This window comes from Desulfurella amilsii (genome assembly GCF_002119425.1).
In the GTDB taxonomy this organism is placed as follows: Bacteria; Campylobacterota_A; Desulfurellia; order Desulfurellales; family Desulfurellaceae; genus Desulfurella; species Desulfurella amilsii.
The window spans coordinates 760,514-1,221,886 of record NZ_MDSU01000018.1; the positions used below are offsets into that span (position 1 = coordinate 760,514).

478 protein-coding genes, 15 tRNA genes, 1 other RNA gene and 4 pseudogenes (1 of these 498 running past the window's edge) are annotated in these 461,373 nt (G+C 34.7%); 206 read left to right on the plus strand and 292 right to left on the minus strand.

Annotated elements, in window-relative coordinates; translation table 11 throughout:
- Window positions 1-12 carry the 5' portion of a branched-chain amino acid ABC transporter substrate-binding protein gene (locus DESAMIL20_RS07370; protein WP_086034195.1) on the minus strand. 1,122 nt of this gene lie to the left of the window's left edge, so the window shows 12 of its 1,134 coding nt (coding positions 1-12); the start codon lies at window positions 10-12; the stop codon falls past the left edge of the window.
- 170 nt (window positions 13-182) lie between these two features.
- Between DESAMIL20_RS07370 and pruA the strand changes: the two genes are divergently transcribed.
- From pruA to DESAMIL20_RS07385, 3 genes are read left to right on the plus strand one after another with little or no spacing between them, the layout of a single operon-like run.
- Window positions 183-1,814 (plus strand): L-glutamate gamma-semialdehyde dehydrogenase, encoded by a 1,632-nt coding sequence (gene pruA / locus DESAMIL20_RS07375; protein ID WP_086034196.1) that lies wholly within the window; start codon window positions 183-185, stop codon window positions 1,812-1,814.
- Window positions 1,814-2,704, plus strand: coding sequence for a proline dehydrogenase family protein (locus DESAMIL20_RS07380; protein ID WP_086034197.1), 891 nt, complete (start codon window positions 1,814-1,816; stop codon window positions 2,702-2,704). The genes pruA and DESAMIL20_RS07380 overlap by 1 nt, the downstream gene beginning before the upstream one ends.
- A 1-nt stretch (window position 2,705) precedes the next feature.
- Entirely contained in the window at window positions 2,706-3,593 is an 888-nt protein-coding gene (locus DESAMIL20_RS07385; protein ID WP_086034198.1) for a DMT family transporter, read from the plus strand.
- On the opposite strand, the gene DESAMIL20_RS07390 is transcribed toward DESAMIL20_RS07385, so the two are convergent.
- From DESAMIL20_RS07390 to DESAMIL20_RS07435, 10 genes are all read right to left on the minus strand, one after another.
- Entirely contained in the window at window positions 3,585-4,013 is a 429-nt protein-coding gene (locus DESAMIL20_RS07390) for an NIL domain-containing protein (RefSeq protein ID WP_086034199.1), read from the minus strand. The two genes, DESAMIL20_RS07385 and DESAMIL20_RS07390, sit on opposite strands and share 9 nt — an antisense overlap.
- Complete coding sequence (locus tag DESAMIL20_RS07395; protein WP_086034200.1) at window positions 4,010-4,726, minus strand: UPF0280 family protein; 717 nt, start codon at window positions 4,724-4,726, stop codon at window positions 4,010-4,012. The genes DESAMIL20_RS07390 and DESAMIL20_RS07395 overlap by 4 nt, the downstream gene beginning before the upstream one ends.
- The gene (locus DESAMIL20_RS07400; RefSeq protein WP_239393442.1) at window positions 4,720-5,919 is read right to left on the minus strand and encodes a homocysteine biosynthesis protein; all 1,200 of its coding nucleotides are present in this window, start codon (window positions 5,917-5,919) and stop codon (window positions 4,720-4,722) included. The genes DESAMIL20_RS07395 and DESAMIL20_RS07400 overlap by 7 nt, the downstream gene beginning before the upstream one ends.
- A 59-nt stretch (window positions 5,920-5,978) precedes the next feature.
- A complete protein-coding gene (locus DESAMIL20_RS07405; protein WP_086034201.1) occupies window positions 5,979-6,758 on the minus strand; it encodes a TIGR00282 family metallophosphoesterase in 780 nt (259 codons plus the stop codon).
- Complete coding sequence (rny, locus tag DESAMIL20_RS07410) at window positions 6,748-8,301, minus strand: ribonuclease Y (protein WP_086034202.1); 1,554 nt, start codon at window positions 8,299-8,301, stop codon at window positions 6,748-6,750. The genes DESAMIL20_RS07405 and rny overlap by 11 nt, the downstream gene beginning before the upstream one ends.
- A gap of 2 nt (window positions 8,302-8,303) precedes the next feature.
- Window positions 8,304-8,855 (minus strand): 5-formyltetrahydrofolate cyclo-ligase, encoded by a 552-nt coding sequence (locus DESAMIL20_RS07415; protein WP_086034735.1) that lies wholly within the window; start codon window positions 8,853-8,855, stop codon window positions 8,304-8,306.
- A 22-nt stretch (window positions 8,856-8,877) separates the two neighbouring features.
- Window positions 8,878-9,051: non-coding RNA, 6S RNA (ssrS, locus tag DESAMIL20_RS07420), on the minus strand.
- Between the two features lie 62 nt (window positions 9,052-9,113).
- On the minus strand, window positions 9,114-9,551 hold the full coding sequence (locus DESAMIL20_RS07425; RefSeq protein ID WP_086034203.1) for an amino acid-binding protein: 438 nt from the start codon (window positions 9,549-9,551) through the stop codon (window positions 9,114-9,116).
- Between the two features lie 9 nt (window positions 9,552-9,560).
- Window positions 9,561-10,856 carry a phenylacetate--CoA ligase family protein gene (locus DESAMIL20_RS07430; protein WP_086034204.1) on the minus strand — a complete coding sequence of 432 codons (1,296 nt, stop codon included), beginning with the start codon at window positions 10,854-10,856 and terminating at the stop codon, window positions 9,561-9,563.
- A complete protein-coding gene (locus DESAMIL20_RS07435; RefSeq protein ID WP_086034205.1) occupies window positions 10,853-11,125 on the minus strand; it encodes a glutaredoxin family protein in 273 nt (90 codons plus the stop codon). Before DESAMIL20_RS07435 ends, DESAMIL20_RS07430 begins: the two co-directional genes overlap by 4 nt.
- Window positions 11,126-11,324: 199 nt before the next feature.
- On the opposite strand from DESAMIL20_RS07435, the gene DESAMIL20_RS07440 reads away from it, so the two are divergent.
- Genes DESAMIL20_RS07440 through DESAMIL20_RS10820 form a run of 6 tightly spaced genes read left to right on the plus strand, consistent with a single transcriptional unit; the run spans window position 11,325 to window position 18,404 of the window.
- On the plus strand, window positions 11,325-12,974 hold the full coding sequence (locus DESAMIL20_RS07440) for an acyl-CoA mutase large subunit family protein (RefSeq protein ID WP_086034206.1): 1,650 nt from the start codon (window positions 11,325-11,327) through the stop codon (window positions 12,972-12,974).
- A 14-nt stretch (window positions 12,975-12,988) separates the two neighbouring features.
- Window positions 12,989-13,399 (plus strand): cobalamin B12-binding domain-containing protein, encoded by a 411-nt coding sequence (locus DESAMIL20_RS07445; protein WP_086034207.1) that lies wholly within the window; start codon window positions 12,989-12,991, stop codon window positions 13,397-13,399.
- Window positions 13,365-14,327 (plus strand): methylmalonyl Co-A mutase-associated GTPase MeaB, encoded by a 963-nt coding sequence (meaB, locus tag DESAMIL20_RS07450; protein WP_086034208.1) that lies wholly within the window; start codon window positions 13,365-13,367, stop codon window positions 14,325-14,327. Before DESAMIL20_RS07445 ends, meaB begins: the two co-directional genes overlap by 35 nt.
- Window positions 14,324-14,719, plus strand: a complete 396-nt coding sequence (gene mce, locus DESAMIL20_RS07455; RefSeq protein ID WP_086034209.1) for a methylmalonyl-CoA epimerase — start codon at window positions 14,324-14,326, stop codon at window positions 14,717-14,719. Before meaB ends, mce begins: the two co-directional genes overlap by 4 nt.
- Before the next feature lies 1 nt (window position 14,720).
- Window positions 14,721-16,052 (plus strand): FAD-dependent oxidoreductase, encoded by a 1,332-nt coding sequence (locus DESAMIL20_RS07460; RefSeq protein ID WP_086034210.1) that lies wholly within the window; start codon window positions 14,721-14,723, stop codon window positions 16,050-16,052.
- Window positions 16,053-16,091: 39 nt separating this feature from the next.
- Complete coding sequence (locus DESAMIL20_RS10820; RefSeq protein WP_086034211.1) at window positions 16,092-18,404, plus strand: NADP-dependent malic enzyme; 2,313 nt, start codon at window positions 16,092-16,094, stop codon at window positions 18,402-18,404.
- Here the strand turns inward: DESAMIL20_RS10820 and DESAMIL20_RS07470 are convergent.
- The 3 genes and pseudogenes from DESAMIL20_RS07470 to DESAMIL20_RS07475 form a co-directional block, all read right to left on the minus strand.
- On the minus strand, window positions 18,401-18,907 hold the full coding sequence (locus DESAMIL20_RS07470; protein ID WP_143340261.1) for a ComF family protein: 507 nt from the start codon (window positions 18,905-18,907) through the stop codon (window positions 18,401-18,403). The two genes, DESAMIL20_RS10820 and DESAMIL20_RS07470, sit on opposite strands and share 4 nt — an antisense overlap.
- A 9-nt stretch (window positions 18,908-18,916) precedes the next feature.
- A pseudogene (locus tag DESAMIL20_RS10865) lies at window positions 18,917-19,108 on the minus strand (double zinc ribbon domain-containing protein); the annotation flags it as partial.
- The gene (locus DESAMIL20_RS07475; protein WP_086034213.1) at window positions 19,071-19,412 is read right to left on the minus strand and encodes a TraR/DksA family transcriptional regulator; all 342 of its coding nucleotides are present in this window, start codon (window positions 19,410-19,412) and stop codon (window positions 19,071-19,073) included. The gene DESAMIL20_RS07475 and the pseudogene DESAMIL20_RS10865, both read right to left, overlap by 38 nt.
- A gap of 83 nt (window positions 19,413-19,495) precedes the next feature.
- On the opposite strand from DESAMIL20_RS07475, the gene DESAMIL20_RS07480 reads away from it, so the two are divergent.
- The 5 genes from DESAMIL20_RS07480 to dtd all read left to right on the plus strand — a co-directional run bounded on the left by DESAMIL20_RS07480 (window position 19,496) and on the right by dtd (window position 24,729).
- Window positions 19,496-20,659: a cation:proton antiporter gene (locus tag DESAMIL20_RS07480; RefSeq protein ID WP_086034214.1), complete on the plus strand. Its 1,164-nt coding sequence runs from the start codon at window positions 19,496-19,498 to the stop codon at window positions 20,657-20,659.
- A gap of 151 nt (window positions 20,660-20,810) precedes the next feature.
- Window positions 20,811-22,550 carry an ABC transporter permease gene (locus DESAMIL20_RS07485; protein WP_086034215.1) on the plus strand — a complete coding sequence of 580 codons (1,740 nt, stop codon included), beginning with the start codon at window positions 20,811-20,813 and terminating at the stop codon, window positions 22,548-22,550.
- Window positions 22,551-22,553: 3 nt separating this feature from the next.
- Entirely contained in the window at window positions 22,554-23,828 is a 1,275-nt protein-coding gene (locus DESAMIL20_RS07490) for an ABC transporter ATP-binding protein (protein WP_086034216.1), read from the plus strand.
- On the plus strand, window positions 23,829-24,317 hold the full coding sequence (locus tag DESAMIL20_RS07495) for a hypothetical protein (RefSeq protein ID WP_086034217.1): 489 nt from the start codon (window positions 23,829-23,831) through the stop codon (window positions 24,315-24,317).
- On the plus strand, window positions 24,292-24,729 hold the full coding sequence (gene dtd / locus DESAMIL20_RS07500; protein WP_086034218.1) for a D-aminoacyl-tRNA deacylase: 438 nt from the start codon (window positions 24,292-24,294) through the stop codon (window positions 24,727-24,729). Before DESAMIL20_RS07495 ends, dtd begins: the two co-directional genes overlap by 26 nt.
- A 40-nt stretch (window positions 24,730-24,769) precedes the next feature.
- On the opposite strand, the gene DESAMIL20_RS07505 is transcribed toward dtd, so the two are convergent.
- The 24 genes from DESAMIL20_RS07505 to DESAMIL20_RS07620 form a co-directional block, all read right to left on the minus strand.
- The gene (locus tag DESAMIL20_RS07505) at window positions 24,770-25,276 is read right to left on the minus strand and encodes an acyl-CoA carboxylase biotin carboxyl carrier protein subunit (RefSeq protein ID WP_086034219.1); all 507 of its coding nucleotides are present in this window, start codon (window positions 25,274-25,276) and stop codon (window positions 24,770-24,772) included.
- 20 nt (window positions 25,277-25,296) lie between these two features.
- A complete protein-coding gene (accC, locus tag DESAMIL20_RS07510) occupies window positions 25,297-26,850 on the minus strand; it encodes an acetyl-CoA carboxylase biotin carboxylase subunit (protein WP_086034220.1) in 1,554 nt (517 codons plus the stop codon).
- Window positions 26,851-26,858: 8 nt separating this feature from the next.
- Complete coding sequence (locus DESAMIL20_RS07515) at window positions 26,859-28,403, minus strand: acyl-CoA carboxylase subunit beta (protein ID WP_086034221.1); 1,545 nt, start codon at window positions 28,401-28,403, stop codon at window positions 26,859-26,861.
- Between the two features lie 77 nt (window positions 28,404-28,480).
- Window positions 28,481-29,365, minus strand: coding sequence for a tRNA dihydrouridine synthase (locus DESAMIL20_RS07520; RefSeq protein ID WP_158090555.1), 885 nt, complete (start codon window positions 29,363-29,365; stop codon window positions 28,481-28,483).
- Window positions 29,366-29,394: 29 nt separating this feature from the next.
- On the minus strand, window positions 29,395-30,639 hold the full coding sequence (gene rho / locus DESAMIL20_RS07525) for a transcription termination factor Rho (RefSeq protein WP_086034736.1): 1,245 nt from the start codon (window positions 30,637-30,639) through the stop codon (window positions 29,395-29,397).
- A gap of 44 nt (window positions 30,640-30,683) precedes the next feature.
- Window positions 30,684-31,376 carry a zinc dependent phospholipase C family protein gene (locus DESAMIL20_RS07530; RefSeq protein ID WP_086034223.1) on the minus strand — a complete coding sequence of 231 codons (693 nt, stop codon included), beginning with the start codon at window positions 31,374-31,376 and terminating at the stop codon, window positions 30,684-30,686.
- Between the two features lie 6 nt (window positions 31,377-31,382).
- Entirely contained in the window at window positions 31,383-32,096 is a 714-nt protein-coding gene (gene pgeF, locus DESAMIL20_RS07535) for a peptidoglycan editing factor PgeF (protein WP_086034224.1), read from the minus strand.
- Window positions 32,093-33,349, minus strand: a complete 1,257-nt coding sequence (gene serS, locus DESAMIL20_RS07540) for a serine--tRNA ligase (RefSeq protein ID WP_086034225.1) — start codon at window positions 33,347-33,349, stop codon at window positions 32,093-32,095. Before serS ends, pgeF begins: the two co-directional genes overlap by 4 nt.
- Window positions 33,342-34,211, minus strand: coding sequence for a UTP--glucose-1-phosphate uridylyltransferase GalU (gene galU, locus DESAMIL20_RS07545; protein ID WP_086034226.1), 870 nt, complete (start codon window positions 34,209-34,211; stop codon window positions 33,342-33,344). The genes serS and galU overlap by 8 nt, the downstream gene beginning before the upstream one ends.
- A 1-nt stretch (window position 34,212) precedes the next feature.
- A complete protein-coding gene (locus DESAMIL20_RS07550) occupies window positions 34,213-35,472 on the minus strand; it encodes a (Fe-S)-binding protein (protein ID WP_086034227.1) in 1,260 nt (419 codons plus the stop codon).
- Entirely contained in the window at window positions 35,472-36,830 is a 1,359-nt protein-coding gene (locus DESAMIL20_RS07555; RefSeq protein WP_086034228.1) for an FAD-binding oxidoreductase, read from the minus strand. The genes DESAMIL20_RS07550 and DESAMIL20_RS07555 overlap by 1 nt, the downstream gene beginning before the upstream one ends.
- A gap of 49 nt (window positions 36,831-36,879) precedes the next feature.
- A complete protein-coding gene (gene thrC / locus DESAMIL20_RS07560) occupies window positions 36,880-38,232 on the minus strand; it encodes a threonine synthase (RefSeq protein ID WP_086034229.1) in 1,353 nt (450 codons plus the stop codon).
- 12 nt (window positions 38,233-38,244) lie between these two features.
- On the minus strand, window positions 38,245-39,672 hold the full coding sequence (locus DESAMIL20_RS07565; protein WP_086034230.1) for an MlaD family protein: 1,428 nt from the start codon (window positions 39,670-39,672) through the stop codon (window positions 38,245-38,247).
- A 2-nt stretch (window positions 39,673-39,674) separates the two neighbouring features.
- Complete coding sequence (locus DESAMIL20_RS07570; protein ID WP_086034231.1) at window positions 39,675-40,364, minus strand: ABC transporter ATP-binding protein; 690 nt, start codon at window positions 40,362-40,364, stop codon at window positions 39,675-39,677.
- Window positions 40,365-40,408: 44 nt separating this feature from the next.
- Window positions 40,409-41,176, minus strand: coding sequence for an MlaE family ABC transporter permease (locus tag DESAMIL20_RS07575; protein ID WP_086034232.1), 768 nt, complete (start codon window positions 41,174-41,176; stop codon window positions 40,409-40,411).
- Window positions 41,176-42,288: an alanine racemase gene (gene alr / locus DESAMIL20_RS07580; RefSeq protein WP_086034233.1), complete on the minus strand. Its 1,113-nt coding sequence runs from the start codon at window positions 42,286-42,288 to the stop codon at window positions 41,176-41,178. Before alr ends, DESAMIL20_RS07575 begins: the two co-directional genes overlap by 1 nt.
- Window positions 42,289-42,376: 88 nt before the next feature.
- Window positions 42,377-43,099 carry a succinate dehydrogenase iron-sulfur subunit gene (locus DESAMIL20_RS07585; RefSeq protein ID WP_086034234.1) on the minus strand — a complete coding sequence of 241 codons (723 nt, stop codon included), beginning with the start codon at window positions 43,097-43,099 and terminating at the stop codon, window positions 42,377-42,379.
- Between the two features lie 12 nt (window positions 43,100-43,111).
- Window positions 43,112-44,923: a succinate dehydrogenase flavoprotein subunit gene (sdhA, locus tag DESAMIL20_RS07590; protein ID WP_086034235.1), complete on the minus strand. Its 1,812-nt coding sequence runs from the start codon at window positions 44,921-44,923 to the stop codon at window positions 43,112-43,114.
- 12 nt (window positions 44,924-44,935) lie between these two features.
- Entirely contained in the window at window positions 44,936-45,316 is a 381-nt protein-coding gene (locus tag DESAMIL20_RS07595) for a succinate dehydrogenase, hydrophobic membrane anchor protein (protein ID WP_086034236.1), read from the minus strand.
- Between the two features lie 10 nt (window positions 45,317-45,326).
- Complete coding sequence (gene sdhC, locus DESAMIL20_RS07600; RefSeq protein WP_086034237.1) at window positions 45,327-45,701, minus strand: succinate dehydrogenase, cytochrome b556 subunit; 375 nt, start codon at window positions 45,699-45,701, stop codon at window positions 45,327-45,329.
- 90 nt (window positions 45,702-45,791) lie between these two features.
- Complete coding sequence (locus DESAMIL20_RS07605; RefSeq protein WP_086034238.1) at window positions 45,792-46,352, minus strand: Fe-S-containing hydro-lyase; 561 nt, start codon at window positions 46,350-46,352, stop codon at window positions 45,792-45,794.
- A 10-nt stretch (window positions 46,353-46,362) separates the two neighbouring features.
- Entirely contained in the window at window positions 46,363-47,211 is an 849-nt protein-coding gene (locus tag DESAMIL20_RS07610) for a fumarate hydratase (RefSeq protein WP_086034737.1), read from the minus strand.
- 14 nt (window positions 47,212-47,225) lie between these two features.
- Complete coding sequence (mdh, locus tag DESAMIL20_RS07615; RefSeq protein ID WP_086034239.1) at window positions 47,226-48,176, minus strand: malate dehydrogenase; 951 nt, start codon at window positions 48,174-48,176, stop codon at window positions 47,226-47,228.
- Window positions 48,177-48,293: 117 nt separating this feature from the next.
- Window positions 48,294-48,635: a tRNA-binding protein gene (locus DESAMIL20_RS07620; RefSeq protein ID WP_086034240.1), complete on the minus strand. Its 342-nt coding sequence runs from the start codon at window positions 48,633-48,635 to the stop codon at window positions 48,294-48,296.
- A gap of 144 nt (window positions 48,636-48,779) precedes the next feature.
- Here DESAMIL20_RS07620 and DESAMIL20_RS07625 point away from each other — a divergent pair, with 144 nt between their 5' ends.
- Both DESAMIL20_RS07625 and DESAMIL20_RS07630 read left to right on the plus strand, forming a co-directional pair.
- Complete coding sequence (locus DESAMIL20_RS07625; RefSeq protein ID WP_086034241.1) at window positions 48,780-52,040, plus strand: NAD-glutamate dehydrogenase domain-containing protein; 3,261 nt, start codon at window positions 48,780-48,782, stop codon at window positions 52,038-52,040.
- A gap of 74 nt (window positions 52,041-52,114) precedes the next feature.
- On the plus strand, window positions 52,115-52,993 hold the full coding sequence (locus DESAMIL20_RS07630; protein WP_086034242.1) for a phosphoribosylaminoimidazolesuccinocarboxamide synthase: 879 nt from the start codon (window positions 52,115-52,117) through the stop codon (window positions 52,991-52,993).
- A gap of 3 nt (window positions 52,994-52,996) precedes the next feature.
- Here DESAMIL20_RS07630 and lspA read toward each other — a convergent pair whose 3' ends face one another.
- The 53 genes from lspA to rfbA all read right to left on the minus strand — a co-directional run bounded on the left by lspA (window position 52,997) and on the right by rfbA (window position 87,752).
- Window positions 52,997-53,473 carry a signal peptidase II gene (lspA, locus tag DESAMIL20_RS07635; protein WP_086034243.1) on the minus strand — a complete coding sequence of 159 codons (477 nt, stop codon included), beginning with the start codon at window positions 53,471-53,473 and terminating at the stop codon, window positions 52,997-52,999.
- A gap of 9 nt (window positions 53,474-53,482) precedes the next feature.
- Window positions 53,483-53,833: a 50S ribosomal protein L17 gene (gene rplQ / locus DESAMIL20_RS07640; protein ID WP_086034244.1), complete on the minus strand. Its 351-nt coding sequence runs from the start codon at window positions 53,831-53,833 to the stop codon at window positions 53,483-53,485.
- Window positions 53,830-54,837 (minus strand): DNA-directed RNA polymerase subunit alpha, encoded by a 1,008-nt coding sequence (locus DESAMIL20_RS07645; RefSeq protein WP_086034245.1) that lies wholly within the window; start codon window positions 54,835-54,837, stop codon window positions 53,830-53,832. Before DESAMIL20_RS07645 ends, rplQ begins: the two co-directional genes overlap by 4 nt.
- Before the next feature lie 20 nt (window positions 54,838-54,857).
- Window positions 54,858-55,484, minus strand: a complete 627-nt coding sequence (gene rpsD / locus DESAMIL20_RS07650) for a 30S ribosomal protein S4 (RefSeq protein ID WP_086034246.1) — start codon at window positions 55,482-55,484, stop codon at window positions 54,858-54,860.
- Between the two features lie 11 nt (window positions 55,485-55,495).
- Window positions 55,496-55,876 (minus strand): 30S ribosomal protein S11, encoded by a 381-nt coding sequence (gene rpsK, locus DESAMIL20_RS07655; RefSeq protein ID WP_086034247.1) that lies wholly within the window; start codon window positions 55,874-55,876, stop codon window positions 55,496-55,498.
- Window positions 55,877-55,897: 21 nt separating this feature from the next.
- A complete protein-coding gene (gene rpsM, locus DESAMIL20_RS07660; RefSeq protein WP_086034248.1) occupies window positions 55,898-56,260 on the minus strand; it encodes a 30S ribosomal protein S13 in 363 nt (120 codons plus the stop codon).
- Between the two features lie 11 nt (window positions 56,261-56,271).
- Entirely contained in the window at window positions 56,272-56,385 is a 114-nt protein-coding gene (gene rpmJ / locus DESAMIL20_RS07665; protein ID WP_086034249.1) for a 50S ribosomal protein L36, read from the minus strand.
- A gap of 20 nt (window positions 56,386-56,405) precedes the next feature.
- Window positions 56,406-56,624 carry a translation initiation factor IF-1 gene (infA, locus tag DESAMIL20_RS07670; RefSeq protein WP_086034250.1) on the minus strand — a complete coding sequence of 73 codons (219 nt, stop codon included), beginning with the start codon at window positions 56,622-56,624 and terminating at the stop codon, window positions 56,406-56,408.
- A gap of 5 nt (window positions 56,625-56,629) precedes the next feature.
- Window positions 56,630-57,385, minus strand: coding sequence for a type I methionyl aminopeptidase (gene map, locus DESAMIL20_RS07675; protein WP_086034251.1), 756 nt, complete (start codon window positions 57,383-57,385; stop codon window positions 56,630-56,632).
- Window positions 57,382-58,029, minus strand: coding sequence for an adenylate kinase (locus tag DESAMIL20_RS07680; RefSeq protein WP_086034252.1), 648 nt, complete (start codon window positions 58,027-58,029; stop codon window positions 57,382-57,384). The genes map and DESAMIL20_RS07680 overlap by 4 nt, the downstream gene beginning before the upstream one ends.
- Window positions 58,030-59,322 (minus strand): preprotein translocase subunit SecY, encoded by a 1,293-nt coding sequence (secY, locus tag DESAMIL20_RS07685; protein WP_086034253.1) that lies wholly within the window; start codon window positions 59,320-59,322, stop codon window positions 58,030-58,032.
- Complete coding sequence (rplO, locus tag DESAMIL20_RS07690) at window positions 59,322-59,756, minus strand: 50S ribosomal protein L15 (protein WP_086034254.1); 435 nt, start codon at window positions 59,754-59,756, stop codon at window positions 59,322-59,324. Before rplO ends, secY begins: the two co-directional genes overlap by 1 nt.
- Before the next feature lie 37 nt (window positions 59,757-59,793).
- On the minus strand, window positions 59,794-59,973 hold the full coding sequence (gene rpmD, locus DESAMIL20_RS07695) for a 50S ribosomal protein L30 (RefSeq protein ID WP_086034255.1): 180 nt from the start codon (window positions 59,971-59,973) through the stop codon (window positions 59,794-59,796).
- Window positions 59,970-60,440, minus strand: coding sequence for a 30S ribosomal protein S5 (gene rpsE, locus DESAMIL20_RS07700; protein WP_086034256.1), 471 nt, complete (start codon window positions 60,438-60,440; stop codon window positions 59,970-59,972). Before rpsE ends, rpmD begins: the two co-directional genes overlap by 4 nt.
- Before the next feature lie 9 nt (window positions 60,441-60,449).
- Window positions 60,450-60,815 (minus strand): 50S ribosomal protein L18, encoded by a 366-nt coding sequence (gene rplR, locus DESAMIL20_RS07705; protein ID WP_086034257.1) that lies wholly within the window; start codon window positions 60,813-60,815, stop codon window positions 60,450-60,452.
- A gap of 8 nt (window positions 60,816-60,823) precedes the next feature.
- Window positions 60,824-61,372, minus strand: a complete 549-nt coding sequence (rplF, locus tag DESAMIL20_RS07710) for a 50S ribosomal protein L6 (protein WP_086034258.1) — start codon at window positions 61,370-61,372, stop codon at window positions 60,824-60,826.
- A gap of 9 nt (window positions 61,373-61,381) precedes the next feature.
- Window positions 61,382-61,774: a 30S ribosomal protein S8 gene (gene rpsH / locus DESAMIL20_RS07715; protein WP_086034259.1), complete on the minus strand. Its 393-nt coding sequence runs from the start codon at window positions 61,772-61,774 to the stop codon at window positions 61,382-61,384.
- A gap of 9 nt (window positions 61,775-61,783) precedes the next feature.
- Window positions 61,784-61,969 (minus strand): type Z 30S ribosomal protein S14, encoded by a 186-nt coding sequence (locus tag DESAMIL20_RS07720; RefSeq protein ID WP_086034260.1) that lies wholly within the window; start codon window positions 61,967-61,969, stop codon window positions 61,784-61,786.
- An 8-nt stretch (window positions 61,970-61,977) separates the two neighbouring features.
- Window positions 61,978-62,514: a 50S ribosomal protein L5 gene (gene rplE, locus DESAMIL20_RS07725; RefSeq protein ID WP_086034738.1), complete on the minus strand. Its 537-nt coding sequence runs from the start codon at window positions 62,512-62,514 to the stop codon at window positions 61,978-61,980.
- Between the two features lie 31 nt (window positions 62,515-62,545).
- A complete protein-coding gene (gene rplX / locus DESAMIL20_RS07730; protein WP_409212529.1) occupies window positions 62,546-62,878 on the minus strand; it encodes a 50S ribosomal protein L24 in 333 nt (110 codons plus the stop codon).
- An 11-nt stretch (window positions 62,879-62,889) separates the two neighbouring features.
- Entirely contained in the window at window positions 62,890-63,258 is a 369-nt protein-coding gene (gene rplN / locus DESAMIL20_RS07735; RefSeq protein WP_086034261.1) for a 50S ribosomal protein L14, read from the minus strand.
- Window positions 63,255-63,518 carry a 30S ribosomal protein S17 gene (rpsQ, locus tag DESAMIL20_RS07740; RefSeq protein WP_086034262.1) on the minus strand — a complete coding sequence of 88 codons (264 nt, stop codon included), beginning with the start codon at window positions 63,516-63,518 and terminating at the stop codon, window positions 63,255-63,257. Before rpsQ ends, rplN begins: the two co-directional genes overlap by 4 nt.
- On the minus strand, window positions 63,515-63,709 hold the full coding sequence (gene rpmC / locus DESAMIL20_RS07745) for a 50S ribosomal protein L29 (protein WP_086034263.1): 195 nt from the start codon (window positions 63,707-63,709) through the stop codon (window positions 63,515-63,517). The genes rpsQ and rpmC overlap by 4 nt, the downstream gene beginning before the upstream one ends.
- The gene (gene rplP, locus DESAMIL20_RS07750; protein ID WP_086034264.1) at window positions 63,706-64,128 is read right to left on the minus strand and encodes a 50S ribosomal protein L16; all 423 of its coding nucleotides are present in this window, start codon (window positions 64,126-64,128) and stop codon (window positions 63,706-63,708) included. The genes rpmC and rplP overlap by 4 nt, the downstream gene beginning before the upstream one ends.
- A 12-nt stretch (window positions 64,129-64,140) precedes the next feature.
- Window positions 64,141-64,767 (minus strand): 30S ribosomal protein S3, encoded by a 627-nt coding sequence (gene rpsC, locus DESAMIL20_RS07755; protein WP_086034265.1) that lies wholly within the window; start codon window positions 64,765-64,767, stop codon window positions 64,141-64,143.
- Entirely contained in the window at window positions 64,751-65,101 is a 351-nt protein-coding gene (rplV, locus tag DESAMIL20_RS07760; RefSeq protein ID WP_086034266.1) for a 50S ribosomal protein L22, read from the minus strand. The genes rpsC and rplV overlap by 17 nt, the downstream gene beginning before the upstream one ends.
- A gap of 33 nt (window positions 65,102-65,134) precedes the next feature.
- Window positions 65,135-65,416 (minus strand): 30S ribosomal protein S19, encoded by a 282-nt coding sequence (gene rpsS, locus DESAMIL20_RS07765; protein ID WP_086034267.1) that lies wholly within the window; start codon window positions 65,414-65,416, stop codon window positions 65,135-65,137.
- Window positions 65,417-65,424: 8 nt separating this feature from the next.
- Complete coding sequence (rplB, locus tag DESAMIL20_RS07770; protein WP_086034268.1) at window positions 65,425-66,246, minus strand: 50S ribosomal protein L2; 822 nt, start codon at window positions 66,244-66,246, stop codon at window positions 65,425-65,427.
- 12 nt (window positions 66,247-66,258) lie between these two features.
- Entirely contained in the window at window positions 66,259-66,531 is a 273-nt protein-coding gene (rplW, locus tag DESAMIL20_RS07775; protein ID WP_086034269.1) for a 50S ribosomal protein L23, read from the minus strand.
- Complete coding sequence (gene rplD, locus DESAMIL20_RS07780; protein WP_086034270.1) at window positions 66,524-67,150, minus strand: 50S ribosomal protein L4; 627 nt, start codon at window positions 67,148-67,150, stop codon at window positions 66,524-66,526. Before rplD ends, rplW begins: the two co-directional genes overlap by 8 nt.
- Before the next feature lie 2 nt (window positions 67,151-67,152).
- On the minus strand, window positions 67,153-67,776 hold the full coding sequence (gene rplC, locus DESAMIL20_RS07785; RefSeq protein WP_086034271.1) for a 50S ribosomal protein L3: 624 nt from the start codon (window positions 67,774-67,776) through the stop codon (window positions 67,153-67,155).
- Between the two features lie 69 nt (window positions 67,777-67,845).
- Window positions 67,846-68,151, minus strand: coding sequence for a 30S ribosomal protein S10 (gene rpsJ, locus DESAMIL20_RS07790; RefSeq protein WP_086034272.1), 306 nt, complete (start codon window positions 68,149-68,151; stop codon window positions 67,846-67,848).
- An 11-nt stretch (window positions 68,152-68,162) separates the two neighbouring features.
- Window positions 68,163-69,353 (minus strand): elongation factor Tu, encoded by a 1,191-nt coding sequence (gene tuf, locus DESAMIL20_RS07795; protein WP_086034273.1) that lies wholly within the window; start codon window positions 69,351-69,353, stop codon window positions 68,163-68,165.
- Between the two features lie 12 nt (window positions 69,354-69,365).
- Window positions 69,366-71,438 (minus strand): elongation factor G, encoded by a 2,073-nt coding sequence (fusA, locus tag DESAMIL20_RS07800; RefSeq protein ID WP_086034274.1) that lies wholly within the window; start codon window positions 71,436-71,438, stop codon window positions 69,366-69,368.
- A 9-nt stretch (window positions 71,439-71,447) separates the two neighbouring features.
- Window positions 71,448-71,915 (minus strand): 30S ribosomal protein S7, encoded by a 468-nt coding sequence (gene rpsG, locus DESAMIL20_RS07805; RefSeq protein ID WP_086034275.1) that lies wholly within the window; start codon window positions 71,913-71,915, stop codon window positions 71,448-71,450.
- Window positions 71,896-72,297, minus strand: coding sequence for a 30S ribosomal protein S12 (gene rpsL / locus DESAMIL20_RS07810; RefSeq protein ID WP_086034276.1), 402 nt, complete (start codon window positions 72,295-72,297; stop codon window positions 71,896-71,898). Before rpsL ends, rpsG begins: the two co-directional genes overlap by 20 nt.
- A 48-nt stretch (window positions 72,298-72,345) precedes the next feature.
- Window positions 72,346-76,902 (minus strand): DNA-directed RNA polymerase subunit beta', encoded by a 4,557-nt coding sequence (gene rpoC / locus DESAMIL20_RS07815; RefSeq protein WP_086034277.1) that lies wholly within the window; start codon window positions 76,900-76,902, stop codon window positions 72,346-72,348.
- A 9-nt stretch (window positions 76,903-76,911) separates the two neighbouring features.
- On the minus strand, window positions 76,912-80,988 hold the full coding sequence (rpoB, locus tag DESAMIL20_RS07820) for a DNA-directed RNA polymerase subunit beta (protein WP_086034278.1): 4,077 nt from the start codon (window positions 80,986-80,988) through the stop codon (window positions 76,912-76,914).
- 98 nt (window positions 80,989-81,086) lie between these two features.
- Entirely contained in the window at window positions 81,087-81,473 is a 387-nt protein-coding gene (gene rplL, locus DESAMIL20_RS07825) for a 50S ribosomal protein L7/L12 (RefSeq protein WP_086034279.1), read from the minus strand.
- A 16-nt stretch (window positions 81,474-81,489) separates the two neighbouring features.
- Window positions 81,490-82,008 carry a 50S ribosomal protein L10 gene (gene rplJ, locus DESAMIL20_RS07830; RefSeq protein WP_158090557.1) on the minus strand — a complete coding sequence of 173 codons (519 nt, stop codon included), beginning with the start codon at window positions 82,006-82,008 and terminating at the stop codon, window positions 81,490-81,492.
- A gap of 91 nt (window positions 82,009-82,099) precedes the next feature.
- Complete coding sequence (gene rplA / locus DESAMIL20_RS07835; protein WP_086034281.1) at window positions 82,100-82,789, minus strand: 50S ribosomal protein L1; 690 nt, start codon at window positions 82,787-82,789, stop codon at window positions 82,100-82,102.
- A gap of 18 nt (window positions 82,790-82,807) precedes the next feature.
- Window positions 82,808-83,239, minus strand: coding sequence for a 50S ribosomal protein L11 (gene rplK, locus DESAMIL20_RS07840; RefSeq protein ID WP_086034282.1), 432 nt, complete (start codon window positions 83,237-83,239; stop codon window positions 82,808-82,810).
- Between the two features lie 14 nt (window positions 83,240-83,253).
- A complete protein-coding gene (gene nusG, locus DESAMIL20_RS07845) occupies window positions 83,254-83,796 on the minus strand; it encodes a transcription termination/antitermination protein NusG (RefSeq protein WP_086034283.1) in 543 nt (180 codons plus the stop codon).
- 11 nt (window positions 83,797-83,807) lie between these two features.
- Window positions 83,808-83,993 (minus strand): preprotein translocase subunit SecE, encoded by a 186-nt coding sequence (gene secE, locus DESAMIL20_RS07850; RefSeq protein WP_086034284.1) that lies wholly within the window; start codon window positions 83,991-83,993, stop codon window positions 83,808-83,810.
- 9 nt (window positions 83,994-84,002) lie between these two features.
- A tRNA-Trp gene (locus DESAMIL20_RS07855) sits at window positions 84,003-84,079 on the minus strand.
- Window positions 84,078-84,227 carry a 50S ribosomal protein L33 gene (rpmG, locus tag DESAMIL20_RS07860; protein WP_025391441.1) on the minus strand — a complete coding sequence of 50 codons (150 nt, stop codon included), beginning with the start codon at window positions 84,225-84,227 and terminating at the stop codon, window positions 84,078-84,080. Before rpmG ends, DESAMIL20_RS07855 begins: the two co-directional genes overlap by 2 nt.
- Before the next feature lie 7 nt (window positions 84,228-84,234).
- Entirely contained in the window at window positions 84,235-85,425 is a 1,191-nt protein-coding gene (gene tuf, locus DESAMIL20_RS07865) for an elongation factor Tu (protein WP_086034273.1), read from the minus strand.
- A 23-nt stretch (window positions 85,426-85,448) separates the two neighbouring features.
- Window positions 85,449-85,524: transfer RNA gene (locus DESAMIL20_RS07870), tRNA-Thr, on the minus strand.
- 21 nt (window positions 85,525-85,545) lie between these two features.
- Window positions 85,546-85,621 (minus strand) — tRNA-Gly (locus tag DESAMIL20_RS07875).
- 17 nt (window positions 85,622-85,638) lie between these two features.
- A tRNA-Tyr gene (locus DESAMIL20_RS07880) sits at window positions 85,639-85,724 on the minus strand.
- Window positions 85,725-85,737: 13 nt separating this feature from the next.
- Window positions 85,738-85,812: transfer RNA gene (locus DESAMIL20_RS07885), tRNA-Thr, on the minus strand.
- A 64-nt stretch (window positions 85,813-85,876) separates the two neighbouring features.
- A complete protein-coding gene (rfbB, locus tag DESAMIL20_RS07890; protein ID WP_086034285.1) occupies window positions 85,877-86,869 on the minus strand; it encodes a dTDP-glucose 4,6-dehydratase in 993 nt (330 codons plus the stop codon).
- Entirely contained in the window at window positions 86,850-87,752 is a 903-nt protein-coding gene (gene rfbA / locus DESAMIL20_RS07895) for a glucose-1-phosphate thymidylyltransferase RfbA (protein ID WP_086034286.1), read from the minus strand. The genes rfbB and rfbA overlap by 20 nt, the downstream gene beginning before the upstream one ends.
- Before the next feature lie 110 nt (window positions 87,753-87,862).
- Between rfbA and DESAMIL20_RS10700 the strand changes: the two genes are divergently transcribed.
- The 4 genes from DESAMIL20_RS10700 to DESAMIL20_RS07915 all read left to right on the plus strand — a co-directional run bounded on the left by DESAMIL20_RS10700 (window position 87,863) and on the right by DESAMIL20_RS07915 (window position 89,884).
- Window positions 87,863-89,539 (plus strand): methyl-accepting chemotaxis protein, encoded by a 1,677-nt coding sequence (locus DESAMIL20_RS10700; protein ID WP_086034287.1) that lies wholly within the window; start codon window positions 87,863-87,865, stop codon window positions 89,537-89,539.
- Between the two features lie 66 nt (window positions 89,540-89,605).
- Window positions 89,606-89,681: transfer RNA gene (locus DESAMIL20_RS07905), tRNA-Gly, on the plus strand.
- Between the two features lie 23 nt (window positions 89,682-89,704).
- Window positions 89,705-89,779, plus strand: a tRNA-Cys gene (locus tag DESAMIL20_RS07910).
- A gap of 17 nt (window positions 89,780-89,796) precedes the next feature.
- Window positions 89,797-89,884 (plus strand) — tRNA-Leu (locus DESAMIL20_RS07915).
- A 382-nt stretch (window positions 89,885-90,266) separates the two neighbouring features.
- Here the strand turns inward: DESAMIL20_RS07915 and DESAMIL20_RS07920 are convergent.
- From DESAMIL20_RS07920 to DESAMIL20_RS07945, 6 genes are all read right to left on the minus strand, one after another.
- Window positions 90,267-90,494 carry a hypothetical protein gene (locus DESAMIL20_RS07920; RefSeq protein WP_086034288.1) on the minus strand — a complete coding sequence of 76 codons (228 nt, stop codon included), beginning with the start codon at window positions 90,492-90,494 and terminating at the stop codon, window positions 90,267-90,269.
- 239 nt (window positions 90,495-90,733) lie between these two features.
- On the minus strand, window positions 90,734-91,558 hold the full coding sequence (locus DESAMIL20_RS07925) for a patatin-like phospholipase family protein (protein WP_086034289.1): 825 nt from the start codon (window positions 91,556-91,558) through the stop codon (window positions 90,734-90,736).
- Between the two features lie 184 nt (window positions 91,559-91,742).
- Window positions 91,743-92,474 carry a hypothetical protein gene (locus tag DESAMIL20_RS07930; RefSeq protein WP_086034290.1) on the minus strand — a complete coding sequence of 244 codons (732 nt, stop codon included), beginning with the start codon at window positions 92,472-92,474 and terminating at the stop codon, window positions 91,743-91,745.
- Between the two features lie 114 nt (window positions 92,475-92,588).
- Entirely contained in the window at window positions 92,589-93,911 is a 1,323-nt protein-coding gene (locus DESAMIL20_RS07935) for a citrate (Si)-synthase (RefSeq protein WP_086034291.1), read from the minus strand.
- 22 nt (window positions 93,912-93,933) lie between these two features.
- On the minus strand, window positions 93,934-94,824 hold the full coding sequence (prpB, locus tag DESAMIL20_RS07940; RefSeq protein WP_086034292.1) for a methylisocitrate lyase: 891 nt from the start codon (window positions 94,822-94,824) through the stop codon (window positions 93,934-93,936).
- Window positions 94,825-94,826: 2 nt separating this feature from the next.
- Window positions 94,827-96,197, minus strand: coding sequence for an MmgE/PrpD family protein (locus tag DESAMIL20_RS07945; RefSeq protein ID WP_086034293.1), 1,371 nt, complete (start codon window positions 96,195-96,197; stop codon window positions 94,827-94,829).
- Window positions 96,198-96,513: 316 nt separating this feature from the next.
- Between DESAMIL20_RS07945 and DESAMIL20_RS07950 the strand changes: the two genes are divergently transcribed.
- The 3 genes from DESAMIL20_RS07950 to DESAMIL20_RS07960 all read left to right on the plus strand — a co-directional run bounded on the left by DESAMIL20_RS07950 (window position 96,514) and on the right by DESAMIL20_RS07960 (window position 99,042).
- Window positions 96,514-96,858 (plus strand): cupin domain-containing protein, encoded by a 345-nt coding sequence (locus tag DESAMIL20_RS07950; RefSeq protein ID WP_086034294.1) that lies wholly within the window; start codon window positions 96,514-96,516, stop codon window positions 96,856-96,858.
- 102 nt (window positions 96,859-96,960) lie between these two features.
- On the plus strand, window positions 96,961-98,523 hold the full coding sequence (locus DESAMIL20_RS07955) for a DHA2 family efflux MFS transporter permease subunit (RefSeq protein WP_086034295.1): 1,563 nt from the start codon (window positions 96,961-96,963) through the stop codon (window positions 98,521-98,523).
- Between the two features lie 75 nt (window positions 98,524-98,598).
- Window positions 98,599-99,042, plus strand: coding sequence for a YMGG-like glycine zipper-containing protein (locus DESAMIL20_RS07960; RefSeq protein WP_158090558.1), 444 nt, complete (start codon window positions 98,599-98,601; stop codon window positions 99,040-99,042).
- Window positions 99,043-99,100: 58 nt separating this feature from the next.
- Here DESAMIL20_RS07960 and rd (DESAMIL20_RS07965) read toward each other — a convergent pair whose 3' ends face one another.
- The 11 genes from rd (DESAMIL20_RS07965) to rplM all read right to left on the minus strand — a co-directional run bounded on the left by rd (DESAMIL20_RS07965) (window position 99,101) and on the right by rplM (window position 105,724).
- The gene (gene rd, locus DESAMIL20_RS07965) at window positions 99,101-99,268 is read right to left on the minus strand and encodes a rubredoxin (protein WP_086034297.1); all 168 of its coding nucleotides are present in this window, start codon (window positions 99,266-99,268) and stop codon (window positions 99,101-99,103) included.
- Window positions 99,265-99,702 (minus strand): ferritin-like domain-containing protein, encoded by a 438-nt coding sequence (locus DESAMIL20_RS07970; RefSeq protein ID WP_086034298.1) that lies wholly within the window; start codon window positions 99,700-99,702, stop codon window positions 99,265-99,267. The genes rd (DESAMIL20_RS07965) and DESAMIL20_RS07970 overlap by 4 nt, the downstream gene beginning before the upstream one ends.
- Complete coding sequence (locus DESAMIL20_RS07975; RefSeq protein WP_086034299.1) at window positions 99,699-100,904, minus strand: FprA family A-type flavoprotein; 1,206 nt, start codon at window positions 100,902-100,904, stop codon at window positions 99,699-99,701. The genes DESAMIL20_RS07970 and DESAMIL20_RS07975 overlap by 4 nt, the downstream gene beginning before the upstream one ends.
- A gap of 44 nt (window positions 100,905-100,948) precedes the next feature.
- Complete coding sequence (locus DESAMIL20_RS07980; protein WP_086034300.1) at window positions 100,949-101,308, minus strand: class II SORL domain-containing protein; 360 nt, start codon at window positions 101,306-101,308, stop codon at window positions 100,949-100,951.
- A gap of 15 nt (window positions 101,309-101,323) precedes the next feature.
- Window positions 101,324-101,995 carry a rubredoxin gene (rd, locus tag DESAMIL20_RS10825; RefSeq protein ID WP_086034301.1) on the minus strand — a complete coding sequence of 224 codons (672 nt, stop codon included), beginning with the start codon at window positions 101,993-101,995 and terminating at the stop codon, window positions 101,324-101,326.
- A gap of 11 nt (window positions 101,996-102,006) precedes the next feature.
- Window positions 102,007-102,510, minus strand: a complete 504-nt coding sequence (locus DESAMIL20_RS07990) for a rubrerythrin family protein (protein ID WP_086034302.1) — start codon at window positions 102,508-102,510, stop codon at window positions 102,007-102,009.
- A gap of 2 nt (window positions 102,511-102,512) precedes the next feature.
- A complete protein-coding gene (locus tag DESAMIL20_RS10830) occupies window positions 102,513-102,623 on the minus strand; it encodes an RCKP-type rubredoxin-like domain-containing protein (RefSeq protein ID WP_086034303.1) in 111 nt (36 codons plus the stop codon).
- Between the two features lie 62 nt (window positions 102,624-102,685).
- On the minus strand, window positions 102,686-103,885 hold the full coding sequence (gene argJ, locus DESAMIL20_RS08000) for a bifunctional glutamate N-acetyltransferase/amino-acid acetyltransferase ArgJ (protein ID WP_086034304.1): 1,200 nt from the start codon (window positions 103,883-103,885) through the stop codon (window positions 102,686-102,688).
- Window positions 103,882-104,889, minus strand: a complete 1,008-nt coding sequence (gene argC / locus DESAMIL20_RS08005) for an N-acetyl-gamma-glutamyl-phosphate reductase (RefSeq protein ID WP_086034305.1) — start codon at window positions 104,887-104,889, stop codon at window positions 103,882-103,884. Before argC ends, argJ begins: the two co-directional genes overlap by 4 nt.
- A gap of 9 nt (window positions 104,890-104,898) precedes the next feature.
- Window positions 104,899-105,288, minus strand: a complete 390-nt coding sequence (gene rpsI / locus DESAMIL20_RS08010; RefSeq protein ID WP_086034306.1) for a 30S ribosomal protein S9 — start codon at window positions 105,286-105,288, stop codon at window positions 104,899-104,901.
- A 1-nt stretch (window position 105,289) separates the two neighbouring features.
- On the minus strand, window positions 105,290-105,724 hold the full coding sequence (rplM, locus tag DESAMIL20_RS08015; protein ID WP_086034307.1) for a 50S ribosomal protein L13: 435 nt from the start codon (window positions 105,722-105,724) through the stop codon (window positions 105,290-105,292).
- Window positions 105,725-105,843: 119 nt separating this feature from the next.
- Between rplM and DESAMIL20_RS08020 the strand changes: the two genes are divergently transcribed.
- The 18 genes from DESAMIL20_RS08020 (at window position 105,844) to DESAMIL20_RS08105 (ending at window position 119,583) form a co-directional block, all read left to right on the plus strand.
- Window positions 105,844-106,116, plus strand: coding sequence for an acylphosphatase (locus DESAMIL20_RS08020; protein ID WP_158090559.1), 273 nt, complete (start codon window positions 105,844-105,846; stop codon window positions 106,114-106,116).
- The gene (locus DESAMIL20_RS08025) at window positions 106,107-106,589 is read left to right on the plus strand and encodes a hypothetical protein (protein ID WP_086034309.1); all 483 of its coding nucleotides are present in this window, start codon (window positions 106,107-106,109) and stop codon (window positions 106,587-106,589) included. The genes DESAMIL20_RS08020 and DESAMIL20_RS08025 overlap by 10 nt, the downstream gene beginning before the upstream one ends.
- 4 nt (window positions 106,590-106,593) lie before the next feature.
- The gene (locus DESAMIL20_RS08030) at window positions 106,594-107,559 is read left to right on the plus strand and encodes a KpsF/GutQ family sugar-phosphate isomerase (protein ID WP_086034310.1); all 966 of its coding nucleotides are present in this window, start codon (window positions 106,594-106,596) and stop codon (window positions 107,557-107,559) included.
- A complete protein-coding gene (locus tag DESAMIL20_RS08035) occupies window positions 107,559-108,035 on the plus strand; it encodes a KdsC family phosphatase (protein ID WP_086034311.1) in 477 nt (158 codons plus the stop codon). Before DESAMIL20_RS08030 ends, DESAMIL20_RS08035 begins: the two co-directional genes overlap by 1 nt.
- 8 nt (window positions 108,036-108,043) lie before the next feature.
- Window positions 108,044-108,553, plus strand: coding sequence for a hypothetical protein (locus DESAMIL20_RS08040; RefSeq protein ID WP_086034312.1), 510 nt, complete (start codon window positions 108,044-108,046; stop codon window positions 108,551-108,553).
- Window positions 108,541-109,800 carry a 3-phosphoshikimate 1-carboxyvinyltransferase gene (gene aroA, locus DESAMIL20_RS08045; RefSeq protein WP_086034313.1) on the plus strand — a complete coding sequence of 420 codons (1,260 nt, stop codon included), beginning with the start codon at window positions 108,541-108,543 and terminating at the stop codon, window positions 109,798-109,800. Before DESAMIL20_RS08040 ends, aroA begins: the two co-directional genes overlap by 13 nt.
- A 1-nt stretch (window position 109,801) precedes the next feature.
- Window positions 109,802-110,869, plus strand: coding sequence for an aminofutalosine synthase MqnE (mqnE, locus tag DESAMIL20_RS08050; protein WP_086034314.1), 1,068 nt, complete (start codon window positions 109,802-109,804; stop codon window positions 110,867-110,869).
- The gene (mqnC, locus tag DESAMIL20_RS08055; RefSeq protein ID WP_086034315.1) at window positions 110,866-111,894 is read left to right on the plus strand and encodes a cyclic dehypoxanthinyl futalosine synthase; all 1,029 of its coding nucleotides are present in this window, start codon (window positions 110,866-110,868) and stop codon (window positions 111,892-111,894) included. Before mqnE ends, mqnC begins: the two co-directional genes overlap by 4 nt.
- A complete protein-coding gene (locus DESAMIL20_RS08060) occupies window positions 111,891-112,364 on the plus strand; it encodes an HIT family protein (RefSeq protein WP_086034316.1) in 474 nt (157 codons plus the stop codon). Before mqnC ends, DESAMIL20_RS08060 begins: the two co-directional genes overlap by 4 nt.
- A 15-nt stretch (window positions 112,365-112,379) precedes the next feature.
- Window positions 112,380-112,730 carry a winged helix-turn-helix domain-containing protein gene (locus DESAMIL20_RS08065; RefSeq protein WP_086034317.1) on the plus strand — a complete coding sequence of 117 codons (351 nt, stop codon included), beginning with the start codon at window positions 112,380-112,382 and terminating at the stop codon, window positions 112,728-112,730.
- 142 nt (window positions 112,731-112,872) lie between these two features.
- Window positions 112,873-114,189, plus strand: a complete 1,317-nt coding sequence (locus DESAMIL20_RS08070) for an OmpP1/FadL family transporter (protein WP_086034319.1) — start codon at window positions 112,873-112,875, stop codon at window positions 114,187-114,189.
- Window positions 114,190-114,300: 111 nt separating this feature from the next.
- The gene (locus DESAMIL20_RS08075) at window positions 114,301-114,789 is read left to right on the plus strand and encodes a TorD/DmsD family molecular chaperone (RefSeq protein ID WP_086034321.1); all 489 of its coding nucleotides are present in this window, start codon (window positions 114,301-114,303) and stop codon (window positions 114,787-114,789) included.
- Window positions 114,790-114,791: 2 nt separating this feature from the next.
- Window positions 114,792-115,202 (plus strand): QcrA and Rieske domain-containing protein, encoded by a 411-nt coding sequence (locus DESAMIL20_RS08080; RefSeq protein ID WP_086034327.1) that lies wholly within the window; start codon window positions 114,792-114,794, stop codon window positions 115,200-115,202.
- A 7-nt stretch (window positions 115,203-115,209) separates the two neighbouring features.
- Window positions 115,210-115,740 carry a 2-oxoacid:acceptor oxidoreductase family protein gene (locus tag DESAMIL20_RS08085; protein ID WP_086034329.1) on the plus strand — a complete coding sequence of 177 codons (531 nt, stop codon included), beginning with the start codon at window positions 115,210-115,212 and terminating at the stop codon, window positions 115,738-115,740.
- A complete protein-coding gene (locus tag DESAMIL20_RS08090; RefSeq protein ID WP_086034330.1) occupies window positions 115,737-116,855 on the plus strand; it encodes a transketolase C-terminal domain-containing protein in 1,119 nt (372 codons plus the stop codon). Before DESAMIL20_RS08085 ends, DESAMIL20_RS08090 begins: the two co-directional genes overlap by 4 nt.
- A gap of 8 nt (window positions 116,856-116,863) precedes the next feature.
- Window positions 116,864-117,724, plus strand: coding sequence for a 3-methyl-2-oxobutanoate dehydrogenase subunit beta (locus DESAMIL20_RS08095; protein WP_086034332.1), 861 nt, complete (start codon window positions 116,864-116,866; stop codon window positions 117,722-117,724).
- A complete protein-coding gene (locus DESAMIL20_RS08100) occupies window positions 117,717-118,766 on the plus strand; it encodes a radical SAM/SPASM domain-containing protein (protein ID WP_086034334.1) in 1,050 nt (349 codons plus the stop codon). Before DESAMIL20_RS08095 ends, DESAMIL20_RS08100 begins: the two co-directional genes overlap by 8 nt.
- The gene (locus DESAMIL20_RS08105) at window positions 118,753-119,583 is read left to right on the plus strand and encodes an SIR2 family NAD-dependent protein deacylase (protein ID WP_086034335.1); all 831 of its coding nucleotides are present in this window, start codon (window positions 118,753-118,755) and stop codon (window positions 119,581-119,583) included. Before DESAMIL20_RS08100 ends, DESAMIL20_RS08105 begins: the two co-directional genes overlap by 14 nt.
- On the opposite strand, the gene DESAMIL20_RS08110 is transcribed toward DESAMIL20_RS08105, so the two are convergent.
- From DESAMIL20_RS08110 to DESAMIL20_RS10810, 3 genes are all read right to left on the minus strand, one after another.
- The gene (locus DESAMIL20_RS08110) at window positions 119,580-121,988 is read right to left on the minus strand and encodes a plasma-membrane proton-efflux P-type ATPase (protein WP_086034337.1); all 2,409 of its coding nucleotides are present in this window, start codon (window positions 121,986-121,988) and stop codon (window positions 119,580-119,582) included. The genes DESAMIL20_RS08105 and DESAMIL20_RS08110 overlap by 4 nt on opposite strands.
- A gap of 104 nt (window positions 121,989-122,092) precedes the next feature.
- On the minus strand, window positions 122,093-122,749 hold the full coding sequence (locus DESAMIL20_RS08115) for a MarC family protein (RefSeq protein WP_204218584.1): 657 nt from the start codon (window positions 122,747-122,749) through the stop codon (window positions 122,093-122,095).
- A 146-nt stretch (window positions 122,750-122,895) separates the two neighbouring features.
- Window positions 122,896-123,021: a hypothetical protein gene (locus DESAMIL20_RS10810; protein WP_275074306.1), complete on the minus strand. Its 126-nt coding sequence runs from the start codon at window positions 123,019-123,021 to the stop codon at window positions 122,896-122,898.
- A gap of 117 nt (window positions 123,022-123,138) precedes the next feature.
- Between DESAMIL20_RS10810 and DESAMIL20_RS08120 the strand changes: the two genes are divergently transcribed.
- Window positions 123,139-123,534 (plus strand): hypothetical protein, encoded by a 396-nt coding sequence (locus tag DESAMIL20_RS08120; RefSeq protein WP_086034338.1) that lies wholly within the window; start codon window positions 123,139-123,141, stop codon window positions 123,532-123,534.
- A gap of 54 nt (window positions 123,535-123,588) precedes the next feature.
- A tRNA-Leu gene (locus tag DESAMIL20_RS08125) sits at window positions 123,589-123,675 on the plus strand.
- Window positions 123,676-123,812: 137 nt separating this feature from the next.
- Here the strand turns inward: DESAMIL20_RS08125 and DESAMIL20_RS08130 are convergent.
- On the minus strand, window positions 123,813-125,687 hold the full coding sequence (locus DESAMIL20_RS08130) for an oxidoreductase (RefSeq protein ID WP_086034340.1): 1,875 nt from the start codon (window positions 125,685-125,687) through the stop codon (window positions 123,813-123,815).
- Between the two features lie 125 nt (window positions 125,688-125,812).
- Here DESAMIL20_RS08130 and DESAMIL20_RS08135 point away from each other — a divergent pair, with 125 nt between their 5' ends.
- Entirely contained in the window at window positions 125,813-125,992 is a 180-nt protein-coding gene (locus DESAMIL20_RS08135) for a hypothetical protein (protein WP_086034342.1), read from the plus strand.
- Here the strand turns inward: DESAMIL20_RS08135 and DESAMIL20_RS08140 are convergent.
- Complete coding sequence (locus DESAMIL20_RS08140) at window positions 125,989-127,359, minus strand: class II fumarate hydratase (RefSeq protein ID WP_086034344.1); 1,371 nt, start codon at window positions 127,357-127,359, stop codon at window positions 125,989-125,991. The genes DESAMIL20_RS08135 and DESAMIL20_RS08140 overlap by 4 nt on opposite strands.
- A 116-nt stretch (window positions 127,360-127,475) precedes the next feature.
- Between DESAMIL20_RS08140 and DESAMIL20_RS08145 the strand changes: the two genes are divergently transcribed.
- From DESAMIL20_RS08145 to DESAMIL20_RS08190, 10 genes are all read left to right on the plus strand, one after another.
- The gene (locus tag DESAMIL20_RS08145) at window positions 127,476-128,567 is read left to right on the plus strand and encodes a class I SAM-dependent RNA methyltransferase (RefSeq protein ID WP_158090560.1); all 1,092 of its coding nucleotides are present in this window, start codon (window positions 127,476-127,478) and stop codon (window positions 128,565-128,567) included.
- An 81-nt stretch (window positions 128,568-128,648) separates the two neighbouring features.
- A complete protein-coding gene (locus tag DESAMIL20_RS08150) occupies window positions 128,649-129,167 on the plus strand; it encodes a YeeE/YedE thiosulfate transporter family protein (RefSeq protein ID WP_086034347.1) in 519 nt (172 codons plus the stop codon).
- The gene (locus DESAMIL20_RS08155) at window positions 129,164-129,856 is read left to right on the plus strand and encodes a DUF6691 family protein (protein ID WP_158090561.1); all 693 of its coding nucleotides are present in this window, start codon (window positions 129,164-129,166) and stop codon (window positions 129,854-129,856) included. Before DESAMIL20_RS08150 ends, DESAMIL20_RS08155 begins: the two co-directional genes overlap by 4 nt.
- Before the next feature lie 72 nt (window positions 129,857-129,928).
- Window positions 129,929-130,363 (plus strand): hypothetical protein, encoded by a 435-nt coding sequence (locus DESAMIL20_RS08160; protein ID WP_086034350.1) that lies wholly within the window; start codon window positions 129,929-129,931, stop codon window positions 130,361-130,363.
- A 42-nt stretch (window positions 130,364-130,405) separates the two neighbouring features.
- Window positions 130,406-132,316: a replication restart helicase PriA gene (gene priA / locus DESAMIL20_RS08165; protein WP_086034352.1), complete on the plus strand. Its 1,911-nt coding sequence runs from the start codon at window positions 130,406-130,408 to the stop codon at window positions 132,314-132,316.
- A gap of 41 nt (window positions 132,317-132,357) precedes the next feature.
- Window positions 132,358-132,561 carry a 30S ribosomal protein S21 gene (gene rpsU / locus DESAMIL20_RS08170; RefSeq protein WP_086034353.1) on the plus strand — a complete coding sequence of 68 codons (204 nt, stop codon included), beginning with the start codon at window positions 132,358-132,360 and terminating at the stop codon, window positions 132,559-132,561.
- Window positions 132,562-132,591: 30 nt separating this feature from the next.
- Window positions 132,592-134,103: an NFACT RNA binding domain-containing protein gene (locus DESAMIL20_RS08175; RefSeq protein ID WP_086034355.1), complete on the plus strand. Its 1,512-nt coding sequence runs from the start codon at window positions 132,592-132,594 to the stop codon at window positions 134,101-134,103.
- On the plus strand, window positions 134,103-134,588 hold the full coding sequence (locus DESAMIL20_RS08180) for a CvpA family protein (RefSeq protein WP_086034356.1): 486 nt from the start codon (window positions 134,103-134,105) through the stop codon (window positions 134,586-134,588). Before DESAMIL20_RS08175 ends, DESAMIL20_RS08180 begins: the two co-directional genes overlap by 1 nt.
- Window positions 134,585-136,012: a M23 family metallopeptidase gene (locus DESAMIL20_RS08185; RefSeq protein WP_086034358.1), complete on the plus strand. Its 1,428-nt coding sequence runs from the start codon at window positions 134,585-134,587 to the stop codon at window positions 136,010-136,012. The genes DESAMIL20_RS08180 and DESAMIL20_RS08185 overlap by 4 nt, the downstream gene beginning before the upstream one ends.
- 64 nt (window positions 136,013-136,076) lie before the next feature.
- Window positions 136,077-137,363: an MATE family efflux transporter gene (locus tag DESAMIL20_RS08190; protein ID WP_158090562.1), complete on the plus strand. Its 1,287-nt coding sequence runs from the start codon at window positions 136,077-136,079 to the stop codon at window positions 137,361-137,363.
- Here the strand turns inward: DESAMIL20_RS08190 and dnaJ are convergent.
- From dnaJ to hrcA, 4 genes are all read right to left on the minus strand, one after another.
- Window positions 137,341-138,435 (minus strand): molecular chaperone DnaJ, encoded by a 1,095-nt coding sequence (gene dnaJ / locus DESAMIL20_RS08195; protein ID WP_086034362.1) that lies wholly within the window; start codon window positions 138,433-138,435, stop codon window positions 137,341-137,343. The genes DESAMIL20_RS08190 and dnaJ overlap by 23 nt on opposite strands.
- Window positions 138,436-138,520: 85 nt before the next feature.
- Complete coding sequence (gene dnaK, locus DESAMIL20_RS08200; RefSeq protein WP_086034364.1) at window positions 138,521-140,413, minus strand: molecular chaperone DnaK; 1,893 nt, start codon at window positions 140,411-140,413, stop codon at window positions 138,521-138,523.
- Between the two features lie 2 nt (window positions 140,414-140,415).
- Window positions 140,416-140,982: a nucleotide exchange factor GrpE gene (locus DESAMIL20_RS08205; protein ID WP_086034366.1), complete on the minus strand. Its 567-nt coding sequence runs from the start codon at window positions 140,980-140,982 to the stop codon at window positions 140,416-140,418.
- A gap of 2 nt (window positions 140,983-140,984) precedes the next feature.
- Window positions 140,985-141,989, minus strand: a complete 1,005-nt coding sequence (hrcA, locus tag DESAMIL20_RS08210) for a heat-inducible transcriptional repressor HrcA (protein ID WP_086034367.1) — start codon at window positions 141,987-141,989, stop codon at window positions 140,985-140,987.
- A gap of 158 nt (window positions 141,990-142,147) precedes the next feature.
- Between hrcA and DESAMIL20_RS08215 the strand changes: the two genes are divergently transcribed.
- From DESAMIL20_RS08215 to folD, 10 genes are read left to right on the plus strand one after another with little or no spacing between them, the layout of a single operon-like run.
- On the plus strand, window positions 142,148-142,894 hold the full coding sequence (locus DESAMIL20_RS08215; RefSeq protein ID WP_086034368.1) for an alpha/beta fold hydrolase: 747 nt from the start codon (window positions 142,148-142,150) through the stop codon (window positions 142,892-142,894).
- A gap of 57 nt (window positions 142,895-142,951) precedes the next feature.
- The gene (ilvB, locus tag DESAMIL20_RS08220; protein WP_086034369.1) at window positions 142,952-144,646 is read left to right on the plus strand and encodes a biosynthetic-type acetolactate synthase large subunit; all 1,695 of its coding nucleotides are present in this window, start codon (window positions 142,952-142,954) and stop codon (window positions 144,644-144,646) included.
- An 8-nt stretch (window positions 144,647-144,654) separates the two neighbouring features.
- Window positions 144,655-145,140: an acetolactate synthase small subunit gene (gene ilvN / locus DESAMIL20_RS08225; protein WP_086034371.1), complete on the plus strand. Its 486-nt coding sequence runs from the start codon at window positions 144,655-144,657 to the stop codon at window positions 145,138-145,140.
- 16 nt (window positions 145,141-145,156) lie between these two features.
- A complete protein-coding gene (gene ilvC / locus DESAMIL20_RS08230) occupies window positions 145,157-146,176 on the plus strand; it encodes a ketol-acid reductoisomerase (RefSeq protein WP_086034372.1) in 1,020 nt (339 codons plus the stop codon).
- On the plus strand, window positions 146,176-146,808 hold the full coding sequence (locus DESAMIL20_RS08235; RefSeq protein WP_086034373.1) for a phosphatidylserine decarboxylase family protein: 633 nt from the start codon (window positions 146,176-146,178) through the stop codon (window positions 146,806-146,808). Before ilvC ends, DESAMIL20_RS08235 begins: the two co-directional genes overlap by 1 nt.
- Window positions 146,805-147,542, plus strand: a complete 738-nt coding sequence (gene pssA, locus DESAMIL20_RS08240; RefSeq protein WP_086034375.1) for a CDP-diacylglycerol--serine O-phosphatidyltransferase — start codon at window positions 146,805-146,807, stop codon at window positions 147,540-147,542. Before DESAMIL20_RS08235 ends, pssA begins: the two co-directional genes overlap by 4 nt.
- Window positions 147,514-149,031, plus strand: a complete 1,518-nt coding sequence (locus tag DESAMIL20_RS08245) for a 2-isopropylmalate synthase (RefSeq protein WP_086034376.1) — start codon at window positions 147,514-147,516, stop codon at window positions 149,029-149,031. Before pssA ends, DESAMIL20_RS08245 begins: the two co-directional genes overlap by 29 nt.
- A gap of 51 nt (window positions 149,032-149,082) precedes the next feature.
- Window positions 149,083-149,259 (plus strand): hypothetical protein, encoded by a 177-nt coding sequence (locus tag DESAMIL20_RS10500; RefSeq protein ID WP_158090563.1) that lies wholly within the window; start codon window positions 149,083-149,085, stop codon window positions 149,257-149,259.
- Complete coding sequence (locus DESAMIL20_RS08250) at window positions 149,228-150,100, plus strand: DNA integrity scanning protein DisA nucleotide-binding domain protein (RefSeq protein ID WP_158090564.1); 873 nt, start codon at window positions 149,228-149,230, stop codon at window positions 150,098-150,100. The genes DESAMIL20_RS10500 and DESAMIL20_RS08250 overlap by 32 nt, the downstream gene beginning before the upstream one ends.
- Before the next feature lie 10 nt (window positions 150,101-150,110).
- Window positions 150,111-150,959, plus strand: a complete 849-nt coding sequence (folD, locus tag DESAMIL20_RS08255; protein ID WP_086034380.1) for a bifunctional methylenetetrahydrofolate dehydrogenase/methenyltetrahydrofolate cyclohydrolase FolD — start codon at window positions 150,111-150,113, stop codon at window positions 150,957-150,959.
- 1 nt (window position 150,960) lies between these two features.
- On the opposite strand, the gene DESAMIL20_RS08260 is transcribed toward folD, so the two are convergent.
- The 18 genes from DESAMIL20_RS08260 to DESAMIL20_RS08345 form a co-directional block, all read right to left on the minus strand.
- Window positions 150,961-151,509 (minus strand): DUF805 domain-containing protein, encoded by a 549-nt coding sequence (locus DESAMIL20_RS08260; RefSeq protein ID WP_086034381.1) that lies wholly within the window; start codon window positions 151,507-151,509, stop codon window positions 150,961-150,963.
- 38 nt (window positions 151,510-151,547) lie between these two features.
- Window positions 151,548-152,735 carry a nicotinamide-nucleotide amidohydrolase family protein gene (locus DESAMIL20_RS08265; protein WP_086034382.1) on the minus strand — a complete coding sequence of 396 codons (1,188 nt, stop codon included), beginning with the start codon at window positions 152,733-152,735 and terminating at the stop codon, window positions 151,548-151,550.
- Window positions 152,732-153,955: an MFS transporter gene (locus tag DESAMIL20_RS08270; protein ID WP_086034383.1), complete on the minus strand. Its 1,224-nt coding sequence runs from the start codon at window positions 153,953-153,955 to the stop codon at window positions 152,732-152,734. The genes DESAMIL20_RS08265 and DESAMIL20_RS08270 overlap by 4 nt, the downstream gene beginning before the upstream one ends.
- 75 nt (window positions 153,956-154,030) lie before the next feature.
- Window positions 154,031-154,858, minus strand: coding sequence for a tetratricopeptide repeat protein (locus tag DESAMIL20_RS08275; RefSeq protein WP_086034384.1), 828 nt, complete (start codon window positions 154,856-154,858; stop codon window positions 154,031-154,033).
- Window positions 154,851-156,734, minus strand: coding sequence for a type II secretion system protein GspD (locus tag DESAMIL20_RS08280; protein WP_086034385.1), 1,884 nt, complete (start codon window positions 156,732-156,734; stop codon window positions 154,851-154,853). Before DESAMIL20_RS08280 ends, DESAMIL20_RS08275 begins: the two co-directional genes overlap by 8 nt.
- Window positions 156,718-157,125, minus strand: coding sequence for a hypothetical protein (locus DESAMIL20_RS08285; RefSeq protein ID WP_086034386.1), 408 nt, complete (start codon window positions 157,123-157,125; stop codon window positions 156,718-156,720). Before DESAMIL20_RS08285 ends, DESAMIL20_RS08280 begins: the two co-directional genes overlap by 17 nt.
- Window positions 157,122-157,505, minus strand: a complete 384-nt coding sequence (locus DESAMIL20_RS08290; protein WP_086034387.1) for a hypothetical protein — start codon at window positions 157,503-157,505, stop codon at window positions 157,122-157,124. The genes DESAMIL20_RS08285 and DESAMIL20_RS08290 overlap by 4 nt, the downstream gene beginning before the upstream one ends.
- Window positions 157,492-158,823: a hypothetical protein gene (locus tag DESAMIL20_RS08295; RefSeq protein WP_086034388.1), complete on the minus strand. Its 1,332-nt coding sequence runs from the start codon at window positions 158,821-158,823 to the stop codon at window positions 157,492-157,494. The genes DESAMIL20_RS08290 and DESAMIL20_RS08295 overlap by 14 nt, the downstream gene beginning before the upstream one ends.
- The gene (locus tag DESAMIL20_RS08300; protein WP_086034389.1) at window positions 158,824-159,654 is read right to left on the minus strand and encodes an ExeA family protein; all 831 of its coding nucleotides are present in this window, start codon (window positions 159,652-159,654) and stop codon (window positions 158,824-158,826) included.
- Entirely contained in the window at window positions 159,651-160,844 is a 1,194-nt protein-coding gene (locus tag DESAMIL20_RS08305; RefSeq protein ID WP_086034390.1) for a type II secretion system F family protein, read from the minus strand. Before DESAMIL20_RS08305 ends, DESAMIL20_RS08300 begins: the two co-directional genes overlap by 4 nt.
- A complete protein-coding gene (locus DESAMIL20_RS08310; protein WP_086034391.1) occupies window positions 160,841-162,481 on the minus strand; it encodes a GspE/PulE family protein in 1,641 nt (546 codons plus the stop codon). The genes DESAMIL20_RS08305 and DESAMIL20_RS08310 overlap by 4 nt, the downstream gene beginning before the upstream one ends.
- 3 nt (window positions 162,482-162,484) lie before the next feature.
- Entirely contained in the window at window positions 162,485-163,372 is an 888-nt protein-coding gene (locus DESAMIL20_RS08315; protein ID WP_086034392.1) for a type II secretion system protein, read from the minus strand.
- 102 nt (window positions 163,373-163,474) lie between these two features.
- On the minus strand, window positions 163,475-164,206 hold the full coding sequence (locus DESAMIL20_RS08320) for a type II secretion system protein (RefSeq protein ID WP_086034393.1): 732 nt from the start codon (window positions 164,204-164,206) through the stop codon (window positions 163,475-163,477).
- 98 nt (window positions 164,207-164,304) lie between these two features.
- On the minus strand, window positions 164,305-164,691 hold the full coding sequence (gene tsaA, locus DESAMIL20_RS08325; RefSeq protein WP_086034394.1) for a tRNA (N6-threonylcarbamoyladenosine(37)-N6)-methyltransferase TrmO: 387 nt from the start codon (window positions 164,689-164,691) through the stop codon (window positions 164,305-164,307).
- A 7-nt stretch (window positions 164,692-164,698) separates the two neighbouring features.
- Entirely contained in the window at window positions 164,699-164,968 is a 270-nt protein-coding gene (locus DESAMIL20_RS08330; protein ID WP_086034395.1) for an EscU/YscU/HrcU family type III secretion system export apparatus switch protein, read from the minus strand.
- On the minus strand, window positions 164,949-167,075 hold the full coding sequence (locus DESAMIL20_RS08335; protein WP_086034396.1) for an LPS-assembly protein LptD: 2,127 nt from the start codon (window positions 167,073-167,075) through the stop codon (window positions 164,949-164,951). Before DESAMIL20_RS08335 ends, DESAMIL20_RS08330 begins: the two co-directional genes overlap by 20 nt.
- Entirely contained in the window at window positions 167,072-168,661 is a 1,590-nt protein-coding gene (locus DESAMIL20_RS08340; protein WP_086034397.1) for a glycoside hydrolase family 57 protein, read from the minus strand. Before DESAMIL20_RS08340 ends, DESAMIL20_RS08335 begins: the two co-directional genes overlap by 4 nt.
- Window positions 168,658-169,212, minus strand: a complete 555-nt coding sequence (locus DESAMIL20_RS08345) for a DUF4912 domain-containing protein (protein ID WP_158090565.1) — start codon at window positions 169,210-169,212, stop codon at window positions 168,658-168,660. The genes DESAMIL20_RS08340 and DESAMIL20_RS08345 overlap by 4 nt, the downstream gene beginning before the upstream one ends.
- Window positions 169,213-169,389: 177 nt before the next feature.
- Here DESAMIL20_RS08345 and DESAMIL20_RS08350 point away from each other — a divergent pair, with 177 nt between their 5' ends.
- Entirely contained in the window at window positions 169,390-170,586 is a 1,197-nt protein-coding gene (locus DESAMIL20_RS08350) for a D-alanyl-D-alanine carboxypeptidase family protein (RefSeq protein ID WP_086034399.1), read from the plus strand.
- Here DESAMIL20_RS08350 and DESAMIL20_RS08355 read toward each other — a convergent pair whose 3' ends face one another.
- Genes DESAMIL20_RS08355 through DESAMIL20_RS08375 form a run of 5 tightly spaced genes read right to left on the minus strand, consistent with a single transcriptional unit; the run spans window position 170,587 to window position 176,443 of the window.
- Entirely contained in the window at window positions 170,587-171,048 is a 462-nt protein-coding gene (locus DESAMIL20_RS08355) for a DUF2284 domain-containing protein (protein WP_086034400.1), read from the minus strand. It lies immediately after the preceding gene.
- Between the two features lie 3 nt (window positions 171,049-171,051).
- Window positions 171,052-172,722, minus strand: a complete 1,671-nt coding sequence (locus tag DESAMIL20_RS08360) for a glutamine--tRNA ligase/YqeY domain fusion protein (protein WP_086034401.1) — start codon at window positions 172,720-172,722, stop codon at window positions 171,052-171,054.
- Window positions 172,723-172,753: 31 nt separating this feature from the next.
- On the minus strand, window positions 172,754-173,920 hold the full coding sequence (locus DESAMIL20_RS08365; protein WP_086034402.1) for a cation:proton antiporter: 1,167 nt from the start codon (window positions 173,918-173,920) through the stop codon (window positions 172,754-172,756).
- Complete coding sequence (locus DESAMIL20_RS08370) at window positions 173,917-175,293, minus strand: potassium channel family protein (protein WP_086034403.1); 1,377 nt, start codon at window positions 175,291-175,293, stop codon at window positions 173,917-173,919. The genes DESAMIL20_RS08365 and DESAMIL20_RS08370 overlap by 4 nt, the downstream gene beginning before the upstream one ends.
- A complete protein-coding gene (locus tag DESAMIL20_RS08375; protein WP_086034404.1) occupies window positions 175,286-176,443 on the minus strand; it encodes an MFS transporter in 1,158 nt (385 codons plus the stop codon). The genes DESAMIL20_RS08370 and DESAMIL20_RS08375 overlap by 8 nt, the downstream gene beginning before the upstream one ends.
- A 182-nt stretch (window positions 176,444-176,625) precedes the next feature.
- Between DESAMIL20_RS08375 and kdsA the strand changes: the two genes are divergently transcribed.
- The 13 genes from kdsA to DESAMIL20_RS08440 are packed head-to-tail and all read left to right on the plus strand — an operon-like array spanning window position 176,626 to window position 187,562.
- On the plus strand, window positions 176,626-177,414 hold the full coding sequence (gene kdsA / locus DESAMIL20_RS08380; RefSeq protein WP_204218585.1) for a 3-deoxy-8-phosphooctulonate synthase: 789 nt from the start codon (window positions 176,626-176,628) through the stop codon (window positions 177,412-177,414).
- A complete protein-coding gene (locus tag DESAMIL20_RS08385; protein ID WP_086034405.1) occupies window positions 177,398-178,432 on the plus strand; it encodes an LptF/LptG family permease in 1,035 nt (344 codons plus the stop codon). The genes kdsA and DESAMIL20_RS08385 overlap by 17 nt, the downstream gene beginning before the upstream one ends.
- Window position 178,433: 1 nt before the next feature.
- Complete coding sequence (locus DESAMIL20_RS08390; RefSeq protein ID WP_086034406.1) at window positions 178,434-179,225, plus strand: pyruvate, water dikinase regulatory protein; 792 nt, start codon at window positions 178,434-178,436, stop codon at window positions 179,223-179,225.
- Between the two features lie 48 nt (window positions 179,226-179,273).
- Window positions 179,274-179,732, plus strand: a complete 459-nt coding sequence (locus DESAMIL20_RS08395) for a LapA family protein (protein WP_086034407.1) — start codon at window positions 179,274-179,276, stop codon at window positions 179,730-179,732.
- On the plus strand, window positions 179,725-180,093 hold the full coding sequence (locus DESAMIL20_RS08400) for a hypothetical protein (protein WP_086034408.1): 369 nt from the start codon (window positions 179,725-179,727) through the stop codon (window positions 180,091-180,093). The genes DESAMIL20_RS08395 and DESAMIL20_RS08400 overlap by 8 nt, the downstream gene beginning before the upstream one ends.
- Before the next feature lie 39 nt (window positions 180,094-180,132).
- Complete coding sequence (locus tag DESAMIL20_RS08405; protein WP_275074323.1) at window positions 180,133-181,167, plus strand: AI-2E family transporter; 1,035 nt, start codon at window positions 180,133-180,135, stop codon at window positions 181,165-181,167.
- A complete protein-coding gene (gene purM / locus DESAMIL20_RS08410) occupies window positions 181,157-182,155 on the plus strand; it encodes a phosphoribosylformylglycinamidine cyclo-ligase (RefSeq protein WP_086034742.1) in 999 nt (332 codons plus the stop codon). Before DESAMIL20_RS08405 ends, purM begins: the two co-directional genes overlap by 11 nt.
- Window positions 182,143-182,793: a phosphoribosylglycinamide formyltransferase gene (gene purN / locus DESAMIL20_RS08415; RefSeq protein WP_086034410.1), complete on the plus strand. Its 651-nt coding sequence runs from the start codon at window positions 182,143-182,145 to the stop codon at window positions 182,791-182,793. The genes purM and purN overlap by 13 nt, the downstream gene beginning before the upstream one ends.
- Before the next feature lie 10 nt (window positions 182,794-182,803).
- A complete protein-coding gene (gene gatB, locus DESAMIL20_RS08420; protein ID WP_086034411.1) occupies window positions 182,804-184,228 on the plus strand; it encodes an Asp-tRNA(Asn)/Glu-tRNA(Gln) amidotransferase subunit GatB in 1,425 nt (474 codons plus the stop codon).
- Complete coding sequence (locus DESAMIL20_RS08425; RefSeq protein WP_086034412.1) at window positions 184,225-185,505, plus strand: dihydroorotase; 1,281 nt, start codon at window positions 184,225-184,227, stop codon at window positions 185,503-185,505. Before gatB ends, DESAMIL20_RS08425 begins: the two co-directional genes overlap by 4 nt.
- Before the next feature lie 4 nt (window positions 185,506-185,509).
- Window positions 185,510-186,322, plus strand: a complete 813-nt coding sequence (gene accD / locus DESAMIL20_RS08430; protein WP_086034413.1) for an acetyl-CoA carboxylase, carboxyltransferase subunit beta — start codon at window positions 185,510-185,512, stop codon at window positions 186,320-186,322.
- Window positions 186,309-186,644, plus strand: a complete 336-nt coding sequence (locus DESAMIL20_RS08435) for a hypothetical protein (protein ID WP_086034414.1) — start codon at window positions 186,309-186,311, stop codon at window positions 186,642-186,644. The genes accD and DESAMIL20_RS08435 overlap by 14 nt, the downstream gene beginning before the upstream one ends.
- Before the next feature lie 6 nt (window positions 186,645-186,650).
- Window positions 186,651-187,562, plus strand: a complete 912-nt coding sequence (locus DESAMIL20_RS08440; protein WP_086034415.1) for a nuclease-related domain-containing protein — start codon at window positions 186,651-186,653, stop codon at window positions 187,560-187,562.
- A 10-nt stretch (window positions 187,563-187,572) separates the two neighbouring features.
- Here DESAMIL20_RS08440 and DESAMIL20_RS08445 read toward each other — a convergent pair whose 3' ends face one another.
- Window positions 187,573-187,914, minus strand: a complete 342-nt coding sequence (locus tag DESAMIL20_RS08445; RefSeq protein WP_086034416.1) for a hypothetical protein — start codon at window positions 187,912-187,914, stop codon at window positions 187,573-187,575.
- Between the two features lie 123 nt (window positions 187,915-188,037).
- On the opposite strand from DESAMIL20_RS08445, the gene DESAMIL20_RS08450 reads away from it, so the two are divergent.
- From DESAMIL20_RS08450 to DESAMIL20_RS08470, 5 genes are read left to right on the plus strand one after another with little or no spacing between them, the layout of a single operon-like run.
- Window positions 188,038-188,739, plus strand: a complete 702-nt coding sequence (locus DESAMIL20_RS08450) for a flagellar basal body L-ring protein FlgH (protein WP_086034417.1) — start codon at window positions 188,038-188,040, stop codon at window positions 188,737-188,739.
- A complete protein-coding gene (locus tag DESAMIL20_RS08455) occupies window positions 188,715-189,836 on the plus strand; it encodes a flagellar basal body P-ring protein FlgI (protein ID WP_086034418.1) in 1,122 nt (373 codons plus the stop codon). The genes DESAMIL20_RS08450 and DESAMIL20_RS08455 overlap by 25 nt, the downstream gene beginning before the upstream one ends.
- A complete protein-coding gene (locus tag DESAMIL20_RS08460; protein WP_086034419.1) occupies window positions 189,837-190,556 on the plus strand; it encodes a transglycosylase SLT domain-containing protein in 720 nt (239 codons plus the stop codon). It abuts the gene before it with no gap.
- A 42-nt stretch (window positions 190,557-190,598) separates the two neighbouring features.
- A complete protein-coding gene (locus DESAMIL20_RS08465; protein ID WP_158090566.1) occupies window positions 190,599-190,892 on the plus strand; it encodes a flagellar biosynthesis anti-sigma factor FlgM in 294 nt (97 codons plus the stop codon).
- A complete protein-coding gene (locus DESAMIL20_RS08470; protein WP_086034421.1) occupies window positions 190,885-191,289 on the plus strand; it encodes a hypothetical protein in 405 nt (134 codons plus the stop codon). Before DESAMIL20_RS08465 ends, DESAMIL20_RS08470 begins: the two co-directional genes overlap by 8 nt.
- An 18-nt stretch (window positions 191,290-191,307) precedes the next feature.
- On the opposite strand, the gene DESAMIL20_RS08475 is transcribed toward DESAMIL20_RS08470, so the two are convergent.
- The 20 genes from DESAMIL20_RS08475 to mobB all read right to left on the minus strand — a co-directional run bounded on the left by DESAMIL20_RS08475 (window position 191,308) and on the right by mobB (window position 209,435).
- Complete coding sequence (locus tag DESAMIL20_RS08475; RefSeq protein WP_204218587.1) at window positions 191,308-192,162, minus strand: radical SAM protein; 855 nt, start codon at window positions 192,160-192,162, stop codon at window positions 191,308-191,310.
- On the minus strand, window positions 192,155-193,069 hold the full coding sequence (gene rfaD, locus DESAMIL20_RS08480; RefSeq protein ID WP_086034422.1) for an ADP-glyceromanno-heptose 6-epimerase: 915 nt from the start codon (window positions 193,067-193,069) through the stop codon (window positions 192,155-192,157). Before rfaD ends, DESAMIL20_RS08475 begins: the two co-directional genes overlap by 8 nt.
- A gap of 84 nt (window positions 193,070-193,153) precedes the next feature.
- Entirely contained in the window at window positions 193,154-194,464 is a 1,311-nt protein-coding gene (locus DESAMIL20_RS08485; RefSeq protein ID WP_086034423.1) for a citrate (Si)-synthase, read from the minus strand.
- 68 nt (window positions 194,465-194,532) lie between these two features.
- On the minus strand, window positions 194,533-194,808 hold the full coding sequence (locus DESAMIL20_RS08490; protein ID WP_086034424.1) for a ferredoxin family protein: 276 nt from the start codon (window positions 194,806-194,808) through the stop codon (window positions 194,533-194,535).
- Window positions 194,805-196,106 carry an FAD-dependent oxidoreductase gene (locus DESAMIL20_RS08495; RefSeq protein ID WP_086034425.1) on the minus strand — a complete coding sequence of 434 codons (1,302 nt, stop codon included), beginning with the start codon at window positions 196,104-196,106 and terminating at the stop codon, window positions 194,805-194,807. The genes DESAMIL20_RS08490 and DESAMIL20_RS08495 overlap by 4 nt, the downstream gene beginning before the upstream one ends.
- 11 nt (window positions 196,107-196,117) lie before the next feature.
- A complete protein-coding gene (locus DESAMIL20_RS08500) occupies window positions 196,118-197,128 on the minus strand; it encodes an electron transfer flavoprotein subunit alpha/FixB family protein (protein ID WP_086034426.1) in 1,011 nt (336 codons plus the stop codon).
- 11 nt (window positions 197,129-197,139) lie between these two features.
- Window positions 197,140-197,955 (minus strand): electron transfer flavoprotein subunit beta/FixA family protein, encoded by an 816-nt coding sequence (locus tag DESAMIL20_RS08505; protein ID WP_086034427.1) that lies wholly within the window; start codon window positions 197,953-197,955, stop codon window positions 197,140-197,142.
- A gap of 82 nt (window positions 197,956-198,037) precedes the next feature.
- Window positions 198,038-198,880 carry a ModD protein gene (gene modD, locus DESAMIL20_RS08510; RefSeq protein WP_086034428.1) on the minus strand — a complete coding sequence of 281 codons (843 nt, stop codon included), beginning with the start codon at window positions 198,878-198,880 and terminating at the stop codon, window positions 198,038-198,040.
- Between the two features lie 12 nt (window positions 198,881-198,892).
- A complete protein-coding gene (locus DESAMIL20_RS10505; protein ID WP_158090567.1) occupies window positions 198,893-199,045 on the minus strand; it encodes a hypothetical protein in 153 nt (50 codons plus the stop codon).
- Window positions 199,032-199,775 carry a molybdate ABC transporter substrate-binding protein gene (gene modA, locus DESAMIL20_RS08515; RefSeq protein ID WP_158090568.1) on the minus strand — a complete coding sequence of 248 codons (744 nt, stop codon included), beginning with the start codon at window positions 199,773-199,775 and terminating at the stop codon, window positions 199,032-199,034. The genes DESAMIL20_RS10505 and modA overlap by 14 nt, the downstream gene beginning before the upstream one ends.
- A gap of 292 nt (window positions 199,776-200,067) precedes the next feature.
- Window positions 200,068-200,253, minus strand: a complete 186-nt coding sequence (locus DESAMIL20_RS10610) for a hypothetical protein (protein WP_204218589.1) — start codon at window positions 200,251-200,253, stop codon at window positions 200,068-200,070.
- On the minus strand, window positions 200,250-200,666 hold the full coding sequence (locus tag DESAMIL20_RS08525; RefSeq protein WP_086034430.1) for a PadR family transcriptional regulator: 417 nt from the start codon (window positions 200,664-200,666) through the stop codon (window positions 200,250-200,252). The genes DESAMIL20_RS10610 and DESAMIL20_RS08525 overlap by 4 nt, the downstream gene beginning before the upstream one ends.
- 3 nt (window positions 200,667-200,669) lie before the next feature.
- Window positions 200,670-204,485, minus strand: a complete 3,816-nt coding sequence (locus tag DESAMIL20_RS08530) for an EAL domain-containing protein (RefSeq protein WP_086034431.1) — start codon at window positions 204,483-204,485, stop codon at window positions 200,670-200,672.
- A 68-nt stretch (window positions 204,486-204,553) separates the two neighbouring features.
- Window positions 204,554-205,030 carry a cyclic pyranopterin monophosphate synthase MoaC gene (moaC, locus tag DESAMIL20_RS08535; protein ID WP_086034432.1) on the minus strand — a complete coding sequence of 159 codons (477 nt, stop codon included), beginning with the start codon at window positions 205,028-205,030 and terminating at the stop codon, window positions 204,554-204,556.
- 3 nt (window positions 205,031-205,033) lie between these two features.
- Complete coding sequence (gene moaA, locus DESAMIL20_RS08540; RefSeq protein ID WP_086034433.1) at window positions 205,034-205,996, minus strand: GTP 3',8-cyclase MoaA; 963 nt, start codon at window positions 205,994-205,996, stop codon at window positions 205,034-205,036.
- Window positions 205,984-206,580, minus strand: a complete 597-nt coding sequence (gene thiE, locus DESAMIL20_RS08545; protein WP_086034434.1) for a thiamine phosphate synthase — start codon at window positions 206,578-206,580, stop codon at window positions 205,984-205,986. The genes moaA and thiE overlap by 13 nt, the downstream gene beginning before the upstream one ends.
- Window positions 206,550-207,083 (minus strand): D-glycero-alpha-D-manno-heptose-1,7-bisphosphate 7-phosphatase, encoded by a 534-nt coding sequence (locus DESAMIL20_RS08550; protein WP_086034435.1) that lies wholly within the window; start codon window positions 207,081-207,083, stop codon window positions 206,550-206,552. The genes thiE and DESAMIL20_RS08550 overlap by 31 nt, the downstream gene beginning before the upstream one ends.
- Window positions 207,071-207,898, minus strand: coding sequence for a lysophospholipid acyltransferase family protein (locus DESAMIL20_RS08555; RefSeq protein WP_086034436.1), 828 nt, complete (start codon window positions 207,896-207,898; stop codon window positions 207,071-207,073). Before DESAMIL20_RS08555 ends, DESAMIL20_RS08550 begins: the two co-directional genes overlap by 13 nt.
- Entirely contained in the window at window positions 207,895-208,929 is a 1,035-nt protein-coding gene (locus DESAMIL20_RS08560) for a glycosyltransferase (RefSeq protein ID WP_086034437.1), read from the minus strand. Before DESAMIL20_RS08560 ends, DESAMIL20_RS08555 begins: the two co-directional genes overlap by 4 nt.
- Window positions 208,926-209,435 carry a molybdopterin-guanine dinucleotide biosynthesis protein B gene (gene mobB / locus DESAMIL20_RS08565; protein WP_086034438.1) on the minus strand — a complete coding sequence of 170 codons (510 nt, stop codon included), beginning with the start codon at window positions 209,433-209,435 and terminating at the stop codon, window positions 208,926-208,928. Before mobB ends, DESAMIL20_RS08560 begins: the two co-directional genes overlap by 4 nt.
- A 163-nt stretch (window positions 209,436-209,598) precedes the next feature.
- On the opposite strand from mobB, the gene DESAMIL20_RS08570 reads away from it, so the two are divergent.
- Window positions 209,599-209,835, plus strand: a complete 237-nt coding sequence (locus DESAMIL20_RS08570) for a hypothetical protein (protein WP_086034439.1) — start codon at window positions 209,599-209,601, stop codon at window positions 209,833-209,835.
- Between the two features lie 47 nt (window positions 209,836-209,882).
- Here DESAMIL20_RS08570 and lnt read toward each other — a convergent pair whose 3' ends face one another.
- Genes lnt through def form a run of 3 tightly spaced genes read right to left on the minus strand, consistent with a single transcriptional unit; the run spans window position 209,883 to window position 212,715 of the window.
- The gene (lnt, locus tag DESAMIL20_RS08575) at window positions 209,883-211,328 is read right to left on the minus strand and encodes an apolipoprotein N-acyltransferase (protein ID WP_086034440.1); all 1,446 of its coding nucleotides are present in this window, start codon (window positions 211,326-211,328) and stop codon (window positions 209,883-209,885) included.
- A complete protein-coding gene (gene fmt, locus DESAMIL20_RS08580; protein WP_086034441.1) occupies window positions 211,307-212,218 on the minus strand; it encodes a methionyl-tRNA formyltransferase in 912 nt (303 codons plus the stop codon). The genes lnt and fmt overlap by 22 nt, the downstream gene beginning before the upstream one ends.
- Window positions 212,215-212,715, minus strand: a complete 501-nt coding sequence (gene def / locus DESAMIL20_RS08585) for a peptide deformylase (RefSeq protein ID WP_086034442.1) — start codon at window positions 212,713-212,715, stop codon at window positions 212,215-212,217. Before def ends, fmt begins: the two co-directional genes overlap by 4 nt.
- Window positions 212,716-212,865: 150 nt before the next feature.
- On the opposite strand from def, the gene DESAMIL20_RS08590 reads away from it, so the two are divergent.
- Window positions 212,866-213,831, plus strand: a complete 966-nt coding sequence (locus DESAMIL20_RS08590; protein ID WP_086034443.1) for an NAD(P)H-dependent flavin oxidoreductase — start codon at window positions 212,866-212,868, stop codon at window positions 213,829-213,831.
- Here DESAMIL20_RS08590 and DESAMIL20_RS08595 read toward each other — a convergent pair.
- The 10 genes from DESAMIL20_RS08595 to DESAMIL20_RS08640 form a co-directional block, all read right to left on the minus strand.
- Window positions 213,824-215,077 carry a (Fe-S)-binding protein gene (locus DESAMIL20_RS08595; RefSeq protein ID WP_086034444.1) on the minus strand — a complete coding sequence of 418 codons (1,254 nt, stop codon included), beginning with the start codon at window positions 215,075-215,077 and terminating at the stop codon, window positions 213,824-213,826. The two genes, DESAMIL20_RS08590 and DESAMIL20_RS08595, sit on opposite strands and share 8 nt — an antisense overlap.
- Before the next feature lie 11 nt (window positions 215,078-215,088).
- Complete coding sequence (locus DESAMIL20_RS08600; RefSeq protein WP_086034445.1) at window positions 215,089-216,462, minus strand: FAD-binding oxidoreductase; 1,374 nt, start codon at window positions 216,460-216,462, stop codon at window positions 215,089-215,091.
- A 67-nt stretch (window positions 216,463-216,529) separates the two neighbouring features.
- The gene (locus tag DESAMIL20_RS08605; protein ID WP_086034446.1) at window positions 216,530-217,825 is read right to left on the minus strand and encodes an MFS transporter; all 1,296 of its coding nucleotides are present in this window, start codon (window positions 217,823-217,825) and stop codon (window positions 216,530-216,532) included.
- A gap of 164 nt (window positions 217,826-217,989) precedes the next feature.
- Window positions 217,990-218,715, minus strand: coding sequence for a FadR/GntR family transcriptional regulator (locus DESAMIL20_RS08610; protein ID WP_143340263.1), 726 nt, complete (start codon window positions 218,713-218,715; stop codon window positions 217,990-217,992).
- Window positions 218,716-218,749: 34 nt separating this feature from the next.
- Window positions 218,750-219,304 carry a TetR/AcrR family transcriptional regulator gene (locus DESAMIL20_RS08615; RefSeq protein WP_086034448.1) on the minus strand — a complete coding sequence of 185 codons (555 nt, stop codon included), beginning with the start codon at window positions 219,302-219,304 and terminating at the stop codon, window positions 218,750-218,752.
- A 43-nt stretch (window positions 219,305-219,347) separates the two neighbouring features.
- A complete protein-coding gene (locus DESAMIL20_RS08620; RefSeq protein WP_086034449.1) occupies window positions 219,348-221,459 on the minus strand; it encodes a tetratricopeptide repeat protein in 2,112 nt (703 codons plus the stop codon).
- Between the two features lie 2 nt (window positions 221,460-221,461).
- Complete coding sequence (locus DESAMIL20_RS08625) at window positions 221,462-222,499, minus strand: ATP synthase subunit e (protein WP_086034450.1); 1,038 nt, start codon at window positions 222,497-222,499, stop codon at window positions 221,462-221,464.
- A 2-nt stretch (window positions 222,500-222,501) separates the two neighbouring features.
- Window positions 222,502-223,395 (minus strand): hypothetical protein, encoded by an 894-nt coding sequence (locus DESAMIL20_RS08630; RefSeq protein WP_143340264.1) that lies wholly within the window; start codon window positions 223,393-223,395, stop codon window positions 222,502-222,504.
- A complete protein-coding gene (locus DESAMIL20_RS08635) occupies window positions 223,392-224,348 on the minus strand; it encodes an MvdC/MvdD family ATP grasp protein (RefSeq protein ID WP_143340265.1) in 957 nt (318 codons plus the stop codon). The genes DESAMIL20_RS08630 and DESAMIL20_RS08635 overlap by 4 nt, the downstream gene beginning before the upstream one ends.
- Window positions 224,349-224,393: 45 nt before the next feature.
- Window positions 224,394-224,585 carry a hypothetical protein gene (locus DESAMIL20_RS08640; RefSeq protein WP_086034453.1) on the minus strand — a complete coding sequence of 64 codons (192 nt, stop codon included), beginning with the start codon at window positions 224,583-224,585 and terminating at the stop codon, window positions 224,394-224,396.
- Window positions 224,586-224,859: 274 nt separating this feature from the next.
- Here DESAMIL20_RS08640 and acs point away from each other — a divergent pair, with 274 nt between their 5' ends.
- Window positions 224,860-226,833, plus strand: coding sequence for an acetate--CoA ligase (gene acs, locus DESAMIL20_RS08645; RefSeq protein ID WP_086034454.1), 1,974 nt, complete (start codon window positions 224,860-224,862; stop codon window positions 226,831-226,833).
- Between the two features lie 226 nt (window positions 226,834-227,059).
- Window positions 227,060-227,293, plus strand: coding sequence for a hypothetical protein (locus tag DESAMIL20_RS10870; protein ID WP_409212535.1), 234 nt, complete (start codon window positions 227,060-227,062; stop codon window positions 227,291-227,293).
- Here the strand turns inward: DESAMIL20_RS10870 and DESAMIL20_RS10875 are convergent.
- The 9 genes and pseudogenes from DESAMIL20_RS10875 to DESAMIL20_RS08690 form a co-directional block, all read right to left on the minus strand.
- Window positions 227,294-227,428, minus strand: a pseudogene (locus DESAMIL20_RS10875) (transposase); the annotation flags it as partial.
- Between the two features lie 176 nt (window positions 227,429-227,604).
- On the minus strand, window positions 227,605-228,636 hold the full coding sequence (gene pstS / locus DESAMIL20_RS08655) for a phosphate ABC transporter substrate-binding protein PstS (protein ID WP_086034456.1): 1,032 nt from the start codon (window positions 228,634-228,636) through the stop codon (window positions 227,605-227,607).
- A gap of 349 nt (window positions 228,637-228,985) precedes the next feature.
- On the minus strand, window positions 228,986-231,577 hold the full coding sequence (locus tag DESAMIL20_RS08660) for a [protein-PII] uridylyltransferase family protein (protein WP_158090569.1): 2,592 nt from the start codon (window positions 231,575-231,577) through the stop codon (window positions 228,986-228,988).
- Window positions 231,578-231,654: 77 nt separating this feature from the next.
- Window positions 231,655-232,617, minus strand: coding sequence for a protein translocase subunit SecF (gene secF / locus DESAMIL20_RS08665; protein ID WP_086034458.1), 963 nt, complete (start codon window positions 232,615-232,617; stop codon window positions 231,655-231,657).
- A 9-nt stretch (window positions 232,618-232,626) separates the two neighbouring features.
- Window positions 232,627-234,219, minus strand: coding sequence for a protein translocase subunit SecD (gene secD / locus DESAMIL20_RS08670; protein ID WP_086034459.1), 1,593 nt, complete (start codon window positions 234,217-234,219; stop codon window positions 232,627-232,629).
- A gap of 21 nt (window positions 234,220-234,240) precedes the next feature.
- Entirely contained in the window at window positions 234,241-234,543 is a 303-nt protein-coding gene (gene yajC, locus DESAMIL20_RS08675; RefSeq protein ID WP_086034460.1) for a preprotein translocase subunit YajC, read from the minus strand.
- Between the two features lie 10 nt (window positions 234,544-234,553).
- Complete coding sequence (locus DESAMIL20_RS08680) at window positions 234,554-234,766, minus strand: DUF2905 domain-containing protein (protein WP_086034461.1); 213 nt, start codon at window positions 234,764-234,766, stop codon at window positions 234,554-234,556.
- A gap of 1 nt (window position 234,767) precedes the next feature.
- On the minus strand, window positions 234,768-235,241 hold the full coding sequence (ispF, locus tag DESAMIL20_RS08685) for a 2-C-methyl-D-erythritol 2,4-cyclodiphosphate synthase (protein WP_204218590.1): 474 nt from the start codon (window positions 235,239-235,241) through the stop codon (window positions 234,768-234,770).
- A gap of 17 nt (window positions 235,242-235,258) precedes the next feature.
- Window positions 235,259-237,580 (minus strand): GNAT family N-acetyltransferase, encoded by a 2,322-nt coding sequence (locus DESAMIL20_RS08690; RefSeq protein ID WP_086034462.1) that lies wholly within the window; start codon window positions 237,578-237,580, stop codon window positions 235,259-235,261.
- Window positions 237,581-237,721: 141 nt separating this feature from the next.
- Between DESAMIL20_RS08690 and DESAMIL20_RS08695 the strand changes: the two genes are divergently transcribed.
- The 7 genes from DESAMIL20_RS08695 to xseA are packed head-to-tail and all read left to right on the plus strand — an operon-like array spanning window position 237,722 to window position 243,222.
- Window positions 237,722-238,156 (plus strand): amino acid-binding protein, encoded by a 435-nt coding sequence (locus DESAMIL20_RS08695; protein ID WP_086034463.1) that lies wholly within the window; start codon window positions 237,722-237,724, stop codon window positions 238,154-238,156.
- A 13-nt stretch (window positions 238,157-238,169) separates the two neighbouring features.
- Entirely contained in the window at window positions 238,170-239,471 is a 1,302-nt protein-coding gene (locus DESAMIL20_RS08700; RefSeq protein WP_086034464.1) for a phenylacetate--CoA ligase family protein, read from the plus strand.
- Window positions 239,468-239,944 (plus strand): HIT family protein, encoded by a 477-nt coding sequence (locus tag DESAMIL20_RS08705; RefSeq protein ID WP_086034465.1) that lies wholly within the window; start codon window positions 239,468-239,470, stop codon window positions 239,942-239,944. The genes DESAMIL20_RS08700 and DESAMIL20_RS08705 overlap by 4 nt, the downstream gene beginning before the upstream one ends.
- Window positions 239,941-240,234, plus strand: coding sequence for a lipopolysaccharide assembly protein LapA domain-containing protein (locus tag DESAMIL20_RS08710; protein ID WP_086034466.1), 294 nt, complete (start codon window positions 239,941-239,943; stop codon window positions 240,232-240,234). Before DESAMIL20_RS08705 ends, DESAMIL20_RS08710 begins: the two co-directional genes overlap by 4 nt.
- Window positions 240,227-241,336: a tetratricopeptide repeat protein gene (locus DESAMIL20_RS08715; RefSeq protein ID WP_086034467.1), complete on the plus strand. Its 1,110-nt coding sequence runs from the start codon at window positions 240,227-240,229 to the stop codon at window positions 241,334-241,336. Before DESAMIL20_RS08710 ends, DESAMIL20_RS08715 begins: the two co-directional genes overlap by 8 nt.
- A complete protein-coding gene (ruvA, locus tag DESAMIL20_RS08720; protein ID WP_086034468.1) occupies window positions 241,337-241,894 on the plus strand; it encodes a Holliday junction branch migration protein RuvA in 558 nt (185 codons plus the stop codon).
- Window positions 241,891-243,222, plus strand: coding sequence for an exodeoxyribonuclease VII large subunit (gene xseA / locus DESAMIL20_RS08725; protein ID WP_086034469.1), 1,332 nt, complete (start codon window positions 241,891-241,893; stop codon window positions 243,220-243,222). Before ruvA ends, xseA begins: the two co-directional genes overlap by 4 nt.
- Here xseA and DESAMIL20_RS08730 read toward each other — a convergent pair.
- The 36 genes from DESAMIL20_RS08730 to DESAMIL20_RS08900 all read right to left on the minus strand — a co-directional run bounded on the left by DESAMIL20_RS08730 (window position 243,219) and on the right by DESAMIL20_RS08900 (window position 275,442).
- Entirely contained in the window at window positions 243,219-243,548 is a 330-nt protein-coding gene (locus tag DESAMIL20_RS08730; RefSeq protein ID WP_086034470.1) for a DUF1634 domain-containing protein, read from the minus strand. The two genes, xseA and DESAMIL20_RS08730, sit on opposite strands and share 4 nt — an antisense overlap.
- On the minus strand, window positions 243,545-244,363 hold the full coding sequence (locus DESAMIL20_RS08735; RefSeq protein ID WP_086034471.1) for a sulfite exporter TauE/SafE family protein: 819 nt from the start codon (window positions 244,361-244,363) through the stop codon (window positions 243,545-243,547). The genes DESAMIL20_RS08730 and DESAMIL20_RS08735 overlap by 4 nt, the downstream gene beginning before the upstream one ends.
- The gene (locus DESAMIL20_RS08740) at window positions 244,356-245,210 is read right to left on the minus strand and encodes a phosphatase PAP2 family protein (RefSeq protein ID WP_086034472.1); all 855 of its coding nucleotides are present in this window, start codon (window positions 245,208-245,210) and stop codon (window positions 244,356-244,358) included. Before DESAMIL20_RS08740 ends, DESAMIL20_RS08735 begins: the two co-directional genes overlap by 8 nt.
- Complete coding sequence (locus DESAMIL20_RS08745) at window positions 245,189-246,034, minus strand: diacylglycerol/lipid kinase family protein (protein ID WP_086034473.1); 846 nt, start codon at window positions 246,032-246,034, stop codon at window positions 245,189-245,191. The genes DESAMIL20_RS08740 and DESAMIL20_RS08745 overlap by 22 nt, the downstream gene beginning before the upstream one ends.
- Entirely contained in the window at window positions 246,031-246,819 is a 789-nt protein-coding gene (locus tag DESAMIL20_RS08750) for an MBL fold metallo-hydrolase (RefSeq protein ID WP_158090570.1), read from the minus strand. Before DESAMIL20_RS08750 ends, DESAMIL20_RS08745 begins: the two co-directional genes overlap by 4 nt.
- Window positions 246,800-248,029 (minus strand): MiaB/RimO family radical SAM methylthiotransferase, encoded by a 1,230-nt coding sequence (locus DESAMIL20_RS08755; protein ID WP_086034475.1) that lies wholly within the window; start codon window positions 248,027-248,029, stop codon window positions 246,800-246,802. Before DESAMIL20_RS08755 ends, DESAMIL20_RS08750 begins: the two co-directional genes overlap by 20 nt.
- 4 nt (window positions 248,030-248,033) lie before the next feature.
- Window positions 248,034-248,597, minus strand: a complete 564-nt coding sequence (gene hisB / locus DESAMIL20_RS08760) for an imidazoleglycerol-phosphate dehydratase HisB (RefSeq protein WP_086034476.1) — start codon at window positions 248,595-248,597, stop codon at window positions 248,034-248,036.
- Window positions 248,598-249,455: a polyprenyl synthetase family protein gene (locus tag DESAMIL20_RS08765; RefSeq protein WP_086034477.1), complete on the minus strand. Its 858-nt coding sequence runs from the start codon at window positions 249,453-249,455 to the stop codon at window positions 248,598-248,600.
- Window positions 249,452-249,673, minus strand: coding sequence for an exodeoxyribonuclease VII small subunit (xseB, locus tag DESAMIL20_RS08770; RefSeq protein WP_086034478.1), 222 nt, complete (start codon window positions 249,671-249,673; stop codon window positions 249,452-249,454). The genes DESAMIL20_RS08765 and xseB overlap by 4 nt, the downstream gene beginning before the upstream one ends.
- Window positions 249,670-250,647, minus strand: coding sequence for a GDP-mannose 4,6-dehydratase (locus DESAMIL20_RS08775; protein ID WP_204218591.1), 978 nt, complete (start codon window positions 250,645-250,647; stop codon window positions 249,670-249,672). The genes xseB and DESAMIL20_RS08775 overlap by 4 nt, the downstream gene beginning before the upstream one ends.
- A 1-nt stretch (window position 250,648) precedes the next feature.
- Complete coding sequence (locus DESAMIL20_RS08780; RefSeq protein WP_086034480.1) at window positions 250,649-251,932, minus strand: nucleotide sugar dehydrogenase; 1,284 nt, start codon at window positions 251,930-251,932, stop codon at window positions 250,649-250,651.
- Window positions 251,933-252,376, minus strand: coding sequence for a universal stress protein (locus DESAMIL20_RS08785; protein ID WP_086034481.1), 444 nt, complete (start codon window positions 252,374-252,376; stop codon window positions 251,933-251,935).
- An 11-nt stretch (window positions 252,377-252,387) separates the two neighbouring features.
- Complete coding sequence (locus DESAMIL20_RS08790; protein WP_086034482.1) at window positions 252,388-253,410, minus strand: aspartate-semialdehyde dehydrogenase; 1,023 nt, start codon at window positions 253,408-253,410, stop codon at window positions 252,388-252,390.
- A gap of 59 nt (window positions 253,411-253,469) precedes the next feature.
- Window positions 253,470-256,016 carry a CBS domain-containing protein gene (locus tag DESAMIL20_RS08795; RefSeq protein ID WP_086034483.1) on the minus strand — a complete coding sequence of 849 codons (2,547 nt, stop codon included), beginning with the start codon at window positions 256,014-256,016 and terminating at the stop codon, window positions 253,470-253,472.
- A gap of 2 nt (window positions 256,017-256,018) precedes the next feature.
- Complete coding sequence (locus DESAMIL20_RS08800) at window positions 256,019-256,861, minus strand: tyrosine-type recombinase/integrase (protein WP_086034484.1); 843 nt, start codon at window positions 256,859-256,861, stop codon at window positions 256,019-256,021.
- A 1-nt stretch (window position 256,862) separates the two neighbouring features.
- Window positions 256,863-257,018 carry a hypothetical protein gene (locus DESAMIL20_RS10510; protein ID WP_158090571.1) on the minus strand — a complete coding sequence of 52 codons (156 nt, stop codon included), beginning with the start codon at window positions 257,016-257,018 and terminating at the stop codon, window positions 256,863-256,865.
- Window positions 257,019-257,666, minus strand: a complete 648-nt coding sequence (locus tag DESAMIL20_RS08805) for a hypothetical protein (RefSeq protein WP_086034485.1) — start codon at window positions 257,664-257,666, stop codon at window positions 257,019-257,021.
- A complete protein-coding gene (gene tgt / locus DESAMIL20_RS08810) occupies window positions 257,653-258,756 on the minus strand; it encodes a tRNA guanosine(34) transglycosylase Tgt (RefSeq protein WP_086034486.1) in 1,104 nt (367 codons plus the stop codon). Before tgt ends, DESAMIL20_RS08805 begins: the two co-directional genes overlap by 14 nt.
- Window positions 258,757-258,760: 4 nt before the next feature.
- Complete coding sequence (locus DESAMIL20_RS08815; protein WP_086034487.1) at window positions 258,761-259,513, minus strand: hypothetical protein; 753 nt, start codon at window positions 259,511-259,513, stop codon at window positions 258,761-258,763.
- Window positions 259,513-259,986 carry a 5-(carboxyamino)imidazole ribonucleotide mutase gene (gene purE, locus DESAMIL20_RS08820; protein ID WP_086034488.1) on the minus strand — a complete coding sequence of 158 codons (474 nt, stop codon included), beginning with the start codon at window positions 259,984-259,986 and terminating at the stop codon, window positions 259,513-259,515. The genes DESAMIL20_RS08815 and purE overlap by 1 nt, the downstream gene beginning before the upstream one ends.
- Before the next feature lie 11 nt (window positions 259,987-259,997).
- Window positions 259,998-261,257, minus strand: coding sequence for a phosphoribosylamine--glycine ligase (gene purD / locus DESAMIL20_RS08825; protein WP_086034489.1), 1,260 nt, complete (start codon window positions 261,255-261,257; stop codon window positions 259,998-260,000).
- Entirely contained in the window at window positions 261,254-261,808 is a 555-nt protein-coding gene (locus tag DESAMIL20_RS08830; RefSeq protein ID WP_086034490.1) for a hypothetical protein, read from the minus strand. Before DESAMIL20_RS08830 ends, purD begins: the two co-directional genes overlap by 4 nt.
- Complete coding sequence (locus DESAMIL20_RS08835) at window positions 261,805-262,740, minus strand: MlaD family protein (protein ID WP_086034491.1); 936 nt, start codon at window positions 262,738-262,740, stop codon at window positions 261,805-261,807. The genes DESAMIL20_RS08830 and DESAMIL20_RS08835 overlap by 4 nt, the downstream gene beginning before the upstream one ends.
- Entirely contained in the window at window positions 262,724-263,494 is a 771-nt protein-coding gene (locus DESAMIL20_RS08840; RefSeq protein ID WP_086034492.1) for an ABC transporter ATP-binding protein, read from the minus strand. The genes DESAMIL20_RS08835 and DESAMIL20_RS08840 overlap by 17 nt, the downstream gene beginning before the upstream one ends.
- Complete coding sequence (locus DESAMIL20_RS08845) at window positions 263,479-264,543, minus strand: MlaE family ABC transporter permease (protein WP_086034493.1); 1,065 nt, start codon at window positions 264,541-264,543, stop codon at window positions 263,479-263,481. The genes DESAMIL20_RS08840 and DESAMIL20_RS08845 overlap by 16 nt, the downstream gene beginning before the upstream one ends.
- The gene (locus DESAMIL20_RS08850; protein WP_086034494.1) at window positions 264,544-264,918 is read right to left on the minus strand and encodes a Fur family transcriptional regulator; all 375 of its coding nucleotides are present in this window, start codon (window positions 264,916-264,918) and stop codon (window positions 264,544-264,546) included.
- A 15-nt stretch (window positions 264,919-264,933) separates the two neighbouring features.
- Window positions 264,934-265,677, minus strand: a complete 744-nt coding sequence (locus DESAMIL20_RS08855; protein WP_086034495.1) for a GltB/FmdC/FwdC-like GXGXG domain-containing protein — start codon at window positions 265,675-265,677, stop codon at window positions 264,934-264,936.
- Window positions 265,664-266,827: a class II glutamine amidotransferase gene (locus tag DESAMIL20_RS08860; protein ID WP_086034496.1), complete on the minus strand. Its 1,164-nt coding sequence runs from the start codon at window positions 266,825-266,827 to the stop codon at window positions 265,664-265,666. The genes DESAMIL20_RS08855 and DESAMIL20_RS08860 overlap by 14 nt, the downstream gene beginning before the upstream one ends.
- Before the next feature lie 6 nt (window positions 266,828-266,833).
- Window positions 266,834-268,090, minus strand: coding sequence for an NAD(P)/FAD-dependent oxidoreductase (locus tag DESAMIL20_RS08865; protein ID WP_086034497.1), 1,257 nt, complete (start codon window positions 268,088-268,090; stop codon window positions 266,834-266,836).
- A gap of 8 nt (window positions 268,091-268,098) precedes the next feature.
- Window positions 268,099-268,533 (minus strand): 4Fe-4S dicluster domain-containing protein, encoded by a 435-nt coding sequence (locus DESAMIL20_RS08870; RefSeq protein ID WP_086034498.1) that lies wholly within the window; start codon window positions 268,531-268,533, stop codon window positions 268,099-268,101.
- A 1-nt stretch (window position 268,534) separates the two neighbouring features.
- Window positions 268,535-270,043, minus strand: coding sequence for a glutamate synthase-related protein (locus DESAMIL20_RS08875; RefSeq protein WP_086034499.1), 1,509 nt, complete (start codon window positions 270,041-270,043; stop codon window positions 268,535-268,537).
- A gap of 230 nt (window positions 270,044-270,273) precedes the next feature.
- Window positions 270,274-271,092 carry a flagellar motor protein MotB gene (locus DESAMIL20_RS08880; RefSeq protein ID WP_086034500.1) on the minus strand — a complete coding sequence of 273 codons (819 nt, stop codon included), beginning with the start codon at window positions 271,090-271,092 and terminating at the stop codon, window positions 270,274-270,276.
- The gene (locus tag DESAMIL20_RS08885) at window positions 271,092-271,940 is read right to left on the minus strand and encodes a motility-associated protein (RefSeq protein ID WP_086034501.1); all 849 of its coding nucleotides are present in this window, start codon (window positions 271,938-271,940) and stop codon (window positions 271,092-271,094) included. Before DESAMIL20_RS08885 ends, DESAMIL20_RS08880 begins: the two co-directional genes overlap by 1 nt.
- Window positions 271,941-271,986: 46 nt before the next feature.
- Window positions 271,987-273,258 (minus strand): phenylacetate--CoA ligase family protein, encoded by a 1,272-nt coding sequence (locus DESAMIL20_RS08890; protein WP_162287160.1) that lies wholly within the window; start codon window positions 273,256-273,258, stop codon window positions 271,987-271,989.
- Window positions 273,245-273,676 (minus strand): 2-oxoacid:acceptor oxidoreductase family protein, encoded by a 432-nt coding sequence (locus DESAMIL20_RS08895; protein WP_086034502.1) that lies wholly within the window; start codon window positions 273,674-273,676, stop codon window positions 273,245-273,247. The genes DESAMIL20_RS08890 and DESAMIL20_RS08895 overlap by 14 nt, the downstream gene beginning before the upstream one ends.
- On the minus strand, window positions 273,673-275,442 hold the full coding sequence (locus DESAMIL20_RS08900) for a thiamine pyrophosphate-dependent enzyme (protein ID WP_086034746.1): 1,770 nt from the start codon (window positions 275,440-275,442) through the stop codon (window positions 273,673-273,675). The genes DESAMIL20_RS08895 and DESAMIL20_RS08900 overlap by 4 nt, the downstream gene beginning before the upstream one ends.
- 95 nt (window positions 275,443-275,537) lie before the next feature.
- On the opposite strand from DESAMIL20_RS08900, the gene DESAMIL20_RS08905 reads away from it, so the two are divergent.
- Together DESAMIL20_RS08905 and DESAMIL20_RS08910 are read left to right on the plus strand one after the other, a co-directional pair.
- Window positions 275,538-278,228, plus strand: coding sequence for a 6-hydroxymethylpterin diphosphokinase MptE-like protein (locus tag DESAMIL20_RS08905; RefSeq protein WP_086034503.1), 2,691 nt, complete (start codon window positions 275,538-275,540; stop codon window positions 278,226-278,228).
- Window positions 278,221-280,044, plus strand: coding sequence for a KUP/HAK/KT family potassium transporter (locus DESAMIL20_RS08910; RefSeq protein WP_086034504.1), 1,824 nt, complete (start codon window positions 278,221-278,223; stop codon window positions 280,042-280,044). The genes DESAMIL20_RS08905 and DESAMIL20_RS08910 overlap by 8 nt, the downstream gene beginning before the upstream one ends.
- 111 nt (window positions 280,045-280,155) lie before the next feature.
- On the opposite strand, the gene DESAMIL20_RS08915 is transcribed toward DESAMIL20_RS08910, so the two are convergent.
- From DESAMIL20_RS08915 to ilvD, 10 genes are all read right to left on the minus strand, one after another.
- Window positions 280,156-280,464, minus strand: a complete 309-nt coding sequence (locus tag DESAMIL20_RS08915; RefSeq protein WP_086034505.1) for an HU family DNA-binding protein — start codon at window positions 280,462-280,464, stop codon at window positions 280,156-280,158.
- Between the two features lie 68 nt (window positions 280,465-280,532).
- Window positions 280,533-280,742, minus strand: a complete 210-nt coding sequence (locus DESAMIL20_RS08920; protein ID WP_086034506.1) for a PLDc N-terminal domain-containing protein — start codon at window positions 280,740-280,742, stop codon at window positions 280,533-280,535.
- Window positions 280,743-280,786: 44 nt separating this feature from the next.
- A complete protein-coding gene (locus DESAMIL20_RS08925) occupies window positions 280,787-282,565 on the minus strand; it encodes a hypothetical protein (RefSeq protein WP_086034507.1) in 1,779 nt (592 codons plus the stop codon).
- Window positions 282,562-283,410 (minus strand): cytochrome b N-terminal domain-containing protein, encoded by an 849-nt coding sequence (locus DESAMIL20_RS08930; protein ID WP_086034508.1) that lies wholly within the window; start codon window positions 283,408-283,410, stop codon window positions 282,562-282,564. Before DESAMIL20_RS08930 ends, DESAMIL20_RS08925 begins: the two co-directional genes overlap by 4 nt.
- Window positions 283,411-284,811 carry a phosphomannomutase/phosphoglucomutase gene (locus DESAMIL20_RS08935; protein WP_086034747.1) on the minus strand — a complete coding sequence of 467 codons (1,401 nt, stop codon included), beginning with the start codon at window positions 284,809-284,811 and terminating at the stop codon, window positions 283,411-283,413.
- Complete coding sequence (locus DESAMIL20_RS08940; protein WP_086034509.1) at window positions 284,808-285,602, minus strand: sulfide-dependent adenosine diphosphate thiazole synthase; 795 nt, start codon at window positions 285,600-285,602, stop codon at window positions 284,808-284,810. The genes DESAMIL20_RS08935 and DESAMIL20_RS08940 overlap by 4 nt, the downstream gene beginning before the upstream one ends.
- A gap of 18 nt (window positions 285,603-285,620) precedes the next feature.
- On the minus strand, window positions 285,621-287,048 hold the full coding sequence (locus DESAMIL20_RS08945) for an ArnT family glycosyltransferase (RefSeq protein WP_086034510.1): 1,428 nt from the start codon (window positions 287,046-287,048) through the stop codon (window positions 285,621-285,623).
- Window positions 287,048-287,563 (minus strand): LPS assembly lipoprotein LptE, encoded by a 516-nt coding sequence (lptE, locus tag DESAMIL20_RS08950; RefSeq protein ID WP_086034511.1) that lies wholly within the window; start codon window positions 287,561-287,563, stop codon window positions 287,048-287,050. Before lptE ends, DESAMIL20_RS08945 begins: the two co-directional genes overlap by 1 nt.
- The gene (gene leuS, locus DESAMIL20_RS08955) at window positions 287,560-290,004 is read right to left on the minus strand and encodes a leucine--tRNA ligase (RefSeq protein ID WP_086034512.1); all 2,445 of its coding nucleotides are present in this window, start codon (window positions 290,002-290,004) and stop codon (window positions 287,560-287,562) included. The genes lptE and leuS overlap by 4 nt, the downstream gene beginning before the upstream one ends.
- Before the next feature lie 3 nt (window positions 290,005-290,007).
- Window positions 290,008-291,669: a dihydroxy-acid dehydratase gene (gene ilvD, locus DESAMIL20_RS08960; RefSeq protein WP_086034513.1), complete on the minus strand. Its 1,662-nt coding sequence runs from the start codon at window positions 291,667-291,669 to the stop codon at window positions 290,008-290,010.
- A 134-nt stretch (window positions 291,670-291,803) separates the two neighbouring features.
- On the opposite strand from ilvD, the gene DESAMIL20_RS08965 reads away from it, so the two are divergent.
- Genes DESAMIL20_RS08965 through DESAMIL20_RS08975 form a run of 3 tightly spaced genes read left to right on the plus strand, consistent with a single transcriptional unit; the run spans window position 291,804 to window position 293,686 of the window.
- Window positions 291,804-292,943, plus strand: a complete 1,140-nt coding sequence (locus DESAMIL20_RS08965; RefSeq protein ID WP_086034514.1) for an iron-containing alcohol dehydrogenase — start codon at window positions 291,804-291,806, stop codon at window positions 292,941-292,943.
- Between the two features lie 10 nt (window positions 292,944-292,953).
- Complete coding sequence (locus DESAMIL20_RS08970; protein ID WP_086034515.1) at window positions 292,954-293,139, plus strand: putative motility protein; 186 nt, start codon at window positions 292,954-292,956, stop codon at window positions 293,137-293,139.
- Between the two features lie 49 nt (window positions 293,140-293,188).
- Window positions 293,189-293,686 (plus strand): DUF2148 domain-containing protein, encoded by a 498-nt coding sequence (locus DESAMIL20_RS08975; protein WP_086034516.1) that lies wholly within the window; start codon window positions 293,189-293,191, stop codon window positions 293,684-293,686.
- 2 nt (window positions 293,687-293,688) lie between these two features.
- On the opposite strand, the gene DESAMIL20_RS08980 is transcribed toward DESAMIL20_RS08975, so the two are convergent.
- Genes DESAMIL20_RS08980 through DESAMIL20_RS08990 form a run of 3 tightly spaced genes read right to left on the minus strand, consistent with a single transcriptional unit; the run spans window position 293,689 to window position 295,314 of the window.
- The gene (locus tag DESAMIL20_RS08980) at window positions 293,689-294,324 is read right to left on the minus strand and encodes a PAB0415 family putative ATP pyrophosphatase (RefSeq protein WP_086034517.1); all 636 of its coding nucleotides are present in this window, start codon (window positions 294,322-294,324) and stop codon (window positions 293,689-293,691) included.
- 6 nt (window positions 294,325-294,330) lie between these two features.
- Complete coding sequence (locus DESAMIL20_RS08985) at window positions 294,331-294,768, minus strand: FKBP-type peptidyl-prolyl cis-trans isomerase (protein ID WP_086034518.1); 438 nt, start codon at window positions 294,766-294,768, stop codon at window positions 294,331-294,333.
- A 36-nt stretch (window positions 294,769-294,804) separates the two neighbouring features.
- A complete protein-coding gene (locus DESAMIL20_RS08990) occupies window positions 294,805-295,314 on the minus strand; it encodes a hypothetical protein (RefSeq protein WP_086034519.1) in 510 nt (169 codons plus the stop codon).
- A gap of 116 nt (window positions 295,315-295,430) precedes the next feature.
- Here DESAMIL20_RS08990 and DESAMIL20_RS08995 point away from each other — a divergent pair, with 116 nt between their 5' ends.
- Entirely contained in the window at window positions 295,431-296,192 is a 762-nt protein-coding gene (locus DESAMIL20_RS08995; RefSeq protein ID WP_086034520.1) for an undecaprenyl-diphosphate phosphatase, read from the plus strand.
- A gap of 38 nt (window positions 296,193-296,230) precedes the next feature.
- Here DESAMIL20_RS08995 and DESAMIL20_RS09000 read toward each other — a convergent pair whose 3' ends face one another.
- From DESAMIL20_RS09000 to ribD, 8 genes are read right to left on the minus strand one after another with little or no spacing between them, the layout of a single operon-like run.
- Window positions 296,231-296,911 (minus strand): metal-dependent hydrolase, encoded by a 681-nt coding sequence (locus DESAMIL20_RS09000; protein ID WP_086034521.1) that lies wholly within the window; start codon window positions 296,909-296,911, stop codon window positions 296,231-296,233.
- 14 nt (window positions 296,912-296,925) lie between these two features.
- The gene (gene pyrE / locus DESAMIL20_RS09005; protein ID WP_086034522.1) at window positions 296,926-297,498 is read right to left on the minus strand and encodes an orotate phosphoribosyltransferase; all 573 of its coding nucleotides are present in this window, start codon (window positions 297,496-297,498) and stop codon (window positions 296,926-296,928) included.
- Complete coding sequence (pyrF, locus tag DESAMIL20_RS09010; RefSeq protein ID WP_086034523.1) at window positions 297,499-298,209, minus strand: orotidine-5'-phosphate decarboxylase; 711 nt, start codon at window positions 298,207-298,209, stop codon at window positions 297,499-297,501. It abuts the gene before it with no gap.
- Window positions 298,199-298,591: a transcription antitermination factor NusB gene (locus DESAMIL20_RS09015; RefSeq protein WP_086034524.1), complete on the minus strand. Its 393-nt coding sequence runs from the start codon at window positions 298,589-298,591 to the stop codon at window positions 298,199-298,201. Before DESAMIL20_RS09015 ends, pyrF begins: the two co-directional genes overlap by 11 nt.
- A gap of 3 nt (window positions 298,592-298,594) precedes the next feature.
- Window positions 298,595-299,053 (minus strand): 6,7-dimethyl-8-ribityllumazine synthase, encoded by a 459-nt coding sequence (ribH, locus tag DESAMIL20_RS09020; protein WP_086034525.1) that lies wholly within the window; start codon window positions 299,051-299,053, stop codon window positions 298,595-298,597.
- Window positions 299,054-299,063: 10 nt separating this feature from the next.
- Entirely contained in the window at window positions 299,064-300,299 is a 1,236-nt protein-coding gene (locus DESAMIL20_RS09025; RefSeq protein WP_086034748.1) for a bifunctional 3,4-dihydroxy-2-butanone-4-phosphate synthase/GTP cyclohydrolase II, read from the minus strand.
- Between the two features lie 50 nt (window positions 300,300-300,349).
- Window positions 300,350-300,952, minus strand: coding sequence for a riboflavin synthase (locus DESAMIL20_RS09030; protein ID WP_086034526.1), 603 nt, complete (start codon window positions 300,950-300,952; stop codon window positions 300,350-300,352).
- Window positions 300,952-302,040, minus strand: a complete 1,089-nt coding sequence (ribD, locus tag DESAMIL20_RS09035) for a bifunctional diaminohydroxyphosphoribosylaminopyrimidine deaminase/5-amino-6-(5-phosphoribosylamino)uracil reductase RibD (RefSeq protein WP_143340266.1) — start codon at window positions 302,038-302,040, stop codon at window positions 300,952-300,954. Before ribD ends, DESAMIL20_RS09030 begins: the two co-directional genes overlap by 1 nt.
- A 438-nt stretch (window positions 302,041-302,478) precedes the next feature.
- Between ribD and DESAMIL20_RS09040 the strand changes: the two genes are divergently transcribed.
- The 6 genes and pseudogenes from DESAMIL20_RS09040 to DESAMIL20_RS09060 all read left to right on the plus strand — a co-directional run bounded on the left by DESAMIL20_RS09040 (window position 302,479) and on the right by DESAMIL20_RS09060 (window position 305,243).
- Window positions 302,479-302,739 carry a hypothetical protein gene (locus DESAMIL20_RS09040; protein ID WP_086034528.1) on the plus strand — a complete coding sequence of 87 codons (261 nt, stop codon included), beginning with the start codon at window positions 302,479-302,481 and terminating at the stop codon, window positions 302,737-302,739.
- Between the two features lie 126 nt (window positions 302,740-302,865).
- Window positions 302,866-302,913 (plus strand): annotated as a pseudogene (locus DESAMIL20_RS10880) (hypothetical protein); the annotation flags it as partial.
- A 38-nt stretch (window positions 302,914-302,951) separates the two neighbouring features.
- The gene (locus DESAMIL20_RS10885; RefSeq protein WP_409212533.1) at window positions 302,952-303,056 is read left to right on the plus strand and encodes a 4Fe-4S binding protein; all 105 of its coding nucleotides are present in this window, start codon (window positions 302,952-302,954) and stop codon (window positions 303,054-303,056) included.
- 226 nt (window positions 303,057-303,282) lie between these two features.
- A complete protein-coding gene (locus DESAMIL20_RS09050; RefSeq protein WP_086034529.1) occupies window positions 303,283-304,212 on the plus strand; it encodes a sulfurtransferase in 930 nt (309 codons plus the stop codon).
- A gap of 153 nt (window positions 304,213-304,365) precedes the next feature.
- A complete protein-coding gene (locus tag DESAMIL20_RS09055; RefSeq protein WP_158090572.1) occupies window positions 304,366-304,917 on the plus strand; it encodes an OmpA family protein in 552 nt (183 codons plus the stop codon).
- A gap of 152 nt (window positions 304,918-305,069) precedes the next feature.
- On the plus strand, window positions 305,070-305,243 hold the full coding sequence (locus DESAMIL20_RS09060) for a hypothetical protein (protein ID WP_204218593.1): 174 nt from the start codon (window positions 305,070-305,072) through the stop codon (window positions 305,241-305,243).
- Window positions 305,244-305,721: 478 nt separating this feature from the next.
- Here DESAMIL20_RS09060 and DESAMIL20_RS09065 read toward each other — a convergent pair whose 3' ends face one another.
- Genes DESAMIL20_RS09065 through DESAMIL20_RS09090 form a run of 6 tightly spaced genes read right to left on the minus strand, consistent with a single transcriptional unit; the run spans window position 305,722 to window position 312,019 of the window.
- On the minus strand, window positions 305,722-306,495 hold the full coding sequence (locus DESAMIL20_RS09065) for a slipin family protein (RefSeq protein ID WP_086034531.1): 774 nt from the start codon (window positions 306,493-306,495) through the stop codon (window positions 305,722-305,724).
- Window positions 306,496-306,499: 4 nt separating this feature from the next.
- Entirely contained in the window at window positions 306,500-306,943 is a 444-nt protein-coding gene (locus DESAMIL20_RS09070) for an NfeD family protein (RefSeq protein ID WP_086034532.1), read from the minus strand.
- Between the two features lies 1 nt (window position 306,944).
- Window positions 306,945-307,436: a MogA/MoaB family molybdenum cofactor biosynthesis protein gene (locus DESAMIL20_RS09075; RefSeq protein WP_086034533.1), complete on the minus strand. Its 492-nt coding sequence runs from the start codon at window positions 307,434-307,436 to the stop codon at window positions 306,945-306,947.
- 3 nt (window positions 307,437-307,439) lie between these two features.
- A complete protein-coding gene (locus tag DESAMIL20_RS09080; protein ID WP_158090573.1) occupies window positions 307,440-308,216 on the minus strand; it encodes a nitrilase-related carbon-nitrogen hydrolase in 777 nt (258 codons plus the stop codon).
- On the minus strand, window positions 308,213-310,348 hold the full coding sequence (locus tag DESAMIL20_RS09085) for an ATP-dependent DNA helicase RecG (RefSeq protein WP_086034535.1): 2,136 nt from the start codon (window positions 310,346-310,348) through the stop codon (window positions 308,213-308,215). The genes DESAMIL20_RS09080 and DESAMIL20_RS09085 overlap by 4 nt, the downstream gene beginning before the upstream one ends.
- Before the next feature lie 3 nt (window positions 310,349-310,351).
- Window positions 310,352-312,019, minus strand: a complete 1,668-nt coding sequence (locus DESAMIL20_RS09090; RefSeq protein WP_086034536.1) for a GspE/PulE family protein — start codon at window positions 312,017-312,019, stop codon at window positions 310,352-310,354.
- 165 nt (window positions 312,020-312,184) lie between these two features.
- Between DESAMIL20_RS09090 and DESAMIL20_RS09095 the strand changes: the two genes are divergently transcribed.
- Both DESAMIL20_RS09095 and DESAMIL20_RS09100 read left to right on the plus strand, forming a co-directional pair.
- On the plus strand, window positions 312,185-313,849 hold the full coding sequence (locus tag DESAMIL20_RS09095; protein WP_086034537.1) for an acyl CoA:acetate/3-ketoacid CoA transferase: 1,665 nt from the start codon (window positions 312,185-312,187) through the stop codon (window positions 313,847-313,849).
- Between the two features lie 87 nt (window positions 313,850-313,936).
- Window positions 313,937-314,602, plus strand: a complete 666-nt coding sequence (locus DESAMIL20_RS09100; protein WP_086034538.1) for a nitroreductase — start codon at window positions 313,937-313,939, stop codon at window positions 314,600-314,602.
- 2 nt (window positions 314,603-314,604) lie between these two features.
- Here the strand turns inward: DESAMIL20_RS09100 and der are convergent, their stop codons facing one another.
- From der to DESAMIL20_RS09120, 4 genes are all read right to left on the minus strand, one after another.
- Window positions 314,605-315,873: a ribosome biogenesis GTPase Der gene (gene der, locus DESAMIL20_RS09105; protein ID WP_086034539.1), complete on the minus strand. Its 1,269-nt coding sequence runs from the start codon at window positions 315,871-315,873 to the stop codon at window positions 314,605-314,607.
- Window positions 315,870-317,930: a glycoside hydrolase family 57 protein gene (locus DESAMIL20_RS09110; protein ID WP_086034540.1), complete on the minus strand. Its 2,061-nt coding sequence runs from the start codon at window positions 317,928-317,930 to the stop codon at window positions 315,870-315,872. Before DESAMIL20_RS09110 ends, der begins: the two co-directional genes overlap by 4 nt.
- Window positions 317,931-318,005: 75 nt before the next feature.
- Complete coding sequence (locus tag DESAMIL20_RS09115) at window positions 318,006-318,350, minus strand: hypothetical protein (RefSeq protein ID WP_086034541.1); 345 nt, start codon at window positions 318,348-318,350, stop codon at window positions 318,006-318,008.
- 14 nt (window positions 318,351-318,364) lie between these two features.
- Window positions 318,365-320,356 carry an aconitate hydratase gene (locus tag DESAMIL20_RS09120; RefSeq protein ID WP_086034542.1) on the minus strand — a complete coding sequence of 664 codons (1,992 nt, stop codon included), beginning with the start codon at window positions 320,354-320,356 and terminating at the stop codon, window positions 318,365-318,367.
- A gap of 84 nt (window positions 320,357-320,440) precedes the next feature.
- Between DESAMIL20_RS09120 and DESAMIL20_RS09125 the strand changes: the two genes are divergently transcribed.
- The 14 genes from DESAMIL20_RS09125 to ruvB are packed head-to-tail and all read left to right on the plus strand — an operon-like array spanning window position 320,441 to window position 332,766.
- On the plus strand, window positions 320,441-321,481 hold the full coding sequence (locus DESAMIL20_RS09125) for a protein-glutamate methylesterase/protein-glutamine glutaminase (protein WP_158090574.1): 1,041 nt from the start codon (window positions 320,441-320,443) through the stop codon (window positions 321,479-321,481).
- A gap of 2 nt (window positions 321,482-321,483) precedes the next feature.
- On the plus strand, window positions 321,484-322,455 hold the full coding sequence (fliM, locus tag DESAMIL20_RS09130) for a flagellar motor switch protein FliM (protein ID WP_086034544.1): 972 nt from the start codon (window positions 321,484-321,486) through the stop codon (window positions 322,453-322,455).
- Between the two features lie 11 nt (window positions 322,456-322,466).
- Window positions 322,467-323,345, plus strand: coding sequence for a flagellar motor switch protein FliN (gene fliN, locus DESAMIL20_RS09135; protein WP_086034545.1), 879 nt, complete (start codon window positions 322,467-322,469; stop codon window positions 323,343-323,345).
- 3 nt (window positions 323,346-323,348) lie between these two features.
- Entirely contained in the window at window positions 323,349-323,798 is a 450-nt protein-coding gene (locus DESAMIL20_RS09140; RefSeq protein WP_086034546.1) for a CoA-binding protein, read from the plus strand.
- The gene (locus DESAMIL20_RS09145; protein ID WP_086034547.1) at window positions 323,795-324,652 is read left to right on the plus strand and encodes an ROK family protein; all 858 of its coding nucleotides are present in this window, start codon (window positions 323,795-323,797) and stop codon (window positions 324,650-324,652) included. The genes DESAMIL20_RS09140 and DESAMIL20_RS09145 overlap by 4 nt, the downstream gene beginning before the upstream one ends.
- Window positions 324,645-325,895: a UDP-N-acetylglucosamine 1-carboxyvinyltransferase gene (gene murA / locus DESAMIL20_RS09150; RefSeq protein ID WP_086034548.1), complete on the plus strand. Its 1,251-nt coding sequence runs from the start codon at window positions 324,645-324,647 to the stop codon at window positions 325,893-325,895. Before DESAMIL20_RS09145 ends, murA begins: the two co-directional genes overlap by 8 nt.
- The gene (gene hisG / locus DESAMIL20_RS09155; RefSeq protein ID WP_086034549.1) at window positions 325,892-326,503 is read left to right on the plus strand and encodes an ATP phosphoribosyltransferase; all 612 of its coding nucleotides are present in this window, start codon (window positions 325,892-325,894) and stop codon (window positions 326,501-326,503) included. Before murA ends, hisG begins: the two co-directional genes overlap by 4 nt.
- Complete coding sequence (locus DESAMIL20_RS09160) at window positions 326,504-327,157, plus strand: uracil-DNA glycosylase (RefSeq protein WP_086034550.1); 654 nt, start codon at window positions 326,504-326,506, stop codon at window positions 327,155-327,157.
- On the plus strand, window positions 327,158-328,240 hold the full coding sequence (gene aroB / locus DESAMIL20_RS09165; RefSeq protein ID WP_086034551.1) for a 3-dehydroquinate synthase: 1,083 nt from the start codon (window positions 327,158-327,160) through the stop codon (window positions 328,238-328,240).
- Window positions 328,237-328,986 (plus strand): tetratricopeptide repeat protein, encoded by a 750-nt coding sequence (locus DESAMIL20_RS09170; protein WP_086034552.1) that lies wholly within the window; start codon window positions 328,237-328,239, stop codon window positions 328,984-328,986. Before aroB ends, DESAMIL20_RS09170 begins: the two co-directional genes overlap by 4 nt.
- Complete coding sequence (locus DESAMIL20_RS09175; RefSeq protein WP_086034553.1) at window positions 328,973-329,551, plus strand: hypothetical protein; 579 nt, start codon at window positions 328,973-328,975, stop codon at window positions 329,549-329,551. The genes DESAMIL20_RS09170 and DESAMIL20_RS09175 overlap by 14 nt, the downstream gene beginning before the upstream one ends.
- A gap of 9 nt (window positions 329,552-329,560) precedes the next feature.
- A complete protein-coding gene (locus DESAMIL20_RS09180) occupies window positions 329,561-330,415 on the plus strand; it encodes a sulfide/dihydroorotate dehydrogenase-like FAD/NAD-binding protein (RefSeq protein WP_086034554.1) in 855 nt (284 codons plus the stop codon).
- Window positions 330,408-331,820 (plus strand): NADPH-dependent glutamate synthase, encoded by a 1,413-nt coding sequence (gltA, locus tag DESAMIL20_RS09185; RefSeq protein WP_086034555.1) that lies wholly within the window; start codon window positions 330,408-330,410, stop codon window positions 331,818-331,820. Before DESAMIL20_RS09180 ends, gltA begins: the two co-directional genes overlap by 8 nt.
- Window positions 331,795-332,766: a Holliday junction branch migration DNA helicase RuvB gene (gene ruvB, locus DESAMIL20_RS09190; RefSeq protein WP_086034556.1), complete on the plus strand. Its 972-nt coding sequence runs from the start codon at window positions 331,795-331,797 to the stop codon at window positions 332,764-332,766. Before gltA ends, ruvB begins: the two co-directional genes overlap by 26 nt.
- Here ruvB and pseC read toward each other — a convergent pair.
- Entirely contained in the window at window positions 332,763-333,911 is a 1,149-nt protein-coding gene (gene pseC, locus DESAMIL20_RS09195) for a UDP-4-amino-4,6-dideoxy-N-acetyl-beta-L-altrosamine transaminase (RefSeq protein ID WP_086034557.1), read from the minus strand. The two genes, ruvB and pseC, sit on opposite strands and share 4 nt — an antisense overlap.
- 127 nt (window positions 333,912-334,038) lie before the next feature.
- Here pseC and DESAMIL20_RS09200 point away from each other — a divergent pair, with 127 nt between their 5' ends.
- The 4 genes from DESAMIL20_RS09200 to DESAMIL20_RS09215 are packed head-to-tail and all read left to right on the plus strand — an operon-like array spanning window position 334,039 to window position 336,836.
- Complete coding sequence (locus tag DESAMIL20_RS09200; RefSeq protein WP_158090575.1) at window positions 334,039-334,704, plus strand: Crp/Fnr family transcriptional regulator; 666 nt, start codon at window positions 334,039-334,041, stop codon at window positions 334,702-334,704.
- Window positions 334,705-334,745: 41 nt separating this feature from the next.
- Entirely contained in the window at window positions 334,746-335,096 is a 351-nt protein-coding gene (locus DESAMIL20_RS09205; RefSeq protein ID WP_143340267.1) for a hypothetical protein, read from the plus strand.
- Window positions 335,071-335,718: a response regulator transcription factor gene (locus DESAMIL20_RS09210; protein WP_086034560.1), complete on the plus strand. Its 648-nt coding sequence runs from the start codon at window positions 335,071-335,073 to the stop codon at window positions 335,716-335,718. Before DESAMIL20_RS09205 ends, DESAMIL20_RS09210 begins: the two co-directional genes overlap by 26 nt.
- Window positions 335,715-336,836 (plus strand): sensor histidine kinase, encoded by a 1,122-nt coding sequence (locus DESAMIL20_RS09215; protein ID WP_086034561.1) that lies wholly within the window; start codon window positions 335,715-335,717, stop codon window positions 336,834-336,836. The genes DESAMIL20_RS09210 and DESAMIL20_RS09215 overlap by 4 nt, the downstream gene beginning before the upstream one ends.
- A gap of 2 nt (window positions 336,837-336,838) precedes the next feature.
- Here the strand turns inward: DESAMIL20_RS09215 and DESAMIL20_RS09220 are convergent, their stop codons facing one another.
- Window positions 336,839-338,257, minus strand: coding sequence for a dihydrolipoyl dehydrogenase family protein (locus DESAMIL20_RS09220; protein WP_086034562.1), 1,419 nt, complete (start codon window positions 338,255-338,257; stop codon window positions 336,839-336,841).
- 160 nt (window positions 338,258-338,417) lie between these two features.
- Here DESAMIL20_RS09220 and DESAMIL20_RS09225 point away from each other — a divergent pair, with 160 nt between their 5' ends.
- The 5 genes from DESAMIL20_RS09225 to pfkA all read left to right on the plus strand — a co-directional run bounded on the left by DESAMIL20_RS09225 (window position 338,418) and on the right by pfkA (window position 342,251).
- Window positions 338,418-338,945, plus strand: coding sequence for a Spy/CpxP family protein refolding chaperone (locus tag DESAMIL20_RS09225; RefSeq protein WP_086034563.1), 528 nt, complete (start codon window positions 338,418-338,420; stop codon window positions 338,943-338,945).
- A gap of 68 nt (window positions 338,946-339,013) precedes the next feature.
- Window positions 339,014-339,688, plus strand: a complete 675-nt coding sequence (locus DESAMIL20_RS09230) for a response regulator transcription factor (protein ID WP_086034564.1) — start codon at window positions 339,014-339,016, stop codon at window positions 339,686-339,688.
- On the plus strand, window positions 339,685-340,899 hold the full coding sequence (locus tag DESAMIL20_RS09235) for an ArsS family sensor histidine kinase (protein WP_086034565.1): 1,215 nt from the start codon (window positions 339,685-339,687) through the stop codon (window positions 340,897-340,899). The genes DESAMIL20_RS09230 and DESAMIL20_RS09235 overlap by 4 nt, the downstream gene beginning before the upstream one ends.
- Window positions 340,900-340,983: 84 nt before the next feature.
- Window positions 340,984-341,286, plus strand: a complete 303-nt coding sequence (locus DESAMIL20_RS09240; RefSeq protein ID WP_086034566.1) for a ComEA family DNA-binding protein — start codon at window positions 340,984-340,986, stop codon at window positions 341,284-341,286.
- Between the two features lie 8 nt (window positions 341,287-341,294).
- On the plus strand, window positions 341,295-342,251 hold the full coding sequence (gene pfkA, locus DESAMIL20_RS09245; RefSeq protein WP_086034567.1) for a 6-phosphofructokinase: 957 nt from the start codon (window positions 341,295-341,297) through the stop codon (window positions 342,249-342,251).
- Here pfkA and DESAMIL20_RS09250 read toward each other — a convergent pair.
- The 6 genes from DESAMIL20_RS09250 to DESAMIL20_RS09275 all read right to left on the minus strand — a co-directional run bounded on the left by DESAMIL20_RS09250 (window position 342,237) and on the right by DESAMIL20_RS09275 (window position 343,647).
- On the minus strand, window positions 342,237-343,013 hold the full coding sequence (locus tag DESAMIL20_RS09250) for a competence/damage-inducible protein A (RefSeq protein WP_086034568.1): 777 nt from the start codon (window positions 343,011-343,013) through the stop codon (window positions 342,237-342,239). The two genes, pfkA and DESAMIL20_RS09250, sit on opposite strands and share 15 nt — an antisense overlap.
- Window positions 343,014-343,018: 5 nt before the next feature.
- A tRNA-Asp gene (locus tag DESAMIL20_RS09255) sits at window positions 343,019-343,095 on the minus strand.
- A 6-nt stretch (window positions 343,096-343,101) separates the two neighbouring features.
- Window positions 343,102-343,177: transfer RNA gene (locus DESAMIL20_RS09260), tRNA-Val, on the minus strand.
- 14 nt (window positions 343,178-343,191) lie between these two features.
- Window positions 343,192-343,467 (minus strand): HU family DNA-binding protein, encoded by a 276-nt coding sequence (locus DESAMIL20_RS09265; protein ID WP_086034569.1) that lies wholly within the window; start codon window positions 343,465-343,467, stop codon window positions 343,192-343,194.
- Between the two features lie 19 nt (window positions 343,468-343,486).
- Window positions 343,487-343,563 (minus strand) — tRNA-Glu (locus DESAMIL20_RS09270).
- A gap of 8 nt (window positions 343,564-343,571) precedes the next feature.
- Window positions 343,572-343,647, minus strand: a tRNA-Lys gene (locus DESAMIL20_RS09275).
- Window positions 343,648-343,961: 314 nt separating this feature from the next.
- Between DESAMIL20_RS09275 and ppk2 the strand changes: the two genes are divergently transcribed.
- Genes ppk2 through ppk1 form a run of 5 tightly spaced genes read left to right on the plus strand, consistent with a single transcriptional unit; the run spans window position 343,962 to window position 350,560 of the window.
- Entirely contained in the window at window positions 343,962-344,711 is a 750-nt protein-coding gene (ppk2, locus tag DESAMIL20_RS09280) for a polyphosphate kinase 2 (protein ID WP_086034570.1), read from the plus strand.
- A gap of 7 nt (window positions 344,712-344,718) precedes the next feature.
- Window positions 344,719-345,534 (plus strand): CHAD domain-containing protein, encoded by an 816-nt coding sequence (locus DESAMIL20_RS09285; RefSeq protein ID WP_143340268.1) that lies wholly within the window; start codon window positions 344,719-344,721, stop codon window positions 345,532-345,534.
- Entirely contained in the window at window positions 345,527-347,044 is a 1,518-nt protein-coding gene (locus DESAMIL20_RS09290; RefSeq protein ID WP_086034572.1) for a Ppx/GppA phosphatase family protein, read from the plus strand. Before DESAMIL20_RS09285 ends, DESAMIL20_RS09290 begins: the two co-directional genes overlap by 8 nt.
- A complete protein-coding gene (locus DESAMIL20_RS09295) occupies window positions 347,041-348,558 on the plus strand; it encodes a Ppx/GppA phosphatase family protein (protein ID WP_086034573.1) in 1,518 nt (505 codons plus the stop codon). The genes DESAMIL20_RS09290 and DESAMIL20_RS09295 overlap by 4 nt, the downstream gene beginning before the upstream one ends.
- On the plus strand, window positions 348,551-350,560 hold the full coding sequence (ppk1, locus tag DESAMIL20_RS09300) for a polyphosphate kinase 1 (RefSeq protein ID WP_086034574.1): 2,010 nt from the start codon (window positions 348,551-348,553) through the stop codon (window positions 350,558-350,560). The genes DESAMIL20_RS09295 and ppk1 overlap by 8 nt, the downstream gene beginning before the upstream one ends.
- A gap of 2 nt (window positions 350,561-350,562) precedes the next feature.
- On the opposite strand, the gene DESAMIL20_RS09305 is transcribed toward ppk1, so the two are convergent.
- Window positions 350,563-351,168 (minus strand): trimeric intracellular cation channel family protein, encoded by a 606-nt coding sequence (locus tag DESAMIL20_RS09305; protein WP_143340269.1) that lies wholly within the window; start codon window positions 351,166-351,168, stop codon window positions 350,563-350,565.
- A 215-nt stretch (window positions 351,169-351,383) separates the two neighbouring features.
- Between DESAMIL20_RS09305 and rpmH the strand changes: the two genes are divergently transcribed.
- The 7 genes from rpmH to rsmG are packed head-to-tail and all read left to right on the plus strand — an operon-like array spanning window position 351,384 to window position 357,436.
- Window positions 351,384-351,518, plus strand: a complete 135-nt coding sequence (gene rpmH, locus DESAMIL20_RS09310; protein ID WP_086034576.1) for a 50S ribosomal protein L34 — start codon at window positions 351,384-351,386, stop codon at window positions 351,516-351,518.
- Between the two features lie 17 nt (window positions 351,519-351,535).
- Window positions 351,536-351,871 (plus strand): ribonuclease P protein component, encoded by a 336-nt coding sequence (gene rnpA / locus DESAMIL20_RS09315; RefSeq protein WP_239393510.1) that lies wholly within the window; start codon window positions 351,536-351,538, stop codon window positions 351,869-351,871.
- Window positions 351,846-352,124 carry a membrane protein insertion efficiency factor YidD gene (gene yidD, locus DESAMIL20_RS09320; protein WP_086034578.1) on the plus strand — a complete coding sequence of 93 codons (279 nt, stop codon included), beginning with the start codon at window positions 351,846-351,848 and terminating at the stop codon, window positions 352,122-352,124. Before rnpA ends, yidD begins: the two co-directional genes overlap by 26 nt.
- Window positions 352,097-353,590 (plus strand): membrane protein insertase YidC, encoded by a 1,494-nt coding sequence (gene yidC, locus DESAMIL20_RS09325; protein ID WP_086034579.1) that lies wholly within the window; start codon window positions 352,097-352,099, stop codon window positions 353,588-353,590. The genes yidD and yidC overlap by 28 nt, the downstream gene beginning before the upstream one ends.
- A complete protein-coding gene (mnmE, locus tag DESAMIL20_RS09330) occupies window positions 353,587-354,936 on the plus strand; it encodes a tRNA uridine-5-carboxymethylaminomethyl(34) synthesis GTPase MnmE (RefSeq protein ID WP_086034580.1) in 1,350 nt (449 codons plus the stop codon). Before yidC ends, mnmE begins: the two co-directional genes overlap by 4 nt.
- A gap of 33 nt (window positions 354,937-354,969) precedes the next feature.
- Window positions 354,970-356,856, plus strand: coding sequence for a tRNA uridine-5-carboxymethylaminomethyl(34) synthesis enzyme MnmG (gene mnmG, locus DESAMIL20_RS09335; RefSeq protein ID WP_086034581.1), 1,887 nt, complete (start codon window positions 354,970-354,972; stop codon window positions 356,854-356,856).
- Window positions 356,834-357,436 carry a 16S rRNA (guanine(527)-N(7))-methyltransferase RsmG gene (gene rsmG, locus DESAMIL20_RS09340; RefSeq protein ID WP_143340270.1) on the plus strand — a complete coding sequence of 201 codons (603 nt, stop codon included), beginning with the start codon at window positions 356,834-356,836 and terminating at the stop codon, window positions 357,434-357,436. The genes mnmG and rsmG overlap by 23 nt, the downstream gene beginning before the upstream one ends.
- Here the strand turns inward: rsmG and DESAMIL20_RS09345 are convergent.
- From DESAMIL20_RS09345 to DESAMIL20_RS09400, 12 genes are all read right to left on the minus strand, one after another.
- Window positions 357,405-357,947 (minus strand): helix-turn-helix domain-containing protein, encoded by a 543-nt coding sequence (locus tag DESAMIL20_RS09345; protein ID WP_086034583.1) that lies wholly within the window; start codon window positions 357,945-357,947, stop codon window positions 357,405-357,407. The two genes, rsmG and DESAMIL20_RS09345, sit on opposite strands and share 32 nt — an antisense overlap.
- 80 nt (window positions 357,948-358,027) lie before the next feature.
- Window positions 358,028-358,582: an acetate uptake transporter gene (locus tag DESAMIL20_RS09350; protein ID WP_086034584.1), complete on the minus strand. Its 555-nt coding sequence runs from the start codon at window positions 358,580-358,582 to the stop codon at window positions 358,028-358,030.
- An 83-nt stretch (window positions 358,583-358,665) separates the two neighbouring features.
- Window positions 358,666-359,424, minus strand: a complete 759-nt coding sequence (locus DESAMIL20_RS09355) for a polysaccharide deacetylase family protein (protein ID WP_086034585.1) — start codon at window positions 359,422-359,424, stop codon at window positions 358,666-358,668.
- Window positions 359,424-360,134 (minus strand): glycosyltransferase family 2 protein, encoded by a 711-nt coding sequence (locus tag DESAMIL20_RS09360; RefSeq protein WP_086034586.1) that lies wholly within the window; start codon window positions 360,132-360,134, stop codon window positions 359,424-359,426. Before DESAMIL20_RS09360 ends, DESAMIL20_RS09355 begins: the two co-directional genes overlap by 1 nt.
- Window positions 360,135-360,137: 3 nt before the next feature.
- Complete coding sequence (locus DESAMIL20_RS09365) at window positions 360,138-360,440, minus strand: metal-sulfur cluster assembly factor (RefSeq protein WP_086034587.1); 303 nt, start codon at window positions 360,438-360,440, stop codon at window positions 360,138-360,140.
- Window positions 360,437-360,799, minus strand: coding sequence for a hypothetical protein (locus DESAMIL20_RS09370; protein ID WP_086034588.1), 363 nt, complete (start codon window positions 360,797-360,799; stop codon window positions 360,437-360,439). The genes DESAMIL20_RS09365 and DESAMIL20_RS09370 overlap by 4 nt, the downstream gene beginning before the upstream one ends.
- 3 nt (window positions 360,800-360,802) lie before the next feature.
- Window positions 360,803-362,209: an Asp-tRNA(Asn)/Glu-tRNA(Gln) amidotransferase subunit GatA gene (gene gatA / locus DESAMIL20_RS09375; protein WP_086034589.1), complete on the minus strand. Its 1,407-nt coding sequence runs from the start codon at window positions 362,207-362,209 to the stop codon at window positions 360,803-360,805.
- Window positions 362,210-362,221: 12 nt separating this feature from the next.
- On the minus strand, window positions 362,222-362,503 hold the full coding sequence (gatC, locus tag DESAMIL20_RS09380) for an Asp-tRNA(Asn)/Glu-tRNA(Gln) amidotransferase subunit GatC (protein WP_086034590.1): 282 nt from the start codon (window positions 362,501-362,503) through the stop codon (window positions 362,222-362,224).
- A gap of 8 nt (window positions 362,504-362,511) precedes the next feature.
- The gene (gene truA / locus DESAMIL20_RS09385) at window positions 362,512-363,222 is read right to left on the minus strand and encodes a tRNA pseudouridine(38-40) synthase TruA (RefSeq protein WP_086034591.1); all 711 of its coding nucleotides are present in this window, start codon (window positions 363,220-363,222) and stop codon (window positions 362,512-362,514) included.
- Window positions 363,223-363,237: 15 nt separating this feature from the next.
- Complete coding sequence (locus tag DESAMIL20_RS09390) at window positions 363,238-364,581, minus strand: TldD/PmbA family protein (protein ID WP_086034592.1); 1,344 nt, start codon at window positions 364,579-364,581, stop codon at window positions 363,238-363,240.
- Window position 364,582: 1 nt separating this feature from the next.
- A complete protein-coding gene (gene ppsA / locus DESAMIL20_RS09395; RefSeq protein ID WP_086034593.1) occupies window positions 364,583-366,976 on the minus strand; it encodes a phosphoenolpyruvate synthase in 2,394 nt (797 codons plus the stop codon).
- Window positions 366,977-367,242: 266 nt separating this feature from the next.
- Complete coding sequence (locus DESAMIL20_RS09400) at window positions 367,243-368,736, minus strand: NAD-binding protein (RefSeq protein WP_086034594.1); 1,494 nt, start codon at window positions 368,734-368,736, stop codon at window positions 367,243-367,245.
- 83 nt (window positions 368,737-368,819) lie between these two features.
- Between DESAMIL20_RS09400 and DESAMIL20_RS09405 the strand changes: the two genes are divergently transcribed.
- Window positions 368,820-369,125 carry a hypothetical protein gene (locus DESAMIL20_RS09405; RefSeq protein WP_086034595.1) on the plus strand — a complete coding sequence of 102 codons (306 nt, stop codon included), beginning with the start codon at window positions 368,820-368,822 and terminating at the stop codon, window positions 369,123-369,125.
- Window positions 369,126-369,137: 12 nt separating this feature from the next.
- Window positions 369,138-369,977 (plus strand): MBL fold metallo-hydrolase, encoded by an 840-nt coding sequence (locus DESAMIL20_RS09410; protein ID WP_086034596.1) that lies wholly within the window; start codon window positions 369,138-369,140, stop codon window positions 369,975-369,977.
- On the opposite strand, the gene DESAMIL20_RS09415 is transcribed toward DESAMIL20_RS09410, so the two are convergent.
- The 7 genes from DESAMIL20_RS09415 to DESAMIL20_RS09445 all read right to left on the minus strand — a co-directional run bounded on the left by DESAMIL20_RS09415 (window position 369,958) and on the right by DESAMIL20_RS09445 (window position 375,678).
- The gene (locus DESAMIL20_RS09415) at window positions 369,958-370,344 is read right to left on the minus strand and encodes a hypothetical protein (RefSeq protein WP_086034597.1); all 387 of its coding nucleotides are present in this window, start codon (window positions 370,342-370,344) and stop codon (window positions 369,958-369,960) included. The genes DESAMIL20_RS09410 and DESAMIL20_RS09415 overlap by 20 nt on opposite strands.
- Before the next feature lie 74 nt (window positions 370,345-370,418).
- Window positions 370,419-371,249: a hypothetical protein gene (locus tag DESAMIL20_RS09420; protein ID WP_086034598.1), complete on the minus strand. Its 831-nt coding sequence runs from the start codon at window positions 371,247-371,249 to the stop codon at window positions 370,419-370,421.
- On the minus strand, window positions 371,233-372,117 hold the full coding sequence (locus DESAMIL20_RS09425; protein WP_086034599.1) for a Ppx/GppA phosphatase family protein: 885 nt from the start codon (window positions 372,115-372,117) through the stop codon (window positions 371,233-371,235). Before DESAMIL20_RS09425 ends, DESAMIL20_RS09420 begins: the two co-directional genes overlap by 17 nt.
- The gene (locus DESAMIL20_RS09430) at window positions 372,114-373,142 is read right to left on the minus strand and encodes an Mrp/NBP35 family ATP-binding protein (RefSeq protein ID WP_086034600.1); all 1,029 of its coding nucleotides are present in this window, start codon (window positions 373,140-373,142) and stop codon (window positions 372,114-372,116) included. Before DESAMIL20_RS09430 ends, DESAMIL20_RS09425 begins: the two co-directional genes overlap by 4 nt.
- Before the next feature lie 17 nt (window positions 373,143-373,159).
- Window positions 373,160-374,413, minus strand: coding sequence for an adenosylhomocysteinase (gene ahcY, locus DESAMIL20_RS09435; protein WP_086034749.1), 1,254 nt, complete (start codon window positions 374,411-374,413; stop codon window positions 373,160-373,162).
- Window positions 374,414-374,418: 5 nt separating this feature from the next.
- Window positions 374,419-375,570, minus strand: a complete 1,152-nt coding sequence (gene metK, locus DESAMIL20_RS09440) for a methionine adenosyltransferase (RefSeq protein WP_086034601.1) — start codon at window positions 375,568-375,570, stop codon at window positions 374,419-374,421.
- A 21-nt stretch (window positions 375,571-375,591) separates the two neighbouring features.
- Window positions 375,592-375,678, minus strand: a tRNA-Leu gene (locus tag DESAMIL20_RS09445).
- Window positions 375,679-375,820: 142 nt separating this feature from the next.
- Here DESAMIL20_RS09445 and ffh point away from each other — a divergent pair.
- The 23 genes from ffh to tsaD all read left to right on the plus strand — a co-directional run bounded on the left by ffh (window position 375,821) and on the right by tsaD (window position 398,284).
- Window positions 375,821-377,143, plus strand: a complete 1,323-nt coding sequence (gene ffh / locus DESAMIL20_RS09450; protein WP_086034602.1) for a signal recognition particle protein — start codon at window positions 375,821-375,823, stop codon at window positions 377,141-377,143.
- 14 nt (window positions 377,144-377,157) lie between these two features.
- Complete coding sequence (rpsP, locus tag DESAMIL20_RS09455; protein ID WP_086034603.1) at window positions 377,158-377,394, plus strand: 30S ribosomal protein S16; 237 nt, start codon at window positions 377,158-377,160, stop codon at window positions 377,392-377,394.
- A 4-nt stretch (window positions 377,395-377,398) separates the two neighbouring features.
- Window positions 377,399-377,629, plus strand: a complete 231-nt coding sequence (locus DESAMIL20_RS09460) for a KH domain-containing protein (protein ID WP_086034604.1) — start codon at window positions 377,399-377,401, stop codon at window positions 377,627-377,629.
- A 3-nt stretch (window positions 377,630-377,632) separates the two neighbouring features.
- Window positions 377,633-378,295: a tRNA (guanosine(37)-N1)-methyltransferase TrmD gene (gene trmD, locus DESAMIL20_RS09465; RefSeq protein ID WP_086034605.1), complete on the plus strand. Its 663-nt coding sequence runs from the start codon at window positions 377,633-377,635 to the stop codon at window positions 378,293-378,295.
- Window positions 378,288-378,635, plus strand: coding sequence for a 50S ribosomal protein L19 (rplS, locus tag DESAMIL20_RS09470; RefSeq protein ID WP_086034606.1), 348 nt, complete (start codon window positions 378,288-378,290; stop codon window positions 378,633-378,635). The genes trmD and rplS overlap by 8 nt, the downstream gene beginning before the upstream one ends.
- Window positions 378,607-378,975 (plus strand): YraN family protein, encoded by a 369-nt coding sequence (locus DESAMIL20_RS09475; protein ID WP_086034607.1) that lies wholly within the window; start codon window positions 378,607-378,609, stop codon window positions 378,973-378,975. The genes rplS and DESAMIL20_RS09475 overlap by 29 nt, the downstream gene beginning before the upstream one ends.
- A complete protein-coding gene (locus DESAMIL20_RS09480) occupies window positions 378,962-379,501 on the plus strand; it encodes a molybdopterin-dependent oxidoreductase (protein ID WP_086034608.1) in 540 nt (179 codons plus the stop codon). The genes DESAMIL20_RS09475 and DESAMIL20_RS09480 overlap by 14 nt, the downstream gene beginning before the upstream one ends.
- A 191-nt stretch (window positions 379,502-379,692) precedes the next feature.
- Window positions 379,693-380,946: a chromosomal replication initiator protein DnaA gene (gene dnaA / locus DESAMIL20_RS09485; RefSeq protein ID WP_086034609.1), complete on the plus strand. Its 1,254-nt coding sequence runs from the start codon at window positions 379,693-379,695 to the stop codon at window positions 380,944-380,946.
- 222 nt (window positions 380,947-381,168) lie between these two features.
- Window positions 381,169-382,152 carry an AAA family ATPase gene (locus DESAMIL20_RS09490; RefSeq protein WP_086034610.1) on the plus strand — a complete coding sequence of 328 codons (984 nt, stop codon included), beginning with the start codon at window positions 381,169-381,171 and terminating at the stop codon, window positions 382,150-382,152.
- A complete protein-coding gene (gene gyrB, locus DESAMIL20_RS09495; protein ID WP_086034611.1) occupies window positions 382,149-384,482 on the plus strand; it encodes a DNA topoisomerase (ATP-hydrolyzing) subunit B in 2,334 nt (777 codons plus the stop codon). The genes DESAMIL20_RS09490 and gyrB overlap by 4 nt, the downstream gene beginning before the upstream one ends.
- Window position 384,483: 1 nt before the next feature.
- Window positions 384,484-386,907 carry a DNA gyrase subunit A gene (gene gyrA, locus DESAMIL20_RS09500; RefSeq protein ID WP_086034612.1) on the plus strand — a complete coding sequence of 808 codons (2,424 nt, stop codon included), beginning with the start codon at window positions 384,484-384,486 and terminating at the stop codon, window positions 386,905-386,907.
- Window positions 386,876-387,823: a polyprenyl synthetase family protein gene (locus DESAMIL20_RS09505; RefSeq protein ID WP_086034613.1), complete on the plus strand. Its 948-nt coding sequence runs from the start codon at window positions 386,876-386,878 to the stop codon at window positions 387,821-387,823. The genes gyrA and DESAMIL20_RS09505 overlap by 32 nt, the downstream gene beginning before the upstream one ends.
- A complete protein-coding gene (gene hemA / locus DESAMIL20_RS09510) occupies window positions 387,824-389,131 on the plus strand; it encodes a glutamyl-tRNA reductase (protein ID WP_086034614.1) in 1,308 nt (435 codons plus the stop codon).
- Window positions 389,118-389,984 (plus strand): hydroxymethylbilane synthase, encoded by an 867-nt coding sequence (gene hemC, locus DESAMIL20_RS09515; protein ID WP_086034615.1) that lies wholly within the window; start codon window positions 389,118-389,120, stop codon window positions 389,982-389,984. The genes hemA and hemC overlap by 14 nt, the downstream gene beginning before the upstream one ends.
- On the plus strand, window positions 389,945-390,790 hold the full coding sequence (locus tag DESAMIL20_RS09520) for a uroporphyrinogen-III synthase (protein WP_086034616.1): 846 nt from the start codon (window positions 389,945-389,947) through the stop codon (window positions 390,788-390,790). Before hemC ends, DESAMIL20_RS09520 begins: the two co-directional genes overlap by 40 nt.
- Window positions 390,787-391,605 carry a transketolase gene (locus DESAMIL20_RS09525; protein ID WP_086034617.1) on the plus strand — a complete coding sequence of 273 codons (819 nt, stop codon included), beginning with the start codon at window positions 390,787-390,789 and terminating at the stop codon, window positions 391,603-391,605. The genes DESAMIL20_RS09520 and DESAMIL20_RS09525 overlap by 4 nt, the downstream gene beginning before the upstream one ends.
- A gap of 1 nt (window position 391,606) precedes the next feature.
- Window positions 391,607-392,533, plus strand: a complete 927-nt coding sequence (locus tag DESAMIL20_RS09530) for a transketolase family protein (protein ID WP_086034618.1) — start codon at window positions 391,607-391,609, stop codon at window positions 392,531-392,533.
- The gene (locus DESAMIL20_RS09535; protein WP_086034619.1) at window positions 392,526-393,152 is read left to right on the plus strand and encodes an ATP-binding cassette domain-containing protein; all 627 of its coding nucleotides are present in this window, start codon (window positions 392,526-392,528) and stop codon (window positions 393,150-393,152) included. The genes DESAMIL20_RS09530 and DESAMIL20_RS09535 overlap by 8 nt, the downstream gene beginning before the upstream one ends.
- Window positions 393,149-393,985 carry a cell division protein FtsX gene (locus tag DESAMIL20_RS09540; protein ID WP_086034620.1) on the plus strand — a complete coding sequence of 279 codons (837 nt, stop codon included), beginning with the start codon at window positions 393,149-393,151 and terminating at the stop codon, window positions 393,983-393,985. Before DESAMIL20_RS09535 ends, DESAMIL20_RS09540 begins: the two co-directional genes overlap by 4 nt.
- Entirely contained in the window at window positions 393,972-395,270 is a 1,299-nt protein-coding gene (locus DESAMIL20_RS09545) for a murein hydrolase activator EnvC family protein (protein WP_086034621.1), read from the plus strand. Before DESAMIL20_RS09540 ends, DESAMIL20_RS09545 begins: the two co-directional genes overlap by 14 nt.
- Before the next feature lie 4 nt (window positions 395,271-395,274).
- Window positions 395,275-396,546, plus strand: coding sequence for a S41 family peptidase (locus tag DESAMIL20_RS09550; RefSeq protein WP_086034622.1), 1,272 nt, complete (start codon window positions 395,275-395,277; stop codon window positions 396,544-396,546).
- Window positions 396,531-397,283 carry a divergent polysaccharide deacetylase family protein gene (locus DESAMIL20_RS09555; RefSeq protein ID WP_086034623.1) on the plus strand — a complete coding sequence of 251 codons (753 nt, stop codon included), beginning with the start codon at window positions 396,531-396,533 and terminating at the stop codon, window positions 397,281-397,283. Before DESAMIL20_RS09550 ends, DESAMIL20_RS09555 begins: the two co-directional genes overlap by 16 nt.
- Window positions 397,274-398,284 carry a tRNA (adenosine(37)-N6)-threonylcarbamoyltransferase complex transferase subunit TsaD gene (gene tsaD / locus DESAMIL20_RS09560; RefSeq protein WP_086034624.1) on the plus strand — a complete coding sequence of 337 codons (1,011 nt, stop codon included), beginning with the start codon at window positions 397,274-397,276 and terminating at the stop codon, window positions 398,282-398,284. Before DESAMIL20_RS09555 ends, tsaD begins: the two co-directional genes overlap by 10 nt.
- Here the strand turns inward: tsaD and DESAMIL20_RS09565 are convergent.
- The 4 genes from DESAMIL20_RS09565 to DESAMIL20_RS09580 form a co-directional block, all read right to left on the minus strand.
- A complete protein-coding gene (locus DESAMIL20_RS09565; protein WP_086034625.1) occupies window positions 398,276-399,271 on the minus strand; it encodes a glycosyltransferase family 9 protein in 996 nt (331 codons plus the stop codon). The two genes, tsaD and DESAMIL20_RS09565, sit on opposite strands and share 9 nt — an antisense overlap.
- Window positions 399,271-400,413 (minus strand): glycosyltransferase family 4 protein, encoded by a 1,143-nt coding sequence (locus DESAMIL20_RS09570; RefSeq protein WP_086034626.1) that lies wholly within the window; start codon window positions 400,411-400,413, stop codon window positions 399,271-399,273. The genes DESAMIL20_RS09565 and DESAMIL20_RS09570 overlap by 1 nt, the downstream gene beginning before the upstream one ends.
- A gap of 25 nt (window positions 400,414-400,438) precedes the next feature.
- Window positions 400,439-401,395 carry a radical SAM/SPASM domain-containing protein gene (locus tag DESAMIL20_RS09575; RefSeq protein ID WP_086034627.1) on the minus strand — a complete coding sequence of 319 codons (957 nt, stop codon included), beginning with the start codon at window positions 401,393-401,395 and terminating at the stop codon, window positions 400,439-400,441.
- A 61-nt stretch (window positions 401,396-401,456) separates the two neighbouring features.
- On the minus strand, window positions 401,457-402,473 hold the full coding sequence (locus DESAMIL20_RS09580; RefSeq protein ID WP_143340272.1) for a glycosyltransferase family 4 protein: 1,017 nt from the start codon (window positions 402,471-402,473) through the stop codon (window positions 401,457-401,459).
- Window positions 402,474-402,593: 120 nt separating this feature from the next.
- Here DESAMIL20_RS09580 and lysA point away from each other — a divergent pair, with 120 nt between their 5' ends.
- The 17 genes and pseudogenes from lysA (at window position 402,594) to DESAMIL20_RS09665 (ending at window position 417,768) form a co-directional block, all read left to right on the plus strand.
- Window positions 402,594-403,829, plus strand: a complete 1,236-nt coding sequence (lysA, locus tag DESAMIL20_RS09585; RefSeq protein WP_086034629.1) for a diaminopimelate decarboxylase — start codon at window positions 402,594-402,596, stop codon at window positions 403,827-403,829.
- Window positions 403,829-404,671, plus strand: a complete 843-nt coding sequence (gene dapF, locus DESAMIL20_RS09590) for a diaminopimelate epimerase (protein ID WP_086034630.1) — start codon at window positions 403,829-403,831, stop codon at window positions 404,669-404,671. Before lysA ends, dapF begins: the two co-directional genes overlap by 1 nt.
- 16 nt (window positions 404,672-404,687) lie before the next feature.
- The gene (dapA, locus tag DESAMIL20_RS09595; RefSeq protein ID WP_086034631.1) at window positions 404,688-405,569 is read left to right on the plus strand and encodes a 4-hydroxy-tetrahydrodipicolinate synthase; all 882 of its coding nucleotides are present in this window, start codon (window positions 404,688-404,690) and stop codon (window positions 405,567-405,569) included.
- 15 nt (window positions 405,570-405,584) lie between these two features.
- Window positions 405,585-406,388, plus strand: a complete 804-nt coding sequence (gene dapB, locus DESAMIL20_RS09600; protein ID WP_086034632.1) for a 4-hydroxy-tetrahydrodipicolinate reductase — start codon at window positions 405,585-405,587, stop codon at window positions 406,386-406,388.
- A complete protein-coding gene (gene purF / locus DESAMIL20_RS09605; RefSeq protein ID WP_086034633.1) occupies window positions 406,385-407,749 on the plus strand; it encodes an amidophosphoribosyltransferase in 1,365 nt (454 codons plus the stop codon). Before dapB ends, purF begins: the two co-directional genes overlap by 4 nt.
- Window positions 407,750-407,757: 8 nt before the next feature.
- Window positions 407,758-408,291: a hypothetical protein gene (locus tag DESAMIL20_RS09610; protein ID WP_086034634.1), complete on the plus strand. Its 534-nt coding sequence runs from the start codon at window positions 407,758-407,760 to the stop codon at window positions 408,289-408,291.
- 101 nt (window positions 408,292-408,392) lie between these two features.
- Window positions 408,393-408,972: pseudogene (locus DESAMIL20_RS09615) on the plus strand (class II fructose-bisphosphate aldolase).
- 2 nt (window positions 408,973-408,974) lie between these two features.
- Window positions 408,975-410,120 carry a hypothetical protein gene (locus DESAMIL20_RS09620; protein WP_086034635.1) on the plus strand — a complete coding sequence of 382 codons (1,146 nt, stop codon included), beginning with the start codon at window positions 408,975-408,977 and terminating at the stop codon, window positions 410,118-410,120.
- A complete protein-coding gene (locus tag DESAMIL20_RS09625; protein WP_086034636.1) occupies window positions 410,113-410,496 on the plus strand; it encodes a YbgC/FadM family acyl-CoA thioesterase in 384 nt (127 codons plus the stop codon). The genes DESAMIL20_RS09620 and DESAMIL20_RS09625 overlap by 8 nt, the downstream gene beginning before the upstream one ends.
- Window positions 410,486-411,271, plus strand: coding sequence for a purine-nucleoside phosphorylase (locus DESAMIL20_RS09630; protein ID WP_086034637.1), 786 nt, complete (start codon window positions 410,486-410,488; stop codon window positions 411,269-411,271). Before DESAMIL20_RS09625 ends, DESAMIL20_RS09630 begins: the two co-directional genes overlap by 11 nt.
- Window positions 411,246-412,496, plus strand: a complete 1,251-nt coding sequence (locus tag DESAMIL20_RS09635; protein WP_086034638.1) for an amidohydrolase — start codon at window positions 411,246-411,248, stop codon at window positions 412,494-412,496. The genes DESAMIL20_RS09630 and DESAMIL20_RS09635 overlap by 26 nt, the downstream gene beginning before the upstream one ends.
- Window positions 412,493-413,350, plus strand: a complete 858-nt coding sequence (gene ispE / locus DESAMIL20_RS09640; RefSeq protein WP_086034639.1) for a 4-(cytidine 5'-diphospho)-2-C-methyl-D-erythritol kinase — start codon at window positions 412,493-412,495, stop codon at window positions 413,348-413,350. Before DESAMIL20_RS09635 ends, ispE begins: the two co-directional genes overlap by 4 nt.
- The gene (spoVG, locus tag DESAMIL20_RS09645) at window positions 413,331-413,600 is read left to right on the plus strand and encodes a septation regulator SpoVG (RefSeq protein ID WP_086034640.1); all 270 of its coding nucleotides are present in this window, start codon (window positions 413,331-413,333) and stop codon (window positions 413,598-413,600) included. Before ispE ends, spoVG begins: the two co-directional genes overlap by 20 nt.
- 34 nt (window positions 413,601-413,634) lie before the next feature.
- Window positions 413,635-413,709, plus strand: a tRNA-Gln gene (locus DESAMIL20_RS09650).
- Between the two features lie 302 nt (window positions 413,710-414,011).
- Window positions 414,012-415,118 carry a glycosyltransferase family 4 protein gene (locus DESAMIL20_RS09655; RefSeq protein ID WP_086034641.1) on the plus strand — a complete coding sequence of 369 codons (1,107 nt, stop codon included), beginning with the start codon at window positions 414,012-414,014 and terminating at the stop codon, window positions 415,116-415,118.
- The gene (gene wbaP / locus DESAMIL20_RS09660) at window positions 415,115-416,536 is read left to right on the plus strand and encodes an undecaprenyl-phosphate galactose phosphotransferase WbaP (protein ID WP_086034642.1); all 1,422 of its coding nucleotides are present in this window, start codon (window positions 415,115-415,117) and stop codon (window positions 416,534-416,536) included. Before DESAMIL20_RS09655 ends, wbaP begins: the two co-directional genes overlap by 4 nt.
- Window positions 416,536-417,768 carry an O-antigen ligase family protein gene (locus tag DESAMIL20_RS09665; protein WP_086034643.1) on the plus strand — a complete coding sequence of 411 codons (1,233 nt, stop codon included), beginning with the start codon at window positions 416,536-416,538 and terminating at the stop codon, window positions 417,766-417,768. The genes wbaP and DESAMIL20_RS09665 overlap by 1 nt, the downstream gene beginning before the upstream one ends.
- Window positions 417,769-417,831: 63 nt before the next feature.
- Here the strand turns inward: DESAMIL20_RS09665 and DESAMIL20_RS09670 are convergent, their stop codons facing one another.
- The 3 genes from DESAMIL20_RS09670 to DESAMIL20_RS09680 form a co-directional block, all read right to left on the minus strand.
- Complete coding sequence (locus DESAMIL20_RS09670) at window positions 417,832-419,178, minus strand: O-antigen ligase family protein (protein ID WP_143340273.1); 1,347 nt, start codon at window positions 419,176-419,178, stop codon at window positions 417,832-417,834.
- A gap of 99 nt (window positions 419,179-419,277) precedes the next feature.
- The gene (locus tag DESAMIL20_RS09675) at window positions 419,278-420,024 is read right to left on the minus strand and encodes an ABC transporter ATP-binding protein (protein ID WP_086034645.1); all 747 of its coding nucleotides are present in this window, start codon (window positions 420,022-420,024) and stop codon (window positions 419,278-419,280) included.
- A complete protein-coding gene (locus tag DESAMIL20_RS09680; RefSeq protein WP_086034646.1) occupies window positions 420,021-420,818 on the minus strand; it encodes an ABC transporter permease in 798 nt (265 codons plus the stop codon). Before DESAMIL20_RS09680 ends, DESAMIL20_RS09675 begins: the two co-directional genes overlap by 4 nt.
- Window positions 420,819-421,079: 261 nt before the next feature.
- Between DESAMIL20_RS09680 and DESAMIL20_RS09685 the strand changes: the two genes are divergently transcribed.
- From DESAMIL20_RS09685 to DESAMIL20_RS09700, 4 genes are all read left to right on the plus strand, one after another.
- Window positions 421,080-422,336, plus strand: a complete 1,257-nt coding sequence (locus tag DESAMIL20_RS09685) for a glycosyltransferase family 4 protein (protein ID WP_086034647.1) — start codon at window positions 421,080-421,082, stop codon at window positions 422,334-422,336.
- A gap of 19 nt (window positions 422,337-422,355) precedes the next feature.
- A complete protein-coding gene (gene gmd / locus DESAMIL20_RS09690) occupies window positions 422,356-423,387 on the plus strand; it encodes a GDP-mannose 4,6-dehydratase (protein WP_086034648.1) in 1,032 nt (343 codons plus the stop codon).
- A complete protein-coding gene (locus DESAMIL20_RS09695) occupies window positions 423,378-425,441 on the plus strand; it encodes an acyltransferase family protein (RefSeq protein ID WP_086034649.1) in 2,064 nt (687 codons plus the stop codon). The genes gmd and DESAMIL20_RS09695 overlap by 10 nt, the downstream gene beginning before the upstream one ends.
- Before the next feature lie 71 nt (window positions 425,442-425,512).
- Window positions 425,513-427,207, plus strand: coding sequence for a glycosyltransferase family 2 protein (locus tag DESAMIL20_RS09700; RefSeq protein ID WP_204218595.1), 1,695 nt, complete (start codon window positions 425,513-425,515; stop codon window positions 427,205-427,207).
- Between the two features lie 457 nt (window positions 427,208-427,664).
- Here the strand turns inward: DESAMIL20_RS09700 and DESAMIL20_RS09705 are convergent, their stop codons facing one another.
- The 5 genes from DESAMIL20_RS09705 to DESAMIL20_RS09725 form a co-directional block, all read right to left on the minus strand.
- Window positions 427,665-428,111: a very short patch repair endonuclease gene (locus DESAMIL20_RS09705; protein ID WP_204218596.1), complete on the minus strand. Its 447-nt coding sequence runs from the start codon at window positions 428,109-428,111 to the stop codon at window positions 427,665-427,667.
- Between the two features lie 14 nt (window positions 428,112-428,125).
- A complete protein-coding gene (locus tag DESAMIL20_RS09710) occupies window positions 428,126-430,006 on the minus strand; it encodes a Z1 domain-containing protein (RefSeq protein ID WP_086034652.1) in 1,881 nt (626 codons plus the stop codon).
- Between the two features lie 63 nt (window positions 430,007-430,069).
- Window positions 430,070-431,074: a restriction endonuclease PLD domain-containing protein gene (locus DESAMIL20_RS09715; RefSeq protein WP_086034653.1), complete on the minus strand. Its 1,005-nt coding sequence runs from the start codon at window positions 431,072-431,074 to the stop codon at window positions 430,070-430,072.
- A 15-nt stretch (window positions 431,075-431,089) separates the two neighbouring features.
- On the minus strand, window positions 431,090-432,199 hold the full coding sequence (locus DESAMIL20_RS09720; protein ID WP_086034654.1) for a DNA cytosine methyltransferase: 1,110 nt from the start codon (window positions 432,197-432,199) through the stop codon (window positions 431,090-431,092).
- Between the two features lie 27 nt (window positions 432,200-432,226).
- A complete protein-coding gene (locus tag DESAMIL20_RS09725; RefSeq protein WP_086034655.1) occupies window positions 432,227-432,460 on the minus strand; it encodes a helix-turn-helix domain-containing protein in 234 nt (77 codons plus the stop codon).
- A gap of 725 nt (window positions 432,461-433,185) precedes the next feature.
- Here DESAMIL20_RS09725 and DESAMIL20_RS09730 point away from each other — a divergent pair.
- The 17 genes from DESAMIL20_RS09730 to DESAMIL20_RS09810 all read left to right on the plus strand — a co-directional run bounded on the left by DESAMIL20_RS09730 (window position 433,186) and on the right by DESAMIL20_RS09810 (window position 456,754).
- The gene (locus DESAMIL20_RS09730) at window positions 433,186-434,616 is read left to right on the plus strand and encodes a methyltransferase domain-containing protein (RefSeq protein ID WP_086034656.1); all 1,431 of its coding nucleotides are present in this window, start codon (window positions 433,186-433,188) and stop codon (window positions 434,614-434,616) included.
- On the plus strand, window positions 434,607-438,389 hold the full coding sequence (locus tag DESAMIL20_RS09735; protein ID WP_086034657.1) for a glycosyltransferase: 3,783 nt from the start codon (window positions 434,607-434,609) through the stop codon (window positions 438,387-438,389). The genes DESAMIL20_RS09730 and DESAMIL20_RS09735 overlap by 10 nt, the downstream gene beginning before the upstream one ends.
- Before the next feature lie 160 nt (window positions 438,390-438,549).
- Window positions 438,550-439,509, plus strand: coding sequence for a glycosyltransferase family 2 protein (locus DESAMIL20_RS09740; RefSeq protein WP_204218597.1), 960 nt, complete (start codon window positions 438,550-438,552; stop codon window positions 439,507-439,509).
- Window positions 439,509-440,192 (plus strand): class I SAM-dependent DNA methyltransferase, encoded by a 684-nt coding sequence (locus DESAMIL20_RS09745; RefSeq protein ID WP_086034658.1) that lies wholly within the window; start codon window positions 439,509-439,511, stop codon window positions 440,190-440,192. The genes DESAMIL20_RS09740 and DESAMIL20_RS09745 overlap by 1 nt, the downstream gene beginning before the upstream one ends.
- Entirely contained in the window at window positions 440,158-440,580 is a 423-nt protein-coding gene (locus DESAMIL20_RS09750; RefSeq protein WP_204218598.1) for a GtrA family protein, read from the plus strand. The genes DESAMIL20_RS09745 and DESAMIL20_RS09750 overlap by 35 nt, the downstream gene beginning before the upstream one ends.
- Window positions 440,570-443,140, plus strand: coding sequence for a DUF7024 domain-containing protein (locus DESAMIL20_RS09755; RefSeq protein WP_204218599.1), 2,571 nt, complete (start codon window positions 440,570-440,572; stop codon window positions 443,138-443,140). The genes DESAMIL20_RS09750 and DESAMIL20_RS09755 overlap by 11 nt, the downstream gene beginning before the upstream one ends.
- Before the next feature lie 416 nt (window positions 443,141-443,556).
- Entirely contained in the window at window positions 443,557-444,492 is a 936-nt protein-coding gene (locus DESAMIL20_RS09760; protein WP_086034659.1) for a ribose-phosphate pyrophosphokinase, read from the plus strand.
- An 11-nt stretch (window positions 444,493-444,503) separates the two neighbouring features.
- Window positions 444,504-445,097, plus strand: a complete 594-nt coding sequence (locus tag DESAMIL20_RS09765) for a 50S ribosomal protein L25 (protein WP_086034660.1) — start codon at window positions 444,504-444,506, stop codon at window positions 445,095-445,097.
- A gap of 13 nt (window positions 445,098-445,110) precedes the next feature.
- A complete protein-coding gene (gene pth, locus DESAMIL20_RS09770) occupies window positions 445,111-445,683 on the plus strand; it encodes an aminoacyl-tRNA hydrolase (protein WP_086034661.1) in 573 nt (190 codons plus the stop codon).
- A gap of 103 nt (window positions 445,684-445,786) precedes the next feature.
- On the plus strand, window positions 445,787-446,857 hold the full coding sequence (locus DESAMIL20_RS09775; protein WP_086034662.1) for an NAD(P)H-dependent flavin oxidoreductase: 1,071 nt from the start codon (window positions 445,787-445,789) through the stop codon (window positions 446,855-446,857).
- Window positions 446,850-448,136: a homoserine dehydrogenase gene (locus DESAMIL20_RS09780; RefSeq protein ID WP_086034663.1), complete on the plus strand. Its 1,287-nt coding sequence runs from the start codon at window positions 446,850-446,852 to the stop codon at window positions 448,134-448,136. Before DESAMIL20_RS09775 ends, DESAMIL20_RS09780 begins: the two co-directional genes overlap by 8 nt.
- A 57-nt stretch (window positions 448,137-448,193) precedes the next feature.
- The gene (argH, locus tag DESAMIL20_RS09785) at window positions 448,194-450,023 is read left to right on the plus strand and encodes an argininosuccinate lyase (RefSeq protein WP_086034664.1); all 1,830 of its coding nucleotides are present in this window, start codon (window positions 448,194-448,196) and stop codon (window positions 450,021-450,023) included.
- The gene (gene recJ, locus DESAMIL20_RS09790; RefSeq protein ID WP_086034665.1) at window positions 449,995-451,671 is read left to right on the plus strand and encodes a single-stranded-DNA-specific exonuclease RecJ; all 1,677 of its coding nucleotides are present in this window, start codon (window positions 449,995-449,997) and stop codon (window positions 451,669-451,671) included. Before argH ends, recJ begins: the two co-directional genes overlap by 29 nt.
- 4 nt (window positions 451,672-451,675) lie before the next feature.
- The gene (locus DESAMIL20_RS09795) at window positions 451,676-453,808 is read left to right on the plus strand and encodes a vitamin B12-dependent ribonucleotide reductase (protein ID WP_086034666.1); all 2,133 of its coding nucleotides are present in this window, start codon (window positions 451,676-451,678) and stop codon (window positions 453,806-453,808) included.
- Window positions 453,808-455,025, plus strand: coding sequence for a tyrosine--tRNA ligase (gene tyrS, locus DESAMIL20_RS09800; RefSeq protein ID WP_086034667.1), 1,218 nt, complete (start codon window positions 453,808-453,810; stop codon window positions 455,023-455,025). The genes DESAMIL20_RS09795 and tyrS overlap by 1 nt, the downstream gene beginning before the upstream one ends.
- Window positions 455,026-455,034: 9 nt before the next feature.
- The gene (locus DESAMIL20_RS09805; RefSeq protein WP_086034668.1) at window positions 455,035-455,790 is read left to right on the plus strand and encodes a type III pantothenate kinase; all 756 of its coding nucleotides are present in this window, start codon (window positions 455,035-455,037) and stop codon (window positions 455,788-455,790) included.
- The gene (locus DESAMIL20_RS09810; RefSeq protein WP_086034669.1) at window positions 455,783-456,754 is read left to right on the plus strand and encodes an NAD(P)H-dependent glycerol-3-phosphate dehydrogenase; all 972 of its coding nucleotides are present in this window, start codon (window positions 455,783-455,785) and stop codon (window positions 456,752-456,754) included. Before DESAMIL20_RS09805 ends, DESAMIL20_RS09810 begins: the two co-directional genes overlap by 8 nt.
- Here DESAMIL20_RS09810 and DESAMIL20_RS09815 read toward each other — a convergent pair whose 3' ends face one another.
- Together DESAMIL20_RS09815 and nifJ are read right to left on the minus strand one after the other, a co-directional pair.
- Window positions 456,755-457,507, minus strand: a complete 753-nt coding sequence (locus tag DESAMIL20_RS09815) for an amidohydrolase family protein (protein WP_086034670.1) — start codon at window positions 457,505-457,507, stop codon at window positions 456,755-456,757.
- A 44-nt stretch (window positions 457,508-457,551) separates the two neighbouring features.
- A complete protein-coding gene (gene nifJ, locus DESAMIL20_RS09820; protein WP_086034671.1) occupies window positions 457,552-461,085 on the minus strand; it encodes a pyruvate:ferredoxin (flavodoxin) oxidoreductase in 3,534 nt (1,177 codons plus the stop codon).
- Window positions 461,086-461,373 lie beyond the last annotated feature (288 nt).

Here is a 461,373-nt window from a genome sequence, read left to right on the forward strand (position 1 = left end):
TTTTAGTTTCATAAAAACCCCCTTAAAAATAAATTTTCCACATTTAACTTATACCACTAAATTTACTAAATATCACAAATTAATTTAATAGTCAAGTAGTTTTAAATATTTTTTATAACTTACTTGACTTAGTAAAATTTAGTGTATATAATATTAGAAAATTGAACTTTGTGGAGGTTAAAATGAAAAACTGTAAAGTTAAAGTACCTCAAACTCTAAATGAGCCAGTTTATAATTATGAGGTAGGATCAAGTCACAGGCAATTATTAAAGGATGCTATAAAAAAAATTAAATCGGACAAAATTGAGATACCTTTAATTATTGGTGGTAAAGAGTATAAAACTAACAACAAGGTAGAGATTCGCTCGCCGCACGATCACAGTGAACTGCTTGGTTACTACTATAAAGCATCAAAAGACGAGATAGCTTTAGCAATAAATGAAAACCTTAAGGCAGCAAAGGTCTGGAGCAAGTTTGATTTTTCTGAGCGTGCGGCAATTTTTCTAAAAGCAGCGGAACTGCTTAGCACTAAGTATAGATACATAATAAATGCTGCTACAATGATTTCTATAAGCAAGAGCGCATTTCAGGCAGAAATTGACTCAGCGTGCGAGCTAACTGATTTTTTACGTTTTAATGTTCAATATATGCAGCAAATTTACGAGGACCAGCCTTACTCTCCAAAAGGTATATGGAATATAATGCAGTATAGGCCACTTGAGGGCTTTGTCTTTGCAGCACCTCCGTTTAACTTTGTATCAATATCGGGTAATTTGCCTACAGCACCAGCCATTATGGGTAATGTAACCATTTTTAAGCCTGCATCTAGCTCTGTGTATGCACCGCATATTTTCATGCAAGTATTAAAGGAAGCAGGCTTACCAGATGGCGTAATAAACTTTTTACCCGCTCAAGGCTCTCAAATTGGTGAATATATTTTCTCTAACCCATATTTTGCGGGCTTGCACTTTACAGGCTCAGTTGAGACATTTCACAATATGTGGTCTAACATTGCAAAAAATATACCGCTTTATAAAACCTACCCTCGAATAGTTGGCGAAACAGGTGGAAAAGATTTTATATTTGCCCATCAAAGTACAGACAAAAAAGCTCTAATTACTTCAATAGTAAGAGGCGCTTTTGAGTATCAGGGTCAAAAATGCTCTGCAGTCTCAAGGGTATACTTACCAAAAAGCCTCTACAACGAAATTAAAGACGATTTATTACATGAAATAGATAAAATCAAAATGGGCAGCCCAGAAGACTTTAGAAACTTTATGAATGCTGTAATAGACAAAGAAGCGTTTGAAAAAATCTCTTCATACATTGATTATGCTAAAAACTCTAGCCAAGCTACTATTTTAAAAGGCGGCAAATGCGACAACTCTATAGGCTACTTCATAGAGCCAACTGTGATTTTAACAGATAACCCACAATTCAAAACAATTACGGAAGAAATCTTTGGACCCGTTGTAACGCTTTATCTATACGATGATGCTAAATATGAAGAAACACTCAAGCTGTGTGATCAAACAAGCCCATATGGTTTAACAGGTGCTATTTTTGCTCAAGATAGAGCTGCAATAAACCTTGCAATGGAAAAACTAGAGCAAGCAGCTGGTAATTTTTACATAAATGATAAACCCACAGGTGCGGTAGTTGGCCAGCAACCATTTGGCGGCGCAAGAGCAAGCGGTACAAATGATAAAGCAGGCAGTCTGTTAAATTTAATTAGATGGACAAGCGCAAGGGCCATAAAAGAAAACTTTAACCCGACCCAAGCGTTTGAGTATCCTTTTATGATGGAGGAATGATGTCTTTATTTCATACAATCGTATCAAATACTATTGATTATGTACCATCGAATGTTGTTTCCATCTTTGCAAAAAAATACATTGCAGGTGCATATTTAGAAGATGCGCTAAACCTTACCAAAGCTTTTAATCAAGACGACATCATGAGTACAATTGATGTGCTCGGAGAAGATGTAAAAAAAATTGAAGAGGCAAGTTTTTATAAAAATGAGTGTATTAAAGTGCTAGAAGAGATTAAATCTAACCACTTAAATGCCAATTTATCACTAAAACCTACGCAGATGGGGTTTGCTCTAAGCAAATCCCTAGGGTTTGATAATATTAGAGAAATTGTAAAAAGAGCTTATGATCTTGATAATTTTGTGCGCATTGACATGGAAAACTCCCCGTATACGACAGATACAGTAGAAATGTACAAGCAACTTAGAAAAGAATTTGGTCAGCATGTAGGTACAGTACTGCAAGCGTATATGCGCAGAACTATAGACGATATTGAATATCTATCCGATGATAAAATGAATATAAGACTCTGTAAGGGTATATACATAGAATCAGAAAAAATTGCCTATAAAAAAAGAGATATCATAGTCGAAAATTATAAATACTGTTTAGAAGAGCTATTTAAGAAAAAAGCCTATGTTGGTATTGCTACTCATGATGAAAAGCTAGTGTTTCATGCAATGAAGCTAATAAAAGACTACAACCTACATGCAAACGAATATGAATTTCAAATGCTTTTAGGAGTTGGTGAAAATCTAAAGCAGTTTATCTTAGATAAAAATCACAGACTTAGAATCTACGTGCCATACGGCATACAGTGGCTTGCATACGCAAAGCGCAGATTAAAAGAAAACCCAAACATAATTAAAGCAGCTTTGCATTTAGAATAAAATGCTGCGCAAAGTATCAAAAGAGGCATTAATTGCATACAGTTATTTAGCACTATGCATAATATTTTGGGCAGCTATACCTGTTGTGTCAAAAAAAATTTTGATAGAATTAAACAACGTTCAAATGCTTTTTTATTCAACCATTATCTCTTTTGTTGTTTTGTTTTTTGTTAATCTTTTCCAAAAAAAGTTGTATTTGCTCAAACAATACAGTGTAAAAGACTATTTAAATATGCTTTTTTTGGGTTTTTTGGGCGCTTATTTTTGTTATTTAATACTCTATGGAGCTTTTAGCATTGCTTCTGCCCAAGAAGTGTTTATACTAGCTTATACTTGGCCTATAATGGTTGTTCTTTTAGGATTTTTTATATTAAAAGAACAACCGACTCTTAAAAAACTGATCGCTATTATAATAAGTTTCTTTGGTATACTTGTTATTGTAACAAATGGTCACCTAATAAACTTAAACTTTTCAAACCTAAAAGGCGATTTACTGGCTTTATTTTATGCATTTGTGTTTGCGCTTTTTAGTGTTCTTGGCAAAAAATTTAAGTATGATCAAACATTTTCGGCAATGATATTTTTTTTGTCTGCGCTTGTCTTTATGGTACCAACTATACTTGTCCTATCAAATATTAAATTACCCACACTTGATGTGTGGTTTTGGCTATTTCTAAATGGCTTCTTTATAAATGGTATAACTTACATTTTTTGGTTTAAAGCACTAAAAGCACCTACACATATAGTGTCAAATCTGCTGTATTTAACACCTTTTTTATCTTTGATTTACATACATATCTTTTTAGGCGACAAAATATTAGTTAGCTCATTTGTGGGACTTGTTATAATTGCAAGCGGTATAATCATTCAGAGCATAAAATTAAATTAAATCGCCATCAAGACCACGTATTTTCATAGCTTTTGTGGGACAAACTTTAACGCACAATTCACACGCAATACACTTATCTTTATAAAATTCAACCTTCATTGTTTGCCTATCCTCTATAATAAGCGCGTCTGTAGGACAAACGCTCAAGCAGCAACCACAGTGATAGCACAAATCATCATCCCTAAAAACCCTATCTTCAATATTTGAAATCTCTACACCATTTTCTATTAGATACTCAACACCGCTATTGTATGCGTTTTCTGTACCAACAAGCTCAAGTATCATTAAACCTTCTTTTTTTGGTGAAATTTTTGCTTCCATTACATTGAACGTCAAATCAAATTTTCTTGATAACTCGCAAATAACCGGTTTACCTGCTGCTTTTTTAGAAAAGGTCAATAAAACTTTTTTTGCTATCACTGCCAGCCTCCTAATTCAATATCACCCCAAAAAGCTATCTTGCCATTACAAACAAAACAACAACCAATTGTTTCTTGAAATGTTCTTGCAAGATCAATGGCTTTTTGAAGATCTTTTTCATTTTTTATTATATTGCCACACGCACTCGCCAGACAATCGCTAAAATACGTATTGTGTGAAATAATAAGCGAAGCTTCACTTGCTCCAAATGACAATGATGGCCCAACTTTAGCGCTCGACGTGCAAATACCATACGGTTTATCCGATTTTTTTAATATTATATAAACATTATTTAAAGGATTATCTTTACCTACATATAAACCCAAATTGGTATCTTTGTTCAGCTTCAAAAATATATCGCCGCCATTTTCTACAATGCATTCATCGCAATACTTTAACAAAATTTTCCCCATTTCTTCCGAAACAGCCCCAGCTACGCAAGCCATTGGCCCAACGCCCACAACTGACGAGGTCCTAACCATCTTTTTAACTATTGAAGGGGCATTTTTATCCTGCTTTATTGGTACAAGTGAAGTAAAAAAATCTTTTGATTTTAAAATATAGTTTTCTAAATCCTTTCTAATGTTGTACAATGCATCAAATGCAATTGCTTTTAAATCTTTGCATGTTTTGATAAACAAATTACTCTCTTTTATAGTTATTTCAAAACTATACAAATCATCAGTTACATTTTGCCTATAAAACCTCAACATTTCACGTACTTTAGTGGTTCATAATCGCTTGACTGCCCAATCAAACAAGCAGGCTTTGTAATGTAAAATTTACCATCTAAGATCCATTTCTTTAGTTCTTCTGCTATCTCTAAAGCCATATAATAGCTAGAAAGTGGCGTCGTAGGAACTTCTTTGCCATTAACCATAATTGTGCCGCTTCTTAGCTCTTTATACGTTATAAGGCCATACGTTTTGCTAATTTTGTTTGGATAATCGTATCCATAATCGTAAATATAGGCTTGTATATCTTCATCGCTAACACCGCAAAAAAATGCCATCTCTTCATTAATTATTGGGATTGGAATACCAATGCCAATACTAAGTGAAACACCATATCCTAAAATTGAGGCACCTTTTATATATTTAGTATTCATTTGCTTCATATCACCTGCAACAGCCAACGTGCCTGCGCTCGATTTTGGCAAACCTCTTTCGTTTCTTTCGACATCTGGGTCATGCTGCGTACCTTGATAAATCACATAACCTATGCCACCACCTAAAAATATTCTTGTGCCTATTCCAATTGTTCTATAAAATGGATCATTAAACAGTGGTGACAATTCACCTGCAGAAGAATATGTAGCGTTACTGATATTTGGTTTCAAAACGCCCATATATGTATAAATAGTTTTGTCGGTCGTATTAATGGCAACAGAATAGTTTTGGTAAGCATTGCGGGGATTTAGCAGTGTAGCATCCCTTAGATCAGCTATTGTAATTTCCTTTTCAAACTCTTTTGACGGATAACAATCAGTACCGTAGCCTAAAGCTCTAAGCAGTACTTTTTTGCCAGCTATTAAATCTTCTATAACATGCCCACCGCCGTAATTAAATCTGCCAGGGTGCACACTATTTAGAGGATCACCCTCTTTAACCGCGGTTGCCCCAAGGTAGCAATCAACTGCTGCCACTCCACCGTATGCTTCTACATCATTAAACCATACTTTAGATGCTTTGATCTTTGGCTTTGAATGCCAGAAATTTATCATTGCGCCACTTGAACACATTGTTCCAAAAGTGCCTGTGGTTACAATATCAACTTTTTTTGCAGCTTCTATACAACCTTCTTTTCTTACTATATCTATCATTTCTTTTGCGTTAACCACTACTGCTTCTCTTCTTTTGATTTTCTCGTTTATTTCCTCAATCGTTTTATTGACCTTAAATTCCACAGGACACCTCCTTATTAATAATACGTTAGTATAATACTAACTAAATCATCTGTCAAGACTTAAGCTATATTTATCTTTTCAATATTCAAAGCTTTACCATTATAAATATTAACATCAACTATAAAAGCATTTAACCTTAAATTATCTTTACACACATCAAATCTTGTAGGCATATATGTTATAAACTTTTCAATAATAGCGTCCTTTTTAAACCCAATAACTCCACCGTGGCAACCAGTTAAACCTACATCTGTTATATAGGCAGTACCATCTGGTAAAATTTTTTCATCGTTTGTTTGTACATGCGTATGCGTACCCAAACAAGCACTTACCTTCCCATCACAATACCATCCAAAAGCTTGTTTTTCACTTGTTGCTTCGGCATGAAAATCAATGATTTTTATTGTAGGAAGCGAATTATCCCCTACTAACTGATCCAAGAGAATAAAAGGGTTTTCGACTGGGTTCATAAAAATTCTGCCTAAAAAGCTAGCAACTAGTACTTTTACATAGTTTTTCTCTACGATTACGTAAGGTTTACCCTTTGTATTTGGCATATTAAATGGCTTTGCAACGTTATACATACTATCAATATTAATAAGAAAATCTTTTTTATCCCATACGTGGTTGCCTGTTGTAAAAGCATCAAAGTATGGTTCTACGGCATCGTAGGTTTCTTTTGTTATTCCAAAACCACCCGCTAAGTTTTCTATATTTGCTATAGCAATATCATAGGCATATTTATCTTTTAGATAACTAAGTTTATCTATTGCAACTTTTCTACCAGCATCTCCAACGATATCCCCTACAAACAAAATTCGAATCGTATCAGTTTGCATACTCAATAGCCCTTAATTCTCTTATAGTAACAACCTTAACCTGGCCCGTATAAGTCATGTTTTCCTTGATTTCTTCAGCAATTTCTTTTGCAGTTAAATAAGCATCATTATCATTTGTAAACTGATCTTCAATGATTACCCTAAGCTCTCTGCCTGCTTGTATCGCGTACGCGTTTTTTACATTCTTGTATTTTTTTGCTATTTTTTCTAGTTCTTCTAGGCGTTTAATATAGTTTTCTAAAACTTCCATTCTAGCACCTGGCCTTGCAGCACTTAGTGTATCTGCTATTGATATAAGAACGCTTTCTATGCAATTGGGTTCAACCTCACCATGGTGAGACATTATGGCATTTATAACATACTCATTTTCGCCGTACTTTCTTGCAATTTCAGCACCAATGGTTGTATGGGAGCCTTCCATTTCCTGATCTGTAGATTTGCCAATATCATGCAAGAGACCAGCCCTTTTTGCTAGTTTCATGTTAAGTCCAAGCTCAGCCGCCATTATGCCAGACATGTAAGCTACTTCAACAGAGTGAGCCAAAACATTCTGCGTATAGCTTGTTCTGTATTTTAACATAGACAAATGCCTTGTTATTTCTGGGTGAAGATTTTCAATACCTAAATCAAATATAAGCGACTTCACTTCGTCGATTGCTTCTTGCTCTAATTCTTGTTTAACTTTTTCAACAACTTCTTCGATTCGTGCTGGATGAATCCTACCATCTTGTATTAATTTTTCTAAAGCAACTTTAGCGATCTCCCTTTTCTTTGCATCAAAACTAGATATAACTACAACCTCTGGCGTATCGTCAATAATTAAATCCACACCAGTTTCTTTTTCAAAAGACCTAATATTTCTGCCTTCTCTGCCAATGATTCTACCCTTCATCTCATCATTCGGTAAACTAACTGTAGAAATTGTCTTCTCCATGACAAAAGTGCTTGCCATTTTTTCCATCGTTAGACTAAGGATTTTTTGAGAAATTTTTTTGGCATTTTCGTTAACCTCTTCTTCAATTTCCCGCAGTCTTACGACAGCTTCTTTTTTAGCAGATTCCTCTATCTGTTTAATTAAATATTCTTTTGCATCTTCTGTTGTCATTTTAGCAATTTCTTCAATTTTCTTCTTTTGCTCTTCAAGCAAGCTTGTAAGTTTGACACTTTCTTGATCTAAGAGATCTTCTTTTGCTTTTAGGTCTTCAAGTTTCTTGTTTAATTGTTCTTGTTTGCTATCTAACTGAAATTGCTTTTTATCTAAAGCCTCCTCCTTTATTTGTAATCTTTTTTCCCACTTTTGAATTTCTTTTCTTTTTTCCCTTATTTCTTCATCAATCTGATTTTTTGCCGTAAGCGTATAATCTTTAACATCAATTTCAGCTTTCTTTAGCATATTTTCTCTTTCAATTTCAGCATTTTTAACGATGTCATCAGATTTCTGTTTTAGATATTCTTTTTTCTTAATTTGTAAAAAATACACACCCAAATACCCTATTACAAGACCCAATATTAGTGTTAAAATACTAAATAATATCGTTGACATAACTATCTCCTACACTTTAGAATTCTTTTTTCTGTTATAATGTAATCCAGCGAAACATCAAATTTATCTTCTTTGATGTTGAAATCTTTAACCTGAAAATCAAAACCTACACCAATTTTTAAGGCTTTTGAGTTTTGAAGCAATTTATCGTAAAAGCCCATACCGTATCCTATACGATAGCCTCTTTTATCAAATGCCAAAGCAGGCACAATGAAGCATTCAATTTGTTTTTTAAAAGTATAAGTGCCACAAAAAGGTTCTAAAACAGAAAATTTGCCTTTTTTAAAATTTTTTGATTGAGCAATGCGTAAAGACTCCACATTTATTTTTGTAAAGAAAACGTTAACGTTAGTAGATATAAAAAAATTTGGCTGGACTTCGTTATTTATGGGATTGTACGAAACTACATTCTTGACGTTTTTAAGCTTTAGAAAATTTGCTAATTTCCTTGATATTGATAGACTTCTTAAAAATACAAACTTTTTAGAGCAAAGCCTTCTCTCGTTTAAAGCTTTGCGCCTTAATTCTTTCTTATTATATTTATAAACTTCCATTACAAACTTCTTTAAATTTATATTAAAGCCTAAGGTGCCGTGTGCGGATTTTTCCTAGAACCTAGCAATGATAAGTGGGTACCTCGAGAATAGCCTTAGGTGCTTTTTCAAGCACTTCAAGGCTACCTAATACTGGCCCCCCATCGTTAGGTGTTGGCTCTAAGGAAAAAATGCATCACAAACACCCAAGGCAAATTTAAATTTGCCTAAAATCCTATTTTTATTATATCAAAAAATATACAGATTTCAACATAAATATCAAACAACGCTTTTTATGTCACTTTCAGACAATATCCGTATATTGTTAGAAATACAACATTTTATTGTTTCTTCTAAATTAGAAACCTTCATTATCATTACAGCATAGTCTTTCATTTTTGCAGAAAACCCATACATGTATTCTATGTTAATACCACTTTCTTTTAAAGCCCTTAGAACTTTTGCTAAAGAACCAGGTTTATCACTTATTGCTATTGCTAAAACTTCGGTCAAGCTTGCAGTAAAATCATTCTTAGCAATAACTTTGTATGCAGATTCCGGATCTTCACAAATTAATCTCACTATACCAAAATCTGACGAATCTGCTAGGCTTATAGCTTTTATATCAATATCATTACTCCCTAATACCTCAACTACATCCAATAATCTACCAGGCTTATTTTCTACAAAAACAGAAATTTGCTTTATCCTTTTCATAATTTGCCTCTATATTTTTCTTTTGTCTATAACACGTTTAGCTTTACCTTCACTACGCAGTAGAGTTCTTGGTTCAACAAGCGTAACTTTTGTTGTTATACCTAAAATGTCTTTAATATCTTTTTGTATCTGATTCTGCAAGCCTTGAAGTTTTCGAATTTCATCAGAAAATATTTTACTATCAACTTCTACCTGCACTTCCAATGTATCAAGATTATTTTGTCTATCCACAATTAGTTGGTAATGAGGCGAAAGACCTTCAATCTCCATCAAAACAGACTCAATTTGGCTTGGAAAAACATTAACGCCCCTTATAATTATCATATCGTCACTTCTACCCAGTATTTTTTGAATACGTCTGTGCGTTCGCCCGCACTTACAAGGCTCTTTAATAATTTTTGTAATATCCTTTGTTCTGTATCTGATTAATGGCATTGCCTGTTTTTTAATTGTAGTAATAACAAGTTCGCCTTCCTGGCCATCTTCTAGCGGCTCTTGAGTATCTGGGTCTATTATTTCTGGTATGAAGGCATCTTCCCAGATATGCAAGCCTTCTTTGGCTTCACATTCAATTGCTACGCCTGGGCCCATAATTTCGCTTAAACCGTAAATATCCATAGCGGTGATGTGCAGTTTTCCTTCTAATTTCTGGCGCATACTTTCGCTCCAAGGTTCAGCGCCAAAAACACCCACTCTTAAGTTTATTTTGTCAAGCAGACCCATTTCTTCGATTGTATCTGCAAGCAGTTGGGCATAAGAAGGGGTAGCTGTTAAAACGGTTGATTTAAAATCTACCATAATAATGATTTGCTTTTTTGTATTGCCACCAGATATAGGGATTACTGCTGCACCTAATTTTTCTGCACCATAGTGAGCGCCCAGACCGCCTGTGAACAAACCATAACCATAAGCGTTTTGGATAATATCTTTACTCGTTACACCACAAGCAACAAAAGATCTGGCCATTAATTGAGACCACTCCTCAATATCAGCCTTGGAGTAGCCTACAACCGTAGGCTTACCTGTGATGCCACTTGATGCATGAATACGCACGATTTGATCTATGGGCATACTAAACATACCATAAGGGTAGCTATCTCTTAGGTCATCTTTTGTGGTAAATGGTAATTTATGTAAATCTTTTAGGGATTTTATATCGCTGGGCGTAATATTTGCTTTCCTAAAAGCTTCTTTATAAAAAGGCACAAGAGCGTATACATGCTCGAGTGTCTGCTGTAGTCTTTTGAATTGTAAAGCCTCTAGGGCTTCTCTTGGTAGTGTTTCTATTTCATTGTCATAGATCATGAAGATAGCCCTAAAAGTTTGTCAATTTTGACTTTGTCAAAACCTACAATTGCCTTTGTGCCAATAAGTACCACTGGCACACCAGTTTGACCTGTCATCCTTACCATGTCTTCAGCCGCTTTTCGATCTCTTGAAACATCCACGTCTTTAAAAGTAATGCTGTTTTTTCTTAGATAATCTTTTACCCTCGTGCACCATGGACAACTTGGTGTAGAAAAAACCACCACACGCGGTTGTTTTTTTATTGTATCTTTTTGAGTACTTTCCATAATACATACCTCCTTTTTTTGATTAAATATATACATTATTATAATCATTGTCAATTATGTGAATATATTATTCTTATTGCTATTTCACCTATAATGGTTTTAGTTTATTTACAATAAAGTATTGATTAAAATTTAGTTTACTTTTTTGACATTAAGTATATAATTTAACATAAGTAATATTTAAGAAGGAGGAGATTGGATGGGTGAAAATAGTTATAAAAATTGGCAAGAAAAAACCTTAATACCCTACATCAAAAAAAACCCAACAAGAAAAAAAAAGTTTGAGACAAGCTCTTATCTTGATGTAAAAGAATTATACGCAGATAGTGATGTGAAAAACTATGAACAAAATCTAGGCTATCCTGGGCAATACCCTTTTACAAGGGGACCTTATCCGACTATGTATCGGGGCCAATTTTGGACAATGAGGCAATATGCTGGTTTTGGAACAGCAAAAGAATCAAACGAACGGTATAAGTATTTACTAAAACAAGGTCAAACGGGCTTATCTGTAGCTTTTGATTTGCCTACACAAATTGGTTATGACTCAGACTCGCCTATGAGCGAAGGAGAGGTTGGTAAGGTTGGTGTTGCAATAGATACTATTGATGATATGGAAACACTGTTTAAAGATATACCGCTTGACAAAGTTTCAACTTCTATGACAATTAACGCTACGGCTTTTATATTGCTTGCTATGTATATAGTGGTAGGCAAAAAGCAAGGCGTTGATAAAAAACTTTTGCGTGGCACCATACAAAACGATATACTAAAAGAGTATATTGCACGCGGAACGTATATTTACCCTCCAAAGCCATCAATGCGCATTATTACAGATATTTTTGATTATTGCGCAAAAGAAGTGCCAAAATGGAACACAATAAGTATTTCTGGCTATCACATAAGAGAGGCAGGCTCAACTGCTGTGCAAGAAGCGGCTTTCACTTTAGCAAACGGTATTGAATATGTTAAAAGCGCCATAGATAAAGGATTAAATGTAGACGAGTTTGCTGGGAGATTATCGTTTTTTTTTAATGCTCACAATGATATTTTAGAAGAAGTTGCAAAATTCAGAGCAGCCAGGCGTATGTGGGCAAAAATCATGAAAGAACGCTTTCAAGCAAAAAACGAAAAATCACAAATGCTAAGATTTCATACGCAAACAGGTGGCTCTACACTCACAGCCCAGCAACCAGAAAACAATATCGTAAGAGTCACACTTCAAGCACTTGCTGCAGTACTTGGCGGCACACAAAGCCTTCATACAAATTCAATGGATGAAGCACTTGCTCTGCCTACTGAAAAATCCGTTCGTATAGCTCTTAGAACTCAACAAATTATAGCCTACGAATCAGGCGTTGCAAATGTTGTAGATCCACTTGGCGGTTCATACTATATAGAAAGCTTAACAGACACTATAGAAGAAAAAGCGTGGGAATATATTAACAAAATAGATGAACTAGGTGGGATGGTAGCTGCTATCGAACAAGGTTTTGTCCAAAAAGAGATTCAAGAATCAGCTTTTCAATATCAAATGGATATTGAAAATAAAGAAAGAATAATCGTGGGTGTGAATAGTTTTCAGATAGAAGAAGAACCGCCAAAAGACTTACTTAAAGTAGATCCATCGCTAAGAAATGAGCAAATAAAAAACCTCCAAAGGGTAAAATCGCAGCGAGATAACACAAAAGTTCTAAATAACATAAAGCTATTAAAAGAAACTGTACAATCAAATGAAAATATTATGCCAGTAGTTATTGAATGTGTTGAAAATTATGCAACCCTGCAAGAAATTGCTGATGCCTTAAGACAAGAATTTGGCGAATACAAAGAAAGCGTAGTAATTTAAACGGAGGTACTTGAATGCAAAAAGTTAGAATTTTGATAGCAAAACCAGGTCTGGATGGTCATGATAGAGGGGCAAAGTTTGTTGCAAGAGCGCTACAAGAAAAAGGCTATGAGGTAATATACACAGGCATAAGGCAAACGCCTATACAAATTGCACTTGCGGCTGTGCAAGAAGATGTTGATTTTGTAGGTTTAAGCTTGCTAAGCGGTGCCCACAATGAACTATTTCCAAAAGTAATTGAAGAATTACACAATGCAGGTGCAGATGACATTATCGTTTTCGGTGGAGGAGTAATACCTCAATCAGACATTGAGTTTTTGAAATCAAAAGGCATTAAAGCAATTTTTGGTCCTGGCACCTCCATTAAAACAATTGTGGATTTTATTGAAAATGAGTCAAAATCAAGAAATTCAAAAATTAGTTGATGGTGTTTTAAATAAACATACACGCTATATTGCAAAAGCAATAAGTTTTGTTGAAAATTCCGATTATAAGACAAAAAAATCATTTCTAAAAACCATTTTTCCATACACTGGTAAAGCTAAAGTAATTGGCATTACTGGATCACCAGGTGCCGGTAAATCTACTATTACTGACAAGCTAATAAGAACTTTTAGAGATGATAATAAAAGCGTTGCAGTATTAGCGGTAGATCCAAGTAGCCCATTTACAAAAGGAGCTTTGCTTGGTGATCGAATTAGAATGCAAAACCATACGACAGACCCATTTGTTTATTTGAGATCAATGGCATCTCGTGGCGCACTTGGTGGTTTATCTGAAGCCACAAAAGACGCACTCAAAGTGCTTGATGCGGCTGGTTTTGATATTATAATTATAGAAACTGTCGGCGTTGGCCAAAGCGAGATTGATATAGTAAAGATTGCCGACTGTGTAGCTTTAGTGTTTGCCCCTGGCTTTGGCGATGAAATACAGGCAATGAAAGCTGGCATTATGGAAATAGCGGATATTTATGTAATAAACAAGGCAGATCGTGATTTTTCTCAAAAATTATTCAAAGAAATATCAGACATAGTTAATTTAAGCCCAAAGCAACCAAAACCGTCTGTTTTAAAGACAATTGCTACAAATGCTTTTAAGGAAAGTGGTATAGAATTACTAAAAAATGAAATTTTAAGCTACTTAGGCCATATTGAAACCTCTAGTAACCTTACAAAAAAAAGGCAATCTTTTATTGAATCAGAACTAATCGATACCGTTACAAAAATAATGATTGATAAAGTACTATCAAATCAAAACGTAAAAAACTTTTTTGATAGTAAAACTATTGCTCAAATTTACAACAAAGAATTAAACTTTTATGCAATTATCGACAAAATTGTGGAGGCTATATGAAAAGTATTGACCATATAGGCATAGCTGTAAATAATTTAAACCAGGCAGTAGAAGTTTATAAAGATATACTGGGGTTTGAATATTTAGGTGAAGAAATAGTTGAAGATCAAGGGGTAAGAATTGCAAAATTTAACTGCAATGGCATCCATCTGGAGTTTTTAGAACCCATATCTAATGATAGTCCTATAAAGAAGTTTTTAGAAACAAAAGGCCAAGGCATACACCATATAGCCTATAAATGCGATAATATCATACAACAAATAGAACTATTAAAACAAAAAGGTATAAAAATGATTAATGACTCACCAAAAGAAGGCTCAAACAATACCCAGATTGCGTTTTTACACCCAAAATCAACAATCATATTAACAGAACTTATACAAGGAGGCTAAAATGAACCCAACAAAAATAGTTGTAATAGGTGCAGATGCAGCAGGGGCAAGTGCAGCAAGTCAAGCAAAAAGAAGGCAAAAAGATGCACACGTTATTATGCTCGAAAAAACACAGGATGTTTCGTACGGCGCTTGCGGTATGCCTTATATAATAGGCCTTAAAAAAGACATGGAAGAAGTCGCAGCCGTTAGTGCAAAAGATTTCAGAGAAAAGCGCAGTATAGACCTAAGGCTAAACGAAGAAGCTATTGGCATTGATACAAAAAAGCGTCTGGTTTTTGTAAAAAATAACCTATCAAACCATCAATATGAACTAAACTACGACAAACTTATTATCGCAACAGGCGCAAAAAGCAATCTTCCACCAATTGAGGGTATAAATCAAGAAGGTGTATTTTCCTTAAAATCTCTAGAAGAAGGCAGAAAACTTAATAAGTATCTAATAAGTGAAAACTGCAAAAAAGCAATTCTTATTGGCGGTGGCTTTATAAATCTAGAACTTGCAGATAACCTAAAAAAACGTGGTTTAGAAGTGGTAATTTTAGAAAAACTAGACAGTATTTTGTTGGAATATAGCGATGAAATTAGGCAAAAAGCAATTGAAGAACTACAGAACAACGGTGTAAAACTAATATGCTTGGTTGATATAGAAAAAATTGAACTACCCTTAAAAGTTTATTCCAATAAAGGTACTTTTGAATGCGATGTAATAAATGTATCTACGGGATTTAAACCAAATACAGACTTTTTAACTGGATCTGAATTAAACTTTTTTTCAAATAATGCCATAGAAGTTGACCAAAAAATGACAACAAACATAGAAGATATTTTTGCTTGCGGTGATTGCGCAACAATTTATCATAAATTGTTAAAAAAGAATGTATATTTCCCACTTGGCACAAACGCCAACAAACAAGGCAGGATCGCAGGTATAAACGCTACTTCTGGTAATGAAGTATTTGAAGGCATAACAGGCACTTCTGTATTTAAATTGTTTGATTTGGGTATCGCTAAAACTGGACTTAGTGTTAAGCAAGCTCAAGAGGCAGGATTTGAACCAAAGGTTACAACTATCGTTACTAATGAAAAAGCACATTATCTACCAAACAACAAAGACATAATAGTAACTCTTATTAGCGATGCTAAGACAAAGCAACTACTTGGAGCTCAAATTTGCTCCTTTGATGGGATTTTGAGAATTAATGCTTTGTCTGTTGCAGTATATGCAAACTTGAAAGTCAGCGAAGTTAAATATTTGGATTTTGCATATTCACCGCCCTACAGTGCAGTATGGGATGCGGTGCTAATTTGTGCCACTCAGGCAGATAAATAATTTAAAATTTTTTATAAACTATTAGAAGGAGGCTACTAAATGGAAGACAAATCTCTCAAACAAGAGGCTCTAGAATATCACAATATGGAAAAGCCAGGCAAAATAGAAGTAAGATACACAAAGCCCTTTAACAGCCAAAAGGATCTATCGCTTGCATACACACCAGGCGTTGCAGAAGTGTGCATGCAGATTAAAGAAAACCCACAGGATGCATACAAGTACACTACAAAATCAAACCTCGTAGCGGTTGTAACAAACGGCACAGCTGTGCTTGGACTAGGAAACATTGGAGCGCTAGCAGGAAAGCCTGTGATGGAAGGCAAAGGCAACCTATTTAAAAAATTCGCAGACATAGATGTATTTGACATAGAATTAAACGAAAAAAACCCGGACAAAATCGTAGAAATTGTAGTAGCGCTTGAGCCTACATTCGGAGGCATAAACCTTGAAGACATAAAAGCCCCAGAGTGCTTTTACATAGAAGACGAGTTAAAAAAGAAGATGAACATACCCGTTTTCCATGACGACCAGCACGGCACAGCTGTGGTCTCTGGTGCAGCTCTTTTGAATGCTTTGGAAATTAGTCAGAAAAATATTGAAGATATAAAAGTAGTAATAAGCGGCGCAGGCGCTGCAGCTATTGCCTGCGCTAAATTTTATGTAAGTCTTGGTGTAAAGAAAGAAAACATAATTATGGTGGACTCAAAAGGCGTCATATACGAAGGCAGAACAGAAGGTATGAACCCATATAAAGAGCTTTTTGCAACTAACCTATCCGTTAGAACACTCAAAGAAGCCATAGAGGGCGCAGATGTGTTTTTTGGCTTATCCCAGCCAAACTTACTTACAAAAGAAATGGTAAAATCCATGAATGACCACCCAATCATTTTTGCTATGGCAAACCCAATGCCTGAAATTACATACGAAGACGCAAAAGAAGCTAACAAAAACGCCATTGTAGGCACAGGCCGAAGCGACTACCCAAACCAGATAAACAACGTACTCATATTCCCATTCATGTTTAGAGGCGCGCTAGACACCATGGCCACTACTATCAATGAAGAGATGAAAATAGCTGCTGCAAAAGCTTTAGCAAGCTTAGCCAAAATGGATGTGCCAGAAGGCGTACTTAAAGCTTACGGTTTATCCAACCTCAAGTTTGGTCCAGACTACATCATACCAAAGCCATTTGATCCAAGGGCGTTGATTTATGTCTCAAGTGCTGTTGCACAGGCTGCCATTGACTCCAAGGTAGCAAGAATAGAAAATTTTGATATCTTAGAATACAAAAAAACACTGGAGTTAAAACTTGACAAAACAAGATCCATAACGCGCTACATTTACGAAAAAGCCAAGGAAAACCCAAAGAGGGTTGTATTTACAGAGACTACAAACCCAAATATCTTGCGAGCTGTACAAAATGCATTAGAAGAAGGCATATTTTATCCCGTATTTATAGGCTCGAGGGGCAGAACAAAAGAATTTGTTGTTGAAAAAATAAAAGAGTTAGGACTAAAAGAAAGCATTACAGACAAAATAGAATTCATAGACCCCATGCAAGCATCCAAAAGACTGCACTACATTCAAAGGCTAATTGAGATAAGGCAAAGAAAAGGCATAACAAAAGAGGAAGCAGGATACATTATAAACCACAGACCCAATGTCTTTGCCACAATGATGGTAAGAGAAGGTGATGCTGATGCACTGCTTATTGGCGAAACCTACAACTACCCAACAGTTATAAGACCTATTTTGCAGGTTACAGAAAAATCGCCTGCAACACCCGTTGCAGGCGTATACATAATGGTCATAAAAAACCGCATATACCTATTTGCAGATACTACAATAAATATAAACCCAGATTCACAAACACTAGCAAGTATTGCCATTGAAACGGCCAAGTTCTACACAGACCTAACAAATGCTGAACCAGTTGTAGCTATGCTTTCGTTTTCAAACTTTGGCAGCAACGAGCAGCAAGAGGCCATAAAGGTTAAAAAAGCCGTTGAAATTGCAAAATCAATAAATCCCGATCTCTTGATAGAAGGCGAAATGCAGGCAACCGTTGCAAGCGATGTAGCCCTAAGGGATGGGTTCTATCCATTCAACACGATAAAAGGCAAAGAAGCAAATGTATTCATATTTCCAAACTTAGATGCAGGAAATATCTCATACAAGCTCATGTACAAACTAGGCGGAGCATACCCCATAGGACCAATTTTACTTGGCCTTAAAAAGAGCATACATGTACTCGAAATGGGGTCTCCCGTTAGAACCATTGAAGACATGATAGCTTTAGCTGTATTTGATGCTCAAAGGAAAGAAAAGAAAAATGGGAACGGCAAATCTTAAAACTCTGAGGCTAAAGCGAAAAAATTTGCTTTTATATTAGCATTTAGAAGCACTTTAGCACACTCATTAATAGTTGATGCTGTTGTTAAAACATCATCAACTATTAATACTTTTTTAAATTTTTTTGCTTGTGTGTTCAAAATAAAAGCATTTTTCAGATTATTTTGACGCTCTATCTTTTTTAACTCAACTTGCTGTTTAGTTTGTTTTGTTTTTTCAAGCATATTATAACACACTGGAAGACCTGAAAATTTACTTAATATTTTTGCTATAATAACCGATTGATTATAGCCTCTTTTCTGCAAGTCTTTTTTGTGCATAGGAACAGCAACTAGTGCTTCGACTCCATCAAAAACACTTAAATCAATGTATTCTTGAAAATCTTTTATTGCATTTAGATAATAAAAGTGACTATAGAATTTAGACCATTTGATTAATTGAGCAACTTTTTGATTATTGTATGACCAAAGTACGAAACCTTTTTCGTAATAGTGTTTTTGCACACAGTTTGAACATAAAACAGTGCTTTGATTAACAGGCTTGAAACACTTTGTGCACCTTGGGCCCCTATATACAATCTCGGATGCACAATCATCGCATAAATAACCATTTTTTATTGGTTTTTGACAAAAAATGCAAATAGATGGAAAGATAAGATTTTTAAAATTAACTATGAGATTCGATAATATGCTTACACTTAGCACAATATTTTGCTGTAGGTTTTGCTTTTAATCTTTCAATTTCTATGGGCTCTTTGCACCTTTCACATATAGCATACGTATTGTTTTCCATTCTATAAAGTGCTTCTTCTATTTCGATTAGCTGAGTTCTATCCTTTTCTATCAAATTGTATGTAAGATCTTTGTAAGAAATACTATTTGAAAAATCACCTTCATCACCACTTTCAAAACTTCTTACACGATCGTTATTGTCTTTTATACGTTGTTGAATTTCGTTCCTTAAGTATATTAATCTACTTTTAAGCTCATTTAAGGTTTTTTCGTCCATACCAAACCCCCAAAAAATCTCTTACTAATTAAAGCTTATTTTTACAATTTGTCAAGTAAAATTATTTATGTTATATTTTTAATATGTTATCAATACTATTTATTGGCTTGGTTTTTGTTTTTACTAAAATATTTGGCGAGGGGCTAAAACCTTTTGGTATACCACAGCTAATAACTTACGTAACTTTAGGTATTGTGCTTGGCCCATGTGTTTTGAACCTTATTAAACCAAATGAGATATTTTATATCTTTGCAGAAATAGGCATATTGTTTTTACTGTATGAATCTGGTCTTGAAATAAACCTTAAATCTGGTTTAAAAACGAATCTGAATGGTGTTTTGGTTGCAATAATAGGCTCTTTTGTGCCATTTTTTATAGCATTAATTATTGCTAAGTCTTTGGGTTATAACGAAAACGAATCGATTTTTTTGGCAGGAAGCCTTGTGGCAACTAGTATTGGCGTTACATTAAAAACTTTTATGGATTTAAAAAAACAACACACAACTGTTGCAAATATAGTTTTGGTTGCTGCTGTAATAGATGATATAATTGGCATTATAATGTTACTTTTAGTGTCAAATTTTGCACAAACAAAAACTATAGATTTAAAAATTGCACTGAGCGTTATAATGTATGCAGCCATGCTTTTTCTTTTGGTTCCTCTTATAAAAATTATTTTGAAAAATTCTATCAATCTGTGTTTTGATAAGGATCCAATGTATATTAGTTCTATAATATTTTTTGCAATCATTATGTATTCTTTTGTCTCTTACAAACTCGTTCATCTAAATATTTTGGGTGCATTTATTATTGGCTACAGCCTGCAAACACTTAAGTTGTCTAAAACTAAAGAAGTGGATAATTTATTTAAAAAATCAAAATCGCAGCTAAAGACATTACAAAACTTTTTTGAGCCGTTTTTCTTTGTCTATATAGGATTATCATTCAATTTAAACAGTTTGAGTTTCTCCTTGCTTGCTAAATTCGTCAGTTTTTTGCTTATCTTTTTAATAATAGCAATACTTGGCAAACTAATAAGTGGATTTTTTATAAAAGGTTTTTACAATAAATTAGCTGTGGGCCTTTCTATGATACCAAGAGCCGAAGTAGGTCTAATTTTTGCTACAATAGGAAAATCAAGCGGTGTCTTAAGCAATGACCTATACGCTTTAATTGTGTTAATATCCCTATTAACCACACTTATTGCACCGTTTGGCCTGCAGCTTATTAACTCAAAAATTTCTTGACAAAGAAAAATAACCTAATGTATAATGCAAATAGTTTTTTGAAAAAGGAGTTATTGAATGGATATCCCCAACTCGCGTAAAAAAATATATGTAGCAGGTGAGTAGCTCTAGCATAAGCTCACCTGGTTTGTTTGCAATTGGAGGTGAGTTTATGTTAGGGTTATCAAGTTTCTCAAATATAAATTTTGATATAGTTAAAAAAAGAAGTTTGTTTGCGGATTTTGTATTTATCTTCTTGCTATTGAGTGTATTGTATATCATTACCCACTACGCACATCAAGTCACATCCAGTATAAATTATGAAGCCAAAATAAATCTTTCAATAGGCTCACTGATTAAATACAGCCTTTTTTCATTATCAAGAGTACTTATAGCTTTTGTGTTTTCATTTGTATTTACCATTTTTTATGGATATTTTATGTACAAAAATAAAACGGCTGAGAAACTGCTCTTACCAATTTTAGATATCCTACAAAGCACACCTGTACTTGGTTTTTTACCTGCCGTAGTGTTGGCACTTATTGCTCTATTTCCCAAAAGCAATTTTGGTCTTGAGCTTGCAAGTATTATTATGATTTTTACAGGTCAAGTGTGGAATATGGTTTTTGGTTTCTATGGGACATTAAACAGCATACCTCAAGAATTTAAAGAAGTAGCAAACGTCTATAAACTAAGCTGGTTTCAAAAATTTAAGTGGATAGAGTTTCCCGCAACAATATCCTCACTCATCTGGAATAGTATGATGAGTATGGCTGGCGGATGGTTTTTTCTTATGATATGCGAAGAATTTTCCCTTGGAAATAAAAACTTTCGCTTAGAAGGTTTAGGTTCTTATATGTCTGTTGCAGCAAACGAGGGAAATTATCTTGCTATGTTTTATGGTATTTTAGCTATGATGATTATTATTGTTGCGCTTGATCAATTAGTTTGGCAACCGCTTGTTGCATGGTCTGAAAAATTCAAAATTGAGTATTCTCTTAACTCCAAACCGAAAGAATCATGGTTTTTAAATTTGCTTATTGATTCAAATATCATAGAATTGACAAGAAATGCTTATAAAAAAACTTCAATGTGGTGGCTAGAAAAATTTAAACATTTTAAAATAAAAAGCAGCAGAAAGAAAACAGAAAAGCCAAAAAAGTCGTTGATAATTAATATTCTAGCAAATGCAATTCTAGTATTAATTGTGGTTTTTATTTTATTTGCAAGCTATAAAATCATTATAATGATTAAAAATATACCAAAAGAAACGTGGTTTAATATATTTAAATCCGATTCTTATACATTAATAAGAGTTTTAATAACAATTTTAATTGGATCTTTATGGACAATACCGTTTGGCATATACCTTGGGCTTTCTCCTAAACTTTCTAAAATATTACAACCAATTATTCAAATAACCGCAAGCTTCCCTGCACCATTATTATTTCCTATTTTAATAGCAATATTTTATGCTTTACATATAAATTTAAGCTACGGTAGCATAATTTTAATGCTTATGGGCACGCAGTGGTATATACTTTTTAATGTTATAGCAGGCACTATAAACATACCATCCGAGATGATTGAGATGGGCAAGGTTTTTAAGCTTTCTTTGTGGGAAAAATTCAGCTCAATTTATTTTAAAGCTATTTTTCCATATCTTATAACGGGTTGGATTACGGCAGCAGGTGGCGCATGGAATGCATCTATTGTGGCAGAATATATCACCTTTAAAAATCAAACAATAGCTACTGTTGGCATTGGTTCGCTCATTAGCAAAGCGGCTAATGGTGGGCAAATTTCCCTGCTGGCTGCTAGTGTTTTGGTAATGGCGTTAACTGTAGTGTTTTTTAATAAGTTTATATGGAAAAACCTTTACAAACTATCGCAAAACTACAAAGTGAGGTAAAAAATGGATATTATTTGCAGTGCAAAAAACGTTTCACAAAGTTTTAGTCTGTCAACAAAAAAATCGCTAGAAGTGCTAAGTAATATTAGCTTTCAGATATACGAAAATGAGGTTGTATCAATCTTAGGCCCATCTGGGTCTGGCAAGTCTACATTATTACGTATGATTTGTGGTATTTTAAAACCATCTAGAGGGAGTGTGTTTTATAAGGGAAAATTAATAGATAATATCAACCCAAATGTTTCAATGGTTTTTCAAAATTTTGCTCTACTTCCGTGGCTAAATGTTGAAGAAAATATAAAATTAGCCCTAAAACCTTTAAATTTAAGCAAAAACGAAATTGAAAAACATACTGATACAGTTATAAAGATCACTGGGCTTGGGGGTTTTGAAGAAGCCTATCCAAAAGAACTATCCGGTGGCATGCAACAAAGGGTTGGCGTAGCAAGAGCTTTAGCTGTCCAACCAGAGTTATTGCTTATGGATGAACCATTTAGTCATGTAGATACGCTTGTCGCAGAATCTTTAAGGTCAGAATTGATAGATATTTGGCAATTAACAGAAAATCCTAAATCTATCCTTATCGTAAGTCATGACATCAAAGAAGTTGTATACTTGAGTGACAAAATCATTGTACTTGGCGGTAAACCTACACAAATCAAAACTATTATAGAAAACAAACTTCCAAGACCCAGGGATTATAGAAGCATTGATTTTTTAAATATGGTAGACTATATACATGATATTATTACAGCAAGCGACCTACCTGATATACCAGAAAGCATTGAAACACAGCAAAAAGAAAACTTTTTTGAAGCTTTGCCTGATGCATCACCAGGAGAAATTGTTGGTTTGTTGGAATTTTTAGACTCACATGGTGGATATGACGATATATTTCACATAGCTGTTGAACTAAACAGAGAATTTGGTGATATAATAAAAATTACAAAAGCTGCTGAGTTGCTAGATTTTGTCGATACACCAAGAAGAAGCATTGTATTTACAACAATTGGTAGGAGATTCATTGAGTCTGATATCGAACAGCGCAAACAGATTTGGAAAAAAGAGATCCTTGATTTGAGATTAGTTAGGCATCTTTCTGATATGGTTAAAAATTCAGAGAAAGGATTTTTATACAAAGAAGATATTATCAATGAAATTAGCAGTAGATTGCCTCAAGAAGACCCAGAGAAAGTTTTCAAAACTTTTATTAGCTGGACAAGGTTTGCAGATTTATTAGCCTACGATAGTGAAACAGAAGAGGCAAGTTTGCAATAAATGGTAAACGAAAACGGCATAATTGTTAAAAAAACAAACTTTCAGAGTATTAATTTTGTCAAAATTATAACGCCCGAGGGTAAAATAGATGCAGTTATTTATGGTAAAAAGCAAATAAGCTTGCTTTATATATTTAACTTTGAACTTGTAGAGCCAAATAAAAAAAATTTGTACATTGTACGCAAATTTAATCTAGTAGAAAAATTTGAACAATTAAACACAAAAGAAAAGTTGGTGGGGGCTTTTTTTGTTATAGATGTTGCAAGTCAAATTGATATTGATTATAATTTTATCGTCAAAACAGTTAAATCGCTAGAAAAAGATGATGTCAAAGTTTGCATAAAAAACTTTGTAGAAAAAATATTGGTTGATAACGGTGTATATAGAAACCACATTGATGATATAAATAACTTGGTATTAGAATTAGAAAAATATTTAGGAAAAAAATTAAAGGTAGGTTTGAATGAAGTGTTTACTACAGCGCGTTAGCTATGCTAAAGTTTACATTGAAAATAAGCTATACTCGCAAATAGATAAAGGTTTATTAGTGCTTGTTTGTTTTTGTGTAAATGACACAAGGCAAAACATAGAATTAATGGTAAAAAAAATCATTAATTTAAGGATTTTTGAAGACAATAATAAAAAATTTAACTTCTCGCTTAAAGATATCAATGGCTCTATAATGCTTGTTAGTCAATTTACACTTGCAGCAGATACAAAAAAAGGCAATAGGCCGTCTTTCTTTGAGGCAATGGAGCCAAATAAAGCCATAGAATTTTATAACGAAATGATCGAACAATTCAAAAACAACAATATAGAAATACGCACTGGAATCTTTGGAGCTTCTATGAGGATAGAGTTAACAAATGACGGCCCTGTTACAATAATGCTTGAAAACTAAATGGGCTCTAAATTTGGTTTAGAGCCCAAAATGCATCAACTTACTCAATTACAACTAATTTTGAATCAGCGGCTATATTTTCTCCTTCTTTCACAAACAGCTCTTTTACTTCGCCACTCTTTGGTGCCTTAATTTCGTTTTGCATTTTCATTGCCTCAAGTATGAGTAGTATATCGCCTTCTTGCACACTATCACCAACAGCCACTTTAACGCTAATTACTCTACCTGGCATCTCTGACTTTAATACTTGTTTGCCTTCCACAGCACCACCGCCTCTGCGCTGTAACAATTTTGCTTTCATTTCATCTATAACATTTATTTTAAACAAGTCACCTTCTGTTAATACATGATAGTTATTTTCACCTTTATAATCAATATCTGCTTCAAAAGACTCATTGTTTATTAGCAAAGAATAAACACTACCTTCTGTTAACCTTGCATCTACCACATAAGATTTATCATCTATGTGAACTTCAAATTTATTAGCTTCAAGCTCTTTAACAAGCACTTTGTATTCAACATCATCCATTTTTACTAAATAAGCCATACGTTTCTCCTTAATTTTTTTTAAGAGGTCTTATAAATATCACCTAAACTCAAACCCAGCATTGCAGTCCTTTTGCCTGCCTCTTTCCAAGGACTTCCTGCGCCGCATGTTTCTTTGAATATTAAAAGTTTGTTCTCAAGTGATTTTTCTCTTAAGCGCTCTGCGATAGCAGCAGCCGCAATTGCAGCTACAGAAGAGCCCTCTCGTGGTTGTAGTTTTTCTAAAACTTCTTTATCAACAAAATCCGTGCTTATGTTACCATCGATAAAATCTTGATTTCTAAGCACTTTTTGATGAAATGGAATGGTCGTTTTAATACCTTTTACAATAAATTCGCTCAAAGCCCTCTGCATTCTGGCTATTGCTGCATTTCTATCCTTTGCCCAAGTAAGCAATTTTGCAGCCATTGGGTCATAATAAATAGGTATTTCTGCGCCTTCATAAACACCTGTATCTACCCTCACACCAGGGCCACCAGGCAACCTTAAACCTTCAATAATACCAGGGGAAGGCATAAAGTTTTTATCCGGATCTTCGGCATAAATTCTACATTCAATTGCGTGGCCATATTGTTTTATCTCCTCTTGCTTTATTGGCAAAGGCTTTCCTTCTGCTATGCCAATTTGCAATTTTACTATATCAATGCCTGTAACAAGTTCGGTTACAGGATGTTCCACCTGGACTCTTGTGTTTACTTCAAGAAAATAAAAATTCATATCCTTATCTACTAAAAATTCAACTGTGCCTACACTATCATAATCTGCAGCTGCAACTGCCCTAACGGCAGCTTCTCCCATTTTATGCCTTACTTCGTTGTTTATTGCCATTGAGGGGGACTCTTCTATAACTTTTTGATGTCTTCTCTGAATCGAACATTCTCTTTCGAATAAATGTATACCTGTGCCGTATTTATCGCGCGCAATTTGAACCTCAACATGTCTAGGTTTTTCTATTGCTTTTTCTATATACATCCTATCATCACCAAATGCATTCAATGCTTCACCTTTGGCTAAATCATACATTGCCTTAAATTCATCTTTTGAGTTTATAAGTCTCATGCCTTTCCCGCCGCCACCACCTGAAGCTTTAAACATAATAGGGTATCCTATCTCGTCTGAAATTCTTAAAGCATCATTTAAGTCTTTCACTGGATCTTTCATACCTGGCACAATAGGTACACCGGCTTGTGACATTTTTTGCCTTGCGCGTGTTTTATCACCAAGTATATACATTGACTGTGTATTTGGACCTATAAATGTAATATTGTTTTTATTGCATGCATTTACAAATTCAGAATTTTCTGCCAAAAAACCGTATCCTGGATGAACTGCATCACAGTTACTTTTAAGCGCTACTTCTATGATTTTATCAATTCTTAAATAACTATCAGCAGCAGGAGCAGGACCAATATAGTATGCTTCATCTGCATATCTAACATGTAAAGCATTTCTGTCCACTTCGGAGTAGACTGCTACTGTTGTGATACCCATCTCCCTACATGCCCTACATGCCCTAACGGCTATCTCGCCTCTATTTGCAATCAGTACTTTTTTAAATTTCTTATAACTAACCATTTTTCCTCCTATAGTGGAATGTTGCCATGTTTTTTAGGTGGGTTTGATTCTCTTTTATTTTTAGTTAACTCCAAAGCCTGGATAAGTTTTTGTCTAGTCTGAGCTGGATCAATAATTTCATCGATGTAACCAAGAGAAGCTGCGATGTATGGGTTTGCAAATTTTTCTCTATACATTCTAACAATTTCAGCTTTTTTTTCTACAGGATTTTCTGCTTCCTGAATCTCTCTCCTAAATAATATATTAACAGCGCCATCTGGACCCATAACAGCAATTTCTGCTATTGGGTAGGCATAATTTATATCTGCCCTAAAGTGCTTTGAACCCAACACATCATAGGCTCCGCCATAAGCTTTTCTGACAATCAATGTAATCTTTGGCACAGTAGCTTCAGCATATGCATAAAGTAGCTTTGCGCCATGAATAATAACGCCATTGTGCTCTTGCGCAACACCTGGCATATAGCCTGGCTGATCTTCAAAAGTAATGATTGGAATATTAAACGCATCGCAAAATCTAACAAACCTTGCAGCTTTTATCGCCGATTTATAGTCTAGTGCACCTGCAAAATACATAGGCTGGTTTGCAACAATACCAACGCTTCTACCACCTAGTCTTGCAAAACCGACTATAATATTTTTTGCGAAATTTTCCTGTATCTCAAAAAAATAATTTCCATCAACAACCTTTTTAATAAGATCTTTCATATTATACGGTTTGTTTGGGTCTGAAGGTATAAGATCATAAATAGACTCTTCCTGTCTATTTATTGGATCGTCTGTAGGAACAAATGGGGGATCTTCCATATTGTTTTGCGGTATAAACTGTAATAATTCTCTAACCAACATCAATGCATCTTCGTCATTTTCTGCAGCAAAGTGAGCAACTTGCGTTTTTGTTGTGTGGGCTTCAGCACCACCAAGCTCTTCTTTTGTGATCTTTTCACCAGTTACTGCTTCTATGACATCTGGGCCGGTAATAAACATAAAACTTGTATTCTTTACCATTATTGTAAAATCCGTTACAGCAGGTGAATATACAGCACCACCTGCCGTTGGGCCCATAATAACAGAAATTTGTGGTACAACACCAGAAAACAGTGTATTTCTTAAAAATATATCAGCATAGCCACCTAATGATTCTACGCCTTCCTGGATCCTTGCGCCACCAGAATCGTTTAAACCAATCACGGGTGCTCCAGTCTTAGCAGCTAAATCCATGATTTTGCATATTTTTTTTGCATGCATGCTAGATAAAGAACCACCAAAAACTGTAAAATCCTGGCTAAAAACATAAACCAACCTGCCATCAATTGTGCCATAACCAGTAACTACACCATCACCGTATATTTTTTGTTTTTCCATGCCAAAATCTGTGCATCTATGCACAACAAACTTATCTAGCTCAACAAAACTACCCTCATCTAACAGTAAATTAAGTCGTTCTCGTGCTGTTAATTTGCCTTGAGTGTGCTGCTTTTCAATTCTTTGCAGACCACCAGCAATTTCTGCTTCCAGCTCTTTTTCTTTGAATTCCTTTAGCTTATCTTTCATTTACTCCTCCTATAAAGAATATACAATCTTCCTAATGTATACTAAGTTTATTAAATTTTGTCAAGATTTTTGCTTATTTATTTTATAGAGTTAATAATATTTAGAACTTCTTGGGTATTTTTGCAATTATTTATATAAGAATTAATTAACTTTGCATTCTTGTAGCCACTCAAATACTTATGCGCAAATTTTCTAAACAACCTGTAAGCATATTCTCCATACTCTTCGATCATTAAATTAAAATGTCTTATCATAATAGCTTTAGTGTATTCAATGCTTCTTATACTATCCTGTTTGTTTATTAAATCTTCAAATATATAAGGTTTTTTTAAAGCAGCTTGACCTATCATGAAATATTTGCAACCAGTAATTCTTTTAACTTCTTTTAGTTTTTCGTAAGAATCAATGTCACCATTTGCCACAACGGGTATTGAAAGTTTATCACAAACATTTGCTATATGTTCATAGTCAACACTTGAGCTATAAAAACCACTTCTTAAACGAGCATGTATTGTTATCATATCACAACCGGCATTTTCTAAATCCTTATAAAACTGTATATCATTTATGTTATCTGAATCAAAACCCATTCTCAATTTTACACTTAAGGGCTTTTTTATGTGATTTTTTAATAATTCTACGATGCTAATCAAATGCTTTTTTTCTTTGAGCAAATATGCCCCTGCTTTTGCCTTTATAACTTTAGGTACGGGGCATCCCGCATTAATATCAATCATATCACACATAGACTCAATTTTTTGCGCTGCTTTGACAAACAGATCTATCTCATAGCCAAAAAGCTGGATAGCAAAAGGTACTTCATTGTTGTTTCTATTAGCTAGGAAAAAAGCTTTGGGGTTGTTGTAACAAATAGAGTTGATGGAGATAAGCTCGCTAACAGTAAAACCAGCTCCATACTCACTTGCTATTTTTCTAAATGGTTTATCTGTATAAGATGCCATTGGAGCTAAAAAATAGCAAGAATTAAAAGTCATTTATTCATAGATTCTACAAAACCTTTATTGCTTTGCGTTTTTGAAAGCTTTTCAAGTAAAAATGCCATAGCATCCACATCATTCATTTCCATAAGAACTTTTCTTAGTATCCACAATCGGTTTAAATCTTCTTTTGGTATAAGCAACTCTTCTTTTCTTGTCCCGCTTCTTGTTACATCAATTGCAGGGAAAATACGCCTATCGGATAAATTTCTATCTAAATGCAACTCCATATTACCTGTGCCTTTAAACTCTTCAAATATAACATCATCCATTCTTGATCCGGTATCGATGAGTGCTGTTGCAATGATAGTTAGGCTACCACCTTCTTCTATATTTCGTGCTGCACCAAAGAATCTTTTTGGTTTTTGAAGAGCATTAGAGTCTAAACCACCTGATAAAACCTTACCACTTGGAGGAATAACAGCGTTATATGCCCTTGCAAGTCTAGTTATCGAATCAAGCAAAATTACCACATCAAGCTTCCGCTCAACAAGCCTTTTTGCTCTCTCTAAAACAATCTCCGCTACCTGTATATGTCTATCTGGTGGCTCATCAAATGTAGAGCTGATTACATCGGCTTTAACAGAGCGCGCCATATCCGTAACTTCCTCAGGCCTTTCATCAATTAGCAATACCATCATAACAACTTCTGGATGATTTTGCGATATACTATTTGCAATATTTTGTAAAAGTACAGTTTTACCCGTCCTTGGGGGAGCAACAATCAAGCCTCTTTGACCTTTGCCTATTGGCGCGATTAAATCCATTACTCGCATAGCAATATTATCTTTTGTAACTTCAAGTTTTATCCTATCCATTGGATATAGCGGTGTTAAGTTATCAAAGTAATCGCGCTCTTTCATGTGTTCTGGATCTTCGAATTCTACGGCTTCAACCCTTAAAAGAGCCCTGTACTTTTCGTTGTCTTTTGGTTCTCTTATCTGACCAGAAATAAAATCACCCGTTCTTAGAGCAAATCTTTTAATCTGACTTGGCGACACGTATATATCATTTTGAGATGGCAAATAATTGTTTTTTTGCGATCTTAAAAAACCAAAACCATCAGGTAAAATTTCTAATACACCCTCACCATAACTTACCCCTTCTTTTTCTGACAACCTCTTCGTGATCTCAAAAATCAACTGTTCTTTTTTCTTGCTTGCTATTGCTATTTCTAGAGCTTTTGCAATTTCAATTAACTCTACAAGTTTCTTTTTCTTCAAATCCTCAATATTAATATCCATCATGCAATTTTAATATCCTCCTTATTTATTTTGTAATGTTATTTCAATTTAGTAATACGCTCTTTGCTTAATTTTAATGAAGCTTTTATATAACCATCCACTATGCTTTTATCGATTTTCAAATTATTTAAAGCTATGCTTTTTGATATAGAAGAAATAACGTTTCTTGTTGATAATCTCAATATATTTTTGCCAATAAAAGTATTAATAACTAAACCAAGATTAGCTTTTAGTGGTTTATCAAGTGCGCTCTTTCTTTTTAAGACAAATGATACCACATTCAAGTAATCGGCATAATAAGCATCCGATAGCAACTCTAAGCTCATGTGCTCAAGTGAGTTGACTACATTGTAATCACTCAAAAAAACTTCGTGCATTATTTTATCAGAAGCTAAATGAGATAAATACCCAATCGCAAATGATAATTCTTTTTCGCTTTTTGCACCCTCAACGAGATTATTTGCAAAATCAAAGTTGTGAGAGTTATTTTTCTTTGATACAAATTTTTTTGCTACCATAAAATCGGGTGCCAAACTTCCGTATAAAAATTCCCAAAAATTATTAGATACAACAGGGTAAAAAACGCTCCCATACGCTTTTATCTCATCAAGCAAATTAAAAGATATAAGCGTATGCACGCCGGGACCCCATGCATAAGCCATGTGTGGTATAAGCAAAAAGATGAAACAAACTAAGAAAATCATCATAAGTTTATTTTGTATTTTATACATTTTTTGTTAATTATCAAGCAAAAAAACACCGCCGATATTGCGGCCTGTAAGCTTGTTCCTTCTGTAAGAAAAAAATTCTTCATTCTCGTAAGTGCAGATTTGCATATCATAAATATTTTTAATATTTAAACCTTTCTCTAGTAAAGAGTCAATTATAGATTCACTTAAAGATAAGAACTTTTGATTTCCTTTCGTTTTAATAAATTTTTCGTCAAAATCAGAGGCAACATCATCTTTTACCTCATAACAATTTTGGCAAATATGTGGACCTAGTGTTACAATAATATCCTCACTCTTGGACCCAAAAATATACAGCTTTTCTAATATTTTTTGAGAAATTTTTAAATACGCACCGCGCCAACCGCTATGAACGCTTGCAATAATCTTATTTTTCACATCCATAAAGATTACAGGACAACAGTCTGCAAACTTTATTGACAAAAAAACACCTTTTTTATCAGTAAAAAAACCATCCGCGTCTGTAACAGTACCTTTATACTCAACAATTTTATCAGAGTGAATTTGATTTAACATAGCAATTTCAGCTACATTAAGCCTACTTTTAATAATTTCTATGTTTTTTTTAACATTTTCGAGAGAATCACCTGCAGATACACTTACATTTAAAGAATCAAATGGCTTTGGACTTACACCACCATTTCTATCAAAAAAAACGCACCTTGCATCAAATTGTCTAAATCTTTCATCTTCATAAATCATATTAGCCACTCACTACCATAATAGGGAACCAGTTTTTCTGGTATTTTAACATTTCCATCTCTTGTTTGGTAATTTTCTAAGATTGCTGCAAAGCATCTACCTACAGCCACGCCTGAGCCATTTAAGGTATGCGGAAAGTAATTTGTCTTACTACTTTTCACTTTTATTTTAGCCCTTCTTGCTTGAAAATCAAGTGTATTTGAGCAAGAAGAAATCTCACGGTAACGCTTTTGTGACGGAAACCACACTTCTAAATCATACGTTTTTACACTTGCAAAACCCAAATCACCACTGCAAAGCATAACAACCCGGTATGGCAAACCTAATTCCTTTAGTACAAGCTCAGCTTGATTTATTAAATCTTCTAAAGCATCAAAAGAATCTTGTGGTTTTGTAAACTGTACAAGCTCAACCTTATTAAACTGGTGTTGCCTGATTATGCCACGCACATCCTTGCCGTAGCTACCTGCTTCTTTTCTAAAACAAGCACTGTAGGCTACATATTTGAGAGGAAGCATTGATTCATCCAATATTTCTTCCCTGTGAAAATTTACCAAAGGCACCTCTGCTGTGGGAATTAAAAATTGTTCCTCCACATTATAAGCCTCTTCTCTAAATTTCGGAAATTGTCCTGTACCAATTAAACTATCCTCGTTTACGATGTATGGCACAAACATCTCTGTATAGCCATTTTTTGTGTGCAAGTCAAGCATAAAATTTATTAAAGCGCGCTCCAGTCTTGCACCTTGACTTTTATAATAAACAAACCTACTGCCAGATACCCTAGCAGCCCTATCAAAATCCAAAATATCCAAACTTTTTGCAATTTCATCGTGGGCTTTTATTGCAAACTCATATGCTTTGGGTTCTCCCACCCTTCTTATTTCAACATTTTCACTCTCATCTTTCCCATAAACCACAGAGCTATCAACTAAATTGGGCATCAAAAGCCATATCGATAAAAATTCATCTTGCTTTTTTAATAAATTGTCATCTAAGTTCCCAATCTGCACTGAGAGTTCTTTTGTTTTTGATTCAAGCTCTTTTGAATCGCCTTTTTTAGCTTTAATGGAGCCTATTTCTTTGGAGATTATTTTTCTTGTGTGCAAAAGAGAATCTATTTTTGCTTTGATTTTTCTAATCTCTTCGTCAAGCTGAATTAGCCTATTTAAGTCTATATTTGTATTGTTTCTGCGCTTTAGTGTATCTTCAATTAATTGGACATTTTGCCTTAAAATATTTACATCAAGCATTTACAACCTCTATTAAATATTGTTTAAATTCTTCTGAAATGGACTCATCCTGCAGGGAAAATTCGACTGTTGCCTTAAGAAAACCTAATTTCGAACCACAATCAAACCTTTTGCCTTCTATTAATTTGCCGTATATTGCTTCTTTTGCGGACAAAAACTTTATAGCATCTGTTAATTGCAACTCGTTATTTTTACCAAAAGGTATTTTCTGTAATGCTTCAAAAATTTTTGGTGTAAAGATATATCTACCAATGATTGCAATATCACTTGGCGCTTCATCTGGTTTTGGTTTTTCTATAAACTGATCAAGCTTATAAATATTTTCTTCAAACTTTATACCACCTACTATACCGTATTTATCAGTTTCTTTGTGATCAACCAGCTCAAGACCAAGCACAGAGCAATTGTACTTATTATAAACTTCCATCAACTGCATAATTGCACCTTTTTCATTTACAATTACATCATCTGGTAAAATAACAACAAACGGCTCATTGCCAACCACATCTTTTGCTCTCAAAATCGCATGACCTAAACCTTTTGGCTCTTCTTGCCTCATATATACAAAATCAGCCATATTGCTTATTGAGCGCATTTCTTCGATTAATTCTTCTTTATTGTTTATTTTCAAATGAAACTCCAACTCAAACGATATATCAAAGTAGTCCTCAATAGCACGCTTACCTCTTCCTGTAATAAGTATTACTTGCTCAATTCCTGCATCAACTGCTTCTTTTACGCCATAGTGGATTAGAGGTTTATCCACTAAAGGCAACATTTCTTTGGGCGAAGACTTAGTGACGGGTAAAAAACGTGTTCCAAAACCAGCAACGGGAAACACTGCTTTTCTTATTTTAGACATATTATCCTCCTTTTAGCGACTGATTAATCAACTCAAGTGTATGAAGTGTCTTTACCTCATCATGACCTGCTATATGCAAAGCTTCGGATAATTGCATAATGCAAGCACTACAGCCAGTTACTAAAACTTGAGCTTTTGTGTTTAATATATTATCAATCTTTCTTGATGCAATTTTTAATGATAAATCTCTATAGTCTATACTAAATGTACCGCCATTTCCGCAACAGCGATCAGCTTCTTTCATTTCTGTAAAATGTGCAGCGCGCTTTATTAAATCACGAGGTTCGTTTTTGACTTTTTGAGTACGCTTTAAATGACACGGATCATGGTACGTAACTGTTAAGCCTGTATCTTTTAGTTTTTCTTCTATGTTTGTATTGTCGTATAGGTATTTTACGGGGTCAATAATTTTTTCGGCCAATTTTAAGGCTTTTTGTACATATTCTTCGTCATCAAAATACATAAATAACTTTGAATAGTCAAACTTCATCATACTAGCGCAAGTTGGCTCTAGAACTACTAAATAATCAATACTTTGATCGTAAAACAAATCAATGTTTCTTTTGGCAAGAATTCTTGCATCGTCAAAGTTGCCACTAAAGTAAATAGGTGCGCCACAACAACTTGCTTTTTTTTCTACTATATAGCCAATGTTTAATTTATGCAATATGTTTATAAAAGCATCACCAATTTTTACGTACGTATAGTTTATCAAACAACCAGGAAATATTGATATTCTTGGGTTTTCACCATAACTTTTATATTTGTTATAAAAAGTTTTTGGCGCAAGGGGAGGAATCAGTCTATCTTTATCAAAAAAAGGCAATTTAATTCTTAGGCTAGCTGACTGCCTTGACGTATTAACATTCTTGTTAAACAAAAATAATGAAAGCACATTTGCACTTAGAGCACTTAAATCCATAAGATTTCTATTTAGTAAAATCTTTGCCATTACTTTTTTGTAAAGTGCTAAACCATGTAGCTCTACAATGCGCCTTCTTGCCAGCTCAACAATTATGTCTGTGCCAGAATCATTAGGGCAAGCTTCCACGCACGTTGTGCAAAGCAAGCATTTATACAGGTAATCTTTTGATTTTTCGCTATCAAAGTCAAAGTTTCCCTTTATAAAGTCACTTAGTAAACTAATATGACCACGAGCTACAAAGGGCTCTTGGCGCAGTTCTCTAAACACTGGGCACACACTACGACACAGCCCACATTTAACGCATGATTCCCACTCTTTTTTTAATCTTTCATCCATTATAGCTTCATTTTATGAGGATTTAGTATATTGTTTGGGTCAAAGGTTAACTTTATCTGTTTGTATAATTCAACAGTCCTTTTCCCTACTTGACGCTCTAGGTAATCTTGCTTTGTGATGCCAATGCCATGCTCGCCGCTTATAGACCCACCCAGCTTCAAACACTCATTAAACACTTCATCCATAGCTTTGAATGCCATTTCTTCCTCATCCTTATCTTTAGTGTTGTACATAATATTTGTGTGAATATTACCATCACCTGCATGACCAAAATTGACTATCATTACACTATATTTTTTCGCAATTTCTTGAGTTTTTTTGATCATTTCAGCAATTTTAGATCTTGGTACAACAATGTCTTCATTTAGCTTACCATCTGCTATACGCTTTAGCGTAGGTGAAATTGATCTTCTTGCAAGCCAAATGCTCTCTTCTTCTTCTATAGAATGCGCTATTTTGACTCTTGCCCCATTTTTAATACATATTTGTTCGATTTTTTCTAAATCCTCTTTTATCTGAAACACAGAGCCTTCTACCTCTATAATCAAAATTGCATCAGCATCTGTAGGAAGTCCCGCTTTCATGGAATTTTCTACGGTAAGTATTGCTTGATGGTCAACAAATTCTAATGAGCTTGGTATAATCTTGTTTTTTATTATGTCACTAACAGTTTTTGCAGCTAACTCCATATCGTTAAAAGTAGCCTGCATTGTTTGGCTTGCTTGGGCTAGTGGGTGAAGCTTTAAAAGGGCTTTTGTTATAACGCAAAGCGTACCTTCGCTACCTATAAACAGTTGAGCTAAGTTATAACCTGCTACATCTTTGACATTTTTTGAGCCTACATTGATAATAGAACCATCCGCCAAAACCACTTCTAAGCCCAAAACCCAATCTTTTGTAACACCATATTTGACCGCTTTTGGCCCACCTGCGTTTTCTGCAATATTACCACCTATTGAAGAAAATTTCCAGCTTGATGGATCCGGTGGGAAAAACAAGCCGTGAGGTTTTAGAGCTAATTGTAAATCATAATTTACAACACCAGGTTCCACTGTAGCAATTAAGTTATCTAAATCTATCTCTAGGATATTATTCATAAGTTCCATTGAAAGCGCAATGCCACCTGCCACATTTAATGCACCACCGCTAAAACCGCTGGCACAACCTTTTGCTACCACAGGTACCTTATTTTGGTTTGCGAAGCTTAGTATCCTTGATACTTCTTGAGTAGTTTTTGGCAGTACTACACAATCTGGCAGATAAATTTTTTGTGTTGCATCATAGGCATATTGTAATCTATCGATTTTCTCGTCCAAAAAACGCTCTTTTAATAAATCTTTTAAATAATCAAATTTCATAATACGCTTAATCTATAATAAGGTTGTCAAAAAGTCAATTGTAACAAAATCAAGATATCGCATGCTCTTTAATAAAATGCTCTACAGCCTCTACGCTATTATCCTCTTTAAATTTTCTTTTTTTTGTTGAAAGTTTGGCAAGATTTTGTGGCATAGGCGCACTAAATCCAAGCGCCTTTTCTATAGCTTGTGAAAATTTAGCAGGATGAGCTGTAGCCAAACAAACTGCTGGTATAGATTCATCAATGATGGATTTTACACCACAAGCCGTATGCGGATCTATTATATAATTGTACTTTCCATAAAAATCTTTAATAGTTTGCAGAATTTCTTCATCACTAACCCTATAGGCACTAAAATCACTTTGAATTTGCAAAATTTTATCATTAAATACGAGCTTACCATTCTTATTAAATTCTTGCATCAAGTCTTTAACTTTGCTGCAATTTTGGTCGTATAGATAATAAAGGTACCTTTCAAAATTACTTGCTACTTGTATATCCATAGAAGGGCTAAGTGTTTTTTTAACCTGATTTTTAGCGTACTCACCAAAACATACAAACCTATACAAGATATCGTTTTCGTTTGTAGCCAAAATTAGCTTTTCTATAGGCAATCCCATCAACTTAGCTAAAAATCCAGCAAATATATCACCAAAATTACCTGTTGGTACGCTAAAGGCTACATTCTTTTCTACTTTTAAAAATGCGTAGTAATAGTACACAATTTGCGCTAATATTCGAGCAAAATTTATAGAATTTATGGAGCCCAAATGGTACTTTTCTTTAAATGCAGCGTCTTTGAAAATTTCTTTTATAATATACTGGCAATCATCAAATGTACCATTTACTGCAATAGGAAACACATTTTCATCGTCAATGTCGCACATTTGAAGCTCTTGAGTCAAACTTACTCCGTTTTGTGGGTAAAGTATAAATACTTTTACATTTTTTTTACCTTTTAGGCCATAAATTGCCGCACTACCTGTATCGCCACTTGTAGCACCAAGGATATTTAGCGTTTGGTTGCGCTTTTTTAGGATATGTTCAAAAAGGTTGCCTAAAAATTGCAAAGCAATATCTTTAAAAGCATAAGTAGGTCCATGGAATAATTCAAGGATGTAGAACTGACCAAATTGCCTTAAGGGAGTAATTTCATCATCATCAAATGTGGAATAGCTTTTTTCAATTAATTCTAGTACATCATCTTCTTTAATATCATCAATATATAGCTTAAATATATCAAATGCTATGGATTTAAAATTTTTGTTTTTGATACTTTGCGGGTCATACTTTGGCACAAACTCTGGCACAATTAGGCCACCATCTGTTGCAAGCCCCATCATTACGGCATCTTTAAAGCTAATATTTTTTACTCCACATCGTGTGCTTTTATATAACATAATCATTACTCCTTAGTTGCGCGGTATACTGCTTGCTGCGCCAGCAAAATATTTTAAATCTTCATTTGTAAATTTCATACCCAAACCTATAAAAGGTGATCTTGACTGGCTGTTTAACAATTCATTAACTCCACCATAAAGATAGAAGTGTCTCAATACTCTATATGAAGCCTGAACCCTTACTTGCGCATTATGATCCCTTATGTCATTTGAATGGTTAAAGTCAAATGCATCCGCTGTTAATTTTAAATTAGGTGTTACATAATAATCAGCACCCACTCCAAATGTAGACTCTATAATACCGCCTCTTATTACTATATTATCATAGCGCTTACCCATTTCTGCTGTAATACGTGTCTTAGTATCCTGACTGGATGGATTTGATGTATTTTCGTAATTTTTTTCATTAACTGCCTCTATTCTATAAAATCTATCAGGTGCAGTATATATATTTACGCCTGCAATACCCATAGAGTTACCACCACGCGTTAAGTAATTGCCTTGAATGTTTGCTTGAACAAGTATCCTATTCATACGACCAAAGTATTCTTTTAAGTCTTTAAGCGTAGAATTCAGATTATCATAAACACTCTCATCATTGACAAGTTTGCCCACTGTGCCTTTTCCTTCGTTAATCTTTCTTGAAATCTCATCGATGTTTGCTGTTGCATTGTTAATGTTGTTGTATATATCATCTTTGGTCATCAAACCGCCAATTGTGCCTTTACCTTCCTTAACATTTTCTGTTATAGCATATACATTGTTCAAAGAAGAATTAAGCTTACTCATTGAAGTTTTTGCATTCTCTAACGCTGCTTTGAGATCAGGTCTGCTTTGCAATACGGTTTCGTTTATATTTGACATTGCCCTATCAAAAGCAAGCATTGCCTGCTTTGCCTCTATAATTGTAGCTCTAAGTGCAGCTCGATTTTCGTTAACCACTTCATTTAAATTTGCCGTCAAAACTGCGATATTTTGAAGTGTTTTTGCCAAATTATCCCTATTTTGCTGGTTTAAAACCTCGCTTGCTCCACGCATAACATTATTTAGACCAACCGCAGATTGACTGTAAATAAAAGTTTGATTGTTAGCTAAATAAACATTACTTTTGCCTTGCGTGATTTCAATGTAGGTTTCGCCCAGCAGGCCTGTTGTTGATATCGAACAAATTGAATCTTTTGGTATTTTATACTTTGTGTAAACCTCTATAGCAACTTTTGCACCTTGTGGTGTTAATTCAATGCCTTTAACATATCCTACCTCTACGCCAGAAACAGTAACCTTTGCCTTATCTTTTAGACCAGATACATTTGAAAATGTTGCATAAAGCGTATATGTAGGTTTTTTTGTAAAGCTAAATTGCCCTAGCTTTATTGTCATTATGCCAAAAAATACTATTATCGTAAAAGCAAAAAGCCCTATTATTGTCTCTTTTTTCATTACTAACCTCCTCTAAATGCATCTAAAAATTCTCTAACTATAGGGTAACTTGAATTAAAGAAATCTTCCTTTTTATCAAACTCGATTATTTTACCGCTATCTAAAAAACCGATATAATCTGCGATAAGGTTTGCTACATCCAAATCATGCGTAATAACCAAACATGTGGTATTTAGTTTAGCTTTCATATCTTTGATTAGCTTTGCTATTGAATACGAGACAATTGGATCCAATCCTGTTGTTGGCTCATCAAAAAAAATTATTTCTGGTTTTGTAATAATAGCTCTGGCAAGTCCTACGCGTTTTTTCATACCACCAGAAAGCTCACTTGGGTATTTTTCCTCTATATTATCAAGCTCAACTAAATCTAACACACGCCTAACTTCATCTTTTATGGCCTTCTTGTCGATTAACTTATGCTCAATAGCAGGAAATGCTACATTTTCAAAAACTGTCATTGAGTCAAACAACGCAGCTTCTTGAAACAATACACCAAATTTCATCCTTACTTTATTAAGTTCTGATAATTTCATATTTAACAAATTTTTATTATTGTACATTATTTCACCAAAATCTGGCTTTAGCGTACCAATTATACTTTTTATTAAAACACTCTTGCCTTGACCGCTTTTGCCTAAAATTACAGTTATCTTGCCTGGCTCAGTATTTAAATCTAAACCATCTAGTACTATTTGTTTGCCGAAAGCTTTTTTTTAAATTTCTAATCTCTAACATATTAAAATAAAAATGCCGACAAAATGTAATCAGCAACTAAAATTGCAACACTGGAAATCACAACGGCCCTTGTAGTAGATAGCCCCACACCTTTTGCCCCTTTTGTGGTATTGAGTCCTATATAGCAACCAATAGAAGAAATAATCAACCCAAATACAGCAGCTTTAATAAACCCATAAGTCAAATCACTCATACCCAGGTACTGTCTTATGTTGTCAATATAGGCAACAGAGTTAACTTTTAATACAAAAACACCTACAATATAGCCACCAATATTGCCAACAACGTTTGATAGGGCAACCAAAAAAGGCAACATTACAACTGTAGCCGTAATGCGTGGTGTAACAATATAGTTTATAGGGTCAACTGCCATAACTTCCATAGCATCTATCTGTTCTGTAATTTTCATCGTTCCAATTTCTGCACTCATCGCAGATACATTTCTCGCAACAATCATCAAAGCTGTAAATACAGGGGAAAGCTCGCGACCTAAAGAGACCGCTACAGTATAGCCTATCATATTTTCTGCACCAAATTTTTGAAAACCATGATAAACTTGCAAAGCTTCAACCATCCCAATAAAAAGTGATGTTAAAATTACAATAAAACTTGATGTAACACCAATAGTATAAAATTGATCTATTGTTTGCTTTAGCCTTAGTGAACCCCTAATCGCATTCGAAAGAGCTTTTGCTGCTAAAATAACAATCCCACCCAGCTGGTCTATAAAATTTACTATCAAGCTTCCAAAATAAGTAAAAATAAACATTATACGTATACTCTCTTTACCCTCAAACTCTTTCCAATATTGGTAAGGATTTCGTAATTTATAGTGGATGATACTAGTGCCAAATCATCTGCATCAACCATACAAGTCTTACTTTTTCCCATAATAATTACTTCATCTCCAACTTTTACATCAACATCGCTAACATCTACTGCAAACATATCCATACAAATTGTGCCAATACTTTTGCATAGTTTATCATTTACAATAACACCAAATTTATTAGACATAAGCCTAAACAAACCATCTGCATAACCAAAAGCTACAATTGCAACCTGCATATCACAGTTTGCAACAAAACTTGGTCCATAGCTTATCCCTTCACCTTTTTTTAAATAATGCTTACTTATAATAAAACTCTTTATGCTCATAGCAGGCTTTATATTCATTGAATTGTCTTTTTGTTTTTTTGGGTAATAACCATAAAGGGCAATACCAGCTCTTACGGCATTAAAATGTGAACTTCTATAATTTAAGATAGCACCACTATTTGATATATGATAGTATCTTGGGTCTATACCATATGATTTTATACTTTTAATAATTTCTTCAAAAATATTAAGTTGTTGAGTGGTCTGCTTAATATCTGATTCAGAGTTTGAAAAATGCGACATAATACCAACAATATCAATATAATCTTTGTTTTTTTTGTATAACTCTACAATTTTCTCTAAGTCCAATTGGTTAAAACCCACTCTATTCATTCCTGTATTGAACTTTATATGTATAGGAAACCTGTATTTTTTGTTTTTTGCAAAATCTATAATATCTTGCAAGACAGAAAAGCCGTGAACAACGGGCGTTAGATTATAGTTATATAAGTCCTCTATATCTCCAAAACCAGCCCTGCTTAGCACTATTATATTTGTATCTATGTGATTTTTTCTCAACTCTACAGCTTCTTCAGTGCAAGCTACTGCAAAATAATTTTTAACAAACTCTTTTAAGGCTAAAGCAACAGCACTTGCACCATGACCATAGGCATCCGCTTTTATTACTGGTATCACTTCTGTCTTGTTGCCAACATAATTTTGGATATTTAAAAAATTTTCTCTAATTGTTTTTAAATTTATTTCTTGCCTTACTTCATACATTAAACTTTACCTAATTAATTTTTTATTTTATCACAAAAAACGATTTTTGAAAAGAAAAAAGAAGGGCGACAAAAGCCCTTCTTATAAATTAATACGTGCGTTTTAAAATCTCTTTTTGGAGCGAAGCTATTGCTTTGGTTGGATTTAATTCTTTTGGACATGCATGTATACAGTTTAGTATTGTATGACAACGCCATACACCATGAATGTTATTTACTGTATCCAATCTTTCATCACTACCTTCGTCTCTAGTATCGAGAACAAAACGAGTCGCATTAAGCAAAGCACTTGGACCTAAATAATCTCTGTCAGCCCAATAAGATGGACAAGAGCTCGAACAACAACCGCACAGTATACATTCATATAGTCCATCGAGTTTAGCCCTATCTTCTATGCTTTGTAACCTTTCTGTCCCAGGGGGTGGTGTTTTTTCAATCAAATACGGCTTTACTGCATAATATTTATCAAAAAAATCTACAAAATCACAGACCAAATCTTTAATTACAGGCAATCCAGGTAACGGCTTGATTATCAAGACATTGCTATTATAATCATCAACGTGAGCCATACAAGAGGTCGTATTCATGCCGTTAATATTCATACCATCAGAACCACACACACCTTCTCTGCAGCTCCTTCTAAAACTAAGAGAACCGTCGATATGCCATTTAATTTGATTCAAGGCATCTAATACCATCATACCTTTTTTTTCGATGGTTACTTCATAGTCTTTAAAATAAGGAGCTTTATCTTTGGCAGGATCATATCTAAATATCTTAAATATTACTTTATCTCCAGCATTTAATGACATCTTGCCCCTCCTTTAATATACCCTTTTCTTAGGTGGGAATGTAGGCGCTGTAGCACCTTTCATTCTAACGGGTTTATAATCTAACTCTACTTTTCCATCCTTCCATCTAACAAGGGTATGCTTATGCCAATTAACATCATCGCGTTCTGGATAATCATCCCTAAAATGGCCACCACGGCTTTCTTGCCTTGCTAATGCCGCTTCTGTTTCAACTTTTGAAACATACAGAAGTGACTCTAACTCTAGTAATTCGACAAGCTCGGTATTAAAATATGGGCTTTTATCTGTCATACCAACTTTTTTGAATTCTTCAAAATAATTATCTATTTCCTTGCTTTGTTCTTTCATGTCTTTTTCAATCCTAAAAACAGACATCTTGTGTTGCATAGAATCTCTTAGCCTCTCCCAAATATCATCCATCTTTATCTCGCCAGGCCCACCATCAAAATATGCTTTAACTTGTTCAATGGTTTCCTTTCCATATTCATCGGCTATATTTTCAAGTGGTGGCAAAGGAAATTCCGGTCTTTCTTCTAGTATGTATCTTGCTGCATTCACTCCAGCTTGTTTTCCGTTTACAACTATGTCAAGCAAAGAGTTGCACCCTAACCTGTTTGCACCATGCACCGATTGAGCCGCACATTCTCCACCAGCATATAACCCTGGTATTCTCACTTCGTTTTTGCCATCCCAATCAACAACTTCGCCTTTAGTATTGGTTGGTATACCACCCATATGGTAGTGTGCTGTAGGCTGCACTGGTATTGGCTCTTTTGTGCAATCCACGCCCACAAATTTATATGCAAGCTCCCAAATACCAGGAAGTCTTGACATAATCAAGTCTTTGCCTAAATGATCAAGTTTTAAGAGTATATGGTCTTTCTTCGGGCCAACGCCTCTGCCTTCTCTAATCTCTGTTGCCATCGCACGCGACACAACATCGCGTGACGCAAGATCCATAACTTTAGGTGCATATTTTGTCATAAATCGTTCGCCAAGGCTATTTAATAAATACCCACCTTCGCCTCTAACACCTTCTGTAATTAAATTTCCAACTCCGTAAATGCCGGTAGGGTGAAATTGAATAAACTCTGGATCTTCAATAGGCACTCCTGCTTTTAAACACAACTTCAATCCATCTCCCGTATTTATATGTGCATTTGTACCTGTCCTGTAGTTTCTTGTGTCACCTCCGGTTGCAAAAATTACAGCTTGACCAAAAAACATTGTAAAACCGCCATTTACCATATCCCACGCTAAAATCCCGATCGCTTTTCCAGTTTCTTTGTCTCTAAACAATTCTGCTGCATAATATTCTGTGTAGTAGCTTATATACTGAACTATATCTGGCCTTAATGTGCGCTCAAATAACGCGTGCAACAATGCATGTCCAGATCTATCAGCCACCGCACAGGCTCTTTGGACTGCTGCTTCACCGTAGTTTCTTGTGTGGCCGCCAAATCGTCTTTGATATATAGTACCGTTTTCATTCCTAGAAAAAGGCACGCCCCAATGCTCTAATTCATATACAGTCTCTGGTGCATGTTTAATAAACTCTTCTATAGCATCTTGATCACCTAAGTAATCAGAGCCTTTAACAGTATCATACATATGCCAAATCCAGTGGTCTTCTTCCATATTCCCAAGGGAAGCCGCAATTCCACCCTGAGCAGACACAGTATGCGATCTTGTTGGATATACTTCTGTGATTACAGCCGTTTTTAGTTTAGCTAAACCAGTTTGCACTGCAGAAGCCAAACCTGCACCACCAGCACCAACTATAATAACGTCAAAAACCTCAAGCTTTACTTTAATATCAGCCACATCAGCCTCCTTCTAACCCTTAAATGGTATAATCGTTAGTGCAGCTAAAACCCAGTAAAGAACACCAACTATCCAAAAAAAGCCTTTCCAAAAAACTCTCCATCCAGAGTATACATAGTCTTCTATAACCATAAATATGCCGTTTATACCATGATAAAGGGCAAATGTTACAAATGTCATATCAAACAACTTCCAACCCAAATCAGACAATCGTGCAGCAACAGCAGCATATCCTGCACCTCCTACTGGTGCGCCGATAAAATGCTGTATGAAAAAATGTCCCAATAGCAAAACTAACAATGCAACACCAGATACTCGCTGCATCAACCAGTTAAACTCACCTGATTTACTGCTACCTTGATACCTGTCGATATATCCTCTCATGTATTCCATAGTCTACCTCCTAGCCTGCCAAACCCATTAGCATAGGTATAGCGCCTGCTACAAATACTAACGCAAAAATTACCCAAAAAAGCCATACGTTAGTTTTGTAATTGCTGCGTTCTGCTGCTCCAGCAAAGTTAACCAGTACAACCCTCAAACCATTTACAGCGTGATATGCTGCAACAAGCCACAAACCAACCTCTAAAAGCTTAAATATAGGGCTTTCCAAAACACCCATTGCCTGAGAATAGTTTTGTGGATTTTGTAAAGTTGAAATTACCCACTCATGCGCAAAGAGGTACAAAATTAACAATAGACCTGTTACTCTGTGTAAAACCCAGGCGACGAAACCTTCGTGCCACTTATACGATGCACTTGGCTGATACCAATTCATAGCGCTTTTCGGCTAATACTTTAGCCTCAAACCCCCTTTCTATAAAATTTATTAGGATATTAAATCAAAATTTATAAAATGTCAAATATTTTATAATTTATTAGCCCACTCCTTTTTTGCTAACTCATATAGGTCATTTCCGTATGCATCATAGCAAACAAAAATGGGCATATCCTCAACTTCTAACTTTCTAACTGCCTCTGGACCTAAGTCATCATAGGCTATAACTTCTGCTTTTTTTATTGCACTACCCACAACCGCAGCAGCACCACCTATGCTTGCAAAATAAACCGCTTTATATTTTATACATGCATCTTTTACTTCCTGGCTCATTTTACCTTTTCCTATCATACCCTTTAAGCCTTTTTGTGTAATTAATACTGGTGCAAAAGAATTCATGCGGTAGCTTGTTGTTGGTCCTGCTGAACCTATTGGATAACCTGGTCTTGCGGGACTTGGCCCAACATAGTAAATCACTTGTCCTTTAGGGTCAAAGGGCAAATCTTCACCTTTATTTAGAGCATCAATCATGCGCATATGCGCAGCATCTCTACCAGTATAGACTACGCCGCTTAGATAAACTTTGTCTCCTGCTTTAAGTTTTAGGATATCCTCGTTAGTTAACGGTGTTTTTAATTTATATTCTGCCATAAATTGCTCCTTAAATTAAAATTTCTTTATGCCTGTTTACATGGCATGCTGTATTTATAGCAAGTGGCAGCGTTGCTATATGGCATGGCTCCATCTCAATATGAATCCCAAGCGACGTTGTAATACCGCCAAGTCCAGCTGGACCAATACCCGAATTATTTAGTTTGGTTAGTATCTCTTCTTCCATTTCTGCAAGCCTTGGGTCTGGGTTCTTTTCACCCAAATGCCTCATTGTAGCCTTTTTGGCCAATATTGCGCAACGCTCAAAATCTCCGCCAATGCCAACACCAATGATTGTTGGAGGACATGGGTTCGGGCCAGCCTCAATCACCCAATCAACAACAGTTTTTATTATACCATCCCTACCATCAGCGGGCTTTAGCATCTGTACCTTGCTCATAGATTCACTGCCGCCACCTTTTGCATCAAAGAAAATTTTAACTTTATCGCCTGGCGCTATAAATGTATGGACAATTGCGGGTAAATTGTTACCTAAATTTTTCCTTGTTAGCGGATCACAGCTAGATTTTCTCAAATATGCGTCCTTGTAGGCCCTTTCTACACCTTTATTTATTGCATCTGTTAAACCCCCACCAACAAAGTGCACATCCTGGCCTATTTCCATAAAGATTACAGCCAAACCTGTATCCTGGCACAAGGGAAAAACCCCTTGTGCTGATACTTCAACATTTTTCAAAATTGTTTCCAATACAGCTTTGCCTACAGGAGATTTTTCTTTTTCTAAAGATTCTTTTTCTTTTTGATGAATATCCTGAGGTAGTTTGTAGGCAGCTTCTATTGCCAAATTATAAATGGCTTCTTCAATGGAAGAAACATTTATTTCTCTAATATTAGACATAAGCCCACCTTCTATTATAAAAGTTTTAATTCCTCTACTCTCTTGCACAATTCTTTTACATGGTCTCCAGATACTTTTAATGCTTTTAGTTCTTCGCCTGACATTTTAAGTTCTACAATTTCTTCAATTCCGGATTTACCTAGCTTAACTGGCAAGCCTACAAACAGATCTTTTTCTAAACCATATTTACCTTGGGTTTTGACAGCACAAGGTAAAACATCTTTTTTGTCTCGCACGATAGAATCTATCATTTGAACAACTGCTGAGCTTGTTGCATAGAATGCTGAACCAGTTTTTAGCAATTTTACAATTTCGCCGCCACCATTTCTTGTTCTATCTACAAGCCTGTCAATTTGTTCTTTTGTAAAGAACTGACTAATTGGAACACCTCTAATCGTAGAGTAACTTACAAGAGGCACCATGTCATCACCATGACCACCAAGCGTCATAGCTTCAACAGACTTTACACTAACACCCGCTTCCCATGCAATAAATCTTTTAAACCTAGTTGAATCTAAACAACCTGCCTGACCAATGACCTTATTGTCTGCAAAACCGCTTACTTTGCTTGCAGTATAAACCATAGCGTCCAATGGGTTTGTTACTACTATGATGATAGAATTTGGAGAATACTTGGCCACTTGCTCTGTAACTTCTTTTACGATTTTAACATTAACGCTTAACAAATCATCCCTTGACATACCAGGTTTCCTAGGCAACCCAGATGTAATAACTACAATATCAGAGTTTTCTGTGTCTTTGTAATCGTTTGTGCCTATAATTTCTGTATCAAACCCTTCAATAGGAGATGCTTCCATCTCATCCAACGCCTTACCTTGTGGTAGACCCTCAACGATATCTACCAATACAACTTCTCTAGTCAGCTCTTTTTCTGCAATCCTTACTGCTGTTGTAGCACCAACTTGACCTGCACCAATAACGCTAATTTTAGCATTTGCTAACATATAAAACCTCCTAAGGTAAAATTAAATCTGTCTAAACTATATTCAATTTGAGCTTTTTTGTCAATAAGTTTTTTACAAAAAGACTTTTAGCGTATGCGTAAATAAAATTTTATTTTACTAAAAAACTCTTTTCCCTAATTCTACTTCTCTATCTACACAAAGTAAGCTTACGTAACCATTTTTATCTTCGACTCCAATCACTAATACCTCTGATATGAAATTTGCAATTTGCTTTGGTGGAAAATTAACTACCGCTAAAATTAATTTATTAACTAAATCTTCTTTGGAATAATTATCGACTATCTGAGCACTCGAACGCTTTATGCCAATTTCGCTACCAAAATCAATTAACAGCTTATAAGCTTTTTTTCTTGCTTTTGGAAAATCTTCTACAGATAAAATCCTACCTACCCTTATGTCAACTTTTTCAAAATCACCATAAGCTATTTCTTGTTTCATTTTTTTACTCCTTTCGACAAGTACATATTTTAGAATTATATTATATTATCTAATAAATTCAAGGACAAGAATTTATAACTACCTACTTGACATAACTCAAACTAGGTAATATATAGTTTAATTAAGAATTAACAGGAGGTTATTATGTCAAACACACAAGAGTGGTCTAGCTCCTACACCCAGCTCTTAGACCAAAACGGTATTAAAAAGTCCTATCTTTCATACTTCAGTGATGACTACAAGCTAAACATTGAGCCGCAAGAAGCATTGATTGATACACAGGCAATTTTGGATGTAATCGCAAACCAAAAAAAGCAGGTAAGGTTTTTTAAGCAAAACGAAGAGATATTTTTTAAGGTTTATGCATATTGCAAAATACCATTATACGAAGTACTGCCCATATTAAAGAACTTAGGCTTAAATGCACTCTATGAAGATTTCTTTGAATTAAACATTAAAGATAAAACGGTGCTTATCCAAAGGTACAACATAGAAAAGAGCTTTGAGTTTGATATTGAAAAAAACGCCCATTTTGTAGAAGAAAACTTTCTTGCAGTAATTGATAAAGTTGTAGAAAACGATGAGCTAAACTCACTTACTACAAAAGAGCTGCTTGACTATAAACAAATAGACTTGCTTAGAACCCTTGGCAACTATCTAATGCAGGTAGACTTTAGCGTCAAAAGAATCTCAATGTTTGGCTCACTTGTGAAGTACTCACACCTATCAAAACTCTTTATTGAAGCATTTGACCAGAAGTTTAACCCAACCATACAACAGCGCAACACAAAAGAAGTATTTGATAGGGTCTCAAAAGAGTTGGAAACAATAAACAACATACAAGACTATAAAATATTGAGCTCTATATTCAACATAATTGATTCAGCAATAAGGACAAACTTCTATATGCAAAAAACCTACCATTACATCTCGCTAAAAATAGACTCTTCTAAAATCTCAAAGATGCCTCTTCCAAGACCGATGTATGAGATATACGTCCACTCTTTTTTAATGGAAGGCTGTCACTTAAGAGGGGGCAAAGTAGCAAGGGGCGGTATCAGGTGGAGCGACAGAAAAGACGACTTCAGGCTAGAAATCCTAGAGCTTATGAAAACGCAAATGGTAAAAAATGCGGTAATTGTGCCTGTAGGCTCAAAGGGCGGGTTTATCATAAAACACACAAATGGCCAAGATATTCAAGAAAAAGCTATTGAGTCCTACAAGACACTCATGAGAGGTATGCTTGATATTACGGATAACTACTCAGGCTCAAAAGAGCAGCTAAGGCCAAATGATGCGGTGTGCTACGACGACTTTGACCCTTACTTGGTTGTAGCAGCAGACAAAGGCACGGCAAAGTTTTCAGATACAGCAAATGATATAGCGCAAAATGAGTACAGCTTCTGGTTAAAAGACGCTTTTGCCTCTGGCGGAAAGTTTGGCTACGATCACAAAGAACTTGGTATTACTTCAAAAGGCTCCCTTGTATGCACAAAAAGGCACTTTAGTGAACTAGGCGTCAAACTTAACTCCACACCCATAAGCGTGGTTGGTGTTGGCGATATGGGCGGTGATGTGTTTGGCAATGCCATGATTGAGCTAAAAAACATACAACTAAAGGCTGCTTTTAACGATAAAGAAATATTCGTTGACCCAAACCCAGATATTGAAGCTTCGTATAAAGAAAGAAAAAGACTATTTGACAATGCCCTAACCTGGAGTTTTTACAACAAAGATACACTCTCAAAAGGCGGCTTTGTATGCAAAAGGGATGAAAGAACCATTGTCCTTTCATCCGAAGCAAAAGCGTTTCTAAAAACCAGCCAAGACACAGTCTCATCAGAAGAGCTCATAAAAATGATCTTTAAAACAAATGCAGATCTTTTGTGGATGGGTGGAGTTGGCACTTATGTAAAAGCAAGCGATGAAACAAACGAAGATGCAGGCGATAAAACAAACGACAATGTACGCATAAATGCCAATGAAGTAAAAGCAAAAGTCGTAGGCGAAGGTGCAAACCTGGGTTTTACACAGAAAGCGCGCATTGAGTATGCACTGCTTGGTGGTAAAATTAACACAGACTCTTTAGATAACTCAGCAGGCGTGGATTTATCCGATCAGGAAGTAAACCTTAAAATTCTCTTAAACGACCTAATGGAATCTAAGACAATCAAAGACTTAGATGAGCGCAACAATACCTTAAAAAAACTAACCCCAGAGGTTATCCAAAGGGTGCTAGATCACAACTACATGCAAAGCTTAGCTGTATCGCTTGATGAGATAAGATCTAAAAAAGAGTCAGAGGTATTCTATGAGCTTGTTGAGTTTTTTAAACAAAAAAAGCTATTTAGCGAATCTGAGTACTACTTTCCAAACAAGATAACACTGGCTTCCCGCATTGACTCTGGTGTTGGCTATACCAAACCAGAGCTTTCTATCATGCTGTCTTTGCTTAAGATATTTATCTTCACAAACCTCCTAAAAGAAACAAACTTTGACAAGTACCTTATAGATAAATACGCACTGCTTTATTTTCCGCCTTCTACAAGAGAAATTTACAAAGAACACATTCAAAGGCACCTTTTGAAGAAAGAAATAGGCTCAACCTACATTACAAACCTCATTGTAAACAGCAACGGCGTAGGCTCTCTAATTAAGATAAACATGCTTACAGGCCAGCCTTTTACCTCTATAATAAAAACGCTTATATTTATATACGATCTCTTAGATGTACAAAACATAAGAAACGAAATATTCACGCACGAGGGTAAAATCAATCAAGCAGTCATCTACCAAACAATCATTGATATGTTTTATGCAGTAGAAAGGTTTGCAACAAATCAGCTGTACCTCTTTGGCGATTCAATCATAGAGTATGTCTACAAGCAAGAAATTTTGGGCTACATGGGCTACTATATAGACAATTCCATAAAAGAAGGCGTATTTAAATCAAAATATGAAGAAAAAACAAAAGAACTTTCTGCGTACTTTTCAAAAGAACTGTCTGAGAAAATTGCACAAATCTACTTTATAGATGATTTTATACTAGCCTACTATATAACCAGAAAAACGGATAAAAACTTCATCCAATCTGTCCAAACAATAGAAAAAGTAAACGAAATCTTTGGGTTCCAAAAAGTAATAAACTACATAAGCTCAATAAGGATTGTAAACGAGTGGGACCGATTTGCTCAATTTTCTATGATAAAAAAATACACTATGTCTTTAGTAAAAATCACTATAAAAATACTTAATGACTTTTCAGGCAATACTGAGGCACTAATTGCTGCCAAAAAAACACTCTTTGACAGCTACATAAGTCAGCTAAATGACATATCCAAACTTGCTGCAAACAATTTGCACCCTATAGTGCTGCTGTATGATAAACTGGAAAGTTTGGTGTAAGGGGATTGAAAAATCTTTTTATTATGATACAATTCTTCATTGAGTAAAAATTCATTATATGTGTGAGGTTTTGAATGAGTGAAGTTGTTTTGGAAACTAATCTAGAAGGGGTTGAGCTTTTAAAAAGGGGCAAGGTTAGAGACGTCTACGACTTAGACGACAAACTGCTAATTGTGGCAACAGATAGAATATCTGCTTTTGATGTTATTTTACCGAATGGAATACCAGGCAAAGGTGAAGTATTGACGCAAATTTCTTTATTTTGGTTCGAAAAAACAAAAAATATAATACAAAACCACATTATTAGTGGATCAATGGATGATTATCCACCTCCATTAAAAAAATTTAGCAAGCTTTTGGATAAACGCAGTATGCTTGTTAAAAAAACTGATCCTATTTTAATTGAGTGTATTGTTAGAGGATATATTTCTGGTTCTGGTTGGGTTGAGTACAAACAAACTGGCAAAATATGCGGTATAGAATTACCTAAAAATCTCAAAGAATCTCAAAAGCTAGATGAGCCTATCTTTACACCTAGCACAAAAGCAGAAACTGGACACGACCAAAATATTACTTTTGAACAAATGTCTAAGATGATTGGATATGATCTTGCAGCTCAAATCAAAAAAATTAGCTTAGCAATTTACAACAAAGCAAGCCAATATGCTTTAGGAAAAGGCATAATTATCGCAGATACAAAAATGGAGTTTGGCATTTATGATGGTAAACTCACGCTTATTGATGAATTAATAACACCAGACTCCTCTAGATTTTGGCTTGTTTCAGACTACAAAGAAGGACAACCCCAAGACAGCTTTGATAAGCAAATTGTTAGAGACTACCTTTTGACGCTTGATTGGAATAAAACATATCCTGGGCCAGTATTACCCGGTCATATAGTTGATAAAACAGCCAAAAGATATAAAGAAATTTTAGAAATGCTAAAAAGGTAAAAGCTAATTCTTCTTGCTTATCCTATCATATAGGATAAGCAATATCCCCATCGTAATAAAAGAATCTGCAAAGTTAAAAGCAGGGTAGTGGTAAGTTTTTATATAAAAGTCAAAAAAATCTAACACATAACCGTGCAAGACTCTATCATATAAGTTCCCTAAAGCACCTCCAGCAAGCATGCTTAAACCAACAAACAACGTTTTAGAAGTATCACTTTTAAACATAAAATAAAATGCTATAATTACTACTATAGCGCTAATTGCTATAAGAAATATAAACCTGTATATGCCACTCAGATGAGCTAAAAAACCAAAAGCTACGCCACTATTTTGAACATACACCAAGTTAAAGAAATTGGGAATAATGGTGACCGTTCGATCTATCGTAAGTCTTGCTAGATAATATTTACTCGTCCAGTCTATGGTAAAAAAAAGGAGTGTCAACAACACTCCCCATAAATATTTGTATTTTCTAAACATTATTTTAAGTTACTGAAATTTTATAACAGAAATTTTAGCAGCATCGCCTTTTCTGTAGCCTATTTTGTATACTCCAACAAAACCACCATTTTTTTCTGCATATTTTGGTACAATATCAATAAGCAATTTTTTAACAGTTGGCTTGTGAGGCAATCTTGACAACAAAAGCCTTCTCGAGGACAGTGTATCTTTTTTGCCTATAGTTATAAGCTTACTAACAAATCTTTGCAACTCTTTTGCTTTAGCATCTGTTGTTTTTATTTGACCATGCTCAATTAAGGCAATCGTAAGATTCCTAAGAAGCGCTTTACGTTTTTCGCTATCTATACTTAAGGTTCTATAAGCCTTCCTATGTCTCATTCTTCACTCCTTTTTATAGCCTCTTCTATTCTTTTTATATATTTCTCGTCAAACGTCATACCCAAACTTAAACCCATTTGTTTCAAAGCTGCTTTGATTTCTTTTAGAGATTGTTTGCCAAAATTCCTTGTATTAAGTAAATCTATATCTGTTTTCTGCACCAGCTGCCATATATATTTAATGTCATGATTTCTTAAACAATTGGATGCTCTAACATTTAACTCGAGATCTTCAACCGTTTTTAAAAGATTTTCATCAATTTCTTCATTAAAATCACTGTAGTTTAAATCTGGCTCAGGTTCTTTAAAACTACCCATAAAAAGCTTAAAATGAGAATTAAGTATGTAGCTTGCCTGGCCTAGAGCTTCTTTTGGTGTAATACTACCATCTGTTTCAACATCTAAAACAAGCCTCTCGTAATCATAAAAACCTCTTTCCATACTTTTGCCAGCATTGAATGAGACACGTCTTATTGGCGTAAAAAGCGTGTCGATAGGGATATATCCAATCTCTCTATTTGCACTTTCTTGACTTGCCTGTTTATAACCAACACCTTTTTTTAAATAAATTTCAGCTTCAAATTCCGCATCATCGTTTAATTGGGCAATATAGTGGTTTGGGTTTATGATTTTTAAATCGGAGGTCAACTTAATGTCGCTAGCTTTCAGTACACCAGGGCCCTTTTTACTCATTTTTATAACACATTCTTTAAAGTTTTCTGACAAGTTTTTAAAGATTACATCTTTCAAGTTTAATATAATATTAATGACGTCCTCTTTTACGCCATTTACACCACTAAACTCATGTTCAACACCCTCTATTTTTATGCCAATTACGCCAATACCTTGTATAGAAGAAAGCAGCACTCTTCTTAATGCATTGCCAACAGTTGTTGCAAAACCTTCGTTAATTGGCTCAAGTATAAACCTTTCATGCCTATCATTAATTCGCTCTACTTTAATTTCTTGAGGCAACTGTAAATATTCAAAAATATCGTTATTCATAACCCAACCTTTCTTTAGTTTTATCTTGAGTAAAGCTCAACTATTGTATCAGCCTTAAATGGCACCCTTATATCCTCAATTGATGGTATGTCTAGGACTTTAACCGACATATTGTTTGGATCTAAACTCAACCATGGGGCAATACCCGATTTGTAAGCATAATCAATCCTATCTTTTAACTCTTGAGAATCTCTTAATTTCTCTTTAACACTAATTATGTCATTTTTATTAACAATTAAAGAAGCGATTGTAGTCTTTCTGCCATTAAGTAAAACGTTTCCATGGCCAATGAGCTGTCTTGCCTGCTTGCTTGATGCAGCAAAGCCTGCTTTATAAACAATGTTATCCAATCTACGCTCCAGTATCTTAACTAAATTTTCGCCAGTTTGACCTTCCATTTGTTTAGCGTTTCTAAAATATCTTCTAAATTGCCTCTCGAGTATGCCGTAATAGACCTTGGCTTTTTGTTTTTCAAGTAAATGTTCAGTATAGTTTTTTAATTTTCTCCTTGAAGTTTTATCTTTTCCTGGAGGATAAGGAGATCTTTCAAACGCACATTTTTCAGTAACGCACCTATCGCCTTTTAAAAATAATTTCAACCCTAATGCTCTGCATTTTTTGCATGATGGACCATTATAAACTGCCATATTATATCACCTCAAACTCTTCTTTTCTTTGGTGGTTTACAACCATTGTGTGGTATAGGAGTTACATCTTTTAAAGATTTAATCTTTAAGCCAGCTGCCTGTAAAGCCCTAATAGCAGTTTCCCTACCTGACCCAGGTCCTTTAACACGTGCATCTACTTCTCTTACGCCTCTTTGTAAAGCTACTTTAGCTGCTTGTTCTGCTGCCATCTGTGCAGCAAAAGGTGTGCCCTTTCTGGTACCTTTAAACCCCACACTACCAGATGTTGACCAACAAACAACATTGCCATCTTTATCTGTAATTGATACTATCGTATTGTTGAAAGTAGACTGAATATAAGCCACACCGCTTGAGCCAACTTTTTTTACTTTCTTTTTCTTTGCTTCAGCCATTCAATTTCTCCTTAAAAACCATTAATGTTTACCTCCCACTGTTTTTCTTCTGCCTTTTCTAGTTCTTGCGTTCGTTCTGCTTCTTTGCCCCCTAACGGGCAAACCTTTTCTATGTCTTAAACCTCTGTAATTGCCCAAATCCATCAACCGCTTAATATTCATTCCAACAACTTTTCTTAGCTCACCCTCTATTGTATAATTAGACAAAACAGATCTCAACTTTTGTAATTCGTCTGGCGTCAAATCATCCGTTCGTCTGCTTGGATCAACACCAGTTTTTTGAAGTATTTCTCCAGACGTAGATTTACCTATTCCATATATATATGTTAAGGCAATCTCTATACGCTTATTCTTGGGTAACTCTACACCAACTAAACGAGCCATTTAACCTCCTTTCAACCTTGTTTTTGTTTGTGTTTTGGGTTTTCGCATATAACCCTAATAATACCTTTTCTCTTTATTATTTTGCATTTAGGGCAAATTTTTTTAACAGAAGATCTAACTTTCATTTACTTAACCTCCATTGTTCTTACTTGTATCTATAAATTATTCTACCCTTTTCTATACTGTAGGGTGAAATTTCCAACTTTACTTTATCACCTGGCAAAATCTTAATAAAATGCATGCGCATCTTACCTGCAACATGTGCCAACACTATATGGTTATTGTCAAGCTTTACTCTAAACATTGCATTTGGTAGTGCCTCTATAACCTCACCTTCAACCACAACTGGCTTTTCTTTTGCCATAAAAATTAATTCTCCTTGCTTAATATTACAGGACCATCTTCCAAAATTGCTATAGTGTGCTCAAAATGAGCTGATGGCATTCTGTCTTTTGTTACGACACACCAACCGTCTTTTTTTGCTTCAATTTCATAAGAACCCATGTTTACCATTGGTTCAATTGCTATCGTCATACCTACTTTAAGTAAAATATTGAAGCCCTTTTCTGGAACATAATTGGGGACTTGAGGCTCTTCATGTAAATTTTTGCCTATACCATGACCAACATAATCTCTAACAACACTAAATCCTTGTGACTCCACATATATTTGAATCGCTCTTGATATATCAAATAAATAATTACCCACTTTAGCTTGTTCAATACCTTTATATAAAGAATTACGCGTTACGTCAATAAGTTTTTGTTTGGCTTTCGAAATACTGCCCACACCAACAGTTATAGCCGAATCTCCACAAAAACCATCATAAAATAAACCAAAGTCTAAGCTGACTATATCACCTTCTTTCAGAATTTTTTTCTTTGATGGAATACCATGAACAACTTCTTCATTAACAGAAACACACAACGCGTTTGGAAAACCTCCATACCCTAAAAAAACAGGCTTTGCACCCAACTTATCAGAGTAAGCCATTGCAAACCTATCAAGATCATATGTTGTTATACCAGGTCTCACTTCATTTTTCAACATATTTAGAACTTCGGCTACCATTGCATTTACAACGCGCATTTTTTTTATTTCTTGTTTTGATTTTAAAATAATCATAAGTCGCCTAGTATCTTTGATATTCTTGTAAAAACTTCGTCCACATTACCTAAACCACTTATTGAGCTTAACTTCCCCTGCTTTTCATAATAATCAATTAGCGGTTTCGTGTGTTCCTTAAAAACTTTTAATCTATTTTCTACAGTTTCTTTTGTATCATCGCTACGTTGGACCAATTTAGAACCACAAATATCGCATATCATATCTTGTCTTGGTGGCTTATTTTTCAAGTGATAAATAGCTCCGCAAGTTGGACAAACCCTTCTTAGTGTTAATCTTTCTACGATTTCATCATTAGCAACATCAATATATATTACTCTATCAAGATTTAAACTTTTTCGTTCTATCATTTTATCAAAGCTTTTTGCTTGCTCAATCGTTCTTGGAAATCCATCCAATAGGAAACCATTTGCACAATCAGTTTTTGATATACGGTTTTCTATCATTTTAATAATAAGTTCATCTGGAACAAGTTCGCCTTTTTCCATGTATTTTTTTGCCTTCTCTCCAAGATCGGTTTGGGTTTTTACTTCATTTCTTAATATATCCCCTGTAGATATTTGCACAATTGAAAATTTTTTAGCAATATTTTCCGATTGAGTACCTTTTCCTACGCCTGGAGCTCCAAGTAGTACTACGATCACCTATCTACCCCCTTTTTTCAAAAAACCATCATAGTTTCTCATATAAAGATGAGCCTGTATTTGCATTATTGTGTCAAGCGCAACCTGCACAACAATCAATAAAGCAGTACCACCAAAATAAAATGGCACGCTAAAATGCGACATTAATATCCATGGTAATACACAAACAAAGGACAAATATATACCACCTACAAATGTAAGCCTTGTAAGTATCCAATCCAAAAAATCCGCAGTGTATTTACCCGGTCTTATGCCTGGGATAAACCCACCATTTTTTTTAAGATTGTCTGCCACATCTTTTGGATTAAAAGCAATAGATGTGTAAAAGTAAGCAAAGAAAAAAATCAAAATTACATAAAAAACATTATAAATTAAACCACCAGGATTCAGCAAGTTAGAAATTTTTTGAACCATAGGCACATTGATTACTTTAGCTATTGTTGCAGGAAAAAGCATTATAGAAGAAGCAAAAATTGGTGGTATTACGCCTGACACATTGATTTTTAATGGAATATAGCTACTTTGCGCATTGTAGAGACGCTTACCCACCATTCTTCTTGGGTACTGCACGCTTACTCTTCTTTGAGCTAACTCGACAAATACAATTAGCGCAATCACACCTATTACAACTACAAATATTAACAGCAATGCAAGTATAGACATATCACCAGAGCTTACCAAGTTAAAAGTATTACCTATAGCGGATGGAAGTCTTGCAATAATACCAGCAAAAATAATAAGAGATATACCATTTCCAATACCACGTTCTGTTATTTGCTCGCCAAGCCACATTAAAAAAATGGTACCGGTTGTCAATGTTATATCAGCAAATATTATAAACCCAATACCGTGCCAAATGACAACGGGAATGCCATTAGGTCCATGCATGGATTGCAGACCAATTGCGATACCGATACCTTGTAAAAGCGATATGACAACCGTTAAGTACCTTGTATACTCTGATATTTTTCTTCTACCTGATTCGCCTTCTTTTTTTAATTTCGCAAGCTCTGGACTGACAGCAGTAAATAACTCCAAAATAATAGCAGCAGAAATATAAGGCATAATGCCTAATGAAACTATGCTAAAGTTGCTAATAGCGCCACCGCTAAAAAGGTTAAATAACCCAAGCGCTGTTGATTGATTTTGATTTACAAGTGCAGACAACACATGAGTGTCTACACCTGGGGTTGGTATGTGTGCTGCTAACCTAAATATGATAAACATAATAAGGGTAAATAACAACCTTTTGTTTAATTCGGGTACGTTAAACATATTTGAATAGTCTTGCATTAAAGAACCTCAAACGTAGCGTTTGCTTGTTCAATTTTACTCATGGCTTGCTTAGAAAATGCGTGAGCTTTAATATTCAATTTTTTAGATAAAGCCCCATTTCCAAGAATTTTTACTAATTTATTACCGCTAGCCAATCCTTTAGATGTTAGTATTTCAAGCGTAACCTGGTCATTGTCATTAAAGTGTTTATCTAATGTATTAAGATTTACAATGTCATACTCTACTTTAAAATTATTTTTAAATCCTCTTTTAGGTAATCTTCTATAGATAGGTGTCTGACCGCCTTCATAATACACAGGTAAATGCCCATGGCCACTTCTAGCCCTTTCACCTTTATTGCCTTTGCCTGCTGTTGTGCCATAGCCACTTGCATCACCTCTTCCAACTCTTTTGCGCTTTTGTACTATTTTTGGTAATTCATATAAATGCATATTAATCTCCTTATTCAACTTATTCAACTTATTCAACTTATTCAACTTCTTCTACTTTAACCATATAGTATAATTTTTTTATCATTCCTTTAATGTACGGTGTATCTTTTCTTAGAACAAACTGGTTTGGCCTTTTTAAACCAAGAGACCTTGCTATTTTTTTTATTTTATCCTTTTGCCCAATATAACTTCTTGTCATAGTTATTTTAAGAGTCATTGCACTAGTCCCCTTCCTTCAAATATTTCTTCTTTACTCTTTAATAATTGAAGAGCCTTAATAACTGCATTAGCTAAATTAAATGGATTACTTGAGCCAATGGATTTTGTAACTATATTTTTAATACCACATGCTTCCAAAATATATCTTGCGGTATTGCCTGCAATTACACCAGTTCCTGGTTGTGCCGGTTTCAACAACACCACGCCAGAACCTTGTTTAACTTGAATTATATGTGGTATGCTACCATCTTTTGTAATAGGTACTCTAAACATTTCTTTTTTAGCTTTTTCTATGGCTTTTTTTATAGCCTCTGAAACTTCTTTTGATTTACCAAGCGCAATGCCTACTTGACCGTTTGAATCGCCGACCACAACTAGTGCATTAAACCTAAATCTTCTACCACCTTTTACTACCTTAGCAACTCTTCCAACTTTGATAACATGCTCTTGAAAACTTTTATCCACTTAAACCTCCTAAAATATCAAACCGCCTTCTCTTGCAGCATCTGCTAAGGCTTTAACTTTGCCATGATACAAGTAGCCATTTCTATCAAAAACAACACTTGATATGTCCTTTTCCGTTGCTTTTTTAGCCAAAATCGCTCCAACTAACTTTGCAGTTTCAATATTACAACCTTTAACTTTGCCTTGTAACTGGTTATCCAAACTTGAAACACTCACGATTGTTTTGCCACTTGCATCATCAATAATTTGAGCATATATATGATTTAAACTTTTGAATACACATAACCTCGGTTTTTCTAATGTGCCTCTTATTTTATACTTCAAACGAACTTTTCTGGCTAATCGAAGTTTATTTCTACTGCGTTTCTTTAACATTCAACCTCCTATTTTCCTGCGGCTTTACCAGCTTTCCTTCTGACTTTCTCGTCTTTGTATCTAATACCTTTACCCTTATATGGTTCAACTTTTTTAAATGCCCTCATGTCAGCTGCAACCTGACCAACTAAATATTTGTCAATCCCATATATTGTTACGTTTGTGCCAGTTTTATCTACTTCCACAGTTATACCATCTGGTATTGGGTAAAAAATCTCATGAGAAAATCCAAGATTTAACTTAACTCTCTTCGATTCAACATTTGCTTTATAGCCAACACCCTCTATTATCAATTCTTTTTTAAAACCATTAGTTACACCCACAACGGCATTTGCAATCAAGCTCCTGTACAAACCGTGAAAAGCGTTTGCTTTTTTATTTTCCTCGTTTATGTTTTTAATAATTAAAGTATCCCCTTCTTTTACTACTTCAATAAATTCTGATTTAAAGGTTTGTGTTGCAACACCCCTTGGGCCTTTAATCGTAACTTTGTCTTTTTCTATGTTTAGATCGATATTTTTTGGTATATCAATAACTTTTTTGCCTATACGAGACATACTTTCCTCCTAAAACAGCTCACAAATCAACTCTCCGCCCAGTTTTCTCTTTTTTGCCTGATAAGTTGTCATAACACCTTGGTTTGTTGATATGATACCCATTCCTAAACCACTCATAACAGGCTTTATATCTTGCGACTTAACATAAATTCTTCTTGATGGTTTACTTATAAACTTCATTGTGCTTAAAACCGGTTTTTTTCGTTTTTCATCTAAATATTGTAATTCTACTTTTATTTGTGTTTTTAAAGGATTAATTATTTCATAATTTTTTATGTAGCCCTCTTTTTTTAATATCTCACAAACATTTTTCACCATACTATTGCCATATATTACTACTTCGGTTTTTTTTGTTGATAGCGCATTCTTTATAGCCGATAATGAATCACTTATTCTATTCATTGTTACTCCTTACCAACTAGCCTTGGTTATACCTGGAATTTCTCCCTTTGAAGCTAAGTTTCTAAAACAAATTCTACAAATGCCAAAATCCCTAATATAACCTCTTGATCTTCCGCATATATTGCACCTATTTTTAGTTCTTACTTTAAATTTTGGATTTTTTTTAGATTTTTCAATCATTGCCTTTCTAGCCATTAAACCTCCTAACTCGCTTTAGCAAAGGGCATACCAAAAGCTTTTAATAATTCGAAAGCTTCCTCGTCGCTCTTTGATGTAGTAACAAAAGAAATGCTTATCCCATGCATTTTAAGTATTTTATCGTAGTTAATTTCTGGGAAAATCAACTGTTCTGTAACGCCAAGGGTGTAATTTCCACGACCATCAAAATTCTTTTTAGAAACGCCTCTAAAATCTCTAATTCTTGGTAAACTAAAACTAATAAATCGTTCTAAAAACTCATACATTCTATCCTTTCTTAACGTTACTTTGCAACCTATTGTTTGACCTTTTCTCAGCTTGAAATTTGCAATAGAATTCTTTGCTCTTGTAATTACACCTTTTTGACCAGTTATGGCAGCAATCTCTTCAAGTGCTGAATCCAATATTTTTATATCGGTTGCACCTTCTGCCATGCCAATATTTAATACAATTTTCTCTAATTTAGGAACTTGCATAACATTTTTATAAGAAAATTTCTGCATAATGTATGGTATCACATTTTCCTTATAGTATTTTTTCATATTTGGTATATACAACTTAGGACCTCCGCTATTATATGGTTTCGTTGCATTTTTGACAAACCCTTACTTTTGTGCCATCATCTAAAAATTTACTTGCAATACGTGTAGGTTTATTACAATGAGGACATACTAACATTACATTAGATATATCAATAGGCGCCTCTTTCTCTATTATGCCACCCTTTGATGTTTGAGTTGCTTTTTCGTGTTTTTTTATAATTTTCACACCTTCAACTATTGCTCTGTTCTTTTTTGGCACAAAGGATATAATTTTCCCTATTTTTCCTTTGTCTTTGCCGGTTATTACTTTAACTAAGTCACCTTTTTTAAGTTTAGTTCTCATGTTTGAATACACACTAGACATAATTTAACTCCTTATAGAACCTCTGGTGCAAGAGATATAATCTTCATAAAATCCTTCATTCTTAGCTCTCTTACAACTGGCCCAAAAATTCTTGTCCCTATTGGCTCTTTTTGATTATTAATTATCACTGCAGCGTTTTCGTCAAATCTGATATATGAGCCATCATCTCTTCTAAATTCTTTTTTGGTTCTGACAATTACTGCCTTTACAACATCGCCTTTTTTTACTTTGCCATTAGGTATAGCTTCTTTAACAGATGCCACTATAACATCGCCAACATAAGCATATCTTCTTTTTGATCCGCCAAGAACCTTTATACACATTATTTTTTTTGCTCCAGAATTATCAGCTGATTTTAGCATTGTAAAAGGTTGTATCATATTTCTTCTCCTAACCCAACATATCGTTGCACAATTTTAAGCAACCTAAAGCTTTTTTCTTTGGATATAGGTCTGCAGCTTATAAATTGGACAACATCACCCACTTTTGATTCATTTTGCTCATCGTGAATCTTAAATTTTTTTGTTTTTTTAACATACTTCTTAATCTTTGTGTGTAATTTATATTCTTCAATCCTAACTACTCTAGTTTTGTCCATCTTGTCACTAAGGACAACACCTTCTCCAATAAACCTGCTCATAATTCTTTCTCCAATTGCTTAACTCTTGTTAACGCGCGTGCTAAATCTTTTTTTAAATTTTTAATTCTCTTAGGATTTTCTAGTTGTTCGAAACCTTTTTTTAGCCTTAAACGCATAAGCTCTTCTCTTATCTTTTGTTCTGATTCTTTCAAGGCTTTTATATCCAATTCTTTGGCATCATTTTTCTTCATAGCCACTCCCCACTTTTTACAAATTTTGTATTAATGTTAAGCTTAGAAGAAGCCAACTCAAATGCACTTTTAGCTAGTTCTTCACTAACTCCCCCAACTTCATACAAAATTCTTCCGGGTTTTATGACACAAACCCATTTCTCAATAGAACCTTTTCCTTTTCCCATTCTTGTCTCTGCTGGTTTTTTTGTAAGAGGAAAATCGGGAAATATTCTAATCCAAAGCTTACCTTGATGTTTAAGCCTTCTATTTATTGCAACCCTTGCTGCTTCTATTTGATTACTTGTTATTTCACCTCTTCCAATCGCTTTTAACCCAAACTCACCAAAAGCAAGCTGACTTCCTCTTTTTGTTAAACCTTCTACGCCATGTCGGTTGCGTTGATATTTTCTAAATTTCGTTTTCTTTGGCATTAACATAAAACAACTCCTTTAATCCATTACATAACCTTTAAATACCCAAACTTTTATACCTATTATGCCAGCCGTTGTCAAACTTTCAGCAAACCCGTAATCAATATTTGCTCTAAGTGTGGTAAGCGGTACCCGACCTTCCTTTAGCCACTCTGTTCTAGCCATCTCAACTCCACCTAATTTGCCAGCACACTGTATCTTTATGCCTTGAGCGCCTTTTCTTTGAGCTAAGTATGCCGCTTTTTTCATTGCCCTTCTAAAGTGTGTTCTCTTCTCAATTTGTAAAGCAATATTTTCTGCTATCAACTGTGCGTCAGTTTCAGGCGTATTGACTTCTCTAATATTTACTGACACTTCTGACTTAGTAATGTCATCAACAAAGTTTTTAATCTTTTCAACTTCCGAGCCTTTTTTACCTATTAAAATACCTGGCCTTGCTGCATATATATTTAGTGTCAACTTGTTCATTTTTCTTTCTATTTCTATATTTGAAATACCAGCATAATATAGCTTTGCTTTAACTTCTTTTCTTATTTTTTGATCTTCTAACAACTTGTCCTTAAAATTGCTTTTTGCAAACCATCTTGATGACCAGCTTCTTATTATCCCTAACCTTAATCCAATCGGGTTAACCTTTTGACCCAAAACCCACCTCCTTTGCCAACACGAGCTTTATGTTTGTGCTTCTCTTTAAGATCTTTCCTGCGCGCCCCATTGCCATCGGTCTGAATCTTTTTAACCTTATGCCATCATCTGCGCATACTGTCTTTACATAAAATTTATTAGGGTCTTCACCTTTTTCTAAGCAACCAGCAATAGCTGATTCCAACAATTTTGAAAGAATGAAAGCGCTTTTTTTAGGAACAAGTTTCAATATAGATACAGCTTCATTTGCTTTTTTACCTTTTATTAAACTTGTTACTTGTCTAACTTTAATGGGCGATATTCTTGCCCTTGATAACTTCACCGTATGTTCCACTTACATTACCCCCATGGTTTGTTTATTTATCAGCTACTTACCTATTTTCTTTTGAACTACGCCTTTATGGCCTTTAAAAGTCCTTGTTGGTGAAAATTCACCTAGTTTGTAGCCAACCATATTTTCTGTAACGTATACAGGTATAAATTTTCTACCGTTGTGCACTCCAAATGTTAAACCAACAAACTCAGGCACAATAACACTTCTTCTAGACCATGTTTTTATTATTGTTTTTTTGCCTTCTATTTTTGCTTGACTAGCTTTCTTAAGTAGCTTTTCATCAACAAATGGCCCTTTTTTTATTGACCTTGCCATCTAACCCCCTAATTAATTCTCTTAATGATAAATTTATCGGTACGTTTATTGTGCCTTGTTTTGTAACCTTTTGTTGGTTTACCCCACGGTGTTACTGGTGTGCCGCCAGTGCCTGTTTTACCTTCGCCACCGCCATGAGGATGATCAATTGGGTTCATTGCCACGCCTCTAACGTGTGGTCTTCTTCCCATATGTCTTATTCTTCCTGCTTTACCATAGTTTATATTATTCTGGTCGATATTTCCAACCTGGCCAATAGTTGCGTAGCAATCAGCCAACACATACCTCATCTCACCACTTGGTAATTTTAAGGTAACATATTTGCCTTCTTTTGCCATTAACTGAGCAAATGTCCCGGCACCTCTTGCTAATTTCCCACCACCATTGATTTTTAACTCTATATTGTGAATAAAACTGCCAACAGGAATTTTCCTGAGAGGAAGAGCATTTCCAACTTTTGGCTCAATATTCTCACCAGCTTGAACCTTATCATTCACATTCAAGCCAACAGGAGCCAAAATATATCTTTTCTCACCATCTTTATACGACAGCAAAGCTATTCTGGCGCTTCGATTTGGATCGTATTCTATAGCTTTAACTACTGCTTCTATATCTCTTTTATCTCTTTTAAAATCAATAATACGATATAGATTTCTTGTGCCACCACCTCGAAACCTTATTGTTATATGTCCTTTATTATTTCTACCAGATTTCTTTTTTAAGACTACAGTTAGAGATTTTTCAGGCTCCGTTTTTGTTATTTCACTAAAATCACTGCCACTTGCAAACCTCATGCCGTTTGTAACCGGTTTAAAGAACTTTATCCCCATAATATCCCCTTTTTATAAATTTATATTGTAGCCTTTTTTGAGTGTAACCACACATTTTTTTTTCGAATTTTTTTTGCCAATTATACTCCTAAAAACCTTTAATTTCCCCTTAGAGTTAAGTACATTTACATCATTAACTTTCACATTAAAAATAGATTCAATTGATTTTTTTATTTCAGGCTTGGTAGCATTTACTGGCACATAAAACTCATATTTATTAAACTCTTGCATCATAAGAGCTTTTTCTGAAACTACTCGGCCTTGAATAATACTCCATTTATCCATTGGTAAATCTCCTGCTTAATTTTTCAAAAGTATCCTTTGTTGTCACAACTTTGGGAAATCTAATTAAATCATAAACATTAACACTATCAACATTTCTAACCTCAACTAATTTTAAATTCCTTAGCGACAAATAAGCATTCAACATGTTTTTATCTAAAATAAACAAGGATTTTTCAGCATCAAGTTTTTTTACCAATTCAGAGGCTAATTTTGTTTTTGGTTTTTCAAAGTTTAAATCATTAAGCACCATAAGAGTTTTTGCCTCAATATGATCCATTAACACTTCCAAAAAAGCTTTTCTTTTTTCTTTTTTATTTATTTTTAATTCAAAATCAGTTTTTGGCTTTGGACCAAAAATAACGCCACCACCTCTAAATAACGGTGATCTAATTGAGCCAGCTCTAGCTCTACCCGTACCTTTTTGCTTCCAAGGTTTTTTACCACCGCCTGAGACTTCACCTCTTGTTTTAGTCGAAGCCGTCCATTGTCTTTTATTAGCCAGCAAAACTCTTACCACTCTATTTACAACAACACCTGACTTCTTTGACGGTTTATAATTAAGATCAAAATCCATTTCACCAACCTTATTAATATCTTTATCAAAATACTCTATTTTCATGATTATTTCTCCTTCTTGCTCAATAAGGTGACATAAGAACCCCTAGAACCAGGCACAGCACCACTTACAGCTATAATATTTTTTTCTTTATCAATAAAGACAACTTTCAGGTTTTTAATTGTCACACGCTCATTTCCTAAGTGTCCAGGCATTTTTTTACCTTTTATAACCCTACCTGGCCATTCTCTATTTCCAATTGAGCCTACCCTTCTATTAAACATTGAGCCATGACCACCCGGACCACCGGCAAAGTTATACCTTTTCATTGCGCCAGCAAAGCCCTTGCCTTTTGATATACCTAAAACATCAATTTGATCACCTACATTAAAAATATCAATTTCGATTTTGTTACCCAATGTAAAATCATTTGTATCTTTAATCTTAAACTCTTTTAGATATTTTTTGGGTGTGGCGTTTGATTTTTTTAAATGGCCGAGTTGTGCTTTTGTTATTCTGATTTCTTTTGTATCAACAAAACCAACCTGAATAGCATCATACCCATCATTATCTTTCGTCTTAATTTGGGTAACGATGGCAGGTTCTGCTTCCAAAACCGTTACAGCAACCGCATTACCCTCTACAAAAATTCTAGACATCCCAATCTTTTTTGCAATCAGTCCTACCATATCTTAACTCCTATAATCTATACATCAAGAGGCAGTGAAACCAAAAGGTTTTTACCTCTTTTTTAACTTCTAAAGTTTAACCTCTACGTCTACACCAGCGGCCAAATCAATTTTCATCAAAGCATCAACAGTTTGTTGAGTAGCTTCGTCTATCTCTAAGAGTCTTTTGTGAACTCTCATTTCAAATTGCTCCCTTGAGGTTTTATTAACATGAGGTGATCTTAACACTGTATACTTTGAAATATCAGTTGGAAGTGGTATTGGTCCTCTTATAGTCGCCCCAGTTCTTTTAACAGTTTCAATTATATCTTTTACAGATCTATCCAACAATTTTGCTTCGTAAGCTCTAAGTTTAATTCTAATTTTTTGCGACATTCAAAACACCCTCACTTCATAATCTCAATTACTACACCAGCGCCAACAGTTTTACCACCTTCTCTTATAGCAAATCTTGTTTCTTTTTCAAGTGCTATTGGAGCAATTAGTTCTACTTCCATTTCCACATTATCACCTGGCATTACCATTTCTACACCTTCTTTGAGAACAACTGTGCCTGTTACATCTGTTGTTCTTACGTAGAATTGTGGCCTGTAGCCATTAAAGAATGGTGTGTGTCTGCCGCCTTCTTCTTTTGTTAGAATGTATACCTGAGCTTTAAATTTGGTATGTGGTGTAATGGAGCCTGGTTTTGCAAGGACCATACCGCGTTCTACTTCTTCTTTCTTTGTACCTCTTAAGAGTACGCCTACGTTATCTCCAGGTAATGCTTCATCAAGTATCTTTCTAAACATCTCAAGAGACGTTGCAACGGTCTTTTGTGTGGGTTTTAGACCTACTATTTCTACTTCATCGCCTGTCTTTATTACACCGCGCTCTACCCTACCTGTTACAACAGTGCCACGACCAGAGATTGTGAATATATCTTCGATTGGCATAAGGAATGGTTTAGCTGAATCACGTTCCGGTGTTGGGATATATTCATCTACCGCATTTATTAAGTCTTCTATGGCTTTAGTCCATTCATTATCTGAATCAGACTCTAATGCTTTTAGTGCGCTACCCCTTATAACTGGTACATCATCGCCTGGGAAGTTGTATTTGGAAAGTAGCTCTCTTACTTCCATTTCTACAAGGTCTATAAGTTCTGGATCATCGACCATGTCTATCTTATTTAAAAATACCACAATGTATGGCACACCAACCTGGCGGGCAAGCAAAATGTGCTCCCTTGTTTGTGGCATTGGACCATCTGCTGCTGAAACAACAAGTATTGCGCCGTCCATCTGGGCTGCACCTGTGATCATATTTTTTATGTAGTCAGCATGCCCTGGGCAATCAACATGTGCGTAGTGCCTTTTGGATGTCTCATACTCAACATGAGAAGTATTGATAGTAACACCCCTTTCTCTTTCTTCTGGAGCGTTATCTATTTGAGAGTAATCTTTAAACTCTGCAAAACCTTTTTTTGATAAAACCTTTGTTATAGCTGCAGTTAAAGTAGTCTTGCCATGATCAACGTGTCCAATTGTACCAATATTTACGTGAGGTTTGGTACGAACATATTTTTCCTTTGCCATAATGGAAACCTCCTAAACTTCTTTCTTTATTATCTTTTCTGCAATAGAGCTTGGAACTTCTTCATAAGTCGAAAACTGCATTACATAAGTACCACGGCCTTGAGTAATTGATCTCAAGGTTGTAGCATACCCAAACATTTCGCCAAGTGGTATATCAGCTCTAATAACTTTAACACCAGATTTATCTTCCATGTTTTTGATTTTACCTCTTCTTGAACTCAAGTCACCTATAACATCACCCAAATACTGCTCTGGCGAAGAAACCTCAACGTCCATAATGGGTTCCAATAAATAAGGCTTAGCAGCTTTAAGAGCTTCTTTGAAAGCCATAGAACCTGCTATCTTAAAAGCCATCTCGGATGAATCCACCTCATGGTATGATCCATCCACTAGCGTAGCAATAACATCTATTACCTCATAACCTGCTAAAACTCCATTCTCTGCAGCTTCTTTAACACCTTCCCCTATGGCAGGTATAAATTCTTTTGGTATAACACCTCCGACGATCTTATTAACAAATGTTATACCTTTGCCGCGTTCTTGTGGTCCAACTTCAAGCCAGACATCACCATACTGACCATGACCGCCAGTTTGGCGCACAAATTTACCCTGTTTTTTGACTTTAACTTTAATACTTTCTTTATATGCTACCTGCGGTTTGCCTGTATTTACATTTACATTAAATTCTCTTTTTAGTCTGTCTACAATAATTTCAAGATGAAGCTCCCCCATACCCGATATGATCGTTTGGGCCGTTTCTTCATCAAATTTTATCCTAAATGTAGGATCTTCTTCTGCTAATTTTTGAAGGCCATTTGATAACTTTTCCTGATCTGCTTTTGTTTTAGGTTCTACTGCGATAGATATTACAGGTTCTGGAAATTCCATAGCCTCAAGCACTATTGGTTCATCTTCAGCACACAATGTATCTCCTGTTGCAGTGTATTTTAAACCAATTGCTGCAACAATATCACCAGCATGTGCTTCTTCTATGTCTTCCCTTTTGTTTGAGTGCATCAAAAGAAGCCTTCCTATCCTTTCTTTTTTGCCTTTTGCGGAATTCAATATGTAAGAACCCGCTTTCAAAATTCCAGAATATATTCTTAAGTATGTAAGTTTACCTACATACGGATCGCTTAATATTTTAAAAGCCAAAGCACACAACGGCTCATTGTCATCTGGCTCTCTTTCCTCTTCTTCGCCTGATAAACCTTTTCCCTTAACTCCACCAACATCGATAGCTGATGGCAAATAAAGTGTTACAGCATCAAGCAATGGCTGAACGCCTTTGTTTTTAAAAGCACTACCACATAGCACTGGTGTACACTTTCCTGATAATGTAGCTTTTCTAATTGTAGTAATAATTTTACCTTCTGCTATTTCTTTGCCATCTAGATAATCCATCATTAATTCTTCATCAAAATCGGCTATTGTTTCAATCATTTTCGAACGATACTCTTTGGCTAACCCCAAAAGATCAGCAGGTATTTCTTTTTCGCTAAAGCTAGCACCAAGCACATCGGAATCCCAAATAATTGCCTTCATTTTAACTAGATCAACTACTCCTATAAAACTGCTTTCAGAACCAATTGGGATTTGTAATGCTATTGGTACAGATCCCAATTTTGTATTTATTTCTTTAACTACATTGAAAAAATTAGCACCAGTTCTATCCATTTTATTTACAAATGCAATTCTTGGGACATTGTATTTATTAGCTTGGCGCCAAACAGTTTCTGATTGGGGTTCAACGCCACTAACTGCACAAAAAACACCTACAGCACCATCAAGAACCCTTAAAGACCTTTCAACTTCTACTGTAAAGTCTACATGGCCTGGAGTATCTATTAGGTTAATCTTATAATCTTTCCAAAAGCATACGGTCGAAGCAGAGGTAATTGTAATACCTCGTTCTTTTTCTTGTTCCATCCAGTCCATTGTAGCTGTACCTTCATGTACTTCGCCAATTTTATGTGAAACGCCCGTATAGAACAAAATCCTCTCTGATGTTGTAGTTTTACCTGCGTCTATATGAGCTATAATTCCTATATTCCTAACTTTTTCCAAAGGGTACGCTCTACTCAAAATACCACCTCACCACTTATAGTGTGCAAAAGCTCGATTTGCTTCGGCCATCTTGTGCGTATCTTCTTTTTTCTTAACCGCTCCGCCTCTATTATTAAAAGCGTCTAAAATCTCGCCTGCTAATTTTTCAAACATTCTTTTTTCGTTTCTTGATCTTGAATAATTCACAAACCAACGAATAGCAAGGCTAACTTGTCTTTCTCTTCTTACCTCGACTGGCACTTGGTATGTTGCACCGCCAACCCTTCTTGGCCTAACCTCAAGCTTTGGCATAATATTGTTTAGTGCTTGTTCAAATACTTCTAAAGGATTTTGGCCAGTTTTTTCTTTTATTATATCAAAACTTTTATAAAATATCCTTTGAGCAAGAGATTTCTTACCATCGTACATTATTTTATTTATAGTTTTTTGAATTAATAAACTATTATAGACTAAATCGCTTTGTGTTTGTCTCTTTTCAGCTCTTCTTCTTCTCATTTACAGTACCTTCCTTCGGTTTTTTTGCTCCATACTTAGATCTGCTCTGTTTTCTGTCATTAACACCGGCAGTATCTAATGTACCTCTGATTATATGATACCTAACGCCTGGCAAATCCTTAACTCTGCCGCCCCTTACAAGAACAATTGAATGCTCTTGTAAATTGTGACCTTCGCCTGGTATGTATGCCGTTATTTCATATCCCGTAGTTAATTTAACCCTAGCAACCTTCCTTAAAGCCGAATTAGGCTTTTTTGGAGTAGTTGTATACACTCTTGTGCAAACACCTCTTCTTTGAGGACAATTCTGCAAAGCCAGTGTTTTTGTTTTTTCTTTAACTTTCTTTCTACCGATCCTAACTAACTGGTTAATAGTTGGCACCCATTACCTCCTTGAAATATTAGCTTGACTAAATTATCAATAAAACTCTTATTTGTCAAGAATTTTCATCTCAATATTTATATCATCAAATCTTTTTTGACCGGTTCCAACAGGAATTAATCTTCCAACGATAACGTTTTCTTTTAATCCCCTAAGTGAATCAATCGAACCAGTGATAGCCGCATCTGTTAGCACCTTAACTGTTTCTTGGAATGATGCGGCTGAAATAAAACTATCCGTATTTAAAGAAGCCTTTGTTATGCCTAGCAAACTTATCTTTCCTATTGCGGGTTTCCTACCATTTTCAATTGCTTGTTGATTTTTTCTTTCAAATATAGATTTATCAACTAAATCACCTTCTATAAAATCTGTATCTCCCGCATTTTCCACAATAATTTTAGACAACATTTGTTTTACTATTATTTCTATGTGTTTATCGTTAATTGTAACGCCTTGCAATTTGTACACTTGTTGAATTTCATTTACCAAATGCCACCTTAAAACTTTTTCACCTAGTATTCTTAAGATATCATGCGGATTAATAATGCCGTCTGTTAAAGGATCACCTGCTTGCACCCTATCACCTGGATAAACTAATATGCGCTTATTCCTAGCAATTAGGTATTCTTTTTTTGCTTCACCTTTTCCTATTGTTGATGTTATAACAATCCTTCTTTTGCCTTTAATCTCTCCTTCGTAAGAAACAATACCACTTATTTCACTTAGCACTGCAGAATCTTTTGGTTTTTTCGCTTCGAATATATCATTTAATCTAGGCAAACCGCCGGTTATATCAGTTGTTTTTGTTGCTTCTCTTGGAATCTTTCCAAGCGTATCACCCGATTTTACATAATCACCATTTTCTTTTTGCAAAATAATACCAGGAGGCAAATAATACTCAGCCTTTTCATGTGTGCTTTCTGATATTTTTACATTACCATTTTCATCGACAATTTCAATCCTTGGTTTTAAGTTAACATTTTTGCTTTCAATTATGATGTTGCTTTTTAAGCCCGTAATTTTATCTATATCTACTCTTAAGGTCACATTATTCACTATATCAACAAACCTAACATAACCTTCAGTATCAACAAGCAAAAAGTCTGTATAAGAATCCCAATCTGCTATGATAGCGCTTGATAAATAAATTGAAGGGTCAGCATCCATAATGCGCTTTTTAACCACATCATCAAAACCAGCTATAATTTCACCTGCTTTTACTTTAGTGTTATTTTTTACAAATATTCTGCTTCCCATTGAAAGATAATATCTCTTTTTTAACGTAGAGTTCTCATCTTCAATTAAAATATGGGCCCCATGCTTATTTACAATATCGTTTTCGAACCCTTCAACCTCTACAAATGATTGTCCTTTTAAAATAGCAAATTTTACAATCCCTGCATCACTTGTCCTAATAAATCGCTTTATTGTATCATTATCATTTATATATATCCTTGCCCCATAAGGTAAGTTTTTTGGCACTATGTATACCTCAAGTATCCTTCCAACTAAAAAATCACCTTCTTCTACCGAATCGCCATTTTTAACATTGAAAATCAATTTTCCTACAACATTTGCATCATTTTGTATAATATCTTTTTCATTTATAAAATCGATTTTTCTAATACTGTAGTTTTCTTTGCCATCTATTTTTAATAAAAAGTCTGTTTTTGTCTGTTCAATGTTTACTACGCCATCATTTTCTGAAACAATCTGTGGTTCTATAATTAATACCGCCGCATCTCTTCTACTTAAAATCACATTGTTATTTTCAGAGTTAATTGAAGTTCTCAAGTTGAAATACTTTACTATTCCACCTTTTTTGGTTTCTGCTCCGACTTTCTCACCAGCTCTTAATGCAGTACCACCTACGTGAAATGTCCTAAGTGTCAGCTGTGTCCCAGGCTCGCCAATGGATTGTGCAGCAATAATTCCCACAGCTTCGCCAATCTCAATTTCTTTACCTCTACCCAAATCTTTACCGTAGCATTTAGCGCAAACACCGTATTTTGCTTTGCATGTTAAAACAGAAAAAATTTTAACACTTCTAATACCAGCTTCTACAATTTTTTCAGCCAATTCTTCTGTAATTTCTTGATTTTCTTTTACAATTAATTCTTGAGTAAGTGGGTTTATTATATCTTCAGCAGAAATTCTACCTGCAATTCTTTCTTGAAGCGATTCAATCTCTTCGCCGTTTACAATTAAGGCGCTCACCTCTAATCCTTCGGTTGTTCCACAATCTTCCATCGTTATAAAAACATCTTGAGCTACATCAATAAGCTTTCTTGTTAAATAGCCAGCATTTGCTGTCTTTAGAGCGGTATCAGCTAAACCTTTTCTCGCACCATGCGTTGAAACGAAATATTCTATTACATTTAGACCCTCTTTAAAGTTCGATTTTATCGGTGTCTCGATAATATCTCCAGATGGTTTTGTCATAAGACCTCTAATGCCAGCGAGTTGCCTCATTTGCTGCAAACTACCCCTTGCGCCAGAATCTGCCATTATAAAAATTGGGTTAAAGCTTTCGTTGAAAGCACCACCCAATTTTACCATCATAACCTTTGATATTTCTTCTGTAACATTGTTCCAAAGGTCTACTATTTTATTGTATCGCTCTGAATCTGTTAATAGACCCTGCTCATACTGGTTTTGAATTTTTCTTGCTTCTTCTTCAGCGTTTTCTATGATGCTTGATTTGTCTTCTGGAACCAATATATCATCAACAGAAATAGAAATACCTGATCTTGTTGCCATTTCAAAACCCATTTTTTTAACATTGTCCAAAAAAGCAACTGTAGTTGGTAAATCAGTATTTTTATATACATATGAAATAAGTTTGTTTAGGTCTTTTTTCCCAATTATCTTATTTATCAAAGAGAATGGAACCACTTTTGGTACAATATCACTGAACAACACCCTGCCTACTGTCGTATTAATAATTGTATCTTCAGCTCTATATTTTATTTTTGCATTTAAATCCACTACACCATTTTCAAAGGCTAGTCTTACACTCCAAGCGTTTGAAAAGATAGCCGACTCTCCTTTGGCATTCTCTCTTGCTTTTGTCATATAGTAGATGCCAAGAACCATATCTTGAGATGGCACAGCTATAGGGTTGCCATTAGCCGGAGAAATAATATTGTGCGACGATAGAATTATGGCTTTTGATTCTAATTGCGCTTCCACGCTAATGGGTACATGAACAGCCATCTGATCGCCATCAAAATCTGCGTTAAACGCAGCGCACACTAATGGATGTAATCTTATTGCCTTTTCATCAGTTAGCACAGGGTAAAAAGCCTGAATAGAAATTCTATGCAATGTAGGAGCCCTATTTAACATCACTGGATACTCTTTGACAATATCTTCTAGCAAATCCCAAACAATAGGCTCTTTATCTTCAACTATTTTTTTAGCATTTTTTACAGTTAAAGCATGACCTTCTTCTATTAATTTGTTGTAAACGAATGGCTTAAACAACTCATAAGCCATTATTTTTGGCAAACCACATTGATCAATTCTCAAATCAGGCCCAGCTACAATTACAGATCTGCCCGAGTAGTCAACCCTTTTACCAAGAAGATTCCTTCTAAAGCGCCCTTCTTTGCCTTTTATTGTATCGCTTAGCGATTTTAGTGGTCTATTGTTTGACGCTCTTACAACCTGTTTTCTCCTGCCGTTATCAATTAAAGCATCTACAGCTTCCTGAAGCATTCTCATCTCATTTCTTACAATAATGGAAGGAGCACCCAATTCAAGCAAACGTTTCAGTCTGTTATTTCTATTAATAATTCTCCTGTATAAATCGTTTAAATCAGATGAAGCAAACCTGCCACCTTCAAGAGAAACAAGTGGTCTTAAATCAGGCGGTAAAACTGGTAGTACTTTCAATACCATCCACTCTGGCTTGTTTTGGCTTCTTTTAAACTTCTCAATGAGCTTTATGCGTTTCATAATTTTTTTCTTTTTAAGATCAGAGGATGTAGCATCGTACTCTTCTTTAAGCTCATTTAAAACTTTATCTAAATCAAGATTTTTTAATAGATTATATATTGCTTGAGCACCCATTTCTGCATTTATTTTTATTCCATATGTCTCTATTGCTTCCTTGTAGGCAGTTTCAGTTAAAACCGTTTTAACAGGAAGTTCTTCAACTTCGGAGTGAACAACAACATATGCCTCGTAGTAAACAATTCTTTCTAAATCCTTCAATTTCATATCAAGTATAATAGAAAGCATACTTGGGACACTTTTTAAATACCATATATGAACCACAGGCACAGCAAGTTCAATATGGCCCATACGTTCCCTTCTCACTCGTGATTCTGTTACTTCAACACCGCATTTTTCACAAACAATGCCTTTATATTTAATGCGTTTATACTTACCACACAGACACTCATAGTCTTTCATTGGACCAAATATTTTGGCGCAAAAAAGACCGTCTCTTTCTGGTTTAAATGTTCTATAATTAATTGTTTCAGCTTTTTTTACTTCTCCATAGCTCCATTCTCTAATACGTTCAGGGGAAGCTAATTTTATTCTTATGTTATCAAAATCTCTTGATGACTTTGGCTTACTTTTTAAAACGGTAAACATCAATACCCCCTATCTTCTTCTAACATCTTTTAAAAGCTCTATATCCAACCCCAGTGACTGCAATTCTTTAACAAGTACATTAAATGATTCAGGTATACCGCCAAGCAAAACTGGCTTCCCTTTAACAATCGCTTCATACATCTTACTTCTGCCGCTTACATCGTCTGATTTTACCGTCAGCATTTCCTGTAGAGTATACGCAGCCCCATAACCTTCTAGAGCCCAAACTTCCATCTCGCCAAACCTTTGTCCGCCAAAATGCGCTTTACCGCCAAGAGGCTGTTGCGTTACAAGCGAATAGGGCCCTACGCTTCTTGCATGAACTTTATCATCTACTAAATGGTGCAATTTTAGTACATACATAACGCCAACAGTTACAGGCTCTAGAAATTTTTCACCTGTTATGCCGTCAAAGAGGGTTGATTTGAATGTATCAATATCTAAAATCTTTTTATAATAATCGAAATCTTTTTCTTTTGGCCCTTCAAATACTGGGGTTGCAAAATGAACACCATTTTTCCACTCTTTTACGTATATATCAAGCGTCTCATTACTTAAACTGTCTATAAACTCATCTGCGCTACCTAAAAAAATTCGCTTTAAATATTGCCTCAATATATCCTTTTTACCTTCTTTCATAAATTCGTCAATTTTTTTACCCAAACCTTTGGATATCCACCCCAAATGAGTCTCAAGAATCTGACCTAAGTTCATTCTTGATGGTACACCTAAAGGGTTAAGCACAACATCTACGGCAGTACCATCTTCCAAAAAAGGCATATCACATACAGGCAAAATTCTTGAAACAACGCCTTTGTTACCGTGTCTACCGCTCATTTTGTCGCCAACGGATAATTTTCTTTTTGTTGCAATAAAAACTTTTACACTCATTATTACACTTGGGGGTAATTCGTCTTCTTTGTCAATTTCTTTTAACTTTTTTGCGTACTCATCTTTTAAAGTTTTAGCTATCTTTTTGTAATGCTTTTCAATCTCTTTTGCTTTAAGTTTGTTTTTTGGAGAAAGTAATTCTTTTATCCATTTTTCATCCAATGTATCAAGCACACATTTATCGAGCTTGCTGCCTTTTTTATAAGTTACATCTGCTACCTCTAGATCTTTTTCTAAAGGTTCTTCTTCGAGCAAGCACCCATACGACTCTAATTTTAACTTTTCTAACAGATTTAATTGATTTTTAAGCTCTTCATTGATTTTTTTTATGTCCTCTTTTTGTATTAATTCTTCTCTAGTTATTTTTTCTGTCCCTTTGCGTCTAAATATCCTTACGTCTATAACTGTGCCTTCTGTATCAGATGGAACCCTAAGTGATGAATCAGATACGTTAGAGGCCTTTTCTCCAAAGATAGCCCTAAGCAACCTCTCTTCTGGTGAGTAGTGCGTTTCTGCTTTTGGTGTAACTTTTCCTACTAGTATATCACCTGGTTTTACATAAGCTCCTATTCTTACGATTCCATTCTTATCAAGATTTTTAATCAATTCAGCAGAAGCACTTGGGATATCGGCGGTTATTTCTTCTGGACCTAATTTAGTGTCGCGAGCATAAACTTCAAATTCTTTGATATGTATAGATGTGAATAGATCTTCTTCCACAACACGTCTTGAAAGGGTTATGCCGTCTTCATAATTATAGCCACGCCAAGGCACGAAAGCAACAACCATGTTTCTACCTAAGGCAAGTTCACCTTTATCCATTGTGGGACCATCGGCTATAACTTGATTTTTTTTCACGTAGTCGCCTATTTTTACAATGGGCTTTTGAGAAAAACACGTGTCTTGGTTTGACCTAACGAAACTATCCAAATCGTATTTGTCTATCTCAAACGTGCCATCTTGAGTTTGGACTGCTATATAGATTTTATTGCTTTCTATCCTTATAACTTTGCCTTCTCTGTTTGCAAGCACAGCATGCCTTGAGTATGTCCCTACTTCTTTTTCCATACCTGTGCCAATAAGCGGTGATTCTGGTACAATAAGCGGTACGGCTTGACGCTGCATGTTGGAGCCCATAAGCGCCCTATTTGCATCATCGTGCTCTAAAAATGGTATTAGGCTAGCTGTCACAGAAACAATTTGTCTTGGCGAGACATCCATCAAATTCACATCCATTTTAGGTGACATAATAAATTCACCATTTTTCATTGATGGCACATACTCTTGGGCAAAAGTTTCGTCAGGGTTTAAATCAACGCTGGCTTGCGCTATTATGTGATCTTTTTCTTTACCTGCTGTCATATAAATAATTTTGTTTGTAACTTTGCCATTTTCTACTATTCTATATGGTGTTTCAATAAACCCATATTCATTAACCTTAGCATATATTGAAAATGAAACAATTAAGCCAATATTTGGTCCTTCGGGGGTTTCTATTGGGCAAAGTCTACCATAATGCGAAGGATGAACATCGCGCACTTCAAATCCAGCTCTTTCACGCGTTAAGCCACCAGGACCAAGTGCGGAAAGTCTTCGTTTGTGTGAAATCTCTGATAATATATTTGTTTGATCCAAGAATTGAGACAGCTGACCTGTTGCAAAAAAGTCTTTAACAGTACTTGCAACAGGCTTTGTATTTATCACATCATAAGGTGTTAAGTCTTCTGTGTCTTTTGGCATTAATAATCTGTCTTTAATAAGCCTTTGCATTCTATACAGACCTTTTCTGACTTCAGAATATAAAAGTTCCCCAATTAAGTGAACTCTTCTATTCGAGAGGCTATCCATATCATCTGCCGATACTTTACCATTTTTAAACAAAATTATATGATTAATGATTCCAAAGAAATCATCAACCGTTAACACCCTTACATCTTTTGGTGTTTCTATATTTAGCGTTTCGTTTATTTTTGCTCTACCTTCAAGTGATAAATCGTACTTAAGTGGGTCAAAAAATAAGCCTGCAAAAAACTTACCTGCTTCCTCAATAGAAGAATGTTCACCCGGTCTTAATGATTTGTGCAAGTAAATTTTTGCTACATCTTCAACAGGTATATCTTCTTTTAGACCTATTCTTCTTTTTTGCAGCAAATCATGATCTGCTTTCAATGTATTTATGATTATATCATCATCGAATTGACTAAATACAGTCTTTAAGTTAAAATTTCCCATTAGTTTAAGCTCTTGTAAAATTTTTGAATCAATATGAGAAAAAGCTTCCACAACAGAACCGTTACTATCAATTTTCTCAGCAATGAATTTATCCAAAAGCTCATTTTCATCAATTGCCACTTTATTTACATTTAAGTTTATTAAATCTGAAATTGTTTTTGTTGTGAGTTTTTTTTGCTTTTGAGCAATAACCTTACCATCTACAATAACATCATCTTTTATCCTAATACCTTGCAATTTTTTGTCTATCTTTGCATAAAAAATACCATCTTTCGTATTTATCTCAATTAAATTGTATATTCTACTTAAGATATCAATATCACTAAAACCCAGTGCCTTTAAAATAACCGTCGCAGGAAATTTCTTTTTTCTATCTATCCTAATATGTAAAAGATTTTTATTGTCAGTCTCAAATTCCACCCAACTACCTTTTTCTGGTATTATTTGAGCGTAATAATTATTTTCTTTTTGCTGGGTTAGATTTTTAAATATTACACCAGGCGATCTGTGTAATTGATTTACAATGACTCTTTCTACACCATTTATAATGAAACTACCAGATTCAGTCATTAAAGGTAATTCACATACATAAATATCTTGTTCTTTTATATCTTGAACACCAATTTTGTTGCCATTAGAATCTACATCCCACAGCGAAAGCTTTACTTTTAAAATTAACGAAGCGCCGTACGTAATACCTTTAAGCTTGCAAACCGTAGAATTATATTTTGTTTCTCTTATATAATAATCAATGTAGTCTAACTTAATCTTTCCATAAACATCTTCAATTGGAAAAATTTCTTTAAAAGCATTTTCTAATGTTTTTTCAAAATCGCTTCCCTTATGCAAAAATCTTTCATAAGATTCTACTGCCATGCTCAGTATATCTGGCACAGGTAGTACTTCTTGAGTTTGAGCAAAATTTACTCTCATTCTGTAATCTAAACAAAGAGGCTGCACCATAATTCACCTCATTAACACTTTATTAATATTTATTGTTGGTATAAGAAACAAAAAAAAGAGAAGAGACTATAAAGCCCCTCCTTTTAAAAAAACGAATATTAATTGATTTCTACCGTTGCGCCAGCTTCTTCTAGTTTTGCTTTAATACTTTCAGCTTCTTCCTTGCTTACATTCTCTTTCACTTTGCTTGGAGCACCATCAACTAAATCTTTCGCTTCCTTCAGTCCTAGTTGCGTTAATTCTCTAACAACCTTGATTACCTGAATTTTTTTATCGCCAGCAGATTTAATAATAACATTGAACTCAGTTTTTTCTTCAACTTTTTCTTCGGCTGCTGCAGCAGGTTGTCCGCTAGCTACAGCTATCTGTGGTGCAGCTGCACTCACGCCAAATTTTTCTTCCAATTCTTTCACTAACTCAGAAAGTTCCAAAACAGTCATGCTTTCTATAAATTTTATAACATCTTCTTTTGTGATATCAGCCATCTAATCCTCCATAAATTTATTTAGATTTTTGCTCTTTTATCGCATTTAATGCATATAATGGTTTCCTTAAGACACCTGCCAAAACACTTACCAAACCTCTTGCTGGCGCATTCAACACACCAAGCAACATAGCAAGCAATACTTCCCTCGATGGTAATTTTGAAATTGCCTCAATTTGGTCATGATTAAAAACACTCCCATACATAACAGCTGATTTTAACTGCAATTTTTCTATGCCTTTTTCTGCTTTCAACAGCAGCTTTGCAAGAGCAATAGGGTCACTGTAGCTTACAGCAAAAGTATTGGGGCCTTCAAGCAAGCTCAAAATATTAGACCATTTTGTATCTTGAGTCGCTTTAGCTACAAGCGTGTTTTTGATAACATTGAAAGTATCGCCTAATTCTTTTACTTGTTCTCTTATAGATTCAAGCTTTTTCACATCAACGCCAGAATAATCAACTAAAAACACAGCCTGAGCATTTTCGAGATTTTTTTTGATAGTTTCAACAATCTCGATCTTTTTTTCTTTTCTCAAAACTCCCTCCTTTACAGACGGGCCAAGTCTCAAGTAGGCTAATTTTTAAAGCACACCAGCTACCCACTATCTTTGACCTCTAAAATTTATTTTAAATTGCTTGTAGCTTTACCTTAACGCTGGGCGAGTGCGTGGTTGATAAATAAAATGATTTTATATACTTACCTTTTGCGGTTGAAGGCTTTGCTTTTAATATAGTATCGTAAATTGTTTTTATATTTTCAAGCAAATCTTGTTCGTTAAAAGATTTTTTTCCAGCTATCAAATGAACATTACCTGTTTTATCGCTTCTAAACTCCACCTCGCCTGCTTTAACTCTTTTAACCGCTCCTGCTATATCGAATGTTACAGTTCCAACTTTTGGGTTTGGCATAAGACCCCTTGGACCTAAAATTTTACCAATCTTACCCACAGCACCCATCATATCTGGTGTTGCAATAACTTTATCAAAATCCATCCAGCCAGACTGAATCTTTTCTATAAAATCATCAGAGCCAACAAAATCTGCACCTGCTTCCTGGGCTTCTTTAATTTTTTCACCTTTTGCAAAAACCAAAACCCTTAGAGTTTTACCTGTCCCTTTTGGTAACGACACAGTACCTCTTAGTTGCTGCTCTGCGTGTTTTGGATCGATGCCTAAGTTTGTATGAATCTCTACTGTTTCATCATAATTGGCATACGCTATGTTTTTAAGTAAGCTAATTGCATTTTCTAAATCGTATTCTTTTGAAAAATCGTATTTCCCCAACGCTTGTGTGTATTTTTTGCCGTGCTTTGCCATTTTCTAACCTCTCTTTATCTAAAAATCTTGCATTTCGACACCCATATTTATAGCAGTACCTGCAACTATTTTCATTGCTTTGTGCAAGTCTTTGGTGTTTAAATCGGGCATCTTGATTTTTGCAATTTCTTCTAATTTTTCTTTACTTAACTTACCAACTTTAACCTTCAGTGCATTGCTTGAACCTTTTTGTAAACCTAATGCTTTTTTGATCAACACGCTTGCCGGCGGTGTTTTTAATATAAAATCAAAACTTCTGTCCTTATAAACATTTATAAGTACAGGTATTATTGTCTCACCTTTATCTGCCGTTGCATCGTTGAACTTTTTAACAAAATCCATTATGTTAAGCCCGTGTTGTCCAAGCGCTGGACCAACTGGTGGGGCTGGCGTTGCTTTGCCAGCTGGCAATTGCAATTTTACCTGCGTAACTAACTCTTTCTTTGCCATAGTTTTCTCCTTATTTATGCTTTCTCAACTTCATTGTAGTCTAATTCTACAGGCGTTGGTCTGCCAAAAATACTAATTAATATTTTAAGTCTACCTTTTGTAATGTCTACTTCTTCAATAGTACCCATAAAGTTTGAGAATGGCCCTTCAACAACCCTGACTTTCTCACCATGCTCAAACGAAATCGACAAACGTGGCGTTTCTTTTGCCTGATTAATTTTATCAATCACTTTTTTAACTTCGTTGTCATCTATCGGTATAGGCTCATTTTTAGACCCTACAAAACCAGTTACAAGAGGTAACCTTTTTAAAGTATTGTACAGACTAACATTCATTCTAGATTTTATAAACACATAACTAGGATACATACATTTTTTCACAAGTTCCTTTTTGCCTTTTCTTACCTCTATAACTTCTTCTTGGGGCACTAAGATTTCTGCTATATCACTTTCTAGACCGGCTTCTTTTGCCTTGTTTAGTATCATATTTTTTACTTTTTCTTCTTGACCGACCTGTGTGTGTACAGCATACCATTTAAAATCTTGATCTTCTAGCATTTATCACCAAACTATCTAAATAATTTTTCTAAACCATATGAAAATATAAAATCTAATAACCCAAGCAATATTGATACCACAAAAGAGAAAGCTATAACAGCAATAGTAGCTGTCATAATTTCTCTTCTTTTTGGCCAAACTACTTTTTTAATCTCAGCTTTAACTTCTTCTAAAAAACTTTTAACTTTTTCAAACATAAAAATATATGGCAGGCCAGGAGGGACTCGAACCCCCAACATGCGGTTTTGGAGACCGCCGCTCTACCAATTAGAGCTACTGACCTATTTTACCTCTTTGTGTATAGTATGCGTATTGCAATGTGGGCAATACTTCCTTAACTCTAACTTATCCTTTGATTTCTTTTTATCCCTTGTGCTTGTATAGTTTTTATTTTTGCATTGACTGCAAGCAAGATACACTATCTCTCTCATTTTTGCCTCACTTCATAATCTCAATTACTACACCAGCGCCAACAGTTTTACCACCTTCTCTTATAGCAAATCTTGTTTCTTTTTCAAGTGCTATTGGAGCAATTAGTTCTACTTCCATTTCCACATTATCACCTGGCATTACCATTTCTACACCTTCTTTGAGAACAACTGTACCTGTTACATCTGTTGTTCTTACGTAGAATTGTGGCCTGTAGCCATTAAAGAATGGTGTGTGTCTGCCGCCTTCTTCTTTTGTTAGAATGTATACCTGAGCTTTAAATTTGGTATGTGGTGTAATGGAGCCTGGTTTTGCAAGGACCATACCGCGTTCTACTTCTTCTTTCTTTGTACCTCTTAAGAGTACGCCTACGTTATCTCCAGGTAATGCTTCATCAAGTATCTTTCTAAACATCTCAAGAGACGTTGCAACGGTCTTTTGTGTGGGTTTTAGACCTACTATTTCTACTTCATCGCCTGTCTTTATTACACCGCGCTCTACCCTACCTGTTACAACAGTGCCACGACCAGAGATTGTGAATATATCTTCGATTGGCATAAGGAATGGTTTAGCTGAATCACGTTCCGGTGTTGGGATATATTCATCTACCGCATTTATTAAGTCTTCTATGGCTTTAGTCCATTCATTATCTGAATCAGACTCTAATGCTTTTAGTGCGCTGCCCCTTATAACTGGTACATCATCGCCTGGGAAGTTGTATTTGGAAAGTAGCTCTCTTACTTCCATTTCTACAAGGTCTATAAGTTCTGGATCATCGACCATGTCTATCTTATTTAAAAATACCACAATGTATGGCACACCAACCTGGCGGGCAAGCAAAATGTGCTCCCTTGTTTGTGGCATTGGACCATCTGCTGCTGAAACAACAAGTATTGCGCCGTCCATCTGGGCTGCACCTGTGATCATATTTTTTATGTAGTCAGCATGCCCTGGGCAATCAACATGTGCGTAGTGCCTTTTGGATGTCTCATACTCAACATGAGAAGTATTGATAGTAACACCCCTTTCTCTTTCTTCTGGAGCGTTATCTATTTGAGAGTAATCTTTAAACTCTGCAAAACCTTTTTTTGATAAAACCTTTGTTATAGCTGCAGTTAAAGTAGTCTTGCCATGATCAACGTGTCCAATTGTACCAATATTTACGTGAGGTTTGGTACGAACATATTTTTCCTTTGCCATAATGGAAACCTCCTAAACTTAAATGGAGCCTATGAGCGGGTTTGAACCGCTGACCTCTTCCTTACCAAGGAAGTGCTCTACCAACTGAGCTACATAGGCAATCACTTTCTTTAACTATTTTGGAGCGGGAAACGGGACTCGAACCCGCGACCCCAAGCTTGGAAGGCTTGCGCTCTACCAACTGAGCTATTCCCGCCTATTTTTTATTTAAAATGGTGGAGAGGGGAGGATTCGAACCTCCGAAGGCAATAGCCGACAGATTTACAGTCTGTTCCCTTTGGCCACTCGGGAACCTCTCCGCAGCAATTTAGATGGAGCTGGCGAAGGGACTTGAACCCCCAACCTGCTGATTACAAGTCAGCTGCTCTACCATTGAGCTACGCCAGCAAGCAAAGAACGATTATACATATATTTTAAAAATTGTCAAACATACTCTTTAAAAATTTCACTTCTAACTTTTATCCTGGTAAACCTTTTGCCAATAATCTTTTAATTCTTTTGTTTTTTTAAATAACCAATCTCGATTATCAATATACCATTTAACTGTTTTTTCTATACCCTCTTCAAAGTTTGTAAAAGCTAAATTGATTGTTTTTTTAATTTTGCTTGAATCAAGCGAGTATCTAAAATCATGACCTGGTCTATCTTTTACATATGTTATTAAACTTTCGGGTTTATTCAGTAAAGCCAGTATTGATTTTACAACTTCAATATTGGGCTTTTCAATAGAACTACCCAAATTATACACTTCATTTGCGTTTTTTTGCCTAATTATACCCAAAATTGCTTTCGCACAATCTTCAACAAATGTCCATTCTCTGATATTTTCTCCTTTTGCGTAAATGGGAATAGGTTCATCTTGAAGCGCTTTATAAATTACAACGGCAATAAGTTTTTCTGGATATTGCCAGGGTCCATAATTATTTGATGGCCGAATTGTTATAACATTCGTATTATAGGTCCTAGCATAGGCCCTTGCAAGCATATCTTGGGCGGCTTTGCTTGCTGAATATGGAGAACTGGGGTTAAGGCATGAATCCTCTTTAAAACTTGCGTCATTTTCCGACAAATCACCATATACTTCATCTGTTGAAATATTAATAAACAAAGCATCTTTTGACAACTCAAGCATATTTTGAGTGCCAATTATATTTGTTTTGATAAAAATGTGAGGGTTAAGTATGCTTCTGTCAACATGTGTTTCTGCAGCAAAATGCACAACTATTTGGGGCCTAAATTGTTTAAATACTTCTTGAAGCGATTCAAGATCACTTGTATCGCAGTTGAAAAACTTTAAATTATTTTTTACAGACTCAATACGTTTCAAATCGCCAGCGTATGTCAGACTATCAACTACAGCTATCTCAAAATCTTCAAGTATAGCCTGGCGTACAAATTCACTCCCAATGAAACCTGCCCCACCACTAATCAGCATCTTCTTCATTACTTGCTTCTCCTTGCACTATATTTATAAGGTAATTTCCATAACCGGACTTTCTAAGCGGCTGAGCTAATTCTAAAAGTTTATCTTTATTGATATAGCCCATCTTATAAGCAACTTCTTCTATGCAGCCTACTTTTAAGCCTTGTCTTTTTTCTATGGTTTGTATAAACTGACTTGCTTCTAGTAAATTATCAAACGTGCCCGTATCAAGCCACGCAAAGCCTCGTCCTAATGTTATAGCCTTTAGTTTAGACATAGATAAATAAATTTGGTTTACGCTTGTAATTTCTAGCTCGCCACGCCAGGATGGTTTTACTTGTTTTGCTATTTCTACTACACTATTATCATAAAAATACAAACCTACAACTGCATAGTTTGATTTGGGTTTTTGAGGTTTTTCATCGATACTTACCACATTAAAATTTTTATCAAATTCAAATACGCCGTAGTCTTGTGGGTTTTTTACATAATAGCCAAAAACAACCGCGTTGCGCTCTTCTTCTGTAATGGTTTTTGCTTTTCTTAAAAGATAGGATAAGCCTTGTCCATAAAAAATATTATCGCCAAGAATCAAGCACACATTATCGTTGCCTATAAAAGTTTCTCCCACCAAAAATGCATCCGCTAAGCCCCGTGGCCTTTCTTGCGTAGCATAAGAAATATTTAAACCTAAATGCGCACCATCTTTGAACAACTCGCTGAATCTTGGTGTATCTTTCGGTGTAGATATAATCAAAATATCCCTTATGCCAGCAAGCATCAAAATTGACAAAGGATAATATACCATTGGTTTATCATACACTGGCAAAAGTTGCTTGCAAATACTGCTTGCAGCCGGGTACAATCTTGTGCCAGAGCCACCCGCTAAAATTATGCCTTTCACTAAAAACCTCCACCTCTAAAGCTAAAAAATTATAAAACAAAATATTTGCGTTGTAAATGCAAATTTGACAAAAAAGTTGTTTAATTATATTATGCAACAGGGAGGTAGTAATGGTTAAAAAATTAGCAAGTTTTACTATTTTAACTTTTATTTTGTATTTTGTAGGTGGTATTTTAGCCTATGCTCTTTTGGGCAGCTTTGTCCAAATGTACTTCGTTTATACTTTTAGTGCTGCTACGTTAATTTTTGGTTTAGTTAACTTTTGGTACTATTACGTGCTTATCATAAAACCCACAAAACAAACAGCTGATGAATTTTGTAAAATTACAAAGTCTGATGTATATGACTTAACAAAAGACTATAGCGTTCCAGGTTTTTGCACTTCACTGGGCAAGTTTATAAATACGCTTGTTAGTTTTTCCAAATCCATCTTTAGCGAGCTTATTACAAATGCAACAAAAACTTCCGTTTTTAACGCTAAATTCAACTTTGAGCTTAAAAATATAACACACCATATGAATGAAACTAAAGACAACCTAGAAGCAATAAACAAAACTATGAACGATTCTACAAAAGCCATAGGCGACATATCACATAACATGGAAGATTTTGTCAGATTTATGGAAGAAGTAAACGCTATAAGTGAACAAACAATTAAAACAACGCAAAACATAAGCAAGACATCTCAAAATTCAATTGAAGTGTTAAACGAAAACAAGCAGTCTATGGAGAGTTTACATGCTCAAATAGATGATATTTTATCTATAGTAAATATTATTAACGACATAGCAAACCAAACAAACCTTCTTGCTTTGAATGCAGCCATTGAAGCGGCCCGTGCAGGTGAGCACGGCAGAGGCTTTGCTGTAGTTGCAGATGAGATTAGAAAGCTTGCAGAGCAAACACAAAAACAATCAAAAGAGATAGAAAACACTATAAACTCTGTTGCAGACAACTTTAACATACTTGTTGAAAGAAACAAAGCGATTAGATCCACCATTGAGCAGAATACAAAGTCAGTAGAAGAGATGCTTGTTTCTTTTGATAACCTTGCACAAAAGATCAACCAGGCAAACAATATGATAAATACAATAACTGCAGCCACAGAAGAACAATCCAGCTCCATTGAAGAAGTAGCCCAAACGGTAGAATACCTCGCAAATTCAGTTAAAGAGATATCAAACAGCCTTGACAATGTAAGCTCAAAGAGCCTGGATTTAAGCAAAATTGCAGAGCAGTCTGCAAATATTCTAAAGAAAGTCAAAGTAGGAAACCCGCTAGAAACAATCGTTGAGCTTGCAAACAAGTGCGCCAAAGAAATGACAAATACAATTGAAAATGCAGTCAAAAAAGGCATAATTTCATCATCTGGGATCTGGGATAGAAACTATGCGCCAGTATCCAACACAAACCCACAAAAATACCGCACACAATTCACAGACTTTTTTAAGCAGCACATCCAGCCTATTGAAGACAAGTATCTAAGCATAAACCCAAATTTTAGATACGTACTGTTTACAGACAACAATGGCTATGTAGCATCACACAATTCCATATATGATAAACCACTTACAGGCAGTTACGAAAAAGATCTCGCAGGAAATCGTTCTATGAGAATATTTAACGATCTAGTGGGATTAAATGTTGCAAGAAATACGGATAGTCTAATTATACAAACCTACCCAAGAGACACAGGCGAAATAATAAGCGATATTGGCGTGCCTGTGTTTATTGAAGGCAAACATTGGGGTGGAATAAGAATTGGTCTAGCTGTGGAGAATATGTAAAAATGTTTATTATATTTTTTTCTATTGACAAGTGAAAAAATTTTTATATAAATAGTATTGTGTTAAGCGGGAATAGCTCAGTTGGTAGAGCACAACCTTGCCAAGGTTGGGGTCGCGGGTTCAAGTCCCGTTTCCCGCTCCATTTTTTTATAAACAGACCCAACTGGCGGCATAGCCAAGTGGCTAAGGCACGGGTCTGCAAAACCCAGATCCCCGGTTCGAATCCGGGTGCCGCCTCCAAAGCTACGTGCTTATTTGCCGGGGTGGCGGAATTGGTAGACGCAAGGGACTTAAAATCCCTTGGGAGTTTCTCCCGTGTGGGTTCGATTCCCACCCTCGGCACCATTAAAAAGCTTGTTACGAAGCTAATTTCAATGGTTATCGAAGTTGATTTTTCTTCAACGTTTAAAAACTATCGGACATCGGGCAAATTTTTTAATTCTCATTAAACTCTTTTAATCAAACAAGTATTTTTCCGCTCTCTATATCGCTTTCAATGTTTTTCATCATTTTTTCTATAACCTCAGGCTTTGGCTTTTCAATAGCTTCACCTGGTTATGCATTTTGTAATATCTTCCTTTCTCTGACTCCCCATTTGTTTATAAGAAAAAACAAAATTTTGCTCACTGGCAGCCACCCGACAAAACCTTATTAATTTTAAAAAACCTTTTTACGGAGTCATTATATTATAATTGTGGGTATATTACATCCATATTTGTAAAACTCTTTAGTCCCCTAAACTTCTGGTACGTGGGTTGTCTTTAAAAAAGCTCAGGATTTGAGTTAAGCTTTTTTGTATGATATCATAAGGTGCTTTAAATTTCAAGTCCTTCAATTCCTTCTGATGGCTGTAGTAAAGCAAGTAGCTCATCAAATGTTTTTTGAGCTCCTCAACGCTTTCGTAATGGTAGGTTTTTGTTGTCACATTCTTGATCATTTTATTGAATATCTCCATCTGCCTCCGTTTGTCCCTGTATGTCTAAATGTCAAGTGCAATCAAAAAGCGCTAAAACACAATAAAAATGCACCATTGGTAGCATAAAAAAATAACTGATTTTTTAATTTTAGGGGTTTCTAAAGTCTTATGTAAACCTACCTTTTTTCTTTTTTAACAACATTTTCTAAAAACATCCAACAGATATTTTTTCTTTTGCATGCACCGGAGGTTTGATAAAGAAAGTTACACTCACTACTTTATCTTAAGTTGATTCTCTTTTTTATTTCGTTGATCTTTTTTAAAGCAGCTTCTTGTCCCTTGTCTATAAGAATTGGTACTTTATCCAACTCAAACCTGCCTATTGTTTCTATTGCAGGTGAAATTATGATATCTGCATATTTTAGTCTTTCCTTTTGAGTTTCGTTTATTAAACCTTGCAGGCTCTTTGTTATTACTTCGAAAATATTTTTTGGCTCTTTGTTCGCCAAGCCTTTATCTGTCAGCTCAACACCTATGACGAGATTAAATTTTTGAAGCTTTAGTATCTTGCACGGTACGTCAACAAATAGAGATCCATCTATGTACATTCTTGAATTTATTACAACGGGAGAAAAAATGCCGGGTATAGCGCAGCTTGCCGCTACAGCTTCGTATACTGGCATATTTTGCATTAGCACAGGCTTTAAATCAACAATGTCGGTTGCTGGGATAAAAAGCGGCAGTAGTGCATCTTCTACCTTTGCACTCCCAATATGCTTTTTTATCAAATGTTTAATCTTTTGAGTACTGGATAGTCCCATGCGCGATACCTTCCAATGAAAGATATCGGATACTTTCAAGTTTAAAGCTATATTTTCTATTGCTTCTATGGATATACCAAATGCATAAAGGCTTGCTATAATGCTGCCTGCAGATGTACCAGATATCGCGTTTATTTTAATGCCGTGTTCTTTTAATACTTTTAGTACACCTATATGCGAAGTTGCCCATACAGCACCTCCGCCCAAGGCAAGGCCCACTGTTTTATTTTTGCTGTATATATTTTTTAAGCTATCTATGTAGGACTTAAAATTTGTAACCAATCCCTATTATAGCTCCCAACGTATGGTAATTGCACGATGGTTCGCAGGCAGGCATATTCTGCTAGATATACACCACATCAGAAGAATTATAGTGCCACCTTGAGTAATTGATCGATAAATAAATCCATCATAGGATGCTTTTTTATACACATTAAGTTCCTGCCACCCACCAATGAGGTACTCTTTAAAAAACAAACTTTTTATATGCTTCTTTAAGGCCTGGATGAACTTCAACCAAAATATAGCTGTGGCTGTAATGAAAAGAAGAAAGTGTATTTGAATTGCTATCAGTAGATTTACCATACCCATATGCAAAATTAAGAATGCTGCTTATGTAAAATAACTTGGAAACTTTATACTTCGGTTTTAGAAAAATACCGTAAAGGTTGGCGGTTTCTCTCTGGCCGTTTGAAGGCGAGTAATTTGAAAAGCTAAAATGAAAAAACTCAAAAGCATTACCTAGGGATAAATTATTTAAAACCGTGCCATAAGAAGCGCTTACTATCACACAACTAATTATAAAAAAAACAGTAAAACCAGACTCAAGCGATGTTAAAGATGCATCCATAAGCTTTGAATTGTCACTTAAATATCCATAAAGTGACAAAATAGAAACAACTGGGAACATATAATAACCGTTTCCAAAAGGTTTTATGTCATCAGCAAGGTTTTTTGCGGTATTGTTTTGATGATTTATTACATAAGTTCTTACGCTTTTGTCGATAAGCAAACTACCTGCAATTAAGACAACTACGCCTGCTGTATAATCTTTATTTTGCCATACAAATTTGGGATAGGAAGCAACATCATTGCTTGTAATATTGTAAGTTTTACATAAGAGATTGTCTTTTGCATAAAGAAGGTTAGGTGAGAGAAGAAGATATAATACTACAATAATATTTAACTTATAAAACATCGCTTTACCTAATACCTTCTAATAAGCATAAATCGTTCTATTTTTTAAGTGCGTGCCAAAATATTTTGTTGTACACCTCGCAAAAGTCTACAAATGTAACAAAGAAGATATAGCCTAAAACCACGTCTTCTTTATAGTGTCTTGGCGTGAAATTGACTTGAGCATCTCGATAGTTACAGATTTTGGTCGCTCAATTGGATAACCCAGACCTCTGTCCCATGTAATATTAGATAGTACGCCCATAGAACGAGAAATATCAAACAGCGCTGGGTAAAATTCGTACTGATTTACTCCATAGTAAGCCTGAATAGTGCCTGTTATATTATCACAGTTTGGCCATGGATTTTTTGCTTTTCCATGCTTGGTTAGTATATCTGGTGCCACTTCATAAAGTAAAGATACCAGTTGGAACAATGGATCGTCTGGTAAATGTTTTTCCCCAAACTCCAGCTGGGCAACAAACCTTGGATCTGTTTTTCTTAATACCGCATGACCATAACCGGGTATTACTTGACCTGCATTCAAAGTATCCCAACAGAACTGCTCTAACTCTTGTTTTGTAGGAATTTTGTTAAGCTTTTTAAGCAATTCTTGAAACCACTTTAGAGCTTCTTGTGTAGCCCCACCATGCAAAGGCCCAGATAGACCATTTATTCCCGCTGCCAAAGAGTAATACGCATCAGCCCATGCAGAAGCAACAAGGTGTGTGGTATGAGCCGAGACATTTCCACTTTCATGGTCAGAAAGCAAAATAAAGTAAAGACGCGAAAAATCATCATACGGTTTATCTATACCCATCATATAAGCGAAGTTGCCACCAAAATCCAGATCAGGGTTTTGAGGTATTTGTTCGTTGTTTTTATACTTTAGTCTGTAAATATAAGCAGCTATCATAGGAATTTTTGGCAGCAAATTTAAAACATCCTCAAACATATACTCCCATGCGTTTTGTTTTGTAATTTTATTTTCTGCGTATGCTTTGGCAAACACAGATTCTTGCTGCATGGTACCTACAGCAACTGCGAGCATCACATCGGGGCGTGCTTCGCGAGGCATTGAATCTAAAACCCTATAAACATAATTTGGAACTTTTCGTTTTTCTTTAAAAATATCAATTACTTCTCGCACTTCTTCTTCAGTTGGGATATCGCCGGTCATTAAAAGGTAAAACTGAGCTTCATCGTATGGCATTTCTGCTCCTTTAGGTTTTGGAAGCTTTTCTAACACTTCATCTACAGTGTAGCCCCTATAGCGTATACCTTCAAATGGGTCTAGGTAAGAAATATCTGTAACCAAGACCTTTAACCCTCTCATGCCACCAATGACTTGAGCAATAGTAATATCCCCTATTTTTACATCACCGTAGTCTTTTAAAAGTTTAGTAACCTCCTCCCTTTGAATTTCGACTTTTTCTTTTAATTTTTCTTTGAATTTCATATTATACCTCCTTTTTTGGGTGTCATAATTGTTTTCCAAAGATTGTTTTGTCAAAGTCTTCGTATTCACTGTACTTTATCAGTTCATAAAGTTCTTGCCTTGTTTGCATCTGATTTAAAATTCCTTTTTGTGTTCCATTTTGTTTAATATATTCAAATGTTTTCTTTATAGCATAATTTGCTGCACGAAGAGCGCTTACAGGAAAAATTACTATCTTGTAACCCAAATCCCTAAATTCCTCAAGCGAAATGTATGGAGTTTTACCAAATTCCGTCATATTAGCCAATAAAGGAACCTTAACATTTAAGGCAAATTCTCTAAACTCTTCTTTGGTTTCTAATGCCTCTGGAAAAATAATATCAGCGCCTGCTTCAATATAATTATTAGCCCTATCAATGGCATCTTTAAGACCATTTACCGCTTTAGCATCAGTTCTTGCTACAATGAGCAAATCCTTTGCTACTTTTTTTGCAGCTTTGATTTTTTGCACCATTCTTTGCGTTTCTACTACACGTTTACCGGATAGGTGACCACATTTTTTTGGAAGTTCTTGATCTTCAATTTGTATAGCAGCGGCTTTTGCTTCTTGCATAGTTTTAGCTGTCTTTGCAACATTTAAAGCTTCACCGAAGCCCACATCAACATCCACTATCATAGGCAAACCACTTGCCCTGTAAATATAGGTACTCATTGCTGCTACTTCATTTAACTCAATCAAACTCAAATCTGGCATACCAAGACTAGCAGTCAATGCTGCACCTGATAGATAGCAACACTCGAAACCTGCCTGGCGTGCTATCAGGGCACTTATTGGGTTAAAAACCCCAACAACCGCTAAAATATCCTTACTCTGTAACAATTCCTTTAACTTTTGATGTGGATTAGTTGTATGTTCTTCAACAAGCCAGCTCATTTTTATACCCTCAAAATGTCTGCCAATTTAGAGACATCTTCGCACTTTTCTAAGTTCATTACCGCATCAATAACGCTATCCATTTCTGTATTGGTTAAAAGGCCATCGGCATTATTTTTGAATTTTTCAATAACTTCCTCATCACTCATCTTGTTTTTAGCATGCCCTCGTGGGTATTTTACTTCTTCCGTATAAACTTTTTTATCCCTGGTATAAAGCGTTACTTTATTTGGTATACCATCTGGATAACCTGCCGTTAGCTCGTCCTTTTCAGCTAGTGTTGTCTTAGTAGAAAGAATTTTTTTAACAATTGGATCATTTAGCCTTTCTTTGCTAAATGAGTGCTTTGTTACACTACCATCTATTAATCCTACCACTGTGATATACTGGATACTATGATCTGCAGTTTCTTTTGTCTTTGGTTCCCATTTTTCTTTATCTTTTGCAATAATTTCATATGCGGCTTTAAATGTATCAATATGAATAGATTCAATATCATCGGGAGATTGTACATACTGATGTAGTTTCTTAACAATATCCACAACACTTTGAGCATGGTATTCAACTGGGTAAAATTTAATATAAGTATCTAGTATTCTTGTTGGTTCTTTTAAATTAATAATGGGTGCAAGCGCCTGGTCATCAAATGTTTCTTTCTCCAGCACTTGTTTAAAAAATCCCATCTCACCTTCAAAAGGCTGATAAGGCCCGCTCATCCCATTCATAGCCAAAAATGTTCCAAAGATCGCATTTCTTGTAGAATTTGCAGCAGCTGCGCCTTTCCACATTGAAAGCTCACCTGCTCTTGTTTGACGTGCAGATAGATTTGGTATTAAAGCTAAAGAAATTGCGTGTTCTATAACGTAAACTGGCAATTTCAACAATCTTCCAAGCGCACAAACTTCCATAATTGTAATGTAATTTACATGATCCCAGCCATGTTTTCTTAAACTTGCTGCATCGCAAAGGTTTACGCCAATTTCGTAAGCAATTGTAATTGCCTCTAAAAGCTCTTTGCCACTAAGCTTTTTCCATTCGGCAACAGCCCACAAACCAGGTATACAATCACTAGGATGCAAAGGTTCTTTTGACAAATAAGTGTCATTGAAGTCAAGATACCTAACCAAAACACCATTTGCAAACGCAGCAACTTCTGGTGTAGTTTTTACAGGTAAACCAAAAAGATACGCACCCTCATGCGTTTTAAACATGTAAGCATACTTTCTTGCTACCTTTGGCGTATCTTCTAAAAATGCCGCGTACATAACACCAAAAGAATCAAGTATACGCCTTTTAGCTTCGTGACTAGACTCTTGTGGTATGTTTTTAGTGTTTACTACATAGTTAGCAAATAACTTTGTATATTTATCCATGCTAACCTCCTAATTTTTTTAAGTAAAGTAATCTTAAAATACAAAATAAATAGGTTAATAAGTTATATATACATCAAATAACTATTGCAAAAACAATAAAAACTAAATATATAAAAAATTCAATATAAATTTTTTATCTAAATTATACTTAAGCTTTATTTTGTATTTAGTACTTGTAAATATTTACTATATAGCATTCATAGGTTAACTGCTCTAATTTTTTTCACTAAACTTGACAAAAGCGTTTAAATGATGTAAAAAAAATAAAGTATGTTAGTTAATTAACAAGATATTTATAAAAATAAAGGAGGTTTTTTTGAAAGTTTCATGTTTAGACGAAATACAAGATAAACCCGTAGAGTTTAATGGTAAAATAGTTTATGGCGTAAGTATAAGATGGTTAATAAAAAAAGAAGATGGTGCGCCAAACTTTGCTATGCGCTACTTTGAGATGCAGCCCAATACCGAAATTCCCTCACATTCTCACCCATGGGAACACGAGATTTTTATATTGGATGGCGAGTGTGAAATTACAGCAGGCAGTGTCTCTAAAAAAGTTTTCAAAAATTCTGCTGTTTTTATTGAACCAAATATAGAACATTCTTACAAAAACAACGGTGATAAAGTATTAAAATTCTTGTGTATTATACCGCATACCTAAATTAGCCAAACAGATCTTTTCCTTGATTTTTGTTACAAAGGTTATATATTTAAAAACTGTTGTGGAAAGTTTTAGTTTTTTTTGGTTTAGAAAGGACAAAAAATGCAAGAAAGACAAGTAAATCCCTATATTATTGCCCTAACTGTTATGTTACCTACTTTCATGGTACTTATGGATACTTCAATTGTAACGGTTGCTCTTTCTTACATGGCTGGCCCATTGTCTGTTACAACAGATGATGCCACATGGACGCTCACAGTTTATTTAGCTGCTAGTGGTATAATCTTGCCTATTACAAGTTTTTTGGGAAATAAGTTTGGCAGAAAAAATTACTTTTTAATCAGCATAATTGCTTTTACTGTAAGCTCTTTTTTATGCGGAGTGGCTCCCACACTTGATTTATTGTTGCTATTTAGAGCTATACAAGGTTTTGCTGGTGGTGGGTTACAACCTATATCTCAAGCCATACTGATGGAAAGTTTCCCTTTAGAAAAAAGAGCACAAGCTATGAGTATTTTTTCAATTGGCGTTATATTTGCACCAATTTTGGGGCCTGTAATTGGCGGGTGGATTGTAGATAGTTACTCATGGAGGTGGATGTTTTTAATTAATGTGCCATTCGGCATACTTGCAACCATAATGACATTAATGTTTATATTCGATCCACCTTATGCAAAAGCAAATAAAATTCTAAAAATAGACTACACGGCTTTGAGCTTTATCGCAATAGGCATTGGAGCACTTCAAATAATGCTAGATAGAGGTCAAGAGGATAATTGGTTTAACTCAAATTTTATTGTGATTTTGGGATTGCTGAGTTTCTTTTTTATCTCAATGTTTTTGATTAAAAATTACTTTTCAGATAAACCAATTATTAGAATGAGTTTATTGAAAGATAGAAATTATCTAATCGCAACTATTGCAATGTTTTTTCTGGGTTTTTTGTTCTTTGTCACGTTAACGCTTTTGCCAGAACTTATGCAAACATTAATGAATTATGATGCGTTCAAAAGTGGCCTTATAATGATGCCAGGTGGTATCGCAAGTCTTATTACGGTTATTTTTATAGGTAAGGTTTCAAAAAAAATTAGTTTTAAAACGCTTATATTTTTCGGTGTAATTATTGGACTTTACGCATTGTATCTCATGGAGCAAATTAACTTGACTGCTTCACCATATTTTTTGTTGCTTGGACGCGTCCTTATTGGGTTTGGACTACCGCTGATTTTTATACCAATAAATGTTGTGGCCTTTATTTTTTTAAAAAACGAAGATATGGGCGAAGCAAGCGGTATACTTAACTTTACAAGAAGCATTGGGGGAAGTTTTGGTATTTCTTTAATGGCTTCTGCAATGCTTACCCATAGAGAGGCTTTTCAAAGAGATGCGCTTGTGCAAAATATATCGGCTACAAATCCTGTTTTTTTGCATTACTTAAACACACTTCAAAATTACCTGTTTACTTATATTGGATTTGACCCAAACATGGCTTATCGCAAGGCAATGGGATTAATCAACAATACTATTAATACTCAAAGTACTATAATGGCATTTCAAGATGATTTTCATATTATGATGTGGGTTATACTGATATTTTTATTTTTCTTGCCTTTTATTAAAACCAAAACACAAAAACCAGAAAAAATAATAATATCGGAAATGTAGTTATTTCTTTTACCTGTATTTGACTTTACCATACTAGAAATATATAATAGAAAAAAATAAAGGAGGATGGATGAAATGAACTTAAAAAGCAAAATCGCAAGCTTTGGCTTAGCAGCTACGCTTTTAACAACCAGTTTAAATTTAACAAGCTGTCAAACATTGCAACAACCCACACAACAGGGTTATCAAGGCGCTGGAGCGGGTGCTCTACTAGGTGCTGTAGCAGGGGCTTTGCTTAGTCCTAACAATAGATGGAAAGGTGGGGCAATAGGTGCTGCGCTTGGTGCAGTAGCAGGATATACCTTAACTCAGATACAATCCCAATCAGCTCAGCAAGCAGCTCAATACAACCAACCCGTTCAGTATGAAACAACAACAAACGATGGCACACAAGGTGTAGTAAAAGCAGAGCCAATTGGCTACAACCCAGAAACAGGCTGCAAAAAGGTTAGAATTAAAACCTGGCAAAATGGTCAGCTAATTAGTAATATAGTAAAAGAAGTTTGCCCTGCTCAATAAAAAAGGAAACTACCGGCAAATCGTGGTGGGGCAATGGTTTGCCGGTAAAAAAATAAAATTAAGCTTCTTCGTAGACTTCAAAATCTACTTTTGCGGCACCACAAACTGGACATTCCCAGTCATCTGGTAAAGATTCAAATGGTGTGTTTGGTGGTACATCTGCGTCTGGATCTCCTTTTTCTGGATCGTAGATATAACCGCATACTTTGCATTTGTATTTTTTCATAAACCCTCCTGATTTGTTTCCAGCAATCGCTTAAAGGCAGCGAAGATTTTCTTATGCCTAATCTCATCTTTCAGCACTTCTTCATATATTGCCTTAGTTTCAAGATCATTTTCTTCACCACAAACCTTGATATGTTTTTGATACATTTTAATGGCATCATCTTCTGACTTTTCATTTAAATCCATAATCTCAACTAAATCATTCGAAAAATGAACTATATCCGGCGTTATTGCTTCTCTTGCACCCAATGCAACTACACGTTTAGAAAATTTTTCTGCGTGTTTCATTTCTTCAACAGAAATGCGCTCAAGCATTTCTCTTATCACAGGATGCTTATCTTTGGGCATTCTGTAGTGACCTGCCATATACTGCATAATAGCACCAATCTCAGCTTGTATGGCCTCATTTAAAATATCTATGATTTTTTGACTCATGGCATCTCCTTAACTTTTTGCCCTAACTGTTTACCAATCTCAAAAGCTTTTTGTAAATCTTCCTCAGTTGGCCTAAATCTAACCCTAAATGGTTCAAGTGGCATACTAAATTTGATATCTTTCATTCTTTGATTAATAAGTTTTGATGCTTCACCGCTCCAACCGTATGAGCCAAAAGCAAAACCCATTTTACCTCTGATTTTAAGTGTAGCAAGGCTTGATAAAAATTCCCAAATAGGCTCTACTGCATCCCCATTTATAGTGGGAGAACCCACAGCTATAAGAGACGCCCTCTGCACAGTATCAAGCAGATATGGTTTTTCTTTTTCAATAACATCAACAATATCTTTTGTTATTACTTTTACGCCTTCTGACTGTATGCCGCGCGCTATTTCTTGGGCTATTTTTTTTGTATAACCATACGCAGAAACATATAATACAGAGGCTAGTTTTTCCTGCATAGGCTGCGACCAAGCCTTGTAAAGCCCTATGTAGTGTTTTGGTTGGGTAAGTATTGGGCCGTGACTTGGTGCTATAATTTCTATATTGAGTTTTTCTATCTTTTCAATATGCTGCATCACATATTCCTTAAATGGCCTCATTATACCATCAAAGTAAAATTTAAAATCTTCAGAAAAATCCTCTACTTCAGTGTCAAGCATCCTTTCATCGCAAAAATGACTACCTAAAAAATCACAAGTAAAAAGCACCTGGCTTTCTGGTACATATGTAAACATCGTATCTGGCCAGTGCACAAAAGGTGCTATGATAAATTTTAACGTTTTGCCACCAAGATCAATCTCTAGGTTATCGTCTGCTTCTATGCAATTATAGTTTGTATTCACTATATTATCCAAAAAAACCTTACCCTGTTTGCTAACAACCAATTTCACATTTGGCATACACTCAAGTAACTTTGGCAGCGCACCTGAGTGATCTGGCTCATTGTGGTTTACAACCAAATAGTCAATCTCTTGTGGCTTAACATTTAATTTTTCTAAATTTTCTAAAAAACCATTAAAGAAAGGCTCTTTAACTCCATCAATTATAGCCTTTTTATTGGTGCCTTCTACCAAATAAGAATTATAAGTAGAGCCGTGAGCTGTACGCATAATGATATCAAATATTTTTAAGTCAGGATCAAGCGTTGCTACCCAGTGTATACCATCTTTTATTTTAAAAGGATCCCTACCTGCTTTCAATGTTTACCTCCAACAAAAAAGGGCGCGAAAAAGCGCACCCTAAGTTATCCTACTTTGATTTCCTTAGAATTTTCCCACAAACCATGTATATTGCAATAACCCCATGCAAACAGTGTTGCATCTTCTTCTAATCTAATTCTAAATGTAGCCGTTGAATCAGTAATTTCTGGCTCAAAAACAAACTTTCCAATTGATTTTGCCACACCACTTTTTGGTACAACAAAGCCTTCAATCCATCCAATGTAATGTTCTTTTGTATTTGGATGAGGGATGTCTTTGCCAACTGTTACTGTAACACTAAAAAACTCACCTTTTTTAACAGTATTTGGAGCATCGATAACTGGTACATGTTTTTCCTTTTTTTCATCTGCTTCGTATTTTACAAAATCTGCTAATTTTGACATAAAAACCTCCTCTTTTTATTTCAATAATTCAAAATCACTTTTTGCTGCACCACACACGGGACATACCCAGTTATCTGGTATATCTTCAAACTGGGTGCCGGGTTTAATCCCACCATCTGGATCGCCAATTTCTGGGTCATATACCCATCCACAAATCTTGCATACATATTTTTTGCTAGATTTTGGTTGCTGGTAAATAGGTGTAGATTTTGGCGCTTGGGCATTTTTAATTTCATGATAATAAGCGTATGTCATTGGCTCATCTTTTTTGAATATTTCTGCATCAATTACTTCCCCTATGTAGAGCGTATGCGTAAAAACATCTATGCTATTTACTACACGACATTCTATGTAGCCCAGCGTGTGTTCAAGAACAACAGGCAAACCGTTTTTTGTAAGCAAATGACTGATCTTTTCAAACTTATTAACATTTTTGCCACTTTTAAAGCCAAAATTTCCAATAAGCGACAGTGGTGCTGTTTTTGCAATAATAGAAATTGTAAACAACTTACTAGCTTCAATAAACTCATGTGTGTAATTGGATTTATCTATTGATATTACAATCACACTAGGTTTATCTGTTACTTGAAACACTGTGTTTGATATCTGGGCATTTATCTTTGACTCTGTTTTAGACCCAACAATGTATAAACCGTAATTGATTAAATAAAGCGCTTTTTCATCCATAACAATCTTATTTAAAATTTTTCAAAAGCACTTGCGGGTGCACCACATACGGGACATTTATCTGGTGCTGCATCTAATGCTACATATCCACACACGCTACATAAAAATATACCTTTAAAATCCGCATCTTTATTCTGCTCCAGGGCAGCCCTTGCTTTCTCATACAAGCTTCTGTGGTCTTTCTCTACTTGTAAAACCATATCAATCCATTTTGCTGCCTTATCCTGCGACTGTTCTTTTGCAACAGCTTCATATGCTGGGTACATTTCTTCGCTTTCAAAGTTTTCACCTTCCCAGGCACTTTTTACATTATCAAGTGTACTTCCAATGCCATTTAACAACTTAAAATGCCCTGATGCATGTATTACTTCTGCCTGACTAATTGCTTTAAATAGCCTTGCAACATTTGTTTTGCCTTCTTTTTCCGCTGCTTTTGCAAAATTTAAATACCTCATATGAGCTTGAGATTCGCCCGCAAAAGCCTCCCCTAAGAACCTGTCTGTCATCTTAGCCATAATTAAACCTCCTTTTTCTTAAAAGAATCTTTACTACCACATTGTGGACACTTTCTTGGCTTACACTTAGACTCTTTCTCAAATCCGCATTTTTCACATTTGTAAACAGCCATCTTACGCCTCCTTGAGCTTTATTCTAATACTATTTTAATAATAATTATCAAAATGTCAAGGCTCAAGTATGGTACTGCGCATTTATTTTTATATACTCGTTAGTTAAATCGCTGAAGTATAAGTTAAAGTTTGAGCCGCCAATATTTAAGTTTATATATATTTTTATCGAATCATTGCTTCTCATATACTCAAGCAGTGCAACTTTGTCAAACCCTTGTGGTTTTCCCCAAGAATAAACAAGGCTATCGCCAATTTTAATTTCTAATTTATCTACATCAATATTTGCGCCACTGTAGCCAACAGCTGCAATAATTCTGCCCCAATTTGGATCTTTCCCAAATATAGCGGTTTTTACAAGCAAAGAATTAGCAATACTGCGAGCTACCTTTTGTGCATCTTCGTCGTTATCAGCACCGAATACTAACACTTCACAAAACTTTGTGGCGCCTTCACCGTCTTTTACAATTTCTTTTGCTAAATACACACAACACTCTGTTAATTTACCAACAAAATATCTATAAAATTCATTTTCTTCGCATATTGATTCCCCTACTTCATTAGTAGAAGCGATAAACACAGTATCATTTGTAGACATATCACCATCTACGCTAATCCTGTTAAATGATTTATCAACAGATTCTTTAAGAGCCTTTGACAAGATATCTTGGTTTAAACTCAAATCTGTTGCAATAAAAGACAGCATTGTTGCCATATTAGGATGAATCATACCTGCGCCCTTTGCAACACCGCCAATGTGAAACACCACGTCGGCATATTTACATTCAATTGATATAATCTTTGGAACTTTGTCCGTTGTAAGTATCGCCCTTGCTAAATTTTGTGTATTTTTACCCAGATTATCTTTGAGTTCTTGCAAAGCGTTTATTACCTTTTTTGTAGGAAATTCTTCGCCAATTATACCTGTTTGGGCAATAAAAATCTCACTTTGTTTAATGTTTAAATGGTTTGCAATGGCTTTTGTCATTTCTTGTATAGCTTCATAGCCATTTGTATTGCAAGCATTAGCATTACCGCTATTTATTAAAACAGCTCTTATTTGTTGATTTTTTAATAGTGCCTCATCATAAACCACACAATGAGCTTTTACTTTATTAGTTGTAAAAACGGCAGCAAACGTTGCCTGTCTTTCAAAATATATTAATGCTAAATCTTCACCTTTTTTTTTGATACCAGACCTAACAGATGCAGTTTTAATTGATTCAAATACATCAAATCCATCATGTGTAATTTTGCAATTCATGGGTAATACGGCTTTAAATTTAAGCCTTCCTCCTCTTTTAGGCCAAACATAATATTCATATTCTGAACGGCCTGCGAACTTGCTCCTTTAAGTAAATTATCAATTACACCAATTATAATAAGCCGATTATTGTCTTTATCAAGTGCAAAAGACATATCACAAAAATTTGTCCCAACGCAGTTGCTAATCTGTGGTAAATTTTTTAAAACTCTAACAAAAGGCTCATTTATATAAAATCTTTTAAGCTTTTCAAATAAAAAAACTTCATCAAATATAGTTGGAAGATTTGCGTAAATTGTTACCAAAATTCCCCTATTTATTGGAAGCAAATGCGGTACAAATGTTATATTAATAGGTTTCATTTCACTTAATACCTGTTTAATTTCTGGCTGGTGACGATGCTTTGCAACTGAATATGCTCTAAATGACGAAGCAACTTCACTAAATAACAAATCTTCTCTAAGAGATTTCCCAGCACCGCTTACACCGCTTTTTGCATCAATAATAACATCACCCTCAATGATATCCAAAAAAGGCAGTATAGCTAATATGCTAGCTGTTGCGTAACAGCCAGGGTTTGCTATAAGTTTTGCATCTTTTATCTTATCTTTATTAAGCTCTGGCAAACCATATACAGCGGTTTCTATTAAGTCTGGGCATAGATGGGTTTTGTACCATTTTTCATATAAATCTTTTGATAGCCTAAAATCTGCACTTAAATCAATAAGGCGAATCTTATTGTGAATTTTACAAACAAGCTCCATAGATACACCATGCGGTAAAGCCAAAAAAACTACATCTAAACTCTTTAATCTATCTTCATTTATAGCTTCAATTTTTTTATCGCAAATGCTGTTTAAAGAAGGAAAAATATTGCTTAGAGGCTCACCAATATGGCTTCTTGAGGCAATGTAATCTATACTAACTGCAGGGTGGTGCAAAAGTAACTTGACAAGTTCCAAACCTGTAAAGCCACTTACACCAACTATACCAACATGCAGCATAAATAAAATTTATCGTTTTGACCATTGGAAAGATTTGCGTGCTTTTTTCAATCCATACTTTTTTCTTTCTACACTTCGCTGATCTCTTGTCAAAAACCCTAGTGGTTTTAAAATATTGCGTGCTTGAGGATCAAACATTACTAAAACCCTGCTTATACCATGCCTTATCGCAACTGCTTGTGCAGAAAGACCGCTTCCCATTACTTGACAGTCGAAGTCAAGTTTTGTATCATAGCCAGTAACTTTAGTGGGTTGCTCTACTGTTAGCTTTAAAGAATTAAGGCCGCCAAAATATTCGTCTAGATTTTTGCCGTTTATACGAATGATGCCACTACCCTCTTTGAGCCAAACTTTGCTAACAGCAGTTTTTCTTTTGCCAGTAGCATAATATCTATTCATATTATTCTCCTACTTTTATTTCTTGAGGCTTTTGAGCTTCGTGAGGATGATTTTGGTCTATATATACTTTAACTTTGTCAACAAGCCTTTTTGCTAGTCTATTCTTAGGCAACATACCCCATACACCATGCTTAATCATACGCTCTGGATCTTTGACCAACAGTTTTTTTGCTGTGATTTCTTTAATGCCACCCATATAGCCACTATGGGTATAATATTTTTTCTGATCAAACTTTTTTCCTGTTAAAACTACATCCTTAGCATTAATTACAACTACAAAATCACCACAGTCAACATTTGGCGTAAAAGTAGGCTTGTCTTTGCCCCTTATAATATTTGCAATTTTTACACACAAATCGCCCAACACTACGCCTTTTGCATCTATCAAATACCACTTTTTGTTTGAAACATCATTTTTTGACACAAAGCTTTTCATTAAAACCTCCCACTAAACAAGACGAAAGATATATTAATCAATTGGAGTTAATTTGTCAACACTTTTGAAAAATTGAATTGGTCTTGCATAATTTCAGTTCTTTGAGTAAAATAGTAAACGTGAGTGTATGTAAATTTATCAGAATAACTGGCAAAGTTCAGAATGTAGGTTTTAGGGCTTACTTAGAAACTATAGCAAAACAATTAGGGCTTAGCGGCTATGTAAGAAATGTAGGTACAAACATAGTAGAAAGCGTGGTTTGTGGCGAGAGAGAATTAGTTGCAAAATACATCAGTGCCTGCAAGATAGGTCCCAAAAGAGCAATTGTTGAAAACCTAGAGGTTCAAGATGCCCAAAATACGAATTATGAGGGGTTTAATATATGGTTATAGATTATGAAGAAATACTTGAAAAAGCTATTGAATCTTTTTTGGCTGATAAATATCAATTAGCGAAAAACTATTTTGTCTTTTTAAACAATGATGATAACAAATTTTCTCACATAGCATACTTTGGCATAATTTGCATTGATTCAATAATAAGCGGATACATTGAGGCAAAGGATTTGTTTAAATATTTTTTGCTTTCTGACTATGCCTCACAAAAAAATATGATTGAGTATTTTTTTGACCATGAAATTTCTTATGAAGAATTCAGTATAGATGAAATGGATTACAACAACCAAACAGTTATTTTAGAGTCTCTGCAGGGCGACACTACCTACAGTGATATTATGCTTGGGGAGATTTTCGAAAAAATTGGAGATACACAAAAGGCACTTGATTATCTTACAAAAGCTTTACAAAAAAGACCCTTTGACAGTACTCTTCGCAAAAAGGTCAGTAATTTAGGAAAGAAATCTTAAAAAAATGGATAAACTTTTAGATTCACTAAAAAAATCGCTGGGTTTACAAGTACAAGCGGTAAAAAATATTGAACAAGCACTCAATGAATCCTTTACAAATGTAATTGACGAAATAGACAAATGCAAAGGAAGAATAATTTTTTCTGGTGTTGGAAAATCCGGGCTTATTGCAAGAAAAATTGCATCTACACTCTCAAGCATTGGAGTTCCATCCATATTTATACATCCAACGGATGCATATCACGGCGATTTAGGTATGCTAAAATCCGACGATTTAGCGGTTTTCATATCAAACTCAGGAAATACAACTGAGTTGCTTGGGTTAATTAACCCAATAAAAAGAATGGGGTTGAAAATAATTTCAATAGTTGGCAATACACATTCAGAACTTGCTAACTTTAGCGATTTTGTTTTAGATGCAAGCATTAAAGAAGAAGCCTCTCCTATAAAATTAGTCCCAATGGCTTCTACAACCGCTACGCTTGTTATTGGAGATCTTATAGCTTGCGGTCTTATTGTAAAGAGGGGTTTTAAAGATGAGGATTTTGCAATGTTGCACCCAGGAGGCTCCATTGGCAAGAAGCTACTTACATATGTGGAAGGGCTCATGCATCAAGGCAAGGATTTGCCAACCGTTAATTTAGATGATGGGTTTGAGCAAGTGCTTTTTGAGATCTCTTCAAAACGCTTAGGCGTTACATTTGTAGTAGATGATTCTTTAGTACTTTATGGTGTTATAACAGACGGGGACCTAAGAAGAATATTAGAAAAATTTAAAAAAATGGTATTTGACTTAAAAGCCAAAGATATGATGACAAAAAACCCTAAAGTTATAGAAAAAAAAGCCCTTGCAATTAAAGCTGCAAACCTCATGCAAAATTATTCGATTACAAGCCTAGCTGTATGCGAAAACAATAAAATTATTGGCGTTATCCATATACACGATATAATGAAAGCAGGTGTTATTTAGTGATTAAAGTCATTGTAATGGACGTTGATGGCGTTTTAACAGACGGACGCATCATTATCGATGAAAACGGCATAGAGTATAAATTTTTTGATGTAAAAGATGGGCACATTTTTCACATAGCACAAAAATTTGGCATTAAGATTGCGTTTATTTCTGGTAGATACTCCAAAGTTACAACACTTAGAGCCAAAGAACTAAATGTAGAACTTTGCATACAAAATCAATTAAACAAGCTACAAGCGCTTAATTATATAAAAGAATATTACAATGTAGATTACAGTGAGGTTGCCTACGCCGGTGATGATATCATAGATATTGAGCCTATGAAAAAGTGTGCATTTAGCGCAAGCCCAAAAGATGCTCACATAAAAGTTAAAATGGCTGCTAATTTTATCTCAAGCAAAGATGGTGGCAGAGGTGCTATTAGAGAAATAGTTGAAAAAATTTTGGAACTTAATAATGTTAAAATTTTTTAGGACTAATTGTGTGGTTAAAAGGCACTGAAGTAGTTCTTGGCATAATAACTATTATCTTAATAATGTATGTATCAAAAAACGTTTTAAACATTCAGACAACACTCAAACAAAAAACTCAAATTAGCTCCTATGCAGAAGATATACATATAGTAAGACTTGCAGACAATGCAACTCAAATTATAAACTCAGCATTTGCCCAATACATTGGATCAACAATCTTTGCTAAAGACGCTTCTTTTTTTTACAAAGGTAAAAATGAGTTTAAAATCTCTGCAAACGAAGTATATATTTACCAAAATAACAACGCTTCTTTAATAGGTAATTGCACAGCAACAGGCAAAAATTTTTTGGTAAAGACGCAAAAAGCTTACTGGGATCATACAAACAGTACATTATCATCAAACACAAACGCTCAGCTTGAGTCAGAAAAAATTGATATAAAAAAATCAAATGGCTTTTTATACAATAAAAAAACAAATACCTTAGTGGTATATAAGGCGGATGTATGGATAAAGTAAAGACTCTAAGGTGTGCCTCAGATAAATCTATATCCCACAGAAGCGCTATTTTTTCAAGTATAGCCTACGGCACTAATACGATTAAAAATTACCTGTTTGCCCAAGATACGCTAAATACGATTAAAGCATTTAAAAAATTAGGTGTTGAGATAAGCATAGATAATGGCATAGTATCAATTAAAGGCAATGGTAAATACTTAAAAGAGGCTTCTGATATTATTGATTTGGGCAACTCTGGCACCGGCATGAGACTGATAAGCGCCGTGTGCGCTGGGCAAAACTTTTTAAGCATTTTAACAGGCGATAACTCACTAAAAAATAGGCCAATGAAGCGCATTATCGAACCATTAGCACAAATGGGCGCAACAATTTTATCAAGAAAAAATTTCCTTGCCCCCCTTGCAATTTTTGGTAAAAACAACCTAAGCGGCATCCAATATAATTCAAACATTGCATCGGCTCAGGTAAAATCTGCATGTTTGATTGCAGGTCTTTATACGGATGAAAAAGTAGAATTTTCAGAACCGCATCTATCCAGAAACCATACAGAAATTATGCTAAAGCAATTTGGCGTAGATTTAACTATAGAAAACCGAAAAATTACTCTTGGCAAAAACAGAGAACTTCACGGTAACTTTGAGATAGATGTGCCAGCGGATATCTCATCTTGCGCATTTGTTATGGTAATGTGCGCACTAAAGCCAAATTGCGAGGCGATTTTTTTTGACTGCTTGGTTAACCCTACACGCACTGGCATATTGAAAGTTTTTAGCGATATGGGCGTAAATTATGAAATATTAAATAAAAAAGCTATGTGTGGAGAAGAAGTTGCAGACATACTCGTTAGGTACTCACCAAACTTAAACCCATTTTATATTGATGGTGAAATTTTACCCACACTTATAGACGAGATACCAGCCCTGTCAATATTGGCTTTATTTGCAGGAAAGCCCAGTATTTTAAAGGATGCAAAAGAGCTTAGAGTCAAAGAAAGCGACCGCATTAAATCAATCGTTGAAAATTTAAAAAAGTTAGGTGTTAGTGTGGAAGAATATGAAGATGGTTTTAAAATACAACCTTCCAAAAAGCTTCAAAAAGCCTATATAGAAACTCACTTTGACCACAGAATTGCAATGAGTTTTTCTATATTAAAAGCACTAGGCTATAGCCTGGATCTATCAGAAACAAAATCACCCAATACATCTTATCCAAATTTTTTTGAGCATCTAAAGTATTTAGGGAGTTAAAATGAAAAATGTGTTATTAGAAAAAATTGAAAAAGAACCTTTATCACACAAAGAAGCTTTGGAGTTATTCCAAAACGCAGACCTTTTAGATTTAGCTTTAATGGCTAAAAAAATCAAATTTTTAAAAAGTGGCAATAAAGTGTATTTTACAATAAACAAACATATAAATTACACCAACATTTGCTCTTCAAAATGCCTAATGTGCGCATATTACAGAAATGAAGATGACAAAGATGCCTATACAATGAGTTTCGAACAAGTAGAAAAAGAGCTAAGCAATATTGAAGATTTACACGAAGTCCATATTGTAGGTGCTCTAAACCCGAAATTGGATTTTTCATATTACATCACATTATTAGAAACCGTAAAAAAGGCAACGCCAAATGCAAATATAAAAGCTTTTACTGCAGCAGAAATCGATTTTTTCTCAAAAATAAGCTCACTTAGCCACAAGGAAGTGCTAGAAAAACTTAAGGCTGCAGGCCTGCAAACAATGCCAGGTGGAGGCGCAGAAGTATTTAGTGAGCGTGTGAGGAAAAAACTATACCCAAAAAAAATCGGCTTTGAAGAGTGGGCACAAATTCATGCACTCGCACACAGTATGGGTATAAAAAGCAACGCAACACTGCTTTTTGGCCATATTGAAACAAAAGAAGAAATCATTGACCATTTGTTTAAACTAAGAAACTTGCAAGCGCAAACAAAAGGTTTTTTATGTTTTGTGCCACTTTTATTCCACCCAGAAAACACAATTTTTGAAAAACACATTCAAAAGCAAAGTGCTGTTTTCCAATTAAAAGTGCTTGCAATATCGCGCATTATTTTGGATAATTTCGATCATATAAAAGCATACTGGGTAATGATGTCAGACAGTATATCACAGGTAGGTTTACATTTTGGGGCAGATGATATTGACGGTACAATTGAGAAAGAAAATATTTTTCATGCCGCAGGTGCAACAAGTCCAAGCGGCATGGCTCGTCAAAAAATCGTTGAAATGGTTAAAAACGCTGGGTTTGTGCCTGTTGAAAGAGACGCTTTGTATAACGAACTAAAGGTTTATCCATGAGAGTTTCAAAAAAAGAAGCGCTTGATTTATTTAATTTAGATTTAATTGAATTGGGTAAGATGGCTCAAAGTATAAGGTTTCAAAAGCATCCTACAAAACTTGTTACATTTATAGCCGACACAAATATTAACTACACCAATATTTGTGTAGTAAAATGCTCTTTTTGCGCATTTTATAGGAACAAAAACAGCAAAGATACATATGTGCTAAGTATCGATCAATTAAAACAAAAGGCAATTGCTGCAAAGAAAGCGGGTCTTAGTACAGTTTTAATCCAAGGGGGACTAAACCCAGAAATAGAGTATAGCTACTATACAAAAATGGTCGAGGAGCTATCAAATACTGGTATACATGTGCATGCATTCTCACCGCCAGAAATTGATTTAATGTGCAAAATTAGCAATAAAAGCCCAAAAGAAGTATTTGAGGATTTAAAAAAAGCAGGTCTACAAACAATGCCAGGTGGGGGCGCAGAAATTTTATCAGAGCGTGTAAGAAAAAAAATATCACCCAAAAAAATCAGCACGGATAGGTGGCTAGAGATCTCAAGACAAGCTCACAAAGCAGGTATAAAAACAACCGCTACAATGATGTTTGGCCACATAGAAACAAAAGAGGATGTCATAGATCACCTAGACAACATAAGGAGGTTACAGGATGAAACATATGGTTTTAGAGCCGCCATAGCTTGGGATTTTAAGCCAGAAAACACTGCATTAAAAAAATTTACTACTAAAAAAGCAACTGGTATAGACTATCTTAAGGTTTTGGCAATATCACGCATTTATCTAGATAATATTGAAAATATTCAAGCGTCATGGGCGTCTCAGGGCAAACAAATTGGTCAAATAGCACTTTTTTTTGGTGCAAATGATTTGGGTAGTTTACTATTTGAAGAAAATGTGATGGCTCAGGCTGGTTTTAGGGTAACGTCTACAACAGAAGAACTTGGAGATTTAATAAAACAAGCAGGGTTTATCCCTGCACTTAGAACTACAAATTATGAAATTGTGAGGTATTTATGAAAGAGTGCTTATTTTGCAATATTTATGAGCAAAAAAGCGATGTATTGTTTGAAAACGATAGATTTTTTGTAATAATGGATAAATTTCCCGTAAACCCAGGACATATGCTTATCATACCCATAAAGCACATTGAATCAATTGATGATTTAAGTGATAATGATTTTTTTTACTTAAAAAAAGCCATCTCAAAATCTAAAGATTTCCTTGAAAAAAATGACTTAAAAGAGTTATATGAAAATTTACGACCTATCAATGAAAAATCTCTTGATTTCATAGAAAATGTACTAAAAAGCTCATACATTTCAAAAAAGCCCGATGGCTACAACTTTGGCTTAAACGAAGGCCAGGCAGTAGGCCAAACAATTAACCACCTGCATTTTCACCTTATACCAAGGTATTTTAATGATGTACCAAACCCAACTGGTGGCATTAGATACGTCATATACGACAAAGCAAATTATAAATCTTAATTAAAGGAGCTTTTTTTGGACGAAAAGAAGATTTTTGGCAGAATCTGGGTTGACATTGACGACAAAAATTTTTTAGGCAAAGGCAAAGTAGAGCTACTAAAAAAGATAGACTCCTACGGTTCCATATCAAAGGCAGCAAAAGACATGAAAATGAGCTACAAAGCTGCGTGGGATATTGTAAAAGAAATCAACAGCCTTTCACATCTACCTATCATTGAGACTAAAATCGGTGGTCCAGACGGCGGTGGCTCTACACTCACACAAAAAGGCAAGCAACTCATAGCTGCCTTTGAAGAAATTGAAAAAGATTTAAATCGTTTTTTAAAGAACGCACAAAACAAAATAAACAAACTACTGCAAGATTAGTGCTATAGTAAAGTAAATTACTATAGCATCTAGCGGCTTTAGGCAGTATTTTTCAAAAAAAATTTCAAAAATATCGTTTTTTTCTTGACAATCATAAAATGATTTTATTATACTATGACAAAATTACGATTTTGGGGGTCTTATGTTGAAAAAGCATCTTTCTTTAGCAGTAGCTTTAGCAGTTGGTTTAAGTGTTGGTGTTGCAACAAAATCGTTTGCAACAAACGGTTATTTTATGACAGGTCTTGGAGCAAAGCAGTTAGCAATGGGCGGCGCGGCTGTAGCTAACCCACAAGATGCATCAACAATCCTTACAAACCCAGCAGGCATCGCTTGGCTTTCAACATCCAGTGCATCTGTAGGTGGCGATGTATTTGTACCGCTTAGATACCTAAACGGTCAAGGCAGTCAGTCTAATGTATATGTGGTGCCAGCAGCTGGCATAGCAATAAACCCAAAAGGCTGCAACTGCAAAGAGTCAAACTTCACATTTGGCATTGGCATGTATGGCGTATCTGGTATGGGTGTTGACTGGAACAACCCAAATGGGTTTGGTATGGCAGCGCCTTTACAAAAAGTCTACTCAAATATGCAGATGATGGAAATGGATGTAGCAGGCGCTTATAGAGTAGATGGCCACCTATCTATAGGCTTTGCACCTGTGTTTGTGTATCAGTCCATGGCACTAGAAATGGATATGAATAATGCAGCAATTGCTCAAGGTTACGGGTACGGTAGTTATGCTGGAGAAGCACCTTTTGCAACAGGAACAGCTGTAAACTCGCTATCTACACAAAATGCTTACGGCGCTGGCTTTAACTTAGGCCTTGTGTATAAACTAAACGATATGTGGCAGTTTGGCTTGGCTTACCAGTCAAAGCGCTGGATGCAAACACTCCAGTGGGATACAATACCAAACGCTTTTAATCAAAATACAGGCACAGGTATGCTGGGTGGCATGTTTGATGGCTACAAAGTACGCATGAGGCTTGATATGCCACAAACCGTACAGTTTGGTGTAAATTTTAGGCCTGTAAAGAACTTAAGAGTCGAAGCTGATGCTAAGTGGATTAACTGGTCAAATGTAATGGATAAAGTGCCAGTAAGCGGTATAGCAGGCATGAACTCATGGGATTTCAACTGGAAAAACCAATGGGTATATATGTTAGGCGTAGAGTACTCACCCATTCAGCCTCTTACATTAATGGCTGGCTTTAACTACGGGAAAAGCCCAGTCCCAGATGGTGGTCAGGCATTCGGCAATAACATTATAGCACCCGCAATCGTGCAAACGCATCTATCGTTTGGCGCATCATACGATATTACACCCTCTGTACAGCTAACTGCTGCATACCAGCACGCTTTTGAGCACAAGCAAAGCGGCACATTTAATGGTATGCCAGTTTCGATCAAAATGCATGAAGATGAATACGCAGTTCAGCTAACTTACAAATTCTAACTAAAAACTTTTACACGCTTAGAGAATTCCTCTAAGCGTGGTTTTTTGAAAAAACTATCAAAGATAATTTTCTTGCAAATTAAATAATTTTTATTATAATAAGTGGTGTTTATGAATAAATTTGATTGTTTAGCTATACTTTTTTTGTATCCTCAAGAACCTATTTTAGATCAGTATAAAGCTTGTGCAAAAGGTTTTGGTTTAGAATTGCCTGATCTAGAGACTCTGCAAGTTGAATACACAAGGCTTTTCATCAATGCCTACCCAAAAGTTATAGCCCCTCCTTATGAGTCATTTTGGATAGAAAAAGAAATCTACGGCGAAGCTACAATCAAAATAAAAAAATTGTACGCAGCTTGCGGTTTAGATACAAGCAAAAATTGGCATGACTTACCAGACCATATTGCAGCAGAGCTAGCTTTTTTAGCATACTTAGATGAAAATGATTCAACAGAACATTTTGATATAAAACAACGCGTTTTAGAAGAACACTTAAAACGTTGGCTAAATAAGTTTAGCGAAGTGGTAAAAAACAATACGACACTTGAGTATTTTAAAAATCTATCTATATTGCTTGAAGAAAATATTTATGAAGGCTAAAAATGAAGCGCAGAGATTTTTTCTATTTGGGGGGGAAAGTTATACTAGCAGGGTTTATAGGGTTTATAGGGTTGGATTTTACGCTTGGAGGTACTAATACTAAACGATTGGTGCGCTTCCTAAAAGATGAGATAAAAAAAGGCACAGATAATGGTGGTGTAAATTACAAAGATAGTGTATTTTTAATCGAGCGTGATAGTAAAAGAGTAGCACTAAATGCACACTGTACACATTTAGGCTGTATTGTAAAATGGCATAATGATAAAAAAGAATTTATATGTCCGTGCCACGGTAGCGTTTATGATGGGTGGGGAAACCGTATATCTGGCCCGGCACCACGTGGGCTTTATCATTTAAAGTACAAGGCTGAACCGACTGAAATCGTGGTAAATTATATTAATAAAATGGCGTGAGGTTTTTATGAAGCACATTGGTTTACATGGCAGAGGTGGACAAGGTGTTGTTGTAGCTGGTGAAATTCTTGCCCAATGTTATTTTGATAGCGGCAAATATGTACAATTTATGCCTTCTTATGGGGCAGAGCGCAGAGGTTCACCGTCACACTCTTATATTCGCGTAGATGACTCAGAAATTTATCAGCGCTACCCCATAGAATCAGAAGATATTGCTGTAATATTTAGTCTATCTGTTATAGATACGGCCAAATTAAAAGAAAATGGGTTCTTAATTGCAAATGCGGCAAATCTTAAAGTAAAAGAAAAAAAAGTAGACATTTATGCAGTGGATGCAAATGATATCGCACTTTCTTTAGGTCTTGGAAGCTCAGCTATACCGATAATCAATACTACAATTCTTGGGGCTTATTGTAAAATAACAAATGATTTCTCTTTTGATACGCTGGCTTTGGCGATAAAATCCAAAATTGATAAAAAAGCTGATTTAAACATACAAGGCGCTAAGCTTGCCTACGATAGCGTGAGGTGCTTATGAAAAAAGTATTAGGTGGAAATGATGCAGTTTCACAGGCCGTATCTGTATGTGATGTAGAAGTTATAAGCGCATATCCCATAACACCGCAAACCTCAATTATAGAAAAAATTGCTGATTTAATTTATACAAAACAAATGAATGCTCAGTTTATAAAAGTTGAATCAGAACACTCTGCTATGGCTGCCTGCATTGGTGCATCAATTGCTGGCTCAAGGACGTTTACAGCAACAAGTTCGCAAGGCTTGCTTTTAATGCACGAAGTGTTGCATTGGGCTAGCGGTGCAAGACTGCCTATTGTACTTGCAAATGCAAATAGAGCCATAGCACCTGGATGGAATATATGGGCTGAAGCTACAGATTCACTTTCACAGCGCGATACTGGCTGGATACAGCTTTATGCGGCAAACTCTCAAGAGGTTTTTGATTTTATTATTATGTCTTTTGCTGTTGCAGAAAGATCACTTTTTCCTGCAATGGTTTGCTTAGATGGTTTTTTGTTAACACATACAAAAGAGGCTGTAGAGATTTTGGGTAATGACGATGCCAAACCATTATTAGCAAAAATAAATCGTGATACGCTTGATCCTAAAAACCCAAAGGCATACGGTGCACTTGCTTTCCCAAAAGACTATTATGCAATTAAAAAGCAGCAGCATTTAGATATGCTGAAAGTTTTTGATATTTTTGACAATGTAGCGCTTGAGTTTAAAAACATTACAAACAGGTACCATAAGGCAGTTGATGTTTATCCAACGCATATAAGCGATTACTCTATTGTAGCTTTAGGTACATTGAGCCAAACAGCTAGATTAGCAGTAGATAATCTAAGAAAAGAAGGCGTTGATGTTAATCTTGTAAAAATAAATATGTTTAGACCTTTTCCTAAAAAGCAATTACAAGAACTTTTAAGCAATAAAAAACTAATAGTCGTCTTTGATAGGGATATATCGCACGGCAAAGGTGGTATAGTTAAAGACGAAATAGCTGGAGGCCTTGATTTATGCAATGTTGTGGGCTTCGTTGGAGGCCTTGGCGGTGATACCATTACAGAATCAGACATTGTTTCTTGCTTTTTGGATGCAAAAAATAGTCAAATTAAAGGCTTATTCTTGTGAGGTAAAGTATGAAATTAGCAAAAGATGAAATAGCTCTTCCAAATAACCTAGCGTGTCCTGGCTGTGGTGCAAGCCTTGCAATGAGATTGGCACTAAAAGCTCTTGGCAGAGATACTGTGCTTGTTATACCTGCGTGTTGTTGGACAATTATTAATGGACCTGTGGGTAAAAATTACGCTGGTGTAAGTGTTTTTCATACCGCATTTGAAACTACATCAGCTGTAGCAAGTGGTATCAAGGCTTCTTTTAAAATGCAGGGCAAAGATCATATAAATGTTGTAGGCTGGGCAGGCGATGGGGGTACATTTGATATTGGCCTGCAATCACTAAGCGGTGCAGCAGAGCGCAATGATGATATAATTTATGTTTGCTATGACAACGAAGCCTACATGAATACAGGCATTCAAAGAAGCTCAGCAACACCCTACTTTGCCCAAACAACTACAACCCCAGAAGGCAAAGACAGACCGAAAAAAGATTTAATGGGGATTTTAGCAGCACACTATGTGCCCTATATTGCTTCTGCATCACTTGCATATCCCCAAGATTTTACAAAAAAATTTGAAAAAGCAAAATCCATTAGAGGTTTTAAGTTTATACATATTTTTGTACCATGCCCTCCCGGTCAAAAATTTCAAGAGGATAAAACAATTGAAGTTGCAAAATTAGCTGTTGAAACGGGTGTATTTCCACTTTATGAGATCATAGATGGCAAATATGTACTTTCTAAAAAGCCTAAATTTGTGGATATTACGGAGTATTTAAAACTGCAGGGTCGATATAAAAACTTAACTGAAGAAAATATCGAATTTTTAAGACAAGCAATTAAAAGCAAGTGGGAGTATTTAAATAAGCGTTTTAATGAATGAGCTAAAATGGTTAGCTTTTGAGGTAACACCAAAGTGTAATCTAAACTGTATACATTGTCGCACAAATGCAAGCAGTGATTTGCAAGAAATATTGACCTATAAACAAATAACAAAAACTATTGATGATATAGATAAACGTTTTAAGCCTGTGCTTGTCCTAACGGGGGGCGAGCCGCTGCTTAGGGCAGATATTTTTGAGATAGCCTCTTTTGCAAAATCCAAAAACTGGCGGGTAGGGCTTGCAACAAACGGCACGTTAGTTGACGAAAAGATTGCTACAAAAATTAAAGCTCACTTTGATATAGTTTCTCTTTCATTAGATGGCTCAAACGCCTACATACACGATAATTTTCGCGCCCAAGAAGGAGCCTTTAATGCTACAATTAATGCTGCAAAACTTTTTAATAAATATGATATCCCTTTTATAATAAACTCCTCTGTTACAAAAAGAAACCAGCATGACATAGAAAATACTTACAAGTTAGCAAAATCATTAGGCGCAAAAAGCTGGTATATGTTTATAATTGTGCCAACTGGTAGGGCAGAGAATTTACGCAGTGAGTTAATCTCAAAAACTGATTACTATAAAATTTTAAAGTGGCACTTCAAGCTGGAATTAGTTGAAAAAAATATGTTTATTAGGCCCACTTGCGCACCCGAGTATTACGCTATAGCTGATTTATACACAAAAACACACGACATTGACTATAAACGTCGTTCTTTGAGTTTTTCAACAGGTGGAGCAAAGGGGTGCATTGCTGGCCAGTCCATTGCTTTTATTGGCTTTGATGGTAGTATTAAGCCATGTAGCTATTTTTTGCACAAAGCTGGCAATATTTTGGAAAACTCATTTTTGGATATATGGGACAATTCAACAATTTTTAAAAATTTGAGAGACTTTAACGCCTATACTGGAAAATGCAAAACTTGTGATTATATTAATACATGTGGTGGCTGCAGGGCAAGGGCTGATGCTTATTTTGGTGACTATTTAGCAATTGACCCTTACTGTTTATATTGGAGCAACAATGCTAGCAAATGACTACGAGGAAGTAAAAAGCATTATAAAAAACAGCAAAGCCGCTTTATTTTTAACAGGGGCTGGCATGAGTGCAGATTCTGGCATACCTACATTTCGCGACAAAGAAGGCTACTGGCGAAACTTCCCGGTTTTTAAAGAAAAAGGCCTGGAAGCTCAAGAATTAGCAAGTCCTTACAGTTTTGAGTTACGCCCTTTCTATGCATGGGCATTTTACGAATGGCGCAGACGTAATGCCCATAAAAATACGCCTCATGAGGGCTATTATGCTATTGTGCGATTAATGAAAAAATTGTTTGAATCGTCATTTATACATACAACCAATACAGATGGCTATCACTTGCTCTCTGGTGCTCCCAAAGAAAGTGTTTATGAAGTTCACGGTTCTATGTGGAGACTTCAGTGCATAAGAGGGCTGGCCTGTAGCTACTATGTACAAGAAAATTATAATGTGCCCTTGTGCACTTTGGATGAGACTACAATGCAAGCAAGCAACCTGCCTTATTGCCCTGTATGCGGAAGTTTGCTTAGGCCAAATATATTGATGTTTGGCGATTGGGATTATATTGAAAACGAATATCAAGCAAACAATTATTATAGTTTTATAAACAACTGCAAATATCCAGATGTGGTTTTCTTAATCGGATCAAGCGGCGCTGTGCCAACAAACGATTATGTTGCAAATAAGTTAAAATTTTATGGTTCTAAAATTATTACAATAAATCCTGCAAAAGAGGCTACACACATTTGTCAACCATATATTTTTTTGCAAGATACTGCAAAAAATGCACTGACCAAAATTGCAGCTATGGTTTTTTAGCGTTTACTTAATGCTACTTTAATAAAATCATTCAGTATTGATACCAGTATAAGATAAAAAATCAATAATACTAGCAACACTAATGGCAATTTAGTTACAATGATACCAAAACTAATCATCAAAATTCCAACTACTATGTCGGCAAACATAGATATGAGCAATACCCTACTTGGGATAGATTCCCAAAAATGCCCTCTTTCTCTTATAACAAAAACATTAAATACACTAGAAAATAACAGTATACCAAAGCCAAAAGAATGAAGCATATGCTCGTTTGCGAAAATCTGAAAATTTTTATCTGCTATATACAAAATAAACAAAGATTCTAGGACAGTTAAAATACCAACTATTACGCTTACCCTTACAATAGGCTTTATGTTAAATATTTCTGGTTTTCTGCTCCATCTTACATTGTCTGTAGAAAACGATATGGTTACAAAATCTATAATAAAAAGCAGCAAAACAACATCCAAAGCCGATACAACAAACTTACCAGTAACTAAATACGCAATACATACAAATACAACCGTTTGAAAAGTCTTAACTATTTTATTTACGATCCAATTCAATACTCTATGATGGATAATGCGACCCATTTTAATAAGGTTTACAATTGTGCCTAAGCCTTCTTCAAGCAACACTACACTTGCGGCTTTTTTTGCTATATCTGTAGCATTGCTTACAGCTATACCTACCTCTGCTTGCTTAAGAGCTGGTGCGTCATTTACACCATCACCTGTCATACCTACAATTTCATTACCGCTTTGTAGAGCTTTAACAATATAAAATTTATCTTCTGGCAATACTTCGCAAAAACCATCGGCTTTACTTGCAATGTCATAAGCCGTTTTTGTATCGGTAGATATAGCCTGTCTAATAACCTGAGGTTCTGCAATGCTGACGCCAATTTCTACCTGTCTTGCAATTTCTCTTGCAATAGGTTTTGCATCGCCTGTTAACATTTTTATATTTACACCAAGTTTGCGTAATTCTTTAATAAAAACACTTGAATCTTTCCTGGGTGGATCATAAAGCGCACTAATACCTACAAACTCTATTTTGTCACTTCTTTCAATTGATATTGCAATTGTTTTGTAGCCGTTTGCTGCCCACTCATTTACCGTTTGATCAAGCTCTGTCTTTAATTTTTCATCATTAACCGGACATATATTGCAAATACCCTCGTATGCACCTTTTGTAATGGTAGTTTGTTCTGAGTTAAACTTCACAACTGCTTGTGTACGTTTTAATTTTGGATCAAAAGGTATAAAATTTATTTGCTCATAACCTGACAAATCGATGTTTTTTTGTCTACAAGCACTTATAAAGGCCAAATCTATCGGGTCATGGTTAGCCTCAAGACTGCACAGTGCACCAAACACATAAATATCCTGCTCAGAAAAATTAGAAACTGGCTTAACTTTAGACAAAGAAAGTTTATTTTCTGTTATTGTACCAGTTTTGTCTGCACAAAGCGTTGTCATTGATGCTACATCTTCTGAAGCATTTAGCCTTGTAACCAATATGCCTTTCTTTGATAATTGCTGGGACCCCAGTGCCATTGATACGGTAAACATGGCTGGTAGCGCAACAGGTATTGCACTAACAAGTAAAATGAGCATCAAAGGTAATAAAGCAAAGAGATTTTCGTCTCTGATATAAGAGACTATTAAAGTTAAAACCAGTGAGCCTACAACAATAATCATTAAAAATTTTACAACTTTTGTAATCATGTTCTCAATATTAAGCTTTGGTTTTGCAAGCTCAACTAGCTCAGTAGTCTTTCCAAAATAAGTATTATTACCTATAAATGCCACAACAGCTGTGCACTCTCCATTTTTTATAATTGAACCAGAATATAAAATATCGTTGCTTGATTTTTGTATAAGCTGAGATTCTCCTGTTAAAGAAGATTGATCAACCCCAACAGACCCATCTATTATCTTGACATCTGCTGGAACAAAATCCCCTGCCCTAATTCTTATAACATCACCAATTGTCACTTCTTTTGCATCAATTAACACCCATTGGTCTCTTATCGTACGCACCTTTATTGCAAGCTGTTTCTTTAGTGCCTCAACCGCTTGGGACGATTTAGACTCTTGATAAAAACTCAATATAGTGTTTAACAATAAAAGAGCACCTATAAAATACGCATCTATGTAGTGTTTTAAAAAAATTGACAAGATTATTATAAATTCGAGCATCCATGCTGTAAGACCCCAAAATTTTTTTAAAAACAAAACAATCAATGACTGCTTTTTTTCAGGTATTTCATTAAAACCAAACTCTTGTTGCCTTTCTGCAACCTCTTTAGCACTTAAACCGCTTTCGCTTGTTTCTAATAATTCAAAAATCTTTTCGTACGTTAAACTTTTAAATTCTTCTTTTGATAATTGCCTCATTTTAACCTCTCACAAACAATTAACAACTACTAATCTACTAAAAAAATTCATTTAGTCAAATTAATATTTTGAATAAATTTTGCAATGCTTTTTTAACTTTAGTATTATTTTGCAATTACAGGAAACAGTATTTTTAGGCCATTAACTATAAACTGTACAGAAATTGCAAGCAGTATTATACCCATAAGCCTTGAAATTATACCAATGCCAATTTTACCTAAAAAACTATTTAAATAAGAAGAACTAATAAGAACAAAATATACTGCAATACATGAAATAATAATAGCTATAAAAATTGCCACATATAGGAAAAGATTTTCAACCGATGTTGAAAGTGTAATAACTGTAGCAATAGCACCAGGACCAGACAACAGTGGTATAGCAAGTGGCACAAGCGCTATATTTTCTTTATCTTCAGCTTCTGCTAACTCATCTTTGGAAGTGCGCTCTTTGTATGGATTACCAAATACCATATTGATAGAAACTAAAGACAACAATATACCGCCTGCAACCTCTAAAGAACCTATGTTTATGCCAAATATTTTAAATAATAGCTCGCCAAAAAGGAAAAAAAATGTCAATATACCAACTACAAAGTATATAGAACGTCTTACAATATAGCGTTTATCATTTTGAGAATAATTTTGAGTTAAACTAACAAAAACAGGTAATGCACCAAATGGATTTAATATTGCAAAAATAGAAATAACGCTTTTTAATGTAAAAGAAAAAAAATCAACCGTATTAAAATCCATCGTCATATTATAATTATACTGCTTATTGTTAAATAAATCAAGTCCAAAGTCTTTATCTTTGGCCTTCTTTGGCCTTTAGTGAAGGACTTAGCCGCCTTCTACTTTTGGTTTTGCTGGTTTTGCAAGCTGCCTTTGTAGGAGCTTTTGTGGCACTAGCTTTCTTTACAGTAGTTTTCTTTTCGGTTTTTACAGGAGTTTTTTGTTGTATTTTGGTTAGCCAAAACTGGCGAATCCATCAAACTTACAACCACACATGAAGCTAAAAACTTTTTAAACATAAAAATTAGACCTCCTTACAAAATCTAAGTAATATTTTATACAAATAAGCAATTTACTTGAAAATTAATCGTTTTAATTATATAATTTTCATAAGTTTAACAAAAAAGAGGTACAAAATGGCGCAAGTGTTTGATTTGTCTTGCTTGCAAAGTTTGATTAACTATTCTTTTGCAAACATTGCAAGAGTAAAGAAAGAGTTAAATTTAGATGAGTTCATTGACTCATTGGATTTTCTTTCTATTGCAATATTAAAGTTTGAAGATCCACAGGATCTAAAATATGCAGTCGAGCTTTTAAATAAAATATTAAGAAATTCAGATGCTTTTTTTAACGAAAGCAATAGTTTTGTTTCTTTAATTTTACCCGGCACAGATAAATCTGGAGCTATGTTTGTTTTAGAAGATTTTAGAGAGTTTCTAGGTAATCAATTTGAGTACAAAGTTATAGAACTAAAACAAGAAAATATAAAAGATTTAGGCAAAATTTTGTTTGAACTAAAGAAAAGCTTTTAAAAAATTACAACTTGACTTTTTTATTAGTTCATAATAATATTGTCTTATCTTCAAGCCGGGGTGGTGAAACTGGTAGACGCGCTGGACTCAAAATCCAGTGGGGGCAACCCCATGCGGGTTCGATTCCCGCCCCCGGCACCAAAAAACTTAGACTTTTCTCTCAATTGTGCCGTGATTTTTTACTTCAACTAAACAAACAGAGCTTTTTTTTAAATTTGCCAAATTAGTAGCGATACACTATAGGCACGACTAGCCTATCCAAAAAAGCAAAAACAAAATTAATATCTATCCATCAAATCATACGCTGACTGTGTAGCTGTGTAAATATCAACTACTTTGGCTGCATCTCCGATAATCTCTATATTTTTAAACTTATCTTTAATTTGCTCATATAACGTTCTGTCTGACTTCGTCCCAATACTTGAAATAATAGTATCAAACTTACCTAAATTTATAGCCTCATCTTCTTGCCTTGCAAATACGCTGTCTTTAGTAAATTCTTCAACACTTGTGCCTGTAAACATTTTAACATTTGAGTTATTTTTAAGCCTTGCAAGCGTAAAATCTTGCGTCAGATCACTCAAAATATCAACACCTACAACTTCAAAACCTTGATTAGCTAGTATTTCTATAGCTTCTCTGCCAATTAAGCCAATACCTAAAACTAACACTCTTTTACCTTTTGGCTTAGCCTTTCCTTCAAAAAAGCTAAACGCATCGATAACATATTCTGATTCTAAGCCTTTGATGTTTGGTATCTGAGAATTAGCACCTGTTGCTATAACAACTAAATCAGGGTTTAGAGCTTGGATCTTTTCGTATGTTGCTTGCTCATAGCTAAATTCTACGCCTCTTCTTTTGGCTTCATTAATTAGGGCATTTAGTGGCTTTTGCATAGCATCTTTATACGGAGCTTTTGTAGCTAATATAAATTGACCACCAAGCTCTTTTTTCTCAAAAACTATTGCATCATAGCCTTTCATTTTAGCATAAATACCAGCTGCAATACCTGTTGGACCACCACCTACTACACAAACCTTTAATTTTTTGCCAGAAGGTTCAAAAAAATTTTTGTCCACAAAAGGATTTGTTATACATCCAAGACCTATGCCGCTTCTTACATTGTATAGACAACCCTGCAAACAGCCACCACAGTACCATATTTTGTCAAACTCATCATTTAGCAACTTATTGACAAAATACTGATCAGCGACAAGTGATCTCCCAAGACCAAAAAAATCAATCCAGCCTTCTTTTAGCAAATTATTTATTCTTTCTGGGTTACCCATTCTTCCATCAACAATAATGGGTAAATCTATCAGGCTTTTGAGTTTTTTAAATGACTCTATTTGTTTATCTGTAGATGTTGATGCATAACTGTAATACCACAGTGGTGTATCACACGCATTACCAAGCCCAGCATGAACGGCTTTTACACCGTACTGTTTAGCTAGATTAATTAATGCTACATTATCTTGCTCATCTATACCACCTTCTACAAATTCATTAGCAGAAACTCTTAAAATTAAATCTAAACCATCACTAAATTTGGCTACTTGTTCAAACACTTCTTTGGCAAAAAGCAATTTATCTTTGCCGTATTCATCCTTTCGCTTATTGGTTCGCTCTTTTAAAAATTGTGCAATTAAATAGCCCATACCACCTTGAATTTCTATTGCATCAAAACCTGCTTTTTTGGCTCTTGCTGTTGCTTTTCCAAATGCTTCGACAATTTCCTTAATCTGATCTTTTGTAAGTTCTTTGGGTGTTTGCATAGTAGATGGACACATAATTGCACTAGGTGATAAAACAACGCCATCGCTTGCTTTGGGGTTTGCTGCTCTGCCTGCATGATTTAAGTTTATGCAAGCCAAAGAGCCATTGTCGTGAATGGTTTTTGTTATTTGAAAAAGTTCATCTATACAATAATCACTGTCAATGCAGAGTTGTTTTGGGTGTTCCTTGCCACTTTTTAATACAGCTGTTGGCTCGATGATAATTAAAGCAACTCCACCTTTGGCTAAATTAGTATAATAATTAATGTGCCTTTGATTTACATGAGAATCAAGATCTGCATAAGCAGTTTTTACAGGTGCAGCAATAAATGGGTTTTTTAAATGAAGCGAACCTATACTTTTACCTTCTAACTTCATATCAACCTCCTTTTTTTTAAAATTATACCAAAAAACTATACTAGTCAATATATGACTAAAGAAAATTTAAAAAACTACCAATAAAGCATCTTGACAATTTTCCAAAACTGAATATTTTTGAATTTGTGAGTGCAAGAAAAATTTTTATTTTAATACTGGTTTTGCTTTTAGTATTAATTGGCTACAAGATATATACTCATTTATCTTACCAATACAAAGTAAAAAAAGCTTTGGAGTTGCTAAAAAACCAGCCTGTAATTGATATCTACTCTCCAGTTAAGCCTATTGTGGTAAGAAAAATCTAGATCATCTTGTGCGGATCCAGGATTTCTTCTACTTGCTCTTTGGTTAATATGCCTTTTGCTAAAACAACTTCTTTTATCGTTTTATTTTCAAGGTAGGCTTCATGAGCAATTGCAGCTGCTGCATCGTAGCCAATAATTAGAGCCAAAGGCGTAACAAGTGCTAAAGAGTTTTCAACAAAACTATTTATGCGCTCTTTATTTGCCCTAAGCGGCATAATACATTTCTCACTAAAATCATTAATAACATTTGACATTATATTTATAGCTTCATTTATATGGTAGATAATAGCTGGCATCATTACATTTAATTCCAACACACCAGCTTGAGCACACAGGTTAATTATCTGGGTATAGCCAATTACACTATAGGATACCTGCAAAACTGATTCTGGTATAACCGGGTTAACTTTACCAGGCATTATAGAACTACCAGGCTGTAAATCCTTCAATATTAACTCACCGATACCACAACGCGGTCCACATGATAAAAACCTAATATCGCTTGCGATTTTAATCATGCTTGATGCTAGCGTAGATAAACTTGATGCAAAAAAATTAACAGAATCTTTTGATGCAATTGCTTCAAATAAATTTGGTGAGTGCTTATATGCAACATTGGTAAGCTGGGATATTTTTTCTATAGCTAACTTCGCAAACCCTTTTGGGGCATTTAAGCCGGTGCCTATTGCCGTTGCCCCCAAAGCAAGCTCTCTTAATCCAGTGAGACTAAATTCAATGCGTTTTTTATTATTTATAATTTGAGTTTTGTAAGCGCCAAATTCATCAGATAATCGCATAGGCACAGCATCTTGCATATGCGTCCTACCAATTTTTACTATATTGTAAAATTCTTTTTCTTTATGCTCCAGTGATTCTTCCAAATTATTCAAAGCGGGCAATAATTTTTCACTTGCAAGCTTTACTATCATTATGTGCATAGCGGTTGGTATTGTGTCATTGCTTGATTGGCCTTTATTAACATCATTGTTTGGGTGAATTAGCTTTTGTCCTTTTTGTCCACCTAAGATCTCAACTGCTCTATTTGCTATCACCTCGTTAGTATTCATATTGGTCGAAGTGCCAGAACCTGTTTGGTAAACATCCACGGGAAACTGATCATCAAATTTATGATCTAAAATTTCTTCACAAGCTTGTATAATCGCATTGGCTTTTGTTTCTTCAAGAAGCCCAAGCTCCTTATTTGCCTGCGCACAAGCAAGCTTCACAATTGCCAAAGCATAGATAAAATCTAAAGGCATGGGTTTTTTTGATACCTGGAAATTTTCTATGGCTCTTTGCGTTTGTGCACCCCAATATGCCTGGTCTTTCACCAATATATCTCCCATAGAATCTGTTTCTTTTCTCATAAAAGCCTCCTTATATTTTATTAATATATTGCATAATTTTTTTTAATTCAAGTGAAAAAAATCAATAAATGTTTCAATTTTTTGTAATTATGTTAAACTTTGTGTATAATTTTTTTGTGTTTGAGACAGTGCAAATTGTTGACCAAGCTTATAGAGGATATGGATTTTCATATTTAAAAAACAAAATCATATTTATACCATTTACTATCCAGGGAGAAAAAGTAAAAATAAAGATAACTAAAGAAAAGAAGGATTATATTTTAGGAGAAGTTGTAACAATTATTGAAGATTCAAAAAATAGAAAAAAGCCGTTTTGCAAGTATTTTGGCATATGTGGTGGATGTCATTACCAGCATATTCACTACAGCGAGCAACTCAATATAAAGTCGCAAATTTTAAAAAACATACTAAAACGCATAGGCAATATTACAGCTGAAAATGTCAATGTAATAAAAACTAAACAAACTTTTTATAGACACAGGGTTAAATTCCAAAAAAAAGATGAAAAAATAGGATTTTTTAAGCAGAACTCAAATGATTTTTTAGAAATAGACTTTTGTCCGATTCTTGAAAAACAAATCAATCATTACATAAAAAACCACAAAGAAAGTAATATAGAAATCGATAGCTTTTCAAAATTAACAACAAAAAAGGGTGACACGCTTAAACTGGATTTGTCCTTTATAGCGCAAGATACCTACCTTGAGTATGAAATGGGCTCTTTCACACAGGTAAACTTACATGCAAACAAAGAACTTGTTAATATTGTCACAAGTTTGGTCGATAATGATAATGTGCTTGAAGCATTTTGTGGTATTGGAAATTTCACGATTCCATTGGGCTTATTTGGCCACTCTGTTGATGCTTTTGAGATTGATAAAATTGCTATAAAAAAGCTTCAACAAAATGCACAAAGACTATCGCTTAAAATAAATGCTAATCGATGCGACCTAAATAAACCATTGCATTACAAAAAACCCATTGGTACAATTATTCTGGACCCTCCACGAAGTGGCAGCCCAAGTTTAATGAATTTTATTAATGAAAAAAAACCAAAAAAAATCATATATGTTTCATGTGAACCACCAACACTTGCAAGAGATATTTCAATGCTTAAGAACTACTCGCTTGAAAAGATTTTTTTGGTAGATATGTTTGCAAACACGTACCATTTTGAAACTGTCGCGGTTTTATCTCTAAATAAGTAAGTAATTTAAATAAATAAATCATTCTTGATATTGAACTCAAAAATAATAAACTTCGAATAAGATTTTTAAAAGGGAGGTTTTATGCAACAAAGAGGTTATTGGGGAACGTTGATTGGTGGTTTTCTTGTTGGTACCACGCTTTTTATTTTTTATTATGTATCTGGTGCAGGTTTTGGTGCAAGTGGAGGTTTTTCACAGTTATCAAGCTTCATTATAGCTTTGTTTTCTAAATCCTATATTGCTTCAAATGGTTATACAGCAAGCAGTTTAGGGGATCATGGTGTCACTCACATTTTATACAACCGTATATTTTTCATTGATATTGGCATATTTATCGGAGGTTTTGTAAGCGCACTCATAGGTGGTAGGTTAAGATTTTCTACAGACAAAGGCTCTAGCACATCGACGTCATATAGATATGCAATGGCTTTCTTTGGGGGCATCTTAATTGCGTACTCCACAAGGTACGCAAGGGGCTGCACAAGTGGCCAAGGCTTAGCTGGAGCAGGGGCTTTTTCAGTGGGTGGTTGGTTATTTTTATTTTGCGTATTTGCCGGCGTTTATCTAACTGCAAGATTATTTAGGAGGCAATGGTTATGAGTGCTCCACTTTATATAAACGGTGTTATTTCTGGCCATGCAAATATGCTTTTTTCAATATTTGGTGGATTTTTGTTTGGCTTTTTTTTAGAAGCAACAGGCTTTGCTTCTGGAAAAAATATTACAGACGAATTTTATTTTAGAAACAACCGCGTTATACAAATGATGATTTCAGCTATATTAACGTCCACATTGTGGTTTTTAATATTTAGCTCACTAGGACTTATCCAAATACCAAGTATCTGGACGCCAAATTTATATTTGTGGCCATATATATTTGGAGGGTTGCTCTTTGGCGTGGGCATGGCAATGAGCGGTTATTGCCCTGGAACATCAGTAGCAGCTATCGCAAGTGGCAAAAAAGACGCTATGGTATTTGGGCTAGGCATGCTTGTCGGTATGGCTATATTTATATTTGGATTTCCTTTTGAAAAAGACTTTTATGTTTCAAGTAATTTAGGTCAAGTCTACTGGCATACACTATTTAACGCAAACACTGTAATTTCATTTATCATAACGTTGGCAATAGGCGGTTTTTTTATGGGTTTTATGCAATATATTGTATCTTATGTAAATAAAAACCGCACAGAATCAAAAGAGTACTCCATGCAATACTTAATTGGAGTCTTAGCACTAATTTTTGTTATTTTAGTTACGGTGTTGCTAAAAACACTACTGCCTGCGAGCTAAAAAAAAGGGAGGGCCTCTCCCTTTTTTTTTTAAAAAATTGCATTTACAAAAAATTGGTTTATTATAAAATTTATGAAATTTTTTTTAATCATTATTATATTCTCCTTATTATTTAGTATAAATTCGCACTCAAAAGAGGCTTCAAATGGGCAAATCCTTTATAACCAAGCTATTGAGCTTCTAAAAAAAGGTGATTATAAAAGTGCATTTATATATTTTTCTGGTTCGTGCTACAATAATTACCTGCCAGGGTGCGATATGATGGGGTTAGTTGAGTACAAAATCGACAAAAACAAAGGCGAACAAATATGCAAACAATGGGTGGGTGAGTTATCAAAAAGCAAAGATAAAAATGACAAGATACATTTAAAGCAAGTATTAAAGTATTACATTGACGCATTTAAATATCTCGGCAATAAAGATCTATCAGGCTACTTTGAAAAAATGTACAATAAAATATTTTTACGTGTTCAAATAGAAAAAGTAAACCCAAAAGATAACAACTAATACTGTTTTGTTTTTAAGTATTTTTGTGATAAAATTTTATCCATGAATTACTATGGCGTATTATTCAACATCGCTTTAAGCAAAAGCTTTATCTACAAAAGCAATCAAGATATTCAAATTGGCACAAGAGTATTGGTAGATTTTCATAACAGAAAAAAAGTGGGTATTGTTTTTGAAAAAATACCCCAAACAGACGTATCTGAAATAAAAGATGTTATATCTATACTTGATGATAAACCCATAATCAGTCAAGAATTAATAAAAACTATAAATTTTGCAAGCTATTACTATTTATGCCCCAAAGGGCTTATTTTAAAAAATGCCCTACCCTCAAAAGTTTTTTTGCAAGAACCGGTTGATTTTGAAAATAACATAAAAACCCAAATGAATCATGAAAAATTCTTCAAACTCAATGATGAACAAAAAAACATATACAAATCGATAAAATTAGAAAAATTTAGCGTCAATTTAATCTTTGGCATTACAGGCTCTGGCAAAACAGAAATCTTTTTACATTTAATAAGGGGCGTTATAAAAGATGGTAAAAATGCGATTGTGCTTGTACCTGAGATCTCACTTACAAACCAGTACAAAAGGATTTTTGAAGAAAAATTTCTCGATACAGTTGGACTATTTCACTCTCAATTAACTCCAAAGCAAAAGTTTATTGAGTGGAGTTTATTTAGAAATCAAGAAAAAAGGGTATTGCTGGGCACTCGCTCAGCTGCTTTTGTCGATTTATCAAATACAGGCTTAATTGTTGTAGATGAAGAAAACGATGATTCATATAAACAGGAAAACACTCCATCTTATAATGCTAAAGACTTGTTAATATACAGGGCGAAACAGCTAAACATTCCAGTAATACTATCAAGTGCAACACCCACGGTTGAAACTTACTATAAAGCAGCGATAACAAAAAAATTCAACCTATTTAAGCTGCAAAATCGTGTAAACAACTGCCAGCTACCTACAATTGAATTTGCAAAACCATACAATACGCTTTTAAGTACCCAATCAATAGAAGCTATAAAAAATTCTCTTTTAAATAACCAAACTTGTGCAATTCTGGTTAATAGACGCGGTTTTGCGCACTTTTTGGTTTGTAGTGATTGCGGGTATATTTTTAGATGTCCAAACTGCAATGTTTCGCTTGTTTATCATAAAAAAACAAAAGACCTAAAATGCCATTTTTGTGAGTCAAGTTTTGATATTCCAAAACAATGTCCGCATTGTTCAAGCTACAATATAAAAGATGTAGGTACAGGAACTCAGAAAATGGAAGAATTTTTACGCAAAAATTTTGGCAATATAAATATTGAGCGTCTGGATAGAGACACTGCTTCATCAAAAAAAAATACTTACAATATAGTTTCAAGTCTAATCGATGGTAAAATTGATATCATCGTTGGCACAAGCATGATATCAAAAGGTTACGACATAGAAAAAATAAAGCTTGTAATTATCTCCAACATTGAATCTATTTTTGCTTTACCAGATTTTAGAGTTGATGAAAAAGCCCTATCGCTTATTATACAAACAGCTGGCAGGAGCGGCCGGAAAGAACAAGGTAGGGTCATTATCGAGTCAAAACTACCACCTAGGTTAGAATGTTTTGTTGAAAACAACGATTACGAGGGCTTTTTGAATGAAGAAATAAAAATCAGAAGATCGCTAGACTACCCACCATTTTCGCATTTAATCAGAATTATTTCTCAAAACCCAAGTGAACAAGTTGCAAAGCAAAATATACAAAAATGCGCAAGAATCTTAAAAAATGGCAATATTAACTTTCTTGGACCAACAAAATGCCCTATTGATAAGATAAAAAATAAATACAGGTACCACATTATTATCAAATCAAACGATATATTTAAAACACTTGATTTTATAGCAAATAATCTTTACGAGAAAAATTTAAACTTTGATGTTGACCCAATCTCTTTTTTTTAATATAATGTATTTTAAGTTTAAATAGTAAAGGGGTGATCTATTTGCCAGGTATCTATGTAAGGGACAACGAATCTTTTGAAGAAGCCTTTAAGCGATTCAAAAAACAGTGTGAGCGCGCAGGTATTCTCTCTGAAATAAAAAAAAGAGAACACTATGAAAAGCCCAGCGAAAAGAAAAAGAAAAAAGCGCTAGCCGCTCGTAAAAAGGCTCTTAAGAAAAAAAGGCTCGGCGAGAGAAAAAAATAAACTCCTCATCTTGAGGAGTTTATTTGGCTTATGAATAATTTTTTATTTAATTATTTTGCGACAAAAATAAAAAAAAATATTTTGGGCCAAAAGATTACTCATGTAGGCGCTAGTCTTAATACTATCGTGTTAAATACAGACAATGGTTTATCGATTTTTTTTAAATTAGACTCGCCGAGTGCTTTATTCTTTGGCAATTACAAACTTGAAAGGACTCAAAACACTTTTGCGGTCAGTCTACAAAAAAAAATAAATAAACTTAAAATTATTGACATAGATTTTAGAGGTCTTGAGCGTGTTTTAATTTTACATTTATTAGACAAAAGGTTGGATATTGAGCACCATTATTATTTGATATTTGAGATAACAGGCAGAAATGGCAATCTTATACTATGCGATGCAAATCAAAAAATAATAGAAACCTACCGATTAATCGAAAGCAGACAAATCCTTCCAAATAGAATTTACAAACAACCAAACAAGATGCTTGATATTACTATAGATGATATTAATGTTTTAAAAAAGGCCCTTCATAAAATTAACATTTTAGGTATAGATAACTTTACTAAAAAATTTGTAACACAGGAAAATATAGAGAGTTTTGTTGAAGTTGCAAAAAAACCTTATGAAAAACTATTTAGGTATGTTGTCAATACAAAGCACATCGTGTGCCCATTTTTGTTTGATTTTGGTTTAGATATATCTAATATAGATGAAAAAGACCTTTTTAGCGAAATTTTTATGCAAAATACACAAACGAGTTTAAACAATACAAAAATTATTAACCTAATTAACAAAAAAATAAATAAATCAAACGACAAAATTGAAAAAATACAAATTGATATACAAAAAGCTCAAGATGCTGACAAAATGAAACTGTATGCCGATACACTTTTAGAAAATATTGCTTCCATTAAATTACATAACGATTTAGTTCGTCTAAAACTAACTGGCTCTACAAACATAATAGCAATACCAATTAATCCCAAAAAAACAATTCAAGATAACATAAATGTTTATTATAAGCTTTACAAAAAGTACAAAAACGCCAAAAATATACTAAAGTCTATATTAAATCAAACAAAACAAGAACAAGCTACGTTACTGCAAATTAAAGAGCAGTTATTAAATAATCAGATTGATCCAAAAGATGCTAAGCTTTTGTTTAATAAAAAAACCAATCAAAAAGTTATATCTACCGATGCTGTATCCTATGAGCGTTTCAATATTCTTGGTTTTGATGTTTACATAGGTAAAAACGCAAAAGGCAATGATTTGATTCTAAAAAATGCCTCTAAAGAAGACATATGGATGCACCCAAAAAGCATACCAGGTCCGCATTTAATATTAAAAAACCCAAAACGATTGCAACAGATAGATAAAAACCTCCTAGAGCAATGCGCTAAAAAAATTAGAGAAAAATTAGGCACAAATGATAAAATTGAGGTGGATTACACATTTGTGAAGTTTGTGAAAAAGCCAAAAGGTTTTAAGAAAGGGCGCGTTATTTATTCTAATTTTAAAACTGTTATGGTAGGCTAATGGCAGATATTGTTTTTGGCATCTTTATTTTAGGACTCTTGATATTGGGTTACCTGCATGGCTTCATAAAGGAATTTTTTAAACTAGTAGCTGTAATTTTAGGTTTGTACTTATCTGTAATATATCACAGTGTTATCATAGTTCCTATAGAAAAAGCACTGAATGTATCGTATATGTTTGCAAGTTTAATAAGCTTTATTGTGATGTTTATTATTATATATACGCTGATAAGCCTCATTAGTTTTTTGAGTCAAAGCGCTTCAAGAAAAATGAAACTTACAGGCATAGATAGGATACTTGGCGCACTTTTTGGTCTTTTTAAAGCTATCTTTTTAGTAGCTATACTATCCATAGTCTTAAGAAGTTTGCCTGTTTTGAACCGCATCTCAAACGAACTTATGCAAAAATCTACTATCTATAAAACAATTTGTATATCAACACAAAATTTAAAACTTCAAAAAGATATAACAAGGAGTATAAAATGAGAGATACTTTTTACTTAAAAAAGAAAAAGAAAAAAGGCCTTGGTTCAAAATTATTATTTATTCTTATAGTCTTGGTTTGTGTGTATGCAGTTTATCACTACACGCCGTTTTTTGTAAAAAACCCCATACAAGTTAATGTAATCTACCCAAATAAGTATTTTAGCTCTGACAAAAGCTTGGATATTACTATTAGGGATTCGAAATACCCATTAAAAGAAGTCAATATTTATGCATATGCCATGAATACGAAAATTTCTCTATACGATAAAATATTTGAAAACAAAGATACATATAATTTTCCATTAAAATTTAAACTAAGCCAAAAGCTCCCTGAGGGCCCAGCAAAATTTGTAATCGAGGTAATAGATTATTCACACAATAATTTCTCGCTTGGTTTTAAAAAGAAAATCGAAAAACAAGTTACAGTGTATAACCATTATCCTAAGGTTATTTTGCTTAATGATGCAGCTAATATTCTAGAAGGCGGCTCAGCGGTTGTGTTGTTTTATGCAAATGACAAAATTGGTCTAAAAAATGTTTATCTGCAGGTCAAATATGCACAAGGTAAAATTGCAAAGTTTAGGTGCTTTAATGCTGACAAATTAACAAACCACCCATATACCTACATTGCTTTTTTTACATACCCATTTTGCGCTCAAAAAAACTGGGATACATCGATTGTATCCCAAAACAATGCTGGAAATGAAATTTTTGTTCATGTACCGGTATATTATGAATCTTTTAAAAATAAAAAAACTGATGTCAATGTAGATACGCACTTTATTGAAACAAAAGTCTATAGAATACTAGAGCAAGAGCATATTGATTTTAATAAACAAGATCCAGCAAAAGCTTTTGATTTAGTTATAAACAAAGTAGAAAGACAAAACAATGAGCAAATTGCTAAAATAGCAAATTCTGTCCATACAGACCAAATATTGTTTAAAGGAGCTTTTTTACAATTACCCTCTTCTGCGGTTATGGCGTATTTTGGAGATTACAGAACATTTTATTATAATCACAAGCCTTTGACGGATGAATACCACATGGGCGTTGATTTTGCTAGCATTTCACATGCAAAAGTACCGGCGGCAAACTCAGGCATTGTAGTATATACTGGTCGCATTGGCGTTTATGGCAATTGTATTTTAATAGATCACGGCCTCGGCGTATTTAGCCTATATGGTCATTTAGAGGATTTTTTAGTTAAAAAAGGCGATTTTGTCCAAAAAGGTCAAATAATTGCCCATACAGATACAACAGGCCTTGCAGTGGGGGATCATTTGCATTTTGGCATGTTAATTGATGGTTATTATGTAAACCCCATAGAATGGCTGGATGGATCATGGATAAGAAACAATATAGAAAGAAAAATTATTGATGCCAAAAAAAGAGCCGATATGCTAAAATACTACACTCAATAAATTGGCTAACATAGACCCTACAAAAGGCCCCATTATAAAGAGTCTCGTAGCGCTTTCTATTCCAATGATAATAGAAAGCAACCTGCAAACTGTTTTTAATCTTGTCGATACATTTTTTGTTTCTAAAATTAGTTACAGCGCAATAGGTGCTTTAGTGTCTTCAAGTATGCTATTGATGTTAATATCTACTTTGACGATAGGTATTTCTATAGCCTCATCAATCTTTTTTACACAAAGCTGGGGGGCAAAAAACTACAAGAGGGCAAGTATTGTTTACTCTAATGCTTTAATTGTGATGGTGGCATTCTCGATTGCGTCAATTATGCTTTATCCTTTTTTGGATAATATATTGAGTCTTCTTGGTTTAAAAGATTCTACATTAGTTTTTGCAAAAGAATTTTTAAGCGTTTCGATCTTGGGGCTTCCAATATCATTTGCATTCGGATTAAACAGCTCAACGCTAAAAAGCATGTCTTTGCCAAACAAAACACTTATTATAATGCTTGTGGCAACTATTATCAACATAGCGCTTGATCCTTTATTTATATTTGTTTTAAAAATGGGCGTAAAAGGCGCAGCACTTGCAACAATATGCTCTATGTTTGTAGGTATATTGTTGCAAATTTATGTTATCTCAAAAACAAAATTAAGGTTCAGATTAAATATTAACATACAATTGATTAAACAGCTTTTAAGCAAAAGTATATTTGCTTCATTTCACTTGATGATAAGGATTTTAAGCATGATTTTAATTATAAAAATTATAGCTATACATTCACAGGTTGCAATATCAAGCTATAGCATTGTAACGCGCATTTATCAGATTTTATTATTTATGATTTTTGGGATATCAAATGCAGCAGCTGTCATTGTTGGTCAAAATATTGGCTCAAAAAACTGGTCATTTGTTAAAGAAGGTGTTGAAAAATCACTTTTATTTGGTACAGCTTTTATAAGCTTTTTGGATATTTTATTGTTTTTATTCTCTGGTAGCATAATAGGGATTTTTACTTCACAAAACCAATGTTTTGAAATATCAAAAAACGCTATGGTATACTTTGCTTTAAGTTACCCGTTTTTTGCTATGGGTTCAATTGCAAACCGTATCACAATGGCTTGTGGCAATACTTTTCTGCCAAGTATAATGAATTTTTTTAGCCTCTTTTTGTTTCAACTACCGCTTGCTTACTTTTTATCTATATATATTTCATTAAATGGTGTATGGCTTTCAATACTTTTAGCCAATATTTTAAACTTTTTACTTAACATAATTATCCTTAAATACAATTTATCAAAATTATCCGTGGATTATAAATTTTTAATGATGTTTACTGGCCAAAGAAACGCTTAAAAATATTTTTTTCTTGGCTAGACAAAGGCGACTGACTCATCTCTTTTGCAAATTCTTCCATAAGCTCTCTTTGTTTTGGGGTTAATCTTTTTGGTATCTCAACATTTATGTTTATGATTTGACTACCTTTAGCGCCTTCAACTTCTACACCATCGCCCTTTAACACAACTTGAGAACCACTTTGCGTACCAGGCTCAATTGAAATCTTCTTTTTACCCCAAATAGTATCTACTTCTATTTCATCACCCAACACTGCTTGTGGTATAGAAATATTCAAATCAAGATAAATATTTAAGCCCTCTCGCCTAAACACTTCATCAGGCAAAACTTTGAAATATATTATCAAATCGCCTCTAACTCTATCTGCACTTTCGTGGCCTCTAGAAGAGATCCTGATCGCATAACCATTATCTATGCCACGCGGAACATTGATTGTAATTTTTTCTTTTTCAAGAACGAAACCTTTGCCATTACACTTGTGGCATTTTTTCTTAATTATTCGGCCACTTCCACCACATTTTGGACAAACTTTACGCATTGAAATAAAAAAATTGCCATATTCTATTTGACCTGCCCCTTTACAATAAGTGCACGTCTCAAAATCTTGAGGTTTCGCACCCAAACCATTGCATTCGTCACAGACTTTTTGATAGTTTATCTCAATTTCTTTTGAAGCACCAAATATGGCTTCCTTGAAAGAAATTATGATTTGGTATTGAATGTCTTCGCCTTTTCTTTTTCGACTATAATCCCTTGAACCTCTTGAGCCAAAATTACCAAAGATGTCGCCGAATATATCGTTAACATAGGCGAAAATATCATCAAAGTTCGATGGATTAAAACCAAAATCATTCTCGTTTACATAGCCAAATTGATCATATCTTGCACGCTTTGTTTCATCTGATAATACAGCATAAGCTTCTGTAATTTCTTTAAACTTTTCTTCAGCTTGTTTGTCACCCTCATTTCGATCTGGATGATATTTAAGTGCCAATTTCCTATACGCTTTTTTAATCTCCTCTGTGCTTGCGTTCCTATCTACGCCTAGCATCGCATAATAATCTTTCTCCATCGTTTTGCTGTTCTCCCTAATAATTAAAGGTAAGGTTAAGATAGAAGCTAACTTTTCTATCTTAACCTTTGTGATTATTTAGAAATTACTTACTATCATCTTTTTCTACTTCTGCTTCAACGACGTCCTCTTCTTTCTTTGAATTATCAGTGGCAGTTTGATCTTCATTTGATGAAGACTGTTTGTAGGCTTCTTCGGCTAGTTTGTGAGCTTTGTTTATAAGTTCATTCATTTTTGTTTCTATTTCTTCTTTTGTACCAGACTCAATTGCCTTCTTTGTAGCATCAATGGCATCTTGTATTTCTTTTTTCTCACTTTCTGAAATTTTATCGCCAAAGTCATTTAAGCTTTTTTGAGTCGAGTATACTATTGAGTCAGCTTTATTTTTAACCTCAACTAATTCTTTATACTTTCTATCTTCTTCTGCATGGAGCTCAGATTCTTTTACCATCCTCTCAATTTCTTCTTGAGTTAAGCCACTTGATGCTGTTATGCGAATTATTTGCTCTTTTCCTGTTGCTTTATCTTTTGCAGACACATTAAGTATACCGTTTGCATCAATATCAAATGTAACCTCAACCTGAGGTACACCCCTTGGTGCTGGTGGTATACCCATAAGCTCAAACCTACCAAGCGTTTTGTTTTCTGCTGCCATCTCACGCTCACCTTGCAATACATGAATGGTAACAGCCGTTTGGTTATCCTCAGCTGTTGTAAAAATCTGGCTTTTCTTTGTTGGAATTGTTGTATTTCTTTGTATGATTTTTGTCATAACACCACCTAGCGTTTCTATACCTAGGCTTAATGGCGTTACATCAAGCAGCAAAACATCTTTTACTTCGCCTTTCAATACTCCACCCTGTATAGCAGCACCTATTGCAACCGCTTCATCTGGGTTTACATCTTTTCTGGGTTCTTTAGCGAAAAATTCTTTCACGACTTGCTGAATTTTAGGCATTCTTGTCATGCCGCCAACAAGTATTACATAATCTACATCATTTTGAGTTAGACTCGCATCTTTTAGGGCCAATTTGCATGGCTCTAGGGTGCGCTGTATAAGTGCCTCTACAAGTTGTTCAAATTTAGCTCTCGTAATTTTCATCACTAAGTGTTTAGGCCCTGAAGCATCCGCTGTAATAAACGGCAGGTTTACTTCTGTTTCAAGAGAGCTGGAAAGTTCGATTTTGGCTTTTTCACTTGCCTCTTTTAATCTTTGTAAAGCCATCGGGTCATTTCTTAAATCAATACCGTTTTCTTTTTTAAACTCATCGGCTAAATAATCTAACAATACTCTATCAAAATCGTCGCCGCCTAAATAAGTATCGCCATTTGTAGATTTTACTTCAAAAACACCATCGGCAATCTCTAGTATTGATATATCAAATGTGCCACCACCTAAATCGTAAACTGCAACTTTGCCTTCTTTCGCGGTATCAAGGCCAAATGCTAAAGACGATGCGGTTGGCTCATTTATTATCCTCAAAACGTTTAAACCTGCAATTGCACCTGCATCTTTTGTTGCTTTTCTTTGAGAGTCGTCAAAGTAAGCGGGCACAGTTATTACTGCCTCTGTAATTTTTTCCCCTAAGTAGCTTTCAGCATCTCTTTTTAGTTTCATCAAAACCTGTGCTGAAATTTCTTGTGGTGTATATTCTTTGCCGTTGATTTTTATTCTGCAATCGTCATTTGAACCTTCTACCATTTCATATGGAAGTTTAGATTTAGCCTCCTGAGCTTGTTTTGAACTATATCTTCTACCTATTAACCTTTTTGCAGAAAAAATCGTCTTTTTGGGATTTGTTACGGCCTGCCTTTTGGCTGCTTGGCCAACTAATATTTCCCCCTTGTCTGTGAAAGCTACAACGCTTGGTGTTGTATTTGCACCTTCAGCGTTAGGAATTACTTTTGGTTTGCCACCCTCTATGATGGCCATACAAGAGTTTGTTGTTCCAAGATCTATTCCTAAAACCTTTCCCATAATTAAACCTCCTCGTTTTTGTCTTCATTTATTTTGCCAACAGAAACTTTAGCTGGTCTAAGCAATTTATCCTTGTAAGTGTAGCCTTTTTCAAAAACCTGAACAATTTTATTAGGCTTATCTGACTCCACCGTCATTAAAGCTTCGTGTAAGTTTGGGTCAAATTCGCACTCGGTATCAATTTCTTTGATTTCATATTTTTCTAAAAGCTGTTTAAATGCTTTTATTACAAGCTCAATACCAGATCTAATAGATTCATCATTTGCACAAGCCAATTGCGCTTTTTCAAGACTGTCCAAAATGGGCAAGAAATCTCCAACCACAGATCCTTTTATAAAATCGGCAATTTCAAACTTTTCCCTTTCTGCACGCTTTCGGAAATTATCAAACTCTGCTAGCAATCTTAAGTAGGTATCTTTTTGCTTGTCTAGTTGTTCTTTTAATTCAGTTAGCTCATCTTTTGGTTCTTGCTGAGTTTGATTCTCATCTGTTTTATAATCATTTTCTGTATTTTGCGCGTTTTGGTTTATTTGTATAGTTTCATCAATATTGTCATCTTGATTATTCATTTTTACCTCCCCTGTTTAAGCAGTTTCTCTATTTTTTTGCTCAAAAAATCCAATGTATAAATAACATTTTCATAGTCTAAGTTCATAGGTCCAAGCACACTTACAAAACCTAACTTAACATTGTCCAAATAATAAGGTTGGGCAATTAAACTCATGCCTTTTAATTTTTCATTTGGTATATCGTGTCCGATAAGTATCTTTTCGTCATTTTTTAAAATTAAATCAACAATTTCAGAGACATACTTTCTTTTTTCAATAACATCAAGTATCTTATTCAATTGTTCATAATCTTCATAAAACTCTTTTTCTTTTAAAAGATTTTGAACACCCGAAAAATACAAATCTTTACTTTTTTCTTTTAATTTTTTAAATATCAAATCGCATTCTTTTCTACTGCGTGATAATGAATTTTGTAAATCCTCCTGAATTTTCTCCAACTCCCACCCTATGTAATTTTCTTTCAAAAATTGAGCTATATCGTTTAGTTCGCTTTGCGAGTAATCCTTTGTGGACCCTATTATTTTTGTCTCTACAATATATGGTTCGGCAATGACAGCGCATAGTAATTTATTTGAGCCAATTTTGATTAAACTCATATCTTTTAATTTAAGCTTAAATATATTGGGTAAGCTTACCATTGATATCAATCCGCACGAATTAGATAAAATATTGGATATATCTGCTACAAAATCCCCAATAGTACTCAAGTTAATCCTATCAATTCGTTTTAATTTGGGCTTAACACTTTCCTTTTTGTTTTCCAAAAGATACTGAACATAAACTTTATAGCCAATCTCCGTTGGAATTTTGCCGCTTGATATGTAAGAGTGCTTTAGATAGCCCGACTCTTCTAAATCAGACATTATGTTTCTCATTGTAGCAGCAGAAAAGGGTAGATTGTATCTTTTTATTAAAATCCTAGAGCCTACCGCTTCTTTATAGTTTATAAAATTTTCTACAACTATATTTAAAACTGTCAAATACCTTTCATCCAACTCTGTCATCATTAGCAATCACCACTCTTACCTGCTAACAAGATATTCTAATTTTATTTTTTGTCAAGCCCTATCAAGTCTAAATCTAATTAAACGGGCTCTATTTTAAAATATCTTTCGGATTGATAAATCTCTAAAAATTGTTATATTTAGAAAAAAAGGAGTATGCTATGGAAAAACAAGTTTTTGTGGAAGGTTTCAAGATAGTATATGAAATAGAAAACCCTTCTCAAGCAAAGACAATTGTCTTTATACATGGGTCTGGTGCTACAAAGCTCACTTGGAAACATCAACTGCAAGCTCTGCTACCTAATTACACAAAAATTGCTCTTGATTTAATTGGTCATGGTGAGTCTAAAGGAAATGGTTACTCTTCCATTAAGGATTATGTCGAATTTATTAAGTCATTTATTGAAACTTTAGGTTTAAAAAATCTTGTGCTTTGCGGGCATTCCATGGGTGGGGCAATTGTTCAATTATTTAGCCTTGAATACCCTTCATTAATAGATGCAGTTATAATAGCTGGAAGCGGAGCAAAGCTCAAAGTTAACCAAGATATATTAGATGCAACGCTGAAAAGTTTGAACTATGGTTCGCAGTGGGCTTACTGTGAACATACCAAAAAAAAGCTGATTGATCAGGCAGAAAGCGATTTTTACCAAACCGATAAAATGGTCAGGTACAATGACTTTCTGGCATGCAATAGCTTTGATATAATGCAAAAGGTTATGCAAATTCAAAAACCAGCGCTAATTATTGTAGGTTCTTGCGATAAATTAACGCCAATGAAGTATGCTCAATACCTTAAAGACAGTATTGGACAGTCCAAACTAATAATTATACAAAATGCGGGCCATATGTCTATGTGGGAGCAACCCGATGATTTCAATCGAGCTATTTGCGACTTTTTACAATAATTTGCATTTTTTGTAATTTTCTGTATAATAGGTGCTTAATTTATACAAGGGGGAAATATGAGTGAAAAATTAAAAGGCGCAGAAATCTTTATCGAGTGCCTTAAAAAAGAAGGCGTCAAACATTTGTTTGGGATACCAGGTGGAGCAATCATTGACTTGCACGACGCTATTTACAAACAAAAAGACATAGAATTTATACTAACAAGGCATGAGCAAGGCGCTGTGCATATGGCAGATGGCTATGCACGAAGCACAGGCAAAGTTGGCGTTAGCTTAGTAACAAGTGGCCCTGGCGCAACAAATGCAGTAACCGGTATTGCAACAGCTTATATGGATTCTATCCCGCTTGTAGTTTTTACTGGACAGGTACCCACGCACTTAATAGGCAATGATGCTTTTCAGGAAGTGGATATAGTAGGCATCACAAGGTCTTGCACAAAGCACAATTTTTTAGTAAAAGATGTAAAAGATCTGGCTTACACAATAAAAAAAGCCTTTTATATAGCAAAAACAGGCAGACCTGGACCGGTTTTAGTTGATATACCAAAAGATGTTCAAACAGCTATGTATGAATTTGAGTATCCAGATGCAATACACCTAAGAAGCTATAACCCAACCTACCATGGCAACCCAAAGCAAATAAAAAAGGTGGCGAAGGTTATTGAGCAAGCAGAAAGACCTCTGTTGTATATTGGCGGTGGTGTTATAACTTCAAATGCACACAAAGAGGTATTGGAACTTGCCGAAAGATTGCAAATACCTGTCTTTATGACACTTATGGGTATTGGAGCTTTTCCTGGAGATCATTCACTAAGCCTTGGTATGGCTGGTATGCATGGTACTTATAAGGCTAACATGGCTATACAGTACTGCGATTTGTTAATTTCTATTGGCGCAAGGTTTGACGATAGGATTACCGGCAAAGTATCTGAGTTTGCACCAAATGCACAAATAATCCACATAGACATTGACCCCACAAGCATAAGCAAAAACATTCAGGTAGATTATCCTATTGTTGGGGATACGAAACTTGTTTTAAAAGAACTCTTATCAACGCTTAAAGATAACAATAAAATTGACCAAAATAGAGAAAAATGGTTGGATCTAATAAAGAAATGGGATAGTGAGCACCCCCTTTCATTTGAAGATTCAGATAAGATTATTAAACCTCAGTATGTTATAAAATTGTTAAATAAGCTAACAAAAGAAATAGATCCAATAGTCTCAACAGAAGTAGGCCAACACCAGATGTGGGCAGCCCAATTCTACAGTTTCAATAAACCAAGGAGATTTTTGACTTCTGGAGGCCTTGGCACAATGGGTTTTGGATTTCCAGCGGGCATCGGTGCAAGCTTTGCAAACCCAGACAAACAGGTATTTGTTATAGCAGGCGATGGTTCATTCCAGATGAACGAACAAGAATTAGCGGTTCTTGCAACATACAGGCTACAAACAAAAGTAATTATTTTAAACAATTCGTATTTAGGTATGGTTAGACAGTGGCAACAATTATTCTATGGCAGAAGATATGCAAATACCAATATTGAAGTTCAACCAGACTTTATAAAATTATCAGAAAGCTACGGCATAGGTGCAAAAAGAGTAGAAGACAAAAAAGATGTTGAGCAAGCACTAATCGAGATGATAGATTACAAAGGTCCATATATACTGGATATAAAAATTGAAAGAGAAGAGAATGTTTATCCTATGGTGCCAGGTGGAGCTCCACTTAGTGATATGATTTTAACTTAGGGGGAAAAATGAAAAGGATATTTTCTGTTATAGTAGAAAATGAAGCGGGCGTTTTATCGCGTATATCGAATCTCTTTAGTGCAAGAGGCTACAACATAGAAAGCCTTAACGTAGCGCCCATTAATGAGCTTAATCTATCAAGAATGACAATAGTAACAGAAGGCGACTTTAACATTTTAGAACAAATTGGCAAACAACTTAACAAACTCATTGATACAATAAAAGTAATTGAGTACGGCGATGATATGCCATATGTGGAAAGAGAGATGGCCCTAATAAAAATGCATACAGATTCTTCAACAAGGGCTGAAATTTTGCGCATAGTTGATATTTTTAGAGGGAAGATAGTTGACGTATCTCAAAATTCATATACAATAGAAGTAACTGGTAGCTCTGAAAAAATCAACGCGATATTAAATTTACTTGAGCCGTTAGGTATTAAAGAAATCGCAAGGACAGGAAAGGTTGCAATGTCAAGAGAATCAAAACAATAACATTTAGGAGGGATACATGTTAAACGTTTATTACGACAAAGATGCGGATTTATCTTTAATAAAATCCAAAAAAGTTGCTATTATAGGTTATGGATCGCAAGGTTATGCTCACTCTCATAACCTAAAGGACTCTGGTTGCGATGTGGTTGTAGGGTTAAAACAAGGCTCAAAAAGCTGGCAAAAGGCTGTAAATAATGGTCATAAAGTATTGCCAACAGCTGAGGCTTGCAAGTGGGCAGATGTTATTATGATATTAACGCCAGATGAAACTCAAAGCCAGTTATATAAAAGCGAAATTGAGGCAAACTTAAAAGAAGGCAACTATCTTGCGTTTGCTCATGGTTTTAATATCCATTACGGTCAAATTATACCACCAAGTAATATCAATGTCATGATGATTGCACCAAAGGGTCCTGGTCATTTGGTTAGAAGGGAGTACGAAAAAGGCATGGGTGTACCAATGCTTATTTCTGCTTATCAAGATTACTCTGGCAACACGCTTGCAATGTCACTGTCTTATGCTTGCGCAAATGGTGGCGGACGAGCTGGTGTTATACAAACAACCTTTAAAGATGAAACAGAAACGGATCTTTTTGGCGAGCAAGCAGTTCTTTGCGGTGGCTTAACCGCGCTTGTTAAAGCAGGTTTTGAAACCCTAGTTGAAGCTGGATATCCTCCAGAAATGGCTTATTTTGAAACCTTCCATGAAATGAAACTAATCGTTGATTTGATGTATGAAGGTGGCATCTCAGACATGAGGTATTCGATATCAAATACGGCAAAATACGGAGATGTTACAAGAGGGCCAATTGTAGTAGATGAGAATACAAAACAAAGAATGAAAAATATATTAAAACAGATTCAGGATGGCAGTTTTGCAAAAGAATGGATACTGGAAAACCAGTGTAATAGGCCAGTTTTTAATGCACTTCTCAAAAAAGATGAAAATCACGAAATAGAAATAGTAGGCAAAAAACTAAGAGCAATGATGCCCTGGATTGCAGCACAAAAATCCGTTAACAGAGACAAAAATTAATGAAAACGACAAAAAAAGATACAATCGCAAAAGAAGGCTATCCATTTATAGCCTCTTTTGCTCTTACCTCACTATTAACTAAAAACAAACTTTTAAAGGTAACACTGATCGCTGCTAGCGCATTTAGTACATACTTTTTTAGGAACCCAAAAAGGCACATCTACTACGAAGAAAACATGGTATTATCGCCTGCCGATGGTACTGTTGTTGAAATAGGCAAGGCATATGAAAGGTTTTTCTTTAAATCAGAAGCTAATAAAGTAAGCATCTTTATGTCAGTATTTAATGTGCATATCAATCTTGCTCCATTTAAAGGAGCCTGTCTGGATAAAATTTACAATAAAGGTTTATTTGTTAGCGCAAATAAACCAAAAGCTTCACTTGAAAATGAACAATGCGCCCTGCTTCTTGAAAATGAAAAGGGTCAAAAAATTGTTGTAGTGCAAATTGCTGGAATTATAGCAAGAAGGATCGTAACATACACAAAACCGCAAGACAAAGTTGAAGCAGGCGATATCATAGGCCTAATACGATTTGGATCAAGGCTGGACATTTATAGTCAACAAGAATTAAATTTAGCAGTTCACCTACACCAAAAAATAAAAGGTGGGGATTTAATAGGTTATCTATGAAACAAAAAAATGCACTTTACATTTTACCAAACCTGTTTACAACAGCCAATATGCTCTCTGGCTTCTACAGCATAATAAAGTCATATCAAGGTGACTACTTGAGTGCTGCCTGGCTTTTGGTACTGGCTGTATTGTTTGACAATTTAGACGGCAAAATCGCAAGGCTTACGCATTGCGAGAGTAAGTTTGGCGTTGAGTATGACTCATTGTCTGATCTTGTAAGTTTCGGCGTTGCCCCAGCGTTTTTGATGTACACTTTTGCTTTAAGCGACATGGGTCGCATAGGTATTATCGCTGCATCGCTATTTTTACTAACAGGTGCACTGCGTCTTGCACGCTTCAATGTGATTACGACAAAAACAATTGATTTTGTGGGTTTGCCTATACCAGGTGGAGCCATTATAATTTCAAGCATCATAATGTCTATTTTGCATTTTAATATTGATTACAAGGCTTACAAAGTATTCTTTCTCGTAAGTGTTTATGTTATCTCATTTTTGATGGTTAGTACAATAAAGTATAGAAGCTTTAAAAAAGTTAAATTAGAAGGTAAAATTTCTATTAGGTTTTTTGTTCTTATACTGCTCATTTTGTCCCTTGTAATCTATAAGCCTTATGTTTTTGTACCGTTAATCGGTATAACGTATGCGCTATCAGGACCAATAGAGTTAATAATAAAATTATTTAAAAAGAGGAGGTTTAACCATGAGCTCCAGGATAGTAAAAATATTTGACACAACACTAAGAGATGGCGAACAATCACCAGGTGCAAGTTTAAATATTGAGGAAAAAATCGCAATTGCAAAACAGCTTGAAAAATTAGGCGTTGATGTTATTGAAGCAGGATTCGCTGCAGCAAGCCCAGGGGATTTTGAAGCAATAAATACTATAGCAAAAACAATCAAAAACTCTACCATAGCTTCGCTTTCTCGAACAGTAAAGCCAGACATCGAAAAAGCGCTTGAAGCAATAAAACCAGCATCTCGCAAAAGACTACATACATTCATTGCAACAAGCCCCATACATGTAGAAAAGAAACTCAAAATGAGCTATGAGGCCGTATTGGAAGCAGCGGTAGAAGCTGTAAAATATGCAAGAAACGGATGTGAAGAAGTAGAGTTTTCGGCAGAAGATGCTACGCGCTCAGATTGGGATTATCTTTGCAAAGTGGTTGAAAGTGTCATTAATGCGGGCGCAAGCGTTGTTAATCTGCCAGATACAGTAGGATACACCACACCTGTAGAATATGCGGATCTTATAAAATACATAAAAAACAATGTGCCAAATATTGATAAAGCCGAAATTTCTGTACATTGCCACAATGATTTGGGCATGGCTGTTGCAAACTCCTTGTCTGCAGTGTTAGCTGGAGCAGACCAAATAGAGTGTACAATAAATGGCATAGGCGAACGTGCAGGTAATGCTTCATTGGAAGAAATCGTAATGGCTATTAAAATTAGAAACGATATATACAAAGTATCAACAAACATCAACACAAAAGAAATCTATCGCGCAAGTAGACTGGTAAGCAAACTAACGGGCATTGACATACAGCGCAACAAAGCCATAGTAGGCAAAAATGCCTTTGCGCATGAAGCAGGTATACATCAAGACGGCGTAATCAAAGAGAAAAGTACATACGAGATAATGAAGCCAGAAGATGTAGGTATTGACTCAAGCTCTTTAGTGCTTGGAAAACACTCTGGTAAACACGGCTTAGAAAAGAGGCTAATTGAGTTAGGCTATCAGTTAACCAAAGAACAAATAGAAGATATATTTGAAAAATTTAAAGTCCTTGCCGATAAGAAGAAAGAAGTATACGATGAAGACCTACATGCCCTTGTTGAAGATAAAATCAAATTCAGTCCATCTTTATACGAAATCGTAAGTCTGCAGGTTAGCTCTGGGACAAATATCACACCCACTGCTACTATAAAGCTCTCTAAAAATGGTGAGATTTTTGAAGATGCTGCATTAGGCGATGGGCCAGTAGATGCAGTTTACAAGGCACTGGAGCGCATTACATTCGTAAAAGGACAGCTAAAGTTTTATGAAATCAAATCCATAACAGAAAGCAGAGAAGCTTTAGGAGAAGCAATCGTAAAAGTGTACTTCGCCAACATTGACAAAAATATACTAGGCAGAGGCGTTGCTACGGATGTTATAGAAGCAAGCGCAAAAGCTTACTTGGATGCTATCAATAAAGCATTGATGTATATATAATTTTGCAGTTTAAAGCTTTGCAAAATTATATATCATGTGTATAATTAAAATATGGAAAATAAAAGTTGTCTTATTTGTGCGTGGAGAGAATTTTGCGCAAAAAAAGAAATCATGGAAAGCAGGTACTGCCCGGATTTTACTTTAGATGTTGCTTTTTTAAAAAAACAGAATGCAAAAGAGACAGAGAAGGGAGAAAATGACATCAATAAGCGAACAAATCCTAAATAATGCACTAAATATAATTGAGTCAGATAAAAGTATAAACTTGCTTGTATACTACAGTGATATAAAAAAGCTAGATATAGATGATTTTATAAAAAAAGATATAAAAAAAATAATCGTTTTTAAACGAGCAGAAATTGAAGAAGAAAATCACGACAAGTTGGAAAATTTTAATAACATGCCAAGTATTATTGTACCAAATATAATTTTTACACGAACAAATAAACTCAAAGTAGCAATAGTTATGGCTCTTGCGGTAAACATTTTATCTAAAGATTCAAAGCTAATAGCACTAACCGGTTTAAACAACATCGACAGCATGATATACCTAGAAATTGAAAAAGAAAAAGAACTGTTGCTATTTAGAGAAAATATAGATTTTGGTGAAATCATAAGGCCTGAAGTGTTTGAAAAAGTTCTTCGCATTGCGCTTGAGTTAGCTAACCAAGGCAGAGAAGGAAAATCGGTTGGTGCTTTGTTTGTTTTAGGAGATATTGAAAATATAAAACCATATATTAAACAAATGATTTTTAATCCTTTTAAGGGATATGACCAAAAAGAAAGAAACATTATGTTAGCAAACCTTGATGATACCGTAAAAGAATACAGCGTACTTGATGGTGCTTTTTTAATCAGCGGGGATGGTACACTAGAATCAGCAGGTGTGCATATTGCAGCCTCAGCCGATACTGCAGATTTACCCAAAGGTTTGGGCTCAAGACATATGGCAGCAGCTGCTATTACAAGCGTCTCAAATGCTATGAGCATAGTTGTCTCAGAATCCACAGGTGATGTTAGCGTTTTCAAAAATGGTAAACTCGTCACCCAGATAGAAAAAGCAATTTAAGGATTATAATATGGAAATATTAGATGGTAAAACGCTTGCAAATAAAATCAAAGCTCAAGCAAAAATAGAGATTGAACAATTAAAATCCAAAGGAATTATATCAGGTTTGGCAGTAATATTAGTTGGCAATAACCCAGCAAGCCAAGTATATGTAAACATGAAAACAAAAGCCTGCGAAGAAGTAGGCATATATTCAATAAACCACAGAATGCCAGAAGAAGTTAACGAAAAAGATTTGCTTTACGTGATAGACATGTTAAACAAAAATCCTTTAGTTAATGCAATTTTGGTGCAATTGCCGCTACCTAAAAAAATAGACGAAGAAAAAGTTATTGAGGCAATTGATCCTAGAAAAGACGTAGATGGCTTCCATCCATATAATATGGGTAAACTATCAAGAGGCCAGCCTTTTATATTCCCATGCACACCATACGGCATAATTAAGCTTTTTAAAGAATACAAGATCGAACTAAAAGGCAAAGATGTCTGTGTAGTAGGTGCGGGCAACATTACGGGAAAACCAATGTCTTATATGCTGCTTAATGAAAATGCCACTGTACAAATCTGTCACATATACACAAAAAACCTTAAAGAAAAAACAAAAGCCGCAGATATTATAATTAGCGCCACAGGAAAAGCCCACCTTATCAAAGAAGATATGGTTAAAGAGGGGGCAATTGTAGTGGATGTTGGCATTGCAAAAGTCAACGATAAAATTATAGGTGATGTAGATTTCGAAAATGTATCAAAAATTGCAAGTTTTATTACACCTGTTCCAGGCGGCGTAGGTCCTATGACAATTGCTATGCTTATAAGCAATACTGTATTTTTATCAAAACAGCAAAACAATATTATCTAACTCAAAGAGTGCGGGGTCCATATTTATTACTATCATTTGTGCCTTTTACAAAACCCAACACTATAAAAAGCCAAATATCTATGGCAAGGCATAATAGAGCTATTAATACTAAGACTGTAAAATTTTCTCCTTTTATATAATTATGTTCAAAAGCGCTAGAAATAAAGCCTAAAGAGAAAGTACATGCAAAAAACAAAACTGTTAACCAACCACTTTTGTTTACATCATGAAACCTCCTTGTTTGCAATGAAAGTGTTGGCAAAAGCAAAACAATTCTCCAAATCATTACAAATGTTGAGTATACTGCAATAAGCTCTGTGTATTCTGCAACTTTCAAAGCATGCAAGACAAGCGTAAGCAAAGTTAGTAAAATAACAAAAACAATTATATTGCCAAGATAAAACATCCAAAATTCTTTCCTTGGAGATCGGGTTTTAAAATCTAAAGAGCGCTTTACAACAAACCACCAAAACTTTAACGGATTATTAGATTTGTATAAGTTTTTTTCTTCTTGAGCTACTGACTCATTTTTTTCTTCCATATTATACATTAGCAAACCCCCTTAAAATTCACATTTGGCAACCAATGTTAAGCAAATAATTCATCATCATTTAAAAGTGCCAACCTGGCTAAATTTAGTGCATATTGAGAAATATAGAGTCGTGTATAATTGCGCTCACCCTGGTATATCTCTTTGAAAATCTTTACTTCATTTTTAAACATAATACCAATATAATGCAAACCTATGGGTTTTTCTTCACTGCCTCCCCCTGGGCCTGCTATGCCTGTATCGCATAATACAATATCAGCATTTGTAAGTTTTTTTGCGCCCAAAAGCATCTCTTTTGCTGTTTGCTCGCTAACGGCGCCATACAACTCAAGCGTCTGTTGTTTTACACCTAAAATATCCATTTTTGCTTGATTTGAATAGCTTACAACAGAGCCCAAACAATAATCAGATGAGCCAGCTACATTTACCAATCTAGAAACTATAAGCCCTCCTGTTGATGATTCTGCAGTAGCGATTGTTAGTTTTTTTTCTCTTAATAGTTTACCCAAAACCTCTTCCATTTCTAGATTATCGTCTGAATAAATATATTTTCCTAAAATTGACTTAATTTGATCTGAAACTGCATCTTGAACATATACATCTACGCCACAAGCTGAAACATTAATAAACGTACCCTTATAGTCTTTAACGAGGTTACTAACGTCGCTTTCTTTGATACCAAATGTCCTAAAAAGCTTAACTTCTCTAATCTTATCTCTATGACCTAAAGCATTTAAAGCATAATTTAGCATACTTTTAGCTTCTTGTGGTATACCAGGCAAAGCAATGACGATTTTATTGTTTTTCTCATAAAAAAAACCTATGGCTTTACCGAATTTGTTTGGTATAGGTTTTGAATTTGATAGTCTTAGTGCCATCCTTTTTCGCATTTGTGTTAGCTCAACATTGCGCGATTTGTAATCTTTTTTCAAAAAATCTAGCCAATCCTCATCATATACTAAAGGCTCATCCAAAGCAGTTGATAGAGCTTCGCGCGTTACATCATCAAATGTAGGACCAAGCCCGCCACTTACAACCAATATATCGCAAAACTCAAGCGCAAATTGCACGTTTTTGGTAATATCTATCTCGTCATCTTTACAAATATGAATAAAAACAACATCAAGCCCATGCTCAAACGCCATTTTTGCAAACATTGTAGAGTTTGTATCCTGTTTTGTACCTGTTGCAAACTCCGTGCCTGTAATTAAAATACCAATATTCATAATTTAGCCTCCTTTATATGCAAAATAAATCGCTTCAAATAGAACAAACAAACTAAAAGTCCAATAATTGAGCCGCTAAATACTGCAAATCTTATACCAACATAATTTGCAACTACACCACTAAATATACTACCAAAAGGTGTAACGCCAAGAAATACGAGGGAATAGATGCTCATTATGCGCCCTCTTAGCTCATTTGTTGACGACAGCTGCATCGTAGTATTAGATAATATAATATACCCAATAAGACAAAATCCGGCTGCAAATATTGATATACTTGCTTGCGTGTAATTTTTAGATAGTGCCATTAAAATTTGAAAAACATTCAATCCAAATGCATTTATTATCATTAATTTTAAATATGATACTTTTTTCGATAGATAAGCAATTAACATAGCTCCAAAAAATGAGCCAAGTCCCATATACGTCATAAGCATCCCAAAACCAATGGAATTTTGCTTTAGTGTGTATTTAGCCAAAAGTGGCACAAGAACGCTAAAATTCATGGCAAATATTGAAAGAATCGTCAACAAAACAACAATATCAAGCAAGACTTTATTTGCTTTTATGTACTCTAACAACTCTTTTAGACTGTCTTTTAGAGAACTTTTCTTTTTAGAAGGATCTCCGTTTATGTCAATAAAAAACAACCCCAAAACAAGTGGCACAAAACTCACTGCATTGGCATAAAAAGTAGCTTTGATGCCAATTTTTGCTATCATAATGCCAGCAATGGCAGGACCTACAATGCGTGCTAAGTTAAATATGGTTGAATTTAGCGCAATAGCGTTTGATAGATCCTGCTTGCCAACTAAGTCTATCATAAAAGACTGCCTTGCTGGCACATCAAATGTTTGAGCAAAACCCATAAGTGTGGTTAATATCAAAATTTCAGTGTAAGTTATAACATCAAGATTTGTAAGTATTGCTAAAATTAGAGAAAGCAGTGCCATTGAGCTTTGTGTTGCTATTACAATGTAGCGTTTTTTTACCCTATCTACAATATCACCTGCTATAATAGAAAAAAATAGTATCGGTATATACTGAAAAGCAACGACAAGTCCCAGCAAAAATGGTGAGTTTGTTAATTTCAAAACAAGCCAGGCCTGTCCTACAATTTGCATCCATGTGCCAATTGACGATACAATCTGGCCAAACCAAAATATTCTGAAATTTTTATACTTTAGAGAAGAAAAAGTTTGCGCTAAAACCCCAATAATATTCCCCTTTTGAAAGTTTTATAAAATGCAAAAATCTCACCTTTATTATATCAAAATATGGTCAAATAAAAAGTTTTACTTAGAATGAACTATATTGTAGATTATAGACTTTTGCTTTTCGCTAAATATTGCAGGATTTATAGTTTTTAGAATATCATCTAACTTTTCTAGTTCATTTAGCTTTTTGTAACAATATATGAGGTTTATATACGCAGCCACAGACTGCTGTTGCTTTATCGATTTTTGCAAAAGTTTTGCCGCCTGAGCGTATTTACCTTCTTTTATATAAATGGCTGCAAGGTCATTTAAAGCAAAAGAGTCTTCTTGAATGGACAAATATTGTTTAAGAAGCAATTTTGCTCTGTAATAATCACCACTTTCAAGACTACTGTTTATGCTAAGTGCCAAATTAGAAAGTTTTTCTCCCTTTTCTTGCTGATAGAGCAAAACACTTTTTAATTGCTCTTGTTTGGTAGAATTTGCAAGCGGCCGTTTATTAGTGCCTTCATTGCTTGAATTTTCAGCAATCGAGTGTGATTGAATTGTAGCGTTTGATTGATTATTTTGTGGGCTTAGTTTTAAATTGATATTTTTGATTTTTGTTTTAACAATTTGAGTCGAGTTTGTTGAAACAGTTGCATTTGAGAGAGTTGTTGAGTTTGTAGCGTTTGTTTTGTTTAGTGTGGAAATTTTTATTGTATGCGCGTTTTTTTGAGTTGGGCTTGTTGGGCTTGGGCCAATTAAATTTGAAATATGTATGAGCAAACTGCCAATCAAGATAGATACAAAAAATAACGCAAACCATTTTATATTTTTCTTGTTTGGTTTTTTATTGAAGTTATTGGCGCTAGGGGGCCTCTTTGATTGCTCTAATCGCTTCAGCGCATCGTAGAGTTTACTCATTTTTTAAGATTACAGGCTTTATTAATATTACAAGTTCAACATTGCTTATGGATTCATTATTTTGCTTAAACAAGTTTCCTACAATAGGTATATCACCAAGCAAAGGCACACGGGTATTCGATTTGCTTATTTGCTTGCTTATAAGGCCACCTATTACTATCATCTGGTCACTTTTGGCTGAAATTTGAGTTGTAGCTTCTTCTAAATTTACCTGTGGGAGCGTATATGAATTTTGACCAATTGTAGTTGGCGTTAGGCTCAAAAGAGTGCTTTTAATAGGTGTAATACTTAAATTAACCATATTTGTCGAATTATTAATGTATGGGATAACACCCAACATAACCCCATCAAATACGCTGTTTAAATTGACAGTAGGCTGCGTTGTGGAAGTACCACCTGCTACAGTTGTAGTGGTAACCTGCACAGACTGAATGTAGGAAATGCTTTTTCCTACGCTGATTAATGCAGGCTGACCATTTGTAACCAAAATACGCGGGTTTGATATAATCTTTACATTGCCGTATTGGGCTAGCGCATTTAACAGCACACCAAAGTTGTTTGTATTAAATGTGGCAGCTATACCTGTGGGCATATTGCTTCCATTTGTTGCAACACCTGCAGCTGTACCAAAAACACCTGGACTAAAGGGAAATGTTTGAGCATAAATTTGTGGTGGATAATTTGAATTTGAATTTGATGTAAGAGCATTTAAAGAATTTTCTGGTATATTGGATAGATTTTGCTGCACTGTAAAATGACCGTTTGCCGCTCTAAAGAGGGCGTTCCAGTTAATCCCATAGCTTGATGAATCGTTTAAGTCTACTTCAACAATTTTTACTTCCAATAATACTTGAGAGTTATAATGAGATTTTAAATTTTGTATATATTTTGATATTAAGTTTAAATTTTCTTCTTTGTCTCTTATCAACAAAAGACCAATAGATGGATCAAGTGAGTATTTGCCTTCTTTAGAAAGCATTGCTTTAAGAGTGTTTTCTATCTGAGCATAAATGTCTGTTGAAGATGTGCCTATTGAGTCTGTAATTTTAAATTCTCCAGTCAGTGGCGTTGAAGTAGACCCACCTGTTGCACTTGCTGCAGATTGGCTTGCACTGCCTAGTACATCTCCGCCAACACTTATATTTGCCTGTTTTTTCGAAGCTATAAAGTTTAAATAAAACATCTTTGTGCCAAATTCTTTTACATAAAGCGTCTTGCCTTTTATTTCGTAAACTAAATTTAAAGATTGCGATAGTGCATCAAGCGCTTCTTTAATGGGTGTATGCTTAAACGATACAGTAACCAGGGGCACATAGTAAATTTGCTGCTGATTTTGCTGATTTTGAGCTTGTGGAGCCTGTTGAATGTTAGCTGGCTGTGTTTGGGGAGTTTTTACAATGTTAGGCGCGTGCGTAGTTTGCACAGAGTTAGGGTTTTGAGGTAAAGTTGGGTTTAGGCCAACAAATTGCGGTGAGTACAAAGCACCTGGGTTTGAGCTGTAAGGTGGATTTTGATTATATGGATTATAAGGATTGTAAGGAGCTTGGTAATATGGCTCGCGCTGCATATTGGGTGTTTTTGGTTTTTGCGTAATGCTTTCTAAGTTTGAATCGATAACCAAATTAAGTCCTGCAACCTTTGCTATTGTATAGTAAACATCCTTAAAGTCTGCGTCTTTTACAATTAAGCTGATATACTGAGTATTAGCTGGCGAAACTGTTTCAAATTGAGGCTCATATGAAACTACGTTTTGTTGAGGCACACTTGCGTTTTGCGTCTCTGATTTAATACTGAAATCATTTTTTGCAATCTCTTTGCTTGTAGCGCACGAAGACAGCAAAAAACACAAAAACATATACTTAAGGTATTTTGACATAAAGTGTTTGCCTCCCTATGGGTGTTTGCAAGATAACATAATCGCTGCCAATTTTCAAGACTTTAAAATCCTTTGAACTATCACCACTTCTATAAAACCTGCCATCTAAAAAACAAAAATATCCTGATTTATCCTTTGATATAATAGTTAGCTGCGGCATATCAAACTCTTGAGTAGCGTTTTGAAATAAATCATTCTTGTTTATAAGAAATACCTCTTTAGGCTCAATATTGATTTGCTTTTGAGTCTTTATACCCTCAATATTTAAATTTTCAATACCACTTAGGCTTTGCGGGATAGAAATATTGTAAGGCTTTTGCTTGATAGGCCAAGCCAAACCAAGTAGTATAATTAAAAAAGGCACATAAACAATAATATAGTTTGACTTCATAATCCTATCTTGATCCCCTCAATAGTGCAATTTAGCGTGTTGTTCCCAGATTGAACTTTTGCGTTTTTTACAACAACTATACCAGAACCATAAAGGCTATCTATTTGCCCAATTAGCTCTTTTAAGCTATTGCTTGATAGATTTATCTTAAAATTTGTTTTAACATTAGTATCAATGCTGTGAACTAAAGACTCATCTTTTTTTAAAATATTTAATTTTCCCCTTATGGTATTGATTTTAGCATTGCAAGACAGTAGTGAAACTTGAGACTGATTTAGCATATTTAGTTTAACTACAGTATACCTATAAAATATTATAGAAAAACTCGCAAAAAAAGACGCAATCAAAACAACCAATAAGCCCTTTTTAAAATGATACATTTTTGTCCTCAAGGTTCACATCAAATAACAATTTACCGTCTAAATAGTAAAAATTAGACAACTCAATATTATATTTGTTTGAAACTTCTCTCAAAAAAGTATTAAACTCGCTTTTTGTTTTATCTAAAGTACCAAAAACAACGCCTTTTATATTAACAGAATACTCAAAAGACCCAAGTGTTTGATTTGATGTGGCGTTTTGCGCATCTGGAAATTTGCTGTTTGTAAAACTTGCTTCTATAAAATACAAATTTGGCAGTTTGTATGTGGAAAGATCTGCTAGAATGTAGCTTAGTTTTGGTGTTTTTGAGATTTGTGCATAGAGGTTGACACTATTTTGCATGCTTGTAGCGTTTATATTTGTGTTAATAGAGCCAATATTTTGCTTAAAATCAGTCAAGGTATCATTGAGCTTTTCTGTCAAACCCAAAATCTTGAAATAGTTTGAAAATCCTGCAAATAAAACAAACAAGCCCACAACAAATACAATAGCTGCAAGTCGAATAGCATTTCTTGTATGCTTAAATAATAAATAATTACTTTGATGTTTTGGTGTTAAAAAATTTATGTCGTTTTTATAAAGCAATCCCAATACTCCAATGTAATCTAAAATCTGATCTTGGGACAAATTGCCAATTTTAAAAGCAGGCTGCTGCACATTAATACTAGCTTCATGCAAGCTATCTTGTAACTGGCTAGATCCTAAAAAGTATATGTTTTTTATTTTGTGTTGGGCTAAAGTACCTTGCGTAAATTGAATTAGCTCTTGAGCTTCAACTCCAAAGCCTTCTTTGCGTATAGTTTTTGTACTTAGCAGCCTATCGTTGTCAAACGCAATAGCTTTTATAAAGTCATCATTTTCTATAATAGCCAAAGCTGGCAAATCGTCAGTATAATTAGCGCAAAACAAATTTTTAATTGCTATTTCATCCGGCACGCACTGCTTAATTACACAGTCTAGATTATCTATAAAGTCAAAACTGTCTTTGCCTACAGCTACATAGTAATATGTAGCTTTTGTTTTATCAATTTGTTTAAGTTTTTTAAAACTTACTTCAAAATCCCTACCAAAAATACCAAAATTGTTTACTGCATTTTTTATTGCTGTATAGGTTGCAAGTTTTGATAGACTGACAAAATCACCCGCATCCACATATAAATTAGCTTCAAACGATACGCTTATTATATCTTTTGCGCTAATAGCTTGAGAGAGGGTTTCTATGTCTATCTCTTTAATATCTAATACTTGAAAAGTAGGTTTATTTTTAAAAGAAACTATTCTAAAGCCTTTTTTTGAACAATACAGAAATTTTTCCATTTAAAACCCAAACCTAAGTTTTATATTCAAGCTTTGCAAAGCTTCCTTGACTATAGCAAAATTTATTTGATTTGTATTGAGCGAATATGCTATAAAAAGTGTCCTTGAACAAATAGTATTAATAAGCCTTGGTATGCCGCTTGAGCTTCTAATAATGGTTTTTAGCGCCACATTAGTAAAAGACAGATCGCCTTTTTGGACTTTTGATAATCTAAACAAAACATAATGCAAAGCCTCAGCTGTAGATAACTGATCTAATGACTCATAAACGCTTATGCGCTGCCTTAATTGGCGTAAAGCATAGCTTGAGAGTTTTTTGTCAAACTCGGGCTGGCCCACAAGCAAAATTTGCATCAATTTAGTTTTTGTGGTTTCTATATTTGATAACAGCCTTAATTGCTCAAGCGTCTCATTGGGCAAGTCCTGCGCTTCATCAATAATAATGGCTAATTTTTTTTTCTTTTGAGAAAGCTCCAAAAGGTAGTCTTGAAACTGCCTCAAAAGCACTTCAAGGTTAAGATCGCTGTCAATGTGAACACCCAAATCAGCCAAAATTGCCAAAACAAGCTCTTTTGGCTGCAAAATTGGCGAGATTAGCACTGCCGTTTCAAAATTCTGCAGGAAATTTTCAAGCAACATCCTAACAAGCATCGTTTTGCCGCATCCTACCTCTCCCACAACTGCTGCAAAAGCTTCGCTTGAGTTAAAAAAATACTTTAATACTTCAAGTACCTGCGTATGAGACTTGCTTGGGAAGTAAAAATCCAAATCAGGCGTCAGCCTAAATGGATTATCACTTAACTTAAAAAAATCAAGCACTTCTTGATTCACCTAACTGCTCCCATTCTTGATACAAGTTGATATACAGGTACAATTAAAGCAAGTACAATGATAAAAAAGAATACGCCAGCTATAGTAAGCACTATTGGTTCTATAGTTTTTTCCATTACCTCAACCATACGATTAACTTTCATATAGTATGAGTTTGCAATATAGCTCATCTGTTTATCAAGCTCGCCTGTCTTTTCACCTGCTGATATCATTCTTACTATAAATGGTTCAAATATTTTGTTTTGTCTAAATGATTCACTTAAACCCAGACCATTTTTTATACTTGCATTTGTATTTTCCAGTGCAAGCCTAAATACAAGGTTTTTAAAAGTCATTTTTATTATATCAAGCGAGTTCGTAATAGATACACCCACACGCAAAAGCAACGCTTCATACTCAAAGAAAAAAGCTAAATTGCTTGTCAAAATTAAAGTGCCAAATATAGGCAATTTGTAAACTATTTTGCCCAATAAAATCTTGCCCTTTTCATTTATTCTCAAACCTATAATAAAAGCGACAATCAAACCGAAAATTACAGGAAAAACCCAATAGTAGTGATTTAAAAAAGCCACAGTTTTTATAAGCAAAACTGTAGGCAAAGGCAGTTTTAACCCCATTGTGCTAAATACGGCAGTTAATTTTGGCAAAACATAAAAAAGCCAAAACGCAGCAGCTCCAAACATAGATACGCTTACGAACAAAGGGTACATAAGGGCCCGCTTTGTATTTGATACAATATCATCGATTTTTTGCAAATGCAAGCTCGCATCTTTTAAAACGCTTGAAAGCGCACCTGTTTCTTCGCCTATTCGAACTAGATGTACAACTACATCTGGAAAAGTTTTGTGCCGCTTTAGTGCATCGGAAAAACTCATACCGTTTCTTATATCAAAAATAATCTCTTCTGTTATAAGCCTAAAGCGCTTGTTTTTTGTATTTAACGCAAACTCATCCAGTGCTTCAAGCAGCGATATACCGCCACCAACCATCAGGGATATATTGTTGCAAAACTCTATAATTTCTTTGCGCTTAACTTTTGGCTCAAAAAATGAAAATCTCACAGGCTTTAATTTTACTGGTATTAAATTATCCCTTTCTATTCTAGACAATAGAGCTTCTTGCGACGGGCTTGTTATAATTCGCACTATTAAGTTGCCTTCATTATCAATAGCCCAAATTTTATATTTCATCTGCCAAATACCCTTATGACTTCTTCTATATCTGTAATACCATCTATAACTTTCTTTTTTGCATCGTCTAAGAGTGTCCTCATACCGCTTTCATAAGCTTCTTTTTCTATTTTATAAAGTGGCTCATCTTGAGCAATAAGATTTCTTATAGTGTCATTTATAGATAAAATCTGAGAAACAACAGTTCGGCCAATATAGCCTGTAAAATTGCATTTTGGACAACCGTGTTTTTTGTATATTTTGATAGGTTTATCAATGCTTAAAAACTCCATATCGTCCCTTGAAGTTTCAACTTCTTCTTTGCAAAATGGACATAACTTTCTAACGAGCCTCTGGGCAACTATAGCTACCAGTGAACTTGCAATCAAAAAGCTGTCTGCACCTAAGTCTTTTAATCGTGGGATGATGCCTATGCAGTCATTTGCATGAATCGTAGAAAGCACTAAATGGCCCGTCATCGAAGCCCTAATAGCCATCTGAGCGGTCTTTGAATCGCGTATCTCACCAATAAGCATTACATCTGGATCCTGCCTCATAAAAGATACAATAGCGCTTGAAAAATCATACCCTGCAAGCTCGTTTACCTGCGTTTGACGTGCCATTGGGTATTTGTACTCAATTGGGTCTTCTACAGTCATTATGTTTTTTTCTAAAGCGTTTATGCGGCGCAGTGCTGCATAAAGCGTGGTTGTTTTTCCACTGCCTGTTGGACCACTTATGAGTATTATACCGTATGGTTTGGAAAAAGCTATTTCTAATTTTGCAAGGTCTTTGCTGTCAAAACCCAGATTGGGCATAGAATACAAACTAGCGCTTGCCCCAAGTATGCGGATAGCTACATTTTCACCGTAAATCGTGCGCACAGTTGAGACTCTCATATCGTAAACTTTACCCAAAAACTCAAAACTTATGCGCCCATCCTGCGGTTTTCTCTGCTCTGATATATCCATACCAGCTCTTACTTTTATGTTTGAAATAAAACGGCTTGTAATGCTATATGGCATAGAATACATAAGCTGCAATACACCATCAATGCGAAAATGCACATGCAGACTTTTATCCGTAGGCGTTATATGAATATCGCTTGAGCGCATATTAAGAGCCAATATAAAAATTGAGCGCGTAAAGTCTTCCATGTTTATATCTGTGTTTGGATTTGCTTTAATGGCATTAATAACGTGCTCTATATCTTGTTCAATGGGGTGTTCTAGAAGATAGTAGTTGGTTTCAATCGCTTCTTGAATGTCGCTTTGACTTGCAATATAAAAATTTGGCTTTAGGTTTGTTAGCCTTGATATCAAATCAAATAAGCGCTCATTATCTGGGTTTGCAATTGCAACATTTAACGTATTGTCTTTTTTTTCAAAAGCAAATACCTTTTGCTGCCTGCAAAAATTTAAGTTTATAAGCCTCATTGCGCTTGTATCTGGCTTAATTTCTTTTATATCGATAAACGGCAGATTAAATTGCTCTGATAGGCTTTGAGCGATTTCTCTATCTGTTACAATACCCAGCCTAACTAAAACTTCGCCTAATAGTTCGCCTGTGGCTTTTTGTTCTTTTAGTGCAAACTTTATATGTTCATCGTTAATATAGTCGTCATCTTTTAATAACTCACCTAAGCGTTTTTTAGTCATAGGTTATTGACAATAGTTTGTGTAAAAATTTGGATTTTTGCATGCTTGAGAACAGCCACCAAACCATAATGCATTGAACCAGCAAGAAATATTTGTAGATGGATTGCAACTTGATATGCACTGCTGAAAGTAAGGATTTTGGTTTGGGTTTGAATTTCCTGAGCTTGTGTTTGAATTTGACTGAGAATTTGAAGTCAATGTGCAACTTGTTCCAGTGCAACTACCAGAATAACTATAATTAGAGCAAAACTGACCTATAGCATTTGTTATAGGAAGAGCCATAGCCATATCATCGTAGTTTTGAGACAATGGATACTGCTGCGACGCAAAAACACCATTTGAGCCTGTGATTGTGTTTGGGGCATCAAGCTTGTTGTTTGCACCGCTTGAAATTAAAACAAATACATCGGGTGTATAGGTTGTTCGGTTTGAGTTGTTTATAGTGCGCGTATCAGAAGCATTCAAGTTAGGGTTTTGATTGTAGTAGTAGTTTAGTGCATACAGCACAGCACAAAAGTTATTTATGCTACTTGTACTTGTAAGGCTCATATTTTGTGCACTTGTACCATTAATTGATATATTAAGTGCCCTGTTGTTTACAGCATAGTAAAATGTATTGCCGTATGCGTCCTTTTGTAAACCACCAATAGCTATGTAGCCAATGTTTTGAGACTGTGCTGTGCCGTTTGTATTAGAGCTTGCAAGGGGTGCTTTGCCGTTTGCCATAATATAGCCAATAAGCGCATTGTAGTTTTGGTTTATAAGACTCTGATTTTGTGTGTACTTTTGCTGGTTTATAAGCCCGGGCAGTAAACTAACACCCACACCAATTAACAAACCAATTATAACGAGCACTATAGCAAGCTCAATGAGAGTAAAGCCTTTTTTCATATATCTACAAAACCAAAAAATAAAAAATCTTTCAAAGGTTTTTGTAAAAAATAGCCAAAAAATGCAAGGCTTTGCACAAAGCCTTGCATAAAAATTACAATATTAATTTATCGGCTGTTGGTTGTAGAAGTAGACTAATGTATAGCCAGTACTGCCTACAATGCTTGTATTATTAGTATTAGGATCCACGCAAATATCACTAAAAGAATTAGTATTATTAGTATACACACCCTTATTTGTAATCCTTACATCGTAAGCGTTTGTTTGTATAGCGGGAGTACTGGTTAACTCAGTTGCTAATGAAGTATTATAAGTAAGAGGTATATTTACATTTAACATCCTTACATTACCAGTTTTCCAGTTGTTCGCGCTGCCTCCATCGATCCTGCTTTTTAGATAATAAGCATAGGCAATATCAGCTTGCGTCCAAGCTCTTGCTCTATTCGGCACACCAGCAGCACTTACATTAACGGGCTTAATTACTATCACAGGGTAGTTTACACCGTTATTTGAAAGAAAACCCAATGCCACTGCAAAGTTATTTGAGCCTTTTGTAAATGGGTTAGCAATGTCTAATACCCCATTTATACCAGCTTGATACATTTGATAAAGTGGACCTTTAGTACCTGCTACGCTTGGAAACTGCCCTGTCCTATCGTAATAAGTCATAGCCGCCACCTGCGTTTTCTGAACCGGGTTTGTTACAAAATTTAGCATCCTTGCATTTTGAATTAAATCCTCACCTTTTAATACCGCCGCAATGATTAAACCAATAACCACCAATACTATTGCAAGCTCAATTAGCGTAAAACCTGCGTTTTTTGAGCGCCTCATATATACCTCCACTTATTTAAAATAAACATATTGTTATTATCGAAAAAAACACTATAATTGTCAAGTTTTTTGTGAAATTTTTTTGTAAGTATAGGTAATTAAATCCATTGTGCTTTTATGTCCAAAATAGGCGTGCCTGGTATCATATCACAGTTGTCAATTTTTATAAAATCTTCACCTACTTCTAATATGGCTACATTGGATACTCCAATGTGGTTTGGCCTTTTTGGTGAGTGCGTTGCAAAAACACCATATTGAGCTTTATTAGGGTTATTGTGAGGCGGTGTTGCAATCAAGCTAAAATCATTAAACTTATGAAAGTAGAACAATACCATTATAGACTTAAATTCATTTAACCGGAAAAGACCCTGCTTATATTCATCAAAAATGTGAATAATACCTGTAGTTTTTTGCTTTTGACCAATTTCAAAATTTGACTCTACCCATCCTATGGGCTCTATTTTAATGACTAAATCTTCAAACATAACTACCTCATAATTTTTTTAGTTTATAGACAAAACTAAGTATTTTGGCAACTACCTCGTACAGCTCTTGCGGTATTTGGTTATCAATATTTAACCTGTACAATTCCTTTGCAAGGGCTGGTTCTTGCTTTACATAAACATTATGTTCTCTTGCAGTTTTTTCAATTATAAAAGCTAAATAACCTTTGCCTTTTGCAACCACTTTTGGCGCATTATCTTTTTCTGCTAAGTATTTTAGAGCTATGGCCTTTTTTATATCATCGTTTTTTAAAGACACCTATACCTCTAAGTGAAAGCGTAACCCAAAAACCAATATTTTTATTTGCTACATATGTGTTGCCAACCTGTTGCGGCACAGCATTTTGAAAAACATCCATACCAAAACCCCAACAATCGCTTGTGTAATAAAAACCTGCCCTTTTTTCTGGAAAATACCTATCAAGTATATCTCTATTTAAACTCACGTAGGCGTAGAGTCTTTTGATTGGATAAAAAAATACGGAATATGTAATGCCATTGCTTGTAGTGTTAAAATCGAGATCTTTTGCCGTGGTGTAACCAACTGAAAAACCAAAAGTTTTAAAATTAAAGTTCAAGTTATCCGCTGTGTATGTAAATGTATGCTTTTGCCACTGATAATAGGCTTGGGAGGAAAAATTAAAAAAAGAAAATGGCGAGATGCGTGTTTCTTCATAAATTGGACCATTTGTGTAAACATACTTTGGAGAAGTATAAGCCTCTATAGGATCTAGCGGTTTTATAGGCGCATTTGCGAAATTTGCAAAACGGTACTCCTGCGTTATTTTATTGTAAAAAATTTCCCTGTATGAAGCCTCATTTTTATCATTTAAGCTTCTTTTAATTACAGTATTTTCAAGTGTTAAATCCAGTGCACTTTTTTGGGGATATGTATTTACAAAATCTGGAAACTCCTGATTAACTTTTGGCACAAAGGTATAGCTAATTTGAGGGGCAATAATATGTTTTAGCTTATCACCGCTGGATAAATCGTATATTTTAAAAAATGATGTTCTAGCTGTTAGATCAAACTGTGGCACGACGCTTGAATTCTGACCATTTAAACCATTTGAATAATTTGAAAAAATATAATGCAAGCTAGCTTTGGGCAAAAAATTTATAAAACCCAATTTAAAAGGATAAGACAGGCTTGGTGAAACATCAAGTAAATTTCCCCTTAGGCCATCTTGTCTATAGTTGTAAGAGTAAAGCGTAGAAAAATCCAATGATAAGGTTTTATAAACATTCAAGTTTGACGCATCAAAAAGTATCTCGGGTAGTTTTTGAAGCGTTTGAGAATTATTGGACGTTACCAAATCTTGATAAAAATAGCTATTTATACCTAAAGAATATGGCCCATTTTGCAGCAAGTACATAAGTTTACTTGTTGTATAGCGATTACTGGTAAGCTGCATATTGTCGTCATTTATAACACGCAGGTTATTTTTGTTGCTCAAATAATGAATATCTGCCTTTAAATCACCGTAGTTGTCAAAATTTGCATTTTGAGTAATATCAAGATTAAGCCTTGTGCGCTTGGTATCACCAGCAGGAGAGGTTGTATCTTTAAACAATTCAATATCCCACTGGCCTTTTATATTATTAGTCCAATAGTATCTATACTGAGTATCCAAACCATAGCCAATTTTTCCATCATACTGAGATGTAAGTGTGGCATCTTGAGATTTATTAATTGCCCAATAATAAGGCTGATAATACTTAAACCCGTTTGTTTTAGAAAAACCAAAGCTAGGAAACAAAAAGCCGCTTTTTCTCACCAAAGGTTCTTCTATAGCAGGAAATACAAAGACAGGAATTTTGCCAACATTAAACCACAATGGGTAGCTAAATACGTAGTTATTTTTTACAATATAGGTATTTTCTGCATGTATTGACCATTCTGGCGCATATTTTGTATCAAACGACAAACACTCTGGGCAATCACACCCAGTGATAGTAGAGTTACTTGCGTAATAATGATCTTTATCATCCATAATAATACGTTTTGATTTAATGTACAAGTGATTTTGTGCAACAAATGCGATAGCATCATCTGCAAAGCCTCGAAAAGTATCGATATTAACTACAGCTTGCGTTCCCTTAACCCAATCGCCTTTATTATCGTAAATTTGTACATTGCCGTAGAGCTGTACTATACCATTTGTCTTGTTGTAAATTGCTTTATCGGATTTTAATATATGATCATCCTTTGTAATTTTACAATTGCCTATAGCAATGTACGTAGTAATTGCTTCATCGTAAGTAATGTGGTCTGCTTTTATAAAAGTAGGCGTTTGATTCGTACTTGCATAAGCTATATTAACAACAAATATTACAATTACTAAAACAAAAAAGAGGTACTTCAAAGTGCATAAACCTTGAATGAAATTTTAGGAAAAATTTTATCTCTAAACTCAACTGTCTCCAAAAAAGTTTTATCTATAGCTTGTTTTTCTAAAAACTCCAACAGCGTATCAAAACGCTTCAAGTGTAGTTTTGTGCGCTTTATCGCATAATCTACCATAGTGCCTGTTTTCATAATAAAAGCCCAATCAGAGCTTTGCGCAAGCAATAACTCACGTGCCATTTGATTTAACAAACGCCTGATTTTTTTATCTTTGGTATTTTTGTACAGCGTTGCTTTTTCAATCATTTTTATACCAGCTTCAAATAAAGGCCTGTATATCCATTCGTTTGAACCCTCACACCATACATCGCCGTAGCCTTTATAACCCCAGCTTGACTCGCACAAACTGCTCATCTGGTTTGTAGGAAACTTACGCAAATAGTCTTTAGCGCTAGTAAATTCAACACCAAATTCTTTTGTATTGTGCGCTTGTCTAAAAATTTCCTCTAAAAAATTTATACCTTCCCACCACCAGTGACCAAAAAGTTCACAATCAAACATAGCGTTAATCATAGGTTTTCTATCCATAACGCTATTTAAGTACTCAAATTGATTTTTCCTGTTAAATAAAAAATTAGCTACGTGCGTTGTTATTTTATTTTTGGCCCAAGCAGGGTAATATGGTTCTTTGCTGCCTAAATCTTCAGAGTCAGAAGTAATGCGGTAATACTTTAAACCTACAAAGCGTCTTTGGCCGTCTAAGTGCAAGTATGGTTTTATGTAGTCATAGTTTTCATCAAAACCAATATCTCTATAAAACTCTCTATAATCAAAATCACCAGGGTAGCCTTCTTTGGCACTCCATACCTGCTTTGACGATTCTGGATCTCGGGCAAAACAAGCAACCAAGCTTGGCGTATACATTGGTGCATAAACACCATACTTTGGCATATCATCAGCATACATAATACTGTGCGTTTCACCGTAAAAATACTCTATATTATTTTTTGACAAAATTTCTTCAACATCTCTATAATAGCCACATTCTGCAAGCCAAATACCATTTGGCTTAAAACCAAATGTTTGCTCAAAGCTATCTACCCCTACTTTTACCTGAGCTTCAGCCAATTTTGGTAATGCTTGCATAAATGGTAAAAAACCATGCGTTGCACTGCAGGTAATAAGCTCTAATTGGCCGCTTTTGTAAAACCTCTTAAAGCCTTTTGTAAGATCAAAATCGTACTTTTCTAATACTTCTTGGTTTGACTTTATCCATTTTTCGTACATCAAGATAGATTCGTAAAAAGGTGTATTGATTTTACGTTTTTTTTCTTTGCCTATAAGCTCTTTTAGCTTGTATATTCTTCTTTCTAGCTTGCCCATTAAATAACCATCTTTCATCATTGCAGCAAGCGTTGGCGTTATGCTCATTGTTAACTTAAATGGTATACTGTCATTATAAAGCCTTTCAAACATAGAAAGCAACGGCATATACGTCTCAAGGCATGCTTCATAAAACCAGTCTTCCTCTAAAAAATCTTCAAACTCAGGGTGCCTTACAAATGGCAAATGCGCATGTAAAACTAAATTTATATAACCACTCATTTCATCACCCCTATGGATGTTTGAGAAGGTTCTTTAAAATTAACAAAAGCACAACGTGTAATTTCTTCAATTTTAACTGTTTTTTCCTTAAATTTATCAAAATTTTTCGTAACCATTTTTATAGTTGTGTTTGTTGAGATTAAATTATTTGGCATTCTTACAAAGTTGGATTGCAAAAGTCTAACAAATTTATTTTCGGCAAAATAACCCAACTGCAATACAAAATTTGCAGATGGTATAAGACCATTTATTCTGTATCTTCCGCAATAAATACCTACAAAACTATCTTTGTACCAATTGAATTTATCCTCAAAAAAATTATCAATATTTGTCACATCAAACAATCTTATATAGAGCTTACCATCAAATTTTTTATCATACTCCCAAAATGTAAAAAGATCCGTTGGGTTTACAGCAAAAGCTACAAAACGCGCAGTGCCAAAACACTCTTTAATTGATGTATCCTCCACCTGTTGCCAATATGTACCAGAATAATACTTGATACTTTCAATATAGCCTTGCTCATTTGATTGAATATTTAAACCATACATTACTAACCTCCTATTGTATTTAAACATACTAAAATTTACTAAAAGTGTCAAATAAATACGCTAACTAGTGCTTATTTTTGGCATACTTTGACAAATTTATGGTAATTATAAAAACAACTTTTTAAAAAACTTGACTTTATAAAAATTTTTTTTAATCTTTAGGTTTGGAGGTGACAGGTGAAGATTGAAAAGAAAAGGAAAAAAAATAAGCTACCAATTTTTATATTGATTTTGGTTGTTTTGGTAATTATTCAAATGCTTAGACCAATTGGTAAACCAAAAATTAAATTAGCTATGAATACGGATCAAACAATTAACGGTAATCTAAACATACTATGGCCCCCGCACACACAAAATGCGATTGCTATACAAAATGAAGGTCTAATTGAAAAAACGGCAAACCAAACCCCACTCCCCACAGCAAGTGTAGCAAAAATAATGACAGCCTATATTATACTAAAAGATCATCCACTTAAATTCGGCGAGAGTGGCCCTACGTTAACAATCACGAATCAAGACGTGCAAGAATACCTAGCCGATAAAGCTGGCGGTCAATCTGTTGTAAAAGTTGCAGCTGGCGAAAAATTAAACGAAAGGCAAATGCTAGAAGCTTTGTTGTTGCCTTCTGCAAATAACATTGCAACTCTACTTGCTAGGTGGGATTCTGGTAGCGTAAAAAGTTTTGTTGAAAAAATGAACGAAATAGCAAAACAATTAGGTATGACAAACACACACTATGCTGACCCAGCAGGCATCAGTTTAAATACACAAAGTAGTGCCTATGATCAGGTTTTGCTTGCACAAAAAGCTTTTGAAATACCAACGTTTAGACATATTGTGGGCATGGCGCAAGCAAGTTTACCAGTTTGTTCTACAGTCTACAATGTAAACTATGTGTTAGGTAAAGACGGGATTGTAGGTATAAAAACAGGTTCTATGCCCCAAATTGGTGCTAACTTTGTTTTTGCTGCAAAACACTTTGTAGGTTATAAGCAAACAACGATAATTGGTGCAATATTTGGCGCACAAGGCCAAGAACCATTAATGACAGCGCTCAATGGTGCGATAACAGCCATAAATAGCACAAAACCATGCCTTACCTTAAAACAAATTATAAAGAAAAATCAATTAATTGGCACATTATCCTATCCAAACGGCCTTAAAACAAATATTATTGCAAAAGATTCCATATACAGTTTAGTTTGGTCATCAAAAAAAATAAACATCAATGTTAAAATTGATAAAAACTTAAAATTACCTGTAGAAAAAGGTCAAAAAATAGGCAATTTAATTGTTAATGATAAAAAGGTGCCCATTCTTGCCCAAACAAGTATAAACAAACCAACTCTCATACAAAAGCTAACAAGACTATAGTTATTCTATTAACACTAAGCCGTAAAGTACGCTTTCTTTGAAGTCTATATCTGCTATAGAACGCACCTCTATGCCCACAGCGTCAAGTGAATAGCGCACTAAAGTTGGCCTAGAACAAACTTTCGCATCCTGGTAAGAACACGTTTCACACAAATTGCAATTGCCCGGAAAAAGCGCATATGCGTATAATTTATTCTGTGAAAAAAAGAATTTTTCCTTATTAAGCAGCATTTGTAGCATTTCTTTCTTTTGGGTTTCAAAAAAATTATTATCGATAAAACATTTAACCAATAATGCTTTTGTGTAGCTGGAAAGCCATTCTTTTGCCAAATTATAATCTGGTGCCTTTGGAGGACACGAAGGGTTTTTATCATATTGAGGGCAGTTTGTGCATTTTATTATACTTCTTGGTGAGACTTTAATATCACTTACATTTATACTTTTTTCAAAAATAATGTGCATTCTTTAAGATTTTTTTAAAATCTTTGAATAGCTATCTTTTAAATCGACAGTTTTGTTGAAAATTATATGATCCTGTGCAGAATCTATGTCTTTACAAAAATAGCCCAGTCTCAAAAACTGAAAATTTTCAAAATCTTTAGCCTCAAGGAGAGATTTCTCTGCTTTTGCATCTTTTATAATTAGCGAGTTAGGGTTCAAGTTTGCTATAAAATCGTTTCTCTCATCGGTTTCTTCGGGGTTTTCTTTTAGAAAAAGCTTATCATACATTCTTAGCTCTACATCAGTGCAGTCTTTTGCGTTTACCCAATGAATAGTGCCTTTAACTTTTCTGCCATCGCTTGTCCAGCCACCTTTAGAATTTGGATCATATGTGCACCAAACCGTTGTAACATTGCCATTATCGTCTTTTTCATAACCAGTACACACTACATAGTAAGCAAATACCAACCTCACTTCTTGCCCAACAAACAATCTGCGAAAACCTTTTGGAGGTTCTATTGCAAAATCACTGCGCTCAATAAACAATTCTTTACTAAAAGAAACCAACCTTTTGCCAAAAGAGTTATCTTCAGGGTTATTAGAGGCCTCAACATAATCTATTTTATCTTCTGGGTAATTTTCTATAATTAGTTTAATAGGATCTTGCACAACCATTGCCCTTTTGGCTTTCTTATTTAATTCTTCCCTTGCGCAATGGTCAAGCAAAGCATAGTCTATTGTGCTGTTGCTTTTTGTTACACCAATTTTTTGTATAAAATCCTTTATAATATCACTGGTAAAACCACGTCTTCTTAGACCTTTAATTGTCGGCATCCTTGGGTCATCCCATCCGTTTACATAGTTGTTTTGCGCCAAGTAAAGGAGTTTTCGCTTACTTAAAACCGTGTGTGTTATATTTAATCTGGCAAACTCGATTTGCCTTGGATGAAACACACCAAGCTGATCTAAAAACCAATCATACAATACCCTGTGGTCTTCAAATTCAAGCGTGCATAAAGAATGGGTAACTTTCTCAATTGAGTCTTCTAGACCATGCGCCCAATCGTATGTAGGATAAATACACCACTTATCTTCAGTTCTGTGATGTGGGGTCTTAATGATACGATACATGACGGGGTCACGCATATTGAGATTTGGGTGGGACATGTCAATTTTTGCCCTTAATACACACTCGCCTTCCTCAAACTCACCATTTTTCATCTTTTCAAACAACTCTAAATTTTCTTCGATGCTTCTGCTTCTATATGGACTCTTAATGCCTGGTTGCGTTAATGTGCCCCTCAATAGTCTAATTTCTTCTGGACTTTGATGGCATACATATGCCTTGCCTTGCTTAATAAGTGCTATTGCAAGCTCATACATCTGACCAAAGTAGTCTGATGCATAGTATACTTTATCGCCAAAATCATAGCCAAGCCATTTTACATCTTCGATAATGGAATTAATATAATCGAGATTTTCTTTTGTAGGGTTTGTGTCATCAAATCGCAAATTACACTTGCCATCAAATTTTTTTGCTATTTCAAAATTTATTACTATAGCCTTTGCGTGACCAATATGCAAATAACCATTTGGCTCTGGTGGAAAGCGTGTTTGAACATAATTAAATTTGCCATTTTTTAGGTCTTCTGTAATGATTTCTTCTATAAAATTAGATGCTTCCAAAAATTCCATAGGTGTTATTGTACATAAGTTTATCAAAAAATCAACATTTGCATAGCGGTGCGCTTATTGATTTAAAAATATTTGGATACACAATACTTGCTAACATAGCACTTAAAACAAGCATGCTTGCGCTCTTATCATCCAAAACGCCAAAACTTTTTCCAAACTGCGATACAGCAACAAGCAGTGTCAAGGGAAAAGAAGTGCCCATTGGCGCAATTAAGACTTCTTTTGCTTTAAAATCTGAAAACAACAAAACAAAACTGGATAAATATCTAATTAAAACGATAATAATTACTACTAAGCAAGCATCTTTAATCATATTCAAACTCATCATTGCGCTTAAATCAAAAGATAGTCCTACATGTATGAAAAAAATCGGAACCAAAAAGCCATTACCGATTATACCAAAGCTTGTTTTTATGTTTTCATTTTCTTGCAAAGATAAAGACAAAATAAGACCGCTTATGAAAGCGCCCAGAATTGGCTCTATCCCTAAAACATTCGACAAAAAAACAAATACAATTAGGTTTAAAAAATTTGTTCTAATCCCGGTTTCTGTTGTATTGCCTGTTTTTAGAAAAATTTCGCTCAAATGCGGAAACCACCACAAAAAGAGCTTAAGCAGTTTTAAAAATAAAATTGATAATACAATAAACACACCAAGTTGAACTATTTTTACAAAAGATTCCACACTAAAACCAAATTTAAAATACAGGTTAAAAATAATTATTGCAAAAAGGCTAATTATCTCACCTATACTGCCAAGAATCAACACTTTTAAGCCAAAAGGCTTATTTATCATATTTTGTTCTTTTAAAACAGGGTAGAGCAACCCAATAGATGTGACGCAAAACACTAAAACAAAAATTATTGGCTTTTCTAACTCTTTTGTCATCAAAAAGCCAAACATAATAATAACAACAAAATATAAAGCAAATACAAACGCATCTTTCTTTGTAATATGTTTTAATGCTTTGATATCCAATTCCAAACCTGCCATATACATAAGCACAATAAAACCAAACAAAGATAAAAAATTTACTACAATAGAATTGTGCCAGGTTAAACTTAATGTATTTCTTATTGCTATGCCATATAAAATCTCACCAACAGCAGACGGAATTTTAAGTTTTTTCGAGATGAATGGCATTAAAAACATTCCTAATATAATAAGCAAAAGTCTTAAAATATCGCCATCACTCATAATGGAATTACCAACACACTGTTTTTTATCTTTTTGGTAATTAAATAATCAATATGCGGTTTAAAAAAAGAGATTTTTGAGTTTTTGTCGTAGTTTAAAACAACAAGATGGTTTGGAAAGTGCTTTGCATATTCAATGGTACCAATAACTGGATTTTTTACTTGTGTTTTAAAGTTAATTTTTGTTTTATACACGCTTTCAAAATCCCTCACAAGTGCTGCAGCTTTTCTTATTTGAATTTTTTCGCTTAAAGAAGATAAATTGTCTGGCATAACATTTAATAAAACTTTATATTCTATATTGAATATTTTTGATAACTCAATTGTAGTTTCGAGTACAGATAACATATCAAAAGAATTCATGACCGCTATTATGCCTTTGTAGGGGTAAGCTCCTTTAGCAATTAAAAACGGTTTTGCACAGTTTTTGAATATGAATTTTAGCTTTAAATGCAAAAAGTCGTTAAATTCAGGCAACACATAAACGCCTACATCTTCTTTGAAAGAAAATACTTCCGAAAGCTTATCCATAATAATATCTGGTACATTTATCTTTGGATGATTGAGTCTGTCTGATAAAGGTAACTTGTATGAAATAAGTGTCCATTTAGCTAATAGATTTTCTGCTAAATACATTGTTTCATTTATTATGCTTCTTTGCTGGTTTTCTAAGGCTACACACTCGTTACCATATTGGGATGGAAACTGAGGTATACCTTTTAACAAAATATTTGCGATATTTTCAAGTGTTTTTGGGTGCCCAACAAGTATCACTTTGTCATTTATCTTTATAATTGAATCTCCATTTGGTATAATGAGTTGATCTTTTCTATAAATAGCAGCCACATGCCAAGTTTTTGCTTTTAATGTGCTTAATTTCTTATCCGTTAAGTGCGATTTTGATAAAACGCTCACTTCGATAACCTCAGACTCGCCAAGTCCTATATTTATAGCTTTTGAATAGTTTCTTTTAAGTCTGCCTATAACAGTTTCAACAGCTAAATCAATGGGTTTTATGATTTTTGCATTGTACTGTTTGAATTCTTCTTCATGGTCATTGTCGTATGACAATACAATAATAGGCTTGTCCAAATGAAAATTTAATCTTATAATGCGGCACACTTCAAGGTTTACATCGCTGTCTCTAAGTGTAGTTATAATGGCTACAAGGTTCTTTAAATCGAGCTTTTTCCATGTAAGTATACTACTTGCGTCTGCATGTATAAGTAAGCAGTTCTTAAATTGTTCTTTAAGCGAGTTAACCTTTATGGAATCTATATCAAGCGCCACCGTAGGGTATAGTTTTGATACTTCTTCAAGAAGCTTTATCTCAAAATATCCAAGACCACATAAAATTACGAATGGCTCATCCATAAATTTTTAGCGGTTTGGGTTTTTTAATTAACATCGAGCAAATTACCGCAAAAACTGGCAATACCTCGATAATGTAAAAAACTGCACCCAGCCCAAAATAGTCACTAACCACACCAAACAGACTCACGCCAATACCTCCTGTACCAATTGCAAAGCCTGCTGCAATACCAGAAGCAAGTGCCTTTTTGTGAGGCAAAAACTCCTGAGCTAAAACCACTGTAACAGAAAATGTTGATATCAAAACAAATCCAACCAAAAATGCAAAAACAAACAAAGCTACCTCATTTTTTATGTTATTAAAAATTATATTTAAAATTAATGTCATAATCATAGTTGTGAGTAGAGTATTCTTTGTGCCAATTCTATCGGCTAGCATGCCACCAAAAACAGTACCCAAAGCCCCACCTGCAAGCAAACAAAACAATAATATTGACACAAAAGAGGGCTGATCTTTTAGATACATTGCATACTTAAATGGCAAATAAGACATTAAACCAAAATATATCCATGTCCTAAACAAAATGTACAAAATAAGAAAAAGTAAACTAATCCTATCTACGCTAAATTCAATTGGTAAATTTATTTTTTTGTTTTCTGTTTTTTTTGTTTTTTTATTAAGAAGCAAAATTTGTATCAAAATTACTATGGGAAGACTTACAAAAAGCACGCCCAAAGTGCCTTTCATATCAAATTTGTATATCAAAAAGTACATTAATGGTGGCCCTATGGCAAAACCAATATTGCCGCCTAATGAAAATATGCTCATACCAGTAGCTTTATTTGCTCCTGTATAGTTGCTTGCCTCATTAAAAGCCATAGGATGAAATGCGCTAACGCCCAAACCGCTTATAGCAACAAGCACAAGCAAAAGATAAAAATTATGCGCCAAACCAGAAAACGCAACACCCAAAGATGCAAGCAAAATCCCTAAAACTATTAAATACCTCATGTTTTTCTTATCGCCAATATAGCCAAAATATACCTGTATAACGGAAGAGAAAACATTTGTTACAAGCAAGATAACCCCTGTTTGTGCATAATTTAGACCAAATTCTTTTTTAAAAAAAGGCAGACAAGCGGGCACGGCACTTTGATTTATATCAGTTATGATATGCCCAATAGACAGCAAAATCAAAGCAAACCAATTCACCGTACAATTATACTAATTTTTTTAAAAAAATGCTAATTTTATTACGTCATAAAAATAAACGCAAGCAGTAAAAATCCACATTATATATACTTTGTATCAGGTCAAAAGACAATGCAAAAATGCCGTAGTTGAATTTGAAACTTAAGCATTTATTTGGTATAAATACAATGGAGGCAAAAAAAATGGAGAATTTTTTTATAGCAGGACCATGTGTTATAGAATCAGAAAAAATTGTTTTAACAATAGCCGAAAAACTAAAACGCTTAAGTGAAAAATTCAATATCGAAATTATTTTTAAAGCCTCTTTTGATAAGGCAAACCGCTCAAGCATAGATTCATATAGAGGCGTTAGTATTTATAAAGGCATGGAAATTTTAGCCAAAGTAAAAGAAACTTTCAATGTGAGACTTACAACCGATATTCACTTGCCAGACCAAGCAGATATTGTAAAAGACACCATTGATGTCATTCAAATACCTGCATTTTTGTGCAGACAAACCGATTTGTTAGTAGCAGCTGCCAAAACAAAACGTATTGTAAATATTAAAAAAGGGCAGTTTATGGCACCATGGGATATGAAGTATGCTATTGAAAAAGTTGCTAACTCTGGGAACAACAATATATGGCTAACAGAAAGGGGCTCAAGTTTTGGATATAATAACTTAGTGGTAGATTTCAGAGGTATGCTTATTATGAAAGAACTGGGCATACCTGTGATTTATGATGCTACACATTCTATGCAATTGCCAGGTAGTGCAAAAAGTAGCCTGGGCACGCCCCAATATGCGCAAATCCTTGCAAAAGCCGCAGCAAGCATAGGTGTAGACGGTTTATTTTTTGAAACGCATATTAATCCAAAAGAAGCTCTATCTGATGCTTCAAATATGATTAGCCTTGATGAGTTTGAAAATGCAATACCAGAAATACTAGAACACTGGCATATCTCAAAAAAATATGAAGCTCATTTATAGATACATTGCCAAAAGGTTTATAAAGGTCTTTTTACTTGTTTTTGTTATAGCACTTAGTCTTTTTTATGTGATAGATTTTTTTAATAACCTTTCGACACTCATATCAAATAAAGTAAATTTATCGTTGGCTTTGTACTATTACCTAGCATATACACCTAAAATGACGTATGTTTTGTTGCCATTTGTATTCAGCATAAGTACACTTATCACTCTCGGTTATATGGCCTACACTAACGAAATCCTAGCGATAAAAAATAGTGGCGTAAGTACAATGAAAATAGCTACACCAATCTACACTATTGCTATTGCTTTGGTGTTGTTTATGTTAGTTCTTGATAATTTTATAGTACCATACACATACGATAAAGCTTTGCTTATCAGAGAAATATACATTGAAAACAAAAATCAAAATCTTTGGGCTAAAGAAGGTAATGTTTTTGTAAAAATCAATTCGATTTTTTATAATCAGAAACTAGCTAATGGCGTTGAAGCATATTTTGTCCAGCACGATAGTATAAAAAAAGTCGCTTTTGCTAAACTTGCAAAAATAAATAACTTTTCCGTGACTTTAGATAATCCTACTATTGTAAACTTAGAAAAAAGTAATATCAAATTATTTTCACAAAAAAAACTTGATTTAAAGGGATTTAATTTTATTAGTTTTGTAAAGAGCTTAGAGTACCAAACACCAAATATATTTGAACTTTACAAAAAATCAGTGATTTTTTCACCAAACCGATTTTTGTATATATCAGAAATTACTTTTAAAATTATTTACGCTTTAAGCTTAATCGCCATTTTGCCCTGCTTGCTTTTTATGAGTATTAATATTTCTGCAAGGAAGGATGACCTTGTACGTAAAGTATTTTTAGGTACATTGTATTCTTTAACTTTTTTTGGAATATTGATGCTTTTTAATGCAATGGCTCAATCCAAGATTATTAATCCAATATTTCCTATATCAATCGTGGTAATTATATGGTTTTTATATTTTCTAAAAAAAGTTCTGGAGAATTAATATGAAATATATTTATGTAGTTTCAGATGGCACGGGCGAAACAGCCCTTAGGTTTGTAAGGGCTTTTTTGGTTCATTTTCCAAAATCTGAGGTTATACTTAGGCGTTTTGGAAATGTAAATAAAGAAAAAGCCACAGAGATACTAAAAAAAGCTCTGATTGAAAAACCACTTATTGTAACCACTATTGCAAATAATGATTTAAGGCTTGCCATCTCAAACCTTTTCACGCAAAATAATATTGATATAATGGACCTTTTTGGTTATTTTATAGAAAAATTTGAAACTTTTTTACAAGAAAAAGCTATAAAAGCCTCTGGTCTGCTTCATACTATTAGCGATAAATACTTTGAAAAAATAAAAGCAATCGAATACACAGTGATGCATGATGATAACAAAAGCGCAAAAGACTTGGACAAAGCGGATATTATTTTAATTGGCTTATCAAGGACAAGCAAAACACCCCTTAGCATATACCTATCTCAAGAAGGCTACAAAGTAGCTAACTTTGCTATAGTTAGAGGAGAAAAACTCCCAGATGCACTATATAGTATTAATCAAGATAAGATATTTTTCTTAAGCATAAGTCCAGAGCGATTGTACGAGATAAGACAAGAACGAGCAAAAAAACTAGGAGTCAAATCTTACGCGCAAAAATCAAAAATTTATGAAGAAATTGAGTATGCAGAGAGTTTATACAAAAAACACCGACAATGGAAAAAAATCGATGTAACTAAAAAATCGATAGAAGAAGCAGCAAGCGAGATAATAGAATATTTATCAAAAAAAATTTGATTTTTGTAAGTTTCCATTATATAATCAAACAATTAGGAGGTGCGTTTAATGAATATAGGTGAAGTTTCATTGGTTATTATAGCGGTTGTTTACTTAGGTTTTGCTATTGCAGGTTTGGTTGCCTTAATTTTGGTCAAAAATCAGTATAGCCAGATGCAGAAAAAAATTGACGAAATAAAAAAAGAAATTCAGCCATTTGTAGCCGATTCAAAAGATATGTTTTACAAAGCCACAGATATGGTTAGTATGACAAGGGAGATAATGCTTAGCGTTGAAGAACTTTCTAGCAAAGCAAAGGGCACAATATCTGATGTTTTAGATGGCGCAAAAGAAACTTCAAATTCAGTTAGCAACCTGGTAATTGATACTAACAAAAAAGCTAAGGCGCATATTGAGTACGTTTTTGATAGAGTAGAATCAATAGAAGAAAAATTAGACGAAGTTTATGCTTACTTGTTTGGTATTGCAAATTTTGTAAAAAAATTTAAAGGAGATAAAGATGAGTAAAAAGTACCTGCTTGGTATTGCATTGATTGGGGCTAGCATAGCTTCGACAGCTCTATGGTGGTTTCTTAAATCCGAAAAATCAGAAGAAACAAAAAATAAGCTATCCACTCTAAAAGACAGAAGTGTTGAAACGCTTAAACAACAAAAAGAAAATATCGAAGAAAAAATAGAAAACCTAGCTTCAAAAATTGCCCAAAACTCAAGAGAGCTTGTTGAAAAAGGCAAAGATTATATTGATGAAAAAAAGAAATTTTTAATAGAAAATATAGAAGAAGCACAAAAAGCTATACAGGAAGAAAAAGAACGCTTGAAAGAAATTAGAGCGAGACTTAGGGAAAAACAAGAAGAAGAGGTTATATAAATTTTAACCAAGCATCAACAAAAAACATATTTTGAACATATAGCTTTCTTTGTTTTAATTGTTGGGTTAGTTTACCTATTATTTTTTAAGGTAGTTTTTTTTACAGTCATACTGATATTTTCGTATTTTTTAAGCGAAAGTATTTATCCTTTCGTCAAACTTACAAGCCGTATCGGAGTACCTATATGGCTTTCCTCTCTTTTAGGTATTTTAATAGCATTGGCTATCATTGTATTTATATTTTCTCTAATTGTGCCCATATTGATTCAACAGATAAATAATCTAAATAAATCAATACCTCAGCTTATTGTAAACCTAGAAAATGCTTTGAATCACCTATACTACTCTATTTTAGCACGCTTTGGATGGAGAAGGGAGGTTATAGTTTTTCTGAATAATATAGTAAGCAATATTCAAGCCTCCGCGCCTACTTTTGCGTTATCTTCTATGTTTAGCATAATAAAGGGTTTAACTGCGCTATCGGCTTTAGTAATCATCCCTATTATATCATACTTTATGCTTATTATAAGGAATTATTACAGAACGAGTCTAAAAAATTTTATATACAATATTTTGGGTAGAAATTATTTAAATGTGTTTATTCAGATTTATGAAATGAGTATCGGCTATATAAAAAGCCTTTTAATTGTAATACTCATTGTTACCATACTCACATACATAGGTTTTAAGATTGTTGGGCTTGATTACTCTATTATATTTGCTTTACTTAGCGGTCTTGCTTACATTGTACCATACATTGGAAGTGTAGTAGCTATTATTCCACCACTTTTTTTAGCTATTGCCGTAAATAAAAGTTTTCTGTTGACACTTGAAGTAGGCTTAATCTTTATTTCGATACACTTTATTATCGGAAATATCGTAGCTCCGTTTATTTTCTCTAAAGCAATAAATATAAATCCACTTTTCGCGCTTGTTGCTATTGTATTTTTTGGTGAGCTTTATGGAATATTGGGTGTCATATTTGCAATACCCATTGCAGGTATTATAACAATAGTTTACAAAAACTTTGAGCCTATATTAAAAAAACGAAGGGAGCAAGATGATAAATTATAAAGACAGTGGCGTAGATATTAATAAGGGGAATAGATTCGTAGAAAGTATAAAAAGATTATCCAAAGATCTACCAACTAAAGGCTTTATATCAAAAATCGGGGCTTTTAGCAGCCTGTTTAGTTTGAATCATTTTGGTTGTGATAGTGTTATTGCAAGCACAACAGATGGCGTTGGCACAAAATTGAAAATTGCCTTTTTAGCAAACAAACACGACAGTGTAGGTATAGACTTAGTGGCTATGAATGTAAACGACATTATAACAACAGGTATTATGCCTACATTTTTCCTGGATTATATCGCATATAGCCAGTTAAGCGACAAAGTATTGGAAGATACATTTAAAGGCATAGCAGAAGGTCTAAAACAGTCAAATTGCGCAATAGCAGGTGGTGAAACTGCACAAATGCCTTCAATGTACAACGAAGGCGAGTATGATTTGGCTGGCTTTTGCGTAGGCATTGGAAAACAAGACGAAATTTTTAACGGAAATGTAAAAGAGGGGGATTGTTTAATAGGTATTGCTTCAAGTGGGTTTCACTCAAATGGATATTCATTAATAAGAAAAGCGTTTTTCGAATTAGCTAAATATAATTTAGACTATTCAGTTGGTAACAGAACCCTTGCAGAAATTTTACTTACACCAACAACCATTTATGTTCCACATATCAAGTTAATCAAACAGTATGTTAAAGCAGCAGCACATATCACAGGCGGTGGTTTTATAGAAAACATACCACGATGTTTGGAAGGTTTTGGTTGTGAAATTAATACACAAGCTATACCAACACAAGAAGAATTTCTATTAGTTCAAGACATTACTAAACTCCAAAAACAAGAGATGTATCGTACATTTAATATGGGTATTGGCTTTGTGTTTATAGTTGAAGCGTCAAATAAAGATATTGTGTTGAAAATTTTACAATCGCACAACATAAAAAGTTATCACATAGGTTATGTAGTAAAAGAAGGCGGCGTTTGTTTAAAATAGTATGTATGCTCTCTGGTAGAGGCTCAAATTTTAAAGCAATACTGGATAATATACAAAATAGTATACTAAAAGCTCAAATTGTATGTGTTGTTTCGGATAAGCAATGCGCAGGTCTTGAAATAGCAAAGCAAAACAACATCGAAGCCATCTTTTTAGACCCAAAAGGTTTAACGAAAAAAGAATACGCTCAAACACTTATAAAAACAATCAAACCATACAAGCCTGATTTGATAACCTTAGCAGGTTTTATGCGCATATTAGACGATAGCTTTGTAGATGCATTTGAAGGGAAAATTGTAAATATTCACCCATCACTATTGCCACTTTTTAAAGGTTTAAATCCCCAAAAGCAAGCACTTGAAGCAGGTGTAAAAATTAGTGGCGCTACAGTACACTTTGTTACAAATGAGCTAGACAGCGGTCCAATTATCATCCAAGCAGCCGTTGGCGTGTTCGAAAACGACACACCAGAAAGTCTTGCTGATAGGATTCTAAAGGTTGAACACAAGATTTACACAATGGCAATAAAGTTAATTATAGAATCAAAAGTAGCCTTCACTAAAATAACTTCTGGCTATAAGGCTGAGTTTAAAGATACTGTGCAAACGAGAGATTTTATTATCAACCCACTTATTTAGGAGGCCTTCAATGAAGTTTGAACCCACAATTGGCTTAGAGGTTCACATTCAACTTTTAACAGATAGCAAGATATTTTGCTCTTGCTCGACAAAATTTGGCTCGCTACCAAACGAAAACGTATGTCCTGTGTGTTTAGGTATGCCTGGCGTTTTGCCGGTTTTGAACAAAAAAGTAGTGGAATTTGCACTAAGGCTTGGACTTGCGCTAAATTGTACGATAAATAAATACTCTGTTATGGCAAGAAAAAATTATTTTTATCCTGATTTACCAAAAAATTACCAGATCTCACAATACGAGCTACCCATATTAACTGGTGGTTATGTAGAAATTGAAGATGAAAATGGCTTCAAAAAAATACCCCTTGAGCGTATTCACATAGAAGAAGACGCAGGCAAAACCATACACACATCAAATTCAAGTTTGATAGATTATAACAGAACTGGCACAGCACTGCTTGAGATTGTATCAAAGCCTGCCATAGAAACACCAAGGCAAGCTTACGAGTATTTGAGATCCCTAAGAAGAATTGTGAGGTATTTAGGCATTTGCGATGGCAACATGGAAGAAGGCTCACTGAGGTGTGATGCAAACATATCCATAAAACCAAAGGGCCAAAAAGAATTAGGCACAAAGGTTGAAGTTAAAAATATGAACTCCTTTAAGCATGTCGAAAAAGCACTTGAGTATGAATGGAATCGCCAGATTCAGGCTGTTATGGACAACCAGAGTATTATTCAAGAAACAAGACTATTTGATGAAAAAACACTCACAACAAAATCCATGCGCTCCAAAGAAGAAGCTTACGAGTATAGATACTTTCCAGATCCTGATCTTGTACCTATTTCTATTAATGATGATTTTACCCAATCCGTAAAAGGCAATTTGCCAGAACTGCCATTTGAAAAAATGCAACGATTTGTTAAACATTACAGTATAAAAGAAGAAGATGCAAAAACGCTTGTTGAGTCAAAAGATATTGCCGATTATTATGAAGAGTCTGCAAAACTGTCAAATCCCAAAGCGGCTTGCAACTGGATTTTAACCGAAGTTTTAGGATATTTAAACAAAGAAAACAAAGACATAACGCAATGCAAAATTAAACCTGCAAATTTAGCGGAACTTATTAATTTAGTTGAAAATAATGTTATTAGTGGTAAAATAGCAAAAGAGGTTTTTGCAAAAATGTATGAAAATGCCCTTTCACCTAAAGTAATTATAGAAAAAGAAAACCTAGTTTTAATTCAAGATACAAGCATTATAGAAAAAGCTTTAGATGAAGCAATAGCGTCTAACCCGAAGGCAGTTGAGCAATACAAAACTGGCAAAAAGAATACAATTGGTTTTTTTGTAGGGGCTGTGATGAAAGCTACAAAAGGCAAAGCAGATCCAAAAATCGTCAATGAACTTATAATAAAAAAATTGGGTGATATATGAGAATCGTTATTCACTCAGGGCTAGTCATTGACCCAGCCAACAATCTTGAAAAAGTCACAAATGTTGTGATAAATGATGATAAAATTGAGCTTGTTGGAAATACAAACGGTTTATCAATAGATAAAGAAATTGATGCAAGTGGTCTTGTAGTGTGCCCTGGCTTCGTTGATTTGCATACGCATTTAAGAGATCCAGGCTTTACAAAAAAAGAGACTATACAAACTGGTGCAGCTGCAGCAGTAGCAGGCGGTTTTACAAGTATCTGCTGTATGCCAAATACAAACCCACTAATAGATAATGAATTGACGGTTTCCTATATCACAAATAAAGCTTCCAGTCTAAATATTTGCGATATCCGCCCAATTGGCGCTATCACAAAAAACCAAGAAGGCAAACAACTTTGTGATTATCTCAGTTTAAAAAGCGCAGGCTGCATTGCTTTTAGTGACGATGGAAAGCCTGTATCAGACGCAAATTTGCTATACACTGCACTTATCTACACTAAAAACAATGGAGACTTCATTTTTGCGCTTCACGAAGAAGACTACAGTCTTTCTAAAGGCGGCATTATAAACGAAGGCAAAACAGCATTTGGGCTTGGATTAAAAGGTATACCAAGCCTTGCAGAAAGTTCAATGATAGCACGTGATATTGAAATACTAAGGGCTGTTAAAGATGCTCGTTTGCATATATGTCATGTTAGCGCAAAGGAATCTATAGCGCTTTTAAAAAACGCTAAAAAAGAAGGCTTGAATATAACTTTTGAAGTTACACCGCACCATCTTGCACTAACCGAAGAAGAAGCTTACAATTACAACACTTATGCAAAAGTTAATCCGCCGCTTAAATCTAAAGAAGATCTAGAGTCAATCATAGAAGCATTCAAGCAAGATTTAGTGGATGCCATTGCGACAGACCACGCACCGCACGAGCTTGATTCAAAAAATGTACTCATTCAAGATGCAAGCTTTGGCATAAGCGGCCTTGAGACAGCTTTTGGTGTTGTAAATACTTATTTGGTCAAAAAAAATCTTATAAGCCTGTTCAAAGCCATAGAATTATTGTCCACAAAACCTGCTAAAGCGTTTAAACTAGACGCAGGGAAACTCACTGAAGGCTCATTGGCAAATATTGTTTTACTTGATCCCAACAAAGAGTGGGTGGTAGACTCAAATAACTTTAAATCAAAAGGTAAAAATACGCCATTTAACTTAAAAACTCTTTCTGGAAATATAGAGCAGACAATTTACAAAGGAAAAACTGTATATAGAAGGTGATGCTATGCTGTTTAAAAAAAAGAAAAAAAATGAAGAAAAATGGATCAAATGTCCATCCTGCGGTGAAACCGCCTATATCGACGAACTAAAGCGTAATTTTTGGGTATGCAAGTGTGGGTACTATTTTAGGATATCAGCAGAAAAACGTATTGCAATAACAGTCGACCAAAATAGTTTTAAAGAATTTGATCAAAGTATAAGGACTAAAGACCCATTAAACTTCGTTGATCTCAAACCTTACAAAGATAGAACAAACGAAGCTATTGAAAAAACTTCCAACAAAGAAGCGGTAGTGTGTGGCACATGCACCATAAAAGAAAAACCATGCGTCATAGTAGCAATGGATTTTTCCTTTTTGGGTGGTTCAATGGGGTACGCCACAGGAGAAAAGATTGTCAGGGCAATAGAAAAAGCCATAAAGCATAGTTTAGCGTTAGTTATTATTAGTTCTTCTGGCGGTGCAAGGATGCAAGAAGGCATATTGTCTTTGATGCAAATGGAGCGCACTTCTTTTGCTCTAACTAAATTGGCAGAAAAAGGATTACCATATATTTCTGTGTTAACAGATCCCACAACAGGGGGCGTGTCCGCAAGTTTTGCAATGCTTGGGGATATTATTGTCGCTGAGCCAAAAGCTCTCATTGGCTTTGCTGGCCCGCGTGTCATTGAACAAACTATAGGCCATGCTTTACCAGAAGGATTTCAAAGGTCAGAATTTTTGCTTGAAAAAGGTTTTATTGATTTAATATGTGAAAGAAAAGACTTGCCAGACACAATTGCTAAATTTTTAGAATTTTTTCACAATGACAGACGATGAATCTATAGCAATTGAAAAAATTGATCCGATTGAGGGTCTTGGTAAAAAGGAAGAAAGCTATTACAAACATCAAAAGCAACCACCAAAAAAACAAACACCAAGCAAAGTTTCATATAAAGAGCTTTTTGTAAAGCGTTTTCAAAAAAACCTAGATAGTTTTGATATCAATATTGTTATAAAAGATGGTAAAAAAATGTTTCGATTTTACTCAAAAAACTCACACAAAGAATTTTTTCAAAATTACGATTGTTTGTGTGAACTACTAAACTTTTGTGCCCAAAAAGAAGATCAGATAGGCATCAATGTTGATATAAATGTGTAGTTCAAAATGTTATTTTTTTGCATCATAACAAGATTTTGGGATAGATTTTTCTCGATTGAGCCAAGTGATCAAGAATTATTTGGCTTTGCCGCTGAGTCAATTTTGCAAAAAATTTTAACACAGAAAAATTATACAGCATTTTATAACCGCATACTTAAAAGCCCCTACAACAAACATCGCTTCTTAGAAATTGATGCAATTATTTATCACAATAATACTATTTTTTGCGTAGAAATGAAAAACTACAAGGGTACTATATATTATGCAGCTAATTTTCAAAATGATACATTTGATTCTTACAAAACCAACACAATCATACAGCTAAAAACTGACAAACACTTAAACCAAACATTCAAAGCATTACCTAATCCCCTTGATAAAACAAAATTTTTTACAAAACAACTAAGAAAGTACTTATTGCGATTTGATAATCGTTTTTCAACAATAAAGTTTAAAAGCGTTGTAGTTTTTTTAGATTCATCAACTAACATTGATGGCATTCAGTCATTTGAAGAAGGGTTAATATATTTTTCCCAATTGGAAGATTTTTTAGAACAACAATCGCAAAACGGCACCAATAATGCATGGGTATTGGATTATTTAGAGAAACTCCCAACTTTTGATAAAATAATTACCGTAAATAATCAAACAATACAGGGTATTTTGAAAGAAATAATCATCCACTGCCAAAAACCAAATACTGAACTAGATTTAAAAAAAATTAGAGCAATAGATATAAAGCACAAATTCACAAGTTGCAAAGCTCAAATAATGCTTCAATATAACGATTTAACCACTTGCGAGTTTGTGTGTGATAAACTAACAGTAATTTTAGACAAGTTTGGCACACTCCAAAAGCACAGACTTTCAAATATAAACAAAATTATCGTTGGCACACACAGCCTAAGACCGCTTTAATGGTTTAGCTTTACCTTGGCAATGCAAATGGCCCAACCACATAACCCCATGGGTTTACGTGTATTTGATATTGCTGTTTATTTTTGTTTTCAACTGTGGCATAATAAGCTGTGCCTCTTGGGACTTGAATTTTTTGAATGTTTAGTACTTTATAGTCTTTCATGTTGTTTGTGTCTAAAAACTGCCTAATCATATCATTTGCTTTTGCCTCTCCAATATTTTGAATTGGATATTGGGATTGACCAAAACCTCTCATCATTGGCCCAGGACCACCACCATAAGCATATGGCCCAGCAACGGCAATGCTGTAGCTTAAAAATACACCTGTTAGGGCAAGCGCTAATTTTTTCATAAAAACCTCCATTTTGATTTAGGTATAATATAATAATAGCACAACAAAAGTCAACAAAAAATTACATAAATGTAATTAAATTTGGAATGGATTTTGCTAATATTTACAATTGGGAGGTAGGATATGAAGTGGAAACACTTAAGTTTAGTAAGCATCGCTTTTGTGCTTGCTTCATGCTCAAACGCTCAAATCAAAGCAAATTACGAAAAAATGCCGCAATATGTAAAAGATCAGCCATCTATAGAAGAAAGTAATAAAGGTGCTTTAGGGTCTTTGTGGAGCGATGGTTCTTCTAGCCTAGTTGGTGATATAAAAGCTTCACATGTAGGTGATTTGGTAACAGTAATTGTTAGCGAACAAACTGTAAGTCAAAATACTTCTCAAACACAAACAAGTGAGTCATCCACAACAAATAGTGGCCTTACCACACTGCTTGGTATGCAAAATCGCATTTTTAGCGCTCTTAATTTAGCAAATGGAGGCAATAACAATCTAACAAACTTCGGTGGCTCAAGTAGCTATAAGGGTACTGGCACAAACCAATCGAGCAACACACTAACAGCAACCTTAGAAGCAAGAATTATTAAAGCATTACCTAATAACAGGTTCTTTATAAGAGGCGAGAAACAAGTATATACAAATGGCGAGGAGAACACAGTAGTATTAACAGGAATAATAAGCAAATACGATATTTCAAGCTCCAATACAATTGACTCAAGCTTGATTTCTGATGCTAAAATATATTATAATGGTAATGGTGTCGTAAGTGATACGCACAACATAGGGTGGCTTGCAAAATTATGGCAACTTATAAGACCTTTTTAAGAGTTATTGTAGTTATTATAGTTTTTTCATATAGTATAGGCGCTTATGCAACTGATGTTAGAATTGGAGACATTACAAATGTAAGAGGCGTCAGGCAAAATCAGCTTGTGGGATATGGTCTTGTGGCAGGACTTGCTGGCACAGGTGATGGCACAAACGCTAAATTTACAATACAATCTATTATTAATACGCTAAGAAGATTTAATATTAACCTACCTCCTGCACTAACAGCAAGCTTACAAACAAAAAATATTGCAGCCGTAATGGTTACCGCTAACTTGCCACCTTTTATCAAGGAAGGCTCTAGAATAAATGTAACCGTAGCTTCTATTGGTGATGCCAAAAGCTTGCAAGGTGGCACGCTTCTTATGACACCACTTATTGGTGCAAATGAGAACGTTTATGCAGTAGCACAGGGTCCTTTGTCAATTGGCGGTTTTAGTTTTGGCACAGCAGGGGGCAATGTGAGACAAAATTTCCCAACAACAGCTATAATACCAGATGGCGCTTTAGTAGAGCGTCAAGTTGAGGTTAACTTATCTGGCATGAATAAATTGTACTTTGATTTAAATCATCCAGACTTTACTATGGCAAACCGCATACAGCAGGCAATCAATTCACATTTTAAGCAATACATCGCCCATGCCAATGATTCAGGCAGTGTTGTTGTAGATATTCCAGATTTCTATAAAGGCGATATGGTAGGCTTTGTATCTTCAATAAACCAATTAACAGTTGAAAACGAAGTAAAACCGAAAGTAGTGATAGATGAAAGAACAGGCACGGTGGTAATTGGTGGAGATGTAACAATAAATCCAGTTAGCGTATCCCATGGCAACTTAACTGTAACAATTAGCCCAAACAAGCAGGTGTCACAACCAGCACCATTGTCGGCTGGCCAAACAACAGTTACACAAAACCCAACTATTACAGTAAATCAAGAGCAAAGTCATTTTCTAAACTTTTATAAAGGTGCAACAGTAAAAGATCTTGTTAACGCTCTAAACAAAGCTGGTGCTACACCAAACGATATTATTGCAATACTTGAAGCACTAAAGCAGGCTGGAAGTTTAAATGCATCGCTTGAGGTAATGTAGATGAATGTTGATAGTATAACAATAACAAACCAGAAAAACACAGATGATTTGCAAAAATTAAAACAACTATCAAAAGACTTTGAGGCAATTTTTATTGATATAATGCTTAAAACTATGAAAATTGGCGAAGATAGCACGCTTGGTAATTCAGCAGAAAACAGTATATACCAATCAATGTATCAAAATGCGCTGGCAAACCAAATTGCTAACACAAGTAGTTTTGGTATTGCAAGTTTAGCGTTCAACGCTTTAAAAAAGACAGTAGAAGACGCAAAAGCACCAAAAATACAAAAACCCATACCGTTAAATCAAAACAATTATATACCATTTAAGGTAAATTTACCAAAAGATATTTTAGATACAGTAAAAAAAGCTTCTGCTGCTTTCAAAGTACCAGAAAAATTAATCTTAAGTGTTATAAAAGCAGAGTCTAATTTTAACACAAACGCAATCTCTCCTAAGGGTGCAATGGGGCTAATGCAGCTTATGCCGGAAACTGCTCAAAGCCTCGGCGTAACAAATGCGTTTGACCCTGTGCAAAATATTATGGCTGGCACAAAATATTTAAGCAATTTAATTCAAAATTTGCAAAGTGTTCCGCTTGCTTTGGCAGCATACAACGCAGGACTTGGCAATGTCAAAAAATTTGACGGCATACCACCGTTTAAAGAAACCGTTCAATATATACAAAAGGTGATTTCCTACTATGAAAAAGCTTAAATTTTTATGCTATCATCCGATATTTATACTAGGAGGTGCACAATGAAAATATCAGATATATTTGGACCCAATATAGATGCTATAACAAACCAGAAGAAAACTCAAAAAAATACACAACATCAAAGCATTAAAATTGAAGACACAAAGAACAAAAATGCACCCCAAGACACTGTAAATATATCTCAAACAGCCAAAGCATTATCCAACTTAGCTGACTTTGAAGCCAACCACCAAAAACGTCTTGAAGCGGTGCAAAAAGCTTATGATAATGGCGCATACAAGCCAGATTTGACAAACTTAGCAAAAAACATATTAGAGGAAATAAAGAATGAATGAGTGCCTTAATGATTATTTAGAGGCTATTATAGAAAACTATGAGCATTTAATCGAATTGTTGTTCAAAGAAAGAGCGTATTTGATCACAATGAATAGTAACGGTCTCTTGTATGTTTTAAAAGAAAAAGAAACCTACCTAAATGAATTAACCAAATCTCTAAACCATATAAAATTAATGGGCGCGCAAAAATTTCAGTTATCAAAATATAAAAGCAAAATAATAGAAATGTCAAGCAGATTTCTTTATGAAAATACCATAAATGCAAAAATTGCACAGCAACACTTGGTATTTTCACGTTCCATGTTAAATCTATATACAAGTTTTATGCAAGTTAATGAAACCTACAACAACAAAGCTTATTTGCCATACAAACCAAATTTTAATAGGATAGTCTAGCAATTTAGCCGTTTTTTTTTACGCTACTTGGATGAAGCCATCAATGCCTAATTTATAAGCATATTCTAGTATGCCATTCCATTGAGTAGTAATTAGTTTTTTTGAAATCTCTGGATAATCAAACGCTTTATAGGCAGGGAAATATTGCCTCATTAAAGAAATTATCGGATTTTCTATATAATTTACAATCCAATCTAATACTCTCTTAGAGTTATCAATATTATTTGGTAAAATCAGATGCCTAATAATTAAGCCTTTTGTAGCCAGATTGTTTTGTAAGGTTAAATGACCTTTTGTTTCCTGCATCTTTAAAATAGCCTTTGTTGCCACCTCAAAATAATCATTTACACCCGAATACCTTTTGGCCAAACTTTTATCCGCATACTTCAAATCAGCCAAGTAAATATCCACATAGTCTTTTAAAGATTCTATAATTTCGACTTTATCGTAGGAGCTTGTATTGTAACATATAGGTATATTAAGACCCTTTTGTCGCGCAATATCAATAGCTTTGCATATTAGATGCACAAAATGAGAGGGCGTTACTAAATTAATATTATGTGCTTTGCGATTTTGCAAATCCAAAAAAATATCTGCAAGGGCATATTCATCTATCACTTTATAAGCACTTTTAAGTTGACTTATTGGATAATTCTGACAAAACACACAAGCCATATTGCAGCCGGCAAAAAATACCGTTCCGCTACCCTGCGTACCGCTAATTGGAGGCTCTTCTCCAAAGTGTAAGTTAAAACTTGCGATTTCAATTTGATTTTTTGTCTTGCATAGACCTTCCCTTTTGTTTCTATCTACTTTGCAATTTCTAGGACACAATCTACAAGATCTCGATACCAATTTTTCTATATCAAACAAAGCCCAGCCACCTCATATAATCTTCGATTCCAGATTCTATATCGTATTTTGCTACAAAGCCCATTTTGCTTGCAGCCAAACTTACATCTGCCAAAGTTTGATCTTGATAAAATTGCGTATAGGGATTTTTAATATAATCTGGCTCTAGATTTGTTCCTAAAACTTTATTTAACACTTCAACGATTTTATTAAAACTTGTAGGTTTTCCAGTGGCCACATTATAAACACCAGATGGCGCTTCCATTGCTTCTATGTTTGCTTCCACCACATCCTTTATGTAAATCTGGTCCCTAAATTGTTCTCCAAACTCAAATATACGAGGCCTTTTGAGCTCTTTCATCTGTAGAGCCAATTGGTAAATCATGCTTGCCGCTTTGCCTTTAAAAGACTCCCTTGGCCCATACACATTAAAGTATCTCAAACCCACACACTCTAAATCGTAATTCTCAGTGTATTTTCTTGCCATATTTTCCATTATGTACTTTGAAAATGCATAGGCATTTTTTGGATCCCTTTGTGAATTTTCACTCATTGGTATAGTACCTTTCCCGTAAACACCAGCACTTGATGCGTAAATAACTTTAGCTTGGGAATTAATAGCAAACTCTAAGATATTACGAAAACTTTCAATATTACTTCTTAACATTTCTTTATCATCTGGGTATGTTGTGTCTGTATTTGAAGCTTGATGAAAAATATAATCAGGCTCGAAATCTAAATAATGCTCCCAATCCATATTTTCTTTAGAAATATCAGCCACTACAACATCGCCCTCAAAGCCCTCTAGGTTTTTATAAACACCTTTTGACAAATCATCAACAACCGTTATGTTATCGGCCATCTTTTGTAAATAGATAGCAAGATTTGAGCCAACAAAACCAGCACCACCAGTAATTAATATATCCATAAACCCTCCATAAATAAAAAAGGAGAGGTTTTTAAAACCCCTCCTTTAAAAATAACCTGCGCTTTGATATATTGTGCACTAATATTACTTAATGCCTGCCATTTTTTCTAACATATCTGTGGTTACAGATTTTGGTCGCTCAATTGCATAACCAAGTGCTCTATCCCACACAAGGTTAGCAAGAACACCCAAGGCTCTTCCAATTCCAAATAGTACTGTATAGAAATCGTACTCTACAACACCATAATGCCACTGGATGCAACCAGAGTGCGCATCTACGTTTGGCCATGGATCTTTTACTTTTCCAAGTGTAGACAAAATCGGCGGCACTACTTCGTATAGCATCGAAACTACCTGGAATATTGGATCATCTGACAAGTGCTTTAGTGCAAACTCTCTTTGTGCCGTATAGCGTGGATCTGTTTTTCTAAGCACTGCGTGACCGTATCCTGGTATTACTTGACCGCTTGAGAGTGTTTCTGTTACGAATTTTTTTAATTCTTCTTTTGTTGGAACCTTTCCGCCTAATTTTTTATCTATGGTTTCCTGGATCCACTTTAGTACTTCTTGGTTAGCAAGACCATGCAATGGACCTGCAAGTCCGCCCATAGCAGCTGAATATGAATAGTATGCATCAGACAAAGCAGATGCTACAAGGTGAGCAGTATGAGCCGAAACGTTACCGCTTTCATGGTCTGAGTGTAGTATGAAATACAATCTTGCAACATCGTCATATGGCTTATCAATACCCATCATACTTGCAAAATCGCCGCCCAAATCAAGGTCTGGGTTCGATGGGATGTGTGTGTCACACTTGTATTTCATTCTGTAAATATATGCGCCAAGTGAAGGTAATTTTGCCATTAAATCCATTGCATCTTCATACATTGGCTCCCAAGCGGTGTTTTTGTTGAATTTGCCTGCGTTGTAGTAGGCTGCAAATTTTGATTCCCTTTGCATTGCCAAAATCCCTGTCGCAAACATAGTCATAGGGTGTGTATCCCTTGGCATAGCTTTAAGCGTATCTTTTACATATTCAGGCAAAGCTCTTCTTTTTTTAAACTCTTCTGCTACTTCTTTGACTTCTTTCTCGGTTGGGACCTCACCTGTTAGCAAGAGATAAAATTGGCCTTCTACGTATGGCATTTCAGAACCTGGCACTTTGGGCAGTTTTTCTAAAACTTCGGGGATGGTATATCCACGAAACCTAATACCTTCCGCTGGGTCCAGGTATGAAACATCTGTTACCAAAGACTTAATGCCTCTCATTCCACCAATAGCCTGCGAGATAGTAACCTCGTCAATTTTTACATTACCAAACTCTTTGAGAAGCTTAGTAGTGCGTGGTCTGTGCTGAGCAATTTTCTCAGCTAGCTTTTCCTTCAAAAAAGACATATAAAACCTCCTTACGTAAACTTTCTAACTAACAATTTACTCTAACTAAACTGTTTGTCAATATGACTCTATCCAAATTTGTATGCAACACCAAAACCGCCCCTTGGGTATCTCCAGGTAATATAATCGCAGGCAATCCTGCAAGTGCCACATTCTACACATGCATCGTAGTTTATAGATAATTTTTGCTCTTCTTCATCATAAGAATAAACGCTAGCTGGACAAACATAAGTGCAAGGCCTGCCTTGACACTTTTTGCAAGCCTCAGGATCGCTTACACCAAGATGAGAGCCTTCTTCGTCTACATTATAACCTATCAAGTATAATTTATCTTCTATCCTCATCCTAATTTCCTCCATAATGCAAACATATCTTTTGCCACATTCCAATAACCAAACTCTTTCTTTACTTTGTCTTTGATATTTTTAATCTTATCGGGTTTTGAAACACCATCTACATTGTAAATGCTGTACATTGAATCAATAATTAACTGCGGGTATTTTGTTAGTAAGTAGCGTTTTTCTTCAAGTAAATGAGGCAGGTTTCTATACATTTTAAGATCTTTTAACACAAAAGACCCTTCCATTTTGGTTTGGTATGCACTCAATACTTTTGCACTAAAATCGTTCTTATCTCTTGCTTCCAAGTAGGTACGTGCAGCGAGTTTACCAGATTCAATTGCAAGGTTTGAGCCTTCTCTGTGTACACTGTTTACAAGCATAGCAGCATCGCCAACTGCCATAAATCCGTCTGTGTAGAGTTTTGGCACAGTATAATAGCCGCCTTCTGGTATCATGTGAGCCAAGTATTCTTTTGTTTCACCACCTGCAATTAACGGTGCAATTGCTGGATGTGCTTTGAATTTTTCAATCAAATCATTTGGGTTTACTTTGTGTTCAATTAAATCCTCAATTATAGTACCTACACCTACAGATAATGAATTCTTATTTGTGTAAATAAAACCCATAGACTCCATACCTTCAAAAAATGGTCCTGTAATTTCGATTGTAACGCCCTCTGAATCACTTGATACGCCAAACCTGTCATTAATCACATTTTCCGGCAAACCGATAATTTCTTTTACGGCTACTGCCACTTTATTTGGAGTGATTTTTTCTCTAAGACCTAAAGATTTTGCCAGAAACGAGTTTACACCGTCAGCTGCTATAACACAATCGCAGTACAAATCACCATCTGGCCTATCGGTTCTAATACCAATAACTTTACCATTTTCAATAATTGGGTCTTTTACTACTGTTTCATTTATGATTAATGCGCCAGCTTCTTGGACTTTCTGAGCAAACCACTTATCAAATTTAGCTCTAAATACGCTAAAGCAATTGTATGGTTCTTTATCAAATTTTTCGCTTTTAATGCCCGTAGAAAAGACGGAATCCTCTGAGATAAACCACATCTTTTGCTCGATTATGTGCCTTTCTAGGGGGGCTTCTTTGTAAAATTCTGGGATTAAATCATCTAAAGCTTTTCTATAAAAAATACCACCCATCACGTTTTTTGCACCAGGAAATGTGCCGCGCTCAATAATCGCAACATTAACCTTTGCTTTAGCTAGCACATACCCTGCGGCCAATCCAGCTGGCCCAGCACCCACTATAACAACATCAAAATCCTTTTTTCTCATATCTTCACTCCCTATTTAACCAACTTTTGTTTAAACATTTCTGCCATTTTTGGTAATATCTGCAAACAATCACCAACAATTCCATATGTAGCCACTTCAAATATTGGTGCTTGAGGATCTGTATTTATTGCAATTATGATATCCGAGGATTTCATACCCGCTACGTGCTGCACAGCACCAGAAATGCCTGCTGCAATATAAATTTTTGGGTGAACCGTCTGACCAGTCTGACCAACCTGTCTTGATTGTGGTGCCCAACCAGCCTGAACCACTTTACGCGACACAGCCCAAGTACCACTTAGTACATTTGCTAAATCTTCAAGTAATTTCAGGTTTTCTTTTTTACCCATACCCTTACCACCAGAAACTATTACCTCGTAAAAACTCAAGTTTACTTTTTCTTCGCCTGTTTGAACTTTTTCAATGATTTTTTTGACTACCTGATCTTCTGTAATGTCGTATTTGTCTTTTATTACTTCTGGCGTCGTTTGGTTTTTCACAGCTTTAAAAACACCAGGCCTTACTGTGGACATCTGGGGCCTGTTGTCAGGGCAAAATATTGTAGCCATCAAATTACCGCCAAATGTAGGACGTGTCATTAAAAGATTTTTATTCGATGGATCAATATCTAGAGCTGTAGTGTCAGCAGTTAAACCAGCGGATAGCTTTGTTGCAACTGTACCTGCTAAATCTCTACCAAGTGTAGTAGCCCCAATTAAAGCCACTTCTGGCTTATACTTATCAATTAAATATACTATTGCATTTCTCCAAGGTTCTGTCCTGTATTCTTTTAACACAGAATTTTCGATTATATAAAATTTTTTCGCACCATATTCACCGACTTCTTTTGCAAAATGCTCAACCTTATCACCAACGGTAAATGCACATACCTCGCAATTAAGGTCTTTTGCAAGTTCTGCGCCTTTACTTAATAACTCAAGAGAAACTCTCTCAATTTTACCATCATTGTGTTCTATAAAAACCCACACATTTTTATACTGTTTAATATCTTGCTTAATCATCTATCCACCCCTTAAACCCTTCCCAACTGCTTAAGCATTGGTTCTATTTTTTCATAAACTGCACTTATAATCTCATCTAAGCTACCCTCGATCATCTCTCCACGCTCTCTCTTTGGTGGTGTAAATGCTTTTTTAACTTTTGTTGGTGAGTTTTTTAAACCACACTGAGAAGCATCTATTGTAGTGTTACTAGAGTTAAGCAAAACGACAGGAGTTTTAGCAGCTTTTATAAGGTATGAAAGTGGGGCAAATCTTATATGATTGAGCGTTTCTTCTGTTGTAATCATGCACGGCATCGGTACCTCAATAGTTTCAGTGCCGCCTTCCAAAAGCCTTACGATTTTGATTTTTTTTGCTGATGGATCAACTTCCTTTACCTCAACAGCATATGTAACCAAAGGAACATCCAAACGCGTTGCTATACCTGGGCCAGTTTGTGCTGTATCGCCATCGATCGCCTGCTTTCCTGCCCAAAATATATCAACCGGACCAATTTCTTGTATAACCTTTTGCGCGCCTGCCCATAATGCATAGCTTGTCGCTAAGGTATCGGATCCTGCAAATACCCTATCGCTTAACAAAAACACATTATCTGCACCCATAGCAAGAGCTTTTTTTAAAGCCTCATCTGCCATAGGAGGGCCCATACACAAAACTGATACACTACCACCAAATTTGTCCTTTATCTGGACTGCTGCTTCAATAGCATGCGTGTCAAAAGGGTTTATAATAGCTGGAACACCTTCTCTTATGAGAGTTCCAGTTTCATAATCAACCCTTACTTGAGCCGCATCTGGAACTTGCTTAATGAAAACTAATGAATGCACTCAAAACCTCCTTTTTGATTTTCCAATATAGTTATCTCATTTTTATACAAAAATAAAAATATGTCAAGCACAAAGTAGAACATTAAACAACTTTTGTAAATTTTACACCAATATCAGAGGGTTTTGCAAAATACAACCATGAAGTAACTATTGAATCAACGCCTGTTTTTACATAATCTAGGATATTTTTATCATTAATGCCACCCGCTACGGCTATTTTAATATTATTATTAATATTTCTCAAGTGTATCACGGCTTGCCTTGTTTGTTCTACATCAAACTTGTCTAACTGCAAAAAATCAATACCTACCCTTGCAAGCTTGACTGCCTCATCTAAATTTTCTACCTCAACACAAACCATTTTATCGTAAGCAGAACGTTTGATTTCATCAATTTTGCTAATTAACTTATCAAATCCACCCATAAACATTATGTGCTCTTTAAATATTAAAATTGTTTCAGACAAACCTAATCTGTGCACATTTGCGCCGCCACTTAAGATAGCCTTTATCACAAGTTTTTTTGCAAATGGAAAGGCTTTGCGGGTTGTGGCAATTCTTATATTTGGGTTAATGCTTTTAGCTAAATCAACAAAATTTTTTGTCTTAGTGGCTAATCCACAAGCATGCTCCAATAAGTTAGAACAGATCCTGTAGCTTTTTTGTACATTTTTGAAATCTCCACTTGCTTTTAACAAAAAATCGCCCTTTTTAAGTAAAGCTCCAGAAGGCACAAACCCTCTTACCAAGATATCAAAACACTCAAGCACTCTTTTTGCTTCTTCGGTTGCACAAACCACTAAGTCTTGCCTTGCTATAAACTCTGCTTCGCAATTTCCATCCAAACCTAAAACATCTGTAGTTAAATCACTATAGGGTATATCGTCATTTATTAGTCTTTCTATATCATCCTGCAAAAAGTACATTTACTCTCCTTTTTAGGTTTCAAAACCATAGACTTTTAGAATCTTTTTTACCTTTTCTGGTTTTACAAACTCTAAATGTTTGTAAGCCTCGCTTTTGTTTTGTGAGCTATCTAGTATTACCACTGCTTGCTCTATTGGTAAGTAGAGTTTTTTACGGCGTATCATATCCAAATTCTCTAAAGATTTTTTTTGCCTGACTTGATTTCATAAACTCTAAGTATTTTTTAGCCAATGCTTGATCTTTTGAGGATTTTAATATAACCATTGCTTGTTTAATAGGCTTATATAAATTTTGATCAATGTCGCAATAATGACCGCTATTAGATTTAATTACTAACGCAAGCGGTATAAATGCTATTTGGGCATTACCTGTCTGGGCAAATTGTTGGGCCTGCTGCACATCATTTGCAAATACAATATTTTTCTCCACTTTATCATAAATATGTGCTGTTTTTAAAGCTTCGATAGAAGCCCTTCCGTAAGGCGCTAATTTTGGGTTTGCAATGGCAATATGCAACACATCTTTGCTTAAAGAGCTCTCTATGCAATCATTGTTTAATTTTATATTACTATTTGTCCAGATCACAAGTTTGCCAATAGCGTATACATAATAATCATCATTTAAAGCAAAACCTCTTTTGACTAATTCTTGTGGGTATTTTGCATCGGCTGACATAAAAATATCCACTGGGTAGCCATTTGTAATTTGCTGGTAGGCTGCACCAGACACGAGGGGAATTGCAACTACCTTCGTCGATTTATTTTGTTTTTCAAATTCTGCATTAATGGGTTTAATAACTTTATCAAGATTTGGTGCAATAACAACTTTTAGCTCACCCGCAAAAGAAATTTGCGCAAAAAAAACCACAAGAAGCACCGCTAGTACACTTTTCATAACGCCTCCTTTTTTTGCCATATAATATTTTATATAACGGTGGTTGTCAAGAAATATTCTACCGTTGGAACAATTTTTATACATAATATAGAAAATCTTTTTGTTTAAGCGTTTTCATATAAAAAGTTTAGCTAACTTTTTTTTACATATCCTTAAACTATAAAATTCCTAAATAAAATCTTTTAATCTATCTTTAATAAATGTTTTTGGTATGATACCGCTTTTTTTGTTGTCTATATCAAAAGTTCTGCAAGCATAGCTAACTTCTTGAGGCTTTTTTAGGGTATATGTATCAATACCGTCTATATATGAAAGGAGATCCCAAAAAATTTACCTCTTTGGCTTTTCCAAGCGTTTCTACATCAATATTTTGCACATTAATGTTTGTACCAAGCTCTTTTAGAGCCTCTAATAAGTTGCTGAAAGTAGGCTCAAAATTTGGACAACCACTAAAATACAAAAACTCTGTCTTTTTCATAAGCTCTCCTTATCAATATTGTTGCATGCTTGTAAAAAGCTTTCCAAGCTTTCTTTTAAGTTTGTTAACGACAGAATCCATAACTTCAGCTCAGATTTGCCCTTGTCTGTTAGCGTATAGATTTTTTTGTAATTTCCCCTGCCTTTATCGTTAATATCGCAAGATGAAATAATAAGCTGATCTTTTTCCATTGCGTTAAGTGTCTTATAAATATAACCAAAGTCTCCTACATCTTCGTACTTTATACCCATATCTTGAAGTGCTTCTATAATTTTAAAACCATGTTTGGGACCTTGTGTTAGAATATAGAGCATAAAAGCCCTTAAAAATCTTGGCGGGCGTTCGGCGGGATAGTTTTCACACCATCGCTTAATTTTAACCATTGATTTTACTTCACTTTTTTCACCTTTCATAGTTTAATCTCCTATTAAATGATCAAATTCTTCTTTGGTAAGCGGCATAGATAGCAAAAATCCCTGGACTGCGTCACAACCTAATTGCTCTAACATACTAAGTTGTTCTGTAGTTTCTACACCTTCTGCAATTGTTTTTATTCCTAAATTATGCGCTAAATAAATTATGGTTTCGACTATAGATTTTGCCTTTAAGTCAAAAAGCATCTTTTTAACAAATGATATATCAATCTTGATATAGTCAAACGGCAACTCACTCAAATAAGATAAGGAAGAATAACCCGTCCCAAAATCATCCAAAGAAAGCTTTATATTGTGACTTTTTAGTTCATTGAACAATACTTTGTAATAAGGCAAGTTTTCTACAAATGTGCGCTCAACCATCTCAATGATTATTAGAGAAGGATCAATTAAATTTGCTTGAATTATAGATACAATTTCATTTACAAAATGGCGTTGTTTAAAACTAATAGGTGAAATATTAATGGAAATAGGTATTTTATGTTTTCTCAAACTAATATCGCGCGCCACTTCGTTTTTTATCCAATCCTCAACATTCAAAATAAGGCCTGTTTCTTCCAAAAATGGTATAAACTCAAGAGGTGGAATAATTTTATTGTCTTTTTTCCACCTAAGCAAGCTTTCTGCGCCTATAATTTTTTTGCTTTTTACCTCAAAGTAGGGCTGGTAATAAACCAAGAATTCTCTGTTTGTAATTGCTTTGGTTAAATTGTATCTTAAATCAAGCCTTTCTTTAGCACTCGCTTCAACTTCCTGCCTGTAAAACCCAAGCGCACCTTCTCCCTTTTCTTTTGCATCTACTACCGCAATCTCTGCTTTTTCTAAAAGCGTTTTCGAACTTTTAGAGTCTTTTGGGTACAAACTTACCCCAGCGTTAAACGAAAGTTTTACTGTATTACCATTTATATTGTAATCATCAGAAAGCACCCTTATAATATTTACCATTAATACTAAACTATCCTCTTCAAACGAAAGGTCTTTCAATAAAACCGCAAACTTATCTGATTCTAATTTGGCTACTATATCAATCTGTCTAACAGTTTTGCCCAATCTCTTAGCGATTGCTTGAAGTATTTGATTTCCCAACTCAAAGCCATAAGCTTTGTTTATATTGCCAAAATTTATTGGGTTTATAACAACAACTGCACCTATTTTGTTTTCAATTTCTGCACGCTTTAGAAACCTTTCGATGTAATCAAGAAAAGCCTGACGGTTCGGTAAACCAGTAGTCATATCAAAGTTTGTTAAATAGTTTATTTTCTCGTACAATGATTTTTCTCTTGATATGTCTTTTGCTATGATTACATAATACTTTATTTGATTGTCTTCAATAAAGGGCACTATGCTAACAAGCGCATTGAAAAAAGTTTCATTTTTTGTTTTGTAAGTAATAATATCAGAAAAAATCTTTCCTGATTTTAAAGTGTTATAAAAATTTTTTGCAAATTCCCTGCTGTGAGTTTTTGAGCTAAAAATAGAATGATGCTTACCAATAACTTCATCTTTTTTAAAACCCGTAATCTTTTCAACTGCTTCGTTGACATACACAATATTAAAGTCCTTATCCATCACACCTATTAAATTTTCATTTTTATCTATTGCAAGCATAACAATATTGCGCCAGCGTTGATTTTCTAAGTTATCGAGCGCATAGTTGATATCCAAAGTTATTTCCTTTAGCAAGTCAAATATGCTTTTGTTAAAAAAGTTTATTTTATCAGACAAAGCTACGATAACACCAATTGATTTGCTATTTTTAATAATAGGCAGAAAGCAGCATGAATGTATGCCAATTTTTGCAGCTTCAGCATTAAACGGTCCCAAGGCCTTTGTGCTTGCATCGTTTATAATGTAAACGCGCTTATTTTTAAAAGATTTAAAAAAAGGAAAGCTATACAATTTGTCTTTATCCAGTGTTTTTAAAATGCTAAACTGTTTAGATACAAAATCTAAAAAGCTCTTGTAACTCGGATTTTCTATGTTTGAGGCTTTTATATAAAAATCATTGTCATAATTAACAAGCGCCACATAGGCAATCTTAAACTTTGCGTACTCAACAAGAATTTTTGTTATTTTATCAAATATCACTTCTTCATTTGTTTCGTATATGAGCAATTGGTTAATTTCAGATAAAGTCGCATATATGCTTGATAAATTTTCTATAGTTTGAAGGTGCTTTGTTTCTTTCGTGATATCGCGCGCTAGATCAACAAATCGGCTTACTTTGTCATTGATTTTTACAGGTATAATTAAAGAACTAAGGTAAAATAGCTTCCCATTTTTATTTTTATTTATAAAAGAGCAATTATAACTCTTTCCACTTAATAAATTATCCCACAAATTTTTATAAAAATCATTACTGTGGTAGCCCGATTTAAAAACAGAAGGCTTTTTGCCTATTAATTCTTGCGCCTCATAACCCGATATATCGCTTACTGTTTTATTTGCATACTCAATTGTCCCATCAGCACCTGTTATCACAACCCATTCAGAAGATGACCAAATGGCTTCATCCAGCATAACCCTGTGTTGCTCATCTTTTATTTTTTGGAGAGCAAAACTAATATCGGATTGTATTTCTTTCAATATATCTAAATACTTTTCTCTAAATTGATTTGCAATTTTTGAGTGTAAAAGTATAACATATTGAACCTTACCATATAATAAGATTGGTATCGCGCAAGCAGATAGAATGCTGTGTTTTTTAAAGTAGCTACTCCAAAAATGCAGACCAGAGTCTTTTTTTACATTAGACACTATTGAGATAGCACCAGAATTAAACGCTCTTGACACTACACCAAGGCCAAAATCAGTGTTTATATCTGTAGAGATTTTTAAAGTTTTAAAGTCACTTAAAATTGCTTCATTTTGAGCATTTGCGTATTTTACGACAAAATTTTTTGCTGCATCAATATAGCCTACGCTTACAAGACCAAAATCCAATTTTTCAACTAAAATCCTGCAGATAGACATCAACAATTTATCTTCACTATTTTCAAGCGTAATCAATCTATTTATCTCTTTTAATGCAAAATATAGCTTTTCGATTAATTTTTGTTCTGTTATGTCTATAATGACACCAAATGCAACGTACTCGTTTTTGTATTTGATTGTGTTTGCAAACAAATTGGCATAAATGATGCTTTTGTCTTTTTTTAGCATCTTTATTTCGCTGTAATTAATAGAAAACTTTTCCCCTCTAAAGCGTCTTTGTAAAATTTCGTTTATCTTAACTCTCTCTTTTTCATTATAGAATAAATCAATAGGCTTTATATGTTTGATTTCATCAAAAGTATACCCCAATATATCCAGTGTCTTTTGATTTGCATAAATATAGGAATCTTTGCCAAGCATATAAATCCCAACAGGCGATTTTATAGACAATACTTTGAATAGCTCTAATGATTCTTGCGACTGCACTTGCAAATCAAATAGATCCGTTAAATTCTCTACAAAACCAATATTTTTATAGACATTATCATTTTTTTCAGTTATATAAACATTGTTTTTTAGGTATAAATAAGAGCCATTTTTAGTCAAAAACCTATAGGTGAAACTTGTTGATTCGCTTGTCTCTAAAAGTGACAATTTTTTTAAAACTGTTGGTTTATCTTCTTCGTGGATTTTGCTGAACCATAAGTTTGGGCTTGATAGCTCTTCTTTTGTATAGCCCGTTAAGGCTTCAATATAATTGCTATCTAGTAAATCAATGCTTAATATTTCTACACTTTCGTCTTTTATTTTGACTATAGATTCATAAATAATTATGGGTAATTTTTTAAACAACTTCTCTTTCATTTACTTAAACTTTTATATATAACTAAGTTTATTGTAACAAATTTATTAGAATAAGCAAGTTTTAAATCCTAGGTTTTTCTTTCGAATTCGCCTGATTTGCCACCACTTTTTTTGAGTAAATAAATATCTGTTATTTCAATAGATTTATCAATAGACTTACACATATCGTAAATGGTAAGTGCAGCAATTGAACAAGCGCATAGGCTTTCCATCTCAACACCGGTTTTGGCTGTTATCTTAGCTGTAGAAATTACCCTGATAGTATTATCTTCATCGTTTAGCTCAAAGTCAATATTGATTTGATCTAGGTTTAATGGATGACACATTGGTATTAAATGAGGTGTTTGTTTTGCGCCCATTATACCAGCAACACTTGCTACAGCCAACACATCGCCTTTTTTAACTGTACCTTCTTTTACTGCAAGGTAAGCCTGCTTTGAGAGCTTTACAACTGCTTGTGCTAAAGCTATCCTTAGCGTTGGCTCTTTAATGGATACATCTACCATAGTAGGCTTATTTTGTTCGTTAAAATGTGTAAATTTCATTTTTTATCCTCCAAGGTTGGAAAAAGATTGATGAATGTTTGTCGTAAGCAGTTGGTGCTGCTTGGGCTTTTTTAATACAGAGTTTTTTAAAAGTTCCTTTGTTTGATCTAAGCTGCCCTGCCTTAAAACCGCTTTAAAGTTGATTCTTATATCATGACCAAGGCACAAAATTAAGTTGCCATCAGAAGATAGTCTAATGCGATTACAAAAAGCGCAAAAGTTATGCGAAAGTGGTGTAATAAAACCAATGCGTGTATTTTCAACTTCACAGTATTGGCTTGGACCATTTGTTTTATAGTTTGTACTTTTTAATAAATAATTTTTTTGGATAATATTTTTTATTTCATCTATCGGTATAAAATTTGCTTTAAAATCTTCATTAAAATCTGTCGGCATATACTCTATAAACCTTATTTCATACTTGCGCAACAGTGCAAATTCAAGCAAGCTTTCTACGCAGTCAATATTGTATGTGCGCATAATAACGCTATTAATTTTTGTATTAACAAAACCTACCTTATCAAGCTCATCAAAACCCCTTATAACATCATCAATGCTGCCAAATCTGGTTATCTCTCTAAATTTTTGTTTATCTAAAGTATCGAGACTTACAGTAACTCTTGATAAACCACTATCTTTTAATAATCTTGCATAATTCTTGAGCAAACTGCCATTTGTAGTTAGAGATATGTCGTTGTAGCCTATATTTCTTAACATTTCTACAAGCTTGTATATGTGCTTTCTAACTAAAGGCTCACCGCCCGTTAATTTAATTTTTCTAACACCAAGATCATATGCAGCCTTTGCAAACAAAGCAATCTCTTCATAAGTCAAAATCTCGCTCATATCCTTAAATGCTACACCTTCAAGTGGCATACAGTACACGCACCTATAGTTGCATCTATCTGTAACAGATATTCTTAGATAATCAATTTTTCTGCCAAAGGGATCAATTAACTGTTCCACTTATTTAACATCTCCAAAAAATGCCCATAATCATTATACAATACATCCGTTATGCTTGTAAAGCCATAAGCACCAATACCTTTTATGCTATCAATATTGGATAATTTTATGCCTCCTATAAGATAGGCTGGTTTTTTAGAAGACTTTACCATTTGCTGTGCAAGATCTGGTCCAATCACCACTGCATCTTTGGTACTTGTTTTAAATACAGCCCCAACGCCAATATAATCAACAAAATCAACCTCGCTGCTTAATACTTGATCTAGAGAGTGCGTTGATAAGCCAATAATGAAACCTTTGGGGACAATCTTTCTCAAATAAGACGGTGGTATATCATCTTGGCCTACATGCACACCATCTGCGCCAACAACTAAAGCTAAATCTAGCCTGTCGTTTACAATCATTAAAACATTTGCTTTTTTTGTCAATTCTCGTATTTCAAGGCTTTCATAAAGCATCTGTTTGCTTGGTAAATTTTTTGCCCTATACTGTATCGCTTTTGCGCCAAAATCTATCAATTTTTTACAAGTGCCAATGCTATCGTTTTCCATTGTTATGCCATAGAAGCCTTTTGATAAATCCATAGCGCCACCTCGTATAAATTTCTAAATATATATGAAGCTTTAGTGTTTGATTTACACTTTATGCCTTCACCGTTTAGTATCAAAATAGGTTCGATACCTGCGTTTAAGCCAAGTTCAACATCTGATTCTTTATCCCCTATTACAAAAGAGCCTTCTTTTTTTATATTAAAATCAGCAATTGCTTGATCAATTAGAGCTGTTTTGGGCTTTCTACAGGCGCAATTATCCTCTGGCAAATGTGGGCAAAAATAAAATGCATCTATCAAATTAAGACAACGCTTATTTATTGTCTCATGAGTTTTTTTAACAAAGTCCTCACTAAAATAGCCCCTTGCTATACCTGACTGATTTGTAATTACAATAATTTTATAGCCTAGTTGTTTGAATATTTTTAAAGATTTTTTTATGTTTGGCAAACACTTGATGTCTTCAAAACGTTTTAAATAGCCCGGATCCCTAATAATAGTACCATCCCTGTCTAAAAAGACCGCTAGGTTTTCCATCTATTGTGCATCCATAAGTATTTTGTAGGCTCTTTTTTAATCCAATCCTCAAATTCTGCATAAATACTGCGCATAATCGTGTGCAAAGCTTGTTTAAACGGCTCATCTGTGGGATAAATGGGTTTTTGAATTACAATCGTGTATGTTTTGCCTTCTTCTTTCAAATAAGCAGGTAAAATAGGCGTTTTGTTTTTGTAAGAAAACAGGGCTATGCTTTCTGAAGATTTTGTGCTTCTACCAAAAAACTCTACCTCTAAGCCTTTAGAGCCTCCGTATTGGTCTGCCAATATGCCCACTGTCTGCCCATTTTGAAGCATTTTAAGAAAATCAAACGTTGAGAGTCTTGATGAAATAATCTTATTCCCGCAAGATTGCCTTAGATCTAAAACAAGTCTATCTAAGGCTTTATTGTCAAGCGGCCTTACCATTACACTGATAGACTGTTTTAGTATAGAAAATCCACACACAAGCATCTCAAAATTACCAAAATGTGCTGTAGTAAACAATACGCCTTTGCTGTGTGATAAAGCTTCTTTAAAATTTTCCAGACCCTGTATTTTAAAGTGTTTCTCTACGAATTTTTTATCACCTAAATGTTTGATATTTAGCGAAACCATCTTTGCAAAATAAAGATAAGTATTAAAAAGTATCTTTTTTGCTTTAGCTTTATCAACCCCTAAGGCTAATCCAATATTTTTTAAACCAATTTTTCGTCTGCTTGTCAAAATAAAATACATTAAAATAGCCACAATACCTAACAAACCCTCTACTATACAGTATGGTAGAACTCTTAATAATTTAAAAATAAATTTCATTTTGAAATAAGCCTTTCGTATAACTTTTCCAATTTGTCTATTTTCTTTACTATCGTCAAATTATTAATTGCAAATTGATAAGCATTATCAACAAAACTATTGTCTTTAGACATATAAGCTTTATTTAAAGCCTTTAGTAAACCTTCTTTTGTAGGCTGAGCCAAAATTCCCCTATTATTTTCAAGTAGCTCTGGTATAGCGCCAATACTAGTGCCAATAACTGGTATTTTCCTGAAAAAAGCTTCTATAATAACATTCGATAGTGCTTCTTTTAAAGACGGTACAACCAAATAATCAAAGGCGCTCATAAACCTACCAGCGTTTTCAACTAAACCATATGTTTTAACCTTATCTGATATGCCAAATTTTTTGCATTTATCCAAAAGACTATGTGTATCTTTACCAATTAGTGCAAGTTTTGCTTCAAGTTTTGATAATGCAAAAGCGCAAAGCAACAAATCGTGACCCTTGTAGCTAGAATAATTAGCAATAACACCAAATACAAAACCATCCAGTCCTAAATAATCCCTTGCAGTCTTTTTGTCTACAGCTTCAAGAGATTCTTCATCTATAGCACTGTATATTACATGAATTTTCTTTTTACTCACAAAAATTTTTCTCAAAGAGCGCTCTACCGCTTTAGCGTTTGCTACATACGCATCGATTTTTGGGTTTAGGTATTTAAAAAAATTCTGCGGTGTAAAAATAACGCCGCGCTGGACTACCAGCTTTTCTTTTTTGATAAACGAAACAGACTTCAAACCTACTGCATGGCCTTTGGGGTGGTGTGTATGGATAATATCAATATACTCTTTTTGCAAAAAATTTCTAATGGTTTTAGCAGCCAAAGAGTTGTCTTCATCAATCTCAATGATTTCACAGTAAGAACCAAGCTGCCTATATACGTATGAATCTTTAAGCGTTGCAAGATAAACCTTATGGCCTCTTTTGATAAGTTCTTTAGTGTTTAGCACAACTTGATTAGCACCGCCAGAAAGTGAAAAGGCAGGTTCAATTTGTAAGATATTCATTTTTTCATCTTTGAAACATGCTCATGGTGCTTTATAAACTCCACAATACCCTCATAGTCATCAATGTATCTTGTAGGTACACCAAAGTACTCTTGCGCTACATCCGTAACTACTAAAATTACATTTTTTATACCACTTTTCACAAGTGGAGTATAGTCAAACTCACTTCTGTAGACTTCTATTTTTGGTATATCTTCAAGCTTATAGCCCTCTATAAAAACATAGTCACAGTAATCAAAAAAAGACAAAATTGATTTTAGCGGTTTTTCTGTATCAACATCCTGAATTAGTGCCCACTTATTTTTAGAGGAAATGGCAACGCTTGAGGCACCAGCCTCTTTTAGTTTGTATGTGTCTTTACCTTTGTAGTCTATCTTGAAATCGTGAGCATCGTGTTTTATGGCACCCACGATCTTCTTATCTTTTTTTAATTCTATTATAAGATGCTCTATTAAAGTAGTTTTCCCAACATTTGAATGCCCAATTACACCCAAAACATAACCCATGAAAAACCTCCATAAAGTTGATTATATAAGTTAGGCTAAATTAGTCAAACTTTAGTTTTTACCTTTTTATCAATGCAAAATACAATTAGATTTTTCTTGCAAATTTGTATTTTTTGTGTATATTACCTTAATCTAAGAGTGACATTTGAGGAGGTTTTAGACAATGTCAAACTTATTCAGTAAAAGTTTCAAAGTAGCAGCATTAGCGGTAGTAGTAGCATCAAGTTTAACACTTGCATCTTGCCAGAAAAAACAGGCAACAAATGCAACAAACACAACAAACACCACTAATGTAACCAACGCCACAAACGCAACAGCTGCACCCACTAACGCAACAAACTCAACTAACGCAACAAACTCAACAGCTGCACCCACTAACGCAACAAACTCAACAAAATAAGTTGCGTTGAGACTTTTTGTGCACAAAAGGTATCAGGCAAGGCAGCTTTAAGCTGCCTTTTTCTTTCTAAAAATAAATATTAAAAGTAAAATTCCAGTAAAAATTAGATTAATTAGTGTAAAATAGTGTCCAAACCCATCAAATACTGTTGCATCTTCATCATTAAATGTAATTTTCGCTTTTAGTATTCCAACAGTATAGGGTTTTAGACTCGCAATCATTTTGCCAGATGGGTTTACAATCATACTAAACCCTGTATTTGCACAACGTGCTATGTATATATTATTCTCAATAGCCCTATAAAAATCATCTCTGTAAAACAGATGAAATGTAGGTGTATGGCTAAACCACGCATCATTTGTTATAACCACAATTAACCTTGTACCTAAATCTTTAAAAGTTCTTGCAATTTGCTCAAAATCTTCCTCATAACAGATGATCGCAGCGGTCTTTAGGCCATTGACATCAAAAAGCGTAAACCTTTTGCCATGCGTAAAGCTGCCAAACTTTGTAACAGTGGGAATGAAGCTCAAATACTTCCTAAGAGGAATAAACTCAGCAAATGGCACAAGTTCATGTTTATCATAATAGTCAAATTTTTCATTGTTGAAAAAAACTGCGGAGTTGTAATAATTATAGCCCCTTTGAGTTTGTGCACCAAAAATGATAGGCGTTTTGTAGTTGCCCAAAAACTTATCAAAGTCTCTTGGACTAAATAAAAAAGGATAAGCACTTTCAGGCCATACCACAAGATCTGCATCTGTTTTGATTGTAGCATTTATATAAACATTTAAATTATTCATTAGCATTGCACTATCCCATTTTTGAGACTGAGGTATATTACCTTGAATTAAAGCTATAGTTTTATTAAGAGAACCGTTTTTTGGGGGTAAATTAACAACAAAAAACAAACATGCAATTAAGCCTAAAATTATAAGAGGCTGTTTTATTTTTTTATTATACAAATAATATATTGCTATGTTAACAAACAACAGCTTCAAGCCAACAAAATACGAACCAAACCAGCTTGCATCCTTTATAAAAAATGGCATATTATAAACAAACATACTGACATTGCCAATGGGATCGCCATAGAGTACAATTGAGCGCAAATATTCAAAAGATATATAAAATACAGGCAAAAGCACAAAACTAATATTAAATTTTTTTACCAAATAAAACGGCAAAAACGTATACATTAGCTGGTATATGCATACGCCCAAATACATAAAAAAAGCCAAAAAAAACGGCACATGGTTGTAAACATAAATGCCTTTTAATAACCCTATGTACAAAAATAAAAAAAAAGGCACAAAAGCTACAGTTGTAATCAAAAGCACATTTGCAAATACCTTGGTATTTTTTAGAGATTTAAGTGTAATAAAGAGTGGAACAAAAGCAAAAAAAGAAACGAAAGAATAATAAAATGACAGGATAAGTAAAATAGGCGTTAAAATAAAACTAAGACGCTCTAGATTAGCTTTTGACCACATTGAATTTTATAACCTGCCAAAAAGGCTCTTATGGGCATAGAATTTTTCCCTTCTTGTTTAATTTCTTCTATGCTAATGCTTTTATTTTTGCACGCAATTACTAAAGAACTTTTACTAACCTCTATGACAGTGCCTGGATCTGAGTTTTTATCTACAACGCTAGCTTTTAATATTTTGTAAATTTTCCCGTTATAGCGGAAAAAAGCCTCTAAATAGCCCGCAAAAGCTTTTACTTTTTTAACTATAGCTACAGCATCTTCTGTTTCAAAATTAATACGTGCGTCACTTTTATCAAACTTTTTTACATAAGATATATTGCCTTTTTGAGGTATGGGTTTTATCAAGCCTGCTTGCACATACTCTACAGCACAAACAATCATTTGACTTGCAATTTGGGAAATTTTGCCAGATAGTGTAATATTATTATCATCGGACTTTATTTCAATTATCTTTTGCATCAAAATATCGCCTGCATCTAAGTCCTTTGTAAGGCTTATTATGCTTATGCCCGTATGTGTATCACCATTTAAAAGAGCGCTTATTATAGGTGATGCACCCCTGTACTTTGGCAGTATACTTGGGTGAATATTCAATATGCCATATTTAAAAGCATCGATTACATTCTGTGGTATGATTTTTCCATAAGAAAACAACACACCCATTTGACAATTCTTTATTTGTTCTAAAACCCCAACATCAAGCTTTTGGGGTTGAAGCACACTTAAATTTAATTCTCGAGCTTCTTGTTTTATTGGACTTTCAATTAAAGTTTTATTGCGTTTTCCTTGCTTGTCTTGAGTTGTGAGAACTGCTTTTACGTTAAAATGCACATTTAAGCTTCTTAGCGTTTCAACACCAATCTCGCTTGTGCCAAAAAAGACTATATTCATTTAGTTTCTTTTAAAAATTTTTTAAATCTCAATTTTTCAACAAAGTTTATCCTATCAACAAACAAAATGCCATTTAAATGGTCAATCTCATGCTGAACAACAACGGATAAAAAATTATCAATATCAACTTCTTGCTCTTGCCCTTCTAAATCTAAGTATTTTACTCTAATGTAGCGCCTGCGGTCACTTACCTTACCATAAAAGCCTGGCACACTTAAACAACCTTCATCGTGTTCTTCGTAAAACCTCTCATAAGACAAAATTTGCGGGTTTATCATAGCTATTATTTTACTATCACCACCTAGAGCTTTCTCATTTACTATAATTAATCTTTTTTTTATGGCAATTTGAGGTGCTGCAAGACCAATACCATTGTTCTTTAGCATTAATTCACTCATGGATTTTATAATGTTTACAATTTCGTCATCAATTTTTTCCACTGGAGCTGATACTTTTTTTAATTCCTTATCTGGGTAAGTTAATATTTTGTATTCCATAGACTACCTCACTTTTAAAATTATACCTTTTGGGGGCATTAAGTCAAGAAAAAGTATTTTAATTAATTATAAAAACTTAATAAATCAATTGACTTAATATATATCGTATGATATGCTAAGTATTACGTTTACGTAAAAAAGGAGGATTGAATGTTTAAGACACAGTTTACTAAAGATTTTGGTGTCGAATTCCCTATAATGCAAGGTGGCATGATGTGGATTTCTAAAAAAGAACTCGTTAGCGCTGTATCTAATGCGGGAGGTCTTGGTATACTTTCTGCCCTTACTTTTGAAACGCCAGACAAGCTTGCAAACGAAATTGAGCAAACAAAAAAATTAACCAATAAACCATTTGGCGTAAACCTAACATTTTTGCCCACACTAAAACCCGTTAATTACGACACATACATTGAAATAGTTATTCAAAGCGGTATAAAAATCGTTGAAACAGCAGGCGCAAATCCAGCAAACTATATTGAGAAATTAAAAAACAACAATGTAAAAATCATTCACAAGTGCACTTCTATAAGACATGCGCTAAAGGCACAAAGTATCGGTTGCGATTATGTAAGCATTGATGGTTTTGAGTGCGCAGGTCATCCCGGCGAAGATGATGTAACTTCTTTAATCTTAATACCAAGAGCCAAAGACGAGCTTAACATACCCGTTATAGCCTCAGGCGGTTTTGGTGACGCAAGGGGTTTTGTAGCTGCACTTTCACTTGGTGCATGTGCAGTTAATATGGGCACAAGGTTTATGGTAACTCAAGAAGCTCCATTGCATGAAAATATCAAACAAGCGTTATTAAAAGCAAAAGAAACCGATACTGTTTTGCTTGAGCGTAGTCTAAAAAATACGCTTAGGGCTTTTAAAAACACACATGCATTGAAAGTTTTAGAGTTAGAGCGTCAAGATGCAAATCTTGAAAAACTGGCACCATATTTAAGTGGCTTAAATGGCAAAAAAATGCTAGAAGAAGGATTAATTGATAATGGACTGCTTGCATGTGGTCAAGTAATAGGACTAATTAATGATATACCAACCACAAAAGAGCTTATTTTAAATATCATAGATCAAGCAAAATCAATCATACAAAATCAGGCTAGGCTTATTTAGCCTGATCTAATTTAATCATCTCATACAAAGCTTCTATAGGGTGGGCTACTTTTGTGTCTAAATTAGCTTTTATCAACGCATCTGAAAGCTGCATAGCACACCCAGGGCATGGAGTATAGAGTTTTTTAAAATCCTTTTCTTTTATTTCTTGAGTTTTTGATTGTGGTATTTTACTTGAGTCTTTGTAGTATTTGGCATTGAATGTACCGCCAAAACCACAGCAATTTTGGTTTTCTAAAGGCTCAAAATCTTTAGTTATGCTACCCATAAATTCTTTTAGTATATTATCCTTTGAGTGTTCATAATGGCAAGGTATGTGAAGTGTGGATTTTTCTTCTTCTTGCGGCTTTATGTTTACATTTAACACTTCTTTTAAAAATACAACTATATCCATCATAGGGACTTTTGCTTTTTTGCCTGTGATTTTTGCACCCATGTCATCTAAACCATACTGACAGGTAGGACAGGCAGTTACAATGTAGCTTGCATCAGTAATTGAATCAAACCACTCTAAGTTTTCATTAACCACCTGCTTGTATAAGTCCAGCTCACCCATAGTGGCAGCAGGTATACCGCAGCACTTGTTTGTCTGTGATACATATACACTTACACCGTAGTGCTTTAGTACTTCTACAACAGCTTCTCCCCACTTTGTGTACATATAGGTTATAGCACAGCCTGGGTAGAAGATTACGCGCATTTTTTCTTCTTTGGCTTTGTTGAGTCCACCGTATTTAGAAGTAAACGGCCTTGATTTTATAGATACGACGTTTCTTTGAGAAAACTCGCCAAATAAGGGCTTAAATATATCTTCTTTTACCTGTTTTGAGCCAAACTTAAGACCAATGTGCATTAAAGGAGCAGTTTTTGCAAGAAGCTTTGGCTTTTGCATAATGATTTTTAGTACAGCTTTTTGCCAGTTTGGTAATTCTTTAGTTTTTCTCAATATGGATTTTGCCCTTAAGAATATTTCATCCGTTTGCACGCCGCTTGGACAATACTGCTTGCACCTTGTGCACATAACGCAGTAATCAAGATGTTTAAAGATCCTACCGGCTTGTTCTATGCGTCCTTCGTAGATTGCTTCAATCAAAGCCAGCTTACCGCGAGCCACGGATGTTTCTATGAGGTCTTTATCATAAATTGGACATACAGATTGGCATGTGCCGCACTTTGAGCACTGTATTATAAGTGGCTCTAACTCTTTTAGCTCTTTTACTATTTCATCAACTTTTTTATCACTCATAAATAACCTTCTTATAAACTCATTTTGTGAGGATTTAATATGTTATTTGGATCAAGACCGTACTTTAGCCTTTTCATAAAAGCTATGGTGCTTTTCCCTACCTCGCTTTCTAGGTACTTTGCCTTTGCTATACCTATGCCGTGCTCACCGCTAAGTGTTCCTTCAAGCTTTAGTGTAATCTCAAATATCTCATCTATGGCCTTTTCAACACGCTTCATTTCTTCAACATTACGCTTATCTGTAAGGATTGTTGGGTGAAGGTTGCCATCGCCTGCATGACCAAATGTACCAATGAGCAAATTGTACTTTTTGGCTATATCGTTTATCGCCTGCATCATAGCAGGCACCTTGCTTCTTGGGACCGTTGCATCTTCTAATATCAACGTAGGGTTTAGTCTTGCAAGGGAGCTTAGAGCGTCTCTTCTTGCCTGCCAGAGACTGTCACGCTCTGTATCGTCTTTTGCAATATGAACTTCCCCACCAAAAGACTTGCAAATATCTGCTACTTTTTTATACTCATCTTCCACTTGAGCCTCATGGCCATCAACCTCTATAAGCAAAATTGCTTGAGCGCTTATAGGAAGACCTAAATGATGAAACTTCTCTACTGTTTGTATTGTAAAATTATCTAGTATTTCCAATGTAGCTGGCACAATCTTTGAGCTTATGATGTCTGAGACTGTTTGAGAAGCCTTTATTAAGTCACTGTAGATTACAAGGAGGCTTTTTCGCGACTGAGGAGGGGGTACTAATTTTAATATGAATTCTACCATTACACCCAGTGTACCCTCACTAGATAGCATCAGCCCCGGAAGATTGTAGCCTGTTACAAGCTTTACAGGTTTCCCGCCACCTTTTATAAAATTACCTTCGCTGTCAAGAAACTTTACACCCATTAGGTAGTGACTGGTTACACCGTATTTTAGCGCCCTTAGACCTCCAGAGTTTTCTGCAACATTTCCACCCAACGTTGAGACTTTTAGGCTTGCTGGATCTGGGGGGTAGAGCAGTCCTTTTTTTGCTACTGCATCGGCAAATTTTTGCGTAACTACACCTGCTTGAACAACAGCGTACAAATCGTCCATATTAATCTCAAGTATGTTGTTAAACCCACTCATGAGCATTACACACCCCCCATTAACAGGCAGTGTACCACCGCTTAAATTTGTACCCGCGCCGCGCACAATTAAAGGGATCGAATTCTCATTGCAGAGCTTTATAATACTTGAAATTTGTTCGTAATTTTGCGGTTTTACTACAATATCTGGAGCTTTTGGCTCTTCTGGGAACGCATCGTAACTATATGCCATTGTATCTTCTATATTGCTCCAGCAGTTTTGTTTTCCTACCATGCCTTCAAATGCTTCAATCAAAACTTTTTGCATAGAGTACCTCCAAAAAACCAAGAATAAAGAACCAAAGGCTCAGGCTAATAGCCTAAGCCTTACAAAATTAGTACCGTTTTGCACCCTGAGTTGCTTCTTTTGGCAATAAAGCAAGTAAAACTGCAGAAATCAACAAAGATACGCCAACGGCTGCTAACCCATAGTAGACATTGCCCGTGCGAGATTTTATAAAACCTATAATATATGGTGCAAAAAATCCACCTAAATTGCCAATTGAATTGATTACTGCTATGCCTGCAGCTGCAGCTGCGCCTGATAAAAACTTATTTGGTAGTGCCCAAAATGGTCCAAAAGCAGCGTAAGCTCCAGCAGTAACGATTGACAAAACGACAATAGAAGTAAATGGCGTTTTTATAAATAGCATTGCAAATATAGCTATAGCACTAATTACAAGAGGTATTTGTGTGTGGTAACGCCACTCAGCTTTTTTATCCGCTGATGATCCATTAACAACCATCATTATTGCTGCAAATAAAAATGGTATCATTGCCAAAAATCCGACAGCTTGAGAACTATAGGTTTTTGAGAGACCTTTTATAATTTGTGGCAGCCAGAAGCTTATTGAATACAATCCCATAATTAACCCAAAAAAGTAAATAAAAGCTAGCAACCAAACACGCCCGTTTTTCATTGCCTCAGCTGCTGTCATTTTTTTCTGTTTGGCTTTTTCTGATTGCTCTTGAGCTATCTCGTTAGTAAGCCAATCCCTTTCTTCTGATGTCAAAAACTTTGCTTCAGATGGTTTATTCGGTAAAATAAAAAATGTTATTATGCCAAATATTAAAGCAGGAAACCCCTCTAATATAAATAGCCATCTCCAGCTTTCAAGTCCTGCCCAATGCACATGGTCTAAAATTATACCAGATATTGGAGAGCCAATAACGCTTGAAAATGCAAGTGCGGTCATAAATAAAGCTACCGCTTGGGCAAGGTCTCTTTGCGGAAACCAGTATGTTAAAAACAATATTACACCAGGGAAAAATCCCGCTTCGACTAACCCTAATAAAAATCTAGCGACATAAAGGTGCATAGGAGAATTTGCAAAACCTGTAAGCGTAGCAACTAGTCCCCAAATAACTAATATTATAGAAATCCAGATACGCGCTCCTATTTTGTGTAAAATTAAGTTACTTGGAACTTGAAAAACTAAATAACCTATAAAAAAAATACCTGCAGCAAAACCAAACTGTTCGGCGCTTAAACCTAAATCTTTGTTCATTTTTAAAGCAGCAAAACCTACATTTACTCTGTCTAAAAAATTAATAACGTAAAGCAAAAACATGTAAGGAATTAAAAACCTCTTAACCTTGCTTATAGCGCTTTTTGCTATAGCCTCTGACATAATCTCACCTCCAGCAAAAATTGGTCTATTGGTTAGACCATTGGTTAAATTATAATACTGTTTTATTAATTGTCAATTATATTTTTAAATTATTAATTTATAAACTAAAATGTGCAATTTTTAGCAAAATTTGTCAAAAATAAATCGTGTGTTACTTGTTTTTATTAGTTTTGTAAACTAAATTTATCGAGGTAATTTTTAAAATCTTGATCTATAAAAGAAAGATGTTTTAACATGCTTTGTTTGGCAAAAGAGGGATTGTTTTGTATAATCGCATCCATTATGGCTTTGTGTTCAAGTAATAACTCTCTTTTTGACAAACCCTTTACCTTTATAACATATTCTCTGCCTACTTTTACGGTATCTTTTAACAAATTAAAGATTGACATCATCATATGGTAAAGCACAGTATTTTTAGAAGCTTTAATGATAGATAGGTGAAATTCCGCATCTTCGTATTCACCAGAGTTTGATTTAGTGCTAACTTTTTCTAATTCCATATAAGCTTCAGTAACGTACTTTTTTGATTCTTCATCTGCATTTTTAGCTGCCATTTCAACAGCCCACACTTCTAGAGTTTTTCTAATCTCCATGAGTTCCCATGTTAGCTTAGGATCTTTTACCAATAAATTATCAACACCTTTTAGTATATCTTCACCAACAGATTTTATAAAAGTGCCATCTCCTTGAATGCTCTCAATCAAACCTTTTGCCTCCAACATGTTTAGTGCTTCTCTCACAGAGCTTCTACTTACCTCAAACATTTTTGCTAAATCTCTCTCTGAAGGTAGTTTTTCATTGGGCTTTAAAATAGCATCTTTTATGTAGAGCTCTATTTGTTCCACAATCTCTTCTGAGATCTTTTTTTGTTTAATTGGTTTAAATATCATACCATTTTTCACTTAGTTACGCTTCAAAAGCTAACTAAAAACACAATTTATTTATCAATTGTGCTAAATCCGCAACCTTTGAGGTTAAAGAATAAGATTTGTTATTTAATCGCCACTTTAGTCCGTTAAAAATTATGCTACCCAACATTATATCTGCGATAATCTCGCTTTGCGGGCACTCATTTAGTAAATCTACAATATTTTGTCTATAATTAAAAACAATTGTTTGCAATTTTTCTTTCTTTGCAATATCGCCAATATAAATTTCATCAGAAAAAACCATTATAGGCAGTACTTCGTTGTCTTCTACCATTTTCAAATGCTCACTCAAAAGGCTCAAAATCCTTTTTTGAATATCTTTTTCTTTTCTAGCTGTTTCTATAATATTAAGTAAATATCCGTCTATCTTATCCATAAAATACAAAATTAGCTCGTCTCTGTTTTCAAAATATTTGTAAATCGCCGGCTGTGTTACACCTAAAACATCAGCTACGGCTTTTGTTGTAACATTATTGAAACCTTTTTGTGAGGCAATCTGGCCAATCGCTTTGAAAACCTCATCTTTGCGCTCTTGCTTCGACTTTCTCATATTATTAATTATAAACTCTTTTCGTTTATTATCAAATGTTTTTTTATTCTACTTTTAACTTAAACTCCCATTTAATCATTTCATCTTTTACAGCTTGCGCATCATTTGCATCTGGCAACAAAATTAAATAAACATTCATGTGTTCAATAGCTTTTTTGTAATCTTGCGTTTGTGCATATAACAGTGCTATATCGTGGTGTAAGTTTGGGTTAAATGGATTTTTTTCAATAACGGCATTTAATTTAGCAATAGCTTTATCTAATTTATTTTCTTGATAATACATTTGAGCATATATAAAAGATTTTTTTGAATCTTCGTTAAGCTCCACCACAGCAGGGTCTACAGCAATAATGCTTTCAACATTTGAATATATCTTTGATTTATTTTGTTCATCAACAAAGTCTAAAACCGCCTTATAGTATTCTAAAGATTTCCTATACGCTCCCTGATTTTTTAGTTGTGAAGCTGTTGATAAATTTTCATTAACAAATGAAGAAATCGCTTTAAAAAACATAGGTTTAAATTTATCAAATAAAACGCTACCGTGATTTTGTTGTGCTAATCTATACGTCGTTAAAGCTTTGTTATAATATTTCATATTAGCATATGCAACGGCTTGTAGTATATTGGCTTCTGCTAAAAAATTAACATTATCTAGCAAATCAACTGCCTTATCATAATTGTTAGTATCAATTAAAACTAATGCTTTTGCAATGGTAGAAATATTGCCGTCTAGGTACAGCTTATAAGACAAATCGGCATACTCATAAAAGTCCTTTTTATTGTTTAAAAAATAATTCCCAAAAGCCATCCAAGCGTATGCAGAAAATGAATCCGGAGTGTGTAATTTTTGCGTTTTTAGTGATAACTTAATCAACTCAGAACTGTTCTTTCTTTTAATAACAATTTCATTTAACGCATTAGACTCTTTTTTAATTAACTCTACAACCTTTTTAATTTCTATGTTTTTTGTTGATTGGTTATTAATCTCTACTACTTCATCATCTTTGTAAACCAAATTAACAGCACTTGATAAAGGATTTACAGATTCAACTATTGGGTAACCAGAGTTAGACAAAATATTACTAAAATTAATGCCAATACCATCGTATTGTTGTTTATCTAGTATTTCTTTTAAAATATTTATTGCAGCTTGATATTCATTTACACCAAAAAGAGTTTCTACGATAATCTTTGGGTTTAGTGGGATTTGGCTTTGTTTGATAATCATCTTAGCTACATCATAGTCTTTTGCTTCAATCAAAAATTTGATATAGTACTTTTTAGCATCTTGTATTATATTTTGTGCTATAGCATCGGCATAAATTTTCTTTGCAAGGCCTATTTGACCGTTTTTATAATAGCTCCTTGCAAGCAAATCATACCCAATTATATTGTTTGGGGCTAACTTAATAATCATCTTAGAAGCTGAGATTGCATCTTTGTAGTTGCCATTTCTAAGCGAAACATTAGCAAGTATTATGTAATTTTCTAAATCCAGTGGGTTCTTTTCAATTGCTGAGTTAACATGGCTTACAGTTTCGTTTTGATTGTTTAAAGCATAATCGATTTTTTGACCTAGTTGCTCTAAGTCTTTTTTGATAGATATAGCTGCAGCTTTAGAGTATTCTTCATCTCCAAAAAATGAAAACAATCCAGTTAACTCGTAATTGCCTTCCAACCTAAGGTTGTAAGGTTTTGAAACAAGATAGTTATCATCATAAATAAAAGACTCGATACCAACTACTACGTCTAAGCTTCTTTTAGAAAATCCAGAGTTTTCTTTAACATATAAGAAATTTGGCGAGATTTTTATAATAATGTGACTTTTACCATATAGCTCTAGGGAATTTACTTGATAGTCTGATCGTTTAAAATACGGTGATAAATAATACTTAACACCCTGCAAAACCATAAATTCTGTGGGTAAAATATATTTAATGTTAACAGAAAAAATATCGAAATTGTACTGTGTGTATTCTAAAATTTTATCTGCAACAATAAATGTAGCAGGGTAGGAAAATTTTGTTTGAGTTACCTGTTTTGGAGGTTCTAAATTAATTGGTTTAATATTATGAGGTATAGTAGTAGAGCAACTATACATAAAAAACACAGCCAACCAAATACTTGCAAATAAAAATGGTTTAACTTTCATAACTACTCCTTTGCATACCACTCATATACGCCTTTTTGATAAGCATTAAAATTATTATTTATAAATTCTTTAAAATCAAAATCCATCCCTACTGCGTTGGATATCTCTGTAAGATCCTTACCAAGCAAATTAAAAACAAATCGCGAATAAACCTTACTAACTTCAAGAGTAAAACTAGCCTGAGGTATACCGATTTTTAAAATAGAAAAATCAGCTATACTTTGAAGAGCTTTAGCGACCCCATCTATTTTGTAATCAACAATGATACTTGCAATACCAAGAGTATTTTCATAAACATTATCACCAATAAACTTGCTAAGACCCTTTATCTTTTTTTGCTCTTTTAGTGTTTCAGCAAGCAAAATATTGGATTTGTGATACTTTTCTAAAAAAACCTTTCCTCCTTCTTGTACTAAATCGCTCAATCGGTTGCCAAAAAAATTCTGCACCTCATGGTTAAGATCAAATTGATTTTGGCTTTGCATTAAAGCTACACTACTACTAAGCTCTTTGGTGTTTATTTTGTCTTGCCATTTAAATGGCACAATGCTCGAACCCAAAGTTTTAAAACCTAAAGATTGGTCTTGATTTTGTTGAGTAGCTTGAGTTTCAGATTGGGATTGATCTTTAATTGCATGCCATGTTTTTAGGGCTTGTTGCTTTTTTTGCATTAATAACTTTTGTTGTTCTTCGTATTCTTTTTGTTTTTGCGCTTGCAGGTAATCATCATTTGTTGTATCAGGGGGGTTCATAAGCCCACTAAATAAACCACCAAGTAAGCTGCCAAATATACCGATTGTCATACTTTCAGATGGGCTCAAAGAAGGCGAGCGAGATTTTTTGTAAGTCTTAGGCGCAGAAGGTTGAGGTTTATTTGAGTAGTTGCGATCAATAGAAGGCGTCGGTGTTGGTATGTTATAGTTGCAATTGCCTCCACTTTGCTTACACAACTCTTGAGCTTGCTCCCAAGCTCCTGCATAAGTAAAAATAGGTATGTTCAAAAAAACAAATAAAACAAGTAACTCAAATACCCTTTTCATAATTAATCCTTCCATTTTAGACTTTTAACTGGAAAGTTGTATTTCCTTAACTCATCTATATTTGATAATCCTATAATACCCATATTAGTTGGAAACATTACAAAAAGCACATTATCCTTTAAAAATATCTTTGGGTTTTTGGCTTTTACAAACTCCATTGCTTGAGCATTTTGAATAAAGCCCACAGAATTTGCCGTAGTATAAAAAATTCCGTAGCCAGTATAAACGATCTGATCAAAATTTTTATTTTGGTTATCGTAGTAAAGTAATCTTTTCTCATCTTTTACGATATAAATTTTGTCCTGTGAAGCAATAACTATATTTTCTCCAACGCCTGAGACACTACTTATGGGTTCTTGTTGAGAATAAAGCGCAACAAAAGCGTGTGGTTTTATTTTTTTGTTAAAAATATAAACTTTGTATGTTTTTGTTTTATTATCAAAACTCAAACAATACAATGTTTTATCAAGTCCTAAAAATAGTTTAGATTCACTGGGTAAACTATCTATAGGTTCAATTGTAACTTTTGGTATGTTGTTTAGCATGGGTGAAATTTTTAGATACCCAAACACGGTTTTGCTATAAAAAAGCACCGCTGTCTCATCAAGACACAAGAAACCACTATAGTCGCCCTCAACAACTAAAAAACTATTTTGTTTTGGGAAAAACAAAAATTTGTTCATATATCCAACAATTGCCTGGTTTGTTACACAAAACTCCACTTTATGTTTTGCACTGTAATTTTGAGGATTAACAAGCCAAAATGACTGAATTGAGCTGTTTTTTGGTAATATTAAAGCTACTTGGGGGATCACATAAATTTCGTCCCTAGCAAAACTTTGACTGGCAAATAAAAACAATAGTCCATAAAACACAATTACTTTTTTTAACATCATCTAACCTGCGTAGGTATAGGGTTTAGTGGCGTATCTGGGTGAATTTCTTCTATAAATTTTTTAATTACACCAAGTTTATTTTTAGGATCCAGCCAAAGCCATTGACCATTTGGGTTAACTTCTAAAAAATAATAGTTTTTATCATCATATAGAAAATCTAGTCTACCAAAGTGCAATTTTAAATCATTCATAAACTTATAAATATTCTCTTTAATATCTTTTTTTAAATCGTGGACTTGCCAGTTAGATGCGGTTTTATCTACAGATAACTCCCTCCAATCAACAGTCCTATCTATAAAATTTCTTCTGTCCAATTCAAATGCAAACATTTTATCTCTAATAAACACAACCGTAATATCGTATTTCGCGTCAATATATTCTTGAATCATCCAGGGTTGATTGTCACTTAGCCCGTTTTCTTTGGTTTTTGTTGTATATAAAACTAAATATTGTTTTTTATCTATGGGTTGCATTGTTAAGCTTTTAATAACTATATCTCTATCATTAAACTCTTTTAATTTAGTATTGTACCTAAATTCATAGTTTGGGACATTAAAATACTTTTTTGCAACACTAAGTTGAACAAACTTTCCAACTCTAAAATCTACTAAAGGCTCTATTAATACTACCTTTCTTTGCATCCAGGCTAAATTTATAATTTCTCTTGCAGCGTAGTATAATTCCTTGTCAATGTAATCTTCTTCGTCTGATAGTTGTTTGGGCTTTATTAATAGATCCTGCTTAAGCGAGGGCTTTCTGTACAATACTTTATTTATATTTGTATTATTTGCTATTCTGTCAAGTGGGTCTCGAATTTCAAAACCGTCATTGTTTAAAACTATTTTGTATTTTTCAAAACAATCAGAATTAAACCTAAATACACCGTTTTCTCCCATATAGTAAATCAACATATCAATGGTTGTATCAAACGTAGTAGAATAAATTAGTAACATATAAAACAATTAGCAAGCCTTGATAAGAGGCTTGCTAATTAACTCTTAAGAATCTGCCTCGTTAGTGGAGCTTTCACCATCAAACATTGTAGAGCTTTTAGTGCTCCAAATAATTAAACGTAAATCTGCGCCAACAAAACGCCTCTGCTCTTTAAAATTGTAACTACCAGTATCTGCCACCAATTTTTCAAATGCAATCCTCTCCTTTTGCCTTGCAAAGTCCTTTAGGGTCTTCATGAGATACCTCCTTTACACATTTTTATATATTTTTGTATATTACATAATTGTAATGTAATCGAAATTATTTATATGTCAAATTAATTTTCTTAATATATCACTTAATTTTAATTAGTATTTAAAATTCATTTTTTACGTAATTATAGTTAATTATTATTTTTTTGCTAAAAAGTTAACTTTTATTTTAAATTTTTTTAAAAAGAATCTTGACACTAAATATAAATTTCTATATTATTTTAAAAGAGATATATAAAATCATAGAAGGGGGGATAAAATGCATGAGCAAACTTCGAAAGGCGACAATTTTTTAATCCACGCATCTGGAGATTTTCTTCAAAACGCAAATTTAAACGCTAAGCTTTATGAAGAGTACCTTCAGTGGGCAAAAAAAGATTGGGAAGGATTTTGGGATTATTTTGGCAAAAAAGAAATTACATGGTTTGAACCTTTCAAAAAGGTTTTTGATGACTCTAGCATCCCATTTTACAAATTTTTTGTAGATGGTAAACTAAACATTAGCTATAACTGCATTGATAGACACTTATCTACATGGAGAAAAAACCGAGCCGCAATAATTTGGGAAAGCGAAATTGGCGAAAGCAAAACAATAACTTATAGAGAACTCTATTATCAAGTAAATAAATTTGCAAATGTACTAAAAACTCTAGGTGTAAGAAAAGGTGATAGAGTAGTACTCTACATGCCAATGATAACAGAGCTTCCCATTGCAATGCTTGCATGCGCTAGGGTTGGAGCTATACACAGTGTAGTATTTGGTGGATTTTCACCAGCGGCACTGAGAGAGCGCATCTTAGATGCAAATGCAAATGTAATTATAACAGCAGATGGTGGAAGAAGAGGTGGTAGAGCTATACCTTTGAAAGATAGCGTAGATGAAGCCATTAAAGATTTAAAAAACATAAAATATGTTGTCGTTGTAAAACATATCGGAAGAGATATTTTTATGAAAACATTGAGAGATTTCTGGTGGAGCGACCTTATGAGCGATCCTGATTATGCAAAAAATTATTGTGAACCAGAGGTTATGGATTCAGAAGATCCATTCTTTTTACTATACACATCTGGCTCCACGGGAAAACCAAAAGGTGTTTTACATACAACCGCAGGTTACCTCATATGGCGTATATTAACTGCCAAATGGGTATTTGATTTAAAAGACGAAGACACATTTTGGAGTACAGCTGATTTAGGTTGGATTTCTGGGCACTCATACACACTCTATGGTCCACTATCGGTTGGCTCAACAACACTTATTTATGAAGGCATACCCACATACCCAGATCCAGGCCAATGGTGGCGCTTAATTGAAAAATACAGTGTAAATGTTTTATACACAGCGCCAACGGCACTCAGGGCACTTATGAAATACGGCGAAGAATACCCAAAAAAATACAACTTGTCGTCCTTAAGATTGCTAACCACTGGTGGCGAAAGACTTAATTCTGCTGCGTGGCTGTGGTATTACAAAAATGTGGGCCAAGAAAGATGCCCTATTATTGATGCGTATGGCCAAACAGAAACAGCTGGCCATATGCTTTCATCGCTACCAGTAGCACCACAAAAACCGGGCTCTGTTGGCATTCCTGTGCCTGGTGCTTTCCCTGAAATCGTTGATGATGAAGGGAACATTATAAATGAACCATACAAAACAGGAAATTTAGTGTTTACAAAACCCTGGCCCTCAATGGTTCGAACACTCTGGCAAAACGACGAATTGTATAAAAAAACTTACTGGAGTGCTTTTGATGGTAAATACTACTTAACTGGCGATATCGCTTACAAAGATGAAGAAGGATATTACTGGATGGAAGGTAGAATTGATGATGTCGTTAATGTTTCTGCTCATAGAATAGGCTGTGCTGAAATTGAAAATGCGCTAACGGGCTATCCTGCTATTACTGAAGCCGCTGTTGTGGGCGTACCAGATGATATTACAGGTGAGGCTATTTTTGCCTATGTTGTTCTCAAAGAAGGTGTCGATTTAACTCATCACGATGAGCTTGTGCGCGATATAAGAGACCACGTAGGCAGACAAATTGGCCCAATAGCAAAGCCATCTGAAATTGTTTTTGTTGACCAAATGCCAAAAACAAGGTCTGGAAAGATTGTTAGAAGACTATTAAAGGCGCTCGCAACAGACAAACCTATCACACAAGATACTTCAACACTTGAAGACATAAGTGTCATCGAAAAACTCAAAAAAGCCCTCAAAGAGCGAAATGACTAATATTTTCTTGCTTTGACCAGTCTAACTGCTGGTCAAAGAATTTTTATCAATAAATTTCTTTAAATCTTTACATATTTTTTTCACTTTCTTGAAGATTTTTTTACACTGAAATAATTACACTAAAAACAAAAATATACTGGGCAAAAAAAAGGGGACAGGCTACTTTATTCTATCTTCGCGCATAATTAAGTGTCGCAACATTAAGTAATCTGTGCTATATGTTTCTATGGAAATGGAAGCGGTAATTAGAAAGAAAAATGAGCCATTGGAAAAGCTGCTTGACGAGCATACACGCCGTCTTTGGGCAGCAACCGAGGCAAATGCTTTAGGGTGTGACGGAATTTCCATAATATCCCGAGCAACTGGAATATCCCGCAGGGCAATACTCGTTGGTATCAACGAAAACCATTTGGAAGTGATTTGGCATCAGGAAGTAGGCAAAAATCTTTACTGGAAATAGTTTCTTTGCTCGTTTCATTAAACTGATAAATCTCTCATAATCTTCAGCTTTATGAAAAACCTCTTGCCTGCCGTTGCCACGGTTTATAACATGATAGATATATTTGTCTGCTAAAGCCCTTGCTATTCTTGGCATTTCCTATGTCTAACCTATAAAAGTAGCCTGTCCCCTGATTCTCTCCTTGATTATTTAAATCTCGGAAACGCTTATAGAGTGACGAGGGATTTTGAAAAAACTGAAGAAAAAATCAAAAAACGATTTATAGAAGAAGGGCCTTTAAAGCCCTTCTTCTATATTTGGGGGGGGGTATTTTAGAAACCGTTTTCATTTAAATATTTGAATATCAAGCCTTTCGTTGATTGAGGCAATGGAATGTAGCCTAGACTCTCAGCTGCTTTATTGCCATGTTCAAATGCCCATTTAAAGAACTTAACCGCTTGCTTGTGTTGAGGGTTAGACTGTTTTGGTATTAGCACAAAAGTACCAGATACGATTGGCCAAGTCTTTGGACCACTTTGGTTTACCAAAGCTTCACAAAAACCATTGCTTGCTTGCCAGTTTGCTTTTGCAGCAGCTTCTTTAAATGCTGCAACAGTAGGTACAACCCACTTGCCTTCTTTGTTTTGCAATACTACACTTGTTAGATGACTTTGCAGCCAAAATGCATACTCTACATATCCAATTGAGCCCTTGATCTGTTTTACATAGTTTGATACACCCATATTGCCTTTACCACCCACACCTGTTGGCCAGTTTACAGATAAACCGTAGTGGATTTTCTCATCCCATTCTTTGTTAATCTGGCTTAGCCAGTATGTAACATTCCAGTTTGTGCCAGAGCCGTCTGCCCTGTGAACTATTGTAATAGGTATATGTGGTAATCTTAAACCAGGATTATCCTTTCTAATTTGGGGATCATCCCAATACTTAATTTGTCCCATAAATATTTTAGGGATAACAGCATCAGATAATTTGAGCTGGTTATCCTTAATACCTGGAATATTTACCACCAATACTATACCTCCAACAAGAGAGGGAAACTGAAGCAAATTTTTTTTATCAAGCTCTTTTTTAGATAAACACATATCTGAGCCACCAAATGCAACAATCCCTTGACTAACTTGCTGTATACCTGCACCAGAGCCAACACCCTGATAGTTTACTTCCGCGCCCGTAACTTTCTCATACTCAAAAGCCCACTTAGTGTAAACTGGGTAAGCAAAAGTTGAACCTGCGCCGTTGATCGACCCGTCTGCTTGAGACAGTTTTGCATTAAAAACAACACTGCCTACCAAAAAGACAGCAATCACAAAAAGCTTTAACCACTTTTGTGACTTTAACATAAACACCTCCTACAAAATAATAGCTTACCTATTATTTGTCTTAATTATGCAAATTGTCTATCAAATAATCATCAAGAAAACGTAAAATATTTGTAAACTAACACTATTTTAACTCAACAAGAAGTGTATTTTTACCTATTGAATACTTCTTCCCGTGCCAGTAAACCTTTGTATTTAGGGGAGGGGAAAAAGTAAGAGGAAAAAGGGGACAGGCTACTTTATTTTATCTTCTATTTCTTTTTTGGTCTTCCATTTCGCTTTATGGTTGATTCCAAGCCAAATACTTTTTTGATTCTTGCTTGCCATTTTTTACCTATAAAAGTAGCCTGTCCCCTTTTTCTGAATTTAGCTAATCTAACAAGAAGTGCGCATTAAAGATACCACTAACTTTCTGTTGCAATTTTTTGATTTTACCTTCTAAATTATCTTCTTTTAACAGAAATTCTAAAACAGGTAACTTGTATTTAATGTCATTTGGTATAAGTCTTGTTAAGTTGAGTATTTTTGAAAAATATATATAAACGGCTTTTAAAAACCTCACCTCTTTTATTTGCGAGATCTCACCGATCATCTCTTCGATGCTTCGTCCAAATTTAAAACATCCATTTTGTATGCATAAGAGTTGCAAAATAAATTCAATATCAACTATGCCACCTTTAGCATTTTTAATATCAAAACCCTTGTGAGCTTCTATGAGATTTTTCATATCCCTTATGCTTTTTTTATCGATAAAACGGGCAAATTCAGTAATTGAGTCTTTTAAATCGCACTCAACATCGCTATAAATAATACGAGCTTTCTGGATAGCTAACTTTTCCCAATCTTTTGCGTATTTTAAAAGATAGGTTTTAAAATAGTCAATCTCAGACGCAATCAAGCCTTTCTCGCCAAATGGCCTTAACCTCAAATCAACACTGTAGAGCTTGTTAAGCTCTTTTACCAGATTTGAAACTTCAGAAATTTTTTTATCATCAACGGATTTTGCAAGAAAGACCAAATCTAGATCGCTATTTATAAACAATTCTTCAATGCCAAGTTTACCATAGGCCAAAACAATCAAATCTTTTATTTCGAGCTTTTCTATTAAGTGTTTTATAAAATTTTGCGCAAAAACTGATAAGATTTTTTTGCTTTTCTTATCGAGTTTTCCGCTTAAAAGTTTAAGCGCCACATTAAATTCTAATCTTTCCTTTTCCTGTTTTGTAAGTTCTAATATTTCTAATGGCTGGTCAATATAAAAAAACTCATCAACCAAAAAAGAATACTGGTCTAGCTTTTGGTGTAAGCCCAAAGCAAATGCCAAAGTTGCGGTTTCAAAAATGCGCTTATTGCCAAAAAAAGTATCGTAATAGTTTGGCAAAATACTATTAAAACCAGACAATACATTTAAAAAAAGCCTGCTGTTTAAACTCTTAGCCATACTTTTAAATCGCTTGTAGAGTGTATCTATGGCAGCACTTAAAAGCGCAGGGTTTGATTTGGCAAATTTTGATTTTCTTGCGATATCGCTTAGTTGAATAGATATTTGCTTATAATCGCTAAATTCTTCTTCAAAAAAACCTTCTAGACTTTCAATTGGTGAAAAAATGGGTATATTGTGTGCATAAAAAATTGTTTTATAAATCTCATGCACTGTATCTGTTATTTTGTTGTATATTTTTAAAAATTCGGATGTTTTAAGGCCAAATTTTTTTGCAAAGATTTCCAGTTCTTCTTTATTTAAAGGTAAATCTGCCGTTTGCTTTTCATCTTTTAATTGTATTTTGTGCTCAACTAACCTCAAAAACAAATAGCATGCTTTAAGCTTTCTAGCTTGCTTTAGGTAACCTTTATCGTATAAAATATCCAAAGCCTCAAGCGTTGAGTTAGTTTGCAAATCAGTATCTTTGCCAGCATATATAAGCTGAAAATATTGAGTTATAAACTCAACTTCGCGAATTCCTCCAAGTCCTAATTTTACATTAATTTTTAAAGGTTCTATTACGTCATTTTTATAGTTAGATAGTTTTTCTAGTTTAATTTTGTAGCGCATAGACCTAACATCTTCAATGTAGCTTATATCTATGTTTTTGGTATATACAAAAGGTCTTACAACAGAAAAAAACTTTTTTGCTACGCCAATATCTCCAGCTGAGAACCTTGCTCTTGTTAGGGCAAATTTTTCCCAAACTTGGCCAAAACTAAAATAATAATTCTCATACTCATCTACGCTTAGTGATAAACTAGAATTGTTTCCAAAAGGGCGTAGCCTTGTATCAACCCTAAAAACAAAACTACCAAATTGCACATCCGATATAATAGATACAACGTCTTGAGCAACTTTAAAGTAATTTTGAGTATCATTAGCATTATCATGAACAAATATTATGTCTATATCGCTAGAAAAATTTAATTCCCTTGCACCCAATTTTCCCATGCTAATAATGCACAGATTTCTATCCTTAAAACCTTCTTCGTTAAATGCTATATCAAGGGCAACTTCCAAACAAGCATCAGCTAATTCCGATAGTTCTGTATAAATTTCGTGAGATTTGCAAATTTTCGAAATTTCTTTTGAAGCGATTCGTAAATATTCCTTTTTCCTATATTCTCTCAATAAATACTTTTTTTCGTCTAAAGTTTTTTTTGATTTTATAAATTTATCTATTTCTTCTTTAAAAATTAATTTTGTTTTGTTAGCAGCTAACTCTTCTAAAAGCCAGTAAAAGTACTCATTGTGGTTAATAAGTAGTAGTGAAAGTGTATTACTTTGAGCAAATATATCAAAAAGTAAATCACAATAAAATTTAGAAGCTTTTAAAATCTCAAACAAAGTGATTTTGGCTGTTGTATTTTCTAAAAATCTTTCAAAGTAACTAAAAGCTTGATCTGGGTTTGCACACAAATTAAGTGATTCTTTTATTTCTTTTATACAATTTAAAAAACTCTCTAAAACACCCAATTTAGAACTTATATAAAGGAGCAATTTGTAGGCTTTGGTTTTATTTTTGAACAAGTTTAAAAAATTACCAAGATTATTCACTCAATCTTATATGAACGCTTAAACAACTCTTCTGGCGCAACATCTTGCTTTTTAGCCTCTGGCAACAATGGTCCTTTGAATAAAAACAGCACTGGCGAGGCAATAAAAATAGACGAGTAGGTACCTGTAATAAATCCTATCAGCAAAGCAAAAGACATACCCCTTAATACACTGCCACCAAACAAGAACAAAATTAATGTTACCAAAATTACAGTGCTAGATGTTATTATGGTCCTACTTAACGTTTCACTAATACCTATATTTATAGCATCAATTTTACTAAGCTTCGGATCGTTTTTTAACTTTTCCCTAATCCTATCAAAGATAATAACAGTATCATTTACTGAATAGCCTACAATGGTAAGCAACGCAGCTATTACATCCAATGTCAGTTCATAATTAAACAACGATAAAAACCCCAATGTTATTAATACATCATGAACCAATGAGGCTACAGAAGCAACAGCAAAATTATACCTAAATCTAATTGATATATAAATTAATATACCTAAAAAAGAAAGTAAAACTGCAATAACGGCTTTCTTAGTAAAATCATTCCCAATTTTTGGACCTATAACATTGACTTTTAATATTTGATATGCATTTGAACCATATTGTGCAAAAGACTTGGCAATTTCTGCATTTAAAATATCATTATTTATATTACTTAGGGGTATCTCTACCAAGTATTGACCACTTGTATTACCATAATTTTCTATTGACATATGTTTAAAATAATTAGATTTTTCCAACAAGGATCTAACTTCGCCTGTTCCAATATTGTTTTTTACCTGCAATATAATTGCCGTTCCACCTTTAAATTCTATACCTACTTTAAATCCATTTTTTATAATTAAAGAAATTAAACCCACTGCAATCAAAAAAATAGATAAGTAAATCCCCCACTTAAATTTTGATACAAAATCTACTTTTAAGCCTGGTTTAAAAATATGCAGCATTATTAACTCCTAAATACTCAACTTCTTTAATGATTTATTGGAAAATAACGCATCGTATATAACTTTTGTAAATGTAATTGCTGTAAACATATTAGCAATTAAGCCTATCGCAAGCGTAATAGCAAAGCCTCTTATGGTTTCACTCCCAAACTGGTACAAAATAAACGCTGTAATAAGCGTAGTTATATGTGTATCTATGATTGTAATCAGTGACCTATCGTAACCTAGCTCAACCGCATCTTTAGGTGTACGCCCGTGAAACAACTCTTCTCTTACCCTTTCAAAAATAAGTACGTTTGTATCAACGCTCATGCCCACAGTAAGCGCCATACCAGCAATACCAGGCAGTGTAAGTGTAGCACCAAGCATTGCAAGTGTTCCTATAATTATAAGCAGGTTAAACATCAAAGCAACATCGGCTAATAGACCAAATAATTTATAGTAAACTACCATAAATAAAAATACTGCGATACTGCCAATAATTATAGCAAGTGTTGCGCTTCTTATTGAGTCTTTACCTAAAGTTGGACCAATAACGGTTTTTTCTAGTACTTTAACTGGAGCAGGCAAAGAGCCACTTCTTAGCACAATGGATAAATCATGTGCCTGCCTTACTGTAAAATCACCGCTTATTTCCCCACTGCCATTTAAAATAGGCTCTCTAATAACAGGAGCAGAATAAACTGTGTTATCCAACACTATTGCCAATCTTTTACCAATATGCGTTGAAGTAAACTGTGCGAAAGCTGCAGAGCCCTGCGAGTTAAGATCAAACGATACAACAGGCTGATTTGTAGTACTACTAAAGCTCACATTAGCTTTTTTTATCATGCTTCCTGCTACCACAGCTGCCTTTTTAACCACAATAGGTACTTTCGTAATCTCGCCTGTTGTGGGATTTTTAACAATCTGATAAAGCAATTCATCGTCTGACGGTAGTTGGCCATTAAGCGCGTTTTCAATATTTACGGAATCGTCAACTAAATGAAGCTCTAATACAGCCGTTTGGCCAATTAATTTAATTGCACGCTCTGGATCAGAAATGCCCGGCAGCTCAACTACAATATCCCTTGTGCCACTCGTTACTACTGTGGGTTCTGCAACACCAAACTGGTCTATACGGTTTCTAATAACACCCACTGCCTGGCTTACAGCTTCTTTTTGCATATTTGAAGCAATTTTTGGCTTAAGTGCCATTGTTATACCTGAAGGAGTGGCCTTTGTTTCAAAATTGCCAAAGTTGCTCTGGATTAAATCCAATGCCCTATTTGTATCGTTTGGATCCATAAGGGTTACATTTATAGATGTTTTCTTTGGATTTACTTCTACGGAGTTATATGCGATTTTTGCATTATCAAACTGTTTTTTTAGGTTGTCTGCAGCTTGCTGTAAGATCCCTGCGAGTGCTTTGTCTGTTTCAACTTCTAAAGTTAAATGCGTGCCACCTTTTAGGTCAAGACCAAGGTTTATAACTTTTTTAGGCATAAAGCTAGGGAGATTTTCAAGCGTTTGCTGAGGTAAAAATGCATCTACAGCATATGCACCAAATGTTATAAAAACGACAACAACTAAAAAAAGTTTAAACCAATCTGATTGTTTCATATACTAAATCACGCTAACCTATTAAGCTTTTGAGATAATATTGTCTTTTAAAATTTTTATATTAACATTTTCTGCTATTTCAATGGTTAATTCTTTTTCGCCTATATTTTTTATCTTACCATAAATTCCACTTGAAGTGATAACAGTGTCCCCTTTTTGCAAACTTTCTATAAATTCTTTGTGCTTTTTCCTTTGTTTTTGTTGAGGTAATATAAGAAATAAATAAAAAACCACAATAATTATAGCAAATGGTATAACAGTCGATAAAATTGAGTTAGCTGGCCCTGGTTGTGCTGCAGCATAAGCTAATGAAATAAAATGCATGATATCCTCCCTAACGTTTGTTTAAAAAATACATAATCACAGTCAGTATTATACTCAAAAGTATACTTGTTGCAAGCGGAAAATAAAAAGTAAAATTACCTTTCTTTATAATTATATCACCCGGTAATCTCCCAAAAGGTAATTTTGATGAAAATGATAAAAGCAGCCCAAATAAAACTAACATTACTCCCGCAAAGATCAAAATTTTTCCGATAGACTGCATACTAGCCCTCCAACAAAACTACCACATATGCAGCAATAGCTAAGCCCTTACCAATCTCATCAACCTTTTCATTGGTTTTTGCCTTGATATTAACAAATCGCTCATCTATTTCAAGCAAATTCGCCATATTTTTTTTGATTTTTAGTTTATATGAAGCTAATTTTGGCCTCTCAAGCAATACTGTTGCATCCACATTAACAATTTTAAAACCATTTTTTTTAATTAAATCAAGCGTTTTTGTTACAAATAAGATACTTTTGGCATTTTTATACGCATCATCTGTATCTGGAAAATGCTCACCAATATCGCCAAGACCAGCCGCTCCAAGGATGGCGTCTACCAGCGCATGTAAAAGGCAGTCACCATCTGAGTGAGAATATGCCCCAATGTCACTGTCTATTTCAACACCACCAATAACCAATTTACGATTTTTTTGCAATCTATGCAAGTCATAGCCTATGCCAACTTTCAACATATATTCATCATAGCATACTAAAAGTTAATAGTAAAACTTCTTAAGTTTGCATCATCCTTTTTTGCTTTTATAATAGCTTTAGCATAATAAAATCCATCTGTAGATACAACTAAGTTTGGCAAATCAAGCTGTTTAATTTCTGGTATGTGTAAAAATGCCTCACTCAACCTGATAAATAAATCACTCAATTTTTCCCTGGTATGCATTTTTAGCTTATTCTTTTTGTCTATTAGATTTATTACTTCTTCGATGTCAAGTAGTGTTAAAGGCAAAACCCTAACAATAGGTGACTCATATGCAATATTAACCCCATACAAATAATAAGAAATACCCATAATCGCACCAAATAACTTATCGTAGGCAGCACCCATGCTAATATTGTAAAGGCCTTCTTCTTCGATTTTGATACCTTTTATGCCCAGCATACCAAAAAACGACCCTACCTCAATTTGGGTAAGTTGATATGTTTTCATACTTGTCAATAATTCCCGTATATAATTGCGCGCTTCTTTAATATTAAAGTTTTGTAAATCTTGTGGATAAATTTCTGATTTTTGCTTGTAATTCGCATACCAAATAAGCTTGCCCAAAGCCCTCAAAGAGCGTTCTACAAAAGCAAACACTGCAATTTTTTTCTTTAAGCCGTCTTTTTTCAATACTCTGTTTTTGTTTTGAAGATAAGAAAGTACATTAACAACTACTGTTTTATTATGTTCTATAGAGTTTACAGTATATAAAATTTCATTTAAAAAATTATCCAAAAACTCATAGCTGATTTCTTGAGGTGGCGCAAAAATTACCTCAATGTAGTAGGATTTTGAATTTGACAAAACATCAAATAAAGCATTTTTGTATAACTCAATATTAGGTTCCTCTATATAGACAACTCTATCCAAAGTCAAATTATTTGCTTCAAATGTGTCGATCGCCATTAGATTTGCACCAACAGAATTTGATACTATCGATACATCATTTGAATCAGACAAAAAATCGCATGCATATGCAAGCAGTACATCATCCAATAGCTCTTCTAACGTCTCTGCTCTAATGATACCAGTTTGTTTAAACAAACCCTCTACTGTAAAATCTGTATTTGAAAAAATAAAACCTTCATGTCTTGACGCACCCAAGCTTAAAAGTGTTCTGCCTGATTTTACAGCAAAAATTGGCTTTTGCTTAGAAATTTTTCTTGCGAGCAGCGAAAATGTTATAGGATCACCAAAAGAATCAAGATACAACACAATAATATCAATATTGTTATCGTCCTGCCAAAAATACAGTAAGTCATTGCCTGACACATCAATTTTATCACCAACACTTACAAAACAACCAACACCTAAACCAATATAGCCAAAATACCCAACAAGGCTTATGCCTAGTAAATTAGAATGTGTAGCAATAGCTAATCTGCCTTCTTTTGGCAGTGCAATGGGACTTATATTTATTTTGTTATCCAAAGTGTTGTAAAATAGACCTGTAGAGTTTGGGCCGATTAACCTTATGCCTTGTTTTTTTATTAAAGAAACAACTTCGGATTTTATAGGTTCATTGAGCTTTGTTGTAATAATCAACACTTTTATAGAATCTAGCTCAAGCAAGTAAAGTAAATTTTTGCAATCAATCACATTTATAACTAATAAATCAGGTTTTTCATTACGTATTTTCTCTAATATATCGCTGCTTTGAGTGAATAAAATAGCGTCTTTCCTGGATTGGTAAATATTGTACCAAAGTGCACACTCATTTCCCACATAAACAATCTTTTTGGGATTAAATGCGCTTAGCAAAGAAGCTTGCGTAGCGAGCTTTTCTCTCAACAAATGCAAAGACATTACTTTATTGAATTTAGCAAGCGGTAGCTTTAGATGAGTTGTAGATAAATCAAGTCTTTCATGCACAAGCTCAAAACCGCTGTTTTTAAAAACGCCAATCATATTGCAATTGTCTGCCAATACAATTGCCTCTAGCTCTTTAATACCCCTAAGCCATGCATGCTTTGCTAACTCTTCGAGCAACAGCGTGCCAATGCCTCTGCCTTGAAATTCATCTTTAACCAAAAAACTAACTTCAGCAGATTGCAAATCATAATTAGCACTATAATAATTAGCAATTCCAACTATATTATCTTTGACGATGCAAACCAAAGAAACATTATAGGCGTCATTTTTTACCATTGAATCTAACAATTTATCATCTAGATGATTAATTGCACCAAAAAATCTATAGTAGCGGCTTTCTGGTGAAGTCTGTAAAAACAGTTCTCTTATTTTTTCTTTTTCTGTTACTTTAACCTTTCTTATACTACATAATGTTCCATCTTTTAAAATCTGCTTTTTCATTTGTTTTTATTAATGCTACAAATTATATTTATATTAATACATATTTATTTTTATTTGTCAATTAATTAGCGCGGTCAGGTTTTTCTTGATAAATTGGATAGATAAAACTATAATGGTATATTAGGCAAAAGGAGGTGTTTAATGGATTACAAGATAACTCAAATTTCTGTATTTATAGAAAATAAAAAAGGTAGGTTTTATAATGTTACAAAAATACTAAAAGAAAATAATATAAACATAAGAGCCCTAAATTTGGCAGATACTAATGATTTTGGTATCTTGAGATTTTGTGTCGACAAACCAGAAGCAGCATACGAAGCTTTAAAAAAAGAACACTTTATTGTCAAAAAAAATGAAATTTTAGCAACTTTAATGGAAGATAGGCCTGGTGGCTTAATGGATTTACTTAAAATTGTAAATGAAGCTGACCTAAATATAGAGTATGTTTATACTTTTGTAAACGCGAAAGATAGTCATGCTGTAATTCTTTTTAAATTTGAAAGTATCGACGAAGCTTATGAAAAACTAAAAAACAAAATACACTTTTTAGACCAGCAATACTTTATGCAAAACTAGAAGGAGTAAATCTATGTTTCAACCTGAATTTGAATTATTAAATAGAGACCAGATTGAGCAACTTCAATTAGAAAGATTGCAAAAAACCATTCAATATGCTTATGAAAATGTTAGAGCATATAAAGAAAAACTAAACAGTGTAAAAATAAAGCCACAAGATATAAAAAGTCTGGATGATATTGTAAAATTACCATTCACGACCAAGGAAGATTTCAGGCAAAATTATCCATACGGCATGTTTGCGCTAAACGTAAAATCACTTGCAAGAATTCATGCCTCAAGTGGCACAACCGGTAAATCAACAATAGTAGGCTATACAAAAAAAGACCTTGATACGTGGAGCAATTTGGTTGCAAGGCTTGCTGCTTGCGCAGGTGTATGCAGTGACGACATTGTGCACATTGCTTTTGGTTACGGTTTATTTACCGGTGGTTTTGGGCTTCATTATGGCCTTGAAAAGTTAGGTGCTACCGTTATACCTGTCTCAAGCGGCAATACTAAAAGACAAATCCAACTTATAATGGATTTAAAACCAACAGTGCTTGTAAGCACACCAAGCTATGCCCTACACATAGCAGAAAGTTTAAAAAAAGAAGGCGTACGCCAAAACGATATTAGCTTAAGAATAGGTTTGTTTGGCGCAGAGCCATGGAGCGATCAAATGAGAAAAAAACTTCAACAATCTTTACCTATCAAAGCCTATGATAACTACGGCTTAAGTGAGGTAATGGGCCCTGGTGTTAGCGCAGAGTGCATATACCAAAATGGCATGCATGTCTTTGAGGATCACTTTTACGCAGAAATAGTTGACTCAAAAACGCTGACCCCTGTAAAAGATGGAGAATACGGTGAATTAGTAATAACAACGCTTACAAAAGAAGCTTTGCCTGTTATAAGATACAGGACAAAGGATATTACAAAACTTGATAAATCAAAATGTGCTTGCGGTCGGCACATGGCACGCATCTCAAAACCAATTGGTAGAAGCGACGATATGATAATAATAAGGGGTGTAAATGTTTTTCCCACTCAGATTGAAGAGGCTTTGTTTAACATAGAAGGCGTCATGAGTGCATACCAAATAGTATTAGAAAGAGAAAAAGCGTTAGACAAAGCAACCTTGCTTGTAGAAGTAAATGAAAACATTTTTTTTGATGAGATGAAACAGCAAAGGTTAATGCTTGAAAAAATAAAGCACGAATTAAAAACAATACTTGGTATCGAGTTAGAAGTAAAGCTTGTGGAACCATATAGCTTAGAGCTCAGTGTTGGCAAAGCAAAGCGCGTTATTGACAAAAGGAATCTATACATATGAAAACTCTCTGGGCACCATGGAGAATGGCCTATATCTTAAGCGAAAAAAAGCCAGAAGATTGTGTTTTTTGCAATGCTTTTAGAGAACGAAAGGATGAAGAAAATTACGTGCTGTTTAGAAGCAAACACTGCTTTGTAATAATGAATATATATCCTTACAACCCAGGACACATTATGGTTGTGCCAAATAGACACATTGACCATATCAAACTATTAAACGAACAAGAAAGAGCCGATATTTTTCAAGTAATGCAAACATTCTGCAATATTTTAGAAACTGCATTCAAACCAAATGGTTTTAATATTGGTATGAATATTGGAAGTACGGCAGGTGCAGGCATTGCCGATCATATACATTTTCATATAGTGCCAAGGTGGAATGGCGATACAAATTTCATAAGCACGGTTTGCGATACAAAGGTTATATCTGAAAGTTTGCGCCAAACATACAACAAAATAAAGGAGCTTATTTGAAATTTATTAAAACATCGATCATATTGCTTTTTGTTCTTTTCGCTTTCATAATTAGCTATTACAACCAACAAGCAGAAGTTAACCTAAGTTTATTTGGTTTTAATATGCTATGCCCTGTATGGCTTATTATAGGTGTGTTTTTTTTATTAGGTTTGATTGCCAACCAGATTGTGTGTCTTATTGATTGTACAAATTATGCAAAAAAAATAAAAGAATACAAAAAAGAAATAAAACAATTAAAAGATGAGGTACTTTCTCTAAGAAAACTTACGTTAAAACAAGATGAGTGAATTTTTAAAATTTAACAATATAGCATTGATAAGTGCCGTTATAATCTTAGGTATGGTGGTGTACTATGTTATTAGAGAACAAAAAAGAAAAATCGAAAGACGCAAGATTACTGCCTACTTAAAAGGTATAAACTATGTCATTGAAGATAAAACTGACAAAGCCATAGAAGAGCTTACCAATGCAATTGATCTTGAACCAGACATTGTGGACGTATATATTAGCATCGGAAATCTTTTTAGAAAAAAAGGAGAAATAAATAGATCTTTGATTATACACAAAGGCCTGCTTGCAAGAAAACTTGACATAGATAAGAAAATTGAAGTATATATAAATATCGGTATAGATTATAAAAAAGCTGGTCTTTACGATAGGGCAAAAGAAACTTTTAAAAATGCTTTATCTTTGGACCCTAAAAATCAAACAATAAAAAAATATTTAGAAGAAGTTTATGAAGATTCAAAAGATTGGGAAAGTGCTCTTGTTTGGCAAAAAAGGTTTGGCGAAAACAAAAAAATCACTGCACATATTTATTGCGAGCTTGGTAAAAAAGCGTTAAAAGAATCAAACGATTATAAAGCAGCCTTTGATTATTTTAAACAAGCACTTAATGAGGATAAAAACTGCTTTGATGCTCTGCTAAATCTAGGCATACTATACTATAATAATCAAAATAAAGAAAAAGCTTTTCAAATGTGGTTTGAAGGAGTGAGGATTAAAAATGAGTTTTTTAATTTAGTTTTAGATAAAATTGATAATAATAACGATTTATACGAATTTTTAAAGCGTGTGGTAGTTTCTAATCCGAAATCACATTATATACTTTTATTTAGTGCCATGTACCTTTTAAAATTAGGAAAAGATAAAAAAGCTCTTTCGCTCCTAAATATCATGCTAAAAAACAACACCTACTCTCAAAGTGCCATTGTGCTTGCCATAAAATGCCTATCAAAACAATCTAATAACAAAAAACTCGAAGCACTTGCTTTTAAATTGCAAAGCAATATCAAATATACATGCAAATCATGCGGCTACTCAACGCACTTGTTTTTTTGGAAATGTCCAAAGTGTAGAAGCTGGGATAGCGCAAAAGTGGAGTTTTAAATGTTTTATGCTTTAGAAGGAAAAATTGTTGACAAAAAAAACGGCTTTGTTGTAATGAATATAGCAGGTATACACTTTAGTATTACAGTCAGTCTTATAACCTATTTAAACCTTGAATTCAACAAAAAGATAAAACTTTTTGTTGAATTAATTGTAAGCGAAAGCGGGTTCAGACTTTATGGCTTTTCAAGCGAAGAAGAAAAATATCTATTTAATAAACTTAGAAAAATAACCAAAATTGGTGCCGCAAAGGCCATATCAACCCTATCAAAATTTTCTCCACAAGAATTTAAATACATTATTGCAAATAAACAAACAGACCAGCTCTTGAGTGTTCCAGGTATAGGAAAAAAAACTGCAGATACAATCATTCTAGAATTATCAGACAAAGTGCTTGAAACTGATGAAAAACTAATCGAAGTATTAAATGTTTTGACCAGTAGCTTGGGCTTTTCTAAAGAAAAGGTTTATCCTATTTTAGACAAGATATATCGCCAAAACACTGATTTAGACACAGTCGAGCTAATTAAAATTTGCCTTAAAAATTTAAGACAATGAAGCCTCTAAGTGTATCAGGGTTAACAAAACAGATAAAAGACTTACTTGAGTGGAATTTTTCTGAAGTATATGTGGAAGGTGAAATATCTAACCTTAAATTTTCAAGCTCCCAACATGTGTATTTTAATTTAGTTGACCAAAAAGCCAGACTTATGTGCGTAATCTTCAAATCGAATATTAACGAGCTTCTCCGAAAACAACTTGTTAATGGACAAAAAGTAATAGCAATAGGCAGAATAAGCCTCTATGAACCATATGGCCAATACCATTTGGTTGTTTCCTATATTCAAAGTGTAGGCGATGGTCTAAAATACAAAAAACTTGAAGAAGATAAAAAATTTTTACTTGAAAATGGTTACCTGGAAAACAAAAAGTCTCTCCCATTATTTCCAAAAAAAGTCATTATCATAACAAGCCTTCAAGCTGCTGCTTTAAAGGATATTTTAAATATACTAAAAAGACGCACGCAAGGCTTAGAAATACTAATATACCACACAACAGTTCAGGGTGAAAACGCTAAAGGCGAAATTTTAGAAGCTATCAATTTTGTAAATCAAAACTACTCAAAATTATCGCTTGATGTATGTATTCTTACAAGAGGAGGAGGTTCAGTCGATGAGCTTTGGGTGTTTAATGATTTAGATATAGCCATTGCGTTTAAAAACTGCAAAATTCCTACCATAAGTGCAATTGGCCATCAAATAGATCAAACATTATGCGATTTGGTTGCTGATAAAGCAGCAGAAACACCTTCAGCTGCAGCAGAAATTTTAACAAAAGCGCATCTAGAGCTAGAAAATCGTGTGTCAATGTTGAAAAAATCGATTTTTTCAAATTTTCAAAGAATTTTTAATCTAAAAATGGGAATATTTATGAGTTTAAGGTCTCAAAAATTAATTAAATTAATAAAAAACTTCATAGAAGTTCGCATGCTAAAAGTAGACAATTTAAGCTCTTTAGTTGAACACAAAGTACAAAATATTATATTCAATAATAGTAAAAAATTTCTATCTTTGCAAAATCGCATAAAATCACAAAACCCATTAAATAAACTCAATACTCAGAAAATTATCTATTCAAGGCTTCAAGCTTCAAGTTTTGTAAGTATGCAAAAGTTACTTGAACATAAAAATCACACATTAGAAAACCTAACAAACAAAATTCTTGCCTTAAGCCCACAAAATGTTCTAAAAAGAGGTTTTTCAATCACATACACTAAAGATAAAAAAATCGTAAAAAGCATAAACGATGTAAGTGACAATGACATTATGTACACAGCAGTGTTTGACGGTAAAATTGAATCAATTGTATCAAAAAAGTACGATTAATGTATCCCAAAATAAACACTAAAAATGAGAATAAAAAAGACTAATGCCGAAATTAAACTAAAACGATAATCGCGTTCAATAAAATAACCAAAAACCAAAAACAAAACCCTTACAACAGGTGTTAACATTAAGATAACAATACCTGCATAAAATGCAGCGTTTGGCTCTAGCAAATATAAACCTTTAAGTATCCCAAAAAAACTAGTGTAGGCTAAATTGCTTTTTTTAAAAAAACTCTCTGCTATTGCCACACAAAACAAAAACATGCTAAACCACACGCCAATCTGTAGTGTTCTGGCAATGAGCTTATTAATATCAAATTTCATTTAACACCCTTTATAAACATCTCTATTGCAAGATAAACCAAAAATAGTATGAAAATATTTTTTATTCTAGATGGCGGAATTTTTCTCATTATGGGCATAGAAAGCTTTGATCCAAACACAACGCCAATAACTATTATTGCAACAAATAAAGGATTTCCAATATAACCCTTGCCAAAATAAATAAACGCACCCGCAGCAGCCGTTACACCTATCATAAAATTGCTCGTTGCAGCAGCAACTCTTATAGGCACCTTGCAAAAAGCATTCATAGCGGGCACTTTTAACACACCACCGCCTATTCCCAACATTCCCGAAAAGGCCCCCGCAAAAGTACTAATGAGCATACCTGCACCTAAATTTTTAACATCATAATCCACATTTTTATTTAACGCATAATCAAAATAGCTTCCAGCATAAACACTTTTTGCTTGAATTTTGGTGTTATTTGCTGCATTTTCTTTATGATTATACATAAAATAAGCGATAAACGCCATAACAAACGAAAAAATCAACGCAATAATATTACCATTTAAAAGAATACCTATAAAACTACCCGCAATAGCACCTAGCGTAGTTGCTAGCTCTAGGGTTATGCCAAGTTTCATATTTGTTATTTTGTTGTAAACATTTGCACTTGCCACAGAACTGCTTGTTGCAATAATTGAAATAAGGCTTATTGCCACTGCTTGATGAATGGGAAAATGCAAAAATATCACAAGCAGTGGCACAACAAACGTCCCGCCACCAATACCGAGCATTGCGCCAAAAACACCGCTTGCTATACCCATTAACAAAAGCAAACCAATCTCAAACATAAAGCCTTTTTCTATAAACTATTTTTGATACAAAATAAGAAAAAAATGCCAATAACAAACCTGCTATATCATCTACTCCATAATGGTATCTTAGAGCGAGCGTTGCTAAAATAAGAATAATTACTAATGGTATAATGAAATACCCTGCTTTTTTATTTATACCAAAAACAAGCATGTTAGCCAAAACAGATATCGCTACATGTCCACTTGGAAAACAGTCCTGCTTTATATGCTCAAATCTATCTAAAAAGGCATATATGTAGCTATATATAAACCCTGCTTGAATGGGTTGACTAAATTCAATACTATAGCGTGGCCCAATTGCAGGAACAAGCATATACCCAATATAAGAAATATAATATGCAAGCGATAGGGCAAATAAAGAGTACTCTAAATAAACTAGTTTTTGCTTCTTGTATAAATAGTACAGCAATACCAAAGGCAAAAAATAGTAAAAGGTATAAAAAACGGCAAAGATATCATTGAAAATTGGTTTGTTAAAAATTAAAAAATAATCTGCAACAGGTTTAGAAAAAATAGCATTATCGAACCTGATTAAATATATATCCTTATTTTTTGGCTGTATAAAAGGTATAATCCATGCAAGTGACTCAAAGATAAACCCCAAGAAAACAACTGGATAAAAATATCTAAATATTGACAAAAAATAGCCTTTTTGATTTTTATAAGTAACTGACAAAACAGCAAAAACAATAAATACATAAGATAAAATTAAAAATAAAGCATAAGGAGTCTGGTTAATAAAAACAATAACTAATCCTATGATAAAAAAATAATACAATAGATTTACTATATCGAAAGGTTTCAGATTAAAACTTTTATGCATTTTTTGGTAGCCTGTATACTAGCTGGACTAAAACCAGCAAAATCGCCATCTACTTGCATGGGCATAAAGTGGCTATTAATAAAAATTTCATCGGCAAAAAAACATTCGTACAGCTTTGAATTGAGATTAAGCGATAGATAAATTGCAGATTTTACTATACCCCACAAACTTTTTTTACTATAAAACAAACATACATACAAGTTTTTTTCAAAACAACTAGCTTTATTAAAAATAGGAAAGTTGCCTCCGTACTTTTTAGTATTTGAAGCTATAACACTATAGCAAAGCTTGTTACCTAAAGGCGTCTCTACACTTATGAGTTTATCAAATGCTTTTACGCTCTTTATACCACTTATAATATACGATAATTTACCAGAATATTCTTTTAATCTGTGATTTACGTCCAAGACAGCAGCAGCATCTATTCCAACACCAGCCATTAAAATAAAATACCTATTATTCAGCATACCTAAATGAACACTTGCGTATTTTGGCGTCAAATAAAGCTTTGCAGCTTTAACTGCATCCCTTGGCAGCCCAAGTTCAAGCGCAAACACATCAGAAGTTCCACAAGGCAATATCCCAAGTTTAACATCCGTATCGACAAGGCCATTTATAACTTCATTTAAAGTTCCATCTCCACCATAAGAACATATGATTTCATATGATGAGCCAATCTTTTTTGCGATCCTGTACCCGCCCATTGGCCCTTCTGTGTAAAAAATATCTGTATTAGCATACGAAGTATTAAAGATTTCTTTAATTGTCATAAGTTTTTTGATAGAAAATCTACGGGCTTTGGGGTTTGCAATTATAGCTATCATACATCCTTTAGGTTAACAATCATATTATCCCATGCAGCAATAACTTTTGTGTTAGTCTTTTCTGATATCTCTTTTGCGAGCAATTGCGGACTTTCATTTAAAAAACCCATACCAAAGTGTGTTAGTATGAGTAGTTTTGGCTTAAAAATCTCTAAAAATGCATACATATTGTTTGCTGCTAAATGCATATAGCCTGGCATTTGATTTTTAAAAACTGTATTTGCAATAACAACATCAGCTTTGTAATCAATGGCTAATTTATCAGTATAGAGTGTATCTGCAATGTATGCAAAAGAGTAATTGCTTGATTTAAACACTGCTCCAAATGCGGGTGTTGTGTGAAGATGTGTTAACTTTGTAGAAATTGTGAGACCATCAATGTGGTAGTCTGTATATTCTTTGAGATAAAGTATATTAAACTTGTCCCTGTTGTATTGCAAAACAACAGGATCTTCATCAAGCGCAGCAGAAGGGGCAAGCAAGTATTTGCTGTGCTTGCCAGATATTACCATAGACTCCATTATTGAATTAATATCAGCACAGTGATCCAAATGCCTGTGGCTTAAAAATACACCATCAACTTTTGACATGTTAATTTTATTTTTCAAGGCATGAATCAAAGCACCTGGCCCAGGATCTATTACAAATGTTTTATTACCCAAATGAAACCAAATACCGCCACTTTTTCGTATTTGGTAAAATACGCTAAATCTTCCACCCGCTGTGCCTAAAAAAATTATTTTATCTTTACCATCTTGAAAATTTCTATCTTTCAAAGTACGCATATACACCATCAAACTTTGTAATTTTCCCATCAATTAAGACTGATTTGTCAATTTTTGTCAATACTTTAAAATACTGACTTGCTACGCTCAAGTTAAATTCCTGGTTATCTAATTTTATACGTTTTGCTTGCATAACTATTTGCGTGTTTTTTCCTACAAACTCATTCATTTTTTGCTTAAATTTTTTATTGATAAGTTCTTTTAGCTTGATCGATCTTTCTTTTAAAATCTGCGTGTTTAGATTATAAGAAACCTGTTTTGTAAGAGGTCTGTGAGAATATGTAAAAATATGGGCGTATGTGATATCGTTGTTTTTAACAAAATTATACGTCGTAGAAAAATCCTCCTCACTTTCTTCAAAACCTACAATTATATCAGTTCCCAAAAATATCCCTTTCAAAGAGGCATAATTAACGATTTTTTCAAAATCATCGCACGTGTAATTTCTTCGAGAAAGCTCTAGTATTCTATTACTAGCCGACTGAAGCGGGATATGTAAATGTTTTGCAAATTTACCATCTGATATTATATCAATGAGCTCATTATCCACGTACATGGGCTCAATAGAACTCAACCTTACTCTAAAATCTAACTCCAATTGATTTATTTTGCGCAAAAGTTCTTTTAAATCTCTGTAAGAGCCAATGTTTGTACCAGTCAACACAATCTCTTTGAATCCTTGATCTGCAAAATTCTTAATCTCTTCTAAAACTAAATGCGCATCCTTAGATCTTTGCTTACCCCTTAGATGCGCCACCACACAATACGTGCAAAAGTTTTCACAGCCCTCCTGAATTTTAACAAATGGGCGACTCTTGTTCCATGAAAATACGCATTTTTCTATGTTGTATGTCTTGGTTTCCAAGGATGTGTCTTTTGCGCAAGATAAAGCACTAAATATGTCGTTCTTGTAGCTATTTCCCACAATATGAATATTATGTGAAACTGAATAGTCAGTTTCATCAATTAAATAACTATCGCATCCAGTATAAATAATATGTGAATGCGGGTTTTGTCTTTGCAGTTTTCTTAATAATTGTCTTGATTGATCTGAAGCTGCTTTTGTTACAGCACAGGTATTTATAACATATATATCTGCACTATCATTTTTATCAACTATTGTAAATCGTTTCAAAACCGCTTCCTTCATTATTTGTGTTTCGTACTGGTTTGTTTTGCACCCAAATGTATAAAAAGCTATTGTTTTCATTTATTTAGAGTGTAAGTTTTGTTGATAAAATTTCGCTTTGCTCAATGCAGGCTGCTTTTAAGCTATGAGACACAGACTTAAAAGCGGCTTCTATAATGTGATGCTTGTTAAAACCTGCAAGCTGTTTTATATGCAATACAATGCGGGCATTAGAAACAAAAGCTCTCCAAAATTCTTCTATAAGTTCAACATCAAAATTTAATATAGAACCGCTAACATTGCAATCATACATCAAATAAATGCGGTTTGCCAAATCCACACTTGATAGCACCAGTGCATCATCCATAGGTATGATACTAAAGCCAAATCGCTTAAATGCAGCCTTTCTTGTTTCTTCAAAAAAAGCCTGACCCAATACTATACCTACATCTTCAACAAGATGATGATAATCAACATCAATATCGCCAACGGCTTTTATATCTAAGTCAAAACCACTATGTCTTGAGAATGTTTCCAGCATATGATTTAGAAATGCAACGCTTGTGTTGATATTGTACTTTGAGCTGCCATTAATACTTAAAGCGAGTTTTATATCCGTTTCTTTTGTTTTTCTCTCAATGTTTGTCATTTAATTAACCCTTTTAACTATATATTCGGCAAGTTCAACTAATTTTTCTGAACCGTTGACCTTTTTTATTGTACCAATCGCCAAACTTTTTAGTTTGTTGGCTAATTCCAAACTTTTTTCCATACCATAAACCCTGGGGTATGTAAGCGTATTGTTGTCAATATCCTTTTTATCTTTACCCAAAGTCTTTTTATCAGAAACCACATCAAGGTAATCGTCAATTATCTGATAAGACATACCTAAATATAACCCAAATTTAGAAAAAATATCCCTTTCAAAATCTCCAAGTACAGCGCCAATCTCACAGCAAGCTTGCAAAAACCTCGCGGTTTTGTTTTTATGAATAAAATTCACAAGCCATTTATCGGACTTTTTAAGCTTGTTTATACTTGATAGAATATCTGCTGCCTGCCCCAAGACCATACCGTAAATGCCAGCCTTTGCAGATAGGATTTTTATTATCTCAACAACTTTATCAGATGGCAATCTAGCACTTGATATAACGTTAAAAGTGTTTGTATTCAAACCATCTCCTGCCAAAATTGCCAAATCTTCGCCAAAAACTATATGATTTGTTGGTAAGTTTCTTCGAAGAAGCGCATTATCCATAGCAGGTAAATCATCATGAATAAGGGAGTATGCATGCATCATTTCAAGTGCTAAAGCCACTTTGTAATCTTCCTCGCTCAAAGGGCGTTTTAATTCAACTATGCTTAGCATCAATATAGCCCTTAAGCGTTTGCCACCATTTAAAAGACTATAACAAAGCGCTTCTTGAAATTGATCTACATGTAAATTTTGTTGTTTGCAGAATATGTATAGTTTAGAATCAATTATTTGCTTGTAGTTATCTATCACTCAAAATCTTCCATTTCTTTTAGCTCATTATCTTTCATAATGATCTTGACTTTATTTTCAGCTTGAGAAAGTTGCTCATTGCAAAACTTTGACAATTTCATACCTTCTTCAAAGTATTTTAGTGCTTCTTCCAAACTTAAATTTTCTTCTTCTAACTTTTTTGCAACCGCTTCAAGACGTTTTAAGGCTGACTCAAAGTTTAAATTTTCTTTGCTCATCTATCAGACTCTTGAATACTTATATCCCTCAAAAATTTTTCATTTTCTACGTACCACTTGCACAATTTTTTAATGCCCTCTTCCAAGCTAGTTTTTGGCTCCCAACCCAGTATTTGTTTAATTTTTGAAAAATCTGCACGAGTTGCAGTCACATCTGCTTTGTGAAATTCTTTGTAAACATTATGAGCTTTTTTCCCTAAATTTTCTTCGATAAGACCAATAACATAGTTTAGCGAGTACGATGTATTACCCCCAACATTAAACGTTTCACACCCAACTTTTTTTAAGCCTTTAACTGTAGCATCAACCACATCGTCAATGTATGTAAAATCCCTTGACTGATTACCATCGCCAAAAATTACTACAGAACTTCCCTCGTATATCCACTTTATAAACCTAAATATACTCATATCTGGTCTGCCATATGGCCCATATACGGTAAAGTATCTAAGCATTGTAACATCTATGCCATATAGTTGATAATAAGAATTAGCAAGGCCTTCCATCGCCTTTTTGCTTACTGCATAAACCGACAAAGGCTTATTTACACAATAGTCTTCTCTAAATGGCAACTGCTCACCTGCATAAAGTGATGAAGTAGAGGCAAGCACCATTTTCTCAACGCCAAATTGCTTTGCAAGTTCAAATAAATTTAGCGTACCTAAAGTATTCGTTGAAAGGTAAACAAAAGGGTTTTGCATAGAGTATCTAACGCCAGCACGCGCTGCTAAATTTATTATACTATCAAACTTGTGTATCTGAAAGATAAGCTTTAGTGCTTCAAAATTTTCAATATTAGTTTCATAGAATGTAAAATTACTGTATTCTTTTAGAATAGATAACCTTTTTTGCTTCATTCTAATGTCATAGTACTGGTTTAAATTATCCACACCCACGCACTGCAAACCTTCTTTTAACAAAGCTAATGTTGTAGAAAAGCCAATAAAGCCTGCGCAACCTGGTATAAAAATCAATTTAGAGCCTCCATAAATAAACAGAATCTAGCAAATCTTTTTTGTCAATAACGTTTTTTACATCAACAAGACACGCTTTTTCTTTTAGGCAGTTGAGCCAGATTTTTTCTCTTAAAAATTCATCGTGGCGAACAGCCAAAATTACACAATCGTACTTCTTTAGCCGGCTTTTGTCGATAAGATTAACATTTCCATAGTGACCATAAACTTCTTCTTTAATAGCATATGGATCATAAACATCAACACTCATGTTAAAATTTATAAGTTCTTTATATATATTAAATACTAAACTGTTCCTTATGTCCTTTATATTTTCTTTAAAAGTAAAGCCCAATATCAAACACTCATGACCAAGATTATTTTTCATAATAAGCTTTACTGATTCTTGAGCCAAAAAATCTCCCATAGAATCATTGAGTCTCCTGCCAGCTAGTATCACCTGTGGCAGGTAACCTAATTCTTGCGCTTTGTATGTTAAATAGTATGGATCAACGCTTATGCAGTGGCCGCCTACAAGGCCTGGCTCAAACCTCAAAAAGTTCCACTTGGTAGATGCAGCATCAAGCACCTCTTTTGTATCAAGACCCATCTTATGAAAAATCAAACTAAGCTCATTCATCAAAGCAATGTTTAAATCCCTTTGCGTGTTTTCTATTACTTTGGCAGCTTCTGCGGTTTTTATGTTTGGTGCTTCATATACATTTGTAATTTTACCATAAATTTTTGATATCAAATCTAAACTTTCTTTGCTGGAAGCAGATACCACCTTTGTAATATTTTCCAGTATATGAAGCTTATCGCCTGGATTTATGCGCTCTGGAGAATAACCCACAAAGAAATCCTTTAAATGTTTCAACCCAGAATATTTTTCTAGTATTGGCACGCATAAGTCTTCTGTGACACTTGGATACACAGTAGATTCATACACTACAATTGAGCCCTTAACTAAATTTTGACCTACAATTTGACTTGCGCTTTCAACTAAGCTTAAATCTGGTAACTTGCTCTTTAGAATAGGCGTTGGGACGGTAACGATAATCACACTAGTCTCTTTTAAATAAGCTGGATCGTTTGTGTAGTGAATGTTTGGGGATTTTATTAAACTTTCGCTTGTTTCGTTAGTTATATCAAAACCTTCTTGTAATTGCTCAATGCGCTTATTGTTTACATCAAAGCCAACTACGCTAAAAAACTTTGCCAAACTAACAGCCAAAGGCAAACCTACATAACCCAAACCTACAACTGCTATTTTTCTTTGTTTTTTTTCAAACTCTTCAAAAATCATTTACATTTTTACCACTAAAATAGGCTTTTTTGACATCCTGAGTACTTTTTCCGTAGTTGAGCCAAAGACAAAACGCTCAAGCGCACTTTTACCCTGTGCACCCATAACAATTAAATCAATATCGTTGCTAGATGCAAATTCAACAATTTTCTTTGGTGCATCACCAACTTCAATATGCATATCAAAATTATCAAAGTCTTTCAAAATTTTATTTTTTAAATGCTCAAAGTAATTTTCAGCTTCTTCTCTCATTGAAGCCTCAATCTTATCAAGTGGCAATGAAGGCACATAACCTAGTGCTGCCTGCAAATCTGTTATTACATAATAAATATGCAATTTTGCTCCATAGGCTTTGGCTAAACTTAATGCATACTCAATGGCTTTTTGAGCATTTTCGCTTAAATCTGTGGGAACAAGTATGTTTTTAGGACTGAAAGTTTGCATAAATTCCTCCTTTATAAATATTTTTCAATTAAAATCTGAGCTATTTGAACTGCATTGTAAGCTGCACCTTTTAGTAAATTATCCGCTACAACCCATAAATTCAAACCATTCTCAACCGATTCATCGCGTCTTATGCGCCCAACAAATGTCTCACCCCTACCGCTTATTTCAATTGGTGTTGGGTAAATCAAACTTTTGGGATCATCCATAAGCACACAGCCTGCAGCATTTTTTATAGCTTCTTTTACCTCTGAAATATCAAATGGCTTTTTGGTTTCAACATTAACAGACTCAGAATGCCCCCTCAAAACTGGCACTCTTACGCATGTAGCCGTGACTTTTATAGTATCATCGTGGAAAATTTTTTTAGTCTCGTTAACCATTTTAATTTCTTCTTTTGTATAATCATTTTCCAAAAATACATCTATGTGTGGCAAGCAGTTAAATGCAATCTTTTTTGGGAAAATATTTGGTTTGTAAGAATCGTATTTAAACTCAAAAAATGCTTTAGTCTCGTCAATTAGCTCTTCCATTGCCCTTCTGCCAGCACCGCTTGTGGCTTGATAAGTAGAAACAACAACTCGCTTAATACCATAGCGATCATAAATAGGTTTTAATGCTACTACCATCTGTATGGTAGAGCAATTTGGGTTAGCTATAATGCCTTTATTTTTGTATAAAGCAATATCGTCAGGATTTACTTCTGGTACAACAAGTGGCACATCTTTATCCATCCTGAAATAACTTGTATTGTCAATTACAACAGCACCAGATTGTGCGGCAATAGGCGCAAATTTTGCGCTAACGCTACCGCCTGCGCTAAAAAGAGCTATATCTATATCTTCAAATGATTTTTCGTTTAATATCTCAACAGGAATCTCCCCTCCTTTAAAAGTGACACTTTTGCCGATTGATCGCTCTGAAGCAAGAGGTAAGAGTTTTTTTACTGGAAAATTAAAATCTTCCAACGTTTTTATCATATCTTCGCCAACAGCTCCAGTTGCGCCAACGACTGCTACATTGTAACTCTTCATTGCAAAACCTCCCACCATACGCAAATTTTGCGTAAATTATAGCATTATTATCGTAAAAATCAATTTAAATATTTATTTTTTACATAATCTATTGCTTCTTGCTTATTTGCAAAATCACCCTCAATTTGCCTTTCAAAACAATCACTGAGTATTTTGCCAAAAGCTGTAGAAGGCTTTAAACCAAGCACAATTAAGTCTTTACCCGATATAAAAGGCTTGGTAGACTGCAAATCTCTAATATGTGAAATTAATGCATCTTTAACAAAACTGCTTCTGGTTATAGAAAACGCAGCTATTTGCGCTTCAAGCGGCATAGGCTTTAAAAAAAAGTAAACTTCGCTTTTCTTTCGTTTTTTTGATAAAAATACATTTATTTGTAGCATTTGTTGGTAAATTTTTTCCATTTTATCATCAATTATGCCAAGCACGCTTATAAGGTTGAATTTTTTCCTGAAACAGAATTTCAATATGGAAAAATAAATTGCCTCTATTTTAAATGTTACTGGGCAAAAAAAAGTGCACATCTTAACAAAATCTTTAGCTGATTCAATTAAAGCAAAACAACTTTCATCTATATAGAATTCTTTATGAAGGTATTTAAAAATCTTGTAATCATTGATTCTTCCTAAAATTTCCACCACTTTTTCTTCTTTTAAAATTAAGTTTAACTCCAAAAATAATCTATTTTTTGAGACTGTATTTAAAACACCTAGATCAAGGGCGTTTTTCATGAGTTTTTCTGTCTGCTGACCCAATAAAAAATTAAATTTTTCTGCAAAGCGCAAAGCCCTTAGCACTCTTGTTGGATCTTCTATAAAACTTAAATTGTGTAAAATGCGTATTTTTTTATCTTTAATATCTTTCATGCCACCAAAGTAATCAATGAGTTCTCCAAAACTTTCATTTAAACTTATTGCAAGTGTGTTTATTGTAAAATCTCTACGGTACAAATCCAGCTTTAGCGAGCTTTCTTCCACATGCGGCAAACCAGATGATACTTCGTCGTAGTACTCCTGCCTTGCTGTTGCAAAATCAATTTTTTCACCGTCTTTAATCACGCTAGCCGTTTTAAACTCATTATGAGCAATAAGTTTGCCTTCTATAATATTTGCAAATTCTTTTGCAAAGATTATAGCATTGCCTTCAATAACTATATCAATATCCTTTATGGGCATATCCATTACAAGGTCTCTGACCATCCCGCCTACGGCGTAGGCTTTCATTTTTAGTTTCAAAGCTACTTCTGATATTATTTTAAAAAAATTGTAAGTTTTTTCATCTAACTTATTTTTTAATTTTAAATCAACTTTTAGCGTTTTATGAATAAGTTTTTGTTCAGTTTGATTTATTAAATTTAATATATTTGTCCTGGTTAGCACGCCTACAACCAGAGTATCTCTTACAACAGGTATTATGCGTTGTTTTTCGTCAATGATTATTGTTTTTATTTTTGACAGAGGTACGTCTTCACTAACTGTATAAAAATCAGTAACCATAAATTTCTCTACAGGCTCATTTGCGTAGTTATGATAAATTGCCCTTTGCAGCGTAGGCCTTGATACAATGCCAACGAGCTCACCCCTATCAAGCACAACCAAAGAATTTATCCCATATTTTGCCATTATCTCATTGCAGTAGACAACTGTATCATCTTTTTCTACACATTTGGCAGGCGTACTCATAATGTCTTTAGCTTTTGTTATATACAAAAAACTCTCCCTAATAGCTAAAGTTACCTCATCAAGCGTTTCAATCAGCGTTAAATCTTTTACGGTCGCACTTGCTGCTAAGCTGTGACCACCGCCCCCAAATGTTTTTAAAATCCTCGCCACATCTACTTTTCTATTAGCAGAACGACCAATAATGAAAATGCGCGATTGCATCCTAAAAACACAAATGACTGCATCAGTTTTTTTCATACTCAAAAAGGTATTTACTATATTTGCTACCTCACCAACATACTCACTGTATTGGGCAAACGATAGCACAATGTTTATATTGTTGTATTCAAAAATGCGCGCATTTTTTATTAGCTCATTCAATAAATATACCTGGGATTCCTCCATAGTTTCTTCTAAAACGCCTGATACAATATCCAGCTTCGCGCCTTTTTCTAAAAGGTACGCACAAACTTGAAAATCATGCACACTAGTGGAAGGATAAAGCAGTTTTCCAGTATCTTCGTATATGCCAAGCATAAAAAGCGTGGCTTCTTCTGCGCTAAAATTTATATTTTGTTTTTTTAGTTTCATAACAATTTGAGTGGTATTTGCACCTGTTTTTTCGCAATAAAGCTCGCTACAGTTTATATCGCCATCGCTATGGTGATCAAAACAAATAACTTTAACTTTATCGACAATTTTTGCAAATTCACCAATGCGAGATTTTTGATGCGTATCAACAACAATTAATGTGTCAATTCTATCTAAATCAACTTTTTGAACATCGGCATAAGCATATATTGTTGACTGTATAAGAAAACTTTTTTTTGAGCGCTTCGGCAAATTTGGAAAAACCACTATAGCATCTTTATAGAGCAGTTTCGCTGCTATTGCGCTTGCTATTGCATCAAAATCTGGCTCAATGTGGCATGTAATAACCTTCATATTTACTTATCAAAAAAGTCACTTTCTTTAAAAGCTTTATTTAGAGCTTTATCGCTAACAAAAGTGTATCTTTGGGTAGTATTCAAACTTGAGTGTCCAAGTAACTCTTGAATAGTTTTTATATTAGCACCATTTTCCAATAAATGCGTAGCATATAAGTGCCTTAGGCTGTGTGGGTGCAAATCGAAACCTTTTGCTCTTGACTCTAGTTTTATTATTTTCCATATCGCAGCCCTGCTGAATGGTTTTCCTCTTTTGCTTATAAATAGGTAATCCTTTGAGCAATTATTAAGGTATAGGTTTCGTATGTTTGCCATGTAATTTTTAACTTTATCAAGCACATCTAGCAAAACTGGTAAAAGGCGCATTTTAGAACCTTTGCCAGAAACACGAATTAAACCTGCATCAAAATATATATCGCTAATTTTTAGGTTAATAAGTTCGCTTACCCTCAAGCCTGTTGCGTAAAAAAATAGCAAAATCAAACCATTCCTCGTATCTGTAAATAGAGTTTTAAGCGATTCAAAATCAATGGGTTTTTCAAATTTAAAGCTTGTTTTTGCATTTTTGATGTTACCCAAATCTAGATCCAATGGATGATTTTTGTTAACAAAAGTTAAAAAAGCCCGCAGACTTGCCATTTTCCTATTTAGTGACGTTGGCTTGTAAAGCTTTTTTAGCTCGTTAAAATACTCAAATAAATTTACATCATTTAGCTGTCTATTCTTAAAATAATCACAAAAAAGTTTTAGATCGCTTTCGTAGCTTAGCACTGTTTTGATTGACAAACCTCTATTTGCACTCAAAAATACACAAAAATCTCTAACAAGCTGATCTAAATCCATATCAATTAAATATACCAAAACCACTGGAAAAACAACCACCCAATGGTTTTAAAAAATCACTATCACTTTTAGATTTAAATTTTATCAAAAACTGCACTAAGTAGGGCAAAACAAGAACAATAAGTATACCAATCAATAAAAATTTCATTTCAAACATCTAAATTTCAAGTTTCAAAAAATTGTCCAATTCTTTTAAGTACCCTTCAAATAATGGCAACAATTTATCAAAAGTTGGTCTTTTTCCCATAAAGAAAAGTTTTTTTGTATTGTCTAAGCCTATAGAAAGGTGTTTTTCTAAATCTTCAAAAACATTTTGCGAATCTACACCTCTAAAGTACAACAAATACTTTGAAATCAAATAAAAATTATACAAAGACCTATATGCAATATCTTCGACTGTTTTTCGCTCTAATGTGAGCTCTAAAAAACTTGATCGGATTGCTAAAATTTTGCTTGCTATTTCCCTTTTAATTTGGTTTTTCAGTGCTTGAGCATCTATATCAATATTTTGCAGCAGGTCATTGCCAAATAAAACTTTTGCGTTTTCTTTTAACTCTAAAATCTCCATGCAAAAATAGTCTTCGTTTTTTGCTAAAAAATCGGCTTCAAAAACCAATGGCGTAGAAAACAGCTTTTTAAATTTCTTTAACTCCTGCTTAAGCTTCTTTATATCATCCAAAAAAACATTATCAAGCACAACCAAAAGCCCATTTTTTGAAATACTTGCGGTTATGCCTAAGTTGTGCATATAAACACACATCAACCTATCTTTAAATAAACTTTTTAAGCTCTCAACTATTTCCATAGCGCCTCTTTTCTAAAAAACTTTTGGCAAATTGTTCAAATTCGCCTTTTTTTATCGCATCTTTGATGCTTTGGATCAAATTGTAATAATACGTTAAATTATGGATTGTTGCAAGCGTGTAAAAACTTAACTCTTTAGCCTTATACAGGTGTCTTAAAAAACCCCTTGAAAAATTTTTGCATGTATAGCAATTGCAATGCTCATCTATGGGCGATTTATCCTTTGCATAAATGGCGTTTTTAATATTTATATTCCCAAAATCCGTAAATAAATAACCGTTTCTTGCATTTCTTGTAGGCATAACACAATCAAACATATCTATACCAAAGCCAACAAGTGTTATTATATCTTCTGGCCTGCCTACACCCATCGCATATCTAGGCTTATCTTTGGGTAAATGCTCTATTGTAAAAGCCACAGTATCATACATTTGCTGCAGTGGCTCGCCTACGCTTAGGCCACCTATTGCAATGCCGTCAAAGTTCATATCTGAAATCTCAAGCGCGCTTTTTTTTCTTAAATCTTCAAAAATACCGCCTTGCACTATGCCAAAGACAGCTGTATCTTTTGGCCTTTCGATGACAGATGAGCGCTTTGCCCAGTTTAGAGTGATATTGAGCGATTTTTCTGTCGCGCTTTTATCAAGGCCGTAGGCTGGACATTCATCAAGCACCATAGCTATGTCACTTTTAAACCTAAACTGCAAATCTAGTACTTTTTCTGGTGTAAAAAAGTGATAAGAACCATCAATATGCGATTTAAAGCGCACGCCTTCTATAGCTACCTTTCTTAAATCTGATAAGCTAAAAACCTGAAAACCACCACTATCTGTTAAAATTGAGCCGTTAAAGTTTGCAAATTTATGCAATCCTCCGAAAGCCTCAATTATCTCAATGCCTGGCCTTAAATATAAATGATAGGTATTTGACAGCATAAGTTTATACCCAATACTAGTTAACATATCAGGTAAAAGCGCTTTCACAATACCTTGTGTACCAACCGGCATGAAAACAGGCAATTTAATTGTGTTTTTGAGTTGTAGTAGAGATGACCTTGCACCATTATCAATCTTTAAACATTTAAAATCCATATATTTAATTGTTTTTAATGTAAATTTTACCTAATTTTCTTGAGCAAACAAAAAATTTTTGCTTTGAGTAATATGCAAACGTAGGTTTATCAAACTTGTAAGATTTTATTTTATCTAAATGTTGGTTTAACAAAAAAACAATATTATCTGATGTTGATGTTGCGCTTACAACACCATCATTGTAACTTATATAATTAATCTCTACCCCAAATTCCCTGCTGGTTTCTAAACGGTTACAATTATCATTATCATACACATTGATAAAATTTCCAACAACAACAAAAAAATACCCATCACCGAAAGTTATAGATGAAGCATTTGGAATATTGCATAAAAATTTGGCTTCAAGGTAATTTACTTTTAAAATATCACCATTTGAAAGTAATACCAAAACCCCACTGTTACTTTTTGCAATTTGCACAATTTTATCATCAAACCGTATCACCTTTTTAAGCTCAAGCGGTTTTTGATAAAAAAATAATTCATTATTTGAAGATACTACAAAGTCGTTGCCATCTAAAATTATACTTGATGGCTTTTTTATATTTAAATATTCCAATTCCAGTATATTACCATATTTATCAAGCATACTAACATAATTACCTTTGTTTGCTACATACAAAATCCCATTTTTATACGCAAGTGCAGTCGGTTCTTTTAAGCCAATTACACCGTAATCGCTTCCAAGTTTAAAACTTGTTATTACTACAAATATAAAAACCCCCAGAATACATACGTATTCTTTTTTTGAATTCATTATAGTTCTTCGTTTATTTTACGAATATTTTCCTCTTCTTTTTTGATATACTCAAGCAATTTTTGTTTAAGGGTTTCGTCTTGATTGGCAAACATCCTTGCTATAAATAATGCCGCATTGTGGGCACCTTTTTTGCCAATACCCATAGAAGCAACAGGCACGCCCTTTGGCATTTGTGTAATAGAAAGCAACGCGTCAAGCCCAAACATCTCACTATCAACAGGCACGCCAACTACAGGCAAAATTGAATAAGAAGCAACAAAACCAGGCAATGCAGCAGAAAGCCCAGCTATAGCAATTATACAATCAAACTCACTATTTACTTTTTGAACAATCTCTTTCACGTACTCTGGACTTCTGTGGGCGCTTGCAATGTAAACTTTGTATTCGATATCAAATTCTTCCAATGTTTTTTTGGCTTCGTAAATAATATTCTCATCACTCTTGCTACCAGATATAATTGCTACTTTCATAGTTTTGCCTCCTACAGGTATTTTAAGGCTTTTTTGCCAATATCTCGCCTAAAATGCATACCATCAAAATTAACCTTACCAACCGCTTCATAAGCCTTTTTTATAGCTTTCCTAAAATCTGCATCTAGTGCTACAATATTTAATACCCTGCCACCATTTGTAAAAATTTTACCATCTTTTTTGTATGTGCCAGCATGAAATACAAGCGCATCGCCTACATCATCTAAACCAAATATTGGCTTATCTTTCTCGCTGGATACGGGATATCCTTTACTTGCAAGCACAACGCTTACTGCAAATCGATTCTCAAATGCAATTTTGTAATCATTTAGGTTTGAGTTTGTGCATTTAATCATAATATCTAAAAGATCGCTCTTTAAAAGCGGCAACACCACCTGAGTTTCTGGGTCGCCAAAGCGGCAATTATACTCTAGCACATAAGGCTTTTTATCCACAACCATAAGGCCTGCGTATAAAACGCCCCTATAATCTATACCTTCGCTTTCTAGAGCATATATTGTTTGCTTTATAATCCTCTTGCAATCATCTTCAATTTCATTTACAATCGGGGCTTTTGCGTATGCACCCATACCGCCTGTATTTGGACCTAAATCACCATCAAAAACCCTCTTGTGATCCTGCGATGCTAGCATAGGAACAAAATTTTCCCCATCGCAAAAAACCATATACGATAGCTCTTCTCCCTCTAAAAATTCTTCTATAACAACCCTATTACCAGCTTGGCCAAATTTTTTATTGTTAAAGCAATCTTGCAGGTGCATTAAAGCTTCTTTTCCTTCATGGGCAATAACCACACCCTTTCCTGCAGCCAAACCATCTGCCTTTATAACCAATGGATATTTTGCATCCTTTATATACTCAAAAGCTTTATCAAAATTATCGAACACTTCATAAGCGGCTGTGGGTATTGCGTACTTTTTGCATAGATTTTTGCAAAAAGACTTGCTTGATTCCAGCATTGCAGCTTTTTTTGTAGGACCGAAGGCAGATATGCCAAAATCGTTTAAATAATCCACTATACCATTTGCCAAAGGCTCTTCTGGACCAACTACAACAAACTCAATGGAGTTTTGCTTACAAAATTCAACTATAGCCTCAAAATCTAAAGGTGAAATATCTACGTTTGTAGCAAGTTTTAATGTGCCAGCATTGCCTTTTGCGCAGTAAATTTTTTCACACAAGGAACTTTGTGCAAGCTTGTATATGATTGCATGCTCTCTTGCACCGTTTCCAATAACCAGTACATTCATTTTGTCTCTCCTGCTAACCATTCATTTAAATTTTTCAAAAAATCTTCAGTTGCTTTACTTGCGCTAGATAACATAGATTCATTTGTTTTTTGCTTAATTTCAACCTTATAGTCAAATATTTTACTTGACAAAAGCTCATAGCTAGAGTTATAGAAAAAAGCCCTTGCTTTAAAATAGAAAAAATTATTGTCTTTGTTAAAATGCGGCTCAAAATCAAAAAGCAAAACTTTTAGTCTGTATTTAGCATACGGATCTAGCTTTATATAGACAATATTTTCTAAAATAAAATCTTTTAACATCGTAGGAGGTGAGTTTATCCATTTTGAGTAAGCAAAATAATCATATTTACCATTTGCTTCATACAAAATATAGTTGTTATGCAATTTATTGGATTCAACACCATCTAAATTGACACAGATACCAGGTTTATTAAATGTTAAATTCACCTTAGGCGATAAATAAGTATAACCGGTATTATTTTGATTTTTTACCTTAAGAGAACAAGAAACCAAGAAGAAACTTAATGCTAAAAACACAAATATTTTTCTCATTGCGTACTTCCTTTTTCTGTTGGTGCTGGCGTTTTTGGCTTTCCATAAAGTATATATGACGGATTTGATCTTAATTCGTTAATCAATGCATTCGTTGTTTTGGTGGTCTTATTAACCTCTTCTATTAATTTGTTTAGATTGTATAAACTTTCGTGTGTAAAGTAATTTACTTGATTTTTGTTTTCACTTATGAGCTGATTGAGATTCAAACTTATTTGAGCAAGATTTTTTGAGCTTTCCTGCAAGCTTTCTATAAGCTTATTTGTTGACAAAAAAGCATCTTTTGCGCTTTGGCCCGCTTGTTTTATAGAATCCATAGCTTCGTTTGTCTTATTTATGGTAGAGTTTAGATTGCTTAATTCAACGAATAGTTCTTTGCTTACTTTATCTGTGTTTTTTAAAATTGATGATATTTGCTGTCTGTTGTTTTCATTAAATACCTCACTCATACTTTTTATTAATGTATTTGCGCTATCTAATAAGCTTGGGAGAGCTTGCGAGATTTTTTGTAGCTCACTCATTTTAGATTTTATTATAGGGTACTCATGATGATCAACACTTTCAAGCGATGGCGCATTTTTTGTGCCTCCTGTTAAATCAATAGATGCAAGACCTGTTAGTCCTTGTACAGAAACACTAGCAATTGTGTCCGTTTTAATGGGTATATTGCTTTTTACTTTTATAAAAATCCTTACAATTTCTGGGTTATTTGGGTCAATATCAATTTTTTCAACACTACCTACATTTACGCCTTTATATTTAACAAGCGAGTTTTGCGAAAGACCATTAACCGAATACTTTGTTAGAATCAAGTAAGTTTTATAAGACTCGTTTGCTCTATAGCCAAAAAGCCAAAGCAGTATAATTACAATAGCGGCGCTTAAAACGATAACAAAAGCACCAACAAGTATGTAGTTAGGCTTTGTTTCCATCCAAAAACCTCTTGCCGCGCTCACCCATAAATAATTCTCTAACCCAGTTATTATCAACTGTGTGAATTTTATCTGGTGTATCGCAGAATATGATTGTTTTATTTGCAATAATTGCAACTCTATTTGCAATTAAAAGTGATGACAAATCATGCGTTATCATAATTACACTAATACCCAACAAATCAACAAGTTTTTTAATCGTTTTATCAAACTCGTCTGCACTAATGGGATCTAAACCACTTACTGGCTCATCCAAAAATAAAATCTTGGGATCCACTGCCAGTGCACGTGCAAGCGCTGCCTTTTTTTTCATACCGCCTGATAACTCACTGGGGTATAGCCAATACGCATTCTCATCTAAATCTGCCAATTTTATTTTCAACATAGCCATATTTTTTGCTGTTTCATCATCTATATTATAGCGTTTTTTTATCACATATACAATATTTTCGCCCACGCTTAAACTACTAAATAATGCAGCTGACTGGAACATTACGCCAATCTTATTTTTTATAGCTTGCTTTTGCTTAAAACTTAAATTTTTTGCATTTATGCCGTCTATTAAATAATCGCCTTGCTTTGGCTCTTTTAATAAGATTAATTCCTTTAAAAGCGTGGTTTTACCAGAACCAGAACCGCCAATTATAGCCAAAATTTCGCCTCTGTATATATCTAAATTTAAATTTTCATGTATTATGCGCTCACCATAGGCACTTTGTAGATTTCTAACTTGAATTATTAAATCTTTAACCATCTATAAATCACAGAAAATGCTGCATCAATAGCAATTATGCTAAAAATGCTCTTTACAACACTTGCCGTCACATGAAAACCTATGCTTTCTGTTTTTTGCTCTACCTTAAAGCCTTCACTTGTACCAATTAAAGCTATAACAATACCAAATACGGGCCCCTTAACAATCCCGGATAAAAAAGACTTGATTGTAACCACACGGCTTGCCCTTTCTAAAAACTCAGCAAAATTCACATTTAAAATAAGGTTTGAGATGATCATACCACCAAAAATTCCAACAATGTCAGCAAACACAATCAAGAGTGGCATTACTATAAAAAGTGAGAGTATGCGTGGCAAAACGAGCAATGTGTAAGGCGAAACACCCATTGTATCAAGCGTGTCAATTTCCTCTTGAACCTTCATCAAACCAATAGATGCTGCATAGCTGCTTGCGCTTCTGCCAGAAACTATTATTGCTACAATTAAAGGTCCTAATTCTCTTACAATTGAAATGCTAACCAGATCAACAATAAAAATATTCGCACCAAATTGCTTCAATTGAGCCGCAGATTGATACGCAATAACAAGACCTATTAAAAATGACAAAACACCCACAATACCTATGGCACCTACGCCCATATTTTGAATGTCTTTTGCAAATGCTCTAAATTCAAAATCAGAAATTTTTGATATGAAATCAACTGTCGACTTACCTAAAAAATTTAAAAAAAACACATAATCTTTAACTTTTCTTTCTAGGTAAATGCTGAAACGCAAAAGTAAGCTTTTCTTTTTTATAGAAGGGATTTGAGCCGTATTTTGCAAAACAAGCTTAACGACACTTTCTACCTTTTTATTATTGCCGCATAGTTTTGCTTTATCAAAACTATCGCATATAAGAAGGCCACCAAATGTGTCTATCTCATTAATAAGTGAGATATCAACACGCTCAAAACCAACTAAACCCAAAAGATTCTTTTTAATGAATGCTACATTTTCAACAACCCAACCTCCTTTTAAGAAAAGAGTTTTATCTTTTACTTCAAAAAATGCGTATTGCTGGTTCATTTATTTTGCACAATTTGGACACAAACCATAAAATATGATAGAATGGTAATTTACTTTATAACCTTTTTTGTTTAATTCTTCGTCTAACTCTTTATTATAGGCTATATCTAAATCCAACACAGCAGAGCAGTTTGTGCATTTAAAATGGTAGTGGGGCTCTGTTTTTGCATCATAGCGCAAAACATTTTTGTCACTTTTAATCTCTATAACTTTGCCTTCTTCTGCTAATATGCGCAAATTTCTATAAATTGTAGCAATGGAAATCTTTGGATATTTGGGTTTTATCGCGTAGTAAAGCTCTTCTGGTGTGGGATGATCGTACCTTGATTTTAACTCTTCGTAAACCATACTACGTTGTTTAGTGTTTTTTCTCATACAGCCTCCTTTTGTTTAAGGTCCTGGGATGTACAAATTCCCATAAGGCCTTTTGCTCTTTGGTGTAATTTTTACAAACTCATCTTTGGCAATTTTATCACAATCGTAACCAAAAATACTACAAAATTTTTTAACATTTGCTAAGATTTTCTCCATATCTTTATCATCTGGTTTACTTAAAATAACTTCATTAGAACAAAGTGTTTCGTCTACACCTTGTCTTACAAAAATTGCACCACCATGCATACCAGTGCCCAAATAATTGCCCGTTAAGCGTTTTTTATCCCTATTTAATCCAAGTAGTATTAATGTGCCACCCGCCATATACTCGCCCATAAAAGCGCCAGCACAACCACCTATAACCACTGTTGGGCTTATATCTTCTTTGTAAGCTTTCATATGTATGCATGCCCTATAGCCTACATTACCTTTTACAAAAATTGACCCCCCTCGCATACTATAGCCAAGCACATCGCCCGCATTGCCATGTATAATTATTTCGCCAGAACTCATTGTGTTACCTATGCCGTCTTGAGCATCCTCATTAACAACGATAGCAGGACCTTCCATAAACGCACCCAAATCATTGCCTGGTACACCATTAATCACTATTTCTACAGGCTTTGCTACTCCACAGCCAATATAGTATTGTCCGCAAACGCCATCAAGTATAATTTTCTTGCAACCCTCTGCAATAGCCTGTCTTACTAACTCGTTTAAAACAGCATATTTAAGATTATGTGCATCAATCCTCTTCATCTTCTACCCCATAATAAACATTATAAGCCTCATCGGTGAGTCTTGCAATAACAGGCTCGCCTGCATCCGGCGAATTAATATCTTTTATATCGCTACATACGTGCTTTATAGCCGCTTCTTCGCTTGAAAAATAATATGTATTATCTTTTTTGCCCACAACTAAAGGCCTCAATTTAATTCTATCGTTTAGCGCCATTATTCCACCTTTAAATGTCAATAAAATTGAAAATGGTCCATTAAGTAGGGCTCTTCCATAAATTATTCTTAATGCTTTGTATAGTTGTTTTTGTTCTTGTGGCATCTTTTCAATTTCTTCCCAAAGAGGTGCGCTGAATATTTTAGCCAGCAACTCTAACGGTATGTGGTGTTTTCTTACAATTAAATCTGCCAAATACACAATTGCTTCTGTATCAGTTTTTTGAGTGCACTTATACCCGTACATTTCTAAATAGCGTTTATTTGCACCATACGAAGAAATCTCACCGTTGTGAACCACTGTCCAATCAAGCAACCCAAATGGATGTGCGCCTCCCCACCAGCCCGGCGTATTTGTTGGAAAACGGTTATGAGCAGTCCAACAAAAAGCTTTGTAGCGCTCAATTCTAAAAAAGTTTGCAATCTCATCAGGATAGCCTATACCCTTAAATACACCCATATTTTTGCCACTTGAGATAACAAAGGCACCATTTATATTTTCGTTTATAAAAATTACAAGCTTATTGATAAATTCATCTGCGTCAGATTCGCTCATATATTCGCTTTCTGCCTTCGTACCTTGAGCCCTTGGTAATACAAAATACACAAAAAACATAGGCCTCTTTCTGTTTTTCATACCCCTTGTGGGTATACCAGAACGCTCTGCTACCGTAACTCTGCGTTCTAAAAAATCCTCAACAGCACGCTTGGCTAAATCATCGTCAATCATTAAATGTAAAGCATAATAGTTTTTAAATTCTGGGTATATACCGTATGCAGCATATCCTGAGCCCAAACCATTTCCCCTATCACGCATTATATCAATGGCAGAGACAACCCTACTACCATCTATAAGCTCGCCTTTTGTATTAAAGATACCAAAGATGCCACAACCTGATGCATCCTTTGAATCATTAGTAATAGCAAAACTTTGATTATTTTTTATTTCAACCATATATACCTACCCTTTTAATTTTCTATCAAGCCTTAACACTCTAAAGGCCTTATCAAAATATTTCCACCCAAAATCGCTATTTAAAAATGTATCCTTTATCCATGAAACATCAAAACCTTTTTCTATCATCCAATTAAACATACCAACTTTTTCAACATTATTTACAAGAATGACACCGATTAGCCTATTGTCTCTAATGATAAATTTTCTATACTCATTGTCTTTTTTGTATTCAAGCACCTCATCATTGTCGCTTTCTATTAAACCCATAGAAATAAAGCCAATATTTCCTATTTCAATGGAGTTCATAGCAAAACCGCCATTAAATTTAACTTCAGATCCACTTGCATTCAAGCCTGAAATAAAGCCTTCCTTGGCAGCAAGAGGCAATATAGGAATAGGCCGTCTAATATTTGCAACAATATCATACACACTTGCGACATCGCCTGCTGCATAGCAATCATCGCAGGCCTTTAGATAATCATCAACTACAATACCTCTGTCAACTTTGATATTTTCATCAACAAAAGGAATGTTTGGGAAAACGCCGACGCTTAACAAACATGCATCGCAAGGTATTTTTTTATTGCTTGCAAGTACAACTTCGCTAACTTTCTCATCGCCATTTAATTGCACAACAGAATCATTTAGAATTATTTCTACACCATTTTCTTTTAACTCTTCTTGAATGAGTCCTGCAGCATAATCATCAAGCGCTGGAAACAAAACCCTTTTTGCAAGCTCAACAAGCACTACTTTTTTACCAATTTTTGACAAATCGTAAGCCATTTTTGTGCCAATAAGGCCAGCTCCTACTATAACAATGGATCCGATATTGTCTAGATTTTCCTTTAACTTTCTTGCTCCTTTAATGTTTGTTAGTGTATGAATACCCTCAAGTTCTATGCCAACAATATTTTTTGGCAATATTGCGCTTGCACCGCTTGTGATAATAAGTTTGTCGTATGGTAAACTTTCTGAGTTTGAAATTGAAACTATTTTAGCTTTTGTGTCAATAGATTCAACCTTTTTGCCAAGCAGGGTTTTTATATTGTTTTTCTCAAAAAAATCATTTCTTCTGTAAAACATTCTCTCTTGCGAAAAGCTTACCTCACCAATTACCCAGTTTGGCAGCAATGGCCTTGAATAAGGCCTTGTTTGCTCATCTGATATAATTAAAATCTCACCTTGAGTATCATTTTGCCTAATAGCTGTTGCAGCATTAATACCTGCCACAGAATTTCCTATTATTACATACTTCATTTAAATCCTCACAACTCTTCAAAAGTTAAAGCTTCGTTAGGGCATGCCTCAACACACGCAGGAATACTTCTATCTGGACACATATCGCACTTAACAGACAAACCCCAATCTTTATTTTCACCTTGTTTGATTACACCGTATGGGCAAACCATCACGCACATCCAGCAACCCACGCATGTATCTTGATCTACAACGACATAACCCCTCTCATCCCTATGCATAGAACCATTCTGACAAGCAAAAATACATGGTGCGTCATCGCAGTGTCTGCACATAATGGAAGCCGAGTAGGGATAGTTAAATTCAGCAGTGCATCGAGATAAAACATTTTCTTTTTTAACAGCCTTAATTATATCTTTGGATACAGAGTGCTCAGTTTTGCAAGCTACTTCGCACAGATGGCAATATACGCAATTATCTTCGTTTATTTTAACAAGCTTCATTTTATTCTCCTGCATGCAGTATGCCTAAAATTTCCATTTCTTTTTCGTTTAAATCGAAACCTCTTAGGGCAAGTCTGTTGCCCTTTAGTGATTCTATGGAATTAATACCCATAGCCCCTAAGGTTTCTTTTATCTCCAAACCCCAAACATTTACCAGATTCACAAGTCTTTGAGCCGCAATGTTGGGGTTTTGGCGCTTTGATAAAAATGGATCTTGTGTTGCTATGCCCCATGCGCACCTGCCTGTATGACATTGCTGACACATTGTACAGCCTATAGCAATAAGCGTTGCGGTGCCAATGTATACTGCATCTGCCCCCAATGCAATAGCTTTTACAACATCCATTGAGTTTCTTATACCACCTGAAGCTATAAGAGAAATTTTGCCCCTTAAGCCTTCCTGCCTTAATCTATCATCAACGCTTGCAAGGCCAAGCTCTATGGGAAGGCCTACATTGTCTCTAATAACTTGAGGCGAAGCACCTGTGCCACCTTTGAAGCCATCAAGCACAATTACATCAGCTCCCGCTTGAGCAACTCCGCTTGCAATGGCGGCAATATTATGAACACAAGCAATTTTAACAAAAATAGGTTTCTTGTACTCTGTTGCTTCTTTTAAGGCAAATATGAGCTCTCTTAAATCTTCAATAGAATATATATCATGATGCGGTGCGGGGCTTAGAGCATCTGTGCCTTTTGGTATCATTCGTGTTTGAGCAATTGATGCTGTAACCTTCTCGCCAGGCAAATGTCCGCCAATGCCGGGCTTTGCACCCTGGCCAATTTTTATTTCAATGGCGCTTGCTACATCTAAATACTCCTTGTGCACACCAAAACGACCGCTTGCCACTTGAACTATAATATTACCTTTGAATTTATAATGGTCTTTATGGAGACCACCTTCGCCAGAATTAAAATATGTGCCAAGCTCAAGAGCTGCTCTTCCTATAGCCTCTATTACATTGTAATTTAAAGCACCATAGCTCATTGCAGCAAACATTATGGGTAGTTCAATCTCCAGCTGAGGAGATAACGCTGTCTTTAGCTTACCGTTTTCTATTTCTAAATGATCAACCTTTTTACCTAAAAAGGTCTTTAATTCCATTGGCTCTCTTAGCGGGTCAATGGATGGGTTTGTGACTTGAGAAGCATTAATAAGCATGTGATCCCAATAGACAATGTAGGGCTTATCAGCACCCATAGACACAACTGGTGCACCACCAAAAGCGGCTCTTTTTTTAACGCCAACCACATTCCACTTGCCCCAACTTTCGTTTATACGATATGGGCTTGTGCGATTTTCTATAGTTATGGCTTCTGTTGGACAAAATGCAGCGCATCTATTACAACCCACACATTTTGCATCCCAGTTCCATATTTTATCTTCTTCTTCATCATAAAATGTTGCATCAAATGAACATTGCTCAACACAAGCTTTACACTTAATACACCTATCTGGATCTCTTATAACATGAAAATCTGGCGGGGTATAGGTTTTGACATCTTTCATCCACTTCACTTTTTACCTCTTTTAACAAAATATATTTTAAGGATAAATACATACAACAAAAAGTGATTATTGTCAATAGTAGTTATTATATTTTAAACAATAATTGCACATAGGCAATTTATAAATAATAATTTATTAACAAATATACAATATATATTTTAAAGTTTCACACTACTTTACAACAAATTTAATATTTGTAAGTCAAATTTTTGGCTTATACAAAAACCAACTTAGAGTTTTTTAATTAATACAACTATACGTCTATTTACAGAATCCTGTGGTAGTGTACCAGGCATGGATCTTGTATCACCATAGCCTACAATGCTACTAAAGCGCTCGGATACTATACCTTGGCTTTCTAAAATTTTTCTAGCTTTATTTGCCCTTCCAATAGACAAATCCCAGTTAGATGGTCCAGAAATTGTAGGAGTGTAATTTGCATAGCCTTCTATAACAAGTTTATTTGGCAGTGGCCTGATGTTGGAGGCTATGATTTTTAATATATCTATTGTGTATGGTTCGGGTTTGGTGGAGCCATTTGCAAACATTGGTTTATCGTTTTTATCAAACAGAATAATGTTTAAACCTTCTTCGTTAATTGAAAATTTTATCTGTGCGCCATATGGGGCTATTTCTTTGTTTGATTTTATCGCCTCTTGGATTTTACCCAAAATTGATGTCATTTGATTTTGCATTTCATAGGGGTTTGAATATTTTGCGGCTCGCGTTGCTTGATTGTTTATTGCAATGGGCTTATTTTCCGATGGGGTCTGGCTCACTACAAGCTGTTTTGAGCCTATATCAAACACCCCTTTTGATGAGTTTAGACCACTACCCTGCGACACACTTACAGATTGCATAGGGTGCGTAAAGTAGTACTCAATAATTTTTCTTTGCTGTTCGTTTGTAGCTGCAACAAGCCACATAACAAGGAAAAAAGCCATCATAGAAGTCATAAAATCACCATAGGCTATCTCCCATACGCTTGATTCTGGTTGTTTTAGTTTTTTGCATCTTTTCTTGCGTACTAAGTTGGTGTTATCTGCCATTAGCGCCTCTCTTTGGCAAGTTTCTCAACCTCGTCAAATTCGGTGCGGTAAGTTGGTGCCACAGTTTGTCTCACAGACTCCATAGCAATAATAGGTGCATCACCTTTGGCTATCGAAATAATACCAACTTTAAGTGATTTCAGATACCCTATGAAATCTTCGTTTTTCAATTCCTGGACAGTGGCCATTGGACCAATCACAACATAACAAAGCAACAAACCCAAAAATGTGCCAGTAAGCGCTCCTGCTACATGCTGACCTACCTCTAAAATAGAACCGCCCAAAGCTCCCATAGCCAAGATAACACCCATAACAGCAGCAACAATACCCATGCCTGGCATACTTTCTGCAATCTTAGCAACCATCTTTGGAGCTAAAGACATTTCTTTTTCTACAACTTCAATATTTGAATCAAGCATTTCGTCAAGCTTTTCTATCTCAATGCCCGTCACAATATTTCTTATAGCATCAATTACAAACTCTCTTGCTTCTTTATTTTTAAGCAAAAATGTATTGGACTGCATGACAGGGCTTTCTTCAGGTTTATCAACAATAGCCTCAAGCGATAAAATGCCATCCCTTCTTACTTTAACGGATAAATGATAAATAAACAATAGTAATTCTAAGTATACTTTTTTACTTAATTGATTTGACTTTGCAAATCCAGCAATAACCTTTATGGCATCCTTCATTATAGAAGGTGTGGTAGAAGCCACAAGTATACCCGCAGCGCCCCCAAATAAAACGATATACTCCGATATCTGTATCAAGACAAGCGGCTTTCCGCCACCCAAAATAAACCCTGTTAGAATGGCAGCAATGGTAAGGACCACGCCTATTATATTCATCTATACCTCACACTAATACAATCGGAACATAACCAAAAAAATAAAGTTATTTTTTTCTTTTATCGATAACCCTTACCATTTTGCCTGGCGTTCTTTGTATTGTATTTTCTGGAACTACCTGCAATATACAATGAAAACCAAGCAAATCGTAAAGCGCGTTTTCTAATCTATTTCTTGCTTCATTTGAAAAGCCGTTTATTTTCTCCAAAATTATCGTAATTTCGTCTTTACCTTTTGAGTTTTCAAGCACAATCTGATAATAAGGCCCAATCGTTTTGTATTGCAATAGAATCTGTTCGATCTGCGAAGGATAAAAATTAACGCCTTTCACCTTTAACATGTCATCTGTACGCCCTTTAAGGCGAGAGACTCTAAGGTGCGTCCTGCCGCAGTCGCATTTGTCTCTTGTAATAATTTTTGTTATGTCTTTTGTGCGATATCTTATTAAAGGCAAACCTTCCCTTGTAAGTGTAGTAATAACAAGCTCGCCTTCAACACCATCATCAACTGGCTCTAAAGTATTTGGATTTACAATTTCTGCTATATAATGGTCTTCCCATATATGTATGCCCGATTTTGCCTCGCAATCAATGCCCATGCCTACGCCACCCGTTTCTGTCATGCCAATAATATCAAAGGCGCTGACTCCCATTTGGCTTTCAACGCGTGTCCTTAACTCATCAGACCATGTTTCAGCACCTAAAATCGCAATACGCAAACCTGTTTGTGAAAAATCAAAATCGTTTTGATTTGCTACCTCAATGAGCCTTTGTGGGTATGAGGCTATAGAGCAAATGACACTGGTTTGAAAATCTTTAATAAATTTAAGTTGAAGCAGTGTTCTACCAGCCCCCATTGGTATAATAAAAGCACCGATTTTCTGTGCACCAAAGTGAAACCCAAAGCCACCGTTAAATAAACCAAATGATGGCATAATCTGGACTCTATCCTTGCCTGAAGCGCCTGCTGCAAAAAAACACCTTGCTGCAATTTCTGCCCAACTTTCCACATCGGCTTGCGTCATAGCATTTATTACAGGTGTGCCAGTAGTGCCAGAGCTTGTGTGTATTCTTACTACTTTGTCAGGAAAAGTTATATGATTTAGCGGGTAGCAATTCCTTAGCTCTTCTTTTGTGGTAAAGGGGAGTTTTTTTAAGTCGTCAAGGCTTTTTATGTCATCAGGCTCTATTGATGTGTATTTTGTTTTCAGTGCAGAGTTAGAATTCTTTATCAAAAAAAGTGTTTGTCTTAAGCGCTTGAGTTGAAGTTTTTGGAGTTCTTCTTGAGGCATAGTCTCATACTGCTTACTGAATATCATTATTGTACCCCTTATTAAAAAATTCATAGTTTTTTTGATCAATTAAGCTCAATGCTTTTTTATAGTTAACGTTCAGTTTTTTTGCTAGTTTGCCAAACATATAAATATTGAGCATTTTGGGATTAGCTTTTGTTATGTAGTCCAATTCATCATTGCTAAGATAGATAACATTTTGCGAGTACGCAAATCCAAGCTTTTCAAAAAAATTATTTAACAACACAACCAAATCTGCTTTTTTATAACCGATAACGGGGCTTTTGTAATTACCAATTTTTAAGTGCACTTCAACTAGTCCACCTTTTTTTGCCATACCATGAATTTCGCTAGAAAGAATATTTTGATCTCCAAATAACTTTATAATGAGCCTTGAGAGGTATAAAACGCCCTCACCGCCTCTACCAAGCAATACAATCTTCATTCTAACACACCAATAGAGTTAAATGGGCAAGAATAAATACACTGTGCGCAGTCAATGCATGTTTTTCTATCTATCTCAACTTTTTGAGTTTGTTCATTAAATACAAGTGATTGACACTCAAACTCATCGATACATAGTTTGCAACCTTTGCAATTATCATCTACGAAAACTTTAACAACTGGGTTATTTTTTAGCCCTTCATCTGTGTTTATACATAAATGTCTAAAAATTATAACGGCAATTTCTTGATTTTGATCAATGCAACGCTTCGACGCAATTAGTGTTTCGATGCTTTTTTGATAATCATATGGGTCTATAACCTCCAAAAAACTCGCACCTAAGCTTTGAATGATTTTTTCAATACTGATTGACTTTGCACTAGACTCAAGCGAATCAGTTGAGCTAGAGAGTGTTTTTTGATTGCCAGTCATTGCTACAGTAGAGTTATCAAGTATTACAAGCAAAAAGGCCGCTTTATTATGAATAGCATCAATTAATGCAGTCAAACCTGTGTGAAAAAAAGTAGAATCACCAATAATAGCTACAATATGCTGTTTTTTTGCAGAAAGCTTAAACGCTTTATTAAAACCAAAAGCAAACGAAACGCTTGCTCCCATGCAGTGGACTGTGTCTGTTGCACCTAAATTTACACCAAGCGTATAACAACCAATATCGCCTGTAAAAATAGCATCCTTGTAAACTTGCTTAATTTCAAAAAAAGCGCTTCTGTGCGCACAGCCTGGACATAATGATGGGGGTTTGTCTTTAAAATCAACATTAACTGGAGTAAATGACCTTAAAACGCCTATATTGTACAAAATTTTTTCGCACACATCAAAAGTAAGCTCGCCTTCTTTAGGTACTAAGTTGTTTCTTCTGCCCTGTGTATTTAACTGTAGCTCTATTAAAGGGTATGTTTCTTCTACTGTTATAACCCTCTCAAAACTTGTCAAATCAACATCTGACAATGGATAGGGCATATCTGACTTTGCAAGCGTGACTTTATCTTCTAAATTATGCTCCAAGATGAGCTCATAGATGTTGCTATAGACCAAACCACTTGAAATAATGAGAATTTTCCCAGAAAAATCAAATTTTAACTGATTTTTTGACGCTATAGTGTAGAGTTTTTCGTTTAGTTTTTTGTGCAAAATATACCTTAGCTTTGGCGTAGCCGCAAAGCGCGATGGGTTTTTTTCGAAATTGGCATTAAGCTCAATATTTTCAATTTTTTCTTTTATATTTATATTTTGTCGACCATGAGATATACGCATTGTGGTCCTTAACATCACGGGTAATTGGTATTGCCTGCTTAATTTTAGTGCTTTCTTTGTAAAATCATAAGCTTCTTTTATATCGGATGGATCAAAAACAGGGATTTTAGCAAAAAAAGCCAAAAATCGTGAATCTTGTTCTGTTTGAGAAGAATAAGGGCCAGGATCATCGGCTGCAACAATTAAAAGAGCTGCGTTTGTTCCAGTAAGTGCAGCACTCATTAAAGGATCAAGTGCCACATTAAGTCCCACTTGTTTACAAAAAAACGCTGAGTCAACGCAAGCAAAACTTGCGCTTATAGCTTCTTCTAATGCAACTTTTTCGTTTATCGACCATTCAATATAGGCATCTAAATTATACTTTGATTTAATTTTTAACGCTGTAGTTAGTATCTCGCTTGATGGTGTGCCAGGATAACCACTTGCAAACCTTACATTGTTTTCTAAAAGCGCGTGAGCTATTGCTTCGTTTCCAGACAAAACTTTTATCATAGTTATATTTTTAGCAAAAAATATAAATTTTGCAAGCAACTTGAAAAAAGAGATTTTTTCAATAGAATATCTTATAATAAAGACAAGGAGTTAAAATGTTAGAAAAAAACGCATCGGCCACTGACAAAAAAGGAGCATATTTAAAAAAATTACTTGAAAATATTAAGCCAAGGCCGCTTGAAAATAATACAGAAGAATACACAAAAACCCATTCAAAAAAAGAAGATGTAATTGTGCTTATTGGTTTTGGAAATGGAAAATTAGCAAAACATCTCATCGAAGATTTTCCAAACAACACAATTATATGTTACGAAACAGATTTAGAAAGTCTAAAATATGTGCTTGATAATATTGATGTATCAGAGTGCTTTAAACATGACAATTTCTTTTTCTTTGCAAATAAAGAAGAAGAAATAGAAAATACAATAACAGCTACTTTTAATTTATTTGCCGGAAAATTTAACTTTGGAAATCTCATTGTAATAACAAACCCCCTTTTAGATGAAACAAAAGCTAAAAAAATAGACGAAACCATACAAAAACTCTACATGCCAGTTGTTCTAAACCGCAACACGCTTTTGTTAAAATCACAATACATCATTGAAAATATAGTAAAAAACATATCAGATGCAGCGCTTGGCCAAGGACTGTCTTTTTTAAAAAACAAAGCTAAAGGTAAGCCTGCCCTCATTGTAGCATCTGGTCCATCGCTTTCAAATGATATAGAAACAATAAAGAAATATCGCAATAAATTTATTATTATAGCAGTAGACTCAGTTATCAACGTTTTAGACCAAAACAACATAAAAGCTGATATTATTTGTGGCCTTGATTATCAGCAGGTTACGCTTGAAAAATACTCTCCTTTAATGAAAAATAACAAAGCCTGCGAAAGTCTTTTTGTGTTTGAACCAGCTATATTTTACCAAATACCTAAATTATTTAAAAACAAAATCTATAAAACAGAAGAAAATGCCTTTTTAGAATTGCTTGATGTAAAACCAAACTACGAGGTATTTCCAATAAACGCTGTAACGCATTTGGCTGTAAATACTGCCTATATTTTAGGGGCGAATCCTATTGTTTTCGTAGGTCAAGACTGGGCATATACAAAGCTAGAGCACCATGCAAAAGGTACAATACTACCGCAAGGCTTACCAGAAAAACTCATTTGGGTAAAAGGCAATTACGAAGAAAAAGTCCCAACAGACGAAAACCTATACTCAGGACTCACCATTATGTCGGAGATTGCTAAATTTTTAATATCAAATGGTAAACAAGTAATAAACGCGACAAGCGGTGGTGCCTATATTGAAAATACTAAAATTAAAACACTTGAAGAAATAGCAAAAAGAATTAAAAAAAATACAAGCTTTACGGTCCAGTTTAACAAAAAATCATCTTTGTCAAAGTACATTAAAAAATTAAAAAATTTGCTTACACAAATGAATCAAGCCATACATAAAGCCGACAAAGCCATAAAGCTAAATCAATCTATACAAAAAATATATGCAAAATATAAAGATATTGAAAAAATCCGTTTAAAAGTCGAAGAATCAAACAAAATAAACAATGAGCTCTATACAAACCCTACAATGACTAAATTTGTATTTTTTTTCTATTTCCAAGAATTTTACAATTACTTTAAAGAAGAAACAGACATAGAAAACCAGACCATAGAAAAAAGATTAGAGCAATCCAGCAAATATTTCGAGCTTGTAAGACAACACACGCAAAGCTTACTCGAGCTTGTTAAAAAAACAATCCACTTTCTTGAGCTCAAAAATGACTTTTTGCAAAAATTTGATGAAAACATAAAAAATAACGATAAATTATTTGAATTACTTATGAATTGCTATAATTTTGGAGATATATACTTTGGTCTTGAGATGCTTGATAAAATTGACATAAAAAACAACCCAAAACTCATATTTGCAAAAGCCAAGCTTTTGTCTAACTACAGATATTTTCATAAACAAACAATTGGACTATTTGAAAAAGCCATTGAACTTGACCCAGATTTTGAGTTAGCCAAAAACGAGCTTGCTGTCGAAAAATACAAGATTGTCTCACACCTTATACTTGCAAAAGATGCCATTTTAAACAGAAACGATTTTATAACGGCAAAAAGACTCATAGAAAGGGCTAAAGATTATGATCCTTGCGATAAACAGGTCAAACAATGGCTTGGTATGATAAATAATTTGGAAAATATGCAGACAATGCAAGAGCGACAAAAAGTAATTAAAGAACAGCTTAAAATCGAAGGCTCTATACCAGAATACGATAAAGCCATAGAATTATTGAAACAAAACAACATTGATGAAGCCTACAGCGTGCTTGAAGACCTAAACAACAAATATCCTGCTTTTGGCGATGCGCTGTTTTTAATGGGAAGCATCTTAATAGACAAAAAGGAGTTTGACAAAGCTTTAGAGTTTCTCAATCAGGCAAAAAGCCTGCTTCCCTACCATCCCTTTGTTTATATTGCACTAGCTAAGATTTATATGTCAAAAGAAATATACGATAAGGCCAAAGAAACACTTGAAACTGCCCTAAGCTTAAACCCAGGATTAAAAGATGAAATTGGAGAAAACCTTGGGGATTTGTACTATGAGTTTGGCGAGTATGAAAAAGCCTTATCGCTTTATGAATCGCACTTGCAAATCACGCAAGATAAAGTAAAACTGCTTATGAAAATAGCATTGTGTTATAAAGGCTTAGGCCTAATTCAAAGCTATAACCAAATTTTGTCAAAATTACAAGAGCTATCATCAAATGCTTAATTCAAGCTTAGAAAAGCTAAAAAGCACGACAAAAGCAATGGGGCTTGTTTTTGGAGATATTGGCACAAGCCCCATTTATACATTGGCTGTAGTTTTTATTTTAACAAAGCCTACGCATGAAAATATCATGGGCGTTGTTTCACTCGTTTTGTGGACGCTGATTTTGCTTGTTAGCGTAGAATATGTATGGCTTGCAATGAGTATAAGCAAAAGGGGCGAAGGTGGCACAACCGTTTTGAAAGAAGTGCTTGCACCCACTCTAAAATCTACGCGCGCTGTTGCTTTTGTGACGGTTCTTTCTTACGTTGGTATATCGTTTTTAATGGGCGATGGCGTCATTACGCCTGCCATCTCTATTTTGAGCGCTGTTGAAGGTTTAACATTGGTGCCCAAATTTTCTCAATTGTCAAATGGAGTCTTACTTTTAATTGCAAGTATTATAACAATTGGTTTGTTTGTTTTGCAAAAAAAAGGCACAGAAAAAGTAGCAAGCTATTTTGGTCCAATTATGATTATTTGGTTTATCAGTTTGGGAATAAGCGGTTTATTTTCAATTTTCCACTACCCTCAAGTGTTAAAAGCAATTAATCCGTATTACGCCATTGATTTTTTTATCAGAGATGGGTTTAAAGGTTTTGTGGTCCTTTCTGATGTCATACTGTGCGCAACGGGTGGTGAAGCACTGTATGCTGATATGGGCCATTTGGGCAAAAAACCTATTGTTAGGGCATGGTATTTTGTATTTAGCGTTCTAATTTTGAGCTATTTAGGTCAAGCTGCCTATGCAGTAACGCATCACTCAAAAAGCTCAAGCGTGCTATTTAGTATGGTATTTTCTCAAACAAGTATATTTTACATACCTTTTTTGATCCTCAGCATCTTAGCAACAATCATTGCTTCCCAAGCTATGATTAGCGGGGTTTTTTCGATTGTTTATCAGGGAATAGCTACTCATATATTTCCTATGCTAAAAATAGACCATACGTCGGATAAATTACGCTCTCAAATTTATATCAATTTTGTTAACTGGCTACTGATGTTTGCCGTGCTTTATGCGATGTGGCATTTTCAAACATCAGATAATCTAGCCGCCGCTTATGGCTTTGCTGTTAACGGCACAATGCTAATTACAGCGGTATTTCTAATTTGGATATTCCACAAGAAAAATCTTAAAATAAAAATGATTGCTTCCGCTTTTGTTTTTATAATAACAAGCTTTTACTTTGCTTCAAACCTTTACTACAAAATACCCCACGGTGCGTATCTCACATTATTTATTGCTATGATACCTCTTACAGTAATACTTATTTTTACACAAGGCCAAAAAAGATTGTATAAATCATTAAAATCAATGGACATGAAAGATTTTTTATTGGCCTACAAGGAATCTTACGCAAACAAACCAAAATTAAATGGTGTGGCTGTATTTTTTACAAGAAACATACAAAAAGTACCGCCATATATTGAAAACACTATGTTAGATAATGGCATTATTTACGAAACAAATATCTTTGTTACACAGAAAACTTCCAGTCATCCATTTGGTGTAGTTTATGCATTTGGCGAGGATTTAGCAAAAGGCTTAAAAATTCTTGAAATAAAAGCAGGCTATATGGAAATTGTTAATATTGGAAAAATTTTTGAAGATGCAAAAATCAAACCAACCGTTATGTTTTATGGCGTAGAAGACATTATTACAGAAAATATTATTTGGAAAATCTTTGCTTTAATCAAAAAAGTTTCACCAAACTTTATAAAATTTCACAGATTGCCATCAAATAAAGTCCACGGCGTAATAGTGCAAGTTAAAATGTAATACTAAAAAATCCCACCAGTAACATAAAAATACAACTGGTGGGATTAGACAAAGCCAACCTTGAAGTTTTTCAAAAAAATAAACTGTAAAACCCAAAGAGGTTTTTAAATATTATTTTTTCTTGCCCTTTGAAGCTGGCTTTTCCTGTTTGTTTATCTCTTCTTTAAATACAGCACCTACTTTAAATGCAGGTAGCTTAAATGCAGGGATTGTAATTGCATCACCTGTTTGAGGATTTCTGCCTTTTCTTTGGGCTCTATTTGATACATAAAAGCTGCCAAAACCAGTAAATAATACGCTCTCTCCTGATTTAAGCGTTTCTACTATTGTAGATAGTGTAGCATCCAAGAGTTCTTTCGCTTTCTCCTGAGAAATATTGGTTTTTTTAGCCAATACTTTCACAAACTCGTTCTTTGTCATAAAAACCTCCTTTTATTGGATAAACTTTTACTAGTTTAATTAGTTTACATTGATTTGTCAAAGAAAAACTAGTCATTTTTAAGTTTTTGGTCTCTACCAATAAAAAAGTACAAGATAGAACCCAAAAATGGCAAAAAAATAACAAAAACTAACCATATGACTTTAGTCAAACCGTCTTTAAAATCGCTTTTTAGTATGTCAATTAAAGCCATTAACCATAAAATAGCTATTATTATTGATAACAGACCAAAAAACAAAAACCCTTTAAACAGCCCCATGTATATCAACTCCGAAAACAAATTTTACTAAATTGTAATAAAATTCATTTAGTATTGCAAGGTGTTTTATGCTCTAAAAACAATTTATAGCTTTTTGAAAAATTGCGATATATTGGGTCTTCATAACTTTTATGACAAACGATGCACTGACCAACTTCATAAATTTTTATAAGCTCATCTTTATTAAAAGCCCTTTCGCCTTTTACTGGGAAACTCTGCATTTGTTTGCCATGTTCGTTTACTATCATATCTAAAGGCACATCACCCAAGCCACTTGCTTTTGAATCAAATGTGGGTGAAAATTTAAATTGCTTAGTATAAGGATTAAAACTCAAATTTCCAGTACCAAAACCCATTGTGCGTGGGTCATGATGACAGTCTTCGCAGCTTCTAGATTGCAATTGTGTCGTATGTGGATCAATTGTTGCAACACTTAAGCCTCGAATACTTTTTACAAACTTAAAGTCTTTATTGAAAATAGTAATAAAATCCTGACAACCTGGCTCAACAGGCATAACTTTACCATGAGGATCAAATGCAAGCTGAGGTGTTTCAAATCGTACATAGCTATTTAATTCAGCATAAGCGCCTTCAGTATCTTTATACTTTATCCAGTTAAGCTGTTTTAGGCCTTCAAAATTCACAATATGGCAACCATAACACTGTGGAGCCCAGGCAGAATGACATGCTTGACATGATAGGTTTTTGTGACCAGCAAATGTATGGTAGGGTTTATTATTTACAAGCGGTATAGGTATGGCTTTGCCTGTTTCTTTGCTAAAAAACACCGCTTTGCCATCGAGAAGTTGCACATTGTATATGATTTGGCCTGTGCGCTCTTCAATGGCTGCAAAATCACCTGCTTTAAGGGATACTTTTCCATTTAAAAAAGCTAACTTTAAAGCTAAAGAATTGGGTGGCACTTGCACAAAATGCGGTTCGTGGCAATCTTTGCAAGTTATGCCAACTTGCTGCGTCATATTTTTATAATGTAAGCCAAGCCCCATAGTATCAGACATCGTGTGGCAATCAATACAACTCATATGCGCTTTTGCATAATGGACATCTTTTGGCAAATCTAGATAATATCTATCCGGACTACCCAAAATATTATAATGTGATGGACCACCATCCATAAATGGCGTACCATATTCTTCTGTCTCATAGTGGCCAAAGTATGACAAACCAATTCTACCTGATCTATTATGGCATTTTACACATGTTGCATCGCTAATATGCGTGGTTAACTCTACGTGTGGGTTACCCTTAACCCACTTGGCGTGACAATCAAGACAACCCCCGCCACGCTCTTGTATTTCTTTTGTAGGGCCCTGTCCATAGGGTTTGTATAAATGGCAAGCACCGCAGTTTTTTTCGTAATATTGTATAGCTCTATTTTCTTTATATTTGCCTTCGTATAAATCTTTAACCGTAATATCACTTGAAAGCTTATCAGTATAGCCAAATTTGTGCAAAACTGCAGAAATTATACCTCTGTTTGTCGCCATAAGGGATGTTTCTACCTGTTCAACCTGCTCTTTGTGACACTTGCCGCAAGTTTCTGCAGCGTACCTTAGGTCTGCTGGGTTTTTAATCAGTCCTTTATGCGCTTGAGCTTCATTTGTAGTGTAAGGGTTGCCATGATGACATACAATACAACCTATCTGATCAACTGGATGAGCTGTATCCATATGAATATTTTTATGACATACAATGCAAGATTCTTTCTGTGGATTAACTTTTGGTTTTAGATTTTGCTTGTATATCGCAAAAAATAAAACTAATATACTAAATACAATGAGTAAAACTATACCTTTTTTCATCTAAATAGCATTATATAAAAAATAATTATAAAATACAAAACAATGCCGACTAAAAAAACCCTCTTTAAAAAATAAAATTTTTGGTTGGGTAAAAGTGCAAGCGTTGAGAGTCCTAGGATTGGTAAAATAATACCTGCGATAAATGGTGCTATATAAAACAAACTCCACTGTATTGACCAAAAGAACCAGGGCCCCCAAATGATCGGGTGTTTTGCGCTAGACACAACGTCGTATGGTGCACTTAAGCTAAAAAAAACACTAAGAAAAATTGTTGCAAAAAAAGCTATCAACGTATTCTCAAAGCTAGTAAACATACGTTTTATGTGGTAATAATTCAGCAAAATCAACACAAAAGGTAAAATACATATATGATAAAAGTAAAAATAAATTGAAGGATATTCTTGTGAGTAAAATAAACCTACTATATACTGACCAAAAAAAGGTGTTGATAAAATTATGTGTTGCATTATAAGCGATGCAAAATCACCCTCATTGTTTGCTTTTAAAACAAATCCGGTAAACATTTCAAAAAAAGCAATCACAATAATAGCAACAAGTGCTAACCAGTAAACATACTTTTTGTCTTTATAATCCTCTAGATATACATGCCAGACTGTATGTATGATTAAAAAAATAAAGAATAACTCACTTGAGTAAAAGTGTGCACTACGTATTAACCAACCAAAACTGTATGCATCGCTAATTAAAAACATGCTATCTTGGGCTTTTTGAAACGTAGTTGGGTCATATCGAAAAAGCAAAGCTACACCAGATATAATTGATATACCCAAAAAAGATAGGGTAAGCCAGCCTAGATAGTACGTAAAGTCTTGCTTTTTTAGCATTTATGCTGACGAAATCGTTTTGTTAACTAAATTTAGTGTATCGTTTTTTAACTTTTCTAAATTTTCTGTGCTATTTGCTTCAAATCTAAGCACAAGCGCAGGCTGCGTATTGCTTGATCTTACTAGTCCCCAGCCGTCTTTTGTATTGAATCTTATGCCGTCTATAGTTATTATGTCTGTAATAGAGTACTTTTCTTTATTCTTTATGTAGTAATTTTCAATTTCTTGAGTAACAAGTACCTTTTTATCTTCAGGGCAATCTATCCTAATTTCTGGTGTATTGAAAGTTTTTGGCAAATTGTTTTTCCATTCTTCTAAATTTATACGCTCTTTAGTTAGAATTTCAAGGAGTCGTAAAGATACATATATTGCATCATCATAGCCAAAATATCTATCGGCAAAAAATATATGGCCACTCATTTCGCCACCAAGCAGGGCCTTTTCTTCTTTCATCTTAGCTTTAATCAATGAGTGACCCGCTTTCCACATTATAGCTTTACCGCCAAATTGAGCTATTTTATCGTAAAGCACCTGAGAGCACTTCACTTCTCCCACAATTTTTGCGCCTTTGTGTTCTTTTAATATATCTTGAGCAAAAAGCAACAGCAGCTGATCCCCATAAAGCGTATCGTCATTTTTTAATACAGCTCCAATTCTATCTGCATCTCCATCGTAGCCTATGCCTATATCATAAGATTTTTCTCTAAGAGTTTTTTTAAGTTCTTTTAAATTCTCTTCAACGGTCGGATCTGGGTGGTGATTTGGAAATGTTCCATCTGGTTCAATATATAGCCCAATCACATCAAATCCCAGCTCTTTTAATATAGGATAGGCAATAAAACCACCTGTGCCATTGCCAGCATCCAATACAACTTTGGGCTTGTTTGTGTAGGTTTTTAACTCTTTAAACTGGTTTATTATATACTCAGTATAATCTTTAATTATATCGTAGCTAACAAACTCTGGTGTTTTTATAGATGTCTCTTGCGTTTGTTTCATTATTTCTTTAATTGTTTGTATTTCTTCACCAAAAATCGTCCTTTTGCCTACGCTTAGTTTAAAACCATTGTATTGAGGCGGGTTGTGTGAAGCGGTTATCATAATACCACCGTCAATGTCTAAATTAAATAGAGAAAAATACGCAACGGGTGTAGCAACGAGGCCTATATCTATTACTTTTGCACCTTGCGTGTTAAAACCATAACATAAAGCGTGAAATAAATCTTTTGAGCTTAGCCTTGCATCGTATCCAATGCTAACAGTTAGATTTTCTTTACTTAGAGCTTTTTTTAGGTGAATTGCAAAAGCTTGTCCAAGCTGAGAGGCAAATTGCTCGTCTAAATTTTCACCTACAATGCCTCTTATATCATATTCTCTAAAAACACTATCATCCACTTTCATTTTCTGCTCCATTTTTCTAATATCAATTGAGCACATTTCTTTCCAGAATTCAACATACCACCAAATATTGGTCCCATTCTATGCGCACCACTCACTGCATTTGCTGCCATGCCGCATACATAAAGACCACTAAATATTTCTTTTGTATGATTAACTGTATCTTGCTCTCCGATTTGCGCCCACATAGGCTTTTCGCCAATAACAGCGCCTGAATCTGTATTTAGTTTTACACCACCTTTTCTTACAAGCGTTTCTGCAAGGTGAGCATCATGTCCTGTAGCATCCACAGTAAAACTAGAACTTATAACAATAGGATCAACGGGCAAATGCGCCATATTGACGGTTGTCCAATTTATCACAACGCCGCCTACCTTGTAGTCTCCATCAACTTTTTTTAACACAACATCTTCTATTTCAATGCCGTTAAAAATCTTTACACCTGCTTTTACGGTTTTCGATATAAGCGTTGTAATAGCTTCAATGGAGTCTGTTGTATAGTAGTTCGGCTCAAAAAGCGAGCATTTGATATCAAACTCATCTAATATCAGCTTGCCTTCTTCTTGAACAACTATCTCATTAAACATCATTGCGCCACCCCACATGCCACCGCCAACAGATAATCTCTTATCAAATAAAGTCACCTTTAAACCATTTTTTACTAACTCATAGCCACAAACCAACCCTGCTGGTCCTGCGCCTACAATTGCACAATCACAATCGATGTTTGCCAGTAATTTTTGGAAATAGCGTTCAATAATTGCTCTAGAAATAATCCTTTCGTCTAATGCCATAATGTCCCTCCTATATTTTTAATACTCGCCAACAAAAAACACACCATATGGACTAAACTCACTACCATATACTTTTTTGAATATGTCTTTATCTTGAGTTATAAGTACACCTTTGCCTTTTTGAGGTATGTTTATGGGTAGATTTGAAGTTTTTTCAACATAATACAATAAATCTAAATGCACGTTATTACTCATAACATATTTTGCTTTATTTTTCAAAATAATATTTGCTATCTTTTGGCCATAAGCTGATACATCTGGTAGATAACTAGCCTTGTAGGGTATAGCGATCATACTATAGCTTGCTTTTAAACAAATCATTAATGCTACAATGTACAAGTACTGCTCTATCTTGTATTGTTTAGATGAAACCTTAATAAATATAACTACAAAAGCTAAAAAAATTAGCAATGATAAATAATTTGAGGTTTTAACAAACAGGTAGCCAAACAATTCAGCACTTAATATAGTAAATACACCAAGTAGGATTATTATCTTGAGGTAAAAAGAGTTTAGCTCTAACTTAAACAAAGATAACCATAATGCAAAAAATGGTGCTATAATAAGGTAATTATGGACAGGCACAAGCCATAATAAAAAAACAGTTAATATTGTGCCAAAAAAGGCAAAATTGTACAATTTAGATTCTTGCTTTTTGATTAACTGCTTAGAAAACATTGACCAAGGCAAAAATAATAAAAATAATTTAAAAGGGAAAATAATTAAATGCAAAATGTAATTTTTAAAGCTAAAAGACTCCCAAAATCCCAAAAATAGCGATCCTACAAGATAATGTATGCTTTGAATATTAAAATCATACAGTACAATTCCGCACAAGCTCAAAATTAATATTAACGCAAGTCCCATTAGATGCTCTTTGTTGTCTATAAGACCTGGTTTTTTTTCAAATACAACAAAACCAAGCAATATGAAATAAAATAAAAATAAAGCAAATAAACCTTGAGTTAGAAAAGCAAGCACTAAATAGATGCTAAAGCCTTTTTGTTCAAAATATGCTTTATACAAAGCTAAAAACAAAAAAAACACACACGCAGCGTATGTGGAATAAAAATTTATCGACATTAATACAATAGCTGTTGTTAAAAAAATAAAAGCAAAATAGGGCGGATCTAAAATGTTAAATTCTTTTAAAAAGAAAGGCAAAAAAGCTATCAAAAGAATAAAAACAAATTGGCCAGCACGAGCTATAAACTCACTATTGCCAAAAATCTTAAATAAAATGCTTGTGTAGTAAGCAATCAATGGCGGTTTTTTAAAGTAGGGTTTACCTAGAATCGTCTGCCATTTATAATTACCACTTGTGTTTAACTGAAGACTGATAATTGCATTTTTTGCTTCTTTATAGCTAAAATCCAACTTCCCTAAATTAAAAAAATTTGTAACTGCATAAAGTGCAAAAAATACAACCAAAATTTTTTTAGGCATTAAAAGTTAATAAACAATTCCTCTCTAATTAAAACTGCTAATTTTGCCAAAACTTCATTTTGTGGGGAGCGCTTTGCAACCTCGATTGCACTATCATCATTACTTGCATCAAAATCTGCAAAACTTGTTAATGTTTTGTTTAAAATAAGCGCCTTTCCTTCTTTGTTTGTCAAAGTTAAATTCACAGTTATCATGCACCTGTATGTGCGCGCTAACCCATTTTTATCAAAAACAGAAGGGTAAATAGAGTAATTTATTATATCTGTGTGAATATAGCCTTGAGCGTCGGACTTTTTAGATACAACCTTAATATGCGGATCTGAATTTAACTGTTTTATTATCGCTTGTTTTAAAAAAACATCAAGGTTTGGCACTTTATGCGAATTTTTTGGTTCTTCAACATATACAGTTTTTATATTGCCAATCAAAGATGAGTGTGTAGCCCCTCTATATCCACACGCGCTAACCACAAAAACCACTAAAACAATACAAAGTATTTTTGATAAAATTTTCATACAATTATATTGAGTATCTTGTTTGTTACGTAGATATATTTTCTAATTTCTTTATCAGCAATATGCTTTTTGACTTTTTCTGATTGAAGTGCTAGTTTCTTAACTTCATCTTCGCCTGTTTTTTTGCTAATTTCAATTGTATCTCTCAATTTGCCATTAATTGTTATTGCGATTTTAACTGTATCTTTGTCTGCATATTCTTTTTGAACTTTGGGCCAGTTTTGCTCAAATACCTCACTATCACAACCCAACATTTCCCACATTTCACAAGCAAGATGCGGCACAAATGGGCTAGATAAGATAGCAAGTTTTTCAAGCGCTTCTTTAAAATAGCCTAACTCCTCATCTTTGGGGTTAAAACTGTACAAAAAGTTTACATACTCCATTAGTTTGGCAATTGCTGTATTGAAGTGATAGTTTTCTACATCATTTGTTACCTTTTGCACGCAAGAGTTAATTTCATATAAAAGCTCTTTTATGCGCTCATCAATTTTGTCTTTTTTTGGCGCATTTTTAACACGCCTGGCGTTGGTTGCAAAAAGCCTATAAAGCCTGTTCAAAAACCTGTAAGAGCCTTCAATACCTTCATCAGACCACTCAAGATCTTTATCAACAGGCGCTGCAAAAAGTATAAATAACCTTGCTGTATCTGCTCCATATGTGTTTACAATTTCATCTGGATCTACTACATTGCCTTTAGATTTGCTCATTTTAGAGCCGTCTTTGACAACCATACCCTGCGTTAGTAATCGTTTAAAAGGCTCACGCGACTCAAAATACCCAAGATCGCTTAAAACTTTTGTAAAATATCTCGCATATAAAAGATGCATTACAGCATGTTCAATGCCGCCAATGTATTGATCCACATCCATCCAATATTTTACTTTTTGCCTATCAAAGATCTCTTTGTCGTAGTGAGGCGAACAGTACCTCAAAAAATACCAGCTAGACTCCACAAACGTGTCAAATGTGTCAGTTTCTCTTTTTGCCTTTGCACCACATATGGGACACGTTGTGTTTACAAAGCTTTCAACTTTTGATAAAGGTGAACCACCAAAGCCCGTTATTTCTACATCCTCGGGCAATTTAACGGGTAGTTTTTCAATAAGTTCTGGCACAATACCACAATTTGGGCAATAAATTACCGGTATTGGCGCTCCCCAGTAACGCTGGCGAGATACATTCCAGTCTCTTAATTTATACTGAAAAGATTTTCTTGCCAAATTTTTACTTGCAAGGCACTCAACAATCTTTTCTTTGGCTATCTCGTTTTGCAATCCATTAAAATTTTCTGAGTTTACAAGATAGCCTTCTTCTGTGAAGCTTTTATCCCATAGGTTTATATCTTTGCTCAAGTCATCTCGATAAATTACAATCTTTTTGGGTATGCTAAATTTTGTCGCAAACTCAAAATCTCTTTGATCATGCGCTGGTACACCCATTACAACGCCCGTTCCATATTCCATTAAAACAAAGTTAGCTATAAAAAGCGGTATTACTTCATTGCTTGCCGGGTTAATCAAATTTACACCACTGTATATACCATCTTTTTCTTTGTCGTAGTCTTTTTTGATATCCAAATCAACGATCATTTTCTCTACATAATCCAAAGTCCCCTTATCTTTCACAATTTCTTTTACTTTAGGGTGTTTAGGCGATATACTAACAAATGTCACACCAAAAACCGTATCTGGCCTTGTTGTAAAAACCTCTAAATACTCATCTTTCTGCTCAAATTTAAACTTTATAAAAGCACCTTCACTTTTTCCAATCCAATTTATCTGCTGACTTAATACTTTATTTGGCCAACCTTTTTCTAATAATTTTATGCTTTCTAGTAACTCATCCGCATAATTTGTAATCTTGAAATACCAGCCATAAATGGTTTTTTTAACAACTTCACTATCGCATCTCCAACACTTGCCATCTTCCACCTGTTCATTTGCAAGCACCGTTTGGCAATGAGGACAAAAATTTACTTCCGATTCCTTCCTATATGCCATACCACGCTTAAACATTTCTATGAATATCTTCTGTTCCCATTTGTAGTATTCTGGGTCACATGTGGCAATTATACGGTCTTTATCGTATGAAAAACCTAATTTTTCTAGTTGACTTAACATGTAGTCCATATTTGAGTAGGTCCACTTTGCAGGGTGTATTTTTGCGTTTATTGCAGCATTTTCTGCGGGCAATCCAAATGCATCGAAACCTATTGGGTGCAAGACATTGTAACCCATAAACCGCTTAAAACGCGCCAGTACATCTCCAATTGTATAGTTTCTTACATGCCCCATGTGAATTTTCCCAGATGGGTACGGAAACATCTCTAAACAGTAATATTTTGGCTTACTATCAAAATCTACTGCTTTATTTAAATTTAACTTATTCCAAATTGCCTGCCATTTTTTTTCAATTACACTCGGATTATACTTTTCCATAGCCTACCTCAATACTGCGCCTAAATGTGCATCTTGCACAAGCCTTGCATAGCGCGCCAGATAACCTGTGGTTATCTTTGGCTGTTTGGGCTTGAAGTGCTTTTTCCTCTCCTCAATAATACTTTCATCGACAAGCAAGTTAATAGTCTTTTTGACTACATCAATTTCTACCAAGTCACCTTCTTCAATTAAGCCAATGAGCCCGCCTTTTGCTGCCTCAGGTGAGATGTGTCCTACAGACAGTCCCCTTGTAGCGCCAGAAAACCTCCCATCTGTAATAAGAGCAACACTTGTGTCAAGCCCCATGCCTGCTATAGCGCTTGTAGGGGTGAGCATTTCTTTCATACCAGGCCCACCTGCTGGTCCTTCGTAGCGAATAACAACGCAGTCACCTTCTTTAATTTGCCTGTTAAATATTGCTTGCGTTGCTTCCTCTTCGCTGTCAAATACGCGCGCTTTGCCAACAAAATGATCCAGCGCAGCAGAAACACCCGACTGCTTCAATACAGCTCCAAATGGTGCTAAATTGCCTTTTAGCATGGACAGCCCCCCCTTTGGATAGTACGGCTTATCAACTGGCCTTATGATATTGTTATTTGTAACCTTGGCATTCTTGTAAGAATCGTATATGCTTGATCCTGTTACTGTCAGGCAGTCCCTTTTTATTAAACCAATGCTGTCTAAGCGATTTAATATAGCCATGATACCGCCTGCGTTGTCAAGATCCTCTAAGTGATATGGACCAACTGGGCTAAACGAGCACAAATCCGGTGCCTTATCGCTTATTTCATTGAATATGTCAAGGTGAAGCTCAATGTTTGCTTCTTGCGCAATTGCCAATAAATGCAACACGGTGTTTGTAGAGCATCCCATTGCCATATCTGCGGCAATGGCATTTTTTATACTATCAATTGTAATTACGTCTCTTGGTTTTATGTTTTTTTCTACAAGCTCGACAATTTTCATACCAGACAGCTTAGCAAGCCTTGTGCGTGCTGCATATACAGCAGGTATCGTACCATTTCCAGGAAGACTCAAACCTAGAGCCTCGCTTAGGCAGTTGATAGAGTTTGCAGAATACATACCAGAGCAAGACCCACACGAAGGACATGCGGTATTCTCTATTTCCAATAATTCTTCTTCAGTAATTTTACCTATGATTTTTTTGCCAACACCTTCAAACACCTGTGCTAAATCTATATCTTTGCCTTGATGCTTGCCAGCAAGCATAGGCCCGCCAGATATCATAATTGTGGGTATATTAACCCTTGCTGCAGCCATCATCATACCAGGCACAATCTTGTCACATGCAGGCAGTATCACAAGACCATCAACAGGGTGAGCATTGACCATAATCTCTACAGCGTCTGCTATATTTTCCCTTGATGGCAATGAGTAGTGCATACCCAAATGACCCATTGCAATACCGTCGTCTACACCAATAGTGTTAAACTCAATAGGGGTACCCCCAGCCATATAAATACCCGCCTTTACCGCTTCAACAAGCGTTTTTAGGTGAACATGGCCTGGTACTATATCGTTTGATGAGTTGGCTATAGCAATAATGGGTCTTGATAGTTCTTGATCTGTAAAACCATCGGCTTTAAACAGAGATCTATGTGGTGCCCTCTCAGGTCCTTTTAACATAATGTCACTTCTTCGCATACTAAACTCCTTAAAAAACTACAATTTTTTCAAATTATAACTTAAAAAATTCTGGTGTCAAATTAATATAGGCTTTTTAGCAAACTCTTGACTTATAATTCATAATGCATATCTTGTGTAAATAGGAGGCGAATATGAAAGAGTTTATTTTTTATAACCCAACTCAAATTGTTTTTGGTGAAAATCAAACAAAAAATATTGGCAGGTACCTTAGAAATAAAAAATGTCTGTTTTTATATGGTGGTACCAGTATAAAGCAAAATGGTATTTATAATAAAGTGATGGATTCGCTGAAAAAAAACAATGTTGCATTTGTAGAAAAATCTGGCGTAAAACCGAATCCTGTGCTTTCGTTTGTTTATGAAGCAATAGAGCTTGCAAAAAAAGAAAACATAGACTGCATAATAGCAGCAGGCGGTGGCAGCGTCATAGATAGTGCAAAAACGATAGCAGCAGGTTTCTACTACGATGGTGATGTATGGGATTTTTTTATAGATAAGGCTCAAATAAAGCAAGCTCTACCTATTTATGTAGTACTAACCCTTGCAGCTACCGCTTCTGAGATGAACTCAGGCGCAGTGATTACAAATGAAAAAACTAAACAAAAATTTAATATCAGAGGGGATGCTTTGTTTCCCAAAATCTCCATACTTGATCCCACAAACACATACACTGTGCCAAAAAATCATGTAGCAAACGGTAGTGTTGATGCGATCGTGCACTTGCTTGAAGGTTATTTCACAAAAAAATACTTAAGTACTCCAATCCAGGATGGTTTTGTGGAAACACTTGTAAAAACAATTATCTCGTCAACAAAACAGATTCTAAAAGAACCCGAAAACTACGATGCTAGGGCAAACTTTATGTGGTCTGCTACGCTTGCTCTAAATGGTTTAACAACAGCAGGCATTGGTGCATATGCATTCCCAAATCACATGATGGGCCACTCCATTTCAGCATTATTTGATATAGCTCATGGCTCAACATTATCGATTGTTTTTCCAGCATGGCTTAAGTACAATAAAGATAATCTAAGTCAAAGACTACAGCGCTTTGGCAAAGAGGTCTTTGGTATAGATAACCCAGATAAAGCCATAGAAGGACTTGAGAGTTTTTTTGCTTCAATTGGAGCACCAACAAAACTAAAAGATGTGGGGCTAGCTCAAACAGATATCGAAGCTATAGCACAAAATGCCGTATCGCTTGCTCAAAAATGGGGTTTGAATGAGTACACGAAAGAAAAAATTGCAAGCATTTTAAAGTTTGCACTTTAAGGAGGAATATATGCAGGTAAATGCACAAGTGGGCGTAGATGTATTGCAAAAAGCCATCGATACAAATAAAAAGCAAGTAAGTAATTTACTAAAAATGCAGCAAGATGCCCAAAACAAATTGCCAATACAAGCTCAGAAAAATGATACAGTGCCAAAATCTAGTATTCTGGGTAGCTTATTTGATAAAAAAGTATAACTAAGTATGCTTGTTTGGTTTAAAAAATTAAAATTGGAGACATTGAAAGATGTTTAATTGTAGCATTGAGTTTTTGAGTAATACGGCAATTAGCGCACCAAAAGCAGGTGGCAAAGATGATGTATTAATAGCCAATATTTCAAGTAAAACTCAAATTCAACAAATTCTTGAAAAGATGTTTGAAATTTCAAATCGCACAAATTTCTCTTTTTACAAAAGAGACGCTCTTACATGCGAAAATATTGAACATATAATATTTGTAGGTGCAAAAAAGTATTATCACAATTACAACTGCGGTTTTTGTGGCTTTGAAGAGTGCGATGCATGCAAGCAAAATGGTGCATATTGCGCATTAACCATTACAGATTGCGGTATTGCCCTGGGTTCTTTAGTTAAGCTTGCAAGTATTCTAGGCATTGACAACAGAATAATGCTATCGCTTGGCAAAGCAGCCATTGAGCTTGGCATAATAAAAGATGTATTTAGCGCCTACGGTGTGCCACTGTATGTAGGCCCAAAAAATATATTTTTTGATAGAAAATATTAAAACTATTCTAAATTAAAGCTTAAATAATAGTACTCTTGTGAATCAAAGAAAGCAGTATCCGTTAGTTTAAATGGTCTATCATATAACGGACAATAGGTAACAACTGTATGGAATTCCCCTGCTTCGCCTGCTGGGTCAATATGCGGATTTTCTTTTAAAAACTTACTTAAATCATTATCTTTAATAAAGCTATATCCAAGGTAGTCTTTTGATAATTTTGTTTTTTTGCAAGCTATAATAGTGTAGGAAAAACCGTTATCTAACATGTTTTGCACCAAATCTTTACTGTTTTGCTGCCATAGTGGCTCTAAAAATTCTTTATGAGAGTTACTAGCTAAATCTTTTAGCCATTCATAGTGTGGCTCTAAATAAATATCTCCACTTATAATCATATCAACATCAAGTGCTTGCAAAAATTGTACAAATTTACTGTATGCGTTTGACATATCAAATATTAAAAGCTCTGTTTTGCATGAGTTTGCAATAATCTTTAAAGAGTTCAGATTTTCATAGTGAGGAGATAGCCCAATTGTAGTATTCAATAACAAAAAATACTTTACATCTATGGAATTTTTTTGGGCTAAATAGGTGGCAAATAGACCATCTTTGCCACCCGAAAAAAGAGATACAGCTTTCAACTTTATCTAAGATTCTTGTTGAATTTTTACAAGCTCAATCTCAAAATTTAGATTTTTGCCAGCAAGCGGATGATTTCCATCAAGTGTTATTTCATCTTCATTTCTATCAATTACGCTAAAAAGCACAACGCTGCCATCTGGCTGCTGGCCTTGTAGCTTATCTCCAGCTTGCGGATCTAAATCTGGTGGTAGTTGTGATTTGTTGATTACAATTACACGCTCGTTATAGTAGGGACCATAAGCATCTTCTGATTTTACGGTGAATGACTTCTTTTGACCTTCTTCTAAATCAATTACAGCCTCTTCAAAACCCGGTATTATTGATCCATCACCTATTGTAAATTCCAATGGATTCGAATTTATAGATGAATCAAAAACACTACCATCATCTAACTTTCCTACATAATGTACGAAAACCTTATCGCCTTTTTGTGCATTAGCCATGAAACACCTCAAAATATAAAAATTTATTTAGAAACCTTAATCGCCAAATGTAACAACAACAAAACCTAATTGTGCGTTTGTGCTCATGATGGGAACTATTAAGTATGACAAGCCTGGTTGGATTTGTTTGATTGTAATTTCTTTGTAGTCTGTAAACTCTTTTGGGTAAATTTTATTAAATGCTTCACCTTCATATTTCTTGTTGGTTCCAACAAAAACTTTACCTGCTTTAATTAGATTAATATCTTTAAATCCTTTGTGCCTGACAAGTTCATTAAAACACTCGTTAATGCTCTGGTTATTATTCGTCTCTATAGCATTTTTTACAAAATAGCTCAATGGCACAGCTAGGCTTTCAATAAGTGACGTTTTCGTTGCCATTTGTTTGGCATCAAAATTAACATTTAATTGGGCTATTTTGTTTGAAAATGCCAATTCTTGGGCTTTCTTGTAAGAGTTTAACTTTAAGGTGCCATAAAAATAAACACCCACTACAGCAATCAGCAAAATCAAAATTACAATATAGCATGTTTTTTTTGAACCCATAAAGCCTCCTTTTGTTTTACTATAGTTAAACTTTAAAAAATGTCAAGGCTAGTTGGCAGCATTTGCTTTAATTTCTATTTGACAAGCAATACACAAATGTATAGAATGCAACCATTATGAGCATTTTTCATGCAATTATTTTAGGCATTGTAGAAGGCATTTTGGAGTTTTTGCCTGTATCTGCAGCTGGCAATTTGACGCTTGTTGGCAAAGCAATTGGTATACCTTCCAGTGACTTTATAAAAATTTACGAAATTGTTATGCAGTTAGGCGCGGTTTTTGCTGTATTGATTCTATATACAAAAAGACTATTAATAGACCACCAAACCTTAAAAAAAGTTATTTATGCTTTTATACCAACGGGTATTTTGGGCTTAATAGTTTACAAGCCTGTAAAACATTATTTGCTCTACAACGATAAAATTACTGTTATTTCTTTAATTATTGGCGGCATTATTATTATAGCCGTTGAATTATCCAAGAAAAAACCCACCATTAACAGCATAGATCAGCTTAGCGTAAAAAAAGCTATTTTACTTGGCTTTATTCAAGCGCTTGCTTTTATACCGGGCGTTTCACGATCTGGTGCTACAATTGTAGGTGGAATATTGCTTGGTATGGATAGAAAAACTTCTGTTGAGTTTTCATTTTTGCTTGCCATACCAACAATTTTAAGCGCTGGAGGATATGCGCTTTTCAAAGACCATGCGCAAATCACACACAGTGACTTTATGGCTATGGGTGTAAGCTTTGTCACGGCTTTAATATTTGCCATTATAAGCGTTAAGACTTTTTTGCACTTTATTTCTTCTAATAATCTAATGGTATTTGGCTTTTATAGGATAATAGTAGGCGCGGTTTATCTCATCTTCGCTTAAAGCTAAAACGGCTACCCTAAAAAGAGTAGCCTAAAAAATTATAAGTTTAGGGTTTCGTTTGGTTTTAGTATTACAACTTCACATGAAGTTTTAACAGCATTTTTAAATTCTTGTGGATCAGCACTAATTATATCCCATGTGTTGTAGTGGATAGGTAAAACTTTTTTCGGTTTTAAAAACTCTACAGCTTTTGCAGCGTCTTTAATACCCATTGTAAAATTATCACCAATAGGCAAAATCGCCAAATCAAGACCATTTTCGCCAATTAATTGCATATCCAAAAACAAACCTGTATCGCCAGAATGGTAGAATCTTTTACCATCAAGCTCAACCACAAAACCGCAAGGATTGCCAGTGTAGATTATTTTATCGCCTTCTATTACACTGCTACCGTGATGAGCAATGGTGAGTTTTACACAAAAAGAATCACTAAAACGCCTAAAGCCACCTATATACATAGGGTTAACTTTTTGCGCACCTTTTTGTTGACAATATATTGCAAGTTCAAATGGTGCTATAATGGTAGCTTGGTTGTTTTTTGCAATTTCTAGCGCATCTCCTATATGATCTGAGTGGCCGTGCGTTAAAAGAATGTAGTCTACTTTTACATCACTTGGCTTAACTGTTGCCTGAGGGTTTCCTGTTAAAAAAGGATCGACAATAACCGAAACGCTACCTTTTGCCAATACTGCCGAATGACCCAAATAGGTAAGTTGCATAGAGCACCTCCTTTTTATATTTTTCTACTGCCTGGCTTTACAAGTGGAATATTTTCTTTGCATAGTGGACAGTTTTGAGGTTCATAATTAACAATATTTAGTTTTATTAATGGAAAATAATCTAAATCCGTCTTAAATCCTCCGCCCCTATCCACAAGCGCTCCAATGCCTACGATATTTGATGAGTACTGTTTTGCAACATCGATTGTTTCATAAACGCTTTTGCCTGTTGTTACAACATCCTCTACAACAAGCACCCTTTCTTTTTTGTCTATAAAAAAGTTGCGCTTCATAGTAAGCACATTATCAACGCGCTCTGCGAATACACTTCTTGCGCCAAGATGACGTGCCACTTCGTACGAAACCAAAATGGCCCCCATAGCAGGACCAATAACAACATCGATTTGCTTATCTTTAAAATGCTCTGCTATTGATGCACAAAGCTTTTCTGCAAAATTTGGATACTGCAGCACAAGTGCCGATTGCAAATAATACTTGCTATGCAAACCGCTTGTTAGCTTAAAATGACCCTCTAGATAAGCACCACATTGTTTGTAAATATCCAGCGCTCCTTCCTGTGTTAACATTTACATTTCTCCTTTCATATTTTTAATACATTCAATTACCGCTTGTTTTGGATTTTGAGCTTTAATAATGGGTCTTCCAACAACAATATAATCTGCTTTGTTTTCGATGGCAAACCTGGGCGTGTTTGAGCGCTTTTGATCATCTTTTGAGTCGCCCATTCTAATACCTGGCGTAACTACAACAACATCATCAAAAGAGTCTTTTAAGAGTTTAGCTTCATTTGGTGAAGCTACAAAACCCCTAAGGCCAGCATCATAGGCATTTTTTGCCAAACCCAAAATTGTTTCACCCAGAGGTTTCTTTATAAACATACCACTTTCTAAACTATCTTCGTCCATACTTGTTAAAATTGTAATACCAAGCAGTATAGGGCCTGCCTTACCCGTTTGATCTTCAAAGCGCTTCTTGCCAGCAATTGCTGCCTCAATCATAAGCTTTGTGCCTATTGTATGAAGCGATAGCATTGATGCACCAAGCATGCAGGCCTGATAAACAGCCAATTCTACAGTATTTGGTATATCAAAAAATTTCAAATCCAAAAAAAACCTTTTATTTTTAGACTTTATATAGTCAATAATTTTAAAACCATAACCAATAAACGGTGCAAGCCCAATTTTGTAAGTCAACACCTCATCACCTAACTCATCTACAATTGAGCATGCTTGTTCAAACGTATCTACATCAAGGGCAACAATCAACCTATCTTTCATAATGTGCTCCTATACAATCGAGTATTGCGTTTACAATCGCTTTTGACACATCATCGCCGTATTCTTTTGCAATTTCCACTGCTTCGTTTATAACAATGCTTTTAGGTAAATTACTGTATAATAGCTCAAAAGCACCTACCTTAAGGATGCTTATATCAAGGTGGTTAAGTTTTTCATATTCCTCTGAGCATTGCTTGATAAAATTTTCAATTTTGTCTTCAACTCTTATGATACTTTGCACTAACAACTCTAAATCCTCTTTTTCTTTTGGGTTTTTAATCTTTGTCAAACTAAATAAAAATTCGCCCAATGTAAAAGAATCATTTAGTGTTTTTGCATATATAAATTTCATCGCCTCGCTTCTAACTGCCCTTCTAGACATAATCTATATTGCTTCAAACAGACTCATCATCTCAAGCAAAGCAACTGCTGCATCAAAGCCTTTGTTGCCCATTTTAGTACCAGCGCGCTCAATAGCTTGATCTATTGTGTCTGTGGTCAAAACACCGTACGAAACAGGCATTTTTGCTTTTTGGGCCACTTGCGCAATGCCCTTTGTAGTCTCTTGAGCTATAAAGTCAAAATGTGGTGTTGCACCTCTTATAATTGCGCCAAGGCACAGTATCCCGTCAAAATCTTTATCAACAAGCTTTGAGAGCAAGATTGGGATTTCAAAAGCACCAGGCACTTTATAGACGGTTATGTTATCTTTACTGCCATCGTTTCTTACAATTGCATCAAGCGCCCCTTCAAGCAACTTATCTGAGATAAAACTATTAAACCTGCTGACTATAATAGCTATCTTTTTACCTTTTGCACTAAGCAGACCCTCGATATATTTCATATTAGACTCCTTAAACATTGTTTAATATATGACCCATTTTTGTTTTTTTAACGGATAAATAGCATCTATTTACATCATTTGGTTCAATTTCTATAGGTACGCGTTCTACTACCTCTAAACCATAACCCCTAAGAGCTACAATCTTTTTGGGATTGTTTGTCATAAGTCTCATTTTTCTAACACCCAAATCAACCAGCATCTGTGCACCTATGCCGTAATTTCTTAAATCTGCTTTAAAGCCCAACTTTTCGTTTGCCTCCACTGTATCGTAGCCTTCATCTTGAAGCTTGTAGGCTTTAATCTTATTGGATAGGCCAATGCCTCTGCCTTCTTGTTGCATGTAGATCACTACACCTTTGCCTGCTCTTTCTACCATTTTCATAGCTGTGTGCAATTGGTCTCCACAATCACACCTTAGAGAGCCCAAAATATCACCAGTTAAGCAAGATGAGTGAACTCTAACCAACACTGGCTCATCTGGGCTAATATGGCCTTTTACTAACGCCACATGCTCATAATTATCTATAGAGTTTGTATAAACTACTATCTCAAAATCGCCATACTTTGTAGGTAAATGCGCGCTTGCCTGCCTTTTGACAAGTTTTTCTGTACGCATCCTGTATTCAATAATATCTGCAATTGTGGCTATTTTAATGTTATGTTGCTTTGCAAACCCAATCAACTGCTCTGTGCGCGCCATTGTGCCATCTTCGTTCATAATCTCACAAATCGCAGCTGCGGGAATCAAACCAGCCATTTTAGCCAGATCCACACTGCCTTCCGTATGTCCTGTTCTAACAAGCACACCGCCTTTTTTTGCAATCAATGGAAATACATGGCCAGGCTTTACAAAATCTTCTGGTTTTGCACCTGGTTTTATGGCTGTTTGAATAGTAAGCGCTCTGTCTGCTGCAGAAATACCAGTTGTAGTGCCGTATTTTGCATCAATTGACACAGTAAAAGCGGTCCTAAAAGGATCTTCGCTTTCTACCATTAAATCCAAATCAAGTCTATCCAAAATTTGCTTTTCGGCAGGAAAACAAATAAGACCACGCGCGTACTTTGCCATAAAATTTATTGCCTCTTGCGTTGCAAATTGTGCAGCAATGGCTAAATCACCTTCATTTTCTCTGTCTTCATCATCTACCAATATTATCATTCTGCCCGATTTTATTTCTTCTATAGCCTCTTGCGTGGTACAAAAGCAAGAATTTAGACTTGCTGGAAGGTTTTTGTTGTCTTCCATTTTGATAGACGTCAATGTTTTATCAACAGTATTAGTTTTCGTTTCCATAATCACTTCACCTCTTTCAAGTTTTTTAAATAATTCTCTATGTATTTGCCAAAATAATCTGCCTCAATGTTTAATTTATATGCTGATTTTCTAAATTTCAATGCAGTGTTTTCAAAAGTATGGGGAATTACAGCAATCTCAAAGTAACTTTCTGCTAAACTGGCAATGGTAAGACTTACCCCATCTATACATACTGACCCTTTTAAAATTACATAGTTTTTAATATCCCTTGCTAATTCAACCCTTAAAATATAAAACTCACCAGTGTTTTTTATAGATAGCAGTCTAGCCGTGCAATCCACATGACCAAGCACAATGTGACCAGACAATCTATCAGAAAGCCTTAATGCCCTTTCTAAATTCAAATATTCACCTACACTTGCAAATTTTAAGTTTGTTGTATCAAGCGTTTCTTTTGATAAATCAGCCCAAAAACCAAAGGATTCAAGCTTTGTGCACGTTAAGCATGCACCATTTACGGCAATAGAGTCGCCTACTTTTAAATCATCAAGTATATTTTTTGACTCGATTAAAATACTCAAACCGCCGCTTTTTTCACGAATAGATTTTACATGACCAACCTCTTCAACAATACCCGTAAACATTAAAAATCACCTTCAACAATTATATCATTGCCAATTCTTCTACACGTATAGGTTTTTAGATTCTTTACTTCAGAAAAATCCGAGGCTGCCTGAGAACCTATTACATTAAAAGCGCCATAGGAGCCCGTAATTTTTGGTGCGTAGAATAAATGCGCTTTATCGTACAAATTAGCACTCAAAAATGAACCATGAATGCGAGAGCCTCCTTCAACCAAAACACTGCAAATATCTCTTTCCAATAGTTTTTTTGATAAATCAATCAAATCTATGCCATCACCAGATAAAGCGCATTCTATAATATTCACGCCCATTGATTGCAGTATAGATTTTTTATTTAAATCGCTTGAAGCTCTTGTAGCTATGTAAATATTTGTGGGATTAAAACTAAATATTTTAGCAGAAAGAGGTATTTTTAAAAAAGCATCCAGTACAATGCGCTTTGGCTGATTACAGCGCTTTATTCGGCAATTCAAAAGCGGGTCGTCCATCAAAATCGTGTTTATACCCACTAAAACACCATTGTATCTGCTTCTTAGCCTATGTACATACTCAAGGGATTCTGTGGAAGTAATGTAGCGCGATACACCGCCTTTAATGGATATACATCCATTCAGCAACATAGCTGCCTTCATTGCATAAAACGGTCTTTGTTTAGTGATATTTGTAATAAATATTTCATTAAGTTTACAGCAGGCTTCTTCTAAACAACCAACTGTTACATCTAAGCCTTTTCCTTTTAAAAATTGAACTGAACCACTTGCTGTTTTGTTTACATCAAGCATTCCAATAACAACGCGCTTTATATGCGAATTTAGTATTGCAAGCGAACAGGGGGGAGTTTTACCATAGTGATTGCAAGGCTCAAGCGTAACATACATTGTAGCGCCATTAAGCAAAGATTTGTCAGAGACGCTTTTGATTGCGACCACCTCAGCGTGGTCAAGCCCTGCCTTTTTATGATAGCCTTTGCCAATTATTTTGCCGTCTTTTACAATAACAGCACCTACAGCTGGGTTTGGACACGTTTTATATAAACCTTTTTTTGCAAGTTCTATAGCTTTTTTCATAAACATTTCATCTGTATTCACAATTAGAAAATACTAAACTATAAAAGTTTTGTCAAATTTTACAAAAATACAAAAGGCTTTAGCGCACGTAGAAAAAATTAAAGTCCAATACCTTTTTGCCTGGGTTTAAATTGCTCTTTAAAATGTTATAAGGATATAAATATCTCCCAATGTATCTTCTTTTAACCGTTAATGTTTTAATATCTCCGTTGCAAAGCTATGCAGTGGTTATAAATATCTGCGGATATATTTATAAGTCCGTGCAGGCTTTTAAGCCTTTTGGTTTTATATAGTTTATATTTATAAGTTTTAATCACCTTTGCTCCACAATTAACAAAAGCAAATATAATGCAATTAAAAACTTATTGCCTTATATCCCCATAGCTATAGGCTTGTGGGCTTTGCGGCAATTATCGGTAAAGAAAACCTCCACTTTGCCATATCAGTCTGGGTAAATGGATGCATGCAAGCGGTTATCTTATAAATAGTCCTGAAAGAAAAGATCGTTGTGCTCGTGTAGCTGCAAGCGTTGCATACAAGCTTGTAGAAGAACTAAATAAATGGCGCAGGGCAAATACAGCGAAAACATCGCATGGTTTGCATCAGGAAAAGTGTGCATCACAGCACAATTCAACTGCGCAGAATGTCACGGTGCAAAAATTCCAAAACCACCTACATCGCTTAAAAAACTCTAAAGGGGCAGTGAAAAGACTTCATTAAAGGCATTTTAGGAAGCATTGCTGTACTTTCATTTATACCTCTTCTAATAGTTTTTGATCAAAAAATGAGTGAAACGCTATTGAAAAAGCTTAAAGCGATAATTACAAGATGAATTAGATACCTATTTTGTGTAATCAATGCGATAATCCCCTTTGTGTTTGGACGTGCCCAACAGGTGCTAGTTACAAACGCTCAAGCGATGGCATTGTGTTGTGGACTTTAATAAGTGTATTGGGTGTAAAGCTTGTATGGAAGTATGCCCTATGCATGCAAGAAACTTTAGTGATTTAAATAAAACAAACTCTCTAGTTTCTTAAATATTAAAAGAAGCTACATCCTACCATGTTTTAAAGTCGCAAGATGGAACCCTAATTAACGTTTATTATACACAAGATGTTTCCCTATAAAGCTATAGCACTTAGTTTTTTTGCTATGTGTTATAGCTTTTTCATTTATAGCCCTATCTTTTTAACGAAAAATCAATTATAATTTAATAATATAATGACTTAATTACTGTAAGATATTTTTGCAGGAGGTTTTGAAATGTTAAAGCGCATTTTTTTCGTTGCCGTTTCCTTGATGCTGTTTGGTTTCAATTTAGCTATGGCAAAAGTCGGTGTTATGTCAACTTCACAGGTGGCCTCTCTGGTTGGTAAAAAGAATGTAGTTATAGTAGACGCTAGAGATACAAAAGCTTACCTGCAATCTCATTTACCAGATGCCATAAGTTTGCCATCTACCGGTCCCTTATTTGCTATGAAATTTCCAAACGTAAAAGCAAGGAGTATTGCACAAAATCAACAGATACAACACGCTTTATCGGAACTTGGTATGATGCCAAACAACACAGCAATAGTTTATGCTGGGGGTAGAAAAGGTGCTTTTTTCCTTACCAATGCTACTAGGGTAATGTTGGCACTTCATTGGGCTGGAGTTAAGAATGTATATTATATGAATGGTGGCATTGAAAAATGGGTAGATGAAAAAAGACCTATTCAACACAATGTGTTTAAGCTACCAAAATCGCATTTTGTAATTGAACACAACAATCCACACACCTACTGTTTTAGCAATTTTGTAGCTTGGGCTGTCAATAATGAAAATAGAATTCAGATTGTAGATGCAAGGCCTCTCAATCAGTACACAGGAGAACTTACAAGCGATAAGCGTCTTGCCAGACACGGGCATATCAAAGGCGCCATTGATTTGCCAGCATCTGAATACATGAAAAAAGTCAATAACTACTATGTTTTAAAAACACCATTAGAAATTGGAACAATGTTTAAGAAAGGCGGTGTGGATTTAAATAAACCAATTATTTCCTACTGCAACACAGCAAGACTAGGCAGCGGTTTATGGTTTGTAGCAAACGCCTTATTCAATGACAAACTAGTGTGGGTTTACAACGGCTCAATGGTAAGCGCATCAAGAAATCCAAATATACCAATAGTTAAAGGCTCAAACCCTTTTTGATCTTTAATGCCTTGCGATAAGCAAGGCATACTTTTTTAAATCAACTTTTAATTTATTAAATAAAAAATACAAAAAAGTAATCCAGAAAACATTGTATTTTATTAATTATTTAGTAAAATGTACCTTAGATATTTATTTAGGAGGTTTAAAAACGTGAGAAAAAGCGTTATTTCTCTAGCAGCTATTTGTTGTGCTTCTTTTTTGGCTTATGGTTGCTCCACAGCACCTAAAAAGCCGATTGCTGCAAAACCAGCACCGCCAAAGCAAGAGGTTCAAAAACCAACTACTACACCTGCGCCTACCCCCATTACAACACCATCTGTAAGTGAAGAGCAAATGCTAAAAGAAATCTTCCAGCGCATTCACTTTAATTTCAACAAAGCTAACCTAACTCATATTGACAAATGGGGCATTAACCAGGATGTGCCAAAATCTTTAGACGGCATATCAGACTATATGGCAAAACATCCTGATATCAAAGTTAAAATTGAAGGTAACTGCGACGAGCGTGGAACGGAAGCCTACAACCTAGCCCTAGGCCAAAGAAGGGCAGACTCAGCAAAGAATTATCTTGTAATGCATGGAATATCAGCAGACAGAATTGAAACGCTGAGCAATGGTAAACTAAAACCAGTGGATCCGGCACAAAACGAATACGCTTGGGCTAAAAATAGAAATGACCAGTTTGTAATTTTAAATAAGTAGGAGCATCCTGCCCCTACTTGAAGAATTGATGGAGGTATGCTCATCATTTTAAAATATAAGCCGCCTTTTAAAATTAATCAAACTAATTTTACTTTCATTTTACATTAAAGGATTTAATCTCTTTCTAGGTTTCCAATAGGAGGTGTTACTTTATGTTTAAGAAACTTTTAGCTTCTTTAGTGGTAATGGGTCTTATGGCTTCACCCGCACTTGCAGCAACAAAAAAGGTTGAAAAACCAAAAGTAGAAAAGAAAGTTGTTAAGAAAACACCAGTTAAAAAGGCAGTAGCTAAAAAAGCTCCTGTAAAGAAAGCTGTAAAGAAATAACTCAAGGAGAATTATTTTATGCCAAAAGAAAAACCAAAACCAAAGCCAAAAGGCAAGTAATTTCAATTTCTTTGTATGCCGGCCAAAAGCCGGCCATACTTGGTTAACTTTTTAACATTATATAAAAAAGTTTTTGTAATTTCAGTTAATTTCTCTTTCAATAGGCTAAAATTCTAACCAAAAAGTCTTATAAATATTTTAAAAATTCACAATTGGGAGCTAAAATTGCACAATGTGATTTTTTGTATTTGGCTCCACTTGCGAAATCAATATACTATAATTTGGTATTTGAAATTTATAGCGCAAAAGAGGGTTATATAATGAGCTAAATTGTACATGTAAATAAGGCAGTGTACCCTTCTATAAGCAAAAAAGATAGTCAAATTGAATTCGCGACTTTCCTTTACGTTACATTTCTGGCTATCTTTTTTTATTAAAACACATACTTATTTTGCTAATAACGCAGACTAAGTCCGATTTAGCTATCCTTTTGCTCCTTTACATTTGATATCGATTTGCCAATTTCTCTTAAGATATCAAGTGGTATTGGTAAGATTGTAGTGGTATTGTTTGTTGAAGAAATCTCATTTAAGGTTTGTAAATATCGAAGTTGGAGCGCTATAGGGTTTTGTGATATAATGCGCGCTGCTTCGTTTAATTTTTCTGCTGCTTGATATTCACCATCTGCGTTTATGACTTTTGCACGCCTGTCACGCTCTGCTTCTGCCTGGCGCGCCATTGCTCTTTGCATATCTTGAGGCAAATCAATTTGTTTTAGTTCAACAAGCGTTACCTTTACACCCCATGCATCTGTGTGTTTATCAAGAATTTCTTGAATTTCTGAGTTTACTTTTTCTCTTTCTGAAAGTAGTTTATCAAGTTCAGCCTGACCGCAAACACTCCTTAGCGTTGTTTGTGCAAGCTGCTCTACTGCGTAGGCGTAATTTTTTATTTGAACGACGGCGTTTAGTGCATTTACAACCTTAAAATATACAACAGCATTTATTTTGATTGTTATATTATCTTTTGTAATAACATCCTGTGGTTGCACTTCAAGTGTATTAATTCTTAAAGATATTTTTGCCATTCTATCAATAATTGGCCACAAAATAATCAACCCTGGCCCTTTTACACCTATTGCCCGCCCCAGTCTAAAAATCACTGCCCTATCGTACTCCTGGATAATACGTATAGAGTTTAAAATCACAAGCAATAAAAAAATAACAAGAACAATTAACACGATACTTTCCATAAAACTATTCCTCCTTTTTGACAAACAATTGTAGAGACTTTTGTTTAACTACTTTAACTTTTTGTCCAACTTCAATGTCTTCGTCGCTAGATGCTGTCCAAATCTCTCCTTCTATCTCAATCTGTCCCGGGTTGTTTTTTGTTATTGGTTTTTTGCATACGCCTGTTTCTCCTACGAGATTTTCTGTTGTTTTAACGGGAGCTTTTTGTGCTTTTAAGCCAAGAATAACTACAAAAACAACAAAAACAAAAACTCCAATAAAAATGGGGCATACTACATACAAAAACAATGACGGCAAGCCATTAAAGCTTAAATACAAAAAATAAGTACCAATAATAAATGATGTTAGACCTACAAATGTAAAAATACCTCCGCTTGCAAAAAAAATTTCCAAAATTAAAAATGTAAATGATAAAAAAACTAATATCTCGCCTATATCTGCACTCATACTACACACTCGCGCAAGGCGTTTGATCACCTTGTAATTTCTTGATCGTATGTTCAATAGCTCCAAGCACTACGCTAATATTTTCAATAGCTGCTTTTGGGCTTCCTGGTACATTAATAATCAGACTGTTTTTGCGTGTGCCTACGCAGGCTCTAGATACAATAGCTGTGGACGTTTTCTCAAAACTCTTCAAGCGCATTACTTCTTCAAAACCAAAGAGTCTTTTTTCTATCAATTCTAGTGTAACATCTGGGGCAATGTCGCGCGGTGCAATGCCTGTTGAACCATTTGTTACTATTAAATCGATATTGTTGTCGCTCAGTTCTATAAGCTCTTTTTTGAGCATTTCTTTATCATCCGGGATCACTGTGTAGTATGCTAGATCCATATCGTTTAAATTCTTTTGGATAAAATCTATTAGTGCAGGCCCAGTCAAATCTTGTCTTTCTTTGCTATAGCCTTTGTCGGAAAGTGTAATAACAGCAAACTTCATGTTTTAGCCTCCTGCGCAATTTAAATCGTACGCTTTAATTAAACTCGGAAATTTTTCTCTAACATTTTTAGCATACTCAGGATCAATTGAAATAGTTTTGATAGTGGTTTGATTATAAGCGCTACTCAGCAATGTACCGTTTGGATCATAAACACTTGAGTGACCAGCACATATCCATTTGCCAGACTTATCGTTTGCATTGCATGTTGCTACAAACGCTTGGTTTTCAATAGCTCTAGCTGCAGAAAGCTTTCGCCATGCGTTTAGTCTTTCAACAGGCCAAATAGCGCTTACCAGCAACACTTCTGCGCCTTTAAGCGCTGCTTTTCTTAAAATCTCTGGAAATCTCAGCTCAAAGCATATACAAACACCAAACTTTATTCCAAACAAATCAAATGTGTTTTCCTGATTCTTATTGCCTGGACAAAAATAATCATCTTCTTTGGTTACTTCAAAAAGCTTTACCTTAGAATACTTAAGCATTACCTTCTTTTCATACAAACAATAAAATGTGTTAAAGATTTCATCATTAATATTTTCCAAAAATGTTCCGCAGATTGCAATATCAGCAGATTTTTCTAGCAATTTGTTGATATACTCTGGCATCTTTTTTGATAGATTTTGTAGGTTTGGGTAATCAAAACCAGATAAAAATAGCTCTGGAAATAGTACAATCCTGCTGTCAGCACTGCATGCTTTTTCTATCATACCCAAAGAAGTTTCAAAGTTCTTTTCAACATCACCTTCATGCACCTGCATCTGAGCTATACTGATCTTCATATCACCCTCGCAAAAGAAAATTTTCTTTGCCATTTATGCTCTACCATTTTAAGTAATCCATCATTAAGTGGGTAGCCTAGATTCAAAAGCTCATACACATCCCTTTGGGCTTTTTCTAAAAGTTCTCTATCTTTGAGTATATCAGCAAACTCTAAATCTGGCAAACCATGTTGCCTTGTGCTGTAAATCTCGCCGCTTCCGCGCAAAATTAAATCCTGCTTTGCTATCTCAAAACCATCAGTTGTAGAAATCAAAACATCTATACGTCTTTTTGCCAAAGAAGATATTTTGTCTTTTGTTACTAAATAGCAAAACGAATCTAAATCACTTCTTCCGACTCTTCCTCTTAGCTGGTGCAGCTGCGCAAGGCCGTAATTTTCTGCGTTTTCGATAATTATGATTGTAGCGTTTGGGTTATCTATGCCTACCTCAATAACGGTTGTGCTCATTAAACAATCAATTTTCCCCCTTACGAAATCGTGAAAAATTTTGGTTTTTTCTGCACTTTTTACATTTGAGTGCAAAAACGCACAATCAAACTCATTAAAATATCTCTTTTTAACATCTTCAAAACTGCCCATCAAAGAGTCAAAATCCGTTTTTGATTCAGAATCATCAATAAGTGCAAATACTACATAAACTTGGTGTTTCTTTAGTATTTCTTCTCTTGCATGCAAAAAAGCCTTCTCTTCCTGGCTTTTGTATAAGTGAATTGTCGATATGGCTTTTCGATTTTTTGGCATGGAGCGTATTTCAACTACTTTTGTTTTGCCATAAATTGCAAAAGCTAAGCTTCTTGGTATCGGCGTTGCGCTCATAATCAAACAGTAAACACTTTTACCCTTATTAGATATCATTTTCCTTTGATCAACACCAAATCGATGCTGCTCGTCAATAACCAGAAAACCCAGATTATTGAACTCCAGCTTTTCATTTAGCAAAGCATGAGTTCCCACCAGGCAGTGAATTTTAAAATCTTTAACTGCCTGAAAAATTTCATTTTTTTTCTTTGTTGTGTTTATGAGTAGTTCTACCTTAAACCCCTCATTCTCTAGAAACCTTTTTGCAACCGCATATGTTTGCTCTGCAAGACTAGTAGTAGGTGACATTATACAAACTTGATAGTTATTTTTCAATACAGCCAAAGCGCAAATTAAAGCCACTATGGTTTTTCCAGAACCTACGTCGCCTTGAAGTAGTCTTATAGAAGTCTGTGATGCAGACATATCATTTAAGATTACATTGATAGCATGCACTTGGTCAATGGTTAACTCAAATGGTAATTTTTTTTCTACTTTTTGCAAAAAATCTTTATCAATATCTACGCTGATTGATTCATTTTTTTTGTCTTGTTCTTGTAAAGCTAAGCCCAACTGCATTAAAAAAAGCTCATCGTATTTTAAACGTTTTTCTATTCTTTCATCATAGATACTTTTTATGTGTATGGATTCAAATACCTCGCTCAAGAAAGGTAAATTGTTTCTTGTTAAAATAGTATAAGGCAAAAAATCATATAGGGGTTTTGGTGATATAGATAAGTGTTGTTCTATAATTTTTTTCACTGTGGCGTTTTTGAGGTTTCCAAACGAAGGGTAGATTATATCAACGTGTGGCTTAAATGAGCTAAGTGGTCGTATACGTGGGTGGTGCATTTCTCTAAATTGTCCAAATACCGTTATTTTCCCCTCACACACAACAGTTGCGCCTACTTTTATGTTTCTTAGTATGTGCTTTAAAAACTGATTAACATTAAACCATTTGCAATCCAGTTTGCTGCTGCCATCGTCAATCGTTATAGTATAATAATTGCCAGCCTTTTTTAATACAACAGTCCCTTTTACGCATGCATAATCTTGGGCGTTTGCTATGGGCGTTATTTGAGTATAGTGTTCATGTCGCAGGGGTTTTGTTAACAGTAAATCCAAAACACAATAAATGTACCTTTTGTTAAATATTTTTTCTACATAAGGTTTTAAAACGAGTTTTGATAAAAGCCAGTTTGCACATTTGTCAAATTTAATGAGCGAATTTTCTTTTTTAAGGTAGAGATTTGCATTTTTATAATCTTTTATATGTGTATATGTAAGAATTTTTGCTTCCAGTGCATTTAGTATCTGCTTTATTCTTACCATGTTTTAAATTGATACTTCTAACACTTCTTCTATCGTTGTAGTACCATCCAAAACCTTTTTAATGCCGCTTTGCCTGAGTGTTTGCATGCCTTCAGAAATAGCTAGATCGCGGATTTCATCCGTGGGTGAGAGCTCAACTATAGCTCTTCTTATCTGTTCATTTATAGGCATAGTCTCATATATTGCTATCCTACCTTTGTAGCCAGTATTATTGCAAGCGGGACATCCTTTGCCACGGTAAAACACAGTGTCTTTTTTGTCAAGACCTAAACTTTTTATCAACTCTGGTTCTGGCTCATATACGATTTTACAGGAATCGCAAATTTTTCTCACCAATCTTTGTGCTAAAATTAACCTCAGTGATGAAGTAAGCAAATATGACGCAACACCCATATCTATAAGTCTTGCAATAGCACTTGGCGCATCGTTTGTATGCAATGTAGACAAAACCAGATGACCAGTTAGAGCCGACCTTATAGCAATATCCGCAGTTTCAGCATCTCTAATTTCGCCTACCATGATAATATCTGGGTCTTGCCTTAAAAAGGATCGCAGAGCTTTTGCAAATGTTAAACCAATCTCTTCATTTATCTGTAGCTGATTGATGCCTTCTAAATTATACTCTATCGGGTCTTCTGCTGTGAGGATATTTACGCTTGTATTATTTAATAAATTAAGCGTTGCATACAGCGTTGTAGATTTGCCAGAGCCTGTTGGTCCTGTAACCAAAATTATACCATGCGGAGATTTAACTGCTTTTATGTACTTTTCTAAATCTTCTGATTCAAAACCCAGATCATGCAAATTTATCTTTATGCTCGATGAATCCAAAATTCTCATAACACATTTTTCTCCGAATGCAACAGGTACCGTAGAAACCCTTAAGTCGATTTCTTTATTAAGCATTTTTAGTTTTATTCTACCGTCTTGTGGCAACCTCTTTTCTGCTATATCTAAGTGTGACATAATTTTGATTCTTGATACAATGCTTAGGGCAAACTGTTTTGGCAACTTCATTGCTTCTATATTTTTGCCATCAATTCTATATCGAACTTTTACATGATTTTCAAAAGGTTCTACGTGAATATCAGAAGCCCTTGAGATAATTGCATTTTCAATAATAGAATTTACCAGTTTAATCAAAGGTGGGTCGCTTTCTTGTATAATTGACTGACTTTCTTCTTCAACTTCCTCGATAGTTTGTGTTTGCGGCAGGTTTTTAACAAATTCTTCAAGTTTATTATAAATCGTATAGCTTGTATTTATAGCGTTTATTGTATCCTGTGACGTTGTAATATACAAAATTACTTTTTTAATGCCCGTTGTAAACCTAATTTCATCTATTAGGTAAGTGTTTTCTGTTGGGTCAACCACCGCAATATGAAGCTCATTATCAGTTTTTGAAAAAGGTAATATTAATCGTTCCCGTGCTACCTCTTCTTTTATTATCGAAACAACGCTCCTATCAATTAATACGTTACTTAAAACTATTCTTTTTAAGTTAAATTGCTTGCTTAAAACATCGGCAATATCTTCATCTGTAATTAAATTGTGCTCTTTTAAAATTTCCCCCAGGCGCTTATTAGTCTTTTCTTGCTCTTGTATTGCCTGTTTTAATTGCTCTTGTGTTATTTTTTGATTATTTAACAATAACTGTCCAATTAAAGACACACAAAACACCTCTTTTATTTAATTTTAGCATGTTTTTATAAAAATAACAAATACAGCTTGTTAAACCAAACTATTTAAAAAATGCAAAATTTTTAATTAATTTGACTTTTAAGGCTGAATCTTTTAGTATAGGCGCAAGAAAAAATTTTTAGGAGGTACAATTTAATGGGTCATGGAAAAGTTGTAAACGTTTCTGATGCATTAAGCGTCATCAAAGATGGTGATGTTGTAGCCATCTCAGGGTTTAATTTGTCTACGGCACCAGAGTATTTGATCTTGGAGCTTTTTGAACAGTACAAAAAAACAGGTCATCCAAACAATCTATTTATTATTTCAGACACACTGCCTGCGGTAGCAGACAGAGGCCTTGACAAAGTTTTTGGTGAACTTTATCAAGACAAAGACCAAAAATTTATTAGGGGCACTTTAATGCCTTTTATTGGTTGGTCGCCCGCTTTGATGAAAATGACGCTTGAAAACAGGATCGAGGTGTATTCTTTTGCTATTGGTACAACTTCTTACTGGTTTAGGGAAGTTGCAAGCAACAGACCAGGATTATTATCAAAAGTTGGTATTGGGACATTTTTAGATCCAAGAATTGACGGTGGCGCTTCAAATGAAATTGCAAAAGAAAAGAAAACCTGTAAAGTAGATGTACTTACTATAAATGGCGAAGAATGGCTATTGTACCAGGCGCCAACACCAGATGTAACGCTTATTAGAGGCACAACTGCCGACGAAGACGGCAATATTTCAATGGAAGAAGAAGGTATCTATGGCACAGTGCTTAATATGGCACAAGCTGCCAAAGCTCTTCCCAATCAGGGCAAAGTTATTTGCCAGGTAAAGTATGTTGCGCGAAAGGATACCATACCAACAAGAGAAGTTATCGTCCCTGCACCACTTATTGACTACGTTGTAGTAGCACCAGATGCAGAAAAATACCATAAAATATCTGGTAGCTATGTGTATGATCCAAGGCTTGCTGGTCATGTAAAAGCTAAAAAAACTAAAGAACTAGAAGAACTCTTGCCAGCACCAAATCAAATAAGGGATAGGATAGCAGCAGGAAGAATCTTAATCGAAGTCATGAAAACTGCCGCAAAATTAAAGAAACCATTATTTGGTAACCTAGGTATAGGTATTCCTGTATATGCATCGTGGCTTGCGGGAGAATTAGGCTTAAGTAATTTGCTTGCACTAACTGTTGAGCCTGGACCTATCGGCGGGATTGCATTAGTTGGGCCAGATTTTGGCGTTGCTATATCACCACAGGCAATAATTCCAATGCCTGATATGTTTACAAACTATGAGGGTGGCATTATAGATTTTGCAGCTTTAGGGTTTATGGAAATTGACTCAAAAGGCAATTTAAATCCATCATATAGTTCAACAAAAGTATCAGGACCAGGTGGTTTCCCTGTAATTAGCTCAGGATCGCCAAGAACATTCTTTGCTGGAGGTTTTACTGCTGGCAAGTTTGATATAGATGCTGCTAAAGGAAAATTGATAATAAAATCTGACGGAAATATATTAAAGTTCAATGAAAAAATTGTAAAAATTGTATTTAGTGGTCCTCAGGCTGTAAAGGCAAAAAAAGAAATACTGTACGTCACAGAAAGAGCCGTATTTGGCTTGAATGAAAATGGCCTGATACTTAAAGAAATTGCACCAGGTGTTGATTTAGAAAAAGACATCCTGGCAAAAATGAACTTTAAGCCTCAAATTGCTAATAAACTTGAAACAATGCCTGAGTGCTTGTTCCATCCAAGCTTAGACCCGCTTAAAGAACACATCGACGATATATTAGAAGAGGCTGGGTTAATTTAAAAATAATCAAAATCAAGAAGGGCTTAAACCCCTCTTGATTTTTTTAGTACATTTGTTTACACTAGAATAAAAAAATGGGGGGTTAAGATGACAGTTTTAGAAGCAATAAAGTCAAGGAAATCTACACGAGCATTTTTAGACAAGCCAGTGGAAAAAGAAGTGCTTTATAAGTTGTTTGATATTGCTAGATTTGCACCATCTGGCCACAATGTTCAACCCTGGGAGATTTTGGTATTAACAGGTCAAACTAAAAATAAATTAAGCGATGCTTTAGTAGAAGCGGTAAAAAGCAGCGTTGAAAGGCAATACGATTATATATACGAAGTAAAAGATATGCCACAATACATTAAAGATAGGCGCAGAGCTTGTAATACAAGGGTTTTTGAATTCAAAAACTTAGACCCAAAAGATAAAGTTGCTCTTCAAGAACACATATTAGAAAACTTTAGGTTTTTCAATGCACCTGTTGAATTACTTCTATTAAGAGAAAAAAACTTAGGCGAAAACACATTTATAGATATTGGCATTATGGCACAAACTATAATGCTGCTTGCTTTGGAATTTGGCCTAGCTAGTTGCCCAAAAACATCCATTGCAGCATATGCTCCTGTTATAAAGAAAACACTCAATATACCAGACACAAAAATGGTTATAATGAGTATTTCACTTGGATATCCAGATAACAATGCTTACATCAATAAGCTAACGATGGACAGAATAGCTGTAGGGGATTTTGTCACTTTTTTAGATTAGGTTTAGTCCTTTTTGAAAATTAGCTTAAGTGGGCAACCTGTAAACTTAAACATAGAATATAATTGATTTTTGATATAGTGCTCAAAATTTTTGGGCACTTTTTCTGTATTTGTAAAAATCACAAATGTGGGCGGTTTCGTTTCAACTTGATTTATATATTTTATCTTGATAGGTTTTGAATTTATATTTATTGCAGGATGCGTTTTTGATAAAACGTGGAGAGCTTCATTTAAATCGTGCGTGGGGATTCTTTTGTTGTAGTAATCCTCAACAATCTGTATATTTTTAAAAATTTTATCAATATTTTTTGATTCTTTGGCGCTAACTCTCAAAAATGGCGCAAATTTTACAAAAGAAAGCCTGTCTTTTAATTCTTTAAAAACCTTATCATGATCTTTTTCTACTAAGTCCCACTTGTTAAGCACAACTACAATACCTTTGTGTTTTTGCTCAAGCAAAGAAGCTATTCTTAAATCTTGCGTTTTTACACCCTCAATAGCATCAATCACTAAAAGTGCTATATCGCATCTTTCGATAGAAAACAAGGCTAGATATGACGCTAATTTATCAAGACTTTCTTTTTTTAATTTTAGTCTTAAGCCTGCCGTATCAACTATTTTGTAAGTTCTATTATTATACCTAATAAAACTATCAACGCTGTCTAGCGTTGTACCAGCCTGTGGGGCAACAATTGAGCGCTCTTTTTTTAAACATGCATTAAAAAGGCTAGATTTCCCTACATTGGTCCTACCCACAAAGGCTAATTTTGTATCTGAATCATCAATTTTAATACTTTTGTTTATAAGCTCATAAAGCCTTTCTTTGAGTTTATCTATATTAGTTTTGCGTTTTGTTGAGATCAATATCGCATCTTTAAAACGCATAAATTCATAAAAAAAATTATCATTTTTTTCATCAACTTTATTAACCACTATAATGTATGTTTTTTTGAGCTTTACAATCATCTTAAACAATGATATGTCAAAATCACTTAATGGTTCTTTTGCATCAAAGACAAGGATCACAATATCGCTAGACTCAATAGCCTCTTGTGTTTGTAAATTAATTTTTTTTGATAAAGCGTAGTCTTCATCATTGAGCCCACCTGTGTCAATAAGCATTGCATTTTTATCTTTAATGGTTAAATAATCTGCTATTGTATCGCGTGTTGTGCCAGGCATCTTGCTTATTATGCTTTTGTTTTTAGCTACAAGTAAATTAAAAAGACTCGATTTACCTACGTTGGGTTTACCTACAATGGAAATTATCATACAAACCAATTTTCAGATTCAAAATTTTTAGAAGGTATCTCAATAAGTATGTCTTTATTTGTTGGAAATCTTTCTATAATTTTATTTTCATGCTCAATATTAATATAAAAGAAAACTTTCTCTTTTTCATGTACGCCCAAAAAATCTTTTGAAATTTTAATCTCCAAGATTTTATTTATTGCATAGTCAAAAAATTTTTCTTGGGCTATAATTTTGCCATTTCTGTCAAATCTCTGAATGTAGCTTTTTTGGTTTGACAAAGAAAGGCATGTCTTAACATTATCGAATATCTCTATGCAGATTGTATATTGATCCAGTATATTGGATTTTAAGTTATTAAAGTCTATCCTCAAAAAAATATCATTTTCATTAAAACCATAGTAAATTTTCTTAATCATTCTATCTGAAACGCTCATCGCAGATTCAAGCTCTACAAACTCGCCTGCACCAGTCCATTCAAAATAAGAGCTAATAACACCATCAATTTTAGGGTTAATGAAGCTAATAGGACTTTTGCTTTCTAAGGTACTCAAGCGCTTTTTAATTGGTATATATAGCTCTCGTGGGGGAGTTTTTTTATCAAGCATATAAGCCTTTATAAGCATACTTCTAAATAAATTATCAAACAAAACATCATCTGTAGAAGAATGATCTGCCCCATACCACCAGTTCCAATCGCTGCCTTGTGCTTTGTATAACTGATTTATGCTAGCTTTATTTGTTGAAAGACGCTCGCGAGCTTTATTGAGCAAGTCCCACGCTTTATTATCCTCATCATCTCCTATCCATATATTAAAATTAGCCCCAATCCATGAACCTGGCCAGATTTTGCCAAATTTGAGCTCTTTGGCATCTTTTAGTTCCAAATACTCATCTGGCGTAATAATTTCTATATCAGTGTCTTTTTGCAAACTATCATACAGATAATTTAAAAAATCATAGCCATTGTTATCGTAGTACTCCCAGGCATTTTCACCATCCAAAATAACGCTAACAATGGATTTTGGCCCGCTTCGTGACTCTACGGCTTTTATGGAATTTAAAAAGTCTTCCACTGCGTCTTTGTAGTGCATATGAGAGTACACAAATCCTATTTTATCAGACAATGTATGGTCTCTAAAAAACATATGCAATGATAAGTTATTATTTTCGTATAAATATGGTGCATGTATATCACTAAAGCCTGAATTCTTTATGATTTGCTCGTCTGTAGCTGCAAATTTGAAACCACACTCAGCAATTAAGCATAAAGCTTCATCACTAACTGAACCTTCTGATGGCCACATACCGTCGATTTTAGATTCAAAAATTCGCTCCATATATTGCTTTGCGACTCTTATATGCCATTTTGCATCTTCTTTGTAGCTAAATTTTTGTGGTAGCTTTATATTTGGGTTTGAAACTTTTGCTATATCACTATCAATAAGTAGCGGCAAAATCGGATGATAAAAAGGTGTCGTAGTTAAACAAATATCACCGTTTTTAAAAGCCTTTTTATATTCTGGTACAATGGATTGAAGAATTTGAAGTTGCCTATTAAGCAAGTATTGCTTTTCTTCTTCGCCTGCTGCACTTAAATTCTCCTCAATTTTTTTTATTGTATCGTCTTTTTGAAGATTGCCAAGCCATGAAAGCAAATAAGCTATTTCACAAATTAAAATCTCTTGATTGCTAAAAACATTCAGAATATTTGAGGTGGCGTTTTGCTTTTTATGATAAAGCTGCCTATATTTAGGAGTTTTTTGTATAATGTGCGAACCTATCTTAAAAGAGTCTTCCAGTACAAACAATTTTTGTTTATCAGTCAGTTCAGAAACTGGCTTTAAAAGAAGACTCGCTGTGTTTTCGCACTCCAGATTCTTATAAGACAAAATCTGATTAACAAGCACGGGCGTTAAATTAAATGTTACCTTTGCATTGTTATTTTGAGCAATTTTTAACATATCAAGGTAGTCTTTGGATGCGTGAAGCCTTACCCAGCTAGCAGCATATTTACCTTCAATATCGTCTTTGTAATAGGGCTGATGCATGTGCCAAACAAAAGAAACAAATACCATAACTGATTATTATAATCTTTTTAAAAATTTATTACAAGGAATTTTTTAGGAGAGACTAAAGCTCTCCTAAAAAAATTAAAACACAATTATATTATAGCCGTCTTTAATGAAAGGCTCAAGAGCGACATGATTATCAAGATTTCCAATCACAGGCAAACCCTGCGCCTCTGCAGCTTCTAAGCTCTTTGTAGCTATTGCACAGCCTTTGCATACCGCCACAATAGAACCTTTTATATCTTCGTAAGCAGCATTCAAAGGGTGATTTTTGTCTGACATTTTTTGAACAACGCTTGTTGCATATCCTTCCAATATAATCTTAACATCGTAATTCTTTTTTCTTAAATCTTTTACATTTAAAAACAAATGATAATAGTCCATTGTGTTTGATGGATCTTTTAATACATAAAATAATGTCTTCATTACTTTCTCCTTTTTTAAGAATTAAAAACTATTTCTTTAAAGCTTTTGCCTGGAAAATCTTTTGCCAACTTCATCGTGCCACCTGCAAGTATAGTTTTAACTTCCCTTTCTGTTAAATGATAATTCAAAGGTATGGAAATACCTTTTGTTTCGTTGTATAGCATTACTTCGCCTTTGTTTTCAATTAGGGCTTTTCTAATATTTGGCAATTTAATTCTATCTCCCTGATCAATTTTTTCGTAATCATCTGGGTTTTTGAATGTAAGAGGCAGTATACCAAAATTGATAAGGTTAGCTCTGTGGATACGTTCAATGGCTTTTGCTATGACTGCTTTTACACCCAAATACATTGGGCATAATGCTGCGTGCTCTCTTGATGAGCCTTGACCGTATGAATCACCGCCCACAATAATGTTGTGAATGCCCATTTTTTTATTTTCCAAACATCTTTGAGCAAATGTAGGGTCTCTCTTCACAAAAACATATTCAGCATACTTTGGCACATTAGAGCGGTACTTTAGTAAGTCTCCTGCTGGCATAATATCATCTGTGGTAATTTTATCGCCAAATTTGCCTGTAACCTCACCAATTAAATCAGCTGGCATAGAGCTACCACCTGGCGGATCAACTATATTTGGTCCCTTATAGAGTTCAACTTTTGACATCCCAGTTTCATGTGCTGGTGGTATTATAAGCGAATCATCTATTGTAAATTCGCTTGGCACATCAACTTTTGGGTATTGAATACCAAAAAGTTTTTCCAAATCTCTGGGGTCTGTTATCTTACCCGTTAGAGCACATGCAGCTGCTGTTTCTGGGCTTACTAAATAAATTTTAGCTGTAGTAGTGCCGCTTCTTCCAAAAAAATTTCTATTGTTGGTTCTTATAGAAACTGCATTGTTTCTTGGAGCTTGACCTGCGCCTATGCAAAAACCACATGCTGATTCCAATATTCTTGCACCTGCAGCTATAATATGGCTTAACTTTCCTTCATCGGAAAGCATCCTTAAAACCTGCTTTGAGCCTGGTGCATAACCAAAACTTACGTTTTCATTTGCTACTTTGCCTTTTAAAATTTCTGCCAATATCTTGCCATCTTTATAAGAAGAGTTTGTACAGCTACCTACCATGACTTGATCTGCTGGTGTTCCTTCTACATCTCTTACGCGTACAACATTATCTGGTGAGTGAGGTTGTGCTATCATTGGTTCAAGTTCGTTTAAGTTAATTTCGATCACTTTATCGTATACAGCATCTGGATCCACCTCTAGAGAAATCCAGTCTTGTTCTCTTTTTTGGGCTTTTAAAAAAGATCTTGTTGTTTCGTCTGATGGAAAAACACTCGTTGTTACACCAAGCTCTGCACCCATATTGGTAATTGTTGCTCGCTCTGGGACGCTTAAATGCTTTACACCGTCTCCAAAGTACTCTGCAATCCAGCCAACATTGCCTTTAGTTGTAAGTATTTGCAATACTTTTAAAATAATATCTTTTGCTGAAACCCATGGGTTAAGCTTACCGGTTAACTTTATACCAACAATTTTCGGTCTTGGCATATAAAATGGCATACCAGCCATTGCGCTTGCAACATCAAGCCCGCCTGCACCAATAGCTATCATGCCAATACCACCACCCGTTGGTGTATGCGAATCAGAGCCCAACAGCGTTTTACCTGGTTTGCCAAAGCGTTCTACATGGACCTGATGGCAAATACCATTACCTGCTTTTGATAGATACAAGCCATATTTTTTTGCAAATGTTTGCAAATACGTATGGTCATCTGCATCTTCAAAGCCCATTTGGATTGTTTTGTGATCAATGTAGCTAACAGAAACTTCAGTCTTTACACGAGGTGTCCCCATTTGTTCAAATTGAAGATCCGCCATTGTGCCTGTTGCATCTTGCGTGAGCGTTTGATCAATTTTTATACCAATTTCGTCTCCTTCTGTGAGGCTACCGTCAACCAAATGCTCTTTGAGTATCTTTTGAGCGACTGTCAATCCCATGCCTTACCTCCTAGAAAATTTATTTGCTTTTCTGACACAAAATTTATATTATTTCTTTATAAATGTCAAATCTTTGGAGTACTTATGGTTAGGGTTTTGATTGTTGACGACTCGCTTATTTCAAGAAAATATTTAACAAGGATACTGGAAGAATCTGGCCAAATAAAGGTGATTGATACAGCCTCAGATGGACTAGAGGCTATAGAAAAAGTAAAAACTCTCAAACCAGATGTTGTTACCATGGATATAGAAATGCCAAAATTAAACGGCATAGAAGCGCTAAAACACATAATGTTAGAAAATCCCGTGCCGATAATTATGGTGTCAACGCTTACAACAGAAGGTGCAAGCATAACGCTTGAAGCTTTGCATTTAGGCGCAGTTGATTATATACCAAAAAACGATGTTCTTAACTTTAATAAAATAACAAAAGACGCTCGAGAACTATTAATAGCAAAAATCATCGCTGCAAAAAGCTCAAAAATACAAAAACCAAAACTTGTAAAACCTACACTGCCTAAGCCAACACAAATAGTCACACCACAGAAAATAACCACAAAAGATATTAGACTTATTGCTATTGCGACTTCAACGGGTGGACCCGTTGCCCTAGAAAAAATAATGAGTGAATTCCCAAAAGTTAATGTGCCTGTTTTAATTGTCCAACATATGCCAGCTACATTTACACCGATTTTTGCAAAATCACTCGATAGAATCTCATCTATACCCATAAAAGAAGCTCAGGATCAAGAAATTGCCCAAAATGGCAAAGGTTACCTAGCACCAGGCGGTTTACAAATGAGTATAGAGGACAAAAATGGTACACTTACTATAAAAATTTCAGACCAGCCAAAAACAATTTATGTTCCAAGTGCTGATGTATTGTTTAGCTCTTGCGCCGAAACAACAAAAAATAGGACGCTTGCTATTATCATGACGGGTATGGGAAACGATGGTTATGAGGGTTTACTAAAACTTAAAAAAATTGGCGGCACAATTATTGCACAAAGCAAAGAGTCCTGTGTCGTTTGGGGTATGCCAAGAAAGCCCACTGAAAACAACATAGTAGACTATATTGGCGACTTAGAAGAAATACCCAATATTATTAAAAAGATTATAGGATAAAAATGGCAGAGATTTTATCTCAAGAAGAAATAGATGCCCTACTTTCGACAATAGGCAAAGAAGAAGAGTCATCACAAGAATTACCCGAAACGCTTATAGAAGAAAAAATATCCATATATGACTTTAAAAGACCCGATAAGGTTTCCAAAGAACAAATCAGAGCATTAAGAAATCTCCACGATAAGTTCGCTAGAAACTTTTCCTCAAAACTCTCTGGTTTTTTGCGTACAATCATTGAAATAGATGTGGCAAGTGTTGACCAAATGACATATGGTGAATTTGTTTTATCTCTTTCTCAATCTGTTAGTTTCAATGTTATAAGTCTACATCCACTTGAAGGCAGTGGCATTATAGCTGTAGAACCAGATATCGGCTTTGTGCTTATAGATAGATTGCTCGGGGGGTTTGGCGCAACTTTTCAAAACATAAGGCCTTTCACCGACATAGAGCAAAGCATACTTTTAGATATTGTCAATTTAATGCTTGGTGACCTAAAAAATATCTGGACACCAATTGCAGAAATTAGATTTGAAGTTATAGCCCAAGAAACAAGCCCCAATGTAGTTCAAATTGTAGCACCCTCGGAAGTAGTGGTATTAATTGTATTTGAGGTAAAAATGGGCGATTACAAAGGTATAATCAACTTCTGTTTGCCCGTTATTACACTTGAGCCAATTTTAACTAAGATCGGCACACACGATATGCTTTCTATTTCAAGAAAAGAACATACAAACAGAGTGGTAGATATACTGCAGATTCTTGACAATGTTTTAATTAGACTTGAAACATACTTGGGCGAATTTAAAATTGATATTGAAAGCTTTTTGAACCTAAAACCAAACGACATATACATCCTGCAAAAAAGCACAAATGAACCAGCAGAAGTATACTGCAATGGTGTAAAAAAATTTGAAGCAAAATTAGGCAAAATAAAGACCAAAAAAGCTATAAAAATAACTAAACTCATTGGTTAGGAGGCGTGCTCGTGTTCGATTTAACAAAAGACACTAAAGAAAATGTGCAGATTTTTTTCACAAAAGAATCTATTGTTATGGAAGAAACTATCAAAAAAGCTTTAAACATAGATTGTCTTGTTAAATTTACAAAAGTCCAAACTACAGACAAAATCGAAAAAAAGGATTTTTTTGCAAGGTTTAATATTGATATAAATGGTATAGAATTAGGCTTATATATATCTATGGATACAAAAATAGCCTCTATTCTATCAGACTTGATGCTAATGGGTCCAGGGGAAGACAAAGATACTTTAGAGCCAGATGATATTGACTCTTTAAAAGAGCTTTTTTCTCAAAATTTAGGTGCTTTTGCAACAGCAATGAAAGAAGAAGGCTACAAAGTGAGCTTTAACGGCTTCTCACAAACTCAGCCCAAAGATGAGCCGTTTTTTGAATCTGAGTTTGAAATTATTATAACAAATACGATAGAAAGCTCAATGCATCAGTATGTAAGTGTTGATGGGTTCGAAAAAGTTTTAGATAACCTAAAAGTTGAAGTGCTAAGCAGCAAAAATCAATCCTCTTTGTCACCACTGTTTGAGATAGAAGACGAATCAAATCAAACCTCTACGATAGAAACTTCGAAAGATAATTTAAATTTACTAATGGATATAGAACTTAATGCGCGCATAAGAATTGGCTCAAAACAAATGCTACTTAAAGATGTTGTAAAATTATCAGAAGGCACTATAATAGATCTGGATAAAAGCGTGGATGAGCCAATGGAAATTTTAGTCAATGGCAAAATAATTGCAAAAGGCATAGTCGTAGTGGTAGGTGGAAATTTTGGCATAAAAATTACACATGTTGGCACAAAAGAAGATAGAATAAAAAGTCTTGGGGGGTAAGAAATGGAAAGCTGTAGATTAGGCTTTGGTGAGATCTCAAAAACAGACGAAGAAATAGTAAAAAAAATATTAAAAATGAAAACAATAGCGGTCGTTGGCCTATCGCCAAAACCAGACAGACCAAGCTATGATGTAGCTTCATATCTGCAAGCAAAAGGCTACAAAATTGTACCAGTAAGGCCTGGTGTAAGTGAAATTTTAGGTGAAAAATGCTACGCTACGCTAGAAGACATACCATTTAGCATTGATGTTGTAGATGTATTCAGAAACGCAAAAGATTGTCCTAGCGTTGTTGAATCTGCACTAAAAATAAAACCTAAAGCAATATGGCTGCAAGAAGATATAATAAGTCCAGAATCCAAAAAAATGGTAGAAGGCAGCGGTATACTTTTTATAATGGATCATTGTTTAAAAAAAGCACATCAAAAATACATTGAAGGGACGATTAGTTGACACTGTGTTTTGACATCGGTGGAACTCGAATAAAATATGCAAAAATTGACAATCAGTATAATATTGAACAAGTTAATGTTATCCCAACACCCAAAAATTTTAATGACTTTAAAAGAAAAATCATTAAAATTTTAGATGCTTCAAATGAAAAGAATGTCGGATTTAGCGTTGCTGGAATTGTTGATTACAAATCAAAAACTGTCAAACACTCACCAAATATGCTTTTTTTGAACAATTTTTCTTTTAACGAATTTAATATACAAAGCACTCATATTGAAGTAGAAAACGATGCAAACGCAGCTTGTCTAAATTCTTACAGAATATACAAAGTGCCCAATATGATACACCTAACACTAGGTACAGGTCTTGGTGGTGGCGCAATCGTTAATGGAAAACTCCTAAAAAGCTCCGTAAGTGTATTTGAGGTGGGCCACATTAGTGCGAGTATAAACGGCAAGCGATGTGGCTGTAACAACAGAGGCTGCATAGAAAAATATACAGGTATAGAACATATAATAGAGTTTGCTAAAAAAAACAACGTTTTTGACACACTAGAGCACATATTCGGCAACTATTCAAAAAATAAAATCTACAAGCGTATAGTCGATAGATTTGCGCAATATTTGGGCATTGTTGTTGCTGATCTTATCAATGTGTTTGGAAGTGATTTAATAGTCTTTAGCGGTGGCATTGCAAATAACTTTGATGCATTTAGCCAAACATTGAAAAAAACCGTACATAGGCGCTCTTTTGTGTATAGAATCAAACCTTGCGCGTTTGCTGTTGAGGAAAACCCGACATTTGCTGGACTGCTTGGTATTGCAAGTATTTTTAATGAGGGGTTGTATGGATAAATTTGTCATAGAAGGCTCAAAAACGCTACACGGCAGTGTAGATATAAGCGGCTCTAAAAATGCTGCTTTGCCCATTATTGCAGCAACTATTTTGTGCGATAGCCCATGCACTATACGCAATGTACCAAACTTAGCAGATATCATTACAATGCTAAAATTATTAGAAAACATGGGCTGCCAATACAATTTTAGCAACAACACATTAGAAATTGATTGTTTGAAATTAAAATCTACCAAAGCCGAATACGACCTGGTGCGAAAAATGAGGGCTTCAATTTTGGTTTTAGGACCACTTATAGCCAAATACTTTCAAGCAACCGTATCGCTCCCAGGAGGATGTGCGATTGGCGTAAGACCAGTTAATTTGCATATTGATGCTCTAAAAATTATGGGTACCAAAATTAACATTGAAAAGGGATACATTCATGCGAGCGCAAAAGAATTAAAAGGTGCCGAGATTTATTTTGATGTACCAACTGTTACAGGTACAGAAAACATTATCATGGCAGCTACACTCTCTCACGGCAAAACAACCATCTATAATGCTGCAAAGGAACCAGAAGTGGTTGATTTAGCAAACTTTCTAAACAAATGTGGTGCAAAAGTCTCTGGGGCTGGCAGTTCTACAATAGAAATTACAGGCGTTGAAACGCTAAAAGGTAGCGATTATGAAGTAATGCCAGATCGTATTGAAGCAGGTACCTTTATGTGCATCGCACATGCTACACGCTCTAGCCTAACGATAAACAACGCGCCAACTTATTGCATGCATTCTATAATTGACAAGATAAAAGAAGCGGGCGCAGATGTTCAAATAAGTGACAGCTCGATAAAAATCTCCCATTCCAAATTTCTGCCAGTTAATATTAAAACATTCGCATATCCTGGTTTTCCAACAGATATGCAAGCTCAATTTACAGCTATGTTAACACTTGCTCAAGGCACAAGCATAATAGAAGAAACTATTTTTGAAAACCGCTTTCAGCATGTTGCAGAACTTAATCGAATGGGTGCAAATATAATCATAAGCGGGAATAAAGCTATTATCAATGGCGTAAAAAAGCTATACGGCGCCCCAGTTATGGCAACGGATTTGCGGGCTAGTGCAAGTTTAGTCATTGCAGGCTTGGCTGCAGAAAATACAACAGAAGTTTTGCGCATTTACCATTTAGATAGAGGATATGAGCATCTAGACAAAAAATTACAAGCACTAGGAGCAAGAATAAAGAGGGTGCCTCAGTGAAACAATTAACAATTGCCCTTGCAAAAGGGCGTCTAATGGATGAAACAATAAAGCTTTTTAACAGCAAAGGTATTGCAATAGATTATGAAGAAAACAGCAGGAAATTAATTTTTGAAAGTAAAGATGGAACATTAAAATTTTTAATTGTGCGTGCTCAAGATGTGGCTACATACGTAGAAGGAAATGGTGCTGATTTAGGCGTTGCTGGACTCGATGTGCTAACAGAAAACAAAAAAGATGTGTTTGAGCTAATGGATTTAAATATAGGAAAATGCACCGTTGTGGTAGCAGGCAAAACGCGCAACTACCCCGATACACCAACGCAGCTAAAAGTTGCTACAAAATTTGTAAACATAACAGATGAATTTTTTGCAAAAAAAGGCATGACAATCGAGATTATTAAGCTTTATGGCTCAATTGAACTAGCTGGTGTCATCGGTCTTGCAGACTGCATTGTAGACATTGTTTCAACTGGCCAAACCCTAAAAGAAAACGGTCTTTATATAATAGAAAAGATAACGGAATCAAGCGCTTTTTTAGTTGCAAACCACGTTAGTTATTATACGAAAAACGAAGAAATAACAAAACTTATTGAATTATTAAAATAAATGGAGAAAAATCAATTGGGAAACATTTTAAACTTTTATAGAGATCTGGGTGTTGAATACCTAAACACTAAGCTTAATAAAAAAGAAGCACCAAGAAACGCTGGTCTAAAGTGCCTTAAAGAACTAAAAAAAGAAGTAGAAAAATGCCAAGCATGTGAGCTTCACAAAACAAAAAAACACTATGTTTTTGGAGATGGAAACCCAAACGCTAGCTTAATGTTTATTGGCGAAGCACCAGGTGCGACAGAAGACGAACAGGGCTTGCCTTTTGTTGGACGGGCAGGACAATTGTTAAGCGATTTACTAAAAGAAGTTGGTATAAACAGGCAAGAAGTATACATAGCAAATTGTCTAAAATGCAGGCCACCAAATAACAAAGATCCCCAAGAAAATGAGCTTAAAGCCTGCAGACCTTTTTTGGACAAGCAAATAGAATTAATAAAACCAAAAATTATCATCACGCTAGGCAGATTTGCTCTAATGCAACTGCTTGGTAATGACAAAAAAATTACCCAATCTCGAGGGCTTGTATTTAAACAACAAAGCTACACAGTAATACCCACATATCATCCAGCTTATTTATTGAGAAACCCAAAAGCCATAGAAGTATTTGTAAACGATTTAAAAACGGCTAAGCAATATTTAGGAGACTAGATGAGCCAGATCATTAGCGTCGAATTAGCCCAAAGCTACAATATAAGCATAAGCTACAATGACTTAAGCAATCTAAGTAATTTTTTAAAAAATTCAAACTTTGTTAATAGGCTTTTTATTATCTCAGATGCAAATGTGTGTAGACTGCACTTGCAAACACTGCTACACTATATAGAAAAAGCTAATTTTTCTTACTCAATATACTGTTTTGAACCAGGCGAGCAAAGCAAAAGCAAAGAAGTATTGTTTGACATATACGACTTTTTGATTGAAAATAAAGCGGATAGAAAGACACCATTGATAGCATTTGGTGGTGGGGTCGTTGGCGATGTGGCATCCTTTGCAGCAAGTACATTTATGCGCGGCATGCCACTCATTCATGTTCCAACGACTGTAGTTTCACAAACAGATAGCTCAATTGGCGGGAAAACAGCCATAAACCATGCCAAAGGCAAAAACTTAATAGGTACTTTCTATCAACCAAATGCTGTATTTATTGACACAAAATTTTTAGATACTTTAAGTGACGAGGAATTTTTTGACGCTTTTTCCGAAATTATCAAATACGGTATTATAATGGATAGGCAGCTTTTTAGCTTCATTGAAGAACACAGTAGCGATATTTTAAAGAGGGACCATAAAGCTATCCAAAAACTCATTTATGATTGTGCAAAAGATAAAAGCTTAATTGTTCAAAAAGATGAAAAAGAGGCGAGCTTAAGAGCTATTTTAAATTTTGGCCACACACTTGGCCATGCAATTGAAGCTTATTTTGAATATAAAAAATACACACATCCTCAAGCAGTTTCAATTGGAGAGGTATTTGCTACAAGGCTCTCACACAAACTGGGCTTAATTGATGAAAAAACATTTAAAATAATTAAAGATTTACTTGAAAAATTTCACCTGCCAACAAAGATAGACAACATTAACCCAACCTTGCTGATTGAAATAATGAAGCACGATAAAAAGGCCAAAGGCGGTGTTTTAGAATTTATATTGACAAAAAGCATAGGAGAGGTTATTATTGCAAACGACATAAACAATAGTTTGTTAATAGAAACAATTAGAGAGTTGCAGTGAGAAATCTTATAAAAAAAATTGAAAAATATTACAAGTCAAAACAATCAAGTTTGTTTTTTTATCCCCTCGCGTGCTTGCTTTATGAAAGTGGTGCTAAAGAAGAAGCGTTTGATTTGTTAGTTGAAGGTGTAGCTAAATTCCCTCACTACCTGCTTGCTTTAATTAAAGTCGCTCAGATTCTTATAGACGAGGAAAAATATGAGGCAGCCGAAAGCTATCTTGAGACTGCTTTAAATATTAATAACTCAAACGTACTTGCATGGGAATTATTGGCTGTATCTTACGAAAAGCAAAATAAAATTGAACAAGTTATTAACGCTTATGAAAAACTACTTGTACTTAACCCTTCACCTAAAATAAAATCAAAACTATTGTCGTTTGCCTCTTTTTATACACCAAGCGTAGAAAAAGTAAAAGAAAACTTAGCGCAAACTACGAATATACAGACGCCGCTTAAATCAAAAGAAACAGACGCTAATGATATAGTGATATTGGATGTTGAAAAACCAGGCGAAACTACCCAACAAGGAAAAGATCCACATAACTTAGAACAAAACAAACCAATAGTTTTTGAAGATATACCTACAATTGATTTAGAAGAAGATGATCAGCTAAATATAGCAAAATTATATGTTGAACAAGGCTATATTGAGGATGCAAAAAATCTCTACAAAGAAATACTTACAAGAAATCCCCAAAATAGGCAAGCAAAAATTGCCCTGGAGGCGTTAGATGAAAAACAGTAAGATTTTTTTACTACTTGTAATAATTTTTTTTATTTCATCCTGCACACAACTGAGACAAGTAGGCTTTAGGGATTATGAGACCTCATTTTTGAAACAACTAGACAAACAAACCGTAGAAAAAAAACTATATAGGGATTTCGAGACTGTAGCTATTGCTAAAGTAACATATTTTAACCCAACGCTTGCTAATCAATACTACAATTATTTAAAGCAACATAATGCAATATCAAAATCAAACCAACATCTATACGACTCATTTGTAAATGATTGCTCAAAAAATACTGTTTTTTGGGTAAACTTGTACAGCTCATACTATGAATCAAGCAATATATCAGATAAAAATTCATTCTGGAATGTTTACTTAGATTGTAATGGTAAAAGAATTCAACCTGTAAAAATTGAACATGTTTCAAAGGGTAGTCCTTTAAATGCATGGCTTTATTTAAAACCAAAGAATTATTGGTCGCAAAATTATATAATAGAATTTGATAAAAATTGTGATGACAACGCTATTGATTTTAACATGGCTTCAATTATTGGCAGTTTAGATTTTAAATTTAGGTAGGAGGGTTTGATGTACAAAATTTTAAAGAAGCAGAAATGGAGTGACACCATATTTTCAAACTGGATAGAAGCTCCATTTGTTGCAAAGGCAGCCCAACCTGGTCAGTTTATAATACTGATTACAAGCCAAAGTGGCGAAAGGATTCCTTTGACAATTGCCGATTCTAATGCAAAAGAAGGTTGGGTTCAAATTGTTTATCAGGTGGTTGGCGCAAGCACGCTTGAGCTTTCATTGATGAATGAAGGCGAAAATCTCTACGCTTTTGTTGGTCCTTTAGGAGTACCATCTGAGATAGAAAATTTTGGTGGCAAGGTGCTAATTATTGGTGGTGGCATAGGTATTGCCCCCATTTATCCGGTTGCAAAAAAGCTAAAAGAGCTTGGAAATTACGTCATTTCTATTATTGGAGCGCGCACAAAAGACTTAATTATTATGGAAGACAAAATGAAAGAAGCTTCAAATGAATTACTAATTGCAACAGATGATGGCACCTATGGTCAAAAAGGTTTTGTAACAAACATAATGGACGATATACTAAAAAAAGAGTCTGAAGCCATAAAAGATATATGGGCAGTCGGACCACCTATTATGATGAAAATGTGCACGCGTGTAGCAAACGAACACAACAAACAAATATGGGTTTCTCTAAATTCTATTATGGTTGACGGTACGGGCATGTGTGGTGCATGTAGGGTAAGCGTAGGTGGTAAAACAAAATTTGCATGTGTAGATGGGCCTGAGTTTAGAGGTAATCTTGTAAACTTCGAAGAAATGATATTAAGACAAAGACAATATTGCGATCAAGAAAGGGAAGCTTTGATGTTACTTGAAGAAAAAATAAGGAGGCAGGCTTCAAATGGCTGAAAAATTAAAACCCGCTGAAAAGCTTAAAAAAGATAGAGTACCGATGAGGAATCAAGAACCTCTAGAAAGAGTACAAAATTTCCTTGAAGTACCGCTTGGGTATTCTTTGGAAGAAGCAATACAGGAAGCTCAAAGATGTTTACAGTGCAATCCGCCATACTGCGTGGCAGGATGCCCTGCAGATGTAAGAATCCCTCAATTTGTAGAAAAACTAATTGCAGAAGATATAAAAGGCGCATTTTTAGAAATTAAACAAACAAATGCTTTGCCCGCTGTATGCGGCAGGGTGTGTCCTCAAGAAGAGCAGTGTGAAGGCGCATGCATAATGAACAAAAAAGGGAAACCCATAGCTATTGGAAGACTTGAGCGCTATGTAGCAGACTGGGCAAAACAACTTGATTATTCAGATGCAAAAAAACCTTCAACAAAACTCAATAAAAAAGTTGCTATAGTTGGCTCTGGTCCAGCAGGACTTGCATGTGCATCTGATCTGGCAAAATTAGGATACGATGTTACCGTGTATGAAGCACTTCATAAAGCAGGCGGCGTGCTTGTGTATGGAATACCAGAGTTCAGGCTACCAAAAGCAATAGTGGGCTACGAAGTAGATCAAATTAAAGAACTAGGCGTAGAAATAAATTTAAACTATGTAATTGGCTTAACTAAATCCGTTGATGAGCTCATGCAAGAATATGACGCAGTATTTTTGGCAAATGGCGCTGGTGCACCGTCATTTTTGAAAATACCGGGAGAAAATTTAAATGGTGTATACTCTGCAAGTGAATTTTTAACTAGATCAAACCTTATGAAAGCCTACGAATTCCCCAATTATGCAACACCCATTAGAGTTGATCAAAAGGCTGTAGTGGTAGGTGGCGGTAATGTCGCAATGGATGCTGTAAGAACTGCAAAAAGGCTTGGTGCAAAAGAAGCCACAATTGTTTACAGAAGGGGCAGAAAAGAAATGCCAGCTCGGGCAGAAGAAATAGGACATGCAGAAGAAGAAGGCATAAAATTTGAGCTGCTTACAAACCCTGTAAAAATTTTGGGTGACGAATATGGAAACGTGGTGGGCATTGAATGTGTCAGAATGGAGCTTGGCGAACCAGATGAATCTGGAAGAAGAAGGCCTCAGGTAGTTGAAGGTTCAAATTTTGTAATAGATGCGGATACTGTTATTATAGCTATTGGTCAAAGCGCAAACCCAATTGTAGCCCGCAGCGCCACTGGTGTAGAAACTAACAAGTGGGGGTATTTTGTTGCTGATGAAAACGGCAAAACTACGCACCCGAAAGTTTGGGCTGGCGGCGATATAGTAACGGGCGCAGCTACAGTTATTTTGGCCGTTGGTGCTGGCAAAAAAGCAGCTAAATCTATACATGAAACACTCTCAAACAAACAATGAAGTTAGTGTGTCTATAAGGCCAGAATGTCTTAAAGAATACATTGGCCAAAAGCATGTAGTTGAAAATTTATCTCTTGCTATAGTTGCAGCACGAAAACGTAACGAACCCATAGAGCATTGTTTGCTCTATGGGCCACCTGGGATTGGCAAAACCACGCTTGCATATATAATAGCCAAAGAAATGGGTTCAAATATCATAACAATTAGTGGCCCTTCCATCGAAAAAGTCGGTGATATTGCAGCGATTTTAACTAGTCTTGATGACAAAGATGTGCTTTTTGTTGATGAAATACACAGGCTCAATCACAACATCGAAGAAATGCTTTATTCTGCATTAGAAGATTTTAAACTGGATATAGTAGTGGGTCAAGGGCCAGGCGCAAAAACACTTCGCATCGATTTACCAAAATTCACTTTTGTTGGTGCTACAACACGCATTGGGATGCTAACAAACCCACTCAGGGATAGATTTGGCCTTGTGCTGAGGCTTGATTACTATAGTCTTGATGAGTTAGTGAAGATAATTGAGCGCTCTGCGTTTGTGCTAAATATAAAAATTGATGATGAAAGCGCAAAAATCATCGCTCAGCGTTCGCGCTCAACACCGAGAATTGCAAACAAAATCCTAAGACGTGTAAGGGATTTAGCGCAGGTTAAGCAAATAGATAAAATAACCAAAGGTATTGCCAAAGAAGCGCTAGAGATAATCAATATCGATGAAAATGGCTTAGATTATTTAGACAAAAAATACTTAGATATCATCAACAATGTATTTAATGGCGGTCCCGTAGGTATTGAAACGCTTGCGTCAAGTCTGGGTGAGGACAAGAAAACACTTGAAGAAGTTGTTGAGCCATATTTATTGCAGTGCGGTTATATAAAAAAAACGCCAAAAGGGCGCGTTGCGGTAAATCAAATAATGATAGAAAAACCTACGCTATTTTAGTATAAAATCTCTGATTTTATAGCATCTATAATAAATTCTTGCTCATTATCTTCAAGGCCTACGTACAATGGTATAGATAAACACTCATTGTAGTACTCAAGGGCTTTTGGTGTTGAAAGTGGATTATAGCCCATTTTTTGGTAAAAAGGCTGGGCATTGATGGGTATGTAGTGCGTTTGAAGCATTATACCCTTTGATTTTAGTGATTTCATTATATCAGCTCTTTTTTTACCAAGCTCTTTAAAATTAACCCTTATAACATACAAGTGATAAGATGAACTGGCGTTTTTGTATAGTGGTCTTATAGATGTATTATCAAAAACTTTATCGTAGTTTTGTGCAAGCTTTCTTCTTGTAGTTAGAAAAAAGTCTATTTTTTTTAGCTGAGATAACCCCAAAGCACTATGTACATCACTTAACCTGTAGTTAAAACCCAGATCTTGCATCTCAAAATACAAAGGGTTGTCATCGTTGTAAATAAATTCACTGCTATTCCTTACAATGCCATGGTTTCTCAAAATAGAGGCTTTTTTTGCGATAGCTTCGCTATTTGTTACAATGCAGCCGCCTTCAGCACTTGTAATACTCTTTACAGGATGAAAAGAAAGTGTGGCAACATCGCAAAAACTGCAATCGCCTGCTTTGTGTGCGCCAAAGCTTGCACCAAGTGAGTGAGCACAGTCTTCTAAGATTTTTACACCGTATTTTTCACTTAAATACGATAGCCCTTTTGGATCTACCATGTTTCCAGCAAAATCTACAGCAAAAATTGCCTTTATGGTGTTATCCTTTTTTAACATAGCCTCACATAAGTTTAAATCTATGTTAGCTTGAGCGTCCACATCTACAAATATAGGAACAGCTTGAGCATAAACTATAGCGTTTGACGTAGCCAAAAATGAATTAGGTGTTGTAAGAACTTTATCGCCTTTTTCAAGCAAACAAATGGCCGCTATATGCAAACTTGCTGTACCGCTTGATACGCACACTGCATACTGTACACCTAAATATCGTTTTATTGCCTCTTCGAACTCCGCAACTTTTGGACCTGTTGTTAAAAAGTTGCTCTTTAAAACTTCAACCACCGCATTTATATCATCTTCGTCAATATACTGTCTTGAATACCCATAGTTTTTCTCTCTCATAAAGCCTCTTTTTATTATTTTTAGCACTAAATCCAGCCTAATTATAATCTTTAGCCAATTTATTGTCAAGCTTTAAGCCAATTTGCACTAATACCTTGACACAATGGACATTATTAGTTATTGTAATATGGAGATAAAGAATATGGATGTAAAAGCAAAAAAAGACCCACTTGATTTGATATTTGAGGTTATTCTTGGCATAGACGATCTAAAAACCACTGAATTACTCAAGACATCCTGCTTTGTCACAAAAAAGCAAAAAGGTGAAATACTCTTTAGACAAAGCCAAAAAGGTTCTATCCTTTATTATTTGTTAGATGGCAGAGTAAAACTATACCGTTTAGACCAAAAAGGTAATGAATGTGTTATTCATTTTGTCAACAAAAACGAATTTTTTGCAGAAATTTTGCTCACACAAGATACATACCCAGTAAACGCTCAAATGCTTTGTAATTCTACAATGCTTGGCATTGATAAAAATAAACTATTACCCCTTTTAAAATCACACCCAGAATTGTCTGCCAAAATAATATTCATGTTTGCAAACCGTATAAATTACCTTGTAGATACAATAGAGCGGCTCTCAACAGAAAGCGCAAAAGAAAAATTTTTGAACTACCTCATTTATTTAAGCAAGATACACAAATCACACACAGTGATACTAGATATACCAAAACAAGAATTAGCTCTACTCTTAGGTATGGCGAAAGAAACTTTCTCTCGCATCGAAAAACAATTGATAAGTGATGGCGTAATAGAAGTAAACAACAAAGAAATAAAATTACTAAAGTAGATTTTACCTTAAATTTACGTTGTGAGATTAAAAGCAAAGTTATGTGGTTTAAGAAGTTTTTAGTGGCTTTTTTTAGTCTATTTTTTTTATCAAATGCTTTTGCAAAAGATTTCAAAAAAGTGGAGCCTTCATATAAATCGATGTGCGTCTCATACCTGCATACAGCCAAAGAAATGAGAAAAAGCCCTCTTGTGACAAAATTTGCAAGAAATCCTGAATACAAAAATCAACTCAACTTAGTTGATCAAAATATATCTCAAGCGCAAGAGAGTTTATCAAATGAACAGTTTGAAGCTTGCTATTATAGAGCAGTTAGCACAATTTTATTAATGAAGAGCTTATCAAATATACAAAAAGCAAAAAAACATGAAAATCCTGCTGTTGGAAGATGACAAAACGCTCGGAGAAGCATTAAAGGAGTTATTAGAACAAAATAATTTTGAAACACAATGGGTGGAAACTATAGAAGATTTTATTTTGTTCGCAAAAGCGCGCCCTTTTGATTTATTTATCATGGATAGAGCCATTAAAAATAAAGATTCTCTGTATACGCTTAAAGAACTCAGAAAAACAATATCAACACCTGCTATTTTTTTAACTGTAAAAAGTTCTCTAAGCGACAAATTAGAAGGATTTGAAGCTCAAATTGATGATTACATTACTAAACCATTTTACAAAGAAGAATTTCTAGCAAGAATAAAAACCATTTTGAGTAGAAATACGCCAAAAGGTATAATAAAGGTTGGGAATATTGAAATAGATACGCAAAAACATAAGGTTTTTGTAGATTCAAAACCCGTGGAAAATCTAACTCAAAAAGAATTTATGCTTCTTGAGTATCTAATGCGAAATAAAAATAAAGTAATAAAGACAGATAATTTAATAGACTATATATGGAACGAAGAGGGCAGCGTAGAAACCTTAAAATCCCACATCTACAGCTTAAGAAAAAAACTCTCAGACAAAAACTTGATAAAGACCGTCAAAGGATACGGCTACAAAATAGAGGAATGAATAAATACATACAAAAGTTTATAAACGACATCATACTACTCCACACACTGTTGGTATTTGTTATGCTTATTTTTTTTGATAGCCTTTTGTCTTATCAAAGGTACTTAGATCTTCAAAAAAACAGTGAAGGTTTGGCTAAAAGAGTCATTGAAAACATTGAACTTTCTATAAAAACAACGGGCATCTACCAGAGCAAGCCTCAAGATATTTTTTACCTAATCATTGACACCAAAAATAAAGTAATGAGTGCAAACGTAAGTATAAACAAAGAAATAATTGATAAAATTATAAAATCAAAAGAAGAAAATTTTCAATACAGTGGTCTTTCTTTCAGGAAAATAAGTTTTGAAGACGCCACGCTTGGCCATATTCAAATTATCGCTGCATATTCTCTATATGATATTTACAAAAATATTGCTTATTTTTTTGGGCTATTATTAATAATATCATTTTTTATTGTAGCGCTATACCATAGAATTAGCTATGTATTATCTCAAAAAAGGTCTGTACCGCTTTTATCGCTATACCGCACAACGGAAGAATTTTTAGACACTGTAGCACATGAAGTTCTAACACCACTTTCCTACATAAGTTTGATTAGCGAGGACACTCGTGTCAAAAATAGCATTGATCGCATAAAGAACATACTAAACGGGGTACTAGAAATCAAAAAATTTGATGTGACAAAAAACCAGGACAGAAGCGAAATAGACACAAAAATGGTAATAAAAACGATCTTGCAAGAATTAGATTTTGCTTTAAAATCAAAAAAAATAGAACCTCAACTAAACCTTGATGAGGCAAAAATTATCACACACCAAAATATTTTTTATATTCTTTTGCGCAATTTAATAGATAATGGCGTAAAATACAATATCGAAGGGGGCTTTCTAAAAATAGAGTCCCGCCTTATTGGCAAATACTACCACTTTAAAATAGAAAATTCATACCAGCCAAGTGATATGGACTTGAATTTTCAAACGCTCCAGTTTGGCAGGAGCCTTGGGCTTTACTTGATCTATAAAACGCTAAACATACTAAATGGAGATATAGACATTGCAACAACAAAAGATATATTCAAAGCAACCATAAAATTACCGATCAAAAACTTCAATTAAAACTACAATTTAAATAGAGCTCTTGCAATCTTTTTTAGCGTTGTGCTCTCTTGGAGCTTACCCATCATCCAGTCTTCGCTAGCCATTTTATTCAACATGGAAATTGTTGGAAAAGAATGCTGAGTCATGAGAATGTCAAACATTGATAATTTAAATTGAATAGCCAAAATCCACTCATGTATAATCTCACTTGCACTCTCGCCTACTATTGTTACGCCAAAAATCTTACCTTTTTTATTTGTTATAATTTTTATAAAACCTTCTGTTGCCCCATCTACAATTGCCCTGCCGTAACTTTCATAATCCTTTTTAATCACGATAACCTTGAGTCCTTTTTCGACAGCCTCTTTTTCAGTTAAACCAACATTGGCTACCTCTGGTGTTGTAAATACAGACCACGGTATCAAATATTTATCGTAGTGAATTTTAAAAGGCATTGGATTTATCGCATTCATTAGAGCAATCATACCTTGGTGCATAGCAGAGTGCGAAAAATTTGATATACCATTGCAATCACCAATCGCATAGATATGCTTTATATTTGTCCTTAATGCTTTATCCACAATTATGCCTTTTTTGTTGTATTTTATGCCTATTTTGTCTAATTTCAACGCTTCTAAATTGGGCTTTCTGCCTGTTGCAATCAATATTTTTTCGCTTTCAAATATGTGTGAATCGGTGTCCACAAATACTTTATTGTCTTTTTGGAATACGCGTTTAATGGGTGTTTTGTTAAAAACTTTTATATTTTCTTTTTTGAATCTTTCTTCCAAAACCAAAGCTGTTTGAGCATCTGCAAATGGTAAAAGATGCTCATCTATATGTACAACGTTTACGCTGCTTCCAAGCCTTGCAAAACTTTGAGCCATCTCACACCCGATAGCTCCTCCTCCAATGATTGTAAGACTTTTAGGCATGCTTTTTTGTATAAACAAATTCATGTTTGTCAGCTTCAATGATTCATCAACCTTGTCCAACCCTTCAATACTCGGTATAAAAGGTGCTGTACCTGTGGCTATGAAAATCTTTTTTGCTCTATATATATTTTCGCCCACCTTTACTGAATGTGAGTCTACAAATTCGGCATTACCTTGATTGATAATAAGTTTTACCCTAACAAAAGCCTGCATGAGTTTTTTGCCGCTTATGCGGCTAATTTTTTGTCTTACGATATCCAGCGATTCGTCAGGGTCAGTAAAAATACTTGAACGAATGCCAAATTTTTCTAAATTATGTGAAATTTGATTTACCTGAGCGGTTTTTAATAAAGCTTTACTTGGCATACAACCACAATTTAGGCACTCCCCACCCACTTTGTTTTCTTCAACAGCAAGCACTTCCAAATCCAAAGCGCTTGCCATAGCAGATGCGGCCATACCCGCTGGGCCCATACCTATAACAATAAGATCATAGATTTTCAATTCTACCTCCAAAAGTTACTAACTTAATAACCGTAGTAATATACTCACTTTTCTATTCAAGTCAATTAATACGTTTACATTACATTTACAATCTATTTAAACTACATTTACACATACTCTATAATATCTAAAATGAAAATTTGCTTTAAGGAGGTTTTTTATGAAAAAGACAGTTGTTAGCGCACTTTTGGCAGCAACACTATTGGGATCAAGCTTTAGTGCTAGCTTTGCTGGCGGTTTTGGGGCAATGGCTGCACCGGGTGGTTTTGGTACACATTGTTCTGGAGGCTTAGGGTATAATGCAAGAGGCGGCTTTGGCTACCAATACATGCAAAAAGAACTAAACCTAACACCAAGCCAAATTCAGCAAATTGAACAGCTCAGGCAAGAGGGATTTCAAAAATTTGCAAAACAGCAGTCAAACTACAAAATGCCTATGTATGATGCAATAGCTTCTGGGAGTTTCAACAAGAAAGTCTTTATCGAAGAATCAGAGCAAAATGCCAGGCTAAGAGCTCAAGACAGGGCAAACCATCTAGAGCGCTTTTTTAACATTTTAACACCACAGCAGAAACAAAAGTTTGTAGAACTGCAAAAAGAGCGTATGCAGTTTGCCCTAAAAAACATGGAAAACAGACAACAAATGCTGCAAGATAGGATTAATTACCTAAAATCAAATGTTCAATAGAAAAATTTTGACAACTATGCTATATTATAAGTCTGGGGCAAAAGCTCCAGACTTAATTGACTTACACTATGATAAATATACTAATGATTGAAGACGATACAGAGCTTGCCGAGCTTTTGAAAGAATACTTAGCTAAATTTAATATGAAAATTACAAACTTTGAGTCTCCCACAAAAGGCTTGCAGGCACTTGAAAAAACGCACTACGACCTTTTGATACTGGATTTGAGCCTACCTGAGTTAGATGGTATAGATGTGTGCAAAAAAATTGCAAAAAATGCCATCGATATACCCATTATTATATCATCTGCGCGCAGTGATTACTCTGACAAGGTGCTTGCACTGGAGATTGCAGCAGATGACTACCTTGCAAAACCATATAACCCGCGCGAGTTAGTAGCGCGCATACAAGCCCTTTTAAGAAGAGTAAAAAAGCAAAAAAATCAAAAAAACGCAAAAAGCGATTTTTACATTGATGAAAATGAAATGACTATAATGCATAAAGGTAGTAAATTAAACCTCACTTCGGCTGAGTACGAGGTACTAGCGCTGTTTTTAAAAAACAAAAACCGTGTATTAACAAGAGATTTTATTTTAGAAAATACAAAAACTATGGACTATGAAAGCATAGATAGGAGCGTTGATGTAATTGTAGGTCGCATTAGGAAAAAAATCGGAGATGACCCAAAAGAACCTCGCTATATAAAATCCATAAGAGGTCTTGGGTATAAGTTTGCAGAATGAACAAAAATTCCATCTTATTTAAATTAAATTTAATTTTTATTTTAACTTTTGTCGTGTCAGGTGCACTTTTTTTGTTCGTATATTTTACGCTACAAAAACAATCCAACTTTGAATTTATAAGAAAAAGCATGTTGCTTGTAAGGACACACAACTTAAACACATACGCAAAATCAGAAAACATAAGCCTCATTGAAAACCCCAAAGAAATAGAACAAATCTTAAAAGACTCTAAGGTGATACTAAAAAAAGAAATGCCCGCTGGTATGCAAAATTGGGCTTTGCTTAAATTTAAATCCCACACTTACCTCTTTATGCAAATGCCAAATCAAACCTTGCTTATCAAAAAAGAACAAAGGTTTGGAGCACCAAGTTTTATACTTATTTTATGGGCGGTTTTTGTAGCAAGTATTTTGTTTTTATACATAAGCATTTTAAAATCTATATATCCCATAAAAGTACTGAGAAAAAAAATTGAAGAATTTAAAAAAGGTAATTTAAATATAAATTTTGAGCTAAAAAGAAAAGATGAGGTGGGATTCCTTGCAAAAGAATTTCAAGAGGCTATAGATAATTTAAAAAAAAGTGCAGAGTTAAGACAGTGGTTTTTGCGCAATGTAGCACATGAATTAAAAACACCCATTGCAAAAGGTATGATAGCAAGCGAACTATTAAATGACGAAAATAGAAAGCAAAATTTCTTAAGAATTTTTAAAAGACTCGATGTGCTTATAAATGAATTGCTTTCTATCGAACAAATTGCAGCAAAAAATATAGAAGATTCCGCACAGTGCTATAGGTTTTCTCAAATATTAGAATCAGCAAAAAAACTACTGTTCTTAGAAGATGAAAAAATCAAATATACCCCAGATGTGAATTATACCTTAAAAGTTGACATAGATTTTTTTGCTATAGCAATAAAAAACTTAATAGATAACGGCATAAAATTTTCTTCTAATAAATCGATTAGCATCTACGAAAAAGACAAAAAAATAATCTTTTCGAACTTAGGCGAAAAACCTCATATTGACTCTGATAAAATGTTTGAGCCATTTTCAAAGGAAACGTCGCCAAAAAACAAAGAAGGCATGGGGCTTGGATTGTATGTTACAAGGTACATTTTAGATAAGCACAAAATTAAAATTACATACAACTACGAAAATGGCGAAAATATTTTTACTTTACACATAAAGCAGATATTGTGCGATAATTAATTTTTTACTTAAAAATTTTCACAAATTTATTTAAAAAATTAGCTAAATGTGATATACTAACAAAAAATAAAAAATGGGGGCATTATGAAACAGGTTGTAGGCATATTTTTAAGTATTATTTTTGCTTTTGGCATAGCATTTGCACAAGGTGAAAAGCTAAATATCAACATTGCAAGCCAACAAGCGCTATCACACCTGTCAGGTATAGGTCCAAAAACGGCAAAAAAGATCATTGACTACAGAAACGCTCACGGCTTTTTTAACAATGTAGAAGAAATAAAAAACGTCTCAGGCATAGGCGAAAAAAAATTTGAGAAACTAAAAGACTACATAACGACAACAGGTGGCGTAGTTGAAATTAAAAAAAATACTCGTAAAAAATTTTAGGGGGGTAAATGAAGCGCATTGGTGTTTTAACAAGTGGGGGAGATTGCTCGGGAATAAATGCAACACTCAAAGCTATAGTTGAAGAAGCTTATAAAAATAACATAAGAGTAACTGGTTTTTTAGAAGGATACAACGGACTGGTAAACGATCTAGCAATCGAGCTAACGCCCATGCAGGTAAGCGGAATATTACAAAGGGGTGGCACAATATTGATGACATCACGTTGTGAAGAATTTATGCAAGAATCTGGTTTTAACAAAGCATTAAAAACGCTCAAAGAAGAAGAGATAGAAGGCCTAATTGTAATTGGCGGAGATGGTTCTTTGCGCGGCGCAAAAAAATTGGTTGAAGCAGGCGTACTGTGCGTTGGTATACCAGAGTCAATTGATAATGACATATATGGCACAGATATGGCTTTAGGTGTTGATACGGCGCTAAATATTATTACAAATGCCATTGATATCATACGCGATACTGCATCAAGCCATAAGAGGGCGTTTGTTATAGAAACTATGGGCAGAGAAAGTGGCTATTTAGCTTTGATGAGCGCTATGGCTTCTGGCGCTGAGGCTGTCTTAATACCGGAAATTGACTATGATATAGATTCTATTATGCAAAGATTAAAATTAGAGCATGAACGTGGAAGAAAATACAGTATAATTGTTATTGCAGAAGGGGTTAAAAAAACACAAGAGGTAGCAGAAAAGTTAAAAGTTGAAGCTGAATTTGATACCAGACTAACAATTTTGGGCCATATTCAAAGAGGAGGCAACCCAAGCGTATTTGATAGAACGCTTGGTATGAGGATGGGTATTAGAGCCGTACAGTCAATAATAAATAAAAAATCTTCAGTTATTGGTTTACAAGGAAACGATTTAAAAAATGTACCCTTCGATGTGGTTTTTTCTAATAAAAAAGTATTCAATGATATGATGTTGGAGTTTGCTCGCCTAAAGTCTAGATAACCTATTTTCAAAAAAAGCTATAGCTTCTTCTAATTTTTTTTTAGCTTCTTCTTTGGTGGGAGCTTTTGCGGTAAACCTTACATGCATCGTGTCTGATGAAAAACCAATGGGTAAGGTTTTTACATATACACCAGTTTTTTCTACCGTTGCCAAAGAAACAAAAGCAAGCAAGCTTTCATCATTTATATTGCATTCAATTATTTGAGATTGTGCAAAAACAGGCTCAATAATAGACTTTAAAATAGGCTCCACTTCATCTTCAAACATAGCTTGCATCTCGTTTGGCACACCAGGTAAACAAAAAATATGCAAGTCATTCTTTTTTAAATATACACCACAGGCAGCGCCTACCTTATTTTTTAGCAATACAGAGTTTTTTGGTACATAAGCCATTTTTTGCCTATTTACATTTAAATTTTTATCTGTAATCTTACCTGCATCGTATAACTTTTCGTAAAAAAATTCTATATCAGACAAGCACTCTTTGTTTAAAACTAACTCTTCACCTACTGCTAAAGCCAAAGCTTGAAGCGTTAAATCATCAAATGTTGGTCCAAGTCCACCTGTTGTTATAATCAGTTGCGTTTTATTTATAAAATAGTCTACTACTTGAGCAATATCGTTTAAATCATCATCTAAAAAAACAACAAACCTATTCTCAATGCCTATTTCACTAAGTTTCTTTACCATATAGTAAACATTGTTGTCTTTTATCTGAGCTGATATTAGCTCTTTTCCTATGCCAAAAACCGAACTTTGCATAAAAATGGCGGAGCCGACGAGACTCGGACTCGCGACCTCTGGCGTGACAGGCCAGCGTTCTAACCAACTGAACTACGGCTCCGAAAAATGGTGGGCGCAGCAGGACTTGAACCTACGACCCCCTGCTTGTAAGGCAGGTGCTCTTCCAGCTGAGCTATGCGCCCAATATTCAAACAAATTACTTGTTGGCCAATTCTTTAAAAACTTTTCCTACTTTAAAAGCTGGTAAGTTAAAACCCTTAATAGTAATTTTCTCACCCGTGCGCGGATTTCTACCCGAGCGTTCTTTTCTCTGACTCAAATAAAATGCACCAAAACCAGTTAAACTAACTTTGCCACCCTCTGCAATTGAATTCATGGTTTCTTCAATAGCAGTATCAACCACTTTTTTTACATCAGCCTTTTTTAACTGGGTAACAGCAGCTACTTTCTCAATCAACTCAGCCTTAGTCATGCCACAACCTCCAATAACTTGGCGTCCCCAGCGGGATTTGAACCCACGTTTTCGCCGTGAAAGGGCGATGTCCTTGGCCAACTAGACGATGGGGACTTTTTACTTGGTGGGTCGTGCAGGAGTCGAACCTGCGGCCAATAGCTTAAAAGGCTACTGCTCTACCGCCTGAGCTAACGACCCACAAAATCTTTATCTAATATACATATTTGAACGCGATTGTCAACAAATTATTAAACTAATCACAAAAAACCTAACAAAAAAGTAAAACTTAAGGTTTTATAGAAAAAATTCTTTCTGTCATAAAAGTTTTTAAAAGATTTGATTTTTTGTGATGCTTAAACAACACCAATGGTATTTGGCATGCTATAGCAATTGAATTTAATAAAAATTCAACTTGTACTATATTCTTAAGCCTTACACAAAAAAACAAACATTAAAAACTTGTTTTTTGTCAAATTGGGTATATAATTTTTTAAAATATAGGGGGCAATTTTATGTCAAAAGAAAAAGAAAATGAGAAGCAGGAATTGTGTAAGCTCTGGATAGAGCTTGTGAAATTTCAAAATACACTCATAAAAAAAGAAGAAAAAGTGCTATTAATACTAGAAGGTAGGGATTCAGCGGGCAAAGATGGTATGATAAGAACGATAACAAGGCATTTAAGTCCTAGAGAAACACGTGTATTTGCTGTTTCAAAGCCAACAGATAAAGAAGCAAAAGAATGGTATTTCCAGCGCTTTGTACCGCACTTGCCTGCGCCGTGCGAGTTTGTTTTGTTTAACAGGAGTTGGTACAATAGAGCTGGCGTTGAACGTGTAATGGGTTTTTGTACAAAAAAAGAGTATGAGCAATTCTATGAAGATGTAATATATTTTGAAAATTTGCTGCTTAATGCTGGTATAAAGATGTTTAAATTCTACCTGGATATTGATAAAAAAGAACAGGAAAAAAGGCTTGAATCGAGAAAAAAAGATCCGCTTAAACAGTGGAAAGAAAGCCCCGTTGATGATGCAGCGATAAAACATTTTGATGATTATACGCAAAGCAGGAATGAGATGTTTGAGCGCACACATACTCCACAATCGCCATGGGTAATAGTAAATGCAAATGATAAGCATAAAGCACGATTAAATTTAATTAAATATTTTCTTCTTAATGTTGACTACAAAGAAAAAAATGAAAAGATTCTCAATGTAGACCCTAACATAGTTGTTGTTTACAATAAAAATTTTTTTATCAAATAATAATACTATGTTGCTTTACGAGGAATTAGATAAAACTATTTTATATCAGCTTTCAGAAATAGAAAGTAACTTTAAAGACCTGTACTCTAAAAAAGATGCAGTGCATGATCTACGCGTGTCAATTAGGCGTTTTTTTTCGTATATTGTGTGTTTAAAAAAATACCTAAATATCGATCCAAAAATACTCTACAGCACAAGGTTTTTTCTTAAATCTTCTAATAAACTTAGAGATACAGAAACATTGATTGAGAAAATTAATTTGCTTGAACCATTTGAATATGATTTAAAGCCACTTATGGAATATTTGCTTAATGAACATAATCAGCAAAAGCTTAATTTTCAAAACATGCTTAATATTTATTTACCTGATTTTCTACTACAAACAAGAAACATAATAGAACAAAAAACTCACCACAAAGAGAAATATATGAATACCACATTTAAAGAGGCATTACAAAAAGCACTTTATAAGCAATCAAAAAAAATTAAAAAAATAGAACCTCAAAAAAATAATTTGCATAAATTGCGCATCGAGTACAAAAAATACAGATACATTTTAGAAATATTCGATAAAGTCTATCCTGAAAGTAAAGCCCTTGAGGCTATTTCAAAACTAAAATGGCTTCAAGATAAATTAGGCTATGTTCAGGATTTAAATACACATATAAGTTATCTTCAATCCCTAAAAATTCTTTCCTTGAGTGATACAATTGACGCACTTATCAAAACTTTTAAAAGTATTTTAAAACAAAACAGAAAAAATATCATTTTGGCATTATCATTTTTTAGATTTTTTCAAATAAGTTGGTACCACAATGACTGAGTATCCTATCGTAGCAGTAATAGATATCGGTTCAAACTCCATAAGGCTTCAGATTGCTCAAAGCTTGGAAAAAAGCTATAGAATTATTCAAGATTACAGAGAGATTTTAAGACTTGGCGATTGCGTTTTTTCAAAAGGCTACATTGACGAGCAAATAACAGATTTGTTTTACAAAAATATAGAGGTTATAAATAATCTCATACAAAACAACAAAGCTACAATTGTAAGGGCTGTGGGCACAGCAGCGCTAAGAGATGCTTCAAACTCTAAAGAAATTATAGAAACAGTTAAACAGCGCTATGGAATAGATATCGAAATAATTAGTGGCAAACAAGAGGCTTATTTTAATTACTTAGCTGTTTTGTATAACTTTGATATAAAAGATATAAATACCCTAACCATAGATATTGGCGGCGGAAGCAGCGAGATTGTATTATCAGAAAAAGGCGAGTTAAAAAATTCCTATAGCACTTTACTTGGATGTTCTAGGCTAAAGTACGAATTTTTAAAAAAAGACCCACCTGCACAGTCTGAAATCTATGCCATGAAGGATTTCATAGAAAAAACATTAGAAAATATAGAAGATTTTGAGCCAGATACCATTGTTGGCACTGCTGGAACACTAAACAATATTGCAACTATGTACTATATATCTCAAAGTAAAAAAGCTTCATCTTACGCCAAATACGTACCAAGAAGCTATGTGAAAAACCTTATTAATAACCTAAGAAGAATGAAAGTTGATGATATAAAAAAAATAAAAGGCACAGAAGAAAAGCGCGCAGACATCATTTTGCCTGCTTGTATGGTAATAGAAAGCATAATGTCTTTATATGGCATTGAGGGTTTTTACACATTTATGGGTGGCCTAAGAACCGGTCTTTTGATTGATACACTAAATAAAATTGGGTTGGCATTTCCATTTCAAACGCTAGACAGTGATTTAAAGTTTTCAAGACTAATCGAGTTGGGCAATAAATTCAACTTCGAAGAACAACATGCGCTTTGTGTAATGGATTTATCAAAAAAACTCTTTGAGCAATTAAAAAATACACTAAAGCTAAAAGAAAAAGACTTTGCTTTACTTGAAGCATCGGCAATTTTGCACGATATTGGCACGTACATATCATTTTCAAAACACCATATGCACTCTTACTATCTCATAACAAACTCTGATTTAACGGGATTTAGTATCAAACAAAAAAACATGATAGCAACTATTTCATATTTTCATAGAGGTAACTTACCAAACAAATCGCACGGACTTTATCAATCTTTTTCTAAAAAGAAGCAAGAAAAAATAAAAAAACTAGCTTCAATCTTGAGAATAGCAGATGGTCTTGACAGGAGCCATAGAAGCTTTGTTAAAGATGTTAAAGTAAGCATAGAAAAAGACAATATAAAAATTGTAGCTATATCCAGCGAAGATACATTTTTAGAAATTAAGGCGGCGAATGCAAAAAAGAACCTTTTGGAAAAAATTACTAAAAAAAGAGTGTCCATCATATGAAAAACGGCATTTTTGGTATTATAAACATTGGCTCAAGCGCTATACGCATGCAAATTAGTGAGTTTAAAAATTCGAAAGAAAGAATTTTAGAAAGCATAGTAACGCCCATCGCGCTGGGTTTAGATACATTTGAGAAAGGATATATCACCTTAGAAAAAGCGAAAGAAACAGCTCAAATATTGTCAAAATACGCTCAGAAACTAGATGAATATAAAATCTGGGGTAACTACAAAGCCATTTGCACAAGCGCCGTTAGAGATGCTCAAAACAAGTATTTTTTTATAAATTACATAAATACAAAAACACAGCTCGATATAGAAATCATTGAAGAATCTCAAGAAATGTACATAAAATACTTGGGTGTGAAAAACGATATTAAAAATTTTGACAAACTTGCACAAGAGGGCCTATTGATTGCATATTTATCAAGCGGCAGTTTATCGATTAGTATTAAAGAAAACGAAGTAGATTTGTTTAATTCCGTGTTTAATTCTGGTTCGCTTAGACAATTTTTATTGTTTAAAGACTTTGATGTAATCATTAGATCTAAGGCCTACGAAGAACAAATGGGCAAAATCATTAATACAATAAGACAAAATTTCACTTCATTAAACTCAGTAAAATATATGATAGGCTGCGGCAGCTCAATAAATCTGCTTGTAAAACTATTAAAACCCAAAAGCAATAAAATAACATACAAATCGCTGAACACGCTTTATAATTCAATTAAATCTACAAGCCCCCAAACAATCTGTCAAACCTACAGCTTGACCCAAAACGAAGCTAATGTAGTTGTACCTATTGTATATACTTTTTCTGCTTTATTAAAAATGCTTAACCTGGACGGATTTTTATTTTCAAATTCCACATTTCCTCAGCAGTTGGTAAGTTATTATTCAAAGAAATTTAAAGAAAAATCGGTAAATAAAAAAATCTTAAATCAGGTTATTGCTTACTCTAAAAAATACAACAACGATCTAAAGCATGCTAAAAAAGTTTTGTATTTTGCAAACAAGCTATATTCTGAACTAAAAAGCATTCATTCAATGACACAGAAAGAAAAGATGGTTTTAGATTGCGCATGCATACTTCACGACGTAGGCTACCATATAGGTATAAATAATCATCACCAGCACTCATATTATATTGCAAAATCCATAAATATACCAGGAATAGACAAAGAAATCATCGATTATGTGGCAGCAAGCGTGCTATTTCACCGAAATAAAGCAAAAATCGAATCCGAAGATGAATTATTAAGTGCGCCGATAGAAAAGATTTTAGTGCTAAAAAAAATCATTGCGCTATTAAAAATAGCCGATTCATTAGATGCAAGCCATATGCAAATAATAGAAGATATTGATATCAATGTTAGCGAAAACGAGGTTAAATTTATAGCTACCGCTTTAAAAATACCTTTTTTAGAAGAATTAACATTTAAAAACAAGTCTGTAGATTTTTTAGAAACTTTTGGCATTGCCCCAAAGTTATATATAAAGTTAAAGTATGAGTAATTTTTTATACAATAATAGAGAATTAAGCTGGCTTGATTTTAATTATCGCGTACTTGAACAAGCAAGAAACCTAGGTGTGCCGTTACTTGAGAAACTAAAATTTGTTGCTATACACGCATCAAATTTAGATGAGTTTTTTATGGTTAGGGTTGCTGGTTTAAAAGATCAGGTTGATGCGGGCTATGATGTAGCAGATATTTCAATGAAAACCCCCAAACAACAACTTAAAGAAATTGCAACAAAAGTCCTTTCACAGGTAAACTTTCGAAACGATATTTTTAAAAATTACCTAAAGCCACAATGCAAATCAAAAGGTATACTTATTAACCCAAAAGGTTACCTAGACAAAATCGAAGAAATTTTTTACTTAGATATCTTGCCTGTTTTAACACCTGTTGCCTTAAACAATATAAATAAACTCCCTTTTATACAAAACCTTAGTTTAGTTTTTTTTGTTGAAATAGAAAAAGACTCGCAATTGCTCTACTCTATGTTGATCATACCAAATGTACTTCCAAAATCATTTAAAATTAAATACAAAAAGCAGTCAATCTACTATACGACAAACTATATTGTAGAGCAATTCTTGAACAAAGTTTATACTAACTACAATATAAAGCGTTATTTCTTGTTTAGACTTACGCGCAATGCAGATCTTCCCATACACCAGGAGCTTTCAGAAGACTTACTTGAGGCTATCGAACATTATTTAGATTTAAGAAAAAAAAGTAATGTTGTACGCTTAGAAATTGACAGAGAAATCGACAAATTTTTTATTGACAAAATGATTGGCTACTTTGATATTGAACCAAGTGATATTTATATTACAAATGGGCCAATTGACTATAGTTTTATCTTTAGCATGAAAGAGACAAAGAAATCGCTTTACTTTGAAACCTTCAAGCCGGTTGTTCCAAGCTGCCTCCAGAATATAAAAAAATTTAGTTTTTTTGATGTGTTAAAATCAAACGATATCTTTTTATTTAGACCCTATCATGATTTTAAACTTGTCATTAAATTTCTTGAGGAAGCTGTATACGATAAAAATGTTTTATCTATCAAAATAACGCTTTATCGCACAAATGATGACTCAAAAATCATTGAACTTTTGGAAGAAGCGGTAAAAAATGGAAAACATGTTAGCGTGGTAATCGAATTAAAAGCGCGCTTTGATGAAGGAAAAAACGTTGAGGGGGCAAAGAGGCTTGAAAATGCTGGCTGTATTGTTACCTATGGATTTTTAGACCTAAAAATCCATGCAAAATGTATGCTTGTTGTAAGAAAAGAATCAGATCAATTAGTGCGCTACACACATATATCCACAGGCAACTACAATGAACAAACTGCCCTTATATATACAGACATTGATTACATAACAAAAGATGATTTAACTGGCCAAGAAATTGTTAATTTGTTTAACTATATGATGGGTTACTCTGATATATATGATTGGCAACGCATATCAATTTCACCAAAAACGCTTAGAAGTTCAATAATAGACTTGATAGACAATGAAATCCAAAATGTTAAAAAAGGCTCAAAAGGTCATATTATTGCAAAACTCAACTCTTTATACGATAAGCAAATATCCGATAAGCTTTACGAAGCATCGTTGGCCGGTGTAAAAATTGATCTTTTAGTAAGAGGTTTATGCTCTATTGTGCCCAAAGTAAAGAATTTGAGCGAAAATATTACAGTTAAAAGTATTGTTGGACGTTTTTTGGAACATGCGCGTATTTTATACTTTTATGATAACGGCAAAGAGAGGTTATTTGTTTCAACTGCCGACTGGATGGTAAGAAATTTTGACAAACGCATTGAAATCCTCTATGAAATAAATAACCCTCATGCGAAAAAATTTTTAAAAACTATATTGAAGGTAAGCTTTAACGATAAAACCGCGTGGGAGTTAGCTAATTACACATACAAAAAAGCCTCTAAAGACAACAAAAGTCTTGGCTCTCAATATTTTTTTCTTAAAAATATATCAAGGATGATATAAACTTACAGTATCTTCCTTGGGAGCTGCCAATTCTTAGAAAAAGCAATCACGCGTAACACAAATATGATAAATGTACAAATGAATAAATTGACTGATGTATTTAATTTTAATAGGTCCAAAACATAAAATAGCGAAGTACCAACTACACATGCTGAAGCGTAAATTTCTTTTTTTAATACTAATGGTATTTCAGCTGATAAAACATCCCTAATCATGCCTCCAGCCACTGCTGTAATTGTGCCTAAAATAATAGAACCGATAAAGCTCATGTGACAATCTATGGCTTTTGATACACCAATCGCGCTAAATACACCAAGGCCCATAGCATCAAAATAAAAAAACAAACGCCTATTTTCTATGCTTTTGGGGCTAATAAAAACTATTATTGATGTTATAATAGCTATTATTATATCAAGGTTGTGAACAAAAACATATGGTGGCAAACTATCTAAGATAACATCTCTAATAATTCCTCCACCAATTGCTGTTACAAGGCCAAGTACCACCACGCCAAACACATCCATTTGCTTTTTAACACCTATGAGTGCTCCAGATGCAGCAAACGCCATTGTGCCTATAGCATCAAGCACATTAACCCAACTCATCATTTTAGTTTTTGACAATTATCATCGTAAATTGACAGAGTTTTTAACATCTTAGTAATCTTTACTCTTTAAGGTTTGTTAGTTTTTGAACTTTAATTTTTGCTGTTTCTTTCATAAAATTGACTTTTAACATATCAACAGCTCATTGTCAAAAACTAATATTTGATTTTTATGTCTTAATTGTTTATAATGTGCGAGAATTTGTTAAAGGAGGTTACATGAAAAGGACATTCCAACCACACAACACACCTAGAAAAAGAACTCACGGTTTTAGGACAAGAATGAAAACAGCAAACGGTAGGCAAGTTTTATCTAGAAGAAGGGCAAAAGGTAGAAAACGATTGGCAATTTAAAATTTGATTTTGAACATATAAAAAAATCGCAAGAATTTACATACCTATACACTAATGGTTATAGGCATGTAAGTGTTTTTTTTGTTGTGTTTTTGAAAAAAGAATCATCTCAAAACAAAAGAGTCGCTGTTGTAGCTAGCAAAAAAATTGGTAACGCTGTTTTAAGAAATAAAGCAAAACGTCGTATGCGAGAAGTAATGAGGTTATCAAAAGATTATATAAAGCCAGGAACAAGTGTCGTAATGATTGCCAGAAAGTCTGTAGTAACTGCTGACTTTAAGTTATTAAATGAAACTTTTCAAAAAATACTTGAAAAGTTTTATAAGTATGAAAAAAATAAACAAAATTCTTAGTCTGTTTTTTATCAAAGCAGTGAGATTTTACCAGTTATTTATATCCCCCATTTTCCCAAATAGTTGTAGGTTTTATCCAAGTTGCTCAAATTACTCTATTGAAGCAGTTAAAAAATTTGGCTTTTTTGAAGGATTTTTATTGTCTGTCTGGCGTATTTTAAGGTGTGGACCATGGAGTAGTGGTGGCTTTGATCCGCCAAAACCAATATTTAAGAGGAATAAATTATGCAAGAAAACGAAAAAAGAATTTTAATAGCAGTGGTGCTAACTGTGCTAATTATAGTATTCTATGATTATTTTTTTATGCCAAAAACCCAAAATGTACAAACAAATACAACAAACCAAACAGCTAAATTTGAGCCCAATCTTAAAAATATAGAAGGCACTAGCAGCCAAAGCACAAAGAATACGATTGTAAATATAAATTCTAATGATTTAGAAATTAATATATCAAAAATTGATGGTACAATCAAAAATCTTTACATTAAAACTTATAAACAAGATAACAAATATGTAAATTTAGCAGATCCCAACGCTAAAACCGGTCTATTTTATACCCAATTTGAAGATCCAACACTACAAAAAATATCAGAACATGGCCAATACATTGTAGATGTAAAAAGACTAGATGGTAAAACTATTGCCACACTTACTAAATCCGATGGCGATATAAAAATCATTAAGCGCTATACTGTTAAAAACTACGGCCTTACTTTTGAAACGAAAATCGTTAATAATGCGCAAGCTTTAAATTCTAACTATATACTTTTGTTGGGTGAAAACTTTGGTAAATCAACCAAAGATTCTCATGTTGGGGCAGTTGCTTTAATAAATGACAAAATTAAAACTGATAAAGATATAGGTTCGGGCGTTAATTTATCTTGGATTGCACTTGAAGATAAATATTTTTGTGTGGCATTATATGATAGTAACCCCCTCCATGGAGGTTTTAAAGAAATTAACGCAAATAAATACATTTATGTTGATTCAAATGCACAAAAATCCATAAGCGTATATGCTGGGCCTAAGTCTGGTGGTATTATATCTGCCTACAATCCTAAACTAGACAGGATAGTTAGGTTTGGTACATTTGGTTTTATTGGTAAACCGCTACTTTATGTATTAAAATATTTGTATTCAATCGTTGGTAACTACGGTATTGCTATTATTTTACTTACTTTTTTAATAAGACTAATCTTTTATCCTCTTACATATAAATCTTTCAAATCAATGAAAGAAATGGCAAATCTTCAGCCCCAATTAAAAGAGTTACAGTTAAAACACAAAGGTAAACCCGAGCTTTTAAATAAAGCAACTATGGAATTATATAAAAAACATAAAGTTAATCCATTGGGCGGATGTTTGCCTATTTTGATCCAGATTCCTGTATTTATTGCCTTGTATAATGTTTTGCTCAATGCTATAGAGTTAAGGCACGCGCCATTTATTTTTTGGATTACAGATCTCTCAGCAAAGGATCCCTACTATATAACACCTATTATTATGGGAATTACTATGTTTATACAACAAAAACTTTCACCTTCTACGCTAGATCCAATGCAAGCAAAAATTATGCTGTTTTTGCCTATTATTTTTACAATAATGTTTATGGGTTTTCCGTCTGGACTTGTTATATATTGGATTGCTAACAATGTGTTTACAATTATACAACAACTTATTGATACTAGGTTGATTAAATCAAAATCAAAAGTAAAATGATTGATGATGATGACATTGCAGCTATTGCAAGCGGTTATGTTGAATCTGCTATAGGAATTATTCGTGTAAGCGGTAAAAACTCGTTAGAATTATTGAAGAAAATATTTTATCCTAAAAAAGCTAATTTTGAGGCCAATAAAATTTACCATGGTTTTATAAAAGACCTTGACTCAAAAATTATAGACGAGGTGATGGTTAGCGTTTTCAAATCGCCTCACTCATACACAGGAGAGGATTCTTTTGAGATCAATTGTCACGGTGGTTTGCTTGTAATGAGAAACGTTCTCGAGTTAGTTTTAAAAAACGGAGCTCGCCTTGCGATGCCTGGAGAATTTACAAAAAGAGCTTTTTTAAACAACAAAATTGATCTTGTTCAGGCAAATGCCATTGGCAATTTAATTAAGGCAAAAACACAAAAATCTCTTGACATCGCTTTTAGCCAGTTGCTAAAAAAGAACACAACAATTATTGATAATCTAAGAGAAGATATAACTTTTTTAATGGCTGAAAATGAAGTTACTATTGATCATCCAGATGAAGATTTAAGTAATATTAATTTAAAAAATAGACTTTCTTTATTAAATAAAATTCACCACTCAATTGAGAAATTATTGAATTATGCAAAAAAAGGTCAGTATTTTTTTGAAGGTGCAAGTGTTGTTATAATTGGTAAGCCCAATGTTGGAAAGTCTAGTTTGCTCAACGAGCTAGTGGGTCATCAAAGGGCTATTGTAACTGAAATTCCTGGCACCACTACTGATGTTGTCTCAGAAATGATAAGCTTAAACGGTATTCCACTTAAAATCCTCGATACAGCAGGTATCAGGAAACACTCAAATAAAATTGAATTTTTAGGTATACAAAAATCAAAAGAAGTTATAGACACTGCCGATTTGCTCATAGCTGTCTTTGATGCAAGCATAAAACTTGACAGTGAAGATGAAATTATACTCAATGTTATAAAAAATAAAAAAAACGTCCTAGTTGCTTTAAATAAATCGGATCTGCCAATTCATTTTAAACTACCTTCTAAATTTGAAGCAATTCAAATTTCTTGTGTAAAGAAAAGTGGCATTGAAACGCTTAAAAATAAACTTTATGAAATGCTACTTGAAGATTACAATGCAGATGAAGTTGTTTCATTAAACTACAGCCAAATAGTGGCACTAAAATCCGCACTTATGCAAACAAAAAAAATAAAAAAAGCTTATCAAAATCTTTTAGATCCTGCTTTGATAGGCATAGAATTGCAGCTTTTAGCAGATTTTATTGAGCAAATAATTGGTAAAATAGAAAACGAAGATATTCTGGACAATGTATTTAAAAATTTTTGTGTTGGAAAATAAAAAATGTTTCACGTGAAACTTTAGAGGTTGACAATGTATATTTATCCTAAAAAATACGATTGTATAGTTATTGGTGGTGGCCATGCAGGCTGTGAGGCAGCATTAATTTGTGCAAGACTTAATTTAGACACTTTGCTTATAACTATATCCGTTGATACAATTGGCGCTATGAGCTGTAATCCAGCTATTGGTGGGTTAGCAAAAGGCCATTTAGTTAAAGAAGTCGATATTTTTGGTGGCGAAATGGCCAGAAACATAGACGAGACTGGTTTACAATTTAAAATATTAAATAAAAGCAAAGGCCCAGCCGTATGGTCATCAAGGGCCCAGGCGGATATGCCAGCTTATAGACTTAGAATGAAACATCTGCTTGAACACCAAGAGCATTTGGATGTAAAGCAAGCCAATGTTGATGAAATTGTTGTAGAAGATGGAAGAATTAAAGGCGTTATCACGCACATTGGCAATGAATTTTTGTGTGATGCACTTATTATTGCAAGCGGTACTTTTTTAAAAGGTAAAATATTTATAGGCTTAAATGAATTTCACGCTGGCAGGGCTTGGGAGCCACCATCGGATAAGCTCTCAGAAAGCCTCGCAAAAGCTGGTCTTCTAATAGGAAGACTTAAAACGGGCACCACACCTCGCCTAGATGCAAGAACAATAGATTTTGACGCACTAGAACCGCAGATGGGTGATGAGGAACCTACACCATTTTCTTTTAAAACAGAAAATTTTAACCCGCCAAATTATCCCTGCTATCTCGCATATACAAATGAAAAGACACATAAGGTAATTCACTCAAATTTAGATAAATCTCCTCTATACAGTGGTATGATACATGGTATTGGCACAAGGTATTGTCCCTCAATTGAAGACAAAGTTGTAAAATTTCCAGACAGAGAAAGACACCAAATCTTCTTAGAACCTCAAGATGCAAACTCAAATGAAATCTATGCAGATGGCTTAAACACGTCGCTTGACTATGAAGTGCAAGTTGCGTATCTAAGAACCATTAGGGGCTTGGAAAATGTTGAAATTATAAGACCAGGATACGCAATCGAGTATGACTTTGTAAATCCCATTCAACTAAAACACACGTTAGAAACAAAAAAAGTAAAAGGCCTGTTTTTAGCGGGTCAAATAAATGGCACAAGCGGTTATGAAGAAGCAGCGGCTCAAGGTATGGTAGCAGGGATCAACGCAGCTATGTATTTATTAGAAAAACCACCTTTTGTATTAGGCAGAGATGAAGCCTATACTGGAGTAATGATAGATGATCTGGTTACAAAAGGCGTTAAAGAACCTTACAGGATATTCACTTCAAGAGCTGAATATAGATTACTTTTAAGAGAGGATAATACTCACCTGCGTTTGGCCAAAAAATCTTATAAGTACGGCTTACTCGACAAAATACACTACGAAAAAATACAAGAACACACACAAAAATTGAATGAAACAATAAATCACTTGAAAAAAACATACGTAATGCCTACCATAGAATTCAATAAAAAATTAGAATCCATCAAAACAAAACCGATAAAGGCAAAAACAAGCATATCAAAACTAATTGCAAGACCAGAAGTTGACTATAAAACATTAGAAACTATAGTCAGCGATTTACCGCAATTAGATAAAACAATAACCCAACATGTAGAAATAGAAGTCAAATACGAGGGATATATCAATTTGCAAAAACAACAAATAGAAAAGTTTAAAAAAATGGAAGGCATAATCATACCGGGTGATTTTAACTATAATATTGTAGCTGGTCTATCCGCAGAAATTAAAACAAGATTGAAAGAAGTAATGCCAAAAACCCTAGGTCAGGCTATGAGAATACCAGGCATGACACCTGTTGCTATACAAATCATTAGCATATTTTTGCACAAGAAAAATGTACAATCAAAACCAGCTTGAATATTTGCTTAAAAATGAAAACTTAATTGAGACAGAAACAGTTGAAAAAATAAAAGCGTATATAGCTAACCTTGAAAAATGGAATAATGCAATTAACTTAACATCCAAAAATTTTGATTATTTTACACATATCAGAGATAGCTTGATGTTTTTTGAGCTATTTAAAAGCCCAAAAGGAAAATTATTGGATATAGGTTCAGGAAATGGCTTTCCTGTGATAATTTTAGCTATAGTATGCCCTAAGTTAGAAATTACAATGGTAGAATCAAGCACAAAAAAATGCGCATTCTTAAGAGATACTATAAGCAAACTATCTTTAAATGCTAATGTGCTGAATAAAAATATAATGGATATTCAACCTAAAAACAATTTTGATTTTGCTACTATAAGAGGCTTGAAATGTAGCTATGAAATGGAAATAAAGTTAAACTTTATTTTAGCCGACAATTATGGTAAATTATTTGTATGGGCGTACCCACCGCCTTCATTAAAAAGATTTACTCTTTTACACTCAGTTTGCAAAAATAATAAGTATTTACACTTATATATTAAAGCACAGGCGGCGCCACAACCCATATAGTTTCCACATCTACATCACCTATATTCTTGTAATAATGTGGCAAAAGCGAGGAAAAGTAAAAACTATCACCGGCTTCCAATACAGCGGTTTGACTACCAATTCTTAACTCCAGCTTGCCTTTTAGAATGTATCCAAATTCTTCGCCATTGTGCCTATGCTCACCTTGAGAATCGCAACCAACCGGTACTATTTTATACAAAGGCTCCATCATTTTATTAGAAATCTTGGACACTAGCAACTCGGCTTTAATATGGCTACCAGGGTAAATGATTTGCGTACGTTCATTTTTGGTTAAGAATATTTTATCTTGCTGTTTTTCGTCGCTGAGTAGATCTTTTACTTCTATATCCAAACTTTCGGCTAACTTTTTCAAAATACTTATGGATGGCATCGCCTTACCTGTTTCTATTTGAGAAATATATGCATCCGTGCAGCCGACTTTTTCGGCTAGGGCCTTAAGCGTTAAACTTTTCTTTTTCCTTTGGACCTTTATCTTTTCTGACATTTCCATATTAACTAATACCTCCTACATCAAATAGCGAAAGGCATTGTACCACCTTTCGCTATTTTAATCAAGCAAAATTTAATTAATTATGTGGTTAAATCAAATTGTGCCTTAATAGCTTCATACATGCCATACCATGCAGCCAAAGCTGTGATTATACCCTCATAGCCAGCAAAAGTTGTAATAGCTTGGGATCCAGTGTAGTGACCGATATCAAGCAGTATGAACAAAATAAGCAGCAAAACAAAGATTGTAATAACAGTAGTGTGCTTTGTGTTAAAAACAAGAGCTGTCATGAATGCAGTAAATATTGTCCATGCAATAAGTGTCGCACCCAAAGCTGCGCCAAATGCTGCATCAGGGATCCAGTGCCAAATTGGCCCCATGTAGATTAAAAAGGCAAGTGCAATCCAGAATGCACCATAACCAGTAAAAGCCGTCATACCAAATGTATTACCCGTCTTAAACTCAAAAAAACCAGCAACAAACTGAGTCAAGCCACCATAAAACAAACCCAAAGGCAACACAGCAAACAACGCTGCAGGGACCAAACCAGCATTAGCCAAGTTAAGAACAAATGTCGTGAGAGCAAACGCTCCTAATCCTACTGCTCCAGGGTTAGACATTTTCCCATCAGCCATATAAAACCTCCCCAAAAAAAATTTCTTTAGAATATAAAATATATTAAATTTATGTAAATGTCAAGCGAAAAATTAATTGGTTTTTATATACGTGAACGACCACGCGTTAATATTAAGTATAAATCTAAATAATTTGTCGACTTACGGATAATAGATCTTTTGATTAAATATGGATTATACTGCGCTGTGTTAACTGACTGACCTATGATATAGGCTCTTTTGAAATGATAAGATTTTAGTACACCAATAACCATGTTATCATAGTTTCCAAAAGGATATGCAAAATCATCGATGTTTCCAAGCTTAGATAATATTTGTTTAGACTGCCTGATATTATCAATAATCTCTTCTTGTGGTAATTCTGACAATTTAATATGCAAATGAGAGTGCGACCCAATTTCCATACCCAGACTAATTAAACGCTCAATATCATTTTCATCAAGCATTGGTGTATTATCAAGAGATTTTCCAATATACCCAGTAGCTATAAAAAAAATTGCACTAAAATTGTATTTTTTTAAAATTTCTGCTGCATCTAAATTGTTTTTATAACCATCATCAAATGTTATCAATACATACTTTTTTGTTTTATAAAGCTCACTTGTTAAAATTTCGTCAATATTTTCTGTTCTAGCAGACTCATAACCCATTTTTTTTAAGAATTTGATTTGCTTTTCAAATTTACTTATACTAACGCTGAATTTATCCAGACTTGTAAAACTCTTTTTATCAGTAACACTATGGTATAATAAAACTACAAGACCTTTTTTAGGCAAGCGAAAAAAATTATAGCGCAACAAAAAAACGATAATTGCAAGAAAAAGGAGTGCAATAATAACCATTATTGAAGCTCTTTTGCTTTGGCATATTTAATAAGCTGATAAAAACTGGAAAGCAAAGCATAAAGTGTTCCTTCATAGCCGTCAAAAAAAGCCCCACGAAGAATGAACCGTTTAAAAAACTCTAAATTAAAACGCAAGAGAGGATGTATTTTATTTTTTCTTTTTAACGAAGCAGAAATAGTTGTATATTTATTTAATTTTTCAATGTAATCACTTAAGTTTTTATAGCTGTAATGTAAAATTTTTCCTTTTAAATGGGAGGCCTTTGTAGATTGAACCTTTTCATGAACGAAAGACTCACTAAATTTCAATTTTTTTTTAAACAATCTTAAGTGCCAGTTTTGTGCACCGCCAAAATGCAAAGCTTTACCCAAAAAAACAAGCTGAATTTTTATATAGTAGCCATCAAACAAAGAATTTTGGGTAGCCTTTAGTATTTCGTTTTTTAGGTTTTTCCCAACAACCTCATCTGCATCAATACTTAATACCCAATCAGTTGATAATTTTTCAATTGCAAAGTTCTTTTGTGTACCGTAATTGAGAAATTTGTTAAAAAAAACTTTGTCAGTATATTTTTTTGCAATATTAACAGTATTGTCTGTGCTGTATGAGTCTACAACAACAATTTCATCACAAAACTCTACGCTTTTTAGGGTGCGCTCTAGGCTATCTTCTTCGTTGTAGGTTATAATAGCGCATCCTATACTCATTACTTACTCACCCAAAAGGCGTTTTCTTGCTTCCTCGCTCATCATAGAAGGGTTCCACGGCGGATCCCAGACAACATCCACAAACACATCTTTAGCGCCAAGTTCCATGATTTTTTCTCTGATATCTTCAGTTATAGGTATGTGAAGTGGGCATCCTGGCACTGTCAAAGTTATAGTTGCTACCACTACATTGTCATCATCTACTGAAATACTGTATAAAAATCCCAAAGATACAACATCTAGACCCAACTCTGGATCATATACTTCCTCAAGTGCTTTTGCGATCTCACTAGGTTTTAATTTCATTTATTCTCCTTTTTTAACAACTTAAATGCTATAACGTTGCGCTTATTCTTTTTGATTTTGAGTTTTTTTATATTTAATTTATCTAAAATTTCACTTTCATCTTTTAGAAATTTAATCGTTAATATGTGTTCTGGGCTCATGATAATTAAGCGACCATCAAACATAGAATCTTTAGCATCAAGAGGTTCAATAATTATTTTCCCGTCTACTTCTTTGTATGTGTTTACATTTTCTAACTTTATACCCCAGTAGCTTTGCTCATCCAAAAAAGACAACAAATCATCGCTGTCGATATTTTCTATCGTTCCAATGTAACTTTCGCCATTAATTAGGTCAACTTTCACCCAAACATCTTTCATTTTTTACTCCATTATAGGTATTTTTTTATGAAAATCATGTTGCTGCTCAAATGCATATGCAATTTTTAACAATATATCCTCTCTAAACGCATTTGACAAGATTTGCAAGCCAAGCGGCAAATTGTTTTTACTAAACCCACATGGCACACTAATCGCTGGAATACCTGCAAGGTTGGCTGAAATTGTAAATGTATCAGATAAATACATATCAAGAGGTTTTGTCACTTCGCCAATCTTAAACGCATCGCTTGGGGTAGTGGGTAAAATAATAGCATCCACTTGGCTAAAGGCATTATCAAAATCTTTCTTGATAAGATTTCTCAATCTTAGAGAACGTACATAATAAGCATCGTAATAACCGCTTGAGAGCACATATGTGCCCAGCATTATTCTGCGCTTTACTTCTGCACCAAAACCTTCGCTTCTTGTGTTTACATACATTTCTTCCAAAGATTCGCCACTAGCTCTAAATCCATATTTTACACCATCAAAGCGAGCTAAGTTGCTCGATGCTTCAGCACAGGCTAAAATATAGTAATCTGATATAGAGTACTTAATGTGAGGCAAATCAATTTTTTGGATACTTGCCCCAAGTTTTTTATAAGTATCTATTGCGTTTTCTATAGAGCTCGCAATATAATCTGGGACAGAACCTAACGCGGACTCATAAATGCCAATTTTAACACCTTTTAAATCTTCGCTTAAACTCTCTAAGTAATTTGGCACTTCAATATTTACAGAAGTAGAATCCTTTGGATCAAAACCCGCAATGATATTAAGAAGCAAACATGCATCATTAACATCCCTCGTTATTGGCCCAATTTGATCTAAACTTGAAGCAAAAGCCACAAGGCCATACCTTGAAACACGCCCGTATGTGGGCTTAAGGCCAACAACACCACAAAAACTAGCAGGCTGCCTAATAGACCCGCCCGTATCTGAGCCTAAAGCAGCAATGGCTAAACCTGATGCTACAGCGGCCGCAGAGCCACCGCTTGAGCCACCGCTCACACGCGTCTTATCCCATGGATTCTTTACGGGTCCAAAGAATGACGTTTCACATGATGAGCCCATAGCAAACTCATCCATATTTGTTTTTCCAATAAAATTGGCACCAGATTGTTTTAGTTTTCCTATAACAGTTGCATCATAGATACTTTCGAAATTTGACAGTATTTTTGATGCACATGTGGTTTTTGTACCTTTTAACATAATATTGTCTTTTACGGCAATAGGCATACCATTAAGTCCGCCGTCTTTTTGTGTAAAGTTTTCAATTACACTTATATATGCATTTATATCTGCACTCCTTGCCTTAATATGTGCAAGCAATTCATCAAAGATATCTTTTGCTGTTATTTCTTTTTTTTGAATGAGATCGAGTAATTCATGTAAGGGTTTTTCAATCATGCGATTTCTCCATTAAATAACCTTTGGTACTACAAAATACCTATCAAAGGCGTGGGGTGCGTTTTTGAGTATTTCTTCTACACTAAAAGCCTTTTCTACTTTGTCATCCCTAAAGAAATTAACGCTTGAAAGCGGATTTAAAAGCGCATCAACACTTGACAAATCAAGTTCATCCAGCTCTTTCATGTATTCTAAAATATCGTTTAACTGTCTATTAAATTGTTCAATCTCTTCGTCTTTAAATTTTAATTTCGCCAATTTTTCTAATTTTTTTAATTCTTCTTTATTAATCATACACACCTCTAATAGATTGCCCTTTTAAAGTACAAACCACACGCTGGCGCTTTTAGCAAATGCGAGCTTCCTGACCTTTCAAAGATCTGCATAATTTGATCTTTAGTAATTAATCCTCTTGAGTAGGATACCATAGTGCCAACCATTAACCTTACCATACCACGCAAAAATGCGTTTGCCCTAATAAATATCATCACAAAAAAGCTCTTTTGCTTAATCCTAACGTACTGAATTAATCGGTTTGTGTTTTTGCCCATAGAAGCTTTTGAGAATGGTGCAAAGTCTTTATACCCAACAAACAAACCTTTAACCTCATCTAATCTTGAAATATTTAATTTTGGGACGTGCCATACATAGTTTTTTAAAAACGGCATACATACTTCCGCAGTATTGATAATATACACATAATCTCTAAAAATACAACTATAGCGCGAATGAAAATCATCTGAAGCTAAAAAAACACCAGTAACACGAATTTGAGATGGTAACAATGCGTTTAAAGCTCTTTTGACGACACTTAAATCTAGCGGTTTGTCGGCAAAAAAATCTACCACGTGGCCTAGTGCATGTACACCTGTATCTGTTCTTCCTGCATAATTTATATTTATATCAGCACCAAATAGCTGCTTAAGTGCATACTCAAGACTTTGCTGAATGGTAGGCTTATTTTTTTGCCTTTGCATCCCAAAAAAACCAGTGCCGTCGTATGATATCTTCAATTTATAGTGAATATATTAGCCTCCAATCATAATTTTTGGTATTCTAAGCGTAGGCTCACCATCTGTTACAGGCACACCTTGAGAACTTTTACCACATGTGCCCACTTCTGTGCCAAAATCATCGCCAACCATATCAATTTCCTGCAAAATTTTAGGCCCATTGCCAATAAGTGTCGCTCCTCTTACCATGTGCTTTACTTTGCCTTTTTCTATAAGATAGCCTTCTGACACTTCAAAAACAAAATCTCCCGTCACGGGGTTAACTTGTCCACCGCCCATTTTTTTAACAAGCAAACCATGTCCTATGCTACCAATTATTGCTTCTTTATTATCATTTCCTGGCAATATGTATGTATTAGACATTCTCGGAATGGGTACATATGCGTATGATTGCCTGCGTGCACCCCCATTTGAAAGTCTGTTATTTGCTTTTGCATACATCTTATCAAACATATAGTCATTAAGTACGCCATTTTTGATAAGGATTTTGCGCATACCATGCGTGCCTTCATCATCAAAAACAAACGATCCACGTGCCTTTTCCACACATGCATCGTCAACAACGGTTATCTTTTCATTTGCAACCTTTGTACCCAATTTATCTTTATAAACACTCATTGATTCAAATACTAAATCAGCCTCTAAACCATGGCCTACCGCTTCATGTATCATTGTGCCACCCGCGCTTGAGTCTAGCACAACGCTCATTAAAGCGGGCTCTAAGTGGGGGCTTTTAAGTAATTGCTCAACTTTTTCTACCATTTCGTGCGTTAGAGTTTCAAAATTTATGCCTTCTAAAAACTCAAAACCCCCCATAGCAGACAGTGGCTTTCTGATAGTTTGTAATATATTATCAAGCCTAGCAACAAGTTCTATATACAAAAGCGTATATGTGCGTTTTTCCCGTAAAAGATTGCCCTCTTCGTTTAAAATTGCAATCTCTTTAAGTTTATCAGAGTATGTTACGCTTGCCTGGATAATGTATGGGCTTTTGTACGCTATGGTATTGACCGTATCAATTATCCCTTTAACTGAATCAAGGTCTGTAGGGTAGCCTTTGTAAGAATAAATGCTCATTTGAGGCATTTCAACTATATTAATACCTTCTTTTGGACTGATCACATCACATATAAACTTCGTTTTTTTATACACACTTTCTTGCGAGGTATTATTGGTTGATGCAAAAAGTGTAGAAAACTCCTTTACGCCTCTTATGCCAACACCTTTGTCTGTGCTGAAATTTACATTTTCTATTTGCCTATTTTTCGATTCTATTGTACGCGTAAAAGAATCTTCCATATAAATGTCAAAAAAATCAAAACCAGCATTTTTTAGTAAGCCAAATGAATCTTCGTACATATTACCTACCCAATTTTTTCTCTACTTCAAGGACTTTTAATGTTGTTAACATAACGCTATCTGGATTTAGACTCATAGAATTAATGCCCTCTTCAACTAAAAATTCCGCAAAGTCTGGGAAATCACTGGGCGCTTGACCACAGATACCCACACTCTTATTATGCTTGTGCGCGGTTTTAATTAGCATTGAAATCATGCGTTTTACCGCAATATGCCTTTCGTTAAATAAATGGGCAATAAGACCCGAATCTCTATCAATACCCAGTGTTAATTGCGTTAAATCGTTTGACCCAATAGAAAAACCATCGAAGATTTGAGCATACTCGTCTGCGCATACAACATTGCTTGGGATTTCTGCCATAACATAAATTTCAAGGCCATTTTCACCTTGAACAAGACCGTTTTTCCGCATCTCTTCAACAACTTGTCTGCCTTCTTCTGGTGTTCTGCAAAATGGTATCATAAGCTGGATATTTGTAAGCCCAAACTCATCGCGAACCTTTTTCATTGCAAGACACTCTAGTGCAAAACCTTCTTTATAATTGTCTGAATAATACCTCGATGCACCCCTCCAACCGATCATAGGGTTTTCTTCTTCGGGCTCAAACTGAGCTCCACCTATTAAATTGGCATATTCGTTTGTTTTAAAATCGCTCATTCTAACTAAAATAGGTTTTGGATAAACACTTGCTGCCAAAAGAGCAACACCTTGCGCCAATTTATCTATAAAATACTGAGGCTTGTAGCTGTAGCCTTGTGTCAGCTCTTTGATGCGTTTTTTTGCCTCTTTATCTCCTAGCTCGTCAAAGTGAATAAGCGCAAGCGGGTGAACCTGGATAAATGAACTTATGATAAACTCCATCCTTGCAAGACCAATCCCATCGTTTGGAATATTTGCAGACGATAGGGCAAGTGCTGGGTTTCCTAAATTAAGTTTAATTTGAGTTTTTGGCCTTTGCAGAGATGATAGATCAAGTGTTTCAACTTCAAAGTCAAGCTTACCTTTGTATACAAAGCCTTCATCACCCTCTGCGCACGAAATTGTAATTTCATCACCCGCTTTTATTACATTGGTAGCATTGCCACAGCCCACAATGGCGGGCACACCCAACTCCCTTGATATAATAGCAGCATGGCACGTTCTGCCACCACGATTTGTAACAATTGCTTTTGCTTTTTTCATTATTGGTTCCCAATCAGGGTCTGTCATGTCTGTTACAAGCACTTCGCCTTCTTTAAACTCAGAAATTTTACTTGCATCTAGCAATACACGCGCAACACCACTTGCAATCTTGCTGCCAACGGCAACGCCTTTTGTTATAATTTTACCTTTTTCTTTTAATTTGTAGGTCTCCATAATGCTCAAATTTTTTTGAGAGTGCACAGTTTCTGGTCTTGCCTGAACAATAAATAACTGATTTAACTCACCGTCTTTAGCCCACTCTATATCCATAGGCGAGTAGTGCCCGCGTTTTTTTGTGTAGTGGTTTTCAATCTTAACTGCCCACGATGCAAGCGTTAATATATCCTCATCGCTTAAAGCATAAGACAACCTTTCTTGATCTGTAGTTTCTACCTCTTTAATACCGCCTGTCTCGTCATATATTGCCTTTGATAGCTTTGAGCCTAAATTCTTTTTTATTATTGATTTGAACCCTTTACCAAGCGTTGGCTTAAACACCATAAATTCATCTGGGTTTACTTTACCAGCAACAACAAGCTCACCCAAACCATAACTTGCATTGATTACCACTACTTTGTCAAAACCGCTTTCTGTGTCAATACTAAACATTACGCCACTTGCAGCTTTATCAGAGCGCACCATTTTTTGAACTGCCACAGACAATGCGATATCAAAATGGTTAAACCCTTTATCGTGTCTGTAAGATGTAGCCCTATCTGTAAAAATAGATGCATAGCATTTTTTTACATACTTTATAACATTATCTATGCTTATTACATTGAGATACGTATCCTGCTGACCTGCAAATGAGGCATCAGGCAAATCCTCTGCTGTAGCAGACGACCTTACTGCAACATCTGCATTTTGTGTAGAATACATGCTGGATAGCTTGATATAGGCTTCTTTTATTTCTTTTAGTAAATCTTCAGGTAGCTTGGCCTGTTCTATCGTTTGCCTAACTAAAGCACACTTTGTTTGTAAATAATTTATATCATTTGTATTAAGGTTTTTAAGTGTAGATTGAATTTTATCTTTGATATTAGCACTTTCTAATAAATACCAATAAGATTGTGCAGTTAGCGCAAACCCATATGGCACACTAACACCCTCGCTTTTAAGTTCTTGTATCATTTCGCCTAAAGAGGCATTTTTCCCGCCGACTAAGCCAACATCGCTAATTGACACTTCATCAAGCCATTTTATAAATTTCATTTTCCCCTCCACTTATTACTTTTAAATGAATATTATCAGAAAGAACGCTAAAATTCAAATATAAATGACTTAAATTTTATGAATACATATTATGATTGTTATGATTGCAAAAAATGTAAAAGGAGGTTTTTGTGTTAAAAAAAGTTTTTTTAGGCAGCGCTTTAATTTTAGCTTTGTCTGCAAACGCAATTTGCTAAAGTCCCACACAAATCATCAAGAATTCATCCAATCCACTATACCCTACAAGGCTATTAATAAGCATAGGGTCAAGTTGACCCTATGTCCTTTTTGAATCTTTGCAAATCTTGACTCAGCCCAACGCAAATTAATATGGTGTCTGCATCAATGATATCATCTCCACTTGGGTTAAACTTAAGCTTCTTTTCTATTTTTTGCTCGTTTGGATTAAATACCTCTTGTGCTAAAGCTATAATCATAAGATTGTAGGTGGATCTTATGTTGGTTTGCTTTATCATCTTACCGTCATAAATACCGCCTTTTGGTATCCCGATCTCATCAATTTCTATAGCTTCCCTTGAGCCAGCAATACTAAAAAGCGCATCTGCTGCGTGCGGGGCTAAAATCATTCTAGCTACCCTTGTAGCTGATGCGTGGTATGGGGAAATCGTTGTTGCACCAAGCCTTTTAAATCTTTTTATCGCTTCTTCTTCGTTTTCTCTGGCATTTACACGTGCTATAGCAAAGATATCTTTATTGAGTTCTTTTGCGCTCATTAAAATATATAGGTTTTCAGCATCAGAGTTCGTTAAAATTGCAATGCCTTTTGCGCGCATAATGCCTGTTTGCATAAGCACCGTTTCATCTGCTGCGTCGGCATTGACAGCTAAATATCCATGATCTATAGCATCGTTTGCCTTGTCTTTATCCTTTTCTATTATAACAAAGTCCTGATTGTTTGATTTCAGTGCTTCAGCTACAAGACTTGTAATTTTGCCAAATCCACAAATAATATAGTGGTTTAAAAGCTCGTTTATTTTTTTTTGCATGGTAGCCTCCTTGTTTAATTTTGACTCTATAATCTTACGCGTAAAAGCAGATGTAATAATACCGGTCAACATTGCAATGCTTATAATGCCAAATATCATCAAAAAAGATGCTATAATTTTTCCTGTTTTGGTTATGGGCACTATATCGCCGTAGCCTACTGTTGTGGCTGTAACAATAGACCACCAAACAGCATTAAACAAAGACCTAAAGGCAGGGTTGTAAGGACTTTCTGCAATATATATGCTAATTGATGATACAAACAAAAAAAATGCAAAAATAGTAAAAAACCAGGTTAGCTCATAAAAACTGTTTTTTATAACATCTAAAAGTTCCTGTATCTTTTTACTAAACCGGCCAAACTGCAATAGTCTTGCAAGTACAACAAGCAATGTATAAGGGTACGGCAATATGTAAAAAGGTATCATAGCTATAATATTAGCCAAAAATAACGTATTGATAAATTGATTTAAAAAAGCCTTAAAGCTGAATTCTTTCTTTTTTATCAATACAGCAATGAAAGTAGCATAATTGATAATAAACTCAATAATTATTACAGAAATAGTAAAAATTTCTATTATTGTAAAAAAGGGCCTTATTGTTTGGTACTCAAGAATCTTTGCGCCTTTATACACCATTATGGAAATAATTGAAACAAATAAAATAAGCCGCATAAACAAGCTGAAAATATACGATGAAACTTTATCTGTATACAGTATACTTCTAAGCTTTAGCAAAAAATTGACCACTTTCATAAGTTTTTTTATTATACAGGCATTTTAGCACATTTCAACAAAATTAACTTGAAATTTAAAAAGTAAGCTGTAAAATAATCTCAATGATAGCAAAAGAAAACCTCAAAACAATAATATGTCAAAAAGCGCAAGATTTAGAAGTAGGTCAATATTTAGATATTAGAAGCTACAAAAGAAACCGTAGTGTATTATTGGTAAGGCTGCAAGATAGTTATCGTCTAATTGAAAATGGCTTTAGAAAATTAGATATAAATCTAGATTTTGATGGGTTAAAAGCTATTCTAAAAATCATAGAACGCATTGAGTTTCCACGCAGCCATACGATTCGCATCTACAAAATGGATAACTTTGATGAAACTAAGATGAACCTTAAAAGAAAAAAACTTTAAAGGGGAAGTATCATGGAAATTATTGATTTGAATTTTCAAAACACACCGCATACCATAGCTAGCTTTCTAATAGATGCTGTAGAGCCAATACTTGTTGAAACTGGTCCAGATTCAACATTTAAAAATCTTATTATAAAGCTAAAAGCACTTGGGTTAAACCAACAAGACATAAAACATGTACTGATCACACACATCCACTTAGACCACTCTGGTGCCGCATGGCACTTTGCCCAAAGTAAAGCTAAAATCTATGTTCACCCAAAAGGCAAAAAACACCTGATTGATCCATCACACCTTGTTTCTTCTGCCCAAATTGTTTATAAAGATAAATTAAAATCGTTATTTGGTAATGTAGAGCCTATTAATAAAGATAACGTAATCGAAGTGGATGATGAAAAAGAAATTAACATCTGTGGCACGAAGGTTTTGCCCATATATACAAAAGGGCATGCCAATCACCATGCGTGCTTTTTAATAAATGAGTATATGTTTGTTGGGGATGCTGGTGGTATTCGCATACTGGATGGGCCTATTATGCCACCAACCCCACCGCCTGATATAAACTTAAAAGAATGGATGCTGTCTATTGAAAAGCTAAAGCAATACGATGCCCCTTTTATATGCCCAACCCATTTTGGATGTTTTACAAACTTCAACCATTTTGATGAGTTAGCATCACATATCATGCAGTATAAAATATTTATCCAAAACAGCCAAGATTACAACCAGTTTTTAAAGTTTATCGATACGTTTTTTTCTGATGAGCAGATAAGACAATTGTACAAAATAGCAAACCCAGATGAGATGAATTTTGAAGGCTTATTGCGATACTTCAAGAGTTTTGAAAATTAGATACCGTTTGATTATCATTACTGTTTTTTAACGTCTTTTTTTGAACAATAGTATTTAAGTTATGATTATCAATTCTAAATAACATATTGTCAATGATATTTTTTAGTTTTTGTGATTTTACTAATATTTGGGCTTGCTGAAGCTCGACTTTTGCAAAATTATAATGCTTATCTTTTTCATATGCAAAACCAAGGCACATATACGATAATGGGTTATCAGAGTGCAAAACTACAGCCAGCTTGCCTAGCTCTATAGCATGTTTAACATGACCTCCTTTTAGTTGCCTAACGCATTGCGAAATGGTATTTCCATAAGAAAAAGCAGGCAAACAAACCAGAAATAACACTAAAAATAACTTTTTAATCATAACCCACCTTTTTTTAGTTTACACCTCAAACACTAGCCTTCAAATTAAAATTTCTAATTTTTACATTAGTTTTTCTAAACATTTTTTCTTTTATTATTGATTATTATATAGCCAAAAATAACAATCCATACAATAGCTAATAAACCTGCAAACAGCGGCAGTCTTTTGATTATTTTCTTATACATTTGAGCTTTGCTTTGAGCTTTAAGCTGAGCATTAATATTGGAAACAAGCGCTTCATAGTAAAGGTTTGCTGTATAATTTAAAACAAAATTTTTGTAACTATTAAAATATTCATTAAACTTTTTAGGGTTTTGCGTAAGGTAAATATAGGCTTTAGATGCAGCAATGTAGCTTTTCGTCGTGTTAGAAGATTTATCTATCAAACTAAGGTACTTTATAAACATTAAGGTCTGATCTGGTTTATTTGGCGGATTAATCTCAAAATCTAACTTTGAGATTTCTTGAGGAAATTTATAAGCTAAAAATGCGCAAATATAGTCATCTGTTTGGTTTTGCTCGTATATTGTTAGTGTTTGAGTAGTAGCTGCTAGATAGCGATCGATGTTATTTTTGTATTGGCTATAGCCAATATTGCCAAGCCACTCTATAAATTCATTTAAATACTTACCTTTTGGTAAATTTAGTGTTTGAGTAGAGTTTACTTTATCAATTATTATATTAAACTCTTCATTATCAATAGGCAAGCCTTCGGCGCTCTCAAGTGTGCCGTTTAATGTAGAGTTGCTAGTTTTCCAAGTAAGTTGCATATGAAGATAGCTTGCCTTACACAATGTTTTGTTACACTCAATATGCCACGATGAAGCTCTTGCAAAATCTATTTTTGATTGAAAAAAAATGCCCAAAATTGCAAAAAATATAAGAACTTTAGCAAAAGTGCTCAACGATTAAACCTTCAAGCAAACTGCCGTTTGTGGTATAAACACAGTCTTTATTAAAAATTTCCATTATTGTTAAAACTACTTTAGCTCCCACTACAATCACATCTTCCCTGCCTTCTTCTAACACCGGATACCTTTTTAAGCGAGATATACCATCCATTGAAATCATCTCTTCTAATAGTCTTTCTACGTTATTCTTACATAGACGGTAGTTTTCGCATTTATCATAATCGTACTTTTTTAAATTTAAATCCATAGCGCAAAGACTTGTAACCGTACCTGCATTGCCTATTAGATAATCAAATTCAAAATCTATCGGATTTTGAAGGAGCTTGCTTTTAAACTCCAAGCCAGCCAGACGAAGGTTTTCTTTTGTTGGAGGATCAGTAGGGCAAAACTGCTCAAGTAATTTTACAACACCCAATTTCACGCTAAATGATTTAACAATACGCGTTTTGTCACAAAGCATAAACTCACAACTGCCGCCACCTAGATCAAACCCCGCCCATCTTTCTTTTTTTAAGTGCTCAAGTACAAATAATATGCCTTTTTGAGAGAAGCTCGCTTCTTTTAAGCCATCAATAACTTCGATATTTAAATTGGCTTTATCCAAAAGGGCATTTTTGTTTTTTGCTTCCCTTATGGCACTTGTTGCTACTGCCACATACTGTGTGCAATTGTAGTGATTCATTAAACTTTCGTAGTAATTTAATATATCAAGGGCTTTTTGTATATTTTCTTCTTGCAAGTAGCCATTGCTGCCTTTGCCTAATCTAGCAATTTTACTCAAGCGCAAAATTATTTTGCAAGTTTTTTCATCGGCAATTGCAAGCCTTATTGTATTTGTGCCAATATCAATTGCAGCTATCATGCATTTTTTAGAGTTTCTATTATACTTCTTGCCGCGTCTGCAAAGGCTTTTGCTACAACAGAGTCAGGATTTGATACACTAACAGGACTACCCTCATCACCGCCTTCTCTTATCTGAATGTCTATTGGTATTTCACCTAAAAACGGTATTTTGACCTTTTGGGCAAAAGTTTTACCACCGCCGTGAGAAAAGATATCTGCCTTATAGCCACATTTTGGACACACAAAGTAGCTCATGTTTTCAATAACACCTACAACAGGTACTTTAAGCTTAACAAAAAAATCATACGCTTTTGCCGCATCGTCTAATGCTACAGTTTGTGGCGTTGTAACAATTACACCACCGCTTACTTTTGCTTCTTGAGCAAGTGTTAATTGGGCATCCCCTGTGCCAGGGGGTAAATCAACAATTAAAAAATCCAGCTCATCCCATGTAACATCGTTTAAAAACTGCTTTATTACCTGATTTATCAGTGGACCTCTCCAGATTACAGCTGCATCTTTAGGTATCATGCTACCTATTGAGATAATCTTTACGCCGTACTTTACAATCGGCAAAATTTTATCTTTATTTTTTGGATCAAGCGCTACAGGTACACCTTCTATACCCATCATGCGTGGAATATTTGGTCCATAAATATCAGCATCAAGTAGCCCTACTTTGTAGCCAAACTTGGATAGACTGATTGCCAGATTTACACTTACCGTAGATTTGCCCACGCCACCTTTGCCACTTGTGGTGGCTAAAATGTAGCGAATATGCTGCAATTTTGGCGGTTCTTGGTCGTGTTTGGGCAAATTGATAATCAAATTTACATCTTTTACGCCTTCAATGTTTTTTATAGCACTAGGTATGCTTTTTTGCAGTATTTGTATGGCATTTGCGTTATCTTCTTTCATTAGTAACTCAATACTAGCAACACCGTCATCTATGGAAATATTGCCAATTACGCCTTCTTTTATAACGCTGTTTGTCTTGCCCGGATAAAAAACCTTGCCAAGCTCCTCTTTTATTTTATCTATCATAAATTTTACCTCCTTGTTTAGGTGCCAAAAGACCAGCTTTTTAGATATTTAATCTGCTCTTGGGTTAGAGAGTCATATGTAACACCCATAGCTTTGAGTTTTAAAGCGGCAATACGATTGTCTATATCGGCTGGTATCTTATAGACTTTTTTATTTAAAATACCCTTATTATCCACAATAAACTTTGCGCTTAGCGCCTGGTTTGCAAAGCTCATATCCATTACAGCGCTTGGGTGGCCTTCGGCTGCAGATAAATTAACAAGTCTGCCTTGAGCCAGTACATAAACTTTTGTATTTTTTAGCGTGTACTCACATACATAATCTCTGATGTTGCGCTTTTGAATAGCCATTTCTTCTAAGCTTTTTACATCAATTTCTACATCAAAATGTCCAGAATTTGCAACTATTGCACCCTCTTTCATTACCTCAAAATGCTCAAGCCTTATGACATTGATATCTCCTGTAACTGTGCAGAAAAAGTCACCTATTTTCGCAGCCTCTGACATTGGCATGACTCTGTAGCCATCCATTACAGCCTCAAGCGCCTTTATTGGATCAACCTCGCAAACAATAACACTTGCCCCCATCCCTCTTGCACGCAAAGCCAAGCCTTTTCCACACCAACCATAGCCTGCTACCACAAAAACATTACCTGCAATCATTCTATTTGTAGCTCTGATGATGCCATCAATTGTAGATTGGCCTGTACCGTAGCGATTATCAAATAGGTGCTTTGTGTCTGCATCATTGACGGCGACAACAGGAAACAGTAAAACGCCTTCACGCTCCATACTCTTTAGTCGTATGACACCTGTTGTGGTTTCTTCTGTTGAGCCCAAAATATTTTGGGCCAAATCTTTTCTTTTTGAATGTATGCTTGAAACCAAATCAGCCCCATCGTCCATTGTAATATTAGGTTTGCAATCCAAAACGGCACTTATGTGTTTGTAGTAAGTATTATTGTCCTCACCTTTTATAGCAAATGTTGGTATATTGTAATGTGTAACTAAGCTTGCTGCTACATCGTCTTGTGTAGAAAGTGGGTTTGAAGCACATAGTACAACATTTGCACCACCTTCTTTTAGCGTAATCATAAGATTGGCAGTTTCTGTTGTAACATGCAGGCAAGCACCTATTGTTATACCAGTAAATGGCTTTGTTTTACTAAATTCTTCCCGAATTAAACCAAGCACGGGCATTGATTGACTTGCCCACTCTATGCGCTGTTTACCTTTGTCCGCCAAAGAAAGATCTTTTACATCAAACATTATTTTCCTCACATGTATCTCTTAAATTTTTCTACTAGATCGGTTTTTTCCCAGCTAAATTCCTTTTCTTTCCTTCCAAAATGACCGTAGCTTGCAGTTTTCTTGTATATTGGGCGCAATAAATCCAGCGTGTCAATAATACCCTTTGGCGTTAAATCGAGATTTTCTAAGATTGCTTTTTGGATTTCAGATTCTGGCAGCTTACTTGTGCTGTAGGTTTGAACCATAACGCTTACCGGTTCTTCAACACCTATTGCATATGCAAACTGCACCAAACACTTTTGAGCCATATTGCTTGCCACGATATTTTTTGCAATGTAGCGCGCCATATATGAGGCACTTCTGTCAACTTTCGTCGGGTCTTTGCCACTAAAAGCACCACCACCATGCGGCGCTGCGCCACCATATGTATCAACAATAATCTTTCTTCCTGTAAGGCCTGTATCGCCTTGAGGACCACCAATAACAAATCTGCCCGTTGGGTTTATATAAAAACTTATGTCTTTGTCCCACAGATCTTTTGGTATAACATGCTCAATAACGCTTTCTACAATATCTTTTCTAAATCGCTCAAGCTCTACATAGGGCTCATGCTGGGCAGACACTACAACAGCAGTAACTTTTGTTGGAACACCATCTTCATAACGCACAGTTACCTGTGTTTTGCCATCTGGCCTTAAGTATGGCAAGATTCCTTGTTTTCTTACATCAGCTAACCTTCTTGCTAGCTTATGGGAAAGGGTAAGTGTCAATGGCATAAACTCAGCTGTTTCATTACACGCATACCCAAACATCATACCCTGATCGCCTGCACCAACTCTACCGCTTTTCTTTGTAACGCCAATTGCAATATCAGGCGATTGTCTGTGAATTGATGTAATTACAGCGCAGGATTTATAATCCAAACCGTAATCTGCGTTAACATAGCCTATTTCTTTAATAGTATCGCGCACTACATCGGGTATTTCTACATAGCTTTCCGTTGTTATCTCGCCCGCGCACAGCACCAAACCAGTAGTTAAGAGCGTTTCGCAAGCAACCCTGCAATTTTTGTCTTTTTCAATAATAGCATCTAAAATTGCGTCTGATATTTGATCTGCCAATTTGTCTGGGTGACCTTCTGTCACTGATTCTGACGTGAAATAAAACGAATTTTTCATACCCACTCCTTTTATTTATCCTGGTGCCGAAGAGGGGACTCGAACCCCTATGGAATTACTTCCACTAGACCCTGAATCTAGCGCGTATACCAATTTCGCCACTTCGGCACAAATTGTTGCAACAATTATATTGCAAATAAGTATTTAGTCAAGAGAAGTATTTTCTTAAAAAATACCAATAAAAACCATTTATTTAATAATTTTATGTTGACATTGTAAAGAAAATAAATACATTATAAAAGAGGTTTGTATGTTTGAGGATTTAGAAGCAAAATTAGCAAATGCATTAAAAAAAATTAAAGGTCAAGCTCTTATTACAGAACAAGACGCGCTTGAAGTTCTTAAAAACATAAAATTTGCACTACTTGAAGCCGATGTAAATTATAAAGTTGTAAAAGAAATTGAACAAGAATTAAAAGAAAAACTCGTTGGTAAGCAAATTGAAAAAAACCTAACACCGTTTCAAACCATTGTAGATACTGTACACAAAGAACTAACGCAAGTGCTAGGCGCTGAAAGCTCAACTTTTGTTATAAACTCTAAACCTTTTATTGTAATGCTTGTTGGCATACAAGGAAGTGGAAAAACCACAACATGTGCAAAACTTGCCAGACTTCTTAAAAGCAAAGGCAGACAGGCTTTGCTTGTTGCTTGCGATATCTACAGACCAGCTGCGGTTAAGCAGCTACAAACGCTTGGCAAGCAACTAGACATTCCTGTATTCTCAAAAGAAAACACAAAACCGCAAGACATTGCGCTTGAGAGTCTAGAATATGCTAAGTCAAACGGTCGCGATATAGTTATTATTGATACAGCAGGAAGACTTCAAATAGATGAACAACTGATGCAAGAGTTAGTTGTAATGAAAAATACAGTGCAGCCAAATGAAATTTTACTTGTAGTAGATAGTATGATTGGCCAAGAAGCAGTAAATATTGCAAAAAAATTCAACGATGATATAGGTATAAGCGGTCTAATCTTTACCAAAATGGATGCAGACGCAAGGGGTGGTGCACTTTTATCCATTAAACGCATTGTGGGAAAACCCATTAAATTTATTGGCGTTGGCGAAAAAATATCAGATTTAGAACAGTTTTACCCAGATCGTATCGCTTCTAGGATACTGGGCATGGGCGATATCTTAACGCTTATTGAACAGGCAAAAAACCAAACAGACGAACAAGAGCAAAAACAACTTCAAAAAAAACTCAAAAAAAATCAATTTACACTGGATGACTTTTTAGGCCAGCTAAAAAAGATCCAAAAAATGGGTTCAATTGCTAGTATCATAAAAATGATACCGGGTTTAAACAAGGTAAAACTTACAAATACAGATGATTTTGAAGTAGAACTGAAAAAAATAACGGCTATTATCCAATCAATGACTAAAAAAGAAAAAGAAAATTATAAAATCATAGATGCCAACAGAAAAAGACGCATAGCAAAAGGCAGCGGCACCGATGTGCAAAGTGTTAACAAATTACTTAAACAATTCGAAGAAATGAACAAAATGATGAAAGGCCTTGATAAAAATAAAGCTTTGCATATAATGAAAAATCTTGGTAGAATGTAAATGGAGGTAAAACAGTGGTAGTTGTAAGGTTGACCCGGCTTGGCAGAAAGAAACGAGCATTCTTTAGAATCGTATGTATGGACTCACGAAAAAAAAGAGATGGCAGTGCTTTGGATATTTTAGGATACTACGACCCACTAAAATCCGAAGACAAAGTTAAATTAGATACTGAAAGGTACAATACCTGGATTCAAAAAGGCGCAAAACCTACGATGGCAGTTGAAAATTTAGTAAAAACACTAAAGGGGTGACAAAATGAAAGATTTAATTTCATGCATTGCAAAACGATTAGTTGATAATCCAGATAAGGTGGAAATAAAACAAATTGACGGCGAAAAAACAACGGTTATTGAGCTTAGAGTTGACCACTCAGACCTCGGTAAAGTAATCGGAAAGCAAGGCAAAACAGCCCGTGCTATGAGAACACTGCTAAACGCAGTTTCTACAAAAATGGGTAAAAAGGCGGTTTTAGAAATTCTAGAATAAACAATGAAGATCTACTTGTTGAGTATTTATCCCAAAGTTTTTGAGTCTATATTTGATGATGGCATACTGAAAAAAGCTAAGAGGTCACAATTGGCAAAATTTGAGTTTGTCAATATTAGAGATTTTACTACAGATAAACACAAGACAGTTGATGATTGCGTATATGGTGGCGGGCCTGGTATGCTCTTAAAGCCAGAACCTATCTACAAGGCCATTGATAGTATAAAATCGAAAGATAAAAATGTGTTTACAATTGTATTGACACCAGAGGGTAATTTATTCACTCAGCAAAAAGCCAAAGAATACAGTAAAAAAGAATCTATAGCTTTCATTTGTGGCAGATATGAAGGATTTGATGAAAGAGTTAAGTTGCTGGCTGATGAGAAGATATCCATTGGTCAGTTTATAATAAGTAGAGGCGAATTAGCCGCGAGTGTTATAGTGGATGCCATAGTTAGACTTTTACCTGAGGTTCTTGGTAATCAAGAATCCCTAAAAGAAGAAAGCTTTGAAGACGGTTTTGTTGAATATCCACAGTATACAAGACCAGCGGAGTTTAGAGGCCTAAGGGTTCCAAGTGTATTGCTTTCTGGGAATCACACTATAATAAAAAAATGGCGCAAAGAAAATTCACTAAAAATAACAAGAGAGGTTTATGATGGATAAATTAAGAGCATTTGAAGAGGAATTAACAAAGCAGAAAGAAGTGCCAAACCTAGAGTCAGGTGACACGGTAAATGTGCATATTAAAATCACGGAAGGCAAAAGGGAAAGAATCCAGGTTTTTAGCGGTGTAATTATATCAAGGAGAGGTTCTGGTATAAACAAAACATTCACAGTAAGAAAAGACTCATATGGTGTGGGCGTTGAGAAAATATTTCCTCTTTACTCTCCAAGTATTGAAAAAATAGAAATTGTATCACGCGGTGTAGTAAGAAGGGCAAAACTATACTACCTAAGAGAAAGAAGAGGTAAATCTGCAAGAATCAAAAAGAAAATTACTTAATTTACTTTTTGGTCAAAAATGTGAACAAATAGCTGCAAAATATTTAGAACGAAAAGGGTATGTGATAGTTGTGCGTAACTTTAGATACAAGGGTGGTGAGATAGACATAATCGCTAAAAAAGGATCTAAACTATCGTTTGTAGAGGTAAAGGGGCGCAAAGTTTTATCTTTTGGAAGTGCAAAAGAAGCGGTTAATTACAAAAAACAAGAACGCATAAAAGAAGGGGCAAAATTATTTATACTTAAAAATAACTTAGACGAAAACTCATTTGATATCAGTTTTGATGTCATCTCCATAGAAAACAACTCAATAGAATGGGTAGAAAATGCTTTTACCTAAAGGACAATATTTAGTTAAAGACTTCATTGATGTAACTATTGAAGATACAAACACAAAAACATCCAATGATTTAGTGCTAGTATACAAAGACAAACAAACAATTCTTAGTCACAACCAGTTATTAAACTTAATAGATACAAAAGTAAACCTCGATATGCACTGTGTTGATGGCTGGAGTGTTTTAAACAACGAATTTGAAGGTATAAGTTTAGGCAAAATTATAAATATTATGGGCGTTTTAAACTTCGAGTATATAGGTTTAGAATCAAATGGAGGTTTTAAAAGCTTTATTTACAAAGATGACTGCACAGATAGCTTTTTATGTCTAAAATTAAACGGAAATGTTTTAAACAAACCTCGAGGCTTTCCAATACGTTTTATTGCTCCAAAACTCTACGCTTATAAATGGGTAAAATACTTAAAAAAATTAACATTTACAGATAAAAAACCTTACGGGTATTGGGAAAATAGAGGCTATAACGCAAGGGCAAGGGTAGATTTGCAAGAGCGCTTTGAAAAAGATTAATTTTAGATATTGTTAAGAATTTTGTGTAAATTTATCTTTAGCGTTATTTTTGTTTTACGCTCATTTAAACATAACTTAATCACACATTCTTTGCCCATTTAGGCTACGTCGAATAATATGCCAAATAATCGAAATTGCGCTCACAAATTACTTCATTGACTTTTTGAATCATCTAAAATATAATTCAGCTTGTGTGGGATTTATTTTTAGATTCGTTTAAAAAAAAACTAGACATTGACGATATAGAAACGATATCGCTCGTTGAAGCAAACAGCTTTAACAGCGAGCTTATATCGCTTACAATACCAAATGAAGAAGCGCGCCAACTGTTAAAAACTAAGTACCGTAAAGAATTTAAGGAAACAATAGAGCAAATATTTGACAAAATACCAAAAATTGAACTTATAATAAAAAAAGAGCTAAAATCAAACCTAAACCCAAGGTATCAATTTTCTAATTTCGTTGTTGGACCCAATAACCAGTTAACGTACGCAGCAAGCTATGCAGTATCGGAAAGCTTGGGTAAAGCCTATAACCCCTTGTTTATATACGGTGGCGTAGGGCTTGGCAAAACACATATCTTACATGCCATCGGAAACCATATAAAAGAAAAAAATCAGAAAAAAAAAGTTTTATATATATCCAGTGAAGAATTCACAAACGAGCTTATAAACTCCATCCAGTACAAAAAAATGACCCAGTTTCGAAATAAGTTTAGAGAACTTGATTGCTTACTTATAGACGATATTCAATTTATATCAAAAAAAGAACGCACAGAGGAAGAATTTTTTCACACATTTAACGCTTTATATGAAAACCAAAAACAAATAGTTATGACTTCAGATAAACCACCAAGTGAAATTAAAGAAATCGAAGATAGGTTGAAGTCACGGTTTAACTGGGGCTTAATCGTAGATATACAACCTCCGGAATTAGAAACACGTATGGCAATCATAAGAAAAAAAGCCGAAAATTATAATTTAAGCTTGTCGGATGATATAGTAGAATTCCTAGCTAAAAATTTTGAAACTAACGTTAGGGAAATTGAGGGAATAATTGTAAAAATCAATGCTTATGCTTCGCTATTTAAACAAACTATAAATATAGAGTTTGTAGAAACCATATTGCAAGACGTAATAGAAAGAAAACAAAATACACTTAACGTAGAAAACATACAAGAAGTAGTAGCAAAACACTTTAATATTACAAAAGATACGATGCTATCAGGAAAAAGGGATAAACATATAATCTTGCCAAGAGAAATAGCTATATTTTTATCAAGAAAGCTGACGCAGCACTCACTATCAGAAATAAAAATCAAATTTAATATGAAATCCCACGCCACAATCATCAATTCATGTTCAAAAATCGAAAAAGAAATAGAAAAATCTTCTCAACTTAAAGAAACTATAGAAAAAATTGAAAAAAACATAAAAAATGTTTAAAACATTTTCAAACATTGTCAAAAAATATCAAACTTACCCTACTAAGCAATTAAGCAAAGCGGCCTTTTCAACATTTCTAACAGACTTTTCAACAATCACACGTATAGTTTTTAATTATAAAAACAAACGAAAAGTAGATTTTAAACAAACAAACACCCTTTATTATTATTACTATAGTTTATTTATTATATTATTTAGAAGAACAAAAATTATCGACAAACTATGTATTTAGACAGTATATCAATATCGAACTTTAGAAATTACAAGTATTTTACAAAAACATTCAGTCCGCAAATAAACATAATAAAAGGAACTAACGCATCAGGAAAAACAAATCTGCTAGATTCTATTTACATACTACTTAATTCACATAGCTTTATAAAAAAAAACTACATGAATAAATATAACGAATCAATAATAAAAGGTACTATAAAAAAAGAGATTACATATAATATTACTGTCACTTTAGGAAAAAACAAAAAGTCGCAGATAAATTCAAAAACTCACACGCTAAAAGATTTTAAATTAATATTTCCTTCTGTAATTTTTTCAATAAAAGATTTTTTTAACTTCAACGAAAAAAAATACATACTATCTCTAATTGATAAATTTTCATTTATAGAAAATCCAAACATTATAGAAAATATAATAAATACTCTAAAACAATTAAAACTTAAGCATATCCTATTTGAAAAAAAGGATTTCAACACAATTAAAATAATAAATAAAAATATAACTACAAATATGCAAACAATACAGAGAAAAAGAAATAGTTCAATCCAAGCAATAAACTCATACCTTCAAAATCAAAACATAATACCTAAAAAAATACAAATACAATATAAACCTTTGTCCTTTGATGAAAAAATTGCTAACCTTGAAATACAAACTAAACACAACATATTTACACCTTACAAAGATTCAATTGAGATACTTCTTGACGAAAACAATATTTTTAGCTATTCTTCACTAGGTGAGAAGAAAATGATTTTATTTTCGTTAATAATGTCTTTAGTTGAACATTACAATAATCTAAACAAAGCACCTATTATTTTAATCGACGATTTAGAAGGAGATATCTCTAACACAAACTTACAAAAAATGATCGAAAAAATTATATTATTAAATAATCAAGTATTTATAACAACACTTGAAAATATCAATATAAAAAACGCAAACGTAATTGCTTTAAGTGGGGGTATATGACAGCTAATTATACAGCAGAATCTATAAAAATATTAAAAGGTTTAGAGGGTGTTAGAAAAAGACCAGCAATGTACATCGGAAATACTTCCAACGAAGGTCTTCATCATCTTATATATGAAATAGTAGATAATTCCATAGACGAAGCCATGGCAGGCTTTTGTAATAAAATAGATATTATTATACATAAAGATAGCTCTGTTACAGTTAAAGATAACGGTAGGGGAATACCTACAGAAATGCACAAAGAAGAAAATATTCCAGCGGCTACACTAGTACTAACCACACTACACTCAGGTGGTAAATTCGATAACAAAAGCTATAAAGTATCAGGCGGTTTGCACGGCGTAGGCATAAGCGTGGTAAATGCCCTATCATCGTATTTAAAAATTGAGATTCACAGAGAAAGTTTCATTTTTAAGCAAGAGTTTACAAGAGGCATCGCAATAAATAATTTAAAAACTATAGGCACTTGCAGTGACACCGGTACTATTGTTACATTTAAACCTGACGATTTAATTTTTAGTACAACAGAATTTAACTACGAAATATTAGAAAAAAGACTTCAAGAACTAGCTTTTTTGAATAAAAATGTCACAATAAATATCGAAGACGAAAGAACAAACAAACATAGCGCTTTTTATTATCAAAATGGCATCGTGGATTTTATTAATCATTTGTGTAAAAATAAGGAACCTCTACTTGAGAATCCTATTTTAATAAGTGTAAATTACGAAAATACGCAACTTGAATGTACATTTACATATACCAAAAACTATGAATCAAATATTCTGTCATTTGCAAACTCTATATTAACACAAGAAGGTGGAACCCACCTTTCTATTTTTAAAACTGTGCTAACAAAAGCGATAAATAATTATGCCAAAAAAAATAATACATTAAAAAATATCACACTAACTGGAGAAGATTGTAGAGAAGGCTTAATTGGTATAATTTCCATTAGATTACCAAACCCAGAATTTGAAGGTCAAACAAAAACAAAATTAGGAAACCTAGATACAAAAGGTCAACTTCAAAGTTTACTGTATGACAAAATAAGCGATTTCCTAGAAGAACACCCTAGCGTTGCTAAAGTTATTTTAGAAAAAGCATCACTAGCTTACAACGCAAGAGAGGCTGCAAAAAGCGCGCGTGAGTTAGTACGTAGAAAAACGGTTTTTGAAACAAAAAACTTACCTGGAAAACTTGCCGACTGCCAAGAAAAAGATCCAGAAAAAACGGAGATTTTTATTGTTGAAGGCGATTCAGCTGGAGGCAGCGCAAAACAAGCAAGAGACAGAAAGTACCAGGCAATACTTCCTATTAAAGGCAAAATTCTAAATACTGAAAAGTCAAATTTGCACAAAATTCTATCAAATGAAGAAATAAAAAGCATTGTTGCAGCAATTGGATGCAATATAGACAAAAACTTTAATATAAACGAGATAAGGTACCACAAGATCATTATTATGACAGATGCTGATGTTGATGGTAGCCATATTCAGACATTGCTCTTAACGTTCTTTTATAATTTTTTGCGCCCTATTATTGAGAAAGGTTTTTTATATATTGCTCAACCTCCGCTTTATAGAGTAAAGTACGATTCTAAAAGTAAATACTTTCAAGATGATAACGATTTAAGGTCTTTTTTGATAGATAGAGCATTAAAAAAGATTTCTTTTGATATAGATTTTAATTTAAAAGATTTGCTTTTGCGTTTCATAAACCTATCAAGCATATTTGAGCAATTTGAACAAGAAGAAAAACAAGAAAAATTCCTACACTACATAATTACAAATAACATAGATGCACAAAACCTTGTATCATACCTAAATAATATTAAGCTTGCATTAAATTTAGAAAAAATTGAAGAATTTGATACAAATATCAAGTGCTCTTATATTCAAGATAGGCAGCTAAAGGAGTTTTATATAGATAAATCGATATTCTCAAGCAAACTTTATGCGAAATTATCTGAACTTTATGAGCTTGAATCAAAAATTAAATTTCCAATAGTAGCTTTTAGTCAATTAAAGCAAGAAAACAACGATAAAAACAAGCTAGTCTTTAATAATTTAAGAAAGCTGTTTAATTACATAGATGAGATTTCAAAAAAAGGCATAGAAATACAGCGCTACAAAGGTTTAGGCGAGATGAACCCACAGCAGTTATGGGAAACTACAATGAACCCTCTAACGCGAACCATGCATCTTGTTACAATTGATGACTTTAATCAAACAAAAGAGATATTTGAGCTTTTAATGGGAGATAAGGTAGAGCCAAGAAGAAAATTTATTGAAGAAAATGCAAAATTAGCAAACCTGGATGTGTAGTATGAAAGACTTATTTGGAGAAATTATTCAAACAAATATTATAGATACAATGAAAAAATCCTACATTGACTACTCTATGAGTGTTATTGTAGGCAGAGCTTTGCCAGATGCAAGAGATGGTCTAAAGCCAGTACACAGAAGGATACTGTTTGCTGCAAGTGAACTGGATTTATTACACAATAAGCCTTATAAAAAAAGCGCGCGTGTTGTAGGTGATGTTATTGGTAAATACCACCCACATGGTGATACAAGCGTATATGATGCAATGGTTAGAATGAGTCAGGAGTTTACCATGAGGTATCCTCTAATAGATGGACAAGGCAACTTTGGCTCAATCGACGGCGACAGCCCAGCAGCAATGAGGTATACTGAAGTAAGATTATCGAAAATTGCAGAAGAACTATTAAAAGATTTAGATAAAGATACGGTTGATTTTCAGCCAAACTACGATGAAAGTTTAAAAGAACCATCTGTGCTGCCTTCTTTGATACCAAACCTCTTAATAAATGGCTCATCCGGGATAGCCGTCGGTATGGCAACAAATATTGCACCTCACAACTTAGGTGAAGTTATAGATGCTTTGCTTTATTACATAGATAGTAAAAGGAATGCTCAAGCCGAAGAGTTAATGCAGTTTATTAAAGGCCCTGATTTTCCAACAGGCGCTATAATAATGTGCGATTCACTTGAAGAAATATATAAAAAGGGTGCAGGAAAAATAAAGATACGCTCTTTGGCTAAAATTGAAAAAGTTGGTAATAAACACGTTATTATTGTAGAAGAAATACCATATCAAGTTAATAAAGCAAATCTAGTAAAGGATATAGCTCATCTTGTAAAAGACAAGCAAATTGAAGGCATAAGCGATTTAAGAGATGAATCAAACAAAGAAGGTATAAGGATTGTGATTGAAATAAAACCTTCAGAGCAACCAGAAGTGATTTTAAACAACCTCTACAAAATGAGCGATTTAGAGGTGAGTTTTAGTATAAATAATCTGTGTTTAGTTGATAATGTACCTAAGGTTTTATCCTTAAAAGAATATTTTAATGTATTTTTGGATTTTCGTGAGCAGGTAATTAAAAGACGCACAATTTATTTATTAAATATTGCAAAAGAGCGCATACATACACTTGAGGGCTTAAAAGTTGCAGTAAGCAACATCGATGAAGTAGTAAGTATAATTAAAAAATCGCTTAATACACAAATTGCCAAAGAGAGATTAAAGGAGCGATTTAAACTAAGCGATAAACAAACAAGTGCTATTTTAGAAATGAGGCTATCGCGCTTAACGGGGCTAGAGATAGAAAAACTTGAAAAAGAATACAATGAGGTGCTCGAGAAAATCAATAATTACGAGAAAATTTTAGGCAATTATAATGAGCTAATATCCATTATAAAAAACGAGTTAAAATATATTAGAGAAAACTACTTAGATAAAAGAAAAACCCAAATCGTAACAAAACTTGAAGAGATAAACAAAGAGGATTTAATAAAGCAAGAAAGACTATTAATAACCTTTTCACATAAAGGCTACATAAAGTCTATACCTTTATCATTTTATAATGTACAATCACGAGGCGGTAAAGGTCGCATAGCCGCAACATTTTCAGAAGATGACTATATTTTGGATTGTTTAGTGCTTGATAGTTTAGATGATGTGCTAATGTTTTCCAACAATGGCAGAATATATTCAATGAAGGCTTATGAGATTCCAAAATCAAGTAATTATGCAAAAGGTAAAGCCATAGTAAACCTTTTAAACCTAAAAAACACTGAACAAATAAAATCTATAAGTGCGTACAAACCAGGAAATGATTATGTTCTTATAACTGAAAAAGGCATCATTAAAAGGATAGCTTCTGATAATTTTACTGACATAAAAAGCAACGGCAGAACAATTATCAATCTAAAAGACGATAAGCTTGTATGTGTAATATCAAATGTATCGCAGTCAGATGAAGTGGTGATATGTACATCTTTGGGTCAATCTGTTAGGTTTAATATAGAGCAGGTGCGTCAAATGGGAAGAGGTGCCTATGGTATAAGAGGTGTAAGATTAGCCCAAAGCGATTATGTGGTGTCTGGTTTTAATCTAAATAATTCTGATGAAAAAATTGTGCTTATTACACAAAACGGTATTGCAAAGGTAATTTTAGCTAAAACTATAAGAAAAGTGTCTCGCGGTGCAAAGGGTGTAAAAATTATTAAATTAAAAGGCAATGATAGGCTTATTTGTGTAGAAAAACTGCAGGAGAATAGCGAAATTTTAATTACGACAAAACTTGGTAAATTAATTAGAATCGATTCAAACCAGTTTAGAGAAATGTCAAGATATGCGCATGGCGTTAAAGCTATAGGGCTTGACAATGACGATTCAGTGGTAAAGGTAAATGTTACGAAAGACCAATATTGCGATATCTAATATACATAACATTATACAAAATATAGACGAAATTTTGCTTGGCATCAAAAGCCAAAGCGCATTAATAAATAAAGTAATAGACCATATATCTGGAGGAAAGCGCTTAAGGCCTATACTTGTTGTTGCAAGCGCAAGGAGTTTAGGTTTTGATCAAGAAGAGATTTTACAAAATCTCGCTTGCATTGTTGAGTACATTCATATAGCAAGTCTGTTACACGACGATGTTATTGATGAGGCAAAAAAAAGAAGAGGTAAAGAGAGTGTAAATAGTGTTTATGGAAATAGGGTTGCAATTATGAGTGGGGATTATTTATATTCCTTAGCTTACAATCAAGTATTAGAGATAGACACAAATATAGCAAAAGAAATTTCAAAAGCAGCATATAATTTGGCGCTAGGCGAGATAACCGAAATAGAAAATTTTTCCAAGATAATAAATCAAGATGAGTATTTTGATATAATTTACAAAAAAACGGCAAGCCTAATTGAAAGTGCGTGTACAAGCGGATGTTTGCTTGCAAAGACAGAGAATGAGCTTGAGCATTTTAGGCACTACGGAAAAAATTTAGGTTTAGCATTTCAAATAAAAGATGATTTAATGGATTATTCAAATGCAGATATTGGTAAAGATAATTTTAATGATATTCAAGAAGGTAAAGTTACGCTGCCCTTGATATTAGCTTTAGGAGAAGATCCTAGTTTAGAATACCACTTAATTGAATATTTTAAAACAAAAAGAGAAGATCATAAGCAATACTGCATAGATTCATGTATAGAAAACGGTATAGATAAAGCTTTTGAGATTGCAAAACAAAAAGCATTTATTGCAAAGGATAATATAAAGCACTTACCAGATAGCATATACAAGGATATTTTAAATTTTCTAGCTGACTATTCTATATCAAGAGAAAAATAAATGACACAAAATTACGATTTAAGTATTGATAATTTATATCTTATTGGTTTAAACTGGAAGACAGCGCCCTTAAAGGTGCGAGAATCGTTTGTATTTGAAAGTGATTTTGTTCATGAGCGCTTAAAAGATATAAAAGAAGCATTTGATATTGCAGAAATAATGATACTTTCAACATGCAACAGAACAGAGATAACAGCTGTTTCAAAACATGATCCGCGCGAGTTTTTAATAAAGTATTTAGCAGGCTATGCAAAGTATGAAACAAATCAAGTAAAAGATTATATTTATACCAAAAAATCAATAGATGCTGTACGTCATACCTTCGAATTATCCTGCGGTTTAGATTCTCAGGTTATTGGTGAAACTCAAATTTTAAGCCAGCTGAAAGAGGCATACCGCACAACAGTAGTATATAACCTAAGCGGTGCTATATTAAACAGGATTATGCGTAAAGCTTTTACTGTGGCAAAAATAGTTCGAAGTCAAACAAATATTCAAAAAGGCCATTTGTCTATTGCAAGTCTTGCAAGCCACACAGCAGATAAAATTTATGGTTTAAATGGCAAAAAGGTGCTCATTATAGGCAGTGGCGATATGGCACGCTTAAGCGCTAAATATTTTTTTGATAAAGGCTCACGCATTGCCTACATTGCAAATAGAAGAAGTGAAACGGTTGACTTTGCGCAAAACTTTAATTCATCCGTAGTTAGTTTGGACGACTTAAAAAAATTATTTAAAAATGTAGATATCATTGTGTCGTGCATCTACACACCAAAGCCTATAATAGAAAATATTGATACAGACAAAAAACTATTGATTATGGATTTGTCTGTGCCTTCTTCTGTTAGCTTATTGGTTAAACAAAACCCAAATGTTACTCTTTTTAATATAGATGATCTAAAGAATACATTTGAAGACAGTGTTTCATCTAAGCAAACAAGTATCGAGCTATCAAAAAAATTTATAGATGAGCAGTTAAACCTCTTCATAGAAGAAAATAACGCACTTGATTATAATAAAACAATCGATACACTAAGACAGTATGCGGATCGCATAAGAAAAGTTGAATTGAAAAAATTTCAAAAGAAGTACAAAACTGATGGAGAGCTACTGGATGCAATTGATAAATTAACCCACTCTATCTTGAATAAAACGCTTCATGAGCCCACTTCAAAAATCAGGCAATTTATAAAAGAACCAGAAGGCGATATGTATGTAGAGCTAATAAGGCGTCTTTTCCATGTTAGTATAGATAAAAAACCAGTAAACTGCTTTTTTTCTGAAAACCCAGACGATGAAAACAATTAAAATTGGTACAAGAAAATCAAAATTGGCCATGTGGCAGGCACAATATGTGGAGAGTTTATTAAGGGAAAAGGGTTATTTGTGCGAGATTGTTGGTATTACCACACTTGGTGATAAGATAGACAAACCCCTGTATGATTTTGGCGGAAAAGGATTATTTACAAGCGCACTAGAAGAAGCCATTTTAAGTAAAACAATAGACATAGCCGTGCATAGTGTAAAAGACTTAAGTGTTAGCCTAAGTGATGAGCTACCGCTCAAATTTACTTTAAAGCGCGATTTTTCTAATGATTGCTTGGTGAGTTTTAAAGGAGATATCGAAAAGCTCCCCCTAATGGCCACTATTGGTACTACTTCATTGCGAAGACGTGTAGAATTAAAGTATATAAGAAACGATTTTGTGTTTGTAGACTTTAGGGGTAACCTAGATACGCGCTTAGAAAAGCTAAAAAATGGCACAGTAGACGCTATAGTTGTATCTAAATCGGGTCTTTTTAGGTTAAGTTTATATGACAGTGCGTATTGCTTTGATTTAGACATAGTAAGCGCTGCAGGACAAGGCGTTATTGGTATACAAACACGCTTAGACGAGTTTGATGAGCTAAGTTTTTTAAACGATCAAACAACGAAACTGTGTGTCGATATTGAGCGTGAGTTTGTTAAATCACTAAATGCGTCGTGTAACTTCCCAATAGGCGCTTATGCTTATTTTGATGAAAATGGAGAATTTTGTTTAAAAACAATGTATGCAGACCCTAAAACATTTAAAAAAATTGACTGTTTCAGGCGCGCGAAACCCAAGCAGGCGCTAAGAGAATGTATAGAATACACAAAAGCTCAAATTTTGTTAATATAGAAATAGACTGTAATTTATCGCTTGAGTTTTTTCCAGACCTTAAAAAGACTTCGTTTTTCGAAAGCACTGTGCCAAGAAAATTTTTGCTAAAAGCTTGCAACAAAACAAAAGAAATAAATCAGGCTCAAGTCATCATAAGTGCTACCATGAACTGTTTACAAACAAAGCCAAAAGTGTTGTTTTGTGCAAATAAAGATGATTTGATAAAATACACCATAAAGTATGAAGATCGCTATGATATATGTCCTGTCAATGTATTTGAGTTTAAACCTCTTGATTTTGAACTGCCAAAGTTTGATGTAGAGCATGTGTTTTTTTCAAGCAAAAGGGCATTTGATTTTTTTGTAAAAAAAGCAGGTATGAGTTTTTTGTGCAACAAAAAAATCTCAAGCGTTGGCAAGCAAACTGCAGATTACATAAAAAGCTATGGCTTTAGTGTAGAACACCCCCAAATTTACCGCTCAAGCGAGCTTGATTTAAAAAGAGCGCTTGTAGTTTGCCCCAAAGAGCACGGCTTGTACGATCCTAAAGCTATAGTACTAGAAGTCTACCAAACTTTAAAAAGCACAGACATTGATTATTACACATATACATGTGATTTTGATTATGCACTTTTGACAAGCCCTATGAGCTTTGAGTACTTAAGAAACGCTGGTTTTAAAGACTACTTTAAGCGCGTGAAAAAAAATATTATATGCATAGGTACCACAACACAAAAAGCAGTAGAAAAATTTGGATATTCTTGTATAATACCACAGGAGTTTACGATTGAGAGTATGTTTAAATTATTGGAGGAGCTAAATTGAACGCAAAAGAGTTGGAAGAATTTTCTTTAACACTTAGAAAGGCAATATTAATTTCTATAAACGCAGCCAGAAGTGGCCATCCTGGCGGTAGTTTAAGCTCAATCGATATACTGAATACTCTGTATTTTGGTAATGTGCTAAATATTGATCCAAAAAACCCAAATGATGAAAATCGCGATAGGTTTGTTTTATCAAAAGGTCATGCAGCGCCAGCTCTATATACCTGCCTTGCCTATAAGGGATTTTTTGATAAAGATTTATTGTATACACTAAGAAAATTGGGAAGCCCCCTGCAAGGCCACCCAGACTCAAAAAAATTAGCAGGCATTGAAGCTTCTACTGGCTCTTTGGGACACGGCATATCAAGCGCTGTGGGTATGGCACTTGCGCTAAAGCTTAAAAAAAGCACTTCGAATGTTTACTGCTTGATTGGCGATGGCGAGATGCAAGAGGGTCTTGTGTATGAAGCACTAATGTGTGCAAGCCACTATCATTTAGATAACCTGTGCGTTATTTTGGACTTCAATGGCTTGCAAATTGATGGGGCAGTAAGTGATGTTATGAATGTTAAACCCGTTAGAGAAAAATTTGAAGCATTTAGTTTTTTAACGCATGAGGTGGATGGTCATAATTATGAACAATTACTAAATGTGTTTGAAAACTTCAAAAGCACTAAAAAATCACAGCCTTTTGCAGTTATAGCCCATACAGTAAAAGGCAAAGGTGTTAGCTTTATGGAAAATAAGTATGAATACCATGGCAAGCCACCAACAGATGAAGAATTAAGTAAAGCACTTGCAGAGTTAGGAGCATAAAATGGAGTATAAGGCGAATAGAGAGGCATATGGAAAAGCACTAGTTGAAGTTGGCGTAGATAAAAACATCGTAGTTTTAGACGCAGATCTTTCCTCATCTACTAAATCTATTGACTTTAAAAAAGTCTATCCTGAACGCTTTTTTAATATAGGTATAGCTGAGCTCAACATGGTAGATATTGCAGCGGGTTTTGCGCTTGAAGGTTTTAAGGTATTTGCCTCAAGTTTTGCTGTTTTTATTACAGGCAGGGCTTTTGAGGGCGTAAGGCAGTCTATTTGTTATCAAAATCTCGATGTAGTGCTATGTGGTTCGCACGCTGGCATAAGCGTGGGTGAAGACGGTGGCTCTCACCAGGCAATATGCGACATATCTTTAATGCGCAGTTTACCCAATATGCAGGTAATTGTACCTGCTGACTACAATGAAACCTACAAAGCAGTGTTAGCTTTAAAGAAACACAAAGGTCCTTTTTATTTGCGAACTTCAAGGGAAAAATCCCTTAACTTTACAACGCATGATTTTGATATAGGCAAAGCCTATATACTAAAAGAAGGTAGTGATGCTTGCATATTTGCATGTGGTGTTGTATTGGAGCTTGCTTTAAAAGCCTCATTAGAGCTTGAAAAAGAAAATATCAATGTGGGTGTCGTGGATGTTAGCACAATCAAGCCTTTAGATGCTGACACAATCTATACGTGTGCTAAAAACTCAAAAGTGGTTTTTACTTTGGAAGAACACTCGATTATTGGTGGTCTTGGAAGTGCCATAAGTGAGTTTTTGAGTGAGAATTTACCAAAAAAGGTTATTAGGTTAGGGATTAATGATAAATTTGGCCAATCTGGCACATCGACAGATTTGTTTTGTGAGTATGGTTTTAGCGTAAAACACATAATAAGTACTATAAAAAAGAGTTTAAAAAATGATTGAGTTTGTTGATGTAAGTAAGTTTTATAGCGATAGGTGCGTTTTTTCAGACGTTAATTTTTATATAAGGGAAGGTCAACTTGTTCAAGTAAGCGGCAGTTTTGCATGTGGCAAAACAACACTATTAAAACTCATTTGTAGATTGGAGAAGCCAACATCTGGCGAAGTAAAAATTTTTGGAGAATCGCTAAACCGCATTAGATATTCAAGGTTGATGCTGCTTAGACGCCATATAGGTGTTGTGTTTGACGATTTTGGACTTATTGAGAATTTGAGCGCTTTAAGTTATCTGCGCCTTGTTACAAAATTACTAAAAAGAAAACAGTATCTAGAAGAAGCTATTGATATGTTTGGTTTGGGCAATCTGTTAAATACAAAAATATTCAATTTATCAATTTCAGAAAAGTATAGATTGGCTTTGGCTCGCATACTTGCTTTGAGAGTCCCGCTTGTGTTGCTTGATGAGCCATTTTCTTACTATAAAAATTCTCAAGAGCTAATTCCTATACTTAAAAAATTAAACGAAGATTTTAAAATGACTATTGTTTTTACAAATTTTACACCAATAGAATCAATTGATAGATTAGATATTTTTAATACATGCAATATGGGTGTGCAATGAGAAAAGATTCTACTAAGCTTGTAATAACTTTTGTTGTATTGATTTTTTTACTTATAATAAGCATTTCGGCATCTATTTTGTACACTGTTAATAATTATCTAGATGCAAGACGCTCAAATGTGCCAGTTTTTGTATTTTTTAAAGACAATGTTACAAAAGATCAGGCTATGAACTATACAAACTCGCTAAAAACATACACACCAATAAAAAGCATAAGGTTTATAGATAAATCCGCAGCTTTATCAGATATCTTATCAAAATTAAATTTGCCTAAGCGCTCACTTAGCGAAAATCCTCTTCCCTACTCATTGGAGATTTTTTTAAAACCTAAGTTTGCAGCAGATCAATCTAACATTAATTCTATAGAAAAAACACTCAAAAAAAGTGATTTGGTTGATGAAGTACGCATCCCAAAGGGTCTTTTTACAAACATCAGTCAAACTTACTCAGCTTTTAAAGAATTTTCTTATGCTTTACTTGGTGTTTTTGTATTGCTTGAAATTATTATATTAGCGCTTCTTTTAAAAATTGCATACGAGAAAAACCTCGATAGTTACAATAAATTAAAACTATTTGGTGTGAAAAGAGCAAGAATTTTCTTGATGTTTTTAAAACAAACTTTTTTATCAGGTATTTTTGCTAGCATATTAGTTATCATTATAGGTTCACTTGGTATGTTTTTTTATATAAATTATGTAAATATTGTACCTAACTATAAAAACGATATCTTGCTTTCTTTTGGCGTAAGTGGGCTAGCAAATATTATTTTATCGCTTATTATCATTACATTTTTGAGTTTATTCGTGTTTTTTATAGAAGATGAAAAAAAATAACAAAACGGAAGCGTTGTGGGAAGCGCAAAAGAAAGGTTTTTTGTGCCCTGTATCTTTAAGGGTTTTTTTAAAGAATCTTATAAGTATAGTATTTGTAGTTTTAATAATAATACATTCAAGCAGCACTGGATGGTGCGCAAGCCAAAAACAGGAACTTGAAAACAAAATAAAACAAATTAATACAACTATTTCAAATAAACAGTATCACTATAACCTTGCAGAAAGAAAATACATAGCCTACACAAATACACTAAAAGAACTAAATAACAAGTTATTGATTTTACAGAAAAAACTCAACGAAAACGAAAAAAATTTAGAAAAATTATCCACTGAGACTGAAGATTTAAACAAAAGCATACAGCAATTAACGGATAAATTAAATCAAGAAAAAGCCAAAAGCTCCAGGTCGCTTAAAGCTTATTATTACTTTTACAATGTTGAAAAATACTTTCCCGAAGGCTTATACTATGAATATATGAATAAAAAAATTGCACATTACTTGCAAGGGCGGATAAAATCTTATATGGAGCATCAAGTCTTGCTAAATGAGCAAAAAAAGGAATTGCTTGCCAAAAAGGCACAGCAGATGAGCCTAATAAAAAAGATCAACGAACAAAAAAATTCTTATGCTCAGCAGAAAAAAACAAACGCCACTTTAGCTCAAGAGGCAGCTAGATTAAAGCAAGCCTATATTAATGATATTGTTAATTTGCAGCGACAAAGAAATTATCTTCAGGTAGTTTTAAACAAGGTTATACAAGAAGAAATTAGAAAACAAGAAGAGCTAAGACGTCAAAGAGAGCTAGAAAGGGAAAGGCTATTAAAGCAAAAACAGCTTAAAAAAGCCGAAGAACTTCAAAAACAAGAAGAAGCCCAAAGCCGTATGCGATTAGAAAACCTGCACGCTGGCCTAAGACCGCCCATAGAAGGTGTCATTGTGGATAATTTCGGTGTTAAAACAAACCCTGTGTTTAATGTGCAAACACGAAACGATGGTATAGACATCAAAGCACTCAATGGTACTCCAGTAAGGGCTATTGCCAAAGGTAAGGTGGATTACGTAGGAACCCTTCCAGGTTTGGGTGGAGTGATAATTATTAATCATTTAAACGGCTACTACAGCATATATGCGCATGTTAACGTAGGGGTTTCAAAAGGCCAAATGGTTCGAGAAGGTCAAGTTATAGGACATTTAAATGGTGATATTTTGCACTTTGAGCTAAGAAAAGGCTCTGTGCCTGTAAACCCATTAAACTTTATCAATAGAAGATACTTAGGAGGTTAGGTTTATGAAAAACCGCTTTTTATTTGCAATAGGCATTATTGTTAGCCTGGTTATTATTATATGCGCAATTTTGAGTTTTCGCGTAACGCCAACGGAAGCTACATCGAATCAATATAACGATTTGAAGATGTTTTCTCAAGTATTGGCGATTGTTCAATCTCAGTATGTAGACAAAGCAAGCCCTTCTGAGCTTATAGTCAATGCTACAAAAGGCATGGTAAACTCGCTTGATCCTCACTCTGCTTTTATGACGCCTCAAGAGTACAAAGACCTACAAGTCTCAACCACAGGCGAGTTTGGAGGTATAGGTACATCAGTTACGCTAAAAGATGGTCTTATAACGGTTATAACGCCAATTGAAGGAACACCCGCTTATAAGGCTGGCATTAAAGCAGGTGATATTATACTGCAGATTAATAATAAAAGCACACTTGGTATGAGCCTAGATGAAGCGGTTAAATTACTAAGAGGCAAAGTAGGAACTCAAGTAAGGCTAGTAATTGGAAGAAAAAATGAAAAAAAACCGTTAATTTTTAACGTAAAGCGAGAAATTATACACATAAAAAGCGTTGATTATAAGGATTTAGACGGCATTGGCTATATAAGGATTATTCAATTTCAAGAAGGTACAATAAAAGCGGTGAACAACGCGTTTACTTCACTTGAGAAAAAGGGTATAAAAGGTTTAGTGATTGATTTAAGGGATAACCCAGGTGGTTTATTGACAGAAGCTATTGGCGTATCAAATCTTTTTGTAAACAAAGGCGTAATCGTTTCTATAAAGGGCAGAAACAAGAGTGACGACCAGGTATTTTACGCAAAAGATGAAAAAGTACCGCATATGCCAATTGCCGTTTTGATAAATTCTGGTACTGCTTCTGCTGCTGAGATTGTTGCAGGGTGTCTGAAGGACCACAAAACAGCTGTAATTGTAGGCACAAGGAGTTTTGGTAAAGGAAGTGTTCAAAGCATTATACCGCTTGAAGATGGATATGCTCTAAGACTTACAACGGCCAAATACTATACGCCAGATGGTCATAGCATACAGGCTGTTGGAATTGTGCCAAACGTTGAGGTAAAACCTGCAAAAGTTGAACCAGAAGACTTTGGATACGCTTTAAGGGAAGAAAATCTAATTAACCACCTAACAAGCAACGAAACATCTTATGCCAAGCCTCAAGAAGTTATACAAGAGCCCCAAACAACGCAAGATTTTCAACTTCTTACAGCTATTAACATAATTAAAGCTCAAATTGCAGAATGGCCCAAAAAATAATCAATCTGCTTAGGAAGAGCTGCTTTGTAGCGCTTTTCCTAAGCGTTTTATTTTTTAACAGCTTCTGTTTTGCTGGCACAAAGGGTAGTATCTCAATCATTATTGATGATATGGGCTATGACCATTATGTGATGCAAAAATTTTTGGAAATAGACTTACCAATAGCTTTTTCATTTATACCAGGCACACCCTTTGACTATATGTCAAATGATTTTTGCAAAAAAGGCTACACTGTTATGCTGCATATGCCTAGTGAATCTCTCAATAAAAGATTAAATGATTATGCGCTTTTGCTTAAAGTATCTGACTCTAAAGAAGAAATTTTGAATAAGTTAAACAAAGCCTTGAAAAGCGTGCCTTGTGCCACAGGTTTTAATAACCATATGGGTTCAAGATTTTTACAAAGTGAAAAGAAAATGAGCGATACTATGGAATTTTTAAAACAACACAACCTATTTTTTGTAGATAGCCTAACGTGCGCCAACAGCGTGGGTTATAAGCTAGCCTGCAAGCATCATGTTGATTATGCTGTACGCGATATGTTTATTGATAACAAAAAGCGCTTTAATTACGTTAAGCAAAACCTAATGACTGCGATTAAACTCGCAAAACAAGGCAAAAATGTCATACTTATTGGCCACGACAATATCGTTGACTATGAGGCAATTATTCACTTAAAGGGTAAACTAAAACCCTACCTTAGGGATATCAAGGAAAATTTAAGACAATGTCAGTAGTTATTTTGGCATTTGATACTTCCTGTGATGATACTTCAGCAGCCGTTTTGGGCGAAAACGAGGAGTCAAGCGTAGTTATCTCCCAAAATTTTATACACAAGCCTTTTGGCGGTATAATGCCTGAGATGGCAGCAAGAACGCATTTTGAAAATATTGATGAAGTTGCAAGAAAGGCTCTCAAAGAAGCCCAATGTAGCATAAAAGATGTAACACATATTGCAGCTACAATTGGACCTGGTTTGCTGCCGTCTCTACTTATTGGTGTGAGTTTTGCAAAAGGCTTGGCGTATAGGTATGGTCTGCCATTGATACCGATAAACCACATAGAAGGCCATATTTTTGCAAACTTCATAGAAAAGAATGTAGACTTTCCATTTATTGTGTTGATTGTTTCTGGTGCACATACGCATTTGTATCTGGTAGAAAGCATTGACAAGTACAAGCTGCTTGGAAAAACGCTTGATGATGCGGTAGGCGAAGCGTTTGATAAGGTTGCAAGACTGCTTAACCTAGAATATCCTGGTGGTCCTATTATTGACAAATTGTCAAAAAGTGGTAATCCCTATAGTTTTAAAGTTCCAAAAGGCCTATCAAAAAAAAATACGATTAACTTTAGCTTTAGTGGTGTTAAAACACATGTCAAAAACCTTGTTGAAAAATCTGGTGAATTGTCAAAAACTTTTGTTTGTGATCTAGCAGCTTCTTTTCAACGCTCTTGCGTAGAAATTTTGTGCGAAAAAACACTCATGGCTCTAAAAAAATACAGTATAAACAGGCTTGTTTTGGCAGGCGGTGTTAGTGCAAACTCGCTGCTTAGAGAGCACATGAGTTTGTTATCTAAAGATATTGGTTTTGAGCTTTTTTTACCTCCCTTGAGCCTTTGTACAGACAACGCACTAATGATTGCAAAAGCTGCTCAGTTTAAATTAGATTTAGCTACATTTGATCTAGACTCTATTGATGCAAATCCATCACTGAGTTTAGAAGAACATTTAAACTAATAATTGTGATTTTATAATGTTAAATACATCGGTGGGTTTAAGTGAAAAAAAACACTTAAGATAGCCATTATTAAGTTCATAGGGGCATTTTTTCCAATTATTGCACGGTTGACAATCAAGTTTTGCTGTTGTTAGTATAGTGTTCTTGTGTTTGGGAAACCAACCAGAGCTAAAACCTACAAGAATAAAAGCTTTTTTCTTTTGGCTTACGGCAACATGACCGCCAAATGAATCATTACCAATAAAAAATTGTGATTTTTTAATTAGACAAGCCAGTTCTTTTATACTTAAATTGCTAAAACTAAAGAATTTTGCCTTCGCGTGAACTTTAATCTCTTTGAGGACCAAGCCTTCGTTTGGCGCCACAACAACAAGAGGTATATATCCTAATTCATAATATACTTTATCGATTAATTGAATAAAATAATCCAAAGGCCAGCTTTTTATCTTTTTTCTTGCTGTTGGCATTACGACAAAAAAATTATTTTTTAGGTTTAGATTTTGTAATAAATTTTCTATTTTATTATCAGTATTTTTATCGTAGTAGAGCTCGGGCAAATATATACCATCATCAATTGTTATACCCAATGGTTTTAACAGTGTTAGCCTGTCATCAACAGTATAGCTATGATTTTCGTGAATCAAAACATTATTATAGTAAAAATTATCTTTGCCTTTAAATGCAATTTTCTTGCTAGCTGAGCTAAGAAAAGTTATCCTTTTGGTTGTTGCAGTTCTTTGAACGTCTATAACTGCATCGTATGAATTTGCTCGTATATTTTTGATTACAGAAAATTCACTAAACAGATCTTTTTGCATAGTAAATATTTCGTCAATGAATGGATTTAATGTCAAAATTTCTTTAGCAGGGTTAGATGTTAAAAAGTCTACTTTTGACTTTTGAATGTTTTCTTTGATAGCTCTTGCGAGTGTGGCTGTTAGCAAAACATCGCCTAATTGCCTAAGTTGAATTATTAATATCTTCATTAGGTTTGTATAAAGCTTTTTGGTATTAATTGTTTGAAAGCATAAATTTCGAAAAGCTTTGCAAAATAACTATTCCATGTGTATTTTGTTGCAATGTTACTCGCGGCTAGAGAACAATTTATACGTTTTTGAGTGTTTGTAATTATTTCTGTTAACTTTTTTGAAAACTCTAATGGATTTGGTTCGTTTATAATCAAATCAGATAAGTTATTCTCAAAGATTTCAGACGCCCCAACCCTTTTAGATGTTATCACAGGAACACCGCATGCCATAGATTCTAGTACAACCATACCAAATTCTTCTATCAAAGCTGGATGGATAAGAACATCTAAAGATTTGAATATATTTTCTACATCGTCTATGGGTTCGATGAAGTTTATATAGCTATATAGTTGTGGATAGTTAGCAAAATAGCTTTTAAAGTTTTTTTCTTTGCCAACCACGATAAAGGAGATGTCATCAAGCAACCGTTTTTGCATATGTGTTAGGGTTTCAAAAAAAATATCAATGCCTCTTTTTTTTAGGTTTCCAGAAGTTACAAAACCCACTATGAAGTTTTTTTTGAGGTTATACTTTTTTATAAAGACGTTTTTGGCATCTGGCTTATTTATAGTGTTGAATTTTTTTGGATCATAGCCAGGATATAGCACGATGGAGTCTTCGTCTAAGACACAATATTTTTGTTGTATAAAATTTTTCATTAAAAGCGAGTTACACACCAATAGCTTAAAATTTTTCTCTTTGAGAATTTTATCATGTATTAAAAAAGCATAATTACTGCTTAAATCTTGCATTTTTGGCACAAATTTATTTTCTAATTCAATTAGATTGTGCATAAAAAGGACCTGTTGATATACAGTATCACCGTTTCCAATGGACAAATCGATATTAGATCTATTACAGAAATCTTTAAACTTATGTGCAAATTGTTCGCGTCTCGTTTTCTTTATTGGATTGAGAGAAAAAAAACGCTTTATTGTAATATTTTTGCTAACCAATGCTTTATTTATACGAGACACATATAAATAAACCCGAGCCCCTTTTGATGAAAAATTTTGGGCTTGCTCTAGCAGTATTCGCGAAGCGCCATTTTTACCCAAAACATTTCTGTTTGATATTGCTACACTGAATGTATTGTTCACAAACAACCTCAAAATTATTTATAACTCATTTAAATAGTTTATCGAGTTTTTTCCTCATAATGCTGTTTTTTGGTACCAAACTATCTCTTATGTTTCTAAAAACTCCTCGTGCGCTAGAATAATAGCGTACGCTTATAAAATTTGGTATTGGCTTTGCATACTCGCAGGTTTGGCATAAAATATCGCCTTCTTTTTGCCCCAGCATGATTTTTAAAATATTTAAAAGTTTATCGCCATTTAATATATCTATATAGCGCTGCTCAAAGATATTGCCAATTGTATGTTTTAGGCCAAAATCCATACAACACAAAGCTAGATCACCATTTGGCAGCGCTACTGGTCCCATGTTATGCTTGCATAAGAGTTTTTTATGAGTACTTGCAAGATGATTAGAGCCCATATAGCCTGCCCTTGTTGTGTATTTTTCGTATTTTACCGTGATATTAAGCTTGTCTGCTAATTTTTTTATATTATTTTTGTTTTCTATTGTAAGATTAGTGTCCAGACAGCCAAAAATTAAATTGCACTTAGGCTTTAGAAATAATAGCTGCTCTATATTACCCCAAGCTTCGCTGTCGCTTAGACCTTTTCTGTTATTTGCGTTTGGGGGCTGGATGCTTATATGGCATTTTATGGGCAAATCTTTAATTTTTTCGAATCCTTCTTTTGAAAAATTTTTTAGCGTTGTGATTAATTCTACGTGAAAGTTTTTTTTGTACGCTTCAATGATAAACTCATATATTTGGCTATTTTCTAAAGGCTCGCTAAAACCACTAAACTTTATTTCTTTAATCGAAGAGCCTTCAATGTTATTTAGGGCTTTTTTAAAGTTTTCTAATGTAAAGCGCTTAATATCTGATTTGTAATTTTTTACAAATATACTCTGTGGACAAAAACTACAGCCTACGCCACAGCCTACCTGCATTGTAAATTCTATACTTTTAAAGTAAGACTCAGGCAATTGTAAACTTTCTATCGACAACTTTCACTCTCCCACAACTAATCAAATCTTACACTAAGTATTTAAAAATGTAAATCTTCATTTAAGCTTTTAAAAGACTTTTGTACATATACAAATATTTTTGGGACATTGTTTTGTAGCTAAAGTCTTTTGCAAACTCATAGGCTTGGCTAACTAGTTTTCTTGAAAGTTCTTTATCTGAAAGCATTTTTTCTATTGCAAGAGCAAGACTTTTTGCATCTTTTGTTGGTACAATTAAACCTCTTTGGTTGTTGCCAATAAGCTCCACAATACCACCTGCATCTGTAGTGACAGTTGGTACTTTAAACATAAAAGCCTGCAGTATACTTGAGCATATGCCTTCGTTTTGAGATGAAATTGCAAACAAATCAAATGCAGCTAAGTAGTTTTGTATGTCTTGCTTAAAGCCTAAAAATACTACATTATCAACACCTTTTTGTTTTGCGTAATTTTCTAATTCGTCTTTTAGCTCCCCTTCACCCAATATTAAAAAAGTATATCTCTTATCAAGCAGGCTCGCTGCATCAATTAAGTTTTTGTGGTCTTTTTGTTCGGTAAGCGCCCCTATATTGCCAATTATCGGATATCCATACTGTTTTTTAATACTTTCTACTTTTTGAGGATCAACTTGGTTAAGCAGACTAAAGTCTACAGAGCTATAGATAACTTCTGAGTTTATTCGATAATTTGCATACAGAACCTGTTTAACTGCATTACAAACACTCACAACTTTATCAGTTAGCATGTATTTTATTTTTGAAGCCTTTTTTTGCTTGTAATCTACCCTTCTTGTGTAAACAAGCGGCTTTTTTGTGAGCAGTTTCAAGATAACACCCAAAGTGTGGGCTTTTGATGCATGAGCGTGCAGAACATCACACTTTCTAGCTGTGCTTTGGAGTTTGTAAAAGTTTTTTGAATCTATAGCCCCAAAGCCCAATGCTTGCGCTTTTTTGTATAGCTCATCGCTGCAAGCTATGATAGAGTCTACACCAAGCTCTCTTAAGCCAAGCGCAAGGTATATTAACTGCTGCTCACCACCACGAAAACCTTTTTGTGTATCTAAGTGAAGAATTTTCATTTTAGCTAGGATAAGACTTTGCGTGCACTTTGTCAAGCCTGCCGTTATAAATTTTGCTTGCAAATTAAGTAATTATTAATTAAAATAAACTTTGTAGGTTTTATTACAAAGGGGGTTTTGATGTTTTTTTATAAAAATAATGAGCTTTATGTAGAAGATGTAAAAGTTTCAGATATTGCATTAGAGTATAAAACACCGATTTATATTTACAGCAAGAATCACTTTGAAAATCAATATAAAAAACTCGATCAAAAAATCACACGAAAGCATTTAATCTGCTTTGCACTAAAAGCAAACAGCAATTTAGCTGTTATAAATACATTTGCAAAGCTTGGCGCAGGCGCTGATGTAGTATCTGCTGGTGAGATTTTTAGAGCAAAAAAAGCTGGTATTGATACAACAAAAATTGTATTTAGCGGCGTTGGAAAAACGCAAGAAGAAATAAAATACGCAATTGAAAATAATATACTGATGTTTAATGTTGAGTCTTTTGAAGAATTAGAAGAAATCGAGAATGTAGCGTCAAGTTTGGGAAAAATTGCACAAATTTCTTTCAGGGTAAACCCCAATGTTGACCCAAAAACCCACCCTTACATATCAACGGGCTTAAAGAAAAATAAGTTTGGTATATCTTACACACAAATTATAGATGCTTACAAACTAGCAAATCAAATGAAACATGTGCGAATAAAAGGCATTCAATTTCACATTGGCAGTCAGCTAACCGATGTATCTCCATTTTTTGAAGCACAGCTAAAAGTAGCAAACATTATGAAAGAGTTACTTTCTTTGGGTATAAAATTGGATATTATAGATATAGGCGGTGGATTAGGTGTGGTGTACGAAAACGAGCAGGAACCAGATTTAGATCAGTATTCAAATTTTATCAATCAGGCGTTTAAGGATTTTCCAGATAGTCTGATCGTTTTAGAACCAGGCAGGTTTTTGGTGGCAAATGGTGGTATTTTTGTAACAAAAGTATTGTATAGAAAGCAGAACGAAGGTAAAAACTTCTATATTGTAGATGGGGCTATGAATGACCTTATAAGGCCCAGCCTATATGATGCTTATCATAAGATTGAACCTGTAGTGAAAAAAAATGTCGCTAAAGTGCAGGCAGATATTGTAGGCCCAGTTTGCGAAAGTGGCGATTTTTTTGCTAAATCAAGAGAAATCGACAATCTTGAAAGAAACGATTTGGTTAGTATATTTAGCAGTGGAGCATACGGTTTTACTATGGCAAGCAATTATAATTCACGCTGTAGGCCAGCGGAAGTTTTAGTTGACAAAGATACGGTAAAAGTGGTAAGATCAAGAGAAACATTCGAAGATTTAATTAGAGGGGAAGCTATATAATGCGTAAAATCGAATTTTTTAAAATGAACGGATCGGGTAATGATTTTATTTTAATTGATAATAGAGAAAAAATTGTAGAAAATATTGGTTTAAAAATAGAAGACTTTGTTAAAAACATTTGTAAAAGAGGTCTATCGATAGGCGCAGATGGCGTAATTTTAATAGAAAATACAGACGAACCGGGGTGCGATTTTGCCTGGCGTTTTTTTAACAGTGATGGCTCACAAGCTCCAATGTGTGGCAACGGATCAAGGTGTGCTGTAAGGTTTGCTTATCTAAAAGGCATAATAAGCGATACAAAGACTACATTTTTGACAGGCGCTGGCAAGATATACGGTGAAATTGTTGGTATAAATACTGTAAAAGTCCAGCTTACCAAGCCTACAGATTACAAAACTATTAATTTAGATAACCAAACTATGTATTTTATCAATACTGGTGTGCCGCATCTTGTAATATTTGTTGATGATTTAGGGAGCGTTGATGTAGCAGGGCTTGGTGCTAAATACCGCTACCACGATGTTTTTGCCCCAGCTGGGGCGAATGTTGATTTTGTAAATGTTTTAGACAACAATACAATTGCCATTCGCACATATGAGCGTGGTGTAGAAGCAGAAACACTAGCTTGCGGCACAGGCGCAACCGCATCAGGTTTAATTAGTGGTCTTGTAAGGGATATACAAACACCCATTGAAGTGCAAACGCGCTCTGGGAAAATGTTAAAGGTATATTTTCAAATTAACAATGCGCAAAGTCATGAACCCATAGATATTGTGTTTTTAGAAGGTGATAGTATGTTGAGTTTTGTAGGTACTATGATTGACGAAGCTTGGGATTATTAAATAAAGGGGGTTGTGTATGTTTGAGCTAAAAGGCGCTATGACGGCTATTGTTACACCGTTTAAGAATGGGAAGTTTGATGACGTATCTTTTAGGAATTTAATTAAAAGACAAATTGAAAATGGTATTGACTGTATAGTACCATGTGGCACAACAGGTGAAGCTGTAACATTAGACTTTAATGAATACGAAAAAGTTGTTGGAACATGTGTTGAAGAGTGCAAAGGGCAAGTAGGTGTGCTTGCTGGCGCTGGCAGTAATAATACAAAGAAAGTGATTGAGATGGCAAAATTAGCCCAAAGTCTGGGTGCTGATGCAATTTTGTCTGTAACGCCTTATTACAACAAACCAACCCAAGAAGGCTTGTACCAGCACTACAAAGCTATAGCAGATGCTGTAGATGTAGGCGTTGTAATTTACAATGTACCGGGTAGAACTTCAGTTAATATACTGCCAGATGCAGTGGCAAGGCTTAGCGAAATTGATAATATTATTGGCATAAAAGAAGCGAGCGGTTCGCTAAACCAGGTATCAGAGATTATTGAGAAAGCAAAAGAAGGTTTTAGCGTTGTAAGTGGTGATGACTTTTTAACACTGCCTATGCTTTCTATAGGCGGACAGGGTATTATTTCTGTTACCTCAAATGTGGCACCTGCAATGATTAGTGAGCAGTACGATGCTTTTGTAGCAGGGGACTTAAAAAAAGCAAAAGCACTCCACCACAAAATGTACCCACTTCACCAGATGATGTTTATAGAAACAAACCCTATACCGGTAAAAACTGCTGTTGCTCTTATGGGCCTTGTAGAAGAAGAATTTAGACTACCTTTGTGTAAAATATCAAACACAAACAAAGAAAAACTAAAAACTATGCTAAAAGAATACGAATTTTTGGGCTAGGAGAAAATAATAATAATGGTTAATTTAATAGTTTGCGGTATATGTGGTAAAATGGGTAGGCGTATTGCAACACTTGTCCTTCAAAGTGGTAAATTTAAACTTGTTGGGGCAACGGAAGGCTTGCCAGATTGTATAGGCAAAGACGTAGGCGTTGTGCTTGGGGGGGCCCCAATAAATATAAAAGTTAGTGAAAAATTATCAGATTGCATAAATGAAGGTGATTGTGTTATAGATTTTACAAACTGTAAATCAACGCTTGAAAATGTAAGATGCGCCTGCGAAAATAAAAAATCCATCGTGGTAGGCACAACCGGCTGTGACAATGATTTTGTTGAACAGATTAAAAAGTTATCGGTTATGTGTCCTATTGTGATGACACCAAATATGAGTTTGGGTGTAAATATCCTGTTTGAAATTGTAAAAGAAACCGCTCGCTACCTAGGCAGCGATTTTGATGTAGAAATTATAGAAATGCACCATAGAGCCAAAAAGGACGCCCCAAGCGGTACCGCTTTAAAATTAGGCCAAAAAGCTGCGGAAGGCTTAGGTATTAATTTTGAGCAAAACGCAAAATTTTCTCGCTTTGGCGAAGCTTTGCGGGCAAAAAACGAAATAGGTATAATGGCACTTAGGGGCGGAGATGTAGTAGGTGAGCACACTGTGATTTTTGCAGGGGATGCAGAACGTATAGAAATTACACACAAAGCCTCTTCGCGTGATGTATTTGCAAAAGGTGCTCTAAAAGCCGCACTGTGGGTGGTTGACAAACTGCCTGGATTTTATGATATGAACGATGTGCTTGGCATAAAATCTAAATGAAAGACCTATTTGATAAACTACACGAGCATTGTGCCCTCTTTGGAATATACAACATAAAAGAGGCGTCAAACTACGTATATTTAGGTTTACACGCGCTTCAGCATAGGGGACAGGAAGGCTGTGGGATAGTTACAAGAGATAAGGATGTTTTTTATAAAAAACGCTCACGTGGTCTTGTATTAGAAGCATTTGATAAGACTGACATTGAAAATTTAAAAGGCGATATAGGCATAGGACACAATAGGTATTCAACAAGCGGTGATTCTTCACTGGTGAACCTACAGCCTTTAACTGCAAGCTTTGATTTGGGTGATATTGCAATTGCTCACAATGGTAATATCGTTAATGCATACAACATAAAACAAAAACTCATAAGCGATGGCGCTATATTTAGCTCAAACAGCGACACAGAAGTTATTATTCATTTAATAGCAAGGCAAAAAGGTTCTTTTGATGAAAGGCTTGTAGGGGCTTTGAGTCAACTAAAAGGCGCTTTTTCGCTTGTTATGCTGTTTAATGATACGTTGTATGCCATTAAAGACCCTTGGGGTTTTAGGCCTCTTGCAATGGGTGAGCTTGGGGATTCGTGCTGTTTTGCAAGCGAAACTTGCGCATTTGACTTAATTGGCGCAAAGTTTATAAGGGAGCTTGAAAGTGGAGAGATTGTAAAAGTAGACAAATACGGCGTAAACTCGTTTAAGCCTTTTAAAAGCGAAAACTCATACAGGTGCGTTTTTGAGCATATATACTTTGCAAGGCCAGATTCTTACCTGTGGGATAACCATGTGTATGAAATAAGAAAAAAAATTGGTCAAAAATTAGCTTTAAAATCTAGCGTGGATGCAGATGTAGTAATAGCTGTGCCAGATTCAGGTATGCCTGCTGCCATAGGTTACGCTCAAGCCTCTGGTTTGCCTTTTGAGATGGGCATTATTAGAAATCACTATGTAGGCAGAACATTTATAGAACCAACAGATTCTATCAGACATTTTGGCGTAAAACTAAAATTAAACCCCTCAAGTGATGTGCTGAATAATAAAAGGGTAGTAGTAGTAGATGATTCTATTGTAAGAGGCACAACAAGCAGACGCATTGTAAAAATGATAAGGAATGCAGGTGCAAAAGAAGTGCACTTGCGTATAGCAAGCCCGCCCGTTACGCATCCATGTTTTTACGGTATTGATACGCCAACCAAATCAGAGCTTATTGCATCAAGCCACACAATTGAAGAAATTACAAAATATGCAACAGCCGATTCAATAGCATACCTTTCGCTTGAAGATTTAAAAGAAATTGTGGGCGAAAGCGGATACTGTTTTGCTTGTTTTAGCGGTAATTACCCTATAAGTTTGAAAGTTTAGGAAGTATTATGAAAATTTTATTCTTACTGTTTGGGTTTGTATTTTTTTTAGACTCATGCGCGAGCCTGCCTAAATCAAATGAGTATGCGCCACAGGTTTCAACAACAGCTACAGGTATTTTTAAATCTCAAACGAAGGTGCGTAATATAGACGGCTTCTTTAGGATATCGCCCACAAACTCCGCTATTGATATTTCAAGCCCTTTAGGCTTTGCATTATATGGGATACACATAAATGGGAATGATTTGTATGTAAAAGACTATATGAGTGGTACCAAATTTACAAATGCCGATTTAGAAAAACTCAACATACCGAAAAAGGACAATATTTTCCTTTATGAAAACAGTTTAATTTATTTTACACAAAATTTTTTTTCCATATGCAGCCAAAATGAAAACAAAAATATACATGTTATAGAGTGTGAAAATATTTCACATTATCAATTACCAAAAGTTGTAGAATTTGTTAACAAGGATGATTTATTGAGGTTGACGATGTATAAGATTAAAGTGGATAGCGAGCCAAACTTGATAAAAAAGTAAAGCTGAAGGTGAAAAAGATCCACTATAGCGCACTTGGCTTTGTAAACACAAATGGATCTCATCTTCCATACGAAGAAAATATTGCCCTTACAAAGCAGGTTGTGGATTATGCGCGCGGGTTTGATGTTAGCGTAGAAGGTGAGCTTGGTGTTTTGGCCGGCATAGAAGAAGAGATTTCTTCAAACAAGCATATCTACACAAACCCAGATGATGTTGAAGATTTTGTTCAAAAAAACAGGTGTTGATTCATTGGCTATAGCAATTGGCACAAGCCATGGTGCCTATAAATTTAAAGTTGAGAAAGGTCAACAGCCACCGTCATTGAGGTTTGACATATTAGAGGAAGTTGAAAAGCGCCTACCTGGTTTTCCTATTGTGCTGCATGGAGCCCCAAGCGTATTGAAAGAGTATGTTGATAGGATTAATGCCTATGGAGGAACATTAGAAGACGCAAGTGGTGTTAGCGAGGATCAACTAAGGAAAGCAGCCAAATCCGCTGTGTGCAAGATCAATATCGATACAGATGGAAGGCTTGTTATGACAGCAAAAATCAGAGAAATTTTTGCAAAAAATCCATCTGAGTTTGACCCAAGAAAGTATTTAGGGCCTGCTAGAGATGAGCTTATTAAAATGTATGAGCGAAAAAACAAAGACGTGCTTGGCAGTGCCTTTAGGAGGTAGTTATGGATACTATAAAGTTTGACACAAGTGTGAATTATGAGAGGTTAATCAGCGATAAAAGTGTAAATTATGCTTTTTCCCAAAATTTATGCAAAGTAAATATCAATAAAATTGTTAATTACGCAAAAGCAATAAAGGCTAAAAATTTTGTTCAAGTAGGCATAGGTGGTTCAGCATTGGCTGCAAGTGCTGCCCTATCTTTTTTGCAAAAAGGCGCTCAAGAAAAAAATTACTTTTGCCTGGATAATATTGATCCTCAAAGGCTAGATACTGTGTTAAAACTAGATCCCAAGCAGACTGTTTTTCATGTTGTTTCAAAATCTGGCACAACAATAGAAACGCTTTCTCAGCTATTTGTAATAAAACAGCATATTAAAAACCCAAATATTGTAATTAGCACAGATGATAGGGATACTTTTTTGCGAGCTTTTAGTGTCAAAAACGATTACGAAATCTTTGATATACCAACAGATGTAGGTGGGAGGTACAGTGCTTTTACAAGCGTTGCGCTTTTGCCTTTGGCTTTTTTTGGCTACGATATAGAATCCTACATTGAAGCAGCAAAGCAGGTGGTGAGAGATACACGCGGTGGTTGGGGTTTTCCTATTGATTTGGCAAACCTTGTTGTATCTACATACGATAGATGCAAGGTGTTTGTAATGTTTGCCTATAAGGACAGATTGTACGAAGTAGCTGATTGGTTTAGACAATTATGGGCTGAAAGTTTAGGCAAAAACGGTGTTGGGCAAACACCTATTAAGACTCTTGGCACGACAGATCAGCACTCTCAGCTTCAGCTTTACCAGGAAGGCATAAAGGATAAGCTAATTGTCTTTTTAGATACAATTTCTAATGTAGATTTTACGATTGCAGAAAGTTTTGAGCCTTTTAACTACCTAAAAGGCAAATCAATTGCTAAAATTATGGAGATTGAAAAACAATCCACAAGGAAAGCCCTTGATGAAGTGCAAGTCCCCACGGCAGAAATTTTTTTGGAAAATATAAATGAGGCTACGTTGGGCGCATTTTTTTGCTCTTTGATGATTACAACGGCCAAGGTTGGTGAATTCTGGAAGATTAACCCATTTGATCAGCCAGGCGTTGAGTTAGGTAAAAAATACACAAAGGAAAGGCTGCAAAATGATTAGTTACTCTACACGTATTTATTACGATGATACAGATGCAGGTGGTGTGGTATACTACGCTAATTACCTTAAACTGTGTGAGCGGGCAAAACAGGAATTTTTTCTAAAAAACGGCATAGATTTGTTTAAACTGCACAATGAAGGCATATTGCTTATGGTTTCAAGCGTTAATGCCTATTACCGAAAGCCCATATACTTAGGTGACTATGTGGATGTAGATGTTGAAATTACACAGATGAAAAACGCTAGCTTAACGCTAAAGTTTCGCTTACTTGTTGGCGATGAAACAAAAAGCGAGGTTGAAATTTTATCTGCATGCATAAAAGACTCAAAACCAGCAAAACTACCGCACAGCATCAGGGCTTTATATGCACAGTAAACTTGGAAAATCTGATGTTTGTATTATAACAGGCACAGGTATAAAAATTGACTTAAAGTCATTTGTAAAAACTAAACAGTTGGATTACAGCGAGTTTGACTTGCCAAAGCCCACAACTGCCTCGCACAAAGGCTATTTTGAGGTATTTGAAGGCCAAAATTCTCGCATTATCATAGCCAATGGGCGCTTTCACTACTATGAAGGCTTAAACCCTAAAGAGCTAAGAGCCCTGCCGCAAGTGCTGTGCGAAACTCATCCTAAGCTTGTTATTTTGACAAATTCTACAGGCGGTCTTAACCCATTTTTTAAAAAAGGTGATTTAATGGTAATAAAAGACCACATAAACCTTACAAATACAAATCCTTTAATCGGTATTGATTCAGATAATAAATTTGTAGACATGGTTGATGCTTACAGCGCCTTTTATATAGAAAAACTAAAAGAAAGCGCACTTAAGCTATCTATCGATTTAAAAGAAGGTGTTTATGTGGGCGTAAGTGGTCCTTCGCTTGAAACACCCGCAGAAACAAGGTTTCTAAGGCTAATCGGCGCAGATTGTGTGGCTATGAGTCTTATAAACGAAACAATAACAGCGAGGTTTTTTGGTGTCAATGTACTTGGCGTTTCTATTATTACAAATGTAAATAAGCCCGACTGTATGGGAAAAATCCCCATTGAAGAAGTAATAGCACAAGGCGGTTTAGCTTCAAAAAAACTATCTATACTGCTTGATGATTTTTTAGTAACCAATGATTTTAATCAAAAACGCACTTAACTTAGACGGTTTTAGAACATCTATACTTATCGAAGGTAACAAAATATTAAAAGTACAAAGTGATGTGGCACAAGAGTTGTCCCCACAGGCTACTATTATCGATGCAAGCAACATGCTCGCAATTAGCGGATTTTTTAATGCACATACGCATGCGGCTATGACTATCTTTAGGGGGTACCAGGATGATCTTGCTCTGCAAGATTGGCTGAATAAAATTTTCAAACTTGAAGCAGCCTATGTGGACGAAACAATGGTTTATTGGTGTTCAAAACTTGCCTGCTTAGAGATGGTTTCTTGTGGCACCACTGGTTTTATGGATATGTACTTTTTTGAAGATCAAGTAGCAAAAAGCGCTTTGGATGTGGGTCTAAGAGTCGTTATCGGAGAGGGCTTGCTATCTTTTCAAACGCCTTTTTGCGCTGATTTTAAAGAAGGCCTCAAAAAAACATTTGACTTAAAAGAAAAATACAAAGACCACCCAAAAGCAAAGGTTAGTTTTGCGCCCCACTCCCTATACACAGTGGAGAAAAACGATTTAGAACTGCTTTCCAATACTATAGACAAAAATGATTTTGTGCAGATACATTTGGCAGAAAATTTGACCGAAGTAAATACAGTTTTATCAAAATTTGGCCAACCCCCCACATTTGTGCTGGAAGAGTTTGGCCTTTTAAATAGCAATACCTACTTAGCTCACTGTGTGCACTTAACAGATGACGAAATTGAGCTTATACAAAAAAGAAACGCACATGTTATTCATAATCCTCAAAGTAACATGAAGCTTTCAAGCGGTATAAGCAGTGTGTGCAAAATGATTCAAAAGGGCGTTGATGTTTGTTTGGGCACAGATGGCTGCGCAAGCAACAATAACCTTGATATGATAGAAGAGCTAAGAAGTGCCGCGCTACTTCAAAAACTATTTAACCCTTCTTATATGAACGCAAAACTTGCAGTTAGAATTGCGCAGAATTTTGGCGGTTTCTTTGATGTGGCTTTAAGCGAAGGAAAGCTTGCCGATGTGGTTTTAATTGATTTAGACGCAATAGAGGCAATCCCTTTATACAACCCCGCCTCTTTTTTAGCCTATGCTGCAAACTCAAAAAGTGTTGATACAGTCATAATTGATGGTAAAATTATCTACAAAAACAAAGAATTTGTAGATGTTGATGTGCAAGAAGTCAAATTTAATGTAAAAAAAATCGCAAAAAAGATCGGAAGCCTGTGATTGTCAAATCTTACGCTAAAATCAATTTAGTCCTTTATGTATTAAACAAAAGACCAGATGGCTATCACGATATAATTTCGATCATTACAAAGGTTGATTTTTTTGATTTGATTGAAATTAAGCCTTCAGGGATTTTATCGGTACTAACAAACAAGCCTGAGTTAAACAACAATTCAAATTTAGCCTTCAGGTCTGCCAAAAAATTTTTTGAAGAATCGCGCATAAAAGATGCGGTAAAAATTGATATACAAAAACACATACCGCTTGAAGCGGGTCTTGGCGGTGGCAGCTCAAATGCAGCATATACACTTTTGGCTCTAAACAAAATGTACGATTATGTTTTGAGTTTTGATAAATTACTTGATATTTCGCTGCAGCTTGGCAGTGATTGTCCTTTTTTTTTGTATGAAAACGCAAATCTTGTGTGTTCTAAGGGAGAGCAGGTTTACCCTCTTGATTTTTTGCTCAAACCGCAGCCGATAATTATTGTGAAGCCAGAGATGGGCGTTAGTACAAAATTAGCCTACAGCAATTTAATATTGACAAAACGTAATAATATCAATAAAATGACTCTCGTGGATAGATTGAAAAAAGGCGGACCCCTAGCTATTATGCACAACGACTTAGAAAGCAGCGTATTTAAACTTTACCCTGCGATAGAGTATTTGAAGCGTAAAATTTATGAGATTGCTCAAAATGCCCTGCTTTGTGGAAGTGGCTCAAGCGTTTTTGCTTTTGCAGAAAATTGTGAGAGGCAGCAGATTATCTCGATGCTTGATGATGGCTATTTTTTTAAAACAACAACAATTTTAAATAACGAGGGAAGGGATTTGTATGGACATTACAGAAGTTAAAATCAGCCCTATAAGCGGCGACGAGAAACTCAAAGCATTTGCAACTGTTACATTTGATGATTGTTTTTTGGTTAGAGACCTAAAAATCATTAACGGAAAAAAAGGTTTCTTTGTAGCTATGCCTAGCAGAAAAATGAAAGATGGCACATTTAAAGATATAGCACATCCGCTAAACAATGCCATGAGGCAGCAATTAGAAGCAAAAGTTTTAGAAGAGTACAATAAATCCATAGAAGAGCCAAAATCTTGAAACATAGCTTTGCTTGATTAGTCGTTAAATACTTTGGGGTGTAGCCAAGCGGTAAGGCAGGGGACTTTGGATCCCCGATGCGGAGGTTCAAATCCTCCCACCCCAGCCAATTAGTGTGAAAGTAAAGTTCTTTGAGTAGCAGGGTACGGTTTTTTTTAATAATTTTTATACTTTATTAGAGATATAAACTGTAAGTTTGTTAAAAAAGTGTACTCTCTTGGTTTTTAGTGTAGTTTATTTTTGCTGTTTCTTTGGTTTCCTTTAAGTACTATCATAAAAAAACTTATACAAAGCCTTGTTAGAGTATATCTACTTGTGTTTGCTAGCGCCTTTATAATGCGGTAAAAAATTTAGAAAATTAAAGCCCAAACAATTGCAAAATGCAAGGTTTTGTATTAAGATAAACACATCATGAAAACAGCTTTAGTTCACGATTGGTTACCTATTTTGGGTGGTGCAGAAAAAGTATTGGAAAGTATTTACGAGCTTTATCCATCACCTATTTATACATTACTCAAAAATAGTAAGGTACTTAAGGGTTCTGTGTTTGAAGATGCGACCATACACACATCACTGGTACAAAACCTGCCATTTGCTAAAACTAAATATAGAAGCTATCTGCCGTTTTTTCCATTTGCTGTTGAGCAGTTTGATTTGTCAGACTATGATCTTATTATCTCTTCAAGCTATGCTGTAGCAAAAGGGGTTCTAATCCGGCCAAACCAAACGCACATTTGCTACTGCCACAGCCCCATTAGATACGCATGGGATATGTACTTTGAGTATTTAAAAGATGCTAAACTCGAAAAAGGTTTTAAAGCACTTATTGCAAAAATCGTGTTACACTATATTAGAATGTGGGATTATGCAAGCGCACAAAGGGTAGACTACTTTGTAGCAAATTCAATTAATGTAGCAAATAGAATAAAAAAATTTTACGGTAAAAGTGCTAGCGTGATATACCCGCCAGTTGATGTAGATAAGTTTGATTTGTGTGAACAAAAAGAAGATTTCTACTTAACTGCATCTCGCCTTGTGCCGTACAAAAAAATTGATTTAATTGTGGAAGCATTCTCAAATATGCCCAATAAAAAACTTATCGTATGCGGAGATGGACCACAAATGCAACTTATAAAGAAAAAAGCTGCAAAAAATATAGAAATAATCGGTTTTGCTTCATTTGATAAACTAAAGCTTTACATGCAAAAAGCTAAAGCATTTGTTTTTGCTGCAAAGGAAGACTTTGGTATTGTACCAGTAGAGGCTATGAGTTGTGGAACACCCGTTATTGCATATAAAGCCGGAGGATCGCTTGAAACGGTAGTGGAAAATGTTACCGGCATTTTTTTTGAAAAACAAAACATAAAGAGTATCGTTGAAGCGGTAGATCTTTTTGAAGACAAAAAAGACATCTTTGACCCAAAAACAATAAGAAACCATGCTTTGCAATTTAGCAAGCAGCGCTTTAAAGAACAATTTAGAGCTTTTGTAGAAGAAAAGGTTTTAATAAGCCAATGAAAAACACTGATGTAGTAAAAAAACCACTTTCTATACTGCTCTTAATCATAGGAGATTTTGCTGCTTTTTGCGTATCTTTTGCTTTAGCTTTCTTTACAAGAAAATACATTGGCCATATTATTCTCTTGCCAAAATTTATCGTTTATGGTTATTTGTCAAAGCTCTTTTGGCTACCTTTGGTTTATTTTTTCTTTTTTTCGATAGAGGGTTTATATACAAAAAAAATACATTTCTGGTATGAACTAAAAATACTTATAAAAGCTGTATTTATTTCCTTTATTGTGTGCTTATCTATTGTTAGTATTGGAAAACTGACAGATTTTATTTCAAGGTTATTTTTGTTCTTTTTGCTTTTTTATAGTTTGATCGTTTTTCCAATATTTAGGATTGCCCTAAAAAATATACTATTTTTTCTTGGCTTATGGAAAGAAAGAACTCTCATAATAGGTATAAGCCCAACGAGCATTAAGTTTGCTCAAAGTTTTAATAACAACAAGTATCTGGGTTTAGATATTGTAGGTTTTGCTGGTCAAACAAAAGAACATATTGAAGGGTTTAAAACAATTCCTCTCTCGCACGCAAAAAAAATAACCACAGCACTTAATATTAATACGATTATAATAGATGAAAACGCACTAAACGAAGAAGAATCATCCAAAATTTCGCAAGAATTGGGCTTTTTTGTAAACCGCGTTATATTTATTCCTAAAAAACATTTAATTTTTCTTTTTAATAGCGAAGTAAACTACCTTTTTGTAGAAAAGATTTTTATTTTAAGCGTAAAAAACAATCTAAAATCTCTGACAAATAGAATGCTAAAAAGGATATTTGATTTATTTGTAAGTATAGTTTTATTGCCTTTTTTGGTAATTGTAATGTTTATTATTGCTGTTATCATAAAACTTGATTCAAAAGGAAGCATTTTTTATGTTAGCAAAAGACTTGGCCAAAATGGTAAACTGTTTAATTTTTTGAAATTTCGCACTATGTATGAGGATAATGATAAACTTTTAAAAGATTATCTGTCTCAAAATGAAAAAGCACGGTTAGAATGGGAGCGCTACAAGAAACTCAAAGATTTTGACCCTAGAGTGACCAGGTTTGGGCGTTTTTTGCGCAAAACTTCTCTAGATGAGCTGCCTCAAATTATAAATGTGTTGTTTGGTCAAATGAGCCTTGTAGGTCCAAGGCCTTATTTGGAGTCAGAGCTAGATAGAATCAACGATTCAATTGGGACTATTGTGCTAACAAAACCAGGCATCACGGGACTATGGCAGGTATCTGGCAGAAACGAGCTTGACTTCCAAACACGCGTGGACCTTGATTGCTTTTATGTAACAAATTGGTCTTTGTGGTTTGATATAATAATTCTTTTAAAAACAATTTATGCGGTATTAAAACAAAAAGGAGCATACTGATGAGTATCGATTCAAAAAAACTATCTTATCAATTGCTATACATTAGCGCCTTGATGTTTGCTGTTTTTGTTGCTACATCCATTGCTGCAGATAGCTTAGCTATTAGTGTCGGGCTTATTGGTTTAATAATGATGATCGCTAGCAGGCAGTTTAGATTTAAACGAAGTGATATGCCACCCGCTTTGTTTTCTGCTACTTATTTTTGGTCGAGTATATTTTCGCTTAACCCACTGAACAGCTTAATGAACTTTCACTATATTTGGCATTTTGCTCCATACTGGATTGTCTCGCGCATAAAAGACAATTACCAGACAATTATTAAAGTGCTTGCTGTTTTTGTTATTGTTAGTGCCTTTGGTGTATATTTTAACGCATTTTTTTGTCTAAAACCCGCAAATATTTTCAGCACAAGTTTATCGCACTTGCATCTTTCATACCCCAGCAAAGCGTGCGCACCAGAAGGGTTTTCTGGCTTTCCATCCTACATTGGCGCAATTATGCTAATCTCGACATTTTTCTTTGGGGCACTGGGTTTTTTTGCCAAAAAGAAACTTTACATAATAACATCCATTTTTGCTTTGATTGCTGTAGTTTTGACGCAAGAGCGACAGGACTGGTTGGGTCTGCTTGTTGGTGTTTTATTTGTACCATTTTTTGTTAGAAGCAAAAAAATATGGTTAATTTACCTTATTGGTGTAATATTAGCGGTTGGACTTAGCCAAACAAGTTTTGTAGAAAATCGACTGCGATATACGCTGCATTTTACAAAAGATCCAGATATCGTAATTCGTTTTGCAATGATCAAAGCTTCGTTTGATATATTTAACCACTCAAGCATAACAAGAAAACTCACCGGCTATGGGCCCCACTACGCCAGTAAAATTGTTCATGATGATACCGTTGTGTTTTACAAGCAGTTGGCAAATAAGTACCATATAAACCCAAATGCCAATATTGCCACAGTTATTGACAATTATTACATAAACATTTTAATGAGCGCAGGCCTTGTAGGACTTTTGTTTGTTTTAACCGCTTTTTTCATGCTTTTAATAAACAACATAAAAGCCATAAAATATGCTGAAGATGAAAAGAAGAGTATTTTGATCGGTATGAGTTTAGGCCTTATTGCGTTTTATGTAGCAAGTGGTTTTGATAATCTGCTTGGAAGCGCACAGGTGAGCATATTTTTATCGTTTATGCTGGGCATAAATAGCTTTGCGCTAGAAAATTGAGAAAAAGTGGACAGGCTACTTTATTCTACCTTCTAATCCTTTCTCGGCCTTCCCCTTTTTCCCCTACATATATTTAAGTTTGTTTATTATATCAGAAGAATCCCAGATTTTGATAGATTCATTAAGGCCGAGTAAATACATCAGAAAATATACAAAATCAATATACAAAAATGCGCTAAAAAAGAAAGAAGAAACAAGAAAAGATATAAATGCTATTGTGGTTGATTTATTAAAAGCAGTGGAAAATTTAGAGATCGGTCTTGCAGTTAAGTTATTTTTTAGTATTATAAAAAATGACGCAAAAAGCAGTAATTCGCCAATTATCCCGTAGTCTATAAGTATCTGAAAATAAAGATTATCCATATGACCAATGCCGTTTAGTTTAGTGTATGAGCTGCAATGCAGCGAGTATTTATCGCATATGCTTTTAAAGCTTGAGATTTTGTACCGCAGTATCGCTTTATCGGCATTATTCAGGCCAAAGCCAAAAAGTATGGTTTTTAAATCTTGTTTAGGCATAGCTTTGATAGCAGCATCCCACTGAGCAAATCTTAAGAATATACTGGTGCTTTTATTGTATTGTATTGCTTGATTAATTCTTTGTTTTATAAAGCCAACTTGCAAAAAAACCAGAAAGACCAGAACAACTGCGCTATAATAAAATACCAAATGCTTTCTTTTGATTTTTTTTACAAAAAATGGTATCAAGATGACCCCAATTACAAAGCCTAATATTGCCGATCTTTCCTGAATCAAAAACAATGACAAAAAACCAAGTAGAGAGCTTATATAGTAAATAATGCTTTTATAATAAAAACTTAAAGTTATAAATACCAAAGTAAGCATCATCATAATAGATCCAGTGGCTAGAGCATTTGTTGACCACAAACTATTTGCCTGCAATGGGGGAAAATGAAAATATATATGTTTGGCAGACAAAAGATCTGTTATTTTATGTCCAAAAAATGCATTTATAATAATGCATATTGATGTAAAAATTGTTACCAGACCTAAGAGGTTGACAATGGCTTTGTGTTTTTCGCTTAACCTGCTTAACACAAAATAAGGCAAGAATAAACGAATGGGATTTAAATTGGTAAAGCTATTTTTAATATCTATACCAAAGACAGACAAAAGGTTTTGTATAAATAAAAGGCCAATAGGCACATCGTTTCTTTTAAATTTAAAAGTTTTAGATACAACTGCTGTTAATAAACCTACAAACCCTATCGTTAGGGCAATGTTTGTAATAGCTATAGAGGTTGTAAGTCCTATTGTTAATAAAATTGCGCTAACCAAAATAAATTTTCTGCTAAAATAGTCAAGTGATGGAAACTCAAGGTTTTTAAAAAACGAATATTTAATAAAAAAATTTCTTTGCATAAAAACTTCTACTAACTTTTTCTCCAAAATATTATATCATGGAACACTTTATGTCAAATATTAGACATTTAAGCAAAAAATGCGCAAAAATTGCAGCCTTAAGGAGATTTTCTTTGCGCTGTTTATTTAGCTTGACATAGCAATGTAGGCTTTGGTTACGTTTGAGGGGTTTCCTAATTCTACAATCTTGCCTTTTTCTATTAGCATAGCCTGGTCGCAAATTTTTTCAACTAAAGTGGGCTCATGGCTTACTATAATTAGCGTTTTGCCTTTTTGTTGAAACTCTAAAATTTTTTTTGAGCTTTTTTTCTGAAAGGATTGGTCGCCTACGCCCATTATCTCATCTAATATAACTATATCTGGATTTATATTTATAGCTACAGAAAAGGCTAATCTTATATACATACCAGATGAAAATGTACGCAAAGGTTCATCTGCCACATGGGATAGCTCTGCAAAGTCCAAGATTTCATCGTACTTTGGCTCTATCTCTTTTTTAGATAGCCCAAGCATAAGTCCGTTTATGAGTATATTTTCTTTTGCGGTGAGCTCTGGGTGAAAGCCTGCCCCAAGCTCCAAAAGCGGTACAATTTTGCCATCCCTTATAATTGTGCCGCTAGTTGGCGTGATAATACCGCATATTAGCTTTAAAAGCGTGCTTTTGCCAGCACCATTTCTGCCCATTATACCGAATGTTGTGGATTTTTTTATTGAAAACGATATATCATCTAAAACGGTGATTGTTGGCCTTTTTTTTCTTTTAAAACCGCTTTTTATAAAACTTACAAATTTAGTCTTTATAGAAGTAGGGTTATACTCTACTACCTTGAACCGCTTTGTAAGGTGTATCACATCTACAGCATATATACTCATACTAATTCTGGAAACTCCTCTTTGTGAGCTCTAAAGTACAAAAATCCCAAAATATACACAACAATAGCTACAAGCGCAAGCAAAGCCAGATAAAAAGGTTTTGGGAACCAGTTATAGTAAAAAATACTCTGGTAGGATTTCATTAAATACGCAAGCGGGTTTAAAAAAATTAATTTTTGGGCCTTTAGCGGTAATTGCTGCTCAAAATACATAATAGGCATACCAAAAAATAAAAATTGCAGTAAATTCATCACAATATGCTGCATATCCCTGTAATATACCTCCCATGCAGCTACAAAAAAACCTATACCACAAGTAATAAAAAACTGTATAATGACAATTACAGGAAACACAATCAAAGGTAACCCTATAGAAACGCCAAAAATAATTATAAATAAAAGCAACACAGGCAAAGATAAGGCATAGTTTATAAAATTAGACACCACTTTTACTATTATAAGTATCTCAGAGGGCAGCGTGGATTTATTAACAAACGCCCCAGAGCTTACTATAGACATAGTGGCTTCATTTATTGAGCCAGCAAACCAGTTCCACGGTAAAAGTCCCACAAACAAATACACAGGGTAGGCTTTAGCAGATGCCTTAAATATGACGGTAAACACAAATACATATATTAAAAGCAAGAGCAAAGGATTTAAAATAGACCAAAAAAAGCCAAGCGCAGAACCCCTGTATCGAATCTTAAGCTCTTTTAATGCCAAGATCCATATTAAATGCCTATACTGGATAGGTATTTTGAAGCTTTCTTTAATTGATGATAATTTTTGAGTCACGCAAACACCGCTTTAACCATACTAGAAAACCATTATATATAGATTTGATTTATTGTAAATGGTTTTTTAATAATTTATCACTTTGGGATTAAAAAGGGGACAGGCTACTTTATTCTACCTTCTAATCCTTTTTCGGCCTTCGCCTTTATCTGGCATAACCTTAAAAAGTAGCCTGTCCCCTTTTTCCTAAATAGTTATTGAAGCTTTACAAAGGCCGCACTTTTTGTTAATATACGCTTAGTTTTAGCGGTTTGAGTTTTTATGGGTGATGTGTTAAAAAGGCCAAAAAGCATCTTTATAGATTGTACTGCTACTTATTATACAGGTTTAAATACCGGTATACAAAGGGTTGTAAGAAACATAATAGCCCGCATAGATAATTTAGAGCAAGCTTATGGTGTAAAATGCGTCCCTGTGATTTTAAAAGAAGGTCAATTCATAGCTATTTCAAAGGAAGATTTATTAAACAAAAAGCCAAACCAAACAGTTTTAAAAGTTAAAGTTTTACTGTCCAAGCTGCTTCCATCAAAGTTGTATTTTTTTGCAAAGAACTTATACGGAAAGTTTTTTTTGATTTTTGCAAAGCCTTCGGTTGGATCTGCACCGATAACAGCGCAAAAAGATGATATCATATTGGCTATTGATGTGTTTTGGGAATTGGGCGTTATCGATGCAATCAAATCTTACAAACAAAAATATGAGGTTATGTTTTTTCTTTTGGTTTACGATATTATACCTTTGATGTTTCCGCAATACTACAGAGATCAAACACCAAAAAAATTCAAAAAGTATTTTAGTCAAACCGATATTTACGATGCTATAATTACCACATCTAAGGCAAATGTAAATCAAATAAAAAGCTTAAATGAAAAAGAATTTCCTAATATATCAAAAAAGCCAATTGCCGTTTTCGGCTTAGGTAGCGATATGAAACCGCTAAATCAAACAAATAACTACAATGAACTGCTTGACTCAATTGTAAAAGACTCGAAAGTATTTTTAATGGTTGGCACGCTTGAGCCAAGGAAAAATCACGATTTTGTATTAAGTGCTTTTGAAAAGATATGGGAAAAAGATTTATCAAAAAAACTTATCATAGTAGGCAGGATAGGTTGGCTGTGCGAAAATACGCTCAAAAGAATCAAATCGTCAAAACACTACAATAAAAATCTTTTTATGTTTAACTTTTTAAATGACGAGGATCTTTCATATTTATACAAGAATACCACTTGCGTCATTGCAGCTTCTAGTATAGAAGGTTTTGGCTTACCATTGGTAGAAGCGATATTTTATAATGTGCCTGTGATTGCAAGCGACATTGACGTTTTTAGAGAAATAGGCGACACATACCCTACATATTTTAGCCTTTCAAGCATCGATAGCTTGATTGATGCAATATATAAAATAAAACCCGAAATGGTCAAAAACCACACTGCAACCCCGACGACATGGGATGATTCGGCAAATCAATTAATAAATAAAACGCTAATTTTATACAATGAATTAAAAGATAAATAGATAAATATGGAGGTACTTAATGAAAAAAGCGCTCATTACTGGTATTAGGGGCCAAGATGGTGCATATTTAGCCAAACTGCTCCTACAAAAAGGCTATAAGGTCTACGGTGCAGATAGACGCAGCGGCGACTCTGGTAATTGGCGGCTAAAAGAGCTTGGCATAGAGCAAGAGGTAGAAATTGTCTACATGGATTTATTAGAATTAACCAATATTCGCCATGTAATATCAAAAGTTATGCCAGATGAAGTGTATAACCTGGCAGCGCAGAGCTTTGTGGGTGTATCATTTGAACAGCCCATATTAACAGCGGATATAGATGCGATAGGCGTGCTTAGGGTATTGGAGGCGCTAAGAGACATAAAGCCCGATGCAAAATTCTACCAAGCATCAACCTCAGAAATGTTTGGCAAAGTAAGAGAAATGCCCCAATCAGAAACCACGCCGTTTTATCCAAGGAGCCCTTATGCAGTATCAAAAGTCTATGCCCACTACATAAGCGTAAACTATAGAGAAGCCTACAGTATGTTTACAGCCTGCGGTATACTGTTTAACCATGAATCAGAGCTAAGGGGGTTAGAGTTTGTTACAAGGAAAACCACATATGCCGTTGCAAGAATAAAATACGGCTTGCAAGACAAGTTAATATTGGGTAACTTAGACTCAAAGCGCGACTGGGGTTATGCTCCAGAGTATGTATATGGTATGTACTTAATGCTGCAGCAGAACAAGCCAGATGATTACGTGCTTGCAACAGGCCACACCCATACCATAAGAGAGTTTGTAGAAAAAGCTTTTGAAGCAGCAGGTTTTAATATAGAGTGGTTGGGTGAGGGTATAAACTCAAAAGGTATAGATAAAAAAACAGGCAAAGTATTGGTAGAAGTTTCAAAAGATTTTTATAGGCCCTCAGAGGTAGACGTGCTAATAGGCAACCCAAAAAAAGCCAAAGAAAAGTTAAATTGGCAGGCAAAAACGACACTTGAGGAATTGGTGCAGATTATGATGGAAGCGGACTTAAAACGTATAAAAAGTTCTCAATTATGCAGTTAGATAAAAATCCCAATGTATCAAGCACTATCAAATATAGACCTGATGTAGATGGTTTAAGGGCGATAGCCGTACTGGCTGTCATTTTGTATCATGCTAATTTGGCTATATTTTCAGGTGGATACATCGGCGTTGATATCTTTTTTATAATTTCTGGGTACTTAATTACATCTATCACCGTCAACGAACTCAATAAAGATAAATTCACCTTTATAAATTTTTATATTAGGAGGGTAAAAAGACTATTCCCCGCATTATTTGTTCTTATTATAGCTACCTTTGTCTTTGGCTATTTTTATCTTTTGCCGGATAATTACAAAACTTTGGGCTTTTCTTCAATGTTTACCGTTTTTTATCTGTCAAACGTTTATTTTATGAGGTTAAAAGGTGGATACTTTGCTCCAGGTGTAGATTCTTTGCCTCTTATACATACATGGTCTTTGGGTGTTGAAGAGCAGTACTATTTATTTTACCCCGCTTTTTTGGTAATTATCACAAAATGGCTAAAAAAGCGCTATATATTATGGGTTAGCATTGCATTGGTAGCTTCTTTTATTTTAAATATTTATCTTGTAAAAGTTGACCCAGAAGCTGATTTTTATCTATTTTTTACAAGGATCTGGGAATTTGCCTTTGGCGGACTTGCGGCACTTGGAGCTTTCCCAAAGCTAAATAGTAATATTTTGGGTAAAGTTTTAGCATGGGTTGGTTTGATATGTATTTTAATAGCAGTTTTTTTGTATAAAAAAACCACACCATTTCCGGGATACGCTGCACTTTTGCCAGCTATTGGTGCTTTACTAATTATTTATGCTAACACATTTTCTGATAACTGCTTAAAAAAATTACTTTCCACAAAAGGTTTTGTGTTTGTAGGCCTTTTGTCATACTCGCTTTATTTATGGCATTGGCCGATTTTGTCTGCTTATAGATACTTTGCCCCGGTACTGCCTCAAGGCACCGATGATATCATATTGATAGCCGCATTATTGTTGACATTTGTTTTGTCTTACCTTTCTTATAAGTTAATAGAAACGCCTATTAGGTTGAAAGACTTTAAAGCTAACCCAAAAAAACTTTTTATTCCTATTTTTGCCATTATGATTGCTATTGCTTCATTTGGTTATTATTTAGAGTATCACGATGGTTTGCCTGCAAGATATCCTGAAGAACTTCAAAAAATTATAAATGCTCCTATAGACAAAAATCTTGAAGATTCTAAATATATGGATTTAAAACCAAGTGAGGTAGCCTGGGATAAGTACCCAACGCTTGGTGATAAAAGCGCACCTCATTATACTTTTGTAGTAATGGGAGACTCCCATGCGGATGCAATGTCTCCAGGGTTTGATGAGTTGGCAAAAAAGTTTCATATTAAAGGCAAGCTTTTGGCAGCAAGCGGCAACCCACCGTTATTTGGCGTTAATTGGGGTGACGATGATACATTATCGCAGGTAAAATCAAGATATTTGGATCTAATCAAAGAGCATCCTCACATTAAAAAAATATTTTTAGTAGCTCGATGGGGCATTTACGTGAATGGATATGGCTATATTTACAAAAATGGAGAGTTTATTGATAACCAAGAAGGGTCTTTAGCTTTGTGGGACAAAGACTCCAGAACTCACAATGATATATTACATAATGAAAAAGTGATTGAAAGGGGTTTAGTAAGAACGCTAAAGGTTTTCAATGATATGCATATACAGGTTTATATTGTCTCTGATGTGCCAGAAATAGGTTGGAATGTGCCGGAAACATTATCAAAGCTCTATATTTTGCGCAATATTCTAACAAGAAAAATTACAGCCCCGACATACGCTGATTATCTACAAAGACAAAAGCCTGTTATTAAAGCATTTAAAGAAGCAGAAAAACATTATAAATTTACATTAATAAACCCGGCTAAATATATGTGCATAAGCAATAAGCCGTGTGTAATTTTAGATAAAGACGGTTACCCTCTTTATTTGGATACCAATCATCTGACTAATCATGGTGCGTATTATGTGGTGAATCATGATCCAAAATTTAAAGAATATTTAAAAATGCAGTAATGGTTTTGAAAATAAAAAGCGATTTTAAAAAAGCCGTTAAATATCTTAAAAGTTATGGGTTAAGGGCTTTTGTGATCAAAATTTTAGAAAGATTGGGGTTAATACAGCCACAGCCTTATGCATTATGGATAAGAAACTTTGAGCCAAATAATAAAGCACTGATCGAACAAAGAACTCACAAATTTGCATACAACCCTAAAATTTCTATCATAGTGACAACTTTGAATACACCCACAAAAATATTACGCGACATGCTAAACTCAGTTTCAAATCAAACATACTCAAATTGGCAGTTATGCATAGCCGATGGTTCAACCAAAAAATCTACATTGCGTATGCTTAAAAAATTCTCAAAAAAAGACAAAAGAATTGTAGTAAAATTTTTAAATGAAAATAAAGGCACAGCGGCTAATTTAAGGCAAGCGATAAGGTTTGCAGCAGGAGAGTATGTAGCTTTTTTAGGCCCATTTGATACATTAGCCCCTTTTGCTCTGTTTGAGATTGTAAAGGCAATAAGTGAAAACCCTGATACTGAGTTTATATATTCTGATGAAGATAAAATCTCAAAAAACGCTAAAAAAAGGTTTAGCCCTCACTTTAAACCCGATTTTAGTCCGGATTTGCTCAGAAGCTGTAATTATATTTCTCACTTAAGCGTTATTAAAAAACAACTGCTGGATAAGATCGGCACTTTGAGGGAAGATTTTGAAGGATCTTGGGATTATGATTTAATTTTAAGATGCACACAAAAAGCAAAAAAGATTATCCATATCCCTAAAGTTTTATACCATTTACGACATATAGACCCGTCTGTACCCAAAAACATTGATGCAAAAAAAGCTTTAAGCGAACATTTGGAAAGAATTGGTCTAAAAGGCACTGTGGAAGATTTAGATGTGCCTGGGTTTTATAAGATCAATTACGATATTTTAGGTTTGCCAAAAATATCCATAATAATCCCCAATAAAGATCACAAAGAGGACTTAGAAAAGTGCATAAATTCAATATTAAAATCTACTTACAAAAATTATGAAATTATTATTGCAGAAAACAATTCTACGGACAAAATAACATTTGAGTATTATGATTACCTAAAAAACATATACAGTTTTATAAAAGTCATAGAATGGGGCAAACCGTTTAATTACTCCGCCATTAACAATTTTGCTGTTTTATCTACAACGGGCGATATTTTGCTTTTTTTAAATAATGATATTGAACCGATAAATAATAATTGGTTGGAAGAAATGCTTATGTTTGTTCAAAGAGATGATGTAGGTGCAGTGGGCGCTAAACTTTTTTACCCAAATAACACCATCCAGCATGCGGGTGTGATAATTGGGTTAGGTGGGGTAGCAGATCACTCACATAAATACTTTCCCGGCGATGCTAATGGATATTTTATGAGATTAAAGATTGTTCAAAATGTTTCTGCAGTAACAGGTGCTTGCTTGATGACAAAAAAATCGGTATTTATGCAGGTTGGCGGATTTGATGAGCTATACCAAATAGCTTTTAACGATATAGATTTTTGTTTAAAAATTAGGCAAAAAGGTTATTTAATCGTTTTTACGCCGTTTGCTAAAGCTTATCATTTTGAGTCTAAAACCAGAGGTATAGACGATACTTTTGAAAAAAAGCAAAGGTTTAATAAAGAAAAAGAGATGTTTATTAAAAATTGGAAAGAAATTTTAGTCTCAGGGGATCCTTATTATAAACCAAATTTGACATTGTATAAGTTTGATTTTTCTCCAAAGATTATATAAAAAAAGATTGCAAATAAGTGTGAAATTTGATAATGTTGAGTAACTTCTGATGTAGGTGAGGCTAAAAGAGAAACAAATGAATAAATGAATGGGTAAATTGTGGTTGTTAAAAGAATTTTGATTGATTGTTCTAAGGCATATATTTACAATTTAGGGGCACTCACAGAGTTATGCGCGATATTGTAAAAGAAAAAAACTAATTGAAAGCGTGAAAGAGATGCGCAGCAGGATAAAGGAGCCAATAAAAGATGCAGGTCTTGCAAGCTCCAAATTCGTCAGCTCTCATTAAGGCACCTGAGAAATATGTAATTTATATTGCAGTGGCTATTACTGGCTCCATGTCATGCACCGCCTTTTCCGCAGCTATGATATAATGCTGCATTTCATAAACAGCTATTTGCAAAACAGACAAGCGCCCAGCCGAGAAATATTTTCGGAGAGACTTGTCTGCTTGTTTTTAATATTTATTTACGTCAAAGTCATTAATAATGGCAGTTATCTCATCGTAAAGCTTAGCAAGTCTTTCATCGCGTAATGGTTTTTTTAACTCACATTCCCAAACCACAATTACTCGCCAGCCGTTCTTTTGTAAAATATCAATATTTTCAGCGTCCCGCTGACGGTTACGTTCTAATTTTGGCTTCCAGTATTCGAGATTAGATTTAGGCATTACAAACCCTGGGCATCCGCTGTGAGAATGCCAGAAACAACCATTAACAAAGACAGCAGTGTGATATTTAGGGAAAACAGCATCTGGCTTGCCTGGATATCGTTTGTCATTTTTTCTGTATCGAAGTCCCCTTGAAAAAAGATACTTTCGTACGATTTCTTCAGGTTTGGTGTTTCCGCTTCGAATCCGCGACATGTTATAACTGCGCTCTTCAGGAGAATGATTATCTGCCAAGAACACCCCTCCTGTCAGATACAGTAATATACTTCTTTTCCGGGCAATTTGATGTTTGGAATCCAAATCTGCCTGCCATTCCATCCTTTATCTTTGTTTCCGGTGATTTTATACATTGTAAGTACGGCCTCGTCTGTAATTGAATCACCCAAAGCTCGGTCGGTCGGCGACAGCAATGTTCCTGTACCTTTACCTATATCCCTGTTTCTCCGAACAATTAATCTGCCTTGAGCGGAGGGATTTTCAGTCCTGATAGTTTGTATGAATCCTTTAAAATCCTCTGGCTCCCAGTCATCAGATCCTGAGATGATGTTTTCAAGAATTTCCTCAAACAGCCGGAGGTTAACGGAATATGTATCTTCTCCGAAGCGCTCAATAATACTATCCAATTTGCTGATATCCTCGTTTTCAGGGTAAAACGGGAAGTAGTTAACTCCGCCTGTAAATGTTTTAACAACCCCATCATCAAGTACATTTTTTCTGGTTGGGCGGAGTTTTTTAGGATAGTGTATATTTACTTCTTCCGGGTGCCCTTTTTCAATTTGAGAAATTATACTGTTGTTTGCAGCATTAATTTCCGCAAACAGTTTATAAAGAACCGGCGGAATGAACACCCTCATTAATCCTAAATCGCGGTCATATCCGAACATGCGACTATGCTGCCACATTGTGTCGGCCTGCGGGCTTTTAGCAACACGGCAATAATATGTAGTTTGAAGCTTCGGGATTGTAACACCGCGCCCAAGGCTGTTGCCTCCGACAATAATATTCACCCCAGACTCATACTTTACATTATCCTCAAAAGAATTTCGGGAGTTAATGACAAGTATATTCACTCCGTCAGTCTCAAGCATCAAATTTATATTTTCCATTATCACATCAAATGGGCTGATACTCGGCTTTGTTGCAGCAAGGTCATTGTATACTGCAGTAAAAGCATCATTAATAAGAGGTTCATCAATCGATAGATGAATTTCATTCAAATAATCTCCTACTTTTTCAGCGAACTTTTGATGCTGGTCGGTTTTGACGCTCGGATGTATTAAAAAGTTTGAAACCGTTCCCCCGTTCAGGAAAATCTCAGCAGATGAAACGAGATGATAAAGGACGGCCTTTTTGAGTCCGTTTTCGGCAAATTCATCGTCCTTAAGCAATTCTGTTGCCTCCTCATTATCAGTGAGAATGACATAAGGCGGGCAATCATATGGAAACAACTCATTTCCTCCAATATAGTCTTTACCTGGCGAAAAATAGTGAGTAAAATACGGGCGCCATCCGCTTTGATATGACTGCAGAAGCAAAGCTTGAGGGGTTCCTGTAACCTGTATATAAATGCTGCTTGAGGCAGTCTTTTTAATTTCCTCTAAATTTCTGTTAACCGAGCTTTGTTTGTTTTTATTAATCACCGTATTCAAACTTGCAGCATCTGCCTCATCGTCCACGATGAACAATGGATTGCCTTCGCAGAAATGAGAGGAAGAAAAGTTATTCTTCCAGCTTTTTAAAACCTGACTGTTCTTCTTAAGAACAATGATAGCAGGACGCTTCATATTGTTTGTAAAGAAAGAGTATTCATCAGATTCTCCGCAAACGCAGAAATCAGGCAAATCCTTTCTCACACGATAAAGAGTCTGCTGTTGCAAAAGATTATTATCCGTAGTTAAAAGGACAAATAGTTTGAATCCCTCGTCTGCGGCAGAGCAAATTAGTCCGAAGAGATGACTGGTCTTTCCGCTTTGAACATTCCCCTCGAGCAAACTCACAACGTGATCTTTGTATGAGAATGTCGTAATATAAGCCGGAGTAATTTTATCAACAGTATCCCTTACTGCTTCAGCAAGCGCAGGATTTCCGCTTTCCATCAAATGTTTGAGATAATTGTTTACGTAACTCATTAATGATTCACCCCAAAATCAAGATACCATAAATTTCCCGAACCTACTTTTGTGAGAGAAAAGTTATCCCTTCCATATTGCCGAAATGTTTCGGGGGGTAACAGGTTGTCCAACTTCAAGCACTCCTGCATTTTCCAACCGGCCTTTTATCCATTTGCCGAGTATTTTCAAATCATCTTCCGAACGGAAATTCTTACTGTAATCCCCGCTGACTTTGCAGGAGAATTTCCATCCGTCATCGGTTATAACGTCAAATACTGCTCCAGGTGTTTCTTTCTGCGGATATCCTGCCAAGGATGTAACGGTGCTTGGAACAATCAACTCCACTTCGTACCAATGCCGAGGCTGAATCACTCCAGTTCTTGTCGCCAATCGTCCTTTGCCAAAAAAAACATTAAGATTGCTTTTTCCAGGAACTTTTCCGTCTTTAACAAGCGGGATTATAAATCGAGTATCCGTCAACGCACTGACACAGTCAGCTAATTGATCATGAGGGGTCTTCTCAACATGCTCATGATTTTCTAACAGCAGATTATTTTGTCTGAAATCACTTATTTCACAATCTGCAAGATTGTCTGCAGCTTTCACGGAGAGTTCTTCAATGAAGCTGCGCATTTTCTTTGCATACTCCGGTTCGCGAAAGAGCGAAGAAGCCTCGTAAGTCCGGCTCCCGCTCTCAACAATACTGCTCAGGTTATTAGAGCCTATTATACCTGCAAATGCACCGCTTGAGTCTGAGTAACAATACAGTTTTCCGTGAAATTTAAACGGCGTAACTAAGCGTACTTCCCCTCGTCCTTCTCCCCGCAAATAATCATTCAAATCACTCGCCGCGTTGTATTCAAGCTTAGTAAATTTCTCCCAACGGTGCATCCCAATAAGCAAATTAAGCGTTTCAATGTTTGAGTTATAAGCTACGGTCTGTTTAAGTTCCGCCAATGAATCTGCAGTTATGTAACCGACGGCAATATCCATCCGTATTGCTTTTGGAATAAGCGAATAAAATGTGTCAGCAAATGTACGATACGGCGTGTCAAGAGGCTTGTAATTGGAAAAAAGAAATTCCATTGTATATATCCTCCGTCAATTCATCTCTGAGTTTACATAATCCAAACGTTCTTTCACTGTCATTTTTGACAGCTTATCAAAAATATCATTTAAATCTATATGTTGATACTCGCCCGTAAACAATGGCAATAATCTGCGTGCCGCGACACGTACTCCTTCCGGCGGTACGGCATTGCCGATTTGCCTCCGGACTTCAGTGATATTTCCGATGAATTCGAAATCATCCGGGAAGGATTGGAGCCGAGCGCGTTCTCGATTGGTCAGTGCACGTGGTTCGGGATAATGATATCCCCATGTACCTCCGCCTCCGGCAGCAATAATTGTTTTAGAAGGTTCGCTCCGATTGATTCTTCTGTATACATGGCTTATCATGCCTTTAACATACAGCGGATCATCTTTAGGGATATCTGTAAAATTACCTCCTTCAGGTATACGCTCAAGCATTTTCCTTGTTTTCGGAAGAGAATTGATAGGCTCATTATTAAATTGAACCTTTTCAACCCCTTCAAGAGCCTTGCCTGCCGTAACATACGGATGCGCCCGCCCTTCTCCATGAGAGGGAAGCGGATGGATGAAATTAAATCCCGTGTCTTTGCGCACACCGACGATTAACAGCCTCTCACGGAACTGCGGTACGCCGTAATCAGCAAAATTGTAGAGATGAGGCTTTAAAACATAGCCTGGTTCTATGGATTCAAAATCCTTTATAATAGTCTCAATTGCCATTCTCTTGTTAGCGGTCAGCAGACCTTTAACATTCTCCGCGACAAAGGCTTTAGGCTTTTTAGCATCAACAAATTCAAGAAAATGCCTGTATAGTCCTCCGCGCTTGCCATTCAGCCCCGGCTGTTTCCATATTACAGAGAAGTCCTGGCACGGGAAACCGCCGAGCACGATGTCACACTCAGGGATAGACTTATCCTTATACGGATCGATTTTTGTAATATCTTCAAGTCTTATTACATCCCCGAAGTATTTTTTGAATGATGCTACAGCCCATTCGGAGAAATCGTTCGCCCAAATAGTCGTGTATCCTTCAAGATGGAAGCCTAAGTCCAGACCGCCGCAGCCCGAGAATATCGATAGAATTTTCGGGGAAACGGGTTTCTTCTCATTGTCACTCATTGTCAAAACTCCCTAATTAAATAAATTTTATTCTGCTTCACATTTGCTAAGTATTAAGAGTTCATTGACATCGCATTTGAACAGACAGCATAATTTAAGTACTGTCTCGAAATCAATGCGGGTAGCTTTGTCATTATAAAGGCTTGAAATAGTGTTCCTTGACAGTCCAGTTTTTTCATGAACGTCTTTAATGGAATATCTATACTTGCCCATTAACGTTGAAAGATTGCTTTTGAGACGCAAAGACTCGTCCGCACTCATGTTCAAGTTTCACACTCCTTAATAAACTATATCCTAATTATTTTAACAAGGATATTTATCATTGTCAATAGGATGGTTGCCGCAAATCTATTGTTTCATATGAAAATTATGGCATATAAAACAGAACCAACTGCAATTTTTGATTAAAATTGCAGTTGGTTTTAAATGAGTTTTTTATATACTTATAAGTGTAAATTCTGCATGAGCGACACTGGAGAATTACTGATAGGAACTGTCATTTCGGGATTTTGCGGTTTTGCGTCGAAATTCGGCTTTTGTCCCGAACTATGGCTATTTCCCTTGCCCGAACAACTGAACCAATCAGATTTTTTCGGCAACACCGACAATCTGAACTATAATTACAGACTAATTTATAATTACAGACTATTTCTGCTGTCAAGCCTTAAATGGTAAAAGGGGTAAAAGGGGACAGGCTACTTTATTCTACCTAAGTTTGATTTTTCTCCATTATCCATTATAGAAAATGTTGCAAAAAAGTAAGAAATTTGGTAATGTTGAGTAACTTCTGATGTAGGTGAGGCTAAAAGAGAAACAAATGAATAAATGAATGAGTAAATTGTGGTTGTTAAAAGAATTTTGATTGATTGTAAGGCATATATTTACAATTTAGGGGCACTCACAGAGTTATGCGCGATATTGTAAAAGAAAAAAACTAATTGAAAGCGTGAAAGAGATGCGCAGCAGGATAAAGGAGCCAATAAAAGATGCAGGATAATTTTTACAGAGCATTTGAAGATAAGCATAGGGGTTCAAGGGAGGTTATTAAAGAAAGACTAACAGTATACCTGCCTTTTATAGAGCCATTTAAAAATATTTACAGTACAGAAGAACTAAAAGTTCTCGATTTAGGATGTGGGCGTGGAGAATGGATAGAATTAGTCAGCGAAAACGCTTTTATTGGCTTAGGTGTTGATATTGATGATGGTATGCTGCAGGCTTGCAAAATCTTGAACTTAAATGTAATCCACAGTGACGCTTTAGAATTTCTTCAAAAATCACAGGATGAGAGCTTTGTTGCGGTCTCTGGTTTTCATATTGCAGAGCACTTGCCGTTTGATATGCTGCAAAATTTAGTCAAAGAAGCTTTGCGTGTTTTAAAACCAGGCGGCTTACTGATATTAGAAACTCCTAACCCAGAAAACATAATGGTTGCAACGACAAATTTTTGGTTAGATCCCACGCATATAAGACCTCTGCCCCCGCTATTGCTCCTTTTTTTGACAGAGTATTATGGATTCGCAAAATCTAAGATACTTCGCTTGCAAGAAGATAAGAATATAAGAAATCCTGAATTTGCAAGTTTATTGCAGGTGCTTTATTCCTCGAGTCCTGATTATGCCATCATCGCTCAAAAACATGCAAATTCTGAAATTACCGCTCTCTTTGATGAGGTTTTTTCAAAAGAATATGGTGTTACATTAGAAAATCTTTCAGAAAAGTTTCAAAATCGCATATTAAATATTGAAAATAAATCTATAGAGTCAGAGAACAGAATAACAGAGGCAGAGAGTAAAATTGTAGAAGCATTTACACTGTTAGAAAAGTTTCAAAATCGCATATTAAATATTGAAAATAAATCTATAGAGTCAGAGAACAGAATAACAGAGGCAGAGAGTAAAATTGTAGAAGCATTTACACTGTTAGAAAAGTTTCAAAATCGCATATTAAATATTGAAAATAAATCTATAGAGTCAGAGAACAGAATAACAGAGGCAGAGAGTAAAATTGTAGAAGCATTTACACTGTATAACAGCCTTTTAAACAGTAAACCCTGGAAAATAACCTACCCTCTCAGGCTACTTGGGAGGTTTGCGAGGTGGTTTAAAACTGGCGCTATAGCCTGGATTACATTCACACCTGAGAGCAGGCCAAGACTGGTTACAAGAAAGACCATAACCAAAACAAAAGAATACCTAAATAAAAAACCAAAACTAAAATCTTTTGTAAAACTTTGCCTAAAACCGTTTCCTGGGCTCCAAGATAGACCAAAAAAGGCAGAAGATGTCAATAATGGTGCAAGCTTTTATGATGAAAACTTAACAGAAATAGAAAATCCAGATCTAGGCCCTACAGCCAGAAAAATCTACAATGACTTAAAAAATGCCATTGAAGAGGAAAAAAATAAATGCGCATAGTGTTGGATTTGCAAGCTTGCCAGTCAGAAAGCAGATTTCGAGGCATGGGTCGTTATTCTATGTCTTTAGCTAAGGCAATAGCAAAGAATGCCTGCGATCATGAGATATGGCTTTCTTTGAACGCTCTTTTCATCGATACAATCCCGTATATCAGACAATCATTTGAAGGTTTAATTCCAAAAGAACGCATTTTTGTTTTTTCCGCCCATGGACCCGTTGCTGAAGCTGACCCGCAAAATGAATGGCGCGCAAGAGCTTCAGAGCTAATTAGAGAATACGTAATTATCTCCCAGCTCAAACCAGATATAGTTCATATAAATAGTTTGTTTGAGGGCTTTTTCGACGATGCTGTTACATCGATAGGTAAGTTTGATTCAAAAATACTAACCGCCGTAACCTTGTACGATTTAATACCTTATGTTAATCCTGAAAATTATTTATATAATGAACAAATAAAAAAATGGTATTATAGAAAAATTCAATCATTTAAAAATGCAAGTCTTTTTTTAGCTATTTCTGAATATTCAAAAAAAGAAGCAATAAATAATCTTGGCATTGCGCAAGAAAATATTATAAACATATCTGCTGCTACCGATGAGAGTTTTAAACCGCTTAAATATTCGGAAGAACAAAAAAAATCCATATTTAACCGTTGCAATAATATTAAAGAACCTTTTATTATGTATGCCCCGGGTGGTTTTGACGAAAGAAAGAATATTAAAAGGTTAATAGAAGCTTACGGCATGCTTCCCTTTACTATTAAAAAAGAGCATCAGCTTGTAATTACCGGTAAAATAGCCGATGAAACCAAACATGATTTAAGTGTTTATGCTAAAAAATTCAATATTGGCAATAATCAGCTTATATTTACCCCTTATCTTAAAGATGATGATTTAATAGCCCTATACAACCTTTGCAAGCTATTTGTTTACCCTTCTTTATATGAAGGTTTTGGACTTCCCCCTCTTGAGGCTATGGCATGCCAAGCTGCGACTATAGGATCAAACAGCACAAGTATTCCTGAAGTTATAGGCAGACAAGATGCTTTATTTGATCCTTTTAGCGCAAAATCCATTTCCGATAAAATATATGAAGCGCTTACAAATGATAGTTTTCTAAATTCGTTAAAAGAACATGCTTTAAAACAAGCAAAGAAATTTTCGTGGAATGAGTCGGCAAAAAGGGCAATAGAAGCTTTTGAGATTATTCACCAAAATCATAATTCAAGAAAACCAATATCAGCAGATAGCAAATTATCTTATAAACCACGCCTTGCGTTTTTGTCCCCTCTTCCGCCGGAGCGCTCAGGTATTTCAAATTACAGCAAAGAACTTTTACCTGAACTTGCCTTATATTATGATATTTGCTTAATCGTAGATCAGCCTAATGTGGAAGATGCGTATTTAAAGGCAAATTTTTCTATACATGACATTCCTTGGTTTGAGGCCAATATAAAAAAATTTGACCGAATATTGTATCAGTTTGGAAATTCGCCGTTCCACAAGCATATGTTTTTGTTATTAAAAAAATATCCAGGGGTAGTAGTGCTTCACGATTTTTATTTAGGCCACGTAATTAATTGGATGGAAGTTTATGGTTATATTCCTGATTTTTTTAAACAATCTTTGTACTATTCGCATGGTTATAATGCCTTGATTTTTTTAAATGAAAACGCTATAAAGAAAACAGTATATGCTTATCCGGTTAATAAAAAAATTTTGGATGATTCTATAGGTATTATTGTTCATTCACAACACTCAATCGAAAAAGCTGAAGAATGGTATGGGATAAATCATGGTTATAATTTTTCTTATATCCCTCATTTGCGAGGTTGTGCTAAAGCTATAAATTACAATGATACTATCGGCATTAGAAGTACTCTTGGTTTTGCCAAAGATGATTTTGTTATATGTTCGTTCGGATTTTTAGGTGTCGCAAAACTAAATCATCGTTTGTTAAATGCCTTTTTAAATTCATCACTATGCAAATGTAAAAATTGCCGTTTGATTTTTGTAGGAGAAAATCATGGCGATGATTACGGCAAAAATATTCTTGAAACAATTAAAAAAAGCGGATTGCAAAAAAATATTGAAATCACGGGTTTTGTAGATGAAACTATTTATCAGCAATACCTTTCGGTTTGTGATGTTGCGGTGCAATTGCGCTCTATATCCCGAGGGGAAACTTCAGGAGCCGTTTTAGACGTTTTAGCTCACGGAATCCCCCTTATTGTAAACGCTCATGGAACAAATGCCGAATACCCCGAGGATATTTTAATAAAACTTCCGGACGAATTTGACGACGAAGGTCTAATAAATGCGCTTGAAAAGTTAAAAAACGACGCTGAATTACGTGAAAAGTTAAGCATCGCAGGGCGAAAATATATTTTAGAACATAATAATCCAAAAAAAATTGCAAATAATTATTTTAATGCTATAGAGAATTTTTATTTAAATAGCGAACATACTAAATATAAAAATCTAATAAATTTATTAAGCAATATCGATACAAATATAAAACCCTCTCATAAAGATATAGTATCGATATCCGAATCTATAGCGAATTGTTCTTTTAAAACCTCTCAAAAACAACTCTTTATTGATATCTCTGCTTTAGTCCAATACGATTTAAAAACAGGTATCGAAAGAGTTACAAAAGCTATAATGTTTGAGCTTTTAAAAAATCCCCCTGAAGGTTTTAGAATAGAGCCTATTTTTTTTGACGGGGATCATTACCGTTATGCGCGCAAATTTACATTTAAATTTTTAAATATTGATCAATGTGGTGAGCAATGTGGCATAAATGATGATATTATTCAACAAGGTAGAAACGATATTTTCTTAGGTCTTGACTTAAATTGGGAGTATTTGGAAGCAAGGAATAAAATATTAAGACTCTATAATTCTTACGGTGTTAAGATTTACTTTATTGTTTACGATTTGCTTCCGATTAGACATCCAGAATGGTTTCCGCCGGGGGATACCAAGAAAGCTTTTGAAAATTGGCTAAAAATGATTTATGAGGTATCTTCAGGACTAATCTCTATATCAAAATCAACAGCCAATGATTTAATAAATTGGTTTAAAGAAAACAATTATAACCGTATCGAACCGGTAAATAGCGCCTATTTTCATCAAGGAGCAGATATAAAAAATAATTTTCCTATAACAGGCATCCCCCAAGATGCTAAACTTTTGTTAGAAAAATTATATGCGGCGCCAACTTTCTTAATGGTCGGCACAATAGAGCCGCGCAAAGGTTATTTACAGGCAATAGAAGCATTTAATTTATTATGGCAAGAAAACATAAGTATTAACCTTGTAGTTGTGGGGAAAGAAGGCTGGAAAGGTTTACCGATAAATCAAAGACGAACTATCCCTTTGATTTTATCAGAACTTATAAAACACCAGGAACTCAACAAACACCTTTTTTGGCTTGAGGGTATCAGCGACGAATATCTTGAAGAGGTGTATAAGACAAGCACCTGCCTTATTGCGGCAAGTGAGGGCGAAGGATTCGGTCTGCCGTTAATTGAAGCCGCTCATCATAAACTGCCAATTATTGCAAGAGGTATTGCGGTTTTTAGGGAAGTGGCAGGCGATTATGCTTTTTATTTTAATGGCAATAAACCTGAAGATTTGGCTAAAGCTATTAAAGATTGGCTCAATTTATACAAAGAAGGAAAACATCCAAAATCGGACGATATGCCGTGGCTAACTTGGAAACAAAGCACCGAACAGCTTATGAATATAATTTTTAATGACAAGGGGTAAAAGGGGACAGGCTACTTTATTATGCCTTTATTGTTTATGTTTACAATGACATCTTATGAGAATGGTTAAACTTATACAAAGAACACAACCATCCAAAATCAGAAGGTATGCAGTATCTTACCTGGGAAGAAAACGCAAAAAAGATTGCTGGAGGTGATCGTTGATAAAAGATAACGGAAAGCCAAAAATTGCAGTTATAATTCCCTGCTATAATGAAGAAGAAGTCTTGCCAGAAACAATTAATATTTTATCAGACTTTTTAGAAAGAATGAAAGCAAGTGAAATATCAGAAGACAGTTTTTTGCTTTTTATAGACGACGGTAGTAAAGACAATACGTGGCATACTATTGAAAAAGCAGCTCAAATTTCGCATTTTATAAAAGCAATAAAATTTTCTCGCAATTTTGGACATCAAAATGCTTTACTTGCAGGTTATGAATATGTGGTTGACAAATGCGATGCGGCTCTTACTATAGATGCCGATTTACAGGATGATATAAATGTAGTCGAGGAAGGCATAAAAAAAATAAATGATGGCTGCGATATAGTATATTTTGCAAGAAAAAGACGTTCGGCAGATTCCTGGTTTAAAAGAACTACAGCAGTATTGTTTTATAAATTAATGGCTTTATTGGGGGTAGAAATTGTTTATAATCATGCAGATTTTAGATTAACCACAAATAGGGTACAAAGGGAATTATTATCTTTCAGGGAGGTCAATCTTTTCTTAAGAGCGATGTTTCCCTTAATGGGTTTTAGATCGGAGATAATCTATGAGGATAGAAAAGAACGTAAGGCGGGAGAATCAAAATATCCTCTTAAAAAGATGCTTGCATTTGCGTTTGAGGGGATAACATCGTTTAGTGTCATGCCACTAAGGTTTATCACAGTTTTAGGTATTATTGTCTTTTTGTTAAGCATTTTAATGGGTTTTTATATCGTCTTTGTTAAATTTTTTGGACATAGTGTTGTTCCTGGTTGGGCTTCTGTGGTTATCCCCATTTATCTTTTAGGAGGGTTAACGATATTTTCTATTGGAGTAGCAGGCGAATATATTGGCAAAATATATAAAGAAGTAAAAGCTAGGCCAAGATTTATAGTTGATAAGGTAATAGAGTAATGAAAAAGATAAATTTTGATGATTTTGCTGAAAATTATGATGAGATTTTAAAAGGTCAAACTCAATTTTTTTCAAAAGATGATAAATATTTTGCTAGATATAAGATTGATATTGTTAGTAATTATATTAACTTTAAACCGGAAAAAATTCTTGAATTTGGTTGTGGTATTGGTAGAAATGTGCCATTTCTAAAAGAGAAATTTCCTGATTCTAAATTGTTTGGTATCGATATATCCCAAAAAAGCATTGAGATTGCAAAGAGTCAGTATCCATTCTGTGAATTCTTTACTGTGGATGATCAAAAAACGGATGAAAGTTTTGATCAATTTGATTTAATTTTTATTGCGGGAGTTTTTCATCATATGTGTCCAGCTGAAAGATCTATTAATATAGAAAAAATTAAGAATTTATTAACAAACAATGATTGTTTATTTATATTTGAACACAATCCATATAATCCTATAACACGCAAGCTAGTAAAAGAATGTCCTTTTGATAAAGATTGCTTGTTGTTATCTAAATACGAAATGATTAAATTACTTGAAAAATCCAATTTTAAAGTAGATGCAGCTGGATATTTTTTATTTATACCACCAAAATTTTCCTATCTTTTAAAACTTGAAAAAATATTCACTGGTTTACCATTAGGTGGACAATGGTTTGTTAAAGCAAGAAAGTATTAGAGTGTTCTTAAAATATCTCTTAGTCGGCATCATAAATACAATTGTTGGCTATGGGATTATATTTTCTCTTATGTTTATTGGCACGTCTCCAGAAATAAGCAATATTATAGGTTATGCAATAGGCATCATTGTATCTTATGCCCTCAATAAAATCTACACATTTAAAAGCAAAGCTCACCCAAAAAAGGAATTTCCAAAATTTGTTTTGTCGCTTTTGACATCTTATGGGCTAAATTTCTTAACTCTGATTTTGTGTATTCATATTTTTAAGATTAATCCATATATATCCCAGATTATAAGCGGGGCAGTATATACGCTTAGCGGTTTTGTATTTTTGAAATATTTTGCATTTAGGAATCAATTAGAAGGACAGACCAATGAAGATTAACAGTATGTTTAAGAATTTCTTTTCTACAAAATACTTTGCTTTTTTTATTTACCTGCTTTTAGCAATCGTGTTTTGGGGCATACCGATGAATTTTGATTTTATATCAAAAGTGAATATTGGCGGTGACCCTGCATTTTATTTATGGAGCCTAAAATGGTGGCCTTATGCCATATCTCATGGGTTAAACCCATTTCTGACAAAGGCATTTTGGGCTCCTTTTGGCCAAAACCTCGCTTGGACTACAAGTGTGCCATCTATTGCGTTATTGTTTTCACCCGTAACAGTCATTTTTGGCCCTATTTTTTCTTATAATTTAGCTATAATTCTGTCTCTTTCTTTGGGGGCTTTTGGCGTATATCTGATATGTAAAAGCCTAAATCTAAAACAAATTTCTTCTATATTTGGTGGACTTGTTTTCTTTTTTTCAAGCTACGTGTGGGGGCAACTTCTTGGACATTTGAATCTTGATATAGTATTTGCTATTCCGTTTTTGATTTATATATTTATACTGAGATTTAAAAATTATATTAGCTTTAAAAAGTATCTGATATTCTTTAGCATATTACTCGCTTTTCAGTTTGGCGTGTCAAATGAGATATATGCTACTTTTGTAATATTTGGGTTTATTGCGCTATTTATAATGTTTTTGATTTTTATCACAAATGAAGTGTATAGAAAGTTAATAATCAAAACCACTTTGGAGTCAGCTGCCGCAGTTTTAATAAGCATTTTATTGCTATCCCCATATTTATATTTCATATTTTATGGGTACATAAAGGAACATCTGCAATCCATAGCATTTTATGTAACAGACCCGCTGAATCTTTTTATTCCAACCCCTATAACGCTGCTTTTTGGCCAGTTATTTGCTCCAATCAGCTATCATTTTACAGGAAACTTTAGTGAAGAGGGAGCATATTTAGGTTTGCCTTTGATATTTATTATAGTTTCTTTCATAGTAATAGCTTGGCGTAGTAAGAATAAACTACATATTTTTCTTTCATCGCTATTAGTGGTTATATTGGTTTTTAGTTTTGGACCTTATTTAAACATATTAGGTCACCAATTAATACCAATGCCATGGTATATATTTACAGAAATGCCACTGACAGGACAAGCCTTACCAACCAGATTTACTCTATACATTGTATTAATCGCAAGCGTTATGAGCGCTATATGGTTAGAAAAGATAAACATAAATAAAAGTTTTAAATATGCTATAGCAGCATTGGTCATTATTTTTTTAATCCCAAAACTCAGTATGTACAAAGGCTCAAATATTCAATATCCAGCCTTTATTTCATCTGGAGCATACAAAAAATATATAAAACAGGGAGAAAATGTTATTATTTTCCCCACTTATGCAATTGGTGGTTTTCAAGGTCCTCTATGGCAACAAAAAACAAATTTTTATTTTAATCTATCTCAAGAAATCGCCGGTGCATCACCAAAAGAATTAATTTTGGATCAAGAATTAAAACCTGTACTTTTAGACTTTTTTTACGGTGAAAATTCACCACATCCCATCTTTAATAATGCTTATAAATTTTCTTTTTTTTCTTACCTCGCAAAATGCAACGTAGGGGCTATAATTTTGCCTGAAGATTATCACAATCCTGAAGTACAAAAATTACTTGATCTTTTAAATATAAAACCTAATAATGTTGGTGGAGTTATAATTTATCAGATTAACAAAAACTATATTAACTCTGCCTTAGAAAAAGCACACATTGAATATTTAAAATATTTTAGTGATATATTTTCTACTCTTTTCTCCTCTTCTCAAAAATTCCTCTCAGACGGTGGCGATGCATCTAAACTTTTGCCTCAATACTTAGAAAAAAATGGCTACCTTGACAAATCCTTTGGTTATAAGACTGGCACTGCCATTAACTGGACAAATAACAATGGCTGGGTAGGACAGTGGGCTTGCCCAGATGGTAAAGGTGAATGCTTTGGAGTGGGTATACTGGGAGGCCTCGATCAGTTAAAGCCTATTGTAGATAAGTATAAATCAGAATCTTTGCAGATATTTTTCCCATACCCGACAGTTTATGATCCAGCCGCTTCATCTAGCGAAGGTCAGCTTCTTATGATATTTAAAGCCCCTAAGCCAAATCCTATAATAACGAAAATACCTTATACTATTAGCTTTACTGCATCTGGCAACTCTCAGAGATATATAGGTTCTGGTTTTTGTAACGCAGAAAGCTGGGGTACATGGACCTGTGCAAAAGAAGTGTCTGTAAGTTTTAAATTTAGAAGTGAGGAGTTTAAAAAACCCATGTATATGAAACTTACAATTATTAACGCTTTGGTTAGTAAAGATCATCCTCAAAAGTTTGAGTTTTATCTAAATGAAAAACTTATTGGCTCTAAAACTTATACAAGTAAGGACAAATTCCCACAAACTATTGCTTTGAATATAAATAACGTTGCACAAAATGAAAATTCGCTTGTTATAAAGATTCCAAACGCAGCCTCTCCAAAATCACTTGGAATAAGCAACGATACAAGAGAATTAGGTATTGGGTTGATAAGCATAGAGTTTAATAATTGAGTGATTGTGAAACAAGAACTCAAAACTTTATTTTTTAAAAAATACGATTTGAAATGTTTGAATTTCGCTTTGAGAAAGACAATTATTTGACAAATTAACAGAACCTGCTTGCAAAATATATCTAAAAGAAATAAAAGAGTATTTTGAAAAAGAGTCGAGTAAACTATAACCCCTTTTAACATCATCATATCTAATTTAAAACGCAAGGTAAATTTTGCTTCTTTTTGCACCAAACCTCTCTTTGTTTAGCTAATTATTGACAAAATTAGCGCTATTTGATAGATTAAGCTGGTAAGTTTTTAAGGGCTTTTTTTCGTTTCGATAGACGCCCTTTTAAAAGTTTTTTTTGGCTTATTGCCTAGGTTAGAGGGGGATAGATTAGTCATTTAATCGATAAAAACTGCAAGGTGGTTTTAATGAGAGGTTTAAAGTTGCTTGCTGGCTCAGCAAACAGAGAGTTATCCCAAAAGATAAGCGATTATCTCAATGAGCCGATTGTTGATACGGAGATTTCGCGCTTCAGCGATGGTGAGGTTTCGGTACAGATAAAGGAAAATATAAGGGGCTCGGATGTTTTTTTGATCTGTTCGCTGTCTGGACCAGTGAATGAAAACATAATGGAAATGCTTGTTATGATGGATGCGATTAAGCGCTCAAGCGCAAACTCGCTTACGGTAGTTTTGCCGTATTACGCATATGCAAGGCAGGATAGAAAGGTAAAATCGCGTGTACCTATAAGCGCAAAGCTTATGGCTGACTTGTTGACCGTGTCCGGTGCTAATAGGATTGTAGCTATGGATCTGCACGCAGGCCAGATCCAGGGTTTTTTTGATATACCCGTGGATCACTTGTATGCATCGCCTGTTATTGCCAACTACATCCGCGATCTTCACAAAGACGATATTGTTATAGTCTCGCCTGATGCTGGCGGTGTAGAGCGCGCAAGGGATCTTGGCAAAAAATTAGGCTGCAGCCTTGCTATTGTGGATAAAAGGCGCTCCAAACCCAATGTCAGTGAGGTGCTGCATATAATTGGTGATTGTTCGGGCAAAACTGCCGTGCTTGTGGATGATTTGATAGACACAGCAGGCACGATTGTAAACGCAAGCATTGCTTTGACAGAAAATGGAGCGCGTGAGGTTTATGCATGCTGCACACATCCTGTGCTTTCTGGACCAGCGCTTGAGCGCATAGAAAACTCACCCATTCAAGAGTTAGTTATTACAGATACGCTTGTGTGGAATGCTAAAAAAGACTGCAAAAAGATAAAAACGCTTTCTGTTGCCAATTTAATCGGAGAGGCAATTAGAAGAATTTACAATAAAGAGTCAGTCAGCTCACTGTTTGACTAAAGGGAGGAACAATGCAACTTAAAGCACAGATAAGAGACACAAAAGCAGAAGCAAAGGCACTAAGAAGACAAAGCCTCATACCCGCTGTAATGTACGGTCGCGGACAAGATCCTATTAATCTCAGCTTGGATAAAAAAGAAACAGTTGCTGTTTTGAGAAAGGCAAGGCGAACAGATATTTTTGAAGTTGCTTTTGAAGATAAAACATTTAGGTGCATTATAAAAGAAGTGCAAAAGCACCCCGTTACATCAGAGGTTTACCATGTGGATTTTTATAAGTTTGATCCAAGCAAGCACATCAATATTGAAGTGCCCATTGTGTTAAAAGGGGATGCAAAAGGTGTAAAAGCAGGCGGCGATCTATACCAGCCAAGAAAAAAGATTACGCTTAACAGCTTACCTGACAGTATACCTAACGAGATAGCGCTTGATGTATCAAATTTAGATATAGGCGATTCTATACATGCTTTTGATTTAGAGCTTCCAGAAGGCGTGAAAATTGCAAGCAGCAGAAACTTTGAAATCGTGGGTGTTGTAGGCAAGTCTAAAGAAGAACAAACCGCAGCAGAGCAAGAAAGCCAAGCGGAAAGTGCAGTGTCTAAATAACCACTAAAGCAGCATGCATGCAATTGTAGGGCTTGGAAATCCTGGTGAAAAATATGCAAATACCTTTCATAACGCGGGTTTTTGGGCTTTAGATGCGCTTGGTAGTGCGTTTTACGCAAAGTTTAGCAGTAATAGTAGTTTTAACGCTATAATTGCAGTTTGTTTTATAGAAAATCACAAGGTTGTGCTTGCAAAACCCACTACATATATGAATTTAAGCGGTACAGCAGTGGGGGCGCTTTTGCAGTTTTATAAGATAAGCGTGGAAGATTTGATTGTTATAAGAGACGATATTGATATGGATCTTGGCAAAATTAAGCTTAAGCAAAATTCGTCAAGCGGCGGGCACAAAGGTGTGCAGTCAATTATTGATGCGATAGGCTCAAAAGCTTTTATACAGGTAAAAATTGGCGTTGGCAGGCAGGATAATGTATCTGATTTTGTGTTAAAAAAATTGAGCGATCAGGAAAAAAAGATATTGGCCAAAAGTGCTGAAATTGCCGCTGAAGCCAGCGTGCAAATAGTGACCGTTGGTTTCGAAAAAGCAGCAAACAATTACAATAATAAGGTTGCTTTAGATGTTTAGGTATGAGAGTTAAAGCGCGAAACCAGCAAAACCTATAGTGTTTGGAGTTTTACTTTGGATTTTTATGTTGATCATTAATGTGAGGGTGTGAAAGAGTTTGAATATGGCATTAAAGAAGCTAAAAATTAGGGATAAAATCGTAGAGCACTGCGTTATACAAGGCGGTATGGGTGTGGGCGTAAGCCTGTATCCTTTGGCAAAAGCTGTGGCTCAAAACGGCGGTATTGGCGTTATATCAAGCGTTGCTTTGGATAGAATTTTATCTAAGCGAAACGGCAAAAAGTACTCTATATACGAAGCATGCGAAGAAGAAGTAGCTTTAGCCAAAGACGGATCAAACTGCATAGGCATAAATATTATGGTTGCTGTGCAAAGAGACTATGAGGCAAGCGTCAAAGGAGCAATTGCAGGCGGTGTTGACATTATTATATCTGGTGCAGGGTTACCTACGGAGCTTCCAAAGGCAGCTACAAGTAAAGATGTGGCACTTGTACCCATTGTGTCTAGCCTGAGGGCTTTTGATATCATTTGCAAGCGCTGGGAGCGGTTTGGCAGAAGACCAGATGCAGTGGTAGTAGAAGGGCCGCTTGCAGGCGGGCATTTGGGCTTTCGATTTGCCGATTTAGACAAAGAAGAAAACAAACTTGAAAATATACTGCTCCCCATAAAAGAAAAAGCCATAAGGTGCGATGATATACCTGTTATAGCAGCAGGTGGCATATACACGCACGATGATATAAAGAAGTTTTTGGATATGGGGGCAGATGCAGTGCAGATGGGTACACGTTTTTTGGCAACATTCGAAAGCAGTGCTAGCCCTGAGTACAAGCAGGCTGTGATTAGAGCCGACAAAGATGATATTGTGGTAGCATATAGGCCGGGTTCGCCTTCGGGCTTGCCATTTCGCGTAATAAAATCCTCACCTATGTATCAGGATGCCTTGTTAGCTAAAAGACACACAAACTGCGATAAAGGCTACTTGTTAAATAAAGATGGCTACTGCCCTGCTATGGTGGACAATATAAATTACTTTTGTATATGCAATGGTTTGCTCTCAAGCGCAGGTTACAATTCTGATAAAGAAAAGCCCATTTATACGGTGGGTAGCAATGCTTACCGCGTTGATAGGCTTTTAAGTGTTGAAGAATTAATGAAGGAGCTTGTATATGGGTAGAGATATAAATGTTGGGATTTTTGGACTGGGTACTGTGGGCTGCGGTGTTGTAAAAATTTTGCAGGATAATGCCGATGTAATAAGAAAGCGGCTGGGTTTTGGCATAAATATTAAAAAAGTGTTTTCACACACCTCAAAATGCAAGAATTTATTAACGAACTATACTTATACCAAAGATTACAAAGAGTTATTTGACGAGCGTATAGATATTGTGCTTGAGCTAATTGGCGGCATTGATGTGGCACGCAGGTTTGTTATAGAGGCTATTGAACACAAGAAAAACATCGTTAGTGCAAATAAGGCGCTTTTGGCAAACTACGGCGTTGAGATTTTTTCGAAAGCAGCTAAAAATGGCGTTAAAATAGGTTTTGAAGCTTCCGTTGCAGGCGGTGTGCCCATTATAAAGATTATCACAAGAGACTTGATGGCAAACAACATAAAAAGCATAAAAGCGATTGTAAACGGCACATGCAACTATATATTAAGTCAGATGTTTGAAACACATGAGTCTTTTGAAACTATCTTAAACAAGGCAATTAAAGAAGGCTATGCCGAACGCGACCCTTCGTTTGATATAGATGGCATCGATTCGGCACAAAAGATGGCAATCTTGGCTGCCATAAGTTTTAACGCAAAAATTGAAGAAAAAGATGTTTATGTTGAAGGTATAAGGGATATTGACTTTATTGACATAGATTTTGCACGACAGTTAGGCTATAGAATAAAGCTTTTGGGTATTGCAAGTATGAAAAACGAGCGTCTGCTTGTGCGCGTTGCGCCTTATTTTGTAGAAGCAGAAAATATATTGGCTAAAGTTGATGGTGTGTACAATGCGATCAGCGTTATCTCAGATATGACAGGTCAGACTACATATGTGGGCAAAGGCGCAGGTAGTTTGCCAACGGCCTCATCTGTGGTGGCAGATATTATTGATATTGCCAAAGACTTTGAATCTGGCAAAGTAAAAGATACGCTTTCAAAGGGTGTTTTTGAGAAAACGGAGTTTGTGGATATTGACAGCCTTGAGTCTCATTTTTATATAAGATTTAGCGTTATAGACAGCGTTGGGGTGCTTGCAAATATTGCCTATGTTTTAAGCAAATATGATATTAGCATAAAAAGCGTTGTACAGACGGGAAAGGGTTTGGATGTGGTGCCGCTTTTGGTTTTGACGCATAAAGCTAAAGAGTCCAATATTAAAAAAGCGATTCTAGAGATTGAGCAAGACCATAAAAGTATAATCAAAAATGGCACTGTTTTAATTAGAGTTTTGGAATAAAAGAGGTTATTTGATGATTTTTTTGTTTTGCATCTGACCAAAAAAGAGGTGTTTTGAATGAATGATAAATTATGGGATGGACGCTTTAGTGTTCAAGAAGATAAGCTTATGGAGCAATTTTCACAAAGTATAAGCTACGATAAGCGTCTGTATAAATATGACATAGCAGGCAGTATTGCCCATGTTAGAGGTTTAGAAAAGCAGTCAATTATTACTCAAGAAGAAGCGGGAAAAATTATTGACGGTTTGCACAAGATAGAAAGACAGATTGAAACAGGCGAGTTTGATTTTGACCCGCAAGACGAAGACATACACATGGCAATAGAGCGCGCGCTCATTAATTTAATTGGAAAAACAGGGGGTAAACTCCATACTGCGCGTTCAAGAAATGATCAAGTAGCGCTTGATGAGCGTTTGTATTTAAGGGATGTAAGCATAAATATAATAGCAAAGCTTGACCTTTTGTTAAAAAATCTGGTGCTTTTTGCAAAAGAGCACATTGACGTAATTATACCTGGTTTTACGCACATGCAGCATGCTCAGCCAATCTTATTTTCGCACTACATACTGGCTTTTTACGAAAAGTTTAAGCGCGATCAAGCGCGTTTTTTAGATACAATAAAGCGCATTGACATTATGCCGCTTGGGGCTGGGGCGCTTGCTGGTACAATCTGGCCTATTGATAGACACTACTTAAGCGGTTTGCTCCAATTTACACACATCTCTAAAAATTCTATCGATGCGGTATCAGATAGAGATTTTATGATAGAATTTTTAAATAATTGCGCGATTTTTTCTATGCATGCTTCAAGATTGGCAGAAGACTTTATTATTTATTCTTCTCAGGAGTTTTCTTTTATAGAACTGTCCGATGAGTTTTCCACAGGCTCAAGCATAATGCCACAGAAAAAAAACCCAGACAGCTTAGAGCTAATAAGAGGCAAAACGGGTAGAATTTATGGCAATTTGTTTGCGCTGCTAACAGTTATGAAAGGCTTGCCGATTGCATACAATAGAGACATGCAGGAAGATAAAGAAGCGCTGTTTGACACAATCGACAATTGTTTAATGATTGTAGATATACTAACGAAACTTATACTTAAGGTTAAGGTAAACAAGAAAGAAATCGATAAATCCTTAGAAAAAGGCTTTATCACAGCAACAGATTTAGCTGACTACTTGGCAATCAAAGGTTATGCTTTTAGAGATGCTCACAAGATCGTTGGCGCTATTGTAGCATATGCTATCAATGAAAATAAAACGCTTCAAACGCTAACCCTACAAGAGTATAAGCAGTTTGCGCAAGTCATTGAAGAGGATGTTTATGATTACATAGACTACAATCGCAGTGTAGACAAAAGAAAATCCTACGGTGGCACCTCAAGGCAGAATGTTTTGGATCAGATAGAAGAAGCACTGCGAGAAGTTAATGGAAAAAGCGAGCATACGCTAAACTGCCCAAGATGTGCATATCCTGTAAAAATTTACAAAAACCCATCTTTAACAGTGGATTGTATCATAGAAAAAGGCAACAAAGTACTGCTTATAAGCAGAAAAAATTATCCGTTTGGTTATGCATTGCCAGGTGGTTTTGTAGACTACGGCGAAAGCACAGAACAAGCTGTAATAAGAGAAATGAAGGAAGAGACGAGTCTTGATATTGTAGAGCCCAAACTTTTTGGTGTTTACTCAGATCCAGCAAGGGATCCAAGGGGCCACACAGTAAGCGTAGTTTTTTATGCTAAGACCAATGCAAATCCAATGGCTGGCGATGATGCTAAGGATTTAGGTTTTTTTGATTTAGACAATTTGCCAGAGTCTATTGTATTTGATCACTTAAAAATTTTGAAAGACTATAATGAATTTAGAAAAAAGATACAACACTAAAGGCGAGCTAATTTACATTATTATCAATGAAGACTTTTCCAATATTGACAATAAAAAAGTAAAAATTGGCAATACATACACCTACCTTGCACTCATAAATATCTTAAAAAACAGAAACATCAAAGATATTGACGGGTTTTTGAAACCATCGCTATCCCAGCTTTATGACCCTTTTTTGCTAAATGATATGGATTTAGCCGTAAGCCGTACGACTGAAGCGCTTAAGAAAAAAGAGCACATTTGCATCGTAGGTGATTACGATGTAGATGGCATTACTGCGTGCTCAATCCTAATAAATTTTTTCCAGGAAATTGGCGCTAAAGTCAGCTACTACATACCCAAAAGGGAAGACGGCTACGGTTTGTCGCTTGTTGCAATAAAGTTTGCAAACCAAAAGGGCGCAAAACTAATCATAACTGTGGATAACGGTATATCCAGCCAAGATGAAATAGAGTTTGCAAGGATGCTGGGCATAGACGTAATTATCACAGACCACCACGAACCAAATGGCATACCTAATGCATATGCGGTCGTTAATCCTAAAATGAAGAACTCAAAATACCCCTTTAGCGAGCTTGCTGGCGTGGGCGTAGCATTTAACTTTTTGCTTGCTCTAAGAAAAACCTTGCGTGATAGGAATTTTTTTACAAAAGAACCAAATTTGGCCAATTATTTAGACCTTGTTAGCCTGGGTACGCTTGCTGATGTTGTGCCGCTTGTTGATGTAAATAGAATATTTGTAAAATATGGTTTATCAAAAAGTTCTAAAGCGCTTGATAAATTAAAAGCGGTCTCAAGAATTTCATCTAACTTAAGTGCCTACGATGTAGCATACAAGATAGCGCCACGCATAAACTCTGCTGGCAGATTAGCCGATGCCAATTTTGCCATAGATTTGTTTACAACAACGCAAGAAGTAAAGATGTTAAAGATTGCAAATTGGTTAGATGGATTGAATATAAAGAGAAAAAGTCTGCAGCAAAAAATTTTGCAAGAAGCAAAATCGATGGTTGGCAATGCGAAATATTTAGATGCCATTGTTGTAAGTGGCAAGTGGCATAGGGGTGTTATTGGTATAGTGGCGGGAAATCTAGCGAGATTTTACAGAAAACCCTCGATTGTTATATCAGAGGGTAGTTATTTATGTGTTGGTAGCGGTCGCAGTGTAGAATCTATTAATCTGTTTGATGTTATAAAACACAATGAAAATTTAATAGATAAATTTGGTGGTCATAAATTGGCCGTTGGTCTTACATTGAAAAAAGAGCGCATAGAACCCCTTAGGGATGCTGTAAATAAAGAAGTTGCAAAGCTAAAAGTAAATACACAAAACCAACTCAAAGTTGACTTAGCTTGCAGTATGGATCTTTTTGACAATAGTGACTTATTGGATAAGCTAAGGGAGTTTGAGCCCTTTGGTGCAGGGCATGTTGAGCCGATTTTTTTTGTAAGAAACGCAGTATTAAAGGATGTACAAAAAAAACCTTACCACAATACACTTTTTTTTGATTTTAACGGTAAATTAAAATCCTTTACTACTTATGATACAGACAATTTAGGAATCAATGAGCGCTACAGTGTAGCCTTTTACATAGTTTTTAACAAAACGTACTGTAATTTTACCATTAGAGATATATTCAAGGAGTAAATATATGAGTTTTAGTGAAAATGCCATCACTGTATTAAAATCGCGCTACCTTAAAAAAAATGGGCTTGGCGAAGTTATAGAAACTCCCGATGAAATGCTGCAGAGAGTAGCTAAACACATAGCACAGACAGAAAAAGATTTTGATTATTGGTATGAAAAGTTTTATGAGTTTATGGCTTCACTGAAATTTTTACCCAATACACCTACATTAGTTAACGCTGGAAACCCGCTTGGGCAATTATCTGCTTGCTTTGTTTTGCCTGTTGGGGACTCTATGGAAGAGATTTTTGAAGCTGTAAAGCAGACTGCTATTATACACAAAACAGGTGGTGGCACAGGATTTTCTTTTAGTAGGCTAAGACCAAAAGGCGAGGTGGTGCAGTCTACAAAAGGTGTAGCATCTGGGCCTGTATCATTTATGAAGGTGTTTGACTGTGCAACAGAATCGGTTAAGCAAGGCGGTGTAAGGCGCGGCGCTAATATGGGTATTTTAAGGGTGGATCATCCAGATATTATGGAGTTTATACATTGCAAAGAAAAAGAAGGCGAGATATCAAACTTTAATATAAGTGTAGCCATAACAGATGATTTTTTAGAGAAATTGGCAAATGATGAAGAGTATGATTTGATTAATCCGCATACCAAAAAAAGTGTAGGTAAACTAAAAGCATCACTTGTATGGGATGAAGTAGCCACCAATGCGTGGAAGAACGGCGAGCCCGGCCTTGTATTTATTGATAGAATAAACAGGCTGCACCAGATAAAAGGGGTTGAGATTGAGGCAACTAACCCATGCGGGGAACAGCCGCTTTTGCCTTATGAATCGTGTAATCTGGGTTCGATTAATTTATCAAAGTTTGTAAAAGATGGTGCGGTTGAGTGGGAAGACTTAAAAGAGACTGTGCATACTGCAGTAAGATTTTTAGACAATGTGATTGATGTAAATAATTATCCCATTGATCAGATAAAAAACGAGACGCTAAAGAATAGAAAAATCGGTCTTGGCATAATGGGTTTTGCAGATATGCTTGTGGACTTAAATGTAGCCTACAATAGCCAAGAAGGCATTAATATAGCAAGTAAGCTGATGGATTTTATACAAAGTCAAAGTCATATTGCATCAAGTGACTTAGCGCAAAAAAGAGGCTGCTTTCCTGCATGGGAGGAAAGCATTTACAAAGATCAGAATATTTTGATGCGCAATGCTACAACTACAACCATAGCGCCAACAGGCACAATATCTATGATAGCAGACTGTGCTTCTGGTATAGAACCATATTTTACACTTGCTTATCATAAACAGGTGCTTGATGGCAAGAAACTAAAGTATGTTAATGAGCGTTTGCTTGATAGATTACAATCAAGCGGCATTAATGTGGAGGATTTTTTAGAAGAGCTTATAGCAAATGGTGGCAGGCTCAAAGGCTTAAATGTACCCAAATCGCTTGAAGACTTAAACGAGGTTTTTGTAACCTCAATGGATATGGACTATACTGCCCACATTGATATGCAAGCGGCATTTCAAGCCTATACGGATAATGCAGTGTCAAAAACAATAAATATGCCAAACTCAGCTAGCGTAGATGATGTTAAACAGGCTTATTTGTATTCTATAAAGAAGGGTTTAAAAGGTTTAACTATCTACAGAGATGGCTCAAGAAATGTGCAGGTTTTGGTGTCTGCTTCCAATAAAAGCCAGTCTCAATCAATTAAGCGCGGCAACATTTTAAAAGGCATTACAGAAAAACTCAAAACTTCGCGTGGCAGCTTGTATGTGACGGTAAATACATTAGATGGAAAGCCTATCGAGGTTTTTGCCAATATTGGCAAATCAGGCGGTGATATATCGGCTTTATCTGAAGCTATAGGCAGGCTGATTTCAATTGCTTTGCAAAATGGTGTTGATGTAGAAAAGATTGTCGGTACGCTTATAAATATTACAGGCGCTCAGCCAATTTGGAATGAAGGTAGGCTAATTAAATCTGTGCCAGATGCCATTGCGCAAGTGCTAAAAGATCATTTTTTAGACAAAAAGGTTGAAAAAAATTACGAGGAGTGTCCTGAGTGCGGTGGCGTATTAGAAGAAGTAGAAGGCTGCGCCGTATGCAAAAACTGTGGGTATTCGAGGTGCAGTTAATGGATGTTGAAAAGTTAGCAAACAAACAGTTTGAACAAATCAAACGAGGCAGTATAGAAATAATAGAAGAAGACGAATTAAAAGAAAAGATAAAAGAATCAATTCAAACAGGCAAACCGCTAAAAATTAAAGCAGGGTTTGATCCTACGGCAAAAGACTTGCATCTTGGCCATACGGTGCTTATACAAAAACTTAAACACTTCCAGGACTTAGGTCACGAGGTTTATTTTTTGATAGGTGATTTTACTGCTACAATAGGAGATCCCACAGGTAAAACACAAACGCGCCCGGCACTGTCAAAAGAAGAGATTGAAGAAAACGCAAAGACATATAAAGAGCAAGTATTTAAAATTTTAGACAAAGATAAAACAAAGATTGTATATAATTCCACATGGTGCAATAAGCTAACTGCGGCTGGTTTAATTGAGCTTGCAGGACACATGAGTGTTGCTAGAATGCTTGAGCGCGATGATTTTGAAAAAAGGTACAAAAGCGGCAAACCTATATCCATAAAAGAATTTTTATACCCATTGATTCAGGGGTATGATTCAGTAGCACTGCAAGCCGATGTAGAGCTTGGCGGTAGTGACCAAAAGTTTAACCTATTGGTTGGAAGAATGCTTCAAGCAAAATTTAACCAAAGACCTCAAAGTATCCTTATGATGCCTATACTTGAAGGTACAGATGGAAAAAATAAAATGAGCAAATCTTTGGGTAACTACATTGGATTAAACGAAAACCCAAACGACATGTACGGTAAAGTGATGTCTATCTCAGATGAGCTTATGTTTAGATACTACGAACTATTGTCAAACAAAAGTATTCAAGAGATTGAGGATTATAAAAAGCAGATACAAGAGAACAAACTAAACCCCAAAATCGTAAAAGAACAGTTAGCGCTAGAGATTGTAGAGCGATTTTGGCCAGGTGAAGCACAAAAAGCCAAAGAAACATTCGATGCACTAACGCATAAAACAATACCCGACTCAATTGACCAGATAAGTGTAAAAATTGATACGCCTACAATTTGGATATGTCACTTGATTAAAAACATAGGCTTTAGCGATTCAACAAGCAAAGTCAAGCGCTTAATTGAACAAAAAGGCGTATATATAAACGATAAGGTATTGGAAGATAGTTTACTGCAGGTTAATAAAGGCGATAGTTTTGTATTGAAAGTGGGCAAAAAATTAATAGCAAAAATTACTATTAGCTAGGTGTGTGTTATGCTTTTAACTATTGATGTAGGGAACACTACAACGGGTTTTGGTATCTTTGAAGGAAAAACCTTGGTGCACACATTCCGTATAAGCACAATAAACAGGACAGACGACGAAATAACCGTTTTGCTTTACGATTTGTTTAAGATTAATAGTTTAAGTTTTAATATAGAAGGCGCGATTATCAGCTCGGTTGTGCCTTATTTAACGCAAAAAATTATTAGCGCTATTAAAAAAATCTTTAAAGTGCAAACAAAAGAAGTGGGCTCAGGCTTAAAAACTGGTGTAAAAATTCTTTACGATAACCCCAAAGAAGTTGGTGCAGACAGAATCGTAAATGCGCTGGCAGCTTATGAAAAATGCGGGCAAAGTACTATAGTGGTTGATTTTGGGACAGCTACCACATTTGACTGCGTAAGCTCAAAGTGCGAGTATTTAGGCGGTGTTATTGCACCTGGTGTAAACATATCTATGGAGTGTTTAAGAGAACATACAGCAAAATTGCCAAAAATTAGCTTAGAAAAGCCTATGCACCTTATTGGCAAAAACACTATAGAAAGTATGCGCAGCGGTATATATTTCGGATACGTTGAAATGGTTGAAGGTATTATTGATAGGCTGAAGCTCGAGATGAAAAACCCTACGGTTGTATTTACTGGCGGGGATGCAGAAATGTTTATTAAAGAAATTAAGCATATAGATTATTTTGAGCCAAATTTGACTTTTTATGGACTAGAGAGTATTTACTGTAAAAATGTATGAAATTTGTGTTTATGGCGCTGGCAGTTGGGGTACAGCTGTTGCTAATTTACTTGCAAAGAAAAAATTTAACGTGTGCCTGTGCGCGCGGGATGAAAAGTTAGTTTTGCGCTTGCGGGAAACTCATCACAATAACAAATACCTTAAAGACATACATTTGTCCCAAAATTTAGTTTTTGATACGCCCAAAAATGCTCAAATGGGTATTTTTGCTGTGCCTGTAAAATACCTGCGCGATTTTATAGAGCATTTTTCTATCAAGGTGGATGCTGCATTAAGTTTAAGTAAAGGCATAGAAGATGAAACATTTTTACCCCCATCTGGGATATTGTTTCAAACATTGGGCATTACAAAAGAGCAATTTGCTGTATTATCTGGGCCTAATTTTGCATTGGAAGTTGCTTTAGAACTGCCAACGGCATCGGTTGTGGCTTCATCAAACAGAAATTTAGCCAAAAAGCTTCAAAATATGTTTAATACGCATTATTTTAGGGTTTATACCTCATCTGACTACATAGGTGTAGAGTACTTAGGTGCGCTTAAAAATATCCTTGCAATTGCCTGCGGTATAAGTGACGGCTTAAATCTAGGTCAAAATGCAAGGGCTGCGTTGATTACAAGGGGTCTTGCAGAAATTTTGCGAACATATAAATATTTTGGTGGCAAAAGCAAAACAATGCTGAGTCTTGCTGGGATTGGTGATATCGTCCTTACTGCAACGGGTAATTTAAGCAGAAATCGCATTTTGGGTTTAAAGTTAGCTCAAGGTTTGTCAATCGATGAAATTTTAAATCAATTAAACGGCGTCCCTGAGGGTTTAAATACCGTTATGGCAGTTTTTAGATTATCACAAAAATACTCTATAGAAACACCCATAATAAATGAGGTTTACAATATTATTGTAAATAAAAAAGACCCATTTGAGTCAATAAGCATCCTGATGAACAGGCCACTTAAGTCAGAGTAATCAAAAATTAACTTTATATAACTTTAGAGCATTTTCATAGAAGATTTTTTTGCTTTGTGATGCGTCAAAATTATTATTTATAAGATCGATATCGGTGAGTAAAAAGGGCCTTTGCGCCCTTGTAGATGGCAGGTCGCTGCCAAAAACGCATGCATTTTCATTTATTGCAATAATTTGTTTAATAGCCCAGATGGGGTCAAAATCAAGCCTGCCAAAACCACTTGCTTTTACATAAGCTCCCTTTTCAACCAAACTCAATATATTCTTAAAACCTTCTTTGGATAAACCTAGATGATCTATCACAAGGCGAGGGATTTTTAACAATTTATCTTTTATGCTGGGTATGTTTTTTGAGTCAATATAAATTTCGCTGTGCCAGTTGACTAAATCAAAAACGCGTTTTGATGCGTACTCTATCAAATCTATCGTGTCTTTTGTGCCCCTTTTGATATTAAATCTTATGGCTTTTACGCCTAGTTTATCTAAATTGATTATGTCTAAATCCGTGTAGTGTGGGTTGTAATTTATCACACCTACGTAATTTTTGCCCAAAACTGATAGCGCTGACACTAAATACTGTGTATCAAACCCCTGAAACGAACCAGAAACTACTGTACCGCCAAGCAACTCATAGTTAGACATTAATGTTAAATAATCTCCTGGTAAAAATTGAGGCGGCAAGTAGCCTTGATTTTCGATAACTGGGAATTTGTAATCAATAATATGAAATATAGCATCAAATAGTTTTAGCATAACAAAATAAGCTACCCCCTTTTAAAGAGGGTAGCTTTCAAATATTAATACTGGTATGAAGCCATGCGTTTGTAGTTTTCGTATCGCTCCTGTGCGTCTTCTTTGGCTTTTTCAAATAGTCCTTCTGCTTTGTCAGGGAATGTGCGCTTCAGGGCAGAAAATCTTACTTCGCTAAGCAGAAATTCTTTAAACTTAGACAAATCTGGCTCTTTTGAGTCTAATATAAATGGGTTTTTACCCTCTTTTTTGAGTAGTGGGTTGTACCTATAAAGGTGCCAGTAGCCAGCTTCAACCGCTTTCTTTAGCTGTTCTTGAGTTGTTGCCATACCTGTTTTTATGCCGTGGGCTATACATGGAGCATAAGCTATGATTAACGATGGACCATGGTAGCTTTCTGCTTCTTGCATGGCTTTTAGTGTTTGGTTGTAATCTGCGCCCATTGCAATTTGGGCAACATACACATAGCCATAAGTTGTAGCCATCAAGCCTAAGTCCTTTTTCTTTGTGCGTTTTCCTGCTGCGGCAAATTGAGCAATTGCAGCCGCTGGTGTTGCTTTAGATGATTGGCCCCCTGTATTTGAATAAACCTCAGTATCAACTACAAGTATATTTACATCTTCACCAGAAGCTATTACATGGTCTATACCGCCGTAGCCTATATCGTATGCCCAACCATCACCGCCAAATGCCCAGATGGATTTCTTAATCAGCATATCCTGACTTTTTTCTACTAAGGTAAGCAAATCTTGAACATTTGAGGGATACTTGTTTTTATTTGCTATACATGCGCCTATCTCAAGGGCTGCTTCTTTTGTTATTCTAGGATCGTTCATATTGTCAAGCCATTTTTTAAATGGTGCTTTTGAAGCTTCTTCCATATCGCTTACTACTATCTTTTCGATAACTTGACTCAAAGCCTCTCTTTGTTGCTTAACAGATAGAGCAATACCCAAACTATACTCTGCGTTATCTTCAAATAAAGAGTTGCCCCACGCTGGCCCTTTGCCTTGAGAGTTAGCACAGTATGGCGTAGATGGAGCAGAAGCACCCCAGATAGAAGAACATCCAGTGGCTGTTGCTATGATCATTCTATCACCAAAAAGCTGTGTTACTAATTTGTCGTAAGGTGTTTCACCGCAACCTGCACAAGCACCTGAAAATTCTAAGAGAGGTCTTGCAAACTGGCTGTTTTTAACTGTGTCTGTTGGTATTGCTTTTTCGGAAATTTTTTCAATTGCAAAGTTCCAATTATCTATGTCTTTAGCTTGAGTTTCTATAGGTTTCATAATAAGTGATTTTTTAGGTGTGGGGCATACTTCTGCACAACTGCCACAGCCTGTACAATCAAGCACAGATACCTGTATTCTGTACTCATAGCCTTTTACTTCTTTACCTATTGCTCTTTTTGTAACAAAATCAGCCGGCTTAATATTTACTTCTTCTTCGTTTAACAAAAATGGTCTAATTGCAGCATGCGGGCATACGTACGAGCAAAAATTACACTGAATACAATTTTCTGGTACCCATTCTGGCACATCAATAGCGATCCCACGTTTTTCGTAAGCGGCAGTACCCGATGGGAACTCACCGTTTTCCCTGCCCACAAAAGTGGAAACAGGCAGTTTGTCACCTTCTAACCTATTCATTACATCTACTACATTTTTTATAAATTCTGGGCGGTTTTCATCTTTCTTTTCTTCTTCTACTGAGACATTTTTCCAGTTTTCTGGAACATTTACTTTTACAATTGAATCAATACCTCTATCTACTGCCTGATAGTTCATATTTATGACTTTATCGCCTTGTTTACCATAAGAGTGGACAATGGCTTCTTTGAGCAATTTTGTCGCAGTTTCAATTGGTATAATGTTTGCCAGTTTGAAAAATGCTGATTGCATAATCATATTTATACGTGTGCCAAGTCCTATTTCTTTGGCGATTTTAGTAGCATTAATGATATAGAAATTAATATTGTTTTGCGCTATATAGCGCTTCATTGTATTTGGTAAGTGTTTATCGAGCTCTGATTCGTCCCAAATGGTATTTAAAACAAATGTGCTATTTTTCTTTAAACCAGAGAGCACATCGTATAAGTATACATAAGATTGTTTATGGCAGGCAATGTAGTCTGCCTGATCTATTAAGTAAGTTGACCTAATGGGTTTTTTGCCAAACCTCAAGTGAGAAACAGTTACGCCACCACTTTTTCTGGAATCGTAGGCAAAGTAGCCTTGCGCGTACATATCTGTATTGTCGCCTATAATTTTAATAGCGTCTTTGTTTGCGCCTACTGTACCGTCTGAGCCAAATCCCCAGAATTTGCAGCATACAGTATCTTTATCTGAGGTGTTTATTTCTTCATCTATGGGCAACGACAGATGTGTCACATCGTCAATTATGCCGATCGTAAAGTGGTCTTTTGGCTTATCTGATTTAAGGTTTTTAAATACAGATAATATTTGAGATGGCGTGGTATCTTTAGAGCTTAAGCCATATCTACCGCCTACTATTAATGGAGCGTTTTGCACGTCGTAAAACAGCGTTTTAACATCTTCGTAAAGTGGCTCACCTAAGGCTCCAGGCTCTTTTGTTCTATCAAGCAAGGCTATTTTTTTAACGCTTTTTGGTAGCACCTCAAAGAAATATTTTGGTGAAAATGGTCTATATAGCCTTACTTTAATTAACCCAACCTTTTCACCTTTTGCATTTAGGTAATCAACCACCTCTTCGATTGTTTCTTCAACTGAACCCATAGCTATAATGATATTTTCTGCGTTTGGGTCGCCATAGTAATTAAATGGTTTATAATTTCTGCCTGTTAGTTTATTTATTTCATTCATGTATGAAGCCACAATGTCTGGTACAGCTTCATAGAATTTATTGGCAGATTCCCTTGTTTGAAAAAATATATCAGGGTTTTGTGCGGTGCCTATAATTTTTGGACGTTCTGGATTTAGAGAGTTTTTCTTAAAGCGCTCAATTGCTTTCCAGTCAATAAGTTTTGCCAGATCTTCATAGTCTAGCACGTCTATTTTTTGTATTTCGTGAGAAGTCCTAAACCCGTCAAAAAAATGCAAGAAAGGCATTCTAGCTTTAATGGCACTTAGGTGAGCAACAGCTGCTAAATCCATAGCTTCTTGAACGCTACCAGATGATAAAAGGCTAAAACCCGTTTGTCTTGCAGCCATTACATCTGAGTGATCTCCAAATATAGAAAGTGCGTGTGTTGCCACTGTTCTTGCCGCAACATGAAATACACCAGGCAGTAACTCACCAGCAATTTTGTACATATTTGGAAGCATTAAAAGTAAACCTTGAGATGCAGTAAATGTAGAAGTAAGTGCACCACCTGCAAGGCTTCCGTGCACAGCGCCAGATGCCCCCGCTTCTGATTGCATTTCTAATACTTTTACCGTTTGGCCAAAAATATTCTTTCTACCTTCAGCAGCCCATGCGTCAACTGCTTCTGCCATGTTTGATGATGGCGTAATGGGGTAAATTGTGGCTACCTCTGTAAAAGCGTACGCCACATGCGCAGCGGCAGTATTGCCATCCATACTTTTTATTGCTTTTGGCATCCCAACCTCCTTAAAGTTAAATATAAATTTATGCAAAAAGCTATCTAATGTTAGTGATGCTAACAAATTTAAGGTTTTTTGTCAAATAGATTTTTTTTCATTTTGTTAATTGTGTGTAAATTTTATTAAATTTATATAAGAATTGAAAGCAGAACCTTCACGCGCTTATTTGATGACTAAAATCAATGCCATCTGAATTGATCAATAAAAAACAATATCCTATAAAGTGGCTATTTTCCCAACATTTCTAAAGAATTCGCACGGAAAATTTTCACCAACTAAGTAATT

Bases quoted from the DNA above. Each gene is read 5' to 3' on its own strand.
- pruA (WP_086034196.1), top strand. From the start codon at position 183: ATGAAAAACTGTAAAGTTAAAGTACCTCAAACTCTAAATGAGCCAGTT.
- DESAMIL20_RS07380 (WP_086034197.1), top strand. From the start codon at position 1,814: ATGTCTTTATTTCATACAATCGTATCAAATACTATTGATTATGTACCA.
- DESAMIL20_RS07385 (WP_086034198.1), top strand. From the start codon at position 2,706: ATGCTGCGCAAAGTATCAAAAGAGGCATTAATTGCATACAGTTATTTA.
- DESAMIL20_RS07395 (WP_086034200.1), bottom strand. From the start codon at position 4,726: ATGTTGAGGTTTTATAGGCAAAATGTAACTGATGATTTGTATAGTTTT.
- DESAMIL20_RS07405 (WP_086034201.1), bottom strand. From the start codon at position 6,758: ATGCAAACTGATACGATTCGAATTTTGTTTGTAGGGGATATCGTTGGA.
- rny (WP_086034202.1), bottom strand. From the start codon at position 8,301: ATGTCAACGATATTATTTAGTATTTTAACACTAATATTGGGTCTTGTA.
- DESAMIL20_RS07415 (WP_086034735.1), bottom strand. From the start codon at position 8,855: ATGGAAGTTTATAAATATAATAAGAAAGAATTAAGGCGCAAAGCTTTA.
- DESAMIL20_RS07425 (WP_086034203.1), bottom strand. From the start codon at position 9,551: ATGAAAAGGATAAAGCAAATTTCTGTTTTTGTAGAAAATAAGCCTGGT.
- DESAMIL20_RS07430 (WP_086034204.1), bottom strand. From the start codon at position 10,856: ATGATCTATGACAATGAAATAGAAACACTACCAAGAGAAGCCCTAGAG.
- DESAMIL20_RS07435 (WP_086034205.1), bottom strand. From the start codon at position 11,125: ATGGAAAGTACTCAAAAAGATACAATAAAAAAACAACCGCGTGTGGTG.
- DESAMIL20_RS07440 (WP_086034206.1), top strand. From the start codon at position 11,325: ATGGGTGAAAATAGTTATAAAAATTGGCAAGAAAAAACCTTAATACCC.
- DESAMIL20_RS07445 (WP_086034207.1), top strand. From the start codon at position 12,989: ATGCAAAAAGTTAGAATTTTGATAGCAAAACCAGGTCTGGATGGTCAT.
- meaB (WP_086034208.1), top strand. From the start codon at position 13,365: ATGAGTCAAAATCAAGAAATTCAAAAATTAGTTGATGGTGTTTTAAAT.
- mce (WP_086034209.1), top strand. From the start codon at position 14,324: ATGAAAAGTATTGACCATATAGGCATAGCTGTAAATAATTTAAACCAG.
- DESAMIL20_RS07460 (WP_086034210.1), top strand. From the start codon at position 14,721: ATGAACCCAACAAAAATAGTTGTAATAGGTGCAGATGCAGCAGGGGCA.
- DESAMIL20_RS10820 (WP_086034211.1), top strand. From the start codon at position 16,092: ATGGAAGACAAATCTCTCAAACAAGAGGCTCTAGAATATCACAATATG.
- DESAMIL20_RS07475 (WP_086034213.1), bottom strand. From the start codon at position 19,412: ATGGACGAAAAAACCTTAAATGAGCTTAAAAGTAGATTAATATACTTA.
- DESAMIL20_RS07480 (WP_086034214.1), top strand. From the start codon at position 19,496: ATGTTATCAATACTATTTATTGGCTTGGTTTTTGTTTTTACTAAAATA.
- DESAMIL20_RS07485 (WP_086034215.1), top strand. From the start codon at position 20,811: ATGTTAGGGTTATCAAGTTTCTCAAATATAAATTTTGATATAGTTAAA.
- DESAMIL20_RS07490 (WP_086034216.1), top strand. From the start codon at position 22,554: ATGGATATTATTTGCAGTGCAAAAAACGTTTCACAAAGTTTTAGTCTG.
- DESAMIL20_RS07495 (WP_086034217.1), top strand. From the start codon at position 23,829: ATGGTAAACGAAAACGGCATAATTGTTAAAAAAACAAACTTTCAGAGT.
- dtd (WP_086034218.1), top strand. From the start codon at position 24,292: ATGAAGTGTTTACTACAGCGCGTTAGCTATGCTAAAGTTTACATTGAA.
- DESAMIL20_RS07505 (WP_086034219.1), bottom strand. From the start codon at position 25,276: ATGGCTTATTTAGTAAAAATGGATGATGTTGAATACAAAGTGCTTGTT.
- accC (WP_086034220.1), bottom strand. From the start codon at position 26,850: ATGGTTAGTTATAAGAAATTTAAAAAAGTACTGATTGCAAATAGAGGC.
- DESAMIL20_RS07515 (WP_086034221.1), bottom strand. From the start codon at position 28,403: ATGAAAGATAAGCTAAAGGAATTCAAAGAAAAAGAGCTGGAAGCAGAA.
- DESAMIL20_RS07520 (WP_158090555.1), bottom strand. From the start codon at position 29,365: ATGGCATCTTATACAGATAAACCATTTAGAAAAATAGCAAGTGAGTAT.
- DESAMIL20_RS07530 (WP_086034223.1), bottom strand. From the start codon at position 31,376: ATGTATAAAATACAAAATAAACTTATGATGATTTTCTTAGTTTGTTTC.
- pgeF (WP_086034224.1), bottom strand. From the start codon at position 32,096: ATGATTTATGAAGATGAAAGATTTAGACAATTTGATGCAAGGTGCGTT.
- serS (WP_086034225.1), bottom strand. From the start codon at position 33,349: ATGCTTGATGTAAATATTTTAAGGCAAAATGTCCAATTAATTGAAGAT.
- galU (WP_086034226.1), bottom strand. From the start codon at position 34,211: ATGTCTAAAATAAGAAAAGCAGTGTTTCCCGTTGCTGGTTTTGGAACA.
- DESAMIL20_RS07550 (WP_086034227.1), bottom strand. From the start codon at position 35,472: ATGGATGAAAGATTAAAAAAAGAGTGGGAATCATGCGTTAAATGTGGG.
- DESAMIL20_RS07555 (WP_086034228.1), bottom strand. From the start codon at position 36,830: ATGAAATTTGATTATTTAAAAGATTTATTAAAAGAGCGTTTTTTGGAC.
- thrC (WP_086034229.1), bottom strand. From the start codon at position 38,232: ATGTTATATAAAAGCACACGATGTGGAGTAAAAAATATTAGCTTTAAA.
- DESAMIL20_RS07565 (WP_086034230.1), bottom strand. From the start codon at position 39,672: ATGAAAAAAGAGACAATAATAGGGCTTTTTGCTTTTACGATAATAGTA.
- DESAMIL20_RS07575 (WP_086034232.1), bottom strand. From the start codon at position 41,176: ATGTTTATTTTTACTTATTTTGGAAGCTTGATAGTAAATTTTATAGAC.
- alr (WP_086034233.1), bottom strand. From the start codon at position 42,288: ATGTATGAAGTAAGGCAAGAAATAAATTTAAAAACAATTAGAGAAAAT.
- DESAMIL20_RS07585 (WP_086034234.1), bottom strand. From the start codon at position 43,099: ATGTCATTAAATGCTGGAGATAAAGTAATATTTAAGATATTTAGATAT.
- DESAMIL20_RS07595 (WP_086034236.1), bottom strand. From the start codon at position 45,316: ATGGAATACATGAGAGGATATATCGACAGGTATCAAGGTAGCAGTAAA.
- sdhC (WP_086034237.1), bottom strand. From the start codon at position 45,701: ATGAATTGGTATCAGCCAAGTGCATCGTATAAGTGGCACGAAGGTTTC.
- DESAMIL20_RS07605 (WP_086034238.1), bottom strand. From the start codon at position 46,352: ATGGCAGAATATAAATTAAAAACACCGTTAACTAACGAGGATATCCTA.
- DESAMIL20_RS07610 (WP_086034737.1), bottom strand. From the start codon at position 47,211: ATGTCTAATATTAGAGAAATAAATGTTTCTTCCATTGAAGAAGCCATT.
- mdh (WP_086034239.1), bottom strand. From the start codon at position 48,176: ATGTTAGCAAATGCTAAAATTAGCGTTATTGGTGCAGGTCAAGTTGGT.
- DESAMIL20_RS07620 (WP_086034240.1), bottom strand. From the start codon at position 48,635: ATGAAACAAGAAATAGCTTATGGTGATTTTGAAAAAGTTGACATAAGG.
- DESAMIL20_RS07625 (WP_086034241.1), top strand. From the start codon at position 48,780: ATGTCAAACACACAAGAGTGGTCTAGCTCCTACACCCAGCTCTTAGAC.
- DESAMIL20_RS07630 (WP_086034242.1), top strand. From the start codon at position 52,115: ATGAGTGAAGTTGTTTTGGAAACTAATCTAGAAGGGGTTGAGCTTTTA.
- lspA (WP_086034243.1), bottom strand. From the start codon at position 53,473: ATGTTTAGAAAATACAAATATTTATGGGGAGTGTTGTTGACACTCCTT.
- rplQ (WP_086034244.1), bottom strand. From the start codon at position 53,833: ATGAGACATAGGAAGGCTTATAGAACCTTAAGTATAGATAGCGAAAAA.
- DESAMIL20_RS07645 (WP_086034245.1), bottom strand. From the start codon at position 54,837: ATGAATAACGATATTTTTGAATATTTACAGTTGCCTCAAGAAATTAAA.
- rpsD (WP_086034246.1), bottom strand. From the start codon at position 55,484: ATGGCAGTTTATAATGGTCCATCATGCAAAAAATGCAGAGCATTAGGG.
- rpsK (WP_086034247.1), bottom strand. From the start codon at position 55,876: ATGGCTGAAGCAAAGAAAAAGAAAGTAAAAAAAGTTGGCTCAAGCGGT.
- rpsM (WP_086034248.1), bottom strand. From the start codon at position 56,260: ATGGCTCGTTTAGTTGGTGTAGAGTTACCCAAGAATAAGCGTATAGAG.
- rpmJ (WP_086034249.1), bottom strand. From the start codon at position 56,385: ATGAAAGTTAGATCTTCTGTTAAAAAAATTTGCCCTAAATGCAAAATA.
- infA (WP_086034250.1), bottom strand. From the start codon at position 56,624: ATGGCAAAAGAAAAGCCAGTTGTGGTTGAAGGTGAGGTTATAGAGGCA.
- map (WP_086034251.1), bottom strand. From the start codon at position 57,385: ATGATTATTTTAAAATCAAAACAAGAAATAAAAAAAATGCGCGTTGTA.
- secY (WP_086034253.1), bottom strand. From the start codon at position 59,322: ATGCAAGACTATTCAAATATGTTTAACGTACCCGAATTAAACAAAAGG.
- rplO (WP_086034254.1), bottom strand. From the start codon at position 59,756: ATGCATTTATATGAATTACCAAAAATAGTACAAAAGCGCAAAAGAGTT.
- rpmD (WP_086034255.1), bottom strand. From the start codon at position 59,973: ATGACTCTTAAAATAACTATGACAAGAAGTTATATTGGGCAAAAGGAT.
- rplR (WP_086034257.1), bottom strand. From the start codon at position 60,815: ATGTTAAAGAAACGCAGTAGAAATAAACTTCGATTAGCCAGAAAAGTT.
- rplF (WP_086034258.1), bottom strand. From the start codon at position 61,372: ATGTCTCGTATAGGCAAAAAAGTTATTGATATACCAAAAAATATCGAT.
- rpsH (WP_086034259.1), bottom strand. From the start codon at position 61,774: ATGAATAGAATAAGTGATTCATTATCGGCTATAAAGAATGCGCTATCA.
- DESAMIL20_RS07720 (WP_086034260.1), bottom strand. From the start codon at position 61,969: ATGGCTAGAAAGGCAATGATTGAAAAATCTAAAAAAAATCCAAAATTT.
- rplE (WP_086034738.1), bottom strand. From the start codon at position 62,514: ATGAAAAAATACTATAAGGAAAATGTGATACCATACATTATGCAGAAA.
- rplX (WP_409212529.1), bottom strand. From the start codon at position 62,878: ATGTCTAGTGTGTATTCAAACATGAGAACTAAACTTAAAAAAGGTGAC.
- rplN (WP_086034261.1), bottom strand. From the start codon at position 63,258: ATGATACAACCTTTTACAATGCTAAAATCAGCTGATAATTCTGGAGCA.
- rpsQ (WP_086034262.1), bottom strand. From the start codon at position 63,518: ATGAGCAGGTTTATTGGAGAAGGTGTTGTCCTTAGTGACAAGATGGAC.
- rpmC (WP_086034263.1), bottom strand. From the start codon at position 63,709: ATGAAGAAAAATGATGCCAAAGAATTGGATATAAAAGCCTTGAAAGAA.
- rplP (WP_086034264.1), bottom strand. From the start codon at position 64,128: ATGTTAATGCCAAAGAAAACGAAATTTAGAAAATATCAACGCAACCGA.
- rpsS (WP_086034267.1), bottom strand. From the start codon at position 65,416: ATGGCAAGGTCAATAAAAAAAGGGCCATTTGTTGATGAAAAGCTACTT.
- rplB (WP_086034268.1), bottom strand. From the start codon at position 66,246: ATGGGGATAAAGTTCTTTAAACCGGTTACAAACGGCATGAGGTTTGCA.
- rplW (WP_086034269.1), bottom strand. From the start codon at position 66,531: ATGGATAAATGGAGTATTATTCAAGGCCGAGTAGTTTCAGAAAAAGCT.
- rplD (WP_086034270.1), bottom strand. From the start codon at position 67,150: ATGAAAATAGAGTATTTTGATAAAGATATTAATAAGGTTGGTGAAATG.
- rplC (WP_086034271.1), bottom strand. From the start codon at position 67,776: ATGGTAGGACTGATTGCAAAAAAGATTGGGATGTCTAGAATTTTTGTA.
- rpsJ (WP_086034272.1), bottom strand. From the start codon at position 68,151: ATGTCGCAAAAAATTAGAATTAAACTTAGAGCTTACGAAGCAAAATTG.
- tuf (WP_086034273.1), bottom strand. From the start codon at position 69,353: ATGGCAAAGGAAAAATATGTTCGTACCAAACCTCACGTAAATATTGGT.
- rpsG (WP_086034275.1), bottom strand. From the start codon at position 71,915: ATGAGAAGAAGAAGAGCTGAAAAGAGACAAACACAAAGCGATTTAGTC.
- rpoC (WP_086034277.1), bottom strand. From the start codon at position 76,902: ATGTTTACCGTTTTAAAAAGTAAGCCAAAGTCATCAAGAGATTTTGAT.
- rpoB (WP_086034278.1), bottom strand. From the start codon at position 80,988: ATGGTGCAGCCTCTTTGTTTAGATTACAGAATGAGAGTAAATTTTGCT.
- rplL (WP_086034279.1), bottom strand. From the start codon at position 81,473: ATGGCTGATATCACAAAAGAAGATGTTATAAAATTTATAGAAAGCATG.
- rplA (WP_086034281.1), bottom strand. From the start codon at position 82,789: ATGGCAAAGCACGGCAAAAAATACACACAAGCGTTGGGGAAATACGAT.
- rplK (WP_086034282.1), bottom strand. From the start codon at position 83,239: ATGGCAAAGAAAGAGTTAGTTACGCAGGTAAAATTGCAATTGCCAGCT.
- nusG (WP_086034283.1), bottom strand. From the start codon at position 83,796: ATGCTAGAAGATCAAGATTTTAAATGGTATGCTGTACACACACAGGTC.
- secE (WP_086034284.1), bottom strand. From the start codon at position 83,993: ATGTTTGAAAAAGTTAAAAGTTTTTTAGAAGAAGTTAAAGCTGAGATT.
- rpmG (WP_025391441.1), bottom strand. From the start codon at position 84,227: ATGAGAGAGATAGTGTATCTTGCTTGCAGTCAATGCAAAAATAAAAAC.
- tuf (WP_086034273.1), bottom strand. From the start codon at position 85,425: ATGGCAAAGGAAAAATATGTTCGTACCAAACCTCACGTAAATATTGGT.
- rfbB (WP_086034285.1), bottom strand. From the start codon at position 86,869: ATGAAGAAGATGCTGATTAGTGGTGGGGCAGGTTTCATTGGGAGTGAA.
- DESAMIL20_RS10700 (WP_086034287.1), top strand. From the start codon at position 87,863: ATGGTTAAAAAATTAGCAAGTTTTACTATTTTAACTTTTATTTTGTAT.
- DESAMIL20_RS07920 (WP_086034288.1), bottom strand. From the start codon at position 90,494: ATGGAGATATTCAATAAAATGATCAAGAATGTGACAACAAAAACCTAC.
- DESAMIL20_RS07930 (WP_086034290.1), bottom strand. From the start codon at position 92,474: ATGTTTTATAAGTTAAATATTATTGTAGTATTATATCTTCTTCTCTCA.
- DESAMIL20_RS07935 (WP_086034291.1), bottom strand. From the start codon at position 93,911: ATGAAATTCAAAGAAAAATTAAAAGAAAAAGTCGAAATTCAAAGGGAG.
- prpB (WP_086034292.1), bottom strand. From the start codon at position 94,824: ATGAGCTGGCTTGTTGAAGAACATACAACTAATCCACATCAAAAGTTA.
- DESAMIL20_RS07945 (WP_086034293.1), bottom strand. From the start codon at position 96,197: ATGGATAAATATACAAAGTTATTTGCTAACTATGTAGTAAACACTAAA.
- DESAMIL20_RS07955 (WP_086034295.1), top strand. From the start codon at position 96,961: ATGCAAGAAAGACAAGTAAATCCCTATATTATTGCCCTAACTGTTATG.
- DESAMIL20_RS07960 (WP_158090558.1), top strand. From the start codon at position 98,599: ATGAACTTAAAAAGCAAAATCGCAAGCTTTGGCTTAGCAGCTACGCTT.
- rd (WP_086034297.1), bottom strand. From the start codon at position 99,268: ATGAAAAAATACAAATGCAAAGTATGCGGTTATATCTACGATCCAGAA.
- DESAMIL20_RS07970 (WP_086034298.1), bottom strand. From the start codon at position 99,702: ATGAGTCAAAAAATCATAGATATTTTAAATGAGGCCATACAAGCTGAG.
- DESAMIL20_RS07980 (WP_086034300.1), bottom strand. From the start codon at position 101,308: ATGTCAAAATTAGCAGATTTTGTAAAATACGAAGCAGATGAAAAAAAG.
- rd (WP_086034301.1), bottom strand. From the start codon at position 101,995: ATGGATGAAAAAGCGCTTTATTTAATCAATTACGGTTTATACATTGTT.
- DESAMIL20_RS07990 (WP_086034302.1), bottom strand. From the start codon at position 102,510: ATGGCTAAGATGACAGACAGGTTCTTAGGGGAGGCTTTTGCGGGCGAA.
- DESAMIL20_RS10830 (WP_086034303.1), bottom strand. From the start codon at position 102,623: ATGGCTGTTTACAAATGTGAAAAATGCGGATTTGAGAAAGAGTCTAAG.
- argJ (WP_086034304.1), bottom strand. From the start codon at position 103,885: ATGAATTGCAAAATTACACATGATGGATTTGATGTATTTGAATCAATT.
- argC (WP_086034305.1), bottom strand. From the start codon at position 104,889: ATGCTGCATGTTGGTATAGTTGGTGTAAGTGGCTTTACAGGTTTGGAA.
- rpsI (WP_086034306.1), bottom strand. From the start codon at position 105,288: ATGAATAGATATTATGCTACTGGCAAAAGAAAAACTGCTGTTAGCAAA.
- rplM (WP_086034307.1), bottom strand. From the start codon at position 105,724: ATGAAAAGCTTTGTGTCAAAAAATGATGTTTCAAACAAAAAGTGGTAT.
- DESAMIL20_RS08025 (WP_086034309.1), top strand. From the start codon at position 106,107: ATGGTTATAGATTATGAAGAAATACTTGAAAAAGCTATTGAATCTTTT.
- DESAMIL20_RS08030 (WP_086034310.1), top strand. From the start codon at position 106,594: ATGGATAAACTTTTAGATTCACTAAAAAAATCGCTGGGTTTACAAGTA.
- aroA (WP_086034313.1), top strand. From the start codon at position 108,541: ATGGATAAAGTAAAGACTCTAAGGTGTGCCTCAGATAAATCTATATCC.
- mqnE (WP_086034314.1), top strand. From the start codon at position 109,802: ATGAAAAATGTGTTATTAGAAAAAATTGAAAAAGAACCTTTATCACAC.
- mqnC (WP_086034315.1), top strand. From the start codon at position 110,866: ATGAGAGTTTCAAAAAAAGAAGCGCTTGATTTATTTAATTTAGATTTA.
- DESAMIL20_RS08060 (WP_086034316.1), top strand. From the start codon at position 111,891: ATGAAAGAGTGCTTATTTTGCAATATTTATGAGCAAAAAAGCGATGTA.
- DESAMIL20_RS08070 (WP_086034319.1), top strand. From the start codon at position 112,873: ATGTTGAAAAAGCATCTTTCTTTAGCAGTAGCTTTAGCAGTTGGTTTA.
- DESAMIL20_RS08075 (WP_086034321.1), top strand. From the start codon at position 114,301: ATGAATAAATTTGATTGTTTAGCTATACTTTTTTTGTATCCTCAAGAA.
- DESAMIL20_RS08080 (WP_086034327.1), top strand. From the start codon at position 114,792: ATGAAGCGCAGAGATTTTTTCTATTTGGGGGGGAAAGTTATACTAGCA.
- DESAMIL20_RS08085 (WP_086034329.1), top strand. From the start codon at position 115,210: ATGAAGCACATTGGTTTACATGGCAGAGGTGGACAAGGTGTTGTTGTA.
- DESAMIL20_RS08090 (WP_086034330.1), top strand. From the start codon at position 115,737: ATGAAAAAAGTATTAGGTGGAAATGATGCAGTTTCACAGGCCGTATCT.
- DESAMIL20_RS08095 (WP_086034332.1), top strand. From the start codon at position 116,864: ATGAAATTAGCAAAAGATGAAATAGCTCTTCCAAATAACCTAGCGTGT.
- DESAMIL20_RS08100 (WP_086034334.1), top strand. From the start codon at position 117,717: ATGAATGAGCTAAAATGGTTAGCTTTTGAGGTAACACCAAAGTGTAAT.
- DESAMIL20_RS08105 (WP_086034335.1), top strand. From the start codon at position 118,753: ATGCTAGCAAATGACTACGAGGAAGTAAAAAGCATTATAAAAAACAGC.
- DESAMIL20_RS08110 (WP_086034337.1), bottom strand. From the start codon at position 121,988: ATGAGGCAATTATCAAAAGAAGAATTTAAAAGTTTAACGTACGAAAAG.
- DESAMIL20_RS08115 (WP_204218584.1), bottom strand. From the start codon at position 122,749: ATGACGATGGATTTTAATACGGTTGATTTTTTTTCTTTTACATTAAAA.
- DESAMIL20_RS10810 (WP_275074306.1), bottom strand. From the start codon at position 123,021: ATGTTTAAAAAGTTTTTAGCTTCATGTGTGGTTGTAAGTTTGATGGAT.
- DESAMIL20_RS08120 (WP_086034338.1), top strand. From the start codon at position 123,139: ATGGCGCAAGTGTTTGATTTGTCTTGCTTGCAAAGTTTGATTAACTAT.
- DESAMIL20_RS08130 (WP_086034340.1), bottom strand. From the start codon at position 125,687: ATGAAGTTAGAAGGTAAAAGTATAGGTTCGCTTCATTTAAAAAACCCA.
- DESAMIL20_RS08140 (WP_086034344.1), bottom strand. From the start codon at position 127,359: ATGAGAAAAGAAACAGATTCTATGGGAGATATATTGGTGAAAGACCAG.
- DESAMIL20_RS08150 (WP_086034347.1), top strand. From the start codon at position 128,649: ATGCAACAAAGAGGTTATTGGGGAACGTTGATTGGTGGTTTTCTTGTT.
- DESAMIL20_RS08155 (WP_158090561.1), top strand. From the start codon at position 129,164: ATGAGTGCTCCACTTTATATAAACGGTGTTATTTCTGGCCATGCAAAT.
- DESAMIL20_RS08160 (WP_086034350.1), top strand. From the start codon at position 129,929: ATGAAATTTTTTTTAATCATTATTATATTCTCCTTATTATTTAGTATA.
- priA (WP_086034352.1), top strand. From the start codon at position 130,406: ATGAATTACTATGGCGTATTATTCAACATCGCTTTAAGCAAAAGCTTT.
- DESAMIL20_RS08175 (WP_086034355.1), top strand. From the start codon at position 132,592: ATGAATAATTTTTTATTTAATTATTTTGCGACAAAAATAAAAAAAAAT.
- DESAMIL20_RS08180 (WP_086034356.1), top strand. From the start codon at position 134,103: ATGGCAGATATTGTTTTTGGCATCTTTATTTTAGGACTCTTGATATTG.
- DESAMIL20_RS08185 (WP_086034358.1), top strand. From the start codon at position 134,585: ATGAGAGATACTTTTTACTTAAAAAAGAAAAAGAAAAAAGGCCTTGGT.
- DESAMIL20_RS08190 (WP_158090562.1), top strand. From the start codon at position 136,077: ATGATAATAGAAAGCAACCTGCAAACTGTTTTTAATCTTGTCGATACA.
- dnaJ (WP_086034362.1), bottom strand. From the start codon at position 138,435: ATGGAGAAAGATTATTATGCGATGCTAGGCGTAGATAGGAACGCAAGC.
- dnaK (WP_086034364.1), bottom strand. From the start codon at position 140,413: ATGGGAAAGGTTTTAGGAATAGATCTTGGAACAACAAACTCTTGTATG.
- DESAMIL20_RS08205 (WP_086034366.1), bottom strand. From the start codon at position 140,982: ATGAATAATCAAGATGACAATATTGATGAAACTATACAAATAAACCAA.
- hrcA (WP_086034367.1), bottom strand. From the start codon at position 141,989: ATGATGACAGAGTTGGATGAAAGGTATTTGACAGTTTTAAATATAGTT.
- DESAMIL20_RS08215 (WP_086034368.1), top strand. From the start codon at position 142,148: ATGGAAAAACAAGTTTTTGTGGAAGGTTTCAAGATAGTATATGAAATA.
- ilvB (WP_086034369.1), top strand. From the start codon at position 142,952: ATGAGTGAAAAATTAAAAGGCGCAGAAATCTTTATCGAGTGCCTTAAA.
- ilvN (WP_086034371.1), top strand. From the start codon at position 144,655: ATGAAAAGGATATTTTCTGTTATAGTAGAAAATGAAGCGGGCGTTTTA.
- ilvC (WP_086034372.1), top strand. From the start codon at position 145,157: ATGTTAAACGTTTATTACGACAAAGATGCGGATTTATCTTTAATAAAA.
- DESAMIL20_RS08235 (WP_086034373.1), top strand. From the start codon at position 146,176: ATGAAAACGACAAAAAAAGATACAATCGCAAAAGAAGGCTATCCATTT.
- pssA (WP_086034375.1), top strand. From the start codon at position 146,805: ATGAAACAAAAAAATGCACTTTACATTTTACCAAACCTGTTTACAACA.
- DESAMIL20_RS08245 (WP_086034376.1), top strand. From the start codon at position 147,514: ATGAGCTCCAGGATAGTAAAAATATTTGACACAACACTAAGAGATGGC.
- DESAMIL20_RS10500 (WP_158090563.1), top strand. From the start codon at position 149,083: ATGGAAAATAAAAGTTGTCTTATTTGTGCGTGGAGAGAATTTTGCGCA.
- DESAMIL20_RS08250 (WP_158090564.1), top strand. From the start codon at position 149,228: ATGACATCAATAAGCGAACAAATCCTAAATAATGCACTAAATATAATT.
- folD (WP_086034380.1), top strand. From the start codon at position 150,111: ATGGAAATATTAGATGGTAAAACGCTTGCAAATAAAATCAAAGCTCAA.
- DESAMIL20_RS08260 (WP_086034381.1), bottom strand. From the start codon at position 151,509: ATGTATAATATGGAAGAAAAAAATGAGTCAGTAGCTCAAGAAGAAAAA.
- DESAMIL20_RS08265 (WP_086034382.1), bottom strand. From the start codon at position 152,735: ATGAATATTGGTATTTTAATTACAGGCACGGAGTTTGCAACAGGTACA.
- DESAMIL20_RS08275 (WP_086034384.1), bottom strand. From the start codon at position 154,858: ATGAGTAAACTCTACGATGCGCTGAAGCGATTAGAGCAATCAAAGAGG.
- DESAMIL20_RS08280 (WP_086034385.1), bottom strand. From the start codon at position 156,734: ATGTCAAAATACCTTAAGTATATGTTTTTGTGTTTTTTGCTGTCTTCG.
- DESAMIL20_RS08285 (WP_086034386.1), bottom strand. From the start codon at position 157,125: ATGAAGTCAAACTATATTATTGTTTATGTGCCTTTTTTAATTATACTA.
- DESAMIL20_RS08290 (WP_086034387.1), bottom strand. From the start codon at position 157,505: ATGTATCATTTTAAAAAGGGCTTATTGGTTGTTTTGATTGCGTCTTTT.
- DESAMIL20_RS08295 (WP_086034388.1), bottom strand. From the start codon at position 158,823: ATGGAAAAATTTCTGTATTGTTCAAAAAAAGGCTTTAGAATAGTTTCT.
- DESAMIL20_RS08305 (WP_086034390.1), bottom strand. From the start codon at position 160,844: ATGAAATATAAAATTTGGGCTATTGATAATGAAGGCAACTTAATAGTG.
- DESAMIL20_RS08310 (WP_086034391.1), bottom strand. From the start codon at position 162,481: ATGACTAAAAAACGCTTAGGTGAGTTATTAAAAGATGACGACTATATT.
- DESAMIL20_RS08315 (WP_086034392.1), bottom strand. From the start codon at position 163,372: ATGAAAAAAGGCTTTACTCTCATTGAGCTTGCTATAGTGCTCGTTATA.
- DESAMIL20_RS08320 (WP_086034393.1), bottom strand. From the start codon at position 164,206: ATGAGGCGCTCAAAAAACGCAGGTTTTACGCTAATTGAGCTTGCAATA.
- tsaA (WP_086034394.1), bottom strand. From the start codon at position 164,691: ATGTTTGAAGATTTAGTCATTAAAATAGAGCCCATAGGATGGGTAGAG.
- DESAMIL20_RS08340 (WP_086034397.1), bottom strand. From the start codon at position 168,661: ATGAGTGGTTATATAAATTTAGTTTTACATGCGCATTTGCCATTTGTA.
- DESAMIL20_RS08345 (WP_158090565.1), bottom strand. From the start codon at position 169,212: ATGTATGGTTTAAATATTCAATCAAATGAGCAAGGCTATATTGAAAGT.
- DESAMIL20_RS08355 (WP_086034400.1), bottom strand. From the start codon at position 171,048: ATGCACATTATTTTTGAAAAAAGTATAAATGTAAGTGATATTAAAGTC.
- DESAMIL20_RS08360 (WP_086034401.1), bottom strand. From the start codon at position 172,722: ATGGAATTTTTGGAAGCATCTAATTTTATAGAAGAAATCATTACAGAA.
- DESAMIL20_RS08365 (WP_086034402.1), bottom strand. From the start codon at position 173,920: ATGAGTGATGGCGATATTTTAAGACTTTTGCTTATTATATTAGGAATG.
- DESAMIL20_RS08370 (WP_086034403.1), bottom strand. From the start codon at position 175,293: ATGGATGAGCCATTCGTAATTTTATGTGGTCTTGGATATTTTGAGATA.
- kdsA (WP_204218585.1), top strand. From the start codon at position 176,626: ATGGAGAATTTTTTTATAGCAGGACCATGTGTTATAGAATCAGAAAAA.
- DESAMIL20_RS08385 (WP_086034405.1), top strand. From the start codon at position 177,398: ATGAAGCTCATTTATAGATACATTGCCAAAAGGTTTATAAAGGTCTTT.
- DESAMIL20_RS08390 (WP_086034406.1), top strand. From the start codon at position 178,434: ATGAAATATATTTATGTAGTTTCAGATGGCACGGGCGAAACAGCCCTT.
- DESAMIL20_RS08395 (WP_086034407.1), top strand. From the start codon at position 179,274: ATGAATATAGGTGAAGTTTCATTGGTTATTATAGCGGTTGTTTACTTA.
- DESAMIL20_RS08400 (WP_086034408.1), top strand. From the start codon at position 179,725: ATGAGTAAAAAGTACCTGCTTGGTATTGCATTGATTGGGGCTAGCATA.
- gatB (WP_086034411.1), top strand. From the start codon at position 182,804: ATGAAGTTTGAACCCACAATTGGCTTAGAGGTTCACATTCAACTTTTA.
- DESAMIL20_RS08425 (WP_086034412.1), top strand. From the start codon at position 184,225: ATGAGAATCGTTATTCACTCAGGGCTAGTCATTGACCCAGCCAACAAT.
- accD (WP_086034413.1), top strand. From the start codon at position 185,510: ATGCTGTTTAAAAAAAAGAAAAAAAATGAAGAAAAATGGATCAAATGT.
- DESAMIL20_RS08435 (WP_086034414.1), top strand. From the start codon at position 186,309: ATGACAGACGATGAATCTATAGCAATTGAAAAAATTGATCCGATTGAG.
- DESAMIL20_RS08440 (WP_086034415.1), top strand. From the start codon at position 186,651: ATGTTATTTTTTTGCATCATAACAAGATTTTGGGATAGATTTTTCTCG.
- DESAMIL20_RS08445 (WP_086034416.1), bottom strand. From the start codon at position 187,914: ATGAAAAAATTAGCGCTTGCCCTAACAGGTGTATTTTTAAGCTACAGC.
- DESAMIL20_RS08450 (WP_086034417.1), top strand. From the start codon at position 188,038: ATGAAGTGGAAACACTTAAGTTTAGTAAGCATCGCTTTTGTGCTTGCT.
- DESAMIL20_RS08455 (WP_086034418.1), top strand. From the start codon at position 188,715: ATGGCAACTTATAAGACCTTTTTAAGAGTTATTGTAGTTATTATAGTT.
- DESAMIL20_RS08460 (WP_086034419.1), top strand. From the start codon at position 189,837: ATGAATGTTGATAGTATAACAATAACAAACCAGAAAAACACAGATGAT.
- DESAMIL20_RS08465 (WP_158090566.1), top strand. From the start codon at position 190,599: ATGAAAATATCAGATATATTTGGACCCAATATAGATGCTATAACAAAC.
- DESAMIL20_RS08470 (WP_086034421.1), top strand. From the start codon at position 190,885: ATGAATGAGTGCCTTAATGATTATTTAGAGGCTATTATAGAAAACTAT.
- rfaD (WP_086034422.1), bottom strand. From the start codon at position 193,069: ATGGATATATTAATTACTGGTGGTGCTGGTTTTGTTGGCTCAAATCTT.
- DESAMIL20_RS08485 (WP_086034423.1), bottom strand. From the start codon at position 194,464: ATGTCTTTTTTGAAGGAAAAGCTAGCTGAGAAAATTGCTCAGCACAGA.
- DESAMIL20_RS08490 (WP_086034424.1), bottom strand. From the start codon at position 194,808: ATGAGGATAGAAGATAAATTATACTTGATAGGTTATAATGTAGACGAA.
- DESAMIL20_RS08495 (WP_086034425.1), bottom strand. From the start codon at position 196,106: ATGAGAAAAAAGGATTTTGATGTTGTTATAGTGGGTGCTGGGCCAGCT.
- DESAMIL20_RS08500 (WP_086034426.1), bottom strand. From the start codon at position 197,128: ATGATTAAGCAAGATATTAAACAGTATAAAAATGTGTGGGTTTTTATA.
- modD (WP_086034428.1), bottom strand. From the start codon at position 198,880: ATGTACTTTTTGCAGGATGATATAGAAAGACTAATAAATGACGATATA.
- DESAMIL20_RS10505 (WP_158090567.1), bottom strand. From the start codon at position 199,045: ATGATACGCCGTAAAAAACTCTACTTACCAATAGAGCAAGCAGTGGTA.
- modA (WP_158090568.1), bottom strand. From the start codon at position 199,775: ATGAAAAGTGTACTAGCGGTGCTTCTTGTGGTTTTTTTTGCGCAAATT.
- DESAMIL20_RS10610 (WP_204218589.1), bottom strand. From the start codon at position 200,253: ATGAAAAAGACAGAGTTTTTGTATTTTAGTGGTTGTCCAAATTTTGAG.
- DESAMIL20_RS08525 (WP_086034430.1), bottom strand. From the start codon at position 200,666: ATGAAAGGTGAAAAAAGTGAAGTAAAATCAATGGTTAAAATTAAGCGA.
- DESAMIL20_RS08530 (WP_086034431.1), bottom strand. From the start codon at position 204,485: ATGAAAGAGAAGTTGTTTAAAAAATTACCCATAATTATTTATGAATCT.
- moaC (WP_086034432.1), bottom strand. From the start codon at position 205,030: ATGAAATTTACACATTTTAACGAACAAAATAAGCCTACTATGGTAGAT.
- thiE (WP_086034434.1), bottom strand. From the start codon at position 206,580: ATGGATTTATCAAAAGGCTTCTATGGCATAACAATGGAAAACGATAGC.
- DESAMIL20_RS08550 (WP_086034435.1), bottom strand. From the start codon at position 207,083: ATGGAAAACCTAGCGGTCTTTTTAGACAGGGATGGTACTATTATTAGG.
- DESAMIL20_RS08555 (WP_086034436.1), bottom strand. From the start codon at position 207,898: ATGAAATTTATTTTTAAATTATTAAGAGTTCTACCATACTGTATAGTA.
- DESAMIL20_RS08560 (WP_086034437.1), bottom strand. From the start codon at position 208,929: ATGAATATCTTACAAATTGAACCTGCCTTTTCACTTTCTGGCGGTGCT.
- mobB (WP_086034438.1), bottom strand. From the start codon at position 209,435: ATGGGTTATGTTTTGGGTGTAATTGGGCATTCAAATGTTGGGAAAACT.
- DESAMIL20_RS08570 (WP_086034439.1), top strand. From the start codon at position 209,599: ATGTCAAACTTATTCAGTAAAAGTTTCAAAGTAGCAGCATTAGCGGTA.
- lnt (WP_086034440.1), bottom strand. From the start codon at position 211,328: ATGTGGTCAAAAGCTAATCTAGAGCGTCTTAGTTTTATTTTAACGCCT.
- fmt (WP_086034441.1), bottom strand. From the start codon at position 212,218: ATGAATATAGTCTTTTTTGGCACAAGCGAGATTGGTGTTGAAACGCTA.
- def (WP_086034442.1), bottom strand. From the start codon at position 212,715: ATGGAATACAAAATATTAACTTACCCAGATAAGGAATTAAAAAAAGTA.
- DESAMIL20_RS08590 (WP_086034443.1), top strand. From the start codon at position 212,866: ATGTTTAAGACACAGTTTACTAAAGATTTTGGTGTCGAATTCCCTATA.
- DESAMIL20_RS08595 (WP_086034444.1), bottom strand. From the start codon at position 215,077: ATGAGTGATAAAAAAGTTGATGAAATAGTAAAAGAGCTAAAAGAGTTA.
- DESAMIL20_RS08600 (WP_086034445.1), bottom strand. From the start codon at position 216,462: ATGCAAAAAGTTTTGATTGAAGCATTTGAAGGCATGGTAGGAAAACAA.
- DESAMIL20_RS08605 (WP_086034446.1), bottom strand. From the start codon at position 217,825: ATGTCAGAGGCTATAGCAAAAAGCGCTATAAGCAAGGTTAAGAGGTTT.
- DESAMIL20_RS08610 (WP_143340263.1), bottom strand. From the start codon at position 218,715: ATGATATTTAAACCAATTAAACAAAAAAAGATCTCAGAAGAGATTGTG.
- DESAMIL20_RS08615 (WP_086034448.1), bottom strand. From the start codon at position 219,304: ATGAGAAAGTCGAAGCAAGAGCGCAAAGATGAGGTTTTCAAAGCGATT.
- DESAMIL20_RS08620 (WP_086034449.1), bottom strand. From the start codon at position 221,459: ATGAAAGTTAAACCATTTTTATTTGCAAGTATTTGGTTGGCTGTGTTT.
- DESAMIL20_RS08625 (WP_086034450.1), bottom strand. From the start codon at position 222,499: ATGAAAAGGGTATTTGAGTTACTTGTTTTATTTGTTTTTTTGAACATA.
- DESAMIL20_RS08630 (WP_143340264.1), bottom strand. From the start codon at position 223,395: ATGATGTTAAAAAAAGTAATTGTGTTTTATGGACTATTGTTTTTATTT.
- DESAMIL20_RS08635 (WP_143340265.1), bottom strand. From the start codon at position 224,348: ATGTTACTAATTTATTCTACTACGTTTGATACAACCATTGATATGTTG.
- DESAMIL20_RS08640 (WP_086034453.1), bottom strand. From the start codon at position 224,585: ATGAAGACCCTAAAGGACTTTGCAAGGCAAAAGGAGAGGATTGCATTT.
- acs (WP_086034454.1), top strand. From the start codon at position 224,860: ATGCATGAGCAAACTTCGAAAGGCGACAATTTTTTAATCCACGCATCT.
- DESAMIL20_RS10870 (WP_409212535.1), top strand. From the start codon at position 227,060: ATGGAAATGGAAGCGGTAATTAGAAAGAAAAATGAGCCATTGGAAAAG.
- pstS (WP_086034456.1), bottom strand. From the start codon at position 228,636: ATGTTAAAGTCACAAAAGTGGTTAAAGCTTTTTGTGATTGCTGTCTTT.
- secF (WP_086034458.1), bottom strand. From the start codon at position 232,617: ATGCTGCATATTTTTAAACCAGGCTTAAAAGTAGATTTTGTATCAAAA.
- secD (WP_086034459.1), bottom strand. From the start codon at position 234,219: ATGAAACAATCAGATTGGTTTAAACTTTTTTTAGTTGTTGTCGTTTTT.
- yajC (WP_086034460.1), bottom strand. From the start codon at position 234,543: ATGCATTTTATTTCATTAGCTTATGCTGCAGCACAACCAGGGCCAGCT.
- DESAMIL20_RS08680 (WP_086034461.1), bottom strand. From the start codon at position 234,766: ATGCAGTCTATCGGAAAAATTTTGATCTTTGCGGGAGTAATGTTAGTT.
- ispF (WP_204218590.1), bottom strand. From the start codon at position 235,241: ATGTTGAAAGTTGGCATAGGCTATGACTTGCATAGATTGCAAAAAAAT.
- DESAMIL20_RS08690 (WP_086034462.1), bottom strand. From the start codon at position 237,580: ATGAAAAAGCAGATTTTAAAAGATGGAACATTATGTAGTATAAGAAAG.
- DESAMIL20_RS08695 (WP_086034463.1), top strand. From the start codon at position 237,722: ATGGATTACAAGATAACTCAAATTTCTGTATTTATAGAAAATAAAAAA.
- DESAMIL20_RS08700 (WP_086034464.1), top strand. From the start codon at position 238,170: ATGTTTCAACCTGAATTTGAATTATTAAATAGAGACCAGATTGAGCAA.
- DESAMIL20_RS08705 (WP_086034465.1), top strand. From the start codon at position 239,468: ATGAAAACTCTCTGGGCACCATGGAGAATGGCCTATATCTTAAGCGAA.
- DESAMIL20_RS08715 (WP_086034467.1), top strand. From the start codon at position 240,227: ATGAGTGAATTTTTAAAATTTAACAATATAGCATTGATAAGTGCCGTT.
- ruvA (WP_086034468.1), top strand. From the start codon at position 241,337: ATGTTTTATGCTTTAGAAGGAAAAATTGTTGACAAAAAAAACGGCTTT.
- xseA (WP_086034469.1), top strand. From the start codon at position 241,891: ATGAAGCCTCTAAGTGTATCAGGGTTAACAAAACAGATAAAAGACTTA.
- DESAMIL20_RS08730 (WP_086034470.1), bottom strand. From the start codon at position 243,548: ATGAAATTTGATATTAATAAGCTCATTGCCAGAACACTACAGATTGGC.
- DESAMIL20_RS08735 (WP_086034471.1), bottom strand. From the start codon at position 244,363: ATGTTTGAGATTGGTTTGCTTTTGTTAATGGGTATAGCAAGCGGTGTT.
- DESAMIL20_RS08740 (WP_086034472.1), bottom strand. From the start codon at position 245,210: ATGCATAAAAGTTTTAATCTGAAACCTTTCGATATAGTAAATCTATTG.
- DESAMIL20_RS08745 (WP_086034473.1), bottom strand. From the start codon at position 246,034: ATGATAGCTATAATTGCAAACCCCAAAGCCCGTAGATTTTCTATCAAA.
- DESAMIL20_RS08750 (WP_158090570.1), bottom strand. From the start codon at position 246,819: ATGCGTACTTTGAAAGATAGAAATTTTCAAGATGGTAAAGATAAAATA.
- DESAMIL20_RS08755 (WP_086034475.1), bottom strand. From the start codon at position 248,029: ATGAAAACAATAGCTTTTTATACATTTGGGTGCAAAACAAACCAGTAC.
- hisB (WP_086034476.1), bottom strand. From the start codon at position 248,597: ATGACAAACATTGAGAGAAAAACAAAAGAAACGGATATAAAACTCGCT.
- xseB (WP_086034478.1), bottom strand. From the start codon at position 249,673: ATGAGCAAAGAAAATTTAAACTTTGAGTCAGCCTTAAAACGTCTTGAA.
- DESAMIL20_RS08780 (WP_086034480.1), bottom strand. From the start codon at position 251,932: ATGATTTTTGAAGAGTTTGAAAAAAAACAAAGAAAAATAGCAGTTGTA.
- DESAMIL20_RS08785 (WP_086034481.1), bottom strand. From the start codon at position 252,376: ATGCAAACTTTCAGTCCTAAAAACATACTTGTTCCCACAGATTTAAGC.
- DESAMIL20_RS08790 (WP_086034482.1), bottom strand. From the start codon at position 253,410: ATGAAGAGTTACAATGTAGCAGTCGTTGGCGCAACTGGAGCTGTTGGC.
- DESAMIL20_RS08795 (WP_086034483.1), bottom strand. From the start codon at position 256,016: ATGAAGGTTATTACATGCCACATTGAGCCAGATTTTGATGCAATAGCA.
- DESAMIL20_RS08800 (WP_086034484.1), bottom strand. From the start codon at position 256,861: ATGGATTTAGATCAGCTTGTTAGAGATTTTTGTGTATTTTTGAGTGCA.
- DESAMIL20_RS10510 (WP_158090571.1), bottom strand. From the start codon at position 257,018: ATGTTTGAAATGAAATTTTTATTGATTGGTATACTTATTGTTCTTGTT.
- DESAMIL20_RS08805 (WP_086034485.1), bottom strand. From the start codon at position 257,666: ATGGAAATAGTTGAGAGCTTAAAAAGTTTATTTAAAGATAGGTTGATG.
- tgt (WP_086034486.1), bottom strand. From the start codon at position 258,756: ATGGATTTTAAATGTTTAAAGATTGATAATGGTGCAAGGTCATCTCTA.
- DESAMIL20_RS08815 (WP_086034487.1), bottom strand. From the start codon at position 259,513: ATGAATTCAAAAAAAGAATACGTATGTATTCTGGGGGTTTTTATATTT.
- purE (WP_086034488.1), bottom strand. From the start codon at position 259,986: ATGAAAGTAGCAATTATATCTGGTAGCAAGAGTGATGAGAATATTATT.
- purD (WP_086034489.1), bottom strand. From the start codon at position 261,257: ATGAATGTACTGGTTATTGGAAACGGTGCAAGAGAGCATGCAATCATA.
- DESAMIL20_RS08830 (WP_086034490.1), bottom strand. From the start codon at position 261,808: ATGAGAAAAATATTTGTGTTTTTAGCATTAAGTTTCTTCTTGGTTTCT.
- DESAMIL20_RS08835 (WP_086034491.1), bottom strand. From the start codon at position 262,740: ATGGAAACAAAGCCTAACTACATACTTGTTGGTGCTTTTGTTATCGTT.
- DESAMIL20_RS08840 (WP_086034492.1), bottom strand. From the start codon at position 263,494: ATGGTTAAAGATTTAATAATTCAAGTTAGAAATCTACAAAGTGCCTAT.
- DESAMIL20_RS08845 (WP_086034493.1), bottom strand. From the start codon at position 264,543: ATGAACCAGCAATACGCATTTTTTGAAGTAAAAGATAAAACTCTTTTC.
- DESAMIL20_RS08850 (WP_086034494.1), bottom strand. From the start codon at position 264,918: ATGAGAAAAAACACTAAACAACGTAGTATGGTTTACGAAGAGTTAAAA.
- DESAMIL20_RS08855 (WP_086034495.1), bottom strand. From the start codon at position 265,677: ATGAAGAGGATTGATGCACATAATCTTAAATATGCTGTTTTAAACGAG.
- DESAMIL20_RS08860 (WP_086034496.1), bottom strand. From the start codon at position 266,827: ATGGTTGAAATAAAAAATAATCAAAGTTTTGCTATTACTAATGATTCA.
- DESAMIL20_RS08865 (WP_086034497.1), bottom strand. From the start codon at position 268,090: ATGAAGTATGTAATAATAGGAAATTCTGTGGCAGGTATTAATGCTGCA.
- DESAMIL20_RS08870 (WP_086034498.1), bottom strand. From the start codon at position 268,533: ATGAAGCTTGTTAAAATAAACGAAGATAATTGCGTATATTGCCATCTG.
- DESAMIL20_RS08875 (WP_086034499.1), bottom strand. From the start codon at position 270,043: ATGAAAGATGTCAAAACCTATACCCCGCCAGATTTTCATGTTATAAGA.
- DESAMIL20_RS08880 (WP_086034500.1), bottom strand. From the start codon at position 271,092: ATGGCAGATAACACCAACTTAGTACGCAAGAAAAGATGCAAAAAACTA.
- DESAMIL20_RS08885 (WP_086034501.1), bottom strand. From the start codon at position 271,940: ATGAATATAATAGGCGTGGTCCTTACCATTGCTGCCATTCTAACAGGG.
- DESAMIL20_RS08890 (WP_162287160.1), bottom strand. From the start codon at position 273,258: ATGATATTCAGTAAGCAGTATGAGACTATGCCTCAAGAAGAACTCCAA.
- DESAMIL20_RS08895 (WP_086034502.1), bottom strand. From the start codon at position 273,676: ATGAAGATTGTATTGCTTGGTAGAGGCGGTGAGGGCGTTTTATACCTC.
- DESAMIL20_RS08900 (WP_086034746.1), bottom strand. From the start codon at position 275,442: ATGATAAAAGTTTTGTCTGGAAACGAAGCAATAGCTCACGCGCTTTTA.
- DESAMIL20_RS08905 (WP_086034503.1), top strand. From the start codon at position 275,538: ATGTTAGAAAAAAACGCATCGGCCACTGACAAAAAAGGAGCATATTTA.
- DESAMIL20_RS08910 (WP_086034504.1), top strand. From the start codon at position 278,221: ATGCTTAATTCAAGCTTAGAAAAGCTAAAAAGCACGACAAAAGCAATG.
- DESAMIL20_RS08915 (WP_086034505.1), bottom strand. From the start codon at position 280,464: ATGACAAAGAACGAGTTTGTGAAAGTATTGGCTAAAAAAACCAATATT.
- DESAMIL20_RS08920 (WP_086034506.1), bottom strand. From the start codon at position 280,742: ATGGGGCTGTTTAAAGGGTTTTTGTTTTTTGGTCTGTTATCAATAATA.
- DESAMIL20_RS08925 (WP_086034507.1), bottom strand. From the start codon at position 282,565: ATGAAAAAAGGTATAGTTTTACTCATTGTATTTAGTATATTAGTTTTA.
- DESAMIL20_RS08930 (WP_086034508.1), bottom strand. From the start codon at position 283,410: ATGCTAAAAAAGCAAGACTTTACGTACTATCTAGGCTGGCTTACCCTA.
- DESAMIL20_RS08935 (WP_086034747.1), bottom strand. From the start codon at position 284,811: ATGAAAGTGGATGATAGTGTTTTTAGAGAATATGATATAAGAGGCATT.
- DESAMIL20_RS08940 (WP_086034509.1), bottom strand. From the start codon at position 285,602: ATGGCATTAGACGAAAGGATTATTTCTAGAGCAATTATTGAACGCTAT.
- DESAMIL20_RS08945 (WP_086034510.1), bottom strand. From the start codon at position 287,048: ATGCCTAAAAAAATTTTGGTTGTATTTTTTGCACTTTATGCAGTTACA.
- lptE (WP_086034511.1), bottom strand. From the start codon at position 287,563: ATGAAAATTTTATCAAAAATACTTTGTATTGTTTTAGTGGTTTTTGTG.
- leuS (WP_086034512.1), bottom strand. From the start codon at position 290,004: ATGGAAAAGTATAATCCGAGTGTAATTGAAAAAAAATGGCAGGCAATT.
- ilvD (WP_086034513.1), bottom strand. From the start codon at position 291,669: ATGCGAAGAAGTGACATTATGTTAAAAGGACCTGAGAGGGCACCACAT.
- DESAMIL20_RS08965 (WP_086034514.1), top strand. From the start codon at position 291,804: ATGAAAGAGTTTATTTTTTATAACCCAACTCAAATTGTTTTTGGTGAA.
- DESAMIL20_RS08970 (WP_086034515.1), top strand. From the start codon at position 292,954: ATGCAGGTAAATGCACAAGTGGGCGTAGATGTATTGCAAAAAGCCATC.
- DESAMIL20_RS08975 (WP_086034516.1), top strand. From the start codon at position 293,189: ATGTTTAATTGTAGCATTGAGTTTTTGAGTAATACGGCAATTAGCGCA.
- DESAMIL20_RS08985 (WP_086034518.1), bottom strand. From the start codon at position 294,768: ATGGCTAATGCACAAAAAGGCGATAAGGTTTTCGTACATTATGTAGGA.
- DESAMIL20_RS08990 (WP_086034519.1), bottom strand. From the start codon at position 295,314: ATGGGTTCAAAAAAAACATGCTATATTGTAATTTTGATTTTGCTGATT.
- DESAMIL20_RS08995 (WP_086034520.1), top strand. From the start codon at position 295,431: ATGAGCATTTTTCATGCAATTATTTTAGGCATTGTAGAAGGCATTTTG.
- DESAMIL20_RS09000 (WP_086034521.1), bottom strand. From the start codon at position 296,911: ATGCAACTTACCTATTTGGGTCATTCGGCAGTATTGGCAAAAGGTAGC.
- pyrE (WP_086034522.1), bottom strand. From the start codon at position 297,498: ATGTTAACACAGGAAGGAGCGCTGGATATTTACAAACAATGTGGTGCT.
- pyrF (WP_086034523.1), bottom strand. From the start codon at position 298,209: ATGAAAGATAGGTTGATTGTTGCCCTTGATGTAGATACGTTTGAACAA.
- DESAMIL20_RS09015 (WP_086034524.1), bottom strand. From the start codon at position 298,591: ATGTCTAGAAGGGCAGTTAGAAGCGAGGCGATGAAATTTATATATGCA.
- ribH (WP_086034525.1), bottom strand. From the start codon at position 299,053: ATGAAATATATCGAGGGTCTGCTTAGTGCAAAAGGTAAAAAGATAGCT.
- DESAMIL20_RS09025 (WP_086034748.1), bottom strand. From the start codon at position 300,299: ATGGAAGACAACAAAAACCTTCCAGCAAGTCTAAATTCTTGCTTTTGT.
- DESAMIL20_RS09030 (WP_086034526.1), bottom strand. From the start codon at position 300,952: ATGTTTACGGGTATTGTTGAAGAGGTTGGTCATGTAAAATCTATTCGT.
- DESAMIL20_RS09040 (WP_086034528.1), top strand. From the start codon at position 302,479: ATGCATGCAAGCGGTTATCTTATAAATAGTCCTGAAAGAAAAGATCGT.
- DESAMIL20_RS09050 (WP_086034529.1), top strand. From the start codon at position 303,283: ATGTTAAAGCGCATTTTTTTCGTTGCCGTTTCCTTGATGCTGTTTGGT.
- DESAMIL20_RS09060 (WP_204218593.1), top strand. From the start codon at position 305,070: ATGTTTAAGAAACTTTTAGCTTCTTTAGTGGTAATGGGTCTTATGGCT.
- DESAMIL20_RS09065 (WP_086034531.1), bottom strand. From the start codon at position 306,495: ATGGAAAGTATCGTGTTAATTGTTCTTGTTATTTTTTTATTGCTTGTG.
- DESAMIL20_RS09070 (WP_086034532.1), bottom strand. From the start codon at position 306,943: ATGAGTGCAGATATAGGCGAGATATTAGTTTTTTTATCATTTACATTT.
- DESAMIL20_RS09075 (WP_086034533.1), bottom strand. From the start codon at position 307,436: ATGAAGTTTGCTGTTATTACACTTTCCGACAAAGGCTATAGCAAAGAA.
- DESAMIL20_RS09080 (WP_158090573.1), bottom strand. From the start codon at position 308,216: ATGAAGATCAGTATAGCTCAGATGCAGGTGCATGAAGGTGATGTTGAA.
- DESAMIL20_RS09085 (WP_086034535.1), bottom strand. From the start codon at position 310,348: ATGGTAAGAATAAAGCAGATACTAAATGCACTGGAAGCAAAAATTCTT.
- DESAMIL20_RS09095 (WP_086034537.1), top strand. From the start codon at position 312,185: ATGGGTCATGGAAAAGTTGTAAACGTTTCTGATGCATTAAGCGTCATC.
- DESAMIL20_RS09100 (WP_086034538.1), top strand. From the start codon at position 313,937: ATGACAGTTTTAGAAGCAATAAAGTCAAGGAAATCTACACGAGCATTT.
- der (WP_086034539.1), bottom strand. From the start codon at position 315,873: ATGATAATTTCCATTGTAGGTAAACCCAACGTAGGTAAATCGAGTCTT.
- DESAMIL20_RS09110 (WP_086034540.1), bottom strand. From the start codon at position 317,930: ATGGTATTTGTTTCTTTTGTTTGGCACATGCATCAGCCCTATTACAAA.
- DESAMIL20_RS09115 (WP_086034541.1), bottom strand. From the start codon at position 318,350: ATGAAGACATTATTTTATGTATTAAAAGATCCATCAAACACAATGGAC.
- DESAMIL20_RS09120 (WP_086034542.1), bottom strand. From the start codon at position 320,356: ATGGGATTGACAGTCGCTCAAAAGATACTCAAAGAGCATTTGGTTGAC.
- DESAMIL20_RS09125 (WP_158090574.1), top strand. From the start codon at position 320,441: ATGGTTAGGGTTTTGATTGTTGACGACTCGCTTATTTCAAGAAAATAT.
- fliM (WP_086034544.1), top strand. From the start codon at position 321,484: ATGGCAGAGATTTTATCTCAAGAAGAAATAGATGCCCTACTTTCGACA.
- DESAMIL20_RS09140 (WP_086034546.1), top strand. From the start codon at position 323,349: ATGGAAAGCTGTAGATTAGGCTTTGGTGAGATCTCAAAAACAGACGAA.
- murA (WP_086034548.1), top strand. From the start codon at position 324,645: ATGGATAAATTTGTCATAGAAGGCTCAAAAACGCTACACGGCAGTGTA.
- DESAMIL20_RS09160 (WP_086034550.1), top strand. From the start codon at position 326,504: ATGGAGAAAAATCAATTGGGAAACATTTTAAACTTTTATAGAGATCTG.
- aroB (WP_086034551.1), top strand. From the start codon at position 327,158: ATGAGCCAGATCATTAGCGTCGAATTAGCCCAAAGCTACAATATAAGC.
- DESAMIL20_RS09175 (WP_086034553.1), top strand. From the start codon at position 328,973: ATGAAAAACAGTAAGATTTTTTTACTACTTGTAATAATTTTTTTTATT.
- DESAMIL20_RS09180 (WP_086034554.1), top strand. From the start codon at position 329,561: ATGTACAAAATTTTAAAGAAGCAGAAATGGAGTGACACCATATTTTCA.
- gltA (WP_086034555.1), top strand. From the start codon at position 330,408: ATGGCTGAAAAATTAAAACCCGCTGAAAAGCTTAAAAAAGATAGAGTA.
- ruvB (WP_086034556.1), top strand. From the start codon at position 331,795: ATGAAACACTCTCAAACAAACAATGAAGTTAGTGTGTCTATAAGGCCA.
- pseC (WP_086034557.1), bottom strand. From the start codon at position 333,911: ATGAGAGAGAAAAACTATGGGTATTCAAGACAGTATATTGACGAAGAT.
- DESAMIL20_RS09200 (WP_158090575.1), top strand. From the start codon at position 334,039: ATGGAGATAAAGAATATGGATGTAAAAGCAAAAAAAGACCCACTTGAT.
- DESAMIL20_RS09205 (WP_143340267.1), top strand. From the start codon at position 334,746: ATGTGGTTTAAGAAGTTTTTAGTGGCTTTTTTTAGTCTATTTTTTTTA.
- DESAMIL20_RS09210 (WP_086034560.1), top strand. From the start codon at position 335,071: ATGAAAATCCTGCTGTTGGAAGATGACAAAACGCTCGGAGAAGCATTA.
- DESAMIL20_RS09215 (WP_086034561.1), top strand. From the start codon at position 335,715: ATGAATAAATACATACAAAAGTTTATAAACGACATCATACTACTCCAC.
- DESAMIL20_RS09225 (WP_086034563.1), top strand. From the start codon at position 338,418: ATGAAAAAGACAGTTGTTAGCGCACTTTTGGCAGCAACACTATTGGGA.
- DESAMIL20_RS09230 (WP_086034564.1), top strand. From the start codon at position 339,014: ATGATAAATATACTAATGATTGAAGACGATACAGAGCTTGCCGAGCTT.
- DESAMIL20_RS09235 (WP_086034565.1), top strand. From the start codon at position 339,685: ATGAACAAAAATTCCATCTTATTTAAATTAAATTTAATTTTTATTTTA.
- DESAMIL20_RS09240 (WP_086034566.1), top strand. From the start codon at position 340,984: ATGAAACAGGTTGTAGGCATATTTTTAAGTATTATTTTTGCTTTTGGC.
- pfkA (WP_086034567.1), top strand. From the start codon at position 341,295: ATGAAGCGCATTGGTGTTTTAACAAGTGGGGGAGATTGCTCGGGAATA.
- DESAMIL20_RS09250 (WP_086034568.1), bottom strand. From the start codon at position 343,013: ATGCAAAGTTCGGTTTTTGGCATAGGAAAAGAGCTAATATCAGCTCAG.
- DESAMIL20_RS09265 (WP_086034569.1), bottom strand. From the start codon at position 343,467: ATGACTAAGGCTGAGTTGATTGAGAAAGTAGCTGCTGTTACCCAGTTA.
- ppk2 (WP_086034570.1), top strand. From the start codon at position 343,962: ATGTCAAAAGAAAAAGAAAATGAGAAGCAGGAATTGTGTAAGCTCTGG.
- DESAMIL20_RS09285 (WP_143340268.1), top strand. From the start codon at position 344,719: ATGTTGCTTTACGAGGAATTAGATAAAACTATTTTATATCAGCTTTCA.
- DESAMIL20_RS09290 (WP_086034572.1), top strand. From the start codon at position 345,527: ATGACTGAGTATCCTATCGTAGCAGTAATAGATATCGGTTCAAACTCC.
- DESAMIL20_RS09295 (WP_086034573.1), top strand. From the start codon at position 347,041: ATGAAAAACGGCATTTTTGGTATTATAAACATTGGCTCAAGCGCTATA.
- ppk1 (WP_086034574.1), top strand. From the start codon at position 348,551: ATGAGTAATTTTTTATACAATAATAGAGAATTAAGCTGGCTTGATTTT.
- DESAMIL20_RS09305 (WP_143340269.1), bottom strand. From the start codon at position 351,168: ATGATGAGTTGGGTTAATGTGCTTGATGCTATAGGCACAATGGCGTTT.
- rpmH (WP_086034576.1), top strand. From the start codon at position 351,384: ATGAAAAGGACATTCCAACCACACAACACACCTAGAAAAAGAACTCAC.
- yidD (WP_086034578.1), top strand. From the start codon at position 351,846: ATGAAAAAAATAAACAAAATTCTTAGTCTGTTTTTTATCAAAGCAGTG.
- yidC (WP_086034579.1), top strand. From the start codon at position 352,097: ATGCAAGAAAACGAAAAAAGAATTTTAATAGCAGTGGTGCTAACTGTG.
- mnmE (WP_086034580.1), top strand. From the start codon at position 353,587: ATGATTGATGATGATGACATTGCAGCTATTGCAAGCGGTTATGTTGAA.
- mnmG (WP_086034581.1), top strand. From the start codon at position 354,970: ATGTATATTTATCCTAAAAAATACGATTGTATAGTTATTGGTGGTGGC.
- rsmG (WP_143340270.1), top strand. From the start codon at position 356,834: ATGTACAATCAAAACCAGCTTGAATATTTGCTTAAAAATGAAAACTTA.
- DESAMIL20_RS09345 (WP_086034583.1), bottom strand. From the start codon at position 357,947: ATGGAAATGTCAGAAAAGATAAAGGTCCAAAGGAAAAAGAAAAGTTTA.
- DESAMIL20_RS09350 (WP_086034584.1), bottom strand. From the start codon at position 358,582: ATGGCTGATGGGAAAATGTCTAACCCTGGAGCAGTAGGATTAGGAGCG.
- DESAMIL20_RS09355 (WP_086034585.1), bottom strand. From the start codon at position 359,424: ATGGTTATTATTGCACTCCTTTTTCTTGCAATTATCGTTTTTTTGTTG.
- DESAMIL20_RS09360 (WP_086034586.1), bottom strand. From the start codon at position 360,134: ATGAGTATAGGATGCGCTATTATAACCTACAACGAAGAAGATAGCCTA.
- DESAMIL20_RS09365 (WP_086034587.1), bottom strand. From the start codon at position 360,440: ATGAAATTAAAACCTAGTGAGATCGCAAAAGCACTTGAGGAAGTATAT.
- DESAMIL20_RS09370 (WP_086034588.1), bottom strand. From the start codon at position 360,799: ATGAAAGATGTTTGGGTGAAAGTTGACCTAATTAATGGCGAAAGTTAC.
- gatA (WP_086034589.1), bottom strand. From the start codon at position 362,209: ATGATTGAAAAACCCTTACATGAATTACTCGATCTCATTCAAAAAAAA.
- gatC (WP_086034590.1), bottom strand. From the start codon at position 362,503: ATGATTAATAAAGAAGAATTAAAAAAATTAGAAAAATTGGCGAAATTA.
- DESAMIL20_RS09390 (WP_086034592.1), bottom strand. From the start codon at position 364,581: ATGTACGAAGATTCATTTGGCTTACTAAAAAATGCTGGTTTTGATTTT.
- ppsA (WP_086034593.1), bottom strand. From the start codon at position 366,976: ATGAAATTTATAAAATGGCTTGATGAAGTGTCAATTAGCGATGTTGGC.
- DESAMIL20_RS09400 (WP_086034594.1), bottom strand. From the start codon at position 368,736: ATGAAAGTGGTCAATTTTTTGCTAAAGCTTAGAAGTATACTGTATACA.
- DESAMIL20_RS09405 (WP_086034595.1), top strand. From the start codon at position 368,820: ATGATAGCAAAAGAAAACCTCAAAACAATAATATGTCAAAAAGCGCAA.
- DESAMIL20_RS09410 (WP_086034596.1), top strand. From the start codon at position 369,138: ATGGAAATTATTGATTTGAATTTTCAAAACACACCGCATACCATAGCT.
- DESAMIL20_RS09415 (WP_086034597.1), bottom strand. From the start codon at position 370,344: ATGATTAAAAAGTTATTTTTAGTGTTATTTCTGGTTTGTTTGCCTGCT.
- DESAMIL20_RS09425 (WP_086034599.1), bottom strand. From the start codon at position 372,117: ATGATAGCTGCAATTGATATTGGCACAAATACAATAAGGCTTGCAATT.
- DESAMIL20_RS09430 (WP_086034600.1), bottom strand. From the start codon at position 373,142: ATGATAGATAAAATAAAAGAGGAGCTTGGCAAGGTTTTTTATCCGGGC.
- metK (WP_086034601.1), bottom strand. From the start codon at position 375,570: ATGAAAAATTCGTTTTATTTCACGTCAGAATCAGTGACAGAAGGTCAC.
- ffh (WP_086034602.1), top strand. From the start codon at position 375,821: ATGTTTGAGGATTTAGAAGCAAAATTAGCAAATGCATTAAAAAAAATT.
- DESAMIL20_RS09460 (WP_086034604.1), top strand. From the start codon at position 377,399: ATGAAAGATTTAATTTCATGCATTGCAAAACGATTAGTTGATAATCCA.
- trmD (WP_086034605.1), top strand. From the start codon at position 377,633: ATGAAGATCTACTTGTTGAGTATTTATCCCAAAGTTTTTGAGTCTATA.
- rplS (WP_086034606.1), top strand. From the start codon at position 378,288: ATGGATAAATTAAGAGCATTTGAAGAGGAATTAACAAAGCAGAAAGAA.
- DESAMIL20_RS09480 (WP_086034608.1), top strand. From the start codon at position 378,962: ATGCTTTTACCTAAAGGACAATATTTAGTTAAAGACTTCATTGATGTA.
- DESAMIL20_RS09490 (WP_086034610.1), top strand. From the start codon at position 381,169: ATGTATTTAGACAGTATATCAATATCGAACTTTAGAAATTACAAGTAT.
- gyrB (WP_086034611.1), top strand. From the start codon at position 382,149: ATGACAGCTAATTATACAGCAGAATCTATAAAAATATTAAAAGGTTTA.
- gyrA (WP_086034612.1), top strand. From the start codon at position 384,484: ATGAAAGACTTATTTGGAGAAATTATTCAAACAAATATTATAGATACA.
- DESAMIL20_RS09505 (WP_086034613.1), top strand. From the start codon at position 386,876: ATGTTACGAAAGACCAATATTGCGATATCTAATATACATAACATTATA.
- hemA (WP_086034614.1), top strand. From the start codon at position 387,824: ATGACACAAAATTACGATTTAAGTATTGATAATTTATATCTTATTGGT.
- hemC (WP_086034615.1), top strand. From the start codon at position 389,118: ATGAAAACAATTAAAATTGGTACAAGAAAATCAAAATTGGCCATGTGG.
- DESAMIL20_RS09520 (WP_086034616.1), top strand. From the start codon at position 389,945: ATGTATAGAATACACAAAAGCTCAAATTTTGTTAATATAGAAATAGAC.
- DESAMIL20_RS09530 (WP_086034618.1), top strand. From the start codon at position 391,607: ATGGAGTATAAGGCGAATAGAGAGGCATATGGAAAAGCACTAGTTGAA.
- DESAMIL20_RS09535 (WP_086034619.1), top strand. From the start codon at position 392,526: ATGATTGAGTTTGTTGATGTAAGTAAGTTTTATAGCGATAGGTGCGTT.
- DESAMIL20_RS09540 (WP_086034620.1), top strand. From the start codon at position 393,149: ATGAGAAAAGATTCTACTAAGCTTGTAATAACTTTTGTTGTATTGATT.
- DESAMIL20_RS09545 (WP_086034621.1), top strand. From the start codon at position 393,972: ATGAAAAAAAATAACAAAACGGAAGCGTTGTGGGAAGCGCAAAAGAAA.
- DESAMIL20_RS09550 (WP_086034622.1), top strand. From the start codon at position 395,275: ATGAAAAACCGCTTTTTATTTGCAATAGGCATTATTGTTAGCCTGGTT.
- DESAMIL20_RS09555 (WP_086034623.1), top strand. From the start codon at position 396,531: ATGGCCCAAAAAATAATCAATCTGCTTAGGAAGAGCTGCTTTGTAGCG.
- tsaD (WP_086034624.1), top strand. From the start codon at position 397,274: ATGTCAGTAGTTATTTTGGCATTTGATACTTCCTGTGATGATACTTCA.
- DESAMIL20_RS09565 (WP_086034625.1), bottom strand. From the start codon at position 399,271: ATGAAGATATTAATAATTCAACTTAGGCAATTAGGCGATGTTTTGCTA.
- DESAMIL20_RS09580 (WP_143340272.1), bottom strand. From the start codon at position 402,473: ATGAAAATTCTTCACTTAGATACACAAAAAGGTTTTCGTGGTGGTGAG.
- lysA (WP_086034629.1), top strand. From the start codon at position 402,594: ATGTTTTTTTATAAAAATAATGAGCTTTATGTAGAAGATGTAAAAGTT.
- dapF (WP_086034630.1), top strand. From the start codon at position 403,829: ATGCGTAAAATCGAATTTTTTAAAATGAACGGATCGGGTAATGATTTT.
- dapA (WP_086034631.1), top strand. From the start codon at position 404,688: ATGTTTGAGCTAAAAGGCGCTATGACGGCTATTGTTACACCGTTTAAG.
- dapB (WP_086034632.1), top strand. From the start codon at position 405,585: ATGGTTAATTTAATAGTTTGCGGTATATGTGGTAAAATGGGTAGGCGT.
- purF (WP_086034633.1), top strand. From the start codon at position 406,385: ATGAAAGACCTATTTGATAAACTACACGAGCATTGTGCCCTCTTTGGA.
- DESAMIL20_RS09610 (WP_086034634.1), top strand. From the start codon at position 407,758: ATGAAAATTTTATTCTTACTGTTTGGGTTTGTATTTTTTTTAGACTCA.
- DESAMIL20_RS09620 (WP_086034635.1), top strand. From the start codon at position 408,975: ATGGATACTATAAAGTTTGACACAAGTGTGAATTATGAGAGGTTAATC.
- DESAMIL20_RS09625 (WP_086034636.1), top strand. From the start codon at position 410,113: ATGATTAGTTACTCTACACGTATTTATTACGATGATACAGATGCAGGT.
- DESAMIL20_RS09630 (WP_086034637.1), top strand. From the start codon at position 410,486: ATGCACAGTAAACTTGGAAAATCTGATGTTTGTATTATAACAGGCACA.
- DESAMIL20_RS09635 (WP_086034638.1), top strand. From the start codon at position 411,246: ATGATTTTAATCAAAAACGCACTTAACTTAGACGGTTTTAGAACATCT.
- spoVG (WP_086034640.1), top strand. From the start codon at position 413,331: ATGGACATTACAGAAGTTAAAATCAGCCCTATAAGCGGCGACGAGAAA.
- DESAMIL20_RS09655 (WP_086034641.1), top strand. From the start codon at position 414,012: ATGAAAACAGCTTTAGTTCACGATTGGTTACCTATTTTGGGTGGTGCA.
- wbaP (WP_086034642.1), top strand. From the start codon at position 415,115: ATGAAAAACACTGATGTAGTAAAAAAACCACTTTCTATACTGCTCTTA.
- DESAMIL20_RS09665 (WP_086034643.1), top strand. From the start codon at position 416,536: ATGAGTATCGATTCAAAAAAACTATCTTATCAATTGCTATACATTAGC.
- DESAMIL20_RS09675 (WP_086034645.1), bottom strand. From the start codon at position 420,024: ATGAGTATATATGCTGTAGATGTGATACACCTTACAAAGCGGTTCAAG.
- DESAMIL20_RS09685 (WP_086034647.1), top strand. From the start codon at position 421,080: ATGGGTGATGTGTTAAAAAGGCCAAAAAGCATCTTTATAGATTGTACT.
- gmd (WP_086034648.1), top strand. From the start codon at position 422,356: ATGAAAAAAGCGCTCATTACTGGTATTAGGGGCCAAGATGGTGCATAT.
- DESAMIL20_RS09695 (WP_086034649.1), top strand. From the start codon at position 423,378: ATGCAGTTAGATAAAAATCCCAATGTATCAAGCACTATCAAATATAGA.
- DESAMIL20_RS09710 (WP_086034652.1), bottom strand. From the start codon at position 430,006: ATGAGTTACGTAAACAATTATCTCAAACATTTGATGGAAAGCGGAAAT.
- DESAMIL20_RS09715 (WP_086034653.1), bottom strand. From the start codon at position 431,074: ATGGAATTTCTTTTTTCCAATTACAAGCCTCTTGACACGCCGTATCGT.
- DESAMIL20_RS09720 (WP_086034654.1), bottom strand. From the start codon at position 432,199: ATGAGTGACAATGAGAAGAAACCCGTTTCCCCGAAAATTCTATCGATA.
- DESAMIL20_RS09725 (WP_086034655.1), bottom strand. From the start codon at position 432,460: ATGAGTGCGGACGAGTCTTTGCGTCTCAAAAGCAATCTTTCAACGTTA.
- DESAMIL20_RS09730 (WP_086034656.1), top strand. From the start codon at position 433,186: ATGCAGGATAATTTTTACAGAGCATTTGAAGATAAGCATAGGGGTTCA.
- DESAMIL20_RS09735 (WP_086034657.1), top strand. From the start codon at position 434,607: ATGCGCATAGTGTTGGATTTGCAAGCTTGCCAGTCAGAAAGCAGATTT.
- DESAMIL20_RS09745 (WP_086034658.1), top strand. From the start codon at position 439,509: ATGAAAAAGATAAATTTTGATGATTTTGCTGAAAATTATGATGAGATT.
- DESAMIL20_RS09755 (WP_204218599.1), top strand. From the start codon at position 440,570: ATGAAGATTAACAGTATGTTTAAGAATTTCTTTTCTACAAAATACTTT.
- DESAMIL20_RS09760 (WP_086034659.1), top strand. From the start codon at position 443,557: ATGAGAGGTTTAAAGTTGCTTGCTGGCTCAGCAAACAGAGAGTTATCC.
- DESAMIL20_RS09765 (WP_086034660.1), top strand. From the start codon at position 444,504: ATGCAACTTAAAGCACAGATAAGAGACACAAAAGCAGAAGCAAAGGCA.
- pth (WP_086034661.1), top strand. From the start codon at position 445,111: ATGCATGCAATTGTAGGGCTTGGAAATCCTGGTGAAAAATATGCAAAT.
- DESAMIL20_RS09775 (WP_086034662.1), top strand. From the start codon at position 445,787: ATGGCATTAAAGAAGCTAAAAATTAGGGATAAAATCGTAGAGCACTGC.
- DESAMIL20_RS09780 (WP_086034663.1), top strand. From the start codon at position 446,850: ATGGGTAGAGATATAAATGTTGGGATTTTTGGACTGGGTACTGTGGGC.
- argH (WP_086034664.1), top strand. From the start codon at position 448,194: ATGAATGATAAATTATGGGATGGACGCTTTAGTGTTCAAGAAGATAAG.
- recJ (WP_086034665.1), top strand. From the start codon at position 449,995: ATGAATTTAGAAAAAAGATACAACACTAAAGGCGAGCTAATTTACATT.
- DESAMIL20_RS09795 (WP_086034666.1), top strand. From the start codon at position 451,676: ATGAGTTTTAGTGAAAATGCCATCACTGTATTAAAATCGCGCTACCTT.
- tyrS (WP_086034667.1), top strand. From the start codon at position 453,808: ATGGATGTTGAAAAGTTAGCAAACAAACAGTTTGAACAAATCAAACGA.
- DESAMIL20_RS09805 (WP_086034668.1), top strand. From the start codon at position 455,035: ATGCTTTTAACTATTGATGTAGGGAACACTACAACGGGTTTTGGTATC.
- DESAMIL20_RS09810 (WP_086034669.1), top strand. From the start codon at position 455,783: ATGTATGAAATTTGTGTTTATGGCGCTGGCAGTTGGGGTACAGCTGTT.
- DESAMIL20_RS09815 (WP_086034670.1), bottom strand. From the start codon at position 457,507: ATGCTAAAACTATTTGATGCTATATTTCATATTATTGATTACAAATTC.
- nifJ (WP_086034671.1), bottom strand. From the start codon at position 461,085: ATGCCAAAAGCAATAAAAAGTATGGATGGCAATACTGCCGCTGCGCAT.